This is a genomic window from Tunicatimonas pelagia, assembly GCF_030506325.1.
GTDB classification, from domain to species: Bacteria; Bacteroidota; Bacteroidia; order Cytophagales; family Cyclobacteriaceae; genus Tunicatimonas; species Tunicatimonas pelagia.
Map to the genome: position 1 here is coordinate 5522501 of NZ_CP120683.1, position 461373 is coordinate 5983873.

At 44.3% G+C, this 461373-nt stretch carries 399 protein-coding genes, 7 tRNA genes and 2 rRNA genes (2 of these 408 only partly in view); 265 read left to right on the forward strand and 143 right to left on the reverse strand.

Features of this window, described 5'->3' with window-relative positions; all coding sequences use genetic code 11:
- A 23S ribosomal RNA gene (locus P0M28_RS23585) occupies positions 1 to 2710 on the forward strand; it begins 121 nt to the left of the window's first position.
- 253 nt (positions 2711 to 2963) lie between these two features.
- Positions 2964 to 3071 (forward strand): 5S ribosomal RNA (gene rrf / locus P0M28_RS23590).
- Positions 3072 to 3124: 53 nt separating this feature from the next.
- Here rrf and P0M28_RS23595 read toward each other — a convergent pair.
- On the reverse strand, positions 3125 to 4894 hold the full coding sequence (locus P0M28_RS23595; protein WP_302205630.1) for an ABC transporter ATP-binding protein: 1770 nt from the start codon (positions 4892 to 4894) through the stop codon (positions 3125 to 3127).
- Between the two features lie 111 nt (positions 4895 to 5005).
- Between P0M28_RS23595 and P0M28_RS23600 the strand changes: the two genes are divergently transcribed.
- The 7 genes from P0M28_RS23600 to P0M28_RS23630 all read left to right on the forward strand — a co-directional run bounded on the left by P0M28_RS23600 (position 5006) and on the right by P0M28_RS23630 (position 15807).
- Positions 5006 to 6007 (forward strand): NAD-dependent epimerase/dehydratase family protein, encoded by a 1002-nt coding sequence (locus P0M28_RS23600; RefSeq protein WP_302205631.1) that lies wholly within the window; start codon positions 5006 to 5008, stop codon positions 6005 to 6007.
- Between the two features lie 118 nt (positions 6008 to 6125).
- Complete coding sequence (locus tag P0M28_RS23605) at positions 6126 to 7523, forward strand: tetratricopeptide repeat protein (RefSeq protein ID WP_302205632.1); 1398 nt, start codon at positions 6126 to 6128, stop codon at positions 7521 to 7523.
- The gene (locus tag P0M28_RS23610; RefSeq protein WP_302205633.1) at positions 7524 to 8300 is read left to right on the forward strand and encodes a phosphosulfolactate synthase; all 777 of its coding nucleotides are present in this window, start codon (positions 7524 to 7526) and stop codon (positions 8298 to 8300) included.
- On the forward strand, positions 8300 to 9253 hold the full coding sequence (locus P0M28_RS23615; RefSeq protein WP_302205635.1) for a polyprenyl-phosphate transporter: 954 nt from the start codon (positions 8300 to 8302) through the stop codon (positions 9251 to 9253). Before P0M28_RS23610 ends, P0M28_RS23615 begins: the two co-directional genes overlap by 1 nt.
- A 170-nt stretch (positions 9254 to 9423) precedes the next feature.
- Positions 9424 to 10413: an AAA family ATPase gene (locus P0M28_RS23620; RefSeq protein ID WP_302205637.1), complete on the forward strand. Its 990-nt coding sequence runs from the start codon at positions 9424 to 9426 to the stop codon at positions 10411 to 10413.
- 333 nt (positions 10414 to 10746) lie between these two features.
- The gene (locus P0M28_RS23625; RefSeq protein ID WP_302205639.1) at positions 10747 to 12873 is read left to right on the forward strand and encodes a beta-helix domain-containing protein; all 2127 of its coding nucleotides are present in this window, start codon (positions 10747 to 10749) and stop codon (positions 12871 to 12873) included.
- Between the two features lie 111 nt (positions 12874 to 12984).
- Entirely contained in the window at positions 12985 to 15807 is a 2823-nt protein-coding gene (locus tag P0M28_RS23630) for a TonB-dependent receptor (protein WP_302205640.1), read from the forward strand.
- A gap of 54 nt (positions 15808 to 15861) precedes the next feature.
- Here P0M28_RS23630 and P0M28_RS23635 read toward each other — a convergent pair whose 3' ends face one another.
- From P0M28_RS23635 to P0M28_RS23650, 4 genes are all read right to left on the reverse strand, one after another.
- On the reverse strand, positions 15862 to 16338 hold the full coding sequence (locus P0M28_RS23635) for a hypothetical protein (protein WP_302205642.1): 477 nt from the start codon (positions 16336 to 16338) through the stop codon (positions 15862 to 15864).
- Between the two features lie 331 nt (positions 16339 to 16669).
- Positions 16670 to 16915, reverse strand: coding sequence for a winged helix-turn-helix transcriptional regulator (locus tag P0M28_RS23640; protein ID WP_302205644.1), 246 nt, complete (start codon positions 16913 to 16915; stop codon positions 16670 to 16672).
- A gap of 245 nt (positions 16916 to 17160) precedes the next feature.
- Positions 17161 to 17694: a peptide-methionine (S)-S-oxide reductase MsrA gene (gene msrA / locus P0M28_RS23645; protein WP_302205645.1), complete on the reverse strand. Its 534-nt coding sequence runs from the start codon at positions 17692 to 17694 to the stop codon at positions 17161 to 17163.
- Between the two features lie 123 nt (positions 17695 to 17817).
- Complete coding sequence (locus tag P0M28_RS23650; RefSeq protein WP_302205646.1) at positions 17818 to 18453, reverse strand: peroxiredoxin; 636 nt, start codon at positions 18451 to 18453, stop codon at positions 17818 to 17820.
- 174 nt (positions 18454 to 18627) lie between these two features.
- On the opposite strand from P0M28_RS23650, the gene P0M28_RS23655 reads away from it, so the two are divergent.
- The 3 genes from P0M28_RS23655 to P0M28_RS23665 all read left to right on the forward strand — a co-directional run bounded on the left by P0M28_RS23655 (position 18628) and on the right by P0M28_RS23665 (position 20862).
- Positions 18628 to 19221, forward strand: coding sequence for a porin family protein (locus tag P0M28_RS23655; RefSeq protein WP_302205648.1), 594 nt, complete (start codon positions 18628 to 18630; stop codon positions 19219 to 19221).
- Between the two features lie 332 nt (positions 19222 to 19553).
- Positions 19554 to 19931: a hypothetical protein gene (locus P0M28_RS23660; RefSeq protein WP_302205649.1), complete on the forward strand. Its 378-nt coding sequence runs from the start codon at positions 19554 to 19556 to the stop codon at positions 19929 to 19931.
- Between the two features lie 175 nt (positions 19932 to 20106).
- On the forward strand, positions 20107 to 20862 hold the full coding sequence (locus tag P0M28_RS23665) for a sulfite exporter TauE/SafE family protein (RefSeq protein ID WP_302205651.1): 756 nt from the start codon (positions 20107 to 20109) through the stop codon (positions 20860 to 20862).
- Positions 20863 to 20920: 58 nt separating this feature from the next.
- On the opposite strand, the gene P0M28_RS23670 is transcribed toward P0M28_RS23665, so the two are convergent.
- A complete protein-coding gene (locus P0M28_RS23670) occupies positions 20921 to 23386 on the reverse strand; it encodes a T9SS type A sorting domain-containing protein (RefSeq protein WP_302205653.1) in 2466 nt (821 codons plus the stop codon).
- Positions 23387 to 23508: 122 nt separating this feature from the next.
- Positions 23509 to 24240: a TIGR04283 family arsenosugar biosynthesis glycosyltransferase gene (locus P0M28_RS23675; protein WP_302205655.1), complete on the reverse strand. Its 732-nt coding sequence runs from the start codon at positions 24238 to 24240 to the stop codon at positions 23509 to 23511.
- 80 nt (positions 24241 to 24320) lie between these two features.
- On the opposite strand from P0M28_RS23675, the gene P0M28_RS23680 reads away from it, so the two are divergent.
- Entirely contained in the window at positions 24321 to 25376 is a 1056-nt protein-coding gene (locus tag P0M28_RS23680) for an alpha/beta hydrolase (RefSeq protein ID WP_302205657.1), read from the forward strand.
- A gap of 222 nt (positions 25377 to 25598) precedes the next feature.
- A complete protein-coding gene (locus P0M28_RS23685; RefSeq protein WP_302205658.1) occupies positions 25599 to 28853 on the forward strand; it encodes a TonB-dependent receptor in 3255 nt (1084 codons plus the stop codon).
- Between the two features lie 146 nt (positions 28854 to 28999).
- Here P0M28_RS23685 and P0M28_RS23690 read toward each other — a convergent pair whose 3' ends face one another.
- Positions 29000 to 30379 (reverse strand): hypothetical protein, encoded by a 1380-nt coding sequence (locus P0M28_RS23690; RefSeq protein ID WP_302205660.1) that lies wholly within the window; start codon positions 30377 to 30379, stop codon positions 29000 to 29002.
- 803 nt (positions 30380 to 31182) lie between these two features.
- Here P0M28_RS23690 and P0M28_RS23695 point away from each other — a divergent pair.
- Positions 31183 to 32787 (forward strand): calcineurin-like phosphoesterase C-terminal domain-containing protein, encoded by a 1605-nt coding sequence (locus P0M28_RS23695; protein WP_302205661.1) that lies wholly within the window; start codon positions 31183 to 31185, stop codon positions 32785 to 32787.
- Between the two features lie 71 nt (positions 32788 to 32858).
- Positions 32859 to 33914, forward strand: coding sequence for an alkaline phosphatase D family protein (locus tag P0M28_RS23700; RefSeq protein ID WP_302205662.1), 1056 nt, complete (start codon positions 32859 to 32861; stop codon positions 33912 to 33914).
- Positions 33915 to 33999: 85 nt separating this feature from the next.
- On the opposite strand, the gene P0M28_RS23705 is transcribed toward P0M28_RS23700, so the two are convergent.
- Positions 34000 to 34323: a tetratricopeptide repeat protein gene (locus P0M28_RS23705; protein WP_302205664.1), complete on the reverse strand. Its 324-nt coding sequence runs from the start codon at positions 34321 to 34323 to the stop codon at positions 34000 to 34002.
- 93 nt (positions 34324 to 34416) lie between these two features.
- Here P0M28_RS23705 and P0M28_RS23710 point away from each other — a divergent pair, with 93 nt between their 5' ends.
- The 4 genes from P0M28_RS23710 to P0M28_RS23725 all read left to right on the forward strand — a co-directional run bounded on the left by P0M28_RS23710 (position 34417) and on the right by P0M28_RS23725 (position 38166).
- Positions 34417 to 35154 carry an electron transfer flavoprotein subunit beta/FixA family protein gene (locus P0M28_RS23710; protein WP_302205666.1) on the forward strand — a complete coding sequence of 246 codons (738 nt, stop codon included), beginning with the start codon at positions 34417 to 34419 and terminating at the stop codon, positions 35152 to 35154.
- 75 nt (positions 35155 to 35229) lie between these two features.
- The gene (locus tag P0M28_RS23715) at positions 35230 to 36204 is read left to right on the forward strand and encodes an electron transfer flavoprotein subunit alpha/FixB family protein (RefSeq protein ID WP_302205668.1); all 975 of its coding nucleotides are present in this window, start codon (positions 35230 to 35232) and stop codon (positions 36202 to 36204) included.
- A 12-nt stretch (positions 36205 to 36216) separates the two neighbouring features.
- The gene (locus tag P0M28_RS23720) at positions 36217 to 36807 is read left to right on the forward strand and encodes a bifunctional nuclease family protein (RefSeq protein ID WP_302205669.1); all 591 of its coding nucleotides are present in this window, start codon (positions 36217 to 36219) and stop codon (positions 36805 to 36807) included.
- A gap of 66 nt (positions 36808 to 36873) precedes the next feature.
- Positions 36874 to 38166 (forward strand): NupC/NupG family nucleoside CNT transporter, encoded by a 1293-nt coding sequence (locus P0M28_RS23725; RefSeq protein WP_302205671.1) that lies wholly within the window; start codon positions 36874 to 36876, stop codon positions 38164 to 38166.
- Here the strand turns inward: P0M28_RS23725 and P0M28_RS23730 are convergent.
- On the reverse strand, positions 38163 to 39299 hold the full coding sequence (locus tag P0M28_RS23730; RefSeq protein ID WP_302205672.1) for an AI-2E family transporter: 1137 nt from the start codon (positions 39297 to 39299) through the stop codon (positions 38163 to 38165). The genes P0M28_RS23725 and P0M28_RS23730 overlap by 4 nt on opposite strands.
- 266 nt (positions 39300 to 39565) lie before the next feature.
- On the opposite strand from P0M28_RS23730, the gene tyrS reads away from it, so the two are divergent.
- Entirely contained in the window at positions 39566 to 40849 is a 1284-nt protein-coding gene (tyrS, locus tag P0M28_RS23735; RefSeq protein ID WP_302205674.1) for a tyrosine--tRNA ligase, read from the forward strand.
- Between the two features lie 18 nt (positions 40850 to 40867).
- Here the strand turns inward: tyrS and P0M28_RS23740 are convergent, their stop codons facing one another.
- The 4 genes from P0M28_RS23740 to P0M28_RS23755 form a co-directional block, all read right to left on the reverse strand.
- Positions 40868 to 41245 carry a DoxX family protein gene (locus P0M28_RS23740; protein WP_302205676.1) on the reverse strand — a complete coding sequence of 126 codons (378 nt, stop codon included), beginning with the start codon at positions 41243 to 41245 and terminating at the stop codon, positions 40868 to 40870.
- 70 nt (positions 41246 to 41315) lie between these two features.
- Positions 41316 to 41876 carry a 1-acyl-sn-glycerol-3-phosphate acyltransferase gene (locus tag P0M28_RS23745; RefSeq protein WP_302205678.1) on the reverse strand — a complete coding sequence of 187 codons (561 nt, stop codon included), beginning with the start codon at positions 41874 to 41876 and terminating at the stop codon, positions 41316 to 41318.
- Between the two features lie 17 nt (positions 41877 to 41893).
- On the reverse strand, positions 41894 to 42694 hold the full coding sequence (locus tag P0M28_RS23750; RefSeq protein ID WP_302205680.1) for a patatin-like phospholipase family protein: 801 nt from the start codon (positions 42692 to 42694) through the stop codon (positions 41894 to 41896).
- Between the two features lie 29 nt (positions 42695 to 42723).
- A complete protein-coding gene (locus P0M28_RS23755) occupies positions 42724 to 43692 on the reverse strand; it encodes an acetyl-CoA carboxylase carboxyltransferase subunit alpha (RefSeq protein WP_302205681.1) in 969 nt (322 codons plus the stop codon).
- A gap of 159 nt (positions 43693 to 43851) precedes the next feature.
- Between P0M28_RS23755 and P0M28_RS23760 the strand changes: the two genes are divergently transcribed.
- Positions 43852 to 43925 (forward strand) — tRNA-Asp (locus P0M28_RS23760).
- A 172-nt stretch (positions 43926 to 44097) separates the two neighbouring features.
- Here P0M28_RS23760 and P0M28_RS23765 read toward each other — a convergent pair.
- Positions 44098 to 44169, reverse strand: a tRNA-Arg gene (locus P0M28_RS23765).
- 495 nt (positions 44170 to 44664) lie between these two features.
- Here P0M28_RS23765 and P0M28_RS23770 point away from each other — a divergent pair.
- The 16 genes from P0M28_RS23770 (at position 44665) to P0M28_RS23845 (ending at position 59680) form a co-directional block, all read left to right on the forward strand.
- The gene (locus P0M28_RS23770; protein WP_302205682.1) at positions 44665 to 45447 is read left to right on the forward strand and encodes an AraC family transcriptional regulator; all 783 of its coding nucleotides are present in this window, start codon (positions 44665 to 44667) and stop codon (positions 45445 to 45447) included.
- A gap of 285 nt (positions 45448 to 45732) precedes the next feature.
- Positions 45733 to 46296 (forward strand): hypothetical protein, encoded by a 564-nt coding sequence (locus P0M28_RS23775; protein ID WP_302205683.1) that lies wholly within the window; start codon positions 45733 to 45735, stop codon positions 46294 to 46296.
- An 8-nt stretch (positions 46297 to 46304) separates the two neighbouring features.
- The gene (locus tag P0M28_RS23780) at positions 46305 to 47390 is read left to right on the forward strand and encodes an alpha/beta fold hydrolase (RefSeq protein WP_302205684.1); all 1086 of its coding nucleotides are present in this window, start codon (positions 46305 to 46307) and stop codon (positions 47388 to 47390) included.
- A 151-nt stretch (positions 47391 to 47541) separates the two neighbouring features.
- Complete coding sequence (locus P0M28_RS23785; RefSeq protein ID WP_302205685.1) at positions 47542 to 47679, forward strand: hypothetical protein; 138 nt, start codon at positions 47542 to 47544, stop codon at positions 47677 to 47679.
- A gap of 355 nt (positions 47680 to 48034) precedes the next feature.
- On the forward strand, positions 48035 to 48745 hold the full coding sequence (locus P0M28_RS23790; RefSeq protein WP_302205686.1) for a hypothetical protein: 711 nt from the start codon (positions 48035 to 48037) through the stop codon (positions 48743 to 48745).
- Positions 48746 to 48797: 52 nt separating this feature from the next.
- Positions 48798 to 49706 carry a nuclear transport factor 2 family protein gene (locus tag P0M28_RS23795; RefSeq protein WP_302205688.1) on the forward strand — a complete coding sequence of 303 codons (909 nt, stop codon included), beginning with the start codon at positions 48798 to 48800 and terminating at the stop codon, positions 49704 to 49706.
- A gap of 11 nt (positions 49707 to 49717) precedes the next feature.
- Positions 49718 to 50191, forward strand: a complete 474-nt coding sequence (locus tag P0M28_RS23800; protein ID WP_302205690.1) for a hypothetical protein — start codon at positions 49718 to 49720, stop codon at positions 50189 to 50191.
- Positions 50192 to 50284: 93 nt separating this feature from the next.
- On the forward strand, positions 50285 to 50719 hold the full coding sequence (locus P0M28_RS23805; protein WP_302205691.1) for an SRPBCC domain-containing protein: 435 nt from the start codon (positions 50285 to 50287) through the stop codon (positions 50717 to 50719).
- Positions 50716 to 51333 carry a hypothetical protein gene (locus tag P0M28_RS23810; protein WP_302205692.1) on the forward strand — a complete coding sequence of 206 codons (618 nt, stop codon included), beginning with the start codon at positions 50716 to 50718 and terminating at the stop codon, positions 51331 to 51333. Before P0M28_RS23805 ends, P0M28_RS23810 begins: the two co-directional genes overlap by 4 nt.
- A 5-nt stretch (positions 51334 to 51338) precedes the next feature.
- Complete coding sequence (locus P0M28_RS23815) at positions 51339 to 52619, forward strand: retropepsin-like aspartic protease (RefSeq protein ID WP_302205693.1); 1281 nt, start codon at positions 51339 to 51341, stop codon at positions 52617 to 52619.
- Complete coding sequence (locus P0M28_RS23820) at positions 52616 to 53929, forward strand: hypothetical protein (RefSeq protein WP_302205695.1); 1314 nt, start codon at positions 52616 to 52618, stop codon at positions 53927 to 53929. Before P0M28_RS23815 ends, P0M28_RS23820 begins: the two co-directional genes overlap by 4 nt.
- Positions 53930 to 54632: 703 nt before the next feature.
- Positions 54633 to 55562, forward strand: coding sequence for a helix-turn-helix transcriptional regulator (locus tag P0M28_RS23825; protein ID WP_302205697.1), 930 nt, complete (start codon positions 54633 to 54635; stop codon positions 55560 to 55562).
- 311 nt (positions 55563 to 55873) lie between these two features.
- Positions 55874 to 57040: a flavin monoamine oxidase family protein gene (locus tag P0M28_RS23830; protein WP_302205698.1), complete on the forward strand. Its 1167-nt coding sequence runs from the start codon at positions 55874 to 55876 to the stop codon at positions 57038 to 57040.
- 11 nt (positions 57041 to 57051) lie between these two features.
- The gene (locus tag P0M28_RS23835) at positions 57052 to 57441 is read left to right on the forward strand and encodes a hypothetical protein (protein ID WP_302205699.1); all 390 of its coding nucleotides are present in this window, start codon (positions 57052 to 57054) and stop codon (positions 57439 to 57441) included.
- The gene (locus P0M28_RS23840; protein ID WP_302205700.1) at positions 57438 to 58511 is read left to right on the forward strand and encodes a hypothetical protein; all 1074 of its coding nucleotides are present in this window, start codon (positions 57438 to 57440) and stop codon (positions 58509 to 58511) included. The genes P0M28_RS23835 and P0M28_RS23840 overlap by 4 nt, the downstream gene beginning before the upstream one ends.
- Positions 58512 to 58585: 74 nt before the next feature.
- Entirely contained in the window at positions 58586 to 59680 is a 1095-nt protein-coding gene (locus tag P0M28_RS23845) for a serine hydrolase domain-containing protein (protein ID WP_302205701.1), read from the forward strand.
- A 406-nt stretch (positions 59681 to 60086) separates the two neighbouring features.
- Here P0M28_RS23845 and P0M28_RS23850 read toward each other — a convergent pair whose 3' ends face one another.
- Positions 60087 to 60254 (reverse strand): hypothetical protein, encoded by a 168-nt coding sequence (locus P0M28_RS23850; RefSeq protein WP_302205702.1) that lies wholly within the window; start codon positions 60252 to 60254, stop codon positions 60087 to 60089.
- A 279-nt stretch (positions 60255 to 60533) separates the two neighbouring features.
- Here P0M28_RS23850 and P0M28_RS23855 point away from each other — a divergent pair, with 279 nt between their 5' ends.
- From P0M28_RS23855 to P0M28_RS31180, 3 genes are all read left to right on the forward strand, one after another.
- On the forward strand, positions 60534 to 62480 hold the full coding sequence (locus P0M28_RS23855) for an ABC transporter ATP-binding protein (RefSeq protein ID WP_302205703.1): 1947 nt from the start codon (positions 60534 to 60536) through the stop codon (positions 62478 to 62480).
- A gap of 247 nt (positions 62481 to 62727) precedes the next feature.
- Positions 62728 to 62940, forward strand: a complete 213-nt coding sequence (locus tag P0M28_RS31175) for a group I intron-associated PD-(D/E)XK endonuclease (RefSeq protein WP_367281924.1) — start codon at positions 62728 to 62730, stop codon at positions 62938 to 62940.
- Positions 62913 to 63158, forward strand: coding sequence for a group I intron-associated PD-(D/E)XK endonuclease (locus P0M28_RS31180; RefSeq protein WP_367281883.1), 246 nt, complete (start codon positions 62913 to 62915; stop codon positions 63156 to 63158). The genes P0M28_RS31175 and P0M28_RS31180 overlap by 28 nt, the downstream gene beginning before the upstream one ends.
- Before the next feature lie 199 nt (positions 63159 to 63357).
- Here the strand turns inward: P0M28_RS31180 and P0M28_RS23860 are convergent, their stop codons facing one another.
- Positions 63358 to 64971 (reverse strand): alkaline phosphatase D family protein, encoded by a 1614-nt coding sequence (locus tag P0M28_RS23860; RefSeq protein WP_302205704.1) that lies wholly within the window; start codon positions 64969 to 64971, stop codon positions 63358 to 63360.
- Between the two features lie 143 nt (positions 64972 to 65114).
- Positions 65115 to 65276, reverse strand: a complete 162-nt coding sequence (locus P0M28_RS23865) for a hypothetical protein (protein ID WP_302205706.1) — start codon at positions 65274 to 65276, stop codon at positions 65115 to 65117.
- A gap of 372 nt (positions 65277 to 65648) precedes the next feature.
- Here P0M28_RS23865 and P0M28_RS23870 point away from each other — a divergent pair, with 372 nt between their 5' ends.
- From P0M28_RS23870 to P0M28_RS23885, 4 genes are all read left to right on the forward strand, one after another.
- Positions 65649 to 66527, forward strand: a complete 879-nt coding sequence (locus P0M28_RS23870) for an AraC family transcriptional regulator (RefSeq protein WP_302205708.1) — start codon at positions 65649 to 65651, stop codon at positions 66525 to 66527.
- A 260-nt stretch (positions 66528 to 66787) separates the two neighbouring features.
- Positions 66788 to 67717 carry a dihydrodipicolinate synthase family protein gene (locus tag P0M28_RS23875; protein WP_302205710.1) on the forward strand — a complete coding sequence of 310 codons (930 nt, stop codon included), beginning with the start codon at positions 66788 to 66790 and terminating at the stop codon, positions 67715 to 67717.
- 48 nt (positions 67718 to 67765) lie between these two features.
- Positions 67766 to 71224 carry a SusC/RagA family TonB-linked outer membrane protein gene (locus tag P0M28_RS23880; protein WP_302205712.1) on the forward strand — a complete coding sequence of 1153 codons (3459 nt, stop codon included), beginning with the start codon at positions 67766 to 67768 and terminating at the stop codon, positions 71222 to 71224.
- Between the two features lie 285 nt (positions 71225 to 71509).
- Positions 71510 to 73117 (forward strand): SusD/RagB family nutrient-binding outer membrane lipoprotein, encoded by a 1608-nt coding sequence (locus tag P0M28_RS23885; RefSeq protein WP_302205718.1) that lies wholly within the window; start codon positions 71510 to 71512, stop codon positions 73115 to 73117.
- Positions 73118 to 73162: 45 nt separating this feature from the next.
- Here P0M28_RS23885 and P0M28_RS23890 read toward each other — a convergent pair whose 3' ends face one another.
- The 3 genes from P0M28_RS23890 to P0M28_RS23900 are packed head-to-tail and all read right to left on the reverse strand — an operon-like array spanning position 73163 to position 77918.
- Complete coding sequence (locus tag P0M28_RS23890) at positions 73163 to 74290, reverse strand: Gfo/Idh/MocA family protein (RefSeq protein WP_302205720.1); 1128 nt, start codon at positions 74288 to 74290, stop codon at positions 73163 to 73165.
- Positions 74291 to 74300: 10 nt separating this feature from the next.
- The gene (locus tag P0M28_RS23895) at positions 74301 to 75311 is read right to left on the reverse strand and encodes a sugar phosphate isomerase/epimerase family protein (RefSeq protein WP_302205722.1); all 1011 of its coding nucleotides are present in this window, start codon (positions 75309 to 75311) and stop codon (positions 74301 to 74303) included.
- 9 nt (positions 75312 to 75320) lie between these two features.
- Positions 75321 to 77918: a PVC-type heme-binding CxxCH protein gene (locus P0M28_RS23900; protein ID WP_302205724.1), complete on the reverse strand. Its 2598-nt coding sequence runs from the start codon at positions 77916 to 77918 to the stop codon at positions 75321 to 75323.
- Positions 77919 to 78073: 155 nt separating this feature from the next.
- Here P0M28_RS23900 and P0M28_RS23905 point away from each other — a divergent pair, with 155 nt between their 5' ends.
- The 4 genes from P0M28_RS23905 to P0M28_RS23920 all read left to right on the forward strand — a co-directional run bounded on the left by P0M28_RS23905 (position 78074) and on the right by P0M28_RS23920 (position 82641).
- Positions 78074 to 78964 carry an AraC family transcriptional regulator gene (locus tag P0M28_RS23905; protein ID WP_302205725.1) on the forward strand — a complete coding sequence of 297 codons (891 nt, stop codon included), beginning with the start codon at positions 78074 to 78076 and terminating at the stop codon, positions 78962 to 78964.
- Positions 78965 to 79033: 69 nt separating this feature from the next.
- The gene (locus tag P0M28_RS23910) at positions 79034 to 80530 is read left to right on the forward strand and encodes a S41 family peptidase (RefSeq protein ID WP_302205726.1); all 1497 of its coding nucleotides are present in this window, start codon (positions 79034 to 79036) and stop codon (positions 80528 to 80530) included.
- Between the two features lie 27 nt (positions 80531 to 80557).
- A complete protein-coding gene (locus P0M28_RS23915) occupies positions 80558 to 82027 on the forward strand; it encodes a serine hydrolase domain-containing protein (protein ID WP_302205728.1) in 1470 nt (489 codons plus the stop codon).
- A 5-nt stretch (positions 82028 to 82032) separates the two neighbouring features.
- A complete protein-coding gene (locus tag P0M28_RS23920) occupies positions 82033 to 82641 on the forward strand; it encodes a Type 1 glutamine amidotransferase-like domain-containing protein (RefSeq protein WP_302205729.1) in 609 nt (202 codons plus the stop codon).
- 37 nt (positions 82642 to 82678) lie between these two features.
- Here the strand turns inward: P0M28_RS23920 and P0M28_RS23925 are convergent, their stop codons facing one another.
- From P0M28_RS23925 to P0M28_RS23950, 6 genes are all read right to left on the reverse strand, one after another.
- On the reverse strand, positions 82679 to 82924 hold the full coding sequence (locus P0M28_RS23925) for a hypothetical protein (RefSeq protein WP_302205731.1): 246 nt from the start codon (positions 82922 to 82924) through the stop codon (positions 82679 to 82681).
- On the reverse strand, positions 82881 to 83285 hold the full coding sequence (locus P0M28_RS23930; RefSeq protein ID WP_302205732.1) for a PIN domain-containing protein: 405 nt from the start codon (positions 83283 to 83285) through the stop codon (positions 82881 to 82883). The genes P0M28_RS23925 and P0M28_RS23930 overlap by 44 nt, the downstream gene beginning before the upstream one ends.
- A complete protein-coding gene (locus P0M28_RS23935; protein ID WP_302205733.1) occupies positions 83267 to 83458 on the reverse strand; it encodes a hypothetical protein in 192 nt (63 codons plus the stop codon). The genes P0M28_RS23930 and P0M28_RS23935 overlap by 19 nt, the downstream gene beginning before the upstream one ends.
- 207 nt (positions 83459 to 83665) lie before the next feature.
- Positions 83666 to 84685, reverse strand: a complete 1020-nt coding sequence (locus tag P0M28_RS23940; protein WP_302205735.1) for a polysaccharide deacetylase family protein — start codon at positions 84683 to 84685, stop codon at positions 83666 to 83668.
- Between the two features lie 78 nt (positions 84686 to 84763).
- Positions 84764 to 86131, reverse strand: a complete 1368-nt coding sequence (locus P0M28_RS23945) for a PhoPQ-activated pathogenicity-related family protein (RefSeq protein ID WP_302205736.1) — start codon at positions 86129 to 86131, stop codon at positions 84764 to 84766.
- A gap of 691 nt (positions 86132 to 86822) precedes the next feature.
- Positions 86823 to 86898 (reverse strand) — tRNA-Lys (locus P0M28_RS23950).
- Between the two features lie 75 nt (positions 86899 to 86973).
- Between P0M28_RS23950 and P0M28_RS23955 the strand changes: the two genes are divergently transcribed.
- The 5 genes from P0M28_RS23955 to P0M28_RS23975 all read left to right on the forward strand — a co-directional run bounded on the left by P0M28_RS23955 (position 86974) and on the right by P0M28_RS23975 (position 90408).
- Positions 86974 to 87726 carry an SH3 domain-containing protein gene (locus P0M28_RS23955; RefSeq protein WP_302205737.1) on the forward strand — a complete coding sequence of 251 codons (753 nt, stop codon included), beginning with the start codon at positions 86974 to 86976 and terminating at the stop codon, positions 87724 to 87726.
- 235 nt (positions 87727 to 87961) lie between these two features.
- Positions 87962 to 89209: a GTPase HflX gene (gene hflX / locus P0M28_RS23960; RefSeq protein WP_302205738.1), complete on the forward strand. Its 1248-nt coding sequence runs from the start codon at positions 87962 to 87964 to the stop codon at positions 89207 to 89209.
- Positions 89210 to 89259: 50 nt separating this feature from the next.
- Entirely contained in the window at positions 89260 to 89712 is a 453-nt protein-coding gene (locus P0M28_RS23965; protein ID WP_302205739.1) for a hypothetical protein, read from the forward strand.
- Positions 89713 to 89765: 53 nt separating this feature from the next.
- Positions 89766 to 90101 carry a nucleotidyltransferase family protein gene (locus tag P0M28_RS23970; RefSeq protein ID WP_302205740.1) on the forward strand — a complete coding sequence of 112 codons (336 nt, stop codon included), beginning with the start codon at positions 89766 to 89768 and terminating at the stop codon, positions 90099 to 90101.
- Positions 90070 to 90408, forward strand: a complete 339-nt coding sequence (locus P0M28_RS23975) for a HepT-like ribonuclease domain-containing protein (protein WP_302205741.1) — start codon at positions 90070 to 90072, stop codon at positions 90406 to 90408. Before P0M28_RS23970 ends, P0M28_RS23975 begins: the two co-directional genes overlap by 32 nt.
- Before the next feature lie 4 nt (positions 90409 to 90412).
- On the opposite strand, the gene P0M28_RS23980 is transcribed toward P0M28_RS23975, so the two are convergent.
- Both P0M28_RS23980 and P0M28_RS23985 read right to left on the reverse strand, forming a co-directional pair.
- Positions 90413 to 91270 (reverse strand): DUF481 domain-containing protein, encoded by an 858-nt coding sequence (locus P0M28_RS23980; protein WP_302205743.1) that lies wholly within the window; start codon positions 91268 to 91270, stop codon positions 90413 to 90415.
- 77 nt (positions 91271 to 91347) lie between these two features.
- A complete protein-coding gene (locus tag P0M28_RS23985) occupies positions 91348 to 91854 on the reverse strand; it encodes an FKBP-type peptidyl-prolyl cis-trans isomerase (protein ID WP_302205744.1) in 507 nt (168 codons plus the stop codon).
- A 74-nt stretch (positions 91855 to 91928) separates the two neighbouring features.
- Here P0M28_RS23985 and P0M28_RS23990 point away from each other — a divergent pair, with 74 nt between their 5' ends.
- The 3 genes from P0M28_RS23990 (at position 91929) to P0M28_RS24000 (ending at position 95852) form a co-directional block, all read left to right on the forward strand.
- Positions 91929 to 92687, forward strand: a complete 759-nt coding sequence (locus tag P0M28_RS23990) for a type III pantothenate kinase (RefSeq protein WP_302205747.1) — start codon at positions 91929 to 91931, stop codon at positions 92685 to 92687.
- A 24-nt stretch (positions 92688 to 92711) separates the two neighbouring features.
- Positions 92712 to 94145 carry a sugar porter family MFS transporter gene (locus tag P0M28_RS23995; RefSeq protein WP_302205748.1) on the forward strand — a complete coding sequence of 478 codons (1434 nt, stop codon included), beginning with the start codon at positions 92712 to 92714 and terminating at the stop codon, positions 94143 to 94145.
- 174 nt (positions 94146 to 94319) lie between these two features.
- The gene (locus P0M28_RS24000) at positions 94320 to 95852 is read left to right on the forward strand and encodes a sulfatase (protein ID WP_302205750.1); all 1533 of its coding nucleotides are present in this window, start codon (positions 94320 to 94322) and stop codon (positions 95850 to 95852) included.
- Between the two features lie 161 nt (positions 95853 to 96013).
- On the opposite strand, the gene P0M28_RS24005 is transcribed toward P0M28_RS24000, so the two are convergent.
- The 6 genes from P0M28_RS24005 to P0M28_RS24030 all read right to left on the reverse strand — a co-directional run bounded on the left by P0M28_RS24005 (position 96014) and on the right by P0M28_RS24030 (position 105260).
- Complete coding sequence (locus tag P0M28_RS24005; RefSeq protein WP_302205752.1) at positions 96014 to 97918, reverse strand: beta-helix domain-containing protein; 1905 nt, start codon at positions 97916 to 97918, stop codon at positions 96014 to 96016.
- 29 nt (positions 97919 to 97947) lie between these two features.
- Complete coding sequence (locus P0M28_RS24010; protein ID WP_302205754.1) at positions 97948 to 99600, reverse strand: beta-helix domain-containing protein; 1653 nt, start codon at positions 99598 to 99600, stop codon at positions 97948 to 97950.
- A gap of 11 nt (positions 99601 to 99611) precedes the next feature.
- Positions 99612 to 102704, reverse strand: coding sequence for a TonB-dependent receptor (locus tag P0M28_RS24015; RefSeq protein ID WP_302205756.1), 3093 nt, complete (start codon positions 102702 to 102704; stop codon positions 99612 to 99614).
- Between the two features lie 5 nt (positions 102705 to 102709).
- On the reverse strand, positions 102710 to 103720 hold the full coding sequence (locus tag P0M28_RS24020; protein ID WP_302205757.1) for a FecR domain-containing protein: 1011 nt from the start codon (positions 103718 to 103720) through the stop codon (positions 102710 to 102712).
- A gap of 75 nt (positions 103721 to 103795) precedes the next feature.
- Positions 103796 to 104386 carry an RNA polymerase sigma-70 factor gene (locus tag P0M28_RS24025; protein ID WP_302205759.1) on the reverse strand — a complete coding sequence of 197 codons (591 nt, stop codon included), beginning with the start codon at positions 104384 to 104386 and terminating at the stop codon, positions 103796 to 103798.
- A gap of 148 nt (positions 104387 to 104534) precedes the next feature.
- Positions 104535 to 105260 (reverse strand): IS1 family transposase, encoded by a 726-nt coding sequence (locus P0M28_RS24030; RefSeq protein WP_302205761.1) that lies wholly within the window; start codon positions 105258 to 105260, stop codon positions 104535 to 104537.
- Positions 105261 to 105593: 333 nt separating this feature from the next.
- On the opposite strand from P0M28_RS24030, the gene P0M28_RS24035 reads away from it, so the two are divergent.
- The 12 genes from P0M28_RS24035 to P0M28_RS24090 all read left to right on the forward strand — a co-directional run bounded on the left by P0M28_RS24035 (position 105594) and on the right by P0M28_RS24090 (position 118786).
- Positions 105594 to 108332, forward strand: a complete 2739-nt coding sequence (locus tag P0M28_RS24035; RefSeq protein WP_302205762.1) for a c-type cytochrome — start codon at positions 105594 to 105596, stop codon at positions 108330 to 108332.
- 51 nt (positions 108333 to 108383) lie between these two features.
- Entirely contained in the window at positions 108384 to 109175 is a 792-nt protein-coding gene (locus P0M28_RS24040; RefSeq protein WP_302205764.1) for a 3-keto-disaccharide hydrolase, read from the forward strand.
- A 96-nt stretch (positions 109176 to 109271) separates the two neighbouring features.
- Positions 109272 to 110129 (forward strand): sugar phosphate isomerase/epimerase family protein, encoded by an 858-nt coding sequence (locus P0M28_RS24045; protein ID WP_302205766.1) that lies wholly within the window; start codon positions 109272 to 109274, stop codon positions 110127 to 110129.
- Complete coding sequence (locus P0M28_RS24050; RefSeq protein WP_302210935.1) at positions 110129 to 111199, forward strand: aldose 1-epimerase family protein; 1071 nt, start codon at positions 110129 to 110131, stop codon at positions 111197 to 111199. The genes P0M28_RS24045 and P0M28_RS24050 overlap by 1 nt, the downstream gene beginning before the upstream one ends.
- Positions 111200 to 111304: 105 nt before the next feature.
- Complete coding sequence (locus tag P0M28_RS24055) at positions 111305 to 112528, forward strand: class I mannose-6-phosphate isomerase (protein WP_302205767.1); 1224 nt, start codon at positions 111305 to 111307, stop codon at positions 112526 to 112528.
- 38 nt (positions 112529 to 112566) lie between these two features.
- Positions 112567 to 112902, forward strand: a complete 336-nt coding sequence (locus P0M28_RS24060) for a DUF6883 domain-containing protein (RefSeq protein ID WP_302205768.1) — start codon at positions 112567 to 112569, stop codon at positions 112900 to 112902.
- 2 nt (positions 112903 to 112904) lie between these two features.
- Positions 112905 to 113141, forward strand: a complete 237-nt coding sequence (locus tag P0M28_RS24065; protein WP_302205770.1) for a DUF4926 domain-containing protein — start codon at positions 112905 to 112907, stop codon at positions 113139 to 113141.
- A gap of 34 nt (positions 113142 to 113175) precedes the next feature.
- Positions 113176 to 114204: a sugar phosphate isomerase/epimerase family protein gene (locus P0M28_RS24070; protein WP_302205771.1), complete on the forward strand. Its 1029-nt coding sequence runs from the start codon at positions 113176 to 113178 to the stop codon at positions 114202 to 114204.
- A gap of 204 nt (positions 114205 to 114408) precedes the next feature.
- The gene (locus P0M28_RS24075; RefSeq protein ID WP_302210936.1) at positions 114409 to 115572 is read left to right on the forward strand and encodes a Gfo/Idh/MocA family protein; all 1164 of its coding nucleotides are present in this window, start codon (positions 114409 to 114411) and stop codon (positions 115570 to 115572) included.
- A 315-nt stretch (positions 115573 to 115887) separates the two neighbouring features.
- A complete protein-coding gene (locus P0M28_RS24080; RefSeq protein WP_302205772.1) occupies positions 115888 to 116514 on the forward strand; it encodes a hypothetical protein in 627 nt (208 codons plus the stop codon).
- 6 nt (positions 116515 to 116520) lie between these two features.
- Entirely contained in the window at positions 116521 to 117579 is a 1059-nt protein-coding gene (locus P0M28_RS24085; RefSeq protein WP_302205774.1) for an ImmA/IrrE family metallo-endopeptidase, read from the forward strand.
- A 361-nt stretch (positions 117580 to 117940) separates the two neighbouring features.
- Positions 117941 to 118786, forward strand: coding sequence for a universal stress protein (locus tag P0M28_RS24090; RefSeq protein WP_302205775.1), 846 nt, complete (start codon positions 117941 to 117943; stop codon positions 118784 to 118786).
- A 211-nt stretch (positions 118787 to 118997) separates the two neighbouring features.
- Here the strand turns inward: P0M28_RS24090 and P0M28_RS24095 are convergent, their stop codons facing one another.
- The gene (locus tag P0M28_RS24095; RefSeq protein ID WP_302205777.1) at positions 118998 to 120329 is read right to left on the reverse strand and encodes an MBL fold metallo-hydrolase; all 1332 of its coding nucleotides are present in this window, start codon (positions 120327 to 120329) and stop codon (positions 118998 to 119000) included.
- 12 nt (positions 120330 to 120341) lie between these two features.
- On the reverse strand, positions 120342 to 121151 hold the full coding sequence (locus tag P0M28_RS24100) for a sulfite exporter TauE/SafE family protein (protein ID WP_302205778.1): 810 nt from the start codon (positions 121149 to 121151) through the stop codon (positions 120342 to 120344).
- A 360-nt stretch (positions 121152 to 121511) separates the two neighbouring features.
- Here P0M28_RS24100 and P0M28_RS24105 point away from each other — a divergent pair, with 360 nt between their 5' ends.
- Complete coding sequence (locus P0M28_RS24105) at positions 121512 to 121862, forward strand: hypothetical protein (protein ID WP_302205779.1); 351 nt, start codon at positions 121512 to 121514, stop codon at positions 121860 to 121862.
- Between the two features lie 39 nt (positions 121863 to 121901).
- On the opposite strand, the gene P0M28_RS24110 is transcribed toward P0M28_RS24105, so the two are convergent.
- Positions 121902 to 122843, reverse strand: coding sequence for an amidohydrolase family protein (locus P0M28_RS24110; protein ID WP_302205780.1), 942 nt, complete (start codon positions 122841 to 122843; stop codon positions 121902 to 121904).
- 35 nt (positions 122844 to 122878) lie between these two features.
- Between P0M28_RS24110 and P0M28_RS24115 the strand changes: the two genes are divergently transcribed.
- On the forward strand, positions 122879 to 124072 hold the full coding sequence (locus P0M28_RS24115; RefSeq protein WP_302205781.1) for a PKD domain-containing protein: 1194 nt from the start codon (positions 122879 to 122881) through the stop codon (positions 124070 to 124072).
- 99 nt (positions 124073 to 124171) lie between these two features.
- Positions 124172 to 126460: a penicillin-binding protein 1C gene (gene pbpC, locus P0M28_RS24120; RefSeq protein WP_302205783.1), complete on the forward strand. Its 2289-nt coding sequence runs from the start codon at positions 124172 to 124174 to the stop codon at positions 126458 to 126460.
- Positions 126461 to 126474: 14 nt separating this feature from the next.
- On the opposite strand, the gene P0M28_RS24125 is transcribed toward pbpC, so the two are convergent.
- On the reverse strand, positions 126475 to 127935 hold the full coding sequence (locus P0M28_RS24125; RefSeq protein ID WP_302205784.1) for an alpha/beta hydrolase family protein: 1461 nt from the start codon (positions 127933 to 127935) through the stop codon (positions 126475 to 126477).
- Between the two features lie 339 nt (positions 127936 to 128274).
- On the opposite strand from P0M28_RS24125, the gene P0M28_RS24130 reads away from it, so the two are divergent.
- Entirely contained in the window at positions 128275 to 129039 is a 765-nt protein-coding gene (locus tag P0M28_RS24130) for a LytR/AlgR family response regulator transcription factor (RefSeq protein ID WP_302205786.1), read from the forward strand.
- Positions 129040 to 129066: 27 nt separating this feature from the next.
- Here P0M28_RS24130 and P0M28_RS24135 read toward each other — a convergent pair whose 3' ends face one another.
- Complete coding sequence (locus P0M28_RS24135; RefSeq protein WP_302205787.1) at positions 129067 to 130197, reverse strand: hypothetical protein; 1131 nt, start codon at positions 130195 to 130197, stop codon at positions 129067 to 129069.
- A 656-nt stretch (positions 130198 to 130853) separates the two neighbouring features.
- On the opposite strand from P0M28_RS24135, the gene P0M28_RS24140 reads away from it, so the two are divergent.
- The 13 genes from P0M28_RS24140 to P0M28_RS24200 all read left to right on the forward strand — a co-directional run bounded on the left by P0M28_RS24140 (position 130854) and on the right by P0M28_RS24200 (position 142738).
- Positions 130854 to 131249, forward strand: coding sequence for a CsgE family curli-type amyloid fiber assembly protein (locus P0M28_RS24140; RefSeq protein WP_302205788.1), 396 nt, complete (start codon positions 130854 to 130856; stop codon positions 131247 to 131249).
- Positions 131250 to 131281: 32 nt separating this feature from the next.
- On the forward strand, positions 131282 to 131701 hold the full coding sequence (locus tag P0M28_RS24145; protein ID WP_302205789.1) for a curli production assembly/transport component CsgF: 420 nt from the start codon (positions 131282 to 131284) through the stop codon (positions 131699 to 131701).
- A gap of 117 nt (positions 131702 to 131818) precedes the next feature.
- Entirely contained in the window at positions 131819 to 133195 is a 1377-nt protein-coding gene (locus P0M28_RS24150; protein ID WP_302205791.1) for a CsgG/HfaB family protein, read from the forward strand.
- 126 nt (positions 133196 to 133321) lie between these two features.
- Positions 133322 to 134182 carry a hypothetical protein gene (locus tag P0M28_RS24155; protein WP_302205793.1) on the forward strand — a complete coding sequence of 287 codons (861 nt, stop codon included), beginning with the start codon at positions 133322 to 133324 and terminating at the stop codon, positions 134180 to 134182.
- A gap of 136 nt (positions 134183 to 134318) precedes the next feature.
- Positions 134319 to 134846 (forward strand): hypothetical protein, encoded by a 528-nt coding sequence (locus tag P0M28_RS24160; RefSeq protein ID WP_302205795.1) that lies wholly within the window; start codon positions 134319 to 134321, stop codon positions 134844 to 134846.
- 98 nt (positions 134847 to 134944) lie between these two features.
- Positions 134945 to 135292 carry a curli-like amyloid fiber formation chaperone CsgH gene (gene csgH, locus P0M28_RS24165; protein WP_302205797.1) on the forward strand — a complete coding sequence of 116 codons (348 nt, stop codon included), beginning with the start codon at positions 134945 to 134947 and terminating at the stop codon, positions 135290 to 135292.
- Positions 135293 to 135313: 21 nt separating this feature from the next.
- Positions 135314 to 137035 (forward strand): carboxypeptidase regulatory-like domain-containing protein, encoded by a 1722-nt coding sequence (locus P0M28_RS24170; protein WP_302205799.1) that lies wholly within the window; start codon positions 135314 to 135316, stop codon positions 137033 to 137035.
- 237 nt (positions 137036 to 137272) lie between these two features.
- A complete protein-coding gene (locus tag P0M28_RS24175; protein ID WP_302205800.1) occupies positions 137273 to 137626 on the forward strand; it encodes a PadR family transcriptional regulator in 354 nt (117 codons plus the stop codon).
- A complete protein-coding gene (locus tag P0M28_RS24180; protein WP_302205803.1) occupies positions 137616 to 138221 on the forward strand; it encodes a hypothetical protein in 606 nt (201 codons plus the stop codon). The genes P0M28_RS24175 and P0M28_RS24180 overlap by 11 nt, the downstream gene beginning before the upstream one ends.
- A 55-nt stretch (positions 138222 to 138276) precedes the next feature.
- On the forward strand, positions 138277 to 140079 hold the full coding sequence (locus P0M28_RS24185; RefSeq protein WP_302205804.1) for a prolyl oligopeptidase family serine peptidase: 1803 nt from the start codon (positions 138277 to 138279) through the stop codon (positions 140077 to 140079).
- Positions 140080 to 140102: 23 nt separating this feature from the next.
- Complete coding sequence (locus P0M28_RS24190) at positions 140103 to 140723, forward strand: hypothetical protein (protein WP_302205805.1); 621 nt, start codon at positions 140103 to 140105, stop codon at positions 140721 to 140723.
- Between the two features lie 5 nt (positions 140724 to 140728).
- Positions 140729 to 141193, forward strand: coding sequence for a hypothetical protein (locus P0M28_RS24195; RefSeq protein ID WP_302205806.1), 465 nt, complete (start codon positions 140729 to 140731; stop codon positions 141191 to 141193).
- A gap of 294 nt (positions 141194 to 141487) precedes the next feature.
- Positions 141488 to 142738 (forward strand): cation:proton antiporter, encoded by a 1251-nt coding sequence (locus P0M28_RS24200; protein WP_302205808.1) that lies wholly within the window; start codon positions 141488 to 141490, stop codon positions 142736 to 142738.
- Positions 142739 to 142754: 16 nt separating this feature from the next.
- On the opposite strand, the gene P0M28_RS24205 is transcribed toward P0M28_RS24200, so the two are convergent.
- The gene (locus tag P0M28_RS24205; protein WP_302205809.1) at positions 142755 to 143147 is read right to left on the reverse strand and encodes a hypothetical protein; all 393 of its coding nucleotides are present in this window, start codon (positions 143145 to 143147) and stop codon (positions 142755 to 142757) included.
- A gap of 167 nt (positions 143148 to 143314) precedes the next feature.
- Here P0M28_RS24205 and P0M28_RS24210 point away from each other — a divergent pair, with 167 nt between their 5' ends.
- Positions 143315 to 145021 (forward strand): metallophosphoesterase, encoded by a 1707-nt coding sequence (locus P0M28_RS24210; protein ID WP_302205811.1) that lies wholly within the window; start codon positions 143315 to 143317, stop codon positions 145019 to 145021.
- Positions 145022 to 145082: 61 nt separating this feature from the next.
- Here P0M28_RS24210 and P0M28_RS24215 read toward each other — a convergent pair whose 3' ends face one another.
- From P0M28_RS24215 to P0M28_RS24240, 6 genes are all read right to left on the reverse strand, one after another.
- Complete coding sequence (locus tag P0M28_RS24215; RefSeq protein WP_302205812.1) at positions 145083 to 147197, reverse strand: peptidylprolyl isomerase; 2115 nt, start codon at positions 147195 to 147197, stop codon at positions 145083 to 145085.
- Positions 147198 to 147439: 242 nt separating this feature from the next.
- Positions 147440 to 148732: a hemolysin family protein gene (locus P0M28_RS24220; RefSeq protein WP_302205814.1), complete on the reverse strand. Its 1293-nt coding sequence runs from the start codon at positions 148730 to 148732 to the stop codon at positions 147440 to 147442.
- A 353-nt stretch (positions 148733 to 149085) separates the two neighbouring features.
- A complete protein-coding gene (gene lptC / locus P0M28_RS24225) occupies positions 149086 to 149616 on the reverse strand; it encodes an LPS export ABC transporter periplasmic protein LptC (protein ID WP_302205816.1) in 531 nt (176 codons plus the stop codon).
- A 107-nt stretch (positions 149617 to 149723) separates the two neighbouring features.
- Complete coding sequence (locus tag P0M28_RS24230) at positions 149724 to 151046, reverse strand: hypothetical protein (protein WP_302205817.1); 1323 nt, start codon at positions 151044 to 151046, stop codon at positions 149724 to 149726.
- Positions 151047 to 151349: 303 nt separating this feature from the next.
- Entirely contained in the window at positions 151350 to 152615 is a 1266-nt protein-coding gene (bamG, locus tag P0M28_RS24235) for a BamG family beta-barrel-assembly machinery protein (RefSeq protein ID WP_302205818.1), read from the reverse strand.
- Positions 152605 to 153333: a type III pantothenate kinase gene (locus P0M28_RS24240; RefSeq protein WP_302205819.1), complete on the reverse strand. Its 729-nt coding sequence runs from the start codon at positions 153331 to 153333 to the stop codon at positions 152605 to 152607. The genes bamG and P0M28_RS24240 overlap by 11 nt, the downstream gene beginning before the upstream one ends.
- 204 nt (positions 153334 to 153537) lie before the next feature.
- Between P0M28_RS24240 and P0M28_RS24245 the strand changes: the two genes are divergently transcribed.
- The gene (locus P0M28_RS24245) at positions 153538 to 155055 is read left to right on the forward strand and encodes a sodium:proton antiporter (protein WP_302205820.1); all 1518 of its coding nucleotides are present in this window, start codon (positions 153538 to 153540) and stop codon (positions 155053 to 155055) included.
- Here the strand turns inward: P0M28_RS24245 and recF are convergent.
- Positions 154966 to 156156 carry a DNA replication/repair protein RecF gene (recF, locus tag P0M28_RS24250; RefSeq protein WP_302205821.1) on the reverse strand — a complete coding sequence of 397 codons (1191 nt, stop codon included), beginning with the start codon at positions 156154 to 156156 and terminating at the stop codon, positions 154966 to 154968. The two genes, P0M28_RS24245 and recF, sit on opposite strands and share 90 nt — an antisense overlap.
- A 104-nt stretch (positions 156157 to 156260) precedes the next feature.
- Here recF and pdhA point away from each other — a divergent pair, with 104 nt between their 5' ends.
- The 7 genes from pdhA (at position 156261) to P0M28_RS24285 (ending at position 162055) form a co-directional block, all read left to right on the forward strand.
- Entirely contained in the window at positions 156261 to 157304 is a 1044-nt protein-coding gene (gene pdhA / locus P0M28_RS24255; protein ID WP_302205822.1) for a pyruvate dehydrogenase (acetyl-transferring) E1 component subunit alpha, read from the forward strand.
- 162 nt (positions 157305 to 157466) lie between these two features.
- A complete protein-coding gene (locus tag P0M28_RS24260; RefSeq protein ID WP_302205823.1) occupies positions 157467 to 158201 on the forward strand; it encodes a tetratricopeptide repeat protein in 735 nt (244 codons plus the stop codon).
- Between the two features lie 78 nt (positions 158202 to 158279).
- Positions 158280 to 158762, forward strand: coding sequence for a 6,7-dimethyl-8-ribityllumazine synthase (ribH, locus tag P0M28_RS24265; RefSeq protein WP_302205824.1), 483 nt, complete (start codon positions 158280 to 158282; stop codon positions 158760 to 158762).
- A 95-nt stretch (positions 158763 to 158857) separates the two neighbouring features.
- Positions 158858 to 160186 carry an aspartate kinase gene (locus P0M28_RS24270; protein ID WP_302205827.1) on the forward strand — a complete coding sequence of 443 codons (1329 nt, stop codon included), beginning with the start codon at positions 158858 to 158860 and terminating at the stop codon, positions 160184 to 160186.
- A 115-nt stretch (positions 160187 to 160301) separates the two neighbouring features.
- A complete protein-coding gene (locus P0M28_RS24275; RefSeq protein ID WP_302205828.1) occupies positions 160302 to 160622 on the forward strand; it encodes a DciA family protein in 321 nt (106 codons plus the stop codon).
- Positions 160623 to 160768: 146 nt separating this feature from the next.
- Entirely contained in the window at positions 160769 to 161221 is a 453-nt protein-coding gene (locus P0M28_RS24280) for a hypothetical protein (RefSeq protein WP_302205829.1), read from the forward strand.
- Positions 161222 to 161428: 207 nt separating this feature from the next.
- Positions 161429 to 162055 (forward strand): outer membrane beta-barrel protein, encoded by a 627-nt coding sequence (locus P0M28_RS24285; protein WP_302205830.1) that lies wholly within the window; start codon positions 161429 to 161431, stop codon positions 162053 to 162055.
- An 89-nt stretch (positions 162056 to 162144) separates the two neighbouring features.
- Here P0M28_RS24285 and P0M28_RS24290 read toward each other — a convergent pair whose 3' ends face one another.
- Complete coding sequence (locus tag P0M28_RS24290; RefSeq protein ID WP_302205832.1) at positions 162145 to 163557, reverse strand: nucleoside hydrolase-like domain-containing protein; 1413 nt, start codon at positions 163555 to 163557, stop codon at positions 162145 to 162147.
- Between the two features lie 219 nt (positions 163558 to 163776).
- Between P0M28_RS24290 and P0M28_RS24295 the strand changes: the two genes are divergently transcribed.
- From P0M28_RS24295 to P0M28_RS24315, 5 genes are all read left to right on the forward strand, one after another.
- Entirely contained in the window at positions 163777 to 165831 is a 2055-nt protein-coding gene (locus tag P0M28_RS24295; RefSeq protein WP_302205834.1) for a tetratricopeptide repeat protein, read from the forward strand.
- On the forward strand, positions 165821 to 166450 hold the full coding sequence (locus tag P0M28_RS24300) for a response regulator transcription factor (RefSeq protein WP_302205837.1): 630 nt from the start codon (positions 165821 to 165823) through the stop codon (positions 166448 to 166450). Before P0M28_RS24295 ends, P0M28_RS24300 begins: the two co-directional genes overlap by 11 nt.
- A gap of 169 nt (positions 166451 to 166619) precedes the next feature.
- A complete protein-coding gene (locus tag P0M28_RS24305) occupies positions 166620 to 168833 on the forward strand; it encodes an IPT/TIG domain-containing protein (RefSeq protein WP_302205839.1) in 2214 nt (737 codons plus the stop codon).
- 124 nt (positions 168834 to 168957) lie between these two features.
- The gene (locus P0M28_RS24310; RefSeq protein WP_302205841.1) at positions 168958 to 172695 is read left to right on the forward strand and encodes a T9SS type A sorting domain-containing protein; all 3738 of its coding nucleotides are present in this window, start codon (positions 168958 to 168960) and stop codon (positions 172693 to 172695) included.
- A gap of 212 nt (positions 172696 to 172907) precedes the next feature.
- Positions 172908 to 174026, forward strand: coding sequence for a hypothetical protein (locus P0M28_RS24315; protein ID WP_302205843.1), 1119 nt, complete (start codon positions 172908 to 172910; stop codon positions 174024 to 174026).
- Positions 174027 to 174059: 33 nt separating this feature from the next.
- On the opposite strand, the gene P0M28_RS24320 is transcribed toward P0M28_RS24315, so the two are convergent.
- From P0M28_RS24320 to P0M28_RS24340, 5 genes are all read right to left on the reverse strand, one after another.
- Positions 174060 to 176504, reverse strand: a complete 2445-nt coding sequence (locus tag P0M28_RS24320; protein WP_302205844.1) for an ABC transporter permease — start codon at positions 176502 to 176504, stop codon at positions 174060 to 174062.
- A 79-nt stretch (positions 176505 to 176583) separates the two neighbouring features.
- Positions 176584 to 177033, reverse strand: coding sequence for a hypothetical protein (locus P0M28_RS24325; protein ID WP_302205845.1), 450 nt, complete (start codon positions 177031 to 177033; stop codon positions 176584 to 176586).
- A 210-nt stretch (positions 177034 to 177243) separates the two neighbouring features.
- Positions 177244 to 179712 (reverse strand): ABC transporter permease, encoded by a 2469-nt coding sequence (locus P0M28_RS24330; RefSeq protein ID WP_302205846.1) that lies wholly within the window; start codon positions 179710 to 179712, stop codon positions 177244 to 177246.
- Between the two features lie 88 nt (positions 179713 to 179800).
- Positions 179801 to 182185, reverse strand: coding sequence for an ABC transporter permease (locus P0M28_RS24335; protein ID WP_302205847.1), 2385 nt, complete (start codon positions 182183 to 182185; stop codon positions 179801 to 179803).
- A 75-nt stretch (positions 182186 to 182260) separates the two neighbouring features.
- Entirely contained in the window at positions 182261 to 184648 is a 2388-nt protein-coding gene (locus tag P0M28_RS24340; RefSeq protein WP_302205848.1) for an ABC transporter permease, read from the reverse strand.
- Positions 184649 to 184999: 351 nt separating this feature from the next.
- Between P0M28_RS24340 and P0M28_RS24345 the strand changes: the two genes are divergently transcribed.
- From P0M28_RS24345 to P0M28_RS24365, 5 genes are all read left to right on the forward strand, one after another.
- Complete coding sequence (locus P0M28_RS24345) at positions 185000 to 186043, forward strand: WD40/YVTN/BNR-like repeat-containing protein (protein WP_302205849.1); 1044 nt, start codon at positions 185000 to 185002, stop codon at positions 186041 to 186043.
- A 103-nt stretch (positions 186044 to 186146) separates the two neighbouring features.
- Complete coding sequence (locus P0M28_RS24350; protein WP_302205850.1) at positions 186147 to 186575, forward strand: helix-turn-helix domain-containing protein; 429 nt, start codon at positions 186147 to 186149, stop codon at positions 186573 to 186575.
- Between the two features lie 350 nt (positions 186576 to 186925).
- Positions 186926 to 189379 (forward strand): ABC transporter permease, encoded by a 2454-nt coding sequence (locus P0M28_RS24355; RefSeq protein WP_302205852.1) that lies wholly within the window; start codon positions 186926 to 186928, stop codon positions 189377 to 189379.
- A gap of 287 nt (positions 189380 to 189666) precedes the next feature.
- Positions 189667 to 192048 (forward strand): ABC transporter permease, encoded by a 2382-nt coding sequence (locus tag P0M28_RS24360; protein WP_302205854.1) that lies wholly within the window; start codon positions 189667 to 189669, stop codon positions 192046 to 192048.
- A gap of 103 nt (positions 192049 to 192151) precedes the next feature.
- Entirely contained in the window at positions 192152 to 192847 is a 696-nt protein-coding gene (locus tag P0M28_RS24365) for a chemotaxis protein CheB (protein ID WP_302205856.1), read from the forward strand.
- Between the two features lie 263 nt (positions 192848 to 193110).
- Here the strand turns inward: P0M28_RS24365 and P0M28_RS24370 are convergent, their stop codons facing one another.
- Positions 193111 to 194025, reverse strand: coding sequence for a YihY/virulence factor BrkB family protein (locus tag P0M28_RS24370; RefSeq protein WP_302205857.1), 915 nt, complete (start codon positions 194023 to 194025; stop codon positions 193111 to 193113).
- A gap of 227 nt (positions 194026 to 194252) precedes the next feature.
- On the opposite strand from P0M28_RS24370, the gene P0M28_RS24375 reads away from it, so the two are divergent.
- The 8 genes from P0M28_RS24375 (at position 194253) to P0M28_RS24410 (ending at position 202144) form a co-directional block, all read left to right on the forward strand.
- On the forward strand, positions 194253 to 194618 hold the full coding sequence (locus P0M28_RS24375) for a hypothetical protein (protein WP_302205859.1): 366 nt from the start codon (positions 194253 to 194255) through the stop codon (positions 194616 to 194618).
- Positions 194619 to 194695: 77 nt separating this feature from the next.
- On the forward strand, positions 194696 to 196465 hold the full coding sequence (locus P0M28_RS24380; RefSeq protein WP_302205860.1) for an MFS transporter: 1770 nt from the start codon (positions 194696 to 194698) through the stop codon (positions 196463 to 196465).
- A 69-nt stretch (positions 196466 to 196534) separates the two neighbouring features.
- Positions 196535 to 197599: a potassium channel family protein gene (locus P0M28_RS24385; protein ID WP_302205861.1), complete on the forward strand. Its 1065-nt coding sequence runs from the start codon at positions 196535 to 196537 to the stop codon at positions 197597 to 197599.
- On the forward strand, positions 197596 to 198132 hold the full coding sequence (locus P0M28_RS24390; protein ID WP_302205863.1) for a DUF421 domain-containing protein: 537 nt from the start codon (positions 197596 to 197598) through the stop codon (positions 198130 to 198132). The genes P0M28_RS24385 and P0M28_RS24390 overlap by 4 nt, the downstream gene beginning before the upstream one ends.
- 458 nt (positions 198133 to 198590) lie before the next feature.
- Positions 198591 to 198947: a hypothetical protein gene (locus tag P0M28_RS24395; RefSeq protein WP_302205865.1), complete on the forward strand. Its 357-nt coding sequence runs from the start codon at positions 198591 to 198593 to the stop codon at positions 198945 to 198947.
- A 46-nt stretch (positions 198948 to 198993) separates the two neighbouring features.
- A complete protein-coding gene (locus P0M28_RS24400; RefSeq protein WP_302205867.1) occupies positions 198994 to 199410 on the forward strand; it encodes a YsnF/AvaK domain-containing protein in 417 nt (138 codons plus the stop codon).
- A 36-nt stretch (positions 199411 to 199446) separates the two neighbouring features.
- Positions 199447 to 200226 carry a YsnF/AvaK domain-containing protein gene (locus tag P0M28_RS24405; protein WP_302205869.1) on the forward strand — a complete coding sequence of 260 codons (780 nt, stop codon included), beginning with the start codon at positions 199447 to 199449 and terminating at the stop codon, positions 200224 to 200226.
- A gap of 160 nt (positions 200227 to 200386) precedes the next feature.
- Positions 200387 to 202144: an FAD/NAD(P)-binding protein gene (locus P0M28_RS24410; protein ID WP_302205871.1), complete on the forward strand. Its 1758-nt coding sequence runs from the start codon at positions 200387 to 200389 to the stop codon at positions 202142 to 202144.
- A 16-nt stretch (positions 202145 to 202160) separates the two neighbouring features.
- Here the strand turns inward: P0M28_RS24410 and P0M28_RS24415 are convergent, their stop codons facing one another.
- Positions 202161 to 203633 carry an MFS transporter gene (locus tag P0M28_RS24415; RefSeq protein WP_302205872.1) on the reverse strand — a complete coding sequence of 491 codons (1473 nt, stop codon included), beginning with the start codon at positions 203631 to 203633 and terminating at the stop codon, positions 202161 to 202163.
- 460 nt (positions 203634 to 204093) lie between these two features.
- Between P0M28_RS24415 and P0M28_RS24420 the strand changes: the two genes are divergently transcribed.
- Positions 204094 to 204957, forward strand: coding sequence for a glycosyltransferase family 2 protein (locus P0M28_RS24420; RefSeq protein WP_302205874.1), 864 nt, complete (start codon positions 204094 to 204096; stop codon positions 204955 to 204957).
- Here the strand turns inward: P0M28_RS24420 and P0M28_RS24425 are convergent.
- Both P0M28_RS24425 and P0M28_RS24430 read right to left on the reverse strand, forming a co-directional pair.
- Positions 204954 to 206054, reverse strand: a complete 1101-nt coding sequence (locus tag P0M28_RS24425) for a glycosyltransferase (RefSeq protein WP_302205876.1) — start codon at positions 206052 to 206054, stop codon at positions 204954 to 204956. The two genes, P0M28_RS24420 and P0M28_RS24425, sit on opposite strands and share 4 nt — an antisense overlap.
- A complete protein-coding gene (locus P0M28_RS24430) occupies positions 206036 to 207130 on the reverse strand; it encodes a glycosyltransferase family 4 protein (RefSeq protein WP_302205878.1) in 1095 nt (364 codons plus the stop codon). Before P0M28_RS24430 ends, P0M28_RS24425 begins: the two co-directional genes overlap by 19 nt.
- 408 nt (positions 207131 to 207538) lie before the next feature.
- Here P0M28_RS24430 and P0M28_RS24435 point away from each other — a divergent pair, with 408 nt between their 5' ends.
- A complete protein-coding gene (locus P0M28_RS24435) occupies positions 207539 to 208735 on the forward strand; it encodes a cation:proton antiporter (RefSeq protein WP_302205879.1) in 1197 nt (398 codons plus the stop codon).
- Complete coding sequence (locus tag P0M28_RS24440) at positions 208732 to 208986, forward strand: glutaredoxin family protein (protein WP_302205881.1); 255 nt, start codon at positions 208732 to 208734, stop codon at positions 208984 to 208986. The genes P0M28_RS24435 and P0M28_RS24440 overlap by 4 nt, the downstream gene beginning before the upstream one ends.
- A gap of 1 nt (position 208987) precedes the next feature.
- Here the strand turns inward: P0M28_RS24440 and P0M28_RS24445 are convergent, their stop codons facing one another.
- Positions 208988 to 209245 (reverse strand): hypothetical protein, encoded by a 258-nt coding sequence (locus P0M28_RS24445; RefSeq protein WP_302205882.1) that lies wholly within the window; start codon positions 209243 to 209245, stop codon positions 208988 to 208990.
- Positions 209246 to 209481: 236 nt separating this feature from the next.
- On the opposite strand from P0M28_RS24445, the gene P0M28_RS24450 reads away from it, so the two are divergent.
- The 4 genes from P0M28_RS24450 to P0M28_RS24465 all read left to right on the forward strand — a co-directional run bounded on the left by P0M28_RS24450 (position 209482) and on the right by P0M28_RS24465 (position 212695).
- A complete protein-coding gene (locus P0M28_RS24450) occupies positions 209482 to 210387 on the forward strand; it encodes an OmpA family protein (protein ID WP_302205884.1) in 906 nt (301 codons plus the stop codon).
- A 90-nt stretch (positions 210388 to 210477) separates the two neighbouring features.
- On the forward strand, positions 210478 to 211128 hold the full coding sequence (locus P0M28_RS24455; RefSeq protein ID WP_302205885.1) for a helix-hairpin-helix domain-containing protein: 651 nt from the start codon (positions 210478 to 210480) through the stop codon (positions 211126 to 211128).
- A 66-nt stretch (positions 211129 to 211194) separates the two neighbouring features.
- Positions 211195 to 211689, forward strand: a complete 495-nt coding sequence (locus tag P0M28_RS24460; RefSeq protein ID WP_302205887.1) for a S41 family peptidase — start codon at positions 211195 to 211197, stop codon at positions 211687 to 211689.
- A 1-nt stretch (position 211690) separates the two neighbouring features.
- Positions 211691 to 212695 (forward strand): MBL fold metallo-hydrolase, encoded by a 1005-nt coding sequence (locus P0M28_RS24465; RefSeq protein ID WP_302205888.1) that lies wholly within the window; start codon positions 211691 to 211693, stop codon positions 212693 to 212695.
- Positions 212696 to 212814: 119 nt separating this feature from the next.
- Here P0M28_RS24465 and P0M28_RS24470 read toward each other — a convergent pair whose 3' ends face one another.
- The 3 genes from P0M28_RS24470 to P0M28_RS24480 all read right to left on the reverse strand — a co-directional run bounded on the left by P0M28_RS24470 (position 212815) and on the right by P0M28_RS24480 (position 215389).
- Positions 212815 to 213621 (reverse strand): phosphatidylinositol-specific phospholipase C/glycerophosphodiester phosphodiesterase family protein, encoded by an 807-nt coding sequence (locus P0M28_RS24470; protein WP_302205890.1) that lies wholly within the window; start codon positions 213619 to 213621, stop codon positions 212815 to 212817.
- Positions 213622 to 213642: 21 nt separating this feature from the next.
- A complete protein-coding gene (locus tag P0M28_RS24475; RefSeq protein WP_302205891.1) occupies positions 213643 to 214227 on the reverse strand; it encodes a hypothetical protein in 585 nt (194 codons plus the stop codon).
- A 307-nt stretch (positions 214228 to 214534) separates the two neighbouring features.
- Positions 214535 to 215389 (reverse strand): helix-turn-helix domain-containing protein, encoded by an 855-nt coding sequence (locus tag P0M28_RS24480; RefSeq protein WP_302205892.1) that lies wholly within the window; start codon positions 215387 to 215389, stop codon positions 214535 to 214537.
- Positions 215390 to 215475: 86 nt separating this feature from the next.
- Here P0M28_RS24480 and P0M28_RS24485 point away from each other — a divergent pair, with 86 nt between their 5' ends.
- The 16 genes from P0M28_RS24485 (at position 215476) to P0M28_RS24560 (ending at position 226751) form a co-directional block, all read left to right on the forward strand.
- Positions 215476 to 215691 (forward strand): hypothetical protein, encoded by a 216-nt coding sequence (locus P0M28_RS24485; protein WP_302205894.1) that lies wholly within the window; start codon positions 215476 to 215478, stop codon positions 215689 to 215691.
- Positions 215692 to 215694: 3 nt separating this feature from the next.
- Positions 215695 to 217773: a DDE-type integrase/transposase/recombinase gene (locus P0M28_RS24490; protein WP_302205896.1), complete on the forward strand. Its 2079-nt coding sequence runs from the start codon at positions 215695 to 215697 to the stop codon at positions 217771 to 217773.
- 63 nt (positions 217774 to 217836) lie between these two features.
- Positions 217837 to 218703 carry an AAA family ATPase gene (locus P0M28_RS24495; RefSeq protein WP_302205898.1) on the forward strand — a complete coding sequence of 289 codons (867 nt, stop codon included), beginning with the start codon at positions 217837 to 217839 and terminating at the stop codon, positions 218701 to 218703.
- Between the two features lie 10 nt (positions 218704 to 218713).
- Positions 218714 to 219106, forward strand: coding sequence for a hypothetical protein (locus P0M28_RS24500; RefSeq protein WP_302205899.1), 393 nt, complete (start codon positions 218714 to 218716; stop codon positions 219104 to 219106).
- Between the two features lie 3 nt (positions 219107 to 219109).
- Positions 219110 to 219499, forward strand: coding sequence for a hypothetical protein (locus tag P0M28_RS24505; RefSeq protein WP_302205901.1), 390 nt, complete (start codon positions 219110 to 219112; stop codon positions 219497 to 219499).
- Between the two features lie 53 nt (positions 219500 to 219552).
- Complete coding sequence (locus P0M28_RS24510) at positions 219553 to 220041, forward strand: hypothetical protein (protein WP_302205903.1); 489 nt, start codon at positions 219553 to 219555, stop codon at positions 220039 to 220041.
- A gap of 79 nt (positions 220042 to 220120) precedes the next feature.
- The gene (locus P0M28_RS24515) at positions 220121 to 220486 is read left to right on the forward strand and encodes a terminase gpP N-terminus-related DNA-binding protein (protein ID WP_302205905.1); all 366 of its coding nucleotides are present in this window, start codon (positions 220121 to 220123) and stop codon (positions 220484 to 220486) included.
- A gap of 166 nt (positions 220487 to 220652) precedes the next feature.
- Complete coding sequence (locus P0M28_RS24520) at positions 220653 to 220907, forward strand: hypothetical protein (RefSeq protein ID WP_302205907.1); 255 nt, start codon at positions 220653 to 220655, stop codon at positions 220905 to 220907.
- Positions 220908 to 221074: 167 nt separating this feature from the next.
- Positions 221075 to 221923, forward strand: coding sequence for a Clp protease ClpP (locus tag P0M28_RS24525; RefSeq protein ID WP_302205909.1), 849 nt, complete (start codon positions 221075 to 221077; stop codon positions 221921 to 221923).
- Positions 221924 to 222056: 133 nt separating this feature from the next.
- Positions 222057 to 222350, forward strand: a complete 294-nt coding sequence (locus P0M28_RS24530) for a hypothetical protein (RefSeq protein ID WP_302205911.1) — start codon at positions 222057 to 222059, stop codon at positions 222348 to 222350.
- Positions 222351 to 222383: 33 nt separating this feature from the next.
- On the forward strand, positions 222384 to 222749 hold the full coding sequence (locus P0M28_RS24535; RefSeq protein ID WP_302205912.1) for a hypothetical protein: 366 nt from the start codon (positions 222384 to 222386) through the stop codon (positions 222747 to 222749).
- Positions 222733 to 223119, forward strand: a complete 387-nt coding sequence (locus tag P0M28_RS24540) for a hypothetical protein (protein WP_302205914.1) — start codon at positions 222733 to 222735, stop codon at positions 223117 to 223119. Before P0M28_RS24535 ends, P0M28_RS24540 begins: the two co-directional genes overlap by 17 nt.
- Before the next feature lie 24 nt (positions 223120 to 223143).
- On the forward strand, positions 223144 to 223782 hold the full coding sequence (locus P0M28_RS24545; RefSeq protein WP_302205915.1) for a hypothetical protein: 639 nt from the start codon (positions 223144 to 223146) through the stop codon (positions 223780 to 223782).
- 20 nt (positions 223783 to 223802) lie between these two features.
- Positions 223803 to 224129, forward strand: coding sequence for a hypothetical protein (locus P0M28_RS24550; protein ID WP_302205916.1), 327 nt, complete (start codon positions 223803 to 223805; stop codon positions 224127 to 224129).
- A 36-nt stretch (positions 224130 to 224165) separates the two neighbouring features.
- Positions 224166 to 226208, forward strand: coding sequence for a tape measure protein (locus tag P0M28_RS24555; protein ID WP_302205918.1), 2043 nt, complete (start codon positions 224166 to 224168; stop codon positions 226206 to 226208).
- A 12-nt stretch (positions 226209 to 226220) separates the two neighbouring features.
- Positions 226221 to 226751, forward strand: a complete 531-nt coding sequence (locus P0M28_RS24560; protein WP_302205920.1) for a hypothetical protein — start codon at positions 226221 to 226223, stop codon at positions 226749 to 226751.
- A gap of 261 nt (positions 226752 to 227012) precedes the next feature.
- Here the strand turns inward: P0M28_RS24560 and P0M28_RS24565 are convergent, their stop codons facing one another.
- From P0M28_RS24565 to P0M28_RS24575, 3 genes are all read right to left on the reverse strand, one after another.
- The gene (locus tag P0M28_RS24565) at positions 227013 to 227600 is read right to left on the reverse strand and encodes a P63C domain-containing protein (RefSeq protein WP_302205922.1); all 588 of its coding nucleotides are present in this window, start codon (positions 227598 to 227600) and stop codon (positions 227013 to 227015) included.
- A complete protein-coding gene (locus P0M28_RS24570; protein WP_302205924.1) occupies positions 227587 to 228792 on the reverse strand; it encodes an ImmA/IrrE family metallo-endopeptidase in 1206 nt (401 codons plus the stop codon). The genes P0M28_RS24565 and P0M28_RS24570 overlap by 14 nt, the downstream gene beginning before the upstream one ends.
- 1095 nt (positions 228793 to 229887) lie before the next feature.
- On the reverse strand, positions 229888 to 231552 hold the full coding sequence (locus P0M28_RS24575) for a hypothetical protein (RefSeq protein WP_302205925.1): 1665 nt from the start codon (positions 231550 to 231552) through the stop codon (positions 229888 to 229890).
- 144 nt (positions 231553 to 231696) lie between these two features.
- Between P0M28_RS24575 and P0M28_RS24580 the strand changes: the two genes are divergently transcribed.
- From P0M28_RS24580 to P0M28_RS24605, 6 genes are all read left to right on the forward strand, one after another.
- Entirely contained in the window at positions 231697 to 231822 is a 126-nt protein-coding gene (locus P0M28_RS24580; protein WP_302205927.1) for a hypothetical protein, read from the forward strand.
- Positions 231809 to 232063 carry a hypothetical protein gene (locus P0M28_RS24585; protein WP_302205928.1) on the forward strand — a complete coding sequence of 85 codons (255 nt, stop codon included), beginning with the start codon at positions 231809 to 231811 and terminating at the stop codon, positions 232061 to 232063. The genes P0M28_RS24580 and P0M28_RS24585 overlap by 14 nt, the downstream gene beginning before the upstream one ends.
- Positions 232064 to 232271: 208 nt before the next feature.
- Positions 232272 to 233801 (forward strand): hypothetical protein, encoded by a 1530-nt coding sequence (locus P0M28_RS24590; RefSeq protein ID WP_302205929.1) that lies wholly within the window; start codon positions 232272 to 232274, stop codon positions 233799 to 233801.
- A gap of 80 nt (positions 233802 to 233881) precedes the next feature.
- Positions 233882 to 234757 (forward strand): aldose 1-epimerase family protein, encoded by an 876-nt coding sequence (locus P0M28_RS24595; protein WP_302205931.1) that lies wholly within the window; start codon positions 233882 to 233884, stop codon positions 234755 to 234757.
- A gap of 84 nt (positions 234758 to 234841) precedes the next feature.
- Positions 234842 to 236089: a serpin family protein gene (locus P0M28_RS24600; protein WP_302205932.1), complete on the forward strand. Its 1248-nt coding sequence runs from the start codon at positions 234842 to 234844 to the stop codon at positions 236087 to 236089.
- A gap of 45 nt (positions 236090 to 236134) precedes the next feature.
- Positions 236135 to 237787: a UxaA family hydrolase gene (locus P0M28_RS24605; protein WP_302205933.1), complete on the forward strand. Its 1653-nt coding sequence runs from the start codon at positions 236135 to 236137 to the stop codon at positions 237785 to 237787.
- On the opposite strand, the gene P0M28_RS24610 is transcribed toward P0M28_RS24605, so the two are convergent.
- The 3 genes from P0M28_RS24610 to tsaB all read right to left on the reverse strand — a co-directional run bounded on the left by P0M28_RS24610 (position 237782) and on the right by tsaB (position 240732).
- The gene (locus P0M28_RS24610) at positions 237782 to 239233 is read right to left on the reverse strand and encodes a PAS domain-containing sensor histidine kinase (RefSeq protein WP_302205935.1); all 1452 of its coding nucleotides are present in this window, start codon (positions 239231 to 239233) and stop codon (positions 237782 to 237784) included. The two genes, P0M28_RS24605 and P0M28_RS24610, sit on opposite strands and share 6 nt — an antisense overlap.
- A 184-nt stretch (positions 239234 to 239417) precedes the next feature.
- Complete coding sequence (locus P0M28_RS24615; protein WP_302205937.1) at positions 239418 to 239942, reverse strand: DUF2480 family protein; 525 nt, start codon at positions 239940 to 239942, stop codon at positions 239418 to 239420.
- 103 nt (positions 239943 to 240045) lie between these two features.
- Positions 240046 to 240732: a tRNA (adenosine(37)-N6)-threonylcarbamoyltransferase complex dimerization subunit type 1 TsaB gene (tsaB, locus tag P0M28_RS24620; RefSeq protein ID WP_302205939.1), complete on the reverse strand. Its 687-nt coding sequence runs from the start codon at positions 240730 to 240732 to the stop codon at positions 240046 to 240048.
- A gap of 137 nt (positions 240733 to 240869) precedes the next feature.
- Here tsaB and P0M28_RS24625 point away from each other — a divergent pair, with 137 nt between their 5' ends.
- The 5 genes from P0M28_RS24625 (at position 240870) to P0M28_RS24645 (ending at position 243919) form a co-directional block, all read left to right on the forward strand.
- Positions 240870 to 242156, forward strand: a complete 1287-nt coding sequence (locus tag P0M28_RS24625; protein WP_302205941.1) for a UDP-N-acetylmuramoyl-tripeptide--D-alanyl-D-alanine ligase — start codon at positions 240870 to 240872, stop codon at positions 242154 to 242156.
- A 2-nt stretch (positions 242157 to 242158) separates the two neighbouring features.
- Positions 242159 to 242467 (forward strand): hypothetical protein, encoded by a 309-nt coding sequence (locus P0M28_RS24630; protein ID WP_302205942.1) that lies wholly within the window; start codon positions 242159 to 242161, stop codon positions 242465 to 242467.
- 26 nt (positions 242468 to 242493) lie between these two features.
- Positions 242494 to 242997 (forward strand): hypothetical protein, encoded by a 504-nt coding sequence (locus P0M28_RS24635; RefSeq protein WP_302205943.1) that lies wholly within the window; start codon positions 242494 to 242496, stop codon positions 242995 to 242997.
- Between the two features lie 14 nt (positions 242998 to 243011).
- Positions 243012 to 243686 carry a DUF2461 domain-containing protein gene (locus P0M28_RS24640; protein ID WP_302205944.1) on the forward strand — a complete coding sequence of 225 codons (675 nt, stop codon included), beginning with the start codon at positions 243012 to 243014 and terminating at the stop codon, positions 243684 to 243686.
- Positions 243687 to 243751: 65 nt separating this feature from the next.
- Positions 243752 to 243919 carry a hypothetical protein gene (locus tag P0M28_RS24645; RefSeq protein WP_302205945.1) on the forward strand — a complete coding sequence of 56 codons (168 nt, stop codon included), beginning with the start codon at positions 243752 to 243754 and terminating at the stop codon, positions 243917 to 243919.
- Here P0M28_RS24645 and P0M28_RS24650 read toward each other — a convergent pair.
- The 7 genes from P0M28_RS24650 to P0M28_RS24680 form a co-directional block, all read right to left on the reverse strand.
- Entirely contained in the window at positions 243912 to 244169 is a 258-nt protein-coding gene (locus tag P0M28_RS24650; RefSeq protein ID WP_302205947.1) for a hypothetical protein, read from the reverse strand. The two genes, P0M28_RS24645 and P0M28_RS24650, sit on opposite strands and share 8 nt — an antisense overlap.
- 271 nt (positions 244170 to 244440) lie before the next feature.
- On the reverse strand, positions 244441 to 245145 hold the full coding sequence (pyrH, locus tag P0M28_RS24655; protein ID WP_302205950.1) for a UMP kinase: 705 nt from the start codon (positions 245143 to 245145) through the stop codon (positions 244441 to 244443).
- Positions 245146 to 245364: 219 nt separating this feature from the next.
- Positions 245365 to 245883 carry an acyl-CoA carboxylase biotin carboxyl carrier protein subunit gene (locus P0M28_RS24660; protein ID WP_302205952.1) on the reverse strand — a complete coding sequence of 173 codons (519 nt, stop codon included), beginning with the start codon at positions 245881 to 245883 and terminating at the stop codon, positions 245365 to 245367.
- 47 nt (positions 245884 to 245930) lie between these two features.
- The gene (locus tag P0M28_RS24665) at positions 245931 to 246617 is read right to left on the reverse strand and encodes a LytR/AlgR family response regulator transcription factor (protein WP_302205955.1); all 687 of its coding nucleotides are present in this window, start codon (positions 246615 to 246617) and stop codon (positions 245931 to 245933) included.
- Complete coding sequence (locus tag P0M28_RS24670) at positions 246617 to 247681, reverse strand: sensor histidine kinase (RefSeq protein WP_302205957.1); 1065 nt, start codon at positions 247679 to 247681, stop codon at positions 246617 to 246619. The genes P0M28_RS24665 and P0M28_RS24670 overlap by 1 nt, the downstream gene beginning before the upstream one ends.
- 108 nt (positions 247682 to 247789) lie before the next feature.
- The gene (locus tag P0M28_RS24675; RefSeq protein ID WP_302205959.1) at positions 247790 to 249205 is read right to left on the reverse strand and encodes an alkaline phosphatase D family protein; all 1416 of its coding nucleotides are present in this window, start codon (positions 249203 to 249205) and stop codon (positions 247790 to 247792) included.
- Positions 249202 to 250473 carry an alpha/beta hydrolase family protein gene (locus P0M28_RS24680; protein WP_302205961.1) on the reverse strand — a complete coding sequence of 424 codons (1272 nt, stop codon included), beginning with the start codon at positions 250471 to 250473 and terminating at the stop codon, positions 249202 to 249204. The genes P0M28_RS24675 and P0M28_RS24680 overlap by 4 nt, the downstream gene beginning before the upstream one ends.
- A 173-nt stretch (positions 250474 to 250646) precedes the next feature.
- On the opposite strand from P0M28_RS24680, the gene P0M28_RS24685 reads away from it, so the two are divergent.
- From P0M28_RS24685 to P0M28_RS24935, 51 genes are all read left to right on the forward strand, one after another.
- Positions 250647 to 253229 carry a M1 family metallopeptidase gene (locus tag P0M28_RS24685; RefSeq protein ID WP_302205963.1) on the forward strand — a complete coding sequence of 861 codons (2583 nt, stop codon included), beginning with the start codon at positions 250647 to 250649 and terminating at the stop codon, positions 253227 to 253229.
- 136 nt (positions 253230 to 253365) lie between these two features.
- Positions 253366 to 253446 (forward strand) — tRNA-Tyr (locus P0M28_RS24690).
- A gap of 114 nt (positions 253447 to 253560) precedes the next feature.
- Positions 253561 to 253633 (forward strand) — tRNA-Gly (locus P0M28_RS24695).
- Positions 253634 to 253725: 92 nt separating this feature from the next.
- Positions 253726 to 253797 (forward strand) — tRNA-Thr (locus P0M28_RS24700).
- A gap of 67 nt (positions 253798 to 253864) precedes the next feature.
- Positions 253865 to 255052 (forward strand): elongation factor Tu, encoded by a 1188-nt coding sequence (gene tuf, locus P0M28_RS24705; protein ID WP_302205964.1) that lies wholly within the window; start codon positions 253865 to 253867, stop codon positions 255050 to 255052.
- A gap of 59 nt (positions 255053 to 255111) precedes the next feature.
- Positions 255112 to 255184 (forward strand) — tRNA-Trp (locus tag P0M28_RS24710).
- 19 nt (positions 255185 to 255203) lie between these two features.
- Positions 255204 to 255395, forward strand: coding sequence for a preprotein translocase subunit SecE (secE, locus tag P0M28_RS24715; protein WP_302205965.1), 192 nt, complete (start codon positions 255204 to 255206; stop codon positions 255393 to 255395).
- A gap of 16 nt (positions 255396 to 255411) precedes the next feature.
- Complete coding sequence (gene nusG, locus P0M28_RS24720) at positions 255412 to 255996, forward strand: transcription termination/antitermination protein NusG (protein WP_302205966.1); 585 nt, start codon at positions 255412 to 255414, stop codon at positions 255994 to 255996.
- Positions 255989 to 256429 carry a 50S ribosomal protein L11 gene (gene rplK / locus P0M28_RS24725; protein WP_302205968.1) on the forward strand — a complete coding sequence of 147 codons (441 nt, stop codon included), beginning with the start codon at positions 255989 to 255991 and terminating at the stop codon, positions 256427 to 256429. The genes nusG and rplK overlap by 8 nt, the downstream gene beginning before the upstream one ends.
- 16 nt (positions 256430 to 256445) lie before the next feature.
- On the forward strand, positions 256446 to 257144 hold the full coding sequence (gene rplA / locus P0M28_RS24730; RefSeq protein ID WP_302205969.1) for a 50S ribosomal protein L1: 699 nt from the start codon (positions 256446 to 256448) through the stop codon (positions 257142 to 257144).
- A 5-nt stretch (positions 257145 to 257149) separates the two neighbouring features.
- A complete protein-coding gene (gene rplJ, locus P0M28_RS24735; RefSeq protein ID WP_302205971.1) occupies positions 257150 to 257686 on the forward strand; it encodes a 50S ribosomal protein L10 in 537 nt (178 codons plus the stop codon).
- A 48-nt stretch (positions 257687 to 257734) separates the two neighbouring features.
- On the forward strand, positions 257735 to 258115 hold the full coding sequence (gene rplL, locus P0M28_RS24740; RefSeq protein WP_302205973.1) for a 50S ribosomal protein L7/L12: 381 nt from the start codon (positions 257735 to 257737) through the stop codon (positions 258113 to 258115).
- A 218-nt stretch (positions 258116 to 258333) separates the two neighbouring features.
- Positions 258334 to 262173, forward strand: a complete 3840-nt coding sequence (rpoB, locus tag P0M28_RS24745) for a DNA-directed RNA polymerase subunit beta (protein WP_302210938.1) — start codon at positions 258334 to 258336, stop codon at positions 262171 to 262173.
- Between the two features lie 73 nt (positions 262174 to 262246).
- On the forward strand, positions 262247 to 266566 hold the full coding sequence (gene rpoC / locus P0M28_RS24750; protein ID WP_302205975.1) for a DNA-directed RNA polymerase subunit beta': 4320 nt from the start codon (positions 262247 to 262249) through the stop codon (positions 266564 to 266566).
- A gap of 2 nt (positions 266567 to 266568) precedes the next feature.
- The gene (locus P0M28_RS24755) at positions 266569 to 266898 is read left to right on the forward strand and encodes a DUF3467 domain-containing protein (RefSeq protein ID WP_302205977.1); all 330 of its coding nucleotides are present in this window, start codon (positions 266569 to 266571) and stop codon (positions 266896 to 266898) included.
- Positions 266899 to 266992: 94 nt separating this feature from the next.
- The gene (rpsL, locus tag P0M28_RS24760) at positions 266993 to 267367 is read left to right on the forward strand and encodes a 30S ribosomal protein S12 (protein WP_302205979.1); all 375 of its coding nucleotides are present in this window, start codon (positions 266993 to 266995) and stop codon (positions 267365 to 267367) included.
- A gap of 20 nt (positions 267368 to 267387) precedes the next feature.
- Positions 267388 to 267855 (forward strand): 30S ribosomal protein S7, encoded by a 468-nt coding sequence (gene rpsG / locus P0M28_RS24765; protein WP_302205981.1) that lies wholly within the window; start codon positions 267388 to 267390, stop codon positions 267853 to 267855.
- 3 nt (positions 267856 to 267858) lie between these two features.
- Positions 267859 to 269976, forward strand: a complete 2118-nt coding sequence (fusA, locus tag P0M28_RS24770; RefSeq protein WP_302205983.1) for an elongation factor G — start codon at positions 267859 to 267861, stop codon at positions 269974 to 269976.
- Positions 269977 to 269981: 5 nt separating this feature from the next.
- Complete coding sequence (rpsJ, locus tag P0M28_RS24775) at positions 269982 to 270287, forward strand: 30S ribosomal protein S10 (RefSeq protein ID WP_302205985.1); 306 nt, start codon at positions 269982 to 269984, stop codon at positions 270285 to 270287.
- 228 nt (positions 270288 to 270515) lie between these two features.
- Complete coding sequence (rplC, locus tag P0M28_RS24780; RefSeq protein WP_302205986.1) at positions 270516 to 271154, forward strand: 50S ribosomal protein L3; 639 nt, start codon at positions 270516 to 270518, stop codon at positions 271152 to 271154.
- 21 nt (positions 271155 to 271175) lie between these two features.
- Positions 271176 to 271820 (forward strand): 50S ribosomal protein L4, encoded by a 645-nt coding sequence (gene rplD / locus P0M28_RS24785; RefSeq protein WP_302205988.1) that lies wholly within the window; start codon positions 271176 to 271178, stop codon positions 271818 to 271820.
- Between the two features lie 2 nt (positions 271821 to 271822).
- The gene (gene rplW / locus P0M28_RS24790; protein WP_302205990.1) at positions 271823 to 272110 is read left to right on the forward strand and encodes a 50S ribosomal protein L23; all 288 of its coding nucleotides are present in this window, start codon (positions 271823 to 271825) and stop codon (positions 272108 to 272110) included.
- 12 nt (positions 272111 to 272122) lie between these two features.
- On the forward strand, positions 272123 to 272950 hold the full coding sequence (rplB, locus tag P0M28_RS24795; protein WP_302205992.1) for a 50S ribosomal protein L2: 828 nt from the start codon (positions 272123 to 272125) through the stop codon (positions 272948 to 272950).
- Positions 272951 to 273229 carry a 30S ribosomal protein S19 gene (rpsS, locus tag P0M28_RS24800; RefSeq protein ID WP_302205994.1) on the forward strand — a complete coding sequence of 93 codons (279 nt, stop codon included), beginning with the start codon at positions 272951 to 272953 and terminating at the stop codon, positions 273227 to 273229.
- A 2-nt stretch (positions 273230 to 273231) separates the two neighbouring features.
- On the forward strand, positions 273232 to 273603 hold the full coding sequence (gene rplV, locus P0M28_RS24805; protein WP_302205996.1) for a 50S ribosomal protein L22: 372 nt from the start codon (positions 273232 to 273234) through the stop codon (positions 273601 to 273603).
- An 8-nt stretch (positions 273604 to 273611) separates the two neighbouring features.
- Positions 273612 to 274346, forward strand: coding sequence for a 30S ribosomal protein S3 (gene rpsC, locus P0M28_RS24810; protein WP_302205998.1), 735 nt, complete (start codon positions 273612 to 273614; stop codon positions 274344 to 274346).
- A gap of 11 nt (positions 274347 to 274357) precedes the next feature.
- On the forward strand, positions 274358 to 274780 hold the full coding sequence (gene rplP, locus P0M28_RS24815; RefSeq protein ID WP_302205999.1) for a 50S ribosomal protein L16: 423 nt from the start codon (positions 274358 to 274360) through the stop codon (positions 274778 to 274780).
- A 1-nt stretch (position 274781) separates the two neighbouring features.
- Positions 274782 to 274982, forward strand: a complete 201-nt coding sequence (rpmC, locus tag P0M28_RS24820) for a 50S ribosomal protein L29 (protein ID WP_302206000.1) — start codon at positions 274782 to 274784, stop codon at positions 274980 to 274982.
- Positions 274983 to 274985: 3 nt separating this feature from the next.
- Positions 274986 to 275249 (forward strand): 30S ribosomal protein S17, encoded by a 264-nt coding sequence (rpsQ, locus tag P0M28_RS24825; protein WP_302206001.1) that lies wholly within the window; start codon positions 274986 to 274988, stop codon positions 275247 to 275249.
- 3 nt (positions 275250 to 275252) lie between these two features.
- On the forward strand, positions 275253 to 275621 hold the full coding sequence (gene rplN, locus P0M28_RS24830) for a 50S ribosomal protein L14 (RefSeq protein ID WP_302206002.1): 369 nt from the start codon (positions 275253 to 275255) through the stop codon (positions 275619 to 275621).
- A 2-nt stretch (positions 275622 to 275623) separates the two neighbouring features.
- Positions 275624 to 275956, forward strand: a complete 333-nt coding sequence (rplX, locus tag P0M28_RS24835; RefSeq protein ID WP_302206003.1) for a 50S ribosomal protein L24 — start codon at positions 275624 to 275626, stop codon at positions 275954 to 275956.
- A gap of 2 nt (positions 275957 to 275958) precedes the next feature.
- A complete protein-coding gene (rplE, locus tag P0M28_RS24840; RefSeq protein WP_302206004.1) occupies positions 275959 to 276531 on the forward strand; it encodes a 50S ribosomal protein L5 in 573 nt (190 codons plus the stop codon).
- 3 nt (positions 276532 to 276534) lie between these two features.
- Entirely contained in the window at positions 276535 to 276804 is a 270-nt protein-coding gene (gene rpsN, locus P0M28_RS24845; RefSeq protein ID WP_302206006.1) for a 30S ribosomal protein S14, read from the forward strand.
- A gap of 80 nt (positions 276805 to 276884) precedes the next feature.
- Entirely contained in the window at positions 276885 to 277286 is a 402-nt protein-coding gene (gene rpsH / locus P0M28_RS24850) for a 30S ribosomal protein S8 (protein ID WP_302206007.1), read from the forward strand.
- 12 nt (positions 277287 to 277298) lie between these two features.
- On the forward strand, positions 277299 to 277850 hold the full coding sequence (gene rplF, locus P0M28_RS24855) for a 50S ribosomal protein L6 (protein ID WP_302206009.1): 552 nt from the start codon (positions 277299 to 277301) through the stop codon (positions 277848 to 277850).
- 9 nt (positions 277851 to 277859) lie between these two features.
- A complete protein-coding gene (gene rplR / locus P0M28_RS24860; protein WP_302206011.1) occupies positions 277860 to 278213 on the forward strand; it encodes a 50S ribosomal protein L18 in 354 nt (117 codons plus the stop codon).
- 3 nt (positions 278214 to 278216) lie between these two features.
- Positions 278217 to 278732 (forward strand): 30S ribosomal protein S5, encoded by a 516-nt coding sequence (gene rpsE / locus P0M28_RS24865; protein ID WP_302206013.1) that lies wholly within the window; start codon positions 278217 to 278219, stop codon positions 278730 to 278732.
- Positions 278733 to 278736: 4 nt separating this feature from the next.
- Positions 278737 to 278916: a 50S ribosomal protein L30 gene (rpmD, locus tag P0M28_RS24870; protein WP_302206014.1), complete on the forward strand. Its 180-nt coding sequence runs from the start codon at positions 278737 to 278739 to the stop codon at positions 278914 to 278916.
- Between the two features lies 1 nt (position 278917).
- Positions 278918 to 279364 (forward strand): 50S ribosomal protein L15, encoded by a 447-nt coding sequence (gene rplO / locus P0M28_RS24875; protein WP_302206015.1) that lies wholly within the window; start codon positions 278918 to 278920, stop codon positions 279362 to 279364.
- 6 nt (positions 279365 to 279370) lie between these two features.
- Positions 279371 to 280690, forward strand: coding sequence for a preprotein translocase subunit SecY (gene secY, locus P0M28_RS24880; RefSeq protein ID WP_302206017.1), 1320 nt, complete (start codon positions 279371 to 279373; stop codon positions 280688 to 280690).
- Positions 280691 to 280700: 10 nt separating this feature from the next.
- The gene (infA, locus tag P0M28_RS24885) at positions 280701 to 280919 is read left to right on the forward strand and encodes a translation initiation factor IF-1 (RefSeq protein ID WP_302206019.1); all 219 of its coding nucleotides are present in this window, start codon (positions 280701 to 280703) and stop codon (positions 280917 to 280919) included.
- A gap of 8 nt (positions 280920 to 280927) precedes the next feature.
- Positions 280928 to 281044 (forward strand): type B 50S ribosomal protein L36, encoded by a 117-nt coding sequence (gene ykgO / locus P0M28_RS24890; protein ID WP_240428247.1) that lies wholly within the window; start codon positions 280928 to 280930, stop codon positions 281042 to 281044.
- Between the two features lie 2 nt (positions 281045 to 281046).
- Positions 281047 to 281424, forward strand: coding sequence for a 30S ribosomal protein S13 (gene rpsM, locus P0M28_RS24895; RefSeq protein WP_302206021.1), 378 nt, complete (start codon positions 281047 to 281049; stop codon positions 281422 to 281424).
- 70 nt (positions 281425 to 281494) lie between these two features.
- Positions 281495 to 281887, forward strand: a complete 393-nt coding sequence (rpsK, locus tag P0M28_RS24900) for a 30S ribosomal protein S11 (RefSeq protein ID WP_302206023.1) — start codon at positions 281495 to 281497, stop codon at positions 281885 to 281887.
- 25 nt (positions 281888 to 281912) lie between these two features.
- Positions 281913 to 282524, forward strand: coding sequence for a 30S ribosomal protein S4 (rpsD, locus tag P0M28_RS24905; RefSeq protein ID WP_302206025.1), 612 nt, complete (start codon positions 281913 to 281915; stop codon positions 282522 to 282524).
- A 36-nt stretch (positions 282525 to 282560) separates the two neighbouring features.
- Positions 282561 to 283553 (forward strand): DNA-directed RNA polymerase subunit alpha, encoded by a 993-nt coding sequence (locus P0M28_RS24910; protein WP_302206027.1) that lies wholly within the window; start codon positions 282561 to 282563, stop codon positions 283551 to 283553.
- A 33-nt stretch (positions 283554 to 283586) separates the two neighbouring features.
- Positions 283587 to 284285: a 50S ribosomal protein L17 gene (rplQ, locus tag P0M28_RS24915; RefSeq protein WP_302206028.1), complete on the forward strand. Its 699-nt coding sequence runs from the start codon at positions 283587 to 283589 to the stop codon at positions 284283 to 284285.
- A 101-nt stretch (positions 284286 to 284386) separates the two neighbouring features.
- The gene (carA, locus tag P0M28_RS24920; protein WP_302206030.1) at positions 284387 to 285493 is read left to right on the forward strand and encodes a glutamine-hydrolyzing carbamoyl-phosphate synthase small subunit; all 1107 of its coding nucleotides are present in this window, start codon (positions 284387 to 284389) and stop codon (positions 285491 to 285493) included.
- Positions 285494 to 285524: 31 nt separating this feature from the next.
- Complete coding sequence (eno, locus tag P0M28_RS24925; RefSeq protein WP_302206032.1) at positions 285525 to 286799, forward strand: phosphopyruvate hydratase; 1275 nt, start codon at positions 285525 to 285527, stop codon at positions 286797 to 286799.
- A 68-nt stretch (positions 286800 to 286867) separates the two neighbouring features.
- Positions 286868 to 287161 (forward strand): FtsB family cell division protein, encoded by a 294-nt coding sequence (locus tag P0M28_RS24930; RefSeq protein ID WP_302206034.1) that lies wholly within the window; start codon positions 286868 to 286870, stop codon positions 287159 to 287161.
- Positions 287142 to 287732, forward strand: coding sequence for a hypothetical protein (locus P0M28_RS24935; RefSeq protein WP_302206035.1), 591 nt, complete (start codon positions 287142 to 287144; stop codon positions 287730 to 287732). Before P0M28_RS24930 ends, P0M28_RS24935 begins: the two co-directional genes overlap by 20 nt.
- Here P0M28_RS24935 and P0M28_RS24940 read toward each other — a convergent pair.
- Both P0M28_RS24940 and P0M28_RS24945 read right to left on the reverse strand, forming a co-directional pair.
- Positions 287722 to 288807 carry an Ldh family oxidoreductase gene (locus tag P0M28_RS24940; RefSeq protein ID WP_302206037.1) on the reverse strand — a complete coding sequence of 362 codons (1086 nt, stop codon included), beginning with the start codon at positions 288805 to 288807 and terminating at the stop codon, positions 287722 to 287724. The two genes, P0M28_RS24935 and P0M28_RS24940, sit on opposite strands and share 11 nt — an antisense overlap.
- A 58-nt stretch (positions 288808 to 288865) precedes the next feature.
- Positions 288866 to 289807: a Ppx/GppA phosphatase family protein gene (locus tag P0M28_RS24945; RefSeq protein WP_302206039.1), complete on the reverse strand. Its 942-nt coding sequence runs from the start codon at positions 289805 to 289807 to the stop codon at positions 288866 to 288868.
- A gap of 97 nt (positions 289808 to 289904) precedes the next feature.
- Here P0M28_RS24945 and P0M28_RS24950 point away from each other — a divergent pair, with 97 nt between their 5' ends.
- From P0M28_RS24950 to P0M28_RS24970, 5 genes are all read left to right on the forward strand, one after another.
- The gene (locus P0M28_RS24950; protein ID WP_302206040.1) at positions 289905 to 291494 is read left to right on the forward strand and encodes an acyl-CoA carboxylase subunit beta; all 1590 of its coding nucleotides are present in this window, start codon (positions 289905 to 289907) and stop codon (positions 291492 to 291494) included.
- A gap of 74 nt (positions 291495 to 291568) precedes the next feature.
- Complete coding sequence (locus P0M28_RS24955) at positions 291569 to 292042, forward strand: hypothetical protein (RefSeq protein ID WP_302206042.1); 474 nt, start codon at positions 291569 to 291571, stop codon at positions 292040 to 292042.
- Positions 292039 to 292863: a tetratricopeptide repeat protein gene (locus tag P0M28_RS24960; protein WP_302206043.1), complete on the forward strand. Its 825-nt coding sequence runs from the start codon at positions 292039 to 292041 to the stop codon at positions 292861 to 292863. The genes P0M28_RS24955 and P0M28_RS24960 overlap by 4 nt, the downstream gene beginning before the upstream one ends.
- A 143-nt stretch (positions 292864 to 293006) precedes the next feature.
- Positions 293007 to 294020 (forward strand): endonuclease/exonuclease/phosphatase family protein, encoded by a 1014-nt coding sequence (locus P0M28_RS24965; RefSeq protein WP_302206044.1) that lies wholly within the window; start codon positions 293007 to 293009, stop codon positions 294018 to 294020.
- A 22-nt stretch (positions 294021 to 294042) separates the two neighbouring features.
- Complete coding sequence (locus P0M28_RS24970; RefSeq protein ID WP_302206045.1) at positions 294043 to 294600, forward strand: rhomboid family intramembrane serine protease; 558 nt, start codon at positions 294043 to 294045, stop codon at positions 294598 to 294600.
- A gap of 102 nt (positions 294601 to 294702) precedes the next feature.
- Here P0M28_RS24970 and recN read toward each other — a convergent pair whose 3' ends face one another.
- The 6 genes from recN to P0M28_RS25000 form a co-directional block, all read right to left on the reverse strand.
- Positions 294703 to 296355 (reverse strand): DNA repair protein RecN, encoded by a 1653-nt coding sequence (gene recN, locus P0M28_RS24975; RefSeq protein WP_302206046.1) that lies wholly within the window; start codon positions 296353 to 296355, stop codon positions 294703 to 294705.
- A gap of 526 nt (positions 296356 to 296881) precedes the next feature.
- The gene (porD, locus tag P0M28_RS24980) at positions 296882 to 297775 is read right to left on the reverse strand and encodes a type IX secretion system protein PorD (RefSeq protein WP_302206048.1); all 894 of its coding nucleotides are present in this window, start codon (positions 297773 to 297775) and stop codon (positions 296882 to 296884) included.
- Positions 297765 to 298973 (reverse strand): bifunctional phosphopantothenoylcysteine decarboxylase/phosphopantothenate--cysteine ligase CoaBC, encoded by a 1209-nt coding sequence (coaBC, locus tag P0M28_RS24985; protein WP_302206050.1) that lies wholly within the window; start codon positions 298971 to 298973, stop codon positions 297765 to 297767. The genes porD and coaBC overlap by 11 nt, the downstream gene beginning before the upstream one ends.
- Before the next feature lie 7 nt (positions 298974 to 298980).
- The gene (locus P0M28_RS24990) at positions 298981 to 299304 is read right to left on the reverse strand and encodes a DNA-directed RNA polymerase subunit omega (RefSeq protein WP_302206051.1); all 324 of its coding nucleotides are present in this window, start codon (positions 299302 to 299304) and stop codon (positions 298981 to 298983) included.
- An 11-nt stretch (positions 299305 to 299315) separates the two neighbouring features.
- The gene (locus P0M28_RS24995) at positions 299316 to 300119 is read right to left on the reverse strand and encodes an outer membrane protein assembly factor BamD (protein WP_302206053.1); all 804 of its coding nucleotides are present in this window, start codon (positions 300117 to 300119) and stop codon (positions 299316 to 299318) included.
- Between the two features lie 107 nt (positions 300120 to 300226).
- Complete coding sequence (locus P0M28_RS25000; protein ID WP_302206055.1) at positions 300227 to 300931, reverse strand: T9SS type A sorting domain-containing protein; 705 nt, start codon at positions 300929 to 300931, stop codon at positions 300227 to 300229.
- Positions 300932 to 301273: 342 nt separating this feature from the next.
- Here P0M28_RS25000 and P0M28_RS25005 point away from each other — a divergent pair, with 342 nt between their 5' ends.
- Genes P0M28_RS25005 through P0M28_RS25030 form a run of 6 tightly spaced genes read left to right on the forward strand, consistent with a single transcriptional unit; the run spans position 301274 to position 306562 of the window.
- Entirely contained in the window at positions 301274 to 302323 is a 1050-nt protein-coding gene (locus tag P0M28_RS25005) for a sugar phosphate isomerase/epimerase family protein (protein WP_302206056.1), read from the forward strand.
- A 17-nt stretch (positions 302324 to 302340) separates the two neighbouring features.
- Complete coding sequence (locus tag P0M28_RS25010; RefSeq protein WP_302206057.1) at positions 302341 to 303168, forward strand: transketolase; 828 nt, start codon at positions 302341 to 302343, stop codon at positions 303166 to 303168.
- Positions 303158 to 304084, forward strand: coding sequence for a transketolase family protein (locus P0M28_RS25015; protein WP_302206059.1), 927 nt, complete (start codon positions 303158 to 303160; stop codon positions 304082 to 304084). The genes P0M28_RS25010 and P0M28_RS25015 overlap by 11 nt, the downstream gene beginning before the upstream one ends.
- Positions 304085 to 304134: 50 nt before the next feature.
- Positions 304135 to 304740, forward strand: coding sequence for an SUKH-4 family immunity protein (locus P0M28_RS25020; RefSeq protein ID WP_302206060.1), 606 nt, complete (start codon positions 304135 to 304137; stop codon positions 304738 to 304740).
- A gap of 12 nt (positions 304741 to 304752) precedes the next feature.
- On the forward strand, positions 304753 to 305784 hold the full coding sequence (locus tag P0M28_RS25025) for a zinc-dependent alcohol dehydrogenase (protein WP_302206061.1): 1032 nt from the start codon (positions 304753 to 304755) through the stop codon (positions 305782 to 305784).
- A gap of 1 nt (position 305785) precedes the next feature.
- Positions 305786 to 306562, forward strand: coding sequence for an SDR family NAD(P)-dependent oxidoreductase (locus P0M28_RS25030; protein ID WP_302206062.1), 777 nt, complete (start codon positions 305786 to 305788; stop codon positions 306560 to 306562).
- 163 nt (positions 306563 to 306725) lie between these two features.
- On the opposite strand, the gene P0M28_RS25035 is transcribed toward P0M28_RS25030, so the two are convergent.
- Positions 306726 to 308312 (reverse strand): OstA-like protein, encoded by a 1587-nt coding sequence (locus P0M28_RS25035; RefSeq protein ID WP_302206063.1) that lies wholly within the window; start codon positions 308310 to 308312, stop codon positions 306726 to 306728.
- A 37-nt stretch (positions 308313 to 308349) separates the two neighbouring features.
- On the opposite strand from P0M28_RS25035, the gene tilS reads away from it, so the two are divergent.
- From tilS to P0M28_RS25055, 4 genes are all read left to right on the forward strand, one after another.
- The gene (gene tilS / locus P0M28_RS25040; protein ID WP_302206065.1) at positions 308350 to 309690 is read left to right on the forward strand and encodes a tRNA lysidine(34) synthetase TilS; all 1341 of its coding nucleotides are present in this window, start codon (positions 308350 to 308352) and stop codon (positions 309688 to 309690) included.
- 121 nt (positions 309691 to 309811) lie between these two features.
- Complete coding sequence (locus P0M28_RS25045) at positions 309812 to 310333, forward strand: Crp/Fnr family transcriptional regulator (protein WP_302206068.1); 522 nt, start codon at positions 309812 to 309814, stop codon at positions 310331 to 310333.
- 79 nt (positions 310334 to 310412) lie between these two features.
- A complete protein-coding gene (gene mdh, locus P0M28_RS25050) occupies positions 310413 to 311339 on the forward strand; it encodes a malate dehydrogenase (RefSeq protein WP_302206084.1) in 927 nt (308 codons plus the stop codon).
- A gap of 90 nt (positions 311340 to 311429) precedes the next feature.
- Positions 311430 to 311864, forward strand: a complete 435-nt coding sequence (locus P0M28_RS25055) for a hypothetical protein (RefSeq protein WP_302206086.1) — start codon at positions 311430 to 311432, stop codon at positions 311862 to 311864.
- Positions 311865 to 311974: 110 nt separating this feature from the next.
- Here P0M28_RS25055 and P0M28_RS25060 read toward each other — a convergent pair whose 3' ends face one another.
- From P0M28_RS25060 to P0M28_RS25105, 10 genes are all read right to left on the reverse strand, one after another.
- On the reverse strand, positions 311975 to 313123 hold the full coding sequence (locus tag P0M28_RS25060) for a peroxiredoxin family protein (RefSeq protein WP_302206088.1): 1149 nt from the start codon (positions 313121 to 313123) through the stop codon (positions 311975 to 311977).
- A 39-nt stretch (positions 313124 to 313162) separates the two neighbouring features.
- Positions 313163 to 314641 carry an Asp-tRNA(Asn)/Glu-tRNA(Gln) amidotransferase subunit GatB gene (gatB, locus tag P0M28_RS25065; protein ID WP_302206090.1) on the reverse strand — a complete coding sequence of 493 codons (1479 nt, stop codon included), beginning with the start codon at positions 314639 to 314641 and terminating at the stop codon, positions 313163 to 313165.
- A gap of 337 nt (positions 314642 to 314978) precedes the next feature.
- Entirely contained in the window at positions 314979 to 315590 is a 612-nt protein-coding gene (locus tag P0M28_RS25070; protein WP_302206091.1) for a 3'-5' exonuclease, read from the reverse strand.
- A gap of 130 nt (positions 315591 to 315720) precedes the next feature.
- Positions 315721 to 316929 (reverse strand): acyltransferase family protein, encoded by a 1209-nt coding sequence (locus P0M28_RS25075; RefSeq protein ID WP_302206092.1) that lies wholly within the window; start codon positions 316927 to 316929, stop codon positions 315721 to 315723.
- A gap of 4 nt (positions 316930 to 316933) precedes the next feature.
- On the reverse strand, positions 316934 to 318067 hold the full coding sequence (locus P0M28_RS25080) for an acyltransferase family protein (RefSeq protein WP_302206094.1): 1134 nt from the start codon (positions 318065 to 318067) through the stop codon (positions 316934 to 316936).
- A 93-nt stretch (positions 318068 to 318160) separates the two neighbouring features.
- Complete coding sequence (locus tag P0M28_RS25085) at positions 318161 to 318988, reverse strand: class I SAM-dependent methyltransferase (RefSeq protein WP_302206095.1); 828 nt, start codon at positions 318986 to 318988, stop codon at positions 318161 to 318163.
- A 51-nt stretch (positions 318989 to 319039) separates the two neighbouring features.
- The gene (locus tag P0M28_RS25090) at positions 319040 to 320086 is read right to left on the reverse strand and encodes an acyltransferase family protein (protein WP_302206096.1); all 1047 of its coding nucleotides are present in this window, start codon (positions 320084 to 320086) and stop codon (positions 319040 to 319042) included.
- A gap of 45 nt (positions 320087 to 320131) precedes the next feature.
- Complete coding sequence (locus tag P0M28_RS25095; RefSeq protein WP_302206098.1) at positions 320132 to 320785, reverse strand: class I SAM-dependent methyltransferase; 654 nt, start codon at positions 320783 to 320785, stop codon at positions 320132 to 320134.
- Between the two features lie 32 nt (positions 320786 to 320817).
- Complete coding sequence (locus tag P0M28_RS25100) at positions 320818 to 323049, reverse strand: exopolysaccharide transport family protein (RefSeq protein ID WP_302206099.1); 2232 nt, start codon at positions 323047 to 323049, stop codon at positions 320818 to 320820.
- Between the two features lie 119 nt (positions 323050 to 323168).
- Positions 323169 to 324485: an OmpA family protein gene (locus tag P0M28_RS25105; RefSeq protein ID WP_302206100.1), complete on the reverse strand. Its 1317-nt coding sequence runs from the start codon at positions 324483 to 324485 to the stop codon at positions 323169 to 323171.
- A gap of 185 nt (positions 324486 to 324670) precedes the next feature.
- On the opposite strand from P0M28_RS25105, the gene P0M28_RS25110 reads away from it, so the two are divergent.
- Complete coding sequence (locus tag P0M28_RS25110; RefSeq protein WP_302206102.1) at positions 324671 to 331762, forward strand: PA14 domain-containing protein; 7092 nt, start codon at positions 324671 to 324673, stop codon at positions 331760 to 331762.
- Between the two features lie 193 nt (positions 331763 to 331955).
- Here the strand turns inward: P0M28_RS25110 and P0M28_RS25115 are convergent, their stop codons facing one another.
- The 7 genes from P0M28_RS25115 to P0M28_RS25145 form a co-directional block, all read right to left on the reverse strand.
- The gene (locus P0M28_RS25115) at positions 331956 to 336029 is read right to left on the reverse strand and encodes a PA14 domain-containing protein (protein ID WP_302206103.1); all 4074 of its coding nucleotides are present in this window, start codon (positions 336027 to 336029) and stop codon (positions 331956 to 331958) included.
- A 692-nt stretch (positions 336030 to 336721) separates the two neighbouring features.
- On the reverse strand, positions 336722 to 337828 hold the full coding sequence (locus P0M28_RS25120; protein WP_302206105.1) for a glycosyltransferase: 1107 nt from the start codon (positions 337826 to 337828) through the stop codon (positions 336722 to 336724).
- Positions 337829 to 337840: 12 nt separating this feature from the next.
- Positions 337841 to 338836 (reverse strand): NAD-dependent epimerase/dehydratase family protein, encoded by a 996-nt coding sequence (locus tag P0M28_RS25125; protein ID WP_302206107.1) that lies wholly within the window; start codon positions 338834 to 338836, stop codon positions 337841 to 337843.
- On the reverse strand, positions 338833 to 339780 hold the full coding sequence (locus P0M28_RS25130; RefSeq protein WP_302206108.1) for a glycosyltransferase family 2 protein: 948 nt from the start codon (positions 339778 to 339780) through the stop codon (positions 338833 to 338835). The genes P0M28_RS25125 and P0M28_RS25130 overlap by 4 nt, the downstream gene beginning before the upstream one ends.
- Positions 339781 to 339786: 6 nt before the next feature.
- The gene (locus P0M28_RS25135; RefSeq protein ID WP_302206110.1) at positions 339787 to 340983 is read right to left on the reverse strand and encodes a glycosyltransferase family 2 protein; all 1197 of its coding nucleotides are present in this window, start codon (positions 340981 to 340983) and stop codon (positions 339787 to 339789) included.
- 35 nt (positions 340984 to 341018) lie between these two features.
- Positions 341019 to 342161 carry a sugar transferase gene (locus P0M28_RS25140; RefSeq protein WP_302206112.1) on the reverse strand — a complete coding sequence of 381 codons (1143 nt, stop codon included), beginning with the start codon at positions 342159 to 342161 and terminating at the stop codon, positions 341019 to 341021.
- Between the two features lie 14 nt (positions 342162 to 342175).
- A complete protein-coding gene (locus tag P0M28_RS25145) occupies positions 342176 to 342586 on the reverse strand; it encodes a response regulator (RefSeq protein ID WP_302206114.1) in 411 nt (136 codons plus the stop codon).
- Positions 342587 to 343063: 477 nt separating this feature from the next.
- On the opposite strand from P0M28_RS25145, the gene P0M28_RS25150 reads away from it, so the two are divergent.
- Positions 343064 to 344638: a glycosyltransferase family protein gene (locus P0M28_RS25150; protein WP_302206116.1), complete on the forward strand. Its 1575-nt coding sequence runs from the start codon at positions 343064 to 343066 to the stop codon at positions 344636 to 344638.
- A 43-nt stretch (positions 344639 to 344681) separates the two neighbouring features.
- Here the strand turns inward: P0M28_RS25150 and P0M28_RS25155 are convergent, their stop codons facing one another.
- Positions 344682 to 345767 carry an endonuclease/exonuclease/phosphatase family protein gene (locus P0M28_RS25155; RefSeq protein ID WP_302206117.1) on the reverse strand — a complete coding sequence of 362 codons (1086 nt, stop codon included), beginning with the start codon at positions 345765 to 345767 and terminating at the stop codon, positions 344682 to 344684.
- 96 nt (positions 345768 to 345863) lie between these two features.
- On the opposite strand from P0M28_RS25155, the gene P0M28_RS31185 reads away from it, so the two are divergent.
- On the forward strand, positions 345864 to 346892 hold the full coding sequence (locus P0M28_RS31185) for an acyltransferase family protein (RefSeq protein WP_367281884.1): 1029 nt from the start codon (positions 345864 to 345866) through the stop codon (positions 346890 to 346892).
- On the opposite strand, the gene P0M28_RS25160 is transcribed toward P0M28_RS31185, so the two are convergent.
- The 4 genes from P0M28_RS25160 to P0M28_RS25175 all read right to left on the reverse strand — a co-directional run bounded on the left by P0M28_RS25160 (position 346879) and on the right by P0M28_RS25175 (position 351764).
- Positions 346879 to 347583, reverse strand: a complete 705-nt coding sequence (locus P0M28_RS25160) for a TolC family protein (protein WP_302206118.1) — start codon at positions 347581 to 347583, stop codon at positions 346879 to 346881. The two genes, P0M28_RS31185 and P0M28_RS25160, sit on opposite strands and share 14 nt — an antisense overlap.
- 7 nt (positions 347584 to 347590) lie before the next feature.
- Entirely contained in the window at positions 347591 to 349042 is a 1452-nt protein-coding gene (locus tag P0M28_RS25165) for an O-antigen ligase family protein (RefSeq protein WP_302206119.1), read from the reverse strand.
- A 150-nt stretch (positions 349043 to 349192) separates the two neighbouring features.
- On the reverse strand, positions 349193 to 350425 hold the full coding sequence (locus P0M28_RS25170) for a glycosyltransferase (protein ID WP_302206120.1): 1233 nt from the start codon (positions 350423 to 350425) through the stop codon (positions 349193 to 349195).
- Positions 350418 to 351764, reverse strand: a complete 1347-nt coding sequence (locus tag P0M28_RS25175; protein WP_302206121.1) for a flippase — start codon at positions 351762 to 351764, stop codon at positions 350418 to 350420. Before P0M28_RS25175 ends, P0M28_RS25170 begins: the two co-directional genes overlap by 8 nt.
- 157 nt (positions 351765 to 351921) lie before the next feature.
- Between P0M28_RS25175 and P0M28_RS25180 the strand changes: the two genes are divergently transcribed.
- The 9 genes from P0M28_RS25180 (at position 351922) to P0M28_RS25220 (ending at position 361063) form a co-directional block, all read left to right on the forward strand.
- On the forward strand, positions 351922 to 353352 hold the full coding sequence (locus P0M28_RS25180) for an MBOAT family O-acyltransferase (RefSeq protein ID WP_302206122.1): 1431 nt from the start codon (positions 351922 to 351924) through the stop codon (positions 353350 to 353352).
- A gap of 11 nt (positions 353353 to 353363) precedes the next feature.
- Positions 353364 to 354398, forward strand: a complete 1035-nt coding sequence (locus P0M28_RS25185) for a hypothetical protein (protein ID WP_302206123.1) — start codon at positions 353364 to 353366, stop codon at positions 354396 to 354398.
- Positions 354399 to 354439: 41 nt separating this feature from the next.
- Positions 354440 to 356182, forward strand: a complete 1743-nt coding sequence (locus tag P0M28_RS25190; protein WP_302206124.1) for an HAD-IIIC family phosphatase — start codon at positions 354440 to 354442, stop codon at positions 356180 to 356182.
- Positions 356175 to 356417 (forward strand): acyl carrier protein, encoded by a 243-nt coding sequence (locus P0M28_RS25195; protein ID WP_302206125.1) that lies wholly within the window; start codon positions 356175 to 356177, stop codon positions 356415 to 356417. Before P0M28_RS25190 ends, P0M28_RS25195 begins: the two co-directional genes overlap by 8 nt.
- Positions 356417 to 356809 (forward strand): MaoC/PaaZ C-terminal domain-containing protein, encoded by a 393-nt coding sequence (locus P0M28_RS25200; RefSeq protein WP_302210939.1) that lies wholly within the window; start codon positions 356417 to 356419, stop codon positions 356807 to 356809. The genes P0M28_RS25195 and P0M28_RS25200 overlap by 1 nt, the downstream gene beginning before the upstream one ends.
- Before the next feature lies 1 nt (position 356810).
- Positions 356811 to 357530, forward strand: coding sequence for an SDR family NAD(P)-dependent oxidoreductase (locus P0M28_RS25205; RefSeq protein WP_302206126.1), 720 nt, complete (start codon positions 356811 to 356813; stop codon positions 357528 to 357530).
- A gap of 217 nt (positions 357531 to 357747) precedes the next feature.
- Complete coding sequence (locus tag P0M28_RS25210; protein ID WP_302206127.1) at positions 357748 to 358965, forward strand: MBOAT family O-acyltransferase; 1218 nt, start codon at positions 357748 to 357750, stop codon at positions 358963 to 358965.
- On the forward strand, positions 358965 to 359912 hold the full coding sequence (locus P0M28_RS25215) for a hypothetical protein (RefSeq protein ID WP_302206128.1): 948 nt from the start codon (positions 358965 to 358967) through the stop codon (positions 359910 to 359912). The genes P0M28_RS25210 and P0M28_RS25215 overlap by 1 nt, the downstream gene beginning before the upstream one ends.
- A gap of 80 nt (positions 359913 to 359992) precedes the next feature.
- Positions 359993 to 361063 carry an acyltransferase family protein gene (locus P0M28_RS25220; protein WP_302206129.1) on the forward strand — a complete coding sequence of 357 codons (1071 nt, stop codon included), beginning with the start codon at positions 359993 to 359995 and terminating at the stop codon, positions 361061 to 361063.
- Positions 361064 to 361135: 72 nt separating this feature from the next.
- Here P0M28_RS25220 and P0M28_RS25225 read toward each other — a convergent pair whose 3' ends face one another.
- Positions 361136 to 362011, reverse strand: coding sequence for a hydroxypyruvate isomerase family protein (locus P0M28_RS25225; protein WP_302206130.1), 876 nt, complete (start codon positions 362009 to 362011; stop codon positions 361136 to 361138).
- Between the two features lie 370 nt (positions 362012 to 362381).
- On the opposite strand from P0M28_RS25225, the gene P0M28_RS25230 reads away from it, so the two are divergent.
- The 3 genes from P0M28_RS25230 to P0M28_RS25240 all read left to right on the forward strand — a co-directional run bounded on the left by P0M28_RS25230 (position 362382) and on the right by P0M28_RS25240 (position 363601).
- A complete protein-coding gene (locus P0M28_RS25230) occupies positions 362382 to 362831 on the forward strand; it encodes a hypothetical protein (protein WP_302206131.1) in 450 nt (149 codons plus the stop codon).
- A 170-nt stretch (positions 362832 to 363001) separates the two neighbouring features.
- Positions 363002 to 363151 (forward strand): hypothetical protein, encoded by a 150-nt coding sequence (locus P0M28_RS25235; RefSeq protein ID WP_302206132.1) that lies wholly within the window; start codon positions 363002 to 363004, stop codon positions 363149 to 363151.
- 111 nt (positions 363152 to 363262) lie between these two features.
- Positions 363263 to 363601 (forward strand): hypothetical protein, encoded by a 339-nt coding sequence (locus P0M28_RS25240; protein ID WP_302206133.1) that lies wholly within the window; start codon positions 363263 to 363265, stop codon positions 363599 to 363601.
- Between the two features lie 69 nt (positions 363602 to 363670).
- On the opposite strand, the gene smc is transcribed toward P0M28_RS25240, so the two are convergent.
- The gene (smc, locus tag P0M28_RS25245) at positions 363671 to 367216 is read right to left on the reverse strand and encodes a chromosome segregation protein SMC (protein ID WP_302206134.1); all 3546 of its coding nucleotides are present in this window, start codon (positions 367214 to 367216) and stop codon (positions 363671 to 363673) included.
- Positions 367217 to 367500: 284 nt separating this feature from the next.
- Between smc and P0M28_RS25250 the strand changes: the two genes are divergently transcribed.
- On the forward strand, positions 367501 to 368016 hold the full coding sequence (locus P0M28_RS25250) for a hypothetical protein (RefSeq protein WP_302206135.1): 516 nt from the start codon (positions 367501 to 367503) through the stop codon (positions 368014 to 368016).
- A gap of 178 nt (positions 368017 to 368194) precedes the next feature.
- On the opposite strand, the gene P0M28_RS25255 is transcribed toward P0M28_RS25250, so the two are convergent.
- The 4 genes from P0M28_RS25255 to P0M28_RS25270 form a co-directional block, all read right to left on the reverse strand.
- The gene (locus P0M28_RS25255; RefSeq protein ID WP_302206136.1) at positions 368195 to 368896 is read right to left on the reverse strand and encodes a hypothetical protein; all 702 of its coding nucleotides are present in this window, start codon (positions 368894 to 368896) and stop codon (positions 368195 to 368197) included.
- Positions 368897 to 369150: 254 nt separating this feature from the next.
- The gene (locus P0M28_RS25260) at positions 369151 to 369786 is read right to left on the reverse strand and encodes a hypothetical protein (RefSeq protein WP_302206137.1); all 636 of its coding nucleotides are present in this window, start codon (positions 369784 to 369786) and stop codon (positions 369151 to 369153) included.
- A gap of 60 nt (positions 369787 to 369846) precedes the next feature.
- Positions 369847 to 370704, reverse strand: a complete 858-nt coding sequence (locus P0M28_RS25265; protein ID WP_302206139.1) for a hypothetical protein — start codon at positions 370702 to 370704, stop codon at positions 369847 to 369849.
- A 77-nt stretch (positions 370705 to 370781) separates the two neighbouring features.
- On the reverse strand, positions 370782 to 371828 hold the full coding sequence (locus P0M28_RS25270; protein ID WP_302206141.1) for an IS4 family transposase: 1047 nt from the start codon (positions 371826 to 371828) through the stop codon (positions 370782 to 370784).
- Between the two features lie 380 nt (positions 371829 to 372208).
- Here P0M28_RS25270 and P0M28_RS25275 point away from each other — a divergent pair, with 380 nt between their 5' ends.
- Positions 372209 to 372403 carry a CPXCG motif-containing cysteine-rich protein gene (locus P0M28_RS25275; protein WP_302206142.1) on the forward strand — a complete coding sequence of 65 codons (195 nt, stop codon included), beginning with the start codon at positions 372209 to 372211 and terminating at the stop codon, positions 372401 to 372403.
- A gap of 141 nt (positions 372404 to 372544) precedes the next feature.
- Positions 372545 to 373213: an HAD family hydrolase gene (locus P0M28_RS25280; RefSeq protein WP_302206144.1), complete on the forward strand. Its 669-nt coding sequence runs from the start codon at positions 372545 to 372547 to the stop codon at positions 373211 to 373213.
- An 18-nt stretch (positions 373214 to 373231) separates the two neighbouring features.
- Here P0M28_RS25280 and P0M28_RS25285 read toward each other — a convergent pair whose 3' ends face one another.
- The 7 genes from P0M28_RS25285 to P0M28_RS25315 all read right to left on the reverse strand — a co-directional run bounded on the left by P0M28_RS25285 (position 373232) and on the right by P0M28_RS25315 (position 380219).
- Positions 373232 to 374329, reverse strand: coding sequence for a hypothetical protein (locus P0M28_RS25285; protein ID WP_302206146.1), 1098 nt, complete (start codon positions 374327 to 374329; stop codon positions 373232 to 373234).
- Positions 374330 to 374374: 45 nt separating this feature from the next.
- Positions 374375 to 374872, reverse strand: a complete 498-nt coding sequence (locus P0M28_RS25290) for a hypothetical protein (protein ID WP_302206147.1) — start codon at positions 374870 to 374872, stop codon at positions 374375 to 374377.
- A gap of 159 nt (positions 374873 to 375031) precedes the next feature.
- Positions 375032 to 376336 (reverse strand): ABC transporter permease, encoded by a 1305-nt coding sequence (locus tag P0M28_RS25295; RefSeq protein ID WP_302206149.1) that lies wholly within the window; start codon positions 376334 to 376336, stop codon positions 375032 to 375034.
- Positions 376333 to 376971 (reverse strand): ABC transporter ATP-binding protein, encoded by a 639-nt coding sequence (locus tag P0M28_RS25300; RefSeq protein WP_302206150.1) that lies wholly within the window; start codon positions 376969 to 376971, stop codon positions 376333 to 376335. The genes P0M28_RS25295 and P0M28_RS25300 overlap by 4 nt, the downstream gene beginning before the upstream one ends.
- An 82-nt stretch (positions 376972 to 377053) precedes the next feature.
- On the reverse strand, positions 377054 to 378130 hold the full coding sequence (locus P0M28_RS25305) for a PH domain-containing protein (RefSeq protein WP_302206152.1): 1077 nt from the start codon (positions 378128 to 378130) through the stop codon (positions 377054 to 377056).
- A gap of 267 nt (positions 378131 to 378397) precedes the next feature.
- Complete coding sequence (locus P0M28_RS25310) at positions 378398 to 379282, reverse strand: LytTR family DNA-binding domain-containing protein (RefSeq protein WP_302206153.1); 885 nt, start codon at positions 379280 to 379282, stop codon at positions 378398 to 378400.
- A gap of 130 nt (positions 379283 to 379412) precedes the next feature.
- The gene (locus P0M28_RS25315; protein ID WP_302206154.1) at positions 379413 to 380219 is read right to left on the reverse strand and encodes a toast rack family protein; all 807 of its coding nucleotides are present in this window, start codon (positions 380217 to 380219) and stop codon (positions 379413 to 379415) included.
- Positions 380220 to 380370: 151 nt separating this feature from the next.
- On the opposite strand from P0M28_RS25315, the gene P0M28_RS25320 reads away from it, so the two are divergent.
- The 8 genes from P0M28_RS25320 to P0M28_RS25355 all read left to right on the forward strand — a co-directional run bounded on the left by P0M28_RS25320 (position 380371) and on the right by P0M28_RS25355 (position 392757).
- Positions 380371 to 382617 carry a pyrroloquinoline quinone-dependent dehydrogenase gene (locus P0M28_RS25320; protein WP_302206155.1) on the forward strand — a complete coding sequence of 749 codons (2247 nt, stop codon included), beginning with the start codon at positions 380371 to 380373 and terminating at the stop codon, positions 382615 to 382617.
- Positions 382618 to 382672: 55 nt separating this feature from the next.
- A complete protein-coding gene (locus P0M28_RS25325; protein ID WP_302206156.1) occupies positions 382673 to 383290 on the forward strand; it encodes an RNA polymerase sigma factor in 618 nt (205 codons plus the stop codon).
- 131 nt (positions 383291 to 383421) lie between these two features.
- On the forward strand, positions 383422 to 384429 hold the full coding sequence (locus P0M28_RS25330) for a FecR family protein (RefSeq protein WP_302206157.1): 1008 nt from the start codon (positions 383422 to 383424) through the stop codon (positions 384427 to 384429).
- A gap of 43 nt (positions 384430 to 384472) precedes the next feature.
- Positions 384473 to 387907: a SusC/RagA family TonB-linked outer membrane protein gene (locus P0M28_RS25335; RefSeq protein ID WP_302206158.1), complete on the forward strand. Its 3435-nt coding sequence runs from the start codon at positions 384473 to 384475 to the stop codon at positions 387905 to 387907.
- A gap of 12 nt (positions 387908 to 387919) precedes the next feature.
- Entirely contained in the window at positions 387920 to 389455 is a 1536-nt protein-coding gene (locus P0M28_RS25340; RefSeq protein WP_302206159.1) for a RagB/SusD family nutrient uptake outer membrane protein, read from the forward strand.
- A gap of 105 nt (positions 389456 to 389560) precedes the next feature.
- Positions 389561 to 390541 (forward strand): sugar phosphate isomerase/epimerase family protein, encoded by a 981-nt coding sequence (locus P0M28_RS25345; RefSeq protein ID WP_302206161.1) that lies wholly within the window; start codon positions 389561 to 389563, stop codon positions 390539 to 390541.
- 90 nt (positions 390542 to 390631) lie between these two features.
- On the forward strand, positions 390632 to 392098 hold the full coding sequence (locus P0M28_RS25350; RefSeq protein ID WP_302206163.1) for an alpha/beta hydrolase: 1467 nt from the start codon (positions 390632 to 390634) through the stop codon (positions 392096 to 392098).
- Between the two features lie 128 nt (positions 392099 to 392226).
- On the forward strand, positions 392227 to 392757 hold the full coding sequence (locus P0M28_RS25355; protein ID WP_302206164.1) for a DinB family protein: 531 nt from the start codon (positions 392227 to 392229) through the stop codon (positions 392755 to 392757).
- 132 nt (positions 392758 to 392889) lie between these two features.
- On the opposite strand, the gene P0M28_RS25360 is transcribed toward P0M28_RS25355, so the two are convergent.
- The gene (locus P0M28_RS25360) at positions 392890 to 393258 is read right to left on the reverse strand and encodes a DUF6249 domain-containing protein (RefSeq protein ID WP_302206165.1); all 369 of its coding nucleotides are present in this window, start codon (positions 393256 to 393258) and stop codon (positions 392890 to 392892) included.
- A gap of 123 nt (positions 393259 to 393381) precedes the next feature.
- Here P0M28_RS25360 and P0M28_RS25365 point away from each other — a divergent pair, with 123 nt between their 5' ends.
- Both P0M28_RS25365 and P0M28_RS25370 read left to right on the forward strand, forming a co-directional pair.
- Positions 393382 to 393936 carry an RNA polymerase sigma factor gene (locus P0M28_RS25365; protein ID WP_302206166.1) on the forward strand — a complete coding sequence of 185 codons (555 nt, stop codon included), beginning with the start codon at positions 393382 to 393384 and terminating at the stop codon, positions 393934 to 393936.
- Positions 393933 to 394328 carry a hypothetical protein gene (locus P0M28_RS25370; protein WP_302206167.1) on the forward strand — a complete coding sequence of 132 codons (396 nt, stop codon included), beginning with the start codon at positions 393933 to 393935 and terminating at the stop codon, positions 394326 to 394328. Before P0M28_RS25365 ends, P0M28_RS25370 begins: the two co-directional genes overlap by 4 nt.
- 9 nt (positions 394329 to 394337) lie before the next feature.
- Here the strand turns inward: P0M28_RS25370 and P0M28_RS25375 are convergent, their stop codons facing one another.
- Both P0M28_RS25375 and P0M28_RS25380 read right to left on the reverse strand, forming a co-directional pair.
- A complete protein-coding gene (locus tag P0M28_RS25375; RefSeq protein ID WP_302206168.1) occupies positions 394338 to 395117 on the reverse strand; it encodes a phytanoyl-CoA dioxygenase family protein in 780 nt (259 codons plus the stop codon).
- 333 nt (positions 395118 to 395450) lie between these two features.
- Complete coding sequence (locus tag P0M28_RS25380; RefSeq protein WP_302206169.1) at positions 395451 to 396413, reverse strand: sodium-dependent bicarbonate transport family permease; 963 nt, start codon at positions 396411 to 396413, stop codon at positions 395451 to 395453.
- A 634-nt stretch (positions 396414 to 397047) separates the two neighbouring features.
- Between P0M28_RS25380 and P0M28_RS25385 the strand changes: the two genes are divergently transcribed.
- The 6 genes from P0M28_RS25385 (at position 397048) to P0M28_RS25410 (ending at position 401304) form a co-directional block, all read left to right on the forward strand.
- A complete protein-coding gene (locus P0M28_RS25385) occupies positions 397048 to 397641 on the forward strand; it encodes a Crp/Fnr family transcriptional regulator (protein ID WP_302206171.1) in 594 nt (197 codons plus the stop codon).
- Between the two features lie 84 nt (positions 397642 to 397725).
- Positions 397726 to 398181, forward strand: coding sequence for a hypothetical protein (locus P0M28_RS25390; protein WP_302206172.1), 456 nt, complete (start codon positions 397726 to 397728; stop codon positions 398179 to 398181).
- Between the two features lie 317 nt (positions 398182 to 398498).
- On the forward strand, positions 398499 to 399020 hold the full coding sequence (locus P0M28_RS25395) for a DinB family protein (RefSeq protein ID WP_302206174.1): 522 nt from the start codon (positions 398499 to 398501) through the stop codon (positions 399018 to 399020).
- Between the two features lie 192 nt (positions 399021 to 399212).
- The gene (locus tag P0M28_RS25400) at positions 399213 to 400085 is read left to right on the forward strand and encodes an Rpn family recombination-promoting nuclease/putative transposase (protein ID WP_302206176.1); all 873 of its coding nucleotides are present in this window, start codon (positions 399213 to 399215) and stop codon (positions 400083 to 400085) included.
- Positions 400086 to 400193: 108 nt separating this feature from the next.
- Positions 400194 to 400358 carry a DUF6364 family protein gene (locus P0M28_RS25405; RefSeq protein ID WP_302206178.1) on the forward strand — a complete coding sequence of 55 codons (165 nt, stop codon included), beginning with the start codon at positions 400194 to 400196 and terminating at the stop codon, positions 400356 to 400358.
- A 346-nt stretch (positions 400359 to 400704) separates the two neighbouring features.
- A complete protein-coding gene (locus P0M28_RS25410; protein WP_302206180.1) occupies positions 400705 to 401304 on the forward strand; it encodes a peptidylprolyl isomerase in 600 nt (199 codons plus the stop codon).
- A 144-nt stretch (positions 401305 to 401448) separates the two neighbouring features.
- Here the strand turns inward: P0M28_RS25410 and P0M28_RS25415 are convergent, their stop codons facing one another.
- Positions 401449 to 402753: an ABC transporter permease gene (locus P0M28_RS25415; RefSeq protein WP_302206181.1), complete on the reverse strand. Its 1305-nt coding sequence runs from the start codon at positions 402751 to 402753 to the stop codon at positions 401449 to 401451.
- The gene (locus P0M28_RS25420; RefSeq protein ID WP_302206182.1) at positions 402750 to 403649 is read right to left on the reverse strand and encodes an ABC transporter ATP-binding protein; all 900 of its coding nucleotides are present in this window, start codon (positions 403647 to 403649) and stop codon (positions 402750 to 402752) included. The genes P0M28_RS25415 and P0M28_RS25420 overlap by 4 nt, the downstream gene beginning before the upstream one ends.
- Positions 403650 to 403799: 150 nt before the next feature.
- Between P0M28_RS25420 and P0M28_RS25425 the strand changes: the two genes are divergently transcribed.
- Positions 403800 to 405407 carry a M28 family peptidase gene (locus P0M28_RS25425; RefSeq protein ID WP_302206184.1) on the forward strand — a complete coding sequence of 536 codons (1608 nt, stop codon included), beginning with the start codon at positions 403800 to 403802 and terminating at the stop codon, positions 405405 to 405407.
- A gap of 10 nt (positions 405408 to 405417) precedes the next feature.
- The gene (locus P0M28_RS25430) at positions 405418 to 406536 is read left to right on the forward strand and encodes a tetratricopeptide repeat protein (protein WP_302206186.1); all 1119 of its coding nucleotides are present in this window, start codon (positions 405418 to 405420) and stop codon (positions 406534 to 406536) included.
- Here P0M28_RS25430 and P0M28_RS25435 read toward each other — a convergent pair.
- Positions 406525 to 407217, reverse strand: a complete 693-nt coding sequence (locus tag P0M28_RS25435) for an OmpA family protein (RefSeq protein ID WP_302206188.1) — start codon at positions 407215 to 407217, stop codon at positions 406525 to 406527. The genes P0M28_RS25430 and P0M28_RS25435 overlap by 12 nt on opposite strands.
- 138 nt (positions 407218 to 407355) lie before the next feature.
- Positions 407356 to 409434: an OmpA family protein gene (locus P0M28_RS25440; RefSeq protein ID WP_302206190.1), complete on the reverse strand. Its 2079-nt coding sequence runs from the start codon at positions 409432 to 409434 to the stop codon at positions 407356 to 407358.
- 359 nt (positions 409435 to 409793) lie between these two features.
- On the opposite strand from P0M28_RS25440, the gene P0M28_RS25445 reads away from it, so the two are divergent.
- The 12 genes from P0M28_RS25445 to P0M28_RS25500 all read left to right on the forward strand — a co-directional run bounded on the left by P0M28_RS25445 (position 409794) and on the right by P0M28_RS25500 (position 427481).
- Positions 409794 to 413846: a tetratricopeptide repeat protein gene (locus P0M28_RS25445; RefSeq protein ID WP_302206191.1), complete on the forward strand. Its 4053-nt coding sequence runs from the start codon at positions 409794 to 409796 to the stop codon at positions 413844 to 413846.
- A gap of 296 nt (positions 413847 to 414142) precedes the next feature.
- A complete protein-coding gene (locus tag P0M28_RS25450; protein WP_302206193.1) occupies positions 414143 to 416905 on the forward strand; it encodes a DUF1553 domain-containing protein in 2763 nt (920 codons plus the stop codon).
- A 6-nt stretch (positions 416906 to 416911) separates the two neighbouring features.
- Positions 416912 to 418399, forward strand: a complete 1488-nt coding sequence (locus P0M28_RS25455; RefSeq protein ID WP_302206195.1) for a DUF1501 domain-containing protein — start codon at positions 416912 to 416914, stop codon at positions 418397 to 418399.
- Between the two features lie 360 nt (positions 418400 to 418759).
- On the forward strand, positions 418760 to 420196 hold the full coding sequence (locus P0M28_RS25460; RefSeq protein ID WP_302206197.1) for a c-type cytochrome domain-containing protein: 1437 nt from the start codon (positions 418760 to 418762) through the stop codon (positions 420194 to 420196).
- Between the two features lie 6 nt (positions 420197 to 420202).
- Positions 420203 to 420739 carry a GNAT family N-acetyltransferase gene (locus P0M28_RS25465; RefSeq protein ID WP_302206198.1) on the forward strand — a complete coding sequence of 179 codons (537 nt, stop codon included), beginning with the start codon at positions 420203 to 420205 and terminating at the stop codon, positions 420737 to 420739.
- 239 nt (positions 420740 to 420978) lie between these two features.
- On the forward strand, positions 420979 to 422055 hold the full coding sequence (locus P0M28_RS25470) for an acyltransferase family protein (protein WP_302206200.1): 1077 nt from the start codon (positions 420979 to 420981) through the stop codon (positions 422053 to 422055).
- 105 nt (positions 422056 to 422160) lie between these two features.
- Entirely contained in the window at positions 422161 to 422874 is a 714-nt protein-coding gene (locus tag P0M28_RS25475) for a GntR family transcriptional regulator (RefSeq protein WP_302206202.1), read from the forward strand.
- Between the two features lie 41 nt (positions 422875 to 422915).
- Positions 422916 to 423677, forward strand: a complete 762-nt coding sequence (gene deoC / locus P0M28_RS25480; RefSeq protein ID WP_302206204.1) for a deoxyribose-phosphate aldolase — start codon at positions 422916 to 422918, stop codon at positions 423675 to 423677.
- 24 nt (positions 423678 to 423701) lie between these two features.
- Entirely contained in the window at positions 423702 to 424823 is a 1122-nt protein-coding gene (locus tag P0M28_RS25485) for a hypothetical protein (protein WP_302206206.1), read from the forward strand.
- Positions 424820 to 425965 (forward strand): Gfo/Idh/MocA family protein, encoded by a 1146-nt coding sequence (locus P0M28_RS25490; protein ID WP_302206208.1) that lies wholly within the window; start codon positions 424820 to 424822, stop codon positions 425963 to 425965. Before P0M28_RS25485 ends, P0M28_RS25490 begins: the two co-directional genes overlap by 4 nt.
- 13 nt (positions 425966 to 425978) lie before the next feature.
- Entirely contained in the window at positions 425979 to 426476 is a 498-nt protein-coding gene (locus P0M28_RS25495) for a DinB family protein (RefSeq protein WP_302206209.1), read from the forward strand.
- Positions 426477 to 426563: 87 nt separating this feature from the next.
- The gene (locus P0M28_RS25500) at positions 426564 to 427481 is read left to right on the forward strand and encodes a sugar phosphate isomerase/epimerase family protein (RefSeq protein ID WP_302206210.1); all 918 of its coding nucleotides are present in this window, start codon (positions 426564 to 426566) and stop codon (positions 427479 to 427481) included.
- Positions 427482 to 427550: 69 nt separating this feature from the next.
- Here P0M28_RS25500 and P0M28_RS25505 read toward each other — a convergent pair whose 3' ends face one another.
- From P0M28_RS25505 to P0M28_RS25515, 3 genes are all read right to left on the reverse strand, one after another.
- Positions 427551 to 427889 carry a 2Fe-2S iron-sulfur cluster-binding protein gene (locus P0M28_RS25505; RefSeq protein WP_302206211.1) on the reverse strand — a complete coding sequence of 113 codons (339 nt, stop codon included), beginning with the start codon at positions 427887 to 427889 and terminating at the stop codon, positions 427551 to 427553.
- 66 nt (positions 427890 to 427955) lie between these two features.
- Positions 427956 to 428984, reverse strand: a complete 1029-nt coding sequence (locus P0M28_RS25510) for an NAD(P)/FAD-dependent oxidoreductase (protein ID WP_302206212.1) — start codon at positions 428982 to 428984, stop codon at positions 427956 to 427958.
- Between the two features lie 139 nt (positions 428985 to 429123).
- Entirely contained in the window at positions 429124 to 429663 is a 540-nt protein-coding gene (locus P0M28_RS25515; RefSeq protein WP_302206214.1) for a MarR family winged helix-turn-helix transcriptional regulator, read from the reverse strand.
- A 26-nt stretch (positions 429664 to 429689) separates the two neighbouring features.
- On the opposite strand from P0M28_RS25515, the gene P0M28_RS25520 reads away from it, so the two are divergent.
- Entirely contained in the window at positions 429690 to 430613 is a 924-nt protein-coding gene (locus tag P0M28_RS25520; protein WP_302206216.1) for a sugar phosphate isomerase/epimerase family protein, read from the forward strand.
- Between the two features lie 76 nt (positions 430614 to 430689).
- Here P0M28_RS25520 and P0M28_RS25525 read toward each other — a convergent pair whose 3' ends face one another.
- Positions 430690 to 432996: a GH92 family glycosyl hydrolase gene (locus P0M28_RS25525; protein ID WP_302206217.1), complete on the reverse strand. Its 2307-nt coding sequence runs from the start codon at positions 432994 to 432996 to the stop codon at positions 430690 to 430692.
- Positions 432997 to 433101: 105 nt separating this feature from the next.
- Between P0M28_RS25525 and P0M28_RS25530 the strand changes: the two genes are divergently transcribed.
- Both P0M28_RS25530 and P0M28_RS25535 read left to right on the forward strand, forming a co-directional pair.
- The gene (locus P0M28_RS25530) at positions 433102 to 433644 is read left to right on the forward strand and encodes an isochorismatase family protein (RefSeq protein WP_302206219.1); all 543 of its coding nucleotides are present in this window, start codon (positions 433102 to 433104) and stop codon (positions 433642 to 433644) included.
- Between the two features lie 220 nt (positions 433645 to 433864).
- Positions 433865 to 437257 carry a sensor histidine kinase gene (locus P0M28_RS25535; protein WP_302206220.1) on the forward strand — a complete coding sequence of 1131 codons (3393 nt, stop codon included), beginning with the start codon at positions 433865 to 433867 and terminating at the stop codon, positions 437255 to 437257.
- Positions 437258 to 437292: 35 nt separating this feature from the next.
- Here the strand turns inward: P0M28_RS25535 and P0M28_RS25540 are convergent, their stop codons facing one another.
- The 10 genes from P0M28_RS25540 to P0M28_RS25585 all read right to left on the reverse strand — a co-directional run bounded on the left by P0M28_RS25540 (position 437293) and on the right by P0M28_RS25585 (position 454802).
- Positions 437293 to 437769, reverse strand: a complete 477-nt coding sequence (locus P0M28_RS25540) for a nuclear transport factor 2 family protein (RefSeq protein WP_302206221.1) — start codon at positions 437767 to 437769, stop codon at positions 437293 to 437295.
- 42 nt (positions 437770 to 437811) lie between these two features.
- The gene (locus tag P0M28_RS25545) at positions 437812 to 439578 is read right to left on the reverse strand and encodes a DUF5060 domain-containing protein (RefSeq protein ID WP_302206222.1); all 1767 of its coding nucleotides are present in this window, start codon (positions 439576 to 439578) and stop codon (positions 437812 to 437814) included.
- A gap of 389 nt (positions 439579 to 439967) precedes the next feature.
- The gene (locus P0M28_RS25550) at positions 439968 to 441857 is read right to left on the reverse strand and encodes a heparinase II/III domain-containing protein (RefSeq protein ID WP_302206223.1); all 1890 of its coding nucleotides are present in this window, start codon (positions 441855 to 441857) and stop codon (positions 439968 to 439970) included.
- 84 nt (positions 441858 to 441941) lie between these two features.
- Positions 441942 to 443762: a RagB/SusD family nutrient uptake outer membrane protein gene (locus tag P0M28_RS25555; protein WP_302206224.1), complete on the reverse strand. Its 1821-nt coding sequence runs from the start codon at positions 443760 to 443762 to the stop codon at positions 441942 to 441944.
- A gap of 21 nt (positions 443763 to 443783) precedes the next feature.
- Positions 443784 to 447020, reverse strand: a complete 3237-nt coding sequence (locus P0M28_RS25560) for a SusC/RagA family TonB-linked outer membrane protein (RefSeq protein ID WP_302206225.1) — start codon at positions 447018 to 447020, stop codon at positions 443784 to 443786.
- Between the two features lie 451 nt (positions 447021 to 447471).
- Entirely contained in the window at positions 447472 to 448371 is a 900-nt protein-coding gene (locus P0M28_RS25565) for an NAD(P)-dependent oxidoreductase (RefSeq protein ID WP_302206226.1), read from the reverse strand.
- Between the two features lie 74 nt (positions 448372 to 448445).
- On the reverse strand, positions 448446 to 450347 hold the full coding sequence (locus tag P0M28_RS25570) for a sulfatase-like hydrolase/transferase (RefSeq protein WP_302206227.1): 1902 nt from the start codon (positions 450345 to 450347) through the stop codon (positions 448446 to 448448).
- Positions 450348 to 450469: 122 nt separating this feature from the next.
- On the reverse strand, positions 450470 to 451420 hold the full coding sequence (locus P0M28_RS25575; RefSeq protein ID WP_302206229.1) for a sugar phosphate isomerase/epimerase family protein: 951 nt from the start codon (positions 451418 to 451420) through the stop codon (positions 450470 to 450472).
- Between the two features lie 109 nt (positions 451421 to 451529).
- A complete protein-coding gene (locus P0M28_RS25580) occupies positions 451530 to 452636 on the reverse strand; it encodes a sensor histidine kinase (RefSeq protein WP_302206231.1) in 1107 nt (368 codons plus the stop codon).
- Positions 452637 to 453194: 558 nt separating this feature from the next.
- A complete protein-coding gene (locus tag P0M28_RS25585; RefSeq protein ID WP_302206232.1) occupies positions 453195 to 454802 on the reverse strand; it encodes a S8 family peptidase in 1608 nt (535 codons plus the stop codon).
- 265 nt (positions 454803 to 455067) lie between these two features.
- Here P0M28_RS25585 and P0M28_RS25590 point away from each other — a divergent pair, with 265 nt between their 5' ends.
- Positions 455068 to 458487 carry a VCBS repeat-containing protein gene (locus tag P0M28_RS25590; protein WP_302206234.1) on the forward strand — a complete coding sequence of 1140 codons (3420 nt, stop codon included), beginning with the start codon at positions 455068 to 455070 and terminating at the stop codon, positions 458485 to 458487.
- Here P0M28_RS25590 and P0M28_RS25595 read toward each other — a convergent pair whose 3' ends face one another.
- The 3 genes from P0M28_RS25595 to P0M28_RS25605 all read right to left on the reverse strand — a co-directional run.
- Positions 458488 to 459915 carry a nucleoside hydrolase-like domain-containing protein gene (locus P0M28_RS25595; RefSeq protein ID WP_302206235.1) on the reverse strand — a complete coding sequence of 476 codons (1428 nt, stop codon included), beginning with the start codon at positions 459913 to 459915 and terminating at the stop codon, positions 458488 to 458490.
- Between the two features lie 181 nt (positions 459916 to 460096).
- On the reverse strand, positions 460097 to 460318 hold the full coding sequence (locus tag P0M28_RS25600) for a hypothetical protein (protein WP_302206237.1): 222 nt from the start codon (positions 460316 to 460318) through the stop codon (positions 460097 to 460099).
- Between the two features lie 56 nt (positions 460319 to 460374).
- A protein-coding gene (locus P0M28_RS25605; protein ID WP_302210940.1) for an Nramp family divalent metal transporter crosses the window boundary here: on the reverse strand, positions 460375 to 461373 show its 3' portion. Its footprint extends 396 nt past the window's final position; only the last 999 of its 1395 coding nucleotides appear in the window; its start codon lies off the right edge, out of view; its stop codon occupies positions 460375 to 460377.

Sequence of the window (461373 nt, forward strand, 5' to 3'; positions counted from 1 at the left end):
GGCAACCCAGTTAGTTGAAGGCTAACTACCCGACTAGTCGGGGGCAAACCCGGGGAACTGAAACATCTAAGTACCCGGAGGAAGAGAAAATAAGTAATGATTCCCGTAGTAGTGGCGAGCGAGGCGGGAAGAGCCCAAACCAGCGAGGTTATGGCCTTGTTGGGGTTGTAGGACTGGCATAATGGAAAAGCGACGAACAAGAACCGTTCTGGAAAGTACGGCCAAAGAAGGTGAAAGCCCTGTATTGGCAGTTTAATTTTCAGGCCAGCATCCTGAGTAGGGCGGGCCCGGAGAAATCCCGTCTGAATCCGGCAGCACCATCTGCCAAGGCTAAATACTCCTGAGAGACCGATAGTGAACCAGTACCGTGAGGGAAAGGTGAAAAGTACCGGGAATACCGGGGTGAAATAGAACCTGAAACCATACGCTTACAAGCGGTCGGAGCCCTTTTGTGGGGTGACGGCGTGCCTTTTGCATAATGAGCCTACGAGTTATGATGGCTGGCAAGGTTAAGTGTCTTACGGCACGTCACCGAAGCGAAAGCGAGTCTGAATAGGGCGATTTAGTCAGTCGTTGTAGACGCGAAACCTGGTGATCTACCCATGGTCAGGTTGAAGCCCCGGTAACACGGGGTGAAGGACCGAACCAGTAGACGTTGAAAAGTCTTTGGATGAACTGTGGGTAGGGGTGAAAGGCCAATCAAACCAGGAAATAGCTCGTACTCCCCGAAATGCTTTTAGGAGCAGCGTTATCGGATGTCTGACCGAGGTAGAGCTACCAATAGGACTAGGGGGTGTCACAACCTACCAAATCCTGATGAACTCCGAATGCGGTTAGATTACGATGGCAGTGAGGGCTTGGGTGCTAAGGTCCAAGTCCGAAAGGGAAAGAACCCAGACCATCCGCTAAGGTCCCTAAATATCAGCTAAGTTGAACTAAGGTGGTCTCGTTGCCCAGACAGCCAGGATGTTAGCTTGGAAGCAGCTATTCATTTAAAGAGTGCGTAACAGCTCACTGGTCGAGCGACGGGGCATCGATAATAAACGGGCATCAAGTTGATTACCGAAGCGATGGATTGTAGTTTACTACAGTGGTAGGGGAGCATTCTAGCGGGGTTGAAGCTAAACGGTTACGTTTAGTGCACTAGCTAGAAAAGCAAATGTAGGCATAAGTAACGATAAGGCGGGTGAGAAACCCGCCCACCAAAAGACTCAGGTTTCCTGATCAACGCTAATCGGATCAGGGTTAGTCGGGTCCTAAGGCGTACCCGAACGGGGAAGCTAATGGACAACAGGTTAATATTCCTGTACTAGCTAGTATTGCCAGATGGGGACGGAGCGACTGGGTTGCTACGGGCAGACGGAATAGCCCGTTGAGCCGAGCCTTCGGGCGAAGCGAAGTAGCAAGGTTGCTTCCAAGAAAAGCCATCAAAGCATCAGATACTAGCTACCCGTACCGTAAACCGACACAGGTAGTCGGGTAGAATATACTAAGGTGCTCGAGTGAGACGTGGCTAAGGAACTAGGCAAAATAGTCCTGTAACTTCGGGAGAAGGGACGCTTCCTTATCTTCGGATAAGAAGCCGCAGTGAATCGATCCAGGCGACTGTTTAACAAAAACACAGGGCTTTGCAAACGTGAAAGCGGACGTATAAGGCCTGACACCTGCCCGGTGCTGGAAGGTTAAGGGGGGATGTTAGAGGTTTACCTCAACGCATTGAACCGAAGCCCCAGTAAACGGCGGCCGTAACTATAACGGTCCTAAGGTAGCGAAATTCCTTGTCGGGTAAGTTCCGACCTGCACGAATGGTGCAACGATCTGGATACTGTCTCGGCCACGCGCTCGGTGAAATTGTAGTATCGGTGAAGATGCCGATTACCCGCCACGGGACGGAAAGACCCCATGAACCTTTACTATAGCTTCCCATTGACATTGGGTAAACGATGTGTAGGATAGGCGGGAGACGAGGAAGCGGTGTCGCTAGGCATGGTGGAGTCACCCTTGAAATACCGCCCTTCGTTTATCTAGTGCCTAACCCTTTCGGGGGAACAGTGGGTGGTGGGTAGTTTGACTGGGGTGGTCGCCTCCAAAAAGGTAACGGAGGCTTCCCAAGGTGCCCTCAACACCGTTGGTAATGGTGTGTGGAGTGCAATAGCATAAGGGCGCTTGACTGTGAGGCCAACAAGCCGAGCAGGGACGAAAGTCGGGTATAGTGATCCGGTGGTTCCGTATGGAAGGGCCATCGCTCAAAGGATAAAAGGTACTCTGGGGATAACAGGCTGATCTCCCCCAAGAGCTCACATCGACGGGGAGGTTTGGCACCTCGATGTCGGCTCGTCACATCCTGGGGCTGGAGAAGGTCCCAAGGGTTGGGCTGTTCGCCCATTAAAGTGGCACGCGAGCTGGGTTCAGAACGTCGTGAGACAGTTCGGTCCCTATCTGTGGTGGGCGTAGGAAGCTTGACAGGATCTGACTTTAGTACGAGAGGACCGAGTTGGACGAACCGCTGGTGTATCGGTTGTGCCGCCAGGTGCAGTGCCGAGTAGCTATGTTCGGATGGGATAAGCGCTGAAAGCATCTAAGCGCGAAACCCGCCTGAAGATGAGGCTTCCCTTGAGGGTCGTTGTAGACGACAACGTAGATAGGCGGCAGGTATAGAGTCAGAAATGGCACAGCTGAGCCGTACTAATAACCCGAACGGCTTTCCTGCTCAACACACCCCCGTTACCGATGATTCTCTTACATATACATGTTAAATAACACAACAATACTATCTCAGGTACTGGGTATTGGATGTTAGGTGGTAAAAAGAACAGTAACTTACACTGCACCTTTCCACCTTCAATCCTCTTACCCCACAACCTGAAAAATCTTAAGGTGGCTGTAGCGCCGGGGATCAATGGATCGCCATCCCGGCTCTTCCCATCCCGAACCGAGCAGTTAATGTGAAGTTCGTACAACTTTAAGGTGGCTGTAGCGCCGGGGATCACCTCTTCCCATCCCGAACAGAGCAGTTAAGCCCGGCAGCGCCAATGGTACTTCACCAGAGGGAGAGTAGGTCGCCGCCTTTTTCTTATTACCACAAAAAAAGCCCTCGCCGAAAGATGAGGGCTTTTTTTGTGTCTTAATCCAACATCTGTAGCTGAATAAGATTACGATAACTTCGATCGAGTTCGTACAGCTCTTCGTGAGTGCCTTGTTCAATAATATGCCCTTCTTTTAGCATATAAATACGATCAACTTTGCGAATAGTAGCTAAGCGATGAGCGATTATAATGGTAGTTCGGTGTTGCATAAGATTTTCTAGGGCACTTTGAACCAAGTGCTCCGACTCAGCATCTAATGAGCTAGTCGCTTCATCCAGAATCAGAATAGACGGATCTTTTAAAATAGCTCGAGCAATGGCTATTCTTTGTCGTTGCCCGCCTGATAGCTGAACGCCTCTTTCGCCCACAATAGTGGAGAATCCTTCAGGAAAGGAATCTATAAAGTCCAAAGCATTTGCTTGAAGAGCAGCTTCTTTTACTTGCCGAAAGGTTGCATTCTCTCTCCCGTAGCGAATATTTTCTTCAATACTTCCCCCAAACAATATCACTTCTTGAGGAACCAGTCCGATATTCAGTCTCAAAGCCGAGAGATTATAATCGCCAATAATAGCGTCATCAATGAGAATTGTCCCATTAGTCACTGGGTAATACCCCAATATTAACTGAGCCAATGTAGATTTTCCAGCACCGCTATGGCCCACAAGCGCAATTTTTTCTCCGGCTTGTACTGAAAAAGAAATATCATTCAAAACTGTAGTATCTGGCCGGGAAGGGTAAGAGAAAGAAACACTGTTGAAATGAATACTACCCCGAATGGCATGACTGAAAATTTGAGATCGCGATAACCTTACCGACTCAGATTGCTCATCTAAAATAGCTAATATACGTTCAGAAGCCCCTATCGCTTTTTGAATTTGTCCGTACAGGTCGCCAAGACCAGCAATAGAACCTCCAATAAGTGTGGTGTACATGATAAAAGAGATTAAATTACCAACGGTAATAGCACCCTGCTGAACAAGAGTGGCACCGTACCAAAGCACCGCTACGATACCACCAAATAAAACGAAAATAATAAATGCTACGAATAAGCCTCGGAACAAAGCGGCTTGTAAAGCCGTATTTACTACCTGGTTAATAGAAGTTCGGTAGCGAGCTATCTCACGCAATTCGCTAGTAAAAGCTTTTACGGCTCGGATGGCTTGCAACGTTTCTTCTACAATTACACTACTTTCCGCCAGTTGATCTTGCGTTTTTTTGGTAAGTCGGCGGATATAACGTCCGAATACCATCGCAGCTACGATGAGAAGGGGAAAAGTAGCGAACATGAATCCGGTTAAGCTAGGGGCCATTAAAACAATAACAATAGTACCAATAAGCAGCGTGGCTATTTGTCGAAGAAATTCGGCCAGCGTTACTGAAAAGGTGTTCTGTAGTAAAGAAATATCAGAGGTAATGCGACTTATCAACTCTCCGGTGCGATGCTCATCGTAGAAGCTTATGGGAAGAGTAATAAGTTTTTGGTAGAGGGCAGTCCGTATATCGGCCGAAGAATTTTCGTTTACCTTGGCGAAAAAATAGACTCGTACGAATGAAAATATGCTTTGCACAAAAAATACTGCTAGTAGGCAGAGCGCAATAACGTTAAGATTATTCGATAACCATGATTCATTACCAGATGCTACGTCGAGCAACTCGCCGGAGATGAGCGGAAAGCTAAGCAGTGTTAGACTAGAAAATACTAACCCAACCATACCCACCACGAATTGCCATTTATAGGGAAGAATGAATTGATATATTCCAGCTAAACGTTTAAACTGATCTTTATTCAGGAAATTAATTTTTTTCATATAAAATTAGTATTCTATTTCCAGGACGGATTGGTTAGCATCAAATTGTAGAACACCGAAGAAACATATGAGTCGCCGCTTAGTAATCTACTATACTTAAATCTAAATACTATGCACTTGGTTACCGGAGCCACCGGATTAATAGGTAGTTTTATCTGCCGAGCTATGCTAAAAGCAGGTTATTCGTTAAGAGCGTTGCGGCGTAAAACCAGCGATATGAGTTTGGTAAAGGATATTCAAGATGAGATTGAGTGGGTAGAGGGCGACCTGCTTGATATTGTTGATCTGGAAAAGCATATGCAAGGCGTAAGTGGAGTGATACACAGTGCAGCCTTCATTTCGTACGATAGTCGCGATGAAGCCTTGATGCAAAAAATAAACGTGGAAGGGACAGCTAACATCGTAAATGTGGCTTTGAAGCAAAATGTCTCTCATTTCTTACATATGAGTTCAGTAGCTGCGGTGGGAAAGAAAATAACGGATACATTGGTGGATGAAACCCATACAATTACTCCGGATGATAACCTCACGGGTTATGCACGTAGCAAATGGTTAGCCGAGGTAGAAGTATGGCGAGCGGTAGCCGAAGGGTTACCTGCGGTGGTGCTAAATCCATCGTTAGTACTAGGGCCGGGTGATTTAGATAAAAGCAGTACCCAAGTATTCAAATATATTTGGGATGAAAAGCGTTTCTATACCACTGGCACAGTGAACTACGTAGATGTACGGGATGTTGCCGAAGTAGCCGTGCAAGCTATTAATCAAGAGCTAACCGGTGAGCGATTCATTGTGAGTGGTGGAAGTGTATCTTATCAGCAACTATTTGAGACTATTGCAAAATTCTTTAAGAAGCGCCCACCCAATATCAAAATTAATGCATCCATTATAAAAGGACTGAGTAAACTAGATCGGGTACGCACCCTAATAACGCAACAAAAACCATTAGTTACCGATGAGTTGGCGCAAGTAGCCCGCAATAGTCATACCTACAACAACCAAAAAGTTCGAGAAGCCCTAGAAGTGGACTTTCGTCCGCTAAATGAAACAATTCAGTGGTGCTGCGAAGAATTAATGAAAAAAGAAGAAAAAACGTATCTAAAATCACCCCAATAGATAACAGCTTACAAATAGTTGGTCATGCGTAGGGTATTTTCTATATTTATCCCTATCCGTAAGCAACATACCCTTAGTTTTTCTATGGAGTAACGAACGATTTTTAACCTCTAACAATATGAGCGATCAATTTAGAAATCGTGAAGATGGGCAAAATTTAATACGATGGTTTGAGAACCAACTTAAAAATAACGATGCTCACTTTCTAGATTTAAATATATATGTTGATGTTATTGAAGACTATCTGGATGAAGAAAAATATAAAAAAGCACTAAAAACCTGTAACCTAGGAATTGCTCAGTATCCTTATTCGGCGGAGCTGCTGTTCAACAAGGCACAAACCCTAAGCCATTTAGAACGCTACGAAGAAGCCTTAGCTGAATTAGATCGGGCAGCCAATTTACAGCCCAATGACTACGATATTCTGATGTTGCGAAGTAACATCTTGTCCTGGATGGGAAACTACCAAGGTTCGGTGGGAGAGCTTAAGCGATTGGTAGAGCTGAGTGAAGAGAAAGATGAAATATACTATCAGATCGGGATGGCATTTCAGCATATGGCTGATTATCGACAAGCTGCGGAGTACTACAAGCTAGCCCTTCAGTGGAACCTGCACCACGAAGATGCTATGTACGAACTGGCCTATTGCCTGGATATGACGGGTGAATTGGAAGGTAGTCTTTCCTATTATCAACAGTTCATTGACAAAGATCCCTATTCTGTACAGGCTTGGTACAACTTAGGCATTGTTTACAATAAGCTAGAGCGTTTTGATGAGGCCATTCAGGCCTACGAGTACGCTATTCTAATTGACGATACCTTTGGTTCTGCCCATTTTAATATGGGGAATACCTACATGAACCTCAAGCAGTATAAGAAAGCGTACAACGCCTACCGCAAAACGCACGATATTGAAGGAGGCAACGCCGAAACGTACTGCTGCATGGGGGCTGCCCTCGAGAAGCTGAAGTCGTACAATCGGGCTATGCGAATGTACTCTAAGGCAACCAAGCTCGACGAAGAATACGATGAGGCTTGGTTTGGCTTCGGGGCGTGTTTGCATCAGCAAGAGCGCTGGATGGAAGCTACCTACGCTCTGCGTAAAGCCCTCCGGCTAAACGATGCAAATTATCTGTACTGGTACATACTAGCTGAAGCCGAACGCAAACTAGGTAATATTGCTTCCAGCAGCGAAGCGTTCGAGGAGGCTACGCTGCTCAATCCACTTTGTTTAGAGATATGGCAAGACTGGTCGTACCTGTATTTTGAGAATAGTAATTTTGAGATGGCGGTTTCGGTAGCAATGGGTGGTTTGGAAGAACTACCTGATAACCCTGATCTACTCTACTACGCCACTGCTTATCTTATTTCGGATGGTCAATATAAAGATGCGTTTATTTATTTAGAAAATGCCTTAACTTTGGATTTTGATAAACACGAAATCTTGTACGATTTTTTTCCAAAGTTAGAAACACAGAAAGCACTCTTTAAGATTATCGACCAATACCGAACCTAGATGAATTATACGCTTAAGAATATTCCCGAGCGAACCGGAAAGCCTCGGGTGTCTGGCTATACTATGGCCATGGACAAAGGATTGAGTCTGCGCGAGGTAGAAGACTTTATTAGTGTAGCCGGAGGTTATGTAGATGTGGTTAAATTAGGTTGGGCCACTTCGTTTGTTACCCCTCACCTAGAAGAAAAAATAGCCGTCTATCATCAGGCAAATATTCCGGTTTATTTTGGGGGAACCTTGTTTGAAGCTTTTGTCGTTCGTCATCAGTTTGATGATTATCGACGGATCTTAGATAAGTACGGATTGTCTTTTGCCGAAGTATCCGACGGATCAATTGAACTACCCCACGAGCAGAAGCTAGATTATATTCAGCGGCTGTCTGAACAAGTAACAGTGCTGTCGGAGGTAGGCTCTAAAGATGCTGCCAAAATAATGCCTCCCTATAAATGGATTGAGTTAATGCAGGCTGAGCTAGATGCCGGTGCCTGGAAAGTTATTGGTGAAGCCCGGGAAGGCGGTAATGTAGGGCTATTTCGATCGAGTGGGGAAGTACGCTCGGGCTTGGTAGAAGAGATTTTGACTAAAATTCCGTTTGATCGCATTATCTGGGAAGCTCCTCAAAAAGAGCAGCAGGTATGGTTCATTAAGCTACTCGGTGCAAACGTAAATTTGGGTAATATTGCCCCCAATGAAGTCATTCCTCTGGAAACTATTCGGCTCGGATTGCGAGGAGATACATTTACCCACTTCTTGGGACAGAACGAGCAAACTTCCTGATGAATTACTTAAAAATGTACGGACAGCTATTCCTGAAAGGAATGGCAATGGGCGGAGCCGATGTAGTTCCGGGTGTTTCCGGGGGGACACTGGCCTTTATCACAGGTATTTACGAGCGGTTGTTAGATGCCATTAGCTCTTTTGATAAAGATGCACTACAACATGCGTTAAAGTTTCGCTGGCAAGCCCTTTGGCAACATGTTGATGGTACCTTTTTAGCGGTGCTCTTGAGCGGTATTGCCACTAGTTTAGTAACCTTGGCGAAGGTTATACATTATTTATTAGATACGTACCCTATCCAGCTTTGGTCGTTTTTTTTCGGTTTGGTGATTATTGCGGCCTATGTAGTAGCCAAAGAGATTAATCAATGGAAAGGAAGAGTGATTATAGCCGGACTAGGTGGAATTGCCATTGCCTACACCGTTACGGTAATCACACCCGCTCAAACGCCTACTGATCTCTGGTTCATTTTCTTATCAGGGTCAATTGCTATTTGTGCCATGATCTTGCCCGGTATTTCCGGTAGTTTTATTTTACTGATTTTAGGTAAATACGAATACATTGTTACTTCCTTAAATGAGTTTAATGTAACAGTACTTGCGGTCTTTGGGGTTGGTTGCGTAGTAGGACTGCTTAGTTTTGCTCGTCTAATTTCTTGGCTGCTAGATCGGTACTATAACACGGCTATTGCGCTGTTAGCCGGATTTATGATTGGCTCACTAAATAAGATATGGCCCTGGAAAGAAGTAGTTTCTACCCGAACGAATAGCAAAGGCGAAGAAGTACCTTTCATTACTGAAAACGTATTACCTGGGGTATACGAACAAGTTACCGGACAAACTCCGTATCTAGGCCAAGCGATACTCTTTATGATAATAGGAGCGGGTGCTGTACTTGCCATTGATCTTGTAGCGGCACGTCAGCAGAAAACGACTAAAACAGTTAGCAATTAGCAGTGTACAATTTGTAGTTAGCGATGAACAATGAGCGGTTGTTGATTGACAATGGATGACTAAAAAGTGACAGATCTTTATCTAAAATCCAACCTTTAGCACTGATAACAATCGAGCCATTGAACAATCAGCAATTTAACAATCAACAATTTAGCCATTAAATTATAGATATGGATCAGGTAATCGACGAATCATTAAAGAAGCAGCATCAAGATAAAATTCAGCAGGTCTTTCACGAAGTAGGTAAAGTAGTGGTCGGGCAGCAGTATATGGTTAACCGCCTTTTGATTGGACTATTTACCAACGGGCATATTTTGCTAGAAGGAGTTCCCGGATTGGCTAAAACGCTTACTGTCAATACCTTAGCGCAAGTGTTACATTTAGACTTCAAGCGAATTCAGTTCACTCCTGATCTGCTTCCGGCAGACCTAATCGGGACGATGATCTACAACCAGCAGAACGCTGATTTTGAAGTAAAGAAGGGGCCGATCTTTGCCAACCTAATTTTGGCCGATGAGGTGAACCGCTCTCCTGCCAAAGTGCAGTCCGCCCTGCTGGAAGCCATGCAAGAGAAGCAAGTAACCATTGGGGAGACTACCTATCCGTTAGACCGACCCTTTTTGGTGTTGGCTACCCAAAACCCGGTAGACCAAGAAGGTACCTATCCGTTGCCCGAAGCTCAGGTAGACCGCTTTATGATGAAGGTGTACGTAGACTATCCTACCAAGGAAAACGAACTAGAAGTGATGCGCCGTATGGCTAATCTCTCGTTCAGTGGGGAAGTAAGCTCAATCCTAACGAAAGACGACATTTTTTCCATAAGAAACGAAATCAATGCCGTAAGCATATCAGAGTCTTTAGAAAAATATATTATAGAACTGGTGTTTGCTACCCGCAACCCCGAAGCCTACAACATGGCTGACATTGCCAACTACATACAGTTTGGGGTATCGCCTCGGGCCAGTATCAATCTAAATATTGCGGCTAAAGCTATCGCTTTCTTCGATCAGCGCGACTACGTGCTACCCGAAGATATTAAAGAAGTGGCCAATGATGTGTTTAATCACCGAATTCTACTGAATTATGAAGCCGAAGCCGACGGAGTAAACACCAGCGATATTATCAAAACCATTCTTCAGAAGGTACCGATCAATCAGTGATGAATGAGTAATGATTAGTGCTCGTGCCTACTGTGCGTCCGTCTATTTAATTACGGACTTCGGATTCCAGTCTCCGGTTTCCTAAAACAATAACAATTTAGCAATTGAACCATTTTTAGATTCAGGCATCGCTAACGAGCAGCCTATCAGAATAGTTGCTAACATTGGTAGTAATCTACATTCTTAACAATTTGATAACCTTAATGTAACTTTGTTAACAATTAATTAACATTAGGTTCTTCACAGATTAATATACAATAGTCACTTTTGCAGGGTAATTCATAAATCTACTACGAAACTGTTTAATTAATCTAATCTTTAAGACTTTCACGTATGAAGAAATTATCTTTCTCGCTCCTAGCCATGCTGGGATTTTTTGCGATTGTATTTGTCTCTTGTAAGGATGACGACAACGGCGATCCTGCGCCTCTTACCCCTACCATTGCGTCAATTACCCCTAGTAGTGGCCCGGTAGGTACTTCAGTAACTATCGCAGGAACCAACTTTGGCGATTCGCCTTCAGTGAGCTTCGGTACTACTTCAGCTACCGTAGCTAGTGGCTCTACGGCTACTTCTATTACTACTACTGTTCCTGCTGGACTCTCAGCAGGTGATGTAAATGTTACTGTAACAGCTGGTGGCGAAACCTCAGCAGCTTCTACTTTTGAGGTTACAGAGGGTACTGCTCCTGACGTAACGACAGTAGTTGATACAGTAGTCGCTCTAGAAGATCTAAGTTCCCTAGAAACAGCCGTAGTTGCGGCGGGGCTAGACGACGATCTAGCTGGTGATGGCCCTTTTACTATATTCGCTCCGAATAATGAGGCGTTTGATTCTTTGATTGCTAATCTAGATGTTGCTGATCTTACTGCGGTCGTTGCTGCATTAGGCGGAGCTAATGCTCTTGCCGGTGTTTTGCAAGCTCATGTGGTAGCAGATTCTCTTCCAGCCGACCTCATTGCAGCTCAAGATTATCCTACGTTAAACGCTGCATCAACAATTACAATTACTGTTGAAGGAGATAACGTATTTGCTAATGGAGCTCAGGTGATAGGTGAACAAATTATTGCTGATAATGGAGTAATTCATGTAATTGATTCAGTCATTAATGTAGAAGCCCCAGCGGTAGACCCCGGTGAGCCAAACGTGGTTCGGGTAGTTGCTTCCCCGGATGGGTTAGGAGCGGCTGAAACAAATTGGACGGCTGATAACACCTATATTCTAGACGGTTTTATCTTCGTTAACGACGGACAAACCCTTAACATTGAAGCGGGAACTATTATTAAAGGACGGCCTGGACAAGCAGCACGGGCTAGTGCATTAATTGTCGCTGCAGGCGGAACCATAAACGCGACGGGTACAGCTGCCGATCCGATTATATTCACCGGTGAAGCTGATGACCTGAACGGTTCCGTTCCTGACGATGCTAATGCCTTATGGGGTGGGGTCATTATTCTTGGTAATGCTCCGACGAATAATAATGATGTTGGTGGTGTAAAAAGTGTAGAAGGAGTCCCTACAGAAGAGGGGCGTGGACAATATGGTGGAACTGATGCTACTGAAAACTCCGGTACATTTACCTATGTTTCTATTCGTCATGGCGGAAGTTTGATCGGTGCAAACAATGAAATTAACGGCTTAACTTTGGGGGGAGTAGGTTCAGGAACAACCATCAATAATGTTGAAATATGGTCTAACCTAGATGACGGCATTGAGCTTTTTGGAGGTACTGTAAATGTTTCTAATCTCGTTGTTTCTTACTCTGGTGATGACGGAATTGATATTGACGAAGGCTACACTGGAAATATCCAAAAGGCAGTCGTATGGCACACCGGAAGTACTATAATAAGTACTGACCCTAGGGGCATGGAGCTAGATGGTGGCGATGGCCCCAATGAGACCGCTATGCCGTTTACAACTCCTAATTTGGCGAACATAACTTTATTCTACGATGACGTAGATGGTAGTAATTTGACAGACGCATTTGTTATGCGGGACAACTACGGTGGAAGCCTTTATAATAGCATCGCCTTCAATCATGATGCACCTATTGACTTAGAGCGCTTAACTACTTTAGGCGAAAGCTCTTATGATCGCTACACCGCGGGTGATATTGTAATCAGCGGTAATATCCTATTCAACATCAATGGGGTGACTGATGCGGCTAACTTTGCTGATCTGTTTGAAATAAGTAATGAAGGTGACGCTGCGTTAGAAACTGAAGTGGAAACAGCTTTGGCGGCAGCTAACATGGTAGTTGATCCGGGTTTTGGAACTGGAGCAACTAAATTTACACCTACAGCTGATGCGGTTACCGATCTCGATTCCGATGATGATGGTACTGATGATGAGCTACCAGAAGGAGTGCAAAATCTTGGATACAAAGGAGCAGTAGACCCAGCAGCAACGGAACCTTATTTTGCTAACTGGACTAAAACGTGGGCGGTCATTAGCCAGTAATTAGAAATTTAATTTTTAGAAAGTAATTGCGAAAGTAGGGTGACAAAATGTTGCCCTACTTTTTAAGTATAAAAATACATAAGTTTGTCGCCTACATAAATAAAGAATAATATGCGTACACTCGTACTTTTACTTTTTTTCCTAACTACGCTTTCAAACGTCATAGCCCAAACGGGTACCATTCGGGTTTCTGTGTTTGACAACGAAACAGGAGAGGCTCTAATAGGGGCTACTGTAGTAATAGCAGGTACCACTCAGGGCAGTGTTACTGATCTAGACGGAAAAGCCGCTATTGGCAATCTGGAGCCAGGTTCTTATAATGTGCAAGTATCATATGTTTCTTATCAACCTAAGACAATTGAAGGAGTAGAGGTGTCGGCTGATGAAGTTAACGCCTTTGAAGTACAATTAGCTTCTGAGACGGCCGAACTGGAAGAAGTGGTAGTGACCGCCGAAATTATCCGCAGTAGTGAGTCAGCCTTACTCACTCTTCAGAAGAAATCCCCAGCGGTAATGGATGCTATTTCGGCCGATATGTTTTCCCGTAATGGCGATAGTGATGCTGCTGCTGCCGTGCGCCGGGTAACTGGGGTAACCGTAGAAGGAGGAAAATACGTGTATGTACGTGGATTGGGTGATCGATACAGTAAATCAATACTCAATGGCGCCGATATTCCCGGACTAGATCCCAACCGAAATTCGGTTCAGCTAGATTTATTTCCTAGTAACATGATCGATAATATCATCGTGTACAAAACCTTTACTCCCGACCTGACCGGAGAGTTTGCCGGAGGATTGGTCAATGTAACCACCAAAGACTTTCCGGATAGATTCACTATGCAAGTGTCGGGTTCTATGGGTATTAATGACCAAGCTACCTTCAATAGTGATTATCTAACTTACGAAGGTGGGGGCACTGATTGGCTAGGTTTTGATGATGGTACTCGGGAGCTTCCCGGACTACTAAGTCAGTACACTATTGATAATTTCCCTTCCCCAGCGACTCCAGGTGTATCTCAGGGGGATGTTACTGAAGCCTCACAGGCATTTGAGACTAATCAATTCACTCCTACCCGGAGTGCTCCTCCTGTTAATCATAGCTTCAGTTTTTCGCTGGGTAACCAAAAGGAGTTCTTAAACCGACCATTAGGTTTCGTGGTGGGACTAACCTATAGTAGAGACTATAATTTCTACGGAGATGGGCAAGTTAATCGGTATGACGAAGTACCGTCTACTGCTACCTCTCTCGAACGAAGCTTACTATTTACCACCAATGATGCCGCATCTACTGACGATGTTAGTATGGGTGGATTATTGAATCTATCGTACAAACTAAGTACCAATAGTAAAATCAGCTTTAATATTATGCGGAACCAAGCTAGCACTAATGTGGCTCGCTTTCAGGATGGCTTTAGCCTGTTGGAACGCCCTGACTCTACGATTCTCCTAAGGAATCGAGTTCTTTCCTGGACCGAAAGGGGGTTAACCAATATGTTGCTAAAAGGGGAGCACAATATCGCTGAGCTAAATAATCTTAATATTGAATGGCAATCATCCTATACTGATACGTATATGGATGAACCTGATTTGCGCTTTTTACAGAGTAGTGTTCAGATTGATGGTAATGATAGTATTAATGTGGTGTCAAATGTCAATCGTCCCGGTCGCTACTTTCGGGACATGACCGAAACGAACTGGGATAGCCGACTTAACATCACACTTCCTATCAATATATGGGAAGATCGAGAAGCAAAGGTTAAGTTTGGGGGCGCATATACGCAGCGTGAGCGATCCTTTCGGGAACGTAGGTTTGAGTACTTTATACGCCGTAGAACCTTTTCTGGTGATGTAGATAATCTGTTCTTAGATCAAAACTTAGGATATAATAGTGAGGGACAGCAACTAAACACGCTTGATGAAGTATCCCAGGATGGTAACAATTATGATGCGGAGCAGTTGGTTTACGCCGGTTATCTTATGTTTGATGCTCCAGTTACCGAGAAACTTCGTTTGGTAGGTGGAGTTCGGCTCGAGCAAACTGATATGTCATTAGAAGCTTTTGATGGGGTAACGGGTGATTTAGAAACAACTGATCTGCTTCCTGCACTTAACTTCACTTACGAACTGCGAGAAAATATGAACTTACGAGGTTCATACGGGAGAACGATTGCTAGGCCTACTTTCCGCGAGTTTGCCCCGTTGGTAACATTTGCCTTTTACGGAGACTTCAACCAAATTGGTAACTCTGAACTGGATCGCACCTTGATTGATAATTACGACATCCGCTGGGAAATGTATCCGAACCGTAACGAATATGTGGCAGCAAGTGTATTCTATAAGCGATTCGACAATCCTATTGAAAACACAATTAACCCCGATGCAGGAGGAACTACGGCTGAATATAAGTACGAGAACGTAGACGAAGGATTAATTGCCGGATTAGAAATGGAGGTGAGAAAAGGGTTAGGCTTTATTAGTCCGTTCTTTGAGCCATTCAGAGTAGGAGTGAATGCTACTTACATTTATTCACAAGTAAGCTTGGAAGCTGATGAATTAAGTGCCGCCCGCTTCTTTGATCCTGATATTGAAGATACTCGGGATATGTACGGGCAGTCTCCCTACGTTGTTAATGCTAATCTGGATTACAACAACTTTGAGACGGGTTGGTCAGGAAACATTGTGTTCAATGTCTTTGGTGAACGTTTGCAGTACTTTACTACAGCCTTGCCGTTTGTTTACGAGCAACCTCGTCCTGAATTAAATCTGAGTATTAAAAAGCAACTGAATGATCGCTGGAGTGTCCGTGCTCGTGCGAATAACTTACTCAATCCTGCGTATGAGGAGACAATTACCTACCGGGATGTAGAGTACGTTTTTGATAGCTACACCGTTGGGCGCGATTATTCGCTTAGTTTTACCTATCTGATTGAGTAAAGTTTTAGAGAGCCAGATACAGAAGAAGGGTGTTGCTAAAAGTAACATCCTTTTTTATTGCGCTACCGAAGCGGTATCCATATTAAAATAAATATGGTAGCTATGCTCTATAGAATCGGGCTTCTTCACTCCCCGTAAGTAAAAGTTAACTACCTTGAACCCCTCAATATTTTTCCACACAATAGTCGATAGAGAATCGTACTTGGTCGGTTCTACGTAATCTATCCCGAACTTGGTAATGGTTTCCGGTTTAAATTCTAGTGGATAAGGCTCGTTAACAATAACCCCTCTAACCTTACCCTGATAATGCCTTACCTCCACCCCGTACTCGTTATAGTACTGGATGAAATACTGTTTACCAAAAAACGTTCGCTGAAATATTGTGTCGGGCTGGCCTAGTATCTCGGCTACTTCAGTAGGAGATTTATTGACCAACGAAAGGGCATCAAACACAATGTCGTTGGATGGAGTACAACAACACAGCAGCCAGGAAATAAGCAACGGTGTTAGTATCTGTAGAATCTGCTTCATACGCAATAATAAATAAAACCCACCTAAGTAAAACCAGAAAAGCATCTTTATGCTGCTTTTCTGTCCTAATTACATACCATGCATGTTCTATTTGTCAGGCTCTTTAGTTGGAGATATTTTAGTAAACACTTTGTCAATGAATCCCGTAACACTCACTTCCTTACCAGTAGAGCTACAAACGAATTTCTTCGTATTCTATATACTGATATTTCATAATGGAACTGCCGTAGGGATCTTATCCCCTCTGATTCACACGTTTGAAGTTGTAAAATTATATTTATGATGAGGCAACATGTGAGGGAGCGTTTCTGGTTCAGTGTGCTCGACCCTATTATACCATTTCGTGTAAAATCGGGATAAGCGTTTGGCCGTACTTGGTAATGCTATACTTCACCCGAAGTGGTACTTCGGCGTATATCTGGCGGTGAACAATACCGTCAGCCTCTAGCCCACGAAGCTGCTGGGTAAGCATCTTTTGCGTAATTTCAGGGATGACTCTTTTCAACCCAGCAAACCACCTTAGTTTGCGCTGATGAAGCTCCCACAAAATAGCGGGTTTCCACTTGCTACCAATCACAGTAAGAGTAGTCAGTACGGGGCAGAGTCGGAAATGCCAAACAGGCTTTTTCTATTAACCAAATAAAAGCACAACTTAAAGGTATCTCTATTACGTAGATCGCAGCGACTATTTTCGTGACGAACCTCTCCGGATTTGCTACTAACCTAAACGCTACTTTTTGAGGAAGACCTAATTAGTCCTATGGCTAAACTGTAAATTAAATAGTATAGGCTTTTATATCCTATGCTCTCATTGCACACACTTTACACTGCCTTCAGCTTCTCGCTAAATACTTGCTTAAACTTATCTACTTTCGGACGAATCACGAATGAGCAATAGCCTTGTTCCGGATTATTCTTGTAGTAATTCTGATGGTACTCTTCGGCTGGGTAAAATACCTCCAATGGGTTAATCTCAGTTACAACCGGATCGTTAAAAGCCCCCGATTCATTGAGCTTATGCTTATAGGCTTCCGCTAATTGCTGCTGCTCTTCATCGTGGTAAAATACTGCCGAACGATACTGAGTGCCTACGTCGGCTCCCTGTCGGTTGAGCGTAGTAGGATCATGGGTTTTCCAGAAAATTTCTAATAGCTCATCAAAAGAGACTACATCCGGGTCGTAGGTAATCTGTACTACCTCAGCGTGCCCGGTGCGTCCACTGCATACTTCCCGATAGGCCGGATTTTTTATGTGCCCACCGGTATAACCGGAGACTACCGATTCTACTCCCGCTACATCCTGAAAAACGGCTTCGGTACACCAGAAGCAGCCCGAACCAAATGTTGCTTGTTTCATATCAAATCTATTGTTCAGTTGCTGATTGTTATTGAGAAAGCCGGAGACCGCAGACCGCAGTCCGGAATCCGAAAAATCAACTTTTACTTAACATACACCTCCTTCATTCTTCGGTCTCCGTTACTACTTGTTCGGTTGCGGAGTTGTTCGTAAATAGGGTTTCACTTTGGTGTGACCCTTGGGGAAACGTTCGGGGATTTCATCGTCGGAGATAGCGGGGGCAATTACTACGTCATCGCCTTCTTTCCAATCAGCCGGAGTAGCCACGCTGTAGTTAGCCGTCAATTGTAAAGAATCAATTACTCGAAGTATCTCATTAAAGTTACGTCCGGTAGAAGCCGGGTAGGTTAGCATCAGTTTGATCTTTTTATCGGGGCTGATGATAAATACCGAGCGAACCGTCAGGTTATCAGAAGCATTCGGGTGGATCATTCCGTACAGATTGGCAATCTTACGGTCGGGGTCAGCAATCAGTGGGAAGTTAACTGTGGTGTTTTGGGTTTCATTAATATCGTTAATCCACCCCTCGTGCGAGTCTAGTCCATCTACGCTAATGGCTAGCACTTTGGTATTGCGCTGAGCAAACTCATCTTTTAGCTGAGCCGTACGGCCTAGTTCGGTAGTGCAAACCGGAGTGTAATCCGCCGGATGAGAAAAGAGCACTCCCCAGCCATCGCCTAAATAATCGTAGAAATCAATTTCGCCTTGGCTGGTTTGCGCCTGAAAATTAGGGGCAGTATCGCCTAATCGTAAATCCATGTGTAGTATCGTTATAAGTTTACATATTTACTAAATATGGGTACGAAATTCGATATACGAAGTTGTACTCAACGGTTCATTGTACCAGTAACAAGGTACGGTTTAATACCGATTGAGGAACAAATAGTAAGGCCATGTGTTTGATAACTATTTACACCTATAAATTTTTTTATTATGAAGAAGTACATTTTATTTTTCGTATCACTTAGCGTAATTGCTGTGTCAACAACCGTAGCTCAGGTGCGGGTTAACCCTAAAATAGGGTTGAATGCCTCCTCACTTACCACCGAGAATGCCGAATGGGAAGAAGACGGAGTTCGGACTGGAGTAAATCTGGGAGTTGATTTTCGGATTGGTGATGATGGAGAGAGTTGGTTCTTTTTTCAACCCGGAATCCACTACTATAGCATTGGTGCTCAACTTATTAATGATGCTAATGCCGAACGTGTTGACGATGTAGTAGCCATCAATAGCCTGAAAGTTCCACTGAACGGAGGCTTTTACCTTACCGGAACCGACGGAATACTGGCAGTCCGCCTTAATGGGGGAGTGGTTCCTACTTTTATGTTAGGAGTAGAGGATAATGATTTGGGGTTAGATCGGGATGACTTCAGATCGTTCAACCTAGGGCTAAACGCAGGGATAGGTATTGATCTGTTCTTTGCTACGTTAGACATTGGTTATGAGTGGGGCCTAACTGAATTCTTTGAAGCCGGTGAGGGGCAAAACAGAATGTTCGCAGTTTCTTTAGGCGTAGTCCTACCCTAAAAAGGGCAGCGGTATAAATGCTTTATAGTGATTATAATAGCCCGGCTCAGTATTTACCATGCTGGGTCTGGCTATTTTAAGTTACGACCCTACGCAGAAAGTCAAGTCCATTTGAAACAAAGGGTGAGCAAGTAACAAAATTGCTTACTCTCAATAATTTTCCTTGACAATCCGCCCTAAAGTGGGGAATCATTCCCCAACGTGTTTACCCTATCCACAAAATAAATTAATCATTAGAATAGTTATATATTCAAATTACTCATTATCAGAGATTTATGCTCAATATGCTGTGGTATGATTCTTTGTACTGTTTAGATGAAAAACTATCAGCTATGAGAAATTTATTAACTATCATCGCCCTAAGTGTGATCTCTTTTAGTGCTGCCCAGGCGCAAGATGAGATGTGGATAGAAGAAATGCAGGAAAACCAAGAGATGTTTATTCGCGAGCCAGCTGATGAACCTGCCACCATTGTAGAGATGGAGTTGCCTCCCCAAATTTTATACGCCTTAGATGAAGGCGACTATCAGCATTTGACAATTACCCGTGCTCGCATACTGAACAAGCGAGATATACGTCGTCTACAAATTGATAATAGTGTATCTTCTTCGGTTATTCTGTACGAACTGCTGATGGAAGACGAAAGCAGTGCTGTTACGCTATACTATACCGAACAAGGCGAACTGTTGAACGCTGTGCAGAGCGTTTAGTTTCTCTTTGCTTCGTAGTAGGTTAGGTAAATAACTTCTATTTTAGCACCTGAGAAGAACCTACCGCTATGAATTGCATTGTTTTACTTATTCCTTACTGGTTACTTGTTAGCCAAATTCACCTATTTTTTTACCGATTGATTCTTCAAGGGCGGGTAGTTAATCTACCAGGCTGATGGAGGCTGTCGATATTTTGCTGGTTGTTGGAGCCGGTTTTGCTGCGGGCTTTATCAACACGGTTGCCGGAGGAGGTTCACTCATCAGTTTGCCCATCTTAATCTTTCTGGGACTGCCTCCGGCGGTGGCTAATGCTTCTAACCGAGTAGCTATTTTCTCTCAAAATATTTTCGGGGTACTAGGTTTTAAAAGTAAAGGAGTCTCGGCTTTTCCGTTTAGTTTATGGCTGGGGTTGTCGGCATTAGTGGGTGCGGTAATCGGAGCAAAAATCGCAGTTGATATTCCGGAAGATTTATTCAATAAACTACTGGCAATTATTATGATTGTAGTAGTGGCATTCATCATCAAAAAATCTGTTCAGAAGGAAGGGGCAGAGTTACTAGAGCGAATGGGTACTAAACACCAAGTGGTCAGTATTGCTCTTTTCTTTTTTGTCGGCATCTGGGGAGGCTTTATTCAAGCCGGAGTAGGTTTTTTGATTATTATGGTACTCACCTCAGTCAATCGCTTTTCATTGGTTAAAACCAATAGTGCTAAAGTGCTGGTAGTGCTGATCTATACATCGGCGGCTTTGGTGGTGTTTGTTCTGGAGGGAACGATCAATTGGTGGTACGGTGGTCTATTGGCCGTTGGAAATTCTAGTGGGGCTTGGGTGGCTAGCCGATGGTCGGTAGAAAAAGGGGATCGGTGGGTGCTATTGATTTTGGTAATTTCCGTAGTTGCGATGGCTGGTAAGCTTTGGTTTCTGGAGTAAAAAAGCGGAAGATGTTATCCTCCGCTTTAGTGGGTGTTGGTAATGCTAGTTTTTTTATTTACTCAACTATTATCTTTCGGGTAGTCAGCTTGGCTCCAGCCTTCGACTGTACGATGTATAATCCTTGACCAAACGGACGTAAATCCACTGTCTCGCGAATCAACGCATTTCCACCAGTCTGATACACCGATTGCCCCAAGGCATTGAGTACATTCACTTGAATAGGAGTTTCCGGGGCATCTATCACCTCGAGGAATACGCGACCGGAAGTAGGGTTCGGGTAAACGTATGTGCCCGGTAATATATCAGAAGCATTATCGCCCAAGAGAGAAGACTCAGGTTGGCGGCTAGCGTTATCAAAGCGGGTAGTCACTTCTCCTTCCGGTGCGGTAGCGGTAGCCGTGCGGCGTTTTCCATCAGGACCTTTAAGACTCCAAACCACGGTTTCACCTGCATCGAGCTCAATCTCAAATACAGCAGCCTGGCGACCGGGTAGAAACTCTTCCGGTTGGCCTAAATCATCGCCCGGTACCAGCTTATTGTTTTCTCCAGTAGGAATAAGCACCGGAACACTATTCTCACTTAAGTAGCCGAACAAAGCGCGGTAATTGCCTGCTTTCTGGTCGTAAGCAACGGTTTCTAGCACAGGGCGAACCGCAGCCATCGGAATATCTTGCTTAGCAACTTTTTCCATTGCTTTCACTACATCCACAAAACCAGTTCCGGTCTTAAAGTCAAACCCTTCGTCAAAGCCCTCGGTGGTGGGATCGTCCATATCAATTGCGGTAGAAGCTATAATATCCTCGATACGCCTAGGTTTGAGTGTATTATTAGACTGTTGATTGATGAGGGCTACTACCGCCGCAACATGAGGGGCTGAAGCCGAAGTACCAAAAAAGTTCGGGAAACCATCCGGTTCATCTGTGCCGGGAACCGGAAACGATAGGTCGCGGGCGAAGAAAGTGGTATTTACTCCATCGGGCCCCACAAACTCAGGCTTTTTACGGATAACGGGATCAATAGCGTCGCCGCCACGGTTAAACAAGATGGGTATCCCTCCTTTGGAAGAAAACCCGTTAATGCGGGGAAGAGATAGGTTGCTATTAAATTCAGGCACATTAAACCAAGCAGTAGCTCCTACGGCAATGCCTCGGTTAGCGTTAGAGTGACCGTATACGGTAGGAGCTTGGGTATCTTCAGCAAACTCCTGTATCTCGAAGAAATCGCCAAAGTTAATGTACTTGATAAAGTCAGGGTCGGGTCCCGCTACTTTAGTGATTAGTACATCTACTATTAAGGTATTCGTATCCGATGTATTGATTACTCCAGTCACCTCAATAGGGTCACCACCAATGTTATTATCAGTAGACGAAAAAGAAGCATTAAACTGAGGGAATAGAAGGAAGAGGTCTAGGTCAGTTTCAGCACCTTTTTGTCCACTTGCAGAAAAGTACGGATCAGGCCATTGTAGCGATAGTATTAGATCGCCCCCAGGAGGAACAGTGTAACGCTGAAAGATATCACCATTTCCGAAGTCGTGGGGAAACCCTAGGATATTACCAGCGGTATCCGCCAGTTGAAAGCCTAAGTTGTTAAATTCTTTTTCGTACGAATCTTGAGCACCGTTTCCAGCCGAAGAGAGGTAGGTAACATCGCGTTTAGACACGATATCGACCGCCTGCGAGATAATACCATCCTGAAAGAAAGGTTCAGCAAAATACCCAACATCGTCTACAATAACATTACAACCCGCATCGGCCAGGTCAATAATTCCTTGAGCAAAAACGGCTTGCCCGCCAAAGGCAGTGTGGAACGCTAAGTCAGCTCCGGGAGCAATATCGTGAATAATCTCGGCCATTGCTCTTCCTTCATCACTACCCTCAGTCAAGTCATCCAGAATTTCTACTCCTGCTGGCAAGTCACCGGAGATTACTCCATCAACGGCACCGCCTAGTGCGTTATAACTGTCCGAAAGAAAACCAATTTTTTGTCCGCTACCATCTACTCCAAAATCCTGACGGGCTTCGTCTGATTTCATTACAATATCGCCTCGGCTGGTCACGGCCCCTACTCTGGTTTGAGGGCGGTAAGCCGGACGGGCAAACTGTAGTCCTGAAACTGATTCTAGCTTCTCGACGTTGGCTGCCGGTATTTTACCTGATACAATGTGCTTGTACACTATACCATCTTTTAAACCAACCTCTTTTCTCAATTTTGCGAGCAATTTTGCCCCTTTTCCCTTTTTAGCGGCGGCTTCAATAAGAATATACTCACCCTGGGTTTTAAGCTCATCGGGGTAATCATAGCTTTTATTGGTAGAAGCGCGACGAGCATTCGTCATAGACTGCTCAGCCATCTGGATCAAGTCATTTCCTACTTTAGAGGAGGATGAATGAGGCGAGACTACGTAATTTTCGAGGGTGACTACCTTCTGGGCAGTTACCAGCAGTGGTAAGCCTAAAAAAAGTAAGGCTAGGCTAGCCCCAAATAAGTTTCGGGGATAGAAAGTAAAGAAATGTTTCATGAGAAGAAATAAAATTATAGGTTAGAATTGTGTGCTTAATCTAAAACATTTTTCATAAATGAAAGACCTTTTATTCAAATTTTATTGGTGACCCTAATTATATTTGGTTTGCTGAGTTTAAATTACCGGATTTCAGTATAAAATTTTTTGAGCCAGTTGGGCGAAACCCGTAGTGCCCAGAGTGCGCAAATGCTAAACCAAACGAAATGCGCTTTCCAGGGTCCCCAGTGGTGTAAGCGCCGGTCGGATGATACGACCGTGTGGCTAACCTGCTTAATTTTTCCGAGTCGGTTCATTTTTAAGCATAAATCGGCTTCTTCCATAATCGGTAATTTACGGTTGAAACCTCCGCAACGAAGAAAGTCGGTTCGTCGGCAAAACATAACCTGATCGCCGAAGAGTAGCCGTAGATGGCGAAAGAGAAACCGATCGGGACGATAGAGTAGCGGAGCCAGATAGGTTTTAATGAAATTGAGCGAGGTGGTTAGCCGTCGGGTGCGGTTTCCTTTCATAAGGGAGATAAATCCCCCCAGCACCACTTGCTTATCGGCCAAGGTGTGCTGAACCCGGGTAACCAGATCAGTCGGAACCAATGTATCGGCGTGCAGAAAGCAAAGGAAATCGCCTTCGGCGATGTTTGCCCCCTGGTTCATCTGAGTCGAGCGTCGAGCTATAGCTACGGTACGGAGTACTACTGAATAGTGCTGGGCTACTTCCCGGGTACGGTCTTGACTGGAGCCATCTACGACAATAATTTCGTGAGGCAACGGAATGAGCTGCATAAGTCGCTCCAGGGTTGCGGGTAAGTACTTTTCTTCATTCAGCGTAGGGATGATAATGCTAACTGTGGCCATTCCAAAAATTAGAACTTCTTTCTGAGGCAGAAGCACCGACAGAAAAAATAGTTTAGATTTACAGCAAATTTACGCTTGATATGAGAAAAGTTCTTAGCTGGGTAGTAGGAGCTGCCTTGGTGGTATCTCTGGTGATATTTGTTGGCCCTCGTCCCAACCACGGCAACCTAACGGGGCAGCTTCCGGAAGTAACCACTAATCTAACTTCTCTAGAGCAAGAAATTAATCGGGCTGAATCGCAAAATGAACTGGTAAAAGAAGACAACGAAGCCCGCATTGTGTGGGCCGATAGTACCAAGCAGAAAACCCCTTACAGCATGGTGTACCTACACGGCTTCGGGGCCAGCCAGGGAGAAGGTGCGCCTGTGCATACCACTTTAGCCAAAAAATTCGGTTGTAACTTGTACCTGTCCCGCCTGAAAGAGCAGGGCATTGAATCGGATAGTGCCTTTAAATCGATGACTGCCCAAAACCTACTCGAGTCAGCTAAACAAGCCGTAGCCATTGGCAAGTCATTGGGTGAAAAGGTGATAATTATCGGCACTTCCACCGGAGGGGCGTTAGCCCTCTATATTGCGGCAGAAAACCCAGACATCGCTGGGCTGATACTGTACTCTCCCATCATTGCCCCGCAAGACGAAAACCTGTATTTGCTAAACCGCCCCTGGGGAATGAATTTAATGGAAATGATGGTAGGTGATGACCATGTGATTGAAGAGCGGGAAGGACTTACCCGGCAGTATTGGTCCAGAACATACTATATTGAAGGCTACGCCGCACTAGCTGGGCTGGTAGAAGAAACCATGGTAGAAAAAACCTTCCAGAAAGTAAAGTGCCCAGTGTTTTTAGGATACTACTACAAAAACGAAGAAGAACAAGATGATGTAGTTTCGGTGCAGGCCATGCTAACTATGTTTGAGCAACTGGGTACACCCAGCCAACTGAAGCGTAAAGTAGCTTTCCCCGAAGCAGGCAACCATGTGATATCTTCTTACGTCCGTTCGGCCGACTGGCAGGGAGTTCTACAGGATACCGATGAATTTCTGCAAGAAGTTATGCGCCTTAATCCAGTAGATGATACGGTTTTAGCTGAAACCCTAGCTACCAAAAAGTATCAAATCGATATTATTGACTAATACACATTCCTTTTCGTAAGCCTCCCGAATACATCATTTTTTTGTACCAAAACAGGGCTTTTTCCCGCATTGAGAAGAATCAGTGGGGAGTTGGGCTAATGTTAACTTAATGTTAATAAACTAATGCTAAGTTAATAATTACATAAATAACTATTTCTAGGTGGAGGTAGTATTGAATCTGTACTTTTGCACCCGAATTTTTTTACAAACTAATCTAATTCTATGAAGAGTAATTTACTAATCTTTTTGATCGCTGTTGGCGCTTGCCTAGGAAGTTTTTCTGAAATGTTAGCGCAGGGAGCTACTACTGCCAATATCTCAGGAACTGTCTATGACGAAAGTAACGAGCTCCTACCGGGAGCGACTATTGTGGCAGTACATCAACCTACTGGTTCGCAGTATGGGAATGTAACTAATGTGCAGGGGCGCTTTCGTCTAGCCAACATGCAAGTAGGCGGACCGTACACCGTAGAGGTAACTTTTGTAGGGTACGAAGCCAGAACTGAAGAAAATGTATTTCTTACGCTAGGTCAAACACTTAATCTAACTTTTGATTTGGCGGAGCAAGCTACCCAGCTTGAGGGAGTTGAGATACTGGCATCACAAGGTGATGTATTTGACGGAACCCGTACCGGACAACAAACGGTGGTAGATCAGCAACAAATTAATGAAATTCCTACTATTAGCCGAGCTATTGGTGATTTTGCCCGGTTTAACCCGCTGGCCAATATTTCGGAAGGAACCGACGGCTTCTCAATTTCATTAGCTGGCCAAAATAACCGATATAACGCGATTTATATTGACGGAGCGGTTAATAATGATGTATTTGGTCTAGCCGGTAGCGGTACCAACGGTGGGCAAACTGGGGTGCAACCGATCAGTATTGATGCTATAGAGCAGTTTCAGATCAACGTTGCACCGTTTGACGTTCGGCAATCAGGGTTTGCTGGAGGGGCTATTAATGCCGTAACCCGTAGCGGAACCAATGAATTTGAAGGGTCAGCCTACTACTTTGAGCGAAATGAAAATCTGGCTGGTACAAACCCGGCTGATGACGACAATCCATTACCTGAATTTAGGGCACGTACCTACGGATTTCGTTTAGGTGGACCACTAGTGCGGAATAAACTATTTTTCTTCGCCAATGTAGAATTACAACGTGATGAAACTCCGCAACCCTTTAACTTTGACACCTATCGGGGCAACGCCTCGCGGCAAGAGATTCAGCAATTGGTTGACAAGGTGGAAAACGATTACGGATACGACGTAGGGAGCTTCGATAATAATACCGCATTTTTAGACAGCGATAAGATCTTAGCCAAAATTGACTGGAACATCAATCAGAACCATAAACTAACCTTACGGCATGCTTATACCCGAGCTGAGAATTTAGAGGCGCGTAACTCAAATACCGAATCTATTGGTTTTATTAATGGATCAGAATTTTTTATCTCTACCACCAATTCCTCAGCCTTAGAGCTTAAAAGTAACTTTGGTAATAATTTCTCTAACAAGTTAGTTATAGGCTCCACCATTGTCCGTGATGATCGCGACCCTTTTGGTCAGCCATTTCCTACCGTTCAAATACGAGATGGTGATGATGGTAACATAGAATTCGGAGCCGAGCGTTTTTCTACCGGCAATTTGCTTAACCAAGATATTATTACCGTTACTAATGACTTTGAGTGGTATAAGGGCAATCATACAATCACTATTGGTACACATAACGAATACTATGATGTGGGTAACCTTTTTATTCGTAGTAACTTCGGTCGCTATCGGGTAGATAGTTTAGAGCAATTCTTAGTAGAAGGTACCCCAGTGGTAGGTCGCTACGAACGTAGCTTCTCGCAAGTAGATAACGAAATAGGAGATGAGTCTTCGGCAATTGCTGATTTTCGCACTCTTCAGTTAGGTTTATACGTACAAGACGAGTTTCAAGTAACTAACAACCTACGCCTGACCGGTGGTTTGCGTATCGATGTTCCGTTCTTCCTAGATAACCAACCGGAAAACCAAGACTTTATCAACAATACGGTACCTTTGATTAGGCAAGCCGGGTACGACTTGCAAGGAGCTACTACCGGAAGCTTCATCGATCCTCAGTTGCTGTTTTCACCCCGTTTTGGATTCAACTGGGATATAAAAGGCGATCAATCTACGCAATTACGAGGTGGTGTAGGGGTTTTCACCAGCCGTCTACCGCTAGTTTGGCCCGGTGGAGCTTATAACAACTATGGATTTAACATTGGTGAAGTCGAGTTACCTAACGTTTCATTTAATCCGGATGTAAACAGCCAGCCGCCGGGCGAAATAAACACCAACAATCCTAATCCTTCTGGGCAGATAGACCTATTTGCTGAAGATTTTCGACTTCCCCAGGTTTTGAAGGTTAACGTCGCGGTAGACCAACGGTTACCGGGTGGACTTATTGGTACGGTAGAAGGGTTATTTACTAGCAATATCAATAATGTATTTTATCAAAACCTAAACATACGACCCTCAACAGCCACGCTAGCAGGTACGCCAGATAACCGCCCTATTTTTGATGCGGACTTACCCCGTGATTTAATTGACTCAACGTATACGGGTATTTATCTGGCCAGTAATACTGGTGCTGGTTACTCCTATAATCTGGTAGCACAGCTTTCTAAACCACTTACCCGAGGATTTTCGGCGGACGTAAGCTATACCTATGGGGATGCGTTCTCCGTTCTAGAAGGTACTTCTTCGCAGAACAACTCGCAGTGGCGGGGATATCAGAGCGTGGAAGGAAGAAACGTTGAGCGAGATCCTCATCGCTCTGATTTTTCACTGGGTCACCGAGTACTAGCTCAAGCCTCTTATCAAATCTCATACTTAGGTGGTTCTATGTCCTCGCAATTATCAGTGATTTACAACGGTCAGTCCGGTCGGCCTTTCTCCTACGTATATGGTGTCCAAAATCAAGCTTTTGTTAATGATGGTGGGTTTGACAACTCTGAATTAATCTATATTCCGGCTGGACGCGAAGACATTATTCTTGTCGATGCTACCTACCGTGACGGAAGCACATTTACTGCCGAGCAGCAGTGGGAAGCCTTAAATGCCTTCATAGAAAATGATCGGTACTTAAGCGATAATCGAGGAGGGTATGCCGAACGTAACGTAGCTCGTGCTCCTTGGGAAGGAGCCATTGATTTGCGATTTTTGCAAAACTTCAACTTAGGTAAAAATACGCTTCAACTGTCAGTAGATATTTTTAATTTCTCGAATTTACTCAATAATGAGTGGGGCCGAATATTTTCCGTACCGTTTGATAACTACAGCCTTCTAGATTTTGAAGGATTTCAATCAGGAACTAACGTGCCTACTTACCGCGTAGATAGTAACGTTATGAATGGCGAAGATCCCTGGGAAGGTAATATTGAAGATGAAGGTTTCCGAAGCTCTATCTGGCAGATGCAACTAGGGCTGCGCTACATCTTTGGAAACTAACCTCTCATAATCTTAATAACAGCTTATAATACAGAAAAGAGGCTTCTAGGGGGCTCTTTTGATTAACCATATTAAAACCATCGTCTCAGACGATGGTTTTAAATTTTTAGTTTAGGTTTCAAGTTAATCTTGGCTCTATCGGTTAATCAGATCAGTCGTATTGGTATTCGATTGTAAACTACATCTCCGTTTCTATAGGTAAGCCTAACAGCCACACCTACAACATTATAGCCATGTGGTACCGGAACACGAGTGCCATTTTTAAAAGTGTTAATTGACATAAAATTAACTCTTTTTGGACCAGATATAATCCAGCCCACTTCGGTATTCACTATATTACTAGCTATTGCCGGATTAATAGTTAGTATGTTGTCAAAAAAACCGCTCTTTGTATAATAATCAATCTCTTCTCTACAGTAGTAATCATCTTCATCATCACAGGGGTATGATTCCTCAACATAAACCTTTACAGCCTCTGTATAATTCATTACCCCCCATGGAATGGAATTAATTGCTTTGTACTGTCCAGAGTTGTTAGCATCCGTTCTGAGATATACCCCAAAACTGCCTATCGGGTCGGTTTGTGTCATAGTTCCTGTTAGCGAAATACTTCCTGCTAATGAGATATTATAGGTTGGGTATTTTCCAGAACCTGTAAAAGACTTAATAAAACCACCGGCTGCTTCAAGAAGCTCAGGTTTTCTTAAGTCCTTTACAACATTTTTAAAGGTGCTGTTTCCAAAATCAGGTAGCTTATCATATAACTTTGAGGAGTAACTAGCCATATCAAATAGATTAGAAACCCCTAATGGTTTGGGCTTGGGTTGAGCTACTCCAGTTAGGGTTATTCCGCCTTCTTGATAGGTAAGCGTTTCCTCAACCCCATGAATGACTACCTGAAGTCGGGCTTGTTGAGCTATCGAGGGATCATATCCTTGCATGTTGAACTCTCCAACCATCCATTGTTGATTACCAACTTCAGAATAAGCAAGCTGCTGAGTTTCGGTAAAGATAAAAGACTCAGCTGTAGGGCCACCGCTATCAAATGACAAAGTAAGTGTTTGATGGGAGTCCGATAATTCTGATGTTTTAAAGACACATACTCGTAGCAGTCCCCTATACTTATTGTAAAGCATAATCCAAGGTAAACGAGGTGCAGCCGTCGGGGTACCAAAGTCTCTGGCTACTAGCATCCACCCATCGGATGCACGGATGTCTATTTGAGAAGGATCTGCATTACCGAAGATAGAAACAGCACTGATGTCATAAAACGGGTTAACACTACCAATACCATTCGGATTACTTATCGTACCTGATACGTTTCTAAACCAAACTGTCCACTCTGATCCTTCCCAATTCCAATTTGCATTTAGATTTGGATCGTTAGAACCGGGAGGAATAATCCTGGAGTTAGTAATTGGCAGAGGCACTTCTTGTGTAGGAAGAGGCTGAAGGCCATTTGTAATATCCTGTTCTTCACAGGCAAAAAACAAAATAGCTAGTAAAAACAAACTGAGCTTTTTCATGATTAAAAGTGGTTTGAAGTGATAAAAAAATTAAGAAAATCATTAAAGATTATACTGAAAAACTGCTTCCATATCTGATTGAAAAGATGAAATCTAGGGTTCTAGATGATTTCATATGGTAGCTGAAGACCTACGAAATTTTTAGCTAAGGACACTTTTCAATAGAGTGCACCAAAATTTCGTGAGTCTGCTCGGCGGGAGTAAAAAGCCCCGACCACATAGGGATTCACCTAAAACTAATAGAAGCGACGAGTATTGCTTGCAAGGATAGAAGCGACGGGTATTACTTGAAAGGGATGGTATAGACAAATGGTAAACCTTTGTCTTTCTGGTATAATACCAAAGTATCAAAAATTATTAGAGAGTGCTATCACTTCACAATTCGATAACATATCTAGATGTAATGTTTAAGAAATTTGGTGAAAATTATAAAAAAAGCTTATTTGACATCTTGATTTATTGGCATTCAATATCTTTATACCATAGTATGCTTGATATTATTTCGCAAAATCGCCATAATATGTTAATGTACCTTTTTAAGAGAAAACGAAATAAGATGCGCTAAAATGTTAAACAATGGTAATATTTTTTAATTTAGAATAGTATTACTATCATCTAAGCTTGGGTGTAAAAGTGAAAGTGTTGTGAAGATGCGACTAGCACGTATCGGGAAACTAACCTTGACGTAGAATCTTAATAATAGCTTAATACAGAAAAGGGGCTTCTTAGGAGCCTCTTTCTTATTTTCGCCCCCAGTTTTTTATTGAGAACAATCATCTTTTACATTAACCTACCTATAAGCCATGAAAACGCTAATTTTTTTACTACTAATCGCTGTTTCCGCTCCTAGCTGGGCGCAACAAACTGTCACTGGGCGAGTCTACGAAGACCAAAACACGAATGGTAAGAAAGAACGGCATGAGCCGGGCATTGCCGAAATAGCCGTTTCTAATGGCACAGCGGTGGTACTGACCGATGAAGACGGTCGTTATGAGCTGCCTATTGATAATGACGAGATCATTTTCGTTGTTAAGCCCAGTGGTTACGAGCTTCCGGTCAATGCACTGAACCTGCCTCAGTTTTACTATATTCATAAACCCGATGGCTCTCCTGAACTAGATTTTGCTGGAGTAGCCCCCACCGGAAAACTCCCTAAGTCGGTAGACTTTGCCCTATTACCTACCGGAGAGCAAGAGAGCTTTACCGGGCTGTTTTTTGGCGATCCCCAGCCCTACGACTTGGATGAAGTTGACTACTTTGACCAAGCAGTGGTAGAAGAAGTAGCGGGTATTCAGGGTATACCGTTCGGATTAAGTTTGGGCGATCTGGTAGGCGACGACCTGGATTTGTTCCAACCCTACAACGAAGCCATCAGCCGGGTAGGTATTCCCTGGTGGAATGTATACGGCAACCATGATATGAACTTTGATGTGGAAGTAGATACGCTGGCCGATGAAACCTTCGAGGCAACTTACGGTCCAGCCAATTACTCCTTCAACTACGGAAAAGTACACTTCGTGGTGTTAGACAATGTGATGTACCCCGACCCTCGCGATGGTAAAGGCTACTGGGGCGGTTTTCGGGAGGATATGTTTACCTTTTTAGAAAATGATCTGAAGCACGTTCCCAAAGATCATCTGGTCGTCGTCTCCTTTCACATTCCCATTTACGAACCCGAAGGACGCGATACATTTATTGATGAAGATCGGGAGCGTTTATTTAGCCTGTTGAGCGATTTTCCGAATACGCTTTCGCTTTCGGCACATACCCATATCCAGCAGCATCATTTTTTTACGGAAAAAGACGGTTGGTCGGGATCGGGTGAGCACCATCACTACAACGTGGGTACTACTTCCGGCGACTGGTATTCGGGTAAGCTGAATGAGAACGGCGTTCCAATATCTACCATGCGCGATGGAACCCCGAAGGGATATGCCTTCATTACCTTTAACGGTAATGAGTACACCATAGATTATAAAGTGGTGGGCGAAACGGATGACTACCGAATGCGAATTTTCAGCCCTAAGGTAGTCCCTCATAACCAGCGCACTTCGGCAGGTATTTACGTGAATTTTTTCCAAGGTTCAGAAAAGGCAAACCTGCGTTACCGAGTGGATAATGAAGATTGGGAGGAGATGAGCTATACTATAGCGTTAGACCCAGCTTTTCAAGGGATGGTACACGAGTGGGATTACACCGAGGAACTGATGCCTGGTCGGCGCCCCTCCAATGTGGTTCCTTCCCGCCATCTCTGGCAAGCTCGTATTCCGACGGACTTAGAGATTGGTGAACACACTATTGAGGTGGAAGCGACTGATATGTTTGGACGGACGTTCACGGAGACGGCTACTTACCGTATTGCCGAGCCTAAACCTGTTGAGACGGCTTCGGCTGGTTCGGAAGAATAATCTTTTAATTTTTACACCACTCATTTCAGGAAAGAGGCCTACTTTAGGGTCTCTTTTATTATACCTTACCTATGCGACTATTAGCTATTTTACTGACCGGATGCTGGTTTATTGCTGGTTGTCAGGCTTCCCAAAGCACCCAAACTTCTCCATCCAAAGCGGTGGTGCCTATTTCATTAGATACCACTCAAACGCTAACCACTATTGCTTTTGGCTCTTGCAATAAAACTACCGAACCTCAGCCACTATGGTCGGAGATTATAAATCAGCAACCCGATTTATGGATTTGGCTAGGCGACAATGTTTACGGCGATACTCCGGATATGAAGCTGATGCAACAAAAGTATCAGCAACAACTTCAGAAGAAAGGCTACCAGAAATTACTGGCTTCTACTTCGGTAGTCGGTATTTGGGACGATCACGACTACGGAATTAACGATGGGGGGAAATATTTTGCTCAAAGAGCCGCCAGTCGCGATCTGATGCTGGAATTCTTGCAGGTTGATGCTAGTCGCCCGGTGTGGCAACGAGAGGGTGGGTACCAATCGTACACCTTCGGACCAGAAGGCAAAAAAGTGAAAGTAATCTTGCTAGACACGCGCTATTTCCGCGATACGCTTATGGAATCTTCTACGGAAGGAAAACGATACGGAGCTAATCCGCAGGGCGATATGTTAGGCGAAGCCCAGTGGGCGTGGCTTACCGAAGAGCTCAATAGTAGTGACGCTCAATTCAACATAATTGGTAGTAGCATTCAAGTCATTCACGAAGAGCATGGCTACGAAAAGTGGGCAAACTTCCCTAAGTCTCACCAGCGATTGTACGACCTAATTACTAATTCGGAAGCCAAGGGAGTTGTGCTGCTCAGTGGCGACCGCCATATTGGCGAGATTTCCCGCCTAAAACTTCCCGAAATGCCATATCCATTGTACGATATTACCTCCAGCGGAATGACCCACGTCTACGAAGATGCTGACGAAGAAAACCGCCATCGGGTGAGCGACCTAGTGACCAAACTCAACTACGGCCTCATCCAGATTGACTGGAATACTAACCAAGTCACCTACCAAGTCAAAGGCGAAAACAGAGCCACCTATGCCTCTGAAACGGTTGTTTATCCCTTTTAATGAATAATGATGAATGAGTAATGATGAATGATTAATTTTCAGTCATCAGTCATCAGTCATCAGTCATCAGTCATCAGTCATTAAACTATTCTTGTTCAAACAAAAACTCGTTGTAGGCATTTTGTAGTTCGCGAAGGGCGAGGTGATCTTGTTGCTGCTGAGCCACAGCGATTCCTTTTTGATAGGTAGCTTCGGCTAAAGCGGTTTCTCCCTTGGCTTGGTACAACTTAGCCACGTGGTAATAGGTGGCTACGTAGTTAGGGTGTTCTTCCAACAATTTCTCATAATACGGGCGGGCTTGCTCAGGATTATCTTGCGCGTATTCGGTAGCAATAGCGTAAAGTGTGAATGGGTCATTGGGTTCTTCTTGCAAAAAATTAAGTAGCTGCGCTAGGCGTTCGGTATTCATCCTCAGGCTGATTTTTATTTATTCTTGATTTACGTAACTTCGCAGCAAAAAAAGGGTTATAAAAGAATATTGACGTAAAAGAAGCGCAGGCTTATGAAGATTCTAGTATGCATTACCCACGTACCCGATACCACATCAAAAATATCGTTTACGGAGAATAACACCAAATTCGACACAACGGGCGTACAGTATATTATTGGCCCTTACGATGACTACTCGTTGGCTCGGGCTATTGAGTTGAAAGAACAGCACGGCGGTTCAGTTACAGTAGTCAACGTAGGTGAGGCGGAAACGGAGCCTACTATCCGAAAAGCACTGGCTATTGGAGCTGATGATGCCATTCGTATTAACGCTCACCCTTCCGATAGCTTTTTTGTGGCTCAGCAAATCGCTTCGGTGGTGAAAGAAGGTGGTTATGATTTGGTGCTAATGGGTCGAGAATCTATTGATTACAACGGTGGACAAGTACACGGTATGGTGGGCGAACTGGTCAATATGCCCTCTATTTCGCCCGTAATGCAGCTCGATATTGAGGGAGATACCGCTAAGCTCTCCCGGGAGATAGAAGGAGGAAAAGAACAACTAGAGGTGAAACTACCCTTTATTGCTGGTTGTCAGGAGCCCATTGCCGAGTGGAAAATTCCGAACATGCGCGGCATTATGATGGCCCGTAAAAAGCCTTTGGATGTTAGAGATCCCGCTGATAACGAACAGATGACCGATACCGTTCGTTACGAGCTACCGCCCCCCAAGGGTGAAGTAAAAATGTTCTCGGCTGATGAGTTGGATGCATTGGTACAGGCACTAAAAAATGAAGCCAACGTACTCTGATCTTCGGTAGCAATCTTACCAGTCAAATCACTAATTTTTCAGTAAATTGTTAGCAACACTTGAATAAAGATAAGTATGGCAATAGTAGCACTCGTTGAAGATTCTGACGGAAAAATAAAAAAATCGTCTATTGAAGCCGTAGTGTACGCGGCGGCCTTAGCTAAGCAAATAAGTGAGGATGAAGTGGTAGCCTTAGCATTAGGAAACCAAGTTAGTAGTGAGGAGCTAGAAGGGCTGGGAAAGTTTGGAGCCAATCGTGTACTGCACGCCAACGACGAGCGATTAAACCAAGGTGTGATTCAAGCTTATGCCTCAGTGGTTGACCAAGCAATGAACGAGACAGGAGCGAATGTACTAATACTTGCTAAATCATCCTTGGGCGACCCGGTTGCCTCTCGGGTAGCCATAAAGCAGCAAGCTGCTTTGGGAGCAAATGTGGTAGAATTGCCTGATTTAAGTGACGGGTTTGTGGTAAAGAGTAGTATTTACACCGGAAAAGCATTCGCCCATACCAAACTCGACCGAGATAAGAAGATTATCGCTTTACGAAAAAACGCTATTACCCCCGAAGAAGGTGAAGGAAAAGCCACAGTAGAAGCTTTTAACCCTAGCTTATCAGATGCCGATTTTGGGGCTACTATCACTAATACGGAAAAAAGTGAAGGCGATATATTGTTGCCGGAGGCAGACATTGTGGTGTCTGGTGGACGTGGATTGAAAGGCTCGGAAAACTGGGGGATGATAGAAGAGTTGGCCGATACACTAGGAGCAGCCACTGGCTGTAGCAAACCCGTATCAGATATCGGCTGGCGACCGCACCACGAGCACGTAGGGCAGACTGGAGTAAAGGTGAGTCCTAGTTTATACGTAGCCGTGGGTATTTCGGGGGCTATTCAGCACCTAGCTGGCGTAAACTCTTCTAAGTATATTTTGGTCGTTAATCAAGATGCCGAGGCACCATTTTTTAAAGCAGCCGATTACGGGGTGGTGGGCGATGCTTTTGAAATAGTACCTCAGTTAACCGAAAAGATCAAAGCCTCTCAAAACTAAGTTGTTCGTATTGTGGATAAAATTGAATTAGAAATTTTAGGTCTTTCTTCTAGCCAATCACAGCAGGGTTCGTTTGCGTTGGTGCTGGGGGAGACCGTAGGTAATCGCCGACTGCCCATCATTATCGGAATGTTTGAGGCTCAGGCAATCGCTATTGAGATCGAGAAGATTGTTCCTAATCGTCCAATGACTCACGATTTGTTTAAGTCATTTGCGCGGAACTTCCATTATACGGTAGAGGAAATTATGATCTCAGATTTAAAGGAAGGAGTATTCTTTGCTAAAATTGTTTGTAGTGATGGAGCGGGTACTACCGAAATTGACGCCCGTCCGTCCGATGCTATTGCGATTGGTCTCCGATTTAATGTGCCTATATTCACCAACGAGAGCGTACTTTCTGAGGCAGGTATTGTGTTAACCGATGAAGAAGGTGAACCGGAAATTCCATCCGCTCCGTCTGGGTCAGATTCTAAAAAGGGAGCTACTGAAAAATTAAAAGATCTATCGTTTGATCGGCTCACTTCAATGTTAGATGAAGCCTTGAAAGGCGAAGATTACGAAAAAGCCGCTAAGATTCGGGATGAGATGAATCGTCGAAATTAATCCATCTAGCTGAACTATCCGCCCAACCGCCAAAGGTTGGGATTGCATCTACTAGCCTGACCCATTATGCCTTACGTTCGCGGAATCTTAGGAATCGCTGCCTTGGTATTTATTGCTTTTCTCTTATCGCAAAACCGTCGGGCGGTAAACTGGCGATTGGTAGGGGCTGGCATCGCAATCCAATTGATAGCGGGTATACTAATTCTGAAAGTTCCGTTTGTAAAGAGTATCTTTAACAGCATCAGCGAAGCATTTGTAAAATTCTTGAGCTTTTCGCAGCAGGGAGCTGAGTTTCTGTTCGGTGGGTTGGTGGATACCTCATCCTTCGGCTACATTTTTGCCTTTCAAGTGCTGCCCACCATTATTTTCTTTTCTACGGTTACTGCTGGACTGTACTACTTAGGTATTTTACAAAAAATTGTCTACGCTATTGCCTGGATTATGGCGCGTACTATGCGTCTGTCGGGAGCAGAAAGCTTATCTGCCGCCGGAAATATCTTCCTCGGACAAACGGAGGCTCCCTTACTGGTTCGTCCGTACATTGCTGGAATGACGCTTTCGGAGATTATGTGCCTGATGACCGGAGGCATGGCTACTATTGCCGGGGGGGTGCTGGGGGGCTACGTTGCTTTTCTCGGAGGTGATGATCCGGTAGAGCGAACCCGTTTTGCTTCTTACTTGCTGAGTGCTTCTATTATGAACGCCCCGGCGGCCATCGTCATTGCTAAGATTCTGGTACCCGAAACCCAGCCGGATAAAATACGCAAGGAGCTCGATGTGAGTGGCGAAAACTTGGGAGTGAATGTAATCGATGCACTCTCCCGAGGGGCAGCAGAAGGACTGAAGTTAGCACTAAACGTAGGAGGAATGCTGCTGGCATTTATTGCCGTAATTGCAGCTATCAATTATTTTTTGTCAGGAGTCATTGGCGAAACAACCGGACTAAATCAGTTTGTTGTACAAAGTACCGACGGGGCGTTCGATGAATTTTCGTTAGAGTATCTGCTGGGACAGCTATTCAGAGGGTTCGCCTTCATTATGGGAGTAGACTGGAGCCAAACGCTGCAAGTAGGCAGTCTGCTAGGCCAAAAGACTGTTATTAACGAATTTGTTGCGTACTTAAGCTTATCCGAGATGAAAGCCGCTGGGGGATTAGACGGACGAGCGTTAGTGATCGCCACTTACGCACTTTGCGGATTTTCTAACTTTAGTTCTATTGCCATTCAGATTGGTGGTATTGGCAGTTTAGCCCCCGATCAGCAAGGCAATCTTTCTAAACTAGGGATGTGGGCTTTAATCGCCGCTACTTTCGCCTGTATGATGACTGCTACCATTGCTGGAATGCTGGTGAACTACTAGGCCTTCTGCTTGACTGGAGCTTTCTTACTTTGCTGAAATCGCTTACCAATATTTTTTAGCCTCATTTTTCGCGATTCTAATGCAAGCTCGTCGGGCGGGTTCCCTAATAGAAATCCGTAAGGTCGCATTGAAGGCACAGTATCGAAGATTACTTTCATGATAGCCAGTATTGGTATGGATAAAATCATGCCGATAGCTCCCCAGATCATTCCACCGAAAAATAGAGCTAAAATAGCAGCAAAAGGATTAATACTCACGCGTCCGCCAACTACATTAGGCGTAATAAAGTTTCCTTCCAGAAACTGCACTGCCCAAAAGATGAGAGCTACTCCTATTGGATACCAAATAGAATCCTTGGTGACCAATGCAAACAAAATAGGCAGCAATGACCCAACAAACACTCCGATATAAGGAATAATGGTGAGCACCGCAGCTAGAGCACCAAAAAAAACAGCGTGCTCAATTCCTAGTATCATGAGGCCAGTAGTATTTAAAACGCCAACAATTAAAATCACTGTGAATAATCCCAGGATGTAGCTGCGAACCACTTTTTCTATTTTAACTACCGTTTCGCCTACTACGCTATGGTTTGCCGGAGAAAACAATCGGTACAGAAAGTCAAGAAAAAACTTTCGGTAGTAGAGAAAGAAAAACAGAGAGATCATAGCAAGAAAAAATGCAGTAAAAAAGCCCGCCGTAGCCGAAACAGTGCGAGACAGAAACGACGTGCTGCCCCGTAACAGACTAGTAATAGAATCTTTCAAATAATTGGTTTGCTCCTGAGGTGCTATACCAATGGTGCTCTCCATCCACGCTGAACTCTGATCAATCACCTGATTGAACTTAGCCTCAATGGTATTCAGGTCGCTTCCGATATTTCGCACTTGGGCTGAGAAAAAGTAAAATAACCCGGCAATTACTAGCACGACAAACACAATAGAGAGCACTGAGCTAATACCCCTCGGAATTTTTAATCGCTCCAACCACGAGCCAAAAGGGTGAAGTAGTAATGCTAAAATTAATGCAGTGAGTAGCGGACTCAGGATTGATTTTGCAACGATAAGTACGTAAGCGGTCAGAACAATGGCTGCTAACACAATAAGGTACTTAGCGTATCCGGGCAGTTTAGTCATGATAGGATAGATAAAAAAAGTAGTTAAGTACTATAACGCAAGGTTACTGGATTAGTTAGAGTCAAAGAGTGTTCAAGCCGCTTTGTGGTCAAGCCTGAGGCAATCTGTGGAATGATATTCTGAGTTCAAAGTGTTTGAACAAACAGGAAATCCAAGACTCGGACACATTAACACCCTAACTCTCTAACACTTTCAGTAATGAAATTCTATATTTGCAGCTTCTTAAAAATGGGCATTTCATTGTCCCCATAAAAAAACTGTTCTATATGTCAAGTTTAGAAAACTTTATAAAAGAACTCCGTTGGCGGGGTATGATTCATGATATGACCCCTGGTACCGAGGAGCAACTGGCTAAGGAGAAAACTTTGGGCTATATCGGGTTCGACCCGACGGCTAAATCACTGCATATTGGTAATCTGGCTACGGTGATGCTGCTGGTGCATCTGCAACGAAGCGGTCATCAGCCCATTGCTTTGGTAGGGGGAGCTACCGGTATGGTTGGTGATCCTTCGGGAAAATCAGCCGAGCGTAATTTGCTAGATGAAGCAACCCTTCGGGAAAATCAGGCCGGAGTGCGCCAGCAATTAGAGAAATTTCTGGATTTTGAAGCGACTGAAAATAAGGCAGTACTCGTGAACAACTACGATTGGTTCGGTAAGATTGGGTTTCTGGAATTTCTGCGGGATGCGGGTAAGCACCTAACCGTCAATTACATGATGGCGAAAGACTCAGTAAAAAAACGATTGGAAACCGGGTTGTCATTTACGGAATTCTCGTACCAATTGCTACAAGGCTACGACTTTTACCATTTGTACCAGCACCACGGAGTGAAACTACAGATGGGTGGCTCGGATCAGTGGGGAAATATTACTACCGGAACCGAATTCATTCGCCGAAAGGCATCGGGAGATGCATTTGCGCTAACAGCCCCGCTCATTACCAAGTCCGACGGAACCAAGTTTGGTAAGTCTGAGTCGGGTAACGTTTGGCTAGATGCCGATATGACCTCTCCCTATAAGTTCTATCAGTTCTGGCTCAACGTAGCTGACGATGATCTGTCACGTTTGCTACGAGTTTTCTCGCTTAAAAATCAAGAAGAGGTGGAAGCATTAGAGCAGTTGCCCAATCCGAATGAGGCCAAGCGGGCACTGGCCGGAGAACTGACCACCCGCATTCACTCAGCCGAAGATTTTGAAAATGCTCGTGATGCCTCTTCTATTCTGTTTGGTAATGCTGCCCTGGAGAAAATTCAGCGGATTGATGAAAAAACTCTGCTAGAAGTTTTTGAAGGATTACCTCAGGAAACGATCTCTAAAACGGAATACGAAGCAACCGATAATGTAGTGGATTTGCTCGCGGAAACAACTCGTCAACTGGTTTTTAAATCCAAGGGAGAAGCCCGCCGGATGATTCAGCAGGGTGGGGTAAGCATTAATAAGGAGAAGATTGCCTCCGCCGAAGCAGAGGCCAATTTTTCGTTGCTACAAAACAAGTACTTACTCGTACAGCGCGGAAAGAAAAATCATTTTCTGGTGCGAGTGGAAGAGTAGACTGGATTCATAGAAAACCTACGCTGTCGCTAAGGATTTTTCGGGAATAACTTTCTTTTCGGTAAAGTAGACTGTGGCGAGTAGAGCTAAGGCAACGAAGGCACCGGCTGCCTGCCCATCTCCGGCATTAATGTGAGCGGAGGCAGCTAAAGCGATGTTGAAAAAAAATCCGGCGTAAGCCCATTCCTTCAAAACAATCGATTGTTTTGTCCAGATAGCCACCAAGCCCAACAGTTTTGCAATAGCCAGCGGATAGATTACGTATGTGGGAAATTCTAGCGACTGAAATGCTCCCTTAACGTCTTCATAATTGAAGAAGTAGTTAAAGGCCGAGAAAATCATCAATAGGGTGAATAGACTGAGTGTGACGTAGTAGGTAATTTTTACAGCTTTCATAATTTATAAAGTTTTCTGTAAATACGTATACACTACTGTTGTAGTTACATGAATCAAAAAAAAGTGAAAGCTAATAGATTCCTTGCTCAGGGTGCCGGGCGGTAAAGCCCTTATACTTTTCCTTGATAGCCTCAATATCTTGGTTCACATCATCGGATGGGTAGAATGGCTCCATAAGAATACCCGCTTCTTTTTGAGCGTAGTCCAGATAACCTAAAAGGATTGGTACATTGGCTTGTTTAGCTACGTGGTAAAAACCCGTTCGCCAGCGTTTCGCGTATTTTCGGGTTCCTTCCGGGGTGACTAACACAATTAGATGATCGCGTTCATCAAACAGTCTGGCCATTGCATCTACCATGCTTTCCCGTGTAAGCCCTTTTTGCTTTCGATTAATAGGTATAGCACCCAACGCTTTAAGAATAATCCCTACCGGAGGTTTCATCCATTCTTTCTTAATAGTGAACCGAATCGGTATACCCATTAGCCGAAGGGCTGAAAGTGCGTAGAAAATATCCCAATTGCTGGTATGGGGAGCGGCAATCATGACTCCTTTCTTAATGTGTTTGGGGAAATTCTTGTTGTACGACCAACCAGAAATACCTAAAATAATCTTCGCAATAATTTTCCACATTACGGATAAGTTGTTGATTATATTTCTGACCAAAACTGGGTAAGCTCGGCTTCTAGCTCTCGGGCGTAGTTGTACCCGATCTGAAAAATCTCATTGGCTTTTCCCAAATCAAATATATGGTATGTATTCAGAGCGGGTGGTTCAATAAAAAAGTCGCAGTACTTTCGGCGAGAGTAAGAGTTAGCATTAATGGTTAGCAGAAAAGTTCGTTCAAGCATGGTTCGGATATTCATCACCTTAAAAGTATCATCAATGGGGTTGCAGTGCAAACCTATAAGTTTATCGCAGCTACCTATCAGTGCTTCGGCCGGAAAGTTATTCAGCAACCCGCCGTCTACGTATAGTTGATGCTGAAAGGAAATTGGCTCAAACATTACGGGAATGCAGGTAGAAGCCATCAGCGGGCGAATGAGTTCACCCTTGGAAAAATACACTGTTTTTCCCTTACGTAAATCAGTAGCATTAATGGTTAGAGGGATTTTTAATTCTTCAAATGAGTTTTTAGGGAGATACTTATCGTAGAGCCATTCGGCGCTGTCCATCTTTAGCAATCCGGTCTTACTAATGGCGGGACGAATAAGTCGGAAGAAGTTGGTTTCATTTATTATCCGAAGGATATCATCGGGTGAGTAGCCACTAGCGTATAGTGCCCCGGCAATGGCTCCTGAACTGCTTCCGGTAATTGCTCCAATCTTTATACCGAGTTCATCCAGTACTTTTAAAACTCCTAGGTGGGCAATACCCCTCGCTCCGCCACCGGAGAGCACCAACCCTAGTTGTCGACGACGTGGTTCCGCTTCTTCCGAATTCTTCAGCATAGCAATCGGCCGGATAATTGATGATGGGTTTACTGTACTACTCCAATTTTAGTGAACTTATCAATGCGTTTTTGAATGCGGTCTTCAGGGGAGAGAGCATCTAATTCCTTCAGGGTAGAAAAAATGTACTCCTCTATTTTTTTGCTCTGCCACTTCATATCGTGGTGAGCCCCACCCAAAGGCTCATCAATAATGCTATCTACCATCTGAAAGTGATGCATATCTTGCGCGGTAAGCTTGAGGGCTTCGGCCGCTTGCTCCTTAAAATCCCAGCTGCGCCACAGAATAGACGAGCAAGACTCGGGGGAAATAACGGAATACCAAGTATTCTCTAGCATCACCACCCGGTCGCCAATAGCAATACCTAGCGCACCACCCGAAGCTCCTTCTCCGATAATAATACAAATCACCGGAACTTTGAGCATAAACATTTCTCGCAGGTTGCGGGCAATGGCTTCACCCTGCCCCCGCTCTTCGGCTTCAATACCCGGAAAAGCTCCGGGGGTATCGATGAACGCAATAATAGGTTTACTAAACTTCTCGGCAATTTTCATCAGGCGCAGTGCTTTACGGTAGCCTTCTGGGTTAGCCATGCCGAAGTTTCGCATCTGACGAAGCTTAGTATTCCGCCCTTTTTGTTGACCTAGTAGCATAAAGGTTTGTCCATTAATGCGCCCTAGGCCACCAACCATGGCTTTATCGTCTTTCACAGTACGGTCGCCGTGCAGTTCAATAAAGTCGTCGCAAAGTTCGTAAATATAATCTAGCGTATAGGGGCGGTCGGGATGACGTGAGAGTTGCACCCGTTGCCAACGGGTTAGGTTAGAGTATGTTTCTTCTTTCAGGCGTTGAATTTTGGCTTCTAAGGTCTGAACCGCCTCACTCACATCTACGCCATTCTCATTCGCCATGCGTTTCATCTCAGCTAATCGCTCCTCCAGCTCAACCACTGGTTTCTCAAATTCTAGTAAGGTTTGTGCTGAATTTTCTGTTGCCATAGTGCATTGTTTTTCAAGTTCAAAGCTAGGGCTAAAAAGCGAATTTTACCAACTGCGTAGCAGGGGATGCTATTTAGCTAGCAGAATTAAAAGAAAAAACTAAAGTGGTTTGTTGGAAATAAGGCGATAAGATTTCATATTTGCATTCCGATTTCAACTGGTCTGGTAGTTCAGTTGGTTAGAATGCCTGCCTGTCACGCAGGAGGTCGCGGGTTCGAGTCCCGTCCAGACCGCTTGAATACTTCAATAAGCCCCTTAGTGGGCTTTTTTTATTCTTTCTATCCTATCATTGGGTTTTAGCTCATCGAGAGTGGCGGGCAATTTGTTAATACAGTCACTCGCGAAATAGCCACTTAACGGGTGCTGTTTGCTGAATACAGACCAATACTTTACAAAAAACTAAAATAGCCCCGACAGGAATCGAACCTGTATCTACCGTTTAGGAAACGGGAATTCTATCCGTTGAACTACGGGGCCTAAAAATTCAATAACAAAAGTATTCATTTTCGACACTTCCTACAAACTTGATATAGCTACAATAGGGTTTGATTGTAGTTCGGTATCCCTGTAAAACTGCAATGTTCCTGATCATTAAAGTAAATCCCTTTCTTAATGATCATTTTCACGAAAAATCAACGACCAATGTAGCATTTTACCTTCGAGCAACGTACAGGGATAGAATGCTAAGTCGTGACTCAGCCCATTTTCTCCTAGCCTATCTTGTTGTTCACTTCCTAACCCTACCAACGTATCTCTATTTCTATGAAAAAGCAATACTATTCGGTACGTGTTTTCAGATTGGGCATTGTCTCAATAATACGATAGCAGGAGTAATTATCGATTAACAATACCGGAAAAATCATAACGAAAATCGATGAGACAATGCTTTATCAAGAAAGTACTTATTTGCAGACTGCTTTTTGTAGCATCGGTAATATATGCCTAAAGTCCTTTTCTTTTAATCTATAATCTATGGAAGGCCCTGTTCCCCTGACCGTGATTAGCCCGGTGATGCTCGAGAGAGGGAGTTTTTTTGACTTTCCGGCGCTACAGGCTAACTGGGTATTTATATTGGATGGCCAAATCACACTCCATTATAAAGACCAGCAATATCCTCTTCGTAAGAGTTTTCTGATTCCCCACTATAATTATACCATCCGGACAACCACTAGCAGCGGGTGTAAAGCCATTGTCGTCCGGTTCCCACCCTTTTCTTATTTTGCCCTTCGTCCGTTTGTTCACCTTTCCGCACGCGAGTTATCCTCTCAGAAAGTGTTTTTGGCCGAAGATATTTTTGGATCTTCCTTTCAAGCATTAAAAGATAGGTTAGCGATAACCCCTAATGTTTCTCAGCAAAATGCTTATCTCCAGTCTTACCTTCAGGTAGGGCAACGCCCCGAAGGGTACCATATTTCCCGGATGCAGAGCATTTTAGATCACATCGATCAAAGCTACGACTTTTCCTATCGAGTCGATGAGCTATGCCAAACGCACCACATTACTCCGCGGACACTCAATCGATACTTTTACGAATACCTCGGCACAAGCCCAAAGTACTACCTGCGGGAGCACCGTTTCAGCCGAATACTGAGGCAGTTGTTAACCGTTCCGGGTGACCCTTGGAAAACGGCGGTAGAGTTCGGACTTACGGATCAAAATCATTTGATCAAAGAAGTGAAAGCGTTTACGGGGTTTACCCCAAGTGAAATACCAAACGAACTGCACGCAGCAGCACATTATACGCTCGGTCAATAATAATGTCCGATTTTTACTATGTCTGGTGCAGGTAACCTACTAGTTTTGCTGTAGATTGTTTTATAGGAACAGAACACTGAGTCATGGTTCAGCCTATTTTTCTGACAAATCTCACTGCTCACTACCTGGCTGAATCAGCCTACTCCTAACCTCAAAAATCTCACTCCCTAATGTATGTTTTTAGGTTGAGTATCGTCTTGCTAATACAATAGCAAGCCGCGTAGTTATTGTTAATAATTATTATGGTAATAATCAATGAGACAAGTCTTTATTATGATAGTATGTATGAGTGGGCTCCTTTTGGTGTCCTCGGAGATACAAGCCCAAAGCCCTTTTCTTTCGGAACTCCACTTGCGAGCTGCGTACTTTGGGGAGTTCATCACGCATCCGGGTGTTAAGCTAGGAGTAGAAAGTCCTTTCTCCGTGCGACTAAAAGAAAAAAAGCGCATCACCAAAGAGAAAAGTAGGCTACTGGCCGCTAGCTTAGGATTGTACCACCACGTAGACAATCACTACGGCACCTTTCTGCTCACCGAAGTAGGCGACAGAGGTATCCGACCTAAAGGATTTACCACCGAACGGTGGCTGGGGGTAGGCTACTTCCGCTCTTGGCTCGCTAGTCCTACCTACGAAGTAGGCGATAGTGGTGAAGTCAATCAGGTGGTGGGAGCAGGACGCAACCGACTGATGCTCAGTTTAGCCTATGGCATCGGCTGGGACTTATCCCAAAAGCGGAATTTGCCGCTGCGGTGGAATATGAAACCGACACTTTTTTTTGAAATTCCTTACAACAATGCCATCATGCCCCGCGTCGCTTGGGAAATGGGGTTGAGTTACCAAATTAAATAGCTAATAATATGCGATTATTTCGCCATGCTTATCATTACCTTCTGGGACTTCTATTCATAGCAATCTTCCCCAGTTGCCAAGAAGGTGAGAATTTTGAGAACATTACTCAGCTAGATGATCACTTTTTCCTTCGTAACAATGGGGCCGATATGCCCGTAGCGGTGCAGGGTAATTTTGAAGACAAGATACTAGTCGTATTCTTGCAAGGGGGACCAGCTGACGGTGCTCAGTTTTTGTCCTATTCAAGAGTATTCAATCAATTAGAGGAGCACTACGCGATGGCCTATTGGGATCAGCGGGCTACTGGGTCGGCAAGTGGTACTTTTCCCACAGAAAGCTTAACCCGAGCCCAATACGTTGATGATTTGGAAAAACTCATTACCCTGGTGCAGCACCGCTACGGCGACGACACAAATATCTTTTTGATGGGCATTAGCTGGGGCGGAATGCTGGGTAGTGCGTACCTAGTGAAAGACAATAATCAGCAGAACATCCGAGGGTGGATTGAGATCAATGGAGCCCACGACTATCCGATGATTCTGGAGACTGGCCCGAATAAAATGATGGAAGTCGCTGACGAACAAATCGCTCAGGGAAACTCAACCAACGACTGGCAAGCCATACGAGATTTTGCTGTCGGTTTTAATGCGGAAGATCGAAGAGTAGAGAACTATGCCGAGTATGTACAGGAAGCAATAAAAGCAGAGGAGCTATTGTATGGTGACGATGTAATTGAATTAAGTACTGATCTAGAAAATACAGGTAAATTAGCATTTGCTTCTTCTTATCACCCACTCAGCTCGTTTTTTAAAAATCTGCTTAACAGCCCCAACCACCACGTAAGCGTAGATGTAGCTAATGATACTACCGTTAACGCACAACTCGGACGGGTAACTACACCTACTTTGTTTCTGTGGGGAAAATATGATTTGCGAGTACCACAAGCATTGGCCGAAGACGCTTATCAACGTTTGGGCACCCAGGAAGTTGATAAAGAACTGGTTATTCTTGAGAGATCAACGCACCCGTTGCCAGTAAATGAACCTAATCGGTTCTATGAAGAAGTGGTTCGCTTTGTGAATAGACATCGTTAAGGCCTAACTTGTAACCTATGGAAGACCCAATTTCCTGACCGTGATTAGCCTAATGATGCTTGAGAAGGGGAGTTTTTTTAGCGTCGCCAGCGTCCTGAGGGGCACCAAGCTTCCCGAATGCCACATATTCTAGATCAAATCAATCAGAGTCATGGCTTTTCCTATCGAGTCGATGAGCTATGCCAAACGCACCATTTTACTTCCCGGACGCTCAATCGATACTTTTACGAATACCTGGGCACAAGCCCAAAGTGTCACCTGCTCGAGCACCGTTTCAGCCGAATACTGAGGCAGTTGTTAACCATTCCGGGTGACCCCTTTAATTAAAGAAGTCAAGGCATTTACCGGGTTCACTCCGGGCGAATTACCAAGTGAGCAGCACCCAGCGGCACATTATACGCTCGTCAACTAAGAATGTCCGATTTTTACTATGTCTGGTTCAGGCGACCCATTAGCTTTCCACGAAGTTTCTACTCGCTATTTATGCTGTAACATTCACGATTGTTGAAGAATAGGCTGAGAATGGTGAGTAACTTTCGCAAAAATTAGCAGGTACTGTAGCGTTGTCTAGCAAGGTTACGTATCGGCTAAAACTATATTTTTTTGCTTTTTGGTATGAACCAACTACCCAATTTTTTTAACCGATGAAACCTTCTACTGCATATTTCAGCCTACTAGCCTTACTTTTTTTCTTCTCCTGCCACAACGACGATGAAGAAGATGACACAGGGTTTATTAATGTCGAATTTGCCTTTGAGCAAGACGGCGAAGGTTGGGAAGGCGGCTTTGCCGAATATCCACCTGGTGAAGAGGATTTCTTTGAACTCTCGTTCTCCCACGCTGATTTACCCGACACCCTCAACACTGAGGAAAAAGGACTGCGCCTGTCAGGTACTAATCGCAGCGACGACCTATTCATGTTCATCAAACGCCAAATTACGGGCTTAGAGCCAGACAGCCTGTACGGAGTGCGTATTGACATCCAACTCGCCTCGAACGCCCCTGAAAACTCTTTTGGTATTGGCGGTAGTCCGGGTGGGTCGGTGTACCTGAAAGCGGGAGCAACGACCGAAGAGCCTTTGGTACTAGAAGATAATCAGATCAACATTGACAAAGGCAACCAAGCGCAAGGTGGTGAGAACATGATGGTGCTCGGAACTATCGGCACCGAACGAGAAGATTTTGAGTACGAACTCATCAGTCGTGATAACTGGGATCAGAAGATAATTGAAGTGAGAGCGGATGCGGAAGGAGCTTGCTGGCTTATCGTGGGTACCGATTCTGGTTTTGAGGGAACGACCACGCTGTATTACAATCGTATTTCGATCCTCATGGCACCATTTTCTCCTGACTAGTGCTCTCGCCTGGATTTGAATAATGAAACCTTCTACCCTAAATACCTAACCTATGAATCGCCCACCTTATTTCTTTGTCTTGCTTTTCGTTTTACTGGGCCTAACCAGTTGCCATTGGCTGGATTGGGATGATTTTCATCCCCAATCTCCTAAAGATCGAACTACCGTAAAGCAAGACTACCGAGATTTAGTAGCTACCGAAAAAAAGTTTGCTGCTTTCACCGAAGAAAACGGCACCGTCGAAGGTTTTCTATCATTTCTGGCGGATGATGCCATACTCTTCCGAGATGGAGAATATGTTTTAGGTATACCGTTTTATCAACAAAATCCGTCAACGGGTATTTTGTCGTGGAAACCTCAGTACGCCGATATTTCACGTTCCAGAGATTTTGGTTACACCACCGGCCCCTTTACATTTCGGAACAGCCCGGAAGATACTCCCAGTGGATTCGGACACTATATTTCCGTATGGGAGAAGGTAGACACCGCCACCTGGAAAGTGGTGTTTGATCTGGGTAATTTTTATCCTCCCCCCAGCGATCCTTTTCCCGATTTGGTGTTCCCCTCAAAGTATCCTCGCAAAATTGCATTCGTGGGGGATACTACCGGACTGGTAGCAGCACTCATTGCTCAGGATTCAGCTTTTGCTCAATTGGCTAGTACCGAAAATCTGCGAGCAGCCTACGAGATTTTTTTGGTGGAAAGCCCGATCCTGTTTCGCTCGGGCAGTTTGCCTTTTGATACTCCCGGCGAGGTGCAATCACTGGTGGCCTCGGCTAATCAGCAGCCGAATCTTACTCCAGTTGGTGGAAAAACTTCGGTGCTGGGTGACTTGGGTTATGTATACGGCCTGACTGAGCGGGAAGGTGGTACACCCACGGCCTACTTGCACATTTGGAAATACGAACGATGGAAAGGTTGGCAACTTGTGGTAGAGGTGTTGGCAATCCCTAATACTTAACCGCACTAATTATGAAACTAAGTGTAATCATCAGCCTAGTTGGTTGGGTAGCTTTAATTACTCCGGTCAGCGCTCAGGAAATAGAACAACCTCAAACTATTTTCCAGCACGATACTACGTATCATCGGGGAAAATTCTTTAGTCCTGAGCTGCGAATACACTTCTACGGTAGCGACTTAGAAACCGCAGCTTCACCGTTATTGGGTGGAACGTTTGGTTGGGTATTTAATCGGAGTTTTATGGTCGGTATCAGTGGTTTTGGTAAAATTGCTTGCACTCGTTACCGAGCCAATTATCCGCAACACAACGATAATGGACAAGTACTAGAAGAGCGTCATCCGATGGGATTGGGCTACGGTTATGGTGGGCTATTACTAGGCTACATACTCCAATTCAACCGCTCGGTGCACGTCACCTTTCCGGTACTGATTGGGCTAGGTACCAGCAACGAGTACGAGATAGAACCCGACGGTGATCTAAGTTGATGCTACCCCAAGAGATCACTTTTACTGAAATCTCGATCATTGAGCAGGAACGAGGTAAACCTTGGAACGTACTACAAAGATTTTCTTAAAAGCATGAAGAGAGTAGAAACGGAAATTATTATTGAAGCGGATAAGAGAAAAATTTGGACAGTGCTGACCAATTTGGACTCATATGAGCAATGGTGTTCAGCAATTCAGTTTCCAGCAGGAAAAGCGGAAAAGGATGCGATAGTCACGATGACGACTGCTACCCCGGATGGCTCGGGTAAAACCTATACCGGTAAGGGGAAAATTATTAAGTTGATCCCATATCAATCGCTGGTATGGCAGGGAGGCATGAAGGGTATTCTGGTAGGCCATCATTTCTGGCATCTCAGTGAGCAAGGAGATGGAACTACTCGCTTGGTACAAGGGGAAGACTTTTATGGTCTATATGCTTGGTTGATGAGCCAGAAAAAGCTTGCCTCTTTTCAGCCCTTTTACGAAAATATTAGTCAAGAACTAAAGCAGTACGTAGAAGGCATATGAGTTGGGTTCGTGAAAAATATCGTAGCTTATACCAATCGCTGAATTTTGAACGGCGGGGGCTTTTCGCGCTGGTTCACTCGGAATGGGGAGATAGAAACACGCTTTATCCTGCTTCCTCGATTCATATCACTCCGTCATTTTTCTTTAGCCGGGTCACGTACCTGGATAAGTCAGCGGTGGCTGCAAAATTTTTCCAAGATCAGCAAGCCGTACAGCGTCTGGTCAATCAGGAGAAAGTATACCGCAAAGAAGCATCCATCAACTTTCTTCACCAAGATTTTCAGAAAGAGATGTTGCTCCCTAATCACGACTTTAACTTACTCATTTCGCTCTTCGGCGGTAATCTGATTCAACAGTTTGCCGGTTGCTTAATCCCGAACGGATTGATACTCACTTGTAACCGTTTTTCTGGCCAGCAGCAGGTAGCGGAAATAAGATACACCCATCTGGCAACTATCCAGTATCGGAGAGGAAAATATATCATCGTAGAAAGCTCAACAACTCCGAGACATTCCAATAAGGACTTTATCCGAAATAGCCGCCGCCAGTGGCAGTTCAAGGATAACGAGCAGTATTACATTTATCAGAAAAGTGATAACAAACACAGAGGTTAACAGAAATGAAACTAATATCAATCGGACTGATCGCTTTACTACTAAGCTGTCGATATCTCGTAGAAACCCCGACTGAAGTTCCCGCCGAATTGGCTCAACTGTTGGAAGCTAGATCGTATTTTGAATTAGAGAAAGCTTTGGCTCATTACGAGGCTGGTTTACCACCTGAGCAGTACGCTTACTACCAAGCGACACTACATAACTTCTTTCATCGCCCTCAGGTTTCTATCAGTATAATTGGAGAAATACTCGCCAACTCTTCCGCTGCTTTACCCGATTCGGCAGTAGCTGACTTGCTCAAGCTTCAGATTGATAATTACAACAAGACGTTTCAGTACGCTCAATCGGCGAATACTTTTCAGCAGTTGCTCACTAACTACGCTTCCACGCTCGACAGTACCGAGCGGGCTGATCTCGAGAACACCCAGCGACTGTGGGAGGCATTAGCCGAAGTGCCTCCGCAGCAGGTTTTTAAGACTGGAGAAACCATGCTTTCCTGGCAGCGTGGTCAGGTGAACCTGATGAATGTACCGGTAAAAATAGACACCACCGAGTACGATTTTATCTTTGATACCGGGGCGAATTTATCTACGATTCGCGAAGGGTTTGCTCGGGAGTTGGGATTGTCAATACTAGAAACCTCATTTCAGTTGGGCTCCTCCATTGAAGAAGATATAACTGCTTCCCTAGCCGTAGCCGATAGCCTTTATCTGGGCGACATTTTAGTCACCAATGTGGTGTTTTTGGTGCTGGCCGATGAGCAGCTTAGCTTTCCGCAAATCGATTACACTATCAATGCCATCCTGGGTTTTCCGGTGATGGATCAGCTACAAGAACTACGCATTCGCCAGGACGGTACGCTGACCATTCCGGCCCAGCCTACTCCGCGCAACCTACGCAATATGGGTTTGGATGGGCTAAACCCCATCGTTCGTTTAGCCCTTCAGGGCGATACCCTGCTGTTTAAGTTTGATACTGGGGCGGTCGATACCGAGCTGTTCGCCCGCTATTTCCAGCAACACCAATCCTGGATCACTCAGCAAGGCCGCCTCGATACCGTGACCCGAGGAGGAGCCGGAGGAACTTCCCAGACCGAAGTGTACATCGTAGATAGTCTAACTTTTTCAGTAGGAGGTCAACAAGCTATTGTACCCGAGGTCAGCATTCTGGTGGATTCAGTGGGTTCGTTTGATGAACACTACTACGGCAATATTGGGCAAGACTTGATTGGTCAGTTCGATGAAATGATTCTGAATTTCGATCATATGTACTTAACGTTTGAATGATGACACATTATCTTTTTTCTCGATACTGGCCGATTATTTTTTTTATCCTGGTCAGTACTCCCTTTGCCAGCCTTAGGGCGCAAACTGACTCACTGACCAGATCTTACGAGATACAGTTTGGCAGTTTTCCTAATATTGAATCCGGTGCTAAAAGTACTATCGGACTTACCTCTCTGGCTTTTGATCAGGTCAATCATGTGCTGCAACAGAGCAAATACAACAACGTCTTTACCCGATCACTTAATTTTTTAGGAGTACAATTTTATCTGGGGGCTTTTGCCTACGGTACCTTGCCTCACGAGTACTTTGGTCATTACGCCCGCGCCCAAGAGTTTGGTATTCAACCGAATGGCTACGAAATCTTTTTTCCGAGCTTCGGCGGGAATGTCCCGTTTTCTATCATCTACGAAACCGACGCAATACATCGGCAGATGATCTCGGCCGCGGGGCCGGAGGTGACTACGCAGATCGCCTACGAAGCCACTAAGACCCTGTATTCGGGTGAGTCGGTTCCTTCTTACTACGGCATGTACTTACTGGGCGGCAAACTAGTGGACTCATACATCTACGCCCGTAATGATTTAGATGCGTTTGTAGATGATCCCGCTCAATACCTTCGGGATGCCGAAGATTACTTTGCCGAATACAACGTTCCTAACGATCCGGTATCCTACCTGCTAGCCCTGGCCGAGCAATACGGTTACTACGATGAATTGATCAACCCTGAAGATACCTGGGCCACTTTTCCCGCTGATCCTTCGGTGCTGATTAACGATTTTGTGCGTGACCAACGCGACCGCATCCGCCGAGCGTACCTACTTCAACTGCTCGACCCGGCCATTTTGTACGTCCTCTACGGAAACTACCGTTATCTGGTGAAAGACGAGCTTCGGTTTAAGCCCTTCATGTTCCGGGTACAGGATGTACAGTTCATGCCGTCCATCCGGGCGAATTTGGGACACTTAGGCGTAGAGAACTACTACGATCTGTTTGTGGTGCTGCCTGGGCTATCGGCATTCAACGTGTACTACCGGCACGGGGGCAACCAGGAAGATCAGCTAAGCGGTGCGGGTATTGAATGGCGAAATCTATCGCTTACGAATAAGATCAGTTTGACAGCTCAGCTCGATTACTGGCAGGATGAACAAGCTCGGTTCAACGGGTTTGCTATGCTATACTATCCCATTGCTCAACGATGGGCACTTTCGGGTAGCGTAGGATACAAAAGCGAAGGAAGCCTGATGGGCAAACCGTTTGGCGAAGAACTTTATGGATACGGGGGATTACGCTGGCAGGTTCAATATCAGTAGGATTACCGTGCTACAGTAAACCTCGTTTGTCGCATTTCTACTTATCAAAGCAACTATTGTCATTCACCCCGGAGTACATTCGCTGGGTTCACGGTGGCCGACGTCCGGCGGTCTCTCGCAGCGTGAGATTGCGGCTTTGGTATGACCGACCAAGGCTGTCTGATTTACATTCGTTAGTAGTTTGTAAAACTCATAGCTGTAGAACTGTTTGAAACAAAGTTGACCTTTAAAGTGTATCTCATGTCGTAGATGATACTTTCGTGTCATTTGATATAAAAATAGCGTTGTGTAAATTCAATCAGGGCTTTTTCATAAAAACTTATAATGCCAAAAGTGAACACGGTTGCTTGTTCATTTTTGTCTGGGAGACCCCGTCTTGAAACAAAAACGAGCCAAAAAATTCAATGCGGGGCATTCCATGCTTCTCCGCACAAAAGCCTCCGCACGCCCGCTGAATTTTCAGGCCAGCGCACAAAAATACGGGAAGTTTTAGAGCGTGTTTGAACTTTATCCTTTAGTTTTCTGATGACTGTTTTCCGCCCATACTTCGCCTTTTTTTCGGACGATAGCTTAGGCTATCCTCCTCAAAAAGAGTCTCGTCTGTCCGAAAAACACCTCATAATAAATTCTAAAAATAAAATCCAAACACGCTCTTATACAAATTATTTTTATGAAAAGGCCGTGTAAATTCAATTGACCCCCTATGGCTGTATATACTGATACATACTACAATCATTTTACCGGAAAGTATCACGGAGAGGATAGCCCCATGCATAGAGAGCAGAACTACTTGCTCAGGTACACCAAGCATCTACCGAGTTACAGTTACGATCTCGAAAATATGACCATAGCCTACTACTACAAGGGGCATGGTGACATACTTTGGAAAGATCGTCGCCAAACGCTTAAAGACGATTGTTTTCTTGTTACGAACCCGATAGGTGATGACTGGTTTTACGATAATAAAGATATTGGCAAAAGGCTAGATACCTTTTGCGTGGTAGTAACACCAGCACTAAAAAAACAATTTGAAAAATACTACTTAGGAAGAAGCTGTCATCTTTTAGATGACCCTTTTACTTCCATTAATGATGAATTGATCTTTATAGAAAGAGCTTTCTCCGCTAATCACTACCCCGTTGGGCTATTACTTAAAAATTTTTTTGAGTCCTCTAACACTGAACAGTTCGAATCGCTTAATGCCGAAGAGATTGTTATAACAGTACTGAATGGCCTCTACAACAATCATATAACAGCCTATCGACTCGCAAGAAGAATTCCTTCAAAAAAAAGTTCTACCAGGCTAGAAACACTTAAAAGATTGCTAGTAGCTCGTGAGTACATCCATGATAACCTCCACTCAAAGGTTTCGCTAGATGAGCTTACTCGTGTTTCCAGTCTTTCCAAATTTCACTTATTCGAGTCTTTCAAGTGTGTTTTTAGAAAGACGCCTCACCAGTATGCTAACCATGTGAAGTTAGAAAAAGCGAAAGAACTGCTGATAAATGGTCAGTACTCCGTGGGTCATGTTGCAGTTATGTTAGGCTTCTCTGACATTTATTCTTTCAGTAGACTGTTTAAAAACAAATACAGCGTCCCTCCCTCTCTCATCGGTAAGCACACCATACCCTAGCCCCACCCCAAGGCATCGTAGGTTTTTAATGGCGACTATTCGGCAATACCATCAACATCTCAACGCTAGACTGGGGGGCTATCGGTATTGCCCTAAAGGATCTTTCATCGTTTTAAGCAAAAAAGTGACTTTTTGATAAATAGAATTGAGGGGCAAGCTCTACTATTGTGCAATAATTAAAGTGTAGACCACCTCAAATCAAATCTAAGGCTCACGCTAGTTGGGGTTGGAGGTGTGTATAATAGGTTGAAAGGCATGTTGTTGGATTTAATTAAGTATTTAAAAATCGCTTGAAAAATCAGTTTACGTATATGACAAGAAAAGAATTTGTTAAAGTACTCGGACTGCTGGGCATTTATTCCCCACTGAACCATGTCTTTGGTAAGGGAAACCGGCCGGAACCGTCTCGATTCTCGGGAAACGTACTCATTATCGGAGCAGGTGCGGCAGGCCTTACTAGCGGCTTTTTGCTGAAACAAAGGGGAATAGAATTTAGAATTCTTGAAGCTACATCGCAGTATGGGGGTAGAATGAGCGTCAACCGCTCATTTGCCGATTTTCCCATCGCGCTAGGGGCCGAGTGGCTCTCTTCAAACACTATTCGGTTTGAACCTTTAGCGGATAGTAAAAAAGTACTCTCTGAAATACAAACCGTAGGCTACCTACCTGATGAGGAATACGAAATATGGGATCGTGGCAAGTTGATCAGAGGTAGCTTCCAGTCCTTTAACGACCGGAAGTTTGTCAATAGCTCGTGGTTGGAAGTCTTCGAGCGATATGTACTATCGTCCATTAAAGAAAGTATTGTGTATGAGACCCCAATTCATTCAATTGACTTCTCAGGCGACAAGATCGTGGTAAAGTCACCAGCAGGCGAATACACCGCGGATAGAGTCATCGTTACCGCCCCTTTATCATTACTTCAAAATGGAAGTATTCGGTTTACTCCCAGCTTGCCGGAGAAAAAAACCGAGGTTATGAACGAAACCCTGGTTTGGGATGGGTTTAAAGCATTTTTTGAGTTTGAAAAAAAGTTTTACCCCTCATTTGTAGACTATCTTATTCAGCCTGAAACCGATGGACAGGTCTCTTTGTATGATGCTGCCTGGGGGCAAAAGAGTACAAAAAATGTCCTTGGATTATTCTCTGTTGGCAGGCCTGCAACCCGATACGGTGATCTGGCCGATGAAGTGTTCAAGGAAGAAATTCTCAAAGAGTTTGATGACATTTTTGCGGGCCAAGCGAGTAGGTACTACCTCAAACATATGACGCAGCATTGGTCAAAAGAACCATTCGCCCAGGGAGCTTACGTGAGTGACTATACCGAACGCGGAGTTTTTAAGTACTTACGAGCACCCGTAGAAGATAAGCTCTTTTTTGCCGGTGATGCCTACACCGATGGATATGATTGGGGCAATGTGCATAACGCTATCCAATCAGCCGCGCACAGTGTCAATCAAATACTCTTGAACAACTAAACCAGCGTAGCATGAAAAAATACCTGTTTGTCTTGTTGGCTTTTGCCTCCTTCAATGGATTTGCTCAAAAGATCAATCAACAAGATCTGTATCAAACCTGGACGATTGATAAATATTCTGATGACGAAACTTATTATGCCCCCCCTAAAAAAGAGCGAGGCGATTACATGACGTTGAAGGCCGACGGCACCTACGTCGCTGTGTTGGAAGGCGAGCGTAACACGGGAAGCTGGATGTACAACGCGAACGGCCAGTATATTGAACTGATGTATTCCAACAAGGAACAAGAGAAACTCTACATTCACTGGCTCTCGGATAAGTCGATGGTAGGCACGTACGACACCGATGAATACAGGATTTGGGAGGTTCACTACGTATCTTCAAAAGTAGCACCGAAATGAAATATTGCCTACTGATTAGCCTACTCGTGTTGTTGCTCACTTCGGCCTCAGCCCAGGATGTCATGCCCCTACGAGCGATAACGTTTGCGCCCATGATCACCGAGCGTATTTATGTAGCATCGGTCACTGATGAAAGGAAGAAAAAGAGTCTGGGAGTACATAAGACACTTTCCAAGGAGAAAAGAGAGCTTTTCCTTCAGGATGGAGCTTTAGCTGTTCAAAGATTTTATGATTTGTCATTTCAAAAAAGTAATTCTAGTACTCCCATCCACATTAAAGTGCTAGCACTCAATGTGCAAGAATCCTTACGGAGGATGAACAACGGGGTAGTTAGGGTTGCTAGAGCGCATGTATCATTGGTCTTCGGTATCGAACAAAACGGCGTATTCACTGAGGTTTTTCGAATCAAGCACAACGAGGACGAAGTATTTGGCCGGGGAGATCGGGAAGGTCTTTACGCGACCCACGAAAAAAGAGTAAGAGCGGCCCTTGAATACTGTATGCACGCTTTTCTGAGTAGTTACTCTGAGATGAAAGACGAAGTAGCCTCAGCGGATTTTCTACCGATTAAAATGAACGGCAGACTGGAGACAAAACTCGGTGAGTGGTTTAATTTGGTTACCGTCAAGGGATTACGTAGTAGATACTTTGAAGGATACGGAGTTACGTATACGGGTTTTGTAGACCGTAAAAAAGGGTTCATACGGCCTTATGAGATTTCATTTGAGGTGGATTGGGCAAGAGCCGACATAGCCGAAGAGCGTGGCTACAATGATGTGAACTCTTTTACTTTTAGGCCAGAGCTCTACTTTGTGTACAAAAAGCTTTTCAAAGGAGTGTATGCTTCCCTGAGTGGCAACGTTCCAATAGGTTATGAACTGCTGGAACGCAAAAACGGAGACAGTGCCTTCAATTTCATCATCGGCATTGGGGCAAGCCAGGGGTTGAGGTTTGTTCCTTGGCAAAACCGAGGGGTTGTTTTTGGGGCCGATTTTTTCCAGCAATTTGAAACATCCAGAGTGTATCGCTTCGATATGGGAGTTGAAGTGGTGCTTGGAGTCAACTTTTAAACGTACCCAGCATGTATTATACCAGATTATACACTATCTACTTCAAATGCCGAAGACTGAGATCAAATACGGTTTTGCTTTCATTAGTAGCATTCCTCCTTGTAGGCTGTAGTGCTTCACTATTCAAAGTAGCTGAGAATGGACTGATAAGTACCACTAATATTTCAGACGAGCAAACCGAATTGATCTTTGATTATTGTAAGACTTTTCCTGCTAATACGGAAGTGGCAATAGCTATCATTGAAGATAAAGTCGTCCGATACGTTGGGGTTAAGATAACGGGGGATTCACTTGTATCCATTCAGAACGATAAAAAAGTGTTTGAAATAGGCTCCGTTACTAAGGTTTTTACCGCAACATTACTCGCAAGTTTTGCCCAGCAAGGCGAAATCGATGTAGCGGAGCCCATTCAAAATCATCTGAATTTTGAAGTGAAAGGAGGTGAAAGAATCACTTTCCAACAATTGGCCAATCATACCTCGGGTCTTCCCAGACTTTCACCTAACCTGGATTTGTCGGTGGTGGATATACGTAATCCATACAAAGATTACGATCAAGATAAACTTCAGGAAGTTCTCGAAAATAGCGTCGCGTTACAGTCTGAGCCAGGAACATCCTACGAATATTCAAACTTTGGCGCAGGCTTGCTGGGCTTCACGCTTGAGCAACGCTCAAACAGCACGTTTGAAAAGCTGCTGCAAGAAAGAGTTTTTTCAAAATACGGTATGACCCGTTCTACCACCCTCAGAAAAACTATCGAGGGTGATCTAGTCCAGGGACTGAACGCAAAAGGTGAACTCACCTCGAATTGGGACTTTAATGCTTTGGTGGGGGCTGGTGGAATCTTCTCTTCAGTACATGACTTGGCAAAATTCGCTATTGCTCACTTTGACGAGGCCAGCGAAGAACTTGCACTCACTCGAGAATCAACTTTCGCCGTAAACGATGAAGTCAGTATTGGTCTTGGTTGGCTCACGATACAAAGGAAGGGTAAAGCACTTACCTGGCATAATGGCGGAACTGGTGGTTACAGCGCTTCTATCGCTTTAGATATTCCGAATGAAAGCGGCATTATTGTGCTGTCTAACGTTTCAGCCTATCATGAGGACGCCGAGAACATTGACCAGCTTTGTTTAGAACTTACTGAAATGCTAAATGGAGATATATAATGAGACAACAACTCAAAGCAATAACGAAGAAGAACCCCGTTTGTGAAATCCACTACTTTAGCGATATTATCTGATGAGATCAGTTTGACGGCTCAGCTTGACGAAGGACTCTACGGACACGGGGAGTTACGTTGGCAGGTTCAATATCAGTAGGAGTATGGAAATAGTCACCTTAGCAGCTTACGCACTTATCCTGATCCTGCCGTTTATGCTAGTGATCTGCTTATTATTCAAATCTAAGAAGAACGGTCGGGTTATATCCTACTGGCATGGCTGACGGTCATCTGCCTAAATACGGTTCTTGATGTATGCGAAGTACTCGAGGGGTATCAGTATAACACTTAGAAGCAGTTTTAGTACCTCATGGCTTTCGCCTACGCTACTTCCGCTACTTTGTCTTGCTAATTTAAAAGGCGACCCGGTCTGGACAGTCTTTGGCATCTACAAATGACCACATACGAGAGGCCGCCGCCTCATCAGCTTCTACGCAATACAGAGCCAGTTCTGGTTGCTCAAGCTGTCCAACAGGTAGGTGTTCCCCAATCGAGTTCCAGTGCTGTTTGGCACGCCTCACAATCCAACCGCTCGGCAGTCCGATTAGGCTAACATTTAGCGTACGGGCAATGGCTCGTAGTGATAATCGCTCCAGTAGCAGGTTATTTAGTAGCTCTTCTCGATCAAATCGTATTGGTACGGATCTTTCTACTATTTAAAGTGCGCTACTGACAAGCAAAACAGAGTGAGAAAGGTAGTAAAATCAATCACTTCTTTCGTCAGAGTCTAACTTATATTCATGCGTGGTAGTTAGCAATTTTGAAGAGTCTTATCCGTCTATCACTCTGGAGAAAAATTTATGGCAAAAAAACAACAAGCGAATCGCTCACCACAGGATGCCGCCCAGCGAGGTGTCGCCCAGCGAGATGTCGCCCAGCGAGATGTCGCCCAGCGAGATGTCGCCCAGCAAGGTGCCTCTCAATCGGAGAAGCTGTCGTTGAAAGAGCGATTTCGGGCACTACGTACCATTCCCCCTTTCTTTCGTTTGATTTGGCAAACTAGTCCGGCTCTGTTCACTGCGAATGTGATTTTACGCATTATTCGAGCAGCCGTTCCGGTGACTACACTTTACATTGGTAAACTGATTATTGATGAAGTGGTGCGGGTTACGCAAACCCCTGGCTCGGATGACCTAACCTACTTGTTTACCCTGATTGGAGTAGAATTTGCCATTGCCATTGTGTCGGATGCGATTAACCGATCTACCGTGCTGCTAGATAGTTTGTTAGGCGACAAGTTCGCTAATGAGACTTCAGTACGATTGATGCAGCACGCTGGCTCGTTGGACTTGCAGCAGTTTGAGGATGCCGACTTCTACGATAAAATGGAGCGCGCCCGGCGACAGACCAATCGACGTACTAGCCTGATGTCGCAAGTGCTAAATCAATTTCAGGGTCTAATCACCATTACTTTTTTGGCGGTTGGACTAATTGCCCTTAGCCCCTGGCTGATTGCTCTAATTGCCGTAGCGGTGATCCCGGCCTTTCTAGGAGAAACCCACTTTAATGAGCGGAGCTATTCCCTAAACCGCCAGTGGACTCCCGAGCGGCGTGAATTGGATTACTACCGTTTTATTGGAGCCAGTGATGAAACAGCTAAAGAGGTGAAGATATTTGGCTTGTCAGGTTATTTGGTTCAGCAGTTTGCGGTTTTGGCGGATAAATACTACCAAGCGAATCGTAAGATTGCTATTTCCCGAGCCCGTTGGGGAAGTGCCCTAGCCGCCATCGGCAGTGCGGGATACTACGGAGCTTATGTGCTGATTGTGCTGCAAACCGTTAACGGTCAATTGAGTATTGGTGACCTAACTTTTCTCGCTGGGTCATTTGCCCGATTGCGAAGTCAGTTAGAATCTATTTTAAATCAGTTTTCCAGCATGGCTGAAGGCGCTTTGTACTTACAAGATTTCTTTGATTTCTTCGAGATGAAGCCACTAGTGCAGCAGCAATTGAGTGGAAACAATCAACCTTTAGTAAATTTCCCGCAGCCTATTCAGCAAGGTTTTGTGTTTGAAAATGTAGGGTTCAAGTATCCCAACACAAACTTGTGGGCAGTGAGGGGATTAAGCTTTACGCTACAAGCAGGAGAGAAGCTGGCATTGGTGGGCGAGAATGGAGCCGGTAAAACTACGCTAATTAAGCTGATTTCACGGCTGTATGATCCGTCTGAAGGGTGTATTCTGCTGGATGGTAGGGACTTGCGTAATTATAATCCCGATCAACTACGCGCCGGAGTTGGGGTAATCTTTCAAGATTTTGTTCGCTATCAGATGACGGCCGCTACCAATATTGCAGTGGGCAGTATTGATGAGCGTAAAGATTTGAATAGAATAGATGTTGCCGCTGAGCGGGGAATGGCTAGCCAAGTGATTGAAAAGCTACCGCAAGGCTACAATCAGATGATTGGTCGCCGTTTTGCTGAAGGAGTAAACTTATCGGGGGGCGAATGGCAGAAGATTGCTATCAGCCGAGCCTACATGCGTGATGCTCAGGTGCTTATCTTAGATGAGCCTACTGCCGCTTTGGATGCCCGGGCGGAGTACGAAGTATTTAAGCGTTTTTCAGACTTAACAACCGGAAAGACCGCCGTTTTAATTTCCCACCGCTTTTCTACGGTTCGTATGGCCGACCGGATTCTAGTATTGGAGAAAGGCCGACTATCAGAGATTGGTACTCATGAAGAGCTACTTGCTCAACAAGGAAAGTACGCCGAACTTTTTAGTCTACAGGCGCAAGGATATTTGTAGATCGTTTGTTCCTTCCGTCGGTTATATTTAGATTTGCACCATTAATGGTCCATTAGCTCAACTGGATAGAGCAACTGCCTTTAAGTTATAGGAGCCTTCTTAGGAAAACAGAAACCTAAGAAGTGGATGGTACTGTATCGGTGGAACCTGTAAGGCGAATTAGGTCGCCGGGCAATGTTGCCCAGTGGCATATCGTCAATGGCAATACCGAGGAAACCTTTGTACGACCCATGCGTTGGTTGATTTGATGAAAATACATCATACCAAATCGCTGGGGGACTTAGGAGTTTTGAAGGTTCAGTGTAACCTTTTTGAACAAGGATATATTCCTTGCATCCCGCTGACAGAGCATGTACCTTATGACTTGGTGGCGTGCAACGAGAACGGATGTAAGAGAATACAGGTAAAGATCGGGCGCCGAGCGCAAGGAGTTTGTCTTCTACTGGAACAATTTCGGTAAGATTTCAATCTTCATGGTCGGATAGGAACGGTACGCATATAGTAGATTGGAAAAAGGATAGTCTCGATCTAGTAGCTGTCTACTGCCCTGAGACCGATGTGTGTTATTACTTTGACCATACCCAGTTCGGAAAGACAATTACATTGAGGGTAGAAACTTCTAAAAATAATCAAGCCAGAGGTATTAATCGGGCAGATGATTATTTAAGGGTTCCGTAGAGGCCATACGTACCACACCTGAAACGGTGAAGATATGGTCCAGACCACAAACAGCGATTACGTTGGCTGCGAAAGCAGTAGTTGGTAAGCTAAGCAGTAGGTTTCAGGTTCGAGTCCTGAATGGATCACTTATTTTGGTCATAATGATCGTAAGATCTCTTGGATATGGCCAGTACGTTAACTTTTTGTTGACGCCTTTTCAAGCAGGAGGTTCTAATCGGGAACTGCGGGCAGGCACGCGCATCATATGCGTTTGTTTGAGTGAATAGTCCCGTTCGCTCAACGTATTCAGATACTTCCAGTGAATTTCGGCCGCTTGCGGAGTAAGTAGCAACTCTACGTAACCGTGGTCGCTCAAGTTAGCATGGCGAATGTGCGGATTGTATTTCGATGAGAGATAGGCCTGTCGGATTTGTGCTACCGTATCAGCCCCTACCCACTCATTGATATTAGAAGCATTAACACTGTGAACCACAAACTCTACTCCTAATCGCTGACGCTCATCCGAGCGGTTGTAGGTGTTAGGGTGAAACGGATCATCGGGAATTTCCATTCCTAATGAACTGTGAAAATCGCCGGTACCCACAATAAGGTTTTCAATACCCTGCTCTTTTAAAAAATCAATCAGTTGGGCTCGCTCTACTGGGTAGCCATCCCACATATCGGTGAATTTATCCGGGGTGTTAGGTAACTGAGAGGCATCCAAACCGCTGAAGATTACTTGGTTGCCGAGCACCTTCCAGGCTGCTTCGGTACTGGCAAACTGCTGCTGCAACCACTCACGTTGGGCTTGTCCTAACATAGTACGACTGCTATCCAGAAGTACTTCGGCTAAGTCAGTATCGGCTTGTATGGTGCGTCCGGCCAATCGCCCATCCAGTACCATTAAGTGGGCGAGTGACCCAAAAGAAAAGCTTCGGTAGAGCGGATCGTTCGGTTTTCCCCGAACGGGTAGCCATTCGTAGTAGGCTTGCACTGCGGCTTGTCTTCGATCCTGATAATTGCCTTCGGTTGCGTCGTGGTTCTCTGCCCCTTCGGTGTAAGCATCATTACTAATTTCGTGGTCGTCCCAAATGGTAATCCAGGGATGACTGGCATGAGCCGCTTGCAATTCAGGATCAGCTCGATAAAGGGCATATCGGGCACGATAATCTTCTAACGTAACGATTTCATGTGTCGGAACATTAACTCTTCCGTACTGGGCGGTGTCGCCGTACACCCCTACGGCGTACTCGTAAATGTAGTCACCCAAATGCACCACCGCATCAAAAATAGGCTGTTGAGCCATGTGTCCGTAGGCATTGAAGTAGCCAAACTCATAATTGCTACAACTGGCAAAGGCCAACCGTAGACTATCTTGAGCCGCATCTGGTGCAGTTTTCGTCCTTCCAACGGGCGAGTTGGCACCTAGTGCCCGGAAGCGATAATAATAGATTTGGTCAGGGACTAAATCACTCACATCTACTTTAACCGTAAAGTCCTGGTTTTCGGAGGTAGTTAGCTCGTCGGTCTGTACCACCTGAGTAAATGTACTATCGGTGGCTACCTGCCAAGCTACATCAATTGGGGCTATTGTTTCAGGGGTTACTCTCGTCCAAATAATTACCCGATCGGTGAGTGGGTCGCCACTGGCTACTCCATGGTAGAATGGTTTTATGCTTTCGTCGTAAGCAATATTCTGAACTTGATAGGCAGGAGCAGCTTCCTCCTGAGATGGTTGTGAAGTTTGGCAAGCTACTAAAGCTATCAGCCCGCAGACTGGCGCGAAAAGATAGTTGATAGTGGTACGGTTAAAAGCACGGAGTGGCAGCATCGGCAGTACGGTTTTTAACTAGGATAGGTTATACCCAATGATAATCTGATTAGCCTCATCGTCTCGAGTGAAGTTATTGAGGGCGTAGTTATTTTTCGAGGAAGAGAGTTCGGAATTTGCGGTTGAAGATCATCCTGACCTACCTAATTGTTACCCGTAAATTTACTTTTGGCTACGGGCAGCTTAATGCCTAAATCTACTACCCATCCTCCTTCCGTAACAAACACCTCCCAGTGTGTAAGATAGAGTATTTGCAGCAAATTTTTGGTCGAGGTAGCGGCATTAATTACATCTAACGTAAACAAAGAGAGCTTACTTTGTTGGCTAAGAAACCAACTTGTTGATTATGAACAGCTTATGTTGAATTCGTGGAGCAGTGTTTTATTAACAAAAACGTAATACTGGGCTTGCTCTTTCCCTCAAGGAACTTCCGTAGCTTCACGCAGTGAAAAGATACTATGCCAAGCTCGTGACTATTTTTCTACCAAGAATTTTATTGTAATATCTTCTCAAAAGATTTTATATTCGCTAAGCACACTGGTATCTGTAGTATATAGTCCGCGTACTGCAAAAAAGTCAATCTACTATTAACAAATTTGAATTAAGCCTCTCCTTTGGGAAGCACCAAATTAGGGTGGCCAATTGAATATTAAATAGTTGATTGATTATCTTTTACTATGAAACCCCACTTTCATAAAGTACCTATTCAGCCTCGCAACTCTTATAGCGTTAGGCACGATATTCTGCCTACCTTCGGAACAATCTGGCATTATCATCCGGAGGTCGAGCTACACTACACCATTCGAGGCGAAGGTGTACGATTTATTGGCGATACTATTCGTAATTTTTCGGCGGGCGAAATGCTATTGTTGGGTGAGAATCTACCTCACACTTGGCGATGCAGAGAAGAGTACTTCCAAGGGAATAAGAACCTGAAAGTAGAGGCTGTCGTGCTACATTTTTTACCCGGATGTTTAGGACGTGACCTGCTACGTTTACCTGAAGCCTACTTGATTCCTAAGCTTTTGGAAAAGGCCAAAAGAGGTCTGATCATTAAGGGAGAAGCTAAGAGAAAAATTGCGAATCTGATGTGCGCTGCTACCGAAGCTACGAACCTTGATCGGCTTATTATACTACTGTCTATACTTAAAATACTGGCTGAAACCAATGAATCTGAAACTATTGCTTCGCCTGATATTTCTTTTCAAAAAAACGAGTCAGAAATGGCTCGTCTCGATAAAATATACTCCTACACATTAGCTAACTACAAAAAAGAAATCAGCTTAGAAGAAATAGCAGCGATGGCTAACCTCAGTATTACTTCATTTTGCCGATACTTTAAGCTAACAACCCAAAAAACGTATTTTGATTTTCTGACTGAAATACGGATCAGCCACGCTTGCCGAGCATTAGTTGAAGACAAATTGGCTACTGAAGTTATCTGTTTTGAGTGTGGCTTCAACAATGTGTCTAACTTTTACCGACACTTCAAGAAGGTGACTAAGGTTACTCCAATGGAGTACAAAAAGAAATATCTAAGCCGAAAGTTGGTGTAATTTAGGTTCAATTATTAAGTGCTGGGGCAGGGGGCTTGGGGTGTATTCCTAATCTTCGTTTTTCGTTATTGTTATTCCTATCTCAAATTTCAGTCTTTGGGATCCATTTTCCTCTCGATTTCGCCCAGCCCCCGCTTCACGCTCCCTGTCCCTCGCTAACCACATGCTAAAATGCTATAACGATTAGCCAAGAAGCTACATAAAATGGCGATAATACCATTGTACATTTAGGTAACAGTTCAACCTACTACTACCCTCCGATGAACTACTTTAGGAAAGGTTTTATTCCGGTTATGCTCACTCCGTTCTCAGAAAACAGAGAAGTCGATTATGACGGACTAACTCGGTTAACTGAATTTTATCTGGCGTCGGGAGCAACGGGTCTGTTTGCCAATTGCTTGTCGAGCGAGATGTTTGAACTTACTCCTCAAGAAAGAATTAAAATTACCCAACATGTTGTGAAAGTAGTAAGCAATAGGGTGCCAGTAGTGTCAACCGGAACTTTTGGGAGTACAGTTCAGGAGCAAGCTGATTTCATACACCAAATTTATCAAACCGGAGTGCAGGCGGTAATTATGATTACCGGATTGCTGGCCAATGAAGATGAATCCAATGAAGTTTTTAATGAGCGAGTTTTTGATATGCTTCATCGTACTGATAAGATTCCATTAGGCTTTTATGAGTGCCCGATTCCCTATAAAAGAATGCTCTCTCCCCAACAGCTTAAACTGTTTATTCCTACCGGGCGAATCACGTATCATAAAGACACTTGTCTGAACATTGAACAAGTTAGAGCCAAAGTAGCTGCTGGAAAAGGATACGCTTTTGGCCTGTACGATGCCTACCTAGTTCATGCGGTAGAATCACTGAAAGCGGGATCAGCCGGACTGTCCTGTATCCAAGGTAACTTCTTCCCGGAACTTATTGTCTGGCTATGTCAGAATTGTGGTAACTCTCAATTGGAAAAAGAAGTACAAAAAGTGCAGAATTTTCTGACTGAGAATATGGGAATTATGCACACAGTTTATCCATTAACTGCCAAATACTTTCTCCAAAAACTCGATATCAACATCTCAACCTTTACTCGCCGGGAAACCGGCCTATTCTCGGTTAATATCAAAAATGATATTGATCGTCTATACGACGACTACGTGCGTCTGCAAGAAGAACTTACCCTGACTGTTACTTGACTACTCAATTTCTATAACACAATATGTTTCCACTCAATCTTCACAACTATGACATTACAACTTTACAATCCAAGGCTGAACAAGCTGTTCGGCTTTCTCATGATTGCCCTACTCCTGCAAACTGAGGTATGGGCTAACCATCCGGAATCAACTAATTTAGAAATTAACAGCAACCCAGCCGTTGCAACCATTACCGGGCAGATTACTTCGGCTGACGACGGGCAAGCCCTTCCCGGAGTGAACGTCATTGAGAAGAACACTCAAAACGGTACGATTACCGATATTGACGGTCGCTACGCTATTCAGACCACTAGTGAAAATCCGGTATTAGTCGTTTCTTTTGTGGGTTACCAAACCCAAGAGATTCCGGTTAGTGGCCGAAGTGCCGTGGATATTTCTTTGGCGGTAAGCTCCGAATCCCTCGAGGAAGTAATTGTAACCGCACTAGGGATTAAGCGAGAGGAACGGTCGCTAGGCTACTCGGTAGCGGAGGTAGAAGGTCAGGAGCTGAGTCGGGTGGCTCAGGAAAATGTACTGAATGGATTAGCAGGCAAAGTGCCCGGCGTTACCATCAGCTCCACCGGAGCGGCCGGTTCTTCGGTAAGCATGGTTATCCGCGGGGCGACTTCTCTCAATGGCGACAATCAGCCGTTATTTGTGATTGATGGGGTGCCGGTAGCCAATACCTTAAACAATGTGAGCGAAGTAGGGCGAGATAACCGCGTGGACTACGGTAACGCGATATCCGACCTGAACCCGGCCAATATTGAAAGCATATCAATTCTGAAAGGCCCCAGTGCTGCTGCCCTCTACGGATCGCGGGCGGGCAATGGAGTAGTGTTAATCACCACCAAATCAGGTAGCGGAGTAGATCGGATGACCGTATCGGTTTCTTCCAATACGGTCTTTGATCGGCCTACCCAATTTCTGGATATGAAGCAAAACTTTGCGATGGGCGGGCGGAGCTATACTCCGGATAACAACCCTTACGCTTTATTTGATCTGCCACTCGTCATTTACAATCAGGACTTAGTTGATGCGGTTCCTATACTTGGGTCGCTAGTGATTCCGGCGGGCAATGGCCCGGAACTCGATCGAGGTTACCAAGCTATCCAGTGGAATAGTCCGCTGGATGAAAACGGTATTCCTCAGGCATTACCGTTAGAATCTCACCCGGATAATGTGCGAAATTTTTTGCAAACCGGCATTGCCTCTAATAATGACATTGCTATTGCTAACAGTAATGAGTGGATGAACTACCGACTAACCTATTCCAACATGAGCAGCCGAGGGCTTATTCCTAACACCGATTTGTTCCGAAACTCCATCGGTCTCAATTCTTCGGTAAAAGTCCACCAAAACGTAGAGGTTAGTAGCAGTTTGAACTTTAATAGAAGCAACTCTAACAATCGCCCCGCCGGTAACCGAGGGGCTAATCCGTTGCAGTGGGCTTACGCCGTAACTCCCGATGTCGATATCTGCGACTTAGCAGACTACTGGGAACCGGGCCGAGAAGGCGTTCAGCAACGATCACATCTACCGGGTGAAGCTAACAACCCCTACTTTTTGGCGAATGAGATAGAGAATAGTTTTGTGCGAGACCGATTCTTCGGTAACGTGCGCGCCAACTGGCAAATCACTCCTTCATTCAGCATCATGGGACGGGTTTCTATGGATCAGTATTCTGAAGAGCGAGAAACAAAAATGGCTCCGAGCTACACCTTAGAACCTAACGGTGCTTACGGTATTATTAATCTAACCCGCCGCGAGAATAACAGTGATATACTGGCTACTTACTCCAAAGTGTTAGATCAGCTTAGTGTTTCGGTGTCGGCAGGGGGTAATATCCTTAATCAAAGTGGCAGGAATGTAAGAAACGCTACCCGAAGAAGGGGTGGGGGACTGATTATTCCGGGTCTGTATACGCTGGATAACATCGCCCCGGAAAATCTGGACTACGGTAGCTCTATCTACGAGAAGTCTATTTATAGCGTCTACGGCTTGGCGACTTTCGGTTTTAAAGATATGATCTATCTCGACGTAACGGCTCGCAACGATTGGTCCAGTACTTTGCCCGAAGGTGAGAATTCTTACTTCTACCCTTCGGCCTCCCTCAGTATGCTGTTGAATGAGATGATAACCGTACCCAACGTTGATCTACTCAAGCTAAGAGCCGGTTGGGCTCAGGTAGGTAATGACACCGATCCTTACCGCCTGTTACCGGTGCTCAATAATGTAGGTAACTGGGGCGATGCCATTCGCTTATCCACTCCCGGTGAACTACTGAACCAAGACCTTAAGCCGGAGATTGCTACTTCTTTTGAAGTAGGTATGGATGTCGGCTTGTTCAACAATCGTTTACGATTTGAAGGAACCTACTATACCATAGAAAACGAAAACCAGATACTGGGGCTTACGCTGCCTCCTTCTTCGGGGGCCAACTCGAAGATTATCAACGCCGGATTGGTCGCCAGTCGAGGTTGGGAATTAATGCTGGGAGGTACTCCGGTACGTAGCGGTAACTGGACCTGGGACGTCAGTGCCAACTTTACGAGAATCCGAACCACCATTGAAGAGCTGTCTGATGGCATCGATATATTCACGCTGTGGACTGATGCTAAGGGCGGTGCCTGGACCTACGTGGGCGATGAAATCGGCGATATTTATGATCGAGAGCTAGTGGTGGTAGAAGACGAAAACTCACCCTATTTTGGGTACCCTATTCTCGATAACCAAGGAAGCTGGCAGTCCATTAACGCGGCTGAGACCAAAAACAAAATCGGTAATTTTAATCCTGACTTCATTTTGGGAGCGCAGACCAATATCTCCTACAAAGGATTTAACCTGAACATGACTTTTGACTGGCGAAAAGGTGGTGAATTTATCTCGCAAACCTATCGCTACATGGAGTCCGATATGCGCTCGCAGCGTTGGTTAGATCAGCTAATCAATCCCGGCGATTTGGAAGGGGATGCTTTACGCGACTGGCTGGTAGCTAACCAAGATCAGTACATTACCGATGGGATCAACATTGTGGGCGGCCCTACCGAAGAACTGGGTGGCCACCCCATTCCGTTTGAAGACGGGGTTACGTTGGGCGACGGAGTTTTCAACCCCGGCGTGTACGTTGGGGAAGATGGCGAATACGTGGAAAATTTAGGCGGCGATGGTACCAGATACATTCCGTTTGCGGCTAATTATGCCTGGGATTTCGCCAAAACTGCCCTGTTTGATGCCGACTATCTCAAGCTAAGAGAAATAGTCTTCAGCTATCAGCTACCCCAATCTTTTGTCAATTCTATTGGGCTACAGGACATTAATGTGGGGGTGTTTAGCAGAAATATCATCCTGTGGACAAAGGCAAAAATTGGGGTGGATCCCGAACGCGCATTTCAGCCGGAAGCAGGCGCGCAGGGTAACGGCGTGCAACTCAAGCAAGGGATAGAGCGCTACAACGTAACGCCCTTCGTCGTTCCCATCGGCTTCAAACTAGGATTGACCTTTTAAAATATGAACATCATGAAAATAGCAATAAACAAATTCCAAATAGCATACTTTACTTTTTGTAAACACTCGTATTTTAGAGCGTTGGCCCGAAAACTCAGCGGGCGTGCGAAGGGATTGTGCGGAGAAGCATTGAGGTTTCTTGACTTTTTTGGTTCGTTTTTGTGCGGTTCGCCGCGCGATCAAGACAAAAATGAACAAAGCAAAAATCTACGAGTAAGAATATTGTTTCATACCAGCGTAATATTACCTGAGAAAGTATTTAAATATGCTCTAACCGTTCTAGTATTGTCAACCGCCTTTTTATCGGGGTGCCAGGATGATTTGATCGATAAAAACGAAAATCCGAATGGCGTTTCTCCCGATAATGTGCATCCTAACTTGATGTTAGCCACGGTGCTCACTCAGTCGTCTAAAAATGTAGTGAGCCTGGGGTTTGGTAATATTGCGGGAGTTATGCAGCATACGCAAAAAAATGGTTGGGCCGGAGGGCATAACAACTACGATTGGTCAAATCAAAGTTGGACGGGATACTACAATATCCTCCGGGACAACAATGTCATGTACGAACGGGCAGTAGCTATGGAATTGCCATTTCATCAGGGAGTAGCTTTGGTGATGCGGGCGTATAACTTCGGGATGATTACCGATCTGTGGGGTGATGCTCCCTACACTAATGCGCTGAACGCCTCCAAAGGCGGAAACGAAAACCTGCTTCCGGCCTTTGATACGCAAGATGTGATCTACGAAGGTATTTTGGCGGACTTAGAAATGGCTAATACCGTACTAGCTATTGATGCGGGTAGTGCTCAGGACGAAAATATCTACGGTACAGATGTAATCTACGGAGGCGATCCGCTGCAATGGCGCATGTTCGCTAACTCACTACAGTTACGGTACTACATGAGAATTTCGGGGAAAGAACCCGCTATGGCTCAAGCGGGGATAGAGAAAATAGTTGGTAACCCTGAGCAATACCCGATCATCAGCAGTATTGAGAATGATGCTACCATGAGTTACGTAGGTAATAGCTCGGACGATGCCTGGCCTTCTAACAGTGTGTTTGATCTGGGAGGTAGCCAATACACTCGTATCCAGATGTGTGAGACATTGGTCGATGCACTACAGACGCGTAACGATCCTCGCATTGCCGTATGGGCTGAAAAAGTTGATGTTCCGTTGGTCGTATCTGATACTTTGCCCGCCGAAACTAATACTATTATTGATGGAATACGCTACATCAGCCCCGATCAAATCCCCCCCGGCATTCCTTACAATACCGACCCGGAATACGTGGGTCTACCCCCCGCAGTTGGCAATATCCCGGCGGGGTACAATCTAAACGCTGGTGCCGGACAAGGCTCAGCCAATCCGCATGTCTCGGCCATATCCGCCATGTACCGCGATGCTACCGGACCAATGCTACTAGCCCGTTTAGCATCCGCCGCTGAAGTCCACTTTGTTCTAGCCGAAGCCGCGCTGAACGGCTGGGCCGTAGGCGACGCCCAAACCCACTATAATGCTGGCGTACAAGCGTCCTTAGAAACCTGGGGTGTCGGTGATCAGTACGAAGCCTACCTAGCTGGCTCCGCCTCGTTTGACGGTACCCTGGAGCAGCTAATTACCCAGAAGTGGATTGCCAGTTGGACCGCCGCTACCGAAGCTTGGTTTGACTACCGCCGAACTGGGTTCCCGGCACTAGAAGCGGGCGAAGCTGCTCGTCGTTCAGCCCTACCGCTACGGTTCTACTACATGCAGGACGAGTTGACCGTGAACGAAAGCAACGCGATGGAAGCCGTCAACCGATTGGAAGAAACCGCCTTTACCTCGCCGGACGGGAAAAACAGCGCCTGGTCTAAACCCTGGGTACTACAGGGCACGGGTGAGCCTTACTAAATTTAGCTCCACAGATACTGTAAAGGTAGTAGGAAGTTAAGCTACCTAATGTTCAAAAGTGAAATCAGGTAATCGTATGATTTCTCCTCCCTTCAGAGCTGATTTGTGGGCTAGGATACCTACTGCCGTTATGTTAGCAGATTGCCTTGCATTCGGATAGGGAGCAGTTTGGTTAACCAGTGATTTTACGAATTCGTGTACCAAATGCGGGTGAGAGCCACCGTGGCCACCGCCCTGGGTGAATGATAGGTGCTGATTTTCATCAGTGTCATACACACCCTGAGTGGTAAAACGCTGGATCTCTGTCGGTAACAATCGAGCGTAGTCAGGACTCTCAATCTCTTCGGGAATCTCGGACTCCGCCCTCTTAGCGGTATGCATAATCAAGGGATTGCCTTCAATCAGTGGCCACTCCACTGATTTTTTGGAACCATACACTGCGAAGCTTTCGCGGTACTGCCGAGCCACGTCAAATAGCGAACGATAAACGTGAGCACTCAAATCAGAATTACGAAATTTGATGTGAGTCGTCTCAACGGCGTAGGGAGAGTTGTACTCTTTGATTAACTCCTCCCGTATTGTGCCCGAGCCAAAGCAAGAGACATATTCCGCTTCATTCCGCGTTAGTCCTAATACCGGACCGACACAGTGGGTCGCGTAGTGCATTGGGGGAAGGCCGGGCCAATAGTCGGGCCACCCGTCCATATCTTGCTGATGGCTGGCTTTTAAAAACTGTACTTTGCCTAGTTGACCCGTATCGTACAGTTCCTTCATATACAAAAACTCCCGGGCGTACACCACTGTTTCCATCATCATGTAGGTCAATCCGGTTTGTTCGGTTAGCTGTACAATCTCTTCACACTCCTCTACGGTAGTCGCCATAGGCACCGTACAGGCTACGTGTTTCCCGGCTTTCAATGCCTTGATTGACTGCACCCCGTGATCTGGAATAGGGGTATTGATATGTACCGCGTCAATGTGTGGGTCTTCCAATAGCTTGTCGTACGAGCTATATCTTTTTTCAATACCGAATGCATCGGCCAGTTTGTTCAGTTTTTGCTCGTTTCGTTGCGATACGACCACCAAGTTGGCGTTAGGATGCTTTTGGTAGATAGGAATAAATTCCGCTCCAAAACCTAGTCCTACAATTGCTATATTTACTTTCTTGTCCATGTTGAGTCAGTTATTCGTAAAGTGGATTTAGTTGCGGATGTTCTGAGAACCTGGTTCGTAAGCTTTGTATGGTATCTACAAATGCCTTACAAGAAATAAACGGATCGCCTTTAATATTCCAACCCTGACTGGAGATCGGCCCGGAGTAACCGAATTCATAAATTTTTGCTAACAACCAGGCCATATCAATCTGACCTTCATCAAAGCGAACGGCACTAAATTTAGCTGGGGTAAAAATACCGTTGGTAAGCACCACGTAGGGCAACCGTTTCATTAAAGGATGCTGAAGCACTTCATCTAACTCACTGGAAGCTGAATTGGCGTACCAGTGATGCGAACAAAATGCTGAACCTACCGTCTGAGCTTCGGCTCCCTCTAAAATTTTAAAGGCTGACTGCGGTGTATCGCAGAGCCAATGGGTGTGGGGATACAAAGCCCCGGTGATATTATGCTCAGTGCAGGCCCGATCAAAGGCACTTATTATTTTGTACGCCCGTTGCCAATGGCGATCCTCAGCCAGAGCCGAACCGCTTTCTGCGATGGTTGGGCCACTTAGCTCGCCCCTACCACTTAGTGAAAGCGAAAAGTAAGGTTTGATGGGCATTTTGGCGAGTAATTCTACGTTCTGGACAATCTTATCAATCTCCTCATCAATCTCGGTCGCTTTGTCGTCAATCACCGCTTGGGTTGTCCAGTGAAAACCCCATACGTTAAAATCCGACTTCCAGAATAAATCCATCGCCTCTTTCCACCGATCGGTTTCTGGGTCAACCAAAACGAATTCAAAACCATTGAAGCCCGCTTGTTTGGCCGCCGCAAATTTTGATTTCCAGGAGTAAGAAGCCCGATTACCGGTATGAAAGTTATCAAAAAGTACTAGCGGATTTTCCGGAAGCGAAACCCGCTGCTGAGGGGGCGATTCTGGGGATGCCGAAGCAGCCCCCAGTGCCGTACTGCTACCCAGAGCTATTCCGGCAGTGGTGCTTACTGCTTGTTTAATGAAGGTTCTTCGGGCTGCCATAGTTAGTGCTTATTTTAATGTTGCTAAGTACGTAATTAGATCATTGAATTCGGGAACGGTTAGTGTACGATGCAATCCTTCAGGCATCACCGAGCGTTCCATCACTCCGTAGGACTGGGGGTGCATAAATTTATCGTATTCTCCGCTTTGATTCATGAGTTCGGCGTAGTCTTCGTGTACATCTATTTGTCGGCCGGTATGCCGTACCCCTGCTTGGTCAACCAAAAACCAACCCTGCCATTCGGGCGAAATCTCTAGCGAAGGCTGCAAAATGGCGTTAATCAGTTGCCGTTTAGACTTGCTACTGGCAATCTTTGACAGTTCCGGACCAAAAGCCCCTCCCCAACCATCCATCTTGTGACAGGTAGTGCAAGATGTAGTTCGGTTCTGATAAACCAATTGGCCAATTTGAGCGTTGCCATTGCCGTCTACGCGTTCGTACTCCTGATTCTCGGTTGGTGCTGTCCTGTCTCCGTTACTAGCTTTCCAAACAGAAAGCGAAACCTCCGACAGTGCTCCAGTATTTTTCTCAATCCACGCGCTGGCTTCTGCCCGTACGGGGTTTTCCGGCGGAGCCAGGGACAGGTACTTCAGCGCGGCGTACTGAAGTACTGGGCTACTTGATTGGAGCAAAAGTAGTGCTTCTTGGTAGTATTTCTTTGGAAAATAACTCAGCGCGGCCAGTGCCATAGACCGTACTTTGTCGCTGTTATCGGCACTTAAAAAAACGCTTTCTAGTGCATCGCCCACTTCAGTGGGGTTGGTCTCACGGGCGGCCATAAGCAATGCAACTTGCAGAGGTTCTTCTTCGGCGGTGGTCAATAATGTGTTAATAAGTTCGGTATTCGTTGCCAGATCAGGTAAGTAAGGCAACGCCATTGCCTTAACTTCTTCTTCAACATCCGGGTTGTGTAAAATATCTTCAATAAAACGAGGGGGCAGTTCACGCTTAACACTGGCACTTTTGCCTGATTTCGCCCGAAAGCCCTCAATAAATGCTGGCTGTAGGTGCCGAATGGTCGCTAGAAACGTCTCGAATAGCTCCGGCTGAATGCTATTTTCTTGCAGTAGCGTATTCAGTCTTGCTTGCATACCGGTTACGCTCTTTTTTCCAATGTATATTAAGGCCATCCTTTGAATCTCCGAGTTCTCGTCAGTTATCAAATTCTCTAGCTCGGCTATCGGGAGTACCTCGTCGCGACGAAGAAAAGTTAACAGTCCCTGGAGCCGGAGAGTGGAACGCTCATCGCTCAGTAGCGGCATTAACTCGGACATACTAGCCCGTTGAGCCAGGTAGTGTCGGGCAATGGCCTGCTCGAAGGAATCGTCGGTAGCCAACGCATCGATTAATTCAGTAGGGTTTCTTTGGTCTTCGGCAAACCGGTTGATCGTTGGCTGAACGGAACGGGACGCTGCTGGGCGGTTCTTGGCTTTGATACGCCATATTTTACCTTTTCCGTGATTAGGATACTGCCGCATGACCCAATCGCTGATGTACAGGTCGCCCTGGCTGTTGGTCGCTAGGGCTACCGGATGAAAAAGGCTGTCGCCCTGCACCAGCACCTCCGGTTCACCCCGAACGGTGGAACCGTGGGAGCGCAGTGGTACGCGCACGATATTGTTCTCTTCCCAGACATTTACCAACAGTTGGGCGGAGTAACTATCTCCGAAACTAGTGTAAGATGCATCGATAAGCGCGCAAGGTGCTTCACCCAGGGGCGCAGCGTACGGAAGGGTGCCGGGTAGTTCAGCATTCCAAGCTTGGTACGGGTGTATTCCACTTCCACCGTAGAGGGATTGGTACCCGTAATCACCACCGGGGACAATTTCTACCAGCCGGTTAGGCCCTCGGCTGTCGGGATCGTTATCGCTTACAAACAAACGGCCTTCAGAGCTGAACTTCAAATCAAACGGATTCCAGAAACCGATAGCCACCTCCTCCACCTGACTTCCATCGAGCTGGCATCGCATCACATTTCCCCCGTCGCCGTACCCTTCAACGTAAGAACCGTCGCTACCTTCCACTCTCCAGTAAGATCCCCCGGTATTACCTCGAGAAACATATACCCAGTTATCGGGGCCCAAAGCAACCCCCAGTATACCCGCGTGATCGTACACATCATCGGGGCGTACCATCCTAAGCAGGGTCTTTTTTTCATCGGCGGCACCGTCGGCATCGCGGTCAAGATAGCAGGATACAGCATTCTTCGTACTCAGAAATAAGCCCTGTTCTTCATTATAGGCCAGGTTCATTCCGTCCTCAATGCTATCGGCGTACACCATCCACGCTTCGGGAATACCGTCGTTATTCTTATCGACTGACTTTTTAATTCTATCGTATTTCGGACCAGCGTAGTTCTCTTTCGCCGAATGGGTGTGCGACTCCAGTACGTAAATAGCATCGTGCTGGTCAATGACCATTCCGATGGGGGTCATAATATCCGGTTCTTGAGCAACCAGCTCCAAAGAAAGGTTTTCGTCTTTAAGCGTGATGTTATACGCATTGGAAATATCGTCGGTGAGTCTTTCTTTGGAATCTGCCCTACATCCCAACAACATTACCACAAAAATTAGAGCACTAAAAACTTGGCGAAGTTCACTCTTCATATCTACAAGTTTGCTTTCTCAATCTACAGTGATTACAATGTTAAGCATAAATTACCTTCGGAAATCACACTCTTTTATCCAATTCTGACTGTATTATGCCAAGTATTCTATTATTTTTGAACATTGAAGATAATTTTATACTAAAAATACTCTTTTTGAAGTCAGCGCTGCAAAAATCACCTATACCGGAGAAGTATGCTTTTGTGGCCAAAACTCTCACTGATCCCATCTTTGATCCGGTTTGGCATTTTCATTCGGAATACCAGTTATTTTTGGTACTGAAAGGTAGTGGCACTCGCTTTATCGGAGATACCGTAAAGCCATTTACCGCCGGTGATTTAACCTTTACCGGTCCTAACTTGCCCCATCTGTGGCGAAGTGACCAGGAAGGTAAAGCAGGCGAAAATCTAAAGCACTCCGAAGGAATTGTTGTTTACTTTAACGAAGACCTCGTAGGTGAGCATCTTTTTCAAAAGGAGGAAGCCATCAAACTAAGACAGTTGTTCCAAAATAGTTTGCGAGGAATTGAGATTACGGGCGAGACGGCTAAATCTATTCGAGCAATGCTGATGGCTCTATTACGACTCGAGGGCTTTGCCGGAGTGCTTGAGCTGCTAAAAATATTAGATTGTCTGTCAAAAAGCAGCGAAATAGTATTGTTGGCTAGTCCGGGATATACCAATACGCTTAAGGAAGATGATACCGAGCGCATGAACGAGGTGTATGCTTACGTAATGAAGCATTTTAAAGAAAAAGTTACCATTACAACCTTAGCCGAGCTGACCAACATGACTCCTACGTCATTCAGTCGTTATTTTAAGACCCACGCGAACAAAACATTCTCTGATTTTATCAGTGAGATTCGGGTTGGCCACGCCTGCAAGTTACTTATAGAGCAAGAAATGAATGTATCGCAGATCGGCTACGAAAGTGGTTTTCAGACATTATCAAACTTTAATCGGCAATTCAAACAAATTACAAAAAGAACGCCTTTGCGTTATAAAAAAGAGTATCACACAAACTATCGATCCAGAAAATTGAAATGATTAACTCTTTTTCAGCAATATGCTGAGGGATGGCGAGTTTTTTATTGGAACCTACTTACCAGAAAAACTATGCTAACCCCGCTTAAGCTATTGAGCTATTTGTTTTGCTTAATCATCTTTCACACAACCCATACATACGCGCAGGAGCATGGCTATCTGGATAAGAAATTCACTACGCAGCAGCTACTAGAAGACTTTACTATTTTTCGTCAATCGTTGGAAGAAAGTCATCCCGGACTCTACTGGTTTAATACCAAAGCAGAGATGGACCGTTGTTTTGACCAACACCTCACTGCCATAAATCATCCCATGACTGAGCGAGAGTTCTTTCCCATACTTAGCGAATTAACTGCTCAGGTTGGTTGTCTTCATACCACCATTGCTCCCTCCGAGCTTACGGGCGAAGTCTACTTTACCGATAGTCTTCGTTACTTTCCCCTTGACCTGAAAATTCTGGACGGTAAAGGCTACGTCTACCGAAATGTGAGTGAAGTAGAATCAATTCCACCAGGAGCGGAAATAGTATCAATCAATGAAACCCCGATGGATTCTATCATTACTCATCTACTAACCCATACGAGCAGCGACGGTCATCAAAAAGGATGGGCTGCGTATTTTCTGCAAAGTGTGTTTCATGTCCGCTATAAATACTTGATCGACGATAGCGATCAATTTCGCCTAGTAGTGAAAGAGCCGAACGGAAGTTTGGCCGACTACCAGATGGTAGGTCTTAGCTATCCTCAGCGAGATAGTATAAGAGACGAACGATACGGAGCTACCGCTAATGAGGAGCCATGGATTCAACTGCGTATTGATAAAGCAGTTAGCACCGCCACGTTAAGAATACCTCGATTTGCGAACTGGGAAATAGACGGGAAGAAGTATAAGTTTAAACAGGTATTGGCGCGTAGTATGAGCGAGATTCTGGAGGCCGAAGTAGACAATCTTATTTTAGATGTAGGAGATCGCGGAGGGGGGAATGAGGACTACGGACTTAGTCTGTTATCCTACTTTCTTTCTGAACCCTTTGCCGGATACAAAGGTATTGAGTTTAAGAACAAAAAACTAGACTCCCGGAAGTACAGCGAAGTAGGCTGGCTACGCTATAAACTCTTCCGTACGATGACCAAATTTGAGGAAACCGACTCTACCTATTTGCTCAAGCGAGCGGCCGGTTATAAACGAGTGCTGAGTACCATCCGGCCCGCCCCGGAGCAATTTACCGGCAAGGTTTTTTTGCTCGTAGGTCGTTCTACGGCTTCAGCTACCTCAGACTTTGCTGCCTGGATGCGTTCGCTCGACCTAGCTACCATTATTGGGGAAGAAACCGGGGGAAATTACTACGGAAATACCAGCAACTGGGAATTCAACATCACTCTACCCAACACTAAAATCCGACTTCTTTTGCCGTTAGCAAGGTATCTGACCAACGTGAAGCCCGATATACCGTTAGGGCGAGGGGTTATTCCCGATCATCTGATTTCACCTACGATTGAAGACTTTCTGCAAGACAGAGACCCTCAGCACGACTACGCGATGCGCTTGATCGAGCAAGAGGCCCAATAGGGAATTGAACAACGTAGACTGTTAGCGATGCACAATTACGTACTAATTTTCACCTTTATCATCGCGTTCTTTGGAGGGAGTCACCAGTCAATTGGCCAAGGTGCTACGAACGAACTGGTGATTAAAAACTTTGTGGGGGCGATTAATAACCCAGGCAAAACATCTAAGAAGTTAGGGAATTTCGTTGAAAAGATTTCATTATCTAACGTATCCGGACGAGCGACTATTGATACTATTATCTATCAAAACGAGCAGGAATACATTGCTCAACTATCCTTTAGCGGGATTAACCCATCGCGTATCTTCTTAAAATTTGTTTTCGGTAGAAAAAATCAGTTAAAGGAAGTCATACTTACTGACCCCACTTTTCTTTACCCAGAGAAGGAGCGAGCACCTATCTCAGACACTATGCTAGCGCGAATAAATGAGTTGCTGTATCGGCAGCACCTTAACGATAGCACAAACAGGTTTAATGGATGCTTAATGGTTATGGATAGAGACAAAACTGTTTTTAGCCAATGCTACGGCTACGCTAATTTTGAGAAGAAACTGCCACTCAATGATAGCACGTTATTCGATATTGCTTCTTGCGCTAAGCAGTTTACTGCCTGGGCGGTCTTACTTCTGGAAGAGCGAAACAAGCTTAACCTCTCTGATCTGGTAACCAAACACCTTCTGGATTTTCCGTACGAAGCTGTCACGATTGAGCAACTGTTAGCTCATACTTCAGGCATACCTGACTACGTAGGGCTGTTTTACAAGCACTGGGACAAAACTAAATTCGCGACCAATGCGGATATTCTCGCGATGCTAAAGGCTGACCATCCCAAACTTCACTTTAAACCGGGAGAGCAATACAAGTATACTAATACGGGTTATGCATTGCTGTCCTTAGTCATCGAGGAAATATCGGGCATAACGTATTCTGAATTTTTGCAAGAGAACATCTTTGATCTGCTAGGAATGACGCGTACCCGCGTGTACAATACCCGAAGAAGTCAGCAGGAAGTATTGGAGAACTATGCGTATGGCTACCTTACGAGAAATAGCCTAGAAAATTCATACTTTAAAGATGGGCAGTTGGGAGTATTACCCGATAGTGTAAACAAATATCAGTTTGTAAAATATCTGGATGCCATCACCGGCGAAGGGAATATAAGCTCTAACCTGAAAGATCTGGCAATTTGGAACAATGCACTTCGTGAAAACATCCTTTTAGAGCGAGAAGACTTCACTAAGTTACCACCAAAGCACCACCTTAATAGCGGCAAATCAATTGATTACGGTTTTGGTTTTTTTCTAATTGATGAAGAGAGAAATGAACCCATTGCCTACCACACCGGTGCCTGGCCAGGCTACTACTCTGCCATGCTGCGATTAGTTAATCAAGATAAGAAGGTAATTGTGTTATCTAACAACTCGTACAACAACTACTTGAAACTTACTGGCGATATTGTATCAGTTATCTTGGGCGAATTTAAGCCTGAAAAGAAGTAATCAGCATGGCTAATCTACTTTTAACTTCAAACGGAATTACTAGTCCTGAATTAGCTAACACATTGGTGAAATTTATTTCTCATGATCCTTCGAGAACTTCAATTGCGGTAATTACTAACGGAAAGGCCGATTTGAAAAGTAGAGGGGCAAAGTACCATTGGCATTATCAGCATTTACATCATTATGGGTTTACCAATGTTCACTCATTTAACATTGCATCTTCTTCAGTAGAGTCGCTGTATGATTTTGATGCAATTCTTTTAGCAGGGGGCGATTGTAAGCTACTACTGAGCGAACTGCAAGGAAATGGAGCGGATATAATCATAAAAAGCTACGCGAAGAATAGCGATAAAATTATCGTAGGGGAAAGTGCTGGAGCCATTGTTTATGGGCCGGACTTAGCACTGGTTGATTTTATTGAATCTGATATAGCTGATGATTCGTCGCAGTTAACTTTAGGGCTTGGGTTATATGACTTCTATGTGTTACCGCATGCTCATCGCTACCAGGAAAGACCTTCAAAATTTAATAAAAACCTTAAATTATTTGAAAAACAGAAAAAGCGGTCTGTCTTCAGACTTGAGGACGGAGAAGGTATGATAGTCAATCTCTGATCGTATCAATTGTCTAGAAAGCTGTTTGCTACGATCCTTAATTCCGAACTACTCCCTCGTTGAAGCGTTCCATGATTTCCTTCCAATTGGTGAAGATGACCTTTTCATCTTTTAGGAACTGGATTACGTCAGGGTCGGCGAACATCTCGGCTTCCCAGACGCGCTGCTGCCAAGAGCCGGTGATTATTTTCAGGTTTTCAGTATCTTCGGAAGAGTGAAAGATGCTCGCGCCAAACCATTTAACGTATTTGGTGGACCAAGCGAACGCCTTTAAAACGGACAAAATCACTACGGTTCAGCGTCCAGATTTTTAGTCCACTGCTCACCGCGGTTGCGGCTATAAGCGCGTCACTGATCATTCCCGAATAGAAGGTTTCGGTATTGAAGTAGCTTTTTACTAGTTTGGAACCTGCTCTATCCAGTTCTACCAGTTGAAATAGATTAAGAAAATCCCGAGTAGCTTTTCGATCCCTCTTTTTGCTAGAGGGCAGAATCTCGCCATAGGTAATAACTGATATAGCTAAGCGACTCCAATCAGAATACCCTTCAGTCACCCGAAATAGCCGATCAACTGCCATCTGGTCTCGTCGCAGGAACCCTAGTAAAATATTGGTATCACAGAGAATTACTTCTTTCTTTCGCATGAACTCTCCCGTATCGCTCTGGCTTCTTGGATGACTTTCTGACGGGAAGTAGTTTGCTCAGGATCATTATTCCAAAGACCCAGAGCCTTCAATGCTACTGCCTTTTTGTTCCGAGTGGTGGTAGCCGGGGTAATACTAGAATCGCTAGTCACTTCCTTCTGTTTCGTCTTCATAAATTTCGCTTTACAGTTCTAATCAACGAAATTAGGCTTTCTTAGGTTAGCAGTCAATTGGAAAAAGCAGGGGCTTGGGAGCTAATCTTAGTATTTAGCCGGTTAGGCAAAATTTAATTGTATTGTCAACAACAGCATAGAGGGAGTATTAGAATAAACTATAAGAATCCTTCAAGGCCACGATCTATGTTAGCTTACGGCATATTGTCAATTCCGAACCACTCCTTCGTTGAAGCGTTCCATAATTTCCTTCCAGTTGGTGAAGATAATCTCTTCGTCTTTTAGGAATTGGATTACGTCCGGGTCGGCGAACATTTCGGCTTCCCAAACTCGCTGTTGCCAGGAGCCAGTAATCGTTTTTAATTGCTCAGAACCTTCGGAAGGGTGAAAGATGATCTCGATTAATCCGGGTTGCCAAGATTTTACTAAGTCGTAGAACTGCTGGCACTTTTCTTCGTAGGTATCCGCTTTACCGACTGAGTAAAAATAGTCCAGCTTGGGTAATTTGTAGTTGTTAACCACCGCTAGCATCTCATCGGTAATCGGATAGCCCTGCTGTCGAAACCCTTCCACGACGGCGGGGTTAGACATATCAATGACCATTGCCGGAATGCCGTATTCTTCCGCCACTTTGGTATAGGCCGCAGTAAACTCATGGGAACCGTACAGCGTACCCATATGCGTATCGATATGGTCGGGGCGATACCCGAGTGCGATTGATTTTTCTATTTGAGCTCGTATCTCTTTTTCTACTTCCTCGGCTGAAGCGTGCTCCACTACCTCCCGAACGCTTCGCCACAGTTTTCCTTCCGAATCGATTAGGCCGGGCACTTCGGCGGGGTCAGCTACCGAACCCCAACGGTAGGTTTTCCACTCGCTGGTGAGCGTTAGGTGTAACCCAACATCTTCTTGAAGATTCTCTTTGGCCCACTCAATAAATTCCTCAAAGTTGGGGCAAGGCGGCATGACAGCCACTGATTGGATGTGATCATTTTTAAGATAATTCTTCGCCGAAATGTTGGCTCCCTCGCTCATACCGATATCATCAGCGTGAAGAATTACCACTCTTTTGCCGGAAGGATAACCCAACTTCTCAGCCCATGTTTGCGACATCGAATTATCGCTGTTTTGGGCGAAGGTTGGTTGGTGGGAAAGCATCATGAGAAGCCCAGCTATCATTGGTATAACCAGGGCAAGTGTTAGGTAGTTTCTGGTTGTTGTATTCATAGTTGCAAAGTTAATCTCAGTAAAAGAATTTGAAGTTATAGAGTTGTAGCTATTGTTAGTAAACGTAAGTAGAATCAATTAATTTACTGTACTATTAATGAATACTTCGTCTTCATCAGCCACGTAGGACTGAGTGCTTTTGGAATACACGCTACCGTTGGCATCGGTGTATTTTAAGTCTACGTAAAAGGCTTTGAAACCCGAGGTTGGATAATTAACGGTCGTTTTAATGTTCTTTTGATTCTTGACGCCCAAACTCTGACTTACCCATTCTTCATCTCGAAAATCCCGATCTTCCGAATCGGCTGACCATAGTACGACATCTACCAGCGGGTCAGGCGTAGCTTTTATTTTTAACGTAATTTCATCATTCTTTTCAGCAATATCCCACTCGCATGTTGGATACTCTTCTTTCCGAAGGGTGGTCCCAAAGAAAGCACTAAGTGCTTGCAGTGCCTGTTTTCCGTCCCCCAGATCGTGACCGGCGTTGGGTACGTAATGAATAAAGTTCTCGCCGGGAATATCGTCAAAGTAGTTCTTCACCGCGTCTATCGGCCAGTACTCATCGTTGGCACCAATAAATAGCATCTTCGGCATGGTAAGCTTATCCCGATACGAGTAGGGATCAATCATTTGGGTAATCTCGCTACCGTCTTCGGAATGCACATCCTGCGGAATTCCTAACTCTACGTAGTCCTGAATTTGCACACTATAATCCCCCCACACCTCTACTTGATAATCGAGATTAACAGGCATGTTCAGCATATCGATAACCATTGGAGCAATGGCGGCTACTCGCTCGTCGCTGGCTCCGGTCAGCCAGGTAGTCCAACCTCGTTTGGAAGCTCCCGAAACTACAAAGCGAGAAATATCTTGATTCAATTCACTTTTGGAAAACTCCTGAATAGCGTCCATCGCCCGTATTGCACTCTTCGTCATCGGAAACAGTAGTGGCCAAGTATAATCATTATCTTTGCGGAAGTTATCCAGCGTAAAGGAGATTAGTTCGTCTTCTTTTAGATTATCGTACAGTGGTTGATTAGGAACCTGCCGGATGATAGCCACAATCGCACTATTTTGAGCGGCTACCGCTCCGAAACTTTGCATCATCTCTTCATCTTGATTTTTCCATTTAGGTTGTCCGTCTTTCACACTTCCTCCGGTGATAAACAGTAATGCTCCATCGTACTTGATTTCCTGAGGAACCAGCACGGTTAACTGATGTGTCCAGGTATGCTCACGCCATTGTTGGGAAGTGAGTAATAGTTCGTGTGCGGTAATCCCCTCGGCACTAAACGACTCTTTCACTTCCCAAGCAAACGAATCATCGCCGTTTTCCAGGTAGCTTTGTAGCGCAGTTTTGGCGGTGACCGGTTCCGATTTTTCAACTTGAAAAGAAAAAATGAGTAGTGCTAAAAGCAGGGAAATAAAAATCTTGGTATGCATAGAATTAGGTGCTAGATAAATTATTCTTGATTAGTTACTGATAGACAGTCATTATCTGGTTGATTCGGGGTTCTTTTTAACGAGGTTTAATACTTCTTCTGTCTAAACCCGATCATTTTGCCCAAGTGTTTCCAGCTAATGAAATAAGCCTAATTTGGGTTATCAATATTGAGATAGTTATGCGCGTATCGTTCAACAAATATACGTTCAGGTAACTGCTCAGGTGTGTAGGTTATTAACTATTCTTTGTAGCATCTTAGCATTCCAAGCAAGCGGTATCTTCAGCGAAATAGCGACTGTTCATTGGTTTAAGCATTAGAAACGGCCTAATTAGTCAGGTTTACAGCTAGTAACCACAATACTATTCTATATTTTCTGAATTCTGAGGTGAGAGTTCTTTAATAAAGTTAAGTGGTTAGTTGACGATTGAGTCCGAATTTTATTTCTTATAAAAAGCTACCAGTTATCAACTAACCCACAATTACTATGGCGTACCATCGCTCACTTTTGAGTTTCTGGTAAAAATTTAGAATACGGGTGTGTCGGGGGATGATCGGCTATTTGTGGTAGAATACCAATGGGTAAGAAAGTAACACTTGGTAGTTAAAATGATTCAAATGCCATTGCCACTTTTCCCTAGCTCAACCGATGAAGCATAAAAAAAGCCACTCAAAATAGGTTGAGTGGCTTTTGGTGAATCAGCTGGGGCTCGAACCCAGGACCCACGCCTTAAAAGGGCGTTGCTCTACCAACTGAGCTACTGATTCTGATGCAACAGGATCGCCGAGCGATTGCTTTTCTAAGGGCGATTCCCTTAATTGCGATGCAAAGGTAAGAGGCTTATGATGAATTTCCAAAAGGTACTTCGCAAATTTATACTTACCTCGCTGTTGGTTTGTCTTAACATCGTTGGAACTCAAATAGTTTGGGCAGATGCTCCGATTGATCCTTTAATCACCGAGGCGGATTCGCTGTACAAACTTCGGCAGTATACCGAGTCTTTCCGGCTGTACGAACAGCTATTTTACGAGAAACAGCAAGCCTCGCCAGCTATGCTGCTAAAAATGGCCTTCATTCAGGAGAGTTTAGACGAATACAGCGAAGCATTGTATTACCTAAACGAGTACTATCAGGCTACATCAGATGAACTGGCTATTGAGAAAATGAGAGAACTTTCTACCGAGCACCAGCTTCGCGGGTATGAGTATACGGACTACGACCTTTTCTATAACTTACTCCGTAAGTATCGGTACTTCATCATCTTTGGAATCATTGCAATACTGTTAGTGTCGCTGGCGTATACCGCCTTCCGAAAATCAGAGCATCAATCTCGCTTCAACGGACTAAGGCTAGGTATGCTGGTAGCCATCGGACTGCTGTTTTACGTGACCAACTACTCGGTAGGCCCGTCCTTGGCAATCATTATGAATGATTACGTTCCCATTATGAATGGCCCCTCTTCGGGGGCAGATGTGGTTTACATCACCGAGAAAGGCCACCGAGTGCAGGTAGAGGGGGAGGATGATGTGTGGGCAAAAATTGAGTGGAACGGTGAAACGGCCTACATCCGCCAAAGTAATCTCCGACCCATTTGACAATTAGTGTTAATGTGTTCAGGTGTTATAGAGTTTATGTTGTAAAGTAGTGCCGAAATCTGTAGTCTGAACCCAAACCTCGACCATATTACAAAATACTATATCACCAAGAACCATAACGCTTGGACACATCAACACCCGGACACATATGGCTCTACAACACTGTGTCATTGAACTTTATGCTGCTAAACTTTTTTCTATTGTATAGAATATTTTATACAATTAATCTAACTGAATGATAGAACCCTTTTCAACGGCTCTTCGGAAAGAAACGGCCGTACTGGTTGCGCTAATTAACCAGAAACAACCGGAACATAAAACCCACGAATACCTGGATGAGCTAGCATTTCTGGCAGAAACCTCAGGAGCGATTACACTGGAGCGATTTACTCAGCGATTAGAGAAACCAGATGTCACCACCTTTGTGGGCAAAGGAAAGCTGAAAGAGATAGAGCAGTACATAAAGGCTCACGAGGTAGATATGGTTATTTTTGACGATGACTTAACTCCTTCGCAGGTTAGAAATATTGAGTTGGCACTAAAGTGTAAGGTGCTGGATAGAAGTTTATTAATTCTAAATATCTTTTCCATTCGGGCAAAAACGGCTCAAGCTAAATCGCAGGTAGAGTTGGCGCAGTATCAGTACATTTTACCTCGCCTGACCAAGATGTGGACCCACCTTTCCAAACAAAAGGGCGGTATCGGAATGCGCGGACCGGGGGAGAAAGAACTGGAAACTGACCGCCGGATTGTGCGGGATAGAATTGCGCTATTCAGCAAAAAGTTGGAAAAGCTGGACAAGCAAAGTGCTACCCGACGCAAATCGCGCCAAAAGGTAGTACGAGTAGCCTTGGTGGGTTACACCAACGTAGGAAAATCTACGCTGATGCGCTTACTTTCCAAATCGGATGTGTTTGCTGAGGACAAGCTTTTTGCCACGGTAGATTCTACGGTACGTAAGGTAGTTATCAACCAAATTCCGTTCTTACTGACCGATACGGTGGGATTTATCCGCAAACTACCCCACACGCTGATTGAGTGCTTTAAATCTACGCTAGATGAGATTCGTGAAGCCGACATACTGTTGCACGTAGTGGATGTTTCGCATCCTTCGTTTGAGGAGCAAATTCAGATCGTGAATAAAACGCTATCTGAGATTGGCACCGCCGACAAGCCCACTATTCTGGTGTTTAATAAAGTGGATCAACTGCTGAACGCTAAGCACGAAATGAACGGTCAGGATAATGGCGAGTACGATTATCAGCCCCCGGTTACGCTGAAAGAATTAGAGAAAACTAACCTAGGGCAAAATGGTGCGGCTGGCGATCCAGAAGACACAATCTTCATTTCAGCCGAAAAGAAGATCAACATTGACAAGCTTCGTCAGGCCATTTACGAGAAAGTAGCCGACAAATATTTTACCATTTACCCCAACTACGCCCGCACGGATTATCACAGTATGTATAATGATTCAGATGTTTGACAGGTATAACAGCAATAATTAAGTCCCCACTAAATTCAATTACGATATACTTGGAGATAGCAGAAATTATTAAAGCGATTGGACTAATCGGAATAGGTGGGTTACTTAAAAGTCTGCTCGACTATTTGATAGGGGTGAAGAAACAGAAGGCAGAGACACAGCATGATTTTAAACAGCCGAGATATAAGGCTATCATCTTGCAATGCTATATTTTTATCTTTTACGATAAAGAAAGAGATAGACTACAATTGAGTAGACCGGATTTAAAAACAAAGGAAGATTTGTATGATGAAATATACGTTGAATGGGTTAATATGACACTCTATGCTTCTGATAAAGTAGTCTTTGCCATGAAGTGCTTTGTGCAAAAACCGAATCAGAAGACATTTAACTCGCTGATTTTAAGTATGAGAAAGGACTTATATGGAATACGAACGAAAATCAGAACCGATGATTTATTACTAAAATCCACAAAAGATAAAGATGGATATAATATTACTTAGTCATCAAAGAGTTAAGTAAAAACTAAGAAGGCTAGGTTACAGCTACGAAAATTATGACTTCCTTCAATATCATAGAGCAGAATATCGCTAATCTCAATGAACTGTGTGAACAGTTTAAAGTAAAGCGGTTGTATGCCTTCGGCTCGGTCATTACTGATCGGTTCGCTCCTGAAAAAAGTGATTTGGATTTATTGGTAGAGTTAGAGGAAATGTCACCGATAGAACGAGGAGAAAAATTGATTGCTTTATGGGAATCCTTGGAAGATCTATTTGCCCGGAAAGTTGATTTATTAACCGATCAACCAATAAAAAATCCGTACTTGCGAGCCAGTGTAGAAGAAACCAAGCAACTGATCTATGAGCGAGGAAGCGAAAAAGTTTTTAGCTGATATTAGACATGCTATTGAGCTTCTGGAAGATTTTTTGGGGGAAATCACCAGTTTTCTTGAGTATCAAAAAGATTTGAAAACTAAAAGTGCTGTTGAAAGACAGTTAGGAATTATAGGCGAAGCAGTAAATCAATATAGAAAGCTAGAAGACAATAAGGAGTTAAGTCATACTCGCCAAATCGTAGATTTTAGAAACCGACTAATTCACTCTTACGACAATATTGATGATGCGATCGTATGGGTGATTATTAAGAAGCATATTCCTACCTTAAAAGAGGAAGTACAAAAAGAATTAGAAAACGAATAGCTCATCAAAAATTCAACTGAATGCCGTTAGTAACCCGGTAAACGAACTTAGGAATAGGAACTACCGGACGGTTTTCGTAAGCGAGCCCTACGGCGGTTTGCAAAGCTAGTTTGGAAGTGACATTGATCAGAATATTTATATCGCCACTTACCCGATGGCGAAAGAAATCCTGATCGGGATCGTAGCCCGTTTGGAAGTAGGCAATAGAACCAAAGGCAATATTTTCGCGTAGTTGCAAGCGACTAGTTAAGTAACTACTGTTTTTCCACAACCCCAGAGCTACGCTGCCACCCTCACCGCTGGGCTGTTCCCACTCTTCCCGTTCGTACATCACTCCCGTTCCGGCAAATAAGCTGGATTTTTCTTCCCGATAGATACGAAAGCGCACTCCACCCCCAGCCAATCGGCGCGACTGCATACCTCGTCCCTGATCGTACTGAATTTGCACAAAGTTTTCGTAAGAAATAATATTTTTCCGCAACCAGTTAATCCGAAAGTGACCGTATCCCGCGCTGTTGATAGCTGTTTCGCTGGTAGCCGTGTATTGTAGTTGCCCAATTAGCAGAAAGCTGTGGTAGGTAGAGAAGTAGGCAGCATCCGAATTAGCTGTTAAGCCCACAAATGACTTTTCGGTGCCATCATTGGTTAGGCTTTGGTTATTAGCATTAAAGCTAAGCCCTACAGTACCTAAAAAATAATTGGCGGAATCACCCTTCATACGTTCTTTCTCTACGTTTAGTATCTGACCGAAGCCGTGCGTTGTAGTAAGAAGACTGAGTAAGATAATAATAGATGTACGGCAAGTAGCCTGGCAATAAGTCACTATGCTAATGTAGGTTACGTTAGGAGTTTGGCTTGGCAAAGATGCTAATTTTAATTAATGGTGCAATCTTTCCCGATTCATTGAGCTAACCTTGTTACGTTCCTGTTTATCCTGACTTAAAAACGGATACCATCGGCCATGATATACCGCTTTTGAATAATCTCGTCCGGTTTAGCTTTTCTCACAAACAAAATGCGCCCAGAAAAATGTAGGTCTTTGCCCGCCATTGCGTGGTTGAGGTCTACTTTCAAATGCGTAGCCGTTTTCTCCACAATGAGTCCGTTACGCTGCTGTCCGTCTTCACCCGTAACCGCTACGTACTGTCCTACATCTCGGATAGTTTCGGCCATTTCATCATCTACCACAAACCGCTCCACTGGTATATCTACCACATTACTAGCTTGGTGTAAGCCATAGGCCTTCTCACTCGGAATAATAAATTCAAATGGGTCTCCGGCGGGCAACCCCCGAATTTGATCTTGGAACGACTGAAGCAAATTATCCGAAGGATAGAAAAAAATAAATGGGTAGGCAGTATCCATCACTTCCATCACCGGGCCTTGCTGGTCGCGCTCCCGCAGCTCGTAACGCATCGTTACAATGGTGTTATCATCTATTCGCATACAATGGGTGGTTTGTTTATGTGCTAAGAACCCACCATATTCGTCATTGTTCACTAACTATCTTTTTTCTCGCTTTGATACTCGCAGTAGACATTGGTAATTCTAACATTGCTTTAGGCATCTACAATCAGCGTTGGGTGCAGCACTGGCGGTTGAGCACCGTAGCTAATAAAACATTCGATGAGTACGCTATTCAGCTACAATCACTGTTTGCGAACAGTGGAATTCCGCTCAGTGCCATTGAACAAGTAGTAATGAGCAGCGTGGTGCCGCCTCTAACCGCTACCTTTCAGCGAATGTTAGCTGAGCTTACCCAGCGGCAACCACTAGTAATTAGTACGTCGCTCCGCACTGATCTGTCTATTGCCATTGACAATCCTCATGAATTGGGTACCGATTTGTTGGCGAATGCTGTAGCCGGTCATCATCTCATTAGGACCGATTGTGTGGTGGTAGACTTCGGTACGGCCCTTTCGGTTGTTACGGTGAGCCAAACAGGCGAGATTCAGGGAGTTTGTATTGCCCCGGGACTAGAGTCAGCCATGAAAGCCCTTTCTACCAATACCGCTCAACTTCCGTTTGTGCCACTAGTGCCACCGCCCTCGGTAATAGGAAAAAATACAGCCCATGCCATTCAGTCGGGGATTGTGCTCGGTTACGTTGGCTTGGTGGAAGGATTGGTTAGCCGGATAGAGAACGAACTGGAGCGAACGGTAAATGTAATAGCCACAGGTGGTTTGGCTGAAGTGATTGCTCCGCTAACCAACCGATTTAGCCGACTAGAGCCTTGGCTCACGTTAGACGGATTACGCCTGATTGCTGCTCTTAATTGAAAACCAAAGACAACCAGAGAACTAATGAATCAATCAACCACCTACAATCAAACCTATCTTTGGCTTATCAGTCTTACTGCCGCGTTAGGGGGCTTTTTATTTGGCTACGATTGGGTAGTAGTAGGCGGAGCTAAACCCTATTATGAACCCTTCTTTGATTTGAACACTCCGGCACTGCAAGGCTGGGGCACTAGCTCGGCACTGGTAGGTTGTATGGTGGGGGCGTTAGCCTGCGTAGCGCTCAGTGATCGCTACGGACGTAAACGCTTACTTATATTTTCGGGGGCATTGTTCACCTTATCGGCTATAGGTACGGCACTGGCTTCAGATTTTACTTGGTTTAATGTGTACCGGATTATTGGCGGAGTGGCGATGGGTATTGCGCTGAATCTTTCGCCTATGTACATCGCTGAAGTCTCTCCTCCCGAGAAGCGGGGTATGTTTGTGACTATTAATCAACTACTGGTGATGATTGGGGTGCTGATGGCGCAGATTGTAAACTGGCGCATTTCACTGCTTGATACTGAACTGCCAGTAGATGCTACTGCCGAAATAATTGCTCAAAGCTGGAGTGGGCAAAACGGTTGGCGGTGGATGTTTGGGGTAGAAGCTATTCCGGCTTTTGCTTTTTTTGCTCTTATGTTTTTGGTACCCGAAAGTGTGCGCTGGCTGGTAAAAAATGGACGAGCGGCCGAAGGTAAGCAAGTGCTACAAAAGATTGGTGGTGATGCCTACGCGCAAAATCAAATTAACGAAGTGAAGCTCACCCTCTCGCAAGAAGATGTGTCTCACGTCAATTTTAAGCAGCTACTTAACAGTCGCATTCTGAAGCTAGTAGGTTTGGGTGTTTTTCTGTCGTTCTTACAGCAGTGGAGCGGTTTAAATGTGATCATTTACTACGCTGCCGATATTTTTCAGGCGGCGGGCTATAACCTCCAGCAAATGATGCTCAATATTGTGGTGATCGGTACGGTGATGGTACTGGCGGTAATTATCACGATGCTGACGGTAGATAAGCTAGGGCGGAAAACGCTGCTATTATTTGGAACATCCTCAATGGCGGTCGTCTACGCCCTCATCGGTTACTGCTTCTACGCTGATTATCAGGGGGGAGTGATTGTGCTGCTGGTGTTAGCGAATGTGCTGTTTTATTCAATCACGCTGGCACCTTTGCTGTGGGTAGTACTGTCGGAAATTTTTCCCAACCGGATTCGCGGAGCGGCCATGTCCATCGCGGCTTTCGCCCACTGGGTAGGTAATTTTACCTTAACCTTTAGTTTTCCCACTATCAAGGAGAGTCTTGGCTGGGCCAATAACTTCTGGCTCTACGGATTGATCTGTGCTGCCGGATTTGTTGTTCTTTATTTGATCTTGCCCGAAACCAAAGGCAAAACCTTGGAGGAAATTGAACAGGAGCTAGTAGGAGATACGCACAAAAAGGCTGTAGCAAGCAACTGAACTATACAAATATAGCTGGACGAAAAGCAGTAATATGCTAGAGTCTCGGTAGTGAAACATTAATATATTTTTGGAAAAGTATGGTGGATTTGATAGGTTCTCAAAATAAATAGGATAGGCTCTTCTTCCACGGGAACGCAACTTTTCCTTTCTACACTAAGAAATAAAACACCATTGAAAAATCTGCTCAACCCTAGTATCATTTATCATTCATTGCCGGTATTACGAATATTCGTTTTCCTCGCAGGAATTTTCACTACTAGACTTCTGCAAGCGCAGGAGGCTAGTCCTCCCAATGTGCTGTTTATTGCGAGTGACGATCTTAACGACTGGATTGGTGCTCTTAACGGACATCCGCAGGTGCAAACTCCTAATATTGACCGCTTAGCGGCTCGGGGCACGCTCTTTACTAATGCTCATACGCAAGCCCCGCTATGCAATCCTTCGCGAGTCAGTATTATGACCGGACTGCGCCCCACAACTACCGGAATATACGGACTTGCTCCGCGTCATCGGCAAGTAGAGAGAACAAAAGATGTGGTAACGTTACCTCAGTACTTTGCGGCGAATGGCTATCGTACTATGTCGGGAGGGAAAGTGTTTCACGCGGGTATCACTCCCGAAGAACGGAAAGTTGAATTTCAGGAGTGGGGTCCTGACGGCGGGCACGTCCCCATGCCAGAGCGAAAAATCGTTACCGCCCCGCTGGATATGGTGAATCACCCGTTTATAGACTGGGGAGTGTATCCAAAAGACGATGAAACCGCAATGGACGATTATAAGGTAGCTAGTTGGGCCGTAGATCAACTGAAGCAACTGGGCGAGGAGAAGAATAACGAAGAACCATTTTTCCTGGCCGTAGGATTTAACAAACCCCACGTTCCACTGTATACTACCCAAAAGTGGTTTGATCTTTACCCGGAAGCAGATGTCATGTTGCCTACAGCCCCGGAGGGTGACCGCGATGATGTGCCGGATTTTGCGTGGTACCTGCACTGGTTTTTACCGGAGCCTCGCCTATCGTGGGTGATAGAAAATAATCAGTGGCAAGCGAAGGTGCGCGCGTACCTGGCCGCTATCAGTTTTATGGATGCTCAGGTAGGTCGGGTGTTAGATGCGCTGGAAGAACAAGGGTTAGACGATAACACTATCATTGTGTTTTGGTCAGATCATGGCTATCATCTAGGTGAGAAAGATATTACCGGTAAAAATACGCTTTGGGAGCGGTCAACTCGGGTTCCACTAATCTTTGCTGGCCCGGGAGTATCAGTCGGAATGCAGTCATCGCAGCCCGCCGAGCTACTAGATATGTACCCTACGTTGGTAGCACTGGCCGGACTGCCTCAGCAGGAAGCAACAGAAGGACTCTCGCTCTTACCCCAGCTAAAGAATCCAGACACACCTCGGGAGCGCCCTGCCATCACTACGCATAATCCGGGTAACCATTCGGTGCGCTCCGAGCGGTGGCGCTACATCCGTTACGCGGACGGCTCCGAAGAACTTTACGATCACCTTCGCGACCCCGAGGAGTGGGCTAATCTGGCAGGGAATTCTGAATACGCCGAGGTGATTACCGAGCTTGCGGCTTGGCTGCCCGCCGAAGACGCACCACTGGCTCCGGGTAGTCGGGCTCGTATCCTAGTTCAAAAAGATGGTGAGTGGCTGTGGGAAGGAAAGCCAATCAAGTTCGACGAACTGATTCGCTAGTTGCTTTATACAGAAAAATCCTTGTAGTATAGACTCCAGATGGATTTGTGTGGTTTAATCAAAATAAACTAGACTTTTGTATCCATCGAGGTAAAAAGCTTCCCCAAGTCAGTACAGACCCAGGGAAGCTAATAGATTAATAAAAGTCGGTACAGAAGAACTTACTCAGGTAAGTTACTGGTCCAGCCAGCGGTCCAATCATTATCTGGAGTAAAGGCACCTACGTAAGCGGCTGCTTCAAACCATTCATTGATGGTAGCTGGATCAAAATCAGTAGCTTGAGTAGCGGTCGGTAGCCAGCTATTCGGGCTAATGCCACCGATGGGGGCATCCACTACGTTCGCAAATACGGCGTTAGTCGCAGGGTCAAAGAAGCTTCCTTCGTCCTTCCAGTTTTCTTCGCCACCCCCCGCGTTATTCCACAAGTACGAGTAGGCAATTACTCCTTGACTGGTGGCGAGGTCGGCAGTAAAGGTAGATCCTTCTTGCTCGATTTCTATTCCGTCGTCGGGCCACTCGGCAAACAGACCATTATAAATACGGAATACGGGATCATCATCTACCCGCAGAGCTTGCGCGTCTAGTTCGGTATCTGCTCCGGGCCCGATCACCGATAGGTTGGCTAATTGAGGATTTAACCCATCATTACCATCTATTCCTCGGTTTCCTCGCCCTTCAGTCCCTTTATCGTTTTGCTGGCCTACTACCAACCAGAACTGTCCGTAGCCGCCCCATTCGTCCCAGTTAATATCACTATCCAGACAGTTGCCTGCTACTAGGTAGCGTACGTTTACCGTGCCGCCATCTATACGGATACCTTCATCTGCTCCGGCGTAAACCTGAACGTGATGGATATCGGCTTCGGAGCCAATTTCTTTGAGGTCGAGAGCTTCGTAACCACGGTACTCATCCTGGGCATCGCCCGTAAACTCAATGAAACCACCCGCGTAGTTGATTTGCACGTACGCAAACACGATGCCTGCGTCTGGTTCGTCTTTAATTCCGTTGATCTCGATCCCCCCCCAGTCTCCGGGAGCTGATGCCGTGCCGGTCAGTTCGTTCAGGCTGGTGAAAATGATGGGGCTGGTCGCGGTTCCTTGGGCATTGATGAGCGCACCAGCGTCTACTTCCATATTGCCCATAATACCATCGGCGTCAGAGCCGGGCTGTCCGTAGAAGGTTTGCCCCGCGACAATGGTCAGCGTAACTCCTGCATCCACATCAACGGCACCGTAGATCAGGTAAGGGCCATCATCGAGCGTCATATCTTCCTCAAAATCGCCCCGTAGACGCTTTACCGTTGTTCCGTTCACATCAATTTCGGTAATCAGCAGATCGTCAGATTCAATAACAGTGACGGTGAGGTCAACTGGGTCGCTGCTGCGGTCTTGCTGGTCGGTAAGGGCTACTTGTACGGCGTAGGTATCGCCAGTAAACGCTGTATCGGGCACCGCAAAAGTGTACATATATTCACCTACATTCACTCCATCTAACGAAACGGGATCAGCGGCTTGTCCATCTACGGTCACAGCCAGTTCCTTTAGGCCGGCGGGTGCCGTGAGAGTCAGTGTAAACTCCGCATTACCGCTACGCTCTCCGGTGGCGGTGGCCTCACCCGCTACCGCTAGGGTAGGCGGGTCAGTCGCGGTTGGCGCGGTTACCGTCACCGTGACTACTAAAGACTCCGACGTGCGGTCTTGCTGGTCGGTAGCAACGAACGTGAGCGTGAACTCGCTGTCAGCGGCAGTCGTAACGGGTGGAGTGAAGGTATAGGTGTATGATGCAGTGGTTTGGTCTGCCGTGTAGCTTTCTGAAGCATTCCCGTCGGCTGACAGACTATTGGTGACTTGTAGTTCTTTAAGTCCGGCCGGGGCTGCCAGTGCCACCGTAATTGAAAGCTCACTACCAGCTTCCACCGACAGGGTAGAAGTGGTGGTAGTTACTGTAGGGGCAGGAATCGTTTCGTTGCTATCGTCCTCAGAGCACCCACTATATGTGAGTAAACCGACAAGCATCAACATCGTCCCGATCCACTGGAAGGAAAAAAATCGACTTGTGTTTTTCATGTGTTTTGTATTATTAGATTAGGTTAAAATTATCGTAAGCTGCCATCGAGGTTTTTACACCAGTTACCGTCGGCTGTCCAGTCGTTGGCAGCGTTTTCCACTGCTCCTACATAAGGGGCGGGTAAAAACCAGTCGCCGAGCGTGGTTGGGTTTAGAGCTCCTTCGCGGGTAGACCCCACAAAGTTGCCAACTGTCACCTCGGGTACGGCTGCCAGCGAGTTATTGAATACGGCGTAGGCTGGGTCGCTACCTGCATCAGCTGGGTCGTAAATGAAGTATTTGCCATCTATATCGTAGTTGTCTTTGTTGTTGAAGGAACTTGAGTGAGCAATAACCAAGTTACCGTCCAGTCCATCAATATCGCCCGCATCAAAGGCCTGCTCTACCCGTACGCCGTCATCATTAAACTGGGTGACGATGAAGTTGTAAAGTTTACCGTGGGTACCGTTGGTCATCCGCAAACCGCGGTTATTGAACGATACAGCATTGCCATTGCTCTCGAACTCGGCGTTTTCGCCTGGCCCCAGAATGGTTACGTTCGAGAACACAGGATTTGAAACCGGATTGCGCCGTTGGCTATTTTTACCATAGAAAGATATCTCACCCTGCCGCTCGGTATCGCACTCAAACACCCAGAATTGTCCACGGCCCAGGTAGCCATTTTCCCACTCCATACCATCGTCGTAGATCGCAGTGCCCACGAAGTACCGAATATCGGCAGTACCTCCGTTGATTTTCAGGCCTTCTCCCGTGCACTGGTAAATTTGAATGTACTCAAGTAAAGTACCCCGGCCGACACCTTGTAGGCGCAAACCATCGGAGCCAATTTTGCCGGTGTACTCAATACGTACGTAGCGGAGGGTACCTGTACTGTGGTCAGGGTTCTGTCCGCCGAAGGGGCCGTTTTCTAAGACAACTCCTCCTTCGCCCGTATTGACAGGGGAGCGACCCTGCAATGTGATGGTGCCCCAATCGCCTACCTGAGCGTTGCCGGTAAGCACCCGGTCGCTGGTAAATACCACTGGTGCTTCCTTAGTGCCTGTCGCCTCAATCTTACCGTCGCGGAGTACCTTGATACTGGAAGACTCCCCAATATCGTCGTAGGTTTCCATGTATACGGTGGTGCCCGCTTCAATAGCGAGGGTGCCGCCAGCTCGTACCTCCAAATAACCTTTTACGAGCCAACTGGTATCGGCTGAAAGTGTAAAAGCGGTATCGATAATGCCTTCCAAGGTACGCAGCGGTTGCCCTGCTATGGTGGTGTTACCCACAAAAAACAAGCGATTGAGTATCCGGAGCGTAATGTCTTGCTCGGTTGTCTGCCCCTGCTGATCCGTCACTATCAAAGAGAACGCAAGCTCGTCTCCGGCTTCCAAGTCTTCGTCTAGCGAGTACGTGTACTGGAAGGTGTGGGTGTACTCGTTAGTGAAGGAAGCATTGGCTAGCAGTTCTCCGTCCTGCTGAAGCTCGTACGACTGCAACCGCTCACTGGCAGCAATTTTTATATCCAGCACCAGCGGCAACGTATCACGTACGTTCTTTTCCACTAGCGTACCTCCGTTTAATATGTCGATAATAGGGGGTTCTGGCGGAAGCACATCCAGTCCATCATCGCAGGCGGTGATGCCTCCCAAAACAGCCAGCGTAAAAGCGAAAAGTATCCGTTGAAATAATAATTTCATGTCAGGTCAGATTAAAATTTGTAAGAAATCCCAAAGCGGTTCCACCAGCCGATGTACTCGATTTGAGCTACCCGGTTGCGCTCCCCAAAAAACTCAATCAGTGGGGTGTTGGTCAGGTTGAGAAACTCAGCGAAGGCACTGATACGCGGGGTAAAGCGGTAGTTAGCTGATACATCAAGCTGGTAGCGCCCTTCGCGGAACAAGTCCAGAGCTCCATCCTCATCGGATACTTCCAGTAGCACCCCACCAATGTAATTGACCGAAGCCCGCCCGGTGAAGCCCTTCCAGTCGTAGGTAAGGGCAAAGTTGCCGAAGTGGTCAGTCTGGTTAGGAAGGCGGATGCGGCGACCGTCGTTGAGCGTAGCGCGGGAGTAGACGTAGGAGTAGTTGAGGTAGACTCCCAATCCGTTGAGGGCTCCCGGCAAGAAGTCAAGTTGCTTCTGCAGGTTGACCTCCAGGCCGTAGACGGTAGCTGCCTCTCCGTTTTGAGCCTGCTCAAAGCGGTAGTTAATCAAGGTAGGATCGGTTACATACTGTTCAAAGTTGCCACTGTCGAGCCGAAAGCTACGGTTCACCTGATAGTCCTGAATATACTTATAGAACAGTCCACCCGAAAGAATGCCGACGTTATTCAGGTAGCGTTCGACCATCAAGTCGAGGTTGATCGCCTCGGCGGGTAGCAGGTCCGGATTGCCTCGCTCAATGGTCCGGCTGTTGAAGTCCACATCGTCGTAGGGTACCAGGTCAACGAAGTTGGGCCGGGCGTAAGAGTAGGTGAGAGCCGCCCGTAAATTGGTAAGTGGGTTAGGGCTGTAGCGTACGTGCACATTGGGGAGCACAAAGTTAAAGTCGGTGCCGCCCGTCACGGGAGTAGTGCTTTCCCATGAGCCTTGGTTGCGCCGCACCACATTGGCTTTATAGTCCACACTGGTAAACTCGGCTCGCACTCCCGCTAGCAGCATGAGCTTATTAAATTGTAGGCGGGTCATTAGGTAGGCCGCTGATACCAGTTCATCGGCTTCATAATCCGCCTGATCACTGTTGATGCGAGTATTGCCAACATCCAGCGCAAAGTCCTCACGATTGTCGCGGAAGTAGCCTTGCACCTGGTCGGCGTTGAGTCTTGGGCCGAAGCGAACGTTGCCATTCATATAACGCGAGTCCTCAAAGTCATCAATGAGGTTGGCAAATACATCATCGTCGTTCACTGGCAAATAAAGAAATACCTCACTATCGCGGGCTCGTGCGTTATGAATCTGCCGAACCTTGCCTCCGCCCCGAATTAATCCTTTAGCATTTCCAAGTAGGTAGGGAACTTCCAAGTTCAGTCGGGCTACAGTATTGGTGCCTTCGCCCGTAGTTGCATTGCGCTCAAAACGATTCAGGTCGTCGTAGAGCACCGGGTTGTGAATGGTACCTGGAAACTCGACAGGACGAAAGGTGGGGAAATCGGTATTGAGTCCTTCAATTTCAATATCAAAGGTGCGGCGATCAAAAAGAATGTAGTCGCTATTGCCTTCGCGACGTGAGTCGGTATAAAACAGCCCGTAGTCTAGGTGTACGGTACCCAGCGTATGGTCGCCCTCCAGGTTATACGTAATATTATTCTTTACCTCATCGCGAATGCTGAGATCGCGGCGGATGCGGGCGTTCTGCGACAGGGTAGGAGTCACAAAGGTACCCACATCCGGGTCATAGCGGGCCCGGCTGCGCTGGTCTTCATCGCCCCGGCGACTATACATTGCGTTGAATATAAGTGAGTGTCGTGAGTTGAACTTGTAATCCAGCGTAAAAGAAGCTCCCGTTCGGGTACGAATGTTAAATAGGTCGCGGTAGCGGTAATCCATGATTGAGAGCACCGAATCCTGATCGCGATTGAGCAGGCGGGGATAATCCCAAACCGCTTCTCCAATATCTTGCACATTATCCGTTTGGTAGTAGCTGCCGTTGAATATCACTCCTAGCCGACCCTCATCTACACTGCTGGAGGGGAAGAAGCGCTGACCGTACTTGATACGACCTAGGCCATTGAGTCCGCGCGACATATCGTTGTACCCGCCGCCGACTTCTACCTTCATAGAGGGTTCCAGATTTTTGGCAGTGGGCGTGCGTAAGTTGATCGCCCCGCCTACCGCATCGCCGTCCATGTCAGGCGTTAAGGCTTTGGTAACCTCTAAAGAAGAAAGCACATCAGACGGAATAAGATCAAGCGATTCATTGCGTGAGCCCCCTTCTTGGGTAGAGGGAATCTGTTCGCCGTTGATGCTGATGGAGGTGTAGTGAGCTGGGGTGCCCCGGATCTGCACAGTAGACCCTTCGCCCCGCTCGCGGTTGATGGTAATGCCCGGCACCCGCTGAAGGGCTTCCGCAACATTCACATCAGGAAACCTCCCGATCAAGTCGGCGGAAATCACGTTCTTGATGTTGTCGGCGGTGCGCTGCTGATTGAGGGCTTTCTCTTGGCCTTCCAGACTTCCCTTGACTACGATCTCCTCGAGGGTGGCCACGTTGCTGGTTAGCGGAGCATCGTGGGTCATCAGTACATCAGCTTCAATCTGTAGCACCGCTTCGTATACTTCGTAGCCCAGATAATTAACAACGATCGTTTGCGCTCCTTCGGGCACTTTGCGTATCAGGTATTCTCCGGTGAGATCGGTAGATGAGCCTACGTTGGTACCTTTAATAAACACCGAAGCACCGGGAAGCGGATCGCCAGTAACCGCATCTATGACCTGCCCGGTAATACTGCCGAAGGCTACTGCCTTTTTCTCTGGTTGGGCTGAAGGCTTAATAACGATTTGGTTATCCTTGCGGTGAAATTGCACCTGTGATTTGCGGGCCAAGTCGGCTAACACCTGCTCTAGCGAGACATCGGCGTAGTTGAGATCTAAACTATTCTGCGAGCGGATTTGCTCATTCAGGTAAAAGAACGATAGGCCAGTCTGCTCTTCTATCTGCAATAGTATTTCCTCCAGGCTCATGCTTTCGGCCGATAGGTTGACGCGTAAATCCTTGAGCGGAACTTGAGCCAGGCTGGATGCCATAGAGACGAGCAGAAAAAGCAAGCTGATAGCCGTACGTCGATATAGTGAAATACAGTTCATAGGGGTTAGTCAATGATAATGTGTTGACGATCAATGGTGTAGTGGATAGGTAATAGGGTAGTCAGGTGATGCAGCACCTGTTCTAGCGACTCATCTGAAAGCGTAAAGGTGATTGGCTGGTCGGACAGCTTTTGGGCATCATACTGGATTGTGACCCCGTACCAGCGTTCTAGTTCAGTTGCCACCTCCGCGAAAGAGTGATTCTGAAACTTTAGGTAACCCTCTTTCCAGGCAGTAGCGAAGGAAGGGTCTACCGTCTGGCTCGAGAAAGCTCCGGAAGCATGATGGTAGTACGCTTGCTGATTAGGCTCAATAATTAATTGATCGATGGAATCATTGGGTTGCCTTAGAGCCACACTGCCGCTGACTAAAGTGGTTTCGGTTACGGAATCGTCAGGGAAAGCACTCACATTGAAGGAGGTGCCGAGCACCCGAACATCCATGTCGGGGGTATGGACCACAAAGGGGCGATCTGGATTCTCCGTAACCTCAAAGAAGGCTTCGCCTACCAAAGAAACTTCACGGAGGGGGCCACGTAGCCCCGGAGGAAACTGCAATGCGCTAGCTGCTTGCAGCCAAACAGTAGATCCATCGGGCAAACGTATCTTAGATCGTTGTCCGGATGGGTTTTCGTACGATACGTGCGGAGCGAGCGTCGCTGAAGTGACTTCGGTGGTTTGGTAAATGAAGTAATACACCGCTAGAGCTATGATAGGGAGCACAAGGGTCGCCGCTATCCGTAGCCAGTACGGAACTGTTCGGCGGTGAAGGGGAAGGGTAGGTGCTTCGGTTGGTGGCGAAATGGATTGTTGGAGACGGCGCAAGGCTTGCTCAGTATCCGGTAGGCGACTGGGAGGCGGACTAGTAGGAGTATCCCACTCTTGCTTCAACCATCGATCTACCAGTGATTGGTGCTCGGGATTGGTTAACCAAGCCTCTACGCGTTGCTGTTCTTCAGAAGTACACTCTCCCCGCCAAAACTTTCGAAAGAGTGCTTCATCTATATTTTTCTGCATACCCGTGTTTATTTACAACTGGTATACACACGAAAAGGTAAATACCCCCAATGGAGAGAAAAGAAAACGTCAAAATCAGATAAACAAGAAGCTAAGCAGAAAGAGAAGCGGGATAACATGCTCTTTGAGCGATCGGCGGAGGTCTTTGAGGGCGAGACCTAAGTGGTTTTCTACTGTTTTTTGGGAGATACCGAGTGCTTGGGCAATCTCACGGTAAGTGAGCCCTTCTTCCCGACTCATTTTAAAAATACGCTTACGTTGAGGGTGAAGGGCATCTACTGCGTTTTGGGTAGCTTCCTGGAGTTCCTGGAAGTAAATCTGCTCCTCAGTATCTGTGCTAATAGCATTTGCTGAAGACTGCGATTGATACTGCCGTTCGTACACCCGGTGTCGGATAACATTAAGTGCTTTATGCTTAGTGCAAGTGAATAGGTAGCTGGAAAATGAGCTTTCTGGATCAAGCTGTTGGCGTTTTTCCCAAACCTGAATAAATACATCCTGTAATATCTCCTCCGCATCCTCTGCGGACCGCAATAGTGAGTACGCAAAGCGATAAAGTCGAGAATAATATATACGGAATAACGCCTCGAAAGCCACCGATTGCCCCTGACTTAGCTGGAGAACTAATGCCGACTCACTGGCAGTTACTTGCATATCATTACGCATAATTAAAAGCCCACAGTTCTTCAAATGTAATAAATGATGAGCTACTAAATGTTATCTCAATGTTAAGATTTCGTGAAAAAATTTAACAAGATGCTTCTGTTCCTTATTAAAAGTAAAAATCAGAAGTTGCTTCTTGCCGGTAGTGTATTTAAAATAAGGATGGTTTTTTTGCTAATCTGCTAAGGTTGTAATCTACCAAGAAGTATTTGATTGCCAGGTAGTGGTTTTCCCAAACTTTAGAGAAGGACAGCGTTTTGCGGACTAAGCGAGCACATCGTTGTCGGATGGTATTGTTTAATCTCTCTATTTTGATAGTCTGGGGCTTTCCTTCGGGCTGATGCTGGCCTCGCTCAAAAACATTCGCATAAGCAGCTAACCCATCGGTAAATACCAATGCTTTCTTGCGTAGTTTTTTAGAAATGCTCAACCATAGTCCTAGAGCACCTTCCTGATCCCTGCCCCCTAGGTGAAACCCTACTACTAGTCCCGTCCGCCGTTCTACAGCTAACCAGAGCCACTCGGGACAGTCTTTTGCCCCTACAAACGTCCACATCTCATCTGCTTCCAGACAATATAAGTGTAGTTCAGGGGTATCCAACTTGCCTATCGGAAGCTCGGTACTTACTGATTGCCAACACTGTTTAGCACGCTGAACCACCCAATGCAAACTTACCCTCAAGATACGGGCGATAGCTCGGAGAGAAACCCGTTCTAACAATAGCTTCTTTAATAGTTCTTCTCTTTCAAATGTAGTAGCGGGCATTCTTTCTACCGCTTGACGTTTGCAGACACGACAACGATAGTTTTGTTTACCGTAGGAGGTAAATCCGTTTTTTACGATCTTCAAGCTTTGGCAATGAGGACAAGTAGTCATATTATTTAGATTTTGGTCGATCCAATAATACGAAGTACTGTTCCATTGCCAAATTTTTAATCTTTCCATCCTTATTTAAAGTACACTACCTTCTTGCCTATTAAACCTTATTCTGACAATTATTTACCCCGAGGCTCGTGACGTTACGAACCTTAGAAGTTTATCAGAATACCCTCTATTGCTTGAACCATTTATTTTTTAATAAACAGGAGGGTGCAGGATATACTCTTCCACCGGATTGATAAAATTAGTGGTTTTACGAATCTTGTAAACAAAGCGGGCGATTATCAACAAATTCTATTATCTTTTCAGGAAAGATCACTTATACTACTTATGAACCTAAATTATATTATCATCCAACTGTTTTTTCTCAGCTACTTTATACTGAACCCCACGTTTTTGGAAGTACCTGCTAAGAAAAGTGGCGAAGCAGTTGCCGTCCCCAATCCTAAAATTGATAAACTCAAGCTTCAATCTGGCTTTAAAGCCGAGCATTTGTTTAGTCCTTCAGCAAATGACATGGGTTCTTGGGTTTCTATGGCCTTTGATGATAAGGGACGTCTGACCGTTTCCGATCAGTACGGTACACTGTATCGGCTCACTGTTCCTGAAATTGGGGCGGATGACCTAACCCCTGAGATAGAAAAGATTCGCATTGAATCAGACGATCCGGTAGCCGATTCGGTGGTGCAGATGGGCTACGCGCAGGGCTTGCTGTATGCTTTCAATAGTTTGTACGTGATGGTTAATCATCGTCTAAAAGAAAACGACGAAGACCAGGATTTTAATAAAGGAAGTGGCTTGTACCGCTTGCAGGATACTAATGGTGATGATGAGTTTGACCAAGTAACTTTGCTAAAATCGTTGGAAGGCTCAGGTGAGCACGGGCCCCACAGCATTATTCCCTCGCCCGATGGAGAGTCGCTCTACGTAATTGCCGGAAATCATACTGACTTACCGGAGATGGATCACTATCGGCTACCCAAAGTGTGGGAATACGATAATTTATTTCCGCAGATTAAAGACCCCCGGGGCCATGCCAACGACCGCACGGCTCCTGGTGGGTGGATTGCTAAGACTGATCCGACCGGTGAGCGTTGGGAGCTAGTTGGTGCCGGATTTCGTAACCCTTTCGATATTGCCTTCAACGATGCCGGGGATATGTTTACCTACGACTCTGATATGGAGTGGGACTTAGGAATGCCCTGGTACCGACCGACCCGTATTTGCCACGTAACCAGTGGTAGCGAGTTCGGCTGGCGCACCGGCAACGGCAAATGGTCGCCCGCGTACCCTGATAATCTGCCGCCCGTACTAAACATTGGTCAGGGTTCGCCTACCGGAGTTATCTACGGACAGGGAGCGGCCTTCCCTCAGAAATACCAGAAAGCTTTATACGCCTTTGATTGGAGTTTCGGGATTATTTACGCCATTCATCTAACTCCCGAAGGTAGCACCTACCGGGGCGAGCGGGAAGAGTTTGTGTCGGGTATGCCCCTACCGCTTACCGACGGAGTAATTGGGCCTGACGGAGCAATGTACTTTATGACCGGAGGGCGTCGCCTGGATTCTGATTTGTACCGCGTATACTACGATGGTGAAGTAGCCGAAAACAATAATACGGTGGCGGAGGTAAATGAAGCCAATCAGTTAAGAAAGCAACTGGAAGAATATCATAAAGAAGGTGCCACGGGTGGGGTAGAAGCTGCTTGGCCGAACCTGAATCACGTGGATCGGTTCGTGCGCTACGCGGCTCGTATTGCAGTGGAACAACAACCGGTGACCGAGTGGCAAGAAAAAGTAATGAGCGAAGATGATCCGGTAACGCTTACGCAAGGTATGATTGCTCTAGCCCGTCACGGCGAGTCGTCGCCCGGCGAGCCGTCGCTGAAAGATAAAATGCTGGGTAAATTGACTAAAGTAGATTACAACGAACTGGAAGATCAGCAGCAAGCAGATTTACTGCGGGCGTTTGAACTTACGCTGGTTCGTATGGGTGAGCCTAGTACTGATACTAAACAGACGGTGGTTGACTACCTGAGTGACCAGTATCCGGCTGACAATGAAATTATCAATGCTTCACTAAGCAAACTGCTGGTACATTTAGATGCATCAGAAGTGATTGAAACTACCTTGACTTTGCTGAGCGGCAATCCGCTAGAGGAAGAAAAAAGCCAAGCACCAGCTCAGGCCGAATTGGCTACGGAAAGTTCCGATCTGATTTTACGGAATCCGCAATACGGGCTAGATATTGCCCGGATGTTGAAAGACATTCCCCCGGCGCAGCAAACCTACTACGCTACCGTACTTAGCGAACAAGAGTCGGGCTGGACTCCCGAGCAGCGGGAGCGGTACTTCCAATGGTTCTACCAAGCCTTTGATTTTGAGGCGGGCAACAGCTACATCGGTTTTATTGATAAAGCCCGTAAAGAAGCTCTTACTCATGTGCCCGAAGATAAATTTGAGTACTATAATAACTTATCCGGCGATTCGCTGCTTGCCAACAACGGTCGGGATTTGGCGAACGTACCGCGTCCCAAAGGACCTCGCCGGGATTGGAAAATAGATGAAGCCGTGGCTACGTTAGATACGCTGGGTTTGAAAAATGCTGATTTTGAAGTAGGGGCCAATATGTACGTCGCTACGCGCTGTCAGACTTGCCACAGTATGCGGGGCGAGGGCGGTATCATCGGTCCGGATTTAACCCGCTTGGGTACCCGTTTTTCTACTAAAGATATGATTGAAGCCATTATTGAGCCGAACCAAGCAGTTTCCGATCAGTACGCTTCTACGGTCTTGTATCTGAAAAACGGAAAGTCATTAGTAGGACGGCTCACCGATCAAGATGAAGAAAATTATTATTTATCACAGAATCCATTTGCCCCGGATTACATTCGGGAAGTGCCTAAAGCTGAGGTTGAGGAAACTAAACTATCTACGGTGTCGGTCATGCCCCCCAACCTCATTAAGCCGCTTAACAAAGACGAGTTGAAAGACTTAATTGCCTACTTAATGGCGGGTGGCGACCCTGAGCATGAGATTTATCAGGAAGAGAGTGCTGCTGGCAAATAGCTTTGGACTCTTCTACTGTCTGATTTAGAAATATATACGAAACCACACCCTATGCTAAACCGACTTTTTATTGTACCACTATTTCTCGTGGTTTCCTTATCAGCTAGTTGCCAGACCGTTTCTCAGAACACCGACGAAGAAACCTCACCACCGCCTGAATTGGAAGAGGGTTTTCGGTCAATTTTTGACGGTGAAACTTTAGACGGTTGGGAAGGGGACTCTACCTACTGGCGAGTAGAGAACGGTAGCTTGGTGGGAGAGATTACTCCGGAAACACGTGTAGAAAGTAATTCATTTATCATTTGGCAGGGCGGTACACCCGCCAATTTTGAGCTTAAAACCGAGTTTCGGATTACCGAGAATGGCAACAGTGGTATCAATTATCGCAGTGAACGGATTGATACTATTCCCTACGCTTTGCGGGGTTATCAAGCCGATATCGACGGAAAAAATCGCTATACAGGTCAGAACTACGAAGAGAAAAAGCGGACTACTTTAGCCTACCGAGGCGAGCAGACAACTATTACGAGCCAGGAGAATCCGGCGGAACCCGGTTCTTTACGGGCTAACGTAAAACGAAATGCCTGGGCGCATCGGAACGTTACCGCGTCATTAGGGGAATCAGATTCGCTGAAAACCAATATAAAACAGGGAGACTGGAATGAGATGCACCTTATCGTAAACGGAAATCGCCTTCAACACTACGTGAATGGAGTGTTGATGAGTGATGTTACCGACGACGATACCGTAAACCGAAGTATGCAAGGTCAGCTCGGAGTACAAGTACACGTAGGACCGCCTATGCAAGTAGAGTACCGTAATATTCGCCTAAAACAACTTTAACTTAACTAATGATTGATGAGTAATGACTGATGAATAATAAACTCCTCAACTTACATTCATCATTACTCATCAATCACTAATCATTAAAAAACGCAAATGAATAAAATCGGATTTAATGTGCTGGCTTGGTCAGCCGTAGTTTCAGAAGAACTATTGCCCATTCTTGACCGGCTAAAGAAAATTGGCTACGATGGAGTGGAATTTTTTGTCGGGGCCGAAGAGGCAGCCATCTACAAAAGAATGGGGGATCATTGCCAAAGTATTGGCTTAGAGGTGACTAACGTTTTTACACTGTCGGCAGAAGAAAATCTTATTGATGAATCAGAGAGCGTGAGAAAAAACGGGTTAGATCGGATTAAGTGGGCGATTGATCGTTGCCACGACATGAACGCTAAGGTGCTGTGTGGCCCTTATCACTCTGCTTTTGCTACCTTTGCTGGGCACGCGCCTACTGAAGATGAATACAACCGAAGTGCCGAAATTCTAAACGCTGCCGGTGACCACGCGGCTCAGGCAGATGTGGTAATGACCATAGAAGCACTCAACCGTTTCGAGTGTTACCTCTGCAATACAATGGATCAGCTATTACATTTAGTTGAAAAGGCCGATCATCCGCAGGTGAAAGCCATGTACGATACTCATCACGCCAACATTGAAGAGAAAAAAGTAGGCGAGGCCATGAAAACCATCGCCCCGCATCTGCGGCATTTTCACATTAGCGAAAACGATCGGGGTACGCCGGGGGCCGGACATGTGCATTGGGACGAAACCTTCGCTACCCTATCCGAAATCAATTACCAGGGTTGGTACACCATTGAAGGGTTTACCCGTAACGATCCTGATTTTGCTAACGCTATTAACGTATGGCGAGAGTTTGCTCAGCCCTGGGACATGGCCGAACAAGGATTGAAGTTTATCCGGGAAATGGTAAAAAAGCACGCTGGTTCGTCCTGATGGAAGAAAAAACTTCCATAGCACCCTGGGCTGGCAAATTATCTAATCCGGCGCAACTCGGCGGCATTGAAACCTCCGTGTTAGATAATGGTCAGGGGCGAGGAACCCGCATCGCGTGGATCAATACGGGAACTGGATTACGCTACAAAGTGGTGCTGGATCGGGCAATGGATATTGCTGATGCCTTTTTTCAGCAGCACAGTCTGGCTTGGCTCAGTCACGGGGGAATCACTCCTCCTCAAGCTTCCGCTAATCAGGGAATAAACTGGCTAAGAAACTTTGGTGGCGGACTGCTTACTACCTGCGGCCTAACCCACGTAGGTGGCCCGGAAAAAGACGAACGTGGTGAGCGAGGATTACACGGCAGAATCAGCAATACCCCCGCGGAAATAGAATCTATCATCCAGCCAGACATTGCGACTGGCAAAATGAATATGAGTATTAGCGGACGAATCAGGGAAACCACTGTGTTTGGGCCATCGCTGGAGCTGTACCGAACGATCTCTAGTACAATCGGAAGTTCTATAATTCGTATTGAGGATGAGGTAATCAACCGAGGAAATACTTCGGCACCGCATATGTTGCTGTACCACTGCAACTTTGGTTGGCCATTGGTAGATGAAGGTGCTAAATTAGTTTGGCGCGGTGACTGGCAGACCCCGAGCGGAGAACCGGGGCGTATCTTCCGTCAGGATAATGATTTTTGTCAGTGCCCTGCGCCGCTTGGTGAACATAACGGTACGGGTGAAGATGTAGCCTTTATTAATATTCAAGCTGATGAAAACGGAACATGTACCTGTGGTATTCACAATCCAAAGTTAAATCTAGCAGTGGTCTTACGGTTTCCGAAACAGCAATTGCCCTGGCTTACCAATTGGCAACACTGGGGGAAAGGGGAGTACGTCACCGGACTAGAACCGGGCACGAATCCACCCATTGGTCAGGCGCAAGCCCGAGCCAACAATACCCTGATTCAACTAGAGCCCGACGAAAGCCGGAAATATTCGCTAGAAATAGAAGTGCTGACCGAGCCATCTGGCATTAATCATTTTTTAGATAACCACCTATGAGATGTGAAATACGAGATATGAAATGCGAAATTTAGACGCTTAATTTTCTAACCTTCCTATAACTATCAATTATCACTTGTCAACTTTCAACTAGAACCATAACCTATGAAAATGCTTACCGACATAAATGTTATGCAAGATGCCTTAGACCAAGGAAAAGGTATTTTGCGACTAACTCCTACCTGGGTACCTCGCTCCTTCTGCGTGCCTGGTCGCCGTATCAAACTACATCCCGACGACTATTACGTACTGGGTGGTGAACGAGGTGGTATTGACGAACGCTGGTTTTCATCCACTACTCCCGCCAAAAATGGCCCACTTACTGGCGAGCACGAAGGTCTAAGTGCGGTAGTATTTACCGACGGGAATCAGGAAAAGCAGTTTTTGCTACGCGATGCGGTAGAAGAATTAAAGGGCGGATTGATTGGCGATCGCCTCTGGAATGAATATCAAAGCTGGCCGATGTATTCTAAATTCTTCGATAACATGGGACCGCTACCGCACCACATTCATCATAACGATGAGCACGCGGCTAAGATTGGGCAAAAGGGTAAACCCGAAGCTTACTACTTCCCACCGCAGGTAAATAATCACGGCGGAGATTTTCCGTATACCTTCTTCGGCATTACGCCCGGTACTACCAAAGAACAGATTCTGGAGTGCCTGAAAAATTTCACGAAGGGAGATAATAAAATCACTAACTATTCTTCGGCCTTTCGACTAGAGCCCGGTACCGGTTGGGATGTGCCTCCCGGAATGTTACACGCGCCGGGTAGCATGTGTACCTACGAACCCCAAAAAGCGTCGGATGTATTCGCCATGTATCAGTCACTAGTGAACGAGGCTATTATTCCCGAAGAGCTACTGTGGAACGGTACCCCCGAAGATCGGATGGGCGACTATAACCAGTTGATGGAAGTAATTGACTGGGAGCTAAACACCAATCCAAACCTGCTAGAAACTCGCTTTATGGCTCCGATAGCGATAAACCCGGAAGCGTCTGAGGGCTATGAAGAAAAATGGATTTGCTACCGATCCCACGATTTTAGCGCGAAAGAACTAACCGTGGCGCCGGGTCAGACCGTTACTATTAAAGATAGTGCTGCCTACGGTATGATTATGATGCAAGGGCACGGCACTATGGGTGATTGGAACGTTGAAACTCCCACTATGATCCGCTACGGCCAACTAACCCAAGATGAATACTTCGTTAGCGAAGCGGCGGCTAAAGAGGGAGTGAAGATTACCAACCAGTCGGCTACCGATCCCATTGTAATGCTCAAGCACTTCGGACCCAAAAACCCTGATCTTCCGGCGGATATTATGTGAGATAAGTCCTCTGATCGCGCTATTTAAGGAGAAGGCTAATGAGTCTACTACCAAATTATGAGGAAGCTTTCATCGCAATAGAAAAGTTAGCGGATTATTGTCTAAACTCTTTCCATCCGGTGGGTAAGGATAAAGCCAGAGTATTCAAATCAGTGTTAGGTTTGACTCGCCAAGATGCAAATCTGTTGAAAGAAGCTATATTAGAGACTTTGCCGAAACACGAAGCTTCGTTTGTGCGAGAAGATCAATACGGTAAAAGGTACACTGTAGATATAAAAATTCGTAATTTAGATAAAGAAGCAATTGTAAGAACTGGATGGATCATTAAGAAAGACGAGGGCTTTCCAAAGTTAACGTCTTGCTACGTGAAGTAATTATGAAAAAGAACCGTATTGATAAATCGCCCTTGAAGTTACTAGATGTAGTAGCTCTGTTGAAAGACATACCTGAGGAAAAATTAGTGAAAGGACAAGTAGGGACAGTGGTAGAAGAATTGGACGAAGCAGTTTACGAAATTGAGTTTGCCAATAAACAAGGAGAAACGTTAGTAAATTTAGCATTAAGTAGCGAAGATCTGATGCTTTTACATTTTGAGACCGAAATAATCACATAAACTATTTTTTTTACCAACAAAACAACCTGACGTTATGAGTGACCATACGTATCCTAAATTACACAACGCCACCTGGCCCGGCATTGTCGGTAAAGGCCCCGATTCTCAACCCGTTATTCCCTTCGATAAGATGTTGGAGATGACCGCTGCGGCGGAAGTAGACGGAGTGAAGTTCGATGGAGTAGATCTCGGCCTGCTTGATCCGCATATTGATATCAACAGTTCCGATGATGAAATCAAAAAGCTAGCGGATAAAATTGCCGGGCACAATCTAAACGTCGGTAGCTTGGTAGCTCCGGTATGGGGCGGACCAGTGCTGGGTAGCGACGATGACCGTAAGACCTTCGTAGAAATGGTACGAAAGGCCTGCCATTTCGGAAAAGTACTGCGTGAACACGGCGTTCGTTCTTACGGAGTTATTCGTATTGATACTGCCTCTAGTCCCGAGCAGTGGTCTCAAGACATTGAGGGTAGCAATAAGCTTATTGTAAAAACTTTCCAGGAAGCTTGTGATGTAGCCGCTGACTACAACGAAAAACTCGCCGCCGAAGGCGAAATCTGCTGGGGCGGTATGCATAGTTGGCGAACGATGGTGGACACGCTGGAAACCGTTGATCGACCTAATATTGGTTTCCAAGCCGATATGTCGCACACATTGCTCTATCTACTTGGTTACAACCGCCCCGAAGACCGTATCCTGCCCCAGGATTTTGATTGGAACGACCGCGAGACGTTGGAAGCCGGACTGAAGAAAGTTACTGAAGCTTTACGCCCTTGGACAATTGATTTTCACGTAGCCCAAAACGACGGAACTGTACACGGAACCGGCTCCCACGATAAAACCGGTCGTCACTGTTTGGCAACTGATCCCAACGGAAAACTAGATGTAGCCCATGATGCTGGTTACTGGCTGCGCGATGAAAACGGTAATTCTACCAAAGCCTTTAAGCATATCTGCTGGGATGGCTGTATGTTCGATAACGATGTGATGGAAAAGCAGCAAACCTGGAATGACATCCTAGCCCTCATGGTAAAAGTGCGCAATGAGCACGGCTGGGATTGACAATTACCAGTGAACAGTTAGCAATGTACAATGAAGTAGAAGAACTGAGGGGGATAAGAGCGGAAGAAAGTGGGAATCGAAGGAATGAGTAAACGGTTACCGATAGTCCATTGAGTTCTTTAAATCCTCTGAACTGCAATCCTTCAAATATTTAGTTCTTGTTCCCTTCAGTTCTTCAATCATTCAACTCTTCAACAATTAACAATCATGGATAAAAAAGAATTAAAAATCGGGCTAATTGGTCGCGGCTTCATGGGAAGAACGCATTCCAATGGATATAATCGAGTGAGTAATTTCTTCCCTGACCTACAGTACCAACCGGTGCTTACAGCGGTTTGCTCTCGTAGTGAAGATAAAGTAAAAGCCTTTGCCGAGCAGTGGGGCTACGAATCCTACGAAACCAACTGGCGCGACCTTATTGCCCGCGACGATATTGATGCGGTAGATATCTGCACGCCTAACGATACCCACGCCGAAATTGCCATTGCCGCCGCGGAAGCGGGTAAGATGATTCTCTGCGAGAAACCTTTAGCCCGCACGCTGGAAGAATCGCAGAAAATGGTAGATGCAGTAGAGAAAGCCGGAGTAGCCACCACTGTCTGGTACAACTATCGCCGCCTTCCGGCTGTCACCTTGGCGAAACAGGTAATTGATTCCGGTAAACTAGGTAAGATCTTTCACTACCGAGCCAACTTTTTGCAAGACTGGACCATTAGCCCCGAAGTGCCGCAGGGTGGGGAAGGTACTTGGCGACTGGATGTAGAAGCGGCTGGCTCAGGTGTTACCGGAGATTTATTAGCTCACTGTATTGATACTGCCATGTGGCTAAACGGTGGAATTGAAGACGTCTCGGCGGTGACGGAAACCTTTGTAAAGGAGCGGGTACACGCCGGAAGTGGCGAGAAGCAAAAGGTAGGTATTGACGATGCCTGTATTTTTCACTGCCACTTTGCCAACGGTTCGTTAGGCTTGTTTGAATCTACCCGCTATGCTAGAGGTCATAAAGCACTATACACTTTTGAGATTAACGGCGAACATGCTTCTATCCGCTGGGACTTGCACGACCTGAACCGTCTGGAGTACTTCGACCACGGTGATGAATCTATTGTACGAGGTTGGCGGTCTATTCACGTAACCGATGGTGATCAGCCCTACTTGGACAAGTGGTGGGTACCCGGATTAGGTTTGGGCTACGAGCATTCGTTTGTACACCAAGTGGCTGACTTTCTGAAAAGCCTGGAAAGCGAAGCCGACTGTCACCCTACGTTTAAGGATGCCCTTGAGACCCAAAAAGTGTGCGAAGCGATACTAGATTCAGCGGCTGACCGCAGTTGGAAAGATACCGGGGTAGATTGGGCTGAGAAATAGGCAGTTGTAAAGATAGCGATTGATACGGGTGAGGTATATCTACTTCGCCCGTTTTTATTAGCAGTAAATTCAACTTTATAGCCCTCTTCTTTATGATGGTTTTGCAATAGATAAAGTTTGCATAATCCTAAGAATTGCTCCCTGAAGTTTTGATAAGTCCTCTTATGTTAATAGAATTTACTAGAGAAAAGGCGATAGCTTTAATCTTTAATTAACCAAAGTACACATGTCAGTATGAAAAAATAATTTTGTAATAGTTTAGTAATTATATTGGAATAATTTACTTACATTTGTTGCAAGCCAAACAAACAGGTTATGCACTGGATACAAATACCACTTTTTAAACAAAAGAGCGACTTCGATCATAAAGACTTTGAGTGTTCTACAAATCAAGAAGTTTTTAAACTAATCGCGCAAAGTTGTGTGTATGCGTTTGATGAGTTTGCAACGAATATTAAACCGTACTACGATAGAACTACCCGTTCCAATATGCTCAACAATTCTATTGTCGCTGCAATTCAGGAACGATGTAGAAACAATCATTGGATTTTCCATGAAGGCTTGAATGGAAATAAGCGCAGTTATGCTATACTTAGTGATAAATACATACTCTTTTTTAAAAAAGATCCTGTATCTAACATAAAGACTAAGCAAGACGATATTATTAAACAGCAGGGTCTCGATAAGCACGTGTTATTTCTAGTCTATCACGTCGATGAATTTTGGAATTCTTTGCAAAGAATTGAGTTTCAGTATCTCATATCATCGGACACTGTTGTATATGCATACGACATAACTCATTTAGCTACTGAAGAAACAGTATCAATACGTCACGAGGAAGAAATAGTCAACCCTATCGTGGGCATAAACGAATCCGAAGTAGTTAAACCCAGAGTAAGAGTCAAACCAGATAGAGTATCTAAAAAGAAAATAGGAGAATAAAAATTTATGCTAGACAATATAAATCCTCATATGATTACATTGGGAAGAGAATCTAGAGGTATGTCTCAGTCAGTATTAGCCAAGAAAATTGGTGTATCTCAAGGAAAGCTTTCAAAAGCTGAAAAAGGCGAGCAATCTCTTCCTGACAGTGCATTTAAAAAACTTACACGAGTACTGGCATACCCAGACAGCTTTTTTTTTACAAAAACTCCCACTGCTCCTGTAAGTCATTATTACTATAGGAAGAAAGTAACTATTCCACAAAAGACCATTGCTCAGATAGAGGCAATAGCGAAGATCTTCAGACAGAATATCGATTCATTAGCTGAAGCGGTAGAGTTACCCGAAACTACTCTAATCTCTTTTAATCCAGATGAAGAAACCCCAGAAGAAATTGCACGCAAGACTAGGTACTTTTTTAAGATACCAAGGGGGCCTGTACCAAACTTAGTGAACTTGCTTGAAAACAAAGGCATACTCGTTGTTAAAACTGATTTGTTCACAGAAAAAATAGATGGATTGTCTACGATTAGCGATAAAGGAATACACATAATATTCTTAAATGAGAGAATGTCTCACGATAGGCAAAGATTTTCCTTATCACACGAACTAGGTCATATGCTGATGCATTTTGACATACCAAATATTAGTGAGGATGTTGAGGATGAAGCAAACAGATTTGCTTCAGAATTCTTGATGCCCCGAGATGAAATAATTAACTCATTACGTTCGCTGAACTTCCCAAAACTGGGAGAGCTAAAGCGATATTGGAAAGTATCAATGAGAGCACTAGTCCAACGAGCTAAGCAGTTAGGAACAATAAACAGTAATGAATACAGAAACCTTCAAATAGGGTTTTCTAAAAGAGGAATGACAAAATCAGAAGCTATTCAATTGCCGGAAGAAAAGGCATTCATTTTGGATGAGGTAGTGAAACTTCATTTGAATGAATTAGACTATTCTGTAGAAGAACTAGCAAACATTCTTGGTTTAAATACTGATGAGTTCAAAAGTAGGTTTACATATAGTCAGCGACCTAAGCTGAAGATTGCAAGAATGATATAGGAAAAATTGCTATTCAAACAGAAACTTATTTTTATTTAGTAAACAGATATGAATGTTTGGCCATTTTACATTTCTTAAACGACCCTTCGCAAGTTGTAAAAACGTATGGGGCTTGTAGCTTGATTGACTTTGAGCACTTTAGATATTGTACTTATATTCACTGGTTTAACGTATATCTCCCTTCTACTCTATAAATTTACCCAATCTTTTAGAGCAAGACCGAAGCAAAAGCCACACACGCTTCTCGTTTACCATTTCTTCAGTAAAATAGTGGGCTTAAGTCATAGTTTGAGCTGACAGAAATCATTGCTTCTGGGGTGGTACCGACTAATTTACGGTTAATCAATAACCCAAATTAGCCATGAAAATATTAGTGCCGATAGATTTCTCAGCCGATGCTACCCGGGCACTGCGCTACGCCGCTGCTTTAGCCCAGTTGGTAGAAAGTGCCCCATCTAACATTAAATTCTCTTCTCCCGAACTCATAATATTGCATGTGTTTCAGGCTCCTACTGGGAAAGAAGTTAGCTTCTTTGCTACCTCACCCATAATTGAGCGGTTTGAGGAAGAAACCAAGAAACAGCTTATCAAGCTCATGAGTACTATGCCTGAAGTTCAGTCGGTGGCTCACCGCTTGATAACTAAATTATCCATGCCCCTGGAGGGTATCTGTGATACCATTGAGGATGAAAAAGTAGACCTGGTAGTAATGGGCGGTCGGGGCGTAAACGCTTCGGCCAACTGGTTAGGAAGCACCACTTTGCAAGTAATGCGTAATGCGCCTTGTCCGGTACTGGCGGTGCCCTACACTACTTCGGAGTTTCATCCCCAGCGCATAGCTTTCGCTACCGACCTGGAAGCTACTCAGCCATCTCCATCGCTTATATTGTTTAAGCAATTGTTGCAGTTGTGGCAGGCCAAGGTACAGGTGATTCACGTTCACCCTCATCCGGCTACCGTTTCAGCAAAACAGGCGCAAGAGGCGTTGCAACTCAGTCACCTTTTGAAAGATGTACCCCACAGCTATCATTTTGTGGAAGATAAAGCTCCGGCCCGAGGCATTGAGCAGTATTTGCAAGAACACCCAGCAGATTTACTGGTGGTAATTCCTCGCCACTATGCGGCCTTAGAGAGTCTGTTTCATAAAAGTGTTAGCAAAAAGCTAGTGATTAGCTCATCTGTGCCGATTTTATCGGTGCATGAGTAGTGGGAGACCGGAGACCGGAGACCGGAGACCGGAGACCGGAGACCGGAGACCGGAGACCGGAGACCGGAATTTATTTTTGATACGTCACTTTTCCAAACTTGAACCTCGTAATTAAGTGACCAGTGAAACTAGTGACGGTAGTCTGTGAATCACTAGCAATTGAGCAATTGCACCCTCTAAATTCTTACATGCCAAACCAGTAATTGATGAGCTAAAACTCCTTTACCGCTTCGCTTAGGTCGTAAATCTTAGCATCAGGAAATTTAGCTTCCAGAATACTGGCTCCGGCAGCCGAGCGATACCCTCCGGCACAGTGAACGACTATCGGCTGGCTGGTATCAATCTCATTGACCCTGTTTGACAACTCGGGTAGGGGAATAGAGGTTGCTTGGGGGAAAATGGTATTTCCTGCTACTTCAGAGGTATTACGAATATCTACAATGGTGTATTCTTCCGGGTGCGCTTTAAAGTGCGCTACATCTAACGCAGGGCTAGTCTGAGGCAGTAGTTCTTCAGCGATAATCACCCCTTTCACATAAGCTTCATAGCCAATTTTGGCCGCCCGGCGTAGGGTACGCTCGAGTTGCTCTTCATTATCTACTACCAAATAGAACGGAGTTTCGGGAGAGATAAGCGTGCCTAGCCAAGTCTCAAATTTTCCCTCTTCCTGAATATTGATAGCTTCTGGCAAATGTCCTCGCTTAAACTTTTCTTGGCTACGAACATCCACTACGGGAGCGTCGGCAGCTAAACTGCTGTCGGGGGTAAGTAGTGGTATTTTCGCTAGGCTCTCTTTAAAGGAAGTAGCTCCTTCCCGGTTTACTTCTACCGCGTAGGGGAAATACTGGGGTACAAAGGGCTGGTCAGCCAGTAACGCTTCTACAAAACGATTTTTATCATCAATCTTAAACGCCCAGTTTTGCTGTTTCTCCTGCCCAATAGTACTAAACATTTCTGGTCCCATATTTTTACCACAGAGCGATCCGGCACCGTGGGCGGGGTACACTATCACATTATCCTCCATAGGTCGAAAAACAGTATTAACAGTATCGTACATTTGCTGAGCCAGTTCTTCCCGCTTGGAGCGAAGGTGCCCCGCCGCTTCCCGTAAATCCGGTCGACCAACATCACCAACAAACAGCGAGTCGCCGGTGTACACTGAATGCGGTTTTCCGGTTTCATCGAGCAATAAGTAGGTGTTATGGTCGGGAGAGTGGCCAGGAGTGAATAGTGCTTGTATGCTTACTCGCCCAATTTGCACCTGCTCACCATCGTCCAGGGTCTGGTGGGGGTAGTCGGCTCCCATTTTAGAATTAATGTAGATAGTGGCTCCTTGTTTCTGGTAAAACTCCAAGTGGCTGCTTACAAAATCGGCGTGCGGATGGGTTTCAAAAACTGCGACAATAGTGGCCTTATGCTCCTGAGCGAAGTCTAAATACGGTTGTGGGTCGCGCCCCGGATCAACCAATGCGGCTGCTTGGTCGCTGACAATAATGTAGGAGGCGTGAGCCAGTGCTTGGTCATAAAACTGCTTAACTTCCATAGTATACGATGATTAGGTAATGATTAATTCGTTTACGATAATAAAAACGGACATAGCCAGCACAAACCAGCCAAACCCTATTTTTAAATTTTGAGAGGCGACGAAGCGAGCAACATACGTACCGGCAAAGATACCGATCACGGCAATAGCTGTAAAGCTTAGCAAGAACATCCACTCAATAGGCTGCACCCCAATATCACCCCCGAAGCCAATAAGCGATTTAGCGGCAATAATTAGCAGCGAGGTTCCAATGGCCAGCTTCATGGGTAGCTTAACTAGCAGTACCAAGGCGGGAATAATGAGAAAGCCGCCTCCGGCTCCAACTAAGCCCGTTAGTACTCCCACTACGGTTCCCTCCAGTAAAATCAGTGGGTAATTAAAGCGAAGAGCTTCTTGTTTATTATCTGCCTCCGGTTTCCTGTCGGAGTAAATCATGGAGAAAGAAGCGATTGCCATGAGTATTGCAAAGAATACCATCACAGCAATACTTTTGGTCAGAACAAAGTCGCCCCAATGGGCTATTTCTTCGGGTATGACAGGTACAATCCACCGCCGGGTGACATACACGGCAGTAAGTGATGGGATGGCGAATATCACGGCGGTACGGTAGCTCACTAAACCTTGTTTCATGTAGTTAAGTGAGCCTACCAATGCCGCTACGCCAACAATAAACAGCGAATACGAAGTAGATAGTACCGGGTCAGTTCCTATCAAGTAAACCAAGGCTGGAACTGTTAGAATTGAACCTCCGCCCCCAATTAGCCCTAAACTAAAGCCAATCACGGCTGCCGAAATATATCCAATAAGTTCGATCGTGCTCATGCGGTGATACAGTTGATAAGGAGATTATTGGTTAAAGGGTTACTTAAAATAGCTTTATCATATCCAAATGTACGAAACATATGAAAATATGTTCATGTATTAGAATAAATAAAATCTTACGCTAAGAAAAAGCTAGGTGAAAGATAGGGTAAGTGTTTATATGTATAACTGGCAAATAATCAGTTGCTTACCTAATGTAAGTCATGGAAATTATCAGCTCAAATAAGTTACTTGAGCGTAGAGAAATAAAGAGGATAACGATAAGTTCACAGTCCGCAATCGACAGTTACTTATTTGTAGACTATGAAACGAAAGGGTTGAGGTGAAGGGTCAATTTATCATATACTTAAAGCCATTGTCATGAAGATCATATTATTTTATTGTCTGCTAATTGTATCAGTATTCGTGTATACCCCTCCTACTGCTGCCCAAGATAAATTCGAGAACAGCAGTCTGGTTATTGTAAAGGCCCCGAATCTCACTGGCGACCAATACGGTCAACTCTCGTCAGCTATAGCCCCGGATAACCGATACAGTGTAGAGTATATTTGTTTGCAGTCGGGTATTATTGTACTTCGGTACTATCACAACTTCTCGGCGAAAGGAGATGTGGGTATGGCGATTAAAACCGCGCTACGGCGTCACGGAAAACTTACCAGCTTAGAAGTGATCTACGTAGATATTTCTCGAGAGTCTTCAGTTCAGTGTTAGAGCGTATCTACTTTGAGTACAGTATCGCTTTTATAACGACTAATCTATACGATAGACTTCCCGGGCAGTTTGTGAAAAAATCTGAGTTAATTCCGGCTGACTTAGTTCATTGGTAAGCCCCTCCAGCAATTGCGCCCAAACATTGAAAGTATTAGCCCGGGTAAGTACCGGCCAATCGCTGCCAAACATTATTCGCTTGGTACCGAAGTACTCCAGGGGGGCAAGTATGTAGGGCTTCAGGAAGTCGTTATCGACCTGCTCCGGGTGGCAGCGGGTCAGTAAGCCAGAAAGTTTACAGACCACATTGGGGCGTTCGGCCAATCGCTGTATCCCACTTCTCCAGGTATTTAGCTCACCATTTTTCACATTCGGCAATCCCAGATGATTCAGCACGAAACGTAGGTTCGGATATTGGTCAATTAAGGTAAGATAATCGTCAAAATCAGTAGTGCCAATGTGTACATCCAGGCTTAGATCAAGCTCAGATAGCAGGCGTAATCCATCGCGGTACTGAGCCGAAGCAAGCTGTTCCTGCGTATTTCCCATACTACGAACCCCTTGCACTAAGGGGTAGGCCGCCAGTTCTTCTAGTTCAGTTCGGGCTGACTCACCCTGATCAACCGGAAAATAAGCCACCATACTACCGATCAGATCGTGTTGTTTAGCTAGCTGATGCACCCACTTGACCTCTTCCAGGTATTGCCAGGGTACTCTACCGCTTTCTACAAAAACGATTTTATTAACCTGATAGCCCTGGGTAGCTTGCTGATAATCAGCTAGTAGAAAATCCTGGCTGAGCGATGATTCGTTACTCTCTAACCAAGGGTACTCCAGTCGATCTAACTCCCAGAAGTGTACGTGGGTGTCTACAATAGAAATATCCTTGAGCGTAGAAGATCGAGCTTTCGCTAATTGAGGAGCGACGGCCAATCCCATTCCTACGCTGAGGCTCTTGCGTAAAAATTCTCTTCGTCGAGACATGTAGATGTGTAGCTATAAAAATCTAGATAATATGTTTGAAGATACTACTTTTCGATGGAAATTATATTTTCTTCGGTAATCTTTTCGCTATGCGTATTGATCTAAGACAATTTGTTCTCTTGTTTATTCTGCCAAGCTTGATCTGGTTTTATGAGCCGATAACTGCTCAGCCAATCGTGCCTAATACGGTGAGGCCGGATATAGAATTTGAAGTATTTCAATTTCCTAGACATCAGATTCCGCGCATTGATGGACAGACTGACGACTGGGCGATTTACCCCAACGAAAATATCTACGGTACCAGCTTATTGAAAGATACAGAGGATAACACACCTTATCCGGTAGATACTACCGACCTTAATGTGAAGATAAGAGTAGGATGGGTAGAAGGACTCAACCGTTTATACTTTCTGTACGAAGCCTACGATGATTATTGGGACTTTAGGCGGTTCAACCCCAAGGGATATTTGAATGATATTTTTGAGGTAGTAGTGGATGGCGATCTTTCGGGCGGGCCATTTATTTACAATGATATGCTGAAGGATGCGGGAAAAATGGGAGATGATCCGGCTCATATTTACAGTCATTTGCGGTTCAGTGGGGTTCACGCGCAAAACTACCATATCTTTACTCCCCCGGTAAATAATGCTTGGACGCTGATCTGGGGCAGTCAACCCTGGATTGCTGAGTTTCCGCAGGCCAACCGGGCGTATCAATACGATTTTCAGCCGGGGGAAAGTGGGCATCTTACCCTGGAATTTTACATTACCCCCTACGATCATGCCCCCCACAGTGGAGTAGAACAAGCGCAGGAGAGCCAGCTTCGGGCGGATGATTATATTGGACTATCTTGGTCAGTTCTAGACTTTGACGGCGGTAAACGAGAAGGGCACAATAACCTTTCTCATAATACCTTAATGGTCAAAGACGCCTCTTATCTGTGTGCATTTCGGTTAATGCCACTAGAAGAGCGGTTTTTACCGGAATTAAAAGCTGAGTGGTCGTTTGCAGTAGTTGACCCGACCAAGCGAATGGTATACTTCAAAGATGAATCCGTAGGAGAGGTAGAAAAATGGACTTGGGACTTCGGTGACGGACAGCAATCGAGCGAAGCTTCTCCGGTACATAAGTACGAGAAGGCTGGAGTGTATTATGTGGTGACCCTAACCGTAGAAAACTCAACCGGAACTTCCCAGCGAACCCGCTACTGGGAGGTAATGGTTCCTTGACAATACCACATGTTAAAGAAAAGAACATACCAACTACCACGAAAGTACTGGTTAACCGCTGGGATTGGATTAGCTATTCTCCTAGTTTATTACTTTTCTTTGCCTTTCCCCAAATTTGATACTCCCTACACGACAGTAGTAGAAGACCGAAAAGGAAATTTGCTGGGAGCCAGTATTGCTGATGATGGTCAGTGGCGATTCCCGCCTTCCGATACGGTGAGTGAGAAGTTTCGGCAGGCTATTCTGCACTTTGAAGATCAGTACTTCTACCAGCATCCCGGCTTCAATCCAGTGTCGCTTATTCGAGCCGCCTACCAGAATGTAAGCGCAGGAAGCATCGTGAGCGGGGGAAGCACTCTCACGATGCAAGTTATCCGGTTAGCCCGAAAAAAAGACCGGACAATAGTGGAGAAGCTACGGGAGATACTGCTGGCAACTCGATTAGAACTAGCATTGTCTAAAGATGAGATTCTTAATTTATACGCCTCCCAAGCTCCTTTCGGAGGAAATATTGTAGGGTTAGATGCGGCTGCCTGGCGGTACTTTGGTGTTCAGCCCGCGCAGCTTTCCTGGGCCGAAAGTGCTTTGTTGGCGGTACTGCCTAACAGCCCAGCCTTGCTGTACCCAGGTAAGAATGAGGAACTACTCCTGCGAAAGCGTAACCGTCTACTGAACAAACTGTATACCCGTCAGGTAATTGACTCGTTGACACTTCAACTAGCCCTGGGCGAACCGCTGCCAAGTGCTCCCCATCCACTACCGCAGAAAGCTTCTCATCTGCTAACTCGGGTACTGCAAGAAGGGAAGAAGGGCACTCGAGTTGCTACTACAGTAGAAGCCTCGCTCCAGCAGCAAGTGACGGCTTTAGTAAAAAAGCACTCTCAGAAGCTGAGAGGAAACCATATTTATAATGCTGCCGCGCTAGTGGTAGATGTTAAAACCGGGCAAACCCAAGCGTATGTAGGCAACAGTGAACCGGGAGTGGAGCATGGATCTTCGGTGGACATTATCACCGCGCCGCGTAGTACGGGTAGTGTGCTCAAACCAATCCTCTACGCGGCTATGCTGCACGAAGGCGGCCTTTTGCCCCACTCACTGGTACCGGATATTCCTACGTATATTGATGGTTTTGTTCCCCAGAATTTCAGTAAGCAGTTTGAAGGAGCCGTTCCTGCCGATCAGGTAGTTTCGCGCTCACTCAATGTTCCAGCGGTGCGGATGCTACAAGACTACGGTGTAGAAAAGTTACACCATAAACTAAAGCAATTCGGTATGACCACGCTGACCCAGCCACCGGGTCACTACGGCTTAAGTTTGATTTTAGGCGGAGCTGAAGTTACCCTCTGGGACTTGGTGGGTATCTACGCTAGTATGGCTCGGTCGTTAAACCAATACTTTCGTAACCCCGAACCCAATCGCTACAGCCATTCCGATATTCACCCACTCAGTTACGAAGCACAAGCTGATTCAGCGAAGGTTTCAGTACAATCTGAATATGGTCATTTAGGCGCATCATCACTGTGGTTTGCCTTTCGAGCCATGCAGGAAGTAGCTCGGCCCGAAAATGAAACGGGCTGGCAGTATTTTTCATCGTCCCAGTCGTTAGCTTGGAAAACCGGAACCAGCTACGGTCACCGTGATGCCTGGGCGGTAGGATTAACCCCTCGCTATGTCGTTGGCGTTTGGGTAGGTAATGCCGACGGGGAAGGGCGATCGGGTTTAACCGGAGTGACTGCTGCGGCTCCGCTATTGTTTGATATTGTACAGTTAATGCCCGCTACCGATTGGTTTGACGTGCCTCGTAGCGATATGGCGAAAGTAGTAGTTAGTACTTCCAGTGGTTATCGTGCTCCGCGTCATGCTACTGATACTATTAGCCGCTGGGTTCCGTTGGCTGGATTGAAAACACCTATCTCGCCCTACCACCAGCAGGTTCAGCTAGATGCTAGTGGAGCTTATCAGGTGCAAAGTAATTGTGAATCCGTTCACCAGATGCAAGCTCAGCAGTGGTTTGCACTGCCCCCGGTGCAAGAGTGGTATTATCAGCGTAAGCACCCCAGCTATCGCCCCTTACCACCTTATCGGGCTGACTGTCGTCCAGTTACTAATAACCGCATTCCAATGGATATTATCTATCCGAAAGCTCATGCGAAAATATATATCCCTAACGAACTACAAGGTGAGCGGGGACGAACGATTTTTGAGGCGGCCCATCGCGATAATCAACAAACGCTTTATTGGCACGTAGATGCTACCTATCTAGGAGAAACTAGAGGCGAACATCAGATGGCGTTACTGCTAGAGGCAGGAGAGCATACGCTGCATGTGATAGATGGACTAGGAAATTCGTTAGCGCATCCGTTTGAGATTGTGGCAGGGGAAGATTAGTTCAATTAGCTTATCTACCAATTCTTACTGCTTAACTCATCGAACTTTTCGGTTATTTCGTCTATTGTATTAGGTCTTTCTTTTAGATATTTATCAAAAAAGTTTACCGAGCATTGATTAATAATTTCAATCGCCCGGTGGCTGTCGATAGAACCAGTTTGGGTAAGTGGTGTATAATTCGACCAAAGGGATAGATCAGAAAAGTTAGTATGAGTAGCGTTTCCTATGCTTAGATGGTAGAAATCACCTTCTGATACCTGACTGTAGATAAAAGAGTCTATATCTGCGGAGGAAGCAGACAAATCTTTTTCCGCCGTAATCCACAAGAACGGTTGAATGATCGCGTGGTCTAATAAGTTTCCCCACTGAGAACCATCTAAATTGATACCGGCTTTAATACGGCTATCTAACGCACAAGCTACCGCTGATGTAGCACCTCCTACCGAATGTCCCATTACGCCAATATTGTCTTGATCTATCTTACGAAAGAATAATTGATCGTATTGGTTAGCTTTATTCTGTAATTCACCGATTACAAAGTGGACGTCTTCGGTCCATGAATTAACTCGAGCAGTATAGGGAACTTGGGTGAGGTATTGACTTACGTACTGACGTTGGGCGGTAGTGTCCGATGTTTCTCTAAAAGCCACGATACTCGCCTGTACGTCATCCCAAGAAGTATTCTTCCAAATATCAGTGTACTCTGGGTTAAGGAATCGCAAATCGTCATCAGGGAAGATAGATAAGGGGGTTTCATAAGTGTAGTCAATGCCGAATACAATATATCCATGACTAGCTAAAGTCTCTGTCAGAGAAGTATACATGGATGAGTGCGACGTATATCCGGGGGAAAATATGATAACTGGAAACGATTCTATCTCTAAGGCTACGGGAGCGTTCTCTAAAGCATGAGTTTCAATTAAAGCAAAGTGAGAAAGCATAAACGCCGGTAAGCCGCGATTTCTCGCTAATACTTTGGTCAGTTCTGGATGCATGTAGGAATAAGTACTTTGGTGCTCCGCTTGGGCTGGATACCAAACTCTGACCATAAGTTCTCGTACATCGTTGGGGTCGTCGGTAATCGGTTCAGATCGGGTGCTGTCTTGCAAATGCCAGTAGGTAGTACCTACTGCAAATGAGCCGGAAGGTTTGGGTAGCTGAAACACCGGTAGAAGATACCCTAGTAATAGTGAGAGTGCAACTAATAAGCTACCTAACGACGATAGAATGACTTTCAAATGGCGGGGTAAATGTAAGGTGGGCGATGCTAAAAAAGTGAGCGCGAGCGTTAATGCTATTCCGTAGGCTGGTACCATTTGCCATCGCGTACCTTCTACCAATCCGTGCAATAAAGACAGCGACAATGGAAGAAGAAGTAACCATCTGGCGTTCCTAAGATCAGGAATTGGCTTTAGTACGACAACCAGTAACACAGCTAATTCAATTAGTACAATAAGTATCTCTAATGTTCTCATAAAAAGATATAGAATTAGATTGATGCGAAAGTTATTCGGTAGTTGTAACCTGGTTTAGCCAGCGAGTAAAGCCCTGTCGAACTAAATAAGAAAATAGAAAGATGAACAAGCCGTAGAGGCTGGGAATGGAGGAAGTCTGTAAACCAGTGAATAAGATGTCGGGGGAAACGCTACCCCACTCTTCGATAGCTACAAAGGCGCCGTATAGACCTAACAGTTGAGTAAAGAGTCCAAAGATCAGCTATATTTCAAGGTGAAATCCAGACGGAAACTGGTATTTCGTCGACTTTTACTGATTACCACCGATAAAATAGCCATGTTTACGGCAAACGTTTCTTCATGAAAGTATTAGCTCACACATTATTCTGGTTACTTGTTATAGCTTTACTTACGTTGATATTTGGTAGCTCATACTCAAATTACAGTGAGCCATTTCTCTTTGTGGGTATGCTGATCCCGGTGGTAATAGGCACTGCGTATTTTTTCAATCACTATTTGGTACCTCGCTACCTGTTTAAGAAGAAGATAGCTAAGTTTGTATTGTATTCTTGTTATTTGCTGGTAGTCTCTCTTTATATGGAAATGCTTGTAGTGACAGCAGCATTTACACTGCTAGCTCATTATCGATACGACAATATGTTGCCGTTAGCAACTGATTTCCCGGTTCTGGCGATTATTCTCTACTGCATGGTTTTATTGTATTCCTTTATATCGTTAGCTAGACAGTTAATTATTAATCAACAGAAGACTCGAGATTGGCAGGATGAGAAAAGAAAGCAAGAAAATCCCGTTTTGCTAGTACGGGCGCAGCGTAAGGTTAACCGAATATTGCCAGATGACATCGATTACTTAGAGAGTTTGGGTGATTACGTTAAAATCCATATTGCTTCCTCCGCTCCAATTACTACCAAAGAGAAGATTAGCAAGTTAGCAACCACACTGCCCGATTCTTTCCTTCGCATTCACCGCTCCTACATTGTCAACGCTGACAAAGTTTTATCCTACACCAAAGAGCAAATACAAGTAAAGGAAATTAATCTACCTATCAGCCGAACCTACAAGAAGAGCGTAATAAATGCTTTAAGTAGACACTATCCAAAGTAGCTCAGTATAAACTTTGACTACTTTAGACTAAGACCTTTTGTTCTTCTTTTCAATTAACTGTACCACTTCTTTCAACTTCTGTTGCAATTCTTCGCGGTCACGCTGATTTTCTTGCAATAACCGAAATAGTCGTCTGACTTCATTTTCGGGGCGTAGCCGGAAGATTCGTTGAACAAAATCTACGAAGATGAGCCCTTGCCGAGCTTTAGTGACCACACCCCGCAGCTTAAACGAGCGAGTAGCGTACTTGAGGCGGGCAATTTGCGAAATACGGAGCGTTCGCAGAAAAGAGATAAAGGGCAGCAGAATAATGAGTAGATCAATCCAGTTCTTTTTTACGTAGTTCATTTTGCGGCGGCTGATAGAAATCATCAGTATAAACTCAAAGGTAAAAGCACACCAGATAAACGTCTGGACTGCTTCTAAAATTAGATTGATCTTTAACTGGGGAAAGGTGGTTTGAACTTCATCTAAAAGCTTCCACTCAATAATAAGTACGGGAATGATGAGCACAGCAATACCGATCATCGGGAGCACAAATCGCTTTTTAAGCTCGATGAACAAGCCCTCATTTACCTTGCACCATCGCCAGCCTGGCATCCAACTGTATTGACCTTCCGTAATATCGCGAGAACCAATACGCAGCGGAGGGAAAAGTAATGTTAATAGCCGTCTCCTCTTTTCTGGTTTATTCATTATTACTCTGTCCTGACGGCTTTTGTAGAAGAGCAGAAGTACATCAACAACGAACAGAAAATAGATAAAACCTAAGGCACCACCCAACCAGGATAGCCAAGCTAATAATGAGCGCGAAGGGGTTTCTTCAGTGTAAGCAATAATTAGTGCTCCGATAAGTAATAAGCTCAGCACCGCCAGATAAAACATACTACTAGCTACTTTAGCATCGTAGCGACGAAGTGCATTGGTTCGTTGAATAGTCAACTGAGTTTGAACGGAGTAGTCTTCGTTTTCTCTTTCTTTTACTAACCGCTGTACCTGCGGAGAGTGAATGATTCTATCGAGTGTTTCTTGGTCTTCCAGTACTGTTTTTATCTGTTCCAGAATAAGCGGGTTATCTGTCGAATGAAGCTGTTTGATTAAATGCTCCTTTAGGCTCTCCCGTCGTACAATGTTCGCTATTTTTGTTTCTTCATTCATGAACTGTTACTCATTCTTTCTAGTCGTAAAGTTAATCAACAAGAACCAAAGGGGCTGGTTTATGCAGAGTAAACGTAGCTCAAATATCTGAGTGTTGGCGAGTAAATAGTAGTTGGTTCGGCTAAGTTTATCATTTCTCTACTACTCCAGTGCAGTACTTTGTGTAGATCAGTCACAAAATCAATAATTGCCTCTTCAGTTAGGCTTACCCTCCTTCAATACTAGGGCGTATTGACATGTAAATTTGAACAGCATTTTTGGCCTCTTTTTAGGTCACTATGCGTTACTTTCGGCGGCCAATGCGTAGGTATGCCCTTTTCAAGTGTCGCGGAACGATGGCCTTTATTATCCTAAAAATAGCCTCGAAATTCCTCATTAATCTATAGAGGATATTCCGATAAACTTCCAAGGTTCGTGTCGTCACAAACCTCGGGGGTAAATAATTATCAGAATAAGGTTTTATATGTCAACACGCTCTGGTTATAGATTGGATGATAACCATATTCAGTACTTGAAGGATCGCGGGTATATTTACTTTTCTGTACTTTTTTAAAAATAAATTTATAGAGATGCTCACATATTTCACATGGTATATACTAATAATCAAAAAATGAACAATGCGGGCTGACAACAACCTTTTACTTACCCTATGTTTAATGACCTCTCAAGCCGTAGCTCAGCAAGCGCGCCCCGATGATATTGGCCAAGATGGTTCGGAAGGGGTTGAAATCAACGGATTAGTAGTAGACGAAACAGTGACGAAGGTCGGGCGGGATTTTTACGAGTTGTTTTACCAACAGTGGAACGCCCCAATTAGCACCATCAACTACAGTTTATTCATTCGGGAGCGACCTATGAATGGACTGGGGAGTCAAATTGCCATCTACATCAATGAAACGGAGATATTTGCTCAAGCCGTACAGCCCCGCCACGAGGTAGTGGAATCCCTGGCTCACTATGCGGTGAGCTTGGCCAACCAATATGTGCAAAACTACGAAAGTATCGTACAGCAACTAGGTAACCAAGACCAACAAGGAAGTGGCATATTCTAAATCAGCAATAATAACAACACTATATCTTAACTATGTTACATCATCGCCTATTCATCATTTTTTCGCTATGGCTGGTCAATGTGACCGCCCCCGCCCAAGATTTTGTCTATCAGCCCACCAATCCTGCCTTTGGGGGTAGTTACCTTAACTACAACTGGATGCTCTCATCCGCCCAGGCTCAAAATGACTTTCAGGAGGAGGGGGACTCATCCAGGGGGCGTTTTGAGCGCGATCCGCTGGACGACTTTGAAGAGAGCCTTAATCGTCAACTGCTCAGCCAACTGTCGCGCAACCTGTACCAAGACCAATTTGGCGAAGGCGGTTTGGAAGAAGGGCAGTACGAATTAGGTAACTATCTCATTGATGTGGCACCCACTGGCGAGGGCATTCAGATCACCATTCTGGATACCGGCACCGGTAGCGAAACCACCGTCAGTGTCCCTTACTTTTAGTTTATAGTCTACAGACCACAGTTGACAGACGACAGTCAACGGTTTAATGATCCGCGAAGAGTAACCTGTAATTCTGATTACTATCGACCATGGATCATTACACTAACAATTACCCCCATGAAAACACGTATTCACCTGCTAGTCCTTGGCTTGATAACCACTTGGTTCTTCACCGCCTGTGCACCGTATCTCAACCAACCCCTGCAAAATTCGCAAGCTCGCTTGGGTTCCGAATCGGGCATGTACGAAGCTTTAACATCCCTGCCGGAACCCCAGGAAAAAGTGGTGGCAGCCGTTTATAAGTTTCGCGACCAAACCGGACAGTACCGCCCTACCGAGGTGGGAGCGAGTTGGTCGACGGCTGTTACCCAAGGAGGTACCTCTATCTTGCTACGCGCCCTAGAAGAATCAGGCTGGTACACCACCATAGAGCGGGAAGGGCTGTCCAATTTGCTGAATGAACGAAAGATTATCCGTTCCTCGCGTCAGGCGTATAATGAGCAGCAGGGTGGGGAAGTAGATACCGCATTGCCGCCCTTGTTATTTGCCGGCGTGATTCTGGAAGGAGGCATTATCTCGTATGATGCCAATACGATGACGGGCGGTGCTGGGGCTCGTTACTTTGGGGTAGGGGGCTCAGTGCAGTACCGCCAAGACCGGGTGACAGTCTACTTGCGGGCGATCTCTACCAGCACCGGACGCATTCTAAGAACGGTGTATACCTCTCGAACCGTTCTTTCCCAAAAGTTGGATGCTGGACTGTTTAAATTTGTGAGCTTTCAGCGGTTGTTAGAAGCCGAAACCGGTTTTACCTACAACGAGCCTACCGAGATTGCGGTGCGGGAAGCCATTGAAAAAGCGGTGCATAGTTTGACTATTGAAGGCATCCGGGAGGGGTTATGGAACCTAAAGCATCCCGAAGAGATGAATGCCCCAGTGATTCAGCAGTATGTGCGGGAGGCGGAGATAAATCCGAATCGGGACTTTTTAGGAAGGCGCAGAAATCAGTTTGAGCGAGGTCGCATAGCGGTGGGGGGTAGTTTAGGCACCTTTCGCTACGCGGGGGACTATCCCAACCCCTTGTACCAGCTATCGGGCGAGGCGCATGTTCAGTGGCAGTTGAGCTCTTTCTTGTCAGCCGGAGTAGAAGTCGGGCGGGGCACGTTGGCGGGGGAGGGCTTTTACCAAGAAGACTTCAATTATGGTTTAGTGAATACGGTATGGCGGACGTTTCCTCAGATGCGGTTCAGCCCACATATCCGCCTAAGTGGCGGGGCGATCAGTGCCCAGTCGCAACGGCGTTGGTTGCCCAAAGCCGTGGTGGGGTTGGGAGCAGAATATTTGTTGAACAATACGGTAGGTATTCAGGCGGGGGTGCAGTATCACTACGTCTTTAGTGATGAGCTGGACCAGATGGCGCAGGGCAAATTTAACGACTACTTCTATTCAGCCAACGTAGGCATCAACCTCTATTTGGGTAGAAGAACACGATAATGAATGATGATTAATGAATAATGACGCATGAGCAATATCTGATATACTACTCATCAATCATCATTCATCCATCATCATCAATACAGATTTATTTATTTATTTGTTTTATTTTAACCAATTTTCATCATGAACACATTCAAGCAATTTTTCACCACTGCACTACTGGCTAGTGCTAGTCTAGGAGCCTATGCTCAGAGCATAGACAACGAAGTATTTATTGAACAGGTAGGAGCCACTAACCAAGCCGACGTAGAAGTTGGTGTATCGGGGGGATTAACTTTTGCTGCTTCAGCTGAAGATAATCTAGCCGATATTTATCAGGAAGGAGAAAGTAATGTAGCCTATATCGGACAGGGTAATTTAGGTAGCTCGGCTAATGACAACGAGGCTGAAATTGACCAAAACGGTAATGGTAACAATGCAGAAATTGAGCAAGGTACTGACATAGGTAGTGCGGATAAAAGCGTAGCTTCCATTGATCAAGATGGAACTATTAACGAGGCTGATATTTCTCAGGGCGCATTGGGAAGTTCGGAAGAAGACGAGGCAACGATTGGCCAAACAGGTATCGATAATAAAGCTGTGATTAGCCAAGGAGTTGACGGTAGCTCGGAAACCAGTACTGCCTCCATTCATCAAGACGGTAATGCCAATTATGGTCATATTCGTCAGGGGGTTGATGGTATATCAGTTTCAAATACGGCAGCGATTAGTCAGACCGGCGATGCAAATACTGCTACTATAAATCAAGCCTTCCCCGGTCTAGCTGATGATAACACCGCAGATATTGAGCAGATAGGTAATGAGAATACCGCCTTAATTGAGCAGACAGGTTTCGCATCTTCATCAGAGATGAATACCGCTGATATTCTTCAGCAAGGTGATTTAAATCAGGCTACAGTAACTCAATTTGGTGTAGGCGATCTTGCCAATATTAACCAGAACGGAACCGCTAATGTGGCTACCGTAACTATGGGAGCACCATAATTAGTCCAGTTTACTCATGGAAAGTGAGAAGAAGGCACTTAGCAGAAGCTAAACTTCTGTTAGGTGTCTCTTCATCTTTAAATACGCCTCGTCACTTTCTTACACTTCTAAGTACTAACTCTATACCTATTCGGCTATGAAATTCCAATGGATATTCATTTTTTGCTTACTGCCCAGCCCACTACTAGCGCAAGCCCCCATCGAGGAAGCATTGTTACAGCAGTTAACCAGTCCAACCTTGCCCTCGGTGCAAAACCAAGTGCTAATTCAGCAGGAGGGAATAAGCCATCGGGCAACCATAGTGCAAATTGAAGCCCAGCGAAGTCAGATTCAAGTTCAGCAAGTAGGAGAGGCTCATCAGGTGGAAATACAGCAACAGGGGCAAGATAACCAATGGAATATTCAGCAGGAGGGAGAACGGCATCAATTTACCGGTACCCTGTACGGAGACAACAATCAAGTGCAGATACAGCAATTTGGGCAGCAGAATACTATTCAGCAAGACCTTATTGGCAACGGTATGGATTATTCAATCACGCAGGAAGGTAGTCAATTAGAATTGATTCAGATCGAGTACAGCCCCCTTGCTCCGGCCTACGACGTACACCAACAGGGTCAGGGAATGACTGTGATTATTGAACAAGGCTTCTCTCCCAATGAGTAATGACTGATGAATAATGATCTATTATCTGTCGATACTCCGCATCGTGGCTGGCATCAATCATTAGTCATTACTCATCATTCATCAATACACTTACAAAGATGATAAAAACTCTTTTGTTAACAATTACCCTTTGCACCCTCGGGCAGTCTGCTGCTCACAGGGCTTGGATAGACTATGCTGAGCAGGATGGACAGCTACGGGTTCAGGGCAAATTCCTCAACCAGAGCACCCGAGTGGATACGCTGCAATATAAGCTCACTACAGTGCGACAAGGGCAGGCCGGAAACTCGCAGAGCACCCAGGCGGGACGGTTTGTTGCCCCGATCAACAAAGAAATTGTACTAACGCAAACTACTGTCAGTGTTGAGTTGGGCGATACCTATACCATCCAACTTGAAATTTTTCGGGGTGATACGGTTTACATCCAAGATCAAGTTGTACACTAACCTAAAAAGAGACACCCTATCATGAAAAAACTAGTAATGGTTACCGCTATTTTATTATCGGTAGCTTGCCAAGAGACAACCATCGAGCCAGAACTATTCGGTAGCATTAGTGGATTAGTTATGGACGACACCGACCAACCTCTCACATCCGCTATTATCGCTACTATTCCGCCTACCGCCATTACCATGACCGATAGTAGTGGGCAATTTACCCTTGAAGCAGTACCCGAAGGTGAGTACACGGTAACTGCCGAAAAAGGCGGTTATTTAAACGAAAATACTAGCATTTTAGTAAATGCTGCTCAGGCTACCCAGCTAGTTGTATATCTAACTAAAAGACAAACCCCACTCGGCACACTGCAAGGAGTGTTGTTAGATGCCCTCACGCAAAACCCTATTGCCGGAGCTAACATAACCACCCAACCGCCTTCGGTAGCTTTGCTTACAGATGCTAGTGGACAGTTTAGCGTAGATTCCCTACCGGAAGGCGACTACACCCTAATTGCTAAGAAGGCAGGGTATACCAAAGATAGCGTTGCCGTTGCCGTATCGCCGGGTAAGACTACCGATATTACGCTGCTCATGGAGCCAAAAACTACCACCATATTTAATCGGCCGGTTCAGCCACTACCCACCGCTCGTTCCGGTGGGCACACTGATTCGGTTACGCTACGTTGGGGTATTGAAAACCAACTAGCCGAAGCCAACCTTCAGTTTGATGTACTTTTGTATACAGCCGATGCAGGAGGAAAGCAGCAAGTAGCGTCCCAACTAGCAGATACATTAGTTACGGTATCTGGTTTGCTGTGGAACACCACCTATTTCTGGCAAGTAGTGGCGCAGGATCAGCATGGCAATGTTACCACTGGAGATGTGTGGAGCTTCACAACAATTCCTTTTCCTGAAACTGCTTACCTTTTTGGCCAGATTACGGATAATAATGCTGAATTATACGCAGCCGATGCTAGCGGTCAGCACATTACTCGACTAACTAACCATCCGGCTCGCGATGGGTATCCGCGCTTGAGTCCTAACGGCCAGTCCATTGCTTTTGTATCGGATCGAGATGGGAAGCAGCAGCTATACACCATGAAGCCCGACGGTAGCGAAGTGAGCCGGGTAACTACTTTACCTTTAGCTGGGTACCATCAGTACGGAGAAGGGTTCTGCTGGTCGCCCGACGGCGGGCAATTGCTCTACAGCCACTACGACAAGCTCTACCGTATTCACCACGACGGAACCAATCTAACTGAGGTAGCTACGGCTCCTGCTAATTATCATTTTAAAGCGGTAGACTGGTCGGGGGTGAATGGTAAAATTATAGCTCAGGTGGTGAGCTCGAGTATTAATGATACCGACTTCTACCTCATGAATGAAGATGGAAGTAATGTCCAGCCTATATTGGACAGCGTTACTAATCGTTTAGAGTCACCTACTTTCTCCATTGACGGTAAACAGTTGCTGTTCACACAAGATGTATCAGGTTTTGTCTCATCTACTGGTCGTCAGCTAGATGCCCGTATTTTTATGCTGGATTTAGCTACCGAACAAGTGACAGAAATGTCTGGAGATAAAGCAGTTGGTTATAATGATCTGAATCCTCGTTTCTCCCCCAACGGTGCCCAAATAGTGTTTGAGCATACTTCTAACGAAGAGGGTACGACTAAAACCGTTTGGATAATGGACTACGACGGGCAAAATCGACAATTACTTTTCAGTGAAGCCATGATGCCTGACATGTAGTTGCTGAAATGTACTGATGATTCTTCACCCGAGGCATCATTTTGTAGCATCTGCGGTAGCGGGCTATTCCACTGTCTGATAGAAATACAGCTAAGCACTGTTGGCTGGCACATTGATTATAGCGGTGCTTGTTTGCTGTTTCTAAATTTACGTAAGAAGATTTTATCATCACATTAAGATTAGAGGTTTTTAATACATAGAATTTTGATGCATCAAAATTCTTTTTATATTCGTGATATGAATTCTACTGAACTGCTGAAAGGCACACTGAACACAATCATCCTCAAACTATTAGCTGACCACGGGAAAATGTATGGCTACGAGATCACCCAAAAAGTGAAGGAACTGACTGATGATAAAATTCTTATCAAAGAAGGCTCGCTGTATCCGGCCTTACACAAATTATTAAGGGATGGGTTGGTAGAGGTGGAGACGGTAAACATTGGTAAGCGAGTACGTAAATACTACGCCATCACCCAACAGGGGCAAGCTAAAAAGCAGTTGCAGTTTGAGGAGCTAAAAGAATTTATGCAAACTATTCAGCAATTGGTATTCCCTCAATCCAAGCAGCTTTCGGCCTATGCTAAGTGATGAGCAGGTAGAGCAGATTCAGCAAGATATTGAGCGAAGTAGCCTATCGGTACAGATGGTGAAGGATGACTTGCTAGATCACTTCTGTTGCAAAGTAGAAAGTAAGCTAGAGCAGGGCGATACGTTTGAAAGCGCGTATCAGCAAGCCTGGAAACAGATTTGCCCTAATGGTTTGAATGAAATTCAGGAGGAAACAATATATCTGTTAAATGCATCAAAAATAATTATTATGAGAAAAGTGATGTATTCCATCGGGCTAATTGCTTCTATCTGTATCAGCATTGGCTGGCTGTTTAGAATTTTAGACTGGCTCGGCGGAGATCAACTCTTCGTTTACGGATTTCTGGGATTTGTCTTGATATTTCTGCCCATGCTGGCTATTGACCGATATAAAGCAAATATTGAGCGAGCAAAACCTGAAAAGCTTAAAATCATACTTGGTTTTTCTAGTGCTATTATCACGGGTTTGGCAATTCTATTTAAACTGATGCACCTACAGGGAGCATCAATTATGCTGATTTTAGGAGTACTGCTATTTAGCTTTGGTTTTTTACCCTTTCTGTTTTTTGGGATGTATAGGAAAGCCGTTGAGTAGCCTTACTACAGTATTAGATTCAATTACCTTCAAATTGCGAAACCTTACGTAAAGCATGAAAATAAAGTTAGCGCTGATCAACCTGTCACTCATCATTTTTGTAATCGGACTATTCTCGGCGGTTGGAATTGGGATGCAGTCCGGAGCTGTTATTGTTTTAGTGTCCTCGGCTCTAATTCTTACTGTTTACGTAATTCAAATTATCCAGTCCACCGGGCAAAATAGATTATGGAGGTTTCGTAACCTGCTTTATACATTGGCTATTCCTGTTTTGGCCGTAATTTTTATTCATGGTTTTGGGATTTCAATAGATATGCCCTTTTTGGGTAATGTGCCTGGCTTCAGCTCGGCGTACTTAGCAGCAGGGCTACTATTAGTCTTTCTTTTTCTGACGGGCAGCATTCGAGCAGTAAGTAAACTCGATAGTCGCAGGAAACGCCTCCTTCTAATTACTATACTTTCGATAGTCGCCGGAATTTCGGCCTTAGGGCTTTTCGGCATGGCGGGGATAGTTCCTTTTTCCGGTTGGGTTATTACTTACAGTTTACTGTTTTTGGCCTTATCCTATCTGATATTCTTTATTACGATGGTTTTCTCGAGTACAGAAGAAAACAAAGCCGAAAGTTTGGTGCTGGTGATACTTAGTGGAGTAATGACATTTTTTTTAATAGCGAAAATCTACTTCCCTCATATGATACCTCTAGGTCTCGCCAGTGCAATTATTACTTTCGGATTTGTGCCGGTCCTCGTCCTGCCTCTATCAATATCATATACCGACAAGTTTTATTTTTTTACGGTATTCGTTCTCTACTTCGTGCTCCTGGATTTATACTTTATTCATGTGGATAGAAATTTTAGTTATCTGGTAAATGTAGGAGTAAACGGCTGCGTGGGATACGAAGATGCAACGGCCTATCCGATTAATTCCGATCCGGGTATCGCGCTGGAAGAATTGCTTAAGGAGCCCACGGCAAATGAGTTGAGTGCTATTTTGACAGAATGGAGAGAAAAGGATTTCACCCCCAGTCAAGTACAAACAGAATTTTCCGAAGTACAACCCAATGGGGATTCGCTTAAAGTTGTATCTCACCTGGTTAACGGACTGAAACACTACGGCCTGATTCGCATTCCCAAAGGCATTAATATTTCCCAAGCCCCCATCTTGCTAGGTCTTATGGGGGGTGGAACCGGAATCGATGTATTGAAAACGAGTGATATGAATCGTTTGTCGAGCGGAAAGTGTCGTGAACTTCTAGATGACTACATTTCGATCATGCCATCCTTCCGAGGCAATATAGTAAGGGGGGAAGATTTTTGCTTCCGTTCCGAAGGATATGCCGGAGACGTCTGGATGGGTGCAGCAGAAGATGCTGTGGCATTTTTGGAGGTTGTAAAATTGATGTATAACAAAACTACCAATGTCAAAACGTTGGTAAAGGGCACCAGTAGAGGCGCAACTGTCGCATTAATCATAGGCGGTCTAACCAAAAAATCCGATTACATCATAGCCACTTCGGCTCACACGAAATTTTTAGACCCGTATGTGGTAGACAACGAACTAGTGGGTAATTCTTATAGCCGGGCTTTTTATACACCCAAAGCTAGTCCTGAAGAAATCAGGAGACGCCTTATTACCAGCTCCCCTTACTACTTTTTAAATAATCTTCCTGCATTTGAAGTGCATCAAGGCACCGAGGATCAAAAAACTACTATCTGGCACGCAAGGGTTTTAGAAGATCGATTGAGCGAAATCGGTAGAAACGCTAGCACTAATCATGTTTACGTTTACGATGGTAAAGGACATGCTTATGATGATGATGATATTGTTTGTGCTAGTCTTAGGAGATTCTTGAAATAATGAAAAGCAATCTAACATAATACATGAAATTACAGTCGGATAAAGGCAAACGCGCCAATATCGAAAGGAGCAATCTTTCTTTCCAGCTGGCGAAAGATGATATGCTGGATCATTTTTGCTGCGTAGTAGAAGATAGAATGATGCCGGAGCCTTCGTTCGTGGATGCTTACTATTTAGCCTGGAAGAAAAATAGCCCTAATGGTTTGAATGAAATTCAGGAAAAAACAATATATCTGTTAAACGCATTGAGAAGAGTTGTTATGAAAAAAGTCATGTATTCCATTGGACTAGTTGCCTGCATTTGCATCAGTGTCGGTTGGCTATTTACTTTACTACATTGGCCCGGTGGTGGTAAGTTGTTCACCTACGGATTTTTAGGGTTTGCGATGATCTTTCTTCCCATGTTCGCTTTAGATAGATACAAAGCGAGTGTGGGTAAGCCAATGTCGGAAAGGTGGAAGATCATACTTGGTTTTTCCAGCGCATTACTGACCGGGTTATCAGTCTTTTTTAAGCTAATGTATTGGCCGGGAGCTACTATGCTCTTAATAGTGGGAGTAGGGCTTTTCAGCATAGGATTTCTTCCTTTTCTATTCTTCGGTATGTATAAAAAGGCTGTTGATAAAGGTAAGGCAATAAGCTAAGCAGAATGCAGTATAGTAAGGGCAAATTAGTTCATATTCCGTTCATTCTTCTGGCATTATTCATCATACTTGACTTTATTCTTCCCGGCAATACGCACGTTAGTAAAGTTCTTGATGTTAAGAAGGAGCTACAGCAGTACTACAATGCTGCTGGTAACTATCATTATTCGTACCGGATATTGACAGCCGAGCATAGTTTTTCTATCTCGGAAGAGTTTGCCCGAGTAGTTCAGAAAGAACAGGAAATTCGCTACGAAGTATCTTGGTTATTCGAGGAGATTAACAATTACGGTTTAGTTGCTTCAACAGCTCGTAACATCTACTTATTACGGGTTTTATCAGGACTGATACTGCCTTTACTAGCGATTGTTGTATCAGTGCTTGCCTACAAATACGAGCGTAAAGTAAGCGTTGTAATATTTGTCTTTCAGCTACTTCTGCTAGGTGATCTGCTGTTCTTAATAATCTGAAATTACATCTTGTTAACGCGAGTGTGAGTACTATACATGCTCTGAACCTACTCAGCAGCGATGGCTGATTGTGGAACCAATGAGCTGCAATAGCAAATTAGTTGATGCCTCCGTGGTTACTTCCATTGCTAATTATGCGAAATTAAGGTCGCAAAATCTTAGCAAAAAATAAAAGTTGTGTATGTTTACGAAAGTAGACGTTGGACTTCAGATATTGGCTATCTGGTACGGATTGCTAGTAGCTGATTTTCAACCCTGGAATCCTGTCTGGGGTCAACTTTTAATTTTCACTGCATGAACATTTTTACTATCATTACCATTTTGGTAGTTCTCTCCTCAATTTTCTCTTACATCAACGTGCGCTTTTTGCGGTTGCCATCCACCATCGGCTTGATGATTATGGCTATCATCCTAACCCTAATTGTACTGCTGGTCGGGACATTTGATGCCCGGCTAACGAATACCGCCGAGAACCTAATGCGAAGTATTGACTTGGGGGGATTGATCTTAGATGTAATGCTCAGCTTTCTGTTGTTTGCCGGGGCATTACATACCGATTGGGGGCGACTAAAGGAGCAAGCCGCTCCCATAATCACATTTGCTACCATCGGAGTATTGGCCTCTACGTTTGTGGTGGGCACGCTATTTTTCTGGGTTTCTAATCATCTGGTCGGTTACGAAATTGGCTACATCTACTGTTTGCTGTTCGGAGCACTTATCTCGCCCACGGATCCCATAGCGGTACTGGGTATTCTGAAGAAAATTGGCGTACCCAAACAACTGGAAGTGAAGTTTGTCGGTGAGTCGTTATTTAACGATGGAGTGGGCGTGGTAATTTTTCTCACACTGTTTAGCATTGCCGAGCGAGGAATAGAAAATGTGGGAGCTTCGGAGATTGCACTGCTTTTTGCCGAAGAAGTATTGGGGGGAGTAGCCCTCGGCTTAGCCCTTGGCTATATTACTTTACATCTCACTCGCAGTATTGACGACTACGAAACCGAGGTGATGATTACCCTAGCTATTGTGATGGGGGGGTACCTACTGGCTAGTCGTTTGCATTTTTCTGGACCATTGGCAGTAGTAGTAGCTGGATTGTTTATTGGCAATAGTGCGCGTGAAACCGCGATGTCAGAGACGACACGTCTCTATCTAGATCGTTTTTGGGAGTTGGTGGATGTTTTCTTAAACGCCATTCTCTTCGTTCTGATCGGGCTAGAACTGTTAATTATCTCCTTTGCCCCTAGCTACTTAATTGCCGGAGCAATAGCGATTGTAATTGTTTTAATTTCTCGCTTTTTAGTACTAAAAACCCCCATCTATTTTTTCAAAGATAAACTTGGTTTTGTCAATCGTACCGATCTGATTATGACTTGGGGTGGACTGCGGGGCGGAATTTCTGTGGCGTTAGCCCTATCGCTTACCGATGACATGAATCGGGAGTACCTGCTGACCGTTACCTACATTGTGGTGGTATTCTCCATCATCGTTCAGGGATTGACGGTTGAGAAGTTGATAAAACGCTTAGGAGTCATGGGCGCATCGTAAGTAACTGCCTTAGTGATCACCAAAATAGCGGAATCTTTAATCCTCCTTCCACCGAGTCGCTATTATGGTGTATATACCGAGCATATTTCGGGGTTGGTTTTGGTTGTACCGGCAATATTACCGCAAGGTTAGGGTCAGCGGCAGATTTACTTGATGGTTCGGAGCGACCCCAAAATGCTAAAGCAGTATTATATTCTGACTCAGGGGATAGCTGTATATTGTCTAAACAAAAGGCGTGGCCTACATTGGCATCTAACGAGCAAATTCCGTCAAACAACTTGTCATTAATATAATCCACCGAATCATCACTGTGAAGAGGGACAGTTAACAACCAGTTGCTAAACTCAGTAGCATTGGTAGTTAGTGGTTTTACTAAAAACAATAGACAGATTAGGCCAATGATTTTCATAATAGCAAAAGATAGTATTGCTATTTAATACGATTGTAAAGTTATTATGTTTAGTTTAGAGTAAACTACCGTCTAGCTGATGAGCATTACTAGTGCAAAAAGGGCTTTGACTTAACTACAGCCAACTATTAAAAATATTGCCCGTTACCTAAGTAGAAACTATCACTATGCAATTTAACCCTCAGAAAATGGTGGGTTGGTACCAAGTTAAACAATTGGTATTTACCGGCTTGAAAGCTCTGCTTTCGTATATTTTTGGCAATTACTCAGATCGGCGTGAAGTGCAGGCTGCCTTGAGTGGTTCGGATCGTTTTGATCTCAGCCAGACCGATGAATTGTGGTTTGATTATGTATCGGACGTAGGAGATGGCTTTAATTCTACGTACTCGGTAGCTAAACTATTAGGTCAGGAACAGTTGGTTTTTGGTAATGAAACTACCCAGCGGGGTAATGTCTTGATCATGGGGGGCGACCAAGTGTACCCAACCCCCGAAATGCACGAGTACGAAAACCGTTTGAAGGGGCCGTATCAATCCGCACTTCCCCGCAACGACCAACAGCCATCGCCCGCACTGTTTGCCATTCCGGGTAATCACGATTGGTACGATGGGCTTACAAACTTTCTAAAGGTATTCTGCCAGGAGCGCCATATCGGGCAGTGGCAGACGTTTCAGAAGCGAAGCTACTGGGCTATTCAACTGCCGCACCGCTACTGGATTTGGGGTATCGATATTCAGCTAAATTCAGATATTGACCAACCGCAAAAAAACTATTTTGCCGATATTGTTGATCGCTACATGCAAGCGGGCGATAGGGTAATTCTTTGTACCGCTGAACCTAGCTGGGTGTTCAAAGATCGCTACCGTGAGGAAGATTCTTACGAGCGATTACGTTTTTTTGAGCAACGGTTTATTCTGGATAATCAACTGGAACTAGTAGCTACACTCTCGGGCGATCTGCATCATTACGCGCGTTATGCTAAAATGGAAAATGGCGAGCAGACCGTGCAGCGAATTACCGCCGGCGGGGGTGGAGCCTTTTTACACCCTACCCATAACCTCAACGAGCACCTCCGAAAAGTAGAAGATGAAGATTTGGATTTACAAGCGGTGTTTCCTGATAAAGAAACTTCGCGAAAGCTAGGCTTTAAGAACATACTGTTTCCTTACCTAAACCCAAGTTTCTCCTTCTTTCTGGGTGCATACTACTTGTTGCTTACTTGGGTGTTAGAAACTGATGCCAGTCGAGGAGCGGCGTCGCTACTAGAGCAGTTGAGTGAGATTAGTGGGCTATGGCTAGCTTTTGACGCATTTTTTCACGTGCTGATTCGGAGTCCACTTGCCTTTATTTTAGGAACGTTGCTGGTAGCTAGTTTTACTTGGTTTGCCGACGAAAATGCCGGAAAATCTAAGTACACCTGGATGATAGGGTTTTTGCACGGTGGGCTGCATTTGGTGGTGTGTAGTTTGCTAATTTGGGGTTTTGCCACCATTAATCTGCACTACCTAAACTTGGAGGTAATTAGTGTTGTGCAGGTAGTTTTGTTTGCCGCTGAAATGGTAGTTATTGGCAGTATTTGCGCTGGAATTTTGGTTGGTTTGTACTTAATGCTGAGTAACTTGGTGCTGGGTATTCACGATAATGAATCATTTTCGGCACTGCACGAAGAAGATTACAAAAACTTTCTTCGCTTTCACCTGACACCAACGCAGCTCACGTTGTATCCCATTGGCATAAAACAAGTGAACAAACACTGGGAAAGAAAAAGTAAGTTTGCTTTTAGCGGTAAACTTCCCAAAGCCCACCTGATTGAGCAACCCATTGTTGTAAAGATGACTGCCGCTGAGCAATCGGAACAGGAAGTTTCGGTATGAGTCGCATAAAAAAGCGAAAGAACAATGCCCTTCGCTTCTGCTAGCAGTTGTTTCCAACTGATTAATAAAACTTATATCGTTCATCTTCAATATCAGCCGCATCTTCTACTGCTTCGGCAATATTGAAAGCTACCCGCGAGCCACGTTGCTGCTGGAGCTGATCTTTATACGTAGCGTAATCAGCTATTTCGGGGGCATCAGTGAGTGCTTCTAGCTTGATAATCGCCACTCCGTTTTCGGTAGTAATAGGCTCAGACACTTGGCCAGTTTCCATAGCAAACGCTTTTCCTATAGCTTCTGGAGCAAAGCCTACGTTGGGCAAGGTGTTGGTACTAAATTTCAGATCGCTGCTGGAGTATACGTTAGCGTCGGCTCCGTAAGCATCCGCAATCTCCTGTAAGCTGCCTGATAATCCGTTAAGTTTCTCTACAATTACTTCGCCCTTCTTCTTCGCTTTTACCTTAGCTTCAATCTCGGGGCGAACATTGGCTAACTTAGCGGAACCTTCTTCGGTTTTTCCGGTCAGCACTGCCACTACGTACGCGTCTTCCAGTTCAAATACCTTAGAAATATCTCCTAATGAGGCATCTTTAAACGCCCACTGCACTACCTCGCGTGCCCCGGTTAATCCGGTAATGGTTTGAGCATTCTTTTCAATATCCTCCGCCACGCGAACATCCAGAGAGTCTTGTTCAGCCTGGCTAGAGAAGGTATCTGGACCGTCAATTCCGCTAGCGAACAAATCGGCAGCGACAAAAGCCTCATTGCGGGTTTGGTCACTTGGATACAATTCTCGCTCTACTACCGCTATTTTGTAAGCTTGGTTGGTTGGAGCCTCAGTAACGGTAATGATATGGTAGCCGTACTCAGTTTTGATTAATCGCCGAATCAAGCCCGTCTCGCTTTGGCCGAATACTGCATCCTCAAAGGGAGCTACCATTCTACCTTCTGAAAACCAGCCCAAATCACCACCTTGAGCGGAAGAGCCGTCTTCGCTAGATTCACGAGCTAGCTCGGCAAAGTCAGCTCCGTTGCGTAGCTGGTTAAGTAAACCTTGCGCCTCACTGCGAGCCTCGGCTTCAGTACGAGAATCATCGGTTTTAATCAGTATATGGCTAGCTCGAGCGTAAGAAATGCTGTCCTCGTACACTTCATCTACTTTGTAAAGGGTATAAACCTCACCTTGGGTAAACGGACCGTACACACTTCCTTCGGCTAGTATTGAGGCACTATTAGCCAAAGTGGCGGGTAAGTTACTCGGATTGAAAGACTGGTAGGGGGCACCTCCCGTAACCGGATCTGATTGAATTACGGCAAAGGTTGAATCATTGGTTGCTTCCGCAAAATCAAGCTTCAACTCTTCCAACTCAGCCGCAAAATCTTCGGTGTCAATGGCTGAGGGTACAATAGGAAAACGCACAAACTGTATGGCCCTGCTTTCTTCCACTTCGTATTCTTCCCGGTGTTCATCTAAGTAACTTTGTAATTCGACATCGGTCACATCAACTACCGAATCGCTTACTGCGTAATACGGGATATACAAGTATTCTACTTCAGCTACTTTATTTTCGGCCTGATACTGACGCTTAGCTTCCTCCTGGGTTACGTAGTTTCCGGCAATAAGCAAGTTGTCGTACTTCAATCGCTCGCGGGCATCGCGGAGGTTCTGCTCGTAAAGTTGCCACGATATTTGTTGGTCAGGCTGTAGCTGAGGCAGCGCCTGAAGGTAATTTAGTAGCTGATTACGATCAAACTCTCCGGTGTTAGGATCAGTAAATGATTGACGAATACCCGGATCAATATTGTTACCCTGCACCATATCAATCAGCTCCCGCTCAGTAACGGTAATGCCTAGTTTTTCGAACTGCTCACCAAACGCCTTTTCGGCAATAAGCTTACTCCAAGCCTGCTGACGAATTGAGGTCATTTCCTGCTCAGAGGGTTGGCGTTGGGCACGCAGGGCAAAATTTGCTTTTTGCTCGTTAATGGCTTGTAAATATTCGTCCTGAGAAACTTCTTGTCCGGCAATTTCGCCCACAGTGGTATCGGGACCACCGAGAATCTGACCACCCGAACCGCTCAGCAGGTCGCCACCCACTACAAACAAGGTAAGGCCTATTGCTACCGCACCAACAATGAGTGCCGTCTTTTCCCGAATCTTTCCAATCAATGACATATTCTATCGTGTATTATTTTTTGTTTGGACATACTAGTGATGAGCAATGATTGATGAACAATAGCCTCACAATATATCGTTCATTTGTCACTACTTCGCGCCACGAGAGCATTACTCATCTTTTTGAAACGAATCGCAAAGATAAAAATTTCAGTTAATTTCCTGATAAATTTTATGGCCGGTATTACTGATTGCTCGGAATAGAGTATAAACTAAGCAAAATAGTCGCATGGAATAGCTCGTTACTCAGAGGCTTTTTTAGCTGGAATAGTCACTTTCACGTTGTCGATGCGATTATCGCTCATAGACATGATCGTGAATGTGTAGGCATCAGCCGGAACTACATCTCCTTTTTCGGGTATTTCGCCGGTGAGACTTAGAATATGGCCACCGAGGGTATCATAATCGCCTTCCGGAATATTCCATTCGTATTTCTCATTAAGATAATCAATTTCGTGTCGGGCACTAATCAGGTAGTTCTCCTCATCAATCTTAAGTTCTACCCAGTCTTCATCGTCGTGCTCATCCTGAATCTCCCCGAAAATCTCTTCAATAATATCTTCCATACTCACAATACCGGCGGTACCACCAAACTCATCTACTACCAGAGCCAGACTCTTGTGCTCCGTAATGAACTGAATCATTAGCTCATTGGCCGGAATTGTTTCGGGTACAATAATAATAGGAGTTAAAATTTGCTGAACAGTAGTCGGCTTTTTAAACAGCTCCAGGGAGTGGCAGTAGCCAATAACGTTGTCGATGGTTTCTTGGTAAACCAGTATTTTAGAGTGCCCACTTTCAATAAATGCTTCTTTCAGTTTCTCTATATCATCTTCAATATCAATTGCTACTACTTCTGTGCGAGGAATTAAGCACTCTCGTACTTTTACAGTTTTAAACTCGAGTGCGTTAGTGAAAATTTTAGCATTGATCTTGGGGGCGTTTTCATCAGTTTGCTGTTCTCGCAGCGCTTCGCTTAGGGTATTTTTTACGTAATTATTCAAATCGGTTAGGCCGAACACCGGTTTGTCGTTACGATACTCAAAGCCCAGCACATGAATGATAACCCACCGGGATACCTTATCAATAATCCAGACCGGAAAGTAGAGCAACCCGTAAATAAGTGTGAACGGTAGTGTTAGCAATGATAAAAGTCCATTGGGATCAATCAGAAAGACACTCTTGGGGGTAAACTCAGCAACGATTAGCACCACAAAGGTGGCAATTACTGTTTGCGTAAGCAGAACCACTACATCATTATTAATGGCTGCCGGAATATGATTTACCAATAGAGGCTCTAAAAATGTGGCTATAAAGAATGAGTAAAGCACCAGTGCCAGGTTGTTCCCAACGAGGGTAGTGCCGATAAAACGAGTGGGGTGCTGGGTGAAGTAAGAGAGGATGCGCCCGGAGAGTGAACCTTGCTGCCCCGCCAACTCTATCCGAAGTTTATCAGCCGAGATAAAAGCAATCTCAATACCGGAGAAAAAGGCTGAGAAAAGAAGGCAAATGGCTACGATAATCAGAATGTCCATTTATGATGACTGATGACTAGTGATTGATGAATAATATGTACTACAATGTGATTATTAATGGTAACGTTTGAGTTTCTCTGCAAAAGAATGTAACTGTCTGAAAATCAGTGATAAATTTTCTGCAAAACAATAATTGTGAAATACTACCTTATTAATCATTACTCATCAGTCATTAATCATCACTTTTTCTTCGGCGGAAATTAAACCAGAGTAACAGCCCTACTGAAATCATAAATATCCAGTAAGAATAGCTAAGACCAACCGTCATAGTTTCGTATACGCCAATGATAAACACTCCAACGCAAAGCGAAAAAATAATATAGTCAACTAGTTTTGTATCAACTAACTTCATACTATTCTAAAGAAAATACGCCGGTGGGTTTAAGAATTTCGTACGAAGAAAAATCTTCTTTAGCTTCTAGCCCTTCGCCCATCAGCAATTCACCGTCTGACTCAATTTCTACGTAACGATCCGTATTAATGCTATGTTTATCTTTTTCCCAGTGCAGTAGTTCGGTTTCTAACTTCTCACCCGTCTCCAAGTTTTTTACCACTACCTCGCCCGTGGCGGTATATTTATTCTCTTCCTGGCTGTAGTAGCCCTGGTTGGCCTCAATGGAAGTGCTCTTCACGCCGTTTTCATCAAAAAACTCAATATAAATACCCTCGGGAAAGTTCATATCGCCGTTTCCGTATTGCAGTTGTCTTTGGGCTTGGAGTTTAATCCGCACTTGAGCCGAATCACTGTATAGAATTTCGGTGTTGGTCGCTTCCATAGTGGGGCCTTCGTACTCTTTAAAGTCTTCGGCGGTTTTACTATCGTCGTCACATGCCCCAATAAAACCGGCTATAATAAACAATAAAATGTAATACTGCTTACTCATAAACAACACACGGTGCTAGATTCTTACTATTCCTTCTGACGAAAAAAAGCCATTTCCCGTTGCAGACTTTGCTAACAGGAAATGGCTCACATTTTAAAGACTAATGCTTAGTCGCGGGTTCGGATGGTTACAGTTTCGCCAACCCAGCATCCCACAGTAATTTGGTCACCTACCTCTTTGTTGTAGGTGAACACTTCCTCCTTAGAAGGAAACTGCTCTTTAGCATTGGCCATTGCTGATGAATTACCTGCTTTGCGGTACATTTCGTAAGCAGCGATAAATACGGCTCGGTCTTGCACCACATCTTGCCCGCCCTTACACTGGTCATAACTCTGCATGTACATTCCACCAATAGTTGAGTAAGCTTTTCCGGCTAATGCATCATCCATGTTAGCCGCTTGCAGAAAATGCTTACGTGCGGTAGATCTTTGTCCTTCTTTAAGGGCAATGGTTCCCAAGTCAAAAGTAATATCAGCCTTTTGTTCGTCGTTAGAAGAGATTTCAATTGCCTTATTAAACCACTCTTTGGCTTTATCGTAATCTTCGGCTACCATAGCGCGGGTTCCGAGGGCTTTGGCTAAACCAGGATCTTCTTCACCATTATCAAACAGGGTTTCTGCCGCAGTCATAAAGAAGTCTTGGTCGGTACAGGAAGAAGCCAGTGATAGTGAAATAACTCGCTTAGCTAAATCTACATCGCTAGGATTTTGCTCTAACTTGGGCATCAGCTTCTGCTGAATCTGATCGCAGCTCATGGTAAAGAACCCAGCGAAGATACTATCAATATTCTCACCCGCTTGGGCGTATTTACCGGCATTTTTTCCACCCGCAGCCACTTGCTTTTCTATCATTTGCCCCAGGCGATCGTAATAATCTAGCAGCTGCTCATCGTTAATCTCGCCCTTTTCGTATCGGTTCTTTAGCACCGACATAAAAGGGACAATGTTGTAGTAAACTAGCACATCATCACTTTCGTCCATTGCGCTGGTGAACAACTCCATTAGGCGACCGTACTCACTAGGGTCTTTATATAGTAGTTTAAATGCAGTGTTTGCCTTACGATTAGCAACATCGGCGGCATCTTCTCCTTCAAAGTACTGGAGGCGTAAATCATACATTTGTAGTGCCTTGCTAATATATTCTTCTTTCTTAGCGGCATCAGATTCTTTTTCAGCCAGTTCTTCGTAAATGGTGGCACCATCTACGTAGATAGCAGGGTTAAGATCAGGAGCATTTTCGTGCAACCACGTAATAGGCTCTACAGCGGCTTCGTAGTTTTTTTGCTTTTTGGCATCGGTGTACAGCACGTAGTTGGTTTGTGCAGTCGATTTATCTTCGGGCCAATTGAAGTTTTGGGCCTTTAATCCGGCGGTCGTAATGAGTAGAAACAATACCGACCAAAAAGCAGTAGAACAAGCTCTGTATTTCATGATATTCTTTTTGGTTAAACTATTTATTTAAATTATACAATTCGCAGAGAATAATACTTAATTCAAAAACAATTCCGATTCATTGCAAATATGACAATGTAAGCTTTATTCTTTAGACGAAACGTAAATATAATACAATTTTTGTAGAATATAGAAAGATGCGGAGGGCAAATTCATTAGAAAATTGCCTCTAACTCGTCTAAAGGTAAACAAGTTTGATACCAAAGTTGCACCTGAATAATGAACTTGGCAAGAATGTAACCGCTTGTATGCCAAAATGTTGATAAGCTGTTATGAAAAATATTAGTCAAATTTTCGGCGAATAAACCAGCGATCATTAAACGTAATACCTGCCGAAACTTTAAAATAGTCTTCTCGGATTAATCCGGCATCTACCGTACCCCGTCGGCCTAATTCTAAGGAAATATTGGTGCTGGAAAGGTTGCTCATAGGTAAGGAAAAGCCTAGGTTTAGACCAAAATCGGTAATTTGGCGGTCTTCTACTGCAAAGGGCGTATTGCGGTAGAAAAACCCAAGTCGGTAGGCCATCCGAGCTAAGTAACTATTAATAGAGCTAATGTTAGGAATCAACTGCCCACCTACGGCGAGTTCGTAGCTATTCCGCATTCCGTCGTTACCACCGCTAAACGATTGATAACTTTCCCAAGGCTGGGTCAAAAAATCCACACCTATCAAGTACTTTAGCGATTTCTCCACAGAAATGCCTACTCCTAGTCGCGAAGGTAAGGTAATACTGCCACCGATTGAATCAATAGTTTCACTTTGTGTAAAACGAGGATCGGGTGGAATGGTACTAAGTATCACTTCGCGGGTGGCTCGTACTTGAGTTTCAGGCTGATACGTAGCCCCTAAGTTGAGTAGCGTTTGGTCGCCTATTTTTATTCCGTACGATATACTCGGCTCAAAGAGCAGGTCAGAGTAGTAGATTTGGTCTTCCAACTCGGTACGCTGCCCGGAGAGATCATTCACCAATATCGTTCTGGTTTCGGTAATAGGGCCAAACAAATAACTTACTCGTACCCCAATTCCTAGGCCGCCTACTATTCTAAATCCACTGGAGAAAGAAGCCACATTAAGCCCTCCATCACCATTAATCACCTGAATACCTTCGTCAGAAGTGCCACCAATGGCAAGAGCTTCTTCAATGCGATAGCTGACTACACTAAACGGGGCTACTCCTAAACTCATTGTCCACCGATTAGGAATGATCGGAAAGGAAAATACCCCGTAGCGTAACCCACCGTTGGTTTGGCTAACGCTCTCTTCTTCGCGCTGCACGTTATTCTGCTCCAGGCTAAACGCTACATCGAACGAAGTAAGGTTGTTCTTGTACAGAAAAGAAGGGTTCATATAGTTGATAAACAGGGCATTTCCGCTGCCGATACCAATACCACCCATGCCTTGGTTGTGTACTAAGGTGGGGCGGATCAAACTTCCTATTCCTTGCGATGAGTACGGGGAGACACCAATTTGTGCTTGGGCTGAAACCACGAAGCCTGCCAAGCCGACGAGCAAAAAAGCGCACAGAAAAATGCTACTAACCCTCATATTGTACTATACTGTTTAATCCTATCAATACTAGTTCCGGAATATAGATGTGATCCGAAAAGAGCCACGGCTGAAGATATTTAATATCACCTCCGCAGGCTACGACTTGCAAAGCTGCAAATTTGTCGGCATACCTCCGAATTATTTGATCAATTTCCGCAGCCATTCCTACCAATCCTCCACTTTTCAGACCTTCTTCGGTGGTTTTACCAATAAAAGCAAGCTTTTTACTTGCTTCGGGCGATGCTACCGATACTAACGGTAGGCGAGCGGTAAAAGTGTGCATCGCCTGCCAACGCATACGTAAACCGGGCGAGATGTTGCCCCCCAAGTAGCAACCTTTGTCGGTCAGCAAATCATACGTAACACAAGTACCAGCATCAATTATCAACAGATTCCGATCCGGAAATTGCGCCTGAGCCCCAGCTACCGCTGCAATACGGTCGGTGCCCAACGTAGTAGGAGTATGGTAACTATTCTGAAAGGGCAGGGGAGTAGTGCCATCGAGCACAACCAAGCGAGAACTAGCGGGCACAATTTTGTTGAGCTGCTGGGCGTGGGCAGATACGGAAGATACAATGATCCGATCCGGTGGATGCTGATGCATTCGGGCCGATAATTCTGCTATATCAGTTTTGGATTGTAGCTCGATTAATTGGTGGTGGTCAAACCAGCCGGCCTTCATATGGGTATTGCCAATATCAATAGCTAAGTTCATGAAAATATGCTAATCTGTTGGTGTTTCTCGCTTACTTTGGTAATTTGCTTGCGCCTCTTTTTGGGAAATTTACCCAAAATAGTAAAACTGCTTATTTTTCAGATACAACACAGATGGTGGCTGATAGATTGAAGTAGCAAATTTATTTTTCTGCTACCTTCTACCCAGGCCAAAACATCTTCCGAAGATAACTAACCTTATTCAATGAAGCGATTGGTGCTCAGTGCTATATTTTCATTACTACTTTGCTCGGTTTATACTCCCTCTTATTCCTTAGATCAGCACCAAGAAGTCCCGGTTCAGCTTGTTCAGCATCAGGAAGAAGAACATCCAAATCAGGAAGCCCACCACGCCGAGGGGGAAGAACATGCCGAGGGACACGGGGAAGAGCACGCGGCAGCTCCCGCTTGGACAGTCATTCCGTTTGCGCTGTTGCTGTTGATGATTGCCACTGGGCCGCTGTTCTACGAACATTTCTGGCATAAAAACTACCCTCTTTTGGCGGTGCTGCTGGCCGCAATTGTTATTTCTTACTACATTTTTATATTAGGAAACACCGGTGAACCCGTTCACGCCCTGTTTGAGTACCTACAATTTATTGCGCTACTCTCATCCCTATTCATTGCCTCCGGAGGTATTCTAATAAAAATTGATCGGAAAGCTACTCCCATTATTAACTCCGCCATCCTGTTGATTGGCTCGGTTATTTCTAACCTGATTGGCACTACCGGAGCATCCATGCTGCTAATTCGCCCGTATATTCGGCTTAATCAACACCGGATTCGGTCGTACCATATTATCTTCTTCATTTTTATGGTAAGTAACGTAGGTGGAGCCCTCACGCCTATTGGCGATCCCCCTTTGTTCTTGGGTTTTTTACGAGGGGTTCCTTTTTTCTGGACAATCTCGCACGTGGTTCTCGAGTGGGTCTTTGCCTTAGGGGTGCTAGTGGCTGTGTTTTTTATTCTGGACAAGCGGAATGTTTCAGAGCCAAATGGTGACGATGAGGAACAATCGCATACGGGGAAAATTAGTGTGATTGGCAAGCGAAATTTTGTGTGGTTGGCCGTGGTTATTGCGGCGGTATTCATCGACCCTAATAAAATTGAGTGGTTGCCCCACATCAATTACCACGGCACCCGTTTCTCCTTTGTGCGGGAGCTAATTATGTTTGCGGTGGCATTTTTATCCTTCCGCCTGGCTAAGAAAGAGGCGATAAAAGGGAATGAGTTTAGCTTTGAGCCTATCCGGGAGGTCGCCTTTATTTTTATCGGCATTTTTGGTACCATGATGCCTGCCTTAGAACTAGTAGGGGACTTTGCTAAATCGGATGCAGGCCGGGATTTGATTACGCACAATACGTTGTACTGGGGTACCGGAATTCTATCAGGTTTTCTGGACAATGCCCCCACATACCTGAATTTCTTAGCAGCAGCAATGGCCTCGGTAGGGGCTAGCGTGAATGATTCGCAAGATGTGCTGGCTTTCTCTCAGGGAGAGTACGCTGATAGTATTATGAACCTGATGGCAATTTCGGTAGCAGCCGTATTTTTTGGTGCCATGAGCTACATTGGTAATGGACCTAACTTTATGGTAAAATCTATTGCTGAGCAAGTCGGTATTCGGATGCCCTCATTCTTCGGCTACATTATCCGGTTCTCGCTGCCGATTCTGTTGCCTATTTTGCTGCTGGTTTGGCTGATCTTCTTTGCCTTCCACTGATGTTTCAGTGACCTCACCTTTCTGAACTACAAAATATTTCTTTTCCCCCTCAATATTTCCGAAAATGCTTCGGGTGCGCTCGGGGCGGGCATCGGTAACGAATAGTTGCCCAAACGACTGTTGCACTACCATTTCGGTAAGTTTGCCAATCCGAAAATCGTCTAGCTTATCAAAAATATCATCCAGTAGTAAAATAGGCTTAAGCTGCTTTTTGTCGCGTAGCACATCAAACTGAGCCAGTTTCAACGCAATTACAAAGGATTTTTGCTGGCCCTGCGAGCCGTAGCGTTTGGTCGGAAAGTCATCAATCCGAAAATCATAATCGTCGCGGTGCACGCCCCGAGTAGAGCGTTGTAGCACTAAATCTTTCCGGTAGGCTTTGTAAAAGGCGGAACGGTAGTCTGCCTCGGCAAAGTGAGAAGTATAGCGTATGCCTACCTCTTCTTTCTTTCCTGAAAGATTATTGTAGTGACGGCTAAAGTGCGGAATAAATATTTCGAGAAAGTCGGCTCGCTTGTGGTACAACCGATGCCCGACATCCAGCAACTGATCGCTGTAGGAGTCGAGCAAGTCCGAATCGTAGGTATTACGCTCGGCAAACTGTTTTAGCAGCGCATTACGTTGTCGCAGCAGGTGGTTGTAGCTCATGAAGTCTATCAAATAATCAGGGTCAATTTGCGACAAAAGCCCATCGAAGAAACGGCGGCGCAACTCACTCGCTCCCCGAATCAGATCAGTATCATCCGGTGAAATTAGCACGACCGGAAAGTGGCCAATATGCTCGCTCAGTTTCTCATAGTGAATCCGACTATTCTGAACCTGCTTTTTCTGACCGCGTTGCCAACTACAGCTCACTGTGTAGTGTTGCTTCTCCCGAAAGAATACTCCTTTTACGAGAAAATAAGGTGCGCCGTGTCGGACATTCTGCGTTTCTACGCTGCTAAATGCACTTTTAGTCACCGATAGGTAGTAAATTGCATCTAGCAGATTAGTCTTGCCACTACCATTTTCTCCTAGAATACAGTTAATCTGCGACGAGAAATCCAGGGATAGTTCTTCGTAGTTCTTATAGTTGAGCAAATGGATTTTTTCCAGCTTCATGCCTTCTTTGTTCGTGTTTTTGTATTAATTTGCGCGAACGTAAACAGGATAACCTTTCGGCACGTTACACTCTTGTAGCACTTTTATCTAAGCAAGTAATTATTATGGCAGTTAGTACCAAAGAAAAGACTAATAAAAAAACTAAAAAAACTTCTAACCAACGGGAATTTTCTAAGGAGACTTATATGTGGTGGTACGAAACCATGTACCTGATGCGCCGCTTTGAAGAAAAGGCCGGGCAGCAGTACGGTCGTCAGAAGATTCGGGGTTTTTGCCATTTATACATTGGTCAGGAAGCCTGTGCGGCTGGTTCGGTTTCCGCTCTGCGCGATACCGATAGTTTTATTACTGCCTACCGCGACCATGCTCATCCGCTAGCGTTGGGTACTGACCCTAAGAAAGTGATGGCCGAGTTGTTTGCTAAGCAAACCGGAGTCTCTAAAGGTAAGGGTGGCTCTATGCACATGTTTGACAAAGAGCGTAACTTTTACGGCGGTCATGGCATTGTGGGCGGGCAGATTCCGCTCGGTGCCGGAATTGCTTTTGCCGAACAATACAAAGGTACCGATAACGTATGTGCTACAATTATGGGAGACGGAGCGGTGCGCCAGGGGGCTTTCCACGAAACGCTCAATATGGCCATGACCATGAAGATTCCCACTATCTTTATGATTGAGAATAACGGTTACGCTATGGGTACTTCGGTAGAGCGGACCAGTAACGTGCGGGATCTGTACACCTTAGGTGAGGCTTACGATATGCCTTCTTTTCCGGTAGATGCCATGAACGTAGAGAACGTACATATTGCGGTAGAAGAAGCGGCCGAACGTGCTCGTAAAGGCGATGGCCCTACCTTACTGGAGTTTCGCACCTACCGCTACAAAGGTCACTCTATCTCTGATCCGGCGAAGTATCGCACTAAAGAAGAGTTAGAAGAGTATAAGGAGCAAGATCCGATTATTCAGTGTGCCAATGCGATCATAGAGAAAGATTACGCTACGGAAGAAGACCTGAAAGCGATTGAAAAGAAAGTGAAAGAGCAGGTGGAAGAATCCATCAAATTTGCGGATGAATCGCCTTTCCCTCCGGCTGAAGAAGCACTGCAAGATGTCTACATGCAGGAAGATTACCCATTTATTTTGGACTAAGCGATTACTTCAAAATAAATCTGGTATTTAAGAGAGTCCTGCGGGGCTCTTTTTCATTCACACTACAAGATGGTTTAATCTCGTTAGTCTAATGAAACGCAATGGATAGTTTTTCTGTTTACCGAAAAATTATTCTAACTTTGCAGCCCAAAATTACCAATTATGGCCAATAGAGTTCGAGGCTCTCGTAGCAAAAAGGACGTACAACAAAATTTAAGCACTACCGAAGAACTGCTGGAAACCCCTGAGGCATTACAGGATCGGATTGTTGATACGGAAGAATATATTAAGCAGCACTCCACAGTATTTATTATCGGGGCAGCTATTATTGTGCTGGCAGTGGCGGGTTACTTCGGCTATCAGTATTACCAAACTAGCCAGAACCAGTCGGCGCAGGAGGAGATGTTTCAGGCAATCTACTACTTTGAGTCAGATAGTTTGAACCTGGCACTGAATGGTGACGGTAACAATTACGGTTTTCTGGAAATTATAGATGAGTTTGGCGGAACTGATGCTTCTAACTTAGCTCACTACTACGCAGGAGTTATCGAGTTACGACAGGGTAACTATGAGTCGGCTATTGAGTATCTGGACGATTTCAGTGCGTCTGATCTGCTGGTACAGGCTCAGGCTTATGCCCTGATCGGGGATGCCTACCTGGAGTTGGGTGAACACCAATCAGCGGCCAGCCAGTACGAAAAAGCGGCTGACTACAATACTAATCAGTTCTTTTCCCCTCAGTATTTAGTTAAAGCCGCTATGGCTTACGAAGCAGCTGGTGATTACGCTCAGGCCGCCACCCGCTACCAGCGAATTATTAATAAGTTTCCCGAAGCATATGAGTATCAGGAGGCTCAAAAGCAACGCGCTCGTTTGGAAGCGTTGGCTTCAAACTAATACCAGAGTGAATAAAAGTTTTCAAGAATAGATGAGGATAAGACCACAGTGGCCTTATCCTTTTTACTTTAACTCTCTATGGCTACCGTTAACCAAAACTTGAGCGAGCACGACGACTCACATTTACCCGATATTTCTAATCGACGCTTTTCTATTGTTACCGCAGAATGGAACCACGAGGTGACTCAACCTCTGTTAGATGGAACCATTGCTACCTTACTGAAGCATGGGGCGAAAGAAGAAAATATTCGTACTAAGTGGGTGCCGGGCAGCTTTGAGCTATCATTAGGAGCGCAGTGGGAAGCGGCTCGCCCCAAAATAGATGCGGTAATCTGTTTGGGCTGCGTTATTCAGGGTGAAACGCCTCATTTTGACTACATTTGCCAGTCGGTAGCCCAAGGCATGAAAGACGTAATGCTTAAGTACGATAAGCCCGTTATTTTCGGAGTACTCACTACCTTAGATCAGCAACAAGCCTTGGCCCGGGCCGGAGGTAAACACGGTAACAAGGGAGATGAAGCAGCCATCACTGCCATCAAGATGCTGGGATTTAACGAGTAAGGGCTTGGAGCGGGGAGCAAGGAGCGGCAAATCTTTACTCCCCGCTCCAAGCCCCCAGCCAAATAACAATCGAACCATTCAACAATTGAATTTCTATGAAAGTCTTAAAATTTGGCGGTACGTCGGTAGGTTCACCGGAACGGATGCACCGGGTCGCCGAATTAGTAACCCAGTCAGCCGAACCCAAAATTGTAGTATTATCAGCCGTATCGGGTACGACTAATACTTTGGTACAGATTGGAAAGGCTCTCCAAACGCAGCAAACAGATGAAGCTAACCGTTTGATTACGGAACTAAGACAACACTACAATACATTTTGCCAAAGCTTATTAAGCGAAGGTAGTGCTCAGCAAGAGGGCGAGGCCATTATTGCGGCTCACTTCGAAAGTTTAAGTAACATAACTTCAGAGCCGTTTGGCACTGATGTAGAAAAGGAAATACTGGCTCAGGGTGAATTACTTTCTACCAAACTATTCACGGCTTACCTAAAATCTCAGGATACTCCGGTGATACTGCTTCCCGCACTGGAATTCATGCGAATTGATGCTAATCAGGAACCCAACGAAGATTTCATTCGCGAAAAACTGATGCGGTTGCTCAGTCAACACCCAAATACTAAACTATTTGTTACACAAGGCTATATCTGCTTGAACAGCCAAAACCGGATTGATAACCTACAGCGGGGAGGAAGTGATTACACCGCTTCGCTAATTGGGGCTGTAGTAGGAGCGAAAGAAATCCAAATCTGGACCGATATTGACGGGATGCACAATAACGACCCACGAATTGCGGACAGAACCTTCCGGATAGATAATCTTTCTTTTAACGAAGCGGCTGAGCTAGCGTATTTTGGGGCGAAAATTCTGCATCCCTTCACGGTTCGTCCGGCCCAGCGGGCTAATATTCCGGTACGTTTGCTAAACACAATGGACGCCCAGGCTCCCGGCACATTGATCTCTGACCAGCAACAGGACCGACCTATTACGGCCGTAGCTGCTAAAGATGGTATTACTGCGATTAAAATTAAGTCGTCGAGAATGTTGCTCGCTTATGGTTTTTTACGGAAGGTGTTTGAAATTTTTGAGAAGTATCAAACTCCCATCGATCTGATTACCACCTCCGAAGTAGGTATTTCACTTACCATCGACAATCAGCAGTATCTGGCGGATATTCAGCAAGAGCTGAGAGCGTTTGGTGAGGTAGAAGTAGATAGCAACCACACGATTGTTTGCGTGGTAGGTAATATGCCGTTTCAGAAGGTAGGGGTGCTGAAAAAAATTGTAGATGCTATTGATGATATTCCCATACGGATGCTTTCCTACGGAGGGAGCAAGTTTAACATCTCGTTACTGATTGATAGCCAATTTAAGAATGAAACACTCAATCGGCTAAACGAGCATATTTTTACTTTTCCTAACGAATAAAATCCGTATATTTCTAACTGATGTTTAAGCTGTTTGCCACGCAAATTATCTATCATGATGAATAATGATTAGTCATTCATCATCAACCATTATTCATTATTAAGAAACTAACCACATGCCCAAATTTACTGACCCTAATCAGCGGGGACGTACTGCCGAAGTATCTACTGTGGGGGAAGCCTTACATCAGCTACTGGATACCTACCAATTAAAAGCTAAATACGAACAAACCCAACTCATCCAGTCGTGGGAGCGGTTAATGGGCCATCCAATTGCTCGTCGTACCGATAAAATTTACGTGAGTAATCGTGTGCTTTACGTTAAACTTAGCTCGGCTCCCCTGAAGCAAGAGCTTAATATGTCTCGCTCTAAAATTCTGGCTCTATTTCTTCAAGAGTTTGGCGAAGCCATTGTAGAGGATGTTGTCTTCCTATAATTTTTTTCAGCTCAAAGAAATTTTATCGTCAGCAAATTATAAGTGATTAGTGCTTTTTTTGGCAGTATTTTTCGGAAAATTTCAGCCATAAGGTAACATAGTAGTTTATCTATCGTATTGTGATAGTAATACTATTATTTTTTCTCATGAAAGCATTTAAATATACTCTGCCGTTACTAATAGGATTCGTTTTTTTTGCTTGCAATAACGATGACGATGGGGCATCTCCTGATAATCCGGGCGCTCAGCCTATTGCTACTGAAGAAGTAACTGGCAATTGGGAGGTTACCCTCTTTCGAGATGATAACGAAGATGAAACCGATGACTTTGCTGGACTTACCTTCGAGTTTCAGGAGGGAGGTGATCTGATTATCTCCGATGGCAATCAAAGCACTACTGCTCGGTGGTCTATCACAAATAGCAACCGTCGGGTTGAGATTGACTTAGACGACGATGATCTCACGGTATTTGGTAACCGCGATGAGTTAGAAGACTTAGACGACGACTGGATAGTGGTAGAAAAAAGCGATAACCTACTCTATCTTCGGGAAGACGATGACGATAGTGACCGTGATGAAGTACGCTTCGAGCGCATCTGATACCTTCTTTTTTTTACTCACTATTACCTATACTTTAGTGTAGGCTCGCGAGCTACCGCTCTTTCGCATAGCTAAGTTTTCCGATGCTAGAGCGAAGACAATTATGGTATACGTGCCAACAATTTAATCTTACTCAATTAGTGGCTTTCTTTTATCCGAAATTATTTTCGGACACTCGCCTCTATGTTTTACTTAAATCAGTTACTCATGAAAAATGCATCTTTAAAATTAAATTTATTATTAGTATTAGCCTTTGTATGTATATCTATTGCTAGCCACGCACAAGACGAAACCGAACCTAAAACATTATTTAATAACTCTGTTTCACTATCAAAATTAGGATTCTACGTAAATCCCACTTACCAAATTGGTAGCATTGATGAAGCTACTGCCCATATCTTTGGGGTACGTGGTGGAGTAGTGCTCAATCCAAACTGGACGGTAGGTGGTGGCTATCACTGGACAGTTAACAATATTGATCCGGCTAGTGAACCTATTAACAATCTTTACCTGGATATGCGAATGGGCGGAGCATTTGTAGAGTATACGGTTTGGTCAAACCAGTTATTTCACCTTACTTTTCCACTGATGATTGGTGTAGGTGAGGTAGAAATGGATCGGGAGACTAGCAATGATACCAATCCGTTTGGGGAAGAAAACTTCTTCTTTGTAGAGCCATCCGCTCAACTTGAAGTAAACCTTATGAAGAATATACGCTTTCATACGGGTATAGCGTACCGTATTGTAGGCAACATGGATTACCGAATGCTAGATCAGTCTGATATTAGCGGCCTGACGGGAGTAGCTGGTCTAAAGATTGGGCTGTTCCGATAGTTATTAGTTATTTGCTAAGTACAGAGAGGAAGAGGGAAAGTGTAGTCTACGCCAAGCCCCTTGCTCTTTTTCTTTTTCACCTTTTGTTTCTATTCAATAGTGAGTACAACTCTTCGGTAGCCTACTAAACTTGGGGAGCCATTATCGGTGAGTTCTAACAATAAGTGTGCTGTTTTGCTACTCAGATTTGCTTGGGGAATACGAAGAGTAATAACTGGCTCACTGGTAGCACCCTGAATAAAGGAGCTGGGATTTTCTACAGTGCCCGCCTCTTCGTAAAAATACCACTGGTACGATAGGCCATCACCATCTGGATCGTACGAGGAGGTTGCATCGAGATGAGTCACCTCTCCTGCTGCTATAGTTTTTTGAAGAATATAATCATCAGACTGCCCTTCAATCACCGGAATAGGAGGGTGATTGGCATTTTCGTAGTTGGTAGTGGCCCACTGTACTCGAGCAGCGAAATCATGCTGGAAAGCGGGGCGCCATCGGAAGACTGTTACAATAGGCAATGTCTTAGCCTCTTCGGTGACTCTATCAAGATAGGTATCTTCCGCATCAGTGTAAAAGCCAGAACGGGTCTCTTGGTATCGCCCGCCCCAACCACCCCACGAGGGATAGGTTGGGTGATTTAATCCGTTCCGAAGAAAGTAAAGCCATGCTGGGGTATCGCCTTCCTTCAGTGCGTTATTAGGGTTTCTGCTCTTGCCTCCGGTATAAGCTTCGGTTGGGTACTGATTAGCGAGCGGATTTTTCCCCAGTATGTGCTCGTTGAGCCAAGCGCGCGATGTTAATGACAAATCACCACCTAAAAACATGCCTCGGTAGGCCGAAGCCCATTTATCACCCGAAGTAGAAAACCCTAAGATAACGGTGAGTTTCGGAAACTCTTCAATGATCCAATCACAGGAAGAATCTTGCTTGTTGATGAAGTAAACCACCATTCGCTCAACGAAAGTGGCTAATTTTTCTTCCGGCAAAGTGGCTCGAGCTTTCCAGAGGGCTTGAGCCAGATCAGCCCCACCCCCCCAAACACTAATGGCGGTAGGCCCATTGTTCTCAAGAACCTTCTCTAGTATCCAATCAGACCCTTCGGTGTCTTTTCCTTGGCCAATATACGATAACACCGGAGCTGAAACGCTGTTGCCCGCACACCCCTTTTTCACTACCGAATGCAAATGAGTAGCCGATGGGTAGCTCTTGTTGTGTAAGCGTAGGTTATCCTCGATTTTTGCGTAATCATCAATCAGTTGATGGATAATACTATCTTTTATAATTGGTAATTCGTAGTCGTTATTGGCATCAGCATTGGCAATTATTCCCACAATATCAAATTCATTTGCATAGTGAAGGAGACGAACGAGCGACTGCTGATCGTCGGGGTCTTGCCCAATATCGGTGGTAACAATCAGGCGGGTGGGTTGTGCAGAAGCCTTAGTCATTAACCCTCCGAAAATAACCAGAAAGGCAATGAGGTTGTACCTAGTAATTTTCCGCATAATATGCAACCGAGTAGGTGATTAGCAAACATAGCGCAAAGTACGTGAGAATACAAAATTTGATTATCTCAGATAAAATTCCCACCAAAAACACTACAATGGGTGTCTTTAATTCAGTATCCACCGGAGACTGAATTAAGTCGATTATTTATGGGTGGGTACTAATGAAGATAAGTACTTTTGACGACAAATTACACTCTGGTTACGGTCTTGTTCACTATGCGCGCATTCTTTCTTTTCAGTGTCATTGCCTTCACTGTTACGCTCCCCTCTTTTGCCCAGCCAGAAATCGAAGAAGCTGATAGCCTGCGTAAGCTCTTATCAACCCAAGTATCCAACTCAGATCGGGTGGAAGTACTATATCGTTTGATGTACGCATATACTGCTTCTCCTCAGCGAGATAGTATACAGTATTATGCGAATGCATTACTAAAGCATATCCATATACACGGTGCGGAAACATTACCCTACCAATCTATAACGCAGGGATTTCTAGCCCTCAGTCAGCAGCACTACGATACCGCACTCATGATTTTTCAACAAGCTGATCTGTACTTCGCGGAGAATAAAAATCACTGGCTTCAATTCAGCTTATACGACGGACTGGGAAGTGCGTACGAAGCGATTGAAGACTGGGGAAAAGCCGGGCAAAGTTACGAGCGGAGTATACAACCAGCTCAATACCAGGGAGATTCTACCTGCGTCGCTTACTTTTGTTTTAATACGGCTCGTATGTACGCCGAACAAGAGCAGTCTGCCTCAGCGGCTGATCTTTTCTTACGAGCACTAACCATTGAAACTGAACGAGAAAATTTTCCAAAAGTAGCAAAGATCAACTATGCGATTGGGACATTATTCAGTGCTCAGGTACGTTGGAAAGAAGCCGAAAAGTACTTTTTGGAAGCACTAGAAATGGCCGAACGTATACAATACTACGAAATCGTTGGAGCGTCGCTCAATATATTAGCAGTTCAGAATAAACAACAGCAGAACTACCAAAAGGCAGAAGAGTACTATCAGCGAGCTTTACGAATCGCGCAGCAGATTGGCAACCCAAATTTTGTAGCGATTGCTTGGAATAACCTAGGATCTTTGTCTATTGCTGAGGGAGATTTAGAGAAAGCAAAAATTTATCTGCAAAGATCGTTGGCGTTAGCTGACTCTGCTAATGTAATGCAACGAATTACCCTCGGACCGTTATTGAATTTGGGCGATGTAGCGTTTCAACAGCGACACTACGCTCAAGCGCGGTTGTACTACGGCAAGACTTTGGCACTGGCTAAGACGATTGATCGGAAGGAGAGTATGATTGAAGCTAGCCAAAAGCTTACGGAATTGTACGAAGTTCAGGGAGATTTTGAGCAGGCATTAGCAATGCAACAGCAGTATACAGCTCTGAAAGATAGCCTGCAAAGTGAAACCAGCCAGCAGCATCTAAACCAACTGGAGGTAAAATACCAAACGCTGCAAAAGACCCAAGAAATAGCTCAACTGACTGAGGCAGCCAAAATCAAGAATTTACAGACAAGTCGGCAAGCGGCATTAATTGCCATCCTTCTTCTTTCTTTAGGGATGGTGGGTGGCATGCTGTTTTGGCAGCGCCGACAAGCTAGACTTAAGCAGCAGTTTGCCATTTTGCAAGCTCGGCAAAATGAGCGGGACGCTATAAGCCGAAAAATTGCGATGGACTTTCATGATGAGCTAAGCAATGAGTTGACGTCCATTGCTTTTATGGCTCGACATTTAAATACGTATGCTTCGTCATCGGTTGGCGAACTCACCCAAAAGATAGAGAAAATTGCTAACAACCTGCATCAGGGCACCCGCGACTTTATCTGGCTGCTCGATCCTAACCATATGTACTTAGATCAGGTGTACACGCATTTGATTGATGTAGGCTCAGAGTGGTTTCTCTACGCAGATGCTCAATTTAGTGCTGATACTCCTACTACGGGAATGAAACAATCATTGCCCTCAGGCTGGGGACGACATATCTTTTTGATTTTTAAAGAAGCGTTACAAAACATCCGACAGCACGCCCAAGCTGAGCATGTACAACTACAGGCCACCCTAGAAGGTAATCAGGTGCAGATCGTACTTACAGATGACGGAAAAGGGTTTACTAATCCGTCTCGTAAAAGTGGTTTAAATCATATGCAGCGACGTGCTAATAAAATAGAGGCTGATTTAACAATTTGCTCTCAACCTAATCAAGGCACTACTATCACTCTTTTATGTACTATTCAACCCTCAATTATTACTAATGAGCTTTAAAAAAACTAAAGTTATCTTGGTAGAAGACCACGTTGACACATGTGATCACTATCGTCGCGTTATTAACCGCTCTCCGACCTTACACGTAGTGCGTACCTACACGCATGGTGAAAGTGCCCTTAAAGAACTAGACGATGTGCGTCCCGATGTAATTCTCATGGATTTATCTCTTCCGGGTATATCAGGTATCACATGCACCAGATTAATACGACAGCAGCTTCCGCAGGCAGTAGTAGTTATAATAACAGTACACCACCAACCCGAGCAAGTATTTCAGGCTTTAGAAGCCGGAGCAGTGGGATATATTGTTAAAACCACTGACGATCAGCAAATTATCCGAGCTATTAGTGAGGCTTTGCAAGGAGGGGCGCCATTAAGTGGACCAATTGCCAGAATGATAGTAACCTCTTTTCGAAAAAACCAAGATACCCCGCTCACCGACCGTGAGGCCGAAGTATTACAAAAGTTGGCCGAAGGAAAAACCGCACCTCGCATTGCCGAAGAGCTTCATATCCATAAGGAAACTGTACGTACGCATGTTCGCCATATCTATGATAAGTTACACGCCCGCAGCAAGGCAGAGGCCATTCAGAAGGCGCGGCATGAGCGCTTGCTCTGAATTATCTTACAAGCGTACTATTTCCTTATCATTTGCTCTCAGGTTGGAGTAAATATACTCCTTCTAAGGTGACAGACGGTACCCCGCCTTCCCGCTACCTTTGTAATAACACATTATTCGGAAAGGTTTGCAGAACCATCTTTGAACACCATTAAAAAGAGTAACACCCATGAAAAGAACGTACCGTAATTTATCGTATATAGGAGCATATATCACTTTAATATTATTCAGCCTCATTGGTTGTAGTGACGATGACAGTGATTCGCCAGCACCCGGCCCTCCCTCTCCCACCATCCAAACCCTGCTACCCGACAGTGGTCAGGTAGGCAGTCTCATCAGAATTGTAGGTAGCAGCTTTGGACAGGATGCCGCTAAAGTACAAGTCACCTTCAATACTCAAGTAGCTGCTATTGAATCGGTGAGTGATACTTTAGTAGAAGTGAAGGTGCCCGAAGGAGCCCAAACGGGGAAAGTACGGCTCACTGTTAACCAAGATACAGTATATTCCGGCCAAGACTTTCGTGTGCTCATAAGTTCCGGTGCCACTTCGGTCAGCGTGATGGCATTCTCCCCCGCGGCTGGGGTAGCAGGAGACACACTTACCATTACTGGAGCTGGCTTTAGCGAGTCGCCAGATAATGTTGAAGTAAAAATAGGCGAAGTAGTAGCGCAGGTCATCGCCACTTCTGCTACTGAGCTAAAGGTAATCGTGCCGGAAGAAGCCCAGACAGGTAAGATTTCGGTAAAAGTAGGAGAGCAAGCAGGTCGTTCAGACAACGACTTTGAAGTGGTAACGGTAGTACGAATTACATCATTATCTCCCGGTTCCGGCTCCGTAGGTGATACACTAACGATCACGGGGGAGGGTTTTTCTACGGAGAAGGACGAGAACGAAGTGAAGTTAGGAGAGGTAATTATGACAATAGTAGCAGCCTCCTCGACTGAGTTAAAGGTGATTGTTCCGAAAGAAGCCAAGATGGGTAAGGTGACTGTAAAAGTCGGCGAAAAAGAGGCAAGTTCAGAAGAAGAATTTGAGATTGTTGTACCTGTTGCATTACGGATTACTTTAGTCTCGAGTACTGATTTAGTGGAAGGGGATACCTTAGTGATAGAAGGGGAAGGCTTTGGCGAAGTATTAACCGAGATTCAGGTCAAGATTGGGGATGAGTCGGTGGAAGTGGTCGAGGTGAATGAGACCAAGCTTAGCATTATTATTCCCCAGGGAATAATCGGTGGCAAGGTAAGTATTGAAGTGGGTGATCAGACGGTCAGTAGTGAAGAAAGTATCACCGTGCGTGAACCTTCGCTCATCATCACCAGGCTTGATCCCGCCAATGGTCATGAGGGGGTTACGGTTGTTATTACCGGCGAGGGCTTTGATGGCGATGACGATAAGAACGAGGTAAAGTTCAATGGGGTAAAGGCTACGGTTACGAAGGCAACACCGACTGAAATCACCGTAACAGTACCTCCCGGTACCTACACCGGGAAAGTGACAGTGACCGTCCGAGGGGAAACGGGTACCTCGGCAGAGGACTTTAAGATTGATTGGGTGAAAAAAGCAGACTTTCCTTTTACTGGGGGGCGCTATAGTCAGCACCGGGCTTTTTCTATTGACGAGAAAGGCTACGCTATAGATATGCGTCAACATAAGCTATACCGATATGATCCGGTAGCGAACAACTGGAGTGAAAAAGCTGAGATGCCCAATCCAGACAACCCCGCGTATGATCGTCGAGATGCGGTAGTGATGGTGATTAGTAATAAAGCCTACGCTGGGTCAGGCTGGAACATTAACTCAACCACTTTCTCTGACTGGTGGGAGTATGATCCAGCCACGGATAAGTGGACGCGAAAAGCGGACTGTCCTTTTAATCGAGGAGTAGGTTTTGCTGTCAATGGCAAAGGGTACGTGCAGCGCACCAGAACCAATGAGGTTTACGAATACGATCCAGTAGCGGATACCTGGACCCAAAAGCAAGACTTTGGTGGGGAAGGGTTCTGGGGGCACTCATCAGGATTTACTGTACAGGATAAGGGATACCTAGTAGCGGGTAACGGAGGATCAGAGATGTGGCAATACGATCCATCCGGTGATACTTGGGCTCAAAAGACAGACTTTCCAGGTAAAGGGAGAAGTAATCCAACCAGTTTTGTGATTAATGACAAAGCCTATGTTGGGGTTGGGGGGCACGGTGACCTGTGGAAGTACGATCCCCAGACTGATACTTGGAAAGAGCAACCTGCATTGCCAGTAGATGCGAATAGAAGAAACGCACTCAGCTTTGTAATTAACAGTAGAGCGTACGTAGGCAACGGAGCACGTCCATCAGGAATCAATTCGTTCTATATATTCAGCGACCTTTGGGAGTTCACGCCTTGATATAGGCTAAATTGAAGCGACAAGGTCATCTTTTTGACCTTGTCATTCACTCCTCTCTTTTCAGCTAAGGCAGACTAACCCAAAGCAGTGAGGGGTGAAGGAATAAAGCAGAAAAATAAAAGCTATGAAAAAGTTAGCACAACGGGCAACTTATAAGGTAATGGTATCAGGGCTGCTGCTGTTTTTTACCGTAGGCTTCGGTGCTGAGAGTATAGCACAAAGAATTTCGGCAGACCCACAGGACAGCCTTTTGCTGGTGCAATTCCAGCAAGAATTACAGCTCCGTAATTGGCCGCAAATCTGGGGTTTCTCTGCGCCTGTGGAGGAATGGGTGGGAGTGAGGCTAGACAGTAGTTCTGGGAAAGTGAAGGCGTTAGAAATTGTAGGTGCCCAAATCAACTTCCGAACCGACAGCTTGCCGAGTTGTATCAAGACGTTGCAGGCCCTAGATAAACTAGAAGACCTGGCTTTTGTAGCCCTTGGCCTCAAGCACATTTCCCAAGAAATAGGTGGTTTTTCGCAGTTGACCAGCTTGGTTCTTGGTAATAACCAACTAGCAAGCATTCCCCAAGAAATCAATCAGCTAACAGAATTGAGATTTCTATCCGTTGGAATGAATCGATTGGTCATATCTCCTGATGTCCATAACCTGAAAAAATTAACGCATTACAATCTAGGTGCCAATTACAATCTGCACACGCTACACCCCTCTACTTTTGGCCTAACAACGCTAACCACATTAGATATCGGCTATTGTGGCTTTACCCAGCTACCAAAAGAAATCGGCCAATTGACAAATCTGACAAATCTAAGGGTGAGTTCCAATCAATCGTTAGCCCTGTTACCATCTACCATTGGGCAATTGACATCACTAACGAAATTGGAATTAAATCATTGCGCGCTGACGGAGTTGCCTAGCACAGTGGGTGATTTGCGCAATCTGAAAAGCCTATCTGTTAACCAGAACCAACTGACCGATCTGCCCGCCCGCCTAGAAAACCTCGACAACCTGGTTCAAATCGGTTTTTCGGAAAACCAACTCACTGCTTTTCCACCTGTGCTTGCCGAAATGAGCCGACTACGCTTCATTGCTGGACAAAATAACCGGATGCAAGGAAGTATACCAGAGCGAATATTGCTAAAAAGAGGATTACGGATGAATGTGGAAGGCAATGAGCTTTCGGGAGAATTACTGGTTAAATCTTGGCGAGTGCCCGAGCAATTATATGTGAGTAGAAATCGCTTTACTTTCAAAGACATGCATAAGGTGTTTGATTTCTTTGAGCCCAAGCACCCTTATCGCCCTACTTTTTTTGGGTTCCAGCCCCAGAAACGTATAGGCACTGCCCGAACCTTCAAACCACTGGCCGGTGAGAACTTTACATTATTTATTGACAATTATACACCCCTGGCTGGCTGTGAGTTTGCTTGGTACAGGAAAGCGAATCAAAATTCGCTCTCTGGCACCAAGGTTTCAAATCAGCAAGAGCTGGAAATCCCCAGTATCGATCCTGCCCAACATAGTGGCATCTACTATTGCGAGGTGACGCATCCAAGTTTTCCCTCTATCAAACTGAAGAGTAATGATATTAGGGTGATAAGCTTTGACCAGCCGCCTATCCTAACCATAAGAAATCAGACCTTACGGCAAGGTGACGTTCTCGGACTGGATTTCTCTTACCAAGATGATTTTACGCCTAGCGATGAATTGAAGCTTTCCGTTCCTACGGAAACGACGCACCTCAGCCTCGTATTTGATTCGCAAAACCGAAAGTATAGCGTCACGTCTAGAGATAACCAATGGCTAGGTACGGACAGCCTTACCATCTCGGTGACGGATGAAGCCAATCAGACTACCACTAAAAAAGTTGCCATCACCGTGATTTCTTCTACCAATCAACCGCCTGTTGTGAGTATTCCTTCTATTTACATGAATATTATAAATGATGCTCAACTACCGTGCACACCAGGAACGCCTAATTGTAATCTGTCTTACATATTTGTGTCTACCACTCCACTGTATCACTTTGTAAAAGATGATCTGGCTATCAACACTACATCATTTTATAAAATATTGGAAGCAAATCAGTTGGGTCAGATTAATGGCAATAGTAAAGTAACAGTCAGAGTTATTCCTTTTAGGAGTAGCGTTGCAATAGAGGCTGTGATATTGGCTAAGCAAGACACTACTGTCAAGGTCACTTTAGAGGTAACCGATCGGGAGGGACTGAAGTCTGCACAGGAGATAACGTTCATTGCAAATGGTATTTCCCCCAACCAATCACCAGAAATTGCTGAAATTCCTATTCAGTCTATTTTACAAGGAGAAAGGCAATTTTCGACACTCAATCTAAATAACTACGTCTCTGACGATTATCTGCCTAACGAATTACTTATTTGGGAAGCACGTAGCAGCCTACAAACCAACTTAGCAATATCAGTCTCAGACAGTCTTGCTCAAGCCTCCCCAATACACGCCGACAGTGCCTATACCGAAACGATCGTTTATGACGTATATGAAAAAACAAACTATAATAGATCTAGTAATGTGTCGGTAGTTTATGAAATAGTAGAGGGCGCAATCTACGCAATTTCAGGCACCATTACCGTAGATGGTCAACCCCTGTCCGGTGTACAGTTGATTGGTCTTCCTTCCTCCCCGATTGTTACTGACAACGCGGGACAGTATACCGCTGAAGTGACATCGGGCTGGTCAGGTGAAGTCACGCCTACCCTGGCAGATTATAGCTTTGATCCTGCCAGCATCACGTACACCAATGTATCGATGAATCTGGCAGGTAATAATTATGAAGCAATCTTTGATGAAGTACTAACTTATACGATTTCAGGGACAGTCACCGAAGGAGTGCAACCCTTATCGGGTGTGGAATTACAAGGGTTTCCTTCAGCATCAGTTGTCACCAACAATGTAGGTCAATATACAGCGGAAGTACCGATTGATTGGTCGGGTAGCGTAACTCCTGTATTGGAAGGTTACCATTTCACTCCGAGTAGTAGCAGTTACACCGAAGTAGTTGATGACTTGAACAATCAAGACTATGAGGCATCATTAAATGGGATAATAACCTACACAATTTCAGGCACCATTACCGTAGACGGTCAACCTCTGTCAGGCGTACAGCTAAATGGTTTTCCGTTCTCTTCTATCGTGACGGATAGTGTAGGCCAATATATGGCAGAAGTACCGTCTGATTGGTCAAGCACGGTGACTCCAGCACTGGAAGATTATCGTTTTGAACCTGAAAGTATCGTGTACACGACGGTAGCAATGGACATGGCCGGAGACTATTCGGGAACCTTTAATGGGCTAGTGACTTATAAAATCTCGGGTATAGTCTCGGCAGAAGGTCAACCGCTATCGGGTGTCCAATTAACAGGTTTCCCCTCCTCATCAGTCATCACCGATAATACAGGTCAGTACGTGGCTGAGGTGCCCTCCGGTTGGTCGGGTGAGGTGACTCCAGTGCTGGGAGACTATCAATTTAATCCAATAAGCATGTCTTATCAAAACGTAACCAGCGACCAGATCAACCAAAATTTTAACACTCAGGTAGTAACCGGTATCAATCCTGACATTGATCAGGATCCTTGGCAAGTATTTCCTAACCCAAGTACCAATGAGGTATATTTTAGGGTGCATCATACTTCTTTTACAACCGGACAAATCATCATCTTTAGCACTTCGGGCGATCAAATGGAAGTTCTTCCCCTGAAGGTCGGAGTAGAGATGTACCGTTTACAAGTTACAGGAGATGCCCGTTACGCTCCCGGAGTTTATATCGCTAAGCTCTATCTCGATAAAAATCTCAAGGCAACGGTCAAGGTCATAATCGCGGAATAAACATTTTAATCAATTGTAGACTGCCCAGGATGTACGCCCTGTACTCGGCGCGGGGGTATTACGCTTATCTCCTTACTTTACATTGTATCAATAGGAAAGTAAAGAAATAGGTAACTATTTTCGGATTAACCCGATTAGTAGGTAAATAAGAAAAGTCAAATTGCGATAAGCTAAGAACAATTCTAGCTTGATTTTAACTAAATAGCCCTACTATGTCTACCTCCGAAACCTACATTCCCCAAATTGTTGCTCAAAAGGAAAAGATGATCTCTAAGGAGCAAAAGAAGTTTAATCGGCAAACCAAAAAGATTCATAAGCTGAAAAGTGAGCTTGAAGAGCTAGAGAGAATTATTCCGAAGATTAACCAGTTGGTGCAAGCCCGGATTCGCCCAGTGATTGAGGAGATTGGTCAGGCTAGGATAGAGTTCGTCAAGCAACTCGATCAATCTTACGATTTGAAGTTCTTCCGAGTACGGGAGAAAGAAAAATTGCAGGCAATCATTCTCGATCAAGCCTACGATCTGATTCAGAAGGGCATTGAAGAATTGGAGGCGATCTACGATAAGCATTCCGAGGTAAGCTTTCAAGAAGAGCAGCAAGATGCGCAGGAAATGCAGCGGGATATGGCACAGTCGATGTTTAAAAACTTGTTCGATCTAGACGTTGACTTGAATGATATTGACCCTGACAACTTTGAGGAGATGGGGCAACGCATCCGTGAACAGGCCGAAGCAAAACAGCAACAAGCTGAAGCCAAGCGTAAAAAGCGCAAGAAAACCCCCGCTCAGGAAGCCAAGGAGCAACGGATGAAAGAGGAAGTCCAGCACATTAGCAAAACTACTCGGTCGATTTATATGCAGCTCGTGAAAACCCACCACCCCGATCAAGAAACAGATGAGGCCGAGCAGCAACGTAAAACCGAAATTATGCAGCGGGTAACCCAAGCGTACAAAAACGATGATTTTTTTGAGCTATTGCGCCTTCAGTTAGAGCTACTTTCTGACGGAAAGCAGAAGGTGGAAGGTTTAACCGACCAACAACTGAAATACTATAACAAAATTCTGAAAGAGCAGATTGATGAGCTTCAACGGCAGTTATTTACACTCCAGAACCCGCCATCTATGGTCAGCCAAACCATCGGGCTGTACCTAAAGCAACCCAAACGGGCGAAGCAGTTGATTGAGCGTGACCGGTATCAGCTCGAGCAAGAGCTAAAGCAGATTAAGCAGGATGCCGAAGAACTTGCAGATAAACATCAGCTACGCGCCTTCTTACGGGATTATGAAATTCTTCGGGAGGATGATCTGGACTTTTTCTTTTTCCAAAGTTAGCAATCGTTAATGCCTGATAATTAGGGAAGTTCATTATTCATTCCTCAGGGAGTCTACCGGGTTCGCCAATGCGGCTCGGACTGATTGGTAGCTCACCGTTAGCCAGGCAATCAGTAAGGCAGAAAATCCGGCTAGCACAAATATTCCTATTCCTACTTCGGTACGGTAAGCAAAATTCTCTAACCACTGGGTGGCTAACCAGTACGATATTGGCGTAGCGATTACAAAGGCAATCAGCACCAGTCGGATAAAGTCCTTGGAAAGCAGATACGTGATTTGCTGTACAGATGCTCCCAGCACTTTCCGGATACCCACCTCCTTGGTTCGTTGGGAGGCTACGAAAGAGGCCAGTCCTAGTAAACCTAAACAGGCCACCAGAATGGCTAACACCGTGAATACGCTAAGTACCTTCCCCAGCCGTTGCTCTGCCCGGAACAGACGATCGAAATCTTCATCAAGAAAAGAGTAGACGAAAGGGTTATCTGGTTCAAACTGTGACCATATTTCTCTTACCTGCTCTACACCATCGGAAGCATCTCCAGTGGTAAGTCGTACCGCTACGTAGTCGCTTAGGAAGGTAGGGGAGAAGATCTTAAAAGCAATGGGTTTCACCCACTGATCAAACGACTCTAGATGAAAGTTTTTAATCACACCAAGTACTTGCAATCGTTCCTCATCATCAGCTCCCTGGTTTTTGATAATAGTCTTCCCAACGGGATCGGTCAGGCCAAGTACCCTTACCGCAGATTCATTCAGTAGTATTCCTTCCCGGTCAGAAGCCCGATCTTCCTGAAAACCGCGACCAGCAATTACCTCTAAGCCCAAGGTCGCAACATAATCGGGGTCAATTAGGAACCACTGCATACCCTGGCCACCACTGGAGCCTTCGGGTCGAATATCGCGCATTACCCGATGTGGTTGAGATGGCATACCCGTAGCAAAACTCACCTGCTTCACCCGCGATTGATTCATCAGGGCATCCTTAAAATCTTCCCAGCGTTCCTGAATCTCCTTGTCATTTTTGATCACTAACACATTTTCCCGATCGTAGCCAATATCCTCAGTCTGAATAAACCGAAGCTGCTGAATGACCAGCCCAGTGGTGATAATCAGACCAATAGATACGGCAAACTGGAAAATGATGAGCAGGTTACGCAGCTTTCCAGTCCGTAAAGAAGAAGCTGTTTTGCCCTTGAGTACCGCTACCGGGCGAAAAGCCGAAAGATAGAACGCGGGGTAACTACCGGCAATCAACCCTACCAAAATAACGCCCCCCACTAGCGATAGTAGTAAGCTTGGATGATTGAACCAATCAAATACAAGTTCTTTACCAGTCAAGGTATTGAAAGGAGTTCGTAAAGCCTCCACGCTACCAAGAGCCAATAAAACCGCTACTAGGGTGATTAGAATCGACTCAAATAGAAACTGAAAAACTAAATGCAAGCGGGGTGATCCCAGCACTTTCCGAACACCTACCTCTTTCGCTCGTCGGTTTGCCTGAGCAGTTGATAGGTTCATAAAGTTGATACAGGCGAGTAGTAGAATAAGTACGCCAACAATTACTAGCGTGTATACTGTAGTGATGCTTCCGTTGGCTTGGTGCTCGCGTAGTAAGTCGGAGTGCAAATGAATATCGGTGACTGCTTGTAATTCGTACGTCAGGTTAGTATCCTCATTGGGGCCAAAATCATTTGTGTCTAGAAATGGTTTAGCGTATTGTTCAGCAATTTGATTGAGCTTATCGGCCAAGCTAGCCATCCGTTCTGGGTTGTCTACTACGTCAGGACGGACTTTCAAGTAGGTATGCATGATGTTCCAAGCCCAGTTGCCACCGTCAGTAATTTCCTGATAACCTACTGTTGGAACCAGCATATCGAAGGGAAAGTGAGTAGCCGAAGGAGGGGCAACCACCCCTGTAATCTGGCGAGCAGTACGATTTCCTCCAAACAGAATTTCTTTACCCAGCACTTCATCGCGTTCTACCGATCCAATTCCGAAGTATCGCTCGGCAGTAGCCTTTGTGAGTACTATTGCGTTAGGTACTTGTAGTGCCTGTTTATCACCAGCAATTAGGTTGAAATCCAGTACCCCTAAGAACGAAGAATCAGCAATGTAAATGGAGGTTTCTCGGAAAACCTTTTCTTGCCCATCATTTTCATCATTGGGCAGGCGCATGGTGGAATGATTCCAAGTAAACACCCGAGCTACGGATTCTACTTCGGGAATATCTTGTTTGATGGCTTCGTACAGTGGTGGGGGAGTAGTGGCCAACTGGTAGCCTTCGCCACCGTTGGTAACAACACGGAAAACTCGTTCGACATCCTGATGAAATTGGTCGTAGCTCATTTCATCTACCACGTACCAGGTGATAAATAGACTGGTTGCCAATCCTAAAGCTAATCCTACAATATTAATCGTAGTATGAAACTTTTGCCGATAAGCGTGACGTAGTGCGAGAGTGAAGTATTTTTTAATCATAACTTTTGGCTGGGGGCAGGGAGCGGCGAGCAGGGCTACTGTGGCGCAGAATGCGCCAAGCCCTCAGCTCCCCGCCAGATTAGTCAATTATTTCTATCGTGTTAATGGCAAACGTGTTAGTCGCTAGGTCTTGGGAATAGGTGATTTGGATGGATTGAAAGCTAATAGCACCTCCCACCTGAAATGCTTCACTAATGCCATTCGGTAGTTCTATTTTTCCCGTAGCTTGGGCTATTCTCTTTTTTCCAAATATTCCCAAAAACGACCGTCGGATATTGAGCGACTCGAAAGTTAGCTCTACTTCTTCTTTGGCCAGGAATCGGCAGGTATGGATTAAATCCTCCCGGGAAGTATTTTCGTCCAAGAGTATTTCGGTTGTAATTATTTGGTCACCGCTAGCATTGATTTTTGCCGTTCTGCTTATCGGTACTGGGTTTTCACTCAAGTCGTTAGCTAATATGGTGCAACTTCCAGTGAGTTCGATTAATACGGTCAGAGTTAGTATAATGACGTTGAAATTGAAAATCATAATTATAAGCGTTTAGTTTCCACTAAGTTTTCTGCAAGCCTGATTCCAAAAAAAATAGACTAATTGTAAGTGTCTAAAAGTGAACATGTTATAGGTGGTTTATCTGAAAGCCTACATGCTAAATGTTCGTTTTTGATACAGTGCGGTGTCTGTTTCTGATACGCTGAGCCAAGTAGTTAATGTATTCTCTGTTCCCTGAGTCTTGCCCGATTACTCATTTCGAAGACTATCTACTGGATTAGCCAAAGCGGCCTTCACTGACTGATAACTAACTGTAAGCAGGGCGACCAGTGCTGAGAAACCGATAGCTACTACGAACGTACTAGCTCCAATATCAATCTGATAGGTGAAATTCATGAGCCACTGCTGCATTAGGTAGTAGGCGATAGGGGCAGCGAGCATGAACGCGATCCCTACTAACACGATAAATTCTTTAGAGAACAAAACCAGGATACTGCTAATGGAGGCTCCTAGCACCTTACGAATACCTACTTCTTTGGTGCGACGTACCGCCATGAAAGAAATTAGTCCGTAGAGACCCAAACAGCCAATGAAAATGGTGATTCCCGCTAGTATTTTAAATAATTGGGTGAGCCGGGCTTCTTCTTGATAGTAGGCGGCAATGCTTTCATCCAAAAAGCGATAGTCAAAAATATACTCAGGATAGGTAGCTGCCCAGGTCGCTTCTAGCTGCTGAATGGTTTCCGATAAGCTGGTAGATGCGTCTTTGGCAGATGCTAGGTTGAGCTTTATATTGACCGTATTGTAATCTCGTGGTCTCATCATAAAGCCAAGATAATTAATGTCTCCCTTCAGCGATCCAGTATGGAAATTCTCCACTACTCCAATAACCGTATAGGCATTTTCACCTCCAGTTAATACAGTTTCGTTTAGAGCCTCAACTGGTTCGGAAAATCCCATTCTTTCACTTAGTTTTCGGTTGAGAATAACTTGTTTTGAAGTGTCACTGGGAAGGAAATTTCTCCCGGCAAGTAAAGGAATTTGAAAAAGCTCTAGGTACTGCTCATCAATAGATTGTCGTTCAAATACGGTGCCCTCACTACCTTCCGCAGCACTCTTCCTTTTTATATCCCAGTGCGAGGTACTTCGCCTAAATCCAGATGGAGAACTGGAAGCAAAGCTAACGGATGCTACTGCCGGATTATTTTTCCATTGATTTTCCAATGTTTCTAGAGTGGATAATTCTGGGTTTTTCCCTTCGGGCAGGTGAGCGGTAATTACCGCTTCTTTATCAAAACCCAGCTCGGCATTGCGGAAGTAATCCATTTGCTTTATGACGATGATGGTGCTGATAATAAAAACTTGGGCGATTACGAACTGGAGCGTAACTAGTCCTCGTCGTAATTGTATACCTCGTTGGGTTCGTCCGCCTATTTTATTTTTAAGAGCAGCTACCGGATTGAACCGCGACATCATTAAGGCAGGGTAGATACCGGCTAGCAAAGCAACCCCAACAATGATAGCGATCAGGGAAATCAGCACGAACGAATCGGATAGTAACAACTCGGTGGTTTCTACTTGAAGTAAATCACTGGCGGATACAGTTACTAGTTCTGCAGCGCCCAGAGCCAGTACCCCCGCCGTTAGCGTTACGATAAATGTTTCTCCCAGAAATTGAAAAGTCAGTTGGGCGCGGTTGCCCCCCATCGTTTTACGAATACCTACCTCCTTAGAACGAAGTACTGACTGGGCTGTACTCAGATTGACAAAGTTGATACTTGCCGTACCGATGACAAACAGGCCAATAATTAGTAATGCCCAGATGATTTCCGAACTGACCGTACGAGAGCGATAGTTACCGAAGCGAGCGTCAGTGTGTACCTCTCGAAGGGGCTGTAACTTATAGAGGCGGGTTTTTGCTAACTTTTCATCTACTCGAGCAGCATGAATTTCTAGTATCTGGGCCTCGGCTTCTGCAACAGTTATGCCTTCATTAAGCAGAACATAACCGTAGTGTTCGTCTGAAACTGAATACCAGTCGGAAAAGCTGTTTTTAAACAGTCCTTCGGTATTCAGCGTGGCATAAGACACCATAATCTTAAATGGAAAATCCGAATTAGCCGGAAGGTCAGTGACTACGCCAGTCACCTTAACATCAATTAGATTATCTAATTTAAGAGTGTTGCCGAGCGCATTTCCTTCCGGAAAATATTTATTGGCCAGTGTCTGATTTAATACCGCGGTAAATGGTTCTTTCAGTGCAGTTTCAGGATTGCCAGCGATCCAGCGAAAACCAACATCTTTGAAATCAAAGACGCGAAAGAAATTTGCATCGGCAAAGGTAATCCCATCATCTTCCTGAAACTGCCGTTGAACTTCATCAGTGGTACCATCAATAATAGATACTTGCATATCCCCTATATGAAATGTAGCAGTAACCCCCTTAGCTATGGTCATGTCTTCTTTCAAGGCATCAGGAACCGGATAAGAAATACCCGCCCGATATTCGGTGGGGCCATCTCCTCCGCTCACTCGTACCACCCGATAAATTCGGTCGGCATCTGAGTGAAACTGGTCGTAGCTTCGCTCGTAGCGCACAATTGTCAGAATAATTAGTACACAACTAATTCCGAGAGCTAACCCCAGAACGTTCACACTGGTAGTAACCCGGTTTTTGAGTAAATGCCGTAGGGCGGTTTTTAGATAATTCCTGAACATAGTGAATGATCATTAATGATGGATGGGTAATGATTGACGACTAATGAGTAATATTTCTGGCGGTTCATTCATCATTAGTCACTAATCATTATTCATTACGAAGACTATCTACCGGGTTGGCTAGGGCGGCTTTTATTGACTGAAAGCTTACGGTCATTCCTGCAATCAATAGGGCAACCACTCCGGCTAGTACAAATATTCCTAATTTAATCTCGGTGCGGTAGGCAAAATCAGCTAGCCACTGCTGCATCGCCCAGTAGGCCAGAGGAATAGCTACAATAAAAGCAATGGCAACCAGCCGAGTGAAATCTTGAGAAAGCAATAGTACAATGTTTTTTACCGAAGCACCCAACACTTTCCGAATACCAATCTCCTTTGTGCGCTGTTCCGCCATAAAAGCCGCTAAAGCTAGTAGACCCAGACAGGCAATAATAATGGCTAATAAAGTGAAGCCACCGAAGATGATTCCTACTCGTTGGTCAGCCTGGAACAGTTGGTCAAAATCATCGTCCAGAAACGAATAATCAAACGGAGTGCCGTCCGCGTGCTGTTTCCATTGCTGTTCTAGCATAGCTAGGGTTTGGGGTAAGTTGTCAGAGGCTACCTTTACCTCTACAAAACTCTGTTCATCGGAAAGAATGATTACCAGAGGTTCTACGGCTGAGTGCAGAGATTTATAGTGAAAATCCTCTGCTACCCCAACCACTTGAGCTTCATACATATCGCCAATCTTTAACCTACTACCTAACGGGGTGCTCAACCCTAAGGCTTTCACCGCCTGTTCGTTCAGAATCACTACACCGTACGCCGAGTCTGAGGCTACTTCGCGCGAGAAGTTGCGCCCATCTTTCAGGCGAATGCCCATCGTAGATAGATAATCATGGCTGGCCGGAAGGCTGCTGAGTACTAATGCATCCTCTTCCCGGTAAATGCTATCGTTCTCAGTTTGTGGAGTGAAGATATACTCCGGATAGCCCGTCAGAGGCGATACATCCGAAAAGCTCATACTTAATACCTCACTTTGATTTAGCAAAGCATTGTGAAAGGCATCGGTATTAGTTCCTAAGGCATCGCCAGCGTTCAGTACAATAATGTTCTCTTTGTTAAAGCCCAGGTCTTTGTTACGAATAAACTGCAATTGCTCGTAAACCACTAGTGTGCAGATAATCAGCCCAATGGAAATAACAAATTGAAAGACTACCAAGGAATTACGCAACCAAGTGTTTTTGCTGCTTCCCAATCGATGCCCTCTCATTACTTCAGCTGGCTTGAAACTAGTTAGGTAAAAAGCCGGGTAACTACCGGCCAGTATTCCTACAACAATGCCTAACAGCAAGGCTGCCGGAAGAAACCAAGCGGTGAATAGCGGTACGTGAATATCTTTACCCGCAATATGGCTAAAAGGAATTCTGAGCAATTCGGCTAACCCTAACGCCAGAAGCACCGAAAGTAAACTGAGCAGAACAGATTCTCCCAAAAACTGATGAACCAGGGTAGTACGCATCGATCCCATTGTTTTGCGGATGCCTATCTCCTTGGCTCGGTCGGCGGAGCGAGCAGTAGAGAGGTTCATAAAGTTGGTGCTGGCAATCAGTAAAATGAAGAGCGCGATTGCCCCGAAAATATACAAATACTTAACGTTGCCGTTGGGTTCAAACTCGCCCAGAATGTGGGAGTACAGATGTATGTCAGTAAGCGGCTGGGTAAACATTTCTATCACGTAACCTCTTGCCTGAAACATTTCGTACTCTACCACATACTTTTTCAGTAAAGGGTCTAAACGAGCATCTACTTCTTCTATGCGCGCATCTTCGTACAGCGAAAAGTAGGTAGCCGTAATAAGATTACCCCAGTTTTCGGTCTTACTTCTGGGATCAGACAAATAAGAATACACAATATCAAAATGAATGTGCGAGGTTTCGGGTACTGGCTCCATTATACCAGTTACCTGAAAAGGTTTATCATCAATCAGAATACTTTGCCCCAGTGGGTTTTCCTCCTGGAAGTACTTGCGAGCCATTGCCTCCGTCATTACTACGGCGTTGGGCTCTTGTAGCACTTGGTTCGGGTTACCTTCTTTCAGAGGAAAGCTGAACAGACGGAAGAAATCGGGATCAGCCGCCAGCACCTTCTGTTCCTTGATAATTATGTCGTCTTTCTGGAAGATTTTATCGGCCTGATTGATTCTGACAACCATTTCTACCTGAGGGACTTCATCCTTTAGCGTGCCAGCCACCGCAGGGCTAACGGCTGCTCCTACAAATCCACTCTCCCCCATTTCTAAACGAGTAGCCAAGCGATAGATTTGGTCAGCCTTCTGATGAAAGCGGTCGTAGCTCAGTTCCTGTAAAACATATACTGAGATTAGCAAGGTACAAGCCATACCGATCGCTAACCCTAAAATGTTAATAATGGTGTAGAACGGTCGCTTGCGTAAGCTACGGAAGGCGATAGTGAAGTGATTTCTTATCATAACATTTTGATGATTGATGAGTAATGACTAATGATTAATATCTTTGGCGGTTCATTTATCATTATTCACTAATCATTACTCATTCCGCAAACTATCTACAGGATTCGCCAGAGCGGCTTTGATCGATTGATAGCTTACGGTGAGTAAAGCGATAATTAGCGTGGCTCCGATACCGATCAGAAATAAGCCGATCCCCAAATCAATTTTATAAGTAAAGTTTTGTAACCAGCCACTCATCACTAAGTAAACCAGTGGGGCAGCCACAACGAAGGCGCTGCCAATGAGCTTGATAAACTCTATTGAGAACAAGCCAATAATGTTGGTTACCGAAGCACCGAGTACTTTGCGAACTCCAATTTCTTTGGTCTTGCGTTCCGCCATAAAGGTAATGAGCCCATACAGGCCCAGGCAGCCGATAAAGACCACTACTAGCGAAGCCCCGCCCAGCAGGCGCGATAACCGTCGTTCACTCGTATAAAACTCAGCAATTTCATCGTCGGCAAATATATAGGCGAAGGTGTACTCAGGATAGACAGTTTTCCATTGTTGTTCAATGGATTCTAGGGTCTCGGACAGGTTCGGTAAGCTGACCTGAGCGATGACTGCCTCGTAGCCCCGGGCATCGTTGAGAACCACGGTGGGAACAATCGCTTCCCGGAGTGAGCGGGTATGAAAGTCCTTTACCACACCCACAATGGGAATATCCGCGTCCCACAAATTGATGGTTCTACCCACAATCTCTTCCGGAGTTAGTCCGTGACTAGCAGCTAAGGTTTCGTTCACTAGCACCTGGGTGAGCGTGTCGGTATCCGTCGTTAGGGGCGACCCGGCTATTACTGGGATTTGAAAAATGTCCAAATAATGGATGTCAGCGGCTTTTAGGTGGGTGGTTCGCTTTTCAGTTTCCCCTTCCAGTTTATAGCCCGTGGCCGACACCCATCCTGAGGCAGGGTTTGCGTAGCCTAAACTGGCTTTCTCCACGGCTGCGATCTGGGTGAGTTGTTGGCGAAAAGTCCGCTTCTGATCGAGCGTGCTTTCGGGTAAACGCATGGTCAATATAGCTTCTGAGCGAAATCCTAAGTTGGTTTGCTGTACATACTGCATCTGCCGAAATAGTACCAGCGTACCGATAATAAAAACCTGGGCAATTATAAACTGAAGCACCACTAGCCCTTTGCGAAGCGTAATGCCTCGGGTACGCTGTCCCTGCAATACGTTTCGAAAGGTATGGACGGGCTTAAATCCTGACAGTACCGAGGCCGGATACCAGCCCGAAAGCAAACTGATAATCACCACTAAACCAATAAGCAGGGCGAGTAGTCTGGGGTTCTCCAGCAATTGTAACTCTAAGGAGCTGCTAAGCAAAGGGTTAACCTTGAGTAATAATAATTCTACTCCACCCAAGGCAATCAGGGCAGATAGTATGGTTATAATTGTAGTTTCACTTAGGAACTGACGAAGCAGTTGAGAGCGGGTGCTACCCAGCACTTTACGGACTCCTACTTCTTTGGCTCGTTGGGTAGCGGTGGCGGTAGCTAGGTTAACGAAGTTGATGCAGGCAATTAGAATGAGAAATACAGCTACCGCCGTCAGGATTCGTATTGTTTGCCAACTCACACCTTGGTAGGTGTAGGTAGAAAAGCGCGGGTCAAAGTGCATCTCCCGCAAGGGTTGCAGATAGTGCTTGAATTCTTGTTCGTCGAGCGGGTCACCGTAGTGTTTTTCTATAAACACCGGAAACTGTGCGTCAATACTTTCGGGCGATTGCCTCTCAGCTAATAGCACATAGGCTTGATCGCCACTGCTAGTGCTGCCCCAATGCCCTTCCCAATCGCGAGTAAGATCGGAAATGAATATATCGAACGGGAGATCAGTATTGTCAGGATAATTCTCTATCACTCCGGTGACGATCAGCTCTTTCTCCCGATTTAAGGTAATTGTTTGTCCAATCGGGTCGCGTTCCCCGAAGTACTTTTGAGCCTGACGTTCGGATAGTACAATTTCATTCGGTTCATCCAGTGCCGTAGCAGCATCACCTTTAATAAAGGAGCGGTCAAAGATCTGAAAGAACTGCGGCTCTACGTAGGCAATGTACTCATCTTCCTGAAAACTTTTTGCCTCGCCATTCTCATCGATAATGGTAAGTAGCGTTCCTTCCCAAGCGATCTCACCCACTAAAGCTACAGCTTCTACTGCGGGAAAATCAGTACGAAAAGCTTCGGGCAATGGTAACGGAACGCCCGGCATACCATCTCCAGAGGCTAGATCAGTTGACTCTTTTACAATCCGGTAGATACGATCGCGATTCGTATGGTAGCTATCAAAACTCAGCCAGTGACGAATCAGCAGAAAAAGCACCAGACTACAAGTAATGCCCAACGATAAGCCTAATACATTAATAGTGGTATAGCTCTTATGCTTCCAGAGAGTACGAACAGCGGTTTTCCAGTAGTTACGCAACATAATCTAATAATTGATGAATAATGAGTAATGATTGATGACACCCATTATTCATTCGTCATTAATCATTACTCATTATACTGGCAACTTTACCTCCAATCTTGGAGAAAAATGTAAGTACTTGATTTATAAATTGTTAATTGCCCATTGCTAATTATTCATTGAATGAAGTGTATCATTTTCATAACAGTGCGGTGTTCGGTTTTGATACAGTAGATGGTGTTTTGAAATTCAAGGTTTAGAGTTTAAGGCTCTGTGTTTAGTCTTTCTTCTGAACTCTGAACCTTGAACTAATAAACTTAAACACAGTATCACTTTAGCACTTCGCAAAGTTTTTCGTGTATCTTCGCAGCCATGAGCATTAAGACTTGGGTAGTCATTTTCGGGGGACTCATTCTACTAGGATGTAACTCGAACGAACGTCGCATTTTTTCGCCAACTTGGGAAACCCTGAATTCGGGTACTACGGTAAGCTTACGAGGACTAAGTGCCGTAAGTGATGAAGTGGCCTGGGCTAGTGGTCAGTTTGGAACCATACTTCGTACCGTAGACGGAGGGCAGACGTGGGAAAAAAAACAAATACCGGGTACGGATTCGGTAGACTTTCGGGATATTGAAGCGTTCAGCGACCAACTGGCTTACGTGCTTTCGGCTGGTAGTCCGGCCTACATTTTTAAAACCGAAAACGGAGGGAGCAATTGGGTGAAGCAATTGGAAGATACATTACCGAATATTTTTCTTGATGGCATGGCTTTCTGGAATGAGCAGCGCGGCATGGTCATAGGCGATCCTATAAACGAGAAATTTACTCTGTTGAGCACTACAAGCGGTGGGCAAAATTGGTCACCGATAGTGCCTACCGAACGGTCAATGCGACCTAGCACTGGTGAAGCAGGTTTTGCTGCCAGTGGCACTAATATTACGGTGCAGGGTAGTGGCTGTGTTTGGTTCGGTACCGGTGGAACCAATGCCCGAATTTTCCGCTCGCTAGATGGCGGAGAAACCTGGGAGGTTAACCGTAGCCCTTTGGCTCAGGGTACTTCGTCTAAAGGAATATTCTCATTGGCATTCGTAGATACTTTGCGCGGAGTAGCGGTGGGTGGGGATTACCGAAACCCGAATGTGAATACCGAAAACTCAGCGTACACGGCTAACGGAGGGCGTACTTGGTACTCAGCCATTACCCCGCCTCAGGGGTATCGCTCTGGTGTAGCCTATTTACCTAATGCCGGAACCTACGTAACGGTAGGCACCACTGGTTCTGATTATTCTACTGATTTTGGTGCTACCTGGACTTTTATGGATACCGTAGGTTACCACAGTGTGCAGACAGCATCGAGTAGTTCGGTGGCTTGGGCGTGTGGGGCGGATGGAAAAATTGCCCGACTTACGTGGTAAAACAGCGTTAGAGAGCAGACCGACACCAATGTCGTAGAAATGACGGGTGGTTGACGTAAGGAGATAATGCTCAATTTCCTTCTTTTGGGAAAAAGTAAATAACATGAAAGCGAGCGATACATTAGCCCAGCGAATTCGTGGGCGAAGAGTTCAGCGAGGGTACTCTCAGGAATTTCTGGCCGAAAGTGCTAATATTAGTACTCGTACTTTGCAAAGAGTAGAAGCTGGACAAACCGAACCGCGCGGCCATACGCTTATTGCCTTAGCTCAAGCACTAGATATTGCGGTAGAAGATTTGATGGATTTTACGAAGGCGGAAAATAGTAACATCCTTCAGGCAATCAATTTGTCAGCTTTAGCCTACTGGGCTTTTCCTTTAGGAAATATTATCTTACCATTGATTCTCTGGATTATCAACAAAGATAAAGTGCGAGGTGCTAACCAGTTTGGCAAAAGACAAGTGCTTATTCAAGTAGGGTGGACTGGGCTGATTTTTCTTGCCTATGTTATGTTCTTTTTAGTCCAAGATTAGATGACGGAGGCTTTGATATTAATGTTACCCTTCCTCTCATTACTACCTTCATCGTCTACGGGCTCAATGCCTGCTACATCCTCGTCGTGTCCCTTTTGATAGGTAGGAACATGCAGATACCATTCTTGGGATTGGGTCAGTAATAATTCATCCGGTTACTCATCCTTGCTTTGTCAAGAAGGTCTAATTCGTTGACTTCTTCTCTTTTCTAATTATCATCGCTGATAAATAACATAATTGATTGAGCGAAGACACCACTCAATACTTTATTGATTAGTATGATTTCAGTGAATAGCAAGTTACCTTCGGTAAGCATCAGAATAACTTGTGTTCAACCTTACCTTCTTCTCATGATTTACAATTACTTGAAAGTAGCATGGCGGGCATTAGGCCGAAGCAAAGGGTACTCTTTTATCAACATTATGGGGCTGTCCATCGGTTTAGCCTCGGTGATACTTATCTTCATCTATATTCAAGATGAACTTACCTACGATACGGCTCACCCTGCTCCGGGTCAAACCTTCGGGATAGGAGTAGAAATCACTAATGAGCAGGGCGAAAAACGATTTCATACTACCGCACCCGCCGGGTTAGCCCATCTGCTAAAGGAGCAAATGCCCGATCAGGTAGCGCATATACTACGCTACTACCAGATGGTATGGTCATATAGTATGCGAAATCCAGAAAAGGACGAAGTTATTCTCTCGGAAGACGGTGAGCTATTCTTCGTAGAGGATACCTACTCCCAAGTGATGCACTTTCCGCTGATACAGGGCAATCGGGATGAAGCCTTGACTCAACCGAATAGCGTAGTATTATCCGAGACAGCAGCACTGCGACTGTTTGGTGAGGTGGATGTGCTAGGGCGACAGTTGGAGATGCAGCACCGGGCGATTACCGAAGGGTACATTAGCCTCGAGGTAACCGGAGTTATGCAGGATTATCCCGGCAATGTCCATATGCAGCCCGATTATCTGATATCGATGGGGACACTCAATCCCTTTCTCCAACGGAGAATGGAGGCATCAGTCGCCGATGTTCTCTCCTCAATGGATAAATTATTCATGGCGACTTACATTCAGGTGGAAGATGGTGCTGACCTTGAGCAGGTAGAGGTTGCCGTAAAGCGTATTACCGATGAGCATTTCCAGGAGGCGAATTACAAAATTAATCCCTTTCTAAGAAACATTACCGATTTTCATTTTGACGATCAGGTGGATTGGTCGTGGTGGAATAGCCAGTCTGACTACAGCTACATCATCATTTTTGGTTCTATTGGCCTTATGATTCTGCTGATCGCCTGTATCAATTATATGAATCTGGCTACAGCTAAGTCGGCTCGAAGAGCTCGGGAAATTGGGGTCCGGAAGGCTTTGGGAAGCAGCCGATGGAGCCTGGTATTTCAGTTCTTTCAAGAATCGTTGCTTACTGCCTTTATTGCGCTGCTGGTAGCGTTGTTGCTAGTTATGCTCGCTTTGCCAACGTACAATCAGCTGGCCGATAAGGATTTTTCGCTGCTTTCCCTGCTGCGGGTCGATGTGGTTGGGGCGCTGTTCGGTATATGGTTAATCGTATCAGTTGTTTCTAGTGCTTATCCGGCAATTTTCCTGTCGGGATTTAAAACTGTGGAAGTGCTGAAAGGTAAATTGGTCTTGAGAAAAGGCTCTAGCTCGCTGCGAAAAGCATTAGTAATTGCTCAGTTTGCGGTTTCGGTGCTGCTCATTGTAAGTACCGGAATAATTCTTCAGCAAATGAATTTGGTGCAAAACACCAAGCTGTACGACGATGCGGAGTCTATCATGTCTATCGCCATTGGGCCGGGAATCGCCCCCGCTGAGCAATATGAGGTGCTGAAGAACGAACTGCTAAATAATAGCGATATTGAGGATATAACGCTAGCGGTGGGTTTACCCCGCTTGCCTCATATTCATCCGTTAAGTGCATCACTCACATTGCCCGAACTGAACGATCAGGTGTACAACTGGAAACGGTTGGGGGGCGACTATAATTTTCCCACAGTGTTCAATCTGAAAATCTTGGCCGGAAGAAGTTTTGATGAACAGAATGTCTCCGACTCAAACAACTATCTGATAAACGAAACTGCGGTTCAGATGCTCAATATTACCCCGGATGAGGCGCTTGGTTACACGGTGTTGGATACCATTAGTAAAGAAAGTGGCCGGGTGATTGGCGTAGTAGAAGATTTTCACTTTGAGTCTATTCACACTAGTATAAAACCGACGGTTATTCAGGGGAAACCCCAGCAGAGCTTAGCCGTACACGTGAAAATTCCTTCGGATAAAATACCCGAGAAGCTGGCGACAATAGAAAAAACCTGGAAAGAGGTAATGCCAGGGGCGGCGTTTCAGTACCGCTTTATGAGCGATAAGCTAGAAAACATGTATGCTTCCGAAATTAGAATAGCTGGTTTGATCCGAGTTTTCTCAGTATTGGCCATACTGATTGCTTGTTTGGGACTGTACGGTTTGGCTTCCTACACTGCTGAACAAAAAACGAAGGAGATTGGGGTGCGTAAAGTACTGGGTGCTACTGTGTCACAAATCTTGCTGATGCTAATCAGTAAATTTATGCTGATGGTACTCACGGCCTGCGTAGTTGCTCTACCACTGGGGTACTTTTTAATGCAGGAGTGGCTTCAGAACTTTGTGTATCAAGCAGAAATTGGTTGGACAGTTTTCGGTTTATCCATTCTGATTATTGCCGTAATTGCCTTGGCTACTGTAGCCTACGAGAGTATTAAAGCATCAACCATAAACCCCACTAAAGCAATCCGGTACGAGTGATTAGTATGGTGAGGATCAATTACTTTCATTATTGGCTTCCTTTTCCAGGAATGTAGGTTGAAAGTGTCCGTTATTGTACACCTATCGCTCGGTATCGATCATGTTGTGGGTAATAAATTAGGTTTTTAAGGCGAAAATCGTGTTGGCACAGTATTGTCAATGAGCAATGAGCAGTTAACAGTGAACAATAAAATGTAAACCTGTGATTCGGGAATGCGTTTTTCCACATTGCACCGTTCCACGGCGACATTGCACATTGCACGGCGATATTACACACTATTGAAATTATGCTTAAAAACTACCTTATTACTGCTTATCGGAACTCGCTGAAAAATAAATTATACGCGGGCATCAATGTACTAGGACTTGCTATCGGGATTACCTGCTGCTTGTTTATCGCACTGTACGTTCAGTACGAACAAAGCTACGATCAGTTCCATGAGAAAAAAGATCGTATTTACAAAGTATACCGCACTACTAACCAGGGTAGCTACCAAGAGATCGGGCCTACCTCGCCACCCTACGCGGAAGCCCTGCTTAATGACTTTCCTGAAGAAATAGCGGCTACGGTGCGGGTAATGCCCCGCTCCGGTCTGATCACTGCGGGAGAAAAAGCATTTACGGGCGACGATATTAGCTTCGTAGGCCGAGACTTTCTTCAGGTATTTACGTTTCCTCTTCTTCAGGGTGATCCCGCAACAGCACTGAGCGAACCGGGTAGTGTAGTGCTTACTAAGGCGATGGCGCAAAAATATTTCGGCAATAAAGATCCTATCGGTAAAGAACTGGAGTACGAAAATGAGTATCCCTTACTGGTAACCGGAGTGCTCGCGCCCGTACCCGAAAACTCTCATATTGAATTTGACTTTCTGGCATCGGTGCATCTCTTTGAGCAAGAAGAGTGGTTCACAGGATGGTGGAATAACAACATGATGACCTACTTGCTCGCGAGCGAAGGAGTAAGCGAAGCTGCTTTGGAAGAGCAGTTTCCGGCCTTTATGGAGAAGTATATGGGGGAAGACTTTGAGCGATTGGGTTTGCGGCTCGGGCTTACCTTATCGCCCCTCACTGAAATCTACTTCGCCAACAACGTACAGTTTGATATGTGGACGAAGCACGGAAACCGAACTATGACGTATATCTTTCTGGTGGTAGCCGTATTTATTCTACTGATTGCCTGCATCAACTTTATGAACTTGGCCACGGCTCGCGCTGCCCGAAGGGCTACCGAAGTGGGAGTGCGAAAATCATTGGGAGCCAATCGTTCTGATCTAATCTATCAGTTTTTTGGTGAGTCGTTCCTGACAACTTTTGTAGCCGTGCTGTTTACCATTGTGCTGATGACTACTACGTTGCCCATTTTCAATCAGTTTGCTGAAATTAACTTGACACTCTCTCTGACCGATGGCATTGCCTTTCCGATACTTTTACTCGGTATTGCACTAGTAGTTGGGCTGTTGGCTGGAAGCTATCCGGCAATGTTCTTATCCGCTTTTGTACCCGCTAAAGCTCTCAAGGGTGGTAATCGGGTAGGGGCGAAGGGGCAGTATCTCCGCAAGGGCCTGGTGGTATTTCAGTTTGTAATCTCTATTGTATTGATGGTGGCCGTACTGGTAGTGGTTCAGCAGATGAATTATGTTCAGGATAAACAACTAGGATTTAATAAAGAGCGAGTGATGCTCTTGGAAGTAGACAACGAAGAAATCTACGAGCAACGAGAGACGTTTAAAGACCAGCTTCGCCAACATGCCCGCATCGCTCAAGTGTCTGCTGCCTCGGGCGAGCCGGGTGGCTTTCACGATATGTATACCTTCGATGTGCAAGGGAAGGAGGAACAGGTGATTATGAATACGCTCTTCACCGATGAGAACTATCTGGAAACGATGGGGCTGACTCTACTTGCCGGACGAAACTTCTCCGAAGACCGACAAACCGATGCTCAGGAAGCCATCATCATTAACGAAACCGCTGCGCGTACACTAGAATGGACTCCTGAAGAAGCCTTAGGAAAAGAAATTACTAATCCTTTTTCTGACACAATTCCCCGCCGAGTGGTGGGCGTAGTAGAAGATTATCACTTTGCTTCATTGCACAATGAGATTGATCCGTTGGCAATTATGATAGGAGATGATAACCGAATAATTGCTATTAAAATGACTTCCGGTTCGGTGAAGCCGGTAGTTGGCTTAGTAGAAGAAGCCTGGGCAGGCATTGTCAGCCAGCATCCGTTTGCTTTTACTTTCTTAGACGAGAGCTACGACCAATTATACCAGAACGAGCAAAAACAAGGTCAGATATTTACGGTGTTCGCCGGAATCGCCATATTTATTGCCTGCCTCGGATTATTTGGCCTGGTAACGTTTGTTGCCGAACAGCGCACTAAAGAAGTGGGCGTTCGTAAGGTGTTAGGCGCGTCGGTTCTGCAACTTATTCACTTACTTACCAAAGACTTTGCAGTACTGGTAATTATTGCCTTGGTAATTGCCTCGCCCATTGCGTATTACGCTATGCATCAGTGGCTGGCCGATTTCGCCTACCGAGTTACCCTTCGCCCCACAGTATTTGTAGTGGCCGGGGCTGCTGCTTTGCTTATTGCACTGCTAACTGTAAGTTACCAATCGGCCCGCGCCGCTCTAGCCAATCCTGCTGACTCACTCCGAAACGAATGATAAGAGCTAGAAGAAGGGGGTAATTTAAAATAGTTAACCTTTCCACCGAAAAGATGTTTACCTTACTAGTGTCTATAAAATTATCGGCTAGTACTTCAGCAATATGAATAGTGAACTTAATAAACTTGCAATAAAGCTAAAATACCCTGATTCGCCACCGGTGTTTATGATCGGAACCTCGGGTAAGGGAGGGGTAGAGGCATTACGCTTTTTAACTGAAAATATTCCGGCAGGTTTTCCGGCTTCTTTCTTCTTTTTGTTACATCGCTTGAAGCGCAGCCCAATTACTAAACATCGTCTTCTTGAGTTACTGAAACCTGTTAGTAATTTGGCGATAAAGATTCCAATAACGGGGGAGGTAGTAGCAATTAGTACTATTTATCTTCCTACTTATGGGCACCATCTTATGATAAAGGACAACCACATTATACATGCTGAAGAACCCTCAGAAGAGCACTGGCGACCCAGTATAGATATGCTGTTTAAAAGTGGGGCTAAGGAATACAAAAAGCGAGCAGTATCAGTACTGCTCACTGGTGGCTTGGAAGATGGAGTGAAGGGCTTGGTAGAAACAACATATCAAGAAGGAGTTACCATAGCTCAGTCGCCAGAAGACGCGTATAATCCGATTCTACCTCTAAATGCCTTACTCGGAGATCATCCACAGTACGTACTGCCTTTGCGCGACATGCCGGCTTTATTTTGCGATTTAGCCGGATATGGCTGCCAGCCTAACCAGAAAAGCATAGTTCAAAAAGCAGCCATTGCAGCAGCCATGAAGAAAGAAGAGATTAAATGATAGTGGCTTACACCTAACTGTTAAGAATCCGTTTGATGATAATCTTATCCGTTGAATAGAGCACCAAATTGCCTCTTCCTATCTTAGCTATGTATTGGCTCAACTCTGCGCGGACTTAAGTTAACGCTATCTTCTAGTTCGGTTACATACTACATCATCTCTTCGCGTAATTGGCAGAACTAATACCAGATAATTAATAAGTACTGCATAGTAAGCGCACTACTATCATTAATCATCATTCACTAATCGTCAATCATTACGCATTAAGCTTCTTGCTTTTCTCGCTCCTGTAGTCGGTATTCGGCAGTACGCTGGGCGTGTTCGTCTGGCTCAAGCTGATGACCCTCATTACGGGCGTACACTTGCGTAAATTCGGCTCCAAATAGCAGAATCAAACCAGTGTAATATACCCACAACATAATCAGTACAATAGAACCAGCAGCTCCGAAGGTGGAAGCCGGATCGGTTTTACCGATGTAAAAACCAATCAGAAATTTGCCAATGGTAAACAGAATAGCGGTAAGCAATGCTCCGGCCCAAACCGAACGCCACTCTACTTTAGCATCGGGCAATACCTTAAACATAGCGGCAAACAGCACCGTAATTACTCCGATAGATACCATAATTTGTAATAGGTAGAAGATAAACTGGGGGAAGCCGGGCAACTGTTGCTGAATCCAGCCACTCAATGCTGAAAGAGCCGTAGTAACTAGCAGCGATACCATTAACAGAAAACCAATGGCTACCACTATTCCTAGTGCGTTGATCCGGCTTTTAGCCATCTGTTTAATACCCGAGTCGGGGTTAGGCTCTACCTCCCAAGCATCGTTCAGGGCTTTTTGTAGTTGGTAAAAAACTCCGGTGGCACCAAAAATCAGCGTAGCTATCCCTATTATGATGGCTAAGGTAGAGTTAGAGTTCTCTCGAGATTTAGAGATCATCGTTTCTACCTGATTGGCAGCCTCGGTACCCATCATACCCGCAACTTGATCGGTAAGCTGCTGTTGCACATAATCTTGAGTCCAGATGAGTGATGCAATGTTGATAACAATAATCATTAGGGCCGGAATAGAAAAGATAGAATAGTAGGCCAACGAAGCACTTTTCTGAAAAGCATCATCGTCAGACCATTCCTGATATGTTTCCTTCATGTAGTTAAAAAAAATGGGAAAAGTCATAGTTTAAAAATGTTAGTGGTCACTATCTAATATTATCACTCTTTGCCTAGCAAAAGCTTATCCAACCCGGATTTTCGGCAGTTGTGGGAATACTTTCCCGAACCACTGAGGAAATTAGTACCCAAAATAGCGGAATAGACTGCAATAGTAGGGCTATAAACAAGTGGTATAATATTTTCCTTACACCAATTGAAGTATAATTTTTTAACCACAGAAGCGATTGTATTATGAATTTTTTAAAGAAGAAAACAACCCTTCTTACTCTTCCAGCAGTAGCACTAATAGCAATAGCTTGCGATGCTAACCAAGCAACTGTTACTGAGAGTGAGACAACAGTAATTAGTATAGATACGGTAGAAGCTGAAGTTACCTATGATGTAAATCGGAAGGTAGTAGAAAGTGTAGATACCGTAGGAGCAACTACAGAGTACGAAATAGAGAAAACTATTGTGAAACGTACGGTTGAGGTAGATACTATTACCAAAGAGATTGAGCGGGAGCAAAAGCAAGAGTTCGCTCAGGGTAATTATAAGGTGATAGAAGAAGAAGTGAAAACCGAACAGAGAAGCGAAGAAGTAGAGACTGACAACTAATTAACATTTTGATAATGATGCAGTTAATACTGCAAGATTTTTAGCCACAATTTTTTTAAACTAAATTTTTTTTGACTATGAAATTAACACGATTGATGCTCTTTACTTTGGGCGTATTGCTGTTGGCCAGCAGTTCAAGCATGGCACAAGATGGGCAATTACCACTAACTGATGTAGTGGCTACTCCCCAGTTTTTTATTAGCATTTTAGCGGGTGTACTATTAGCCATTGGTTTTCAGGTATTGCTTACTTCCCTGTCGGTAGCCATTGGCTTTTCGGCTATTGGTAATGTAGAAAAGCAGGCGAACCAATCAAGTAGTTCTTCTAGCTCGTCCGATTCGTCAAGTAGTACTCCGTTGGGTGTGAAAATTAGTTCAGGAGTAGGTATTTGGACGTTGCTAACTTCCAGTATTGCGTTGTTTTTTGCTAGCCTGCTAGCGGTAAAACTAAGTTTGATCGGTAATGAAATAACTGGAGTTACGCTAGGTCTCGTAATTTGGGCAACATTCTTTACAGTGTTAGCTTACCTAGAGAGCAAGGCGGTGAGTACGCTGTTGGGTTCTTTGATAAGCACAGTAACGTCGGGCTTGCGTAGTGCGGCTTCTGCGGTGCAGAGCGTATTTTCATCTTCGCAAAAGGGCCAAATTGAAAATATAGCGGATCATGCCATCGAGAAAGTACGAATGGAGATGGAAGATGCACTTGACCTCAATCAGCTAAAGCAGAAGGTAGATGAGTACGTAGACCGAATGGAGCAGACAGCCAACAGTGGTCCTGATTACGAGCAGGTAAAGCAAGACTTTATTGGCCTACTGAAAGATATTCGAGTGGAAGAAAAAACGGATACCGAAGGTGAGGGAGTATTGGATACCGAAATTTTTGTTAAGCTAGCTTCAGAGCAGCCTAGCCTAAGCAAGCAGGATGTGAAAAAATTGAAAAGCACCTTTCAGCAGGCAAAGCAGGCAGTAGAAGCAGGCGACACTCAGGAAGAAAAAGCTAAAAAAGTAGCTGCTCAATTTTCTTCGGCTAGCGAAGAAGATATAGATGAGTACATCACACAAATAGAAAGTTACTTAAAAGAAACCGAGCGAAGCGAGTTAGATCCGCAAGCAATCCGAAACGATATTCAGCAGATTGTTAATAATCCTAACAACGCTCAGGCTATTTTGAGCGAGCGAGTGGGTAAAATGGATCGAGGTACGCTGGTTGCTTTATTAGAGAATCATCAGAAGATGGATCATGAGAAAGCAGAGAAAGTAGTCTCTTACGTTGAAGATGCCATCGATTGGGTAGCTAGTAAATCTTCTCAGGCGCAAAACAAGGCTGAACAGAAAAAGGCGCAGGCCAACTATCAAGCCAATACTATTCAGGCGGAAGCCAATGGTAGCTTAGAAAACTACGGTGCTTCAACGGATAACGGAGGGTTTGAAGACAAAATTCGCCAGTACCTGAACGGATTGAATCGTCCTGAGCTTCAGTACGACAGCTTGAAGTGGGATGTGGAGAAAATGATGAATAATCCTAAGTCTACTCCCCAAATACTGAAGCACCGTTTGAGCCAGTTTGATAAAGAAACGTTTATGGCGTTGTTAACTTCTAATGACAAGATTTCTCGTCGTGATGTCGAAAATATCAGCAACAGAGTGGATGAAACTCGTCAGCAAGTACTTACGAAAGTAGATACTTTAGAGCGGGAAGCTACGCGCCGAACCGAAGAGGCAAAGCAAGCAGCTTTACATCAAGCCGAGAATACTCGTAAAACAGCCGCGGCGGCGGCATGGTGGCTATTTGCTACGGCTATAGCCTCGGGTGCTGCTGCCGCTGTTGGGGGCATAGTAGCCATCTAAGGTACATTACTTACTATCTATAAAATAGCAAGCTCGTTGTGAGTTTGCTATTTTTTTATACAATTCACTATGCTTACTACCATCATTCTTATTACTATTGGAGTTGCCCTGGTCGGCTTTGCTATTTATGATTTTGCCGTAACGGCGTACATTCCTTCCGGGGAAGGTCCGGTTTCGGGAAGAATAAATCAGGCAGTTTTTAGCATTTTCTTTTGGCTGGCTGGGCGAGATGGGCGAGACGCTCGTTTGCAGTACGTGGGGTTAGCCATTATTTTTACCTTGAGTTTCACTTGGATTGCAATGATCTGGACTGGTTTTGTTTGTATTTTTCATGCCTTTCCCGAATCAGTACTACAGGGCCAAAACAAAACCCCTACCGATCTCTTTGAGAAAATCTACCATGTAGGGTACACTTTGTCAACATTGGGTATTGGCGACTATGTGCCAGGCAATAACTTTTGGCGAGTAGCTACCGCACTGGTATCTTTCTTAGGGTTAGTCACTATCACAATGTCTATTACATACTTAGTCCCCGTTGTCTCTAACGCCATCCAGAAGCGATCGCTCAGTTTATACATTGCGGGCTTAGGCGAGTCGCCCGAGCAAATTGTTATCAATAGCTTTAATGGCGAAAATTTTAAAGGAATTGATAACCAATTGCCTGATTTGGCGTCGATGATTTTTACCTACGCTCAAAATCACTTGGCTTACCCAATTCTACACCATATGCACAATGCTAACCCATCAGAAAATATTGTGCTAAAGCTGGCTGCCTTAGACGAGGCACTAACGATATTTCAATTTCATGTTCCTGAGCACTTACGACCCGATAAATTAGGGCTTCAGCTAATACGAAGAGCACTCACCACCTATCTGAAAACGGTGAAGCACGTTAATGAATCTGATTATCCTCCGCCTTATGCTAAGTTTCATATCATTGAGGAATACACCGGCATTCAGCTTCTCAATACTGAGGGAAGTGCCCGAGATGCCCTGTATGAGTCGCTGGAACCTCGTCGGATGCTAACCTTAGGCCATCTCTACGCTGATGGATGGGAGTGGGAAGACATGCGCGGTGAAAAATTTATTTCCTCGCTAGAAGTACGTTCCGAAATGATAGAAGTACAGTCATGAACGAGTGGTTTTACGATGATGTCGAGAATATTGCACGAGTGGGGCTTTCCTGCTTGATGTTTTACATTGTGGTGGTAGTAGGCAGCAAGCTGGCTGGATTACGTAGCTTTTCCGACTTCTCCAGCTTCGACTTTCTAATTACCTTGGCAATGGGAGCCCTTCTAGCTACTACTATTACTAGTGCCGAAGTGTCTATTGTGGAAGGCACAGTAGCATTAGCTGCACTGTATCTTTTTCAAATTCTGGTTGCTAAGGCTCGCCAAAAGTGGAATTTTGTAAAAAGGTGGGTGGATAATCCACCCGTACTGATAATGTTTAATGGCAAGATTATTTCCGACAATATAAATAAGGTTAGAATTACCGAAGATGAACTTAAGGCGAAGTTGCGACAAGAGGGCATTCGCAGTTATGCCCAGGTGAAGTCGGCAGTGCTTGAATCTTCCGGTGATATTTCGGTTATTCAAGACTTGGAAGCAACTGCTTCGTTCGATCTTGGTATGTTAGACGGAGTAGTAAAAAAAGTGGAGCAGTGATAAAAAAGTCTGTCATAATTTTTCCGGCAGACTCCAAGACTGATAGTTCTGTATTCTACTATTTTAGCTCTCCTGAATGGCAGCCGCATTCTGTCCATTGTGAGAGGTAATATTAATTACGGTATTATCATATTTACCCTGCTTTTCCTACTTTCAAATAGTAAATTGTAAGCCTGCTCAGCACTTTCACGAGTAGCAAATACGCCAGTAACTAACCTAGTTTTTTTCTTTGTTGCAACGTTCAAAAAAATTAGTAGACTTATCCCATGCGAATGGTTATAAATAACTAGTTATGTTCTGATAATCAATAAGTTGTACTGTTGCATAAAGTCACGATTGTTGATTTGCTTACCCACTAAAATTGCGGAGAATTCTTGAGAATTCATTAGAGGGTGTTGGCACGGTTTTTCTGATGGTAGTGGTGTAATAAATTAATTTAACCACGAAAATTTTTTAAGATGAATTATCTAAAATCAATGAGCTGTGTAGCGGCAAGCATTTTTTTCCTAGCTGCCTGCGATAGCTCAAGCAGTACTGCTACTCGTACGGAAACTACTGTAGTTGACACTGATACAGTAGAAGCTGAAACTACTTACGATGTAAATCGGAAGGTAGTAGAAAAAGTGGATACCGTAGGAGCAACCACGGAGTATGAAGTTGAGAAAGAAGTAGTAGAAAGAACGGTTAAGATCGACACAATGACCGAAGAGTATACTAAAGCAAAGGATACGGAATACACCCAAGGTGATTACAAGGTTGTTGATGAAGAAGTAGAAACAGAAACAGTAACTGAAGAAGTAGAAATTGATAGCTAAAAAGTTATCTGTTTTCAGTTTTAACCCTTTAATATTCTATCATACTATGTTGTCTAAAGAAGAACTTAACACAGATACTATTCCAGTTATAAAGGAGCAGGTAGTCATTGACAAACGCTCGGCAGATACTGCTAAAGTACGTATTGCCAAAAGCGTAAATGAGCGAAATGTTCAACTGGATATTACCGAAGAACAGGACACTGTTATGGTAGAGCGAGTTCCCGTTGGGCGAATGGTAGAAATAGAGCCAACTGCCCGGCATGAGGGTGATACTCTAACTATTCCGGTACTTCGGGAAGAAGTAGTTATCGAGAAGAAAATAATTTTGGTAGAAGAGATTAGGGTAACCAAGAAAAAGGGCGAAACAACTCGTAAAGTAGATGTTACCCTCAAGGAGGAAGATATTGATATAACGAGAGAAAGCTTAGACTACACTAACGTTGGTGAAAACAAACTGACGTGATTTTTTAATTTTTTTTAACCTTAAACGATAAAAACTATGTCACAGACAGTAGTAGGAATTTTTAACAATTTAAAGGAAGCTCAGAAGGCATCTGATAATTTGCTCGACAACGGGTTTGCGCGCAATCAAGTAGATATCTCAGAAGATTACGGAAGTAATTACAGCACATACAACGATACAGATAGGAAAAGCCACGATGACGGCATCAGTGGTTTCTTCGACTCGCTATTTGGTAGCGATGATAAAGTAGATAATTACAAAACCAATGCTCGCAATGGGTCAACTGTATCAGTGCACACCCAATCAATGGATAGAGCTGAGAAAGCACGTAATATCCTAGATGAATACGGGGCAATTGATATGGAAGGTGATGCCGGGTATCGTTCTACTGAGAACACTAATACCGATGGTAGTAAAAGCATTCCGGTAATTGAAGAAGAGTTTCAAGTAGGAAAGCGTAAAGTAGAAACTGGTGGAGTAAGTGTACGAAGCCGAATTATTGAGCGTCCGGTAGAAGAAAGCCTCCGGTTACGTACTGAACATGTGCATGTAGAACGGAATCCAGTAGACCGAAAAGCGACTGCAGCTGAGTTAGACAATTTTGCGGAAGGCGAAATTGAGATGACCGAGCATCGGGAAGAAGCAGTAGTAAACAAAGAAGCGCGGGTAACTGAAGAGATCAATGTTAGCAAAGATGTTGATCAGCGAAAGGAAACAATTCGTGAGGAAGTACGCGAAACAGAAGTAGATGTTGACGAAACGTCAGCAAAGCGTACTGATGCGAAGCATGACTCTAATGCTAAGCGCACGATTTAATTAATAAGTTTGATTTGAATAAAAGGCTACTTTTCAAGATAAAAGTGGCCTTTTTATGTGTAAAAAGCTCAACTACAAGAAATTTCAACATTACCTACTGCTTAATTAGACTCAGCGATCACTCAAAAAAAAGTCACACGTCAAGTTGATAAGTTAAATTATGAAACATATTGCGATTGTAGGTGTAGGACCAAGGGGACTATCAGCACTTGAAAATTTCTTTACATTATTTTCCGAAAACCCGAGTTTAAGCAAAGTACATTTTACATTATTTGAGAATGCCCGTTTGCCTGGCTCTGGAAGTATTTGGGATACTGAACAGCCTACTACAAATTGGCTTAATATTTCAGAGAGGGCTCTTAAGAATTTGCCAGGAAGGCCAAGTCTGACCATGGGTTCTATTCAAATTCCCTCTTTTCCCTCCTATACTGAGTGGTTACCTGAGTCGGAACAAAGCCCGCCAGAAAAGGCACCTGATAGGTTTCCGCCCAGATCTAAAATGGGTAACTACTTGCAAAAACGTTATTCCTCGATAGCAAATATACTCATCGCGAATAACTTGGTTACTTTAGTAACTACTTCAGTCAAAGACATTAATGTTCGGGAGCAGCAGATTATTTTGGAAGATTACAACAGTGAAAGCTACGTGTTTGATGAAGTACTGCTCACAATCGGTCACCAACCTACTGAACTATCGGATCAAATCCGGAAATGGAAAGAGTATGAAGAAAACAACCCCAACGTACTGTTGTTTGAAAAATCTTATCCCGCTGAAGATATAAGCAATACAAAGCACGTTGATCAAAACAGTGTAGTAGGTATCAGAGGGTTTGGGTTAGCTATGATAGATACCGTTCGAGCTTTGACGATCGGACGAGGAGGAAAATTTACGATTGAAAACGATAAAACGTTAGAGTCAGCTTTTGTTTCTGGTGAAAATGTTCCGAAAAAAATAGTTGCTTTTTCGCTAGATGGAAATCCAATGGCACCAAAGCCCCTTAATGCTCAAATTGATGAGCGATACACCCCTACTGCCAATGAGATTAGGGAGTTTGCTCAAAAAATTGAGAAAGCAGCCAGTGACCGAGAAGGTACTACCTCAGATATGTTTCTGAAGGAAGCAATTGGTACCATCGCTACTCGGGTTTATTGCAACCTGGATGATAATAGTAATACAGCTATTGCTTCGGCCGAAGTCTTTCAAGCTGTTGTCAATTGGCTTACTGACGAATCTATCGATCACCCGCTAATTCAGTCTGTTAATAATTCGGCATACGAGAATATGCAGGCATTTACCCAAATGGCACTGGGTAAGGAAGCTGTATCGTTAGACTACTGTATTGGTCAAGTATGGCGTCACTGTCAACCTACTCTCTACGAGAAGTTTGCTCATGCAAATCTATCTGGTGAAGTTATTGCTTCAGTTGTAAGTTTAGATGAAAGAATAAAGCGATACTCGTACGGCCCGCCTTTAGAAAGTACGCAGCAACTGCTCGCCTTGTTAAAAGCAGATATTCTGACGTTGGATTTTATACAAGATCCAGAAATAAATATGAAAAATAACGGCTGGGAGCTGTCATCAAACGGAAATGAGATTACCGTTGATACGATGATTAATAGCGTCCTGGATCCCCCTCGATTATTAGATGTCACCTCGCCAATTATTCTGAATTTGTTAAGTAATTCTTTAGTTGAGCCTGTTCACTCGGAGTTGGGTATTCATACTAAAAGAAATGCGTGCATAGAATGGTCAGAAGGCAAAAATGAAATTCCACTGGCCGTTCTTGGAAGACTATCTAAAGGTAGTGTGCTTGGAGTAGATGCCATTTTGGAGTGTTTTAGCCCAAATGAGAGAGCCTGGGCTCAGGGTGCAGTTGAAAGGTTGATTGCTGAGGAAAAATTGATAACCAGCCAGTAGTTTAACAACTCATGGATTATGAGACAGCTTTTGCCTTTTTGTTTTTTTGAGGCTTAGCTACTACTGCATATACCGAAATTGGCACGGTTAATATCCAAGGTTTGTGCTGTCGTAATTTTTGTTCTTGTCGCATATTGGCTATCACTACTTTTACCAGAAAGCGACCCTGCACTCCACCGGGTTCGCGAACCAGGCGAAGGCGGTACAGTGCGTACAGACCTAATAAAAATGATAAAACGAACAAGAAATCCCAGTGTCGTAAGCTAATCAGGGTTATAATACTATCACTCATTGGAATAGAAAGTGTCCAATTCCAATTTTGGGTATAACTAGCTAGAAGTCCCGCCAGAATAGGAGCGGTGCCCGAAGCTAGTGCATTGATGAGACTAAGTACTGATAGATAAGCTACTGAATTTTCTCGGGGTGCCAGAGCCAGCCCAATGCTGCTGGATGCCAATCCGGTACCTGCCGTACCAACGCCTGCCAGTAGAAATAATATTACTAACCATACCAACGTAAACGTGTGAACTTCGGGCAGTGTGGCGTACACTGTTCCTAATAAAGCGAACAAATACAAAGGGGCGCTTACCCGCAAAATGGTTTTATTGCTAAACCGATCGGCGTAGTATCCCCAAAATCGGAAAAAGGCAATATTGCCCAACTGACTTAGTGTGGTAAGGCCAATAACGTAGGTCATAGATAAGCCTACAGTTTGCAGCAGGTAAACTGTAAGAAACGGTGAAGCTATATTGACGGCAAAATTCCAGGAAGCCATGTAAGCCATTAATTGGCGAAAGTTAGTATGCTGAAAGGGAAGCAGTAGCAGTGACAGCAGTGGCTGGGGAGTATCTTTCTGAATAGGTTCGGGAGTTTTAGCCAGTAAAAATGATCCTACGATGCCCGCTAGCGACCCTATCATAAACAGAGCAGCATAAATAGTCAGGTCTTGTCCGGGGTAGTAAACATTTAGGCGATCTAGTAGAAATGCTACTCCCAAACTCAGTGCTATTGAAATAATCTGAGTATACACCAACCGATGCGAAAGAAACCGTCCTCGTTGTTTATCAGGAATCAGGTCGCGCATCCAAGAACTCCAGCTCCCATTAGAAACCGCTCCCATGCCGTGCTGAACGGCGAGGGCGACCATCATCAGGTACAAGCGGGTATCTCCGTTGGGCAGTAACGGTAATAGGGCAATACCTGCGTAAGCACTTCGGCCAACCAGCGTACCAATTACCACCACCCGCTTACGACTACGCCAGCGACGCACCAGTTCAATAGAGAGTATTTGTAGTACATTAGAATACAGTGGAATGGAGCTAATAATCCCAATTTGTAGTGGAGTAGCCCCAAGCTCTAAGGCAAAAGCAATTAGAAAAGCCCCACTCGTTAGAATAATCATACTTTGAGTGGCTAATCCTTCGCGTAGCACTAAGTTTAAGCCGCGCTGTACTTGGGTACTGCCGAGTGAGTTGGTTTGAGAATTCATACACGCTCTTTGGTCAATCGCTGCGAATAGATCGCCAAAATGGGTGGTTTGCTATTCAATGCGGAAGCTTCTCTTACTTATGTAAGATTTGTACCAAGGTTACTTCAGAACGGACCTTTCGTAGTTTGGATTGTGCCGTTTTTAGTCCACAGTCCACAGTCGATGGTCATTAGTCATTGAGTTACAGGCGATCGTCGCACGGGTTAGAAAGTTGAAGTGTTCGGGTGTTAGCGTAGTTTGATGTACGGGGTTTAGCTTTACCCATTGCTCATTGTCCACTGCACAGTGTCTCACGCCAAATAATCATGATTCATCAATCATTATTCATTCGTTCTTTGGTTCCACCAGCGATCAGTTTTAAATTCCTTTCTCCGTTCTCCGTTTTTTGAGTTTGAAGCAAACATTTCATGGTGGCGATTGATCTAATTACATAGGGCACTATTAAGCGCAAAATTACTTTATGAATTCAGTGAGTGTAATCACTTTGGTGCATGGACGGAAGCAGCATCTTGGAAATCTCATTATTGGTCTTCACCAATCTGATATTCTTCCGCAAGAACTGGTAATTATTCATATGAATGAAGAGAGCACGTACCCACTTCCGGCTACTTCTTTTCCCCAATATCGCTACCAAGTAAATTCAACTGATACTAAAATTCCCCTGGCGGCTGCCCGCAACGAAGGTGTTAACCAAGCTCAGCACAATTTTTTAGTGTTTTTAGATGTAGACTGTATTCCTTCTCCTACGTTAATTGGCAATTACCTGAAAGCAAAACAGCAGTTTGATGGTCTGATAATGGGCGAAATTCGCTATTTACCAAAAGGTGCTCTTCCGGCAAGATGGCAGACGAGCGAACTGGCTCAGTGGGGAGTGCCTCACCCCAACCGCCCTAGCATTTCTAGCGCAGTAGAACCTACTGAGCGATACGAACTATTCTGGTCGCTCAACTTTGCCATTACCCGCCAGAATTTTGAAAAAATTGGTGGGTTCGATACGCAATACCAGGGATATGGAGCCGAAGATACCGATTTGGCTTTTACTGCTCGCCAGAGAAATATTCCGTTTGCGCTTGGCTCAGCTACCTGCTATCATCAGCATCATCCGGTTTATCAGCCTCCGCTTCAACATTTTCAGGATATAGTGGTCAACGCCCGCCGGTTCTACGAAAAATGGCAAACGTGGCCAATGGAGGGCTGGTTACAAAAGTTCACCGAACGGAAATTAATTCAGTGGGAGGCAAGGGGAAGTACGATAGAAATACTTCGCGAACCTAATTCCGATGAAATTCAAGCGGCTTATCACGAAGCCCCTGCGGGCTTTTAGTTAGTCAACGCTGACAGATTTCCCTTTCTGCCTTTGGTGAGGGCTATCTCTTCTATATGTTGTGCTGCTCGCTGGGCTGCCCCCTCAGCAATAATAGAATACAGAGCTTCCGTATCAGTTTGTTGGGCTTGTCTGAGCTGATCTTCCCACACGCTAGGATCCGACCACTTGGGAAGTACCAAAGCGGCATTTTTCCGGGCGAGTAGTCGGGCTTTGCTTAGTTGCTCATCGAAGGGGCGTGCTTCGGGAATGCAAATGTAATGGGCTTTGAGTTCAGCCAACTCCATTACTGTATTGTTTCCAGCCGAAGCAATTACCACATCGGCACCTTTCAGGTAAGGGTAGGGGTTGGATTGAACACCCAAATAGTGTAGATTATCGGGTGGGGAGTTTGGCGGCGGTATTGGTCCCAGTACCCACCATTGCCAGTGTGTATTCTGCCGAGCTGTTTCCTCTAAAAGGTGGTACGGTTTATCTTCCCCACCAAACCCTGTCATTACCACTACATGCCGCTGGTGAGCAGGCATGTTAGCAGTCTTTCTAGCATCGTCTTTCGGTATATTCTGATTCTCAAATCGGCTAAATCCTCCGGCATAAAACGTTTTATCTTGAATCCACCGGGGGGTTTCTGGCTCCTCCCAACTTTGGGGATACGGAGCTAACAGAGAATCAGCACTTTGAAAGGCGGCGGTGTGAGCTGCATCCCAACGGTAGCCATGCTGCCGGGAATAGATGGTAGGAATACTGCACAATCGAGCCAGCAGAGCCACTTCTACCGATACATCTACTACCAACAAATCAAGGCGGTACTGTTCAAAGAAGCCAACCAGTGTGTGTACTCGTTTACGAATATTAGGAACGCCCAACGGAGCGTAGTGCAACGCTTTGGGCCAGTCTTCAGCATACGAAGCAGTTGGGCTAGTATCGGGCGGAAGTAACTGGCAAACAACCTGTTGGTCGGCTATATCTTCCAAGACCGAAAGGTTGGAGCCGAACAAAAAAGCTTTCCCTCGCAAATGAGCTACAATCTCTCGGGTACGGTTGGCGTGGCCCCGACCGTGATGATGCACGTAAAAACCTACACGGCAGCCTGACATATCATTTCAATTGGGTGGGTTACACTGGTATATAAATCTACGTACTGGTCTACCATATGCTGCATAGAACAGAAGTTTTCAGCGCGTTTTCGGCAAGCTTTGCGATCAAGCTGTTTGGCTTCGGTAGCAGCTTGAGCTAAAGAAGCAATATCGTTCGGGGTTGCTAACCGACCGGTATCTTCGGTAAGTATTTCAGACATGGCTCCCCTTCGGAAAGCAGCCACCGGAGTGCCACAGGCTAAAGCCTCAGCCACTACCAAACCGTAGGGTTCTTCCCAGCAAGGCGTACACAGAAATACGCTTCCCATTCCAATTACATCAATTAGCTCGCGGTGTGATAGGTGACCCAAATATTTATCTTGCGGATTAAGCAAGGGCATGACGTGTTCGTCAAAGTAGTTTTGATCGCAGATGGGACCAGCTAACCATAGCCGTAAGCCTGCTTCGTGTGCCGCTTGCACGGCTAAGTGGGTGCCTTTTTCGGGAGTGATACGGCCAAACCAAACTGCTAATCCCGTATCAGCCCGAGCACTAAATCTCCATTTGTCAAGGTTTATCCCGTTATGAATAATTTGATCTACCGGAACGAAGTCTTGCCAGGCTGTAGCATTTTGCTTTGAAACGGTTACGTAATGCATTTTACCGTGACGCCGCTCACACAGTACGGCGCTTTGTAACCAAGAAATGGGTGGCGTGTGCAATGTAGTAACCATCGGGGCATCAATAGTGTGCGCCATCGATACCGGAATGTAGTTCAGCGAATTATTCTGAATAATATCAAAGTCTTCATTAGCTAGGCGTCCCATCAGATCGAGATATGCGTGGTGTTCCTGCACAAACTGTTCGCTAAAGTACTCTACGTTTGGTTCACAGTCTCGGTAAGACTCAAAGTCCAGTGCGCTTAAACGCATGGGGTCAATATTCAAACAATCGTCAGAGTCGGTAGTAGCAAACACCCGCACCTGATATCCGCGTTGGATTAAGCCATCGGCTAAGGCGTAGGTATGCATCTCTAATCCTCCGGCAAAGGGTTCTTTAATGGGATACTTTAAGTGAGATATAATGCCAATCTTCATAGTTAAAAAAGTTAAATAAGTGAAGTCAAAAAAATTATATGCTACATAATAGTAGTACTACATTTTGTGTAATTCTTTGTTCGAAAAAGTTAAGCAAAAAAATCAGCCTATTCGACTAAACTTCCGATTGGTATATTGGATGCTCCGATCCTGTTGATAGTTGATATGCCAGACGCTTCAATTTTCTCTCTCTGTAATTTTGCTCTTACTTATCAGCAAAGGTCTGTACGCAGTGCCAATATGAGTTACTTTACTTTTGAGCATTACCCGAGTAATGCTTATGTTTACTTTCTGACGGATTGCAGTTGCTATTCCCTTGTCTGATTAACATGCTTACGCTAAATTTTTGACACTTAAGTAACTATTCTTCGTAGAGAAATAGATAACCGACCTTACTTCTTATTACCTATGATTCTTGCTGCTGTTACCGAAATTCCTGTACTCGCCGATATTGCTATACTGTTCGCAGTAGCCGTAGTGGTTGTAATGCTGTGTAACCTACTTAAGATACCCTACATTATTGGTTACTTGGTAACCGGTATTCTGGTAGGGCCTAGCACATTAGATTTGCTCAAGAATACTCATGATGTCGAAATCTTTGCGGAGATTGGGGTTATTCTTCTGCTGTTTACCGTAGGTCTTGAGTTTTCCTTCAGTAACTTAATGAAGATTAAGCGTTACGTACTGTTGGGAGGGTTATTGCAAGTGCTATTTACCATCGGCATCACCGCCGTTTTAATGTTGGGTATGGATCGGGAGGCACCCGAAGCAGTATTTTGGGGGTTTGTTACAGCCCTCAGCAGCACGGCTATTGTAATCAAACTACTACAAGACCGATTGGAGATTAACACTCCGCACGGAAAGGCTATTTTGGCAATGCTGCTGTTTCAGGATATTGCTATTGTGCCGCTGATGCTGTTTACCCCCATTATTGCCGGAAAGAGCGAAGGAGGAATTATGACAATTTTGCTGATGCTTGGTAAACTAGTGGGTATTGCGTTAGTTGCTTGGGTGCTGGCCAAATTTATTATTCCCCGATTTTTTAAAGAAGTAATGCGAGCCCGAAACCAGGAGGTTTTTCTAATTGCTACCATCTTGGTGGTGCTGGGTATTACACTGCTCACGCAGCAGATGGGACTTTCGCTGGCACTAGGAGCATTTATTGCCGGACTCATTATTGCCGAAACAGATTATAATCACCTAGCCATTTCCTGCATTCTTCCGTTTCGCTACGTGTTCATTAGTTTCTTCTTTATCTCAATGGGTATGCTATTAGACTACCGGGTTTTTCTGAACGAGCCAGCGGCCATTGCATTCTGGTTTACGTTCATTGTGCTAGTGAAGATTATGGGTGGTTTTCTGGCTGCCCGTGCTCTGAAGATTTCTATTCGTACATCGCTAATGGTAGGTTTTGGTTTAGCGCAAATTGGTGAGTTTTCCTTTATTTTGGCTAAAAGTGGTATGGAAAACGAACTGATTACCGAAAATAGCTACCAAATATTTTTAGCGGTATCAATCTTAACAATGGCCGTAGCACCGTTTATTATCGCCAATGCCGAGCGGTTAGCCGGAATGGTGTCATCTCCTAAAAGTGTAGTTCAATGAGTAATTCACAACCTGTTTTGTACGGAGCAGACTGGTGTCTGAAAACCAGTGGCTTCAGAAATTTTCTGCAACGCGAGTGGGTAGACTTTACCTACCACGATGTAGAGAAGAATGAAGAAGCCGCTCAGCGAGTACGCGACCACTACGACGGACAACTAAAGTTTCCGGTACTAGAGATTGACGACGTATGGCTGAAGAACCCCGGTATGGGTGAGTTGCGCGACGTGCTAAAACAGAAAAAGCTAATATAACTCAGGCACTCCGCTTCATGAAGGTGATGGGCACATAGTCATCAGTGGGCATACCGATGTAGTATAGTTGCCATTCTTTATCGTACCCATTGAGAATCTCGCGGATACATTCCGCTCGATTATGGCGGTGATAACAATCTTTCCAGTAGAATACTTCTACTCGATAATTTTGCTGACGAAGTTGTCCATTCACACGAATGTCTACTTCAATGTCTTGGTGGCCGCCAACTGACGGAAGGGGTATAGCAATGGATCCCATAAAAAAAGCATTTAATGTATTTGGATATGTTGTTACTTTTAAATTACTAATTTTCAACAAAATCGTTGGCAAATTATCCCCAAAAATTCGTGAAAAAACAAGGCTCATCCGAAGATCATTGTATTTTTGTTCAGATGCGTACAAGATGGACAGTGTTCGGTGAAACAATTGACAATAATTAGTGAGTAGTGGATAATGATTAATGACTGTAGACTATCGGCTGTGGACTAACTGCTATGAAACTAAACGTACTACTTATTTTTCTTCTGATCGGCTGGATTTCTTTCTCGGCGTATTATTGGCAGTGTGAGATATGGGAGAACTGTGATGCCGATGCAAACCGTCCTGAGGTTTATGAGAGCAGTCTCGCTTCTCGCCCGCGGGGGCAACTGGTGGTGCAAGGGCGCGATGCCAATATTCGGGCAGTAGAGAATGTGCGCTTTCCTCGGGGCGGAGCTAGCCTTCGGGTACCACCTCAGGCTGAGCAAGCACTAGAGGATTTAGTGATCTACTTAGACCAACACTCTGATGAAGTACTCCGAATTATTGGTTGGTACGACGACTCGGAGAAGAATACTACTTTACTAAAGAATTTGGGATTAGCACGCAGCGAAGCAGTAGGCTACTGGCTGAAGCAGCAAGGGGTAAACCCTCAGCAGATGGAAATAGTGGCGGTGCCTTCAATCAACCTTACCTTTGTGCAAGACACGTTGGTAGATGGTGTTACTTTTCGGGTGCTGGGAAAACGAACCGATTATTCATTAGATGAAGATAGCCTTCAGGCAATACAAACGCGGTTAACGGCTCAGTCTCAGGCACTGTACTTCGAGACTGGCTCTACCACACTACAAGTATCTGATTCGTTGCGTCAGTACTTTCAGGATTTGAAATTATATTTAGGGCAGTATCCCGAACGAAATATTACCTTGGTAGGTCACACGGATAACAAAGGAGAAGCTAAGCTCAATGTACAGTACGGGCAGGAGCGAGCTGATTTCCTGAAGGAAATTCTCGCTCGCTCCGGAATTACCCCCACTCAAATTCAAACCGAATCAGAGGGGGAGGGGCAGCCTGTTGCCACGAATGATACTCCCAAAGGACGAAGCAAAAACCGTCGGGTAGAAATTGTTGTTAATCAATAAGTTAGTGCTAAAGTGTTACGGTTCTAAGTGTTATGGTTATTAGATAAAATCAAATATCTTTAACACCTTATTTAAACTAACCAATAATTCATGGCTGATCTACTCAAAATCTTGATTTTTCTAACTGGCTCCGCAGCTTTGGGCTTTATCTTGGGGCGCCGTTCTCGCAATTCTGACGTGGCTATTCGTGAGCATCAGGCCGATGAACAACGGCGAGCATTCGTAGAAATAAAAGGAAGGTTGGACCGATGCACATCTAAGCGAGCTGGTTTAGAGCGAGAGTTAGCCCAAGTTAAAAAGGGTAAATCGGCTGAAAATCAGCTAAAAGCTACTAAAAAGCCCCCGGTGACGAAACCAAAAAAGCAGGACGCTCCTAAATCCAAAGCTCCCAATCTATCTCCTCCTAAGCAAAAAGAAACGAAAGCCAAACCACCTAAAGTTTCGGCTAAAACCAAGCAAGAAGAAGCCCTAGAGCGAGTAAAAGCTAATGCTCAGCAGATTGATTTCGATCGTATTGGTCGGGCATCGAAAGCCGAGAAAGATGATTTGAAAAAAATTAAGGGGGTAGGCCCGTTTCTGGAGAAGAAGCTCAACGCACTGGGTATCTATACCTTTGCCCAAATTGCTAATTTTACCGATGATGATAAGGAGCAGGTAAACCAAGCCATCGAATTTTTTCCCGGTCGAATCTCCCGCGATAACTGGGTAGGGCAGGCGAAAGATTTACAGCAGAATGCTTAGTTAAGATGGTAATTCTAGAAGTGTTTACGTCTAATTTGCGTCGTATAGAATGTTAAGTCAAAACACATGCAATACCTCTACATCACTTGTCTGTTCATTTTCACTGTGACTACTTCCTGCTCACAGAACAATACAGTAACGACCAAAGATTACTTGAATGAAGCGTTTGACATAAATGGTAAATCAGGAATCGATTCCATTCCGGTTACGCAGGTAAGTATTCAACCCTATAGACTTATTCATGATTCGAATCCTATCGCTGTACTAACTGGTGCTCGAACCGCTAGTTCAGGAGAAGTTGTAGTAACTGCTTTTCACAATAAAGATAACATTAGGAGTTTCGGGCAAAGTACAAGTGGCCTATCAACGGCAAATGACAACTTTTCATTAAGTGATGGTTCAATGATTTTTCTAACAGTCGCCGTTTATGCTGACCGGAAGGGCATTGTCTTTGGCAAAAAAATAGAGCCAGACGAAGTGATTCCATTCTCATACGATGAGATCGGACTGCCTGGTAATTCAGTTATCAAGAGAGCCCAAGAATGGATAATTACAATGTAATATGGCAGACTTCCGATATAATAAAAATTTACCTTTCGTTAAGAAAGACGCGCGCGGGGTGTGGTACGAGAATGGTCAGTTTATTCACGCCAAGTACGCTAGCGATACTGCTGCGTTTAGCGATATTCTGCGTTGGCAGCTACAGCCTAATCCGCAGAAAAAAGAAAAAAAGGAGGACGGGTTTCGGGTAAAGTGTATTTACAACTCCGCCTTCCTGAACAGTTCAGAAGACATGATTGTATGGCTGGGACACGCTTCCTTTTTCATCCGGATTGGTGGCGTAACCTTATTAACCGATCCCTGCCTTACCGATTTGCCACTGATTAAACGGCTGGTACCGCCACCTTGCCCTATTTCGGCTCTTAGCAATATCGACTACCTGCTGATGTCGCACGGGCATCGCGATCATTTCGACGAAAAGGTTATTAGGCAACTTATTGAGCAAAACCCCGCTATGACTTTTTTGCTTCCGCTCGAGATTAGCAAATTGCTGGGAAAAAAACGAAGTTCAGTGCTGTTTCAAGAGGCAGCTTGGTGGCAACAGTTCGTGGTAAAGGGTGACTTGAAAATTACGTTTCTTCCGGCTAAGCACTGGAACCGCCGCTATCTGCACGACTTGAACCGCCAACTGTGGGGTAGCTTCTGGATTCAGTATCAAGGCATTTCTATTTACTTTGGTGGCGATTCTGCCTACGATTCTCACTACCAAGAAATTCGGGAGGTGATGGGCAAACCGGATATTTGCCTGTTGCCCATTGGAGCGTACCGCCCTTCTTCAGTAATGAAAACGGCGCATATGAATCCGGCTGAAGCAGTGCAAGCCTTTCAGGATTTGGGCGGAAAAACGATAATACCCATGCACTACGGTACATACGATTTATCGGATGAGCCTCTGGGCGAGCCACTGCAACTGTTGCGGGAGTTTGACGAGATGAACCGCTTAACGGGTGAGCTAAAAGCCTTAGCGGTGGGAGAAGTGATGTCGCTAAAAACAACAAAAAGCTGAAAGGATATCTCCCAGCTCTTTGCAAACGTCCATTATGAAAATCAAATCTACTGACACAAAGGTAGGATCGAGATTGGGAAAAGATGTTACCTGAATGTTAAGGATTCATCAATAAGATGTTACCTGTTCTGCTGATTCAGAAATTGTTGTAACTCAGCGAGTTTGTCGGTGTTAATCAAATCTACTTCGGCTTCCAGCAGTGTTTTCCACACTAAAGCATTCTCAGGAGTAGCCCACAACCGCACTTTTTTGCCTTCCTGATGAGCAGTTCGGGTAATTTTCCGAAGCTTTTTAAGCTGCTTACGCGAAAGAGGTTCTTTACCATCCCAATCAATAACAGCTCGGTAATGCTGACTGATCACCGGCATAAATTCAGCCGAATAGCCTTGGGCTAAATCAGCGGGGCGACCGTCAATACTTACCCAGCGCAGAGGTTCCTGCCGTACTTGCTCAATTGGACGATTACCGGATAAGAATATAGTCACCGCCCCTGGGTGGTATGTATCGTTTTCAGTGTAACTTAGCATATCTTGGTAGGGGTGCAGTACTTCTTTCAGACGATTGTAAGTAGATTTAGCCTCCGTTTTGAAGTCAAGCATTAGGTAGAAATCGCCGTTGTATCCAGCGTAAACCTTTCCGTTTTGCTGGGTAACCCGTTGTTGAAGTGGCTCAAGATAAGCTTCTTCTAAAGTAGGTAGCGAGTGAGAACCTTCGGGCCTATCGTGGCCTACGTAGAGCTTTCCGTCAATAAGTAGTATGTCAGCTTCTACACTGGTAAACCCGTGGGCTAGTGCATCCAGTAGGGGGCGTTCGTGCTGATAGTCGTTGTGGGCGTGAGCATTGGGGAGCGGAGTAACTTGCGCCCAGCCTACCAGATTGATACTGAAGATGAGCGAGAGCAACCATAGTAGTTTCAGAGTAGGCATGAGGGTAGTGGTTTAACCCGACTAAGATAGTAGTTTTTCTCCGATAGACTCGCCCCAGGCCCGAGCTAAATCCTTGGCAACGTCGGTGTTTTTCTCATCCATTCGGCTTTCATTATTAGGGTGTAACAGCCAGTACGTTCGAGAGCCGATCAAGAGAGCGTCTGTGGCAAGAATCGCTGATTCCAGTTTCCGTTGAGAGCGAGTGGTTTCGCCCGCGCCCATCGTAATAGCCACTACCATTTTGCCTTCTAGTGCCGGGTGATCACGAATAAATTGCTGAATGAGCCAGTCGGGTGCCCAGTTGTAGGTGTTGGCAAAGAAAACGTAAAGATCATAGGCTTCTTTCTTATGGGCCAACTCAATTGTAGCAATTTTTGCCGAGAATCCGTGGTGGCTCAACCCTTCCGCAAAGCTTCGGCATACTTGTTCATCTAGATTATAGATTGGGTCAGGGTTGTAAATAATTAGAGCTTTCTTAGGAGAAGACTCATCGCCAACCGCTACTATTTGTTGCTCTCCCGTGTATTGAACCCAGAAGGTCATACCCGTCCAGAAGAATAAAATTACCCCAATAACGTAGGCAATTACTTTAATACGCGGTTTCATAGGATTGCAAGGTTATTGAGTTGAGAATTTCAACCACAGCAAATCCAACACATCCTACTATATTCTACGATTCTAAGATGGAATAGTATTAAGGGGCAAACGAAAGGTCAATAAGGGGGTAAAATTGATTTCTTTATTTTATAGGTGTAAGTGACTGATTGATAAAGCGTTATGAGGGGATAAGAAAGTTTTTGACGAAAAGCTGGAGTTCAAACGAAAAGTCAACTTCTTCCGGTTTCTGCTGTTTTTGACAACTTTTAATGCAAAAAATGAGGGGATAAATTCCATTTACGCTATTTGACTTCCATTATTCGGAAGGAGTATTTTTCGACCGACATTCTTCTTTGGATACACTCCACTTCTCATAAAACTTCTTTTCGTCCATTGTTGCACAGTCATATTCTTTTTCAATCTGTTGGCTATCGAGTGTACTTCCTTGTATCACCACTTGATATGCATGAGGGTATAAGGGAACAATTATATTTTTAAGTAGCGTGTTTATATCTTTACTTATTGTCTTGAGTAATTCATCCATCGATTTGGCTTCTCCAAGAATTTGATCAACTGCTGTAAAAGCCTCATTTTCAGTTCTTTTACCATTAACAACCCCCATAAAAATCGCAGCCATCTCTATTCTATATGTATCATAGATATGCTCCAGAACTCTATTGAAATCTCTATAATCAGGATAAAAGAAAGCCTTTAGTATTTCTAGTTTATTGGGTCTGCCTTTCCAGTATTCAATTTCCAAATGCATCACTTTCCTTATCTTAGAATTCTCCTCCTCATCGTCAGATAGATTATTAAATAACATGCTACTCGATGAGGCAGGCTGCTCTTTGCCTACTTTTTGACTTTTTTTTGTCCCGGACAGATTTGTGACACGATCCGTGACATTGGCAGTTTCAAATATGTCATTATTTTCATACTCTATAATTTCGTTAAGTATTTTTTCATCTAACTTTTTTGCAATTAGAGTATTTAGATCGATTTCAAAAAAATCGGCAATTTTAACAAGATCGTTTATATCAGGCATAGATTTTCCGTGCTCATAGCTACTAATGGCACTTTTCTTCTTATCTAACAGATTTGCTAGATCGGTTTGAGTAGCTTTGCGGGCTTTTCTCAACAGTTTGATATTATTGGAAAAATGATTATCCATTATCTTTTTATTGATCGATAATAATTGACTTAAAGTACAAAATTAACTAACTTTGTGTTAAAGGTAATAAATAAAACTTAAAAGTTATGATTAACCGAAAAGAGATAAAGCACGCATTGCCACACGGCAAGCTATCGGAAATAGCTAAAGAGGCTGGGGTCTCAAAACCTTCGGTCAGTATCTGGTTTGCCGGAAAGATCAACAGCGAACGAATCGAAAAGGCAGCTGTCAAAATCTATGTACAGCATAAAAAAGAGCGCAATAAGCTGAAGAAAGAATTGCAATCGGTAGAAAATTTGTAGCACATGCGGGACGGGAAAAACTTTTTGATAGGAGATATACCTCATATTTCTCGAGAATACATGCGACGGCATGGTATCGAGGATGGTGCAATAAGGCAAGATCAACGGCGGGATCGTGAGAAAGGTACCAACCGTTGGAGCCAGAACTACATCCAATATAAAGACATACCTGGTCCTACAAAAGAATCACTTCCTGACCGGGAAAGCATTGTTGCCGAAATTGAGCTTGAAGCAACTAAGAGCAAATTAGCTGGCCAAAATCAAAAGCTTAGAGAGCAAGTGTTTCGTTTAAACGAGGCAGTGTCAAAATGGCAAAAACACCGGAATCAGGTAATGAATGATATACGCTGTAAGGATTTGACCTCTCACGAAATAAAGCAGGTATGTAGAAAAGTAGCTTTGTACCGAGAGCTACTAGTAATGAAAAAAGAGGGGGTGCGAGGAAGATTTGAAGCATACCAACAGGTTTCAATTACTAATTATAAGAAGTTCAAAAACGATTCAAGTTTATCTAGAAAGTTAACTATAGCCGAACAGGACGTAGTAGGCGCAATACTCCATCAAGGTAGAGGAAACTCTAATTCTCGAAAAACAACTAAAGAACACGAAGAATGGATAATATTTTATTCTACCATAGGAAAGGCGTATTCACCCTCTCAGATTCTAGAGCGAGTGAATTGTTTGTGTGGCATTTACGAGCTTAACGAAATAAGCCTTTCCAGTGTAAAGCGAGTGCGGAATATTCCGAACAATCATGAGCTTATTGAGGTGTTTGATAGAGATCAGAGCACGCGCACCACACTGAAACTTGCATTACCGCTTCATGCAGGTGACCAGTATCAGGTAGATGAATATAAGTTAGAATTCTATTATGATGATGAAAGAACCAATGGTAGTCAGTGGAATACCATGTACCTATTTACGGTAATGGATGTTTACAGCCGGAAAATTGTGGCTTACAACTTTAACGAGGTAAGTGACCGTTGGCTATTTCTCAGTACACTTAAAATGGCAGTAAAACTCTATGGTTTTTTACCTCACGAAATTGTCTCAGATAATCATTCAGCAAACCAAACCTTTGAGGTTAAGGATTTTAAAGATGCACTGGATAAGCTAGAGGTTACATGGACAGTAGATAGCAACCCACGCAGGAAAGCAGTTCTGGAGCGATGGCACGACACTTTTCAGAATAGCATGAAACATTATTTTGGCTTTAAAGGAGGGTCGCCAAAAGACAAACGACAGGGTAGTAGACCTGCTGAACGCCTTCTTAAGCTATACACCAAACGAAGCAATGTCCGTGACCGAAATGGTCTTATCCTTTTGGCAATGGAGGGAATTGAGCGGTACAATAATACCCCTTTACCCAAGCGCAAGGGAAAAACGCCCAATGAGCTATTTAAAGAGTCAAAAAAGCCTAATGTAGTTCCGGTAGATGATGAAACACTAATTAACCTGTTTTGGCTCAAGGCGGAAGAAACAATTAGAGATTCAAAAGTAGTATTTACACGACAAAAGATAACGCATGAATACCCATTGGCTTTTGCTTCTCACGAAATCCGCCAGCAGTGGAATAATCAGAAAGTAATCGTGTGCTACGACGAGAAAGATTACTCGGAAATATTTATTCTCGATCCATCTAACAGACGACTGATTACAAGCTTAAAAGAAATGCCTAATCTACACGGGGATAAAGCCAATCAGACCAAAGAAGATTTGGACTACATGGCTAAGATAGCGGCGAAAGACAAAGCCTATAATAACCATCTAAAGCAGCAAATTGAAAGTTTGGGAAGTAGCATTGTGTCTAGAATTACCCCTGATGCTTCTCACTATATGACTCATGGAAAAGAGGTTGCCCGACAAGCTGAGGACATTTACATGAGAAATGAGCTTATGGAAATTCAAGGAATTGATCCTGACAACATTAAACCTATCAATGAGAAAAGTGATCTGGAACTGAGTCCGGCGACTAGACCCATCCTAGCCCGTCAGGAGAAGGAGGGGCGAGCTATCAAAAACGCCTTCAAAGGTGATAGAAACCTGTCTATTTACATTCCTGATGAAGAGGATGAAGAATAAAAAAAGCCGCTGGGACGGGATAGCGGCTCCTGTTAATGCTTGTAAAACCAAACAATAATAATAATGACGAATTTAGTTGAAAAACATGACATTCAAAAGAAACTTGTTGTATATCAGCAAGAAACTGGGCTAAGTTATGGGCACATTGCTCAACAAGTAGGATGTAGTACAGCCATTATTAGCAACGTCGCCAACGGGAAGTTTGATAACATCAGCCCTGCTATGTTGCAAAAGGTCAATCAGGTAGTTACCTCTCAAAAGGAGAGTTTTCATGTCCTGACTACCAACAATTTCAATGATATTTTTAAGACCTGTCAACAGGCAAAATCTCATCAATTTATGATTGGGCTGATTGGGGATACAGGACTAGGTAAAACCCTAGCCCTAAAAGAATTCTCCCGACGTAAGCAGGTCTACTATATTGAGTACTGTCCAACTATGACTCCCAAGAACTTTTTTGAGGAGCTCCTAAAAGCAATGGGTGTAGCTTTCATCGGGTCAAAGCATGAAATGCTGAACCGGATTGCTGAGGAACTTAATGCGGTGAGAAATACCCTGTTAATCATTGATGAGGTAGGTCAAATGAGCCAAGCAATGTTTCAGTATCTACATACGCTACGAAACAAAACTATGTTCAATGCCGGAATGGTGCTCTCTGGGATGCCTTACTTTGAAGAGTATCTCAAGAAGCTAGTCCGGCAGCAAAAGCAGGGGGCATCGGAGTTCTTTCGTAGAATTAATCTGTGGCAATACCTCAAGGTGCCCACTAAGAAGGAAAAGCGGAATATGTGTATGGCCTACGGTATTCATGATGAATCTGTCATTGGCGAAATGAATAAGTACCGCGACTTCGGAAGTCTGTACAATGGCATATTGTTTCATCAGCTATTAAACGCTCCACTCAAAGAAAAAGAGATCGCCACCCTTTAACGAACTACTCATGAAACCACGAAAGCTAGAAACCTACGCCCAAAAAGCGCAAGCCTTAGCCGAACTCACCGAGCGGTTGAAGGAAGTACCCAATCCCGATATTCAGGATGCACTCCGTTTGGCGAAGCTTTGCCATGAAAAGATGCTACAGCATAAGCGAGCGATTCAGCAGCGAGAAAAGACCAATCGTCGATTAGAGAAAGCGATCAAGAAGGAGAAAGAAAAAGTCCGTATGCTTGAATCCGGCATTTACCAACATAGCTGCTCCTCAGAAACTATGTCAGAAATTATTCAACTACAACGAAAACAAATTGCTGAACTGGAAGCCGAGCGAACCCGACTGAAAGCCAAGAAAAAAGCGCATTTACCTTTAAAATTCAATCCATTTATTCACCAAAACTAATTTATGATGATTCGATTTAATCAAGAAGAAAACCAGTACGAAGTAGTCATTCCACTTATAAACGGAGTACAGGAGGTAGCTACCTATCAAGAGGCTATCCAGGCGGTTGTAGAGGTCTGCAAGTATCACGACAGTGATGTATTTATCAACCCGCACTATGCTTACCAACTGATTAACCTGATGCACGTATTCAGCCTAGACATATGGCAAATGAGTGCGATAGAGAAAACGGGGGTGCTGGAACGAACAACTCATTTTGATACCCCTCCGAATATTACCAAGCTAGAAGAGGAGTTAGCAACCTTAAAACAACTGCTACAGAAAAAGGGGGTATACAATCCTACAGCAGATATGGCGCAGCCAGCTAGTACATGTGATGCACCCTTAAAGTAAGGTCATTGATTCAACATATCACTATTAATTTTTTTTACTTAATCACCGCAATCATGTCAGAAAGAAGAAGAACTTCAGAACAAAACCGTAAACTTCACCTGTTACTCCAGGATTTGGGATTGATGGACGAAAAGCCCTCCCTCGCCTTAGAATTTTCTAGGGGGCGAACTGAGCGAACCTCCCAACTAAGCCAGCAGGAATGTCGGTTACTGATTGACCACCTTGACCAATTTGCTTCTAAGACTGTTCGCTCGGCTGAAATCATGCGCCGTAAAGTCTTTGTGTATTGCTATGCGTTGGGCTGGATCAGTCCGGCCCGTAGCCCCCAGGATCACGCCTTTAACCGAACGGTAATCGATAACTTCCTATTAAAGCGGGGTTATCGGAAAAAGAGACTTCATGAGTACACTTATGAAGAGCTTCCGAAGCTACTGAATCAGTTTGAGCAAATTAGCAAGCACAATGAGGCTAGTCAGCATAACAAAAAAGTGGCCTCTATGCTACAGGAGCTTAATATTTCGGTGGCTGCCAAGGTTGCCTAAGCTATTTTTAAAGTAGGGTTTACGTGTTCATAAAGGATGCTTAAACCCTTTTTTATTCCCTACTAACCCCAATGAAAACATGGCCTATTCCAAAGAAACAAAACAACACGCCAAGCAGCTTTTTGAGCAAGGTAAACCAATCGCGGTTATTGCTTCACGGATAGGTTGTGACGAAAAAACGGTTCGTAATTGGATAAGTAAATACAATTGGCGGGGTGATGGGATACCAGCCGAGCACCCCACAATACCAAATCGGTCGGAAGCTACCGCCCTTGTGCGCAAGAAGCACCAATATATTTGGGAGCAATATGAGAAACTTATCTGGGACAGCGAACACCAAGTACGCCGTAACAAACGCGACGTTATTCAAAAACTGGCTAATGAATTTTTTGTACGCCCAGTTACTGTTCGTAAAATCATTGCTAAAAAACAGGCCCAGCGATAAGCCATTCCTTTCTCATTCGTTACGCCCTCTCTTCTCTAATTGCCGAATTGTCCTAAATCCCGCTCGCCTTTACCAGAAAATACACTATCTACGTAATCCGGTGATTTTTTCCTTGCTATTCTCTCACTACTTCTTTCTCTTTGCTTTAAGACCAAAAAAAATACGGATGAACCTAGCTACCCCAACCGACCCAGGGAGTTCAGAAGAGAAGTACCGACAGTCCCGGCGTAAAAACATGGAAGTGCGCTACCGAAAGATACAGCAGCGCGAGCGGGAACTTGCTTCCCAAACCATCGAGGGGTTGTCGCTAACCAGTCATCAAGTTAAGCAAAAACTGATGAGCGAATTTGGGATTAGCTACCAGACCGTTTGCACTGCGTTGGCTTATCAATTCAGGTCAAAACAAAACAGGCAATTTTAAAGCTCCCTACGGAGGGCTTGGTCAAATGAAAGGAACACTGCCTAAAAAATGCGATCGTCGATTCTGTGGGATTTTAAACACCTTTTAAACGCTCCTACGAAAGTGGGTAGCGGTTGGGCGGTAATCAATGTTTGACAACGAGGGCGATACCCTTAAATTTTAGAAAAATGAGCGTGAAAGGTTTGTGGGATTTTCAAGCGGCCAAAGGAGAGGCTGCGGAAGTACTGATGTACGGAAATATCGCCCAGTGGAGTGCGGTGAACGCCAAGTGGTTCGGTCAGCATATCCAAGAACTGGAAAAGAATTTTGATGCTGCTGTGCTACGGGTTCATTCCCCAGGCGGTTCTATCTTTGAAGGGATTGCGATGTACCACGTACTACAAACCACCTCGCTGACCGTCACCGTAGTCATTGAGGGACTTGCCGCCAGTATGATGTCCGCCGTCATTATGGGGGCGGATACACGCAAGATCGCTACCATCGGCCGCATCATGCTCCATCAAGGCCGGGGGGCTGCCAGTGGTACGGGAAACGAACTGATCCGACGAGGCCGACTCCTGAACGCCCTCAATGAAGATTTGGCGATGATGTACGCCGAGGTGACCGGGAAAGAGAAAGCGTGGATACTAGCCCACTGGTTGAAAGAAGGGGTAGATACGTGGTTTAATGCCCAAGAGGCCCTAAAGGCAAAGCTGGTTAATGGAGTGATCGCTTCTACTAAACAGCTATCCGCCCCGCAGAAAGCTGCTCAGGCAGCCCACTGGGCAGATTTGGCAGCCTGTTATGACCCAGTGTTTGCGCCACAAACCCGGTCGGTTGCACCGATCACAGCGAATACTGACACAGTAGCAGCTTTCATCGCCTTAGGTAAAGAGCGCGGGGTAATTACCGCCAGAAACCAAACGGCATGGATACAGCTAGCTACCAATGACTACGCTACTGCTGTCAAGATACTCAAGAGCAAGCCAGCGATGAAGAAAAGTCCGGCAGCGCGCATCAATGATGCTTTACGTTAATACGATATGATATTTTCGGTCATATTATCTAAAAAAGAATGGGGTCTTGCCCTATTCCTTTTTTTCTGAATTGTCGCGGAATAGAGGTAGTTAGCTTCTTTCCGCTTTATATATCACCAAACTCAATTATACAATGGCAAGAAACTCAAAAAAAATCTCTACAGTAGTGACCCTAACGGGGGATGCTGACTCGATTATAGCAGCTTTTGATACTTGGAAACAGGATGGGGTCACCGTGAAGAAACTCTCTGTGCCCGCAGATTTGCTGGCTAATGCGCTCACAGAAGAAAATGTGGAGGTAAAAGTATCCCTACACGGGGATATGGAAGCAGTCTACGGCAGAGCGTATGATGTTTTAGAAAAAGCCAGTGTGCGGCGGTATACTAGCGAATATGATGGTGTAGCCGTTGACCACACCAGCTATTAACGCAACCGCTAGTTAGCCTTTAAAGAGCGTGTTATGGCAGAAAAAACATACTTCAAACCAGCAAAACACACAGGTTGGATGGAGATGATCGGCCCGGAAAAGTGGGTGCTAGCCTTCGCTGCGGGGTTTAGCATGGAAAACCTAGCCGTAGATTCCATTTGGATGCGGGCTGTTTCGCAGACCGATGCCCTGAAGAAATTAGAAAAGATTGGCTATACCTCCTACTTTCTGATATTGAAGACTGCCCGCAGCCCGCAGGAGGAAGAGATACTCAGGCGGCTTCTTCAGGCTGCCCGGCATCATAAAATCCGGTTCTTCCCCTTATCCGAGGAGGAGCTACCTGACCACAAAAAACTCCGTTATTTAATGCAAAAGTGTACCCATGCCCTCATCGATTAAATACTTTAAGCGAACGGACATTTCCCGAAGATTTAGGCTTAGTGGGCCTGTTCAACTGTTACAAGCGTTGCTGACCCACTTAGCACAATCAGGCCTGTTGCAATCTACCGAGTTTAGTGGGCACTACTCTGTAGAACCAGTAAGCAACAATATGCTTACTAAAGCAGTAGCTCAGATCAACGTGCAAATGAAGCGCGCTTACCAGTCGCTTTACGCTTCTCACCAAGAAGACGACTGGGGTGAAAGGCCGCCTTCAAACCGTATTCCTTGCAGCCATTATCAAGTGCAACTAACGGGCGATCCCGATAGGATCAATAGTTACCTCAATCGTTTTGTACGCGATGGCGGCACCATTCAAGTTCAATCATAAATAGTTCTTATAAATACTATCATCATGAAAAAACAGCTTTATTTCGATAAACCAGCCTACGAACACGCGCTTCGTGGAGCGAAGTCCCTATTAGAAACTCTCCAGGAATCAGTGGATGAGATTAACCGCCTTCAACTCAAAGAGTCGCTTACATCGGAAGATTTACTCCAGCTACTCAAGAACCCGAAAACCTTCATAGTTGATGCTTTCTTGGAAAAGCAAGGGGCCGGTATTGCCGCCTTACCCCTGAAGAAGGAAAAAATGATCGACCTGCTAGACCTACCCGAAGGCTGTGAAGAATGCGTATTGTGTATTCAAAAAGCAAAACAGGTATTCCAGGAAAGCAATAACTTGCACCAAGTGCTACGGTCTATTGACAGTTACGAACTTCAAAATAGCCGGGTACAGGTAAAACAATCTGCTAAAGATCGGTTAGCTGAATTCTTTACCTTTTACATCACTAGCGAGCGGCAAGAAAAGGTTCACGCCCAGTTGAAAATAATTTCGGAGGCCATGAACAAATTAGCGGATATGGGGGTGATGGGTAACGAGGCGCGCGCCACCTTTATTAAAGAAGCTCTACTACCTCAATCAAGTAGCTTGGGCTATCATAATCCTGCTGAGACGATTCGGCCTAACCATCGCTTTATTATCAAAAAGTAATCCCTTCAACCCTAGCACTCATGCCTTCACTGAAAATGTCACAAGACCCTTCCGATCTAGAACTCATGCTGCGTGAGTTCGCTGAAAAGATCGGCCCTAACTTTGATTTGATAGATTTCTTTCGCCATCGTGTCTCTCAGGCCGGGACTGCTTACCTGGAGGTGTGTAAGAATATTGCTGTATTAGAAAGGCAAAAGCAAACCAGTAAAGCGGATAAAAAGAAACTCAAGGAGTTGCGCCAGCAGCGGCAAAAAATCCTGAATTCCTGCAAACGGATAGAGTGGTGTACGGAGGAAATGATCGCTTTTTCTAAAGATAGCCAACATGCTGAAAAAGAAGAAAAGTAACGATTACCCTTACGATACTTATTTACGCTAGTACCCATGCCAAAAGTCTATGAATATACGCTCAAGCTTCGCGATAACGTTAGCCCTACGCTACAGAAGCTCAACAAACTAGTAGGGAAGTCCAATACTACTTTTGGCAAGTTGAAGCGTATGGCGGGCCGAGCCGGAAACGCCTTATATGATGCGGGACGAAAAGGGGCGAAAGGTATGCGGGAGTACGTGAACCGACTCTCTGAAGCAGCCAAGAAAACCCGGGTATTCAATAAGCAAGTAAACGGGCTTCGGAATACTGTTATCGGATTTCTATCGGTGACTGCCGGGGCGCAATTGTTTGCAGGAGTCGTAAACGCTACTGCCCGAATGGAAAGCCTCAATAATGCCATCGCCTTTGCTTCAGGAAGCACCCAGGAAGCGCGTAAGAATTTAGAGTTTCTGGATAACACCGTAGATGCGCTTGGTTTGGATTTGATGGCCACCAAAGATGGTTTTCGGCTTTTTGCGGGAGCGATGCGCGGCAGTAAACTGGCGGGGGAGGCGACCCGTGAAATTTTTGAATCCGTTGGTATTGCCAGTGCCTCCATGAACCTGACGGCTGACCAGACAAAGGGAACGTTCAAAGCACTCTCTGATATGATGGGCAAAGGGAAAGTGGAGGCAGAGGAGTTGCGAGGACAATTGGGTGAGCGGATTCCAGGGGCCTTCAATATTGCCGCGCGGGCAATGGGAATGACCAGTGGGGAGTTAGACAAATTTATGAGTGATGGCAAGCTGCTAGCAGAAGATTTTCTACCCCGTTTTGCCCAACAACTACGCCGTGAGTTTGTCGGAGGGCTAGACGATGCTACCAACTCACTTCAGGCGAATCTTAATCGGGCTAGAAATGAGTGGACTCGGTTACAAGTATTCTTTGGGGGTATGTTAGCCCCTACCATTGTGAAAGTCGCCAAAGCACTGGGAACGATGCTGCTGTATGTTAAAGAGAACTGGGATACCATCAAACGATACAGCTCCTATCTGGCCGGGGCAATCGGTATTTTTGCCGCCTATAAAGTTACCTTTATAGGGGTTGCTAGTGCCCTTAAATTGGCGACTACTGCAACGGCTTTATTGCGGGGGCAAATGACCTTGCTGAACCTGGTAGCCGCAGCGAACCCAATTGGCATGGTCACCATTGGAATTATGGCAGTAGCCGGGGCGGCTGTCTGGGCATACAATAAATTTGAAACATTCCGAGGGGGAGTGTGGGGGCTATGGGAAGCCTTCAAAGAAGTGTTTGCTAATATTGGTACACTGGCGACAGAAACTTTTGGGGGATTGAAAGAAATGATAGCGGGAGCTCTGTCCTTTGATGCCAAACGTATGATGAAGGGTATTGCCCAAGCGAAACACGCTTCTAGCGTATTTGGCAACCAAGTTGCTTCTAAGTACAGAAAGGGGTACCACGAAGGCACACAAAAAGAACCCCTGAGCCTGGATATGCTACTCGGCAACCTTCCTTCTACCGATAAATACCGTGATAAGCTCAACGAGCTGTTAGCCGGACTAGGTAATGAATTTGATACATCTACTTTCACTTCCGTACCGAAAAAACAGCAAAAGGTAAAAAACAATCCGTTCCAACGCTACGAGGAATTATTGTCACTGGCTAGTAACCAGGGTTCACTGGGGGCTAACCAGCGCAAGGGCTTGCAAAGCTCGATCATTAGTGGGTACGAGCAACTGGAGGGAATGCTCGCTAAGTTTCGCGTAGCGGAGCGCACGGGGCAAAAATTCAAAAGCCTGGAAGGTATCAATCGGGGGCGGGTAGAATCTACCCTGGGGCAACTCAGTGGGTACTATGCCGATGCGGTTAATAGCCAGAATGCGGAGAAAGAAGCGGAAGAAGAGCGGCGAGGGTTGGAAGCCATTACAGGGGGAGGCAAGAAAGTTACGAACATCTATATCCAACAACCCAAGATGGCCGAAACGATTGAAATGCACGTACAAGATGCCACCGGGGGAGTCGAAGAAGTGAGTGAGAAATTTGAGGAGTACTTCTATAAAATGCTGAATGACTTTAACCGAAATGGAGGACAATAAACCGTCAACAATATGAGTATAGTATCACCTTCCCAACCGTATCACCATTTGCTAAAAGAATCATCCTCGTTTTTCTGGGCCAAAGTCCTGACGGTCGCCCCTGACCAAGTACATTGTTCGGTAGCACCTGTTAATGAAGCAGGTTCCTCACCGCGCCAAGTACGGCTCCGACCTGCTAGTGAACCAGCCGGGCAAGGGCTATTCTTACTTCCTGAAGTTGGCTCGTTTGTAGGAGTAGTTTGGCTTTCCGATACACCAGAAGAATCCTGTATCGGTCTGTACACGGAAGTGAAGGAGCTTCGGTTCGTGCCCACTCCAGGTTGCTCTTTCACTAGCAATAGTCAGAAGATCACGGCTACCGTAGATGATAAGCATCTTCAACTATCCAGTGAAAAGCTATCCATCCAGACCAAACAGGGGGAGTTGAAAGAATTGAGTGATAAAGTGTTTTCATTGGCTAAGAAAACCTGCCCTAGTGATCTAACCAAAGAGCAAAAGCAGTTACTAGGGATAGCGAAGAAGCTGGTGGCAGCCCTTTCATAATAGGTTAGCCCCACGCTCTATTACCAATGATTGTTTGTATGAGTGGGAAAAAAAAGACCAAAAGATGTCAACTAACAAGCGAAGCTCACTATCGATATTGCTACGGGTGAAGCTGAAGATACTCCAGATATAGATGAAAGTAAAAACCCCTCTGCTGTTGAATTAGGTAGGCTAGGAGGTAAGGCAAGAGCTAAGAAGCTTTCACCCGAAAGGCGAAAGGAAATCGCTAAAGAGGTTGCTTTGAAACATTGGGGGGAAGAGCTAGTCAAAGATGCTTAGTTGAAATGGCAATCCATATACTTTTGCATGTTCCTTTTCAAACTGACTCCAAGTTTTACAACGCTTCATTATCACTTCTGATTCTTTAATATAATCTTCCAACTTTGTTACTTTTTCAGGAGTCAGAAATTGGAAATGCTTAAATAATCTGATGCCTATTTTGTCATACTTATTTTGATGCTCTAGTACTGGTAATACTTCTTTTGGAAAACGACCATATATGATGTCAATGGTATATTTAGCCACGACCTGTGGTTTTTTAGATATTTTTCCGTTTTTGGGTATCTCCCAACCATTTAGACGAAATACCTCTTTATACCAACCTTGTGTAAATCTAGATTTATAAGTGTTGATCTTGTCATCAATGTATTCAGCTAGCTCTTTAAGGTCTATAGTTTCTCCACTGATTAGTTTAATCTTCTCAGCCCTTTGTTCAAGGGCTTTATCAGAACCTTTACGTTGAATTAGTAAGTCAGGGCTAATTGCCAATTGCTTCCGTAAGGCATTATCTTCCTGTTCTTTTCTTAACTGCTCTACGGTTTTCTTACTTGAATTTTTAATCTTTTTCATAGTTTAGATTGTATATTTTATCGTTATAAAATTTTGCAACCTCTGATGCTGACATTTTATGATTTATCTCCTTAACCGCCCACAAATACCTATTAATATCTGGCAAGAATTCTTGTAACCATCCCCAACTATCTCTTTCTAGAGCTATCATTGTATATACTATGCTTGGATGAACATGATTAAGCCTAGCATATTCCTCAATAAATATTCGGTTATTATAGTGAGGTAAAACCTCTTGAACCTTCTCGTCGGAGAACAAGTAATCTTTTGCGAATTGATTAGCGACATCTTCAACCTCCACTTCTGTATAAAAATCAGTTTTATCAGAAATGTGGTATGAGTTAATCAAAATATCATCCCAATCGAAAAGGACATGATGTAATTCATGTAAAAGAGCAAACCATATTGTAGCGTAATTACCCTTATAATCGGACAAAACAATGGACGGTTTTTTGTTGACTGAAAATGTAGCACCTCTGATGTGTAGTTTTTTAAATTTTGGAAGATATATAACGGTGATACCCATTCTGTATAAGACTTTAATAACTTCCCAGATTCCTTTCTCGACACTCATTGAATGCCATCGAATTGTTGGAAAATATTCGATCAAAGCTTGCCTATCATACGGGATAGGGTTCTGTATTTTTCGAAAAACTTTTCGGGCATACTCTATCCAGTAGTTAAGCACCTGAACATCACTAGCAAGCTTTGCTGAACTGTAAGCTGGATTCACTACATCCTTTCTATAGTCAAAAATAGAATCGTAATTAAATATCCTAACTAACTCCCTCTCCACGTGATCTAGATCAGTTGCATCATCAATGACACCTTCATTTTTCAACTCTTTAAGGTTAAAATTTTCTGCTATAAATTTTCTTCTCTCGAGAGTGTGGATTTGCTCCTCATGTGGTTTTTTTAATGATTCTAGGTAAAGATTAACAGCCTCACCTACTGGAATTTCTAAAAATCGTGACAACTTCTTTAATGATATTATATCTACTCTGCTACCTGTTCCTTTGAGGAGTCCGTGTAACGCTCGACTCTCCATTTGCATAATTTCAAGGGCTCGAGTCTGATTAATTTGTAATTTTCCTAACTGCATTTCCCACCTCTCTTTCAATCCTCTTTTATCGTCATCATTATAGGATTGCAAAAGATTGCTAAGATCAATACCGTCCAAATCGTCTGCCATAAGATTTGTAGTTTTACAAATCAAAAATAGCTATTTAAAGCTAATAAGCAATGCTTTTAGTGCAATATTTGTAGTTTTACAAATATAATCATTTACCTTCAAGTTGAGGACACTTCGCTATGGGTAAATTCACGTATTGCGGATATTTCCATCAATACCGTTACTAAACTTCTGGTTAACTTTGGTAGAACCTGCATAGAGTTTCATAATAATCATGTGGTAAACGTGAAGTCTAAAGGCATTCGGTGTTATGAAATCTGTCGTTCTGCTATGCAAAGCAAAAGAACGTACTAGAGGAAATGAAAGGTAGCGGATCGGGAGGTGTGTGGACGTGGACGGCTATTAATGCTAACACTAAGCTAACTGTACCGGCACGTGGGTAGTCGCGATACTGATTCGGCTAATCTATTTATTTATGAAGGATGTGGCAGGCTGTTTATCTAATAGAGTGCAATTAACTATCGATGGACACAAAACCTATTTGAACGCTGTTTATGATGCTTTTGAAGGCATCATTGACTATGCTCAACTTACTGAAATATTCTGAAAAGAAGTAGGCACCTGTTAAGTGTATTGGTATCAAAAAAAGGAATCTTTGGCAATCCAGATGAAAAACATGTATCTACGAGTTACGTAGAGTGGCAAAATCTAACGGTGCGAATACATATGAGGAGGTTTACCCGTTTGACTAATGGATTTAGCAAGAAGCTGGAGAATCATTGCTATCCAACTGCCCTGCAATTTCTCTACAACAGTTGGGTGAAGATTCACAAAACATGGAGAGTAAATCCAGCGATGGAAGCAGGACTAACCAAGCGACCGATGGAAATCGTAGATATAGTTAAATTGATTGAAAAAGATTCAAACTGAGACACTACCTATATTCCCGAAACACCTTGTCACCCTTCTAGGTTGAAAGATAGTTATTTCGTAATTTTACGAGTAAATTAGAAAAGTGCAATTTCAATACATATTTTTCTAAATGTTTAAAAATTGTACTTTATTAGAAGCCAACCCCCTTACTATATTTTTTTTATTGACTTTTCGTTTGAACCAAAGTTGACTTTTTGTTTGACCGAATACAATAGTGACCAATTAAGGGTTTAATTTTTCGTGCTCTATTATCGGTTCTAGATGACTTTTACTTCCGGTTAGTTGCCAGTGGCCTAAGGAGATGGGAATATTGCCGATGGAGTTGAGTTGGTCAAAATAGTTCTTTAGCTGAAACGGTTCTGTACTAGACTCCTGAGTGCGCCCGTAGTCGGCCAGCGCACTTTCCATCAGGTATTTTCCGGTGATGTAGCTAGTGCCGTAGCCTGGCTGGCGCAAGTACAGATGCTGCTCAAAAATGAGTAACTCCTTCTCGGTTTTCATCCACCCTCGAGGTGTCCATTCCGAGTGAATACCTCCGGCTTCTTCCATTGTCATTTCATTGGCGTGCGCGTAGAGCGAACCTAGTCCTCGGGCGGCTCGTTGGGCAATCAGAATATAGACAATTTCTCGGGACCGGGGGCTATCATCGTACAAACCGGCTTGCATAAACATTTCTTCCACAGCAGTAGCCATCCCCTCATTACGGGAATCAAAAATATTATAAAGCAGTGGCTCCCGCCGAATTTCACTCGCATTAGGTTCTGTATCCATCCGCGCCAGTTCAAACCAGTGGTAGAAGTGACAGAACAGCGGTCGAGGATCATAGTGAGCCGTAATCCAAAAAAAATTACGGGTTTTCTTCGGTACGAACTTACCTACATGAGCGTATAAGGCTGGCTCAAAATAGTCTTTCACGGTGACTATTTCTTCCTGATCTAAAAAAGTTAGTAAGCTCTCTGTCGCTTGTTCAGCCATTCTTCGGTAAGCCTCCGGCGAATCAGCATCGGGCAGTTCAGGTAGGTTGCGGTTGCGATGCTCTTCCAGCTTCAGCGACGACCAGGCTCGGGCTAGTTCTCGCTTTAATAGCAGCACTTCATCCTCCCAAGTAAGCGGCACTAAGTGAACATTTTGCAGATACCAAGTATAATTTTCTTTGCCGATACCTGAGGGGCCGGTTTTAGAATCGGCTTCTTTCTCTAGCCAAGTAACTAAGTCGTTAGTAGAGGCAATAGCTTTCTCAATCGCCAGTACTAGATCAGCTTCGTCTTTAACTCCGAGTCGATTGAGGATGGTTTTTAAGTTCTCAGATTGGGTGCGAATATCGCGGATACCCGCCACCCACAGGTCGCGGGCATTTCCGGTTAGGTTGAGCTTAGCCTGTTCATTCAGTGGCGGGATTACGCTCAGGTCGGCCAACAATCGCTTTTTCTCTTCACCGCTCAGCGGAAATTCGTAGGTCCAAATTTCGGTGGTCATGTGGTGAGTGGGGCCTTCGTGAGCCGGAACATCACTACGGGCCATCCACAGTGATTTATAGAAAGCGGGGTCGCGTACCCAGGGCTGTAGTACCCGATGGTTGAAATCATAGCCATTCATTTCGGCCCACACAATGTACCAGTCAACTTGCTGTTCAATGGGCCAATTGCTGGTATCGAAAGCTAGTAGCTCAGCTTGCAGTTTCTCAAATTCGGGATGTCGTTGTTCAAAAGTTTCGGCCGTGTAATCGGGTGCGCCCTCTCTTAGTGGTGGTTGCTCAAAATCCCGCCATCGGGCGAATAGGTCAACCAAATTCTGGTAGTCCTGAGGAGCGGAAGGAGAACGGGGGGTAAAACTGAACAATGGGAGAAGTAGGGCAGACGCCAGAGCGGTCAGTAAAATTTTTTTCATGGTTATGTAGTGTTATCGAGAGCGGTGAATATAGGAAAAGATAAGCCGAACTGGTAGAAATATTAGCAGATGATGTTTACCAACCACTACGATAAGGTATTGAGGGAAAAAAATAGCTCTGTACTTATAAAACCTGTCCAATCTTTGCTCATCCTTATTTTAGCAGTTTCACTTTCTGCCTGCCCCTCCGATGACGACCCGGAACCGTCTGGAGCGGAAGTAGAAGGTGTGATGGCTTCCAAGTCTAATTATCGGATTGCCGGTAAGTAGAAAACAGAGGGGGGATAAATTCTATTTTAGCGGCGATGGTTTTCTTGACCATCAAATTTCGTTCAATCCTTGGACGCATGTACTTTCCTTTTCTGATGAGGAGTTTTCTATTGATGGCCTCAATATTTTGGGGGTTACTGATACAAAAATCACCCTGGAGCTTATCAGCAATAGAAGTTTTACCTTGAGTGGAATTCCTCGGCAATGGAAAAGTATCGGCACCGTTGTTTTTGAGAAATAAACGACACCATTGGCGTTCTCAATACTTGTAGTAATTAGCTAGGCGTTTTCCTCCGAGAATGCCTTTTTGCGTTATATAGAATAACACGCAGCAGTTTTCGTTTAAGAATTGACAGTCAATTCTATTGAAAGAGAGTAATGGTAGTCGTCTAATAAATTGCTACATTTGTACTATACAAATGAATAGTTAAACGAAACAAATCTTTTTTATGCGTTTCACCATCATCTTTTTGCTAGGCCTTATTTTTAGTTTTATTCCAAATGCCAGCAATTCGCAAAACACTACTACTTCCCAATCATACTACAACTTGGTAGTCAATCACTTCACTAAGCGATTGGCCAACGGAAAAGATAAATACGGAACGGAAACTACTCCTTTCTGGATGGCTAGTCTGAATACCGCCACGGGTGAATACCCTGAAGATGATACTCGCCCTGACGACCGTCCGCAGCGCTTGTACCAAGGTCGTCCGGTAGAAGCTCCCAAAGGCTCGAGTATGTACTGGGACATGCCGCAAGTAGCAATGGCGTATTACTTAGCGGAAAAAACGGGTAACACTACCTTTTCCACATCGGCTGATGCCTACATTCAAGCGTTTTTTGATAACTGTGTGGCAAATAACGGACGTTTCCTTTGGGGAAATCATTATTACTACGATGCCTTCCAGGACGCTACGCTTGAATTTGGCTCCGATGGCATTGCCGAAAAAGTAGACTTTTCTACCGAAACGGGTGGGTTGCACGAAATGCGTCCTATTGTTCCTTCCTGGCAAGCTCTCTGGGATATTGACCCGGAAGTTACGGAAGCTGCTATTCGATCTGCCATCGAAGGTCATCTTACCGATCCATCCACCGGAGAGTTTAACCGTCATGCCTCAAATAACCGAGGTCATGCTTTTCTAGAAGCAGGCGGAGTGCTAGTACATGCTGCCGCTTGGCTCTACAACAAAACACAAGATGCCACACTACTAGACAATGCTAAGAAAATGGCTAGCTACAGTTTCTCCAATCAAGGGCCAGAAACCGGATTGCTGGAGAATAGCCCGAACCAAAACCGTTGGGATAAAATATACTCGACCACCGAAGTAGGGTTATGGGCTCGCGGTATAATTGAGGCAGCCAACTACGTAGATGAAACTACCCGACAGGAGTGGATCAATATGGCTGATGAGGCAATGACCGCTTGGTTAGAGTACGGATTTGATCCGGAGCAATGTGAGTACTACGGTATTCTACGGGTTGCCAATGGAGAACCGGTTTTTGAGGAGGACTTTGCAGCTGATTTTGGAAGTAAAACAACATATAGCCCTGATAACTACACTTCTTTCTGGGAGCCGCTCTTTCCTCGCCACGATTACCCCATGCCATTCGCGGAGAGTTGCCTGAAACTGTACGAATTAACCGGAAAAGACTACTATAAGTCGGCTTGTTACCGTTGGATGGCTGCCGTTCAGAAAGGCTTACCAGCTTGGGATGGGAAGGGAGGTTACGCTGATCTGTACGGACGGGTAATTCACTTCCTGTTGGGCGGAGCCGAGACTTTTTCGGATGAGCAGTTTCGTATCTTGGCGCAAGATGTGGCGGATGAAGCCGTTGAACGGTTGTACGCTCAAGGAATGTTCCGAACCCATACGGGTGAAGATCGCTACGATGTAGCTGATATGTTCGGCTTTCTGGCTGCCTCGCTTATCTGGCTAGAAACCGGAGAAGAACCGGATATGATGGGACTATTTTATTGATAATTATAACCGATGAATAGTTACTGTAGACTAATGACTGTTGACCGTCGACTATGGACTATTGACTAAAAACTACTGTAATGGCAAACTATGTTCTGGAAAACGATCACTTAATCGCAACCTTTACCACCGAAGGAGCGGAGCTGACCAGCGTTCAAAGTAAAGCAAGTAAGCAGGAATACATTTGGCAGGCTGATCCGGCCGTGTGGGCGCGTCACGCTCCGGTACTGTTTCCTATTGTGGGGCGGCTAAAAGACGATCAGTATCAGTGGAATAACGATACTTACTCCATGAGCCAGCATGGTTTTGCCCGCGATCATAATTTTTCAGTCATCGATCAATCTAATGCGGAAATTACCTTCGGGCTGACAGCCTCTCCCGAAACCCAGAAAATGTACCCGTTCAACTTTGTGTTCGATATTCGGTATACGCTTCAGGAGAATGAACTCACGGTTGCTTATCGGGTGGCAAACCAGGGGCAAGATGAGATGCTATTTTCTATTGGAGCTCATCCGGCTTTTTACTGCCCCACCCAGCGGGATCAAAAGTTGGAGGAGTACCATTTACAATTTGAGAAACCGGAAACCCTAAATCGCCACTTACTGCAAGGTGGGCTTAGAAATGGTAAAACTGAACCGCTACTAAACAATGAAGACGTACTTCCTCTACATCGCCAACTATTCGAATCTGATGCCATTATCTTCAAAGGCATAGCTTCCAGCTGGGTGCGTATTGTTCGGCAATCGGATGGGCAACCACTGGTAACGGTGACTTTTGCTGGATTCCCCTACTTAGGAGTATGGCAGAAGGTAGGATCCGACTTCTACTGTATTGAACCATGGTATGGTTTGGCAGATAAGAAAGAAGGGCAAGTGGACTTTTCTGAGAAAGAAGGTGTTATGAAACTGTCGCCGGAAGAACAATTTACGGCAGACTATCAAATAAAATTTCACTAAGCAGGTTTACCTTTCGAGAAAATACCGATAAAAAGGTAAAGTTTTTGTAACTTAGGGAGTTGATGATTAAGGTTTTATCGGGATATGAAGCTAGATAGTAGTCGGTACTGGGTAAAAATTGGGATGCTCTTAACGATTGTGGTGCTAGGCTGGGGTTGCCAGAAAGATGGGGTGCAGCCGGAGGCTAAGCTTCCTGCGGTTCGGGAGCTTTCCGGCGAAGAGCGGGAGTTGGTGAAATCAGTAAACGATTTTGCCTTTGATCTTGTCCGTCAGGCTACCCATCAATCATCAGCCCAAAACGTGTTTTTATCGCCGCTTAGTGTAAACTTAGCCATGAGCCTGATGCTCAATGGCTCGGCCGAATCTACCCGAGAGCAGCTTTATCAATTCTTAGATTTTGACGTGCTCTCGCCACTGGAGATCAATAAAGCATATAGTGAGCTTATTCCCTTTCTGCAAGAATTAGATCCTGAGGTTGATTTTTCATTAGCTAATGCCATCTGGTACGATCAGCGTTTGTCGATCAGTACATTTTACCAAGACATGCTTCTGGCGTACTACAATGCTCATGCTATTGATCTAAATTTCAAAAGTAAGCGAGCCGGTACTGTTATCCAGAAGTGGGTAGAAAATCAGATGCCGTACAAATTATCCCAGCCACTTACCCTGCCGAGTTCTCGAGCTAAACTGTACATGACCAATGCGGTACAGTTCAGCGGAAAGTGGGCGGTGCCTTTCCGAGAAGAGTTTACCCGTCCGGCTAAATTCTACTTGCCTAATGGCAATAGTATTACTACGGATATGATGTACGCTGACCAAGCAGCGTACCGATACCATGAGACTGAGCTAGCCTCATATATCGATATTCCTTACGGAAACCAACAGTACAGCATGACGTTGGTAATGCCGAAAACAGAAGATAGTTTACATCATTTGGCTGGTTCTTTAAACGCGGAGAAACTATCTTCTATTCTAGATGCAGCCGATACCTTAGAGCAAGGGCTGTACTTACCGAAATTTGCGATCAACTATCAGGTATCTTTAAAAAATATGCTTTCTCAATTGGGAATGGGCATTGCGTTTCAAGATAGTGCCAACTTTTCTTTATTCTTCTCCGAGGCTAACCAACAGCCTCACTTAAATGATATGTTGCACCAAGCCTCCATTGAAATTAGTGAGATTGGAGCTAAAGCGGCATCGCTCACATCTACTTTGCCAGTAGAAAGTACTGCACCTTCTGTTCGGATAGATCGGTCTTTTCTGTTTTTTATTCGGGAGCAGCACTCCGGTGTGATTTTATTTGCGGGAATACTCACAAATCCGGTAATTTAGACACTTCTTTATTTAGCAACCAAGCCCTTTTTTACTATTAATACCATGCGCCAACGAGTTCTGCGTATTCACCCAAACGATAATGTTATTGTAGCCCTCGATCAGTTAACGATCGGTGAGAGCGTTCAGCTTGAATCAGATATTTATGAAATCCGGCAGGATATACCGCCTAAACATAAGTTTGCCCAGGAAGACTTTCAGCCGGGTGATACTATTGTAATGTACGGAGTACGAGTGGGTAAGGCGGTGCAGGCTATTCGTCAGGGGGAAGCCATCACTACCGAAAATGTTCATCATGATGCTGAGAGCTATAATCTGCGGGAGCAGCAGTACCAATGGCAACCACCATCGGTAAGCCAGTGGCAAGAAACTACGTTTGAAGGGTACTACCGAGCCGATGGAAAGGTAGGCGTAGCAAATTACTGGTTGGTTATTCCATTGGTTTTCTGCGAGAATCGTAATCTCCGGGTTATGCGTGAAGCACTAGTAAAAGAGCTAGGCTACAATCGTTCTCAAGGCCATCGGTTTAATGTGCGTTCTCTGGTGGATCAATATCAGGCAGGAGCTACTTCGGATGATTTGCTTACGGCACCTATCACGCTATCAAACCACTCTTCCGGTCAGCACCGCACCTTTCCGAACGTAGACGGAATACAGTTTCTCACCCACGAGGGAGGCTGTGGGGGCACCCGCCAGGATGCCCAAACGCTGTGTGCATTATTTGCGGGTTATATCACTCACGCCAACGTAGCGGGAGCTACGGTGCTCAGCCTGGGTTGTCAGAATGCGGAAGATAAGTTGTTAATGGAGGAGATTAAAAAGCGGGATGCTAACTTTAGCAAACCACTGCATATTCTGGAGCAACAGCAAAGTGCCTCGGAAGAAGAGTTTCTGGCCGAAGCGATCAAAAAAACCTTCGTAGGATTAACCCAGGCCAACCAGCTAGAGCGAAAACCGGCCCCGCTTAGTAAACTAGTTGTTGGACTGGAGTGCGGCGGTTCCGATGGGTTTTCTGGTATTTCGGCCAACCCGGCGGTAGGACATACCGCTGATCTATTAGTGGCTTTAGGAGGCTCGGTAGTACTATCAGAGTTCCCGGAGCTGTGTGGGGTAGAGCAGGAGCTAACCGATCGTTGTGCTGACCGAGCTACAGCCGAACGGTTCATCAGTCTGATGCGAGCGTACAGCCGTCGGGCTGAGGAAGCAGGTAGTGGCTTCGATATGAACCCCTCTCCCGGAAATATTAAAGACGGACTCATTACAGATGCTATTAAATCGGCGGGAGCGGCCAAAAAAGGTGGCACCTCTCCGATAGTAGATGTATTGGATTATCCTGAACCCGTCACTAAAGCTGGTCTCAACCTGCTTTGTACTCCCGGCAATGATGTAGAATCAACTACCGGCTTAGCAGGGGCGGGGGCTACTATTATTCTGTTCACTACAGGCTTAGGAACTCCTACCGGAAACGCGGTGGCTCCCACCTTGAAGATAGCGAGTAACGCCACTTTGGCTAAACGGATGAGCGATATTATTGACGTTAACGCGGGCACAGTAATCTCAGGTGAAGATACTATTGAGCGTAAAGGCGAAGAAATCTTGAACACTATTATCCGTACTGCCGGAGGTCATTATGTTCCTAAGGCCGTCCAACTGGGGCAGGATGATTTTATTCCCTGGAAGCGCGGAGTATCTCTATAAATTTAGCGACATCTGCTCTTGTGAAGGTGCAAGAAGCACGGCTGGTAAGCGCACCGTAAACGTAGTTCCTTCGCCTAAAGTAGAGTCTACGTGAATACTTCCCTTCATTTTGTCAATCACCTCTTTCACCAGATACAGCCCTAATCCTGAGCCGCTTTCCTGAACACTAGCTCGATAGAACATATCAAATATTTTATTCAAGTGTTCCTTAGCAATACCTAGTCCGTTATCAGCCACTTGAATGGTGGCCTCTCGTTCTGAAGCAAATATTGATACCCGTACTTCACTCGAGCGGCGGTGAGTACTACTATATTTATAAGCATTGCTGATTAGGTTGCTCAAAATTACGTTAACATTGTGAGGGTCAGAGTAAAATGTGCCGGATTGATGAACATTTATAACCCTTTCTATCTGAACCGCTTGAGCACTGTAGCCTAGATTATCGAATACATCATTTACTAACTTTTCAAAGTCTATGGACTCTTGGCGTAACCTCCGGTCTTTATTTTTAGAGTAGTCTACAATCTCGTAAATAAATTCATTGAGGCGATGGAGGCTCTTCTCCATTAACCGTAGGTATAATTCTTTTCCTTCCTCATCTTCTTCATTTTGAAAGATGTTGAGCAACCCAAGTAGAGAGGCTGTGGGGGCTTTCAAATCGTGGGTGGCACCACATAAGAAATGCTGAAGATGCTCATTAGAAGCCCGTTCGGTTTTCAGTATTTTGGTCAGCGTATCTTCTAGTCGCTTTTGCTCTTGAATGGATACCAAGCAAACTACTGTAGTGTTTCTTTCCGATACCCGAGCATTGACCAGCATCCACTGAGACCGGGTACTTTCAGGATATAGCTGCCATTCGGAGTTCTCCCAGTGTGCCCTTTCACTTAATAATTCCGCTATAGGAACCGTTCTTTGGATATGACCGCTGTAGATTGCTACCGACTGGCGCAGAAATTCCTGCGGATGAATATCTAACCGCTGTTGAGCTGCCTTATTGCTCCGCAAACACTGACCTAAAGCATTGCATTCAAATAAGAACACGTTAGATAAAGAGTCAGCGATTTCCGGTAAAACCTTGGTTCGAGCTTCAGGAAATGGCAGTGCCGTCATTGTTATGAGCTGGCCAGGTTCTTCAGAGTCCAGGGTGATAGCATCGGTTGATAGCTGAACGTACTGCCGACTTCCATCTTGCCGCTGAATAAACTGGTAACCTTTATAAGCATCACCATTCACGTAATTTTGATAATGTAACTGAGCTTGGTCGCGAAAGTGCTGAGGGGCTAATTTGTCTACCGACTGGTGAAGCAATTCGTCAAGTGAATACCCGTAGATGTTACAAAAAGTTGGATTAGCTTCTATCAGTTTTCGCTGGCTATTTACAATCCCGATTCCAATAGTTGAAGATGTCCATAATAGATGTTCTAGCGTAGCTGACTTAGTGGTCATTGGTATCAGTATTCAAGCGACAATAGGTTAGTTATCTAGGCACTGAACGCCGAATATAAGCCAAGAAAAAATAAAAAGTGAGTATTTTAACCTAGAGGTTTGAAAAAAAATATTGTGGAATAAGGGGTAATTTTTGGAAGATAAAGATTATCAACCATTTACAGGAAATGTTCGATAATCTACTTCAAGAAAGATTTTTTGGACGTTTGTACAGAGGAACTGTACTACATGGTTCACCGTACATAATAGTGCTGACGTAGGGGCGAAGTAAACGGGTGATTTCTACGTAGGCAAAATCGGGCACTGGAAGGTTACCGCAACCTTTTACTACCACCTTAGCATCTTGAAAGTCGGCAGGGTCTACTTGAGATAGCGCTTCTTGGAACAAAACTAACTCTAGTGTGCTGAGTGAGCCGAAGATTACCCGTTGGGTGTAGGGTTCTAGCTTAGTAGCCAGTAGCATGTACGCCCAAGTAGGCACGATAGCATCTACTGAGCAGGTTAAGGCGACGTACTTGTCTTGGTATTGCGACCAATCGTGTTCTTTCACAAACGCTCGAAAATCTTTCTCCCGCAAAACCATTTCCTGAAATAGATTATCTTTAATGTCGTATACCATTCGCTCGCCCGGTAGGTAGTACTCTTCCAGGTCAAACGTAACTAGCGGGCTATTCGCTACTCTATTAATAATTTCGGTCTCGTTGCTCATAATTACTATAGTTTGATGACAAGGGGTGGGGAGTGGCTTTTCTTACGCTTGATTCTTGTCCTTTAACTTTTCACATTTCTGATTTTACATTTCTTATCTTTTGTCAACGTAATAGCTTCTTCTTGGGTTGAGTGGTGCGGTATTCCTTTAGATAAAAAGGGACAAAATAGGCTAGGTCTTCAAAATCTTCTTCTTCGTACTTTCGTAATGCTAGTTCGCCTACCCAACGGGCAGAGGGAAGCGCATTGGGTACGAAGTGCGCGTTAGGGTGCTGCAACAATGGTTGACACTTATCACTTCCATTGCCGAAGAAGGTAATTGAGTGTTGATCTAATTCCGGTCGGAATGATTCTTCATCTATAACGAGTGGTTGTGTTTTTTTCATTAGCTTACCCGTATCATCCTGCAATAGGCAGTACACTTCCATCCGGCGGGCATCCAACATCGGACATAACCAATTCTTAGCTAAGTTAGAATCTTGCATTCCCCGAGTCATTGCTTCCAGTGTGTTGACGGCAATAACCGGAATATCCAGCGCGTAGCCAATACCTTTCACTGCTGATACTCCGATGCGTAAGCCGGTGTAGGAACCCGGACCGATGGACACGGCTACCGCATTAAGCTGGCTACGTTCTACCTCGCAGTGTTGAAGCAGATTATCGATCATCACGTGCAACAGCGACGAGTGCGACTTATCTAAGTGTACTTCCTGCAAACCAAGCAACGTTCTATTCTGATGTAAGGCTACCGAGCAGGTTTTAGTCGCTGTTTCTATACTGAGAATAATCATTAAAATACGAAATGTGAGAAGTCGGAAGATAAATACAAATAACAATCAACAATTGAGCAATTTGGTAATCAACAAAATCCTAAACAATTTTAATTCACTAATTATCAGTCATTATATCATCAATCATTCGTCATTACATGAAAACCACTGAAGAGCTATACAAAGTATTTCTGCGTTGCGGGAAAGTATCTACCGATACCCGGAAGATTGAATCTGATAGTATGTTTTTTGCCCTAAAGGGGGCGAACTTTAACGGAAACCAGTTTGCGGATGAAGCTTTGGAAAAAGGAGCGAGCTACGCTGTAATCGATGAAACAGAATTTCAGCAAGATGAGCGTTTTCTGTTGGTAGAAGATGTGCTTACCGCTCTACAAGAACTAGCCCACCACCATCGGATGCAGTTAGATATTCCCGTAATTGGCATCAACGGAACCAATGGAAAAACCACTACTAAAGAACTGCTTCACGCCGTACTAAGTCAGAAATACCAAACTCTAGCTACTAAAGGAAATCTCAATAACCACATTGGCGTACCACTAACTTTGCTAGAGATTACCAAAGATATTGAGATTGCAATTATCGAACTGGGAGCCAACGCGGTGGGCGAGATTGCTACTCTCTGTCAGATTGCCCACCCCACCTACGGGCTAACCACTAATATCGGCAAAGCTCACATGGAAGGTTTTGGTGGATTGGAGGGAGCGATTCGGGGCGAGAGTGAGCAGTACGACTATATGCGGAAAACCAAGGGTACCGTGTTCATCAACTCCCAAAACCCGATCTTAAGTAATATGGCCAAGCGGTTCGGCAAGCCGTATTTTTATCCAGCGGAAGGTGATTACTTCCACTGTGAATTTATTTCAGCTGACCCTTTTGTTTGCTATCGGCACGAGAGTGGGCAGGAAGTAGAAACCCAGTTGCTAGGTGGTTATAATTTTGAGAATATTTCGGCAGCATTATGCATTGGTAAGTTCTTTGGGGTTCCGACCGAACAAGCCAATAAAGCGGTAGCATATTATCAACCGTCTAACAAGCGTTCGCAGATTGTAAAAAAGGATAGCAACACCATCATTCTGGATGCCTACAATGCCAACCCTGATTCTATGCAAGCGGCAATTGAAAACCTGAAAGCCATGCAAGCTCCTCAGAAAGTAGCCATTCTGGGTGATATGTACGAGTTGGGCGAAGACAGTCCGCAGGAACACCGAGCAATTGGCGAACAATTAGCCTCAGCCAGATTTACTCAAGTATTTCTCTGTGGTGAACTAATGAAAGATACTGCTGATGCTTACCCTCAAGCTCATTACTTTCCCCAAAAAGAAGACTTAGAGGCATTTTTGAAAGAAAATCCTATTCAAGAAAGCATAGTATTGTTAAAAGCTTCGCGGGGTATTGCACTAGAGACATTGGTGGATCTATTTTGAACATGGCCAACGACTACAATAAAATTATCAAGGAGAATATTGAAGCAGTAATTCTCCCTCTAACCCATCGTTTATTTCAGCTAGAGATTAAACTGATGGAAGAGGTGCCGGATGAATTACAAGTAACGCTAGAACGTAAGCCTGATTTTTTGAAGCACATCACCACGAAAGATGATCGGAATTTTATACTACATATTGAATTTCAATCAGCCAACGACAGCGATATGGTGTACCGGATGTTGGGCGGACGGCTAGTCAGTATCATGCTCTGCTATTGCGTAAGTACCAATTGCCAATTATCCAGTTCGTAGTCTATTTAGGACAAGACCCACCAACGATGGACACTTCCTGGTCAGCCGTTAACATTGATTTTCAGTATACTCCTAGGAGTTTGCAGGAGTACAACTATCAAAACCTGCTGACCTCTGATATTCCCGAGGAAGTCATTTTAGCCGTTCTGAGTGACTTTCGAGATCAACCTCCGGAGGAAATAATTCATTTAATACTAGAAAAGATTGTGAAGATTGTACCCAATAAGATTAAATTACAACGGTATTTATGTCAGCTTGGAGTGCTTTCTAAGCTACGAAATTTGCAACCACTAACATTTCAAAAATTAGACGATATGCCAATAGAATATGACATCCAGACTGATTATCTCTTTATGAAGGGGAAAGAAGCTGGCATTGAAGAAGGGACTACTGAAGGAATGAAAGAGGGTGAAAAAGCGGTAATCGTGAAAATTCTAAAATTGGGAAAGCTAAATCACACTCAGATTTCCGAGTTTACAGGTATCTCCGAAAAGCGGATTAAGCAGACTGCCAAAGAGCACAACATTTAGCATTATTTCACTCTATGAACACTACCGCCGGAGCAACTCCCTATATCTTGTCATTTCTTAGTGACCTTCAAGCGAACAATGAAAAAGCCTGGATGGATGCCCACCGCGACCGTTACCAAACCGCTCGCCAGCACTTTATCGATCTGGTAGGGCACATTCTGGGCGAACTTAGTATTGACGACGAAAGCCTACGCGGATTAAATCCTAAAGACTGTATCTTCCGCATCAATCGCGATATTCGTTTCTCTAAAGACAAGTCGCCCTACAAGAACAACTTTGGGGCAGCGATGGCCGAAGGCGGTCGTCATACCGATCAGGCATTGTACTATTTGCATCTTCAGCCTAACGACGAATCTTTTTTGGCAGGAGGTATCTATCAGCCACCCCCACCCATACTGGCGAAGGTACGGCAGGAGATTGACTACAACGCTAGTGAGCTAAAAACTATTACCAATGCCCCGGCATTTAAGCAGTACTTTGGCGAAATTCAGGGCGATGCCCTTAAGCGAGCTCCTAAAGGCTACGAACCCGACCACCCCAATATTGAGATGCTCAAGCTTAAAAGCTATCTGGTAATGCACAAACTCACCGATAAACAGGTGGCCAACAAGCAATTCCCCGCCCAAGCCGTGGCGGTCTTCCAAAGTATGCAGCCCTTCCTTAGCTATCTGAATGTAGCGGTAAGCTAGTTTTGGTATTTATGTTTTTAGGCATCCTGTATTCCTGTAGGTAGGGTGCTCTCAACTAGAGAGATTTGGTCAGTATTGATACAGCGGTCAACAGCCCAGCCATTGCCGGACAGATCATAGAGCAGGAGGGGCACTATCTACTTTCGCTCAAAACAATCAGAAGGACATCTTTGCTTAAGCGGTCGACGCGCAGTAAAAGATTACATGATGCCCTATCGTTAAAGATTAGTTAGTGATAAACAGGTAGAATTTGGTTAAGGACGTATAGAAACCTGTACCTGCTATGTTTGTAAACGTACCGAGCTGCTGGGAGAAACGCTGGCTTGGAAGAACATCCAGTCCATCATCGTGGTATACGCCCTGCGAGAAACTGGTACCAAACAGCAAGAAGAGTGTCGCTTTTATCTGAGCGATGTGGTTAAAAGCCCAGCCTATTTCAATAAAAAAGTCAGGGAACACTGGGGCGTAGAGAACCCATTTCATCACTGGGCGACCTGTGGTACCTGGATGAAGATCGTCGTCGCACCAACACTAAGACAAGGCTCAAAACTAAAACACGCTTAGAAAGCTGGCTTTACAGCTACCACACAAACCTAAAGGCGGCGGCCGCTCAAGCAGATGGCGATAAGCACAGCATCAAAGTAAGAAAGCAGGGTGGGATGATGACTATCTCAAACAGATTATACGTCAATACTGCTCTGGTTAGTGCGTTTAACCTGATAACTAACTGAGAAACGTTTCTTTTAATTAGAAATTAGTTGATCAGCGTTCCCACCTCTTGTCCGCTGATTAGATTGAATAAGTTGCCGGGTTTATTCATATCAAAAACAATAATGGGCAAGTTATTTTCCTGACAGAGCGTAAATGCGGTCATATCCATTACGTTGAGCTTCTTCTGATATACTTCGGAAAAAGTAATGGTTGAGAAACGTTTAGCAGTGGGGTCTTTTTCGGGATCGGCGGTATACACTCCATCAACTCGGGTTCCCTTTAGTACTACATCAGCTTCAATTTCAATAGCGCGTAGGCTGGCCGTAGAGTCGGTGGTAAAATACGGATTTCCGATACCCGCCCCGAAAATAACAATGCGTCCTTTCTCAAGGTGGCGAATGGCTCGACGACGGATAAAGGGTTCACATACTTGTTCCATCTTAATGCCAGACATCAACCGGGTATAAACTCCGGTTTGCTCTAGTGCGCTCTGCAAAGCCATACCGTTAATAACGGTGGCCAACATTCCCATATAATCACCCTGCACCCGATCCATTCCTGAATTCTGAGCCTGTACTCCCCGGAAAATATTACCCCCGCCAATGACAATAGCCACCTCAACCCCAGTATCTTTCACTCGCTTAATTTCCTGGGCGTACTGTTGAATTCGCTCCGGATCAATGCCGTAGGGCTGATTGCCCATGAGGGCTTCACCACTAAGTTTCAAAAGAATACGTTGGTACTTCATACGTGTCATTCTAAATTAAGTGCAAGTAACGCAAAATTATCCAACCGAAGCGAAATGTGTAAGGAAAAATCTAGAATAGTGGTATGGCTCGATAGTGTTAAAGTGTTATTGTATTCAGTTCGCCGTGGAATGGTGTTCATATTGCGAAATTAGAGTTCAAAATCATGCGTTTATGAGTTCGGAGCTTCGCAAATTTTAACCCTTCAACCCTTCAACCCTTCAACCCTTCAACCCTTCAACCTCAAAACTAACCAGTACTTGATTTTTCTCTACACTCTCTCCAGTCTTCACCAAAACGGAATCAATCATTCCTGAGGCCGGGGATTTTATGACATTTTCCATTTTCATGGCTTCCAGGGTAAGTAGCTTATCGCCCGTTTGTACTGAATCGCCAGCATTTACTTCTACTGCTCGGATGAGACCCGGCATCGGGCTGCGAACTTCTTCCACTACGGCTTCTGAGGTGGCATCCATTCCCAAGGTTTCTAGTAGTTGGTCAAGTTCAGATTGCAGTTGCACTGGCACCCTTTTTCCGTTTACCGAAATAATGAATTGCTTGGTCGCATAGTCAGCTTGCAGCACCTCAATTTGGTAAGACCGGTGCTGATAAAGCACGTGAAATTGATTGGGCGAAATCTGGTGAATATCCAGATCAACCTTTTTCTGGTCGATATGAATTTGGTCGTCTTTTACTTCTACAGACAGTGAAGTATTATCGTCAACTGAGGCCTGGTACATAGCTTGCAGCGTAAAGTTGACAGCGAAGTTACTAACAATTACGCTTCTTAGCTAAAATCATTCACTACGGATTTAACTTGCTCTTTGTACTTGGGGCCGATAGAAATTCTAGCCTGACCAATATGAATGTGATTGTCCCGAATCACGTCAATATGGCTTAAAGCCACGATGTAGGAGCGTTGCACTTGAATAAATTCAGCAGAAGGCAGGTAAGCTCGTACTTGCTTAATCGTAGATCGTACCAATACTTTTTCGCTACTGAGGTGGTAAGTAACGTAGTTTCCACTCCCTTCAATATACTGGATGTCTTCATATCGCATTTTGCGCTGTTCACTGCCTGTATTTACAAAGAAAAAATTAGTGGCATGATTACTTGAGTTTAGTCTTTTCCTGACCTTTAAAAGTGCCGAATGAAAGCGGGTAAACTCGAAGGGTTTTAGCAGATAGTCTACCGCATCAAGGTCATAACTCTCTAAAGCATATTCGCTAAACGCGGTGGTGAAGATGACTAATACGTTTTTCTCGTTGAGTATGCTAGATAGTTCCAGCCCTGAAATATCGGGCATATTGATGTCTAAAAAGATCAGGTGAGCGCTGTTCTCTTCCAAAAACTTCAGTGCTTTGAATGGGTCAGTGAAAGTCTCTACTAATTGTAAGAAGGGAACTTGTGCGGCATGATTTTCAATAACCCGCAGCGCATTGGGTTCATCGTCAATAGCAATTGCCCTAATCATCAGGTTAGATTAAGTTCTAAGTGGACGAGGTATTTTCCGTCATTCAAGCCACAGGTTAGCTTATGCCGATTAGGGTAGATAAGTGTCAAGCGATTTTTTACGTTCTCTAATCCTAATCCACCAACCTTGGATTGTCCGGTTCGTTGTACGGCATTTTCTACTTCCATGACTAATCGCTTTTCTATTAGTTGGATACTTATGTTAATCTGGGAAGCGTGAGTGGTACTGACTCCGTATTTGAAGGCATTTTCAATGAAGGGTAGCAGAATCATAGGCGCAATGCTAAGGCTTCCTATTTTGCCGTTTTTTAAGTCAAGATCAACGTTTAACTGCTGGTCTTCGGTGAGCCGCATTCGCTGTAGCTCAATATACCGTTCCAGATAATCCAGTTCCTTATTTAGTGCAATAAAATCGGCTTGGGTATCGTGCAGGCTGTAGCGCATTAAAGTACCCAATTTTGAAATATTATCTGCTGTGCTCACCGCCCGTTCATCCAGTGCCACCGCATAAATATTATTTAAGGTGTTGAACAGAAAATGAGGGCTAACCTGCGCTTTTAGCAGTGCCAGTTCTACCGATAGTTTCTCAGAAATCAACCGACTTTTGACTTGCTCATTCACAAACCAATCTTTAACAAAACGATAGGCGAACGATATGTAAATAATCCAGGGTAGTTGACTAAAAACAAATTTATCAAAGCTGTTAAATTCTCGGAACATCCAGTGACTAAACTCACTAGAAAAGTTAAGGCTCGCCCAGTCGTTAATCATCCAGGGAGCTAGTAAAAGTACAGTGTGGAGAACTTTTGCAACAATGAGTAGTACTACTAAGCATAAAGCGTATGTAAGCCATTTATCCCGCTTAAAGAATCGGGGAATAAGTACGAAAATATTGATATACATAGGTAAAATAAAGGTCAGTACCAGCGAAATGCCTCGGAAAGTAATATGCGTCGAGTCCATGTTATTTGACCAGGCAGAAATGGCCGAAACCATTACCAGCAACCAAAAGGCGATATGAAACCATGCTTCTCGTTTGTCCAGCTTGATAAATTGTGTGTTCATCTCAAATAATTTAGTTAACGACACAATGCTACCATTCACCTACCTAATCTGAAAAATAATGTGACGAAGACATGTTTTTATGACACGAAGGCACTATTTGAAGGATAGTTAATTGTCAATTTTGAACAGTTCAGTATTTCGGGCTTCGCCATTCACATCGTAATGAGTAAATGTGAGCTGAGGTTGACCTTCTTCTCGTTTAACCTCAACTCCCAAAAAACCGCCAATTAGATTAAGATAGCGGTGCTGGGGTTGTTTCCCACTTTTCCAGCCCTGCACGTGGGAGTCGCTCACCGGGCCTGAACCAAACTCCATAAGCTGAGTAACACTATCCTGCGATACGTACTGCCAGTGCCGATCTCCGTTAATCACGTAGGTATTTTCGTGCTGAGAGAGTAAGTTTCTTAGCCACTCACCTTCGGTTTGAAAGGATGCGTTGGAGTGGTTGTCGGTTTTATTTTTCCGGTCGGGCCCCACCACCGGGGTAGCGGAAATTACAACCTTAAACGTAGCATCCGATTCTGACAGCGTTTGCGTAAGCCAGTGTTTCTGTTGCTGACCGAGAATCGTTTTGCCTTCGCCATCGGGAGCTTGGTTGGCACTGCGGTACTCCCGCCCCTCTAGCAGCCACACTTGCAAATCCTTTCCCCAGCGAACGGTTCGGTAGGGAAGCTCCTTCATCGGAACATTCTCTTCCCAAATCACCAAGCCCTCGGCGTAGGACAACTCCCCGTAATCGGATGTTTGCGCGTGAGAGTCATCGGAAAGCAAGTCATGATCGTCTTTGATAAAGTAGGTAGGTGTTTCTCGGAAGAAATTGACTAGCGAGGGCCAACCGTTGATGGCGTGCCACTTGTGTCGGGCTTTCTCAGGATTGGTAGCCGACGGCCCAGGTTTATCGTAGTACACATAATCACCGGTTTGCACAAAGAAATCGGGAGCTAACTCTGCCATGCTCAGGTAGGTTTTAAATCCGGCTACCGAATCATCGTAGCTCCAAAAGTATTGACAGGTAGAGGAGGTAAATGATACTGGAGCCGCCACCGTATCGGCCGGGGGAGTGCGAAAAATTCCGCTTATTGTGGCTATGTTTTCATCGGACTGCTGCGCTTTTCCTTCTAGTTTAATGGTGTACTGGGTATCTGGAGTTAATCCTTCCAGAGGAATATGTACCGTGTGGTCTTCCTTTGCTTCAGCTACCAACCACTCTGAAGTCTCGCTAGACTGATCGCTTTCTACTATCACGCGAACGTAGCCGTCAGCACCTCGCACTGCACCATCCATTTCATCTACAGGCATATTCTCATCAAAATTAATTGGATGGCGAAATACCTTGGGTTTCCGCTGGTGAACTACCGGATTTGGTTTTTTCTGACCGCACAAGCGTGTCCAGACAATGGCATCAGTAGACGTGAGTTCTGAAATTCGGAAACCGTTAGTGAAATAGACTTCTTGAGCGTAACTCAATTGAAAACTAGCTACTGCTAAAAGGCTGGTGAAGTAAATGTAAAATAACTGCTTCATTGCTTGGTAGTAATTGTCCCAAATTCTTCAAAATACTCAAGGTAGGGATTTAAAATAGAATCGTACTGATAGTGCGTGTGCGGATTTTGATTATACGTTTTGGTGCGCTCTTTTCCGTAAAAGTGCCAATCACAAAAATCGTAGAGGGCGAGCCAGTCCTCCTGGTTTTGGTTATGGCCACCATTGCGCCAGTGTAAGGCCAGATTATCCGGTTTTCCGTAGGCATCAAAAATCGGTTGGGCTGCCAAATGAGTGAGCTGCGTGCCGTAGGGGTTAGCCCAGTAATCTTGGCGGGCGTGTAGGTTCACCAAAGCCCGAGGGGCAATCAGCATCTTAGCAAAGTGGGCGTCAAAGGGCAGGTAAGCCACACTATCCACAAACTGAAATAGTGAGTCGGTAAACCAATAATGGTGGCGTTCTTCAGCTACCGACAGGGTTTGAGGCTTCTGATCAGGATCAAAGTACCGCCAGCTTCCGGTGCCACCGCTACCCGATGAGTTGGGAGCCGTTACGGCAATGCGCTCGTCGTAGATGCCAGCACAAAGGGCTGTCTTTCCTCCTCTTGAATGACCAGTTACTGCAACCTTATCTGCATGAACGTAAGGTTGCTTTTCGAGCCAGTCAATAATAATGCTGTACATCCAGGCCCAGGCAGCCGTGTTTTCCCAGGTATGGTTGGGGTACAAAGCTAGTACACCAGTATCTCGGTTATCGGGCTTATCGGCAGCTACGTCTTCCCGAATAAACTTCACAAAAACATAACCGCGCTCAATAGCCTCTTTGGTAGCAAATTGCTGAATTTTATCTCTTCCTTTCTTTTGGTACTGCGCTTCTTTTCGCGGATTCTGCATATCGCTCAGATCAAATAAGAAGCGGTCGTTCTTAATAATCACCGGAAATGAGCCTTCTCGCCGGGGAATAACCGCACCTACCCGAACGGAAACCTGCTTGCCATTTTTATGCAGGATAAATTGTAGGGTTTGCTGAATGGCAGCACTATCGGGAAGATACTTTTCATCAGTAACTTCTACTTCTACCTTATCTAAACTACGGTGGTCGGGCATTGCGCCGTACTGGTAGCGAGTGAGTATTTGTTTAAGGTGCGGACGGTGCGCTTCCCACTCAGATGCTGAGATAGTTCTGTTGTCCGCTCGTAAAGGATTAGGCAAAGTAGAATGGTACTCAATTGGGGAACTCGGAGAACGGCACCCTACCCAAGCTGCTAGTAAACATAAGCTAGCCGATCCAATAATCCATCGTTCACTCATAATGCAAGTATATTGAAAATGATGGTTATTTAGCGACTACTTCTGCCAAATCTGGTAAAGCGGCTAAGCTTACCCGATAAAATTTTAGTTGGGTGGAATAGTTTTGCTGGTTAAGTCGTTACTTAATTCGATATTTGCATTTCGCACAGTCAGACCACATTGAATAAAAAATATTGAAACCAACTTCATCCGTATCAATCAGGCAAATAGTTGTGATCGGGCTTTGTATCTCAACCGTCGGTTTTTCAGCTTGTAAAGTTGAGCAAATTGCGGCTACCCAGCCGACCAATATAGATAATCCTAACGTAGAATCAGACTCAGTGGCGACCGAACTATTGCTAGAGATGGAAGAAGTCGTTGCTCTTCCCTACCAAGCCGCCGAGGCTCGCGAACACGATTTGCTACATACTAAACTAGAGGTGCGTTTTGATTGGGATAAGCACTACCTTCACGGTAAAGCCACGCTTCAATTAAAACCGTATTTCTATCCTCAGTCCACCGTAAATTTAGATGCTAAAGGCTTCGATATTCACGCCGTTCATTTACTGAAAGGCGACCCAAGCCAGCCACAACCACTGTCGTACGAATACGATAGCTTGATTCTTCAGATCGCTTTAGACAAAACCTATTCGCGTGATGAGTCTTATCTACTGGTCATTGATTATACGGCTAAGCCCGACGAGTTTGAAGCTGGCGGAAGCGAGGCCATTAAATCGGATAAAGGGTTGTATTTTATCGATGAACCCTCGCCTCAAATCTGGACGCAGGGCGAAACCGAAGCTAGTTCGCGTTGGTTCCCCACCATTGATACCCCCAATGAACGTTGCACGCAAGAAATGTTTATTACGGTAGATAACCGCTACGTGACGCTATCGAATGGAACATTAGTGTATTCGCAGGTTGATGAAGAGAGTGAGCCGGTACCTTTACGAACGGACTATTGGAAAATGGATCAACCGCACGCGCCTTACTTATTTATGATGGCTGTGGGAGAGTTTGCGGTAGTAGAAGACCAGTGGAATGAAATGTCGGTTAACTATTATATTGATTCGGCTTACGCGGCTTACGCCGACGATATTTTTGGTCGAACTCCCGAGATGCTTTCGTTCTTTTCCGAAAAACTAGGAGTAAAATATCCCTGGTCTAAGTACGCTCAGGTAATTGTACAGGACTTTGTTTCGGGAGCGATGGAGAATACTACCGCTTCGGTTTTTTATGATGCCTTGCTGGTAGATGACCGCGAATTGCTAGACAATCATTGGGATGATATTATCGCCCATGAGCTATTTCATCACTGGTTTGGCGATCTGGTCACCTGCGAGTCTTGGGCCAACCTTCCGCTGAACGAGTCGTTCGCTACTTACAGCGAGTACCTCTGGAGTGAGCATTACTACGGAAAGGATGAAGCGGAGTACGACCGCTGGGAAAAACTACAAAACTATCTGTCGGAAGCCGAAGGTAAAAAAGTTGACCTGATTCGCTATCGCTACGCAGATAAGGAGGATATGTTCGATCGGCACTCCTACGATAAAGGTAGCCTAATACTGCATATGCTACGCAACTACGTGGGCGACGAAGCCTTCTTCGCTGCCCTTGAGCTGTACTTGACCCGCCACGCCTATACTTCAGTAGAAATCCACGACTTACGAATAGCATTTGAGGAAGTGACCGGGCAGGATTTGAACTGGTTTTTCAATCAGTGGTTTCTGAATTCTGGCCATCCGGTATTTGATATACAGCAAGGCTTTGGAGATGGGCAATTGACACTTACTATTACGCAACTTCAGGATACTGAAACGGCGCCAATCTACCAGATTCCGATTACGGTAGATGTATGGGTAAATGATAAACGAAGTAGCTACGAACTATGGATTAATGAGCCGTATCAAGAATTTACGATTGCTGCTGACACAACCCCACAGCTAGTACTCTTTGATGCCGAAGGAGCACTATTAGCTGAGGTCTACCACAATAAGTCGGAGGAAGAATGGGCGTATCAATTTCGTAATACTAATCATTTTATGCACCAATTGACCAGCTTGCAGACGTTGGTCAACGATTCTACTGCTACAGTTACTCCGGTAATCTTAACCGAAGCTTTAGACGATGATTTCTGGATGATCCGGCGACTTGCCATCAATGCTTTGGAAGACCAGCTGAGCGGTAGTGACAGTACGCTGCTACTGAAAATTGAGAGGCTAGCCCGTAACGATGAGAAATCATTGCTGAGGGCCGATGCTATTAATGCGTTGGCTACTATCAATGCTGAACATTATCAAAACTTATTTCAGCAGGCACTACAAGATTCTAGTTACGCCGTAATAGGTACGGCCATTGCTGCTTACGCTAAAACTTCGGCACCTGATAAATCTGCTCGCTTTGCACCTTTCCAAGCGTTTACTAATTTCAATACGGTAATGGCTTTAGCCGACTACTTTGTGTCTGAAGGGGTGGCCGGTCAGTACCCTTGGTTTGAAGAAAAGACGGCTCAGGTTTCGGATGAGACATTATACTATTTTCTAAACTATTTAGCGCAGTATTTAGTCGCAACCAACGATCCGTCATCCACTCAACAGGGCATTCAACTGTTGGCTGATCGGGCGCGTAATCATCCGCAATATTACATTCGGCTTACGGCTTACCGCGGACTGCTATTTTTTAGCGATCAGCCCGAAGTTAATGAAATGTTACAGACTATTCGAGACGCGGAGCAAGACGAGCGGCTCAAGGCTTTGTACCAATCAAGCGGTTACTAAAAATTTAAGTGGATTTTTTCCAATTTCTTTTCAGCTATCATTTGAATATATAGAAAAAGACCTTACTTTTGCCCTTCCATTAAAAATAGTGGGCAAAAATCTGATTTTACTGCTATTTATATACATGGAATTTTCGGGGGAGATTCCAGAGCGGTCAAATGGGACGGACTGTAAATCCGTTGCTTCGGCTTCGAAGGTTCGAATCCTTCTCTCCCCACTGATAAAATCTGAATGAGAGGCGAATTTTTCTAGCGAGGTTGGTGTTAGCTCAGATACTTGTATAATGATTAATGACTGATGAGTAATGAATACAGCCATTAATCATCACTAAGCGGGAGTAGCTCAATTGGTAGAGCGACAGCCTTCCAAGCTGTAGGTTGAGGGTTCGAGACCCTTCTCCCGCTCACTTTAATGATTAATGTGACAGTGATTAACGACTAATTAAATTAGACTTCATTATTCACTACTCATTAATCATCAATCATTATTTAGAGCTGCCGACGTAGCTCAGGGGTAGAGCGCTTCCTTGGTAAGGAAGAGGTCACGAGTTCAAATCTCGTCGTTGGCTCAAACGTTTACAGAGGTTTTACCTCTTAGATTTCGTTACATTTTGATCACTGAAACTGTTTTTTAACATGGCTAAAGAAACCTTTGACCGTTCCAAACCGCACTTAAATATCGGTACTATCGGTCACGTTGACCACGGTAAAACAACGTTAACTGCTGCTATCACCACCGTACTGGCCGGGAAAGGTCTAGCAGAACTAAAAGACTTTGCGTCTATCGATAATGCTCCGGAAGAAAAAGAACGGGGTATTACCATCAACACTTCTCACGTTGAGTACCAAACTGAGAACCGTCACTACGCTCACGTTGACTGCCCCGGTCACGCTGACTACGTAAAGAACATGGTTACTGGAGCGGCTCAAATGGATGGTGCTATTTTAGTAGTAGCAGCTACTGATGGACCAATGCCTCAAACCCGCGAGCATATCCTATTAGCTCGTCAGGTTGGTGTACCGGCTATCGTAGTATTTATGAACAAGGTAGACTTGGTAGATGATGCTGAGCTACTGGAGCTGGTAGAAATGGAAATCCGCGAATTGCTTTCTTTCTACGAATTCCCTGGCGATGATATTCCGGTAATTCAGGGCTCGGCACTGGGCGCATTGAACGGCGAATCTCAGTGGGTTGAGAAAGTTGATGAGCTAATGAGCGCGGTAGATGAGTATATTCCAATGCCTGAGCGTTTGGTTGATCTTGACTTTCTAATGCCCGTTGAAGATGTATTCTCAATTACTGGGCGAGGAACAGTAGCTACTGGCCGTATCGAGCGAGGAGTAATCAACTCGGGTGATGCAGTTGATATCTTAGGTATGGGAGCTGAAAACTTGAAGTCTACTGTAACTGGGGTTGAGATGTTCCGTAAGATTCTTGATCGTGGTGAAGCCGGTGATAACGTTGGTTTGCTACTGCGTGGTATTGAGAAAACACAAATCCGTCGCGGAATGGTAATTGCCAAGCCGGGTTCAGTTACTCCTCACGCGAAATTCAAAGCTGAGGTATACGTTCTTTCTAAGGAAGAAGGTGGTCGCCACACTCCTTTCTTTAAGAAATATCGTCCTCAATTTTACTTCCGTACTACTGACGTAACTGGTGAGATTACATTACCTGACAATGTTGAGATGGTAATGCCTGGTGATAACGTTTCTATCACGGTAGAATTGATTTCGCCGGTAGCGATGGAAAAAGGACTACGCTTTGCGATTCGTGAAGGTGGACGTACGGTAGGTGCGGGTCAGGTAACTGAAATTACTGATTAAATTAGAAATATGAGATGTGAGATATGAAAGTTTCATATTTCACATTTCTCATTTCCCAAACGGGTGTAGCTCAGCTGGTAGAGCAACGGTCTCCAAAACCGTAGGTCGTGAGTTCGAATCTTACCGCCCGTGCTAAAATGAAGCGTTCACTATGAATAATGTTGTTGAATTTATCCGAGCCTCTTACCAAGAGATGAGCGAAAAGGTTACTTGGCCTTCTTATTCATCATTGCAAAGGAGTTCGTTTCTAGTACTGGTAGCTTCATTAATCTTTGCATTACTGATTGGAGTCATTGATCTCGGCTTTGAAAATGCGATGAAGTGGTTTTATAACGCATTCTAAAAAACGCTGAACGATTATGGTCGATCCAAAATGGTATGTGATCCGTGCAGTAAGCGGAAAAGAGCGTAAGGTTCGGGAGTACCTCGAGCACGAGATCAAAGTGAACAAGTTAGAAGAGTTTGTACCTCAGGTGATTATTCCGTCGGAGAAGGTGATGGAAATGCGAAACGGTAAAAAGCGGGTGCGGGAGCGTCAGTTTTTTCCGGGATATATTCTGGTGTCGGCTGATTTGAAGAATGGAGAAGTGCTGCACATGATTAATAATGTGCCCAATGTAATTGGGTTTTTGAGTGCCAAGGGAACAAGTACAGCCCGTTCACAAGAGCCACCTGTGCCTTTGCGTGAATCAGAGATTAATCGCATTTTAGGTCGAGTTGACGAGGCGGAGGAAGAGGATATTAAAATGGATACCCCGTACATAGTGGGTGAAGAGGTGAAGGTAATGGATGGGCCATTTAGCGGGTTCATCGGTAACATTGAAGAGATTTTTGAAGAGCGCCGGAAGTTGAAAGTGATGGTGAAGATATTTGGCCGTAACACTCCGGTAGAGCTTAATTATATGCAAGTTGAAAAAGTAGATAATAGCGGTAACAATGGCTAAAGAAATAAGCGGATACTTAAAACTACAGATTCGCGGTGGGCAAGCAAATCCATCCCCTCCCGTAGGTCCAGCCCTAGGTAGTAAGGGATTGAATATCATGGAGTTCTGTAAGCAATTTAATGCACGAACCCAAGATAAGCCCGGGCAATTACTTCCGGTACTAGTAACAATTTATACCGACAAGTCTTTTGACTTTGTAATCAAGACTCCTCCTGCTGCGGCTCTGCTAATGCAAGCTGCCAAGCTGAAGAAGGGATCGGCTGAGCCTAACCGGGCTAAAGTAGGCAGCGTTACTTGGGATCAAGTGAAAGAAATTGCTGAAACCAAGATGCCCGATTTAAATGCATTTAAAGTAGAGTCGGCGATGAAAATGGTAGCTGGCACTGCTCGGAGTATGGGGTTAAGAGTAACTGGAAAAGCTCCTTGGGCGTAATAAATTAGTTGAACACATGGCGAAGCTAGGAAAAAAACAACAAGATGTACTGAAGAAATACGACCTTACCCAGTCTTATTCTCTTCAAGAAGCTACTGAAATTGTTAAAGATATTACTACTACTAAGTTTGATGCTTCGGTAGATATAGACGTGAATTTGGGTGTAGACCCCCGCAAAGCCGACCAAATGGTTCGGGGTGTGGTGGCACTACCGCATGGTACCGGCAAGGAGGTAAAAGTATTAGTGCTTTGTACTCCTGAAAAAGAGGCTGAAGCGAAAGAAGCTGGTGCTGATTACGTCGGGTTAGACGAATACATTCAGAAGATTGAAGGAGGTTGGACTGATGTGGATGTTATTGTTACCATGCCTACTGTAATGGCAAAAGTGGGACGCTTGGGTAGAGTATTAGGCCCACGTGGGTTAATGCCTAACCCGAAGGCGGGTACGGTAACGATGGACATTGGAAAAGCCGTGCAGGATGTGAAAGCTGGTAAGATTGACTTTAAAGTTGATAAGTTTGGTATTATCCACGCTAGCATCGGAAAAGCTTCTTTTGACCAAGAGAAATTAGTAGCTAACGCTACCGAGATGATTCAGACCATTAATCGGTTGAAGCCTTCTTCAGCAAAAGGAACTTATTTCAAGAGCATTTCATTATCGAGCACTATGAGCAAAGGAGTGCCCGTAGACAAAAACACCGTTCCAGGTATATAATAGTTATGACTAGAGAAGAAAAAGGAGTCCTGATCGATGATCTTGCCGAGAAGCTTCGTAACACCAGTTACTTCTACGTAGCCGATACCGGAGGGCTATCAGTAAAGGAAATTAATGAATTTCGGGCAATGTGCTTTCAGCGAGGTATTGAGTACAAAATTTTCAAAAACACCCTGATTCGTAAAGCCCTAGAACAGCTCGATACTGATTACGAACCCTTTCACGATGCTTTGAAAGGTACGTCAGGCATAATGTTCTCAGCCGAAACGAGTAACGCGCCGGCTAAAGTTATTAAGGAGTACCGTAAGAAAGGAGGCGATGCCGAAAAGCCAGCGCTGAAAGCGGCTTCAATTGATTCGGATTTATTCATCGGTGAGGAGCATTTGGATATGCTAAGCTCATTGAAGTCTAAGGACGAACTTTTAGGCGAAGTAATTACGTTACTTCAATCTCCTGCCAAAAACGTTATTTCTGCTCTTCAGAGTGGTAAAAACAAGCTGGCGGGTATCGTTAAAACCCTGTCTGAGCGCGAAGAGTCTTAGAAAAATAAAATCAATTAAACAATACTTACTAATTAATTCCGAATTAAAATGGCAGATCTGAAAGACTTCGCAGAACAACTGGTTAACTTATCAGTGAAAGAAGTAAACGAGTTGGCGAACATTCTGAAAGAAGAATATGGTATAGAGCCGGCTGCTGCCGCAGCTGTTGCCGCAGCTCCCGCTGGTGGCGGTGGTGAAGGCGGTGGCGCTGAAGAACAAACTGAGTTTGATGTAATTCTTAAAGCTCCGGGCGGATCTAAATTGGCGGTAGTGAAACTTGTGAAGGAACTTACTGGTTTAGGTTTGAAAGAAGCTAAAGCATTAGTAGACGGTGCGCCTACCGAAGTAAAGCAAGGACTTCCTAAAGATGAAGCCGAAGGCTTGAAAAAGCAGTTAGAAGAAGCCGGTGCTGAAGTAGAAATTAAGTAATTAGCAATATACCACGACCATATTTCATTTTTAGCATCACAGGCCTGGCTCGCTAGTCAGGTCTTTTCCCGTTTGTGGGCTTTTTACCAGCTTTTGCTTCTTGACCATTACCAGAATAGAATTCTGAATATTCCCATCACCCAAAAAACTGAAGTGTTTTGGCTAACGTAAAAAATTCTAAAAACCAAGCCAGCCTTACCGCTGGCCTTCCTAACCGTATTAGCTTTGCTTCTATTGGAAAGGTACTAGATTACCCCGATTTTCTTAATGTTCAACTGCAATCTTTTCAGGATTTCCTGCAGATTGATACCCCCGCTGAGCAGCGAAGAAACGAAGGGCTATATAAAGTATTTTCGGAAAATTTTCCGATCACCGACTCTCGGGAGAACTTTGTTCTTGAGTTCATAGATTACGTAATTGATCCACCGAAATATTCGGTAGATGAATCCATAGATCGCGGGTTAACATATTCCGTCCCGCTCAAAGCAAAGCTACGTTTATCGTGCAACGATGAAGATAACGAAGACTTTGAGACCATAGAACAAGAGGTGTTTTTGGGTAACATCCCGTACATGACTACCAAAGGTTCTTTTATTATCAACGGGGCTGAGCGTGTTATCGTATCACAGCTGCACCGATCTCCGGGAGTGTTCTTCGCTCAAAGCAAGCATACCAACGGTACCAAGCTGTATTCAGCACGAATTATTCCGTTTAAGGGTTCGTGGATTGAGTTTGCTACAGATGTGAACAATGTGATGTATGCGTATATTGACCGAAAAAAGAAGTTTCCGGTAACTACGCTGTTGCGCGCCATTGGCTATGGATTAGATAAAGACATTCTCAACCTTTTTGAGCTTTCTGAAGAGGTCGAGGCCAATGAAAAAAACCTGAAGCAGTACGAAGGGCGAAAGTTAGCCGCAAGAGTGCTACGTACCTGGACAGAAGATTTCGTAGATGAAGATACTGGAGAGGTAGTTTCTATTGACCGAAACGAAGTATTACTGGAACGAGACTCAGTACTTCAGGAAGAAGATATTAACACCATTCTTGAGTCTGGAACAGATTCTATCATTCTGCATCGCGAGGATGTGAATGTGACAGACTACTCAATAATCTATAATACGCTTCAGAAAGACCCGTCTAACTCGGAGAAAGAAGCGGTTGAGCAAATCTATCGTCAGCTTCGTAATACTGAGGCACCTGATGAGCAAACCGCTCGGGACATTATTCAGAGTCTGTTCTTTAGCGACAAGCGTTATGATTTGGGCGAGGTAGGACGTTACCGAATTAACAAAAAATTAGACTTAGAGATAGAATCTGATATTCGGGTACTAACCAAAGAAGATATCATCAAAATTGTTAAGTACCTAATTGGGTTGATTAACTCTAAGGCGGTGGTAGATGATATTGACCACTTGAGTAACCGACGGGTACGAACCGTGGGTGAGCAGCTGTATAGCCAGTTTGGAGTAGGTTTGGCGCGGATGGCTCGAACCATCAAAGAGCGGATGAACGTACGGGACAACGAGGATTTCAAACCCGTTGATCTTATCAACGCCCGAACGCTTTCTTCGGTAATCAATTCCTTCTTCGGAACCAACCAGCTTTCGCAGTTTATGGATCAGACCAACCCACTAGCGGAAGTGACCCACAAGCGAAGAATGTCAGCCTTAGGGCCGGGTGGTCTGTCCCGAGAGCGAGCCGGTTTTGAGGTACGTGATGTTCACTACACCCACTACGGTCGTTTGTGTACAATTGAGACTCCAGAAGGTCCGAACATTGGGCTAATCTCATCACTATGCGTTCACGCCAAAGTGAATACGATGGGCTTCATTGAAACCCCGTACCGTAAAGTAAATGAGGGGATTGTTACCAAAGATGTAGTATACCTGACGGCCGAAGAAGAAGACACACATAATATCGCCCAAGCAAACGCCCCGATTGAAGACAGTGGGAAATTTGTAAACGAAACGGTGAAAGCCCGTTACGAAGGTGACTTCCCGGTGGTGGGTCCCGATGATCTTACCTACATGGATATTGCGCCCAACCAAATTGTATCGGTAGCCGCTTCGCTTATTCCGTTTTTGGAACATGATGATGCTAACCGGGCTTTGATGGGATCAAACATGCAGCGACAAGCTGTGCCTTTGCTAAAACCTCAGGCTCCAATTGTGGGAACTGGGTTAGAAGGACGGGTGGCACAAGACTCTCGCTCACTGATTGTAGCCGAAGGCGATGGTGAAATCCACTACGTTGATTCTAAGAAGATTACTGTAAGGTATGACTTGACCGACGATGAGCGATTGGTGAACTTTGGCGACGACTTGAAAACCTACGAGTTGATTAAGTTCCGTCGTACTAACCAGGATACTTGCGTGAACCTCAAGCCTATTGTGCTAAAAGGGGAGCGAGTAACGCAAGGTCAAGTTCTCTGCGAAGGATTCGCTACTGAAAACGGAGAGTTAGCATTAGGCCGAAACCTGCTGGTGGCTTTCATGCCTTGGCAGGGATATAATTTTGAAGATGCGATTGTAATCTCAGAAAGAGTAGTGCGCGACGATGTGTTTACATCAGTACATATTGAGGAGTTTGAATTAGAAGTGCGGGACACCAAGCGCGGAGAGGAAGAACTAACTTCGGAGATTCCTAACGTGAGTGAAGATGCGGTTAGGAATCTGGATGAAAATGGTATCATCCGTACCGGTGCAGCAGTAAAAGAAGGCGATATTCTGATTGGTAAGATCACCCCGAAAGGAGAGACTGATCCAACGCCGGAGGAAAAGCTGCTTCGTGCTATTTTTGGCGATAAAGCTGGGGATGTGAAAGATGCCTCATTACGGGCTTCTCCTTCGCTTCGAGGAACTGTAATTGACACCAAACTTTTCTCGCGTCCTAAAAAGGATAAAGACCTGCGAGCCAAAGCCCGAAAAGAGGTAGAAACGCTGAAATCTCGCTTTAAGAATGATATTCTGGCTGTGCGAGGGGAGATGATCGATAAGATGGTTTCTCTGCTAGATGGTAAAAACTCTCAAGGGATTAAGCATAAGTTCGGCGATGAGATTATGTCGAAGGGTGTGAAGTTTAACCGCCAGAATATTGAGAATAATCTGTTTCCAGATAAAAATATCTACCGAGACGAAAGTTCGTACAGCATTCCTGAAGAAGCTAATCTGATTGCGGATATTATTGTTGACGACTGGACTGGCGACGAACGCATTGACCGTATGGTGGGTGAGCTGGTGAAAAACTATAACAATCGTCGTAATGAGGTAACAGCACGGTTCAAGCGAGAGCGATTTACCCTGGAGGTAGGCGATGAACTGCCAGCAGGTATTGTGCAGTTAGCTAAAGTGTACGTAGCCAAAAAGCGAAAGCTTAAAGTGGGAGATAAGATGGCGGGACGCCACGGAAATAAAGGAGTGGTTGCCAAAATTGTGCGGGAAGAAGACATGCCATTCCAAGCCGATGGCACTCCGGTAGATATTGTGTTGAACCCACTAGGGGTGCCCTCCCGGATGAATATCGGTCAAATCTATGAGACCGTATTGGGGTGGGCCGGACTGAAACTTCACAAACGTTACGCTACGCCGATTTTTGACGGAGCTACGATGGAGGACGTTACTAAGGAGTTAAAAGACGCCAAGCTACCCGACTACGGACGAACCTATTTATACGACGGATTGTCGGGAGTGCGGTTCGACCAGAAAGTAACCGTAGGAGTAATCTATATGCTTAAACTGGGACACTTGGTAGACGATAAGATGCACGCTCGCTCTATTGGGCCGTACTCGCTCATCACGCAGCAGCCATTGGGTGGTAAAGCTCAATTCGGGGGACAGCGTTTTGGTGAGATGGAGGTATGGGCACTGGAAGCCTTCGGAGCAGCTAACGTGTTACAGGAGATCCTAACAGTGAAATCTGACGATGTGGTAGGACGGGCTAAAGCCTACGAAGCCATTGTGAAGGGGGAAAACCTGCCTCGTCCGAATATTCCGGAGTCATTCAACGTACTCGTTCACGAGCTGCGAGGTTTGGCCTTGGAAATTACATTAGACTAAAAACTATGAGTATCCGCTACTGCGGATACCTAATTTTACATTATCAATTTTCAATTTTCAATTGATATAAAGTATGGCATTCAAGAAAAATAAGAAGTTCTCCAATGATTTCTCGAAGGTAACCATTAGCCTTGCTTCTCCTGAGTCTATTTTAGAAAGCTCGCACGGGGAAGTTACGCAGCCCGAGACCATCAATTACCGGACGTACAAGCCGGAAATGGGTGGGTTGTTTTGTGAGCGTATTTTCGGCCCGGTAAAAGATTGGGAATGTCATTGCGGAAAATATAAGCGCATTCGCTACAAAGGTATTATTTGCGACCGTTGTGGAGTAGAAGTGACTGAGAAGAAGGTGCGACGAGAGCGAATGGGGCATATTGAGTTGGTGGTGCCCGTAGCGCATATTTGGTACTTCCGCTCGTTGCCGAACAAAATTGGCTACCTGCTTGGTCTTTCTACTAAGAAACTCGATCAGATTATCTACTACGAGCGCTACGTGGTAATCCAAGCTGGAGTGAAAGCTGAAGACGGAATTAGCTATCTGGATTATCTGACTGAGGATGAATACCTAGATATCATCGATAAGCTTCCGGCCGATAATCAGCGATTGGACGATAACGATCCGAATAAGTTTATCGCTAAAATGGGAGCGGAAGCCCTGGAGATGCTACTAGCCCAGCTAAAACTGCAGGAGCTAGAGTATAGTCTTCGCCATCAGGCCAACACGGATACTTCCCAGCAAAGAAAAGCAGAGGCACTAAAGCGGTTGAAAGTAGTAACAGCTTTCCTTGATGCCCGCAATCGTATTGAGAACCGTCCGGAGTGGATGGTTATTAAGATGGTGCCGGTTATTCCGCCTGAACTACGTCCATTAGTACCGCTCGATGGTGGTCGCTTTGCCACTTCCGATTTGAACGATCTTTACCGTCGGGTAATTATCCGAAACAATCGTCTGAAGCGACTGATCGATATTAAAGCACCCGAAGTAATTCTTCGAAACGAGAAGCGAATGCTGCAAGAAGCGGTTGACTCACTCTTCGACAACTCTCGGAAGGTAAACGCAGTGCGCTCCGACGGAAATCGGGCACTGAAATCACTCAGCGATATGCTGAAAGGTAAGCAAGGACGTTTCCGCCAGAACCTACTGGGTAAGCGAGTTGACTACTCGGGTCGTTCGGTGATCGTGGTAGGTCCCGAATTGAAAATGCACGAATGCGGTTTGCCTAAAGATATGGCAGCTGAGCTTTTCAAGCCGTTCATCATTCGTAAGCTCATCGAGCGGGGAATTGTCAAAACGGTAAAGTCAGCCAAGAAAATTGTGGATCGTAAAGATCCGGTAGTTTGGGATATTCTGGAAAATGTGTTGAAGGGACATCCGGTGCTATTGAACCGGGCTCCAACGCTTCACCGTTTGGGTATACAAGCATTTCAGCCCAAGCTAATTGAGGGAAAAGCTATTCAGCTTCATCCGTTAGTATGTACTGCCTTCAATGCTGACTTTGATGGTGACCAGATGGCGGTACACGTGCCATTAGGACACGAAGCGGTACTGGAGGCTTCTATGCTGATGCTGTCCAGCCATAACATTTTGAACCCAGCCAATGGCGCACCTATAACGGTTCCTTCGCAAGACATGGTGCTTGGGTTGTACTACGTAACCAAAGGGCGTAAGCACACTCCGGAGGTGCCAATTGCAGGAGAAGGCCTGTCTTTCTACAGTGCCGAGGAGGTGATTGTAGCTCTCAATGAAGGTCAGATTTCTAAGCACGCGTATATTAAAGTACGAACAAAAGTTCGTAATGAGCAGAACGAGCTAGAAGATAAAATCATCGAGACGGTTGCTGGGCGAGTGGTATTCAATGAGCTGGTGCCGGAAGAAGTGGGGTACGTAGATGAACTCCTCACGAAGAAGAAGCTACAGCAAATCATCGCGATGGTCTATAAAATTGCTGGCGTAGCCCGTACGGCCAAATTCTTAGATGACATCAAAGAGTTAGGTTTCCAGATGGCCTACAAGGGTGGGTTATCCATTGGGTTAGACGATATTATCGTTCCGAACGATAAACTAGGGCTTATCCAGGAAGCAAAAGAGGAAGTTGATTCAGTTCGGAACAACTACTTTATGGGGCTTATCACCGATAACGAGCGTTACAATCAGGTAATTGACGTATGGACTCGGGTGAACTCTCGTTTGACCAACGCCCTGATGAAGAAAATGGAAGACGACCAGCTAGGGTTCAACTCCATTTATATGATGATGCACTCGGGAGCTCGCGGTTCTCGGGAGCAGATTCGTCAGCTTGGCGGTATGCGAGGGCTAATGGCTAAGCCGCAGAAAAACCTGCAAGGTTCAGTCGGTGAGATTATTGAGAACCCAATTCTTTCCAACTTCAAGGAAGGGCTCGACGTAATTGAGTACTTTATCTCTACACACGGAGCGCGGAAAGGTCTGGCTGATACGGCTTTGAAAACAGCCGATGCTGGTTACCTAACTCGTCGTCTGGTAGATGTAGCTCAGGATGTAGTGATTCGGGAAGAGGACTGTGGTACTGTTCGCGGATTATTGGTAGCTTCTCTTAAAGATAACGAAGAAGTAGTAGAACCGCTATCAGAGCGTATTCTGGGGCGGGTGTCTGTACACGATATTTTTGATCCGATTTCGGACGAGCTTATCATTGAGTCGGGAACGGAAATTACCGAAGAATTAGCAGCCTTGGTGGATGAACGAGGCATTGAAGAGATGGAAATTCGCTCACCACTGACGTGTGAAACCAAGAGTGGAATTTGCTCGAAATGCTACGGAAGAAACCTTTCAACGGGCTACATGGTACAAGACGGTGAATCGGTTGGCGTTATTGCAGCTCAGTCTATTGGTGAACCCGGTACGCAGTTAACGCTTCGTACGTTCCACGTGGGGGGTACAGCTTCCAACATTGCGGTAGAAGCTACTATCAAAGCGAAGTTCTCCGGTAAAGTAGAATTTGAGGAGCTACGCTCGCTAAAAACTACCGACGACGAAGGCGAACCTAAAACGGTAGTAATGGGCCGCTCGGGTGAAATAAAAATTGTAGATGAGAAAACAGGCAAAGTATTCTCAACCTACAATGCACCCTACGGTTCCTTCCTGCGAGTGAAGGAAGGCGATACGGTAGAGAAAGGAGACGAGCTTTGCTACTGGGATCCGTACAACGCAGTGATCCTTTCGGAGTTTGAAGGAAAAGTAGACTTCGAGTACATTGAACAGGGAATTACCTACAAAGAAGAATACGATGAGCAGACGGGGCACCGTGAGAAGGTAATTACCGAAACGAGGGATAAAACGAAGAATCCGGCTATCGTTATTGAACCTTCGGGCAGTGACTTTGAGCGTAAAGCTTACAACATTCCAGTAGGAGCGCACTTAGCCGTAGATATTGACGATAAAGTTCGAGCCGGACAAGTAATTGCCAAGATTCCTCGGATGATGAGTAAGTCTCGGGATATTACAGGTGGTCTGCCTCGGGTAACTGAACTTTTTGAGGCACGTAACCCTTCCAATCCGGCGGTAGTAAGTGAGATCAACGGAGCCGTAACCTACGGAGGCATCAAACGAGGTAATCGGGAAATATTTATTGAGTCGAAAGATGGAATCAAGAAACGATACTTAGTACCGCTTTCTAAGCACATTCTAGTTCAGGATAATGACTTCGTTCGGGCGGGAATGCCGTTGTCTGATGGAGCCATTACCCCAGCGGATATTCTGGCGATTAAAGGCCCAACGGCAGTACAAGAATATTTAGTGAATGAGATTCAGGAAGTATACCGTTTGCAAGGAGTAAAAATCAACGATAAGCACATTGAGGTGATTGTAAGCCAAATGATGCAAAAAGTGGAGATTGAGAATGAAGGGGATACAAACTTCTTGAAGCGACAGGTAGTAGATAAATTCTCGTTCCGGGAAGAAAATGATGCTATTCTAGATAAAAAGCTTGTGGTGGAAGTAGGAGACTCTACCAACTTCAAGCAAGGCATGATTATCTCTTCTCGTCAGCTTCGCGATGAAAACTCTTCTCTGAAGCGTCAGGACAAAAATATCGTGCAGGTACGCGATGCTCAACCGGCGGTAGCCAAACCTACCTTGCAGGGAATCACTCAGGCATCATTAGGTACCGAGAGCTTTATCTCGGCGGCTTCTTTCCAAGAAACCACCAAAGTACTTAGTGAAGCTTCCATTCGAGGAAAAGCTGATCATCTGAACGGCCTGAAAGAAAATGTGATTGTCGGCCATCTGATTCCAGCCGGAACAGGTATGCGAGAATACAAGAACATTATTGTTGGTTCTAAGGAAGAGTACGAAGCATTGCGCGCTTCCCGCGAAAGTCGCGTGGAAGAAAATAGTACGGTTGAAACCAACTAGTAATGGCTAAAGAAGAGCAAGAAGATCAACAGCGTCGGAACCAGATTAGCATTGAGCTTTCGGAAGAAATGGCCGAAGGGCAGTATGCTAATCTGGCCACGATTGCCCACTCCAATAGTGAGTTTGTCATCGATTTCATTCGCCTGATGCCAGGGGCACCCAAAGCGAAAGTGAAATCCCGAATTATTATCACCCCCGATCATGCTAAGCGGCTGCTATTCGCCTTGCAAGATAATATCGAAAAATTCGAGGGAGCATTCGGTCCAATCAAGCAGTCAGACGAGACTCCGAAGTTTCCAATTAACTTTGGTGGGGCAATTGGAGAGGCTTAAGAACTATTTTGAAATTATATTTTGTTATAAACCGTCTATTTGGCTAACTTTGCACCTCAAAATTTCGCGAGGTGTAAGAAAATAGTAAATTTTAATGCCTACCATACAGCAGTTAGTAAGAAAAGGAAGAAAGGAATTGACTTCAAAATCGAAGTCGCCCGCACTGGATTCTTGTCCACAACGCCGGGGAGTTTGTACCCGGGTTTACACTACCACTCCTAAGAAGCCCAACTCGGCCATGCGTAAGGTGGCGCGGGTGCGGTTAACCAACGGTCGGGAGGTAAACGCTTACATTCCCGGAGAAGGACATAACCTGCAGGAGCACTCAATTGTATTGATTCGCGGGGGACGGGTGAAGGACTTGCCAGGGGTGCGTTACCACATTATTCGCGGTGCGCTGGATACCGCTGGTGTAAGTGGACGTCTGCAAAGAAGATCAAAATACGGCGCAAAACGCCCTAAAAAATAGAACCATAGCAATAATACTCCATGAGGAAAGCTAAACCCAAGAAAAGATACGTTTTACCCGATCCTAAGTACAAGGATACGCTGGTAACCCGATTTGTGAATTACATGATGGTAGATGGTAAGAAAAGTACCGCCTATTCTATTTTCTATGATGCCATTTCGCTAGTAGAAGAGCGCACCAGTGAAAATGGTCTGGAGCTTTGGAAGAAAGCACTAGGTAACATTATGCCATCGGTAGAAGTGAAGAGTCGTCGAGTGGGTGGTGCTACTTTTCAGGTGCCATTAGAAGTGCGGCCGGGACGAAAAACATCGCTAGGTATTAAGTGGATGATTCGCTACGCTCGCGCTCGGGGAGAAAAAACGATGAAGGAGCGGTTAGCAGGAGAAATTATTGCTGCTTCTAAAGGAGAAGGGGCTGCCGTGAAGAAAAAAGATGATACGCATCGTATGGCCGATGCTAACAGAGCTTTCTCACATTTTAGAATTTAAGAAATGAAGCGCGATTTACGATATACTAGAAATATTGGTATTGCTGCCCATATTGACGCGGGCAAAACCACCACTACAGAACGTATTCTGTACTACGCTGGGGTAAGCCATAAAATTGGTGAGGTGCATGATGGTGCTGCCACTATGGATTGGATGGAGCAAGAGCAGGAGCGAGGAATCACTATTACTTCGGCAGCAACTACCGTAAAATGGCCTTATCGAGAAAAAGATTACCATATCAATATTATTGATACTCCTGGACACGTAGATTTCACTGTGGAAGTGAACCGATCTTTGCGTGTGCTAGATGGATTAGTATTCTTATTCAGTGCCGTAGATGGAGTAGAGCCGCAGTCAGAAACTAACTGGCGTTTGGCTAACAACTATAATGTTGCTCGCATTGGCTTTGTGAATAAAATGGACCGCCAGGGGGCTGATTTCCTTGGCGTGTGCAAGCAGGTAAAGGAAATGCTAGGTAGCAACGCAGTTCCGCTTCAATTGCCCATTGGTGCTGAAGAGAACTTTAGAGGGGTAGTTGATCTAGTGAATAACCGCGGTATTATTTGGAACGAGGAAGATTTAGGTATGACATTTACCGAAGTGCCTATTCCGGATGATATGGTAGAAGAAGTGGCTGAGTATCGGGAGAAACTACTGGAAGCAGTAGCGGAGTACGATGAAAGCCTGATGGAGAAGTTCTTCGATGACCCTGACTCTATTACAGAAGAAGAAATACTGACCGCTTTACGGGCAGCCACTATCGATATGGCAATTGTGCCTATGCTTTGCGGTTCATCGTTCAAGAATAAAGGGGTGCAGACCATGCTTGACTACGTGATGGCTCTATGTCCTTCACCGCTCGATCGTGAAAAAATCAAAGGAACAAATCCTGATACTGAAGAGGAGGTGTTTCGTAAGCCTGACTTTGATGAGCCTTTTTCGGCTTTGGCTTTCAAGATTGCGACTGATCCTTACGTTGGGCGTCTGTGTTTTATCCGAGCGTACTCAGGCGTATTAGAGTCTGGCTCCTACGTTTATAATACTCGCTCTGACAATAAAGAGCGAATTAGCCGTATCTTCCAAATGCACGCTAAGAACCAAAATCAAATTGATAGTTTGGGAGCGGGGGATATTGGTGCGGTAGTAGGTTTTAAGGACATCAAAACAGGCGATACACTGTGTGATCAGAATAACAAGATTGTGCTGGAATCAATGGACTTTCCCGATCCGGTGATTGGATACGCTATTGAACCTAAAAAGCAAGCCGATGTAGATAAGCTAGGAATGGCCATAGCCAAACTTGTAGAAGAAGACCCAACACTTCAGGTAAATACCGACGAAGAAACCGGGCAAACTATTCTGCGGGGCATGGGTGAGCTTCACCTAGACATTATCATTGACCGTCTGCGTCGCGAGTTTAAAGTAGAAATCAACCAAGGGGCACCTCAGGTAGCTTACAAAGAGACTATTACCTCGGTGGTAGATCACAAGGAGGTCTACAAAAAGCAAACGGGTGGTCGTGGTAAGTTTGCTGACATTGTGTTTGAACTAGGGCCGATTGATGAAGAGCCTGATCCGAAGGAAGTTAAAGACGGACTTCAGTTCGTAAATAATATTGTTGGTGGGGTTATCCCCAAAGAATTCATTCCCGCTATTCAAAAAGGGTTTTCACAAGCCATGAGCAACGGTCCGTTGGCTGGTTATCCTATTGAGCATATGAAGGTTCGGCTGTACCACGGGTCATTCCATGACGTGGATTCCGATGCGCTTTCGTTTGAACTAGCTGCTCGTCTAGGATTTAAAGAGGCGACTAAAAAAGCAAAACCGGTTTTGCTCGAGCCAATTATGTCGGTAGAGGTAGTAACCCCTGATGAATACACAGGATCAGTAACGGGCGACCTGAACCGCCGGCGTGGAATTATGAAGGGAATGGATAGTAAAGGAGTTGCTCAGGTTATTAAATCAGATGTGCCCTTAAGCGAGCTATTTGGTTACGTGACTGATCTACGGACAATTTCATCCGGTAGAGCTACCGCCACACTTACATTCTCGCACTACGATCCAGTGCCTACCAATATTGCCGAAACGGTTATTGCCAACGCCAAAGGCGAGTCAAAATAATAGCTATGAATCAGAAGATAAGAATTAAGCTAAAATCATACGACCATAATTTAGTGGATAAATCCGCTGAAAAGATTGTTCGAGCCGTAAAAACAACCGGAGCAGTAGTGAGTGGTCCTATTCCATTGCCTACCCGCCGGGAGATTTTTACTGTACTACGTTCACCGCACGTAAATAAGAAAGCGCGGGAGCAATTTCAACTTAATACCTTTAAGCGGTTGGTAGATATTTATTCTAGCAGCAGCAAAACTGTAGATGCCCTAATGAAGCTAGAGCTTCCTAGCGGAGTAGACGTAGAAATTAAGGTATAAAGCACATAATATTTGTTGAGTGATAACCAATTCCGAAAGCCGGGATTGGTTATTTTTTATCTCATGCCAATTAGTAAAAAATCAGTGAACTAGTCGTATTTGTAAATCGTTGCAACGAGTCAGTTATTTACCAACAAAATAATTTGTTAAGCTAAGGTAAATCGCTAAATTTGCAGTCCTTTTACGGAAAAGAGGAATCTTTAAGAATAAAATTACATCCATAGTATAATGTCAGGCATTATTGGAAAAAAGATTGGGATGACCAGCATCTTCGATGAGCAAGGTCGCAACGTTGCTTGCACAGTGATTGAAGCTGGTCCTTGTGTAGTAACCCACGTAAAGAATGAGGAGTCCGATGGGTACAATGCTGTACAGTTGGGTTTTGGCGACCGTAAGGAGAAAAACGTCTCTTCAGCAATGAAAGGACATTTCAAGCGATCTAAAACTACTCCTAAGGCCAAGCTGGTTGAGTTTAGAGATTTTAGAGTTGAATTTGAAGGGGAAGATCAGGTTGCTCTTGGCAATTCAATTACCGTAGGCGATGTATTTACTGAAGGGGACTTCGTAGATGCTATTGGAAAATCTAAAGGAAAAGGTTTTCAAGGCGTGGTAAAGCGTCATGGTTTTGGTGGAGTAGGTGATGCTACCCACGGTCAGCATAACCGACAACGGGCTCCTGGATCAATTGGTGCGTGCTCTTTTCCTTCCCGTGTATTCAAAGGAATGAAAATGGCTGGCCGAACCGGTGGAGACCGCGTGAAGCTACTTAATCTGCGGGTGCTGAAGATCATCCCGGAAAAGAATTTAGTGCTAATCAGTGGTTCAGTGCCAGGGGCAAAGAACTCAACTGTTGTCTTAGAGAAATAATCATAAAGAAGTAATTCCAACATGGAAATTGCCGTAAAAAATATTCAAGGAGAAGAAACCGGGCGCTCAGTCACACTAGAAGATAGCATCTTTGGGGTAGAACCTAACGACCATGCTATCTACCTGGATGTAAAACAGTACATGGCTAACCAGCGTCAGGGTACACACAAAGCCAAAGAACGGGCAGAGATTGCTGGGTCTACCCGCAAAATAAAACGTCAGAAAGGAACGGGTACTGCTCGAGCGGGTAGCATAAAGTCGCCGATCTTTCGGGGAGGTGGTCGTATTTTTGGTCCTCGTCCGCGTAACTACGGATTTAAGCTAAACAAGAAAGTAAAGCAGCTAGCCCGTAAGTCAGCTTTATCATATAAAGCGAAGGATAACCAAATCACGGTGTTAGAAGCATTCAATTTTGATGCACCCAAAACCAAGAATTACTTAGGGTTGCTCTCTACGCTCTCGCTTCAGAACGGAAAATCACTGTTAGTATTAGACAGCCCAGATAGAAATATTGCTTTATCAGCTCGTAACCTTCCCAATGCTAAGGTGGTAACGGCCAATAAATTGAATACTTACGAAATTCTAGATGCCCGCCACCTAATTATGAGCGAAGAGGCGGTGAAGACGCTTAAAGAAATGTATGACAAAAAGGCTAACGATAATTAGATATGAACATTCTTAGAAAGCCTTTAGTAACCGAAAAGATATCGGAGCAAAACGAACAAGGTAAGTACGGTTTTGTTGTAGACCGGCGCGCCAATAAATTACAGATTCGTGATGCGGTAGAAAAGATGTACGGTGTAACGGTAGATAAAGTGTGGACAATGAACTACCAGGGAAAATCCAAGAGCCGATATACTAAGTCCGGGGTCATTTCCGGAAAGTCCCCTAATTTCAAAAAAGCAGTCGTGCAAGTGGCTGATGGGGATATTATTGATTTTTATAGTAACGTTTAATTGTGAGGTAGTATGGCAGTTAAGAAACTTAGGCCGATAACCCCAGGACAGCGACACAGAATAGCTCCTGACTTTTCTGATATCACTACCAATAAGCCCGAACGCTCATTGGTAGTTACATTGAAAAAATCAGGCGGACGAAATAATCAAGGGCGGATGACTACCCGCTACAAAGGCGGTGGGCATAAGCGCAAGTTGCGCCTAATTGATTTTAAGCGGCAGAAAGTAGATATACCCGCTACGGTGAAAACAATTGAGTACGATCCCAATCGTTCGGCGTTCATTTCGCTAGTCGAGTACCAAGATGGTGAGAAAGCATATATAATTTCCCCATCAGGACTAAAAGTTGGTCAGCAGGTAATATCGGGAGCTTCGGTAGCCCCTGAAGTAGGCAATTGCCTTCCCCTATCGGCTATTCCGCTGGGTACAATTGTGCATAACATTGAGTTAACTCCCGGCAAAGGCGGTCAAATGGCGCGCGGTGCGGGTGCTTATGCTCAGCTACTAGCTCGAGAAGGGAAATACGTAACCGTAAAACTGCCCTCTGGTGAGATGAGAATGATTCTTTCCACCTGCGTGGCTACGATTGGTTCGGTATCTAACACCGACCATATGAATGTTTCTTACGGTAAGGCAGGTCGTAAGCGATGGTTAGGCCGTAGACCTAGAACCCGTGGGGTTGCTATGAATCCGGTTGATCACCCGATGGGTGGTGGTGAAGGAAGAGCTTCAGGTGGACATCCTCGTTCGCGAAATGGAGTAATAGCCAAAGGGTACAAAACCCGCCGACCTAAGAAGTACTCGAATCGTCTAATAATTAGCAGGAAGAAAAAGAAATAAATGGCACGTTCACTAAAAAAAGGACCCTATATAGACTTCCGCCTGGAAAAAAAGGTGGAAGCAATGAGTCAGTCCAATAAAAAGTCAGTAATCAAGACCTGGTCTCGGCGCTCTATGATTTCGCCTGATTTTGTAGGGCAGACTTTTGCTGTTCATAACGGGAATAAATTTATTCCAGTGTACATCACTGAGAATATGGTAGGTCATAAATTAGGCGAGTTTGCTCCAACCCGTAATTTCCGGGGGCATATTTCCAAAAAAGATAAAGGCAGACGATAACTATGGAAGCGGTAGCAAAATTACGTAATGAACCTACCTCGGCTCGCAAAATGCGCCTAGTGGCTGACATGATTCGGGGCAGAAATGTATACGAAGCATTAAATATTCTCAAGTTTGAACCAAAGAGTGGAGCAGCTAAGCTGGAGAAGCTATTAGTTTCGGCCATTGCTAATTGGCAAGAGTTGAATGAGGACGAAAGATCAGACGAAGCCGATCTATATGTTAAGGAGATTCGGGTAGATGGTGCCCGCATATTGAAGCGTTTGCGCCCAGCTCCTCAGGGAAGAGCGCACCGTATTCGCAAGCGTTCAAACCACGTTACGCTAATAATTGACAGCAATGCTGTTGAACAAGAAATTCAATCTGAAGACTAGAATTTACTATGGGACAAAAGGTTAACCCAATCGCACTGCGACTAGGAATTATTAAAGGCTGGGATTCTAACTGGTACGGCGGGAAAGATTTTTCCGACAAGCTGGTAGAAGACCATGAGATACGTAAATATATAGATGCTCGTTTGTCTCGAGGTGGAGTTTCTAAGGTGATTATTGAGCGCACTCTGAAGCGAATTACGCTAACAATTCATACGGCTCGTCCCGGAGTTGTAATTGGTAAGGGCGGTCAGGAAGTAGATAAGTTGAAAGAAGAGCTTAAGAAGCTTACTGGGAAAGATATTCAGATTAACATTTACGAGATAAAGCGTCCTGAGCTAGATGCCCAACTTATTGGGGACTCGATTGCCCAGCAGCTTCAGGCGAGAATATCGTACCGTCGGGCCATGAAGCAAGCTATTGCTTCTGCTTTGCGAGTAGGTGCCGAAGGAATTAAAATTAAAGTTTCTGGCCGACTAGGTGGTGCGGAGATGGCGCGAACCGAGCAATACAAAGAAGGGCGTATTCCGCTTCATACACTACGGGCTGATATTGATTACGCTATCTCCGAAGCAAATACCATCTACGGAAAAATTGGTATTAAGGTATGGGTTTTCCGAGGTGAAGTATTTGGTAAGCGCGATCTATCTCCCAACGTAGGCAACCAGAGTGGAAATAATAGTGGTGGCGGTGGCCGTGGCGACCGTCGCAGAGAAGGTGGACGAAGCCGAAGAAGAAATCGATAAGATAATCAGCTATGTTACAGCCGAAAAGAACAAAATTTAGAAAAAAGCAGAAAGGTCGAGTTAAAGGGTTAGCCCAACGAGGACATACCGTGGCTTTTGGTAGCTTTGGATTAAAGACACTAGAGCCAGCCTGGATTACCAGTCGGCAGATTGAGTCCGCTCGTATTGCCATGACTCGTTATATGAAACGAGAAGGTCAGGTGTGGATTCGGATTTTTCCAGATAAACCCGTGACTAAGAAGCCAGCCGAAGTGCGAATGGGTAAAGGAAAAGGAGCACCTGAATATTGGGTAGCTACGGTAAAACCCGGGCGAATTATGTTTGAAGTATCGGGAGTATCTACGGAAATAGCTAAGGAAGCATTGCGGTTAGCTGCCCAAAAACTTCCGGTAAGTACTAGGTTTGTTGTTCGTAAAGATTACGTAGGAAAGTAATATGAAAAACGAAGAAATTAAATCCATGTCGGCGGATGAGCTAACAGAAACGTTAAAATCTGAGCAGGATAATCTGACTAGATTGCGCTTTGCTCACGCTATTTCGCCAATTGAGAATCCAATGAAGATTAAAACTTCTCGTAAAACTATTGCCCGCATTAAAACTGCATTACGGGCGCAAGAACTAGCCAACAACGAATAGATCATGGAGCAGAAAGAACGTAATCTACGCAAAGAACGTATTGGGCAAGTTCTTAGTAACAAGATGGAAAAGTCAATTACTATTTCCGTTGAGCGAAAGGTGAAGCACCCAATCTACGGTAAGTTTGTACGGAAAACTACTAAGTTTTTAGCCCACGATGAGAACAACGATTGTGGCATTGGTGATACGGTTCGTATTATGGAAACCCGTCCGCTAAGTAAAAATAAGCGATGGCGTTTAGTAGAAATCATTGAAAGAGCTAAGTAAATTATGATACAGCAAGAGTCTAGGCTAAATGTAGCTGACAATAGCGGAGCAAAAGAGGTGCTTTGTATTCGCGTTCTAGGCGGTACGAAGCGTCGTTATGCTTCGGTGGGTGATAAAATTGTAGTAACTGTAAAATCGGCTATCTCTTCTAGCAATTTGAAGAAAGGGACGGTTTCTAAGGCAGTAATTGTTCGTACCAAAAAGGAAGTTCGTCGTAAAGATGGTTCTTACATTCGGTTTGAGGAGAACGCTGCCGTGCTGCTAAACCCTAACGATGAACCTCGGGGAACTCGGATTTTTGGACCAGTAGCTCGCGAACTGCGCGAGAAGCAGTTTATGAAAATTGTTTCACTAGCTCCTGAAGTACTTTAATTATGGCTAAGCTTAGAAAGAAGAAACTAAAGATCAAATCTGGAGACACCGTAAAAGTGGTTTCTGGTAATGATAAAGGAAAGACTGGAAAAGTAGTATCGGTACTAATAGCTGACAATAAGCTATTAGTAGAAGATGTTAACGTTGTTACCAAACACGTGAAACCTTCCGCTCAGAACCCAGAAGGAGGGCGCAACCAACAGGAAGCTCCCATACATATTAGTAACGTAATGTTGATTGATCCGGCCAGCGGAGAGCCTACTAAAGTAGGTAGAAAGAAGAATGATGGCGGGAAAATTCAACGATACAGCAAAGCAACCGGAGAGTTTATTTAATTATGGCAACTACTGAAACATATACGCCGCGTTTAAAGCAGAAATTTCAGGACGAAATCACCTCTCAGCTGAAAGAAAAATTTGAGTATTCTTCAGTAATGCAGGTGCCTCGCTTGGTTAAAATTGCCGTGAACAAAGGAATCGGCGATGCTGTGGCCGATAAGAAGCTGGTAGATGTTGGGGTTGAGGAGCTGACCTTAATTACAGGGCAGAAAGCAGTTCCTACCATTGCTAAGAAATCAGTCTCTAACTTTAAGCTTCGTGAATTTATGCCAATCGGGGCGAAAGTAACGCTACGAGGCAGCCGCATGTACGAGTTTTTGGATCGTCTCATGTCAGTTGCTCTACCACGGGTGCGCGACTTTCGAGGTATTAACGATAAAGGGTTCGACGGACGAGGCAACTATACATTAGGAGTAAAAGAACAAATTATATTTCCAGAGATCAGTATTGATAAAGTGAACCGGATTTCAGGAATGGACATTACGTTTGTTACTACGGCAAATACCGACGAAGAAGCTTACGAGCTTTTAAAAGCATTCGGAATGCCATTTGCAAACCGAAACGCATCTTAAATTATGGCAAGAAAATCAGTTATCGCCCGAGAAAGAAAACGCCAACGCTTGGTAGAAAAGTATGCTGAAAAGCGAGCGGAATTAAAAGCGCAAGGTGACTACGAAGCTTTAGATAAGCTACCTAGAAATGCTTCACCGGTTCGGTTGCACAATCGTTGTAAGCTAACCGGACGGCCTAAAGGATACATGCGGAAGTTTGGAATTTCGCGAGTTACTTTTCGTGAACTAGCTTCAAACGGGAAAATTCCGGGAGTTACCAAAGCAAGCTGGTAAAAAATAGCAATATATTTTTTGCGAAGGGAAGAAAATCTTACCTTTGCAATCCGTTTTTTAAGGCGGCAAAGAAAAATAGTATGATAACAGATCCAATAGCTGATTACCTAACTCGATTGAGAAATGCCATTAAGGCAAATCACAGAGTTGTTGAAATACCTGCTTCTAACTTGAAGAAAGAAATTACTCAGGTTTTACACAGTAAAGGGTACATTCAAAACTATAAATTTGAGGAAGGGGTGAACTATCAGGGGGTAATCAAGATTGCCCTTAAATACAACCCTCTGAAGAAAACTCCGGCTATCACTCACTTAGAGCGAGTAAGTAAGCCTGGCTTGAGAAAGTACGCTAAAGCTGATGAATTACCTCGAGTATTGAATGGGTTGGGTATAGCAATTCTTTCTACTTCTAAAGGAGTAATTTCTGATAAAGAAGCTCGGCAGCAGAACGTAGGCGGAGAGGTTATTTGCTACGTATATTAATAATAGTATAGTATGTCTCGTATAGGAAATCAACCAGTAAGTATTCCTGAAGGAGTTTCTGTGAGCCGGGAGAGTAGCCTGGTAAAAGTGAAAGGTCCCAAAGGAGAGCTATTTCAGCACGTAGACGCTGATTTTGATGTAAAGATTGAGGAGGGTGAGCTTACTTTGTCTCGGCCTACCGAACAGAAGAGGCATAAGTCGCTGCACGGGTTATACCGGTCGCTGGTGGCTAATATGGTAGAGGGAGTAAGCGAAGGTTTTAAAAAGGAACTTGAACTTGTTGGGGTTGGTTATCGAGCCAATGTTCAAGGCAATATCTTGGAACTTAACCTGGGCTACTCTCACAATATATTTTTGCAAATACCCGAAGGAATTAAAGTGACAGCCGAAACTGCCAAAGGGAAGAACCCGATAGTGACTTTGGAAGGTTACGATAAGCAGTTGGTAGGGCAGGTTGCTGCTAAGATTAAGTCTTTGCGTCCGGTTGAGCCTTACAAAGGGAAAGGCATTCGGTTCGTGGGCGAAATTGTTAGAAGAAAAGCAGGTAAAACTGCGGCTAAATAATAGAAGATTATGCCAGTTCGTAAGAATAATAATCGTCGGAGCCGAATTAAGAAGAGCATCCGTCGCAAGATACAAGGAACCACTGAACGTCCTCGTCTGTCAGTCTATAAAAGCAATAAGAATATTTACGCTCAAATTATTGACGATAGTCAGGGTAAAACGATAACCAGTGCCTCTTCAACTGAGCTAGGAAGTTTTAATAACCCTACTGTTGAGGTATCTAATAACGTTGGAAAGAAATTAGCCGAGAAGGCAGTGGCAAGCGGATTGGAGTCAGTAGTGTTTGATAGAAACGGATATATTTACCACGGAAAAGTTAAAGCATTAGCAGAAGGTGCCCGCGAGGGTGGCCTAAAATTTTAACGAATGGCACAGAATGTACGGTCAGTTAAGGCCAGCGAATTAGATTTAAAAGAAAAAGTTGTTGCTATCAAGCGCGTAGCCAAAGTGGTGAAAGGTGGACGGCGATTCAGCTTTTCAGCTATTGTGGTAGTAGGTAATGGTGATGGGATTGTTGGGTATGGTTTAGGAAAAGCTAATGAAGTTACCGATGCTATCACTAAAGGAGTAGATGATGCTAAGAAAAACCTGCTGAAAGTTCCGGTTCTAAAGGGAACCATTCCTCACGAGAATATTGGTAAATATGGCGGTGGGTTCGTTCTGCTAAAGCCTGCTTCACCTGGAACCGGAGTAATTGCCGGTGGTGCGATGCGTGCTGTGTTAGAGAGTGCTGGAGTAAACGACGTATTGGCCAAATCCAAGGGTTCGTCCAATCCTCATAATGTAGTTAAGGCTACCTTTGACGCATTAGCTACTATGCGAGATGCTTACTCGGTAGCGGAACAACGAGGAATTGAGTTAGAAAAAGTATTTAACGGCTAGAATAATGGCTAAGATCCAGATTACCCAAGTCCGTAGTGCAATTAATAAACCTAAGCGTCAGAAATTGACATTACAGGCACTTGGGTTAGGCAAGCTGCACCGAACAGTAGAAGTTGAAGCAAATCCTCAGATTCAGGGGATGGTTCGAAAAGTAAATCATCTCGTAACTGTAAAAGAAGTTTAGTATGAACCTTAGTAACTTAAAACCTGCTGAAGGATCAGTTAAAAATAAAAAGCGAATCGGCCGAGGAGCTGGCTCCGGTTGGGGTGGCACTGCTGGTCGAGGTCACAAAGGAGCTCAGTCCCGATCAGGGTACAAAGTAAAAGCAGGCTTTGAAGGTGGTCAAATGCCACTACAGCGTCGGGTTCCTAAGTTCGGTTTTAAATCACCTAATAGAGTGGTTTATCACGTAGTGAATGTAGGGCAGTTGCAAGGAGTAGTTGATAAGTTAGGCAAGTCCGAACTCTCCTTCCAAGACTTTGTATCAGTAGGGTTGGCAGGAAAAAAAGACTTAGTTAAGATACTAGGAGACGGAGAAATTTCAGCATCAGTGAAAGTAGAAGCTCACGCTTTTTCTAAGTCGGCTAAAGAGGCGATTGAGAAAGCAGGAGGAGAAACAGTTAAACTGTAAGCGTGTATGAAGAAGTTCATTACCACTATTAAGAACATATTTTCTATTGAGGAACTGCGTAATCGTATCTTAAATACGATTGGCTTTCTTATTATATTCCGTCTTGGCTCTTTTGTGGTTCTACCTGGGGTAGATCCTAACCTACTGGAGCAAGGAGCTGATAGTGGTATTTTCGGGCTTCTGAACACATTCTTAGGTGGTGCATTCAGTCGTGCCTCTATTTTTGGGTTGGGTATTATGCCGTACATTTCGGCATCTATTGTTATCCAGCTACTAACCGTTGCGGTTCCCTACTTCCAGAAAATGCAGAAGGAGGGTGATTCTGGTCGGAAGAAGATGAACCAGATTACTCGGGTTCTTACTATTCTGATTACACTGGGTCAATCAGTAGGATATTTAGCGTATGCCGTACCAGATGAGGCAGTTATGATCGACCAGACTCTGTTCACCATAACGGCTATGATCTTATTATCGGCGGGCACGATTTTCTGTATGTGGTTAGGTGAGAAAATTACCGATAAAGGAATTGGTAATGGTATCTCCATGCTGATTATGATTGGAATCATCTCCCGCTTTCCGGGTTCAATCGTTGCGGAAGCATTAGCAAAAGGCATGAGTGGTGCTCTATTGTTTGTATTAGAAATTGTAGCTTTATTCTTTGTAGTAATGGCTTCGGTAATTCTGACACAAGCTATTCGGCGAGTTCCGGTTCAATACGCTAAGCAAGTAGTTGGTAATAAAGTATACGGTGGACAGCGACAGTATATTCCCCTACGGGTAAATGCTTCGGGAGTAATGCCTATTATCTTTGCTCAATCATTAATGTTCTTACCTGGCCTGCTGGCTGGAATATGGGCTGATCAGAGTGATATTGCAGCTTCTATTGGACGGACATTTGCGGATATTTCCTCCTGGCAATACAACGTGGTTTTTGGTATACTAATTATCTTATTTACCTTCTTCTACACAGCAATTACGATCAACTCTACCCAAATTGCAGATGATCTGAAGCGGAACGGTGGATTTGTACCGGGGGTGAAGCCTGGTAAACCTACAGCAGATTTTCTAGATACCATATTATCTCGAATTACGCTGCCTGGTTCGGTTTTTCTATCCATCATCGCTATTATGCCGGCTATTGCTATGGTGGCGGGAGTCACTACCGATTTCTCTTACTTTTACGGGGGAACTTCGCTCTTAATTATGGTAGGGGTTATACTGGATACTCTACAACAAATAGAAAGCTACTTACTCATGCGCCACTACGAAGGGTTGATGAAATCAGGAAGGGTAAAAGGGCGATCGCAAAATGCAGCAGTGGCTTAGTAATGAACCTATGGCAAAACAAGCATCAATTGAACAAGACGGAACCATTGTAGAAGCACTGTCTAATGCAATGTTTCGGGTAGAGTTAGAGAACGGGCACGAGGTAATTGCCCACATTTCGGGTAAGATGAGAATGAATTATATTAAAATTTTACCTGGTGATCGAGTGAAGTTAGAAATGTCTCCCTACGATCTTACCAAAGGAAGAATTGTTTATCGCTATAAATAGAAGAAATCATGAAAGTAAAAGCGTCCATCAAAAAGCGAAGTGTCGATTGCAAGATCGTTCGCCGAAAAGGAAAGCTTTATATTATTAACAAAAAGAACCCCCGGTTCAAACAAAGACAAGGTTAATTATGGCTAGAATTGCTGGAGTTGATATTCCTGACCACAAGCGAGGCGAAGTTGGGCTGACGTACATTTTTGGTATTGGCCGAAGTGCTTCCCTTAGCATATTAGCAAAAGCAGGAGTAGATCCTGATAAGAAAGTGGGAGAGTGGAATGATGAAGAATCGAATCAGATTCGCCAGATTATTTCTGAAAATCATAAGGTAGAAGGGGTTCTGAAATCTGAAGTTCAACTGAACATTAAGCGATTGATGGATATTGGTTGCTACCGAGGGCTTCGTCATCGTAAAGGATTACCTCTGCGAGGGCAGCATACTAAGAACAACTCCCGTACTCGTAAGGGTAAGCGGAAGACCGTTGCTAATAAGAAAAAGGCTACTAAGTAATTTATGCAACGACGCAGAGTACCCGTTGTGGCGACCGCCGCGCGGAGCAATGCGTCGCCACAATCATATTATGGCACAAAAGAGAAAAGATAAAGGTAAGAAGAGAGTTGTCGCGGTTGATACCGTTGGGCAGGCTCACATTAAAGCTTCTTTCAACAACATTATTATCTCCATTACTAACATGGCAGGTCAGGTTGTTTCCTGGTCATCTGCTGGAAAAATGGGGTTCCGGGGTTCTAAGAAAAACACTCCTTACGCCGCCCAGATGGCAGCATCTAACTGTGCTCAGGTTGCGTACGATCAGGGCATGAGAAAGGTAGAAGTGTACGTAAAAGGGCCTGGCTCAGGAAGAGAGTCTGCCATTCGTACTCTTCAGAATACTGGTTTAGAAGTGACTATGATTCAGGATGTTACTCCTCTTCCCCACAATGGCTGTCGTCCTCCTAAGCGACGTAGAGTTTAATTCATTATAAAGATCATTCGTTTATATGGCTCGTTATACAGGTCCTAAAACAAAAATTGCCCGTAAGTTCGGTGATCCCATCTTTGGGCCGAGCAAAGCTTTACAAAAAAAGAGCTATCCTCCTGGTCAGCATGGGCGGGGCAGACGCCGTAAGCAATCAGAATATGCTATGCAGCTGATGGCTAAGCAAAAGGCTAAGTATACCTACGGTGTATTAGAGCGTCAGTTTGCTAACTTATTTGATAAAGCAAGTCGTAGCAAAGGTATTACCGGTGAGGTTTTATTACAATTGCTGGAGGCTCGCTTAGATAATGTAGTGTATCGCTTAGGCATTGCACCCACCCGGCGCGGTGCTCGTCAGCTCGTTTCGCACAAACATATTGTCGTAAACGGCGAAGTAGTAAATATTCCTTCTTATCACTTGAAGCCGGGTGATTTGATAGGAGTGCGAGAAAAGTCAAAGTCATTGTTAGCAGTGACCGAGAGTGTAGCATCGCATAGTCCAAAAGTAAAGCAATATTCTTGGTTGGAGTGGGATGGCAAGGAGCTTACTGGTCGCTTCAGCTCACAACCTAGTCGAGAAGATATTCCTGAAAACATCCAGGAGCAACTGATCGTTGAGCTTTACTCTAAATAATTTTACAGTACAAATAATAATCACTACCCACAAATTATGTCCATACTTGCATTTCAAATGCCCGAAAAAGTGGTGATGGAAAAGGCTGATAATTTTCACGGCCTTTTTACTTTTAAGCCACTGGAGCGAGGGTACGCAGTTACGATAGGTAATGCATTACGAAGGATTCTTCTTTCCTCTTTGGAAGGATACGCCATCACGGGTATTAAAATTCCGGGCGTGTTACACGAGTTTTCTTCTATTGACGGTGTAGTAGAAGATCTTTCGGAAATTATCTTGAACCTTAAGATGGTTCGCTTTAAGAAAGTAACTGAAGATTTTGTTGAAAATAAAGTCGTAATCCCTTTGCGGGGACAAAGCACTTTTACTGGTGCTGATATTCAAAATCACACCACTTCTTTCGAGATTCTTAATCCAGAACACGTAATCGCCCACTTAGATGATTCCGTAGATTTGGAGGTAGAACTGTACGTGGACAAAGGAAGAGGATATATTCCTAGCGAAGAGAATAGCCAAAACGATCAGAATGCTGGATATATTCCGCTAGATGCCGTATTCTCGCCTATTAAAAATGTTACGTTTGAAGTGGAGAATACTCGGGTTGAGCAGAAGACTGACTTTGAACAGTTACTGATTGACATTCAAACCGATGGTTCAATCCACCCGGAAGATGCGTTGAAAGGTGCTGCCAATATTCTTATCAAGCACTTCATGCTATTCTCTGACCAAAGTATGGTGCTGGAGTCGCCTCAGCAAGGTGAACCTGATGCAGTAGATGAAGAGATGCTTCACATGCGTAAGCTTCTTAAAACCCCACTGAATGATCTAGATCTTTCAGTGCGGGCTTACAATTGCTTGAAAGCTGCTGATGTGAAAACGCTAGGCGATTTGGCTCAGTTAGAAATATCAGATATGATGAAGTTTCGAAACTTTGGAAAGAAGTCCCTGGCGGAGCTAGAGCAGCTCATTCAAGACAAGAATCTTTCGTTCGGAATGGATTTAACAAAATACAAGTTAGAAGAAGATTAATCACCCAACTGGGTGTGGTAAAGAAATAGAGCCATGAGACACGGCAAGCGATTTAATCATTTAGGAAGAACCTCTTCGCATCGGAAATCTACGTTGGCGAACATGGCATCTTCGCTCATTATTCACAAGCGATTGACGACTACTGTGGCTAAAGCAAAAGCCCTTCGTCAGTACGTAGAACCATTGATTACTAGATCAAAGGTAGATAGCACTCATTCCCGAAGAGTTGTTTTTTCTTACTTAAAGGACAAAGACTCTTCTCGGGTTTTGTTTGACGAAGTAGCTGAAAAAGTAGCGGAACGGCCAGGAGGGTACACTCGGATTATCAAGCTAGGCAATCGTTTGGGTGACAACGCTGAAATGTGCATGATTGAACTGGTTGATTTCAACGAAATATACAACCAAGAAGAAAAGCAAGCCAAAACCAAAACTCGCCGAAGCCGACGAGGGGGTAAAAAGAAGATCGATACTTCTACTCAAGCGGCAGCCACTTCTGAGGCTGTAACTGAAACTGAAGAACCTCAGACTGCCGAGGAAAGTGCAGTAGAAGAGGAAACTGTAGAGTTGAGTGGTGAAGTGGTGGTTGAAGATACTACTACTGAGGCTGAAACTGAAACAGCCCAGGAAGTAGAAGCTAGTACAGCGACTGAAGAGCAAGTAGAATCAGATGATCAGCCCCAGGCAGAAGATGCACCTTCTGAAGAAGATGATGAAAAAGAATCTAAAGGGTAATTTAATAGCCTTGTAAGCATAGAAAGGGAATTGTTCGGTAAACGAATGATTCCCTTTTTTTTTACTTCATATTTTACAAACTTGCCACCAACTTAAACACTATGCAGCATTCGGAAATACCCCAACGCCCCGCCGTACTACTTTTAGAAGATGGCACTCACTTTGAGGGTGAAGCCATTGGTAAAATTGGGATGAGTGGAGGAGAGATCTGTTTCAATACAGGCATGACGGGTTACCAAGAAATTTATACCGACCCATCGTACTACGGTCAGATTATCGTTAATACCACGGCTCATATTGGCAATTACGGAGTACTGGATACCGAAGAAGAGTCAGAACATCCGCAGATACGCGCCATTGTGGTTAATTCCTTTTCTAACGGCTACAGCCGTAAGCAGGCTGATAGCGATCTGCAAAAGTATCTGGAAGAACATCAAATAGTGGGCATTACCAATATTGATACGCGGAAGTTGGTTCGGCATATTCGTTCCAAAGGAGCGATGAACGCCATTATTTCCTCCGAAGATCTTTCGGTAGAATCGCTAAAAAATAAGTTAGCCGAGGTTCCATCGATGGAAGGGTTAGAACTATCCAGCGAAGTTTCTACCAAAGAAGCTTTTCTGCTCGGCGATAGTGATGCGCCCCTTAAAGTAGCAGTGTTGGATATAGGAATAAAAACATCAATTCTGAATAACCTACTGAAGCGAGGCTGCCAATGCAAAGTGTTTCCGGCCCGTACTACCTACGCCGAGATGCTAGAGTGGAACCCCGATGGTTTCTTTATTTCTAACGGCCCGGGTGACCCCAGTGCGATGGACTACGCCGTGGAAACGGTGAAGGAAATTGTTAAGAATGACCATCCCTTGTTTGGCATATGTTTAGGCCATCAGTTGTTGGGATTGGCTAATGGTATTGCTACTTACAAAATGCACCACGGGCACCGCGGTCTAAACCATCCGGTAAAAAATCTGAAAACCGGTTTGAGTGAAATGACCTCTCAAAATCATGGCTTTTCCGTAGACTTGGATAAGGCAGAAGGTGCCGACGAGGTAGAAGTAACTCACCTGAATCTTAATGATAATACGGTAGCTGGATTGCAGGTGAAAAACAAAAAAGCCTTTTCGGTGCAGTATCATCCTGAATCTTCACCGGGGCCTCATGATTCCCGCTATCTATTTGATCAATTTGTGGCACTGATGGAGAAATAAAACTTTTTTAAAATTAAAAATTAACGAAACAATGAGCATTATAAAGAAAATACACGCCCGACAGATATTAGATTCTCGCGGTAATCCAACGGTTGAAGTAGATGTTATTACCGCTCAAGACGTACTAGGGCGGGCGGCGGTTCCATCGGGAGCTTCTACCGGAAAGCACGAAGCTGTAGAGTTGCGAGATGACGATAAATCTCGCTTTATGGGGAAAGGAGTGACCAAGGCGGTTGAAAATGTCAACACTAAAATTGCAGAAAAACTTTTAGGAGTTTCGGTGTTTGAGCAAAACCTGATTGACCAGATAATGATTGAGCTAGATGGCTCAGATAATAAGTCTGTTTTGGGAGCCAATGCTATGTTGGGAGTTTCGCTGGCGGTAGCCAAAGCAGCCGCTCAATCAGTGCATCAACCACTCTTTCGCTACATTGGCGGAGTGAACGCCAACACGCTACCGGTACCTATGATGAATATTCTGAACGGTGGCAGCCACGCTGACAATGCGATTGACTTTCAGGAGTTTATGGTGATGCCCGTGAAGGCGGAAACTTTTTCTGAAGCGTTACGCATGGGAACGGAAGTGTTTCACCACCTGAAAAAAGTACTAAAAGATAAGAATCTCTCTACCAACGTAGGCGATGAGGGCGGTTTCGCCCCGAATATCGAATCCAATGTAGAAGCAATTGAGGTGGTGCTGCAAGCTATCGAGAATGCTGGATACAAACCCGGCGAAGAGATGTTTATTGCGATGGATGCTGCTTCATCCGAGTTCTACGACGAGGAGAACAAAATCTATCACTTCTCTTCTACCGGTGATAAGCTATCTTCGCAAGAAATGGCTGATTACTGGAAAGATTGGGTGGATAAGTACCCCATTATTTCTATTGAAGACGGAATGCACGAAGATGATTGGGACGGTTGGAAAGCCCACACCGAAAGTATTGGCGATAAAGTGCAGCTAGTAGGTGATGACCTCTTTGTAACCAATGTAAACCGACTACAGCGAGGTATTGACGAACATATTGGCAATGCTATTCTTATTAAAGTGAACCAAATTGGTACTCTAACCGAGACCATTAACGCGGTAAATTTGGCGAAAAGAAATGGTTATAAGAGCGTGATGTCACATCGTTCGGGTGAGACCGAAGACAATACAATTGCTGATTTAGCCGTTGCTCTTAATACCGGGCAAATAAAAACTGGGTCAGCTTCCCGTTCTGATCGGATGGCGAAATATAACCAACTCATCCGTATTGAAGAAGCGCTAGGATTGACCGCATTTTACCCCAATCAACTGCTGTAAAACAGTAGGACGCAAGAGGAAGAATATTTTTCCGGTAAAATTAGGTATATTGTTATAACTAAACGAACATGGAAATACCGAAAATACCGTCGTGGCTGAGAAATTTTTTCTTCCTCTTTACCTTGGGTTTTCTGCTTTGGATGTTTTTTCTCGACATCAATGATCTGCCCTCTCAGTTCCAAAGAAGCCAAGAGATACGTTCTCTAGAACAGGAAAAGGCCTTTTATGAACAGGAAATAGAGAAAGTGAAAGGTGACCGCAAGAAATTGCTGACCGACGATGCCATGCTAGAGAAGTTTGCCCGGGAGAAATACTTAATGAAGAAGCCCAGCGAGGATGTATATGTACTGGAAAAACAGTAAAACTACGAACCGACTAAAACTGATACTGCTACTCTGGGGAGTGATTGGTATCAGTCAATTTTCTGTCGCTCAGGAAGAAGGCGAAGATCAAGTGCAAGAGGAAGATGAGAGTTATTATCAGAGACCGTCTATTCTCGATAAACTAGCACCGGGAGGAAATTTTAGTCTACAATTTGGTACGATAACCTACATTGAGGTATCACCGATGGTGGGTTACCGCTTTACGAATAATTTTACGGCCGGGCCAGGCTTTACGTATCGCTATTTTAAAGTACGGGGGTTTGAGGCTTCGAGCATCTATGGCCCTCGGTTTTTTGCTCGCTACGTAATCAGTCGGCAGTTCTTTTTGCAATCTGAGTACGAAAATCTCAGTGTAGAGTTCCCTACCGGTGATCCCCGGACGCCTGTTACCCGAGAGTGGGTTCCTGGATTGTTTGTTGGCGGAGGCTTGTTTCAACCAATTGGTCAACGGGCTGGTATTATGGTTGGAGCATTTTACAACCTTAGTCACGATAATATTCGGTCGCCTTACAATAGTCCTTGGGTTTTTAACGTAGGTCTTACACTTTAGCCGGAAACGCTATCCCAAATTTTTCGGATAGCTGACGAAGACTATCGCTTACTGGCGGTAGTAGCGGAATACCCTGCTTCTTTCTTAGCACCTCTTGCTCTCGCTCCGGGTCGCCCGGAATCAGTACTTTCTCCTGACCATCTGCTGGCTGGGCACTGCGGAAAGCACCAATCCACTGGTCCATGTGCTGCTTAAACTCTTCAACCGGACGAAAAGCATCGGTCCGCATTGCTCCTACAAAGTGTCCCATTCCTTTACCTACCGGATTAGCCGAAGGTTCTAGAAAAGCCACAAAAGGAGGCACCCAAGGACCGTAATTTGCCCCGGACAGTACCGCCGAAAAAATATCAACCCAAGCACCTAAGCAGTATCCTTTGTGGCTGCCGTGTTCTTTATCACCTCCCAATGGTAGCAGTGCCCCACCGTTAGCTACTTCTTTCGGGTTTTGAGAGGGTGCTCCGTCGCTAGTTTGGATCCAACCCAACGGTGCCGACTGACTTTTCCGCTGGAGGATTTCCAGTTTACCATTGGCTACCGTGGTAGTAGCAAAGTCAGCCACGAAAGGGGGTTCGGTGCCTGCGGGGATTGCTACGGCAATGGGGTTTGTACCCAGTAATCGGTCTTTAGAAAAAGTAGGAGCCACCAGCGGGCTGGCGTTGGTCATCGCCACACCAATCATATCTTGCTGCAACGGAAGCATAGCGTGATACCCCGCTATACCAAAATGATTAGAATTTCGAATGGCTACCCAGCCAGTGCCCACTTTTGCCGCTTTTTCCATCGCAATTTTCATGGCTTCGGGAGCAACTACCAATCCGAGTCCCTGGTCTCCGTCTACTACCGCGGTGCTGGGGGTTTGGTGTACGGTGGTGATGTTAGGCCGAGCATTGATTCTACCTTTCTCCCATAGCCTGACATAGCCAATCAGTCGGGCAATGCCGTGGGAGTCAATACCTCGTAGGTCGGCAGAAGCAAGCACACGGGCGGCTAATTCGGCCTGTTCGGTAGAGCAGCCTATTTTCTTAAAGATAGCCGTAGAAAAATCGGAAAGCGAGTCAGCGGAGAAATGTTCCATAGTGATTAGGCAGTGCAGTGGGCACAGTAGGTACGACAAAAATATAGAATAATCTGAATTAGCTAAACCGTTGGGCTAACTGGGTAACTAAACCTTCTTTCAAAGCGTAGGATGAGATTTGAATAGTATGAATCTGGTAGGTCTCCAGTGCGTATTGAATCAGCCAAGCCGCCGGTACAATCATATCCACCCGCATTTCAATCATTCCCGGAATGGCTAGTCGTTGCGCTCGGTTCAATCGGGAAAAGTCTTGCAACATCCGTTGGAATGCTGCTTGAGTTAATGGGAGCTCAGTAGCACCTGCTTCCACTTGTATAGTATCCCGATGCTGATAAATCTCACTTAAGGTATCGAAGGTACCGGATGCGCCAACCAGTATTTTAGGGCGATGCCGTTCAACGATAGCTGAAAGCGGGACTAGCTTTTCTGAGAAATAACCTTTCAGTGCCTGAATATTATCTTCAGTGATAGGGTCTTGAATATCGAAACGATCAAGCAGCCGTTGAGCACCAATCTCGAAGCTTTGCTTCCACAGAATTTGCTCTTGATTGCAAAGAATAAACTCTACGCTTCCACCTCCAATGTCCATAATCAGTGAATTCTCACTGGATAAAGCAATTGCCTGACGCACCCCGTAGTAAATATACTTTGCTTCCTGATCGCCCGAAATGACATTTACCACAATGCCCGTTTTTTGCTTAATCTTAGCCACTAATGTTTGCCCATTTTTAGCATTGCGGAAAGCACTGGTCGCCGTGCAATGAACGCGATCAATCGGAACTTGATGATCTTCCAGTTTAAGCCTGAATTTTGTCAAGGCGGCTAAAGCTCGTTCTTCGGCTTCAGGGGTAATAAATCCTTGATTAATACTTCCTTGCCCAATCATCACCGGAATACGCTCCCGATAAATAATACTAAAATTTTTACTGGGTTGTATTTCGGCTATTAATAAGTGAAAGGTATTGGTACCCAGATCAATAGTTGCGACGAAATTATTCATGTAATTATTAACGGAATAAATAAACGCTTATGTCATGCAAAGGGTGCAAAATTAAGGTTTTACGCTATCTTTGAAATGCCTGAATGAAAACTACAACATGGAAAAACAGCCCAGAGGTTCATCTACCAATAACGGCGATACAAGAGCCGAAAAAAACAGTATTCTAGCCCAAAAAAGCCAAGATGCTGAATTGGGTGGAGGTCAAAAACGCATCGATGCTCAGCACAATAAAGGTAAACTCACCGCTCGCGAACGGCTGGAGTTACTGCTGGACAAAGGAAGTTTTCAGGAGATAGGAAAATTCGTAGAACACCGATCCCACGAGTTTGGGTTGGAGAAACAGCGCTTCTTAGGCGACGGAGTAGTGACAGGATATGGACGAATCAGTAGGCGACTGGTATACGTATTTTCCCAAGACTTTACGGTGTTCGGAGGGTCGCTGTCCGAAGCGCACGCGGAGAAGATCGTCCGAATTATGGAGCTGGCGATGAAAAACGGAGCCCCGGTGATTGGTCTGAACGATTCGGGTGGGGCGCGTATTCAGGAAGGCGTAGTTTCGCTGGGCGGTTATGCAGATATTTTTTACCGGAATACGTTAGCCTCCGGTTTAATCCCCCAAATCTCAGCGGTGATGGGGCCTTGTGCCGGGGGAGCCGTGTATTCGCCCGCTATTACCGATTTTATTCTGATGGTGGAAAATACCTCCTACATGTTTGTCACCGGGCCAAATGTAGTGAAAACCGTAACCCACGAAGAAGTAAGCTCAGAAGAATTGGGAGGAGCAATGACCCACAGTACCAAGAGCGGAGTTACACACTTCCGCGATGCTAATGAGTTGCAGTGCATCCGGCGTATTCAGCAGTTGCTTTCTTATATGCCCCAAAATTGCGAAGAAGATCCGCCTCAATTACCGTATTCGGCTAAGGAAAGTGAGCAACGACCGGCTCTCAATAACATTGTGCCAGACAATCCCAACCAACCCTACGATATGCGAGAGGTAGTAGCAGGGATTGTTGATACAGATAGCTTTTTGGAAGTTCACCAAGATTACGCCGAAAATATTATTGTCGGATTTGCCCGGTTGGGCGGAAGAAGTATCGGAATTGTGGGAAACCAGCCGGCGAGCTTAGCCGGAGTGTTGGATATTAACGCTAGTAAAAAAGGAGCCCGATTTGTCCGCTTCTGTGATTCATTTAATATTCCGTTGCTGGTGTTGGAAGATGTACCCGGCTTTCTGCCTGGCACTGATCAGGAATGGAACGCTATTATTACTAACGGAGCGAAATTGCTCTACGCTTTTAGCGAAGCCACGGTGCCCCGCGTAACGGTGATTACCCGCAAAGCTTACGGCGGAGCCTACGATGTGATGAATTCGAAGCACATTGGAGCGGATATGAACTACGCTTGGCCATCGGCTGAAATTGCGGTGATGGGAGCCAAAGGAGCGGCGGAAATTATTTTTAAGAGAGAAATTAAGCAAGCGGAAAACCCGGAAGAACAACTACAGAAGAAAGTTGACGAGTATACCGAAACTTTTGCTAACCCGTACCGAGCCGCCAGTCGAGGCTACGTTGACGAGGTAATTTACCCCGAAGATACCCGAACCAAGCTGCTGCTAGCGTTTGAGATGCTAGAAAATAAGGTGGATAAATTGCCGAAGAAGAAACACGGAAACATTCCGTTGTAGAGAAACACTATTGGCTACCGACATTGCTTAGTATCGTTTGATTGATGAGAAACTTACTGTTTTTGTTGCTAACCATGAATTCTCTTTGGAGTTGTGATTCAACAACGCAACAAAAAGATAAATTGCCGAAGCATATTGGATTGATAGAATATGATCCAAAATCTGATACACTAAACTTTGAAGTTTGTCACGAAGATTTGCTTTATCCCTATTTCCACCATCTTGATGTCAGTTATGCAGGTGAAAAGCCTGCAATGGTCGACAAGTATAAAACACTTTTCAAACCTTCAGCAAAACCAGAGAACGGGTACATCACCATCAGGTTTATTGTGAACTGTACCGGTGAAGCCGGTCGGTTTCGTGTGATAGAGATGGACGAGAATTATACACTGAAAAGCTTTAGTAATGAACTTGTCACACAGCTATACGAAATTACTAGATCGTTGGAGGGGTGGGATGTTTTGGAAAGTGATAACCAATCCTATGATTATGTGCGTTACATAACCTTCAAAATCCATAATGGTGAGATAAAAGATATAATGCCGTGATTCTAAAAGAAATAGTAACGCTAAGTCTGCTATTATGGACATTATGGGCTTATTCGCAGCCCAACTGTAATCTATATAAAGAAGATTCTAGTTGTTATAGTGCTTGTTTAGAGGTTGAGAAAGCCGTTATGCACTACAGTGGAGATGAATCTTTTCAAAATCATCTTTTGAACGCTATAGCACTCTGCCCCGAATTTCATCATGCTTACTTTGAGTTATCGGTGAATTATGCAAAAAGAGGCTTAATGCATGAATGGGTAAAGCTAATTGATAAAGCAGTAGAGATTTCACCCGTAGATCATCTTGGTTGGAGAGGTTGGTATCACTGGTTTTTTATGAACAATTACGAAAAAGCAATTGCAGATATAGATAGTTTAGATGCTTTAACAGATAACGATTTAGGAACTACTGGCGACGGGCTATATCACCTTAATATTCTTAAAGGGCTTTGCTATAAGGGATTAGGTAAGGTTGAAAGAGCCATTCAAATTATAGAGGCAAGTGTGAAAGACGAAGAATACAACCAAGGTGCATACGACTACCTTCATTTGGGGGTTCTTTATCTCGAGCTTCGCCAACCGGCAAAAGCATTGGCGGCGTTTGAGAAACAAAATCTATACAACAAAATTAGCGAGGGATATTTTTACTCAGCCAGAGCCAATCGACAACTTGGGAACACCAAGGAAGCACTTGATTTGTTGAACCTAGCTCTTGAAACTTATGATAGTGATTTTGCAATGTACGATCCCTACAGGCAGTTAATGGACGAAATATATCGGGTAGACATTGAATCGGAAATAGTATCTATAACCAATAACTAGCGAGTTTAATAAGTCATAAGTTTACTTGGGCATTAGAGAAAAGCTACTAGGTTCGTAATACAATGTTGAGCTAGGATGCGCTCGTAAGGTATCTGGGTAAATAAGCATGTGATAAAATAATTATCCTTGTACCTTGCGTCTCTATGCCTGTGCTTGTCCGACATATTTTTTGGTTGCTCATGATTCCGGTAGGAGTATTCGCGCAATCTTCTACCAGCCAGGAAATGACGTGGATGTTCTACAACGTAGAAAACCTGTTTGATGTGCAGGACGACTCCCTCACTCGCGATGAGGCATTTTTACCCGCTGGAGATCGGCACTGGACGTACGGAAGATTTCTTAAAAAGTTAAATTATACCTATAAAGTTATTGTGGGGGTAGGAGAGTGGAACCCCCCAGCAATTATTGGGTTAGCCGAAGTAGAAAATCGTTACGTATTAGAAGCTTTACTGCGTGAGACTCCGTTGCATCGTTTTGGTTACCAGGTTATTCACCAAGAGTCGCCCGATGCTCGTGGGATTGATGTGGCGTTATTGTTCCGATCAGAATTGGTTGATATTCAGGCACAGGATTTTATCTCAGTCGTATTACCCAATGGGCGAAAGACGCGAGACATTTTGTATGTACAAGTGGCATTGCCCAATCAGGAAGAGGTTCATCTTTACGTAAACCATTGGCCTTCCCGATATAGCGGGACTAAAGTATCAGAAGAATCGCGACTACAGGCGGCAACCATATTGACTGCTCATATTGGGAGCGTACTTTCCCACGAATCGGATGCTCGGATTTTGGTAACCGGAGACTTCAACGATTCACCCGAAGATGTGAGCATGAAATATTTGGTAGAACAGCTACCTATCAAAAATATTAGTGATTACCAATTTGAAGGCACGCACAAGCATCAGGGTGAGTGGGGAGTTTTAGATCAATGGCTAGCCTCAGAAAACTGGCTTGACCGTGGAGCGAGCTGGTATATTGAAAGCAATCGAGGGCAGGTCTATCACCCCGAATGGCTACTGGAATCAGATGAAGCTCACTTAGGGTTTAAGCCCAACCGAACCTACGTAGGTTTTCGGTATCAGGGCGGCTTTAGCGATCATTTACCCGTATTTATTCGGCTTATTTCGCCATCTTCAATAAGTAGTTTAGAACAATAACTGTTAAAGTATATTTTCCAAAATGGAGTCTATCAGTAGTAGTATGTTGGTTCCCGCCCGCTTGGTGTTTCTAATGTGGGGCGTATTTTTTCTGGATCAGCTCTATCCGATAGATTTGGCCATGTTTGGTATTTTACCCCGCACCATCCGAGGGTTAATAGGGATTATAACCGCCCCAATGTTGCATGGATCGGTAACGCATTTGGTTTCTAATACCATGCCGGTACTAATTTTAGGGACCGTGCTGTTTATGTTTTACCGTCGGGTAGCAAATCAGGTATTTTTGCAGTGTTATTTTTTTACGGGTGTCTTGGTATGGCTATTTGCCCGCACATCTATTCACATTGGTGCCAGCGGACTTATCTACGGTCTGGCATTTTTCCTGATTTTCTTTGGCTTGTTTCAGCGAGATTTTAAATCATTGCTGATATCAATCATTATACTAATTTCCTACGGTAGTATTTTCTACGGGGTGCTACCAACGCAGAGCTACGTTTCTTGGGAGTCTCATCTGTTAGGAGGGTTGGTAGGATTTTTAAATGCGGTGAATACCGGAACCCGCCGTTTACAAAAATACTAAATGCGCTCGTGTATCAGCGTGTTTGTGTACTTTCTGTAATTTTGAACACTTGAATATCGTTCCACGACGGCCTGAACACCGTTCCTCAACGGCTCAGACACCTCAACAGGATAGAAGCTCTTTCGCGTTTTCGTAGGCAATGCTGGATGGATTATTGCCACCGAGCATTTTAGCAATTTCTTCCACTCGTTCTTCTTCTGATAGTCGGCGAATGTTGGAGACCGCTTTTTCGGAGCTATTATCTTTATACACAAAGTAGTGGGCATCTCCCTTAGCAGCCACCTGGGGCAAATGGCTAATAGAAATTACTTGATGCTTATTGGCCATTTCTTTCATCATATTTACCATTTTGATGGCTATCTCGCCGGAGACCCCGGTATCAATCTCATCAAAAATAATGGTGGGTAGCGATGTTTTACTGGCTAAAATGTACTTGATACAAAACATCAGTCGGGAAAATTCGCCCCCGGAAGCTACACCGCGTAGTTCCTGAGGAGCAATTCCTTTGTTGGCACTAAACAAGATTACAATTTCATCGGTGCCAGAGTCAGTAGGCTCAACTTCCTGCCGTTCAATTTCTACCACTGCATCTGGGATACCCAAATTTCTGAGCAACTTAGTTAGCTCTTTCGCCAAAGGGGCGAAGGTTGCTTGGCGCGATTTTGTGAGCTTTTCGGCTGCTTCTTGCATTTCCCGATGAGAAACTTCCTGGACTTGTTTGAGACGGTTGATTTCTTCGTCGAGGTTATTTACTTGATCTACCTTTTCTTCTAGTTCCTGTTGTAACTCCAGAAGTTCAGGTACTGAGCTGCGCTGATGTTTCTGCTGGAGTTTGTACAGAAGGTCAAGGCGCTCTTGAGTGGCTTCTACCTTTTCTTGGTCAAAGTCTATTTTTAGTGCTTCACTTTCTACTTCACTGCTTACATCTCGCAATTCAATCAAGCAGCTTTCAATCCGCTGATAGATCGTCTCGTAAGCCGGAGAAAAACTAGCAATTTTGGTAACGGCTTGCTTCATTTGAGCCAGCAGCTGATCTACCGACACATCTTCGCCACCGCATAACAACTGAATGGTTTGTAGTTGCTCCTGAATATGCCCGGCATTCTCCATTACCTTTACGGTTTCCTCCAATTGCTCCTGTTCTCCGTCTTGTAGCGTAGCTCGGTGTAATTCTTCCAGCAAAAAACGATTGTAGTCATCTTCTTGACGAAGACGAGAGGCCTCAGTACTTACTCGCTCAAATTCTTGTTTGGCTCGGCGATACTGCTGATATTTTTTATAGTATGTCTTTCGGTGCTTCTCGTTGGCGGCGTAAGCATCAATGACCTCTCGCTGATAAGAATTATCTCCTAGCAGAAGCGTGTCGTGCTGACTATGAATATCGACTAGCAGATGACCAATACCTCGCATGGTCTCCAGTCTCACCGGGGTGTCGTTTACAAACGCCCGTGATTTGCCGCTGGGGCTAATCTCTCGTCGGAGAATACAAACCGGATCGTAGTCCAGTTCTTCCTGATCAAAGATAGATTCTAGGCTAAATTTATTAATGGTGAAAACTCCTTCAATGATACACTTGCGATCTTCGGAGTACAGCGAGCGAGTATCGGCTCGGTTACCCAATAGTAAACCAATTGCGCCAAGCATAATAGATTTTCCTGCTCCGGTCTCGCCTGTAATCATATTAAGCTTATCAGAAGGCCGCATCTCGAGCTCCTGAAGAAGTGCATAATTTTTTATGGTAAGACTCTGCAGCATACGTTTCTACTTGGCTATCGCTATCTGACTGGTGGTTTTTTAAAATGGGTAAAGTTACAACAGCAAATGGTGAAGCATGGTTTGGGAAGCCTACAGATATTCTGCTGTTAATACTCTACTCTCGAGTAAACACTAGTATGCAAAATTAAAGAATAAAATTCTTACGATAAGAATAAAGTAGGTAAATTTTATGTGAAGATTTAGAATAGCAAGTATCGGAGACCGGAGACCGGAGACCGGAGACCGGAGACCGGAGACCGGAGACCGGAGACCGGAGACCGGAATTTAAAATTGATCGCTGATGAAACCAAAATAATTACGGTTGCCGTGCAGATAAATAATTCCCCAAACTTTTAATCCCGGACAGGTTCCGGAGCCAAAACTCAAAACTTTGCAACCTTCAACTTTCTAACCCTGTAACGGACTATGGACTATGGACTATGGACTATGGACTATGGACTATGGACTATGGACTATGGACTATGGACTATGCAATTAGCCATCCAACTTCTCAAGTTCTGTAACCTTACTCAATAATTACCTGATACTTATCAGTTTCGGAAGGGTTGATGGCTACGAGCGTATTGTAAGCCTGCTTTCGGTCAGATGGGTCGCCTTTGGTGAAAACACTAATTAGTTCATCGTTTTTAGCGTCAAAAAACGAGATGATAGCAATTGCTTGAGGAAAAAGCTTGCTGATCTCCTCCATACCCTGTAGGGCTTCCAGGATATTCGACCGCCCTTCATCTTCCTCTTCGGCAAAAATATCCAAACCCTGGCGATGGTATTGGTAGAGTCCTTCCCGAATCGGGATCATCTGAGGGTTAATCATATTTTCTACTAACCAGTAGCGATTTCGGCGGTTTCCTCCGAACTGATCCCAACCGCCACCTTGTTGTTGGGCATTTACCACAATTTGCTGGGCTAGCTCAAAGTAGGGTTGCCCACCAAGATTACCGAATGAATCGTAGTCCATTCCTAGAACGATATAGGCATAAAAGGAAAGTAGGCTGGTAATATTATCGGTAAAGGCGTTGGGGTTAAAAATAAGGGGTTGGTCTTCGGCATAGCGGAAGTTCCAGTCCCGGTCAGCAAAATTGAGAATCAATGTTTCGTAATTAGAGCCGAACACCGGGCGGGAAGACTGAACCTGCACCGTTGCGGTGAAATCAGTCACCGAAGGCATATCCTCAATGGTGATGATAAAGTTACAATTAATGCGCTCTTCCGGGGCGTAGTTATCTTGCGTCCACTTGCGATTGTTCAAGAACTGGGCAAAAGCAGTCTCCATGTCATCTACCACCCGATTGGCCGAAGCAGGCAGGTTTTGCCCACTCACCCGTACAGTGGCATTTAATTCTTGAGCCCAACTAGCCTGACTGCTTAAGATAACAAAGACAATAAATAAGCTATACTTCATACTGTTCAATGAAATTCCAAATATCACGGGCTACGTCCGCTTTATCTTTTAAGTTAAACTGAAGAATATCACTGTTTTTTCGGTTTAGCAAAGAAACCTGATTGGTATCGTGCTCAAATCCTGCTCCGGGGTCGTTTAGCGAGTTGAGAACGACAATATCCAAATTTTTCTTTTCTAGCTTCTGACGGGCGTGAGCAATTTCATTGTTGGTTTCTAGCGCAAACCCTACCAAAGTCTGCCCATCCTTTTTTTGCCGACCTAGCGTTTGAGCTATATCGGGGTTCTTTTTTAACGTTAACGTCAACGTATCGTCTTTCTTTTTGATCTTTTGAGAATATTTCTGCGCTGGGGCGTAATCTGATACCGCTGCTGCGAAAATAACGATGTCTACTTCGCCAAACCGCTTCTGGCTAGCCTCCAGCATCTCCTCAGCAGTGGTAACCGAAGTTATCGTCACTGCCGGATGGTTGAATTCTAAAGCGACTAGGCCGCTGACGAGTGCTACTTTCGCTCCTCGTCGCGCTGCTTCCTGAGCCAAAGCGTAGCCCATTTTGCCCGAGGAAGCATTGGTAAGATAACGAACCGGATCGATCGGTTCTTGGGTTGGCCCCGCCGTAATGAGTACTTTCTTATTGTGTAATGACTGGGAGTGCTCGAAGAATGCGGATAGCTTGTGAGCAATATTCTCCGGTTCGGCCAATCGTCCTACTCCGGATAGGCCACTGGCTAGTTCGCCCTCTTCCGCATCAATAATGGTATTACCGTAGGATGCTAGCTTCTTCAAATTGGTCTGCACCGAAGGGTGCTGATACATATCTAAATCCATAGCAGGAGCTACCCAAACCGGACAGCGGGCCGAAAGGTACACGGCTGTCAATAGATCATCGCAGTGACCGGAAGCAAATTTGGCTAAGGTGTGAGCACTAGCTGGGGCAACTAAAAGAAGATCGGCCCATATTCCTAAGTCTACGTGGTTATTCCACTGCCCAGTAGAGCGATCGGAAGAAAACTGAGAAAGTACCGGGCGTTTGGAAAGTGTAGCTAAGGTGAGAGGAGTAATAAACTCTTGAGCCGCTTCCGTCATAACCACCTGCACCTCGGCGCCCTCTTTCACCAGTAATCGAACTAAAAAAGCCGCTTTATAGGCGGCTATGCTTCCACAAACTCCGAGGATTATCTTCTTTCCTGGAAGAGACAAAACAATTTTATTCTTCGGTGTTTTCTACCCGACGATGCATAACTTCTTCGTTAATAAACTCGTCGGTGGCCAGAATAGTGGGCTTAGGCATTCTTTCGTAGAACTTAGAAATCTCGATCTGTTCGCGATTTTCAAACACTTCTTCCAGATTATCAACGGTAGTAGCAAACTCAGCCAGCTTGCCGTTCAGTTCTTCTTTTAAGTTCACCGAAATCTGACGAGCACGCTTAGAAATAACAACAATTGATTCGTAGAGATTTCCGGTGGGAGCGGCTAACTTATCAGTATCGTGGGTAATAATAGAAGCGTTTACGTTGGGTTTCTTAATCATCAGAATAAAAATTAACTGTTATTATTTTCCTTTTGAACTTTACCCAAGCAAGATTCATAAATGGACTCAGCCTGCCCAATAAACCTACTTTGTGGGTACTTATCGATAAAGTTTTGGTAGAACTCAATGGTTGTGTAGTAGCGATCTCTTTGCTTAGTAATAACACTCTGCTCAGCCAACTGGTACTGAGCCGCTAGCTTATAATAACTCGCTGCTTCGTTCAGATCAGAGTCCGGATAATCTTTTTGAAAGTTGTCTAATGCGATAATGGCTGCTTCGTGTCGCCTAAGATCAAAATACTGCTTGGCATTCGCAAAAGCTTTGATTTCCAGCTTTTCCTGAAGATCATCCAGGATTGCTTCCGCCCGTTCTTTATAATCACTGTACGGATGCCGATTAATGAACCGCTGCATAGCATCAATGGCTTCTTTGGTGCTGCTTTGTTCTAAGCTAGGGTTCGGAGATTCTAGGTAGAGCGAGTAAGCGTGCATAAACATAGCTTCTTGCGCTTTTTCGCTTCGGGAGTAAGTTTCATAAAACTCTTTAAAGTAGTGAGCACTCAGAATATACTTGCGCTCGTAGTAATGGGCGTAAGCATAATAAAACTGAGCGTCTTCCGACTTTTGGGTACCCCGAATGATCGGCAGAACATTTTCCAGTAGTACGGTAGCTCGGTAGTAATCTTTTTCTTCGTAGTACTTTAAAGCAGCCTCGTATTGCTCTTCCCAACTCCCTTTCTTTAGTAAAGCGCGATAATCGCTACAGCCAAAGGAAATGGTACTAAGGAATAAAAAAACAGTAATATATTGTTTCAAATCGGCGTTTTTTCTAAAGTGCAAAGATAGAGCCTTGTCGCACCAATTGCAACCACCCAGTGCATCAACAAGTTCCAGATGTTTTAAAAACGAAGAAGAGAAGTGGCTTATTTCCTGACTACAAACTTTTTAGTGGTCACGCTCTGACCATTGAGCTGTAGCGTGTAGAAGTAGATACCGTTAGGAAACTCGTCAGTAGAGATTTTGAGATTGGTCTCCGCTTGGTCGAGTTGTAGTTTCAGTACCTGATCGCCTAAAATATTATGAACGCTAATGGTAGCCAGTTGCGATCCATCCTGAAGGTCATAATCAATAGAAGCCGTGCTAGCAACGGGGTTGGGGTACACTTTGCTAATCTGCAAAGCCTCATTGGCAAACAAAATGCCGTTCGGAAAGTCATTTTTGATATGATAGCGAAACCGCTCGGTTAGGGTTTCCGATGGATTTGCTATATCGTAAAGGGTCACGGTGAGTTCCCGCGTTAGCTCATCATACCCGGCATTAAAGTGGATACGTACATCGCGTAGTATTTCACCCGGATTCAGGGTGGTAACTTCTAAGGCACTAAATTGAGAAAAGCACTCGTCTCCAATGCAGATAGATGAAAGCTGATCATCCTTATGATAGGAGTCATTTAACTTAAGCCCGAGCCGGATAATGTGATCGCTGCTATTTTTCACCTGTAGCTCAGTTTCAACCGTGTTTCCGGTAGCTATTGACTCCTCTAAAATAGGATCTAATAGCGTAATACTCTGACCAAAAGTCAACGCAGAAACTGCTGTTAAAAGTGATATGAGTAAAAATAGTCGCACTAAACGTTATTGTTCTTTCAATATTTTATAAAAGTAACCGATTTTTTTTCTCATAAACAATTAAATACCCAAGATTTGTTACACTTCTCTCAATCAGACTAAGATGCATTCCTGACATAACCATAGTATTGCTTGGCGTTTATTATCCTCCATAATTTTGTTAACAGCCTTTTGTTGGGTTAGCAACGAGTACATTTTTGAAGAATATATTCTAAAAGGTACATTTACAGATTCCTTACCGGTTTGTATCTTCAAAATTTGAGGGCAAAGTGGGTTGGTTAGCATACTCAATCAGTTTGTATTATCTTCCCTGCCCATACCATTTTACTACACTACCAATAGATGTCTGTGATTAAAGGTCCTGGTATTTTTTTAGCGCAATTTCTAAACGAAAGTCCACCGTTCAATCAATTGGATACGATTAGTGCTTGGGCAGCCAATCTGGGCTACTGTGGTATTCAAATTCCTACTTGGGACACCAGGGTGATTGATTTGAGTCAAGCAGCTGATTCAAAAGACTACTGCGATGATTTGAAAGGAAAATTAGGTGAGCAAGGGATAGAAGTGGTTGAGCTGGCTTCCTATCTACAAGGGCAGGTAATGGCCATGCATCCGGCGTACGAGCGGTTGTTTCAACCATTTTATCCAGCAGGGCTGAGCGATCAACAACGGGTGGAGTGGGCGAGTGAGGAGCTTCGGAAAACTGTTCAAGCTTCAGTAAATATGGGCACGACGAATATTTCGGTACTATCGGGTGGGTTGGCCTGGCCGTATTTATACCCTTGGCCCCAGCGCTCAGGTGGACTGATTGAGGAAGCTTTTCAGGAATTATCTAAACGTTGGCTACCGTTACTGGATTACGCTTACGAAAATGGCGTAACGTTTGGCTACGAACTGCATCCGGGTTCTGATCTGTACGATGGAGCTACCTTCCAGCAGTTTCTAGAACATACCAATCAGCATCCGGCGGTTGGCATCACCTACGACCCTAGTCATTTGCTGCTTCAGCAACTGGATTATCTAGAGTTTATTAACATCTTTGCCGACCGGATAAAAGCTTTTCATGTGAAAGATGCGGAGTTTAATCCGACTGGTTTGCAGGGAGTGTACGGCGGGTACCAATCGTGGAAAGAACGAGCCGGACGATTTCGCTCTTTGGGAGATGGTCAGGTTGATTTCAGTCGGGTTTTTTCCTTGCTGACGGAGCATGGTTACGACGGCTGGGCTATTTTAGAGTGGGAGTGCTGCGTGAAAAGCCCGGAGCAAGGAGCCAAGGAAGGAGCATCCTTTATTCAACGCCATTTGATTGATGCTACCGCCCAAGCATTCGATGACTTTGCCAAAAGTGAAACTGACCGAACGATGAACCGGGAAATTCTCGGATTAGAATAAATTCATAACCTAACTCAATGATTGACGAAGAAAAGATCATAGAATTAAAGAAAAAAGCGGTTGAGATTCGCCGAGAGATCGTCACGATGGTGCACCGGGCGAATTCAGGGCACGTAGGCGGCAGTTTGGGCGCGACAGATATTCTAGTGGCTCTGTACTATCACGTAATGAACCATCGCCCGGATCAGCCAGATTGGGAAAATAGAGATCGGTTTGTGCTGTCCAAAGGACACTGTACTCCGGTGATTTACGCCGTATTGGCTGACTGTGGCTATTTTCCTAAGGAAGATTTAAAGATGTTCCGTAGACCGGGTTCTCACCTTCAGGGGCATCCCCACCAACCGAAAACCCCAGGCATTGAAGCCAATACGGGCACACTGGGGCTAGGAATTTCTACTGGACTGGGTATGGCGTTGGGAGCTAAGCTTCGCGGTCAATCTCACTACTACTATATTATGTGTGGCGATGGGGAGATTCAGGAAGGGCAGGCTTGGGAAGCCGCGATGTTTGCCAATAAGTATAAACTAGACAATGTAATCGGGTTCGTAGATCGTAATTATTTGCAGACCGACGGCAACTCCGAAGATATTATGCCGCTCGATCCGCTGGCCCCCAAGTGGGAAAGCTTTGGATGGAAAGTATTTACTATTGATGGACACGATTATCAGCAAATCATTCAAACGGTAGAAGATGCCAAGCAGGAAACTCAGCCGGTTATGATTATTGCCAATACCACCAAAGGAAAAGGAGTTTCGTTTATGGAAAACGAAGTAAGCTGGCACGGCACTCCCCCCGACAAAGAAGCCTACGAAAACGCACTAAAGGAACTAACCGATGGAATTTAAGCAAACCCGCCAGGGCTACGTGGATGGTCTGAAAGAACTAGCCAAAGATCATGATAATCTGGTGGTGCTGGACGCGGATGTAGCCAAAGCCACCAAAACTTATGAGTTTGAAGATGAGTACCCCGACCGCTTCTTTAACTGCGGAGTGCAGGAGCAGAATATGCTATCGGTAGCGGCGGGCTTAGCGTTGGAAGGGTATATTCCCTTTGCTTCCACATTCGGGGTATTTGCTACTTGCCGGGCGGGTGACCAGATGCGGAACTCAATTGCCTACCCCAAACTGAACGTAAAGATTGGGGCAACCCACTGTGGTATCAGTACCGGGGGAGATGGCGCATCCCACCAAGCCAACGAAGACATTGCCATTGCCCGCGTCTTCCCAAATATGACCGTCCTAGTACCTGGCGACTATGAAGAAGCCAAGCAGGCAACCATTGCCGCTGCTAAACACAATGGCCCAGTATACCTCCGTTTCGGACGAGATGCTTATCCGGTAGTGGAAGAGGTTCACACAGATTTTACCATTGGCAAAGCTAAGTTACTACGAGAAGGAACTGATATTACCATCATCACCACCGGAATTATGGTAAGCGAAGGGTTGCAAGCAGCAGACACACTTTCCCAAGCAGGTTATTCAGTACGAGTACTGCATTTACCTACTATAAAACCATTGGATGTCGAAGCAGTCATTGCAGCGGCCAAAGAAACCAAAGGAATTATCACTGCCGAAGAGCATTCTATTATCGGTGGATTAGGCGAAGCTGTGGCCGGAGTGGTAGGCGAGCATCACCCTTGCCCCATCATTCGGGTAGGAGTACAGGATGTTTTCGGAGAGTCTGGACAAGCTGATGAACTGCTGGATTTGTATGGACTACGGGCGAAGAATATTGTAGAAGCAGCGAGAAGAATATTGTAAGTGTTGAAGTGTTAGAGCGCTACAGTGTTAGGTGATATGAATGAGGTACTATGATTTCAGCGGAAGATTTTAAACGGTTATGGAATGAAGAATGGTCACCTCTAATTTCGTACAGTAAAGAGACAATTCAGGATGTTCCCATTAGTGAAGTTACCAGAGAATTTTTAATAAGATCGGGATTACCTGATAGTTGTGCGCCATTTCTTAGCTTCAATCAAAAGGTATATTATGAAGGTCTAAAAAGTATTAAAGAAGAATATGAATTGGAAAATAATGACTTCGTGAGCTACTACGCAATCGGAAGTGGCGATAATGTCTCAGTTTGCATCGACACAGAAAGGGACGACCAGATATTTCAAATTGATATTCACCATGTTTATAATGTAGATTCAAAAGAAGATACAGATTACCACGAGGATTATATACCTGTTATGTTTATGAATACTTACATAGAACATTTAGCTCACTGTCTATTAGAGTATCATAACTTCGTAGAGGATATAAGATTAGTTAGAAACAATCAACCAGCTATTGAAATTCAGCTAACAGAAATAGAATCAAATAAACTAGTGGCAAAGCTTCTAAATGCTGATCAAAACTGCCTAAGGAAAAAATCTTATTGGTGGTTCGAGCTTGAAGGATTGAAAACACCGTAACACCACCTAACTATGAAGGCTCTAATAAAATACGACAAAGGTTCCGGTAACGTAGAGCTACGCGAGACTGAAGAGCCAATTCGGGCAGCGAATCAGGTGATGCTCGAGATTGCTCACTGTGGTATTTGTGGTACTGATCTACACGTGTATCACGATACGTTTCGAAATTATCCGCCAGTAATTCTTGGGCATGAGTTTTCTGGGCGAGTGGTTGATGTTGGATCAGAAGTGAAAGACGTGCAACTAGGCGATACGTTTAGTGTGCTGGGCGCGACAGCGATACAGTGTGGTAGTTGTGAGTACTGTGAGCGGGGAGAGTTTATGTTTTGCGCCAATCGTCGGGGAATGGGGCACGGCGTAAACGGAGCTTTCACCAAGTACGCCGCCGTTCGGTCGGATCAACTGTTCAAAATTCCCGAAGGCGTATCGATGGAATATGGGGCACTGGTAGAACCATTGGCAGTGGCCGTACACGTAGTAGAAGAAGTGGCTTCCTTTCGGCTGGGCGATGTGGTGTTGCTATCCGGGCCGGGGCCAATCGGACTGCTGTGCCTAAAAATGCTGCTAGCTCATGGTCTAAAGGTGATTGTAGCTGGTGCCAGCGACGATGATATGCGACTGGAAATGGCTCGTAAGTACGGTGCCGCTCGCACGGTAGTCGTTAACCAAGAAAATCTGGCTGAAGCGATTGCCGAAGAAACTGGCGGACAGGGAGTAGCTTTGGCAATTGAAACTGCGGGAGCCGAAGCTTCGGTACAAAACTGTATGCAGTCGTTGCGCCCGTTAGGGTGCTACGTGCAGGTAGGTCATTTTGGTCGAGATCTCACTTTGCCGTGGGATTTGGTGGCATTCCGGCAATTAAAGATTTACGGTTCGGTAGGGTACACCAAAGAAACCTGGCGGCGGACGATGCAAATTTTGGGTCAGCAAACCCTAGATTTGAGCGATGTCATCACGCACCGCTTTTCACTGTCTGATTGGCGTAAGGGTTTCGATCTGATGGAAGAAAAACAAGCGGTAAAAGTACTTTTGAACCCAGAATAGTATGCGCTTCAAAAATAGAGTAGCAGTAATTACTGGAGCCGGAACCGGCATCGGTTACGAGATTGCCCGACATTTAGTACAAGAAGGAGCATCCATAGTACTCAATGATCTGGATACTTCACTAGCCCATCAAGCGGCAGATGCAATTCAATCGGAAGGGGAAGGGAAGTGCGTAGCCTTCCCGGGGGATGCTAGTCAGGTAGAATTTGCTCAGCAAATTGTAAAAGAAGCCGTAATCCAGTTCGGCAGGGTAGATATGGTAGTTCCCAACGCGGGAATTACCATGTTTGGGGATTTTTTTAGCTTCAAGCCGGAAGACTTTCAGAAAGTAGTGGACTTGAATTTGCGAGGTGGTTTTTTTCTGACTCAAGCGGCTGCTCAGCAAATGCGGGAGCAAGGGCAAGGCGGGCGTGTTCTACTAATGTCATCGGTTATCGGGGTGCAAGCGGCCGCTAAGTTGACTGTTTACGCCATGACTAAAGCTGCGCTAAGTATGATGGCAAAAAATCTGGTGGCGGAGCTTTCACCATATCAGATTACGATCAATGCGGTGGCACCCGGAGCCACGGTAACCGATCGGACTTTGCAGGAAGATGAAAACTACGTAGAAAGCTGGCGACAGGTAACTCCCACGCAGCGTCCGGCGGAAACATCCGATATTGCTCAAGCGGCGTTGTTCTTTCTTTCTGCGGAAGCTTCTCAGGTTACCGGCCAAACCTTAATCGTGGACGGTGGCTGGACGGCCACCAGTCCTTTTCCTTATGATAAGGAGTCTTAAAATAACTGGCAAAAAAAATTAAACCCAGGGAGAAACTACCCGTATCCCCGGATGAGCAGAGCGAATTCCGGGGTCTCTCCCATGCTAAGTGGGAGATGCCGGAATAAATCCGGCAAGAGTGGCTATTGTTTATTTCTGACTTATCTTATCACCATCTATGTCTTTAAGGAAACGTGGGAATGGGAACGGGTTTCACCTCAATGTTGATGGGGGGAGGGCCGGGGACATCGGGGGGAATATAGTTGAAGATAGTTTCCAGTGTAGGGCGTTCTTCAATTCGCCAAGCAAATCCATCTAGTTTAGTTTCTTCGGGAGTAATTTCGTGGGGAGGGATAAACTTTCCTTCTGGTTTTACATCAAACTTGATGCTGCTCAGCTCGTTTTCATCGAAATAGATGTAAATATCGCTGCACAGAATACGGTTCATCGCCACAATCACCGAATCGCCCTGTAAGGGAAAATAGATACTTTCGCCGTTGCCGTGAACATTAATGTTGGATATATTTCCCTCATTAAAAAATGCTTCCATATCTCGTCCCTTAATCTGATTGAAATTACTGAGCGTATCGGTAGAGACGACGAAGGAATTGTCTGTAGCGTTCATTTTGTGAATTTGCCCGTTCACCAGCTCTATGTTAATTGAGTCGGCTTCAATCTGGCTACCCTGCGCCCACAGTACTGGGTCTTGATAGAAAAAAAGCATGGAGTCGAGAAGATTATACGCTAGTGAATCGGCAATACCCTGAAGATCCGAACGATAAATGCGAACGTTGGGATAAGCCAGAATGCGCTCATTGGCCGGAATAGAATCTTCCACACTAACCAGCGTATCCGCCGCCAGATACAAAGTGTCGCCTTCCATAACCTTCTTCATCACCGGATTACCATAAATCTTCGTCACCCCTTCTTCGAGCTGATAGAAAGCCGAATCGCCGATAATAATCACATCTTGCTCCTTAGAAACCATTTCAACATTACTAGTCGCATTGTATCGTTTATTCAGCTCATCAGCAAACAGTCGGTCGGCACTAATCAGATACGCATCGGTCTCAATCGTACCCAATCCGAAAATAGACTGCTTATCGGTGGTACTGATTTCACTACCGGCCTCCGCATTGAGTTGCGTACTATCTTCGGATGTAATAACTGTGGGGCCTCGCGTGTAGGCAACCTGGGTAGCGGTGTTGTATTCCAGCGTATCGGCTTCCAATGTGTACTCAGGATTAACCAGTACCACACTGTCCTTAAAAGCAGCCAAATTAGTGGCTGTTCGGTAATTGCCTAAGCGACTAGTTAGCACGTTGGTGGTATCCACCAGTTTGCCACCGTTGTAGTAATACGCAATATTGTCGGCCAGATTGTAGTCTAAAAAATCGGTATACAGTGTCATGCTAGGGTCGCGGTAGATTACGTTATCCCGCATTTCCGCTATTTTATTATCGCCATCGTAGCGCAGTTGCCCTCCGGTTACTACAATCGTATCCCCCTCCTCAATTCGCACAATGTCGCCGAAGACCTCGGTGAAATTTCGGTCTTGGTAGTAGATCACCGAATCACCAAAAATGCGGGTATTGCCCTGTACTAGCTGAACATCGCCAATAAGCTTGCGATAACTATTTCCGGCAGCATCCTTACCGCCGGTTAACCGCTCGGCCTTATCAATCTTTATTTTACTCTGACCGAAAGCCGGTGCCACGCCGATAAAAGCAAGTAAACTGATGACGATGGCTATGCGTACTATGTTATTCATTCTATTTTGTACCTTACCATTGCTAACGGCAAAAGCATTGAATTCATTTCAAGAAAATTTTCGCAAATATAATAACGAACAGCGGTTGTTCGAACCCAACGACCGAATCCTTCTTTCCGTAAGTGGGGGAGTGGACTCGTCGGTGCTCAGTTATCTTTTCTCACAAGAACGTTGCCACTGGGCTATTGCCCACAATAATTTTCAATTACGAGGCGAAGAGTCAGTGCAGGATGAAGTGTTTGTTCGGGAGCTAGCGGAAGAGTACGCGGTTCCTTTTTTTAGTAGCTCGTTCAATACCCAGGTCTTTGCCGATAGCCAAAAAATATCTACCCAAATGGCAGCTCGTCAGCTTCGTCGGGAGTGGTTTAAGTACTTAGCTGCCGACGAAGGTTTTAGTTACGTAGCTTTGGCTCATCACCATAACGACCAACTGGAAACCATGCTACTGAACCTAGCCAAAGGTGGTGGTATTGCTGGGTTGCGAGGAATGTTACCCAAAGTAGACATCTGGATTCGGCCGTTGCTGTGGGCAACGAAAGAAGAAATTCTAGCTTACGCTGAACAAAATCAACTGAAGTGGCGAGAAGATCGCAGCAATGCGGAAGATTATTACCAGCGTAATCAGGTCCGCCACCATATTATTCCGGCTTTGCAAAAGATAAATCCGGCTTTGCTAGAAACCACGCAAACTACTTTTCAACGCTTAAGGGAGGTAGAAGCTATTTTCCAGCGCGATGTGGAAAAGATTGAAAATGAGGTAATTACTAGAGAAGATGGGGCAATATTTATTCGTAAGGATATTTTAAAAGAGCACCCTCAAGCAACTTCTTTGCTGCTAGAATGGGTTTCACCCTACGGATTTACCTGGAATGAAGCGAAGCAGATTTCAGATGCCGTAAGGCGAGGTAGTCAATCCGGTAAGCAGTTTCTTTCAGACGGTTATTGTCTCTGGATGGATCGGGAACAATTAATTATAACGGTGAGAGATTCTGCGATAGAGTTTTTTGTTCAGCACCCCGCGGAAGAAACTACGTCAACTCCGTTTGGTCAACTACAAGGTAAAAAAGTAGAAGTGCCAGATTACCCGATAAAACCGGATGCAAACGTTGCCACGCTAGCGTATTCCAAACTTCAGTTTCCCCTTCAAGTTCGTCGCTGGAAGCCGGGCGATACATTTCAGCCGTTGGGAATGAAGCATCATAAAAAGGTGAGTGATTTTCTCATTGACAGTAAAGTGCCTCGTTACCAGAAAGAAAAAGTGCTAGTTTTGCTTTCCGGCGATGAAATAGTGTGGCTCATTGGTCACCGGATTGACCATCGCTTTCGGCTTACTGAACCGGATGCACCCATTTACGAAATCACTTGGCAAGCTCACTAGTTTGGCGAAAACTGTGTATTTTTGGTAGCGATACTTTCTTCGTGCCATTAGTAATCTTCAGTATCTAATTATCAGATAGCTAGGCAAGCAGAATTTTCAATTTGTAATTTGCAATCACATAATGCGAAATCCCTTTCAACGGTCGTTTACAGATGAGGAGCTAGGGCTCATTGATTTTCTGTCCACCTTTCAGTTATTTGAGCAGCTTACCGCTAAGGAAAAGTCAGCTTTCTTTTCGTATCTGTACCTCCGAAAATACAAAGAAGATGAAGTAGTGTTTTTCCGAAAAGATCCTAGTCATGCGTTGTACTTAGTAAAAAGTGGTCGAGTGGCTTTACTAATCGACGAGGGGCAAGATTTTGAAACGTTAAGTGTTGTTAGTGCCGGACAATCTTTTGGAAACAACACCTTACTGGTGAAGACTCAACGTCCCTACAGCTCGGTAGTGCGTTCAACGGAAGCTGAGCTTTACGTAATTCCTCATGTAAATATTCAGGACGTATTTGCCAGTAATCCCCGGATTAAGGCCAAGATGTTGGCTTCCTTAGGCGAAATACACGATGCTTATCTCCAGGATTTGTTTCACGTATATCGTTCGGCTAAAGGCTTTTTTAATCTCAACCAAGTGAGTGCCAATATTTAGGCAATCCGGTTTGGGTTTGTCTCCTTCCTGATTTAGATTGCAAGTGCGAATATTTTTTCACTCAAAATCAACCTAGTTTATGAAAGTTACTGTAGTAGGAGCGGGTAACGTAGGGGCTACTTGCGCCGACGTGCTGGCTTACCGCGAAATTGCTAATGAGGTAATTGTTGTCGATATTAAAGAGGGGCTAGCCGAAGGAAAAGCCCTTGATATATGGGAGAAAGCTCCCATCAACTTATATGACACTCGAACCGTAGGGGCTACGAATGATTACAGCAAAACTGCTGGATCAGAAGTGGTGGTAATCACTTCCGGCTTGCCTCGCAAACCCGGCATGTCGCGTGATGATTTGATCGGCACCAACGCCAAGATTGTAAAATCAGTGACCGAAAACGTAATCGAGCATTCGCCCGATGCCATTATCATCGTAGTTTCTAACCCACTGGATGTAATGACCTATCAGGCGCATCTTACTTCTAAGGCACCGCGCACCAAAGTAATGGGTATGGCGGGTATTTTGGATACGGCTCGCTACCGAGCGTTCTTAGCTGAAGCTCTGGATGTTTCACCTAAAGACATTCAGGCTGTGCTGATGGGTGGCCACGGCGATACGATGGTTCCGCTGCCTCGCTACACGACCGTAGGTGGAATTCCGGTAACCGAACTGATTGATGACGATAAACTAGCTGCTATTGTGCAACGCACCAAAACGGGTGGCGGAGAGCTGGTAAAACTAATGGGCACCTCGGCCTGGTATGCTCCTGGTTCAGCTGCGGCGCAGATGGTAGAGGCTATTGTAAAAGATCAGCGACGAGTGTTTCCGGTATGTATTCAGTTGGATGGAGAGTACGGTATCAGCGACTGCTACTTGGGAGTTCCGGTTATTCTGGGTAAAAACGGAGTAGAGAAGGTGATTGAATTGCAGTTGAATGACGATGAGATGGAGCTACTGAAAACCTCCGAGCAGCACGTACGCGAAGTGATGAAGGTGCTAGAAGACATGTAATCTGTTGATAGTTGACAATTGATAATTGATAGTGTGTATCAAATGGTTCGCTTTTACTTATCCATTATCAATTGTCAACTGTCAATTTTTTTGTTGTTCATCACCGCTTGTCAACCGTCCGCTACTTCCGAGCGTACGGTGGATGAGTTGAAAGCGGGGCAATCAACTAATACAGATTCGCTAGAAGATACCTCCCTCTCGCAGATAACTCTGCTGGCTCAGCAGATTGAGCAAGTGCGGCAATTGCAGGAGCAGTTTCGCAAGGATCTAGATAGCCTCTATGCGCTCGATACTATAGTCCAGAATCAGACTGATACTTTAGAAAGCATCTATTTCGCCCTAACCGATGCGGAAACCGCTTGGATTGTGTTACGCACGCAGTATCCCGCTCAGTTTGACAGCGTTGATCTCGATACCGATACTACTCAAAGCGAAAACTTTGAGGCATCTTTAGAAACAGTACAACGGGCGTTGAAAGGTGGCATTGAGCGAGCAGAACGCTGGAATTCCATGCAACCCAAATAAAACCTCTACCCAGATTAATTCGTATTCCAGGCAAGGTCGAATGGCAGAGCCCCCAGCTCTCCTAGAGTCTGTGACTAGCTCCAGTAGAGTTAGAGAAATTATTAATTAGGTTAAGTACCACCAAAAATCTCACTAAGCTTTTCTTCTAACGCTGGCCCGCGAAGATTTTTGGCAATAATCTTTCCATCGGGATCAACTAGCACTGTGGCCGGAATAGCGTTAATATTGTACAAGCGGGCAGCTTGCGAATCGAAGTACTGCAAGTCAGAAACTTGCTCCCAGGTTAGCTGATCTTTCTGAATAGCTTCTACCCAATCTTCTTTAGAGCGATCTAAAGACACCCCGTAAATCTCAAAACCTTCATCTTTGTACTTGTTGTACATCCGTACCACATTAGGGTTTTCCATTCGGCAGGGTTTACACCATGCTGCCCAAAAGTCAATCATCACGTATTTGCCCTGTAAAGAAGAGAGACTCACCGTATCTCCTTCGGGGTTGGGTAGTTGAATATCGGGGGCGGGCATCCCAATGGCCAGCGACCGGAGGCTCTCCACCTGGTTTACAAACTGCTGAGTGTAGGGTGAATCCGGCAGCTCTTCCTGAAATTTGGCAGCTAGCTCGTCTAAAAAGGGAAACTCTTTTTCGGCATCCAGAAAATTGACGGCGTAGAGAGCCGCGATGGAGCCACCCATCTCTCTAATTTTACCCTTTACTTTTTCATTGTTCTTTTGCTCAATTTGGAGGTACTGCTGCTCAATTTGCTGCATTACTTCAGTATCACTTTCGGAGCGAGCTTTCATGTAGTCGGCATTGAGACCATTGATTTGCTCCTGCATATTCCGCATAATGTCATTAACAGCGTACAGATAATCCGTATCAGTAGAGCCAGTTACTTCCACTTCCCCGTCGGGACGACTACCATCGGCTACTATTTTTATATTTTCGTCATCCAGAATCAAGTTTACATACTGACGGTTAAACAGGTTGAGGCGATAAAATCCAGGTTCGTTTTCTTTGAGGCTGTAGCGAAAAGTGCTGTCGCTGGTAACGATGAGCGTATCCACCACTTCAATATCGTTCTCGCCAATACGTTCTAGCACTAAGTGTTCATTGGCTTGGGGGTTAAGAATCTTCCCTTCAATCCATAGCTGATGAGCGGTGGTATTGGCTGTTTGGCTACCGTTAGATTGTCCTTCGGTACAACTGTAGGTACTAAGTAGAGCAGCACTGTACAGTAAATATAAATACAAAGTCTTCATATCTTTAGTAGATTGGTTCGCAAATATAGGGTTACCAGCTCAACTTAATGCTTTACGTAGCAATTCATTTGCTATTTTAGGGTTAGCTTTTCCTTGGCTTCGCTTCATGACCTCTCCCATAAACATACCCAAGAGTCCTTTCTTCCCTTTTCGGTAAGCAGTTACCTTATCAGGAAAATCAGCAACTACTTCATTTACCAACGTTTGTAAACTATCTGTATTACTTTCCTGAAACAAATTTAACTTTTCGGCCAGGGTAGTCGGCGAGACTTCGGGGTTATCCAGCAGGGCTGGAAATATTTTTTGGGAAGCAGCAGCAAAACTAACCCGGTCGGAAGCTACTAGCTCGGTTAACTCACTCAGTTGTTGGTAGGTCAGTGGAAATTCAGTAATGGATTTACCACTATCGTTCAGGAATGATTTGATGGGCCCCATCACCCAGTTGGCAGCGGCTTTGTAATAAGTGGTGTGCTGGCAAAAGGTATCGTAAAACAAAGCCACCTCTTTGCTATCAGTTAGCACATCCAAATCGTGCTCGGGCAAGCCATATTGCTCTGAGAACTTATTCTCTAGCTCGTAGGGCAAAGATGGCATACTTGCCTGAATTTGCTCTAGCCACTTATCCGATATGTCCATCGGGCTTAAATCTGGTTCAGGGAAATACCGATAATCGTTAAGTTCTTCTTTGTAGCGCATAGCTGCGGTAGTGCCCGTAGCAGCATCGAAGGTGCGAGTTTCGGACACAATGCTTTCTCCTTGCTCAATCAGCCAGATTTGCCGATCCCATTCGTGCTCAATAGCCCGTTGCACATTACGGATGGAGTTCATATTCTTTACCTCCACTTTACGGCCTAGTTCAGGAGCATCGTGGAGTTTTACCGATACATTAGCATCACAGCGCATCGATCCCTCTTCCATGTTACCATCACAAATATCCAGGTAGCGAATCAGCTTACGAATTTCGGTCAGCACGGCGTACGCCTCTTCCGGATAGTGCATACAAGGCTCAGTAACGATCTCAATTAAGGGAGTACCTGCCCGGTTAAAGTCTACCTGCGACTCCGATTCGCCCGCTAAGTGCACCAGTTTTCCGGCATCTTCCTCCAGGTGGATATGATGAATCAGTACTTCAGTACTACGGTCTTCCGGTTGCAAAGCGGGTTGGTTAGGGCGAATCGGCACCTTTCCTCCCCGGCAAATTGGAGTTTTGTCTTGGGTGATTTGGTATCCCTTGGGAAGATCGGGGTAAAAATAGTTCTTACGATCAAAATACGTCTGCTGGGTAATCTGACAGTGGCAGGCCAGTCCCATTTTTATGGCGTACTCTACTACTTTTCTATTGAGTAGCGGTAGCGTACCCGGGTGAGCCAGACTGATTGGGCTAATGTGGGTATTGGGTTCGCCACCGTATTGGTTCAGATCAGCAGCAAAAATTTTACTTTTGCTCTGCAACTGTACGTGAACTTCCAGTCCAATAACTAACTGATACTTACTGCGGGTATTTTTATCTAATTTCATAGAAAGAGATACGATGGCAGCACAAACTTAGTGGTTTTTGGTGATTATTTTTAGTCTACGGTCAACAGTCCACCGACGATAGTCCACAGTCAACTATTATTAGTTCTTTGCCCCTGGTCATTAGATTACAGGCGACCGTCGTGCGGGTTAGAAAGTTGAAGTGTTTAGGTGCTAAAGTGTTAGCGTAGTTTGATGTACGGGGTTTAGCTTTACCCATTGCTCATTGTCTACTGTACAGTGTCCCACGCCAATTCATCATGATTCATCAATCATTATTCATAAGCTGGTTGGTTCCATCAACGATCAATTTTAAATTCCGGTCTCCGGTCTCCCTTTTTCACATCTCGTATCTCTTATTTCTTTTAAGTTTTCCGGCAGCTTCGTAGCCTCCGTAGTATAGCTTTCCCATTCTCAGTCCGAATGCAGAACCAATCTCGGAAAAATCGCTTACAATATGTTCCTGACAAGCCCGAACCAGAATTTGGGCACAGGCTACTGCATCTGATTCGGCAGCGTGGTGGTGTAGATCAATACTAAAGCGTTGCGAGAGCGGTCCCAGCCCGTAGGAGCGGAAGCCCGACCAAGCCTGACGTGCCACCTGCAAACTACAGGCGTAAGATAAACGGGGAAAGGCTAATTCGTACTGTGATAACACGTGCCTGAGGCAACTCATATCAAAGCTAGCATTATGAGCCACCACGTTGGAGTGCTCAAAGTATGGTTTTGCTTCATGCCAAATGGCGGCGAAGTTAGGCGCGTGAGCCACATCCTGCGCGGTAATACCGTGCACTCGGATATTTCCGGGATGAAACCAGTTGGGAGTGGGGCGTATTCGCCACGAGCGGGTCTCGGAGATTTGACCATCTTCTACCACAGCAATACCTAGTTCGCATACGCTCTCGCGTTGGTAGTTGGCCGTTTCAAAATCAAAAGCAACAAAGTTGAGCATGAGCAATTAGCTTAAGCTAGTAAGTATGCGAAAGTTTACTTCTTTTTCAAGAAAACCAATGCAGTTCTTATTCTTTTATTCTCCGATGATTTTTTTCTCTAGTTAAACCGGGTAATTGTTATTGGTCGCGCTAATCCTTATTAGCTGGGTTACCACTCACCACTAAGGAAAAACGCTTCTTGAGCGATAGGAATTTAGCCTCAAAAAGTTCATACGAACACGCTGCAATCACGATCGTTGTAATTAAGCTAAGAATGTAAAGTAAAACTGAATCACTAAATTCAGTGAATGTAAGCTGAAAAGAGGTACTTAATATCTGGAGAACTAAGCCGATTGCTATTTCGTGGAACATATAAATTCCGTATGAAATGGTACCTAAATAGTTTAAAAACGCATACTCAATTTTTATGATTGATTTCGGATTTGTAGCAATATTCAGGATAATGATGAGAAACAATACGGAGTAAAGCTCATGATGAATAGGTCCGGCATATATCCCGCTAACCAGCCCGAAGCCTAATAAACAAAAAATAGCGACCTGGAAATACTTGTTGTATACAAAATCTAGCACTCTTTGAAGACGGTAGTACAATACATACGCACCAATACCGCCAATGATCATACATTGAAATCTCGCAAAATGCAGGTAACTCTTTCCGAAAGTAGTAACTGTCTCTAGTACCTCGTTATCGGTTATTTTAGGAACGGCAAAAAGGGTTAGCTTAATAAGTACTACAGTAGCTAGTAGGCTGATAATTAGCTTTTTAAAGTTGGGAAAAAATTTAACGAGCAGTGGCCATATCAAATAGAATTGCTCTTCTATACCAATAGACCAGGTAGGCTCAATGTACAGCGTTCGGGAGAACGATATGAGAACCACTTGCGGTAGAAATATGATATAGAAGAATAGTTTTGAGCTAAAATCTTGATAGAGAGCTGATAGTAGTGAGGGAGTGTACAAGGACTGTATTTGGGGTAGGATAAACATACCCAACACTACAATCAGATAATACAGTGGCCATATTCGGAGGAACCTGCGGATATAAAAATTTTTAATCGATATATCTTGACTATTCTCTCGTTCAACAAACAGTAAGTAAGTGATTAAGAAGCCACTCAGCACAAAAAAGAAAGTTACCGCCAGGTTGCCTACCTGATGAACCGCCTGGTTGTCGTAAGCATGTTCATAGCCGAAAAGCTGCTTGAATTGTTCAACATGGCTAACAAAAACTAAAAGTGCGGCAAAGAAACGAAGGGAGTTTAGTCCTGGAAAATAAACTTTGGCCTTCTTGTGGAGTATTGTTGCTGATTGCATACGCTCGGTAGGTACTAATTCCATCAGATTAGGTAGATGCACTAGTCACTTTGCGACTATTAACGTATTGAAATTGCTTTTTCAGATTATTTATGGGTTTTTCAACAAGGTGCCATGAAATTGCGGAAAATAGTATTAATAAGGATAAGAAGATGATAAAGCGGACGATTGGATTTTGAATTTCCGTGAAAAGATAATCGTTGGTAAGTGGGTTTCTGATATTGTACCGCTGAGAATAAATTACGGCCAGCGTGTAGAGATAAGGAATAAAGTTATGGAAGAGGTAAATTCCGTAGCTTATCTTTCCAAGATAGACTACAATACCATTCTCTAAAATAGACTTCATTAGTGGATGCTCAAACCCTTTACCTGCTCGGTGGATAACCCAGACTGAGGCTAAAGCAATAATTGAGCCTTTGATAACCAGTATTAATTGGTATGAGTCAACAATTATAAGCCAAGTTACTGCGAATAAACTCAACAAAGTAACGAGTAGTATAGAAAATGTCTTCTGGACAGTCTGCTTGTCAGAATTTTCTTGCTTAAAATAGGCAAGTACTGCCCCGATACCGAAAGCATCTAAGCAAGATGGAGTTAGAATAAGCGCGAACAAGTCGTTGGTTAGATGACTATCAAATAGTGTAAATATAAGGAAGCGAGAGAGGGGGCCTATTACTACGAAACTACTAATCACCAAGAGCAGCCAGCGGGTAGGCACAAACAGAATAATTAGAGGCCAAAACAAGTAAAACTGTTCCTCTACCGCTAAGGTCCAAAGGTGGGTAAGTGGCCCACCCCAATTTTGTGTGTAGAAAACAAAATAATTAGAAAGGTAAAGTACGTACCAAATAAACTTTTCGCGAATGCTGGCTAGCCCTACAGCGAAACAAGCGAAGATGGTAATATAGTAGATAGGAAAAATGCGGAGTGCGCGGCGTATAATAAATTTTTTTAAGACCTGAGCTTTAGGTATCGCATAATTATCCGAGTCTGTTCGGTTCTTTAGTAATATTTTAGTAATCAAAAAGCCACTTAGTACAAAGAAAAATACTACGCCAATATATCCCGGATTAATTGCCTCTAAAACCTGATTATGAGGTAACCAATGCTCGAGTATTACCAGCCCGACAGCAAACGCCCGAAGAGCGTCTAGCTGAGGCATATAATGCAAGGGCTTAGTGGATGGAGGCGCAGAGAGAGGCACTAATTATCGATTATTAGATGATGCTGCCTGTTACACAAGTAAAAGGACAATTTATTTTTGACCAATGACCTGAATAGCATTTCCAGATTTCGAGTTGTCAAACAATAAGTCTACATGGATTAATAACTTCGCTATGGGGAGAAAGAGTAATTGGGCAATTGCGCCGCCTTTTTTAGCAAAGTAGCTTAGTTCCCAGGCCAATCTAGCCCAAAAACCATCGGAGTAGCTAGCGTGTACAATAGAAAAACCCTCATCGGTGAAGCGTTTTTTCAATCCTTCGAGGTTGTATATCTGACCTACGTGCTCGTCATCAAGCCACTGTTGATGTTCTTGGAAGAGGCTGTCGGGGAAAATAGTCTTTTGACTGATGTTGGGCATTTTTACCAATAGGTATCCTCCTTCTTTTAGTTGATCGTAACAAGCTTTGAACGGCATTTCTGCCTCGTAAATATGCTCAAATACATCTATCGAGAAGATAAAATCAGCTTGCTGATCGTTGGGTAGTGTCTCTATTTTACCGTCATGAATGCTTACATTCGGAATGTTTAGTGTTTGCTTGGTATGACGGACACGATCTACTCGCTCGGGGTCGATTTCTAGGGCAGTAATTTTGGATTGAGGCAGAGCATCGGCTATCATAAATGAATATTCGCCATAGCCACAGCCCATATCTACTATCTGGTGGAATGACCTAAGGGGAAGTTTTCGAAGTAACCTAATGACTACTTTAGACCTTGCGTAATTTCCTACATTCGTGTAGCCCAATAATCGATAAGCTAATTTTGCTAGCGAGGGATACTTCTGCATCCGGTAGCTAGTGAGTAACTGGGTTTTCCCGAAAGTGAATTTTCCTATTTTACCTGAATAAGTTGTCGACATGTATAATAAGTAATTTCAGACCTTTAACTTTTTTATAATTGATTCTCGTAATCAGACCTTCGTGAGTGTAGGAGAAGAAACGGTGGTAGCTTTAGGACGCTTAGGCGTAAATAGAAACCACCAACCATTTCCGTAAGTAATCTTGTAAAATACTACAGGGATGATCGTGGCGGCTATAGTGCTGATTAGTACAAGTACTCCCGGATCATCCACTTGCATAAATCTGACTAACACTATTCTAATTGGGGCACTTACCAATACGTGCATGAGATAAATATACATAGAGTGATAGCCAGCTATCTGTATCGGAATAATGTACTTGCTATTTCGTAAAGCGAAGGCAATACAAAAGGTAAATAAGCATCCGGTTATTGCAATTAGAGCAAGTAAGAATGGATCATAAACTTCGTGACGAAAGTAAAGCCACTGGGTGATCGCAAAAAGCGCGGTGGCTAGCAGCATAATTTTAGGAGAGGCAAATAGCTGATAATTTCTCTCGTCTAACAGAAAAGATGATACAATATCGCCGATGGCAACATAGATGAAGAACATCAATACATCTTCTATTACCGGAGTATGAATAAACTGGGAAGCGAAAAGGAAAATACAACCAAGCAGCAAAAGCGCGAGCTTATTTCCTTTGAACAAGCGAAAGAAAAGAAGGTAAACAACGGCTACGTTAAACAGTGCGTAAATAAACCAAAATTGATCAATAGCTCGAGGGTTGATAAAGATGTACAGATAGTCTAAGTAGGTGCGGTGGGCATTGATGTAGTCACGAAACACCCACTGAACACTTATCTGAAGTGTAGTCCATATCAGATAGGGATAAATCAGGCTCTTCAACTTGCTGCTAATAAAAGCTTGGTTGGTACGCTTCAACAGGCTAAACCGCACAAATACTCCTGATAAGATAAAGAACAATGGCATTCTGAAGCTATGAGTAATATCCGCTAGAATGATATAATCGCCTACATCTATTCCCGAGCGTTCAATACCAATTAGAATGTGGCGGTAAACAACCAAGATGATGGCAAAGCCTTTGGCGATATCAACCCATACCATTCGATTGCTCGTACGTAGTTCAGTCGATGTCATGATGGTCGGAACTGATTAATTTGAGACGCTTTAGTGTGTTGTGAGTTAAACTTTAGTGGCAACCACCATAATTTCTTTAATGCCAAACAGACGTGAAACGGCATTGGTGGCAAACCGGTAAGCGTTGAAATTTATTCTAAACAAGGGGAGTAGTTTTTCGTAGCCAGCTCCTCTTAAGTACTGATTAGATTTTATTTTGAAACCGTTGGTGATAAGCAGGTTATTGATAGTTCTGAAATTCCACATGTGAAGATGCTGATTTAGGTCTAAGTCAAAGCTAGACTTACCGTGCTTTTCAAACGGAATGACCAAGATCAAATCGTGGTTCTTTTTTAACTTGCTTCGCATCTCCTCAATCATTTGCTTGGGGTGCGGATGGTGCTCCAAAACATGAGAGGAGAAAACATAATCGAAGCTATCGTTTTCTATTTTCTCTATGTCATCAGTTACATCTAAGCCTTTCGCTCGACAGAAATCAAGCCCGAAAGTTGATATATCGTATCCTTTAGCATTAGGAAGTAGGTATATATTTTGACCTAGCCCACAGCCATAATCTAAAATCTTAGCGTCTTTGGGGATATTGCTAAAGAATTTAGAAAGTGCAACTTTCGCCCTAGCAGTATAATAATCTTCGTTAAAGTGACTTTTATGGCGAGTGCCGTGGTAATCGGCTTCATAATGAGTAACAGTGTTAGTCATATCTCTTAATAATTTAGATGAACGGTGGTACCTTACTGAAGGTGTAGATTCTTCTCATCTACTTTGTTTAGTATTGCTCCCATTAGCTTACCGTTTAAGCTATTTAAAAAGCTTATAGACTCTCTATCCATTTGCTTAATAATGGAACGTCCGGAGAAAATAGGTAGCACTCTGTCGGTGTACTGCACAAGCTCACGAGTATCAGAATAAGCATTAAGGTTAGCGCCTTCCATTAAAATATAGTCGTAATGCTTTTTGACCTCATCTAGCAGGCCTTGAAAATTCCTACCTGAAAAGATTTCTGAGGGAGAGTTGTTATCAGGCTTACTACCAATAATATCAATGTTTCTATAATTAGACGCAGTAATGATTCCAGAGGAATAGTCTTGACGAACATCACTATCTGGATTCATCACATGAGTTTGCAACTGAAGACTATTCACTGCTCCATTTTTATCTTTAGAAGTAGCTTTACGAGAAGAAGGAGGGGGAAGCAGCAATGTTCTGGTCAGTGTATTGTGCTTGAAGTTGGTGTCGATGACAAGCACCTTTTTGCCGACTAAGCTTAGCGCATAAGCTACGCACAGGATAATGAACGACTTACCTTCACCAGGCTTAGTGCTGGTTATCAGGTAAACCTTGGCATTGGCAGATTCTATCTCATGTCGTAGCTTTCTAATTAAATGCTCAAAAGTGCTGAGTTCTTTAGACTTAGTACTGCTATCAAAGATCTTATTGATATTGAATTGTCTTACATTAACGTAATTCAGTGTACCAGCTAAAGAAAGGCCCGAAGACTTACGGAACAGTGCCGGAGTTTTAATTCTTACGTCGATGTACTGAAGGAATAGAATAATCAGGATGCACAATACTAAGCTAGACATACCGGTTAGCCCGGCTGTAATCATAGATTTAGAAGGCTCTGGCTCTACGGCGGGCTGTCCGGCCAGTACTAGTTTCATTGAGTTATCCGAGGCTAGAGCAAAGTTTTTAGAAGCATTTAGTTTTTCCTGGGCATCTAAGTACTCAGTAGAGGCAACTTCTACCTCTTGCTCCAGGCGAGAAATAATAGCTTCTTGCGATGCGTAGCTAGAAACGTTAGACTGAAGGCTACGCAAGCGTTTATTAATTATCACTAACTGATTTTTTGCAATCTCAAGATCTACCTCCAGCTCTTCTTTTTTGTTTATCAAACTGGAGCGTGATGTGGGGCTTCGTTGCGACTGGGCTATTTCTACGTTTAGCTCATCCCTGGTTTGCTCAATTGAATCTAGGAGAACTTTGTTATTTGCTCCCGTATTAATGTATCGCACATTTAAGTCATTCAACTTTTTCCGAAGCGATACAATACGATTGTTGGAGCCACCGTAGTTGCTACCGTAAGTAGCATTAGGGTTCTGAATTTGGAGCTCTACGTTTTTCAGCGATACCAATAGCTCCTGGACTCGGTTCTCAGCCTCTACCTTTTGATCTTCTAGGTTGGCTATCTGCGTGACTTTTGCCTCACTCTCAACTTGATAGTTAATTACATTATTCGTTGTTTTATATAGCCTAAGCTCCTCGGCTTTTTCGTCTAAATCTCTCTTTTTCTTTAGTACTAGATTTTCAAAAAACTTCACTGATTGGCTCTTCTGTTCTATTTGCTGCGAAGTGTTAAACCTGAAAAATTCTTGTACAAGAGTATTAACCACAAAAGCGGAAAGCTGAGGGTTTTCTGAGGTGAATTCTATAGCTATGTAGTCAGTATAATTTACTCGGGAAATTCTTAGATTTTCCTTTAGTGACTCATAGTCGTAACGATAGCTTCTCAGAAGTTCTATAAGCTGCCGCTCTTTAGTATTGAATGTGGTTAATGATTGTATAGAATCAAGCTTGCTCTCAAAGGTTTCCCGTGCTTCTTGAATAGTAGACTTATCGTAAGTAATTAGTTGCCCCTCGCGGTTCACAGGTCTTCGGAAAGGGGTAGGCTGCTCTAGGTCATGGATGATAAGGTTATAAGAGAGTAAGCTGGTAATGAGAGGAGAATTAATTGTTTCAATAGCGTTATTGAACATTATATCAGCTTCCCGCAAATTAAAACCGTCGTCTACTATTTTTACTTGCCGATCTTTAACCGTAAATCCAGTAGCTATCTGAGCTTTAGATAGGTAACGATCTTGGGCTTCTTGGGTAAGAAATAGTGCTACCACTACCGATACTAGTGGAACCGATAGTATAATCCACCGCTTTTGCCATAGTAACTTAATTAAATAAAGTACATCCATAAGTAGATTTGTACGTTTAAGTTAAATCTTGTAATTTTTTGGGCGTTATTAATTTTTATTATTGTGTAAATATAACAAAAAATTAGATAATATCTGTATAAAAAAGATATTTAAGCAAACTATTCTTCATTATCCGAAATGATATTTTTTGCTAATATAATTTCAACCCGCCGATTAATACTTTGATCTTCACCTGATATGCCTACCGAAAGAGGGTACTGTTCGCCCGCGCCTAAAGAGATAATTCTCTCAGGTAAGATTTCATAAAATATCAGTAAATTCTTTACCTCTTCAGCCCTAGTTTTAGATAAACTTAAGTTTACTTTGTCTCCCCCAGTTTGGTCAGTATGCCCGATCAGTTTAATGATAATTTCTTCGCGGTCGCGGATTTTATCCGCAATAAACCGAATAACATTCTGAAAGCTTGGTTTAACTTCGGAAGAGCCCTCTTCAAATAACACGATAGGAATCTCTGGTGAACCCAACAGGCTAGTAATCATATCTTCATCCAAAGGTGTGTGGTCGCTTTTGCTGGTTATATGAAAAGTAGAAAGCTCAGCTGATGAAGAATCGTCACCTGAGACCAGATCGGTGAGAAATAGCTGTTGATTATCAGATTTGCGCGAGCTAACAAAGGAAGCTGCGCCCTGCTCGTTCATGGAGAAGTATGCATCAAAAAATTCAGAATTGATAGAGTCGCTGAGGTTTTTGGGCAATGACCAAATATTCCAGGTATTGTAGAGCCGATCGGCATAAAAAATATCCATATCGCCCGAGCCACTGTGTCCGTTACTAGAGAAAAACAAGCGATTGGTGTCGTGAGTGAGAAATGGGGTAATTTCATCTTTAGGAGTGTTGATAGTGTTGCCCAGATTGATGGGGGATAGCCAGTTGCCTAAAGAATCTTGAGTAATAATGTGTAAATCCTGCGACTTATTATTGCCATTCTTGCTACTTGAAAAAGTAATAATTTTACCAGATGGATGAACGTGAATACTATGTAACCGGTCGCGGATAGAAGACAGCTTGAAAAAATGACCCAGCGACTTTTTTTGAAGGAAGTCTTCAAACATAAGATTACTGGGTATACTGTATACGTATTTCTTTATCTTTTCATTTTGATCTATCAGGTAGAGTGTGTCTCCGTTTTGAGTCATTCCAACTACCGACCAGCTTTCTTGCCCCGAAATTGTAATTTTTTCGGGAAGGTGCCAATATGCCCCATTGATATTAGCACTCCTCTTTAAAGAAAAAGAGCGCTCAAGTGAGTCGGAGTAAGTGAAGTATAAGAACTCACTGTTGGGGCTCAATATCGGATACGAGAAATATGCATCAGCAGAAACTTCTTTCTGATCTATAACAGCTTCAGCAGATTCGAAATAAATCTGCTGAGAAAAAGCAAGTTGGCCAGAGCCAAGGAGACAAAAAAAGAACATCTTGTAACACACAACTTTGTAATAGGAACTAACTTTATTCAAGTAAAAAGAGATTTAATGTATTCAAAAAGTGGTTATCGCAATATTTTATCACAATTTTTTTCAAAAATAATGTTTTTTTATATCTTTGAAGACAATTTCATACACAAGTAAGGTTTTTCTATTCTGGTTCATAAAAATAAGCAATGGTGAAACAATCTACATTATTAGTCGCGCTCCTGTTGTCGCTTAGTACAGGATTTAAATTATTCGCTCAATCAACCCCGTTTCCAGATCAGCAGCCCCCTTGGGGTGAGGTAGGTGATTGGGGGCATAATAGAGGGAGTAGTTGGGAGTTAAATTATCTTCCGTTCATTTATAATAACCTTCCTTTTCGTTTAATGCCCCCCAACGGAGTGACTTATACGAAAGGTGCTGGAGGAAGCGATTATTATGGAGATTGGAATTTTTCTGATCCAAATAAGAAGTATCCTCTCATTTTGTTTTTACACGGTTTAGGTGAGACGGGGGGTGATAACCGAGATCAACTTAGAAATGGAGGGCGACAACATCGGGATGCTGTTTTAAGGGATCAGTTTCCAGGTTATTTGTTATATCCTCAGACAGAAAATGGCTTTTGGACCGGAGGAAACGCGCTTTTTAGCAAAGAGATCATTGAGCTGCTGATAGAAAACAACAATGTTGATCCAAACCAAATTTATGTACATGGTCTGTCTGCCGGAGGCACAGGCACGTTGGAAATGCTGACACAATACCCTAAGTTGTTTGCTGCTGGCATTCCCATGTCTGCGGTTGGTCCGGTTGCCTTTATCCCCAGAATGCCAAGAGTAGCGGAGATTCCGGTGTGGATTGGTCAGGGAGGCTTGGATCGTCGCCCATCCCCAGAAGCTACTACGCAATTGCTTAATGCACTAGAAAACTTGGGTGGAAACGTAAAGTATAGCTTTTATCCGAATTTAGGACACGGTATATGGAACACCATGTACGCTGATCCTGATTTCTTTCCTTACATGCTTCGCAACAAGAAAAATCAAATTCATGTATACGGCGGACGAACTAATTTCTGTGAAGGACAACCAATAAACGTAGATTTAGGAGTAACCGCGGGTTTTTCAGGCTACGAGTGGAAGAAAGATGACGTAGTTGTCGCTACCAATACCAATCGTATTAATGTTCAAGAAGAAGGAACATTCACCATGCGTTTTAGGAGAGGGAGTGAGTGGACAGAATGGTCTGACCCGGTTGTTATTCAATACATTGGCCCCACCCCACCGGTTTCTATCACTGCTTCAGGAAGCGTGCATTTTCCAACCTTGGATGGTACCACTAGTGTTACTTTAAGTGCTCCTGATGGCTATGAGTTCTACGAATGGTCAAATGGAAGTACTACCCAAACTATACAGGTAAGCAATCCTGGTTCATACAGTGTGGCTGTAACTGCTTTTAACGGATGCCCTGGCGGGTTTTCTGAGCCAGTGGTATTAACTAACAATAGCACGCAGGGGCCATCAAGCCCTAGTGATTTTTACGGAATTGCCGACTCTGAAACTCAGATTAATTTATTCTGGGGCTCCAATAATGCTAATCAAAAAGGTTACGAACTGTATCGGGCATTGGAAGAGAGTGGGCCTTACGAACTATTAGCGCTACTAGGCGAGGGTGATGATGCGTACGTAGATAGTGAGCTATCACCTAATACCAGTTATTATTATCAGATTAGGGCTACCAATACCCAAGGTGCTTCTGAGTACGAATTGTTAGAGGTAACTACTTTTCAAGATACTGAAGCACCCTCTCAACCTACCAAGTTTGAAGTGGCAGCTACTTCCGACAATAGTATTCAATTGTCTTGGACATCCTCGATCGATAATGTTGACGGGTTAGGTTCTCTTGTTTATGATTTAACGTACGGAGGGAATACCTATGAGATCAATAGTGAAAACTCCATTGTGTTTCCGTTAAATGCAGCTCTTAATCGTCCATCAACTGCTTCTAGTGACGAAAATTCTTCCAGGAATGCCGCTAAAGCAAACGACGGGAGTTTAAATACCTATTGGTCTTCTGGCAGAGGAGGAAGAGAAGAGCCAGAATGGATACAAGTTGATTTAGCCGATTCTTTTCTGGTATCAGCCGTAACAATAACTTGGGAAGGCGACTATGCGGTAGATTATCGACTTCAGGTTTCTCATGATGCAATAAATTGGGAAGATATTCTTAGCGTAGAAAGCAATTCTGGGCGCTATAAAACGCATAGAAATCTAAGTGGTATCGGGAGATACTTACGAGTATTCGTTGATCAACGGCGTGGCGACAACCGTCGTGTTCGCATGGAAGAGCTGGAGGTTTACGGTTCTAATCTTAAAGGGTATGACCAACCTACCATTATTACGGAAGTGAAGGGGTTGACCACAGGTGATTTGTATGCATTTTCTTTGCAGGCAAGAGACAAATCGGGCAATAGCTCAGTGTCTACTGGTCAAATAACCGCACCAGCGGTAAATCAGGGGCTGAAGTACCAGTACTATAGCACTAGGATTAACCAACTAAGCGATCTGCGCTTCAATTCTCCGAATGGTTTTGGTACTTTACAAAACTTTGATCTTTCACCCAAGCAAAACAGGGATTATGCTATAGTGTACGATGGGTATATCACAATTGAGAATGGTGGGTTATATACATTTTACACTAGATCTGCCGATGGAAGTGTGTTATCAATTGGTGATTTTCAAGTAGTAGATAACGATGGTAGACAGTTCGCCCGCGAGCGATCCGGTCAAATTGTACTAGCAGAAGGAACCTACCCCATTCATCTAGAATACTTTAACAATGGTTATTGGGGTGATGTATTAGAAGTTCGCTGGGAAGGTCCCGGAATTTCCAAACAACTTATTCCAGATGAGGCAATGAATACTGATTTTACGTTGCCAAGCCCGCCCAATGCCCCAGAAAATGTAACAGCTACTGCCATTGCTCATAATCAAATTGAGTTAGAGTGGGATGATCAATCTTCTGACGAAAGTGCATTTGAAATATATCGTGCCCTAAGTCCACAAGGTTCTTTGACTATGATAGCTTCAGTAGAAGCAAATACTACAACCTTTATTGATAGTGCGCTAGAAAGCGGAACAACCTACTACTACCAAATACGAGCTATTGGGCCAACGGGAGAGTCTGATCCTAATGTTGGGTCTATAACTGGAAACGGCCTCGACTACAGTTATTATGAGATAAATAATTTATCGAGGCTTCCTGATTTTGACTCTTACACCGCCAAAGCTACGGGTAATGTTGATAACGTAGATTTGAGTGTAAGGCAACAGGATGACAATTTTGCTTTCCAGTTTGAAGGCTTTATTGACATACCAACACCTGGTGAATATACCTTTTATACGAGATCGGATGATGGAAGCAAGTTGTATATAAACGACGAGGTGGTTGTAAACAACGACGGAATACATGGAGCTCAGACTCGCAGTGGAGTTCAGCAGTTTGATGATGCGGGCTTTTATGCCATAAAAATTGAGTTTTTTGAACGAAGCGCAGGTCAAAGTCTTACTGTAGAATACGAAGGCCCAGGAATTTCTCGTCAGCAAATACCTAACTCAGCTTTCAAAGCGGTTGAGTATATTAACGCTACTACCTTAGAGCTACCTCCTTTGCCCAGTGCCCCAACCAACGTTGCTGTATCTGGTATATCTACCTCTGAGATTGAAATAACTTGGACTGATGCCAGCAACAACGAAACGGGATTTGACATATTTAGGGCAATGGGTGGCAGTAACGATTTCGATCTGGTGGGAAGTGTTGAGGCAAATACTGAAAGTTACCTGGATAGCGACCTTACGGCTCACACTCAGTACCGCTATCAGGTAGCTGCTAAGGGAATACAGGATCAAGTAAGCCTTTCCCAAATTGTTGAGGGAAGTAGCTTGAATACCAATCCGGTTTTTGATCCAATGACCGATGTTATTGTGCGTGTTAACAGCAATTTGCAGGTCAGTATCACGGCCAGCGATGCTGACTTAGACGAAGTTAGCCTGAGTATTGTACAACAACCCAACTTTGTGTCAACGGTGCAAAACAGCCCAGGACTACTGGTGTTATCATTAAGCCCTACCGAACTAGGCACCTACACTGTAGATCTTTTAGCAGAAGATAACTTTGGAGGTTCTACTGCTCTGTCATTTGGTATTACAGTAGATGAGAACTACCTCCCAGTTATCACGCCTATTAGTAATATTACGATAGAAGAAAATGCTTCTTATACGGTAAATATATCGTCATCAGATCTCGATGCAAGCGACAATCTTACCTATTCAACAGGTGATCTTCCTGCATTTGCTAATTTCTCGGACAATGGCGATGGTACTGCTACTTTAGTATTAAATCCGGATTATACCAGTGGCGGTGTTTATCCTGTACAGGTTTCAGTAACCGATGGTAAAAGCACCACTAGCGAATCATTTTCTGTTACTGTAAGCGAGGTAAGTGTTAGTAAAACGTTCCTGGTGAACTTTCATAGGAACAGTGCTGCTCCTGCACCTTGGAATAATCTTTCTAGTTCAACTGCGGGAACTACCCTTTCTAACCTTACCGATAATGCTGGAGAAAGTTCAGATCTGTCATTGGAGCTGATGACTTCGTGGACCGGTGCTAATGATTTTGGGGCAAACACGGGAAATAACTCAGGTATATATCCTGATGTAGTAACTCGTTCATTCTTCTTTGAGCAAAGCACAGGTGTAAATACGGTCAAGGTTAGTGGGTTAAACTCAGATTTGAAATACGCATTCCGATTTTTCGGAAGCAGGGATAATACGGGAAGTACAGCGATAAGGAACACCAATTACACTATTAATGGCCAAACCGTTACGCTAGATGCAATGGGTAATACATCGAATGTCGTGACGATAGATAATGTATCTTCAGATACCAACGGTGAAGTTACAATTGATATACAGAAACAGGATGTATTCACTGCTTTCGGGTATATCAACGCACTTGAAGTAGTATCTTACTTTGATAATGGTACTGCACCAGACGCACCAAAGCTACTAACGGTCAATTCTACCGCTAGTATGGAAATAACGCTGAACTGGACTGATCTTACCCCAGATGAAACTGGGTTTAAAATTTATCGCGCAACAGATGAGGCAGGGCCGTTTAGTGAGATTACTGCTTTAGGAATAAATACTAGCTCATACGTAGATGCGGTGCCAGGAGGGGGAACCTATTGGTACCAAGTGACGGCAATCAATAGCAATGGTGAATCGACACCGTCCAATGCCCTTAGCTTTACTTTATCTAACAATGCACCAGTTATTTCGCCAATTAGTGATGTGCGAGTGGCTGAAAATCAAATTGCAAGTGTAACTATCTCAGCTACCGATTTGGAAGGTAATTCCATATCGTTTACTGGTGAGAACTTACCCGATTTCACCACGCTAACAGATAACCTCGATGGCACGGCTGATTTGAGTATAGAGCCTAATTCGGGAGACGCTGGTAATTATTTATTGCAAATTACTGCCACTGATGATCAGGGGGCCAGTAGCACAGTAGATGCAGCCATTGAAGTATCTGAGAAGCTAATTGTGTCTACCTATATCAATTTTAACTTAGGCTCAAATGAAGGGACACCCTGGAATAATTTTAATACTCAGCCATTGGCTGGAACTTCAAAAAGTAATTTACTTGACGAATCGGGTAGTAACTCTGGATTGTCCGTAACCTTCGTTAACAAGTGGGCAGGGTCTAACACTACGGGTGTAGTCACTGGTGATAATTCGGGAGTTTATCCCGACAACGTTATGAAAACGTTTTATTGGGAGATTACAAACGAAGTAAAAACAGTAAAGATCGGTGGAATGGATACTGATAAGGCCTACAATTTTGTCTTCTTTGCCAGTAGGGCCGGCGATGGTGATAGAACTACGGTCTATACCATCGGGAACAAGTCGGTTGCGCTGAATGCTTCAAGAAATAGTACAAATACTGTTAGAATCAATGGTGTGAAAGGAGATGCTAACGGTGAGCTAATTATTGAGATGCAGAAGGCAACATCAGCTTCATTTGCCTACATTAATAGCATGGTGATTGAGTCATTTGAAGATAGTGGCATACCAACAACTCCTTCAGAATTGGTTGCTGTTGGTAACTCTAGATCGTCAATCAACTTATCGTGGTCAGATAATTCAGTGAATGAAGATGGATTTAATATATACCGGCGAAGTTTGGCTGAATCAAATTTCACTTTATTAACTTCAACTGATCCGAATATATCAACTTACGTAGACACTGGCCTTGAGACTAACACAACCTATGTTTATAAGATTTCAGCCTATAATGATTCAGGTGAAAGCACTTTCACTGACGATGTTTACGCATCTTCATTGTTGTATACTATTTATCTGAACGCAAACCAAGGCTACAATCAAGGGCAGCCGTGGAACAATATGAACACCGTGCCAGTGGTAGGTACTCAGCGAACTAGTTTACGCGATCAGAGTTGGGTAAACCGCGGTGTATATTTAAGAGTTGTAGAGCATCCTAACTCCACCACTTTTGGGGGGGCTAATCCGTTTGGAATGGTACCTGGCGGAACGGGAATTTACCCAGATAATGTAATTAGAACATTCTGGTTCTTAGAAGCTACTGAGGCCGCCCGCATTGAAATCGGAAATCTAAGCGAAACCCTCACCTATAACTTTGTTTTCTTTGGAAGTAGAGATGGTGGTGGTAACAGAAACACCGACTACACGATTAATGGAAATACGGTGACTTTAAGTTCTTCCTTCAATATTTCTAATACAGTCCAGATAAACGGAGTGCAGCCTAACCAGAGTGGTAAGGTATTCATTGATATTGTTTCCTCGGCCGGGTCGCAGTATGGCTATCTCAATGCACTGGTTATCCAGGCGTATAATGAGGTGCCAATTTTAAGTGGGGCGAGAGTTGCTGATGTTGAGAGTGAAAAATCTGATAAGACTGGGTTGGAAGCTGAATTAGACGAGAGTACTTTAACCGGTAATCATTTAATATTCCCGAACCCGGTTACCAATGAACTCACTATTGTTTTACAAGAAATTCCAGACGAAAAAGTTGAGATCGAGATTTCTGATGGGCTAGGAAATCGGGTTTACCATGAAGAGATTTTACCTAAATTTAATACTTCTATTTCTGAAATTGATTTCTCTACCCTTGCAACTGGTGTGTATTTCGTAAGGATTATTCCTACTAGTAAAAAGGGCAAAGTATATAGAGTGATTAAAGATTAAGTAGAATAGCACGCATAATGCTATCAGCGTAGCTATTAGAAAAGTGTTCATCTGTAGCAAGCTTTGCTAAGCTAGCGTGAGCCATAAACAAATAAGGCGATGTAGGAACATTCCTACATCGCCTTATTATCTGTATCTAATACTTATTCTAACCGCTACTATAGTAGCCTGAAGCTACTAGTAGTCCTCAAGGTTATTTTACAAGAACCTTTACAGTTTTTACGAGTCCTTGTTCTGACGCTATACGCAAATAGTACACACCGGATCGTAACCCTAAGCGCTGAGTATTTAGCTCAATAATAGAACTGCTAACTTCTCCAACTTCCCAGCTAGTGACCACATCAGTGTTGCTCAACAGCGTTAGACGGTAACTCGACTGACCATCTGTTTGCGGTAGAGATACGAACAACTGCTTATCTACCGGATTAGGATATACCTGTATCTCAGAATTATCAGCTATAAACTCATCAGAAATAGTTTGTTCTACTACTCCCTTACTCGTAGAGTCTTCTAAACGAGATTGGTTAGGATTGTATCCCACAATTACCATAGCATTCAGATAGCCATAGCTTGAAGTAGACGATTTACGAACTTCAACCAATATTTCCTTCGCGCTACTTGGGGATAAACCATCTATCTCTACTGTTTCTGTATTATAAGAGGCATTCAACGAGACGGATTTTCCTCCGGCCTTATAAATTGTTGTACGATCGCCACCTCCATTACGGCTACCAAAGAAGATTAGCTTGTACTTAAGCGAAGCGTTAAGTTCTTTAATTTTGAATGTATAAGTATTCGAGGTAGAGATAACGTAAGCTGACTTCATTACATTATCTGGAAAAACACCTGAATTATTTCCCGTGGTCATACCGGCAAGGTTTACCCCATTCCAAGAACTTGTAAAGTCTATATCAACCGTAGTTGCCCTATTATCATCTGTGCTCATGTTGCGTAACGGCTCAATGTATTGGGGGTGCGAACCAACATTATTCCAAGGTGCAGGCTGATTATCATTTTGGTTAAAATTAACCAGTATCCGATAGCCTTCAGCACCAGGATTAGGTGGGTCTACTACAGGAGGAGTATCTCCAGTATCGGAAGTAAACAACACATCATTCGGGATTTTCTTTTTGCTAACACCAGGGCCTTGGTACTTTACTTCTAGTACCTCACCACCCGATCGTTCAAAGTACACCACTTTGATAGCGTGCATACCAGCAGATAGGGAGACGCTTCCAGACCGTTCTTGTTTACCGTGCAGTCCGTCGTTATCAACAATCCGTTTGTTGTCAATGAACAACTGACTACCATCATCCGAAGCTGTATAGAAGGTGTAGCTTCCTTGCTTTTCGATTTGAATGTATCCGGTAAAGGCAAAGCCAAAATTGCTATTTTGCTGTCGTGGATTCAGACTAAAGTTGGCTACCGTACCTTGCTTTTCAGCAGACAGCTTGCCAAAATCAGGCAGTTGGCTCCAGGCACCGTGGTAGTACTTATAGTTTAATCCATTTCCCGCTGCCGGAGGATTATCTCCAGTATCGGAAGTAAACAACACATCATTCGGAATTTGCTGTTTGTTAACACCGGGGCCTTGGTACTTTACTTCTAGTACCTCACCACCCGATCGTTCAAAGTACACCACTTTGATAGCGTGCATACCAGCAGATAGGGAGACGCTTCCAGACCGTTCTTGTTTACCGTGCAGTCCGTCGTTATCAACAATCCGTTTGTTGTCAATGAACAACTGACTACCATCATCCGAAGCTGTATAGAAGGTGTAGCTTCCTTGCTTTTCGATTTGAATGTATCCGGTAAAGGCAAAGCCAAAATTGCTATTTTGCTGTCGTGGATTCAGACTAAAGTTGGCTACCGTACCTTGCTTTTCAGCAGACAGCTTGCCAAAATCAGGCAGTTGACTCCAGGCACCGTGGTAGTACTTATAGTTTAATCCATTTCCCGCTGCCGGAGGATTAGGGGAAGTAGTAACCTTGGCTTCATACGCTCCAATGTCAAACTTATTATCATAAGGTCTATCAACCCCCTCCATATCAAATCTAACCCCGTAAGAAGATACATCTACCCCTGCATTGATACACGGTGACCCTGAGGCTAATTGATAGTTTCCAGAAGAGGCATTAACAAACTTTATGTCATTAATATTCTTAGTGGTGTAGTTACTGCCTTCTTCTACCTTCACTTTATTATTCAGTGTAATAATATACTTACCCTGCGAGTCCACAATAATGTTGTTCTTCACATAGTTGTGAGGAACTTTTTCGCCGTAGAGAAGAATACCACCCGCCCCTGAATTAATGATTGTATTGTTATAAAAACGATAGGGACCGTCAATTTTGTCGGCTCTCTCATCACAGAATATACCAGCGTGCGGGGAATTAATAATAAGGTTGTTAAACACTACGTGTCCACCACCACCAAAAACCTGCATACCGGCACCATCGCCTTTACCATTCTTAATAACATTGTTATACACTTTAGCCTGCTGACCAACTATCAATCCATTCGATTGAAAAGGGGCAAAAGCATCATATCCATAATCCTCAATTAAATTACCATATATTTCACAGCCAACAGGGTTACAGGCTACCTGAATACCATCGGCTCCAGTGTTCTTAGTGATATTATTGTATACTTTGAGGTTATTTATATTATGAGGATAAATAGTACCACATTCTGAAGTCTCTAGCCCGTTGTACGCATAGTGGCCAATATATATACCTTCACCGTATACATCGTGAATGTAATTATCATGGACTAAAACATTCTCCATTACGAAGTTTTGACGCTGATACTGAGGAAATTGGCACATAGGATCAGATTTAATCATGATACCAGCAAAACCAGCGTCTGCTACTTCTATGTGGTCTATCTCAAAATCGGTACATCCCCCGCCATATCGGATAGCGGTATCTTTTCCACCTTTGGCTACCTTAATTCCGTACTTCATGCCACGGACCCCGCTTCCGGTAAATCTGAAAAATTTACATTCAGAAAAAGAAATGATTCCGCGACGAGTTTCATTCTCAAATTGTACTTTGCCACCACAGTTTTTTACAATAATAGGCTTTGATGCAGTTCCACTAAAGTTTTTGAAAGAAATATAATCTCTCACTCCGGCCTCAAGACAAATAACATCCCCTGGTTTGATTTCACCTAGCGTCGAAGGACTAACAGTTCGCATACTAGATGGTACTACGTGATCACAATCGCAGTCTGCTCCTGGTGAGTTACTTGATGGATTTGATACTACCACATTTACATCATCAGAAGCGGTAGCCCCGTCTTCATCTGATACAGTAGACCTAAAAGTATATTCTCCTTCAGTAAGAGACGACACTTTAAGAGTAGAAGAGTTGGTTTGTGATAAAGAAGCCGATGGGCCAGAAACTTTTTTCCAGGAGAAAGACGCAACCTGCCCGTCTGGGTCAGTAGCTGTGCTAGATATTCTAGTAGAGTTTTCGGGAAGAGTTAAAGTTATATCATCGCCAGCATCAACAATAGGGCTTTGGTTGGGGGTGCCAGAAGAATTCCCACTTTTGCTGTGAGATAGCATCCAAGAATAAATATCGTGACCAGCACTACCGCTGTACGTACGACTCCATGAGTTATGCCCCACGCCAGGGTAGAGAGTTAGTTTAGCCTCTACCACGTCTGAGCATTTGTTTATTTCCTGAATAGGAGTGATTGAGTTTGAGGGGGCAACTGTTCTATCGTTTTCGCCATGAAATGCCCATACTGGGATTTTAGCAAGTTCGCAGTAGTTTTGACCAACGCCACTGCCAGCGATGGGAACAGCAGCAGCAACTTTATCGGGATATTTGGCTGAGTAAGCCCACACACCATGACCGCCAGAACTTATTCCAGTAAGATATATCCGATCTTCATCTATGTTATAGTTCTCGACAATATAATCTACGTAAAATTTAACTGCGTCAGCACCCCACCATCCGTTAAAACGCTGAGGTGAGATCACGATAAATGGAAAATCACGTCCGTCGTTAATTTCCTTCGGAGGGCCTACTCGCAGTACCCTATTCAATTGCGTAGTACCATTACCTTTTTCGCCTATACCATGCAAGAAAATTAGTACAGGGAATTTGTCACTACTATTGTAGTTTGTAGGTAAGTACTCATAATATCCGAAGGCCGCAGAGGTAGATCCTTGCGGTTTTGCTACTTGATCCCCTGGCCCTGCGAACCCTATCAGGCTCATGAGCAAGGAAGACAATAATAATGTAAATGTTTTCATGTTGTAATCTTTTGCTTTGAATCTAGGTAGTGAGTGTTGCAAACTCTATTCCCCAAAAAACACAATATCTAGGCCAGCAATATCATAATCATGCTTAGTAATATTTTTCCTGAGAAATGATTTTTAGATTTAGTTAAATAGTCAATATTTCCTGGTAGACATAAAAGACATCAAGGAAAGAACGAATACTTTTATTGCTAAGATGAGTAAAAAGCTATAAACCGGATATTGCTGTAAAGTATTTATAGTGAGCGAGTTTTAGAGAATCATACGGTAGTACTGGGGGTATCACTAAAAGAGAAAAAGAAAAAATGTCAATATGAAATTTATTTAGAACTAATAAATTCTCACTACGTACAGTATTTTTGAAAACATTACTTTTAGCAATTAAAATATAATTTTTCTAACTTATACCTAAATGCATTTGATTGATTCCTTCCTATATTCTAATGAAAAAAAAAGCGTTTTTATGCGTATAATTCCTTGTAGAGAGGGTTTTTATAAAAATATGCCTATCAAATTGATACTTAATGAAATCAGTTTATCAATATGAAAGTATAAATTTTCTTAGAAGACCTATTCATTTTGATTTTATTCGCATCACAAAAAACCGGAAAGCCAGTCGCTATTGCCTAATATTAGATTGTTAATTAAGAATAAATAGCCCTCTAATATGTGCCAATAATTCGGGATTAAAGTATTTCACAATATACTTGCTCAGTACGTCTGATAGAATCTTTTAGATCGTACTCTTGATACACTAAATCGCTGGCACTTAGCCCAGTTCGCTCAGCTAAATTCTTGTTGGTGTGTAACTGAATAATTTTGGCAGCTATATCCTGAGGATGGTTTACTTTTATATAAAAGCCATTCACTTGGTTAATAATAATTTCTTTGGTGCCATCTACGGGGGTTGCTAGCACCGCTTTTCCCATAGCCATGGCTTCCAGTAATCCGATAGGCAGCCCTTCCCACAGTGAGGGCAAACAATAAATATCAATTATTGATAAAAGGGCAGGCACATCATTACGAAAATCTTGGAAATGAAAGTTCGAGGCAATATCGTATTTTTCAACCAGATCAATAGCCTCCTCTTTAAGGTCACCCTCACCAACCATAAGAAAGTGAATATCCGAATGTTCTTGAAGAACCTGTTGGGCAGCATGAACAAAACTAATAGGATCTTTCTGATGGGTAATTCGGGCAATGAATCCAACTAAGGTACAGTGTGAGGGGACTCCCAATTCAGCTCGAGTATTGGGGTACGTTTTGCTTTTGTCAAAACGGGTGAGGTTAACGCCGTTCTGAATTACAGTAGCATTTTGTAGTCCTAACTTTTGTTTACCTTCCTGGAAGTTACTATGAGAAACGTTAATTACAGCATTAGCCTGATTTATTAGCCACTTTTCTCCGGCTTGTCTTAAGTATCTAATATAAGGTTTTTGCCCAGCATGAAAAGACCATCCGTGCACGGTATATAAAAGGGGAATATTTAACTTATTTGCTGACCAAAATACGTTAGAGCATGCTCTGGTGCCATGAGCGTGAATAATATCTATGTTTTTTTTGCCAATAAGTTCTGAAACTCGGGGCCAAACCCGGAAATCGAAGGGGGATTGGGAAGGAATGACATAGGTTTCAATACCCAATTCCTGAAGTGCTTCGATCATTTCTCCAGGTGTAAATGATACGACGATGGGGTAAAAGTCTTTTTTATTCAGGTGAGTGACTAAATCTAAAAGATGCCGCTCACCACCTCCGATCTTACCTTGACGTATAGCATAAAGAATTCTTTTCAACAGAACGGTGATCTATTTGGAAGCCCACCCTTGGGGAAGGTGACGGTGTATTTCAATATTCTCAAATTCCTGGCTCTGGCGAGCACCGGCCGTTTTAGCCCATGATGCCATACGCTCAATACCTTGAGCAATGGGTACAAAAGAATCAATATCAAATACGGACTTCACCTTGCTATGATCGGAATATGCGTGTACAACTTCTTTACGAGCTTCCAAATGACGAATTTGAGGTGACACATCGAACTGTTTTGCCACAACTTCTACCAATTCGTTCACGGTATACGGCTTATCAGCTCCAATGTTAAATACTTGATTACGTGCTGCCGGTACATTAATAGCATTGGCTATATAAGGTGCTACATCATCTACATGACTAAAGGCACGACTCTGGGTACCATCGCCGAAGATCGTTAGCGGCTGATCTTGCATAATCTGGTTCATAAAAATACCGATCACGTTACGATATTTATCCCCTATATTCTGATTCTCCCCATATACGTTGTGCGGACGGAAGATGATATAATCCAAACCGAAGAGACGATGGGCAGTATGTAAATCGAGTTCAACGGCATATTTGGCAATGCCATACGGATCTTCCGGCTCGGGTATCATGTCTTCTTTCATGGGTACCTGTCCGGGTCCGTATACTGCTATTGATGAAGTAAAAACAAAGCACTCGACATTATGCTTAACCGATTCATTAATCAGGTTAATGCTTCCAATGAGGTTGTTGTTATAATTAAATCGTCGAATAAAGTGAGACAATCCTTCAGCGGCATAGGCAGCTAAATGATACACATAATCAAACTGATATTGATCAAATAGTTGTTGTACAAGCTGAACATCAGTAATAGAGCCCTCAACAAAGGTGACTTCTGATGGAACATAATCACGAAACCCACCACTTAGGTCGTCTAATACAACTACTTTATGTCCTAACGCTAAACAATGATTTACGACGTGGGAGCCGATAAACCCGGCCCCTCCTGTAATTAAAGACTTTTTCATGAAGCTTGGAAATTGACGGTTCTACTTACTTTGGCAATAACAGGGGTGATTTCTTCTTTTGGGTGAATAATATTCCACCAAAGCCCCCTATACAATGCTTTCAGGTGTACAAAACGGCCTTTAGAAACATAGGTAACCGTTTTTTTAGGTATAATGAATAACAGAAGAAAAATAAGGAAGCCTATCCACTGCAAGGCATTAGTATTTCTTCTCATAAACAAAACTCGGTTTCGGTTATGATAGTAGGCTTTAATAGCACTTTCTTTACCCATCGTTATTGATTCCTTATGGTAAACTAATGCATTAGCTTGATAATATACACTGTACCCTTTATTTCTAATTTGGCTAGACCAATCTAGTTCTTCGTAGTAGATGAAAAACAAGTCAGGAAGCATACCAACTTCTTCTACTACTTCTCGCTTTACCATCATGGCGGCTCCATGCGCGTAGGGTGTTTCATGAGAGATATTGTATTGTCCTCGGTCTACTTCCTTCGAGCCAATTGCCCTATTTCTACCGGTGAAAGGATTAATTGGCGTGTAACCAGCGTATTGAATAATTTCTGGTTCTTGAAAATACCTGATTTTAGGACTGACCATTCCAACTTCAGGAAACAGATTGAAAGGCTCTAGCAGTCGCTCTAATAAATCTTCAGTAACTTCCGTATCATTATTGATTATTAAGAAGTACTCGCCTTGCGCTGATTCAATCCCCAAATTATTCCCGCCGGTAAACCCCAGATTTTCTTTGCTCACAATTACCTTAACATCCGGATACTGTTGGTGGACTACCTGGGTAGGATTAATTTTAGAGGCGTTATCAACTAGAATAATTTCAAAATTTGGATAAGAAAGCTGCTTGGTAGATTCTAAGAATTCGCAAGTAACTTCTAGCTGATTATAATTGAGGATAATGATCGATATTAATGGAAACTCTTTTTGCATACGTATTTAGATATTTTCAGATTCTGATTCAGGAAGTACTACCCGGTGTGGGGTGTGTATGAATTTCTGGTTAGAGTTCTTCAGCTTGAATAAGGTGATAAATAGTATGGCAAACGCGTAAGGTATTTTGAAGACAGCAACTAATAACTTACGGTTATAGAAGCTCTTTGGAATAGGTAACAGTAAGGCGATTGTAAAAACGAATAGCAATGTCCCCCAGATAAGAGGGCTACTAACGAAGGCAGAAGGGAAGAGTAGGCTAGCCAACATTATGAAAGGAAGTAAGCCTAAAATAAGCACCCTTGGCAAAATTAAATTACCGATAACTGCTGCTTCAAAGTAGGCAAAATTACCCGCTACTGCTTCAGAAAATGCAGCGCGAAAGTTTTTGCCCAAATAATAGAACTGGCTGGATAGCCAACGCCGACGTTGCTTCGCAAAGGTTTGAGCATGTTCTACCTTTTCGTCAAAAACAATAGCATCTTCAAGGTACTTTACTTGGTATCCCTGCTGGATTAAAGCTAAACATAGCTCCCGATCAAAGCCGCCAACTGCTTGAAGATTGGTAAGCGTATCCTTTAACAATTTGTAGTCAAAGGCCATTCCCGAGCCAATTAGTGAAGCTGAAAGACCAAGTGCGTTATAACCCTTTCTAAAAATATGGTTGTTAATAATTTCACTGGCTGCGTCAAGCATGGCAAAAGATGTATTCTTGTTTTTGGCAACCCGTCTGCCCTGAAGAACAACCTCTCCGGTAGCGTATGCAGCACATATGTGCTGTAGAAAACTGGAATCCATGATATTATCAGCATCTAGTATTACAGCAATATCGTACTGATCGGGTAGGGCTGCTAAACCAGCATTCAGAGCCTTAACTTTTGTGCTCTGGGCAAACGAAACTTCAACTAGCTTAACTGGTAATTTCTTTATTTCCTGAATCGTTTTTTCTTTTAAAGAATCTGCTATGATAACTACATCATGGTTTATAGCAGGGGATAAGCTCTGTTTCAGAGCGTTTTTTAAAGTGTGAATAATTACATAATCTTCTTTATAGGCAGGTATTAGCACCGCTATTTTGAGCGGAGAAGTTTTATGCAGCGAATACGTAGGCTTGTTCCTTAACTTGCCTGCCAATGATAGAATGAACAGATAAGTAACGACTCCTCCGAGGTAGATAAGAAGAAAACTCTCTAGTAATAGCATAAATGGTTATTGAAAGACTGTTTTCTTGCCGTAGTTTACATTTCCCCTTTCTGTAGCATAGCCGGAAATGTCTTAAAGATAATTTTCATATCAAGCCAAAGCGAGTGGTGCTTGGCGTAGTACAAATCGAGTTCAATTCTCTCTGATACTGTCATATCCTGCTTCTTAGATTTTGATACCTGCCACAAACCAGTGAGGCCGGCGGGAGCAAGGAAGCGGGATGCCCACTGATCTTTAGTGAGGTTTGCCCCTTCATCTAAGGGAAGAGGGCGGTTCCCAACTATTGACATATCTCCCTTTAGTATGTTAATGAGTTGCGGTAGTTCATCTAAACTGGTCTTTCGCAAAAATTTACCAATTCGCGTAACGCGAGGGTCATTTTTTACTTTAAAAAACACTGGCGATTCTAGGTCTGAATTATAAAAGTTTATGTTTTTATATTCTTCCCGAAGGTTATCTGCATTAGAACGCATCGTTCTAAATTTATAAAAGTCAAACACTTGGTAATCGGAACCAGCTCGCTTAGATGTGTAAAAAAACGGCCATCCAGATTCGGCCAAAATGAGCAAACCAATAATAAGAAGAAGTGGGCTAAGCAGTATAATGGCGCTGAGGGCAAAGAAAATATCAAATAGGCGTTTAAATACCCAATAGCTCTGCCGTTGTTCACGATCTGTATGTTGAACATGAAAAGCATTGTGTAAATGCTTTTTACTTAGGCGTGATCTATATTCAGTAAGAAAATTAAGCCTTTTTATAATATCGTCTAGGGCTGCATCAGTGCATATTACATCATCAACTTCTGTGCAGCTTGAGATATAGAATTGATAAGGGAAATTGCTTTTATCGGTAGCTAATAAAATAGGTGCGTTCTTCGTCTTACTTGACTTGCGAATGTCTGCACAGAAAGAGTTCAGCGATTCGAGCGACACATTAGTATCTATAACTGTAGCGGCTATTTGGCAGCTATCCTGACTGTCTGATCTTTGCAGCCAACTACTTGCTAAGGCGATGGTATCGAAGTATAGATAGTCAGTTTGGGCAAGTCTCAAAACAATATTCTCTGTTTCTTTTCCAACAAAGATGACTTTGCCCTTTGCAGAGAAAAGGGCGCTTGGTTCAAACTCTTGTGGCTGACAAAGAGTATTAATGTTAGAAATTTTAGTTAGAGGGGGCATTAGCTTAATTGTTATTAGTTTCTCTGACAGGTCTTAAGTATTAGCGACAAAATAGCTTCTGGATCGAACGGCTTTATCATATGAAAATAAATATCCGAAGCAAGGAATTGATTCAAACGAGGGTCTAATTGAGTATTCCCAGAAAGTACGATAACCGGAATTTCGCGGTATATAACACTACTTCTAAGATTTTGAATGAACTCTAGTCCATCGATGTTGGGCATATTCAAATCAGTAATTATAAAGTCTGGCGGATTCTGTTCCAGAAGCCATAGAAGCGCTTCTTCGCCATCTTGGAGCACTGTTACCTCGAAGTGTTTTCTAAGAGTTGTTGATAAAATAACCCGTATGGCTTTATCATCATCAACAACTAAGATGTGACCTTTCTTAGCCCTACTTCTTAAGATACTTCTACCCCATCTCATATGAGGGATCGTGTTATAAAGTGGCATTTTAACAACTTGATGATTGAGTAACAGAAAGCGACGTAAAATAGTAGATTAGTACTTAAATACTTAAACTGGCAAATAAAAGTACTTGAGCAAATATAAAACAAACTGTTTATAATTCAATATATTTTTCTGGTTTTCCTTTAACCTCAATATTGGTCTATTTATTGATACTTGCATATAAATAAGGTATAATTTAAAGTTGAAATTATTAATTTAATATTTATGCTCTTACGCCCAATATGCTTGTTATACTTAATTGAGTTAATATAGCAGCATATAACTAAGTAAGATTCTGATCTATAATGACAAAAATAGAAAAAAATATTTGAATAATCTAATTTCTTGCATATGTTTGAAGAATAATTTAATAATATAAAGGTTGTGTATAAACTTTCATATTCACTCAGCGAAAGAAAATTGCAATTACTTGAGGTGATAATCATTGCCATTATGGCTATCGTTCCTCTTTTTGTTACGTTCCCCTATCGTGTCAACATCTTTCTTTCTTGGGAGGGAGCGTATCGTTTGTACAGTGGCCAAGTTCCTTACGAGGATTTTGGTCTACCCATGGGATTTATGTTTTGGGTAGTGCCAGCCATTTTCTTTAAGATATTTGGTCCTAGCCTTGTTACTCTGGTAAAAGCACAGGTATTTGTCAATATCATTTCGGGTATAGCTTTTAGCTCTATACTGAAAACATTAAAAGTAGAGGTCGGTCTGAAGCTTGCTGCCGTATTTTTATTTTGTCTTTCTTACTCATTTTTCAACTTTTGGCCCTGGTACAATCATACCGTGTTTGTATATCAAATGATAGGTATGGCATTTGTGCTCTCGGCTGCTTTTGCTGTGAGTCAGAAAAGGCAGCTAATTTATGCAGTATTGGGTGGGGTGTTTGCCACACTCTCGTTTTTTACCAAACAAGATGGAGGAGCCTTAGCAATTATGCTTTGTGGAGTTTTACTTTTATACGATGCTATTCTTGAAAAGAGAGTCTCAATTTTATTGACATTTGCTCTGTCAGCATTGGCTACATCTGCTTTGTTGGTATTGCCATTTCTAGACGATGGCTTCACATATTGGTTCAACTACGGGCAGTCTCCGCATACCTCCAGGGTTAGCCTGAGTGATATTATCGACGAATTCTTCCTCCGTTCGGCCTGGATCAAGTTCTATGCGGTGGTAATAATTATACTTTTACTGAATAGGCTGAATAATAAGAGAAATATCTTTGAGTTGCTGCAGAACAAGCGAGACATGCTTTTCTTATTAATGACCATAGGGATATTGGTAGAGGCTTCTATTGTACAAGTTACCAGCTACACCCCTCCTAATAATAATATTTACTTTCATAGCTTTGCCTTTGTATTTATCGTGTCTCAGGTTCCGCTGGTTTTCAACCTAAGCCAGCCCAAATATCTAGCACCTTTTATAATATTAATTCTATTATGGTGGTCTAGTACGTTCTATAAGTACACGAAACCAATAATCAGTCGAGTAATGCCTACAACGGAGACTACCTCAGATGTAGTTAACCGGCATACGTATGTTATAAACACTGATACCAGCTACACCAATATTGAAAGAGCTGAGTGGGAGTTTGCCGATCATCCGGTTTTTAACCGAATATACATGCCTCCTTCTACAGTGAAGGGCATTGAACGTATTCAGCAGTTGGAGGTACTGAAGAATAATGAATCTCCTAAAGTACTTAATATGACTGAGCTAACGCCCCTAGCTCGGGTTCTCAATTACCAGCTAGAAACGAATGTTCCTCTTTGGCACCATCTTAACGTAAGCATGTTTACCCGAGAGAAGGATGCGTTTTGTGAGAAAATTGAAAACAGTTACTACGATGTGATATTGTTTGAGGACATCCCTAATCTTAATAACTTTTTCCCGTATGAAGTACGCAACTGCTTTGAGGGGCATTATCAATTGCAAGATACGTTTGTAGCACCCCGATACCCTACCAATGCTACTATTGAGGTATACATTAGAAATGAAGAGCTATCACCACATAAATAGCAGCACTTGAAAAAAGCTGAACAGGCTTGATAATTTGGTAAAGCTAAGGTTTTAGCTGGTACGTTGCTTGTATAGGATGATGTTCAGAATATTTCACATCTTCATAAGTGGTAAAATCTAATATTTCGATTTCATCCTGGAAGAATTGATGATCTATACGAAGAAAAGGAAGCGTATTGCCATTATAAGAAAAGCCAAATCCATTACCTGCTTCCTCAAAGGCGTTGCTCATTTTTTCATTGAAAGATTGATAAATATATCCGTAAGGGGACTCATTAAAATCTCCGCATACTATCACCGGATAAGGGCTAGTTTCAATGTAATTCATTATTTCTTCGGTTTGTTGGGAATGATGGATAAAACCGCTTCTAAGCTTGTAATAAATTTGTAATGCGTTAGACTTAGCTGAGTTTACACTGTTGGCATACATAGGGTTGTTTCCTCTCAGTTCCATAGACTGAAGGTGAACATTGATAACTCGCACGGTATCGGTGTAGATGGCTAAGTCAGTAAAAATTGCACGGTTGTAACGATTATCACTAATAAATATGTCACCTTGTTCAACAATAGGAAATCTGGAAAATGTAACAACTCCGTATTGCGCCTTATTAATTCCTAGCTTGTCGCTGGAAAAATAGTAATTGTATTTTTCGTCCCCCACCAGGGAAGCGATAGTATTGTACGTGCTAGAGTTATCATCATTGTAATATTCTTGAAAACACATAATATCAGCCGCCTGAGTAGTTATCCAGTTTTTGATAGCACTTGCCTCGGCTGGAATTTCGTCTGAAAATTGATCTCCTTCAAAGTAGTGGAGATTCGGTTTTTTGAAGAAGCTAACGTTATAGCTCAGAATGTTGAAACTTGTAGTAAAATCTTCTGATGACGATTGATTGATGGCGAAGGTCGATCTAATGAACTTAGTCCCTATAAGAAGTATAGCTAATGGAACTACCAGAAAAAACGATTTTTTGACGAGCCAGTAAATAACTAATATTAGCAGTAACAACAAAAGTAGCGGAAGAAAGAAGGGGAGTACTGCTACGTACATTGGTGAAGTAGGTGGTACGTTTGCACTGTAATAGACGAAAAGAGTAATAACTCCTAACAGGATGGTAATAAGCTTCATTTATTTAGGTTGTGTTATATTTATTTTACAGTTTATTGTGTAACAGTAATGCGTTAGAGTTGTGAATATTATTTATCATAAGAAAATAATTGACGCTTGAACAGAATAGCTTTTATTGAGTATGCTCGTGGTTACGCCATCTTATCCATTGTCTTATATCATTATCTTGTGGGGTATGATCTGGGCAAATGGTTAAACTTGTCAGTCTTTTTCGGGGGCACAGGTATTCATTTATTTTTCTTTTTGTCAGGTTTTGGCCTCAATCTATCAAAGTCAATTAAATTAGAGGGCTATTTTTCTAAACGGTTTTTAAAAGTTTACTTTCCATATTTTCTAATTGTCACCTTAATCTATACTTCGTCTACCTTTATAGCACTGTATCCGGATGCTAATGTAAACGTTTATCTAAGTCATATTCTGTTATACAAAATGTTTTTTCATGAGTATATTAACAGTCTAGGAGGGCATTTCTGGTTCATTTCTACCATTATTCAGTTTTACATTGTATTTCCCCTCTTACGGCGATTACAACAGGTTTTGGGAAATAATTTATTTCTAGTGCTATCAGTCATCGTATCTCTCATACATCTTTTGTTAACTATCTATTTCAGTTTATACGCTAGGCATATTAGCAGTATTTTCACGTTGTATCTCTGGGAGTTTGCGTTAGGAATGTATTTGGCTAAAGCTTATCAAAAAGATGGGGTAAAGTTTTGGGATGGATCAATATGGAAGTTCGCGGCTCTCTTTTTGTTCTCCATTACGGTAATGGGTGTGTTAACGCTTAGGTTAAATGAAGTGGGAGTCGTGCTAAATGATTTCGCCGCCTTTTTTGCTTATACATCCTTCTGCATTATTTCATATCACCTAATTTCCAAATCAATTGCTCCTGTTGGAAACTGGATTATTTCGGTTGGAAAATACTCATATTCATTATATCTAATCCATATGTTGGTACTGCATCTGGTTGAGAAGTCTTTTCGCACCATCAGTTTTGATTATCCTCTTTTTTATCTACCACTTATTTTTGTGCTGACGCTGTTTTTGGCAGCAAAGTACGAGCAAATCACTACAATATTGACCAATTTACTATCCACGAGAGTAAGGATATTTAGTCGTCAATAACAGCACTGAGCGATACCCCAATCAGCTCCTCAATGTTAACCCTGGCCAGAACCAGATTACTTTCGGCACGAATCAGCTTAATCTTTTCTGCATTATATAATTCTCCTGCTTTGGTATATTCTTCTACACCAATCTCACCTTCCCTGAAGTTTTGTTCGGCTAATGTATACATTGTATAAGAATCTTCTGACGATTGTGATTGTATCTCGTACATCTGCTTAGCAATTTTGTACTCTTCGTGCAGCCGATAGACAATTGCTCTTATTTGAAGTTTCTGTTTGTTCACTTCGGCTTGAGCGATATTTAACTCTTCTTTCGCCACTCGCACTCTGGTGGGCGTATTTAGTATGTCTAGGGAGATGCGAGCACCAAAGTTGTACCGAGGAAAAAAATTATTGAAATTATCGTCAGTCCCTTCCGGTGGGCTGATAGTAAACTCATTAAGGTTACCACTTGCAGTTAAATTATCTAGCCAGCTCCACTTAGATAGTGATACGTTTTTCTTGGCAATTACAGCTTGCCGTTGAACGATCTCATTATCCGGATAGTTCTGCCAAGCTAGTTGAACCAGTCGTTCAACCGGTTCTATGCCCTCCGCTTCGGGTGGTAAAATAATTCTGTTGTAATCAACCTCTTGCGCCCAACTGAGTGTGTATGCCAAGAGCAAAGAGAGGCAAGCAATAAATTTCATAAGATTCCTATTTATCTGGGTTATAATCAAATTCTTTCATCCGGTACATAAGCGCATAAATACTGCCTACAATAAACGATAGTGGGGGTTGTCCGTGGGCTATTTGAGCGAAATTAGCAATGCTAAGTGAAAAAAGACAAGTTATATAGGCGGCATACAGAATTTTAATGGTAGGGTCACGCACTTGGTAAAACCCTCTTATGCCAAGCACCATTATTGTAGCATACAGCGTTAAAAAGAGAAACAGGCCAACCCAACCGTACTCCAATGCAGTACGCAGATAGAAGTTATCGGGAGGGAACCCAGCCAACGTATGCCCCGGGTGATACCTTTCTCCCGGAAATCCGGTAGACTGAGGCCCACCTCCTATAGGATTTTCTAAAATATAGGGTTGAATGAGGGAGCGGTTGTTTTCGCGAACCGCATAAGAAGCATCCTCGGTAGGGCGAAAAGTAGAGCGAATTCGATTAAGAGGACCACTATAAAAGGGGCCAAAAATCAAAACCACCCCGGCAATGAAGGAGACTATGCTAACTGCTAAGATTTTCTTATTGTTGACATTCATTAAGAAGAATAGAACCAGGCCAACTGGAACCATTGCGTAGGCAGTACGGGTAAAAGAAAACACCATAGCAAAGAAGATAATGCCTGCGCTTAATAATAGTACAAGTTTCTTTTTTACACTAAAGGGGCCAAAAGCAAGCACAAAGCAGACTAGACCACTAAAGGCCATGAACATACCGAAACTAGATACGTCGGCTAGTATTGACCACCTTCTAAATCTGCCACCTACCGTGCTTAAGCCTAGCACCTTTGGGTTACTGTATACCCAAACTTTCTCAAACTCAAAGAGTCCGAAGTATTCTTGTTTTAAGGCGTAAATAGCAGTAAATACTGCTAGTGCAAGCCAAAATTTGGTGAAAAGTATCACGAAGGATCTGCTACTGAAAGCAAATATGGCTACTAGTACAAATAGAAATCCGGTAAATACCCCTCTCAACCCTACTAGCCAGCCTTGAATAGATAATGAGTTGGGGTTGAAAACTTGGAGTAGCTGGTACAAGAGCCATATCACCAATACGATTACTACCGGGCTCTTGATAATTTTAGTTTTTGGCTTTCGCTGTAGAAAAATACCAATAAACGTTACTAGAATAGTGATGCTGGTAATCGCTCCAAAAGGTATATCCGGACGTAATCGGATTAGTGTGAAGATAGAGAACGATTGCAGGACAATAAGCAACATTCCAATGCGAATGTTAAACAAGCAGACCAGTAGAAAACCAGCCCCGGTCAACCCACCTAATAGAACAGTACCAATTAAAGGCCCCCTTTTTGCAACAATGACTGTTATGAGTAGGGAGCCGAATAATGCAACGATAAAGGTAGATAGGTAAATGAACCTTCTACTCATCACTGTATCTAGTACTTTACTACGTATGTCGCCAATTTGTATCACGAGTCAGTTAATTTGACTTTATGCATTCTTGATCAAAAGAATAAAGTTTTTAGGAATAGAAAAAGATAGATGAACAATACAAAAGAAATGACTAGTCTTTGGAGTAGACGTTTGTGGTAGGCTTGTTCTTTTTTTGAAGAGTGATCGTCGTTATGTACCATTGGTCTTAGCTATTAGAAAGGATTCAGTTATCTTCCAAAATTCTTTTGCTCTTGCTTCCCAAGAGTTTGCTGCCACCCAGTTATATCGCTCTTGTTCTTTAGCTGGGCTATCTTCAGCAATTGCCCGATTGATTAGTGAAGTAAACTCCCGGTTATTTTGCGCTACGTATACCACTGGTTCAAACTTTTCAACTTCTTCAGAGAAGTTGGTAGTGATTACGGGTTTACCGGCAGCTAGGTATTCATTGAGCTTGAGTGGGTATATGCTTTTTGTTAAAGTAGTCAACTTGAAGGGAATAATCGTACAGTGTACTTTCTGCAAATATGAAGGTAGCAGGCTGATATTTTTTGCTCCAATGAATTTGATATTAGAAATTTGATCTAATTGATATTTATTGAATTCGTTGGAGTTAAGGGGGCCAATCAGCAGAATTAGTTTTTGCTGGTGATGTAAGGCAATATCCTTGAGTAACTGATAGTTAACCCGACCATCAAGGTTGCCAATGTAGCAAATAATACGGCGCTTTTCACCAAGAATTTCACTGGGTTCGGCTAAATTTGGGTTAGATACTTGCTTAAAAAGAGAAATATCCGCCGCATTAGGTAGGTAGAAAACATTGTTAGCGTACTTAGACTTCAAACGAGTTAGTTCAATAGAAGTAGTTAAGGTGATGTCCGTACTTCGCAGAGCGTTTGTTTCCAAACGTGGGCCGTGCTTCTGCATATACCGCGATTCACTAATGTCATCTACTGCCTGGTAAATTGATAGTACTGGGGTAAGCTTCTTGAGAAAGTATTTGCCATATAGTGGGTTAAATGAATTAATGAAAATATACTCTCGGATATTAAAATCCTGTATTAGTTTCTTAATGGTACAATAAACAATCTTATCATTTCTTTTGGATAACAAGCTATAAAGCTTCCCGATTGGTAGCGCATTTATCGGTAGGGTCATTGGGGAAGTTACCACGGTGAAGTTAGGGGGAGCCCCCTTCACTTTAGTGTAGTTATCACGACCAGTTAATAATGCTTTCTTGCGCGATTGAATGTACTGGGTACTGTGCAGAGTGATAAAATCTTTCACAGTAAAAGGATTATCAATGTAAAACACTCTGTTGCTCTTGGCCAACTCTTTCGCTAAAGAATACGATGTTGAGGAGTAGGGAGTATCCCAACGTGGCAATGCTAACATGATAATATCGATAGAATCGAGGTTATGCACTGTTCTTAGCTTTAAGGTAATTTAAACCATAGACAAACCCTTGTTTGTAGAAGCCCACCATACAGTGTAGCGTATGAAGCAATCTTACGTTGAAGTGAGTATATAAAAACCGCTGCGTCACGATAAACATTACTGCATACGAAAACAACGTTCCGTATACTGCTCCTTTCAGGCCGAAGTAGTAAATGAAAATAAAATTTGACAAAATGTTCACGAGCATTCCGGCAAATACAAAGTAGAAATTAATATTTGGTCGATTGGTAGCCTCTAAAATCACCCCGAATTGCCTCGAGAACGGTAAAAACAGTCCATAAAGAATGGTCAACTGAAGAATGGGAACTGCATCCAAGTAGTTATCACCAGCAATAAGCAGTATAATAAATTTGGGTATGAGCAATACCACTGCCATACCTGGAAGAATAATGGCTAGAGTGAGCCCGACTGATTTTTCGTATAAGTTTTTTACGGCTCGTTCTCCGTCTAGGTTAGCTCTACGGGCACTTTGCGGAAATATTAGCGATGCGATAGCCGTAGTAGGGTACTCGACTAGGTTGGTAACTCTCCCAGCAATATTATAAACGGCTACGGAAGCGTTAGATAACAAAAGTGCAATCATAATATGATCTACGCTTTTGTAAAGCACGGAGCTTAGGTTTGTCGCCATACTAAACCTTCCGAACGAGAACAGCTTTTTTACCCATACCCACGAAAGTGATGCTAGTTGGGGAAGGTAAGGCTTAGTAAAAAAGTAAGCAACTACTGCAGCGATAGCGGTAGTTCCAATTTGTACCCATACCAAATGGACTAGCAATACATCTGAGTTAAGAAAATAGAAAACAGCTACGTAAAGAAATAGCCCGCCTTGCCGCATTAAATAGCTATAAAAAATACCTTCAAAATAAAAATTTGCCTGCTGAATTATTTCAAAATGCGACAAGGGCAATTGGGCTAACATTACTATTGCGTAGAACAGTAACAGTTGGCGAATTTCTCCTTCTCCGTAGAAATGAAGTAGGCCGTAGCTCACTACCACTACCAAAGCCGATAATAGTGTTGTAATTAAGGTATTGAGAATAAAGGATGCTTTTACAATTTGGGCGTAATTAGATTTGTTCTCTGAAGCCAAAAATTTAATAGTACCATTTTGAATCAAGCCCTGCTTACCTATTTCTAAGATTGTGGTGATAGTTAAGAAGAGAACCCAAGATCCAAAGACATCTTTTTCTAACATCCGAGCTAAAAAGTAGACTGTTCCAAACCCAATTACTAAGACGGAGCCGCGTTGTAGCAGCGTAAATATGCCTGATCTGATCCATACCTTTTTCTCAACTGGACCCATCTATTTATAGTATTTCGATAAAAATTGAATGTATTTTATAAATTTATCAGTAAAAATAGTAATTTATTTTATAGTTTTGTTTACAAACGAATATATATTTGCAGAAAGCTTTCTTAAAAGTGCTGTCAAATGAGATAACTAATCTCTCTTAGGTTCTATGTTCTTCAACACATTAGATTTTGCACTTTTCTTGCCAATTGTGTTTGCCATCTACTGGTGGGTTTTGGGTAATCGATTGCGAGCGCAAAATGTGTTTCTGATTGTTGCTAGCTACGTTTTCTACGGATGGTGGGACTGGAGATTTCTTTTTCTGATTGCCTTTAGTTCAATCGTTGATTTTACGATCGGGCAATTGCTATTTCGGGCCAAACGAAAAATTTATCGAAAATTTTGGCTGTTTCTTAGCATCGGTATTAATCTGGGCATCTTAGGGTTTTTTAAGTACTACAACTTTTTTGTCGATGCATTTGTCGACGCATTTACGCTGTTTGGCAAGCCCATAGAAGTCAGCACATTGTATATCATTCTACCGGTAGGTATTAGTTTTTATACCTTCCAGACATTGAGCTACACAATAGATATTTACCGCAATAAACTTCAACCTACGAAGGATGTGGTGGCATTTTTCGCTTTTGTCAGTTTCTTTCCGCAGTTGGTCGCTGGGCCCATTGAACGAGCCTCCAATCTACTTCCTCAATTCTTTAAGCAGCGTACTTTTCAGTATGAGGAGGCTAAAGATGGAATGAGGCAGATTTTATGGGGGCTTTTCAAGAAAATTGTTATTGCTGATAACTGTGCTCTTTTTGTGGATCAAATATTTTCTAATTATTCCGAAGTTTCTAACGGGGCACTGGTGCTGGGTGCTATTTTTTTTGCATTTCAAATTTACGGCGACTTTTCCGGTTACTCCGATATTGCCATTGGCACAGCCAAGCTTTTTGGTTTTAAGCTAATGCGTAATTTTGCTTATCCGTACTTCTCTCGTGATATTGCTGAGTTCTGGCGAAGGTGGCATATATCTCTGTCTTCTTGGTTTAAAGACTACTTGTACATTCCGCTGGGAGGAAGTAGAGGAAGTGTTTGGTACAAGGTTCGCAACACTGCCATCATTTTTGTGGTTAGTGGATTCTGGCATGGGGCCAATTGGACCTTTATTGTTTGGGGAGCACTGAATGCGCTCTATTTTCTACCATTGCTTCTGAGACAAAGCAATCGTCGTTATTTAGATATTGCGGCTCAAGACCGATTTTTGCCCAACACCAAAGAAGCGTTTCAAATATTAGTAACGTTTTCTCTTACTTGCTTTGCTTGGATTTTCTTTAGGTCGGAAAGTGTCACTGATGCTTTTTCCTATATCGGTCATATGTTTGACTGGAATAGCTTTACAACTGATCTTAAATTTTATTATCTGTTGCCGCTTCTAGTACTCTTGATTACAGTCGAGTGGGTTCAGAGACATCAACCGCATCCGTTACAAATAGATCAACTTAGTCCGGTTAAACGTTTTGCTATTTACAATTTGTTGACCTTAGGTATTATCTATCTAAACTTCAATAGTGGGGCTTCTTTCATTTATTTTCAGTTTTAATCTAGCAGTAAATGAAGCTATTTATTAAGAAATTGGCGTTTTATTTAATTCCGCTCATGCTGTTGTTCGGGTTAATCATGATAACCGATCCTTACAAAATATTTTATGAGTATGAAGACTACTCGTATAAACATTTTACGGTGAATAGACATTATGTGAGCACCCAATACTTTTTAGATAATTATCGAGAAAATAAATACGATGCTTTCATTTTTGGTAACTCCCGCACGTTAGCCTTCCAAACGAAAGATTGGAAAGGTCATTTGCCTTTTCCAGCAGAACCTTATCACTTCGATGCTTCGGGAGAATCAGTGTACGGAATGATGAAAAAAGTAGCTCTGGCAGATAGTTTATCAGAGCAGCTAGACCAAGCAATTATTGTACTTGATCGATTAATTTTTCTTGAGCCTGACGAGCGAGACCATCCGCTATTTCAGCTACACCCAGCGTTGAATGGTGCTTCTTGGGTAAAATTTTACCAAAAATTTGTGCTCTCTATTTTTGAGCGCAATTTTATTCCTTATTATAGTGATTACATTACGGATGGACTTATTACTAAAATATTAGGTAAGATTCCGAAAGAGGTAGTTTATACGCCCGTTAGCAATGATGTTATTATGACTACTTGGGAAGAGGAGCTAACTACCGACGAAGATGCCTTCTTTGCAAAATATGCGGCCTATTTTATTAAGCGTCCCGAAACCGAAACTACATCTGAAGTTATTATTACCGAAAAGCACAAACGGTACCTCACTCGGATAAAAAATATTTTACAGAGCCGCCACGTAAACTATAAGGTAATTATTGGTCCTGATTACAGACAAGTCAAGTTCAACCCCACCGATTTAGCGTTTTTAACTAAGCTCTTTGGAGCCAAAAATTTATATGACTTTTCCGGGAAAAATGAGTTTACAACTGATGTTAGAAATTTCTACGATGGTTCTCATTATCGTCCGTCTGTGGCGCGAGATATTTTGAAACAAGTTTATGAGAATGGCATCCAAGTAGTTGAGTTGAAAAATTATACTGGTAAAATAGAAGAATAAAATGTAATATTTTTATCTTTGTACTAGATATATATAATAGAATGACATTTAAGCAACTAAGAAGAAATCTTAAAAACGATTTTTCTGAATTTCGTGAGGTGAAAATAGCACTATTGGCTGATAGTGCATCACAGTTATTAGCAGTAGCTATTCGTGGCTGCGGATACGAGCATCAACTTGACTTGAAAGTGCACGAAGCCGATTACGATCAGATAAACCAAGAATTGCTAAACCCTCATTCTGAATACTACACTACTGCCCAAGATTTTACTATTCTATTTCATAGTGTACATAAGCTTCGTAAAAAGTTTTACCAATTACCAATCGATGAGAGAAAAGACTTTGCGTCAAACCACATAGCTCATTGTCAAACATTATTCGATAGCATTACTAGCAATACTAACTCGAAAATTATTTACTTCAACTTTCCCATAGTTAATGATGAAGTATTCGGCCATCACGCGAATAAGACTCAGCACTCCTTTATTTATCAATTGAGAAAAATTAACTTTCAGTTAATGGAGGTAAGTCAGCAAAATGCGGCGCTGTACATACACGATCTACAGGCTCTTCAAGGGCGATACGGGCAGGATGTGGTTTTGGACACAAATATGTACATCAACGCTGATATGCCACTTAGTGTTGACTTTCTGCCAGTGGTAGCTGACAGCACAATAGCCATTATTCGTGCTTCACTAGGAAAGATAAAGAAGTGTTTAGTACTTGACTTAGACAACACCATTTGGGGTGGGATTATTGGTGACGATGGTTTAGAAAAAATACAAATAGGAGATTTAGGAGTAGGAAAAGCATTTAGTGAGTTCCAGCAATGGGCGAAAGAACTAAAAGAACGAGGCGTTATTCTGGCTATATGTAGCAAAAACGATGAGAAGAACGCGAAGGAGCCTTTTGAGAAACATCCCGACATGGTACTTCGGCTAGACGATATTGCGATCTTCGTGGCTAATTGGGAAAATAAGGCAGACAATATTGCCTTTATTCAGCAGACGCTAAATATTGGGCTGGATTCCATTGTCTTTATCGACGATAACCCCTTTGAAAGAAACATGGTAAGAACGCACCTTCCTCAAGTTACCGTACCAGAATTACCCGAAGATCCGGCGCTGTATCTCAACTATTTAACCTCATTATATCTTTTTGAGACCGTTTCTTTCACTACCAATGATTCGGACCGAACACGACAGTATCAGGCTGAGGCAAAACGGGTGGTTACAAAAAATAGCTTTGCTAACGAAGAGGAGTTTCTGGCTTCTTTGGATATGAAGGCAAAAATAGAGTCATTTAACCGCTTTAACACTCCTAGAGTTGCCCAACTTACGCAAAGGTCTAATCAGTTTAATCTACGCACTATTCGTTATACCGAACACGAAATAGAAAAAATAGCCAACTCAGAAGACTATATCACCTTATCACTATCTTTATCGGATAAATTTGGCGATCATGGAATCATTAGTGTATTGATACTGGAAAAGAAAGGAGAGGCTACTCTTTTTGTCGATACTTGGATTATGAGTTGTCGGGTTCTTAAGCGAGGGGTTGAGTATTTTGCTCTCAATAAACTAGTGGAGATAGCAAAAAAACACCAGGCTAAGCAACTAAGGGGCGAATACCTACCTACTGCTAAAAATGGCTTAGTAAAAGATCATTACGCCGATCTGGGTTTTCAGGCCGAAGATGGCTACTGGGTGCTTGACGTAGCGAGCTTTTCAGAAAAGGAAAATTATATACAAGAAGATCAATTAATAAATCTGACGAATGGATAGTACGCAAATTTTAGAAGAAGTAGACGAAATATTTAAGGACGAATTAGATAACGATGATATCGTTATACAACGAGATACAACCGCCGGAGATATTGCCGAATGGGATTCCCTAACCCATATTACCCTAGTGGTAGCAATTGAGAAACACTTTAAAGTAAAATTTACGGCGGCTGAAATTCAGGGATTTAAGAATGTGGGGGAGATGTGTGATGCCATCCACGCAAAAGTATCTTGATGTTTACTGTTGGCGATACGTACCAAGAGACATTTATAACCGATGCGTTAACGTACGAGGGCTTCATTGATCTGTTTAAAGATAAAAATCCACTTCACACTGACGCTCAGTTTGCTCGGTCGAAAAGTTTTAAAGACCGGGTAATGCACGGAAATATTTTGAATGGATACATCTCTTACTTTATCGGAGAGTGCCTTCCGTCGAAAGATGTTGTCATTCACTCCCAGGAAATAAAATACCACGCTCCGGTCTATCTTAATGATGAACTGAGTCTGCATGCTACTGTCAGTGAAATCTACGATTCAGTAAATGCGGTCGTTTTTAAGTACCGTTTCTTAGATGTAGAAAAGAAAGTAATTGCCAAAGGGACTTTTCAAATTGGGTTAATCTAGCATGAACACGTTGATTTTAGGAGGAGCTTCCGGTTTGGGAGAAAGCATCACCACTAAACTGGCTGAAAAAGCCTCAGATACTATCTATTTTACGTATTGCCATTCGGTAGAGAGTGCGTCTTCAATTTGTCAAAAGTTTCCCAACGGGCATAAGATTCAATGTGATTTTACGGATCCTAGCAGCTTAGATGCCTTTCTGGAGGTGATAGATGATCTTGAACTTGACGCGATCGTGAATAATGCTATTACCGGAATGCAACGTAACCATTTTCATAAAATGGAAACTGCTGATATATCAAAGAGCTTTCAACATAATGTACTCCCCATTCTAGCAATCACTCAGCGGGCTATCAAGCAGTTCAAAAAGAAGAAGTTTGGTAAAATAGTTACTATTTTAAGTGCGGCACTCATTAATAAGCCCCCGGTAGGCTGGTCAGAGTACACTGCTAACAAGGCGTATTTGGCGTCCATGAGTAAATCGTGGGCTACAGAATATGTAAAATTCAATATTACATCAAATAGCATTTCACCTTCTCTAATGCTCACTGATCTCAATCAGGATATTGACCCCAGAGTGATTGAACAAATTACCAATAATCATCCTTTGCGAGAGCTACTGAACCCTAGCGAAGTTGCCGATACCGTAGCTTTTCTGCTGCAAACAACTCAGCAGATAAACGGAGTGAATTTAGTTATAAACGCGGGTACTGATGTTGTTTAACTCATTAACATTTTTAGTATTTTTTCCGCTGGTAACGTTAGTGTACTTCTTGCTGCCTCATCGGCTTAGGTGGGTATTGCTGTTACTAGCCAGCGCCTTTTTCTACATGTACTTTGAGCCTCTGTACATATTTATTCTGATATTCATTATTCTGACAAATTTTTTTGGAGCTAAAATTATTTACAGACTCACCGAAGCTAGAAATAGAAAACTTGTTTTGGTTCTAAGTATTATACTCAACCTTTCGGTGCTGGCTCTTTTCAAGTATTTTAACTTTTTGAACGGAATTCTGGATGACCTGCTGAATGTATCGCAGTTACAAAATCCTATTCCCTATCTAAATGTGCTTCTCCCTTTGGGGATTTCATTTTATACCTTTCAAGGTATGAGTTATACCATTGACGTATTTCGCGGCCTTCAGCAGCCGGAGCGACATCTGGGTATTTTCTCAACGTATTTAATGTTCTATCCTCAGTTGGTAGCCGGGCCCATTGAACGAGCATCTCACTTACTTTCTCAGTTTTACGAAAAGCATACTTTTAAAGTAGATACGGCAGCCTATGGGTTGCGACTGATGCTTCTGGGTTTCTTCAAAAAAGTGGTAATAGCTGACCGTTTGGGAATTTTTGTGTCGGAAATTTACGCCCAACCCGAAGCCTATTCTGGGTTGTTAGTGTTGCTGGGAGTTGTATTATTTTCCTTCCAGTTGTACTGCGACTTTTCAGGTTACACGGACATTGCCATTGGTGCTGCCGCAGTGATGGGTTTTAGGCTAATGGAAAATTTCAACCGCCCTTTTATTGCTACCAGTATTTCAGATTTTTGGCGTCGGTGGCACATATCATTATCTAGTTGGATTAATGACTACTTGTACAATCCTATCGCCATACAGAAAAGAAATTGGGGCAAGTGGGGATTGATATATGCTGCCCTGTTCAGCTTCACCCTAATTGGACTGTGGCACGGTGCCAACTGGAATTTTGTGATCTTCGGATTACTTCACGGTTTAGCACTTTCGTACGAAATTCTGACCAAGAAAAGGCGAAGAAAGCTATCCAAGCGTTTGCCGGTATCTTTCTATGGTAATTTGAGTATGCTACTTACATTCTCATTCTTCACATTTTCTATTATCTTCTTTCGCTCGGCCAACGTAGCTCAAGCTTTTTCAGTAATAAGCAATATTTCCTTTTACGATCCTGATATCTTAGCTGAGTTACAAAGTATGCGGGTTTTTGATATATATAACCTTATCATCAATGTATTGCTAGTTTGCTTGATACTGGCGATAGAAAAAGTGATTGCTGAATCACACATCAGGAACAAGCTGTTTAAGTTAAGGTGGGTGAGAGTAAGTACGTACCTCGGGTGCTTACTCATTATTGGACTTTTTGGAGTGTTTCAGAATCAAAATGACTTTATCTATTTTCAGTTTTAATGAGAAAGTTCCTCATAAATATCGGTATTGTCGGTTCGTTGGCGTTGATACTCTTTTATGCACTGGATGCTGCATTCACAAAAATATATCAAGAGGGAAGCTTCTATAAAACGCAGTGGCTCTTTCAGATCAATGAACAGTCTTATGACTACGCTATCTTAGGAGCCTCCCGATCGTATACGGCACTGGATGTTGGTGAAATTAACCAGCAAACTAACTTAAATGGTATCAATCTCTCTTTAGACGGTAGTTTTATTTCAACTCAATCGCTGATTCTTGATGTCTTTTTGTCGAATCAGAATAATGTTAACACGCTCTATTTGAACATTGATGGTTGGCAGTTGGATTACGACACCGAATCGCAATTTACTTATCCGAGGTTTCTACCCTACGTCGAAAACGATTTGGTCTACAATCATTTTGTTCAATTAGATAAGAAGTGGTACTTATATCGCTACGTGCCATTTATGCGGTATGCAGAATTTAACTTCACCTGGGGGTTGCATATGCTGGTGAACAATTTATTTGGTTTCATTGAACCTGATTTTGATGAGTTTGGGACTCGCATATACAAATTTACCGATTACCGAGGCGAGAAGGAGGTGAAGCATAACTTATTCAAAACTCAGGGAGAGTTTAAGTATCTAAATAAGATTATTGAAACCTGTAAAGAAAGGGGTATTGAGCTGGTGGCTTTTGTGCCTCCTATTGCCACAATAAAAAGAGATACTACCTATTACGAAAACATTGTCTTATTTGAGAAGTGGATAGAAAACAAAGGGGTTGAATTCTACAATTTCGGAGATTTATACCCTCAACAGTATGATTTATATACTGATGAAATACACTTGAATAAGTACGGTGTAGAAAAGTTTTCGGCGATATTTGGTAGCATCGTAATCACTTCTGATGAAGAAGTACTAACCTCTCTTTCTAGTCAGCAGTAATATTGAAATTGTACAAATGAATTGATCTTTTCTATGATTATATATCATAATATTGTATATTGTAGAGGTAATTATTCAATATGAAAGGAGTAACTATTTCTACATCTTATCCCGTCCAAAAAACTGCTACGCCAGCCGTTGAAAAGCCTAAGGGGAAATTCTTGAATTATATACACAATTTTCGGGGACTCGCTATATTGTTTGTAGTTGGCGGGCATATACTACTAGAGTGGGATACCGATTCTTTTTCTAAAAAGGTATTGGATGCAGTATGGCAAAATGGAACAGTGTTATTCATCTTTATTGCTGGCTATTTATTTCAATATCTGTCGAAAAAGTATGAAACCACTAACTATTGGTTGAAAAAGATTCGTTACGTTCTGATTCCGTACCTCATCATTTCTATTCCAGCCATTGTACTAAGAATATACCAACCACTTTACGATACATTAGTTCTATATCCTGGTTTTGAAGAATGGTCCTTATTAAAAAAGATAGGGTATTATTATGTATCGGGTAGCCATCTGCTCCCTTTGTGGTTTATACCGATGATTACAATATTCTATGCAATTGCCCCAGTACTCATCAAAATTGATCGCAACCCCCGTGCGTACTATATACTTCCGCTACTGGTTGTCATCTCTCTAATCGTTCCCCGAGATGAGCTGAATAATATCCCGAAAATGTTTGTGCACTTTTTGTCGGTATATATTTTTGGAATGTTTTTTAGCCACTTTAATGATCAAATATTAAAATGGTCTTCCAAATACTGGCTCTTTCTGACTCTCTCAACCGTTGCATTAATGATAGCAACAATTGTTACAGATAGTTGGTACGACCCTCTTATGTATCTACAGAAGATATTTTTGTGCTGGTTTTTTGTCTACTGGCTATGGCATTTTGACGAACATGTACCAACCAGTTTAGGAACGAAAACTCTGGCAGATTATAGTTTCGGTATATTTTTCCTACATTACTATTTCTTATTGGCGATAAAGCTTGGTTTTGAGTATTCCTTTCCTTCTCTGCTAAAAGGTTCCGTGCTCAACTGGTCAATCAATTTTGGGCTTATTATGATCTTAAACATTGCCTGTATCGCTTTGGCTAAACGAGTCTTAGGAAAGCAGAGCCGGTACCTGATAGGTTGTTGATTCGGCTATCTTTTAAGTGAGCAGTCTATGCAATTAATTCTTTTGATCCAAAATTTCTAACTAAAACAGCTTCTAAACATCACAAATTTCAACACCCTGTTGCAAAGACGCTAAAGCATCCTCTTCTTTTGGGATGAACTCTTGGGCTACGTAACCATCAAAGCCAGTATCTACAATAGCCTGCATAATGGCCGGGTAGTAAAGCTCTTGGGTTTCGTCAATTTCATTACGACCGGGTACGCCGCCAGTGTGGTAGTGGGAAATGTAGGGATGATACTTTTGAATAGTAGCAATCACATCGCCTTCCATAATTTGCATGTGGTAGATGTCGTAAAGTAGCTTGAAGTTCTCGGAACCGATCATCTTGCAGAGTTCCACACCCCACTCAGTATGGTCACACATATAGTCAGGGTGGTTGACCTTGCTGTTGAGTAGCTCCATCACCACTAGTACATTGTTCTTTTCAGCAAGCGATATTATTTTCTTAATGCCCTCGGCGCAGTTTTTCATACCGGTTTCGTCATCCATACCATCGCGGTTGCCCGAGAAGGTAATGATTTGCTTTAGGCCTGCTTCGGCCACCATCGGAATACTCTTTTCGTAGAGTGCAATCAAATCAGCGTGATGTTCAGTGCGGTTCCAGCACTTTTCAATGCCGTAGCCATTTTCCCAGTAAGAAGCTAAGGCGCAGGTTAACCCATGCTTGTCCAGTGTCGGCCACTCATCTGGCCCCAGTAACTCTACCGACTTAATACCCATCTTCTTGGCTGAAACACAGAATTCCTCTAGCGGAATGCTACCGTAGCACCATTTGCAAACAGAATGGTTGATGTTGCCTTTTGGAGTGAATTCAGAAGGTTGGGTCATAGGTTGAGCAATTGATGGGGTAGAAAGCAGAGCGGCACTGCCTGCTAAATGTTTGATTGCCGATCGTCGATTAGTTTTCATATGAGGTTAGAGATTGTCAAATAATTTTGCTCAAAATATACAGGTTTTGGGAGCGAAGAAAAAATATATCCGCAATTGTGCTAAGTTTTCTGTACCTTAGCTAACATAAATTTCTCGTCGCAAGTTGGTGATTTTTCATTCCAAAGTAGTCCGGTATAGTAATACCACGTTAAACTATCGGGCACGAGTAAGGTAGAAGATTTTTTAGGATAGGGCAGTCAATCTAACTTCTCGGGTATTATAAAATATCAAACTGCTAATAAAATACCCGAGGTTACTGAAGGTAAAACCGTTCTGTTCATCTTACGTACTTACCGGAAGAGGAACCGGTGAACGTACTGCTGAGTCGTTCACTTAACACAACGTACCTATGAAAAAGTTAACTAATTTAACGTTAGGAATAGGAATTCTATTCTTTTCATTCACCGCACAATCTGGGTTTGCCCAGGATTTTTGTACCTGTAATCTGGAACGGGAAACTGAGTGGGATAGCGATACGCTTATCTACAGTGCTGCTCTTACGGTATTCTCCGAATCTAGCGTACGCGAATTGTATTTTGCCATTGCCCAAGATGAAGATCAAACGTACTACATCCAAAGTAATGTCAGCCCTAAACTGTATATATTTTCTAAGGCTGACCGTAGCGTATCTGATCAGTGGGGTGAGTTTGGGCGAGCCGTGAGCTTACGGAAGGCTATTCTGGAAATTATTGGAGAAGATATGTTCCGCACCCAATGCCAAGGCGTTTACCTCGATAAGCGCACTTACGATTTTTCTTCTGTCTTGACGTATCTTGCTCCGACTGATAAAAAAGAGTGATCATTCGCTAATACTAACTCCTGATAAGAAAAGCCTGATAATATATCGAGTATAGGTACAGTGTGTCTATACGGATATCATCTGCTACGACTCTGCCTTTAGAAGAATCGACGATGCAAGAAACAGATCTTGAACAGTATATCATAATCCACTACCATAACCTCCTAACTATGGAGGAAAAGCTTGCCTATAAACATCATCTAACTGTTAAAAAGGCAGAAGATTCAAGTGAAAAATTAGGGGAAATGCTAACGAGGAAGTGGGGAACAACCAACCTGAATGCTTTTTTTACCTACTACAATATTATACCTACTGATTAGTAAATTTGTAACTCATAAAGAGAGGAGAACATATATGTCCAACATAGCGAGTAGCCAGCACTATTTGAAACACACTCTCTTTTCGTAACAAAAATGGCTACATTTCAGGCTATGATCATTCTAGTTCCTTGGTTCGTCAAACTAATTACTTTCGGATTTGCCCGAGCAATTACCTTCTACCCATTTGTATTTCTGACTCAGGCGAATGATCGGAGTAATACCCGGCTAATGAACCATGAGCGAATCCACCTACGGCAGCAGCTTGAATTGTTTATTATTCCGTTTTACCTGTTATACTTCGGCGAGTATCTGACTCGAAGGCTACAAGGTAAAAATCATCGCGAAGCCTACCGGGCAATCAGTTTTGAGCGAGAGGCCTACGATCAGGAAGTACAACTAGATTATTTAGCCAACCGACCAATTTTTGCTTTCCGAAAATACCTACTATAATGATGAGTGAATAATGACGGATGATGAATAAATGCCATATATTACTCATTATTCATCCGTCATTAATCATTATTGTGAGACTGTTTCTCGTAGATCTACCGGAACTACGCGGGAGACGCCTTGCTCGATCATGGTTACTCCGTAGATCACGTCGGTACTGGCCATAGTGCGCTTGTTGTGAGTTACGATAATAAACTGCGATTCGCTGGAAAATTCCTTGATGATATTATTGAACTTATCAATATTGGCATCATCGAGCGGAGCATCCACTTCGTCAAAAATACAGAAGGGTGCGGGCTTCAGCAGGTAAATAGCGAATAGCAGTGAAGTAGCGGTAAGTGTTTTTTCGCCTCCCGAAAGCTGATTAATGGTGAGCGGTCGTTTTCCCTTGGGGCGAGCCATAATCTCAATTGAGGAGTCGAGTGGGTTGTCTGGATCAGCTAGCTTAAGTTCGCAATCGTCTTCTTCGGTGAATAGTGTGCGGAATACCCGGATGAAATTTTCTCGGATTTGCTCAAAGGCCGCCATGAAGGTTTCGCGGGCTACGGCATCAATTTCGCCGATGGTGGTCATCAGCGAGTCTTTGGCTTGCAGCAGATCGTTTCTTTCGCTGCTGATGAAGTCGTAACGCTGCTTAATTTCGTCGTAGGCTTCCATCGCCATCGGGTTAATTGGCCCAATCTTACGAATACGCTCCCGTATTTTTTCCAGCTTGGTATTCATCGCTTCCAGCTCTTCGTCCGTGGGCTGTACTTCCTCTTCGCCCGCGGGAGTGAGCAGCTCTTTAGCATCTAGATCAAACTCCACCGAAAGTCGCTCCTGAATGCTCGTCAGTTCTAGCTGAATGCTATTAAGCTGATTTTGCAGTTCCATAATCAGCGTATCTTGCTGGCTGCGCGACCGTTGTAAATCCCGAATAGCCTGCTCGCTTTTATCAATATTACCCCGATAAGCGTAGTAGTCGCGCTCAGCTTCGTTTACTCCGGCTTCAATGGCTTGCTTCTCGTCATACATCGCGAGTAGCTCGTCTTCGCCGACATCATTACTATTGAGCAGGTCGGTTATGTTCTGCGTATTAACCTCTAGCTCCTGCTGATTCTTAGCGATGTTCTGGATGCCTTTTTCGTGGGACTCTTCTTTGAAAGTAATCTCTTGGCTGAGCGATTTTAGGGTGCTCTCCTGCTGGAAGTAGCGAATCTTCTCCTGATTAAAGGCCGCCGACTTTTCGCTGAGTTGCTCATTTTCTACGGCCAATTGGCTGTTAAGCTGCTGTTGCCGCTCTTTCGCCAACTGAAGTTGCTGCTCAGAATTTTGCAGTTGAGGGGTGACTAGTTCTACCTCTTCTTCCAGTTGGGCGATGAGCACCAGCGTAGCATCTTGCTGCTGTGCCTGGCTCGAGAGCATTTCCGAAAGCTGCTCCTTCTTGGAAGCAAAGGTGGCGTAATCTTGCTGCAAGCGATTAATATTTCGCTGAATCTCGATAAGATCGGAAGCGTAGGACTGCTGACGGAGCTGTTGCACTTGTTGCTGTTGCTCGAGCAAAAACGCTTGCTTGTCTCCAATTTGCTGCTTTAGGTTACCTAAATCTTCTTTCAGTTTTTCCAGGTTTTTAGCCCGGCCCAGTCGCTTGCCCTCAAACAGACCTACTGAGCCTCCCGACAAGCGAAACGGCTGCTGCACTACTTGACCGTCGGCGGTAATTAGCGAATACGTTTCCTGAGGAGATAGATCAGGTAAATTAGTGACGTAGACTTCGTTGAGTAAAAACTGAATCAACCGTTGGTATTTAGTGTCGTACTCTACTACGTTTAGTGCCGGTTTGGCATTGTCGCCCATTGTGCTTTCGGCTCGTTGGGGTACGAACTGTTGCAACTCATCCAGTAGAAAGAAATGGGCCTTTCCCTGGGCGGCATCGCCCAGTAGCTGAATGGCTTCCAATGCCTGCGCCCGGCTGTCTACTACGAAGTAGTTCATGTAGGGTCCCAGGTAGTTTTCAATACAAACCCGGTACTGTTCAGGGCAAGTAACTACGTCGGATAGGAGCGGGGCTTTTTTGGCCCAGTCTACGTTTTTCTTTAAGAACTTAATGGCCTCGGGAAAACCCTCCAGGTTATCGACTAACGACTTCGTAAGGTTGTATTCATTTTGCAGTGCATCCTGCTGCCGGTTGAGTGCCGTTATTTCTTCTTTAGTTTGCTCAATCTGGCCAATCAGAGCTACAATACGATCTTGTAGTTCGGCTTCCTGTTGCTCGGTATCTTCCAGTTGTTGTTCCCGCTCCTCAATTTGCTCACGAATTACCACTGCTTTTTGGTCAAATTCCGTGAGGTCGGCATTACGGGCGGAGGTGTTTTCGGTGCTTTTTTCTAGCTCCAGCCGGGTGGCATTCAGTTGCATCTGCTTGATCTCTAGCTGCTTTTGAAGCTGATACACTCGCTCCTGCTGCTCCTGAGCAACGTCATCAGCTTCAGCTACTTCGTCTTTTAAACCCCGCGTTTGCGACTGAAAAGTGCGGTGTTCTTCTTCCAGTTCAGTGACTTGCTGCTGAATCTGTTCCAGGGATTCGACCGCCGAAGCTTTTTCCCACTGAAGCTTTTCCAGATGCTCGGCAGTAAGGTCTACCGTCTCTCGGTCTTGCTTGAGCAGTGCATTGAGGCGATCTTTGCGGTCTTGCAAAAATTTAAGTCGCTCATTCTTTACCTGCTTATCGCTTTCCGCATTACGAATAGTAGCTACGTGCTCGTTCAGGGTTTTTTGGCGCGAAGCGAGCAGTTGCTCTTTTTGTACCAGGTCAGTTTTTAGTTGAGCTAGTGTCGCTTCCTGTTCGTCTACCTGCCGACTTAACTGAACCTTGCGGTCAGTTTCATTATCAAGTTGCTGCTTTGCTTCCGTACTCGCTTCTTGCGAAGCCCGAACTTTCGATTTAGCGAGCGTAATGCTGAGTTCTTTGTATTCTTCTTTGGCCTTGTAGTAGCGTTCGGCTTGTTTGGCTTGGCGCTCTAGCGACTTAAGGTTTTTCTCAATTTCAAACAGCAGATCTTCCACCCGATCCAGATCATCGTCGGTAGCCCGCAGCTTGCGTAGCGTTTCCTTTTTACGAATGCGGAATTTGCTTACTCCCGCCGCTTCTTCAAACAAAGCTCGCCGAGAGCCGTCTTTGTCATTCAGAATATCGTCTACCATTTTCAACTCAATAATCGCGTAGCTGTTGGAGGCGATACCGGTGTCCATAAATAAAGTGACGATATCTTTCAGCCGACAGGGCACACCGTTCAGCAGATATTCGCTGTCGCCACTGCGGTAGTAACGACGGGTAATAGTCACTTGGGTATATTCGGTAGGGAGTAGATTACGGGTATTGTCAAAAGTGAGGGATACTTCGGCCAGTTGAGTGGCTTTGCGCTTTTTGGTGCCGTTAAAGATGATATTCTCCATCTTATCGGAGCGCAGCATCCGTGATTTTTGTTCGCCCAGCACCCAACGGATAGCATCCACTACATTAGATTTTCCGCAGCCATTCGGCCCTACAATACCTGTGATACCCCGGTCGAACCGAATAGTTACTTTATCGCCAAAACTCTTAAAACCTTTTAGTTCTAGTGTAGAAAGTTGCATATAATCCCTTCAAAATCAATCAGATAATTGGCAGAAAAGGTTATGGATAAGGGTGATAATTTGCCTTTTTGCCCTCGAATTAACGGCGAATATAGAGGAATTTGGAAGATTCAACGAAGAAAAAAATAGTTTTATAACTGTTTGGGGTGGGTAGTGTTGTTGTACACGGTGTTTGGGTGTTAATGTGTTCGTGAGTATCTTGAACTCTTGAACTCTTGAACTCTTGAACTCTTGAACTCTTGAACTCTTGAACTCTTGAACTCTTGAACTCTTATAAGACTTAGATGGAAAACTATTTAGAGCTACTCATATTTCTGGCTTTTGCCGCTTTTTCTTTTTTCTCTCGCTTTCTTAACAAGAAGAAGAAACCTCCAACTCAGGGAACAGGTGAGTACGAAGGTTACGAAGATATTCCTCAACCTGAAAAGCCTGTAGTTGATCCCGACGTTCCAGAGAAGAAACCAGTTTCCTTCGAAGATATTCTACGGGAGATGATGGGAGAAAGTAACCCGCAACCGGCTCCACCACTGGACAAGCCGAAGCGAAAGGTCGAGAAGAAATTGAAGGAACAAACGCGGGTGGCTCAGCAAACCGCCCGAGAGGCTCAACAAGTAGCTAAAAAAGCGAAGCGCATTACTGATAAAATATCGCTAGAAGACAGTGGTAAGCGTATTGAGCCGATTGAAATCACCCCAGAAAAGAACAGTGTAGCTCAGGAAGTGGCCGAAGCACTTAGTAACCCCAAAAGTGCTCGTGAAGCCATTATTCTAAGTGAAATTATTAACCGAAAGTATTTCTAAAATGAAATTAGTCATTCTGTAAAGCATTTCACACCATTTTAAATAGTCTTCACTAACTATCCGGCAATACGCGCTAAAATATCCATTTGTCTGTGACAAACTCTTGTACGCATAGCGAACAGCTAATAAAGACCAGTTCGCTGAGCCAGAATACTTCTTTCTACAAAAATAATAGTTACTATTCTTCTGGGTTTGTAAACCTCCCTTCTATACCACCCGAGTTACTGAATCGTTCGTATTCCCTTCCTTGCCATTCTTGCAGACCAAAACTCTTAAGCTCACTCGATAGAACAGACTTGTTCCCTCCTGATATATAGAAATGTATGTTGCCGTACTTACATATACTAATAAAATAGTAGGCATCCTTAGGATATAAAAATATATACTCGGGGGCTGATGCATCACAACGCGCAATCCAAAATAGGTGTTGTACCATATCTTTCACCGACATAGTATCCAACACATACGCTTCATCGTAATTATTACTAGCAGTAACGTCCAATAATGCTTGACGTGTCGCTTGAACAGGTGCATAGTCAGTTTTAGTAGTACCGATTATGGTCTTTCTTACGTGAGCCACTGCGTAGAAACTGGTAAAACCCTGGTACACAAAAAAATTATGTAAACAGCTACTTATCAGCAAAGGATAGAGTAGAATGTTATCTTCTAAATGGTAAAATATCTTCTCAGTAATTTTATCTACTACCTCTTTTTCTCGATAACTGATGGCATCATAGATATTCATTATCTCCCTTTTCTCTGCTTCAGACTCAGCAAATTCCAATTCATCCTCTATCATATATCCTTGAAGCATAGCAACATAGCTTGCTAACGGCATATGTTGTTGCAATACAAATCTTCTTTCAGCAAGACTTACCATAGTTTACTAGTCTACCTTCCTTTCTAAACCCAAAGCACTGAGCACAGGGGTATTTGCTCGGGTTACACCGCTTATCACACAAATCTATGCAATGTGCAAGATCAGCAGAATAAGCATAGTATTGCGCCAAATTATACATATAGACTGCTCCCATTACCGCAGCAGTACCTACCAATACGATTTCTCCTGCTGGAGTAGGTTCAACTAATGCTACGGGAGCCAGTGCAGTAAGTATAGCCCCATTAAATACAGGGTTACTTGATAGTGTGGTATTGTACTGTATTTACCATAAACTGTTCTATCATTTGTCGGATAGCGTTTCGGAATGCTTGCTGATCAAAGCGTAGGTAGTCCAGCTCGTTTAAGCTTCGGTAACCAGAGTGCTCTGGACTGTCCCATACGTAATTGTCATAAGCAAAGTCATAGAAGGTTCTTATGCTTTTCTGCTGATGTAGCGATAGCAGATCGGGGCTATCTTCTTCTTGCTGGCTGGCATAATCACCAAATAGATTAATGAAGTCAACGATAGTCATAGCTTCACTGTGCGACAGACTGTCCAAATCTACATGATTACACACTAAAAGCTTTATCTTATCAAGATTGTAGTGGGTATAAGCACAAAAGCTGGAGTATTCGTTGGCCCATGCTAGAAAGTTCTTTTCATCAAACAAAGGGTACTGGTTAGATATTATAGCCTGGGGTACCTGCGATATCGTGTCAAATAACAGTATTTTCTGCTGTTGATCTAGCCACAGCTTATCCAGTTCATTTTGATCTGACATATCTGTGGCCCACAGTATGTACCGCTGGGTACTCTCATAGCAAATACCGATAACGTACTTTCGGTATTCATCTGAAATAGGATCACTGTTAACTGTTACTTCCCACATAGGGTTTTTCTATATCGATAGAAGAGGGTGATTATCTTAGTAAAGATATTGCTTTATTTATTAAGGACGATGATCTCTAAGCCACTTTTTGACTAGATTATTGGGTGAGCGTGGGCCTCTCCTTCCGTCTCCAAAACGCTCAGAAATTTCATCAGCTAATTGTTGATTTCCCTTAGACCAGTCTATATCCTTTACGTTTGGTGGGGTTCCGTATTGATCAGGCCATATTCTACGTTTACCGCCTTTAGAATAATAAGTATGACTATCAGCATACCATTGCGCTAAGTTATAGATTGCCACCGCTCCTACCACTACGGCAGTACCTGCGAGCAGTATTTGTCCACCTGGCACTGCCCCAGCCGGTAGTGCGAGTAGAATGAGTCCACCGTAGACAGGTTCATTCAGTTGTATTTCTATATCGCCATCATTGACAGCTTTGATGAGTTCGGGCATAACCCAAGCGCCATACTCTTTGTTGTAAACCAGTGGGGTAACGGTGCCGTCTTTACCTCTTACGTACACTACCGCTCCATCTTCCGGATTGGTAGGTAAGTTTCGGGGGGCATCGTTTCTAGGTTGATAAGGAGTAGATCGAGTGCCCTTTGCTGCGGTGTACGTACCCGCGGGGGAACTGTAGCTCGATGGAAACGGTGCTCCCCAACTGCCCCCCGAAAAGTGAAAAACACCACCTCCCAGACTGGTAGTTTTGGGAGAGCTAGAATTCAAGGGAGTGGCGGTTACTACCACTTCGTCCAGCATATATTCAGCAACAATAGCATCGGGGTCTGGATTACCATCGCAGCCATCTTCACCGCAATCAATGGTTTGAGGTGGGTCACATCTTTCACAAGCGACTTCGTCCTGTTCCATACAGGAGAAGGGAAGCAGCAGTAGAGCCAACACTAATAGTTTTTGCAAGATAGAATGTAGGTTGATCAGCATACGTATTTGGTCTTGAGATTGAAAAGTGTTATTAAGATAAAACACATACTACTCTACCCGATGGTTTTGTAGAAGAGGCTGAAGTTGCTCCATGCTGCCTCTACAGCAAGCCGTACGGGTTCATATATTTTCTGTTTGTAAAACTGTCTCATCAGGTTTAACCCCCTTCTAAATACGCTGTAGGGCGGATAGCCATGCTTTTTAGGCTTTACCGGATTGATCTTTCCGTCTTCAATGCCGGTGGCCCAGCAGAGCGTGTAGGCAATGGCTACCAGCGCAAATAGCTTTCGGTACTTGAGTAGACAGCGTAACGAAGAACGCTCTAAATCAAACCCACGTCCTTTGAGAGCTTGAAAGAACACCTCGATAGACCAGCGTCGTTTGTACCAAGCTGCCAGAGTCTGCGGTAGAGTGGTACCGATCAAATAAAGCAATTCACTGTCTTTACCGTAGCAGAGAGCCAGGTTAACCACCACCCCATCCACAATTGCCTCATGCTGGTAGTACGTTCTGCCTGGCCGAGCAACGGTTTCAGCCCAAAGCCGTTGGCCATTGGTTAGCAAGATAGAATGATGCTTAGGTACTCGTACGCAGAAGGGGATTTTTTCGTCTTTCAACCATCTGAGCCAGCGTTGCCCGATGAATTCGCGATCCATCACTAGCATTTGAATACGTTCTTTGTCCACTATGCCGATGAGTTGTTTAAACAAGTTGATACGATCTCTAGCATTGCTATTGCCGCTGTTGTTGTCTAGCATCTCAAAGTAAAGTGGTACGGCTAGCTTGCCGATACTGGCCACCACACACAGAATGTTGATCTGTGTCTGCCCGAAATCCCATTCTGTACGATCAATACTGAGCACTAAGGGCCGTTGGGGCAGAAAGCTTAACAGGAAAACGGCTAGCTGCGTGTAGTCAAAGCGAACTTTGGCAAAAAAGTCCTGGATGCGTCGTTCAATGGAACTCGCTTTAATAGGTTTATCTATCTTATCGGCAATCTCTGAAAAAACTACCGAACGGCTTTTAATGACCCCGCCAATCATATCACAGAGGAAACCCTGCCGCTTTTTATGAGGTACTATTTTGGCCGTACGTATCATTTCATATATCTTGTCTATCGGATTCTTGTCCATTGGAAAAGCTTTTTTTGTTGTCTCGCAACTACAAAAATTAGCTTTTCCTTTTTCCTATTCAACCCCTAATCAAAAACCATCGGGTAGAGTAAACACATACTACCAAAAGCGAAAAAGTTTATGTTAACTTATTGTTAATTCTACCTTTGACGTGTACTTTCGGAGGAAGCTGGATTTATCACTATTTGACTTATCATAGAACCGTTACCCAAGTGAAAACGGTTGAAAGTATTGTGAGCCTGATGAAAGACTGGGAACCAGGCTACAAAAGCAGCGAGTCGGTGCAGGTTCGTGTAATTTTGCCAATTACTTTTACATTGCCCCTGCGGTATTGAACTAAAAACTTTATGTTAGAACATTTTTTTATCTGCCCGTACTGTCTCTCTCAAATTTCTATGCTGCTTGATACTTCTGTAAACCACCAATCCTACGTAGAAGACTGCGAAGTGTGCTGCAACCCGATTGAGCTAACTTTTACCGTAGAAAACTACGAGGGCGAAATCACCGTCACTTCTTTTGATGCTATGCCACTGGGGCAGTAATGCTTTGGTATTAAAGTGTTATGGTACTAATGTATTTAGGTAACCCTCGCACGGTGTTAAAGTATTCTTGTATACATAATACAGACAAACTAATTTTAAACACCAAAACACCAAAACACCAAACCACCAAACCACCAAACTATGAATTCAATTGCCTTACTTTTTGATATGGACGGAGTAATTGTGGATAACCATGAGTTTCACTTAGAATCATGGCTACAGTTTTTTGAAAAGCACAATATTCAAATGACGGAAGAGGAGTATAAAGCTAAAGTAAACGGTCGAACCATGGAAAATATCATTCCAAAGTTGTTTGGTCGGGAAATGACTAATGAAGAGATTTGGGAAATTGGCGAAGAAAAAGAGGCCTTGTACCGAGATCTGTATCGCCCGCATATTAAACCCACTCCGGGGCTGGTTACTTTTTTATCCGAAGTAGTAAGAGAGAATACTTTACGTACCGTTTCCACCTCCGCCCCTCCGGCCAACGTAGATTTTACTCTAGGGCAAACCGGATTACGCGCTTATTTTTCAACCATTATTGACTCCACAATGGTCACTCACGGTAAACCTCATCCGGAGGTATACCTTAGATCTGCTGAAGCCTTGGGAGTAAAACCGTCTCAATGCATTGTGTTTGAAGATGCTATTCTGGGTATTCAAGCGGGAAAGAAAGCCGGAATGAAGGTGGTTGGAGTAGCCAGTACCCACACTCGTGAAGAGCTAGAGGCTGAAGACACCGATTTGGTGATTGACGACTTTTGCGGCCTGACGTTGAGTCAGCTAAATCAACTTCTTGTTGATAAGTAAGCGTTAATAGAGTAACTCCTATTTACGCCAGCTAGCGGCGTATCCATTGGTAGCGTTGGTGATAGGTCCCGTTTTGCCCGTAGCTACTTCTAGCCACCAGACTTGTAAACCTTGTTCAGTATCAATTGAGTACACAATGAAATCACTATCGGGTGACCAAGACAGGTTGGGGACTAGGGTGCCGTGGTCGGCTTGCAACAGTAGGTCAATTTGCCCAGTAGCAATATCTAGGGTTTTGATGGCGTAGATTACCACATCTTCACTATTGATAATACCGCTACTGCTGACCGTTTCGGCGAAGACTAATTGAGTGCCATCGGGTGACCAATCTAAGGCTTGTAGTAAACCATTTTGTTCGTAAATCACTCGCGAGATAATATCTGCCCCAGCTACTTCGGCTACGAAAAGCTGGTCGTCGTAATAGTAGGCTAACTCTCCCGATACCGACCATTTGGGGGCAAAGCCGTTCACTTCATCGTTAAGCACTTCGTTCGTATTGGTGTCAAATAAATAAACCCAGCAAATATCGTCGGAGTTAAGCCCCACTTCAGGGGATCGGTTACGGCCACAGACATTCAGTATACCTCGGTTTCTGGCCAAATCCCAGGCAGTTCGCCGTACTTCTACATCCAGGGCGACCCGGTTGTCAACTGCTCCGGGAAAGTTGAATACACCCGGTTCACCTCGGGTAATGTACAGCACTTCTTGGGTGCCATCGGTAATACTGTAGCGGGTTACATCGCTACCACCGCCAGGTACTACCGTAGCATCGGCGGGAACTGCGGGGTTAAACACTTTTTGGGACAATACTACTTGATCGTTGCCAAACCAACGGGGCAGACCGTCTACAGTGACTGCATCAACTTGATTTAAGATGAGGCGATTGGTACCGTTGGGGAGCATCGTAGCTACGCGTTGTTCTTCCGCAGATATATCATAAAAGAGAAGACGACTGTTTCCGCTATAATTCCGCAATGCATCGGGCATGGGTGCGGGTTGTGTTAGTTGAATAACTCCTTCGGTGACAATAACATCGTCTAAGTAGATGGTCGTAGTGCTGGTAGGAGAGAAATTCTTGGCTTCAAATACAACAAACAGCGGTAGCGGTTCATCCAACCAAGTATCAACATCCTGCCGAGTGACTAGAAAATTAATCCGGGTTCAACCACCTGCCTGATCTTCTTCCTGGGTGGGGGCACCTAGAAAGTACTCATTGAGGCCAAAACCGTAGGTGCCATCCGGCGCATTGGTCAGAAACACATTAAAGTCTAGATTAGGGACAGTTCCATCAATCCGTACCAGAAAGGAAACGGTGAATAGCTCCGGCACCGCTGATAGGTTTATCTCTTGAGCTGCAATGGCATTTACCGTGAAAGTCGAGCCACTCGCTTCTTCGCATACCTCACCGGTGGCAATCACCATTGCTTGCCCTTCGTTAGTAGATGCTACCTGAGCACCTCCGCAGGTAAACCAATCTTCATCTGACTCAAAGTTACCATTAGCGATCAGGTTATTTAGCGGTTGTGGTTCGGGAAGCAGACTCTCATCGTAGGTCGGAGTAGCTGCTTCGCTGGTAGGTGAGGTGCTGGGCACTTCATCGTCAGTAGAACAAGCTGTCAGTAGGCTAATAGCAGTCAGTATAAAAGCGGTAGGGCGCATAGATGATGTTGCCTCTAATGGTACCAATACAGGGATTCGGCAGACGCAAAGATAGCTGTAAAAGCTACGGCAGGTAACTACATGTTTTGACTAATTGTAGGAACCTGATTGACAGTGGGGACTTGACGGTTCGCCGCGCGATTAATCATATTCCTACGATTATCGCTCCGCCAGCACCCTTGAAATATTTGTTCGGTACGCCTGGATGGCTGGAATAAGCGAGGCAACTAAGCCAACTACTAAACTGCCAATAAGAATCCACAATTCTTCAGTGATAAACTGTCCGGCAGATAAGCCAAGCTGACCCGGGCGGGCGTAGAGTTGGGTGGCGATGAAAATGACCCCGTGTCCGAGTAATAATCCTAGTATGCACCCAGTCAGAGTAATAATTAGCCCTTCTAGGATTACGTGTGTGAAGAGTAGGGGAGGAGAGGCTCCCAACGAACGCATAATTGCCAGATCGTAACGACGGGCTTTTAGTGAGTTGTAAAGAGCAATGAAAATACTGAGGGCAGCAATGATTACGATGACGTAGGCGAAACCCTGAAGCATATCAATCCCGACGCCAATCAATGAGAACAATCGAGCAGTTTCAAATGGGGGAGAGGCTGCCTGCATATTGGTACGTTCGTTGATATAACGAGGAAGCTGTACGGCGGCCATGGGTGAACGAAACTGTACCAGCAAGGATGTGATTTCGTCACCCTCGTCGGGTAAGCCCTGTTTAGTAATGGCTTCATTATGTTCGTGTTCATGACCATTTTCATGATCATGGTTGTGCTCGTGCTCATTTTCATGGTCATGATCATGATTGGCTTCAGCATGAGTAGTATCCGTTTCGGGGCCATGATCATGTACTTGCCAAACACTTTCTAATGACGTAAGAATAAGGTTATCAACTACGTTTTGGGAGGGAGAGAGTATACCTACCACGGTAAACTGCTGATCATCGTGTACATTCAACCCATCATCTACAAAGCCGTGGCTACTGGCAAAGGTATCACCCACCGAGAGGCCTGATTGCTGAGCAACCACCGCCCCTAGCGTAACTTCCATCGACTTTTCCCAACGAATACCTTCCGAGACTTCTACCTGATAGAGATCAAGATATTCATAATTAGTACCTACAATTCGGTATCCCCGATAGCTGTCACCTAGTGAGAGCGGAATGGTATTTTTAATCAGGCGGTTACGAGAAAGCTGCCTGGCTTCCGACAAAGGAATATTTCCGGTAGGATAGTCTATGTGAAAAATACTGGATAGAATAATCTGAAGGGGGCTTCCTTTAGCTCCTACCACCAGATCAATACCTCGACTATTCTGCGTTAGAGACGTTTCTACCTGCTTACTAGCAAGCAGTAGTACCGTAATGATGGCAACCCCTAACGCTAACAATACTATGTTGAGCAGCGTATTGAGTGGCTTCGTCTTGATGTAGCTTCCGCTGAGCTTCAGTAGGTTCATGCTTTGGCCAGAGTCAGTTGGTGAGGAATATGTTCTTTCACCCGTTGGTCGTGGGTAACAATGAGCAGAGTCGCTTGGTGTTGCTGGGCTTGGTTTCGCAACAACTCCAATACCCGATTGCAGTTCTCATCATCCAGACTAGAAGTGGGTTCATCGGCCAAAATAACCGTTGGGTTGTTTAAAACCGCCCGGGCAATAGCAGCACGTTGAGCTTCTCCTTGGCTAAGGGTAGTCACCCGGGCTTTGGCCCTATGGTCTAACGAAAGTGAGGTTAGCGTCTTCTGAATCACTTTACGGTCTTGCTTCACCCCAGCTAAATATTGAGCTAGCAAAAGGTTTTGTTCTAATGTTAGGGAATTTAGCAGATGAGGTTGCTGGAAAATGAGACCTAGCTTCTGACCTCGGAAGCGATCAAGAGCACTACCGCTAAGCTGGGCAATATTCTGTGAGCCAATCATGATTTTTCCCTGAGTAGGGCGCAGTAATCCGGCCAGCAGGTGCAGCAAGGTGGTTTTTCCACTACCGGAAGCTCCTAGTAACACCGCGTGTTCTCCGGCGTTGACTAACCAATCAGGAAACTGAAATGGAGTAGAACGAGGCGTATACTGAAAGGTGACATTCTCTATTTGAATCATACCAGCCAAGATACTAAAAAAGGGGAAAGGGAGTACGGAAAACGGGAGAGAGGTTGATGGGATATTTTCCGTTTTTTGTAAATCATCTATCCCGCAGTATCCGTCCGAGCAGGATAGCGAGTACGTCAGAATGGTTGTCCATCGCTAACATTACGTGGCGACCTTTACCCCGCAGCACGGCAATTCCATCTGAATAGGGCTGAAAATTAAGGATGTTATCTAGCTGAATGGTCTTTTCTTGCTCATTGACCCGATAAATCAGTCGCTGATTGGTAAGGTAAATTTTACCTTTTTCCGCTTTGTCTGGCTGGCCATTGAATGGTGCCGAACTGTTAAGAGGTTGCCAGTAATTTCTCTCAGCTAGCTTGGTACGAATAGGCTTAGGTTGGGCAATGAGTATCTGGTCTGGTGCATCGTGCCAAGTAGCATTGGCCAGAAAGCAGCAACTTTCTTCTTTTGGAAATTCTAGCGGTACGTAGATGGTTGGCAGCCCTTCGTTCTCTAATTGCCACAGTAGGCGGTATTTGGCTAATTGCTTTCGGGTACTGGTACCCGATTGAGGGGTTGGTGTTACGTGGTTGCCCAGAATATTTAGCTCCTCTTCTTCTTCGGCAGATAAGGGTTCATCAGTAATAGCACCGATGATAAACTCCATTACAATGGATGTAGCTTTGTGCTGCTGAACGCGCTGAGTTACTTCCGCCGGGAGCTGTAGCTTGGTCTGTAGATCTTTTAGAAAGCGACGTTCCTTTTCATCCAACCGCTGATCTGCTAGAGCCGTCTCTAATTCGCGCCCGTGTACTTCTTGGCAAACTCTATGGTGTGCCAGATCTATATCTTTATCACTTAGCCCCAGCAGATGCTTTAGGTGCCTCAGACGATTGATTTCCTCTTCATTCAGATGGTTATCGTCAAAGCAATAGCGAAGATACGCTTTGTATAACTCCCGCAGTGAGCCATCAGTAAAGTCGGTGTACAGATTTAGTTCGTATTTATTGACAATTGCCAGAACGTCGGCGGGAGTAACGTCTAACAATGGTTTTTCGGATAGGAGGTTATTAATTTCTAAGACAGCGTTCTTCTCAGATTTTTGCCCTCTCATTTTTCCCCAGAGAGAGACCGATTCTAGGTTCGACTTATAAAATGGTTGTGTTTCCATAACTTCTCAAAACAGACAATTCGGCAATTTAGGCGAATTTTAGTCCACAGTCAATAGAGACAATTGATAAGTGACAATGGAAAATGGATAATTACAATGTGTAATGAAGATCGAAGACGAAAGACCAGAGTCGGGAGACTGAAGACTGAAGACTAAAGTAAGGAATAGCGTACTAATGGTAGCGAGCAACAGGGGTAGTGTTCTTCTCAACACAGTTTATTCTATTTCTCTAGCTTCCGACTTCCGACTTCGGTCTTCCCACTACCCTCAAATCTCAAACAATTGCTTGACGGGGGCGGCGTAGCTTTGTCCGGTGATGACTTCTTTTTGATTGGTGTCCCGCAGTTTAATAACGAATCGACTACCCGGTTGCTTCTTGATTTCGTGAATAAGATGACTGTTAATAATACTGGAGCGGTGTACCCGAACGAATTGCTCAGGCAGCTTAGCTTCCAGGTCGACTAAAGTGTATTCTACCAAGTGTTCCTTCCCTTTAGTGTCGTACAAGTAAACGTGATTGTCTTGAGCGTAGAAGCAGGCTATTTCTTCGGTAGGTTTAAAGATAGTTTTGCTCGCCAGCTTAAGGGGGAAGTTATGTAAACTTCTGTCTGGTTTAGTGTAACCATGACCGTTTTGGTTGAGTACGATAGGTGCCTGAGGAGGGGTTCGTAAACGACGAATGGCTAAGAAAACTAAGTATGCTAATGAACCGAATACCGCTAGCACCAGAACTACGTTGATAGTTGCCCATATTTCTAAAAAATCAGTTGGCGACCGAGAATTAACTACCTCGAGCTTTATTCCATCTTGATGAGGAAGCTTGTCAACAAGTGTTAATAGCTCGTCTTCGTAGAAAAATAAGTCGTCTACGTAAACAGCATAGTGCGAACCTATACCAAGAATTGGAAACCTTCGGTTTGCCAGCGCCTTTTGATGGTTAGGCTTTTGCCGAGCTTCTGACCTGAGCGTAAAATACGCAGCTTCTTTTTCAGCTATCAACCGAATGGTTTTTATCTCATTACTTCTTAGCATTAGCGCTACTTCCTCTCTGGTAGTTGATACGGGCTGAATGTTAGCAGTTAAATATTGAGCTAGCCTGAATAGAATTAAAAAAATGGCAGTGCTGGCTAAAATAATAGTACTGCTTCTCATAAGGAACTGGTATTTTTACCAAATGTATCACCTCGTTCTCGAAATTTGGTACGAAATACCGTAGTAAATCAGTCAATACTACTCACCCATTGGTGAATACTACTAATTAGCCCTTGAAAAAGGTGGGAAATTAAATAACATCCTCTACTTCTACGTTAATGCTACCCAAACCAGCTTTAATCTCAAAGTCCAGGGTATGTTCGGCGGTGTCGTATAAGTCATTAGTATAAACGCGACCGTCTTTTCGGAAGCCACGGGGAACATCTACATCACCCAGCCCCCCGGCAATATCCAATCGGATGCCTACGGTGCCGGGTAGTGAGAGGTTTAGCTCACCAATGCCACCTTTAATATCGGCTACTAAGCTGTTGCGCCACTTACCGGTTAAGTCCAGGGTTACTTCACCCACTCCGGCTTTAATGTCTAGTTCAGGTACGGAGCTATCGCGTAGGTCAATGGTATGTTCGCCCACCCCGGCTTTGATGTCCACACTATTGAGGGCGAGGCCTCGCAGATCAAGATTAGTTTCTCCAGCACCTAAATTGCACGACAAATCCTGGAGAATGTCATCGTTCAGTTGAATGACCCACTCATTCACTTGTTCATCATCACTCAAATTGATGTTTAAATTTTTCAGCTCAGGTTGTTCAATGGCCAGAAAGCCCGTCGCATCCTGGGTTTCGTAGGAAATTTCTGGCTCCCAAGAATCGTAGTTATAGGTAAAGTCCGCGTTCATCAGTTGCTTCGCTCCTCCGGTTACGGTAAGCCTTCCCGCCCTCATCTCAATGGTGGTAGAAACGGACTCAGCTCCTTCAGCATCAATCTGCTGAGTAATCGTGCGAGTTTCACTCGGCTCTTCTTGGGCAGTGCTAAACGGAATATCACAGGCAGAAAATATCAAGAAAATAAGTAGATAGGTTGGGTAATTGTGCATCATTTTGATGATAAGGTGATTTAATGGTAAAAACCGGAAACCGGAAACCGGAAACCGGACTTCGGTCTCCCGACTCCAGTCTCCGTAAAGATACCCAATTTTTTGTTTGCGATAAATTTTCTAGCTTAACTACTTCTCTGTATAATAGCGTACTATGCTTCAAATTATAAAAGGTGCTTATTCTCTCCTAAATCAGCATGAGGTGGCGGACATTTTCACTCGAGCGTTCGGAAGAAGCACAGGTTTTCTCCTTGTATTTGCGATTTTAGCAACTTCAATGCGCTGCACTACTACTCAGCCCGAAGAAGTAGTCAACAGTACCGATGAATCGGGTTGGGAAGTATACCGGGGTACCAAAGCAAGCAATCAGTATTCTTCCCTAGATCAAGTAAACACCCAAAATGTTAATCAGCTAGAGGTAGCCTGGACGTACCAGACGGGTGATGCTACCAAACGTTCGGCAATTCAGTGTAATCCAATTATGATTGACGGCACATTGTACGCTACCTCGCCCCAGCTAAAGGTAATTGCCCTTAATGCCGCTACGGGTGAAGAGCAGTGGGTGTTTAACCCAGCCGAAGCGTGGCGGTCGGCGGGAGTGAACCGAGGCGTAACCTACTGGAAACAAAACGAAGATAAACGAATTATCGCTTCGGCTGGGCCATACCTGTACGCACTCAATGCTGAAAATGGACGACTTATTGAAAGCTTTGGGCAGGATGGAAAAGTTGATCTTCGCGAGAACCTGGGGCGCGACCCGGAGAACCTGAGCGTTTGGATGACTTCACCCGGGATTGTCTACGAAAATTTACTAATTGTTGGTTCCGCTCTGGGCGAGGGCTATGAGGCTTCGCCGGGTCATATTCGGGCGTACAATATTCAGAGTGGTGAACTGGCCTGGGTATTTCGTACCATTCCGTACCCCGATGAGTTTGGTTACGACACTTGGCAAGAAGACGATTGGGAAACGGTGGGCGGAGCGAATTCCTGGGGTGGCTTAAGTCTGGACGAAAAACGCGGTTGGGTTTTTGCCGCCACGGGTTCCGCCGCTTTTGACTTTTACGGCGGACAGCGAACGGGGCAAAATCTCTTTGCCAACTGTGTGCTTGCGCTTAATGCTAAAACTGGTGAGCGAGTCTGGCACTACCAAACCGTTCACCACGACTTGTGGGATTACGACCATCCCACCTCACCCAATTTAGTAACCGTAGAACATGAAGGTCAACCTACTGAAGCCGTAGCCCAAGTTACGAAGACCGGATTCGTTTATCTATTAGACCGAGAAACTGGAGAGCCTCTCTTTCCGGTAGAAGAGCGTCCGGTACCGGCTAGTGACTTGATGGGAGAAGTTGCGTGGTCTACTCAACCCATTCCTACCAAGCCCCCGCCCTTTGTTCGCCAGTCAATCACGGCCGAAGAACTAACTCCGGTTTCTAAGGAGGCCAACCAAGCCGCTCGGGAGTGGTTGGCCGGATTACGGAACGAAGGAATCTTTACTCCACCCACCACTCAGGGATCGTTGCAAATTCCGGGTACGAGAGGAGGGGCTGAATGGAGTGGGGCTTCTTTCGACGCTGAAACGGGTATCTTGTACGTGAATGCGAATGAATTGCCTAACGTCATCACGCTGAAACCAATAGAAAATCAGGTAGCGGTTACCGAAGATACCAAAGTTCAACTAGCTTCCGCCGAGTTTAGTGGAAAAACAGGTTATCAATTGCACTGCGCTACTTGCCACGGGATCAATTTGGCCGGACAACTTCCGGCGATCCCGGCTCTCACTGAAGTAACTAATCACTTAAAAAGAGAGCAAGCTCAAACCATTTTAGCGCAAGGAAAAGGGCAGATGCCTTCGTTTGCCCACCTACCGGAAGCCGAACGGGAAGCAATTTTAGATTATGTCTGGGACTTTGATCCTGACAACGCCCAAGAAACAGCAGAAATCTCCGGTTCGGTGCGTTACATCCATACCGGATGGAACCGCTTTGAAGATAAAGATAAATACCCAGCCATTGCCCCACCTTGGGGCACACTCAACGCCATCGATTTAAACCAAGGCGAACTACTGTGGCAGGTTCCGTTGGGCGAGTTTGCGGAACTTACTGAACAAGGAATTCCTCCGACTGGAACCCAAAACCTGGGGGGCTGCGTAGCTACGGCAGGTGGTTTAGTATTTGTTGGAGCGACTATGGACGAAAAATTTCGGGCATTTGACAAGGAAACCGGAGAAATTTTGTGGGAAGTTCAGCTTCCGGCGGGAGGCTACGCCACTCCGAGTATCTACGCCATTGATGGTAAACAGTACGTGGTAGTTGCAGCGGGTGGAGGTGGAAAATGCGGAACCCCTTCGGGCGATAGCTACGTGGCATTTGCATTACCGGAAAAAAATCGTCAAAATTGATGGTGTTTTTTTAGTAATTTTTACTAAATTAATAAAAACAGACGTAATAACTCTCTTGAATTACTCTTCCTCATCGTCTAACCTTCAGTCTGATACGCAACTGTGGAATCAGCTGCGAAATGGAGAGCAGTCAGCGTACCTGGCTATCTACGAGCAGTTTTCGGATGTGTTGTACCAATACGGTGCTAAGTTCACATCGGATCGTGAGTTACTGTTAGACTGTCTGCACGATCTTTTTCTTGACCTATGGGATCGTCACCAGTATTTAGGAGCTACTGATTCTATTAAATTTTATCTCTTTAGAGCTTTGCGGCGGCGTATAGCACAATCCAGCTTGCGAACGACGGCTGATACAGAAGAGATAGAAGCAATAATGATAGACTCTTCTGATTTTCAGTGGGTGATTGATGAGGCTACCGACGAAAGGCGGCAGTATCTGCAACAGACTATTGCGTCGTTACCCGAGCGACAGCGAGAAGTAATTTACCTCCGGTTTTACAGTGATTTTACTTTTGAGGAAATTGCCGGAATCATGAAAATTGATTTGCGTTCGGCCTACAACCTTACGTACAAAGCCTTAGGAAAGTTAAGGGTTTCCATATCACCCAAGCAGCAGCTAATGCTAGGAGCAATTCTAACCGGGTTAGGAGTCTTTCTTACAAATTTCTTGTAAAATAGATTTGTTCTTTAAGAATTTTACAAGGAAAGTCCATTATTCCTATTCCAAATAAAAAAGCGTAAAAATATTTTACAATCAGCGGTGTAGTTTCCGCCTTTCTCTCCTTTCTCTGAGAAACTACCCTAGTGAACCAATCTCCTTTTTCATCTTCCGACCTACTTACTAATGACAAGTTTATTGCCTGGGTGCAATCTCCCACCCCGGAGCTGAATAATTACTGGCAGCAGTGGTTACAACGAAACCCGTATCGGGAGGAAGAATTATCCGAGGCCAGAGAGCTACTGCTGGCGTTGCGGACTGATAAAGAGGTTTTTCCGCAAGCTGAAAAGCAGCAGTTATTTGAAAAACTCTCCGCGCATAGCCAGGGTCGGTCTTATTCTCAAATCAACAGACCCAAAGTTCGTTCGGTAAACTATTGGCGTCCGATAGGCGTAGCGGCTTCGGTAATTATTGCCGCGCTATTTGTCGGTCTTTTGATATGGAGTAGCCAGCCTAACCAAATGATTATCGCTACTCAGTACGGAGAAACTCAGGAGTTTACCCTACCTGATGGCACTGAAGTATTTTTAAATGCTAACTCTACCTTACGGTATTCCACTGAGGATACCCCTCGCGAAGTATGGTTAGAAGGAGAGGCATATTTCCAGGTAGTCAAACAGAAAAACGGCCTCACTCAAGATTTAGACGATTTTAAAGTACATACCCGTAACCTAACTGTTCGGGTATTAGGGACCCGCTTTGTGGTAGACAGTCGGAAGGAGCAGGTAGTGCTCGACGAAGGTAAAGTTGAAGTGCAGCCTCGCGCAAATGATCAAACCAATCTCTCTTTAGTGCCTGGTGAAATGGCCGTGCTTAACCAGGAGACAAAGCAGATTAAAGTGAGCCAGGTAAATCCCTACGAGTACATCGCCTGGAAAGATAACCAGCTCATTTTCAATGAGACACCCTTATACGAAATCGCCCAGCTATTGCAAGATCGCTACGGTTACGAGGTGAAATTCAAGACTCCTGCTACCCGGCTGGAAACATTCAACGGTACCTTTCCGGCCAACGATCTACAGATACTCTTTCGAACGCTGGAAAAGTCTATATCGCTGGAAGTCAATGAGAAAACTATACTGATTAACGAATAAATCTTAGCCTAAAACACCAATGTCAAATACAAAAACTACGTTTATGAAGAATCTATTACTATCACGGTGGGTAGGTGCGATCCTGCTCATGATGGGGGTAGGGTTAGGTGCGGTTAACGCCCAGCCGATTGCCTCAGCCGCCACCTACCATTACTCGCAGGGAGAGCAATGGCAACCACTGCAGACGGTACTACAGTCAGTGCAGGATAATTATGAAGTTTACCTCAACTACAAAACTTCTCTAGTGCAGGGAAAGGAGGTGAACGTGAAGAAAATCAAGATTGGGCAGAATCAGATAGAAGATGTGCTGCAAAAAGTTTTAGTGCCCCATCAATTATCGTTTGAGAAATTAAAGGATAACTACTATGTGATCTATAAGCAAAATCAATTGCCTTCCGTAAAACCCCTGAGCCCCAATAGCGACCCAAAGGAGACCGTTAGGCAGGCCGGAAGTCTGCTTTCTGCAATCGAGCGGAACTGGAACCGGCAACCGTTAGTCGTCCTAGAACAAACCATCAGAGGCACAGTAATCGACGTGGAAAATAATGAACCCCTACCGGGAGTCAATGTGCTAGCGAAAGGGACAACGACTGGTACCGTGACCGACGTTGATGGTAACTACCGCCTCACCGTGGGAGATGACATTACCAACTTGGTATTTTCTTCAGTGGGTTATCTTTCGGAAGAAGTAGAGATCAATGGTAGAAATATTGTTAACCTCTCATTAAGCCCTGATATACAATCGCTGTCCGAAGTAGTGGTGATAGGCTATGGTACCCAGAAAAAAAGCGATTTAACTGGTTCAGTATCCTCCATACCTAGCGAAGAGATTACCGCGTACCCGGCTGCCGGAGCAGTGCAAGCCTTACAAGGCCGAGCGGCCGGGGTGCAAATCCAAGCCAATAACGGCGAGCCAGGTGCCGACCAGAAGGTGCGAATCCGCGGTGGTACATCCATCAACGCGGGCAGTGATCCGCTCTATGTAATTGACGGATTTGTTGGTGGCGTTTTACCTCCACCAGAAGATATCGCTTCTATTGAAGTGCTGAAAGATGCGTCAGCTACCGCTATTTACGGGTCAAGGGGAGCTAACGGGGTGGTGATGGTGACTACTAAACGAGGAACTACCGGAAAGCCCAAGATTAGTTTTGCTACTTCTCTTTCCACCCAAGAAGAAATTAATCGTCTGGATCTACTGGGGCGAGACGACTACCTCGATTATGTGACTGAGGTAAATACCGACTACGTTCCGGGTGACGATAACGTTGACTGGCAAGACATCATTTTTCAGCCCGGGTATATTCAAAACTACCAGCTTTCGGTAGCTGGCGGCAGTGACAACGTGAAGTACTACGTGTCGGGTACGTACTTCGATCAAGAAGGAGTTATCATTAACTCTAACTTTAACCGCCTTTCCATCACCAGTAATATTGACATTGAGGCATCGGAGCGGTTTCGGCTCGGCTTAAATATCTTAGGGCGGCGGCAAAACCGCGATGGGGTACGAACCCAGGAGAACTCCGGAGGAGCCAATAACGCTGGAGTAGTATCTTCGGCCTTTAAGTTTGGGCCGGACATTGGAGCACGTAATGCCGATGGTAGCTTTACGCTGGCTCAGCTCGGCGACCCCCACGATAATCCTTTCGCAGTGGCTACCGAACAGGAAAACGAGTCGGTGGAAGACCGATTACAAGCGAACACTTACGCCGAGTTTGATATTCTGGATGGGTTAAAGTTTAGAACTACATTAGGGGTAAGCACCGAAAACGAGCGAAGAGGCGAATATACTCCTACCACACTGCAAGGTGGTATAGGAGTAGGCGGAGAGGGAGAAGTTCGCGGAATTAAGAATACGCTATTCCTCAACGAAAACTACCTTACCTACACCAAGACCTTTGCCGGAATTCACGATTTCAATATTCTGGGTGGGTACTCTTACCAGCGTAATGAGTTTGAAGACTGGCGTGCCCGAGGGCAAGGGCTCATTACCGACGCGGGTTCGTTCCGCAACTTGGGAACGGCATCGGTATGGCTACAGCCGGAATCAAGCTTTAACGATTGGGTGCTATCCTCATTTTACGGACGGGTAAACTATACTTTAGCTGATAAATATTTATTCACCTTCAACGCTCGCTACGATGGTTCATCTCGGTTAGCGGAAGGCAATCAGTGGACATTCTTTCCTTCGGGGGCCATTGCCTGGAATGTGACCGAAGAAAGGTTCTTGCAAGATAATGAGTGGTTGAGTTTTTTGAAAATCCGGGGAAGCTACGGAGTTACTGGTAACCAATCTATTAGCCCCTACCAAACACTAGCTCAGTTTGATTCTCGTTTAAGTGTGGTCAACGGTGAACCGGTAAATGCGGTAGGCCCTGATCGGGTAGCCAATCGCGACCTGACTTGGGAAACTACCACTCAACTGGATATAGGAGCCGACTTTGGTTTCCTGGAAGATCGTATTACGGCGACGGTAGATTGGTACCGAATGGAAACCGATAATTTGCTTTTTGAACAGGACCTACCCAGTGTAGTAGGAGTAGCTACTCAGTTGGTTAATCTTGGTACGGTAGAGAATCGAGGGTTTGAAGTAACGATTAACTCTCGCAACATTTCCGGACCTCTCACCTGGGATATGGGAATTAATTTTTCCCGAAACCGTAATAAAGTGCTTTCGCTACCCAATGGCAACGATGTGTTTTATGGAGCTGCCCCAGGACACATGGTAGGGATTGGTGATACGCACGTTTTGCGGGAAGGGCAGCCAGTAGGTACTTTCTTCGGATGGATTTACGACGGAGTATATCAAGAAGGAGACGAAATGATTGCTGATGGTGGCCCTCAGCCGGGCGATGAGAAATTTCGTGACATTGACGGCACTCAGGATGCTGACGGTAACCTGACGGGTGAGCCGGATGGTACAATTAATAATAACGACCGGACGATTATTGGTGATCCCAATCCGGATTTTATCTGGGGCTTGAATAATACATTTAAGTGGAAGGGATTTGACCTCAATGTATTCTTTCAGGGCTCACAAGGAAACGATATAGCGAACTTTACGCTGTTTGAACTGGATCTGATGGCTGGCCTGAACAACGCCACCACTGCCGCATTAGATCGATGGACACCCTCCAATACTGATACCGATGTGCCCCGAGCGGCCCCTCGTACCCGACGACTTTCTACCCGCTGGATACAAGACGGTAGCTATATCCGCCTGAAAAATATAGCGTTAGGCTATAACTTTCCAGCTAGTGTACTGGATCGGCTGAATCTTGAGCGATTACGGGTCTACGTAAGTGCCCAGAATATTTTAACCTTTACTGACTACGAGGGCTACGATCCTGAAGTAAATTACCGATCCAACCCTGCTGCGGATGGGGTGAACAATCGAGATAGTAATCGAAACTTAGGGCTAGACTACGGAAGCTATCCGAACGCTAAAGCATATACCGTAGGACTCAACGTTACCTTTTAAATAATACGAACAATGAATAGACTAATAAAAATATACGCACTGGTGGTAGTCACTCTACTGGCTGCTTGTACCGATCTGGAGGAAGAACCCATAGGTTTGTTAGCTCCCGAATCCTTCTTTAAAACTGCCCGCGACGTAGAAACTGCCGTACTTGGCGGCTACGGAATCATTGCTAGTGAATCGTACTACGGACGAAAGCTAACCACCACACTCGCACTACGGAGCGATATGGGCGATATTGGCAACCGTGGTACGCCCGCTCGTCGGATTGAAGTCAACGATTTTATGATGGATTCAAATAACGGAATGATTGAAGCCTTCTGGCCTCAGATGTACGAAGTAATTGGAGCCGCTAATGCTGCCGTCTTCGGAGCTGAGAGTGTTCGCACTCCGGATCTTTCGTCGGATGAGGCAGCCGAACTCAACGCACTGGAAGCAGAAGCGAAGTTTATCCGGGCGTTCACTTACTATCATTTGGTTCGGGTATTCGGTGATATTCCTTACGTGGATTACTACTTCGATGAGCCGGAAGAAATAGAAGGGGCTTTTACGATCAATAAGACTCCTCAAGCGGACGTATACGCCAATATTATCGCTGATCTTGAATTTGGTGCTGAGAATTTGCCTGACATACCCGTAGCCCGCTCCCGCCCGGGCAAAGGAACGGCTAAAGCCTTCTTGGCTTCGGTACATTTGACTTTAGGGAACTTTCAAGAATCCTACAACTGGGCTAAAGATGTGATTGATAATCAGGCAACGTATGACTACGGTTTGGCTCCCGATTATCAACTTCTCTTTGATGCCACTACCAGCGGTGACCAAAACGAATCGTTGTTCTATATAGATTTCTTAGGAGCGGTGACTGAAGGAGACGGCAGAAATACCGATTGGTTCGGAACGATGACTGGTGTGCGGGGCGGTAACCCAAACGGCTGGGGAGTAATTGTTCCTAATTTTAATGTATATGAGCGCTGGGATGAACGTGACTACCGCAAAGAAGTAGCTATGTCCGATTCATTCCTATTGACCAGTACTGAAATGATAATGCCTTATGACTCTTTTCCGAATGAAAAACGACCGCACATTGCTAAGTATAATCGCTTTTGCGGCAATAGCCGAGGCGACTGCGGACAATCCGATCATAACTACCACGCCATGCGCTACGCCGAAGTACTGCTCACCGCAGCGGAAGCACTCAACGAAGTATCTGGTCCAACTGCTGAAGCCCTGGGGTACGTAAACGAAGTTCGTGCCCGGGCTCGGATGACTCCGGTTGGAATGAATGAGTTTCCGTTTGATGTAGACCCTGGTATTTCACAAGCTGAACTTCGCGATTTAGTATTGGAAGAACGTAGATTAGAGTTGTCGTTTGAGTTTGGTCGCTGGTACGACATTAAACGTCGTCAACTGGGTGATGAAGCCTTCTTAGCAGATGATGCGTTGGAACCGCATTCTAATTTTGATCCCAGCCGTGATTATCTAATGCCCATTCCAGCTCAGGAGCTAAACCGGAACGAAAACCTCGGTCCACAAAATCCGGGTTATTGAATTTAGAACAGAAGTGCTTTAGATAAATTAACATTGAGCCAATGATAGAAAGGGGTAGAGCAATCCACCCCTTTTTTGTATCTTCCCTGAAAAATTGACTAACCTATGGATCAACCTAACTATACCCGTCGTAACTTTTTGGGCTCACTCGCTGTTGCCGGAGGGGCTGTCAGTAGTGGATTGATAAATCCGGCTCAAGCCAGAGAACCAAGAGCGATCCACCGACCTCGGGAAGAAAAGATGAGTATTCACGTCTTTTCCAAACACCTGCAGTTCTTGGACTATAAGCATACCGCCGAAGTCTCCGCCGAAATTGGTTTTGATGGGGTTGATTTAGCCGTTCGCCCCAAAGGGCATGTGCTACCGGAAAATGTAGAAACGGATTTACCCCAAGCAGTAGAAGCAATTAAGAACGCGGGACTAGAGGCAAAGATTATGACTACCGCGATTATTGATGCGGATGATAAAACCAACGAAACCCTACTGAAAACGGCGAGTGAACAAGGTATTCGCTACTACCGCTGTAACTGGCTTAAGTATGGTAAAGAACCGAGCGTAGCCCAAGCTATTCCTGATTTTCAGAAGAAACTAGCAAATTTAGCGCAGCTGAACGAGCGTTACGGTATTTCGGCAGGATATCAGAACCACGCGGGTGCTCAATACATGGGTGCCCCCGTTTGGGATATTGCCTACATGCTTCAGGAAATAAATCACCCGAACCTGGGAAGTCAGTACGATATTCGTCACGCTACGGTAGAGGGTGGGTTGTCCTGGCCATTGGGCTTACAGTTTATTCATCCGCACATTAACACGCTGGTGATTAAAGACTTTCGGTGGGAGAAGGTGAACGGTAAATGGAAAGTATTCAATACCCCACTCGGCGAAGGTATGGTCGATTTTCCCGTGTTCTTTCAGAAGGTAAAGGAGATGAATATCCGGGTACCTATTTCCGTACATTTTGAGTACGAGATGCCCGAAAAAGATGAGTCACTGTCTGAATCAGAAAAGGTAAAGCAAACAGTGGCGGTGATGAAAAAGGATGTAGATACTTTAAAGGGGTATTTATCTGATGCAGGACTCACTTAGTAAAGTGAAAATGAATAATTGACAATGGATAGGGGAAAGTTGGTAGAAAGTACAGTCGTAATAATAGTAAAGCTGCTACTTTTTTCATCTTTGATTCTAATAACTCAAGTTGGTTTATCTCAAACTAAAGAAACTAATGCTACTGCCGAAGAACAGTATGTGGAAGGGCTAAAGGCATTTTCTCCATCAGTTTCTGACTTTATTTACTCCGACTTTTCTGCCTTTAATTCAGTCTCACCTGAGCAATTCGTATCCACACTTGATTCCTTAGAAGATAAATTTGAGAAGCATCTGGCTGGGTACAGCGATCGTCTGAGCCCCGAAGTAGTTAAAGATGAGCAGGTAAGTATAGCGTATTATTTTGATCGGCTGTTACTTGAGTATCCAGCGCATCATTACACCTATACAGGTAAGCAAATACATCTTAGCAAGGATATTCAAAATCGTTTGGCTCGCCATCATACTGATTTCAACGATACTTCTCTTCTTTCCAATGAAGACTATCGCTCTTACGTGCAGGCGTTTTTAGAACAGCAAAAGCGAGCTGAACTAGAGAAAAGTAAATACGACTCATTAGATAATCGCTGGCTAAACGCTACCTGGACGTTGATAGATCAATGGTTTGAAAACCCATTAGTCAATGAGTACTGGAAGCAAGAGTATCTCGCTAATCACATACGGGACATTGGTATTAAAAATGTAGAGCCAATTTATCAAGAGTTTATCCGTACCAGTGAAAGCTCAGACTACCAAGACAAGATTGCTAGGCTATACAATGAACATCAAAAAAATAGAGGGTCGCATCGGATTGAAACCTACAAAACCGTGGATGGATATGATCTGGATATACACTTGTTTATGCCCGATACGACCACTTTTAAGGCAAGTGCCCCTACGATGGTCTGTTTTCACGGCGGAAGCTGGACTGAAGGGAAGCCAGATTATTTCTTTTGGGCGGGTGACCATTACACCCAACAAGGGTGGGCAGTAGCAGTAGTCGAATACCGAATTGCGGCTCGCCACGGTACGTTGCCGTTTGCCTCGGTAAAAGATGCCCGTTCGGCTATTCGCTGGCTAAGGGAAAATGCGAAGCGGCTGAATATTGATATTTCAAAAATTGTGGCTACCGGAAACTCATCCGGAGGGCATTTATCCCTTGCGACAGCTTTGGCTGATGACTGCAACGAAACATCTGATAATGTAGAGATTAGTCCCGTACCAAATGCTCTGATAGTTATTGCCGGAGTATACGATTTGACGGTAGAGAATGCTCAGTGGATTAGCCGGGCAGCTGAAGATGAACAAATGGTTACAGATATTTCTCCTAATCATCTAATGAAAAAAGAGCTTCCTCCCACATTAATCATTCACGGATCACAAGACAATAACTGTCCGTACCCAACGGCTCAGTACTTTGCTACTGAGATGAAAGCTCTAGGGAATACTATTGATTTTCATGCAATTGAAGGAGCTGGTCATTTTATATGGTTTGGGGAGCATTCAGGTGAAGTAGGTCAAATAAGACAGCAATACTTAGAAGCTCTGACCTTTGATTAAACGTATTGTAGTGCAAATGACATAAAACTACTACTTATATCATTATCACTGTTAAGACCCAGAGTAATTTTTAACTGTTACTTGTTCACTGTACATTGCCCATTGTTTTTTACCTAACCCCTTTTATTATGAAAAATCTCTTTCTCGCTGTTGCCTTCCTATGTTCCGTTAGTGCCTTTGGGCAAAGCCAGTTTCAAAATGAGACTGCTAACTTTCTAACTACAGCTTCTGACAAAATTATGCAACTGGCTGAAGCGGTTCCAGAGGATAAATACGACTGGAGTCCGCAAGAAGGAGTTCGTTCGTTTTCAGGAGTGCTGCATCACGTTGTTTCGGCCAACTACTTCTTTGCTACCAAAATGGGAGCGGAATTGCCCGAAGGCGTAAACATGGAAACGCTAAAAGATGATCTTTCTACCAAAGAAGATTACGCTGCCGCTCTAAAGCAGTCGTTTGAAGTGGTACAAGAAGCCCTGAAGAATGCCGATGAGGCATCATTATCCGAAAAAGTAGAATTCCCTTTTCCGGGAGAGTACACTGGCATGTCTACCGCCCTGATTCTATTATCTCACGCAAATGAGCACTTAGGTCAATTGATTGGTTATACTCGGATGAACGGTATTACTCCGCCTTGGAGCGAAGGGCAGGCGAGTAACTAAATAGTGTTAGGGTGTTATGGTGCTAAGTATTAAATTTTCTGGAGCTTAAAGTGAAGACTCTCTAACAGTTTAAACTAAGTTACAACCCTAAACATAGAACGATTAACACCATGACACTTTACATCACTACCTTCAAATATTTATCCTTTCGTTCTCTTTATTTTCGGCCTCGAGCATCCGTTTAGAAATAGCGAAGTAGGATAAGAAGCCAATAGCAATACTGACTGCCATAATTCCGAAGGGGAGCGGTGAGTCCAGATCAATACCAGGAAAGCTAATAATCATAAATCCGATTCCGGCGAATAGAATTATCAGCCCCCATTTGAGTGATTCCATCCGGTTGTTTCGTTGTTTTCTCAAAATTGCGATGGACTCTCGGTCAACGTGACCCAACTGAATCATCTTTCGGCGTAACTGATAATCAGTAATTACTTTGATAATGCTAACGATGCCGAAGAACATTGTTCCAACAATGATAGCACCAACTAATCCGTCATTCATAGTATCTTTTGGTTAATCGTGAAATAATCTTTGCCTTATCAGACAAGGGCTTCTTAAGAAGGTTGCAGTAAGGGGCAATAATTTTCTTGCAACCTTTTATATTAATGACTGTCTAATGAGCCAATGACAGATGATGTTACCCTAGTTTCGCTGGTTAAGAAAGGTAACGCGGTTGCCTTCCGGCAGTTGGTGCAGTTGCATGAGCGATTGGTATTTCACATGGTGCATCGTATTGTAAATCAGCCTGAAGATTGTGAAGATATTTGCCAGGAAGTATTTATGCGGGTATTTCAGAAGATTCATCTCTTCAATTTTCAGTCAAAACTATCTACCTGGATTGCTACCATCGCGTATCGTACTGCTATCAACTACGCACGAAAAGAAGATAAGCATCAGACTGACGGATTAGATAAGGCAGTAACGTTACCAAACCAGGAACAATCAGCACTGGAGCAGTTAGAGAAAAAGGCTGCTTATTCGTTTATTCACGAACAAGTTGCGCTACTTCCGGTTCATTACCGCACCGTGCTAACACTCTACCATTTAGAAGAAATGAGCTTGCAAGAAATACAGAAGATTACTGATATGCCGTTGGGAACCGTAAAAAACTACCTGTTTCGGGCGCGGAAATTGCTAAAAGAAAAGTTAGAACCCCAATTTCAACCAGAGAGGTTATGAAGGATTCAGAAAAAAACGCAGTATGGCAAAAAATGTTAGATGAAGGCCAATCATTACCAAATGATGGAAATGAGCCAGGTGCTCGAGCGTATCAGCTATTATACGAAGCTTTAAATAAGGAGCCAGATATTACTATTCCCGAAAGCTTTGCTGAAAAAGTAGTTCAGCGGGCTATGACCCAGCATTCCCAACGAGACCGTTCTATTTGGTTATTAAGCTTCATTTTAATCGCTGTCGCAATTCTTGGGTGCGGGTTCGCAATGTTCTCGCTTTATCCTAATTTCTTCCAGCTTCTGCGTAGCCAGATCAATATCTTAGGGTTTGCTGGCTTAATGTTCATTATTATTCAGGTCGCCGACTACTGGCTTATTCAGCGGAAGCAATTAATCTAAACTAATAATCTACGGTTGATTTACAGCCAATATTCTTCGGGCGTCGTCAGATAACCGTTGGTAAGTCTCGGGACGGATATAACGCTGCTGATTTACTTGCTGAGGCTGCTCGCGTCGGCAAAAATAGCTGTGGATCGACCGTCGGGGCGTATCAGTGTGGTTGTTAGTTCCGCCGTGCCAAGTATGAGAGTTAAATATGACTACCGTTCCGGCGGGAGCTTCAATTATGATTTCGTCGGGATGCGTCGCCCACGGATCTGCTAATTCTTCCTGGGGTAAAATGCCCGAGCGGTGGGTACCCGGCACCAATCGGGTAGCCCCGTTATCTTTTGTAAAGTCATCCAGTAGCCAAATTGTATTACACACTTGATACTTATCGGGAGCAACTGTTTTGTGCCAGTCGGCGTGTAGTTTCTGATGGCCTCTGCTCGGTATTGCCGCGCGATAGTTCAGGGAAGATAATTTCAGTTGCTGCCCCAGTACGTGAGCTACTCCGGCCAACACTCGTGGGTGCGTGTAAAAAATATCAAATACTTCGCCCTTATTTACTAAATCTGCTAGGCGGTCGGCTCCTTCTTCCTTCGGATGGCGAATATGCGGCGAATCCAGCAGTTCTGCACCCGCATTTTTCCCTTCAGTTTCTAACAATGCTTGTATACGGTCACGAACGGTCTTTAACTGCGCTTCGTCCAGAATTTTCCCTAGAGAAACGTAGCCATGCTTATCTAAGAAAGCTTTTTCATTATCACGTAACAAGAATGGTTGAATAATAGGGGGTAGCGTATTCATACCTAAAAGGTACGAAGTTTACTTTACACTTCCATATTAGGCAGGGAGCCATGGGCTTGGGGTAGGGTGTTGAGAGGGTGTGCGGTACAAGCATAAGATAGCTACAGAAGTGTAGGTTGTTGGTTTTATAAACTTCTAAACCCCTGCGTCTTGCCCCAAGCTCCCCGCACTAAGAGCGTGTTTGGGTTTTATTTTTAGAATTTATTATGAGGTATTTTTCGGACAGACGAGACTCTTTTTGAGGAGGATAGCCTAAGCTATCGTCCGAAAAAAAGGCGAAGTATGGGCGGAAAACAGCCATCAGAAAACTAAAGGATAAAGTTCAAACACGCTCTAAGTCATTTGAATAATAAACATGTACAACGGCATTCCTAATGTGATATTTAGTGGAAACGTAATTGCTAGAGCCATTGGAATATACAGTCCAGGATTAGCTTTAGGGGCGGCGAGCTTCATGGCGGCCGGAACGGCAATATATGAGGCACTAGCTGCCAATATGGCGAATAAAAAACGGTTACCCTCTACGTCAGTCACCGACTGGCTGATAATGGCGACAATACACCCATTAATCAGGGGAATAATAACAGCAAACAGCAGCGAGAACCAACCGTTCTCCAGAAAGGAAGAAAGCTTTCTTCCACTGACGATTCCCATATCGAGCAGAAATACGGCTAAAAAGCCCTTGAAAATATCGGTAGTGAAGGGGGCAATACCTTCGGCCTGCTGGTCGCTGGCCAAGAAACCAATGACCAAGCTACCCAAAATCAGCAATACGCTGCCATTGGTGACTGAATGTCTAACTACTTCGTCAAAGGGCATTTGCTGGCTTTTGTTTTTATCAAAAATGGCGATGAGCAGTACTCCTACAATAATTGAGGGGGCTTCCATAAGTGCCATTACGGCCACCATATGTCCGCCAAACTCAATCTGAAGAATTTCCAGAAAAGACACGGCTGTTACGAAGGTTACAGCACTTACTGAGCCGTAGGCTGCCGCAATGGCCCCCGCATTAGGAACGCTAAGCCGACGGTTTAGAATGAAAAATGTATAAAACGAAACCCCCACGGCCAGCAAAATACCGAACAACAGCGACCACACAATTTCCATATCGAGAGCCGAATGAGCTAGCTCCTGCCCACCCTTAAATCCAATGGAAAACAATAAGTACAGTGAAATAAACTTCGATGAGTTAGGTGGAATTTCCAGATCACTTTTAACCTGCACCGCAAAAATACCCAAGAAGAAAAACAGCAGGGCTGGATTGGTCAGATTATCAAATAGTAGATCGAGGTTCATAATGGATAGTTAGTAGGTTAGCTAGGTAGTGCAAAGATAGTGTGGTAAGTAAGAGAAGGCAAACAAGTAGTAATTTCAAATAGCAGAAAGATAAGCCTTAAGAGATACCGATATTGGCTGAAAACCTGCGTGGTAGTTAGTGAATGCGCTCATTCTTGGCTATTATTATAGCCGCTGCTAACTTGGCAGTTAGTTTTTTAGTCATTGGGCAACCGATAAGCGAAGAGCAATCGTTCTGAGAGGTCGTATACGCAGCATTTTTTCGACCCGCTGTTCGGGCAGGTCATTTTTTGTACCTGGCAGAAAACAGAAAAAGGGAGAAATGTAATTTTTTTAGTCAAATGGCTAATGTGGGTTTTTCTATGAGCGTGGGTGACAGGTTAGTCGTTTGTAAACGTATACTATACGTTTAATAAACGTTTACTTCTACGGATGTATTTTGCTTTTTGACTGCCCAGCATTATTTTAGGCTGTGAGCAAATTACTAAAGAACACTTTACTCAGCGTGCTAACCATGATTTGTGAATGACTAATTGGGGTATATTCTACTTTCGGAATCCGTCTCTACGAACTAAATTCAGCCCCATGATATAAGAAAAATAACGGAGACTAGTTGCCGTTATGCAATTGTTGTATGCCATTTGACAACATTCAAACTTCAAAATTGAACAGCCTAGAAATATACTTTAGTAGCGTTGGATTTAGCGAATCGGAAGTGAAAAGCATCACGCAATGCTTTCAAAAAAGAACTTTTGACAAAGGGGAATTCTTTGTCAGCGAAGGAAGTTACACTTCAGAAATTGGCTATCTAGAATTTGGACAGTTTCAATTTTATTCTACAAATCAACAAGGTGACGAACGAACAAATTATATTTCACTACCAAATACGTTTGTAGCATCTCTACTTAGTTATTTAACTGAGAAACCTGCCAGAGAAAACGTTAAGGCCATAAATCCATCTTGTCTTTGGGTTATAACCAAGAAAGATATTCTTTCCCTACAGGAAGAAATAGCATCTTTTAAAGACTTTTATATTCAGCTTATTGAATATCAGCTATGCTGTATAGATAAGGCAAAATTTGACCTTATTACCCTAACAGCAGAACAGCGGTATAAACAATTGATGCAAGAAGAACCCGAATTTTTACAACAAGTGCCCTTGCAATATATTGCATCAATGCTCGGTATGACCCCAAGACATTTGAGCAGGCTAAGAGCGAAAATTTAAATACACCTACATTTTCGGACATTTGTCCTGTGGGATAAATTCTAGCAGACAGAACTTTACAGCGTAACAAATAAAAATTATGATATGCTAAAGAATGTTTTGTTGGCTGTATTGCTCACCATTGCAAGCAAAGCCTTTGCACAAGAAAAATTTCCAAAACAAACCATAAGTATCAATGGGTTTAGAAACCCTTCCATTGGTTTAGAATACCAGCGAAATCAGGTATCGGTTCACGCTGGCTATTACCCAACCAACTTTGAAAGCGGAGTAACAACTGAATTTCTGAAAGCAGGGTTATCTTATTGGTTCTTTCCGGTTGATGAGAAAGACATTCCTTCTTCCTTTTACGTTGGTGCTTCTTATTTTAGAGGATTGACCAGGGACTATGAAGATAAAAACGCATTAGGCGTTGAAGCTGGTTTCCGATGGTACGCCTGGAAAGGCTTGAACTTTCGAATAGGTATCATTGCTTTAGCTGCTGATGGGCAAGATTTACAAATCAACCCAACCCCAAGTATCAGCTATTCATTTAAGTTTTAGCCCCGAGATGGGAGTCGATAAGTTACGGTTTTTTTTGATTGTCGGTGTAATTGTAGTCTGCTTTTATAGCTGTTCTAACCAGTTTTGTTGATAAGTATTATGGACATTATGGATTGAATTTAGCGAAGTTGAGATTGCAAAGAACGGCATACAACACGGTGTATAATCAATAGCGGTTTAAGTGCAAACGTGATCCGCTTTTCCTTTTAAAAAGTTATATTGTAACCTAAAAAGTAGTCGCTTAAAATCCGCTACTGCTCATGCACGAGACCGTTAGCGGTCATTGAAAATAATAAATTAAAGGGTAAATAATTAATATGAACAACAAGGAAATTTACAAAAATGCCCCGAAGTACTGTGACTACTTTTTCGATTTGATAGAGTCTGATAATTTACTTGCTGAATTTGAAAAAAGTAAAGAGTTGACTCTTGATATTTTAAAACTAGTGCCACCTGATTTGGAAAACTATTCTTACCAAACAGACAAATGGACTATTAAAGAAGTCTTGAGACATATAATTGATATGGAAAGAATATTTGCTTATAGAGCGTTTCGATTTTCACGATTGGACGATACTGACCTATCAGGAGTTGAAGAAAATGATTACATAAATAATGCAAAACAAAATGAAATAAAACTGTCTGAATTACGCAATGAGTATCTAGCAGTCAGAAATTCCACGGTTTGGGTTTATAAAAATCTTAGTACAGAAATGTTAAACTTTAAAGGAACTGCCAATGCTCAAACTTACACAGCCGAGACACTTGGGTTCGCAATGATTGGACATAATGTCCATCATGTGAAGTTTATCGAAAAAACCTATTTGAATAAAAAGTAAAAACGAACCGCCAACAACGCATATAGCTCATGGCGAATGACGACTACCGGAAAGGTTTTCGCTCAGTAGCAAGGTTTGGTTTCGGTAGGTAGGAAAGTGCTTTGAAACCGCCACAAGCCCTACGCAAACGTTACCTCTCATTATAAAAAACCTCTTTTTCTTGTTCAACCGGCAAATTTGTATCTTTGCTAAATGGAAGAGCGAAGAGAGAAATACATCAATCCTTTCACTGACTACGGCTTCAAGCGACTTTTTGGTGAAGAACCGAACAAAGAGCTGCTCCTGGACTTTCTGAACGAACTGCTCAAGCACGAGCAGGGCCAGATTACCGAACTGACCTATTTGAAGTCTGACAAACTCGGCAGCAGTGAGGAAGACCGTAAAGCGGTGTTTGATCTGTACTGTCAAAACGAACGAGGTGAGAAATTTATCGTAGAATTACAGAAGACTAAGCAGAAGTTCTTTAAAGACCGGACGGTATACTATTCTACATTTCCCATCCGGGAGCAAGCGCAAAGAGGATCGGATTGGACATTTGAGTTGAAAGCAGTATACACGGTAGCTATCCTGGATTTTGTGTTTGATGAAGATCAAAACGAGCCTGATAAATTCCGGTATGACGTAAAACTGACTGATATAGAAACCTGCCAGGTGTTTTACGACAAGCTGACTTTCGTGTATCTAGAGATGCCAAAGTTCCAAAAAGATATTAAGGAACTAACGACTAAGTTTGAGAAATGGATGTATGTAATCCGTAACCTGAACAAACTGGACAAGGTACCGGACGAATTACGGGAAGGTATCTTTGAGCGCCTGTTTGAGGTGGCGGAGATAGCGAAATTCAGTCCTGAAGAGGTGCAAGCCTACGAAGAGAGTTTGAAGTCGTACCGAGACTTGAAGAACTCCCTAGATACTGCTTTTGAAGAAGGTGTAGAACAAGGCATAGAGCGTCGGAATGTAGAAATAGTCAAGAATTCATTACAACAAGGGCTTTCTATCGACGTAGTTTCAGCTATTTCGGGATTAAGCCATGGGGAGATAGAAAGAATAAAAAACGAGGGGTAACACTATGCATGCGCTACGCTTCGCCAGCGCATACACTCACCGTTAGCTCTCATTAGAGACACGTGTGTCGTACTTTATAATAAACACGTATATTTAAGAATGAAGCCGATGAATACTAAGCTGACATTAACAATTGAGAAAGAGATTATAGAAATTGCAAAAAAGTACGCCAAGGAAAAAGGACAAAGTCTTTCTGAAATGGTCGAGAACTATCTCAAATTCGTTACCGCAGATAGGTTAAAAATCAACTTTCCCCTAAAGTCAAAAAGTTGAGGAGTGTAATAAAGACAGAGGAGAATTTTGACTGCAAGCAGGTTCTGACCGAAGAGCTTTCAAAGAAATATGGCGTTTAAACTTTTTATAAATTCCGATGTGGTCATTGACTTCTTCACGGATAGGGAACCTCACGTAAACCCGGCCAGCGAACTTTTCGAACTCAGGGAGCGGGGCAACCTGACTCTTTTCGTATCCGCCGTAAGCATTAATAATGTCTATTACATCGTGAGGAAATTTCTAGGGTATAAAAAACGCTCGAAGTGGTGGAGACACTGACAAAAATAATCGGGACGACCAACGACTGCATCAACCGTTATACTAAACAAGCTTAATTATTCAAAAGATGACCAAACTTTTACCAGCCTTAATAATCATAATACTTGCTTCCTGTACGGCCTCAACGAAGGAAATAGCTAAATATAAAGTTGGGCAAATAGTTACGACCCACGGGGAGATGTTAATTTGGCTGTATGACGAAACGCCCGCGCATAAGGCAAGCTTCGTAGAACTGGCGAACGCCGATTATTGGGATAGTTTGAGTTTTAACCGGGTGATAGAAGGCTTTGTTATTCAGGGAGGTTGCCCCGACACCCCCGAGGGCTTTAGCGATTCTCCTTATTTGCTCAGCCCGGAATTTAGAGAAGATTTAAAGCATGTTTACGGAGCAGTTGGAGCTGGTAGAGATGGCAATCCGGATAAGCTATCCGCAGGCTGTCAATTTTATATTGTCCACAATAAGGAAGGAATCCCTCGGTTGGATGGGAATTATACCATATTTGGTCAAGTGTTTAAAGGCCTGGAAACACTAAATAAAATTGCTACCGTAGAAACAGATTCACTGGATGCCCCTCTTGCATTGGTGAGCTTGGATGTGAACGTTATTGAACTTACTGAAGCGCAGTTAAGAGAGCACGGTTTTGAGATAGGAAAAGACCTACAATAATAGGCTGCCTCCAGTGTTCGTGACTACTAAGCAAATCTTTACCAAAATACCCAACTTCGGTCATTCGTCCTTTGTCATTGCTCACTTTTCATATTTTATATCTCATATTTCATATTTTCCGGTCTTCCAACTTCGGTCTTGCCTCTATTGAAATAGCCACTTACTGATGGTTTTGTAGTTTACTTTGGTGCCATAAGTAAGAATACCGATGCGATAAATTTTGGCCGCTACCCAGGTAGTGAAAATAAAGCCTCCCACTAACAGTACCATCGATAGAATTAATTGCCAAGTGGGTAGCCCGAAGGGAATCCGCATCATCATAACCACCGGAGAGGTAAACGGAATCATCGACATCCAGAAGGCTAGTGTGCCGTTGGGTTCGTTCAGAATAGCCGCTAGTGTGACAATAGAGATAATTAGTGGAGCCGACACAGGTAACATAAACTGTTGGGTGTCAGTCTCCGAGTCGGCGGCAGAGCCCACAGCAGCAAATAAGGCTCCGTACATCAGGTATCCTCCTAAAAAGTAAAAGATAAAGCAGGAGATCAGCAAAGGAAGATTGACCGAATCAAAGGCGGATGAAATGTTCTGCATGGCTTCTAGTTGCGGATTGCTCTCAGGCATTTGAGCCATCGCGGGAGGGGTAGCTGCTTGGCTGGCTAAATCAGGAAAGAAGCTACCAGCTACGTTGACAATCAGTAATGTTAAACCTACCCACAACAAAAACTGAGTTAAACCCACGGAGGCCACGCCAATTACTTTTCCTACCATGAGCTGGAATGGGCGCACCGAAGAGATGATTACTTCCACAATGCGACTAGATTTTTCTTCAATTACTCCGCGCATCACCTGAGCACCGTAGAGAAAAATGAAAATGTAGATCAGAAACGCCCCCACGTAGCCCACGGCGGAAGCCACCTCGGCATTGCCTTGCTGTTCTTTTCCGGCCTCGCCCAGATTAATAGTATTGATGCTAACTTTAGTCTCTAACGAGTCTAGCGTGGCTCGACTGATGTTAGAGCGTTCCATCTTCACATCGCGGATATTTTGGCGAAGGGTACTGCGGATGTTATTCAGCAGTTGTAAGCTAGGGTTAGTTTCAGAAAAAAAAGTGACTCCTTGCGGGTTGTTGATATCAATCGCTGGAATATACAGAAGTCCGTAGCGGTTGCTACTTGAAAAGTCGGCTTTAGCATCATCAATAGACTGGTTAATGTACTGATAACGAATATTACCACTTTCATCGTCCTGAAAGCTGTTAGTCAGCAGACCACTTTCGTCGATAACGGCAATTACCTTTTCGTCGCTACTTTCGCTGGAAGCCAGCCAAATGGGCACCACTACAATGCCAGCAAAGAGCAGTGGTCCCAGAATAGTCATAATGATGAACGACTTCTTACGAACGCGCGTCCAGTATTCTCGCTTAATAATTAGTCCTATTTTGTTCATTGTACGGCCGCAATAAAAATTTCGTTAATGGTCGGTATCTTCTCCTGAAAGGCGTGCACTTCTACGTGAGGTATTAATTCGCGCAGTAGCTCATTGGGGCTTACCGTTTCAGGAATTCGTACGGTGGATTTTGTGTAATCGTTTTCTTCATCTTCCTGCTGAAGAAGCTGATAATCAGGATGTAAGCCATTCAGGTTACCCAAGTGCAACACTTCGTAGGTATTAGAGCGGAACTGATTTTTAATATCCTGCTTCTTACCGTCCAGCACTTTTTCTGATTTGTTGATGAGCGCAATGTGGGTACATAACTCTTCCACCGATTCCATGCGGTGAGTAGAAAAGATAATAGTTTTGCCTCGTTCCTGTAGCTTCAGAATTTCGTCTTTAATAAGGTTGGCATTCACCGGGTCAAAACCCGTAAAGGGTTCATCCAGAATAATCAGATCCGGTTCGTGTACTACCGTAGCGATGAACTGAATCTTCTGCTGCATTCCTTTGGAAAGGTCTTCAATCTTCTTCTCACTCCAGCCGGAAATCTCTAACCGCTGAAACCAATCTTTAATTCGGCGCACGGCTTCGGAGCGAGATAAGCCTTTCAGTTGGGCTAGGTAGATTAGTTGCTCCCCCACTTTCATCTTTTTGTACAGCCCCCGCTCTTCGGGTAAGTAACCAATGTCGGCAATATGCTTGGGTTGTAGTACTTCTTCTTTAATGCGTATTTGCCCTTCGTCCGCCTCAATAATCTGGTTAATAATGCGAATAAGGGTCGTTTTTCCGGCTCCGTTGGGTCCGAGTAGCCCGAAAATAGACTGTACTGGAATGGTGATATTCACATCTTTCAGGGCCTCGTGGTTAGCGTACCGCTTGGATATGTGTTGAGCTTCTAATAAATACAAGTTCGGTTAATTTTGTTGGCTAAGAACACCAATTCAGGATTAGAAATCAAATTAGATAAACCACAAAGAAAACAATAACTTTACAGTTGTACTGCATTAGTAGCGGTCATGGGCTGATTATTACACGCCCGATTAATTATTTTCAAAAGAATGCGTAGATACCTTTTACTAGCACTACTTTTCTTCTGTTGTGGTAGCGTAGTTGCTCAGTCGCTTCCGTCCGACACCTTGGCGGAGCATTACGCCCAGACAATTACCCAAGAAGAGTTACGAGAGCACTTGCAAATCATTGCTTCTGATGATATGGAGGGGCGGGAGACCGGGAAGCCTGGTCAGAAAAAAGCTGCAGCCTACATAGCGGGCTATTTCGCCGGATTAGATTTGCCTCCGGTGGTGGGTGATACCTCTTATTACCAAATCTATCCTATTGTGCAAAGTGAATGGCGCGAACCTTATGTGGAGATCAACGCAAAGCGTTTTACTTTTCTAGAAGATTTCTTTTCATTTTTTCACTTCGCTGACCCGATTGATACGTCCTTTAGCCAAGTAATATTTGCGGGCTACGGTATTTCTAGCGAGAAATACGATGATTATGAGAATATTAACGTCACCGGACAGGCCATAATGGTACTGGCGGGCGAACCTCAGAATAAAAATGGTAAATACTACGTAACCAATTCTACCCAACCTTCTCGTTTTACTAAAAACCTTATGGCTAGTCTAGGCACTAAACGCACATTGGCGGGTATTGAAGATGCTGCGCTCGTAATGGTGGTTGACGATGAGTTTAAACAGCACGTAAATCGGTATGCTATGGTGGCTCGGCGGCCAACATTAGCACTAAAGGATTATAAGCCCAGTAGTAACCTAATTATTATTTCTCCTAAAATGGCGCAGGCATTAAGCGGGAAAAATGACCTGAAAAAGTTAAAGCAGCGGATTGATAAGCGAGGCAGAACTACTCGTTTTACCAGCGATGTATCGTTGGAGGTAGATCTACAGCAAAGTATTGAGCAAATTACTTCCGAGAATGTGCTGGGTTATATAGAGGGTAGCGACCGCAAGGATGAATTGGTGGTGGTAACCGCTCATTACGATCATATTGGTAAGCAGGGCGAGGTAGTAAATAACGGAGCCGATGATGATGGTTCGGGTACGGTAGCCGTATTGGAAATTGCCGAAGCATTTGCCGAAGCAAAAAAAGCCGGATACCACCCCCGGCGAAGTCTGCTGTTTATGACAGTATCGGGTGAAGAAAAAGGATTGTTTGGGTCAAAGTACTACACCGAATACCCAATATTCCCGCTGAAAAGTACAATTGCTAATTTGAATATCGATATGATTGGTCGGATTGATCCGCCACATACACAAGATTCTAATTACGTATACATTATTGGCTCGGATCGTTTGAGTACCGAGTTGCACCAGATCAATGAGCGGATGAACAAAACCTATACCCAGTTAGACCTAGATTATCGCTACAATGCGAAAGACGACCCGAATCGCTTCTACTACCGCTCCGATCATTATAATTTTGCGAAGAATAATATACCCGTTATTTTCTACTTCAATGGCACCCATCCCGACTATCACCGCCCTACCGATACCATTGAAAAAATTAACTTTGGGTTGCTGCAAAAGCGAGCCCAACTGGTATTTCATACCGCCTGGCAACTAGCTAACCAGGATGAACGAATTTTAGTGGATAAAGGAAAAACGGAAAATGGAGAAGGAAGACCGGACACTGGAGAGGAATAGTGTAAATAAAATGAAGAAACAGAGGAATAATCCACCAACTGATTCTACTGGAGTTGTTTACTATTATAACTCTTCAAGTTTCAGCCTGCTGTCTCCGTTCTCCGGTCTCCGTTTGCTGATCTTCGGTCTTATTTTTATAGTCGGTTGTAGTCAATCGCCTGAGCAGCAGCGCGATGCTTTTTTGCTAAAAGGAAATATACAGTTGGAAGAAGGGGAGTACCAGGAGGCAATTCGCTACTACAACGAAGCAATTCAGTTAGACCCCAATGCGGCTGATGCTTACAATAACCGAGGTATTGCATATACCAATCTGGGGCGATTTCCCGAGGCAATTACTGATTATACTCGGGCTATCCAGTCTCGCTCGGGCAATACAGATGCGTACTTCAACCGAGCCGACGCGTATCAGCAAAATGGTAATTATCAGCGGAGCTTGGCCGATTTAGATACCGTGCTTCGTTATTATCCTGATTCGGCGTACGTGCATTTTAGTCAGGGGCTAGCGTTTAGTGGACTTCAGCAGTACAATGAGGCTCAGCGAGCTTTTACGGAGGCTATCCGGCTAGATTCATCTAATGCCGAGAGTTGGGTGAACCGGGGTACCTCGTATTATTATGAGCAACGCTATGATGTAGCCCAACAAGACCTGCGGGAAGCGATCCGGCGAAGCCCGAACGAAAGTAACGCTTACAACGTTCTGGGCTTAATTTATACTGACATGCAGCAGTACGATTCGGCTCAAGCAGCATTTAGCCAAGCCCTTGCTTTAGAGCCGTATCAGCCCTATTTTCTTAATAACCGGGCTTACTTATATCTCCAGACCGACTCCCTACCGCTAGCTGAGGTCGACCTGAAAACCAGTATGCGGTTAGACCCCCAAAATAGCTACGTATACCGCAACCAAGGTGTGTTATTTTTAAAGAAAAACCGACCTGAAGACGCACTACGGCTGATGGAGCGGGCTGCTGAGCTGGATAGCACTACGCAGGATATTTATTACTATCTAGGCAATGCCTACCAAAAATTAGGGCAGGTTGAGAATGCATGTTCTGCTTGGGAGCAATCTTTAAAAACGGGAAATGAAAAGGCTGACGAGATGATCCAGGAGTACTGTTCGTCAGATGTCTAATACTTTAATCTCTACCCGACGGTTTTTCTGCCTGCTTCTTACGGTATTGTCTCGGGTAATTAACTTACTATTACCGTATGCTTTGGTTTTGATACGTCGCTTACGGATACCTAAATCGTTAAGATAGTCTTTTACCCGTTCGGCTCGCTCTTCCGAAAGTTCTAGTAGTGATTGGCTACCCCCTCGGTCGGTATGGCCTTCTAATTGAATCACCATTTTGGGGAATTTCTCCATTAAGGCTTTAAGTTCTTCAATTACTGCTTGGGCTTCCGGGCGAATAACACTTAAGTCACGGTCAAACCAAATGGTGTCTGATAGTTGAATATAGCCTCCCGGCTTAGGAATGGGTTTGAGTAGTAGATTCTTGGGGATCTCCTCAGACTCGTCGGTTTGTAACGTTAGTTGGAGGGGAAGATAATCTTCGGCAGTTACCTCAAGGGTGTATCTTCGGTGCTGTTGTAAATTAAGCTGGTAGTGTCCATCTTGATTATCAAAGAAACGAATTCCCATTACATTGCTGACTGGGCGTAACTCATACCGTACTTTTGCCTCTACTGGCTGGCTTGTTTCGGCATCCAATATTTTTCCTGTAAGATACACTAAATCATCAGGTTGAGCGTACGACATCGTATCGTTGATAGTCGTCCAAAAACTGATAATTATGACAGGAATACACTTCATAACGCCAAATTAATTGTCATTAGGTTCTATATAATATACACAAATTTATCAAAATAGTTATGTTTAATATGCTAAAGGTAATATTTTAGGCAAATTAGATTATAATTCCTTACTTTTTATGCTAAGTCAAAAAGCCTATCATTCAATAATTTCGAACTCAACCCTCCGGTTAAGTTGCCGATTGGCATCGGAGGTATTTTTGACTAACGGACGTTTCTCGCCATAGCCCACTGTTTTGATCCGTTCGGAGGTAATGCCTCGGTGGCTTAAATAGTCGGCCACGGAATTGGCTCGCTTTTCCGAAAGTTGCTGGTTAAAACGGTCGGTTCCTGACGAGTCAGTATGACCTGCCACTCGCAGTTTCAGTTCGGGATTATCATTCATAAAAGCGGCTACACCATCAAGGTAAGCGTAGGCATTTTTACCAAGAGCAAAACTTTCCAGTTCAAATAGTACCTCTTCGGAAGCAATGGCTTTACGGGTAAGTGATAGCGATTGGGCTACGTCTACTCCAGAAATATCATTAGACATATAAATATCCCGAAAAACTAGCTTATCATCATCAGGATCAATTTCGGCCAAAGCAACTCGCTGACGATTAAGCGTAGCGAACCCCTGCTTTTCAGCGTAAATATCGTACGTTCCCGGAGGCAGCGTGAGTTCGTAACGTCCCTCTTCGTTCGTGCTTCCTTGGCTACTGGTGGTTGTTACCGTATCCGAAACGTTGTCAAAGATTACACTGGCCTGCACTGGCATATTATTTTTCACATTATATACCTGTCCTTTTACAATATACAATGGTTCAATACGCTGGTAAATGGGCACTGATATTTGAAAGAGATCGGAGCTGTCGATGGTGGCGCGGGTCAGAAAGGCGTATTGCTTATCAACAGAAATATTAAAGTACGTATCATCATTTTCCGAGTTAATTACCGGGCCGAGATTTTCGGGTCGGGACCAATTCATCCAAGTATCGTCTAATCGGTGACTAACGTAGACATCTTCTCCACCAAAACCACTGTAGCCCTTCGAAGAAAAATAGATGGTAGTATCATTAGCCATAAACGGGGCTGATTCAATATCGGCAGTATTAATGGTTCGGCCTAAATTCATGGGGGCCGACCAAGAATTATCACCCCGGTTAAAACTGACGTAAACATCGAGCTCTCCGTATCCGTCATCCCGACGAAGCGACATTAGCAGGTATTTCTGGTTGTTAGACAAATGATAATTAGCTACTTCAGAGTAACTGTAAAAATCGAGAATATCCATAGGAACCGGAGTCGCCCAGCTACCATCAGCCTGGCGCGTTGTGATGGATACACCGCCTCGCATTTTTCCATTTTCCAGATAACGGTTCCCCAAAAGTAAAGTATAATTTCCGTCTTCATTTAGAGCTACCGAGCTTACAAAGTTACTTCCTTTATTATTTAGGGGAATACCAATGTTTTTGGGATCGCTCCACTCACCTGAGTTTGGGTTGCGCTCCAAATACCAAATGTCTTCAATGTCACGTTTGCCTCCTACATTCTCCGGCGAGTTACGGCTAATAAACATAGTGTTACCATCGGGCGACATAATAGGGCTAATAGTAACCATATCCCCAAAATTAGCCTTGATCTTTTCTAGGGCCAAGTCAGGATTGAGATTAGGAACAATATCAATATCAGCCACTGTCGGTACCGACGAGCCTGAAACTGCAATGGCGTCAATAGCGTTGTAACCAGGTACGGCTTCGCCCTGTAGCACAATTTTTACCGCCTGCACCTCGTAAGGAGTAGGGTTCATGAAAAAGTTAAATATTCGTCCTTGAGCCGCCACCGGTGCTGGTTCTAATGTTGCCACTAAATGTTCAGTGCCTCCTACATCGTAGCAAAAAATCTGATACACTGCCCCAGGGTTCCGCGATTCGGCAATAGCCACTTGCTGAATTTTCATCGGACGATCAAACCCTACTTTAATAAAGTCCTCTTGATCCGGTTTAGCAGGTAGCCAAGCATTGGGGCTATCTCCGCTGTTACCCGGTAGCACATCGGGGCGACCTAGCACCTGGCGAGGCTCGTACTCTACGTACTGCAAATCTTGTTTAAACAGCAGGCGAGGAGAATAAGAAGAAGACGCTTCCAGTACCTCGCTAGCCCACTGAGTTTCTTGGGCAGTAAGGGTGAAGCAGGTCATAAAAAAAGAAAGAGATAAGAACAGCGAGATTTTGAACATATCCGGTTTGGTTTGAAAAACTCGTTCAAGTATTGTTAGTACGCACGGTGGTCAAATTTAGGTAAACATACATACAAATAATATAGATATTACGGCCAGAAATATGTATAAACTCACTCAATCTTACATTTTAAAGACTTTTCTTGGTTTTTACGGATCGCTGCTGAGTAAATGAGTAGTGGTAGTTCGCTAACCAAACGGACGGCGTGGTACTACAAGTGATTTCACCTATCGGTAGCTGCATGTATTTTGCTATTATCATACTATCAACCATTGCGATGTATTCCTTGCAGGAAGACTGACAATTGAACTAAACACTTGCAGGTTGCCTTTACTGAAAGAATGACAACTTGTAACAGATGCGCGCTGTATTTGCTTTATTTTTACTACTTAATGCTACCTGTATTTTGGCTCAGGAAGCTGAAGTAGTGCCGCACCAGCCGGCTCAGTTACTATATCAACAAGGAAAAATTACTAAATCATATCGGTCTGCTTGGCGGAGCTTGGAAACCACTAAGTCGGAGTACGGAGCACTGAGTCTGGAATATGCTGATAACTTACGCTTGTTGTCGCTAATTACCGCATCTTTACACCAAGACTCGTTGGCATTGGAGTATACACTGCGAGAGATTCAGTGTCGCGAATATTTATCACCTGCCCCAGCGTACTTACTACTAGAAGCGTATCAAAATGCTGCCAATCTCTATCTATCGGTGGGTGATACCGAACTGGCTCAGGTAGCGATAAAACGGGTGCTGTTTCTGGCGGATTCTACCGAAGTGCAGCAAGATTCACTGGGGCTACTTCAACTTGAAGCCGGTAGGGTGTATCAGGCAGCTAATAATCAGCAATTGGCTGATTCTCTGTACACGCTTGCCCAAATTCACTCAGCGGATAGTTTACAGATATTACAAGCTCAATTTCAACAATGGTTGCTACAGGGAAAACTTAATCTAACAAAGGTGAGCAACTTAATGCGTACCCTTCAGCAACGCGGCGATACAACAACGACGTTCTACGCTGATTTATGCTATCAGCGAGCGAATATCGCACTAGCCGAAGCCGAGTGGCAAGATGCTCAACAGTGGTACGCAATGGCTCGTCGTCTTTATGAACGAGACATGAAGCAGATAACCAATGCCTACGCTAGCGTGCTGAATAATTTGGGAGCCATTGCTCTGGCCGATCAAAATACGGGAGAAGGAGGGTACCTCGTTGAAAGAGCTTTTCAGTACCGAGCTAGCCCCGTGGAATACACGCAAGGTAGTTTTTGGGTAGCACTCGCTAATCTGGCGGCTTACTATCAAGAGCACAGCAGTCCGGCGGAAGCTAACGCCCTTTACACTCAACACATTCATCTTGACGATACTGCTATCAACTACCCTTGGCAGTACGCCATTGCCCTCAATAATGTGGCTACTCTGTACCAAGATGAAGGTAATTACGAACAGGCGGCTCAATATTTTACGCGAGCCATAGAAGTTCTGGGTGAAAAAAAGTTGCCAAGTCAGCGGGCGGTGCTGCACCAAGCTTCTGTCTACAGCAACGCCGCCCGTAACTACCAAGACTTGGTTCGGTTTGATACCGCGATTTTTTATCATCAGAAATCATTAGAACTCATTAAGTGGGCCACTGGGCGGGAAAGTCCTAACTACGTAGCAGCCATTAGTGGTATGGCCGCACTCTATCACGATATTGGTTATTTAGTAGAAGCTGAAATATTCTTTCAGGAAGCAATCAGTATCCAAGAGAGACTTAGTGAAACCGAGGATAACATCTACGCCAACTTGCTAAGCAATTACGCACTTGTTTGTCAGGCAGCGGGTAACTACCCTAAAGCTGCTGAAATGCTAGAAGCATCCGTTAAGATAAAAGAAAAGTTGCTAGGCACTGACCATCCGGAATATCTGGTAACGCTTTCTAATATTGGCTTACTCTATCTGGATGAGGGAAAGTACACCCAGGCGCGTCCCATGTTGGAGTTGGTGGCAGAAGTACAGCGGGAAATATGGGGGGCAGAGCACCCTTCCATGATTTCTAGCTATTTGAATCTGGCTCGCCTGGAAGTAGTCACGGGTAACTATCCGGAAGCTGAACCACTACTCCAGCAAGCTTACGAGCTCTCGGTAGATCACTTCGGGGAAAATCATCCTGAGCAAGCGAAAGTGCAGATGGAGCTGGCAAAGTTTTACTTCACGCTAGGAAATTTCGTCCAAGCCAAACCACTGCTGCTGGCTAGTCAGAAAATATTATCTGATTCATACGGGGCATCTCACCCTGATTTGGCAACGGCCTACCAGAGTTTGGCTGCCCTTTATGAGGCTCAGGATAGTATAGAATTAGCGGAGCAGTACTATCAGCAGGCACTTAGCATCGACGCTAATACTTTAGGAAAGCAACACCCATCTTACGCGGCTACGTTAAGCAACTTGGCTACGCTCTACCAAAATAATAATCAGTACCAAAAAGCTTTACCATTACTCGAAGAGTCCTTATCGATTAGCCAAAAGCTGTTAGGGAAAGATCATCCGTACTATTCTACTACGTTACTTAACTTAGGATTACTTTACCAAGATTTAAACGAGCTTGATAAAGCCACTGAATATATTGAGGAAGCCGTGGCTGTTCGGCAAGAAGTACTCGGAGAGCTACATCCAGATTTTGCTTACGCCCGCTACAGTCAAGCAGTATTATACCATAAGCTCGGACGATATAAAAATGCCGAAGATATTTTTCACGGAGTGGTTGAGGACTATATTGGGCAGATACAAAACTATTTTCCTTCCTTGAGTGAGCAAGAGAAAGGAGCTTACTACCAACGGGTAGAACCAGTATTTCATGCGTTTCGCGATTTTGTTATCGATCAGGTATACTACCGAGCCGAGGGAGTGACTGAAGCTCAGAAGCGTCGTTTACTCATAGAATTGTACAACCTTCAGTTGGTGACCAAAGCCATGTTGCTCGATGCTTCTTATCAGCTTAGGCAAGCCATTGAAACCCAGAGCGAAACCGAAACGGTGAAGAAGTACGAACGTTGGCTGACAGTAAAAGAGCAATTAGGTCAATTGTACACCCTATCGCGGCGGGAGCGCAATGACCAGCGCGCGGCTATTCAAGTGTTGGAAAGTGAGGCTAACCAACTGGAAAAGCAATTATCTCGCAAGTCAGCCACCTTTGCCACAACCGTAGAGAGCAAGCAGGTTACTTGGCAACAAGTGCAGCAGCAACTTGAACCAACGGAAGCCGCAGTTGAGATTATCCGAGTGGCTCGCGATAGTAGTGTGCTGTACGCGGCTCTAGTAATAGAATCTACTAGTGAAGCCCCTCGGCTTTGCGTATTTCCCGAAGGAAAGGAGATGGAAAGTAAAAACTATTACTACTACCAAAATGCCATCAAATTTCGGATAACGGATGAGCTTTCTTACGATCAATACTGGCGGAGTATTCGTGAACAATTATCAGATAGTATAACCACAGTCTATCTGGCTCCCGACGGCATCTATCACAAAATTAATATTAATAGTCTTTACCGTGCTGATACCAAGCGCTACGTAATTGATGAAATGGATTTGCGTATGCTAAGTAGTACCCGCGACTTGGGTCGTGCGTCCGATCAACTGTCCTCAAAATCAGCTTACCTTATTGGCTCGCCTGATTTTCAGTTTCGGGTAGGATACCAAAATAGCGAAGCATTGATTGACTTAGCCACGCCATCACCACTCACGGCATCGGGGATGCTAGGTAGTACCCCGTTTTTATTCGGAATCCGAGATCTGCCCGGCACCAGAACCGAAGTAGAAGCAATTCGTAGTATGTTAACCAAACAACAGTGGACTACCTGGACGTACTTGGGTGAAGAGGCTAGAGAGGACATAATTAAGTCTGCAAAAGAGCCTCGAGTGCTGCATATTGCCTCACACGGCTACTTTATGACGGATTTATCCGAGTCAGGAAATGCTAATCGGGCGTACGGAACTCATTTGCAAAATATTGCGGCTAACCCTCTGCTGAGAGCAGGGCTACTTTTGGCTGGAGCCGAATACAGTATTCATAACTCACCTGACTGGAAGGTGGAAGACGGTGTTTTAACGGCTTACGAAGCCATGAATTTACGCCTAAACGGTACCGAGATGGTAGTCTTAAGTGCTTGCGAAACCGGATTGGGTGATATTAGAAACGGGGAAGGGGTGTATGGCTTACAGCGATCTTTTCTGATTGCCGGGGCACAGAGTGTGCTGATGAGTCTGTGGAACGTCAATGATAATAGCACGGCGGAGCTGATGACGATCTTTTACCAGAACTGGCTATCGGGTCAGAGCAAGCACCAAGCACTACGAAATGCCCAGTTAGCCGTTAGAAAGCAGCACGCGGATCCTTACTTTTGGGGTGGCTTTGTGTTAGTAGAAAGATAGAGCGGAATGGTTCGATGGCTCTATTGTTCAATTGCTGATTAGTTATTAGCCCACGGTCGATAGTCCATCGTCGACGGGCATTGGTTAATAGTCCACAGTCCATCGTCGATAGTCCACGGATATTAGGCATGAAAAATTGAAAATCACAGATTAGAAAATGGGTCATCTAGTTGGTTCCATCAAGGATCAATTTTAAATTCCGGTCTCCGGTCTCCGGTCTCCGGTCTCCGGTCTCCGCTTTTTAAACTATCAGCAAATTTCGTAGATTCACAGTTAACCAACACTACAACCTATTGATGAGTACATCTTCTCGAAAATATCCTTTGGTGCTACGGTGGGGCGGGCTTAGCCTCTTTTTCCTTCTGATAACTTATCTGATCTGGCTGGTACTAAACAACTCGGCTGAAAAAGTGGATTTCAACGCCGAAGTACGGCCTATTCTGAATAAAAAGTGCATTACCTGTCACGGTGGTGTAAAACGCTCCGGCGGATTTAGTTTGCTATTTCGCACCGATGCACTCAGTCCCAACGAGTCGGGAAAGTTAGGTATAGTGCCGGGTGATGCCCAAGCCAGCGAAATGATCCATCGTATTACCATTAGTGATCCTGAAGACGATGAGCGAATGCCGCCCGAAGGCGATCCGCTATCGGAGGAAGAAGTTTCTATCCTGACCCGCTGGATTGACCAAGGTGCTCAGTGGGAAGATCACTGGGCGTACGTAAAGCCTGAACCCATTGATGTGCCGGAAGTAAAAAGCGAGTGGGCAAATAATGAAATCGATAACTTTGTGGTGGAACGATTGGAACGAGAAAACTTTCAACCCGCTCGTGAAGCCGATTCCGCTACTTTACTTAGGCGGGTCTCGCTGGATTTGATTGGGCTTCCTCCCACGCCGGGTGATCTAAAGCAATTTTTAGAGGATGATAGCCCCGAAGCGTATGAAAAAGCCGTAGATCGTCTGCTGGAATCGCCGCACTTTGGTGAGCGATGGGCGGCTCTGTGGATGGACTTAGCCCGCTACGCCGATTCTAAAGGCTACGAAAAAGACGACCGCCGTACCATATGGCAGTACCGCGACTGGCTGATTAAGTCGTTTAATGAGGACAAACCATTTGATCAATTTACAATCGAACAACTGGCGGGTGACTTGCTGCCTAGCCCTACCGATGAACAATTGATTGCTACTGCTTTCCATCGGAATACTATGAACAATGATGAAGGCGGAACCGACGATGAAGAGTTTCGGGTAGCTGCCGTGATTGATCGGGTAAACACTACCTGGGATGTGTGGCAGGCCACCACGATGGCCTGCGTGCAGTGCCATAGCCATCCCTACGACCCTATCCGGCACGAAGAGTACTTTAAGTTTTTCGCTTTTTTAAATAATACGGCTGATGTAGATGTACCCAGCGAGTCTCCTAACTTAACTACGTTTAAAGAGGAAGAAGATCGCCAAAAGTTAGAGAATCTGAAAAACTGGGTGATTCGGCACACCGGTTCGGCGGATGATAAACTACAGCAAGCGCAGAAATTCGTTAATCTGGTAAGAATTGCGGAGCCTAAAATTCACCCACACAGTTTTGATACAGTCGTTAATGGCTCTCTACTTGACAACAAATACCTTGCAGTAGAAGACGGTGGCTACGCTCGCTTAACGGATGTACCGCTACAAAATGAAACTCAACTGCTCATTAGCTACAGTGCTAGCCACAGCCGAGGCAGGGTAGAAATCCGACTCGATAGCCTGCGCGGTGAGCGATTAGCTATCTGGAATGTTAAGAAAAACCAAGGTGGTTGGCGGTTTAAAACCACCGCAGTGCCCTTTAAAGGCATTAGCGGTACGCATGATCTGTATTTTATCTTCAAAGACCCTCAGCAGCAGGGAGCAATTGCTATGCTTGAGTGGCTGCTGCTTCATGAGCCACTGCCGGGTGAAGATCAACCCCATTATCAGCAGCAGCAACAGAACTTGATTTCTCTGTTAAACAGCTCCGAAGTAATCCGCACGCCAATTACAGTTGATCGCCCGGAGCGATTTTCTCGTACTACGCACGTTTTTGAGCGAGGTAACTGGCTAGTGCCCGGTGAGGAAGTAGATCCGGATGTTCCTCAAGCGTGGTCGGCTCTGCCCGAGGGTGCCCCCGATAATCGCCTTGGTATGGCGCAGTGGCTGGTAAGTGCAGAAAATCCGCTCACCGCTCGGGTAATGGTAAACCGACTATGGGCTGAGCTTTTCGGGATTGGGCTGGTAGAAACTATAGAAGATTTTGGTACACAAGGTGCGAAGCCTTCGCATCCGGCACTGCTCGACTGGCTTGCCTTGCAATTTATGCACGAGCACCACTGGAGCGTAAAAAGTGCCCTGAAGCAAATGGTGATGTCTGCCACCTACCGCCAGGCATCGGAGGTAACTCCCGGACTACTTGCTGCCGATCCGCGTAACCGACTGCTAGCGCGAGGGCCTCGTGTACGACTAACTGCCGAGCAGGTTCGGGATCAGGTATTGGCGGTGAGTGGACTGTTAAGCAAGAAAATGTATGGCCCCAGCGTAATGCCCCCTCAACCCGAGGGCGTGTGGCAAATCGTATACAGTGGCTTGGCCTGGGAAACCAGCGAGGGGGAAGATAAGCATCGCAGGGCACTGTACACATATTGGCGACGAACTAGTCCGTACCCCTCTATGATCGCGTTTGATGGTCCCAGTCGGGAGTTCTGCGTAACCCGTAGAATTGATACGAATACTCCGTTGCAAGCCTTAGTTACGTTGAATGATCCGGTATTTGTAGAAGCTGCCCAATCACTGGCTAAGCAGATGCAGCAAGCGGGCGAAGCTACGCAAGATCAACTTCGTTTCGGATACCGACAGGCTATTGCCAACTCGTTAGAAACTACCAAGCTGGAGCAACTAGAAAAGCTATACGCCGAAGCTCAGCAGTATTACCAAGATAATCCCGACGAAGTGGTGAAGATGGCTGGGAAAGAAGATGCTGAATTAGCTGCACTAGCCGTAGTAGCCAACGCCATTTTGAACTTGGACGAATTTGTGACCAAAGCCTAACCATCTATGAATATATATCAGGAAAAGCAGTATCGTGAGTCTCAGGTAGAAACCCGCCGTCACTTTCTGAAAAAATGTACATCAGGATTAGGCGGAGTAGCCCTAGCATCGTTATTCGGTTGTAATTTAGATAGTAATTCTACGACCCCGGCTTCCATTAATTCGCTGCCAACCAACCCGATGGCTCCAGGCTTTTCGCATTTTGCGGGTAAGGCCAAGCGAGTGATTTACATGCATATGGCCGGTTCGCCCTCTCAGCTCGAGCTATTTGACTATAAACCTGAGCTGGAGAAACTGCACGCTAAAGACTGCCCACCTTCATTACTAGAAGGCAAACGCTTCGCGTTTATTGAGGGAGTGCCCAAGATGCTAGGTCCCCAAGCGAAATTCTATCAGCGAGGCGAAAGCGGGATGATGATCTCAGATCGCTTACCCCACTTGGCTACCGTAGCCGATGAGATTACAGTGGTTAAGTCGCTGCATACCGATGAATTTAACCATGCTCCGGCTCAACTTTTACTGCAAACCGGTAGTGCCCGGCTGGGGCGACCGAGTTTTGGTTCCTGGGTTACTTACGGGTTAGGCAGCGAAAATGAGAACCTACCCGGATTTATTGTGCTGGTTTCGGGGGGGAAGACCCCGAGTGCTGGTAAGAGTGTTTGGGGCAGTGGATTTTTGCCATCAATCTACCAAGGCGTACAATGTCGCTCGCAGGGCGATCCGGTACTCTACGTTTCTAATCCCGATGGCATGAACGGGGATTTGCGTCGGAAAACCCTAGACGCTATCAATCATATTAACCAGCAGGAGTATCAGGAAGTAGGCGACCCAGAAATTCTGACCCGAATTTCTCAGTACGAAATGGCCTATCGGATGCAAACCTCCGTGCCTGAGGTAATGAGCATTGCGGATGAGCCCGAATATATTCACCAAATGTACGGTACCGAACCCGGCAAAGCTTCGTTTGCTAACAATTGCCTACTGGCTCGCCGTCTAATTGAGCAAGGTGTTCGGTTTGTACAGCTTTTCGACTGGGGTTGGGATTCTCACGGCACTGGAGTGGATACTGCGCTAGAAGCGGGATTCAAAGATAAGTGTCGCTCGGTAGACCGTCCCATGACCGCCCTGCTCAAAGATTTAAAGCAGCGGGGGCTGCTAGACGAAACGCTAATAGTTTGGGGGGGAGAATTTGGTCGGACTCCCATGCAGGAAAACCGCAACGGTAAAGAGATGCCGTTTATGGGGCGTGATCACCATACCGAAGCCTTTTCTATGTGGATGGCCGGGGGCGGATTGAAAGGCGGTTATACCCACGGCGAAACCGACGAGATTGGCTACTACGCGACGAAAGACCGAGTGCATATCCACGATTTGCAAGCCACTATGCTACATCTGCTGGGTATGGATCATGAAAAGCTAACCTACCATTTTCAGGGTCGGGATTTCCGCCTTACTGATGTCCACGGTAAGGTAGTTCGTAAAATCTTAGCCTAGATTTTATGATGAGCAACGGAGAGCGGAGAGCGGAGAGCGGAGAGCGGAGAGCGGAGAGCGGAGAGCGGAATTTAAAATTGATCCTTGATGGAACCAACTAGATGACCCATTTTCTAATCTGTGATTTTCAATTTTTCATGCCTAATATCCGTGGACTATCGACCGTGGACTATGGACTATTAACCAATGCCCGTCGACGATGGACTATCGACCGTGGACTAATAACTAATCAGCAATTGAACAATTTAGCTATTGACTATTCGTAGAAAAACGGTAATTTAGACAGCTAATGAATAGCTCAAAATAAGGATTATTCGATCTTGAGCGAATACTTTACGATATACTACAACAACAAGCATTTTGGAAACTCCTGATATTGTTCTTTTCTTCGGCCGCTTTCACCCCATTATTCTTCACTTGCCCATTGGCTTTTTAGTACTGGCATTTTTACTAGAATTGCTTTCTCGGATTGAACGCTTTAAAGCATACCGACCCGCAGTAGGCTTAGCTCTCTTTTTGGGTGCAGCTTCCGCACTAGTAGCGGTCATATTGGGATTAATGCTGGCTGAGGGCGGTGGCTACGGCGAAGAACTACTCGGCCTGCACAAGTGGCTAGGGATTGCTACGGTAGTGCTAGCCATAGTGGCGTATGTACTATATTTGCAACGCAATAAGCAGGGAAATCCAGCTTTGGATAAAGCCTACGTATCGGCTCTATCGGTAATGATACTGGTACTAATGGGAGCGGGGCACTACGGAGGTTCACTCACGCACGGTTCGGATTATCTTACGCAGTACATGCCCAACCCTCTGAGAAAGCTGGCTGGTCTACCTGAAAAGGAAAGTAAAGAAGAAAAGTTAATTACCAATCTGGAAGAGGCTGTCGTGTACACCGATATTATTCATCCAATCTTGGATTCTCGTTGTGTTTCCTGTCATAACCCCGATAAGAAAAAAGGGGAGTTAATGATGCACACGGCGGATGCACTACTGGCCGGCGGTGAGAATGGCGATATTTTCGTGCCCGGCGACCCCGAAACCAGTGAGATGCTGGTTCGGGTTCATTTACCACTCGTTGATGAGTACCACATGCCGCCCGATGGTAAATCGCAGTTGAGCGATGATCAAATTACGTTGCTGACTTGGTGGATAGAACAGGGGGCTTCTTTTGATAAGACTGTCGCCCAAATTGAGGTAAACGAAGAAACCCAACTAGTGCTAAACACGCTGCTTGACCCTAACGCCAACAAAACGGAGGTCGAGGTGCTGCTAGCTTCGGAAGTAACTCCTGCCGATGAGCAGTTAGTCAGCAATATTCAACAGCGCGGAGTGATGATTATGCCGTTGGCCGAAGAAGTGCATTGGCTGCAAGTGAATGTGCCTCGGTCGGCTTCGGCTGACTCGCTCATGAGTGAACTAGGAAAAGCGGCTGAGCAAATTACTTGGCTAGATTTAGGCAATACCGCTACTACGGATGAAGCTCTTAACGCACTGCCACAGTTTAAGAACCTAACTCGCCTGCATCTGGAAAATACCCAAGTAACTGATGCCGGGCTTGCTTCTATCGCCGAGCTACCTTATCTGGAATATCTCAACCTTTACGGCACCAAGGTTACCGATGAAGGTGTGCAGCAATTAGCCCAAATGAAGAATTTACGGCGGCTCTATCTGTGGCAAACTGAAGTGACTAAGCAAGGTGCTACCCAATTGCAGGAGGCGAACCCTAGTTTGGAAATCAATCTGGGAGTTGAAGACTGGAATGCTGTAAAAGCCGACAGTGCCGTGGCTTTGCGCTAAGTAAAGATGGAGTTCATTATCCGACAGGCGACGGTAGATGATATTCCATTATTGAATCAACTAGCTCAGTTTTCTATCCGCCAGCTCGGTGGCAAGTACTATTCTCCTCAGCAAGTAGAAAGCTCACTGAAGTACTTATTCGGTGTTGATACTCGGATAGTGCTCGATGGTACATATTATGCAGTTGAGGAAGCCGGTAAAGTTGTTGCCTGTGGCGGATGGAGTCGTCGCAAAACTCCCTTTGGTGGCGATCAGGCGAGTGATCAGCTCAACTTCGAGTTACGCAATCCAGCGGTTGACCCAGCCGTTATTCGCGCCTTTTACGTGCATCCCGATTGGGCTCGTCAAGGCATTGCTCGTCAGCTTCTTCATCACTGCGAAACCCAGGCTCTTCGTGATGGTTTTAATTGGTTTGAACTTACGGCTACCCTGAGTGGCTTTCCTTTCTATTCCCGCTACGGCTACCATGAAACTGGAAAGGTAGCCATGACGCTTCCTGATTCCGTCACTATCCCCGGAATGAAAATGGTGAAACATCCTTAGTTCCAGATACTATTTCACGGAACTTTCTGGCGTAGCTGGAGCTCATTTGAGCTAGCTTGCTAAGCTGTTTTTAAAAAGTACGGCTACTTTCATCCCCGTGCGCCCGTAATTTCCTGAGCACAATAATTTAGCTCAAAATCTGTTTAATACTCACTACCATAGTTTCTAATCGATTTTAACCAGAGGCTATCTCACGCTTATTGCTTCATTTTTCTGGTTTCACCTAAACCTATTGTTTTTTGAACACAGCAGTAAGCAAGTCTTCCAACCACCGCGATCACTCATTAGATTTTTTACGATTCTTTGGGGTGTTAATCATCATTTATGCTCATACTCATCCGCCGGAGTGGATCGATCAGATTCGTAATTTTGGCACGCCTTTACTCATTGTAGCGTCAGCAGCCACCTACGCTTACATTTATCGTTCTCGAGAGTTAAAAGTGGTTGCATTTCTAGAAAAACGGATGTACCGCTTGCTAATTCCAGCTTGGACGTTTCTTACTTTCTTTTTTGGTAGTCTCTTGATTGTTTCCATTGTTCTTGACCGTCCTTATCCTTTCAATACCTCGACAATAGTTGAGTCGTACTTACTGTACCGAGGGATTGGATACGTCTGGATTTTTAAGGTATATCTCTACCTGGCTTTTCTCACTCCTCTGCTTCTTGCTTACACCCGAATTGTAAAGAACGATTTGCTTTACTACGGGTCACTAGTGTTGTTCTTTACCATCTACAGCATAGCTAGCCAGTATTTTGAGAATACCATGTCCGAACGCAGTTTTGATATTTTTGCTGATTATGTGCTAACCATTTTTCCCTATCTGGCATTGTATGGCTACGGCATGAGACTACACGAACTAAAAAGGTCGACCGTAGGTTGGGTTGCTCTGTTGTCCGGAATTATTTGTGCTGGAATAGCAATTTATCTTTACCAACGAACCGGAGCGTGGGTTCCTACCCAAGAGTATAAATACCCTCCGCAGTTATACTATCTGTCTTACGCCCTCATGTGGGTGAACATATTGTACTTGGTGGCGTACTCCCCTTTGATAAAAAGCATTCCGCCGAAAATTATTCAGTGGCTTTCCGAGAATTCGCTCTGGATTTACCTTTGGCACATCTGTGCAGTGTATGGCTTGGAAAGGGTGATGGAATACGATAAATCTATCCCCGTTACGGTGATAAGGTTCTTTTTAATTCTAGCGATTTCTATCGGTTTAGTACTGATTCAAAATCAGATAACCAAGCGAGTAGAACTACTACACGTATTGCTGCACGGAAGCCGACGAATACAAAAAATGAAGAAGGTCGCCTAGAAGAGGTCGCCTAACATTGACTTGGAAATATCGAGGGTTAAGCTTTGAAAATTTCACTTGTATATACAAGTTGTATTCTTACCTTTGTAGCTGTAATTTTCTGTTATGAAACTTCCGCGCTATAAACAACTTCACCAAAAGCTTAAGAATGACATTCTCTCTGGGCATTATACTGAGGGTAGTTTACTTCCTTCGGAGAATACGTTGAGCGCTGAGCATAAAATTACCCGGGTGATGGTTCGTCAGGCATTAAGTGCGCTGGAGCAGGAAGGCTACATTGCCCGTCGGCAAGGAAAAGGTAGCATCGTTTGCGCCCAGCAACCCGCACTAGGATTATTATCCTTTCGGGGATTTTCTGAGGTAGTAGGAGAAACTGAGCATCAACCCAAATCAATATTTTTACAAAAGCCTATCCTGAGTGATTGGGATTCTGATTTCTTTTTCAATGTGTCGGCAGAGGAGGAAGAGGCGGGTTGTATTATGATAGGTCGCTTACGCCAGGTTGATTCACAACCAGTAATGTTGGAATACACTTATCTGCCTAATATTGGTATACCTAGTTTTACCGATAAAAAGTGGGTGCAGAACTCACTATTCCGTACGCTGTACCATCATTATCAAATAGAGATTACCAACGTAGATCAGCGCATCTGGGCAATCTCTGCCGAATCAGATGTTTCTGGATTTTTAGGCATTGCTGTTGGTTCACCCATCCTTCATATTCAACGACAGTACGGTACTAATCGCCCCGACTATTTTGTGTACAGCTCACTCTACTGCAATACTGACCACTACGCCATCGGCACCATCATAAAATAAATTTATACACACTATTAATTTCCTCTTTCAACTAACAAGATATGGATAAGATTACCGAACTCGCCAAAATGATTGACCACTCGCTGTTGCACCCCACCATGACGGATCAGGACTTAGTGGAGGGTTGCGAGCTAGCTAAAAAGTACAATGCTGCTTCCGTCTGTATCAAGCCTTACGCTGTACCAATGGCAGTAAAATTACTACAAGGTTCTGATGTAGCCGTAGGAACTGTGGTGGGTTTTCCGCAGGGAAGCTCAACCACTGAAATTAAGGTTCAAGAAACGAAGCAAGCTTGCCGAGCGGGAGCTACCGAAATTGATATGGTTGTAAATATCGGAAAAGTTCTAAGCGAAGACTGGGAGTACGTAACTGATGAAATAAAAGCAATCACGGACGAATCCCATAAACACGGGGCTATCGTGAAAGTGATTTTTGAGAATGACTTTCTGGATAACAATCAGCATAAAATTAAGCTCTGTGAGATTTGCAGTGAGCTAAACGCTGATTTTGTAAAGACCTCTACTGGTTATGGCTTCGTAAAGGGCAGCGATGGAAAATACTCTTATCAAGGAGCTACCCATCTTGATCTCAAGCTAATGCGAGAACACAGTGCTCCTCAAGTACAAGTGAAGGCCGCCGGGGGCGTTCGCACGCTAGATGATTTGTTGAAAGTAAAAGAATTAGGCGTGACCCGCATCGGAGCCACGGCTACCGCCACCATTCTGAACGAAGCCCAAAAACGCTTTGGTGATGGCAGCGTGGCTGTAGAAGAAAACACCAAAGAAGATCCTAGCGGGTATTAGTCTTTCTGTACAACAACTTAACCGATGGATTTACCTGCAAGGCTAGATAATCTAATCAGTCGTCTGGAAACTTTTGAGCCAACCCTGGATGACATACCAGTGTTCATCGGGTTAGACGGCTACATTGATAAGATTCAGAAAGTGGTGCAGGCACAGGATGGGCAGTCGCGCTCGTACTATCCAACAATCAATACTTTTGCCGAGCGTATTGAGCGGGCAGCAGGATTAAGTGCTCAACTAGAACTGGTTTCTCAGGAGGTAAAGCTAGGCGGTAATGCGCCCATCATGGCACACGCGCTGGCTTCTCTGGGAGTTTCAAATTATTGTCTGGGTAACTTCGGCTCTCCAGCAATTGATCCTCTGTTTGAGCAAATCCATTCGCAGAGCAAGCTGATTTCGCTAGGCGTACCTGCCGAGACTAACGCTTTAGAGTTTGACGACGGTAAGCTCATCTTGTCCGAAGTAAGTCCTTTTCAGGCGATTGACTGGAATTTTGTGAAGGAAACAGTCGGCATGGCTAATCTGGCGCAATACTGTAATTCAGCCAAGTTTATCGCGCTGGTAGACTGGTGTAATCTGCCGTTAGCTACGGATGTATGGCGAGGTATCAGTCAGGAGCTTATTCCTCAGTTGAGGAATTCTCCTCGTCATTTCTTTTTTGATTTGGCTGACCCTACTAAAAAGTCACAGGCCGCTATTGAGGAGGTGCTGGAAGTGATCGGTAGCTTTGGCAAATACGGAACGGTTACGCTCGGACTGAATGAAAATGAGGCTCGCCGACTAGCCCAAGCTATTGAAACTCAAACCGGAAAAACGACTGGTGGTGAGCTAACCGAGATTTGTTTATTCATCTATGAGCACACGAATTTGACAAATTTGTTGGTACATCCGCTAAACCGTTCTATTATTGTAAGTCCCCAGGGTATTCAGGCAATTCCCGGGCAAGTGGTCGCCAAACCACGCATTTCTACGGGTGGTGGCGATAATCTGAACGCTGGATTTTGCTTTGGACAATTAGCCGGATATTCGCTGGAAGACTCGGCTTTGCTGGGGATGGCTACTTCCGGGGCTTACGTGCAAAACGGCAAAAGCCCTAGCCGCTCAGAATTAATTTTTTATCTACAAAACTGGAAAAACAACCTATGAAAACCTTACAAATTGGCGTAGCCGGACTTGGCTTTATCGGGCCCGCCCACATCGAGGCTCTTCGTCGAATTCCCAATCTGCACGTAGCAGCCATTAGCGACATGAACGAAGAGATTGCTCAGGAAAAAGCCGATCAATTGGGCGTTGATGCTGCTTACGGCAGTTACGAAGAACTGTTAGCGCACGAAGGTCTGGACTGTATTCATATCTGTACACCCAATCATTTGCACTACCCGATGGCGAAAGCGGCTTTAGAAGCAGGTATCAACGTAGTTTGTGAGAAGCCGCTCTCTATGACCATTGCCGAAGCCGAAGAGCTGGTAGAACTGGCAGAGAAAACCGGATTGGTGAATGCGGTTCACTTCAACATTCGTTACTATCCGCTGGTACGACAGATGAAAGCCATGCGGGAGAATGGTGATCTGGGAGATATTTACTCCGTGATCGGTACCTATCTGCAAGATTGGCTATTCTACGCTACCGATTACAACTGGCGACTGGAGCCTCAGTATTCGGGCGATTCTCGCGCTATTGCAGATATCGGATCTCACCTGATGGATTTGATTGAGCATGTAACCGGCTTACAGATTAAGGAAGTAATGGCTGATTTCTCTACGGTACATCCTACCAGGAAAAAGCCCTTAAAACCTGTAGAAACTTATTCAGGCAAGATGCTCAAGCCGGAAGATTACGCCGATGTACCCATTGAAACCGAAGACTTTGCTACCGTACTGCTTCGCTTCAGTAACGGCAATAAGGGAACGCTAACGGTTAGTCAAGTCTCAGCCGGACGTAAGAATCGTATAAATGTAGAAATTGCCGGATCGAAGAAAACCGTTGCTTGGTGCTCGGAGTCACCTAATGAAATTTGGATCGGTGAACGCGATGTGCCTAACGGTCAACTGTTACGTGATCCCGCTTTAGTAGACGGAGCTGCTTCCAAGTTGATCTCTTTCCCTGGTGGTCACAACGAAGGGTTCCCCGATACGTCTAAGCAATTGTTCAAACAAGTATACGGAGCTATCCGCGACGGCAAGCACGAAACGGGTTTGTACCCAACTTTTGCCGACGGATTACGAGAGCTCTATCTAGGCGAAGCCATCGTAGAAAGTAACAAGAAACAGGCTTGGGTAACGATCTAGCATGTAATCGTAGATGCAATCCATTGATCTTATACGAGATAATTTAGAGAAGAGTACTAGTCGGGTGCTGGTGCGTATTGAAGATATGAGTAACTATGGTACAGTGTTTCCGACACCGAATGGAGGATGTCACACTCTCTGGGTACTCGGACACTTAGCATATATTGAGGCACTGGTTATTAGGGTATTTATGCTCGCTGAACCCAATCCTTTGCAAGACTGGAAAGAAATATTTGATGGGACAGAAGTAGCTGGTGATATTAATCAATATCCTTCGTTTAATTTCGTTTTGACCAGATGCCGCGAGATGCGTCAATCAACTATGAGCTTACTTGATTCGCTCACCGAAAACGATCTTGATAAGAAAAGTCAGAACGCACCCGAGGGCTTCGAGGATATGTTTGGTACCTATCGTCATTGTTTTCAGTTTGCCGCTGATCACTGGTACATTCACCGTGGTCAATTGGCTGATGCACGCCGTGCCGCCCGGCTAGAACGAATGTGGTTCTGAACTCATAACTACAGGTCGTGCGGAATACAATAGAAACTTGAAAATTATTGAACACCCGCTATTCTACCAACATCAAACCATCCCATCATGCAACAACTTGGATTTGTGAGTGCCATTCTGGCCGAAAAACCCTTTGAAGAAGTAATCGACTTTGCTTCCGAAAATAAGTTTGCCTGCGTAGAAATTATGTGCTGGCCAGTAGGGAAAGCCGAACGTCGTTACGCTGGGGTTACTCATATTGATGTGGATGAATTGGATTATGACCAGCTAAGCCATATTCAGGATTATCTCAAGCAAAAGAACGTCTTCATTTCCGGGTTGGGCTATTACCCTAATCCATTAGCGGCTGATGAAAGTAAAGCCCTACAGGAGATTGAACACATTAAGAAAATTATTCCGGCAGCAGCTAAACTGGGTATTCCGGTAGTCAATACGTTTGTAGGGCGTGAGCCCAGTCGAAGTGCAGACAGTAACTTTGCGGTATTTAAAGAGCGTTTTCCGGAGATTGTGAAAGTGGCCGAGCAGCATAATATTAATATTGGTATTGAAAACTGCCCGATGTTCTTCACTCAAGACGAGTGGCCGGGCGGAAAGAACTTAGCCTATAGCCCGGCGAATTGGGATCGGATGTTTGATATTATTCCCAGTCCTAATTTTGGTCTCAATTATGATCCGTCCCACCTGGTATGGATGCAAATGGATGAGATACAACCTATTTACGATTATCAAGATCGTATTCATCACGTGCATTTGAAGGATGTGAAAGTGTACCGCGATAAGCTTAATCGGGTAGGGGTGCTGGCTACTCCGCTGGAGTATCATTCGCCTAAATTACCTGGTTTGGGAGATGTCCGATGGCGGGATTTCTTTTCTGCGTTAACCACTATTGGCTACAAAGGGCCAACCTGCATTGAAGTAGAAGATAAGGCTTTCGAGGATTCAGAAGAAGCGATCAAATCCTCTATCCTAATCGCTCGCAATTACGTCAACCAATTCTTCACTTAATTGAAAAGTGACAATTGAAAATGGATAATGATTAAATAGTCATAACTATCAATTTTCCATTGTCAATTGTCAACTGCACTCTTCTTTGGCAAGAATCCGAACGACCATTCCGTCCATATCATCGGCGAGGCGCATTTGGCAGGCTAGCCGACTAGCATCGGTTACTTCCGGTAGGGTGTCCAGCATATCCAGTTCTGGGTCAGTGGCTTCTTTGTATGAATCATCACCTTCTACAACTTCCACATGGCAGGTAGCGCAAAGAGCCATTCCTCCGCAGGTGGCTTGCACCGGATAATCGGACGCTTTCAGCAACTCCATCAGCGATAACTGCATATCAGTCGGGGCTTCAATCGCCCTTTTTTCACCGCTTTCCTCTTCTACAAAAATTGTGATTAAATCATCTGCCATAAACTATTAGTCATTTGGGTTTGGGAATGAGATATTAGGTAATTGCTAATCCCCCAAAACCAAGCTTTACATCGTTGGAGCTCCGTTTACCGTCGTATACTTAAAACTAGGCTTCTTACCACCGCTCACAATTCGGTAGGCTGAGTGCGACATAAGTGCCGCTTCATGAAAGCCGCAGAGAATCAGTTTTAGTTTACCAGGGTAGGTATTGATGTCACCTATGGCGTAGATGCCGGGCACGTTGGTAGAATAATCTTCGGTATTTACCACAATGGCGTTACGATCTAGGTTCAAGTTCCAGTCAGCAATGGGGCCAAGTTTTGGGCTCAGACCAAACAAAGGGATAAAGTAATCAGTGTCAACGGTAACCGAATTTTTTGCTTTATCAGTGATGACACAAGCATTGAGCATACCATTTCCTTGAATGGCGGTAACATTGGCATTGAGCTGAAGGTTGATTTTCTTTTGATCCGCCAGGCTCATCACTTTCTCGGCTGAATCAGGAGCACCCCGGAAAGTACTGCCTCGGTGTACTAGCGTAACTTCTTCGGCTAGCTCGGAAAGATACAGTGTCCAGTCCAAAGCAGAGTCACCGCCTCCGGCTAGAACCAATTTTTTACCTCGAAACTTCTCCGGGTTCTTAATAATGTAAGCGATGCCTTTGCCCTCGTATTGTTCCAGATTTTCAACGGCGGGTTTGCGAGGCTCAAAGCAGCCCAAACCACCGGCGATGACAACCACTTTGCAGAATACTTCGGTACCTTCATTTGTTTGTAGTCGAAACGAATCATCTTCCAGCCGATCCAGTTCTTCCACTCGCTCGCCCAGCGTGGCGGTAGGGTGGAAGGGAGCAATTTGCTGTTCCAGGTTGTTCACTAAATCTTGAGCGAGAATATCGGGGTAGCCCGGAATATCGTAAATGGGCTTTTTAGGATAAATTTCGGATAGCTGACCACCAATTTGCGGTAAGGCATCAATCAGATGGCAACGCATTTTTAGCAAGCCTGCCTCAAATACCGCAAACAAACCTACCGGCCCGGCACCAATGGTGCAAATGTCAGTTTCTACTCGCTTATCTTCAATACTTTGTACCATAATCAATTCCGCGTTCTTAAATTTTTTTCTTCCCTTTCTTAAGGGAAAAAGGGGCTACTTTTTGAGTATCAATACGTAAAAGTAAGAGAAATTGTTTGCTATACGAAATATTATTATGGCAAATAAAATGAGAAAGTTTTTACGTTTCCAGATTTTTGTAAATCTTGTTGAGGGTAGACCGAAAGTGCTCAAAATCTTCAGGCTGCAATCCCTGCCAAGCCGCTTTACGAATTTTACCCACTTTCGGCTTCATTTCTTCTACTTTAGCTTCACCAGCACTAGTGAGATGCACTTGGTACTTTCGGCGGTCTTGGGGGTCGGCAATACGTTCGGTAAGCCCTTTGGCGCAAAGTAGGTCTACAATGCGAGTGAGCGTAGGCATTCCCTTGTAAATAGCCTCAGCTAGTTCGCTCTGACTTAAATCTGAGCGGACATACAATTGTTTTAGCACCATCCACTGGTCTACGGTTACCCCAAAGTCAAATTCGGTAAATTTCTTCTGGGCGTACTGTTTAATCCGGCGTTGGGTTTTTTCTAATAGAAATGAGTATTCGCTGTAGGGGTCGTGGGTAGTCATTGTTTGATTTTCAGTGGATCGTCTCAAATATAGAAAAACTACCGAAGCTACTTGCTCCCGGAGGGTGATTGGCTTGAAAATGTAGCGGTATTTCCGTACCATCGTAAAAACCGTTAACTACACAATTTATGAGTTCTTCTCGTCGCCAGTTTCTTCGGCAAAGTGCTTTAGGAGGGGCTGCTCTTAGTATTCCCGCTGGTTCGCAACCGTTAGCAGAAAAGCACAATATCAAATTAGCAGTGTCATCTTATTCTTACTGGCACTTCCGTACTCCTAAAGTACCAATTGAACAGGTAATTGATGAAGCTTCTGCTTTGGGTCTGGCGGGCGTTGACGTTTTACACCGACAGATGGAAAGCGAGGAAGCCACCTACCTGAATAAACTAAAACGACACGCTTTTCAGAAAGGAGTAGCCTTGATCTCGCTCTCTATCCACCAGGATTTTGTGTCGCCCGATAAGGCCGAGCGACAAGAAGCGATTGATCATACGAAGCACTGCATTGATTTAGCGCATCAGACGGGTATTCCCAGTATTCGCCTTAACTCCGGTCGCTGGGGTACCTCAGGCTCATTTGATACTCTGATGGCTAACCGGGGCATAGAAGAACCCATTGAGGGCTACACTGAAGACGATGCTTTTGATTGGTGTATTAATTCTATTGAGCAGTGTTTACCCTACGCCGAAGAGAAAGGGGTGTTGCTAGCTCTGGAAAACCATTGGGGACTGACCTCCACACCGGAAGGATTGCTGCGTATCCGTAAGGCGATCGTTTCGGAGTGGTTAGGTATTCTGCTAGATACCGGAAATTTTCTAGAAGACCCCTACGATAAACTCAAGATGGTTGCACCCTACGCTAATTTTATTCAGGCCAAAACCTACTACGGCGGCGGTGAGTGGTACACGTTAGATCTGGATTACAAACGTATCATCAAACTACTGCGCGATGTAAACTATCAGGGATATATATCTATTGAATTTGAAGGAAAAGAAGATGCCGAAAGTGGCGTGCGTAAAAGTGTAGAGATGCTACGGGAGGCGTTGAGTTCGTGAATGATTCTTATACCAATGAGGCTAGAGATTACTTCACTACACTTCGTTCCGTTCATAATGACGTTTTAATTAAACACTATTGAAGGTTATTCATAGAAGGTGGCACATTCTCACTAGCCCAAGTTTTATTTGGCTCACTACCCATCTCTAACACTAACTCACCACCATCTACAATTTCCTGATGATTAAGATAAGCGCGATATAATGGCTCACCGTTCAGAGTGGCGGATTGAATATAGCGGTTTTCGGCGGAGTTATTAGTAGCCCGAATAGTAAACGGTTGCTTGCTGGCATTCAGGGTAATCTCATCGAATACGGGGCTACCGATTACGTAGTAGGGTATTCCGGGAGCAACGGGGTAGAAACCCATCATGCTAAAGACCAGCCAGGCCGACATTTGCCCGGCATCTTCGTTACCACTGAGTCCACCCGGTTCGGCACTGTATTCTTCGCGGATAATATCGCGCACCCGCTGCTGGGTTTTCCAGGGAGCACCAGCGTAAGCGTACATATACACCGTCTGGTGTCCCGGCTCGTTGCCGTGCCAGTAGTATCGTTGCTCAAACAGCGTATCCAATTGCTGAATGTATCGTTCCCGTCCTCCCATCGCCTGCATTAGTCCGGCGACATCGTGAGGCACGTACCAAGTGTACTGAAAAGGCGAGCCTTCGGTGATAAATGGGGCGCGGGTAGCTACTGGGTCAAATGGTTCGTACCAATCGCCGTTGGCGTAGCGACCCCGCACGTAGCCCGTGGTGGTATCAAAGACGTGTTGCCAGTTTTTAGCTCGTTCGGCTAGAGCTTGGTAATCTTTGTCTTCACCAAGTTTTTTAGCTACCTGTGAGAGTACAAAGTCATCGTAAGCGTACTCTAAAGTGCGGGAAGCTTGCTCGCGCTGGTGAAAAGAATCGGGTACACTGTCTTCTAGCGGAATGTAACCATACTCCAGATACGAATCCATCGCCCGACGGCCTTGCCCATTGCGGTAGCTGGCAGTATCGGTATTTGCTTCAAAGGCGTTCTTACGCATCATTTTATAGGCCAGTTCCTGGTCAAAATTATCAATCCCTTTCATCCAGGCATCTCCGATCATGGCGATTACGTGATCGCCAATCATGGCCGAAGTGTAACTGTTCCAGGCCGGAAAGATGGGCAGCCAGCCACCCTGTTCCGCCTTTTTTAGCAACGATTGTACCATATCCGCGGTACGTTCGGGGTTGAGTAACGTTTGCAGCGGATGCACCGCCCGAAAGGTATCCCACATAGAAAAATCGGCGTAGTAGTCAAAATCTTCGGCTAGATAGACCTTTTTGCTGCCACCGAATCCCAAGTAGGCTCCGTCAGTGTCGCTGAAGATCCTAGGCAAAATCATGGCGTGGTAGAGGGCCGTGTAGAACATCGTGCGTTCTTCTTTGCTACTACCGCTCACCTGTACTTTGCTCAGTTGCGCTAACCAGGCTTCTTCGGAGGTTTGGCGCACCTGCTCAAAATCCCAGTGAGGAATTTCAGCTTCCAGGTTCTTCCGAGCCTGATTGATACTAGTGAATGAGGTGCCTACCTTCACTTTTACTGCCCGATCAGCTGCTAGTTTAACATAAGCGCCTACCGCTTGGCCTTCGCCATCTGTTTTAGTTTCTTTGGGTTGAATATCATCCCCTTGCCATACGCCAAAATCAGTAAAGCCTTCTTCTATCTGAATAACAAAATACCCGCTAAAGCCCGCCGACTCGCCCCAGCCTTGATAAATACGGTGTACCGGATTAAAACCCACAACCTCGTTGCGTTCCGGGAAAATCTCTACAAATCCTTCGCCTTCGTCGCTGTTGGGTTCAATAATCAAATTTAATGAATCGCCTTCGGGAGTGAAGCGTAGCATGGATGACCGGGAAGTGGCGGCTACTTCCACCTCAATCTGGTAATCAGATAAGTTAACGGAGTAGTAAGCAGGAGTGGCGGTTTCTTCTTCGTGCGAAAAGGCCGAAGATCGCTCCTCGGGTTTTACTTTCAACGATCCGGTAGTCGGCATAATCGTAACGCTACCGTAGTCTTGGGTGCAGGAGCCACTCATCCAGCGGGAACCCCGAAAGCCCTGAATACGGGTATCTTGGTAGTAGTAGGGTGACAGGCATTTTTCCTCAGTGGCTCGGGTCTGGGGTGTCCACTGCGTCATGCCGAACGGAACGCCCACTGCTGGGAAAGTTTGGCCCCTAAGCTCTGAACCCGATTCGCTGTGCATCTGGGCAGTTTCAGTGGTGCTGGGAGCCGTTCCAATTAGCGGATCAACGTAGGATAGCAGGGTGGGGGGAGCGTAAGGTTCGGTAGCACTACAGGAAAAAAATAGAAAACTGGATACGAGGAAAAAAGTGCGGTAAGCGATAGTCATACGTGGGTAGGTAACAAATAAATAGTGCTGATAATTTCTAGGATTCTTGGCAATTAACCAAATTCGCTGGCAAGCTAACAGCAATTATATTCTTTACTTAAAACAATGGGTAGAAAAGCTTTTATCGTCATTGACATGCAAGGGGTTTCCTTTACTGCCCTCACCCCACGCTTTGATACTGAGGGCGTAGTTAAGCGAATTAATCTGCTGAGTAGCTACTTTAGAAAGCAAGATGCTCCGGTAATATTTATTCAGCATGATGGGACAAAGGAAGGAGGGTGTATTCCGGGAACTGAAGAATGGAAATTGTTGCCTGAACTAGAAGTTGAACCTACCGATCTGGTTATCAGTAAAATGGCCAACGATGCGTTTTATCGGTCTGATTTGCCTAACCAATTGAGCAGAATGGATGTAAAGGAATTGGTGATTACCGGCTGCGCTACCGATTTTTGTGTGGAAGCCACTGTCCAATCAGCTTTGGTGAAAGACTACTCAGTAACGGTAGTGAGAGACGGACATACAACCGCAGATCGCCCTAGCCTAAAGGCTATAGATGTGATTGACCACTACAATTGGGTGTGGGAAAATATGACTCCTACCAACGGGGCAATACAGGTGCTGACTACCGAACAGATTTTACATACTTGAGCTGCCTTTTTGAGGAGTAACTCGGATACAACCGGTTAGTGAAAATTTGTAATATGAAAGTAGAATAATAAGTGAAAGTGAATTATTCTTAAAAAAAATTCGGTTATAAAGTATATTTTAAAAATTTTATGGAATTTTTTCGTATTATGAAAACCTAAACTACTTATAGGTGCTCTCAGAATTTAGAGGTACTGAGCCTATTGGCTAACATCAGTGAAATATGCCTCGTGAATTACGTGCGATCAAGCTAGCTTTCTTCTGTTCATATCTCTTCTTAGTAGAATCAGGAGTCGCTCAAACTCAAGTATCTTTTAAGCGATACGATGTACTGGATGGACTTTCTCACAATGCAGTCCGAGAGACTATGCAAGATTCTACCGGGTTTGTCTGGGTTGCTACTGACAATGGCCTCAACAAATTTGACGGTTACTCTTTCAAAAAGTATTTTCACGTTCCCCGCAACGATAGTATTACTACAAATCACCCAATAAAAGTACTAGAGGAAGATCAGGAATTTAACATTTGGATTGGTACCTGGGGTGGTGGTATTTACGTTTATGACTATTGGAACGATCAGTTCCAAAGTATAGTTGAAACCAGTGATGCGAGTCGGTTGGATTTCAACTTTGTTTACGATCTATACTATGACGATCAAGGGCGAATGTGGGCGGGTACAGTAGGTGGGCTAGCTCAAATCAATACGGAAGACTACTCGTTTACCTACTACCAACACGACCCAACGGACTCTACCAGTTTGAGTAACAACCGGGCCATCGCCATCAGTGCAGATCAGGAAGGGAACTTATGGGTTGGTACTCTAGGCGGTGGGTTGAACCACTTCAATCTGGATAGTGAAACTTTCACCCATTTTCGGCACCGCTCCGGTGACCCTGCTAGCCTCAGCCAAGATGATGTTTATTCCGTACTCTGTGATGCTCAGCAACGAATTTGGGTAGGTACTTGGGATGGAGGGTTGAACCTAATGGAAGATCCAGATAAAGGTTTTGTTCATTTTTACCACCAACCAGACAATTCTACTAGCTTAGCTAATAATCAGGTTTGGTCAATAGCAGAGGGGCAGCAAGGAAATATTTGGGTAGGTACTGATAACGGACTGTGTTTATTTCAGGAACCAGAACGCACATTCGTGGTCTACCGTAATGATCCCTTTGATGTAAAAAGTTTATCATCCAACTCTATTAAGAGCCTGGATGTAGACAATCAAAATCGGTTGTGGGTAGGCACTTACGACGGTGGAATCAACTTGTACGATCCTCAAACCAATCGTATTCAGCACTACTACCAGCGACAAAACCAACAGTCTATCTCTAGCAATAATGCAACTGCGTTTCTTGAACTGAATCGCGAACAGGTTTTAGTAGGAACCGACGGGGGAGGGCTGAACCTGCTGAACCGTAGTAGCGGAGAGGTCACTCAGTTTATTCACGATCCAAATAATCCTAGTAGTATTGGAAGCGACAAAGTGAAAGCTTTGCTACTCGATCGTCAGCAACGTATCTGGATTGGGTTTTGGAATGGTGGAATGGATTACTTTGATACTGACAATCAAACTTTTACGCATTATCGGGAGAAAGAAGGTAATGGACTTGCTAGTGATAATGTGACCTGTTTGGCAGAAGACCAAGAGGGAGTTATATGGTTAGGAACCTTTGGAGGAGGGCTACAGTCGTACGATCCGGCGAATAACCGTTTCACAACTTACACCCAAAGCCCCGACGATGAAGAGGGATTGAGCGATAAAAATATCTGGACTGTTCTGGTAGATCGGCAAAATAATATTTGGGTAGGAACTAGTAACGGACGAGTTGACATGCTAGATCGCCAGCAGAACCGCTTCATTCGGATGCTGCCCCGCCCTAACGATAATCGGGGATACACGGTACTAACGCTTTTTGAAGATCAAGCCGGTAAAATATGGGCAGGACTGGATGGCGGCGGTCTGCGCCTACTAGATCAGCAGAACAACAGTTACGAACAGTATACCACTACCGAAGAACTACCCAGTAATACCATCAATACCATTGAAGAAGATGCTAGTGGAAATTTGTGGGTAAGTACCAATTATGGGTTGGCTCGGTTTAACCCAGTTTCCAAAAAATGTGATCGGTTTACGGTAAGCGACGGTTTGCAGGGACTGCATTTTAATCGGCAAGCCTCCATCCAGTTGTCATCCGGCGAGCTATTTTTCGGAGGTACCAATGGGTTTAACATTTTTTATCCCGACAGCCTAGGAGATATTTCCCTGAATGCCCCTATTGCGTTCACCAATTTTGAGATATTCAATCAGCAAGTACCCGTAGGAGCGGATGGTTCGCCGCTAGAGGTAGACATTAATTATCAAGAATCAATCACCCTCTCACACGAACAGTCGGTGTTTACTTTATCGTACGCCAGCATTAATTTCACTAACCCTAAGCAGGTACGTTACCAGTACCGCTTGTTGGGTTTTATTGATGATACCTGGCAAGATGCCGGAACTGATCGAAAAGTAACTTACACTAACCTTAATCCGGGTCAGTATGTGTTTGAGGTGATTGCGCGGGTGGGAGGCGTAACAACACCATTGCGCCAATTAGCCATCACGGTTACCCCGCCTTGGTGGCGCACCTGGTGGTTCTACGTTATTACTGGGTTAGCGTTTGTATCACTTTTATACGCTATTTTCTGGTTGAGATCGCAACATATTATTCGTACCAACCGGAGGTTAGAGGCCGAAGTAGTTGAGCGTACTAGAAAAATGCAGGAAGCCAATCAGGAACTACACCAGAAAAACTCGCTGATACAAGACCAGAAAGAAGAAATTCAAACGCAAGCGGAGGAACTGATCGCTTCTAATGAAGAGATACGATCTATTAATCAGCGCTTAGAAGATACGGTAGAAATAAGAACAGCAGATTTGCGGAAATCGAATGAAGAGCTGGATAATTTTGTCTACCGGGTATCGCACGATATTCGGGCACCACTGTCGTCGGTTCTAGGGTTACTGGAGCTAATGGGTTTAGAAGAATCTGTTGAGCAGCAAAACGCCTATCGGGAGATGGCATTTAAAAGCATTAATAAGCTGGATGGGTTTGTGAAGAATATTCTGGATTACTCGCGAAACTCTCGCTTACAAACACAAAATAAGCAAATTGATTTTCATCAGCTCCTGGATGATCTTCTGGAGGATCTTCAATACATGAAAAATGCTCAGAGGCTACGCATTATTCGTGAGATTGATGATAAGAAGATTTATTACAGCGATCCTATGCGCTTGCAGGTAGTGCTTCGAAATTTATTATCAAACGCTATCAAATATCAAAGTCCGTATGTGGCAAACCCGTTTGTAAAAGTACAGGTAGTAATCAAACCTACTGAAACTATCATCACTGTAGAGGATAACGGAATTGGTATTCGGGAAGAACAAGTGCAACACGTTTTTGAAATGTTTTATCGGGCTGATGATCAAGCTTCGGGCTCAGGTATTGGACTGTACATTGTAAAAGAAACCATTGATAAGCTAGGTGGTACTATTACGCTGTCCTCTCAATCAGGTACGGGAACCATATTTGGGGTAAAACTTCCCAATCACTTTGTTGAACGAGAGCGGTAAGCTGGTATAGGTGCTATGATAATAGAATTGATCGCTTAGGTTGCGGTATATTTCTCCAGTGCTGCCCGAGCATTTTTTCTAACTTTATTCTGAACAAACGGGGTAAAGCCCAAGAGCTTTCCAGGAGTACCCAGTGCCATTGTCGCCCATTTCCAAAAGTTAAACTGATCGGTGTGCTCTACGATCTTACCGTCGTTAATTACAAACTCAGCCTGAATGACATTGTGTATAGAGCGTTTATTTTTACCAAAAAGGTAATTACCTTCCCAGGTAGCATTACCACCTGTAGTGGTTCCCTGCACATTGTAGAAGTTGATCTTCAAACTACCGTGCCCTCGTTCAATGAGCATCCGCCACATGTTTCTAGCTTGTTCACCGTGTAATTGACCAAATGCAGGGTCTTCAAACTGAATGTCATCACAATAGTAAGCCACCATCTTCTCAGCATCTAATTGTTGGAAAGCAATATAAAACCCCTGAATGATTTGCTGATGCTGCTGTTCAATAGTCATAAAATGGGCTAAAGAGGTTTTTATTTGAGGATACAGTAAAAGTTACTCCTTGACCTTTATCAGGGCTACCCAATCCGCCTCTCTATCAGTAAGTGGGTAGCCTATGCCAGTATCATTACTTGCGGTTACTTTTGGTATACTTCCGGTTTGCAGATCGCCACCCTGTCGGGGATTATACCACATTACAGAGAATTTCCCTCCTGAGTCGCCTAGGTTGATTGATGGGGATTGCTGAGCTGTTGGTAAGTACACGGCGTAAATTTCATTTTCCAAAGCTAAGCAATAGGAGGTAGTATCTGAAGTAAGTTCGTCGGCGGGCTTCATCTTCCAGAATGGTAAGTGGTCTTCAAAAAATTGCCGGGCAAAGCGGTTCTGATCCCAGAACATATCCCGGCTGCGGAAGTCTTCACAGGTAAGATCGGAATTAGGACTATTGTAACCAAAGTACCACTCTACTCCGTAGCCGCTGGCCATCAGTGTGCCCCACAAAGCGTTGCTCCGGGCTAAGTCATGAGTAGGGTCTTCGTTATCGGGTAATAAGGCAAATTTAGCATTACCGGGTTCGTCAACGGCCAATGCCCATATTTTTCCGGTAGAATCAGACTTGGCGCGCCACTTGAGTACGCGGGGGTGTACGTCGCGAAAATCTCTATCACTCAATTGCAGCGATGCCCCGGTAAGTGCGGACTGATCACCAACTAGCTCTTGATAGCGATTATCTTGCTTAGGATAGGTATGGACAACCCGATGATGCTGATACGGATCAAGCTGACTGATATAATCAGCCACTTTTTTTACTTCTTCAATAGGTTGATTGTTTTCTTCACCCAAATTCCAGTTCATAGCCAGATGATGCCCGAAGCGAGCAATAAGTTCGCGGTAGTATAGTTTACCTTCTGTCCCAAAAGTTCCATCATCCATCAAATGGTCGGTTTCGGTTTCATGGGTCTTGAAGTGGAGGAACATACCTTTTCGCTCGGCGTAGTCAAATATGCGCTCCCACTGCTCCAGCTTAGAAACATCCAGCCGAGTTCGGTGAAACAGAGTAGCCCAGGCCTCTTTGTTCTTTTTATCGTTGGCGTACTCCTCATATTTCTCTTCCGATACTTTCAGGAGATAAGGATATACGTTACGGTCGTCGCCATCTACATTGAAGGTGAGGAAGGAAAAGACATTCAGGTACTCCGAAGCTAAGTAGTTAATTGCTCCCAGTAGGTTTTTGCCTTTGCCCTGCTGCCAACTAAATTGGGAGGCTGCTTCGTCAACGTCCTGTTGATGAGGTGCCCAATTTTTTCTCAAGTCAAATACATTAGGCGTAGCGTCAATATCTTCGTAAGCCAAGAGGTTTTCGGGGGCGTCTACCCCTAGTTTGATAAAGTATTCTTCGGTTTCAGCGTATTTCAGGTAGCGCTCACCTACGTAATTCAGTCGGCCTTGGATCCGGTTGTCTGGTAACAATTTGTCAGAATCAGCAATGGTGAAACTTCCGGTAGTATCATCGGCAAACCCAGCGCTGGCAGCTGCGGCAATATCGTCTTGAACTGCAACTTCTTTTCCTTTTTTAAACGAAACTGTATACGTCCATTCGCCAGTTTGGTCAGGGGTGAACCTAGCCATCCATTTGTTTCCGGCTTCGGCACTGCTTTCGGCGGCGTTACCATCGGTAGCATAGAAGCCAGGTACTACGTAAGTTTGGCTGCCATTCGTAAAAGTTACATCCAGACGGTAGTTCAGAAATGGGTTTTCATCGGCCAACTCGCTGGTTTCCGGTCCTTCAAAGATGAGGGTTACTTTGTGCCACTTCTTCAATTCTCCCTGAATATCGACGCTGGCTGTTTGGCTGCAGCTAGTTATTATGGTCAGTAGTAGTAAGTAGGTTATTGTGAGTAAATATGATTTTATAAGCATTTGAAAATCATTAATTTATATAATTACTGTCGCTGAAAGACCTGACCAATGCGGATTGGAAGTCTGCTGCTAATTTATGGCAGTATATTGTCATGGTTCATAATTGTTTGTGTTGTTTTACCTGTGTCAAAATCCCCCCTGCGCCCCTTAAAAGAGGGGGAGGATTTCTCTCATCCTTTATGAAGAGGGTTAGGCGATTTATTTGATACACTGCGTTTTTTCGCTATGTTTTACCCCCGAAATGTTAATACCGTATAGCAACCGTTTGAACACTACGCGCTAATACACATTTATTCCGCAGAAAGACGAACCCTTATCGTCTCTCCATCTTCCGACATCAGGTAAGCTGGAATGCGGATTTCTAATCGCTTCAGGCCATCAATCTGCCGGTCTAGTTCTAGTGGTGCGGGGTCCAATGAAATTATGGATACCGTTAAGTCGGGGTGGGAGAGGTTCTCGAGCGTTAACTCCTTGCCATCTTGCCTCAGCGTAGCTCCACCTTCCACAATATCTACGTCGGCGGTAGTCATCAACTGCCAGGTGATGTGCTGGGTAGAATCATTCGGTACAATCTGGTCTTCAATCAGCAACGACTGATTGTCTTCCTTAACAAACCGGCGGGTAGCACTGGCTATATGGTTACCAAAAACCTCCGACATATCAATAGTTACTTCCGGTTGCTCACCGTCCTGAAAATCAGTGATAGCGGCAAATCCATCTACGTGGTGCAAAGCGTTGTTTACGGTGACGGTACTGTGACCATAGTTATTCTTTGTGAGCAGTGTCCAACGTTCACACTCCTGGCATCGGCCCCACAGGTTGAAGCCCGTTTTTTCCAGATTGTGGTATTTTTGATTACCGGGATCAATCACCCAACGTACCCCGTTTAGTTCAAAGATGAACGACCCCGCATCCATATTACCGTGGTTCACCGAACCCCGACCGCCTTTTCCACCGAAATAATACTTGTTTGGATTACCCTCTTCAGTTCGGAAGAAAACAACGGGGTTGGAACCATTGCCTTTCCATGCGAGGGGAAGCGACTTGCCACTATCTTCTTCAAATTGCGATAACCAGACTAATCCAGCTCCTGTCCAGCGGGATAGTTCACCCATTTCCGCTGGGTCGCGCAGAAAGCGTTCTTTTTCGTAAAAAACCTCGTTCCCAGTTTTAATCGCAAACCAAGCCAGGGTCATATCGCCGTTTTCGCTCCGCTTATCGCCGCAATCGGCAAAGTTGTAGTACCAACCGGAGGGAGCCATGCTTAGTGCCCGAAATTCAGCACTTTCTTTAAAAGCCGGATAGTCGGCTAGACCAAAATCGGTACCGAACGCACTTTCTAGCATGGAAGCGGTGAGTACCGAAAAGCTGGTTCCGTATCGCCAGTAGGTTGAGCCTTCGGGATAAACACCATCGGGACCGTATTCTTCCAGGGCGTGGGGCATCCCTTCCAGTGCCCGGTGAATAGTTTTGGCAGCCAGTTCGGGGTCTTGCTCAGCAATTACTACGGAAGCAGCAATCATACCGCCGTGGCACACCTGGTTCCAGTTGTTGTTGTTATCAATCCAACCGACATTGCCCTTTTCATTGTAGCTGGGCATAATACCTTTCTCAATAAGTGCATTTTTGGCTAATTTAACAGTAGAAGCGGGTAAGTCTTCCCCGACCCAATCGACTGCTAACGCTACAGCTAGTGACATTTCGGCTACGTCCAGATAGTGGGAAGGGTTCCAGTCCGAAAAGTTACAAACGGCGGTTACTTCATCGTTGACCCGATTTAGAACTTTGTCGTCCCGATCTATCCGATAAGTCATTCCCAGAATATTCATACGGTAGAGCATCTCACGGGAAACGCCTAACAGCCTTCTCCCTTCCATTTCTCGCTCCAGCAAGGGCTGCTGCTGAATTTCTTCGGCGTTTAGCTTGATAGCTTCGTATACGTTCTTCACCACCTCGTCAGACTTCAAGTCTTTCTTGAGCTGTTTTTCAATGGCTGGAGTAAGAACTAACCGAGGACTACCTTTACGAAGCTTCTTTTTCAGGTAGGCTACGTCCATCGGGTTTTCCAGTTTCACCGGGTCATCATCTGAGTAGGGAGTAGCCGAAGTAAGTTCAACAATCCCAACGATCATTCTCACTGATAAATAAAGGCTTAATTGCGAAATAAGTATAGATTTCATAGATATGGTTGTTGTCAGATAATGTAAGAAAAAAGCCCGTAATTTTTCAATTACAGGCTTTAGAAAATACGTTAAAGACTATAGTTACTCACTAGCACCCCAACCCGGGTTTTGCCCCACATTAGGATTTTGAGCAAGGGTATTCAATGGAATGGGCCACAAGTAATGCTTACTTTCATCAAATACGGGGTTGGCAAAATCGGTTCCTTCGTACACATTAATATACGTATTACCCGTTTCAGGATCTACGCTGGTGGCTACATTAGCTCCTTCATAGCGAGCAATAGCGGCATCATCCCAGCGAATGCCTAAGTCGGGTTGCTCCAGTTTCTTGCCCTGTCGCCAGCGACGAAGATCGTTGTAACGGTGCCCTTCCATAAATAGCTCTACCCGGCGTTCGCGACGGATTTCAGCAATCAGAGGCGTTACTCCGTCACCTGCGTAACGGGGGTCCATCTGCGGGTTCATGGTCATTGGGGGCATAGCTACTCGGTCGCGCAGTAGGTTAACGCTGATATCCAAATCAGCCTGGGTGATGGTTCCTAATTCAGCCACTGCTTCGGCATAATTCATCAGCACCTCGCCGAATCGTAAAGTGATAGCAGGTGATTCAGCGGTGTTAAAGGCCTTACCAATCATATCCTCGGCATTGTACACCTTAATGATGTGATAACCCGTGGTGGTTTTGCGCCCTCCGGGCATCCCGGCAAAACGCGGGTAATCGCGACCATCGCCGTTATGGTACATATATTTTTCTGAGTCGTCGGGGTGTAGTACCGTCTGACGCATCCGGGGGTCACGATTTTCAAATGTACTTTCAATCGTAGCATCTCCTTGATATAGGGGTGACGAAGTAATGGGTAAACCATCGGTACATAAGTAATCATCGACCATGCTTTTGGTGGCGCCCCCCGAGTAGTTGCTCCAGTAGCTCTGTACATGATTGGTGGCGACTCCTAACTGATACTTACGCCAGTACATCACTTCGGGGTTACCCGTTAAATCAAGAATGCGGTGGTAAGCATTGTAATCGTTCTCAGGGTCGCCAGTATTGTAAAGAGTATAGGGACCATTATCCATTACTTCGCGGGCAGCAGTAGCAGCTTCCTGTAGCCACATTTCAGCATCAGAACCACCGTGATACTTACGCCAAGTGCCTTCAAACAAGCACACCCGTGATTTTACTAGCAGGGCACACCAGCGGTTCAGCCGACCCGGAGCGTTGCCATCTTGCCAATCATCGGGTAATGATGTAGTAGCGAAGTTGAGGTCTTCTAATACGTTAGCCATTACCTCTTCGCGAGGGGTACGGGCAGCAAATACCTCCTCTGATTCAATATTGAGTGAGCGATCAATCCACGGCGCATCGCCAAACTTCTGCACCTTATCAGCGTAGAACCACCCTCGGAACAAAAGGGCCTCACCAACATAAAAATTACGTACTTCTTCTCCAGTGAAACCATCTCGGTCAGAAATAGTGGGCTTGTCGTAGTTTTCCAAGCCGAAGTTGACGGCACGTACCAAGTCCCATCCTCGGTAGCCAAACCACTGGCCAGTATTGCCATTAGCTTGGGCGGGTGGGTTATGCACTCCTGCTCGTATCTCCTGATAATAATTATGGCGAGGGTGGACTGGTGCCATATTATCAGAAAATTCATCCTGATACCAGATACTGAAGCGGTGGCTATCGAAGTTATTGTCGTGCCCCATCATAATCGGAACGTTATCATCTTGCCGGGCAATATCGTATATATTGTTATTGTACACCCGTAAGTCATTTTCATTGTTCCAGAATACTTCGTTGCTAATCTCGTCGAGCGGCTGCCGCTCCAGAAAATCGTCGTTGCAGGCTTGCATCAGCCAAGCAGCTACAATTAAAAGACTAATTACTATATAGCGTTTCATAAAATATGCTTTAAATATTGATTAAAAAGATACTCCAACCCCCAAGGTGAAGATGCGCTGAATGGGGTACTGAATTGCTCCGTAAGCAGTTTCAGGATCTAGGGGAGCTCTAATTGGGCTATACTCCCATAGGTTGGCTCCGGTGAAGAATATCCGGGCTGAGGACATTCCCGCCCGAGACGTTAATTCTTCAGGTAGGTTGTAGCTTAGGGTAATATTTTTCAAGCGCACGTAGGCTGCGTTCTGGATAAAGCGCGACTGTACTCGCTTATTCTTACCATCGCCAGTAGAGATATGGGCAGCGGGAAAATAAGCATCTGGGTTCTCTTCACTCCAGGTATCAGTCAAGAAGTATTCTTCTACGTGCCCGGCGTTGAAAGGGAAGAACCAGGTCCAGTTCCCTGAACTCGGCCAGATATCACGTTGCATAATACCCTGGAAGAAGGCGGTAAGCCGGAAGTTTTTGTAGCTCACACCACCCGTGAAGCCGAATGAGCCTCGTGGCGTAGTGTTACCAATTACCCGACGATCGCCCGGATCTTCCAACGTGTTGCTGCCGGGGGTGATTTCGCCATCCCCGTCCAGATCAGCGTACCGAATATCACCCGCTCGCCAGTTAGCACCTAATTGCTCTTGGGTGGGAGCATTATCTACTTCCTCCTGCGTTTGGAAGATACCTACCGTTTCGTAGCCCCAAATTTCACCTAACTGCTGCCCTTCGTAGTAGTTATCTAGTTCACCATCTCCTCCAATATTAAGTGCGCCATTCGGATTATTGTAACGAGTGATCTCTCCCATGAAATCTGAAATAGCAATTTGAATGTTATATCCCCAGTTAGACCCTATTCGGTCTTGCCAGGTAATGGCGGCCTCCCAACCCCGAGTAATTAGGTCAGCCCCGTTGGTGCGGGGAGGAGCGGTTCCCAGCACATCAGGAGCTTCTACCCGTAGCAGCATGTTCCGGGTTTCGCGGGTATATACGTCAAAAGAGGCATCGAAGCGGTTACCAAACATAGTAAGGTCTAGACCTAGGTTACGGGTAGCTACCGTTTCCCAAGTAAGTGTGGAGCTTACTAAACCAGGAGCCGATACGAACGGAATAAAACCATTGCTCATCATATATGGCGATTGACCAATACCCAAAGTCGGAATATAGGGATAATTGATCTGCTCCCGCTCCGGGGCGTATGCCTGGAAGCTAAGTTGGTTTTGATTTTGCAGTACCTGATTGCCCAGTTCACCATAGGATACCCGAACTTTTAGGTTGTCCAGCCAACTATCAGTGCCGTCCATAAAAGCTTCTTCGGAGATACGCCAGCCAACTGATACTGAAGGAAAGAAACCGAAGCGGTCGTCAGTCGGAAAGCGTGAAGTGCCGTCGTAGCGCCCGCTCGACTCAAAGAGATAGCGATTATCGTAGATGTACTTCACGCGATAAAACGCACCTCGTAGAGCATTATCGGAACTGGCACCGAAGGTTTGTTGGGTACCTACTGTTGCATTAATATCGGTGATGGCTGGCGTAATCAATGAGCGATTCTGTACCCCAATTGATTTTTCCTGGCGGTATTCCTGATTAAATCCAATTAGAGCGGTAAGGTCGTGACGGGGGAACTGCTTCATTTCGTATTCAGCAAAGGTGTTGAACACGTAGTAGCGTCGATCGTAGGTGCGGTTCTGAATCCAATCATCCCCACTAAAGCCGTTACTAATCGGGTTTTCTTCGTTCAAGTCGGTAGAAACAATCTCCACCTTGCTCTGCACATCTTGGTAATCCACATCGAAGAGATTATACGAGAAGGAGCCGTACAACTTTAACCCCTCTATCGGGGTTATTTCCACTCCTTGCGTCAGCCAGGTATCGTTGTTAGTAAAGGTAGTGCGACCGCCGTCTTCAAGGTAGGGGAAGAAGTTAGTACCTCCGAAGTACATGCCAATATACGGTTCATACTGCGCTCGGTCTCCTTCGGTCTGGTAAAAGGGCAGGTCAGGAAACTGGATAGGTCTAATGGGGCTTACCCGAGCTAACGAGTTGATGTTAACATCCCAATTATAGAAATGCGGCTCGTCATTACGTTGAGAGTTAAACATTATCCGCTCTTCAAGCTTAAGCCAATCATTTACTTGAAAATCAGCCTTTAGTAGTACGTTGTACCGCTTGAAGTTCTCGTTTTTCTCACTGTTTCTAAGATAGCCATCTTTATTCAGGTACCCAATAGAGGCGTAGAATGAAGCACCCTCATTCCCACCCACAATTGATATATCGTGCTGATCGGTAGGAGCAAAGTCGGTCATAATATTTTCTTGGTAGTTGTTATTACCGTAGAAACGCAACTCACCATCCACGACTCCCCATTCATTTTCGGGAATTGGATTTTCGCTGTACCTCCGGGTTCCGTCTACAAAATCCTGGTCAAAAGAAGGCTGTCCGAAAGTACGCTGGTTGGCAATATTCCGGGCTAGTACAAATTGATGAGGGTCAGTGATAGGGTTCATATTGAAGATGGGCTGAGCCAGTGACCATTGAGTATTCAAGTTAACGTGAACCTTACCATCACGCCCACTTTTTGTAGTAACTAAAATTACCCCGTAGGCAGCTCGAGCTCCATAGATAGCCGATGCTGATGCATCCTTAAGCACGCTAATCTTTTCAATATTATTGGGGTTGATTCGATTCAGGTCCATTGGAATGTTATCAACCAGCACCAGTGGCTCGCCCCCGTTAATGGAAGTGTAGCCCCGTACATTGAAACGGATAGGCTGAGATGGGTCACCACTCTGAGGGGCAATATTTAAGTTAGGAATCACGCCCTGAAGTCCTTCCCCTACGTTGGCAATGGGGCGATTTTCCAGTACTTCACCATCAGCAGTTCCTACTGCTCCAGTAAGGTTTACCTTTTCTTCCGTGCCAAAGCCTACCACTACTACTTCCTGAAGGCTTTGAATATCCGGTGCCATAACCAAATTAACTGTGCTTCGACCATTGATTTCTACTTCTACTGAAGTGTATCCTATAGAAGAAAAAATCAGAACTTCGGCACCAGCAGGAGCATTTAAACGATAATTCCCGTTTACATCAGTAATTGTACCCTGAGCCGAGCCTTTAACTAAGATATTGACTCCGGGCAGAGTTTCGTTCGTATCACCATCGGTTACTGTTCCCGAGATTTGACTCTGGGCTAGAAGGGAAGCAGGGCCCCAGAGGCAGAGTAGCCATACTCCGAGCGCCCGCATCAGATACGGTAAAATGTTCGTCATAATAAGAGAGTTTTAGGTATTAAATAATAAATAGAAAGGTAATTTATAGTCAAGTAAGTATTGTGTAGTAGCAATATGTTAACCGATTGCATTAGTAATTTACTAAAAACAGTTATCGATTACTTGAAGTAAATAGTTTTGTGTGAATAATAAAACAGTTATTTAAAAAAGTAATAATTATTCAAGAAAGTAGCTATAATTTATAATTACCTCTCTTTAGCAGTAGAAAAAATGGCCAAATTTGTTATATATGTATTTTATACAATTACCACTTATTTATAAAACTGAGGTTATGTAAAACTATATATAACCATATAATATTATATAATAGTGCTTTCATCAGGTAATTCAGAAGATGTGACTTAATGCATATAATAGCAATGCAATCAATTAAAATAGTATAATTAAAAGTTGGCAATAGCCATACTATAAATACGCTATTTTCGGTTGATTACTTCTTAGTTCCGTTCAGTGTTTCTAACCCAAGTACCAGGGCTTGGGTACCGAGTTTTCCGTGACCCTGGGCTTGTACCGCTTCATATAACTGCTTGACCAAAGCTAGTCCTGGTAAGGCCAAATGCATACGGTTGGCTTCGGCTAAAGCAATACCCATGTCTTTAATAAAATGCTCTACGTAAAAACCTGGGTCAAAATTTCGGTTTACTACTCGAGGAGCCAAATTGTCTAATGTCCAGCAAGCAGCAGCTCCACCACTGATGGATTGCAGCATTGTTGGCAGATCTAGTCCCGCACGGTGAGCATACAGTAAACACTCGCATACACCAATCATGGTACCTGCAATGGTAATCTGGTTGCACATTTTGGTATGCTGCCCCGAACCGGCTTGGCCTTGGTATACAATGTTCTTTCCCATAATCTCAAACAGAGGCATCACTGCTTCTACCGCTTCTTGGTCGCCACCTATCATAATAGATAACTTCCCGTTTTTTGCCCCTACGTCTCCGCCCGATACGGGAGCATCAATTGTTGACACTTGTTGCTGTTGTCCGGCTCGATAAATCTCTTGGGCTAAGCTAGGTTCGGTGGTAGTCATGTCTACCAAAATACTTCCTTCTTTCGCTCCGGCTAGCACTCCATTTTTGCCTAAATACACTTCTCGTACATCTTGAGGAAAACCGACGATGGTAAATACTACGTCAGATTGTTCGGCGACTGCCTTTGGCGTATCAGCCCAAACAGCGCCTTTATTGAGGGCTACTTCCGCCTTTTCTTGCGTACGGTTGTAGACGATGCAGGAGTAGCCTGCTGCTTGCAAACGGTTCACCATGGCGGCTCCCATCACCCCGGTTCCAATCCAGCCAATCTTTGTATCTTGCGTTATTTTTTTCATTTTATGAATGGTTAGTGGTTTTAGCAGCGATTGGTTTTAGATTCCAGTCTCCCTTTGCCCTTATCTTATATCTCTCATCTCGTATTTCTCATTTCAGCTAGCTTCTCAGCGAGACGTTGCGCGGCTCTCACATCGTAGTCGCGGCTGCTTTCATCTTGGGGAATTAGTTGTTGCACCGTTTTCAACGAGGGTAGTGCGTCTTCATCTATGGTTTCTAGTACATTGAGAGCTTGTACTCGGGCCATCATATTATCATCAGCAAGAGCATTGCCAAGTGCATTAACCGCAGCTTGCTTCTCACCCAGGTGGTACAAGGCTTCAGCAGCAGCAATTTGCACGCTTACTTCGCTATCCTCTAATAGTTTTTGTAACTGAGGTTGAGCATCAGTAGCATGTTGAGCTAAAATACGGCAACCGGTAGCCGCCCAGTAGCGAATAATCGGATTCTCACTTTCTAATTGGCTAATTAGGTCAGAGACGTACTGAGGGTCACGTTGGGTGGCCATTTCAGCTACTGCTATAATATCTTCTAAAGGATAAGCATCCGAATGAGTGAATTCGTACAGCGTGGTTGATGAGTCTTCGGTAATGTTAAGCATCATCGCTTCTGGTAAGAAGCCAACATCCCGAACATCAAGTAGCCATTGCCGGTTGGCATTTTTCAGTTCGGTAAGCTTTTCTTGGTGCTCTGGATCATCAGCCAAGTTATTGATATTATGGGGGTCAGCTACTACATCGTACAATTCTTCGGCAGGCTTTTCTTCAAAGAAAGCCGATTGAACTTCGTTTAACTGACCAGCAAGGTAGGCTTCTTCCCAGGAGCGCATAGAGGGCGCTCGCCACAGATATTCAATATACTGAGCGTAGATTTTATGAGGCATGTAGTTACGGACGTAGCGAAACTGCTTATCCCTTACGGAGCGGACCATATCAAACCGCTCGTCCATACGCCCGCGAAAGTTGTAAACATAGGGTTGAGGTTCGGTCGATTGTTCCCCCAGAAAAGCATTTCCTTGCATATAATCGGGAACTGTAACACCCACTAAAGAAAGAAGCGTAGGAGCAAAATCAACAAAACTTACCAAACGGTCGCTGATGCTGCCAGGTTCTCCAGAAGCAAGGTGCTGATAAGCCTTAGGAAAGCGAATAATGAGGGGAATGTGTAATCCTGATTCGTAGATGAATCGCTTGCTACGTCCTATTACCCCACCGTGATCGCTGTAGTAAAAAACGATGGTGCTGTCGGCCAAACCTGATTCTTCTAACGCTTGTAATACTTCACCCACTTTGGCATCCATTTGCTGCACCCGATCGTAGTACTGTGCCCAATCGTGCTCCATCTCCGGGGTGCGCGGGTGGTAAGGTGGAATAGGAACTGTCTTGGGGTCGTGAAGTAGCGAGTCATTCGGAATGAAGGAGTGAACCGAACTTTCGTGGGAGGTAGTAAAGTTGAAAATAGCAAAAAAAGGCTGCCCAGGGCTCCGATTCTGATACGTAGCTTCTCGGCTGGATTCATCCCATACTTCGGGCTGATCGGTAGTGTTGTAGTCTTTCTTTACGTTATTGGTGCAGTAGTATCCTGCCTCCTTCAAATAAGCCGGATAGAATCTTACAAAATCTGGAATGGCGTAGGTACTTCGCATATGCTGGGTTCCCAAGGAGTTGGGGTACATTCCGGTAATGAGTGCGTTGCGGGAGGGAGCGCAGACTGGGGCGGCGGAGAATGCCTGCGTATAACGTACTCCCTCCGTTGCCAAACGGTCAATGTTGGGCGTAGTGGCAAAGGTGTCGCCGTAGGCACCAATAAATGGGCTATTGTCTTCACTAGTGATCCAAAGAATGTTGGGGGGGCGCTCGGTGGTAGTAGGTTCGGGAGACGAACAGCTTATGCCGAGAAATAATAGTGCAATAGCAAGTACGGTAAAACTGCTCCTGTTTACAGTATCAGCAAACGGTTGAAATGTTAATCTTAACATAATATGGGTTTAGCGAGTGCTTAGAAAATATGGGTTAGTTTTGTAGTATACTTTTTCGACGATTCAGGAAGAAATTTTTTAGCGTAAGACTTGCTGTACCTAGCAGGTCTTCTTTTTCTGGGTCAACTCGGTATTGCTCGGGCTACAGCGTTTTTCATCTTGCTCAGCCCAGTTTTGGCCACAGTCAGCGCATCTTGCTGCCAGTAGTCTTCATTGAATAGCTCTAAAGAAAGAATTTTGCCAGACCCGGTCTTGTGCAAATCTTGTAATACCTCTGTTACCGGAGCTACTCCGTCGCCCGGATACACGCGGTGGCTGTCATTAAGCTGCTCTCGACTAGGCTGTGCCGGATAGTCGTTGATATGAAATATTTCAATAGCCGAACCGCTGAGTAGTTTCAGACCATTAAATTCGGAGCCACCTTTGTATAAATGATAGATGTCGGGCAGTATTCGGGCTTTTGGGTGCTGACTTTCTACGGCTACAAACATGCTCTGTCCTAACCGGTGTAAGTTAGCAGAAAATCCCCACACCTCGAGCTGCGGAATAACTCCCTGCGATTCTCCCAGTTCTAAAATGGCTCGGTATCGCTCTGCTGCTTTCATCAAATCCAGACCTGGCTCCTTGGTAGCTCCCATCGGTGGGGCGGCAATACGTGAGCAACCCAGTTGAGCTAGCGTATCCATTTCTCGTTTGAGTTGCTCCACGGCTTGCTGTCGAACCGAATTGTCATCTACAATCCACTGAACGAAGCCAATAGCATTGGCTACTGAGAGTCCTAAGTCATCAATGCGCTTGCGTAAGTCTGAAAGCGAGCCGCCCTGCTCAACGTACTTTTGCAATCCATTCATCCAAACCTCAACGGCATCGTAGCCCGCTTCCGAAGTAACCTCCAGCTCTCTAACAATTCCTAGTTCCTGTCCTCGGAGGGTACTCACGTTAAGGCAGTAGAGAAAGTCTGGCGGAGCTGAAGTGGGGTTTGAGAAAGAAGAAAGAGGATTAGTGGCCAGTGCTGATGAGGTGGTGAATAATCCGGCAAGTGCGTTCCGACGGGAACAAACTGCATCAAGCATAAAAAGAGAGTTAGGTGTTTATGGCTAAGCTAACTATCTTTATGCTTTACCGCAAATTTTACCGCACGGGAATACGCTAATAGCCTAAAACTGGGCAGTATTGGGTTCTTTAACGAAGAGTAGAAGTTTCGAGAAGGGGTACAATGGGCAGTGTAAAGTAGAAGGTAGTGCCTTCGTCTTTCTTGCTTTCTACCCAGATTTTCCCACCATTACGCCGAACAAATTCATTACACAGCACCAGACCTAAGCCGGTGCCTTTTTCCTGGTCGGTGCCTTTAGTAGAATATCCCGCTCGCTGAAATAGCTGCTGAACTGAGCTTTCAGCCATGCCAACCCCAGTATCAGATACGGCTACGATAGTTACGTTCTCCTTGTGCTGAGCTGAGATTCGTACAATGCCGCCCGAATTTGTAAATTTAATGGCATTCCACAGCAGGTTTCGTACTACTAACTGAATCATATCGGGATCGGCATGAACCTGACTGCCTCGTTCTATATTATTTTCAATTCGAATACTCTTCTGACTGGCTATTTGCGAGACAAGCCCCACTGTTTCTTCAACTTCAGGGCGGAGAGTGAAATTGATTTTATTGATTTTTAATCCGTTCATTTGGGTTCTTGCCCAGTTGAGTAGATTGTCGAGCAAGCTAATGCTATTGTTAACTTTGCGGGAAAGCTGGGGTAACATGCTTTTTAGCTCTTCAGGGCTGAGTACATCAAGGTATAGCAAGTTAAGCACCCCCTGGATAGTATTGAGTGGACTACGAAAATCGTGGGCGATGATGGAAAACATTTTATCTTTTACCAAATTCATCTCCTCTAGTTCCTGCTGCTGATTGGCGATTTTTGTATGCTGGACTTTAGACCGCTGATGGAGTTCTTTCAGTATTTTATTTTTTTGCTCTATCTCTTTGTTTTTTGCTTTCAGATGCTCGTTGGCTAATCGCATTCTCTGGTGGCGAATCAGCATAGCCACAGTTAGGAATAGTAAAACTGCCATGCCTAGCAGTGTACTGTACAGTACTGTATTACTAGAAATATTTAACAAAGGATTGTTCTTTACCCTGTGAAGAAGAGCCTTCGGTTGATAAAGTAAGGTTCGGGTGTTTAATTCACTTTCCACAAAACTGACAAAGTGTTGACCACTCACTTTCTGGGTGCCAGCAAGTGAAAAAGCACAGAGAAATATCAAGAAGATATATGTTCTTCTTTTCATGGGACTCTAAGACAGTGTGGGCAATAATCGTAAGTAAAAATCGAGGAAGGGTTATGAATTTCCAACTTATCCATTGGAACCCTCTATCACTGGCATGTAAGCTTTTGCTAAAGCTTGGTTGAAAACACGCTATTTTATACCTTCATAACTGGGAGTAATAGTGCTGGGTAATGCAGAGAGTTTGAATTTTGCTATCATTTTTGGCTTTCTCCTGATTTATGAACGGAGTAAGTTTTTGGCAAAAACTGTTCTACTAAGGCTGCAAACAAATTTCAATTTAAGCTGATTATACGATCATAGTAAGAAGAAAATTAATTTATATAAATTTTAGATATTACTATTAAATACAAAAAAAATATATAATTATATACGTAAATGAATTATTGCAAACATATATCGCCCAATGTGATATGAAGGATTGGCAGCAATAGGTTGTTTGTGTAACATATTAAAGCTAACGTACTACAGATTATCCGAAGTTTGAGAAATATAAAAAGGGCTCTCAGGAAGTAGAAAGCCCTTTGTAATAAAAATGAGTTTCAAAAAGGAATACCCTGGCTATTTTTTACGATTTATTTTGTAAGACTCTGCCAATTTTACTGCCTCAAAAGCATTTACCACCCCACCTGTTGAGGATAGGTTACTAAAATTGATTTGTTTGTCCGATTTCCCGGGGCAGTTCACTTTTAAGCCATCTAGTTTCACCACTGAGGATAAGATAATTTCTTTCACTTGGGTAGCATCAAGATCGGGATAGTACGACATAAGTAGGGCTGCGATTCCGGCAGTGACCGGAGCGGCCATGCTAGTTCCACTCAAACTTTCGTACCCTTGGTTAGGGGTGGTAGAAAATACATCTACCCCAGGGGCAAATACATCAACCGACCGCTTACCGTAATTAGAGAAGGTAGCTACAAAGTCTTCTTGCCCTTTCCAGGAAGAGGCACCCACCTCAATCCAGTTGCTAGCTGGTTTTTTATTTTCGTAAATTTTTGAAGGAAAGTTATCGGTCTCGTCAATGTTTTCGCTACTATTCCCAGCAGCGTGAATAATTAGCACGCCTTTTTCTTCGGCGTAGCGCACCGCCTCATCTACAATAGACTTGTTAGGGGAGAAAGACTTGCCGAAGCTCATATTAATGATTTGAGCACCATTATCTACCGCATAATAAATGGCGTTAGCCACATCTTTGTCGCGCTCATCGCCGTTGGGTACCGCCCGAATGGCCATAATCTCTACATGGTCGGCAATACCTTTGGTACCTAAGTTGTTATGACGATCAGCCGCAATAATACCCGCTACGTGCGTGCCGTGGCGTGAGTCGGGACCAGTAACATCATTGTTACCGTAGAATTTCTCTGAAATATCTTCATAATTATCACCAACAATGGTTCGAGGGTTATACTCCAGATTGTAGCCATAATCCACCGCTTGACGATAGTGTTCTATTCCTTCTTCTAATAAAGATTCATCGAGACCATTCTCAAAGGCGTATTCCATAAACCCTTTGGCCATTAATACAATCTCATCAGAAGATTCCATGTTTCTAACATCTTGCGCGGTGAGCGAATCCACGTCGAGGTACGCCTCCATCAGTTTCTGAGAGCGAGTAAAGTTCTTATGAAAGTACGTGAAGGCTTGGTATTCTTGCTGAGCTTCAGCCTGTTTAGTCTCGTACTGTTGTTCAATCTTCTCAAAATAGGCTCGTTCTTTCTTAGGAAGATCGTCTGGGTTGATGTTTTGGTATTTTTCTTTGAGACGGGCGTATTCCCGGGTTAATTCGTAGGTATCATAATTTACGTGGTCGCCCTCCGACCCGCCAATAAAGTTCCAGCCGTAAACATCGTCTACGTAGCCGTTCTGATCATCATCTATCCCATTTCCGGCTACTTCATCCTGATTGATCCATAGCTTTCCCTGCAAATCTTCGTGTTCAATATCCACTCCTGAATCAATAACGGCTACTGTCACTTTCTCGCCCTTTCGGTCGGCTAAAATTTGATAAGTTTTTTCAGTACTCACTCCCTGAACCTGATTGGTCAGCGGGTCAAGGTTGTACCAATTGTCCGGAGCTCGGTTAAGAGAATCAGTAAACGGATCAATGGCTGATGATATGCTAATTTGAGCAAAAATTCCAATAGCAAGTGTCAGGATTTTCAATTTCATAAATGTAAGTTTTTTACAATCTTTAAAGATAAGCAAAAATATTCACAAAATAACATTATTTATTGCAATAATATCAACCAAAACCCAATAGAGTAGCGAACTTGATGTTGTTACAATAACCAAGTAAAGCCGAAGTAAAGTTTGGTACAAATAGAGTTTTTTAGCGAGAGCAAAAGAGAAGGCTGGTATTATGAGTTAGCAAAGGCTACAGAAAGTTTGTATCTTTCGGGTTAGTAAAAAGATAGCAACGTAACCACTATCGGCTATGAGAACACTATTACTGGCGTGTTTGGGAACCATGATCTACCAAGTGAATTTGGCTCAATTGGTTCCGACTACTATGTTTACCCTGCTTCCTCCTGATGAAACCGGTATTGAATTCCGTAATGACATAGAAGATACTAGAGAGCGTAGTATTTTAATCTATTCTAACTACTACGGTGGAGGTGGAGTAGGAATAGGAGATATTAACAGTGATGGGCTACCCGATATTTTCTTGGCCGGAAATTTAGTGGGTGATCGCCTTTATCTCAATCAAGGTAATTTAAAGTTTGAAGATATAACCCAGCAAGCAGGTATACAGAATAATGGAGGTTGGTCTTCGGGAGTTGTATTGGGTGATGTAAACCAAGATGGTTATCTGGATATTTACGTAACGCGTGAGCTATACGATCATCAGCCCGAGCTACGAAAAAATAAACTTTACATTAATACTTTAGGCAAAACGGGTAAGGTCGGATTTGAAGAAGCATCGGCCGAGTACGGAGTAGATAATAGTGAACGAACCCGTCACGCTACATTTTTAGACTACGACCAAGATGGCGATTTTGATCTTTTTCTGCTGAATCAACCGCCTAATCCTGGCGATTATTCATCTTTCTACGGAACCGAGTTGTTGCAAGATAAATACAGCCCTCGCCTGCTACAAAACCAGGGTGGTCAGTTTGCTGATGTAACCGAAGCCGCCGGATTGCTTAGACCCGGGTTTGCCAACAGTGTGTCGGCTAGCGATTTGAACGGCGACGGCTGGACAGACCTTTACGTTAGTAATGATTTTGAGGCACCGGATTTCATCTACTTTAATAATGGCGATGGTACTTTCTCAGAGGGTGCTCAAGATGTAACGCGTCACACTTCTTTTTACAGCATGGGAGTGGATGCGGGCGATATTAATAACGATGGACTGCTAGATGTAGTTGTAGCCGATATGGTAGCTGAAGATAACTATCGGCTTAAGGCGAACATGAGTGGTATGAATCCTGCCGCTTTTTGGCAAGTGGTTGAAGATGGCGGTCATTATCAATATATGTTCAATACTTTGCAGTTAAACACCGCATTGCCTGGAAATACTGAGCTTGAGGGGCAAAGCACCACAACAAACGGAGGGTATCTTCGGGATATTGCCCAGCTAGCAGGAGTAGCGTCTACCGATTGGAGTTGGTCTACGCTATTTGCCGACTTGGATAACGATGGTTGGAAAGACCTGCATATTACCAACGGTTTGCTGCGGGATATTCGCAATAGCGATGCCTCCAAAAAATTTGCCAAGTACATTGAATCGGCTATCAGTGCTTACTTAGCCAAGAACCCTAATCCGGAAGGAATTTCTATCTGGGATATTGCCGATATTAATGAAGCCTTGGCCTTAACGCCTTCGGTACCGCTAATGAACTACGCCTACCACAATAAGGGCAACCAAGAGGATGCCTTACCAACTTTCGAGAAGGTGAGCGAAGCGTGGGGCTTAGATCAGGAGACCTTTTCTAGCGGGTCAGCGTACGCGGATCTGGATAATGACGGTGATCTTGATCTAGTAATTAACAATGTGAATGCGGTAGCAATGGTGTACCGCAATAACGCTCAAGAGGTACTGGATAATCATTATCTGCGGGTGAATCTGGTAGCGGACGATCCGGCAGTAACCAACTTGGGAGTAAAAATATGGGCTGAAACTGGTGGGGATACACAGTTTTTCGAGACTACCAGTGTGCGCGGTATGTACTCTACCAGTGAATCTATTGTTCATATTGGGTTAGGCCGTCAGGCGAGTGTAGATAAGTTACGAATACGTTGGCCCAATGGGCGTGAACAGCTGCTGGAAGAAGTACTTGCTGACCAAACCATTCAGGTGCGCTACGCCAATGCCCGTGCAGTCGACCAGCCGCTCTCTTACAATCAGGGAGTAAGTCAGCCGCTTTTTACCAATGTAACCAGTGAGCAGTCGCCCGCCATTCAACATGAAGAAAATAATTTTGATGACTTTGAGAAGCAAGTTTTACTTCCCCACCGCATGTCAGATTTGGGGCCAGCTTTAGCTACCGGAGATGTGAACGGCGATGGGCAGGATGATTTCTATCTGGGGGGAGCTGCCGGACAACCGGGTCAGTTGTTTCTCCAGCAAGAGGACGGAACATTTATCGCTGCTTCGCAAGAAGCTTGGCAGATAAATACTGCTAGTGAAGATATGGGTAGTGTCTTTTTTGATGCCGACGGTGACGGCGATGAGGATTTATACGTAGTAAGCGGAGGAAATGAATTTGCTCCTCAATCGGCTAAGTACCAAGATCGGCTTTATTTGAACGACGGTAACGGAGCATTTGCTTTGGCAGCAGATGCTTTGCCTACTCTGCGGAATAGTGGCTCAAAAGTATACCCTGAAGATATTGATCAAGACGGTGATTTAGATTTATTTGTAGCGGGGAGGCACATTCCCTGGAGTTACCCTGAGCCCGCCAGTAGCACGCTGCTGCTTAACGAAGGGGGCAAATTTACTGATGTTAGCGATCAGCTTTGCCCTGATTTAAAGAACATCGGTATGGTGAATGATGCTGTCTGGGTAGATTTTTCTGGTGATGGCCGACAAGACTTGGTGTTGGCAGGGGAGTGGATGCCGATCACGCTACTACAAAACGATGGAAATACTTTTACGAACGTTACGGCCAACTACGAGCTAGAGGGCAGTACCGGGTGGTGGTTTAGTGTAGCTGCTGCTGATATGGACGGTGATGGCGACCAGGACGTGATAGCTGGAAACCTGGGGATGAATTATAAGTACCAAGCTAGCGATGAAGAACCCTTCGAGGTGTTTTACTACGACTTCGATGAAAACGGTTCTAAAGATGTGGTGCTAGCCTATTATAATTTCGGTATTCAGTACCCACTGCGAGGTCGTTCCTGCTCTTCTCAGCAAGTGCCGATGATTAAGGACAAATTTAAATCGTATGATTTGTTTGCCTCGGCCGATTTAGTAGATGTCTATGAAGAAAATGCTTTAGAAGAATCTTTGAACTATCGAGCCAACACGTTTGCTTCGGTGTACCTGGAAAATACTGGAAACGGCACCTTTAAGCAACATGTTTTACCGGCTGAAGCGCAGTTTTCATCAGTTAACGATATTCTCATTGCTGACTATAATCAAGATCAAAATCTGGATATTCTACTAGCGGGTAATCTGTACGGATCGGAGATAGAAACCACGCGTAATGATGCAGGAGTAGGGCTAGTGTTGTTAGGCGATGGACAAGGCAAATTCCAAACGCTTACTCCGGCTGCAAGTGGCTTCTTTGTGCCTTCTGATGTAAAAGATATGGCCGTTGTTCAGAGCACACGGGGGAAGCAGGTGCTGGTAGGAAGCAACAATAGCCAAGTACAAATTTTCCGGTTAGATGCTCAGAAAGTGCCCTGATTATTTTTCGCGAGGCATGATGTGCAAAATAATCCTTTGATAGCGACTCAGGCTAGGTGTACCACTATCGGTTACTTGTAAAATGATATGGGTAGTCTGAGGTGTGGTTAATTTCGCCTTAGCCGGGATTTTAACTTGCAGCTTCGCCTGATCGGTGTTCTCCAACTCAATAAACCCTAGCCAAGATTGCTCCCAGTAGCTCCCCGCTTCGGGATAATGAATCCACTGGTAACGCAATGCATCCCCGTCAGGGTCTGAACTAGCCGAAGCATCTAGGGTAATTTCTTCACCAACAGCAATTGCGATTTCTTTTTCGTTAGAAACAACTGCCCGAGGAGGATGATTAGCCTCCTCATAAGACTGAATACACCAATCCATACGAGCTGCAAAATCATGTTGAAAGGCTTCGCGCCAGCGCCAGATAGTTGCGTGATTGCTAATGTAAATTCGCCCATCATTACCTACTACTTCATCTTGGGCATCCGTCCATATTGGCCGAGTCTCCGGCTGGGCTTCTTCTCGATTTTGGTAAGGTTTAAATCGCGGCTGGTATAATTCGTAACGACCACCCCAGCCGCCGTAGTCGGGACGTTCCGGTACGTTTAAACCATTATCAATTAACGACAGAAAGCTAGGCGTGTCTCCCTCCATAGCGTACTCAATTTCAGGGTACTGCTTGCCTAACGGCCCGTGTTCATTTATGATATGCTCACGTAGCCAGGGGTTCTTAACCAAGGTAGTATCAGCACCAGACGCAAACTTACGGTGGGGCTCGCCTGAGATACCCGCCCAAGTAGCGTGTCGGTAATTTTCTCCTGGGCTCACAATGTAAAACAGATCAGGAAACTCTTTACGAATCCAGGGAGCCGAATCATCCTGATCAGAAATAGTGTGTACCCGTATTTTTTCAATAAAGCGGGCTAGCTCGGTAGGGGTACGGGTCTTTTGCACTTTCCATAGCGATTGTGCCAGCACATTGGCTCCACCCCATACGGTTATCCACACTGGCCGATCATCTTCTTTATCCACTACTTCTATCAACCAGTCAGAGCCTTCAGAGTCCATGCCAGCTCCCACTCCGCGCATACCGTAGCGGGCAATTCCTTTTTTAGTCACTGCATGAAAATGCTCTTCCGGAGGAAAGCCTGATGCATGCCGTAGTAAATTTGTGCGTACTTTTCCGTAGGCTTCAACAATTTCCCGAATGCGCCATTCAGCCGTGGTATCGCGCAAGTGGGTTGAGGTAGTGGCAATAAGTGCTTCGGTGTCAAAATGGTTGCTGTATACCAAAAAGCGGACGAGCGACTGGGCGTCATCTGGTTCGTTCTCAATGTCAGTAAGCACCACCACTCGGGCCCTTTCTTGGGAAAGAGCGGAGTGGGTAATGATTAAAAAAAGTGCAAGAAAGATGGAGGTGGCTATTTTCACGATAGGTTGGGTTGGAAAATAGTAATATAGTTAGTTTTGCTAAAAAATAGCAATCAGCTTCAGCAAGTGTCTTCACAGACAAACAAGCGACTCACTTTGGGATATTAGTAAATTCTACTTGGCTACTTCCGGAGAACAGAGTCAGCCAGCAATGGCTATACCTAAAAGGTAATAGGGCGAACTACTGACTAATGATTGGTTGAGGGGAAGAAGCAGTTGATGTCTCAGCGGTAGTTTGATAATACTTGGGTAGGTGCTGGTGGAGGTGAATATCCAGCAATTCCTGATTTGTCTCTTGAATAGCCTCAGTGTCTACCGGAGACAAATAAGCAAACCAAAGGGCTAGTTGAAAGAGCAAGTAGATACCTATGACGAAATTCCCAATACGCCAGTACGTAGTCACGACGAATACTTCTTTTAATGTAGTGTATCAATATTAATAAAAATAATCTTATAATACTAAAAAAACTTTGCAATACTATACACGCCAATGAAGATAATAACCAGCGAGCTAGTCCAGAAGGCTACATCGTACACCAATGTGGGAGTAAGAGCTTTTGGTAGCCGATGGTAGCGAAAGTGATACGCTGCAAAAACAATGATTAGCAATAGGATGGAGGTGACAAACCCTCCAATCAGAATCATGAGTACAGGTAATTGAATGAAGAGAAACAGCAGCGTCCAGACCAGAGGAAATACCCAGGCTAATACCGCAATGCTGCGCTTCCGAACCTGAGGATCGTAAAAATTGATCCAGCCCATCTGACCAAAACAGTCAGAAAATATGCGAGTCCAACTAGCCAGAGCAGCAAACAATGTAGAAAATAGCACAACTAACGCTCCCAATAGAAATACTGACTTTGCCCCTGGCCCCAGTGTTTCGGTGTAAATCCGAGAAAGAGCTTCTACCATCTGGTAGCCTTCCGGAATATCTCCACTTTGGTGCAGAATAGCGGCACCCAATAGGTAAAAAACGGCAGTTACCACCGTATACACAACCATAGAAAGCAGCGCATCCCAGTACATTACCCGAATCCAGCCATTCGCTCTTCGTAACCAAGCGACTTCATCTTCTGAGTGAGAACTACCCGATCGTGAGCCGTTCGGGTGCGGACCAACAAAGCGGGCGTAGCCTTTCTCAATACACCAATAGTTGTAGTACATGATTTCGTCACCACCCACTCCGGTAATTCCAAAAGCACCTAAAGTTATTACTACGGCACTAGCTGGAAGCTGAAACTGAAGACCGGATAGCACATCTTCCCAGGATAAAGCGTAGGAGGTATATTGTAAAAAAAATAGTGAAGCAAAAGTGAGCAGCGTAAACAGCCCAATCATCACAATGGCAAATTTCTCAATAAACTGATAATATCCCTGAAAGATGAGTAGTGCCGCTAGAGTGGCTGCTAGAAATGCCCAAACAGTAGTATTTACCGCCGGAAAAGCAATATTCAGGGT

Excerpts from the sequence above, each read along its gene's own strand:
- P0M28_RS23595 (WP_302205630.1), bottom strand. The coding sequence starts at position 4,894 with ATGAAAAAAATTAATTTCCTGAATAAAGATCAGTTTAAACGTTTAGCT.
- P0M28_RS23600 (WP_302205631.1), top strand. The coding sequence starts at position 5,006 with ATGCACTTGGTTACCGGAGCCACCGGATTAATAGGTAGTTTTATCTGC.
- P0M28_RS23605 (WP_302205632.1), top strand. The coding sequence starts at position 6,126 with ATGAGCGATCAATTTAGAAATCGTGAAGATGGGCAAAATTTAATACGA.
- P0M28_RS23610 (WP_302205633.1), top strand. The coding sequence starts at position 7,524 with ATGAATTATACGCTTAAGAATATTCCCGAGCGAACCGGAAAGCCTCGG.
- P0M28_RS23615 (WP_302205635.1), top strand. The coding sequence starts at position 8,300 with ATGAATTACTTAAAAATGTACGGACAGCTATTCCTGAAAGGAATGGCA.
- P0M28_RS23620 (WP_302205637.1), top strand. The coding sequence starts at position 9,424 with ATGGATCAGGTAATCGACGAATCATTAAAGAAGCAGCATCAAGATAAA.
- P0M28_RS23625 (WP_302205639.1), top strand. The coding sequence starts at position 10,747 with ATGAAGAAATTATCTTTCTCGCTCCTAGCCATGCTGGGATTTTTTGCG.
- P0M28_RS23630 (WP_302205640.1), top strand. The coding sequence starts at position 12,985 with ATGCGTACACTCGTACTTTTACTTTTTTTCCTAACTACGCTTTCAAAC.
- P0M28_RS23635 (WP_302205642.1), bottom strand. The coding sequence starts at position 16,338 with ATGAAGCAGATTCTACAGATACTAACACCGTTGCTTATTTCCTGGCTG.
- msrA (WP_302205645.1), bottom strand. The coding sequence starts at position 17,694 with ATGAAACAAGCAACATTTGGTTCGGGCTGCTTCTGGTGTACCGAAGCC.
- P0M28_RS23650 (WP_302205646.1), bottom strand. The coding sequence starts at position 18,453 with ATGGATTTACGATTAGGCGATACTGCCCCTAATTTTCAGGCGCAAACC.
- P0M28_RS23655 (WP_302205648.1), top strand. The coding sequence starts at position 18,628 with ATGAAGAAGTACATTTTATTTTTCGTATCACTTAGCGTAATTGCTGTG.
- P0M28_RS23660 (WP_302205649.1), top strand. The coding sequence starts at position 19,554 with ATGAGAAATTTATTAACTATCATCGCCCTAAGTGTGATCTCTTTTAGT.
- P0M28_RS23665 (WP_302205651.1), top strand. The coding sequence starts at position 20,107 with ATGGAGGCTGTCGATATTTTGCTGGTTGTTGGAGCCGGTTTTGCTGCG.
- P0M28_RS23670 (WP_302205653.1), bottom strand. The coding sequence starts at position 23,386 with ATGAAACATTTCTTTACTTTCTATCCCCGAAACTTATTTGGGGCTAGC.
- P0M28_RS23675 (WP_302205655.1), bottom strand. The coding sequence starts at position 24,240 with ATGGCCACAGTTAGCATTATCATCCCTACGCTGAATGAAGAAAAGTAC.
- P0M28_RS23680 (WP_302205657.1), top strand. The coding sequence starts at position 24,321 with ATGAGAAAAGTTCTTAGCTGGGTAGTAGGAGCTGCCTTGGTGGTATCT.
- P0M28_RS23685 (WP_302205658.1), top strand. The coding sequence starts at position 25,599 with ATGAAGAGTAATTTACTAATCTTTTTGATCGCTGTTGGCGCTTGCCTA.
- P0M28_RS23690 (WP_302205660.1), bottom strand. The coding sequence starts at position 30,379 with ATGAAAAAGCTCAGTTTGTTTTTACTAGCTATTTTGTTTTTTGCCTGT.
- P0M28_RS23695 (WP_302205661.1), top strand. The coding sequence starts at position 31,183 with ATGAAAACGCTAATTTTTTTACTACTAATCGCTGTTTCCGCTCCTAGC.
- P0M28_RS23700 (WP_302205662.1), top strand. The coding sequence starts at position 32,859 with ATGCGACTATTAGCTATTTTACTGACCGGATGCTGGTTTATTGCTGGT.
- P0M28_RS23705 (WP_302205664.1), bottom strand. The coding sequence starts at position 34,323 with ATGAATACCGAACGCCTAGCGCAGCTACTTAATTTTTTGCAAGAAGAA.
- P0M28_RS23710 (WP_302205666.1), top strand. The coding sequence starts at position 34,417 with ATGAAGATTCTAGTATGCATTACCCACGTACCCGATACCACATCAAAA.
- P0M28_RS23715 (WP_302205668.1), top strand. The coding sequence starts at position 35,230 with ATGGCAATAGTAGCACTCGTTGAAGATTCTGACGGAAAAATAAAAAAA.
- P0M28_RS23725 (WP_302205671.1), top strand. The coding sequence starts at position 36,874 with ATGCCTTACGTTCGCGGAATCTTAGGAATCGCTGCCTTGGTATTTATT.
- P0M28_RS23730 (WP_302205672.1), bottom strand. The coding sequence starts at position 39,299 with ATGACTAAACTGCCCGGATACGCTAAGTACCTTATTGTGTTAGCAGCC.
- tyrS (WP_302205674.1), top strand. The coding sequence starts at position 39,566 with ATGTCAAGTTTAGAAAACTTTATAAAAGAACTCCGTTGGCGGGGTATG.
- P0M28_RS23740 (WP_302205676.1), bottom strand. The coding sequence starts at position 41,245 with ATGAAAGCTGTAAAAATTACCTACTACGTCACACTCAGTCTATTCACC.
- P0M28_RS23745 (WP_302205678.1), bottom strand. The coding sequence starts at position 41,876 with ATGTGGAAAATTATTGCGAAGATTATTTTAGGTATTTCTGGTTGGTCG.
- P0M28_RS23750 (WP_302205680.1), bottom strand. The coding sequence starts at position 42,694 with ATGCTGAAGAATTCGGAAGAAGCGGAACCACGTCGTCGACAACTAGGG.
- P0M28_RS23755 (WP_302205681.1), bottom strand. The coding sequence starts at position 43,692 with ATGGCAACAGAAAATTCAGCACAAACCTTACTAGAATTTGAGAAACCA.
- P0M28_RS23770 (WP_302205682.1), top strand. The coding sequence starts at position 44,665 with ATGGAAGGCCCTGTTCCCCTGACCGTGATTAGCCCGGTGATGCTCGAG.
- P0M28_RS23775 (WP_302205683.1), top strand. The coding sequence starts at position 45,733 with ATGAGTGGGCTCCTTTTGGTGTCCTCGGAGATACAAGCCCAAAGCCCT.
- P0M28_RS23780 (WP_302205684.1), top strand. The coding sequence starts at position 46,305 with ATGCGATTATTTCGCCATGCTTATCATTACCTTCTGGGACTTCTATTC.
- P0M28_RS23785 (WP_302205685.1), top strand. The coding sequence starts at position 47,542 with ATGGCTTTTCCTATCGAGTCGATGAGCTATGCCAAACGCACCATTTTA.
- P0M28_RS23790 (WP_302205686.1), top strand. The coding sequence starts at position 48,035 with ATGAAACCTTCTACTGCATATTTCAGCCTACTAGCCTTACTTTTTTTC.
- P0M28_RS23795 (WP_302205688.1), top strand. The coding sequence starts at position 48,798 with ATGAATCGCCCACCTTATTTCTTTGTCTTGCTTTTCGTTTTACTGGGC.
- P0M28_RS23800 (WP_302205690.1), top strand. The coding sequence starts at position 49,718 with ATGAAACTAAGTGTAATCATCAGCCTAGTTGGTTGGGTAGCTTTAATT.
- P0M28_RS23805 (WP_302205691.1), top strand. The coding sequence starts at position 50,285 with ATGAAGAGAGTAGAAACGGAAATTATTATTGAAGCGGATAAGAGAAAA.
- P0M28_RS23810 (WP_302205692.1), top strand. The coding sequence starts at position 50,716 with ATGAGTTGGGTTCGTGAAAAATATCGTAGCTTATACCAATCGCTGAAT.
- P0M28_RS23815 (WP_302205693.1), top strand. The coding sequence starts at position 51,339 with ATGAAACTAATATCAATCGGACTGATCGCTTTACTACTAAGCTGTCGA.
- P0M28_RS23820 (WP_302205695.1), top strand. The coding sequence starts at position 52,616 with ATGATGACACATTATCTTTTTTCTCGATACTGGCCGATTATTTTTTTT.
- P0M28_RS23825 (WP_302205697.1), top strand. The coding sequence starts at position 54,633 with ATGGCTGTATATACTGATACATACTACAATCATTTTACCGGAAAGTAT.
- P0M28_RS23830 (WP_302205698.1), top strand. The coding sequence starts at position 55,874 with ATGACAAGAAAAGAATTTGTTAAAGTACTCGGACTGCTGGGCATTTAT.
- P0M28_RS23835 (WP_302205699.1), top strand. The coding sequence starts at position 57,052 with ATGAAAAAATACCTGTTTGTCTTGTTGGCTTTTGCCTCCTTCAATGGA.
- P0M28_RS23840 (WP_302205700.1), top strand. The coding sequence starts at position 57,438 with ATGAAATATTGCCTACTGATTAGCCTACTCGTGTTGTTGCTCACTTCG.
- P0M28_RS23855 (WP_302205703.1), top strand. The coding sequence starts at position 60,534 with ATGGCAAAAAAACAACAAGCGAATCGCTCACCACAGGATGCCGCCCAG.
- P0M28_RS31175 (WP_367281924.1), top strand. The coding sequence starts at position 62,728 with ATGAAAATACATCATACCAAATCGCTGGGGGACTTAGGAGTTTTGAAG.
- P0M28_RS23860 (WP_302205704.1), bottom strand. The coding sequence starts at position 64,971 with ATGCTGCCACTCCGTGCTTTTAACCGTACCACTATCAACTATCTTTTC.
- P0M28_RS23870 (WP_302205708.1), top strand. The coding sequence starts at position 65,649 with ATGAAACCCCACTTTCATAAAGTACCTATTCAGCCTCGCAACTCTTAT.
- P0M28_RS23875 (WP_302205710.1), top strand. The coding sequence starts at position 66,788 with ATGAACTACTTTAGGAAAGGTTTTATTCCGGTTATGCTCACTCCGTTC.
- P0M28_RS23880 (WP_302205712.1), top strand. The coding sequence starts at position 67,766 with ATGACATTACAACTTTACAATCCAAGGCTGAACAAGCTGTTCGGCTTT.
- P0M28_RS23890 (WP_302205720.1), bottom strand. The coding sequence starts at position 74,290 with ATGGACAAGAAAGTAAATATAGCAATTGTAGGACTAGGTTTTGGAGCG.
- P0M28_RS23895 (WP_302205722.1), bottom strand. The coding sequence starts at position 75,311 with ATGGCAGCCCGAAGAACCTTCATTAAACAAGCAGTAAGCACCACTGCC.
- P0M28_RS23900 (WP_302205724.1), bottom strand. The coding sequence starts at position 77,918 with ATGAAGAGTGAACTTCGCCAAGTTTTTAGTGCTCTAATTTTTGTGGTA.
- P0M28_RS23910 (WP_302205726.1), top strand. The coding sequence starts at position 79,034 with ATGCTAACCCCGCTTAAGCTATTGAGCTATTTGTTTTGCTTAATCATC.
- P0M28_RS23915 (WP_302205728.1), top strand. The coding sequence starts at position 80,558 with ATGCACAATTACGTACTAATTTTCACCTTTATCATCGCGTTCTTTGGA.
- P0M28_RS23920 (WP_302205729.1), top strand. The coding sequence starts at position 82,033 with ATGGCTAATCTACTTTTAACTTCAAACGGAATTACTAGTCCTGAATTA.
- P0M28_RS23930 (WP_302205732.1), bottom strand. The coding sequence starts at position 83,285 with ATGCGAAAGAAAGAAGTAATTCTCTGTGATACCAATATTTTACTAGGG.
- P0M28_RS23935 (WP_302205733.1), bottom strand. The coding sequence starts at position 83,458 with ATGAAGACGAAACAGAAGGAAGTGACTAGCGATTCTAGTATTACCCCG.
- P0M28_RS23940 (WP_302205735.1), bottom strand. The coding sequence starts at position 84,685 with ATGAATACAACAACCAGAAACTACCTAACACTTGCCCTGGTTATACCA.
- P0M28_RS23945 (WP_302205736.1), bottom strand. The coding sequence starts at position 86,131 with ATGCATACCAAGATTTTTATTTCCCTGCTTTTAGCACTACTCATTTTT.
- P0M28_RS23955 (WP_302205737.1), top strand. The coding sequence starts at position 86,974 with ATGATGAATTTCCAAAAGGTACTTCGCAAATTTATACTTACCTCGCTG.
- hflX (WP_302205738.1), top strand. The coding sequence starts at position 87,962 with ATGATAGAACCCTTTTCAACGGCTCTTCGGAAAGAAACGGCCGTACTG.
- P0M28_RS23970 (WP_302205740.1), top strand. The coding sequence starts at position 89,766 with ATGACTTCCTTCAATATCATAGAGCAGAATATCGCTAATCTCAATGAA.
- P0M28_RS23975 (WP_302205741.1), top strand. The coding sequence starts at position 90,070 with ATGAGCGAGGAAGCGAAAAAGTTTTTAGCTGATATTAGACATGCTATT.
- P0M28_RS23985 (WP_302205744.1), bottom strand. The coding sequence starts at position 91,854 with ATGCGAATAGATGATAACACCATTGTAACGATGCGTTACGAGCTGCGG.
- P0M28_RS23995 (WP_302205748.1), top strand. The coding sequence starts at position 92,712 with ATGAATCAATCAACCACCTACAATCAAACCTATCTTTGGCTTATCAGT.
- P0M28_RS24005 (WP_302205752.1), bottom strand. The coding sequence starts at position 97,918 with ATGAAAAACACAAGTCGATTTTTTTCCTTCCAGTGGATCGGGACGATG.
- P0M28_RS24010 (WP_302205754.1), bottom strand. The coding sequence starts at position 99,600 with ATGAAATTATTATTTCAACGGATACTTTTCGCTTTTACGCTGGCTGTT.
- P0M28_RS24015 (WP_302205756.1), bottom strand. The coding sequence starts at position 102,704 with ATGAACTGTATTTCACTATATCGACGTACGGCTATCAGCTTGCTTTTT.
- P0M28_RS24020 (WP_302205757.1), bottom strand. The coding sequence starts at position 103,720 with ATGCAGAAAAATATAGATGAAGCACTCTTTCGAAAGTTTTGGCGGGGA.
- P0M28_RS24025 (WP_302205759.1), bottom strand. The coding sequence starts at position 104,386 with ATGCGTAATGATATGCAAGTAACTGCCAGTGAGTCGGCATTAGTTCTC.
- P0M28_RS24030 (WP_302205761.1), bottom strand. The coding sequence starts at position 105,260 with ATGACTACTTGTCCTCATTGCCAAAGCTTGAAGATCGTAAAAAACGGA.
- P0M28_RS24035 (WP_302205762.1), top strand. The coding sequence starts at position 105,594 with ATGAACCTAAATTATATTATCATCCAACTGTTTTTTCTCAGCTACTTT.
- P0M28_RS24040 (WP_302205764.1), top strand. The coding sequence starts at position 108,384 with ATGCTAAACCGACTTTTTATTGTACCACTATTTCTCGTGGTTTCCTTA.
- P0M28_RS24045 (WP_302205766.1), top strand. The coding sequence starts at position 109,272 with ATGAATAAAATCGGATTTAATGTGCTGGCTTGGTCAGCCGTAGTTTCA.
- P0M28_RS24050 (WP_302210935.1), top strand. The coding sequence starts at position 110,129 with ATGGAAGAAAAAACTTCCATAGCACCCTGGGCTGGCAAATTATCTAAT.
- P0M28_RS24055 (WP_302205767.1), top strand. The coding sequence starts at position 111,305 with ATGAAAATGCTTACCGACATAAATGTTATGCAAGATGCCTTAGACCAA.
- P0M28_RS24060 (WP_302205768.1), top strand. The coding sequence starts at position 112,567 with ATGAGTCTACTACCAAATTATGAGGAAGCTTTCATCGCAATAGAAAAG.
- P0M28_RS24065 (WP_302205770.1), top strand. The coding sequence starts at position 112,905 with ATGAAAAAGAACCGTATTGATAAATCGCCCTTGAAGTTACTAGATGTA.
- P0M28_RS24070 (WP_302205771.1), top strand. The coding sequence starts at position 113,176 with ATGAGTGACCATACGTATCCTAAATTACACAACGCCACCTGGCCCGGC.
- P0M28_RS24080 (WP_302205772.1), top strand. The coding sequence starts at position 115,888 with ATGCACTGGATACAAATACCACTTTTTAAACAAAAGAGCGACTTCGAT.
- P0M28_RS24085 (WP_302205774.1), top strand. The coding sequence starts at position 116,521 with ATGCTAGACAATATAAATCCTCATATGATTACATTGGGAAGAGAATCT.
- P0M28_RS24090 (WP_302205775.1), top strand. The coding sequence starts at position 117,941 with ATGAAAATATTAGTGCCGATAGATTTCTCAGCCGATGCTACCCGGGCA.
- P0M28_RS24095 (WP_302205777.1), bottom strand. The coding sequence starts at position 120,329 with ATGGAAGTTAAGCAGTTTTATGACCAAGCACTGGCTCACGCCTCCTAC.
- P0M28_RS24100 (WP_302205778.1), bottom strand. The coding sequence starts at position 121,151 with ATGAGCACGATCGAACTTATTGGATATATTTCGGCAGCCGTGATTGGC.
- P0M28_RS24105 (WP_302205779.1), top strand. The coding sequence starts at position 121,512 with ATGAAGATCATATTATTTTATTGTCTGCTAATTGTATCAGTATTCGTG.
- P0M28_RS24110 (WP_302205780.1), bottom strand. The coding sequence starts at position 122,843 with ATGTCTCGACGAAGAGAATTTTTACGCAAGAGCCTCAGCGTAGGAATG.
- P0M28_RS24125 (WP_302205784.1), bottom strand. The coding sequence starts at position 127,935 with ATGAGAACATTAGAGATACTTATTGTACTAATTGAATTAGCTGTGTTA.
- P0M28_RS24130 (WP_302205786.1), top strand. The coding sequence starts at position 128,275 with ATGAAAGTATTAGCTCACACATTATTCTGGTTACTTGTTATAGCTTTA.
- P0M28_RS24135 (WP_302205787.1), bottom strand. The coding sequence starts at position 130,197 with ATGAATGAAGAAACAAAAATAGCGAACATTGTACGACGGGAGAGCCTA.
- P0M28_RS24140 (WP_302205788.1), top strand. The coding sequence starts at position 130,854 with ATGACCTCTCAAGCCGTAGCTCAGCAAGCGCGCCCCGATGATATTGGC.
- P0M28_RS24145 (WP_302205789.1), top strand. The coding sequence starts at position 131,282 with ATGTTACATCATCGCCTATTCATCATTTTTTCGCTATGGCTGGTCAAT.
- P0M28_RS24150 (WP_302205791.1), top strand. The coding sequence starts at position 131,819 with ATGAAAACACGTATTCACCTGCTAGTCCTTGGCTTGATAACCACTTGG.
- P0M28_RS24155 (WP_302205793.1), top strand. The coding sequence starts at position 133,322 with ATGAACACATTCAAGCAATTTTTCACCACTGCACTACTGGCTAGTGCT.
- P0M28_RS24160 (WP_302205795.1), top strand. The coding sequence starts at position 134,319 with ATGAAATTCCAATGGATATTCATTTTTTGCTTACTGCCCAGCCCACTA.
- csgH (WP_302205797.1), top strand. The coding sequence starts at position 134,945 with ATGATAAAAACTCTTTTGTTAACAATTACCCTTTGCACCCTCGGGCAG.
- P0M28_RS24170 (WP_302205799.1), top strand. The coding sequence starts at position 135,314 with ATGAAAAAACTAGTAATGGTTACCGCTATTTTATTATCGGTAGCTTGC.
- P0M28_RS24175 (WP_302205800.1), top strand. The coding sequence starts at position 137,273 with ATGAATTCTACTGAACTGCTGAAAGGCACACTGAACACAATCATCCTC.
- P0M28_RS24180 (WP_302205803.1), top strand. The coding sequence starts at position 137,616 with ATGCTAAGTGATGAGCAGGTAGAGCAGATTCAGCAAGATATTGAGCGA.
- P0M28_RS24185 (WP_302205804.1), top strand. The coding sequence starts at position 138,277 with ATGAAAATAAAGTTAGCGCTGATCAACCTGTCACTCATCATTTTTGTA.
- P0M28_RS24190 (WP_302205805.1), top strand. The coding sequence starts at position 140,103 with ATGAAATTACAGTCGGATAAAGGCAAACGCGCCAATATCGAAAGGAGC.
- P0M28_RS24195 (WP_302205806.1), top strand. The coding sequence starts at position 140,729 with ATGCAGTATAGTAAGGGCAAATTAGTTCATATTCCGTTCATTCTTCTG.
- P0M28_RS24200 (WP_302205808.1), top strand. The coding sequence starts at position 141,488 with ATGAACATTTTTACTATCATTACCATTTTGGTAGTTCTCTCCTCAATT.
- P0M28_RS24205 (WP_302205809.1), bottom strand. The coding sequence starts at position 143,147 with ATGAAAATCATTGGCCTAATCTGTCTATTGTTTTTAGTAAAACCACTA.
- P0M28_RS24210 (WP_302205811.1), top strand. The coding sequence starts at position 143,315 with ATGCAATTTAACCCTCAGAAAATGGTGGGTTGGTACCAAGTTAAACAA.
- P0M28_RS24215 (WP_302205812.1), bottom strand. The coding sequence starts at position 147,197 with ATGTCATTGATTGGAAAGATTCGGGAAAAGACGGCACTCATTGTTGGT.
- P0M28_RS24220 (WP_302205814.1), bottom strand. The coding sequence starts at position 148,732 with ATGGACATTCTGATTATCGTAGCCATTTGCCTTCTTTTCTCAGCCTTT.
- lptC (WP_302205816.1), bottom strand. The coding sequence starts at position 149,616 with ATGAGTAAGCAGTATTACATTTTATTGTTTATTATAGCCGGTTTTATT.
- P0M28_RS24230 (WP_302205817.1), bottom strand. The coding sequence starts at position 151,046 with ATGAAATACAGAGCTTGTTCTACTGCTTTTTGGTCGGTATTGTTTCTA.
- bamG (WP_302205818.1), bottom strand. The coding sequence starts at position 152,615 with ATGAGGGTTAGTAGCATTTTTCTGTGCGCTTTTTTGCTCGTCGGCTTG.
- P0M28_RS24240 (WP_302205819.1), bottom strand. The coding sequence starts at position 153,333 with ATGAACTTAGCTATTGATATTGGCAATACCCATATGAAGGCCGGCTGG.
- P0M28_RS24245 (WP_302205820.1), top strand. The coding sequence starts at position 153,538 with ATGAAGCGATTGGTGCTCAGTGCTATATTTTCATTACTACTTTGCTCG.
- recF (WP_302205821.1), bottom strand. The coding sequence starts at position 156,156 with ATGAAGCTGGAAAAAATCCATTTGCTCAACTATAAGAACTACGAAGAA.
- pdhA (WP_302205822.1), top strand. The coding sequence starts at position 156,261 with ATGGCAGTTAGTACCAAAGAAAAGACTAATAAAAAAACTAAAAAAACT.
- P0M28_RS24260 (WP_302205823.1), top strand. The coding sequence starts at position 157,467 with ATGGCCAATAGAGTTCGAGGCTCTCGTAGCAAAAAGGACGTACAACAA.
- ribH (WP_302205824.1), top strand. The coding sequence starts at position 158,280 with ATGGCTACCGTTAACCAAAACTTGAGCGAGCACGACGACTCACATTTA.
- P0M28_RS24270 (WP_302205827.1), top strand. The coding sequence starts at position 158,858 with ATGAAAGTCTTAAAATTTGGCGGTACGTCGGTAGGTTCACCGGAACGG.
- P0M28_RS24275 (WP_302205828.1), top strand. The coding sequence starts at position 160,302 with ATGCCCAAATTTACTGACCCTAATCAGCGGGGACGTACTGCCGAAGTA.
- P0M28_RS24280 (WP_302205829.1), top strand. The coding sequence starts at position 160,769 with ATGAAAGCATTTAAATATACTCTGCCGTTACTAATAGGATTCGTTTTT.
- P0M28_RS24285 (WP_302205830.1), top strand. The coding sequence starts at position 161,429 with ATGAAAAATGCATCTTTAAAATTAAATTTATTATTAGTATTAGCCTTT.
- P0M28_RS24290 (WP_302205832.1), bottom strand. The coding sequence starts at position 163,557 with ATGCGGAAAATTACTAGGTACAACCTCATTGCCTTTCTGGTTATTTTC.
- P0M28_RS24295 (WP_302205834.1), top strand. The coding sequence starts at position 163,777 with ATGCGCGCATTCTTTCTTTTCAGTGTCATTGCCTTCACTGTTACGCTC.
- P0M28_RS24300 (WP_302205837.1), top strand. The coding sequence starts at position 165,821 with ATGAGCTTTAAAAAAACTAAAGTTATCTTGGTAGAAGACCACGTTGAC.
- P0M28_RS24305 (WP_302205839.1), top strand. The coding sequence starts at position 166,620 with ATGAAAAGAACGTACCGTAATTTATCGTATATAGGAGCATATATCACT.
- P0M28_RS24310 (WP_302205841.1), top strand. The coding sequence starts at position 168,958 with ATGAAAAAGTTAGCACAACGGGCAACTTATAAGGTAATGGTATCAGGG.
- P0M28_RS24315 (WP_302205843.1), top strand. The coding sequence starts at position 172,908 with ATGTCTACCTCCGAAACCTACATTCCCCAAATTGTTGCTCAAAAGGAA.
- P0M28_RS24320 (WP_302205844.1), bottom strand. The coding sequence starts at position 176,504 with ATGATTAAAAAATACTTCACTCTCGCACTACGTCACGCTTATCGGCAA.
- P0M28_RS24325 (WP_302205845.1), bottom strand. The coding sequence starts at position 177,033 with ATGATTTTCAATTTCAACGTCATTATACTAACTCTGACCGTATTAATC.
- P0M28_RS24330 (WP_302205846.1), bottom strand. The coding sequence starts at position 179,712 with ATGTTCAGGAATTATCTAAAAACCGCCCTACGGCATTTACTCAAAAAC.
- P0M28_RS24335 (WP_302205847.1), bottom strand. The coding sequence starts at position 182,185 with ATGATAAGAAATCACTTCACTATCGCCTTCCGTAGCTTACGCAAGCGA.
- P0M28_RS24340 (WP_302205848.1), bottom strand. The coding sequence starts at position 184,648 with ATGTTGCGTAACTACTGGAAAACCGCTGTTCGTACTCTCTGGAAGCAT.
- P0M28_RS24345 (WP_302205849.1), top strand. The coding sequence starts at position 185,000 with ATGAGCATTAAGACTTGGGTAGTCATTTTCGGGGGACTCATTCTACTA.
- P0M28_RS24350 (WP_302205850.1), top strand. The coding sequence starts at position 186,147 with ATGAAAGCGAGCGATACATTAGCCCAGCGAATTCGTGGGCGAAGAGTT.
- P0M28_RS24355 (WP_302205852.1), top strand. The coding sequence starts at position 186,926 with ATGATTTACAATTACTTGAAAGTAGCATGGCGGGCATTAGGCCGAAGC.
- P0M28_RS24360 (WP_302205854.1), top strand. The coding sequence starts at position 189,667 with ATGCTTAAAAACTACCTTATTACTGCTTATCGGAACTCGCTGAAAAAT.
- P0M28_RS24365 (WP_302205856.1), top strand. The coding sequence starts at position 192,152 with ATGAATAGTGAACTTAATAAACTTGCAATAAAGCTAAAATACCCTGAT.
- P0M28_RS24370 (WP_302205857.1), bottom strand. The coding sequence starts at position 194,025 with ATGACTTTTCCCATTTTTTTTAACTACATGAAGGAAACATATCAGGAA.
- P0M28_RS24375 (WP_302205859.1), top strand. The coding sequence starts at position 194,253 with ATGAATTTTTTAAAGAAGAAAACAACCCTTCTTACTCTTCCAGCAGTA.
- P0M28_RS24380 (WP_302205860.1), top strand. The coding sequence starts at position 194,696 with ATGAAATTAACACGATTGATGCTCTTTACTTTGGGCGTATTGCTGTTG.
- P0M28_RS24385 (WP_302205861.1), top strand. The coding sequence starts at position 196,535 with ATGCTTACTACCATCATTCTTATTACTATTGGAGTTGCCCTGGTCGGC.
- P0M28_RS24390 (WP_302205863.1), top strand. The coding sequence starts at position 197,596 with ATGAACGAGTGGTTTTACGATGATGTCGAGAATATTGCACGAGTGGGG.
- P0M28_RS24395 (WP_302205865.1), top strand. The coding sequence starts at position 198,591 with ATGAATTATCTAAAATCAATGAGCTGTGTAGCGGCAAGCATTTTTTTC.
- P0M28_RS24400 (WP_302205867.1), top strand. The coding sequence starts at position 198,994 with ATGTTGTCTAAAGAAGAACTTAACACAGATACTATTCCAGTTATAAAG.
- P0M28_RS24405 (WP_302205869.1), top strand. The coding sequence starts at position 199,447 with ATGTCACAGACAGTAGTAGGAATTTTTAACAATTTAAAGGAAGCTCAG.
- P0M28_RS24410 (WP_302205871.1), top strand. The coding sequence starts at position 200,387 with ATGAAACATATTGCGATTGTAGGTGTAGGACCAAGGGGACTATCAGCA.
- P0M28_RS24415 (WP_302205872.1), bottom strand. The coding sequence starts at position 203,633 with ATGAATTCTCAAACCAACTCACTCGGCAGTACCCAAGTACAGCGCGGC.
- P0M28_RS24420 (WP_302205874.1), top strand. The coding sequence starts at position 204,094 with ATGAATTCAGTGAGTGTAATCACTTTGGTGCATGGACGGAAGCAGCAT.
- P0M28_RS24425 (WP_302205876.1), bottom strand. The coding sequence starts at position 206,054 with ATGTCAGGCTGCCGTGTAGGTTTTTACGTGCATCATCACGGTCGGGGC.
- P0M28_RS24430 (WP_302205878.1), bottom strand. The coding sequence starts at position 207,130 with ATGAAGATTGGCATTATATCTCACTTAAAGTATCCCATTAAAGAACCC.
- P0M28_RS24435 (WP_302205879.1), top strand. The coding sequence starts at position 207,539 with ATGATTCTTGCTGCTGTTACCGAAATTCCTGTACTCGCCGATATTGCT.
- P0M28_RS24440 (WP_302205881.1), top strand. The coding sequence starts at position 208,732 with ATGAGTAATTCACAACCTGTTTTGTACGGAGCAGACTGGTGTCTGAAA.
- P0M28_RS24445 (WP_302205882.1), bottom strand. The coding sequence starts at position 209,245 with ATGGGATCCATTGCTATACCCCTTCCGTCAGTTGGCGGCCACCAAGAC.
- P0M28_RS24450 (WP_302205884.1), top strand. The coding sequence starts at position 209,482 with ATGAAACTAAACGTACTACTTATTTTTCTTCTGATCGGCTGGATTTCT.
- P0M28_RS24455 (WP_302205885.1), top strand. The coding sequence starts at position 210,478 with ATGGCTGATCTACTCAAAATCTTGATTTTTCTAACTGGCTCCGCAGCT.
- P0M28_RS24460 (WP_302205887.1), top strand. The coding sequence starts at position 211,195 with ATGCAATACCTCTACATCACTTGTCTGTTCATTTTCACTGTGACTACT.
- P0M28_RS24465 (WP_302205888.1), top strand. The coding sequence starts at position 211,691 with ATGGCAGACTTCCGATATAATAAAAATTTACCTTTCGTTAAGAAAGAC.
- P0M28_RS24470 (WP_302205890.1), bottom strand. The coding sequence starts at position 213,621 with ATGCCTACTCTGAAACTACTATGGTTGCTCTCGCTCATCTTCAGTATC.
- P0M28_RS24475 (WP_302205891.1), bottom strand. The coding sequence starts at position 214,227 with ATGAAACCGCGTATTAAAGTAATTGCCTACGTTATTGGGGTAATTTTA.
- P0M28_RS24480 (WP_302205892.1), bottom strand. The coding sequence starts at position 215,389 with ATGGATAATCATTTTTCCAATAATATCAAACTGTTGAGAAAAGCCCGC.
- P0M28_RS24485 (WP_302205894.1), top strand. The coding sequence starts at position 215,476 with ATGATTAACCGAAAAGAGATAAAGCACGCATTGCCACACGGCAAGCTA.
- P0M28_RS24490 (WP_302205896.1), top strand. The coding sequence starts at position 215,695 with ATGCGGGACGGGAAAAACTTTTTGATAGGAGATATACCTCATATTTCT.
- P0M28_RS24495 (WP_302205898.1), top strand. The coding sequence starts at position 217,837 with ATGACGAATTTAGTTGAAAAACATGACATTCAAAAGAAACTTGTTGTA.
- P0M28_RS24500 (WP_302205899.1), top strand. The coding sequence starts at position 218,714 with ATGAAACCACGAAAGCTAGAAACCTACGCCCAAAAAGCGCAAGCCTTA.
- P0M28_RS24505 (WP_302205901.1), top strand. The coding sequence starts at position 219,110 with ATGATGATTCGATTTAATCAAGAAGAAAACCAGTACGAAGTAGTCATT.
- P0M28_RS24510 (WP_302205903.1), top strand. The coding sequence starts at position 219,553 with ATGTCAGAAAGAAGAAGAACTTCAGAACAAAACCGTAAACTTCACCTG.
- P0M28_RS24515 (WP_302205905.1), top strand. The coding sequence starts at position 220,121 with ATGGCCTATTCCAAAGAAACAAAACAACACGCCAAGCAGCTTTTTGAG.
- P0M28_RS24520 (WP_302205907.1), top strand. The coding sequence starts at position 220,653 with ATGAACCTAGCTACCCCAACCGACCCAGGGAGTTCAGAAGAGAAGTAC.
- P0M28_RS24525 (WP_302205909.1), top strand. The coding sequence starts at position 221,075 with ATGAGCGTGAAAGGTTTGTGGGATTTTCAAGCGGCCAAAGGAGAGGCT.
- P0M28_RS24530 (WP_302205911.1), top strand. The coding sequence starts at position 222,057 with ATGGCAAGAAACTCAAAAAAAATCTCTACAGTAGTGACCCTAACGGGG.
- P0M28_RS24535 (WP_302205912.1), top strand. The coding sequence starts at position 222,384 with ATGGCAGAAAAAACATACTTCAAACCAGCAAAACACACAGGTTGGATG.
- P0M28_RS24540 (WP_302205914.1), top strand. The coding sequence starts at position 222,733 with ATGCCCTCATCGATTAAATACTTTAAGCGAACGGACATTTCCCGAAGA.
- P0M28_RS24545 (WP_302205915.1), top strand. The coding sequence starts at position 223,144 with ATGAAAAAACAGCTTTATTTCGATAAACCAGCCTACGAACACGCGCTT.
- P0M28_RS24550 (WP_302205916.1), top strand. The coding sequence starts at position 223,803 with ATGCCTTCACTGAAAATGTCACAAGACCCTTCCGATCTAGAACTCATG.
- P0M28_RS24555 (WP_302205918.1), top strand. The coding sequence starts at position 224,166 with ATGCCAAAAGTCTATGAATATACGCTCAAGCTTCGCGATAACGTTAGC.
- P0M28_RS24560 (WP_302205920.1), top strand. The coding sequence starts at position 226,221 with ATGAGTATAGTATCACCTTCCCAACCGTATCACCATTTGCTAAAAGAA.
- P0M28_RS24565 (WP_302205922.1), bottom strand. The coding sequence starts at position 227,600 with ATGAAAAAGATTAAAAATTCAAGTAAGAAAACCGTAGAGCAGTTAAGA.
- P0M28_RS24570 (WP_302205924.1), bottom strand. The coding sequence starts at position 228,792 with ATGGCAGACGATTTGGACGGTATTGATCTTAGCAATCTTTTGCAATCC.
- P0M28_RS24575 (WP_302205925.1), bottom strand. The coding sequence starts at position 231,552 with ATGAAAAAAATTTTACTGACCGCTCTGGCGTCTGCCCTACTTCTCCCA.
- P0M28_RS24590 (WP_302205929.1), top strand. The coding sequence starts at position 232,272 with ATGCGTTTCACCATCATCTTTTTGCTAGGCCTTATTTTTAGTTTTATT.
- P0M28_RS24595 (WP_302205931.1), top strand. The coding sequence starts at position 233,882 with ATGGCAAACTATGTTCTGGAAAACGATCACTTAATCGCAACCTTTACC.
- P0M28_RS24600 (WP_302205932.1), top strand. The coding sequence starts at position 234,842 with ATGAAGCTAGATAGTAGTCGGTACTGGGTAAAAATTGGGATGCTCTTA.
- P0M28_RS24605 (WP_302205933.1), top strand. The coding sequence starts at position 236,135 with ATGCGCCAACGAGTTCTGCGTATTCACCCAAACGATAATGTTATTGTA.
- P0M28_RS24610 (WP_302205935.1), bottom strand. The coding sequence starts at position 239,233 with ATGACCACTAAGTCAGCTACGCTAGAACATCTATTATGGACATCTTCA.
- P0M28_RS24615 (WP_302205937.1), bottom strand. The coding sequence starts at position 239,942 with ATGAGCAACGAGACCGAAATTATTAATAGAGTAGCGAATAGCCCGCTA.
- tsaB (WP_302205939.1), bottom strand. The coding sequence starts at position 240,732 with ATGATTATTCTCAGTATAGAAACAGCGACTAAAACCTGCTCGGTAGCC.
- P0M28_RS24625 (WP_302205941.1), top strand. The coding sequence starts at position 240,870 with ATGAAAACCACTGAAGAGCTATACAAAGTATTTCTGCGTTGCGGGAAA.
- P0M28_RS24630 (WP_302205942.1), top strand. The coding sequence starts at position 242,159 with ATGGCCAACGACTACAATAAAATTATCAAGGAGAATATTGAAGCAGTA.
- P0M28_RS24635 (WP_302205943.1), top strand. The coding sequence starts at position 242,494 with ATGGACACTTCCTGGTCAGCCGTTAACATTGATTTTCAGTATACTCCT.
- P0M28_RS24640 (WP_302205944.1), top strand. The coding sequence starts at position 243,012 with ATGAACACTACCGCCGGAGCAACTCCCTATATCTTGTCATTTCTTAGT.
- P0M28_RS24650 (WP_302205947.1), bottom strand. The coding sequence starts at position 244,169 with ATGAAATGGGTTCTCTACGCCCCAGTGTTCCCTGACTTTTTTATTGAA.
- pyrH (WP_302205950.1), bottom strand. The coding sequence starts at position 245,145 with ATGAAGTACCAACGTATTCTTTTGAAACTTAGTGGTGAAGCCCTCATG.
- P0M28_RS24660 (WP_302205952.1), bottom strand. The coding sequence starts at position 245,883 with ATGTACCAGGCCTCAGTTGACGATAATACTTCACTGTCTGTAGAAGTA.
- P0M28_RS24665 (WP_302205955.1), bottom strand. The coding sequence starts at position 246,617 with ATGATTAGGGCAATTGCTATTGACGATGAACCCAATGCGCTGCGGGTT.
- P0M28_RS24670 (WP_302205957.1), bottom strand. The coding sequence starts at position 247,681 with ATGAACACACAATTTATCAAGCTGGACAAACGAGAAGCATGGTTTCAT.
- P0M28_RS24675 (WP_302205959.1), bottom strand. The coding sequence starts at position 249,205 with ATGAAGCAGTTATTTTACATTTACTTCACCAGCCTTTTAGCAGTAGCT.
- P0M28_RS24680 (WP_302205961.1), bottom strand. The coding sequence starts at position 250,473 with ATGAGTGAACGATGGATTATTGGATCGGCTAGCTTATGTTTACTAGCA.
- tuf (WP_302205964.1), top strand. The coding sequence starts at position 253,865 with ATGGCTAAAGAAACCTTTGACCGTTCCAAACCGCACTTAAATATCGGT.
- secE (WP_302205965.1), top strand. The coding sequence starts at position 255,204 with ATGAATAATGTTGTTGAATTTATCCGAGCCTCTTACCAAGAGATGAGC.
- nusG (WP_302205966.1), top strand. The coding sequence starts at position 255,412 with ATGGTCGATCCAAAATGGTATGTGATCCGTGCAGTAAGCGGAAAAGAG.
- rplK (WP_302205968.1), top strand. The coding sequence starts at position 255,989 with ATGGCTAAAGAAATAAGCGGATACTTAAAACTACAGATTCGCGGTGGG.
- rplA (WP_302205969.1), top strand. The coding sequence starts at position 256,446 with ATGGCGAAGCTAGGAAAAAAACAACAAGATGTACTGAAGAAATACGAC.
- rplJ (WP_302205971.1), top strand. The coding sequence starts at position 257,150 with ATGACTAGAGAAGAAAAAGGAGTCCTGATCGATGATCTTGCCGAGAAG.
- rplL (WP_302205973.1), top strand. The coding sequence starts at position 257,735 with ATGGCAGATCTGAAAGACTTCGCAGAACAACTGGTTAACTTATCAGTG.
- rpoC (WP_302205975.1), top strand. The coding sequence starts at position 262,247 with ATGGCATTCAAGAAAAATAAGAAGTTCTCCAATGATTTCTCGAAGGTA.
- P0M28_RS24755 (WP_302205977.1), top strand. The coding sequence starts at position 266,569 with ATGGCTAAAGAAGAGCAAGAAGATCAACAGCGTCGGAACCAGATTAGC.
- rpsL (WP_302205979.1), top strand. The coding sequence starts at position 266,993 with ATGCCTACCATACAGCAGTTAGTAAGAAAAGGAAGAAAGGAATTGACT.
- rpsG (WP_302205981.1), top strand. The coding sequence starts at position 267,388 with ATGAGGAAAGCTAAACCCAAGAAAAGATACGTTTTACCCGATCCTAAG.
- fusA (WP_302205983.1), top strand. The coding sequence starts at position 267,859 with ATGAAGCGCGATTTACGATATACTAGAAATATTGGTATTGCTGCCCAT.
- rpsJ (WP_302205985.1), top strand. The coding sequence starts at position 269,982 with ATGAATCAGAAGATAAGAATTAAGCTAAAATCATACGACCATAATTTA.
- rplC (WP_302205986.1), top strand. The coding sequence starts at position 270,516 with ATGTCAGGCATTATTGGAAAAAAGATTGGGATGACCAGCATCTTCGAT.
- rplD (WP_302205988.1), top strand. The coding sequence starts at position 271,176 with ATGGAAATTGCCGTAAAAAATATTCAAGGAGAAGAAACCGGGCGCTCA.
- rplW (WP_302205990.1), top strand. The coding sequence starts at position 271,823 with ATGAACATTCTTAGAAAGCCTTTAGTAACCGAAAAGATATCGGAGCAA.
- rplB (WP_302205992.1), top strand. The coding sequence starts at position 272,123 with ATGGCAGTTAAGAAACTTAGGCCGATAACCCCAGGACAGCGACACAGA.
- rpsS (WP_302205994.1), top strand. The coding sequence starts at position 272,951 with ATGGCACGTTCACTAAAAAAAGGACCCTATATAGACTTCCGCCTGGAA.
- rplV (WP_302205996.1), top strand. The coding sequence starts at position 273,232 with ATGGAAGCGGTAGCAAAATTACGTAATGAACCTACCTCGGCTCGCAAA.
- rpsC (WP_302205998.1), top strand. The coding sequence starts at position 273,612 with ATGGGACAAAAGGTTAACCCAATCGCACTGCGACTAGGAATTATTAAA.
- rplP (WP_302205999.1), top strand. The coding sequence starts at position 274,358 with ATGTTACAGCCGAAAAGAACAAAATTTAGAAAAAAGCAGAAAGGTCGA.
- rpmC (WP_302206000.1), top strand. The coding sequence starts at position 274,782 with ATGAAAAACGAAGAAATTAAATCCATGTCGGCGGATGAGCTAACAGAA.
- rpsQ (WP_302206001.1), top strand. The coding sequence starts at position 274,986 with ATGGAGCAGAAAGAACGTAATCTACGCAAAGAACGTATTGGGCAAGTT.
- rplN (WP_302206002.1), top strand. The coding sequence starts at position 275,253 with ATGATACAGCAAGAGTCTAGGCTAAATGTAGCTGACAATAGCGGAGCA.
- rplX (WP_302206003.1), top strand. The coding sequence starts at position 275,624 with ATGGCTAAGCTTAGAAAGAAGAAACTAAAGATCAAATCTGGAGACACC.
- rplE (WP_302206004.1), top strand. The coding sequence starts at position 275,959 with ATGGCAACTACTGAAACATATACGCCGCGTTTAAAGCAGAAATTTCAG.
- rpsN (WP_302206006.1), top strand. The coding sequence starts at position 276,535 with ATGGCAAGAAAATCAGTTATCGCCCGAGAAAGAAAACGCCAACGCTTG.
- rpsH (WP_302206007.1), top strand. The coding sequence starts at position 276,885 with ATGATAACAGATCCAATAGCTGATTACCTAACTCGATTGAGAAATGCC.
- rplF (WP_302206009.1), top strand. The coding sequence starts at position 277,299 with ATGTCTCGTATAGGAAATCAACCAGTAAGTATTCCTGAAGGAGTTTCT.
- rplR (WP_302206011.1), top strand. The coding sequence starts at position 277,860 with ATGCCAGTTCGTAAGAATAATAATCGTCGGAGCCGAATTAAGAAGAGC.
- rpsE (WP_302206013.1), top strand. The coding sequence starts at position 278,217 with ATGGCACAGAATGTACGGTCAGTTAAGGCCAGCGAATTAGATTTAAAA.
- rpmD (WP_302206014.1), top strand. The coding sequence starts at position 278,737 with ATGGCTAAGATCCAGATTACCCAAGTCCGTAGTGCAATTAATAAACCT.
- rplO (WP_302206015.1), top strand. The coding sequence starts at position 278,918 with ATGAACCTTAGTAACTTAAAACCTGCTGAAGGATCAGTTAAAAATAAA.
- secY (WP_302206017.1), top strand. The coding sequence starts at position 279,371 with ATGAAGAAGTTCATTACCACTATTAAGAACATATTTTCTATTGAGGAA.
- infA (WP_302206019.1), top strand. The coding sequence starts at position 280,701 with ATGGCAAAACAAGCATCAATTGAACAAGACGGAACCATTGTAGAAGCA.
- ykgO (WP_240428247.1), top strand. The coding sequence starts at position 280,928 with ATGAAAGTAAAAGCGTCCATCAAAAAGCGAAGTGTCGATTGCAAGATC.
- rpsM (WP_302206021.1), top strand. The coding sequence starts at position 281,047 with ATGGCTAGAATTGCTGGAGTTGATATTCCTGACCACAAGCGAGGCGAA.
- rpsK (WP_302206023.1), top strand. The coding sequence starts at position 281,495 with ATGGCACAAAAGAGAAAAGATAAAGGTAAGAAGAGAGTTGTCGCGGTT.
- rpsD (WP_302206025.1), top strand. The coding sequence starts at position 281,913 with ATGGCTCGTTATACAGGTCCTAAAACAAAAATTGCCCGTAAGTTCGGT.
- P0M28_RS24910 (WP_302206027.1), top strand. The coding sequence starts at position 282,561 with ATGTCCATACTTGCATTTCAAATGCCCGAAAAAGTGGTGATGGAAAAG.
- rplQ (WP_302206028.1), top strand. The coding sequence starts at position 283,587 with ATGAGACACGGCAAGCGATTTAATCATTTAGGAAGAACCTCTTCGCAT.
- carA (WP_302206030.1), top strand. The coding sequence starts at position 284,387 with ATGCAGCATTCGGAAATACCCCAACGCCCCGCCGTACTACTTTTAGAA.
- eno (WP_302206032.1), top strand. The coding sequence starts at position 285,525 with ATGAGCATTATAAAGAAAATACACGCCCGACAGATATTAGATTCTCGC.
- P0M28_RS24930 (WP_302206034.1), top strand. The coding sequence starts at position 286,868 with ATGGAAATACCGAAAATACCGTCGTGGCTGAGAAATTTTTTCTTCCTC.
- P0M28_RS24935 (WP_302206035.1), top strand. The coding sequence starts at position 287,142 with ATGTACTGGAAAAACAGTAAAACTACGAACCGACTAAAACTGATACTG.
- P0M28_RS24940 (WP_302206037.1), bottom strand. The coding sequence starts at position 288,807 with ATGGAACATTTCTCCGCTGACTCGCTTTCCGATTTTTCTACGGCTATC.
- P0M28_RS24945 (WP_302206039.1), bottom strand. The coding sequence starts at position 289,807 with ATGAATAATTTCGTCGCAACTATTGATCTGGGTACCAATACCTTTCAC.
- P0M28_RS24950 (WP_302206040.1), top strand. The coding sequence starts at position 289,905 with ATGGAAAAACAGCCCAGAGGTTCATCTACCAATAACGGCGATACAAGA.
- P0M28_RS24955 (WP_302206042.1), top strand. The coding sequence starts at position 291,569 with ATGAATTCTCTTTGGAGTTGTGATTCAACAACGCAACAAAAAGATAAA.
- P0M28_RS24965 (WP_302206044.1), top strand. The coding sequence starts at position 293,007 with ATGCCTGTGCTTGTCCGACATATTTTTTGGTTGCTCATGATTCCGGTA.
- P0M28_RS24970 (WP_302206045.1), top strand. The coding sequence starts at position 294,043 with ATGGAGTCTATCAGTAGTAGTATGTTGGTTCCCGCCCGCTTGGTGTTT.
- recN (WP_302206046.1), bottom strand. The coding sequence starts at position 296,355 with ATGCTGCAGAGTCTTACCATAAAAAATTATGCACTTCTTCAGGAGCTC.
- porD (WP_302206048.1), bottom strand. The coding sequence starts at position 297,775 with ATGAAGTATAGCTTATTTATTGTCTTTGTTATCTTAAGCAGTCAGGCT.
- P0M28_RS24990 (WP_302206051.1), bottom strand. The coding sequence starts at position 299,304 with ATGATTAAGAAACCCAACGTAAACGCTTCTATTATTACCCACGATACT.
- P0M28_RS25005 (WP_302206056.1), top strand. The coding sequence starts at position 301,274 with ATGTCTGTGATTAAAGGTCCTGGTATTTTTTTAGCGCAATTTCTAAAC.
- P0M28_RS25010 (WP_302206057.1), top strand. The coding sequence starts at position 302,341 with ATGATTGACGAAGAAAAGATCATAGAATTAAAGAAAAAAGCGGTTGAG.
- P0M28_RS25015 (WP_302206059.1), top strand. The coding sequence starts at position 303,158 with ATGGAATTTAAGCAAACCCGCCAGGGCTACGTGGATGGTCTGAAAGAA.
- P0M28_RS25020 (WP_302206060.1), top strand. The coding sequence starts at position 304,135 with ATGATTTCAGCGGAAGATTTTAAACGGTTATGGAATGAAGAATGGTCA.
- P0M28_RS25025 (WP_302206061.1), top strand. The coding sequence starts at position 304,753 with ATGAAGGCTCTAATAAAATACGACAAAGGTTCCGGTAACGTAGAGCTA.
- P0M28_RS25030 (WP_302206062.1), top strand. The coding sequence starts at position 305,786 with ATGCGCTTCAAAAATAGAGTAGCAGTAATTACTGGAGCCGGAACCGGC.
- P0M28_RS25035 (WP_302206063.1), bottom strand. The coding sequence starts at position 308,312 with ATGAATAACATAGTACGCATAGCCATCGTCATCAGTTTACTTGCTTTT.
- P0M28_RS25045 (WP_302206068.1), top strand. The coding sequence starts at position 309,812 with ATGCGAAATCCCTTTCAACGGTCGTTTACAGATGAGGAGCTAGGGCTC.
- mdh (WP_302206084.1), top strand. The coding sequence starts at position 310,413 with ATGAAAGTTACTGTAGTAGGAGCGGGTAACGTAGGGGCTACTTGCGCC.
- P0M28_RS25060 (WP_302206088.1), bottom strand. The coding sequence starts at position 313,123 with ATGAAGACTTTGTATTTATATTTACTGTACAGTGCTGCTCTACTTAGT.
- gatB (WP_302206090.1), bottom strand. The coding sequence starts at position 314,641 with ATGAAATTAGATAAAAATACCCGCAGTAAGTATCAGTTAGTTATTGGA.
- P0M28_RS25070 (WP_302206091.1), bottom strand. The coding sequence starts at position 315,590 with ATGCTCAACTTTGTTGCTTTTGATTTTGAAACGGCCAACTACCAACGC.
- P0M28_RS25075 (WP_302206092.1), bottom strand. The coding sequence starts at position 316,929 with ATGGAATTAGTACCTACCGAGCGTATGCAATCAGCAACAATACTCCAC.
- P0M28_RS25080 (WP_302206094.1), bottom strand. The coding sequence starts at position 318,067 with ATGCCTCAGCTAGACGCTCTTCGGGCGTTTGCTGTCGGGCTGGTAATA.
- P0M28_RS25085 (WP_302206095.1), bottom strand. The coding sequence starts at position 318,988 with ATGTCGACAACTTATTCAGGTAAAATAGGAAAATTCACTTTCGGGAAA.
- P0M28_RS25090 (WP_302206096.1), bottom strand. The coding sequence starts at position 320,086 with ATGACATCGACTGAACTACGTACGAGCAATCGAATGGTATGGGTTGAT.
- P0M28_RS25095 (WP_302206098.1), bottom strand. The coding sequence starts at position 320,785 with ATGACTAACACTGTTACTCATTATGAAGCCGATTACCACGGCACTCGC.
- P0M28_RS25100 (WP_302206099.1), bottom strand. The coding sequence starts at position 323,049 with ATGGATGTACTTTATTTAATTAAGTTACTATGGCAAAAGCGGTGGATT.
- P0M28_RS25105 (WP_302206100.1), bottom strand. The coding sequence starts at position 324,485 with ATGTTCTTTTTTTGTCTCCTTGGCTCTGGCCAACTTGCTTTTTCTCAG.
- P0M28_RS25110 (WP_302206102.1), top strand. The coding sequence starts at position 324,671 with ATGGTGAAACAATCTACATTATTAGTCGCGCTCCTGTTGTCGCTTAGT.
- P0M28_RS25115 (WP_302206103.1), bottom strand. The coding sequence starts at position 336,029 with ATGAAAACATTTACATTATTATTGTCTTCCTTGCTCATGAGCCTGATA.
- P0M28_RS25125 (WP_302206107.1), bottom strand. The coding sequence starts at position 338,836 with ATGAAAAAGTCTTTAATTACAGGAGGGGCCGGGTTTATCGGCTCCCAC.
- P0M28_RS25130 (WP_302206108.1), bottom strand. The coding sequence starts at position 339,780 with ATGCAAAAAGAGTTTCCATTAATATCGATCATTATCCTCAATTATAAT.
- P0M28_RS25135 (WP_302206110.1), bottom strand. The coding sequence starts at position 340,983 with ATGCTATTACTAGAGAGTTTTCTTCTTATCTACCTCGGAGGAGTCGTT.
- P0M28_RS25140 (WP_302206112.1), bottom strand. The coding sequence starts at position 342,161 with ATGCCCCCTCTAACTAAAATTTCTAACATTAATACTCTTTGTCAGCCA.
- P0M28_RS25145 (WP_302206114.1), bottom strand. The coding sequence starts at position 342,586 with ATGAGATGGGGTAGAAGTATCTTAAGAAGTAGGGCTAAGAAAGGTCAC.
- P0M28_RS25150 (WP_302206116.1), top strand. The coding sequence starts at position 343,064 with ATGGCTATCGTTCCTCTTTTTGTTACGTTCCCCTATCGTGTCAACATC.
- P0M28_RS25155 (WP_302206117.1), bottom strand. The coding sequence starts at position 345,767 with ATGAAGCTTATTACCATCCTGTTAGGAGTTATTACTCTTTTCGTCTAT.
- P0M28_RS25160 (WP_302206118.1), bottom strand. The coding sequence starts at position 347,583 with ATGAAATTTATTGCTTGCCTCTCTTTGCTCTTGGCATACACACTCAGT.
- P0M28_RS25175 (WP_302206121.1), bottom strand. The coding sequence starts at position 351,764 with ATGGGTCCAGTTGAGAAAAAGGTATGGATCAGATCAGGCATATTTACG.
- P0M28_RS25180 (WP_302206122.1), top strand. The coding sequence starts at position 351,922 with ATGTTCTTCAACACATTAGATTTTGCACTTTTCTTGCCAATTGTGTTT.
- P0M28_RS25185 (WP_302206123.1), top strand. The coding sequence starts at position 353,364 with ATGAAGCTATTTATTAAGAAATTGGCGTTTTATTTAATTCCGCTCATG.
- P0M28_RS25190 (WP_302206124.1), top strand. The coding sequence starts at position 354,440 with ATGACATTTAAGCAACTAAGAAGAAATCTTAAAAACGATTTTTCTGAA.
- P0M28_RS25195 (WP_302206125.1), top strand. The coding sequence starts at position 356,175 with ATGGATAGTACGCAAATTTTAGAAGAAGTAGACGAAATATTTAAGGAC.
- P0M28_RS25200 (WP_302210939.1), top strand. The coding sequence starts at position 356,417 with ATGTTTACTGTTGGCGATACGTACCAAGAGACATTTATAACCGATGCG.
- P0M28_RS25205 (WP_302206126.1), top strand. The coding sequence starts at position 356,811 with ATGAACACGTTGATTTTAGGAGGAGCTTCCGGTTTGGGAGAAAGCATC.
- P0M28_RS25215 (WP_302206128.1), top strand. The coding sequence starts at position 358,965 with ATGAGAAAGTTCCTCATAAATATCGGTATTGTCGGTTCGTTGGCGTTG.
- P0M28_RS25220 (WP_302206129.1), top strand. The coding sequence starts at position 359,993 with ATGAAAGGAGTAACTATTTCTACATCTTATCCCGTCCAAAAAACTGCT.
- P0M28_RS25225 (WP_302206130.1), bottom strand. The coding sequence starts at position 362,011 with ATGAAAACTAATCGACGATCGGCAATCAAACATTTAGCAGGCAGTGCC.
- P0M28_RS25230 (WP_302206131.1), top strand. The coding sequence starts at position 362,382 with ATGAAAAAGTTAACTAATTTAACGTTAGGAATAGGAATTCTATTCTTT.
- P0M28_RS25235 (WP_302206132.1), top strand. The coding sequence starts at position 363,002 with ATGGAGGAAAAGCTTGCCTATAAACATCATCTAACTGTTAAAAAGGCA.
- P0M28_RS25240 (WP_302206133.1), top strand. The coding sequence starts at position 363,263 with ATGATCATTCTAGTTCCTTGGTTCGTCAAACTAATTACTTTCGGATTT.
- smc (WP_302206134.1), bottom strand. The coding sequence starts at position 367,216 with ATGCAACTTTCTACACTAGAACTAAAAGGTTTTAAGAGTTTTGGCGAT.
- P0M28_RS25250 (WP_302206135.1), top strand. The coding sequence starts at position 367,501 with ATGGAAAACTATTTAGAGCTACTCATATTTCTGGCTTTTGCCGCTTTT.
- P0M28_RS25255 (WP_302206136.1), bottom strand. The coding sequence starts at position 368,896 with ATGGTAAGTCTTGCTGAAAGAAGATTTGTATTGCAACAACATATGCCG.
- P0M28_RS25260 (WP_302206137.1), bottom strand. The coding sequence starts at position 369,786 with ATGTGGGAAGTAACAGTTAACAGTGATCCTATTTCAGATGAATACCGA.
- P0M28_RS25270 (WP_302206141.1), bottom strand. The coding sequence starts at position 371,828 with ATGATACGTACGGCCAAAATAGTACCTCATAAAAAGCGGCAGGGTTTC.
- P0M28_RS25275 (WP_302206142.1), top strand. The coding sequence starts at position 372,209 with ATGTTAGAACATTTTTTTATCTGCCCGTACTGTCTCTCTCAAATTTCT.
- P0M28_RS25280 (WP_302206144.1), top strand. The coding sequence starts at position 372,545 with ATGAATTCAATTGCCTTACTTTTTGATATGGACGGAGTAATTGTGGAT.
- P0M28_RS25290 (WP_302206147.1), bottom strand. The coding sequence starts at position 374,872 with ATGCGCCCTACCGCTTTTATACTGACTGCTATTAGCCTACTGACAGCT.
- P0M28_RS25295 (WP_302206149.1), bottom strand. The coding sequence starts at position 376,336 with ATGAACCTACTGAAGCTCAGCGGAAGCTACATCAAGACGAAGCCACTC.
- P0M28_RS25300 (WP_302206150.1), bottom strand. The coding sequence starts at position 376,971 with ATGATTCAAATAGAGAATGTCACCTTTCAGTATACGCCTCGTTCTACT.
- P0M28_RS25305 (WP_302206152.1), bottom strand. The coding sequence starts at position 378,130 with ATGGAAACACAACCATTTTATAAGTCGAACCTAGAATCGGTCTCTCTC.
- P0M28_RS25310 (WP_302206153.1), bottom strand. The coding sequence starts at position 379,282 with ATGAGAAGCAGTACTATTATTTTAGCCAGCACTGCCATTTTTTTAATT.
- P0M28_RS25315 (WP_302206154.1), bottom strand. The coding sequence starts at position 380,219 with ATGATGCACAATTACCCAACCTATCTACTTATTTTCTTGATATTTTCT.
- P0M28_RS25320 (WP_302206155.1), top strand. The coding sequence starts at position 380,371 with ATGCTTCAAATTATAAAAGGTGCTTATTCTCTCCTAAATCAGCATGAG.
- P0M28_RS25335 (WP_302206158.1), top strand. The coding sequence starts at position 384,473 with ATGAAGAATCTATTACTATCACGGTGGGTAGGTGCGATCCTGCTCATG.
- P0M28_RS25340 (WP_302206159.1), top strand. The coding sequence starts at position 387,920 with ATGAATAGACTAATAAAAATATACGCACTGGTGGTAGTCACTCTACTG.
- P0M28_RS25345 (WP_302206161.1), top strand. The coding sequence starts at position 389,561 with ATGGATCAACCTAACTATACCCGTCGTAACTTTTTGGGCTCACTCGCT.
- P0M28_RS25355 (WP_302206164.1), top strand. The coding sequence starts at position 392,227 with ATGAAAAATCTCTTTCTCGCTGTTGCCTTCCTATGTTCCGTTAGTGCC.
- P0M28_RS25360 (WP_302206165.1), bottom strand. The coding sequence starts at position 393,258 with ATGAATGACGGATTAGTTGGTGCTATCATTGTTGGAACAATGTTCTTC.
- P0M28_RS25365 (WP_302206166.1), top strand. The coding sequence starts at position 393,382 with ATGACAGATGATGTTACCCTAGTTTCGCTGGTTAAGAAAGGTAACGCG.
- P0M28_RS25370 (WP_302206167.1), top strand. The coding sequence starts at position 393,933 with ATGAAGGATTCAGAAAAAAACGCAGTATGGCAAAAAATGTTAGATGAA.
- P0M28_RS25375 (WP_302206168.1), bottom strand. The coding sequence starts at position 395,117 with ATGAATACGCTACCCCCTATTATTCAACCATTCTTGTTACGTGATAAT.
- P0M28_RS25380 (WP_302206169.1), bottom strand. The coding sequence starts at position 396,413 with ATGAACCTCGATCTACTATTTGATAATCTGACCAATCCAGCCCTGCTG.
- P0M28_RS25385 (WP_302206171.1), top strand. The coding sequence starts at position 397,048 with ATGCCATTTGACAACATTCAAACTTCAAAATTGAACAGCCTAGAAATA.
- P0M28_RS25390 (WP_302206172.1), top strand. The coding sequence starts at position 397,726 with ATGCTAAAGAATGTTTTGTTGGCTGTATTGCTCACCATTGCAAGCAAA.
- P0M28_RS25395 (WP_302206174.1), top strand. The coding sequence starts at position 398,499 with ATGAACAACAAGGAAATTTACAAAAATGCCCCGAAGTACTGTGACTAC.
- P0M28_RS25400 (WP_302206176.1), top strand. The coding sequence starts at position 399,213 with ATGGAAGAGCGAAGAGAGAAATACATCAATCCTTTCACTGACTACGGC.
- P0M28_RS25405 (WP_302206178.1), top strand. The coding sequence starts at position 400,194 with ATGAATACTAAGCTGACATTAACAATTGAGAAAGAGATTATAGAAATT.
- P0M28_RS25410 (WP_302206180.1), top strand. The coding sequence starts at position 400,705 with ATGACCAAACTTTTACCAGCCTTAATAATCATAATACTTGCTTCCTGT.
- P0M28_RS25415 (WP_302206181.1), bottom strand. The coding sequence starts at position 402,753 with ATGAACAAAATAGGACTAATTATTAAGCGAGAATACTGGACGCGCGTT.
- P0M28_RS25425 (WP_302206184.1), top strand. The coding sequence starts at position 403,800 with ATGCGTAGATACCTTTTACTAGCACTACTTTTCTTCTGTTGTGGTAGC.
- P0M28_RS25430 (WP_302206186.1), top strand. The coding sequence starts at position 405,418 with ATGAAGAAACAGAGGAATAATCCACCAACTGATTCTACTGGAGTTGTT.
- P0M28_RS25435 (WP_302206188.1), bottom strand. The coding sequence starts at position 407,217 with ATGAAGTGTATTCCTGTCATAATTATCAGTTTTTGGACGACTATCAAC.
- P0M28_RS25440 (WP_302206190.1), bottom strand. The coding sequence starts at position 409,434 with ATGTTCAAAATCTCGCTGTTCTTATCTCTTTCTTTTTTTATGACCTGC.
- P0M28_RS25445 (WP_302206191.1), top strand. The coding sequence starts at position 409,794 with ATGCGCGCTGTATTTGCTTTATTTTTACTACTTAATGCTACCTGTATT.
- P0M28_RS25450 (WP_302206193.1), top strand. The coding sequence starts at position 414,143 with ATGAGTACATCTTCTCGAAAATATCCTTTGGTGCTACGGTGGGGCGGG.
- P0M28_RS25455 (WP_302206195.1), top strand. The coding sequence starts at position 416,912 with ATGAATATATATCAGGAAAAGCAGTATCGTGAGTCTCAGGTAGAAACC.
- P0M28_RS25465 (WP_302206198.1), top strand. The coding sequence starts at position 420,203 with ATGGAGTTCATTATCCGACAGGCGACGGTAGATGATATTCCATTATTG.
- P0M28_RS25475 (WP_302206202.1), top strand. The coding sequence starts at position 422,161 with ATGAAACTTCCGCGCTATAAACAACTTCACCAAAAGCTTAAGAATGAC.
- deoC (WP_302206204.1), top strand. The coding sequence starts at position 422,916 with ATGGATAAGATTACCGAACTCGCCAAAATGATTGACCACTCGCTGTTG.
- P0M28_RS25485 (WP_302206206.1), top strand. The coding sequence starts at position 423,702 with ATGGATTTACCTGCAAGGCTAGATAATCTAATCAGTCGTCTGGAAACT.
- P0M28_RS25490 (WP_302206208.1), top strand. The coding sequence starts at position 424,820 with ATGAAAACCTTACAAATTGGCGTAGCCGGACTTGGCTTTATCGGGCCC.
- P0M28_RS25495 (WP_302206209.1), top strand. The coding sequence starts at position 425,979 with ATGCAATCCATTGATCTTATACGAGATAATTTAGAGAAGAGTACTAGT.
- P0M28_RS25500 (WP_302206210.1), top strand. The coding sequence starts at position 426,564 with ATGCAACAACTTGGATTTGTGAGTGCCATTCTGGCCGAAAAACCCTTT.
- P0M28_RS25505 (WP_302206211.1), bottom strand. The coding sequence starts at position 427,889 with ATGGCAGATGATTTAATCACAATTTTTGTAGAAGAGGAAAGCGGTGAA.
- P0M28_RS25510 (WP_302206212.1), bottom strand. The coding sequence starts at position 428,984 with ATGGTACAAAGTATTGAAGATAAGCGAGTAGAAACTGACATTTGCACC.
- P0M28_RS25515 (WP_302206214.1), bottom strand. The coding sequence starts at position 429,663 with ATGGTACGGAAATACCGCTACATTTTCAAGCCAATCACCCTCCGGGAG.
- P0M28_RS25520 (WP_302206216.1), top strand. The coding sequence starts at position 429,690 with ATGAGTTCTTCTCGTCGCCAGTTTCTTCGGCAAAGTGCTTTAGGAGGG.
- P0M28_RS25525 (WP_302206217.1), bottom strand. The coding sequence starts at position 432,996 with ATGACTATCGCTTACCGCACTTTTTTCCTCGTATCCAGTTTTCTATTT.
- P0M28_RS25530 (WP_302206219.1), top strand. The coding sequence starts at position 433,102 with ATGGGTAGAAAAGCTTTTATCGTCATTGACATGCAAGGGGTTTCCTTT.
- P0M28_RS25535 (WP_302206220.1), top strand. The coding sequence starts at position 433,865 with ATGCCTCGTGAATTACGTGCGATCAAGCTAGCTTTCTTCTGTTCATAT.
- P0M28_RS25540 (WP_302206221.1), bottom strand. The coding sequence starts at position 437,769 with ATGACTATTGAACAGCAGCATCAGCAAATCATTCAGGGGTTTTATATT.
- P0M28_RS25550 (WP_302206223.1), bottom strand. The coding sequence starts at position 441,857 with ATGAAATCTATACTTATTTCGCAATTAAGCCTTTATTTATCAGTGAGA.
- P0M28_RS25555 (WP_302206224.1), bottom strand. The coding sequence starts at position 443,762 with ATGAAACGCTATATAGTAATTAGTCTTTTAATTGTAGCTGCTTGGCTG.
- P0M28_RS25560 (WP_302206225.1), bottom strand. The coding sequence starts at position 447,020 with ATGACGAACATTTTACCGTATCTGATGCGGGCGCTCGGAGTATGGCTA.
- P0M28_RS25565 (WP_302206226.1), bottom strand. The coding sequence starts at position 448,371 with ATGAAAAAAATAACGCAAGATACAAAGATTGGCTGGATTGGAACCGGG.
- P0M28_RS25570 (WP_302206227.1), bottom strand. The coding sequence starts at position 450,347 with ATGTTAAGATTAACATTTCAACCGTTTGCTGATACTGTAAACAGGAGC.
- P0M28_RS25575 (WP_302206229.1), bottom strand. The coding sequence starts at position 451,420 with ATGCTTGATGCAGTTTGTTCCCGTCGGAACGCACTTGCCGGATTATTC.
- P0M28_RS25580 (WP_302206231.1), bottom strand. The coding sequence starts at position 452,636 with ATGAAAAGAAGAACATATATCTTCTTGATATTTCTCTGTGCTTTTTCA.
- P0M28_RS25585 (WP_302206232.1), bottom strand. The coding sequence starts at position 454,802 with ATGAAATTGAAAATCCTGACACTTGCTATTGGAATTTTTGCTCAAATT.
- P0M28_RS25590 (WP_302206234.1), top strand. The coding sequence starts at position 455,068 with ATGAGAACACTATTACTGGCGTGTTTGGGAACCATGATCTACCAAGTG.